This window comes from Sphingopyxis sp. 550A, from assembly GCF_053569535.1.
The window spans coordinates 207,501-649,156 of record NZ_CM131615.1; the positions used below are offsets into that span (position 1 = coordinate 207,501).

The 441,656-nt window shown below is 65.8% G+C and carries 464 protein-coding genes, 2 tRNA genes, 2 rRNA genes, 1 pseudogene and 2 riboswitches (2 of these 471 cut by a window edge); of the genes and pseudogenes, 246 read left to right on the plus strand and 223 right to left on the minus strand.

What is annotated here, in order from left to right; translation table 11 throughout:
* From ACVENA_RS00910 to ACVENA_RS00920, 3 genes are all read left to right on the plus strand, one after another.
* Positions 1-1,528, plus strand: a 23S ribosomal RNA gene (locus ACVENA_RS00910) (it extends 1,263 nt beyond the left edge of the window).
* 116 nt (positions 1,529-1,644) lie between these two features.
* A 5S ribosomal RNA gene (gene rrf / locus ACVENA_RS00915) occupies positions 1,645-1,759 on the plus strand.
* Positions 1,760-1,870: 111 nt separating this feature from the next.
* Positions 1,871-1,947 (plus strand) — tRNA-Met (locus ACVENA_RS00920).
* Positions 1,948-1,987: 40 nt separating this feature from the next.
* On the opposite strand, the gene cobU is transcribed toward ACVENA_RS00920, so the two are convergent.
* The 17 genes from cobU to ACVENA_RS01005 form a co-directional block, all read right to left on the minus strand.
* Positions 1,988-2,491, minus strand: a complete 504-nt coding sequence (cobU, locus tag ACVENA_RS00925) for a bifunctional adenosylcobinamide kinase/adenosylcobinamide-phosphate guanylyltransferase (RefSeq protein ID WP_449327261.1) — start codon at positions 2,489-2,491, stop codon at positions 1,988-1,990.
* The gene (locus ACVENA_RS00930; protein WP_449327262.1) at positions 2,488-3,948 is read right to left on the minus strand and encodes a cobyric acid synthase; all 1,461 of its coding nucleotides are present in this window, start codon (positions 3,946-3,948) and stop codon (positions 2,488-2,490) included. Before ACVENA_RS00930 ends, cobU begins: the two co-directional genes overlap by 4 nt.
* Positions 3,936-4,874 carry an adenosylcobinamide-phosphate synthase CbiB gene (gene cbiB / locus ACVENA_RS00935; protein ID WP_449327263.1) on the minus strand — a complete coding sequence of 313 codons (939 nt, stop codon included), beginning with the start codon at positions 4,872-4,874 and terminating at the stop codon, positions 3,936-3,938. The genes ACVENA_RS00930 and cbiB overlap by 13 nt, the downstream gene beginning before the upstream one ends.
* Entirely contained in the window at positions 4,867-5,838 is a 972-nt protein-coding gene (locus ACVENA_RS00940) for an aminotransferase class I/II-fold pyridoxal phosphate-dependent enzyme (protein ID WP_449327264.1), read from the minus strand. Before ACVENA_RS00940 ends, cbiB begins: the two co-directional genes overlap by 8 nt.
* Positions 5,835-6,554 carry an adenosylcobinamide-GDP ribazoletransferase gene (locus ACVENA_RS00945; RefSeq protein WP_449327265.1) on the minus strand — a complete coding sequence of 240 codons (720 nt, stop codon included), beginning with the start codon at positions 6,552-6,554 and terminating at the stop codon, positions 5,835-5,837. Before ACVENA_RS00945 ends, ACVENA_RS00940 begins: the two co-directional genes overlap by 4 nt.
* Entirely contained in the window at positions 6,551-7,117 is a 567-nt protein-coding gene (locus ACVENA_RS00950; protein WP_449327266.1) for a histidine phosphatase family protein, read from the minus strand. The genes ACVENA_RS00945 and ACVENA_RS00950 overlap by 4 nt, the downstream gene beginning before the upstream one ends.
* The gene (cobT, locus tag ACVENA_RS00955; RefSeq protein ID WP_449327267.1) at positions 7,114-8,127 is read right to left on the minus strand and encodes a nicotinate-nucleotide--dimethylbenzimidazole phosphoribosyltransferase; all 1,014 of its coding nucleotides are present in this window, start codon (positions 8,125-8,127) and stop codon (positions 7,114-7,116) included. Before cobT ends, ACVENA_RS00950 begins: the two co-directional genes overlap by 4 nt.
* Positions 8,124-8,531 (minus strand): DUF1636 domain-containing protein, encoded by a 408-nt coding sequence (locus tag ACVENA_RS00960; protein ID WP_449327268.1) that lies wholly within the window; start codon positions 8,529-8,531, stop codon positions 8,124-8,126. The genes cobT and ACVENA_RS00960 overlap by 4 nt, the downstream gene beginning before the upstream one ends.
* Entirely contained in the window at positions 8,531-9,079 is a 549-nt protein-coding gene (locus ACVENA_RS00965; RefSeq protein ID WP_449327269.1) for a hypothetical protein, read from the minus strand. The genes ACVENA_RS00960 and ACVENA_RS00965 overlap by 1 nt, the downstream gene beginning before the upstream one ends.
* Positions 9,079-11,013 carry a TonB-dependent receptor plug domain-containing protein gene (locus ACVENA_RS00970; RefSeq protein WP_449327270.1) on the minus strand — a complete coding sequence of 645 codons (1,935 nt, stop codon included), beginning with the start codon at positions 11,011-11,013 and terminating at the stop codon, positions 9,079-9,081. Before ACVENA_RS00970 ends, ACVENA_RS00965 begins: the two co-directional genes overlap by 1 nt.
* A gap of 147 nt (positions 11,014-11,160) precedes the next feature.
* Positions 11,161-11,350, minus strand: a riboswitch (cobalamin riboswitch).
* 46 nt (positions 11,351-11,396) lie between these two features.
* The gene (locus ACVENA_RS00975; protein WP_449327271.1) at positions 11,397-12,104 is read right to left on the minus strand and encodes a hypothetical protein; all 708 of its coding nucleotides are present in this window, start codon (positions 12,102-12,104) and stop codon (positions 11,397-11,399) included.
* A complete protein-coding gene (locus ACVENA_RS00980) occupies positions 12,101-12,874 on the minus strand; it encodes an ABC transporter ATP-binding protein (protein WP_449327272.1) in 774 nt (257 codons plus the stop codon). Before ACVENA_RS00980 ends, ACVENA_RS00975 begins: the two co-directional genes overlap by 4 nt.
* Positions 12,868-13,854, minus strand: coding sequence for a FecCD family ABC transporter permease (locus ACVENA_RS00985; RefSeq protein ID WP_449327273.1), 987 nt, complete (start codon positions 13,852-13,854; stop codon positions 12,868-12,870). The genes ACVENA_RS00980 and ACVENA_RS00985 overlap by 7 nt, the downstream gene beginning before the upstream one ends.
* Positions 13,851-14,699: an ABC transporter substrate-binding protein gene (locus ACVENA_RS00990; RefSeq protein WP_449327274.1), complete on the minus strand. Its 849-nt coding sequence runs from the start codon at positions 14,697-14,699 to the stop codon at positions 13,851-13,853. The genes ACVENA_RS00985 and ACVENA_RS00990 overlap by 4 nt, the downstream gene beginning before the upstream one ends.
* Positions 14,699-15,307 (minus strand): cob(I)yrinic acid a,c-diamide adenosyltransferase, encoded by a 609-nt coding sequence (gene cobO / locus ACVENA_RS00995; RefSeq protein WP_449327275.1) that lies wholly within the window; start codon positions 15,305-15,307, stop codon positions 14,699-14,701. The genes ACVENA_RS00990 and cobO overlap by 1 nt, the downstream gene beginning before the upstream one ends.
* A gap of 2 nt (positions 15,308-15,309) precedes the next feature.
* Positions 15,310-17,163: a TonB-dependent receptor plug domain-containing protein gene (locus tag ACVENA_RS01000; RefSeq protein WP_449327276.1), complete on the minus strand. Its 1,854-nt coding sequence runs from the start codon at positions 17,161-17,163 to the stop codon at positions 15,310-15,312.
* 177 nt (positions 17,164-17,340) lie between these two features.
* Positions 17,341-17,559: riboswitch (cobalamin riboswitch) on the minus strand.
* A gap of 70 nt (positions 17,560-17,629) precedes the next feature.
* A complete protein-coding gene (locus ACVENA_RS01005) occupies positions 17,630-18,262 on the minus strand; it encodes a TetR/AcrR family transcriptional regulator (protein ID WP_449327277.1) in 633 nt (210 codons plus the stop codon).
* Positions 18,263-18,327: 65 nt separating this feature from the next.
* Here ACVENA_RS01005 and ACVENA_RS01010 point away from each other — a divergent pair, with 65 nt between their 5' ends.
* From ACVENA_RS01010 to ACVENA_RS01020, 3 genes are read left to right on the plus strand one after another with little or no spacing between them, the layout of a single operon-like run.
* Positions 18,328-19,758, plus strand: coding sequence for an efflux transporter outer membrane subunit (locus ACVENA_RS01010; protein ID WP_449327278.1), 1,431 nt, complete (start codon positions 18,328-18,330; stop codon positions 19,756-19,758).
* A 2-nt stretch (positions 19,759-19,760) separates the two neighbouring features.
* A complete protein-coding gene (locus ACVENA_RS01015) occupies positions 19,761-20,921 on the plus strand; it encodes an HlyD family secretion protein (protein ID WP_449327279.1) in 1,161 nt (386 codons plus the stop codon).
* 8 nt (positions 20,922-20,929) lie between these two features.
* The gene (locus ACVENA_RS01020; RefSeq protein ID WP_449327280.1) at positions 20,930-22,474 is read left to right on the plus strand and encodes a DHA2 family efflux MFS transporter permease subunit; all 1,545 of its coding nucleotides are present in this window, start codon (positions 20,930-20,932) and stop codon (positions 22,472-22,474) included.
* Positions 22,475-22,477: 3 nt separating this feature from the next.
* Here ACVENA_RS01020 and ACVENA_RS01025 read toward each other — a convergent pair whose 3' ends face one another.
* On the minus strand, positions 22,478-22,900 hold the full coding sequence (locus ACVENA_RS01025; protein WP_449328874.1) for a VOC family protein: 423 nt from the start codon (positions 22,898-22,900) through the stop codon (positions 22,478-22,480).
* 76 nt (positions 22,901-22,976) lie between these two features.
* On the opposite strand from ACVENA_RS01025, the gene ACVENA_RS01030 reads away from it, so the two are divergent.
* From ACVENA_RS01030 to ACVENA_RS01040, 3 genes are all read left to right on the plus strand, one after another.
* On the plus strand, positions 22,977-24,863 hold the full coding sequence (locus tag ACVENA_RS01030; RefSeq protein ID WP_449327281.1) for an ABC-F family ATP-binding cassette domain-containing protein: 1,887 nt from the start codon (positions 22,977-22,979) through the stop codon (positions 24,861-24,863).
* A gap of 216 nt (positions 24,864-25,079) precedes the next feature.
* Complete coding sequence (hppD, locus tag ACVENA_RS01035; RefSeq protein WP_449327282.1) at positions 25,080-26,165, plus strand: 4-hydroxyphenylpyruvate dioxygenase; 1,086 nt, start codon at positions 25,080-25,082, stop codon at positions 26,163-26,165.
* A gap of 139 nt (positions 26,166-26,304) precedes the next feature.
* Complete coding sequence (locus tag ACVENA_RS01040; protein WP_449327283.1) at positions 26,305-26,856, plus strand: VOC family protein; 552 nt, start codon at positions 26,305-26,307, stop codon at positions 26,854-26,856.
* A gap of 40 nt (positions 26,857-26,896) precedes the next feature.
* Here the strand turns inward: ACVENA_RS01040 and ACVENA_RS01045 are convergent, their stop codons facing one another.
* The 5 genes from ACVENA_RS01045 to rpe all read right to left on the minus strand — a co-directional run bounded on the left by ACVENA_RS01045 (position 26,897) and on the right by rpe (position 35,105).
* Positions 26,897-27,550, minus strand: a complete 654-nt coding sequence (locus ACVENA_RS01045; RefSeq protein ID WP_449328875.1) for a YqaA family protein — start codon at positions 27,548-27,550, stop codon at positions 26,897-26,899.
* Positions 27,551-27,709: 159 nt separating this feature from the next.
* Positions 27,710-29,302, minus strand: coding sequence for a bifunctional phosphoribosylaminoimidazolecarboxamide formyltransferase/IMP cyclohydrolase (gene purH, locus ACVENA_RS01050; protein ID WP_449327284.1), 1,593 nt, complete (start codon positions 29,300-29,302; stop codon positions 27,710-27,712).
* A 149-nt stretch (positions 29,303-29,451) separates the two neighbouring features.
* Complete coding sequence (locus tag ACVENA_RS01055) at positions 29,452-32,301, minus strand: TonB-dependent receptor (protein ID WP_449327285.1); 2,850 nt, start codon at positions 32,299-32,301, stop codon at positions 29,452-29,454.
* A gap of 350 nt (positions 32,302-32,651) precedes the next feature.
* On the minus strand, positions 32,652-34,415 hold the full coding sequence (locus tag ACVENA_RS01060; RefSeq protein WP_449327286.1) for a heparinase II/III family protein: 1,764 nt from the start codon (positions 34,413-34,415) through the stop codon (positions 32,652-32,654).
* An 18-nt stretch (positions 34,416-34,433) separates the two neighbouring features.
* Positions 34,434-35,105, minus strand: a complete 672-nt coding sequence (rpe, locus tag ACVENA_RS01065; protein ID WP_257547563.1) for a ribulose-phosphate 3-epimerase — start codon at positions 35,103-35,105, stop codon at positions 34,434-34,436.
* A gap of 264 nt (positions 35,106-35,369) precedes the next feature.
* Here rpe and ACVENA_RS01070 point away from each other — a divergent pair, with 264 nt between their 5' ends.
* Positions 35,370-37,709, plus strand: a complete 2,340-nt coding sequence (locus ACVENA_RS01070; RefSeq protein ID WP_449327287.1) for a patatin-like protein — start codon at positions 35,370-35,372, stop codon at positions 37,707-37,709.
* Positions 37,710-37,846: 137 nt separating this feature from the next.
* Here ACVENA_RS01070 and dnaJ read toward each other — a convergent pair whose 3' ends face one another.
* Together dnaJ and dnaK are read right to left on the minus strand one after the other, a co-directional pair.
* Positions 37,847-38,974, minus strand: a complete 1,128-nt coding sequence (dnaJ, locus tag ACVENA_RS01075; protein WP_449327288.1) for a molecular chaperone DnaJ — start codon at positions 38,972-38,974, stop codon at positions 37,847-37,849.
* A 58-nt stretch (positions 38,975-39,032) separates the two neighbouring features.
* The gene (gene dnaK, locus ACVENA_RS01080) at positions 39,033-40,937 is read right to left on the minus strand and encodes a molecular chaperone DnaK (protein ID WP_449327289.1); all 1,905 of its coding nucleotides are present in this window, start codon (positions 40,935-40,937) and stop codon (positions 39,033-39,035) included.
* 157 nt (positions 40,938-41,094) lie between these two features.
* Here dnaK and ACVENA_RS01085 point away from each other — a divergent pair, with 157 nt between their 5' ends.
* From ACVENA_RS01085 to ACVENA_RS01100, 4 genes are read left to right on the plus strand one after another with little or no spacing between them, the layout of a single operon-like run.
* On the plus strand, positions 41,095-41,631 hold the full coding sequence (locus tag ACVENA_RS01085; RefSeq protein ID WP_449327290.1) for a copper chaperone PCu(A)C: 537 nt from the start codon (positions 41,095-41,097) through the stop codon (positions 41,629-41,631).
* Between the two features lie 6 nt (positions 41,632-41,637).
* On the plus strand, positions 41,638-42,135 hold the full coding sequence (locus tag ACVENA_RS01090) for a vgr related protein (protein ID WP_449327291.1): 498 nt from the start codon (positions 41,638-41,640) through the stop codon (positions 42,133-42,135).
* Positions 42,132-42,713: a hypothetical protein gene (locus ACVENA_RS01095; protein ID WP_449327292.1), complete on the plus strand. Its 582-nt coding sequence runs from the start codon at positions 42,132-42,134 to the stop codon at positions 42,711-42,713. Before ACVENA_RS01090 ends, ACVENA_RS01095 begins: the two co-directional genes overlap by 4 nt.
* A gap of 33 nt (positions 42,714-42,746) precedes the next feature.
* Entirely contained in the window at positions 42,747-44,099 is a 1,353-nt protein-coding gene (locus ACVENA_RS01100; RefSeq protein WP_449327293.1) for a DNA recombination protein RmuC, read from the plus strand.
* A gap of 100 nt (positions 44,100-44,199) precedes the next feature.
* Here the strand turns inward: ACVENA_RS01100 and ACVENA_RS01105 are convergent, their stop codons facing one another.
* The 8 genes from ACVENA_RS01105 to ACVENA_RS01140 all read right to left on the minus strand — a co-directional run bounded on the left by ACVENA_RS01105 (position 44,200) and on the right by ACVENA_RS01140 (position 50,511).
* A complete protein-coding gene (locus ACVENA_RS01105) occupies positions 44,200-44,913 on the minus strand; it encodes an META domain-containing protein (protein ID WP_449327294.1) in 714 nt (237 codons plus the stop codon).
* 116 nt (positions 44,914-45,029) lie between these two features.
* Positions 45,030-45,845 carry a TrmH family RNA methyltransferase gene (locus tag ACVENA_RS01110; RefSeq protein WP_449327295.1) on the minus strand — a complete coding sequence of 272 codons (816 nt, stop codon included), beginning with the start codon at positions 45,843-45,845 and terminating at the stop codon, positions 45,030-45,032.
* Positions 45,846-45,849: 4 nt separating this feature from the next.
* A complete protein-coding gene (locus ACVENA_RS01115; protein ID WP_257547584.1) occupies positions 45,850-46,128 on the minus strand; it encodes an HPr family phosphocarrier protein in 279 nt (92 codons plus the stop codon).
* The gene (locus ACVENA_RS01120) at positions 46,125-46,529 is read right to left on the minus strand and encodes a PTS sugar transporter subunit IIA (protein ID WP_257551232.1); all 405 of its coding nucleotides are present in this window, start codon (positions 46,527-46,529) and stop codon (positions 46,125-46,127) included. Before ACVENA_RS01120 ends, ACVENA_RS01115 begins: the two co-directional genes overlap by 4 nt.
* A 38-nt stretch (positions 46,530-46,567) precedes the next feature.
* Complete coding sequence (gene rapZ / locus ACVENA_RS01125; RefSeq protein ID WP_449327296.1) at positions 46,568-47,503, minus strand: RNase adapter RapZ; 936 nt, start codon at positions 47,501-47,503, stop codon at positions 46,568-46,570.
* Complete coding sequence (locus ACVENA_RS01130) at positions 47,500-47,946, minus strand: HPr kinase/phosphorylase (RefSeq protein WP_329629653.1); 447 nt, start codon at positions 47,944-47,946, stop codon at positions 47,500-47,502. Before ACVENA_RS01130 ends, rapZ begins: the two co-directional genes overlap by 4 nt.
* A gap of 257 nt (positions 47,947-48,203) precedes the next feature.
* Positions 48,204-49,835 carry a stimulus-sensing domain-containing protein gene (locus tag ACVENA_RS01135; RefSeq protein WP_449327297.1) on the minus strand — a complete coding sequence of 544 codons (1,632 nt, stop codon included), beginning with the start codon at positions 49,833-49,835 and terminating at the stop codon, positions 48,204-48,206.
* Complete coding sequence (locus ACVENA_RS01140) at positions 49,801-50,511, minus strand: response regulator (protein ID WP_449327298.1); 711 nt, start codon at positions 50,509-50,511, stop codon at positions 49,801-49,803. Before ACVENA_RS01140 ends, ACVENA_RS01135 begins: the two co-directional genes overlap by 35 nt.
* Before the next feature lie 245 nt (positions 50,512-50,756).
* Between ACVENA_RS01140 and ACVENA_RS01145 the strand changes: the two genes are divergently transcribed.
* Positions 50,757-52,358: a phosphoenolpyruvate carboxykinase gene (locus ACVENA_RS01145; protein WP_449327299.1), complete on the plus strand. Its 1,602-nt coding sequence runs from the start codon at positions 50,757-50,759 to the stop codon at positions 52,356-52,358.
* Between the two features lie 49 nt (positions 52,359-52,407).
* Entirely contained in the window at positions 52,408-52,854 is a 447-nt protein-coding gene (locus tag ACVENA_RS01150; RefSeq protein WP_449327300.1) for a hypothetical protein, read from the plus strand.
* Positions 52,855-52,953: 99 nt separating this feature from the next.
* Here the strand turns inward: ACVENA_RS01150 and ACVENA_RS01155 are convergent, their stop codons facing one another.
* Together ACVENA_RS01155 and ACVENA_RS01160 are read right to left on the minus strand one after the other, a co-directional pair.
* A complete protein-coding gene (locus ACVENA_RS01155) occupies positions 52,954-54,780 on the minus strand; it encodes a DUF885 domain-containing protein (RefSeq protein WP_449328876.1) in 1,827 nt (608 codons plus the stop codon).
* A gap of 144 nt (positions 54,781-54,924) precedes the next feature.
* Positions 54,925-55,320: a DUF3597 domain-containing protein gene (locus tag ACVENA_RS01160; RefSeq protein WP_449327301.1), complete on the minus strand. Its 396-nt coding sequence runs from the start codon at positions 55,318-55,320 to the stop codon at positions 54,925-54,927.
* 173 nt (positions 55,321-55,493) lie between these two features.
* Here ACVENA_RS01160 and ACVENA_RS01165 point away from each other — a divergent pair, with 173 nt between their 5' ends.
* Positions 55,494-56,105 (plus strand): DUF937 domain-containing protein, encoded by a 612-nt coding sequence (locus ACVENA_RS01165; protein WP_297664495.1) that lies wholly within the window; start codon positions 55,494-55,496, stop codon positions 56,103-56,105.
* Positions 56,106-56,240: 135 nt separating this feature from the next.
* Here ACVENA_RS01165 and ACVENA_RS01170 read toward each other — a convergent pair whose 3' ends face one another.
* The 3 genes from ACVENA_RS01170 to rplU all read right to left on the minus strand — a co-directional run bounded on the left by ACVENA_RS01170 (position 56,241) and on the right by rplU (position 57,860).
* Entirely contained in the window at positions 56,241-56,837 is a 597-nt protein-coding gene (locus ACVENA_RS01170; protein WP_449327302.1) for a GNAT family N-acetyltransferase, read from the minus strand.
* A gap of 238 nt (positions 56,838-57,075) precedes the next feature.
* Complete coding sequence (rpmA, locus tag ACVENA_RS01175) at positions 57,076-57,345, minus strand: 50S ribosomal protein L27 (RefSeq protein WP_257547606.1); 270 nt, start codon at positions 57,343-57,345, stop codon at positions 57,076-57,078.
* A 47-nt stretch (positions 57,346-57,392) separates the two neighbouring features.
* Complete coding sequence (gene rplU, locus ACVENA_RS01180) at positions 57,393-57,860, minus strand: 50S ribosomal protein L21 (RefSeq protein WP_449327303.1); 468 nt, start codon at positions 57,858-57,860, stop codon at positions 57,393-57,395.
* A gap of 228 nt (positions 57,861-58,088) precedes the next feature.
* Between rplU and ACVENA_RS01185 the strand changes: the two genes are divergently transcribed.
* The gene (locus ACVENA_RS01185) at positions 58,089-58,607 is read left to right on the plus strand and encodes a hypothetical protein (protein WP_449327304.1); all 519 of its coding nucleotides are present in this window, start codon (positions 58,089-58,091) and stop codon (positions 58,605-58,607) included.
* 120 nt (positions 58,608-58,727) lie between these two features.
* Here ACVENA_RS01185 and pspF read toward each other — a convergent pair whose 3' ends face one another.
* Positions 58,728-59,756, minus strand: a complete 1,029-nt coding sequence (gene pspF / locus ACVENA_RS01190) for a phage shock protein operon transcriptional activator (protein ID WP_449327305.1) — start codon at positions 59,754-59,756, stop codon at positions 58,728-58,730.
* 176 nt (positions 59,757-59,932) lie between these two features.
* On the opposite strand from pspF, the gene ACVENA_RS01195 reads away from it, so the two are divergent.
* The 9 genes from ACVENA_RS01195 to ACVENA_RS01235 all read left to right on the plus strand — a co-directional run bounded on the left by ACVENA_RS01195 (position 59,933) and on the right by ACVENA_RS01235 (position 63,018).
* Positions 59,933-60,073 (plus strand): hypothetical protein, encoded by a 141-nt coding sequence (locus ACVENA_RS01195; RefSeq protein ID WP_257547615.1) that lies wholly within the window; start codon positions 59,933-59,935, stop codon positions 60,071-60,073.
* Between the two features lie 86 nt (positions 60,074-60,159).
* Complete coding sequence (gene pspA, locus ACVENA_RS01200) at positions 60,160-60,822, plus strand: phage shock protein PspA (protein ID WP_257547617.1); 663 nt, start codon at positions 60,160-60,162, stop codon at positions 60,820-60,822.
* Between the two features lie 12 nt (positions 60,823-60,834).
* The gene (gene pspB / locus ACVENA_RS01205; RefSeq protein ID WP_257547619.1) at positions 60,835-61,113 is read left to right on the plus strand and encodes an envelope stress response membrane protein PspB; all 279 of its coding nucleotides are present in this window, start codon (positions 60,835-60,837) and stop codon (positions 61,111-61,113) included.
* Position 61,114: 1 nt separating this feature from the next.
* Positions 61,115-61,495 carry an envelope stress response membrane protein PspC gene (pspC, locus tag ACVENA_RS01210; protein ID WP_054731198.1) on the plus strand — a complete coding sequence of 127 codons (381 nt, stop codon included), beginning with the start codon at positions 61,115-61,117 and terminating at the stop codon, positions 61,493-61,495.
* Between the two features lie 48 nt (positions 61,496-61,543).
* Positions 61,544-61,843, plus strand: coding sequence for a hypothetical protein (locus ACVENA_RS01215; RefSeq protein WP_257547627.1), 300 nt, complete (start codon positions 61,544-61,546; stop codon positions 61,841-61,843).
* A 14-nt stretch (positions 61,844-61,857) separates the two neighbouring features.
* On the plus strand, positions 61,858-62,175 hold the full coding sequence (locus tag ACVENA_RS01220) for a hypothetical protein (protein ID WP_257547629.1): 318 nt from the start codon (positions 61,858-61,860) through the stop codon (positions 62,173-62,175).
* Between the two features lie 12 nt (positions 62,176-62,187).
* The gene (locus ACVENA_RS01225; protein ID WP_257547631.1) at positions 62,188-62,436 is read left to right on the plus strand and encodes a hypothetical protein; all 249 of its coding nucleotides are present in this window, start codon (positions 62,188-62,190) and stop codon (positions 62,434-62,436) included.
* Positions 62,437-62,467: 31 nt separating this feature from the next.
* Positions 62,468-62,737: a hypothetical protein gene (locus tag ACVENA_RS01230; protein ID WP_449327306.1), complete on the plus strand. Its 270-nt coding sequence runs from the start codon at positions 62,468-62,470 to the stop codon at positions 62,735-62,737.
* A 26-nt stretch (positions 62,738-62,763) separates the two neighbouring features.
* Positions 62,764-63,018, plus strand: a complete 255-nt coding sequence (locus tag ACVENA_RS01235; RefSeq protein ID WP_257547635.1) for a hypothetical protein — start codon at positions 62,764-62,766, stop codon at positions 63,016-63,018.
* 123 nt (positions 63,019-63,141) lie between these two features.
* Here the strand turns inward: ACVENA_RS01235 and ACVENA_RS01240 are convergent, their stop codons facing one another.
* On the minus strand, positions 63,142-63,426 hold the full coding sequence (locus ACVENA_RS01240) for a hypothetical protein (RefSeq protein ID WP_449327307.1): 285 nt from the start codon (positions 63,424-63,426) through the stop codon (positions 63,142-63,144).
* Between the two features lie 286 nt (positions 63,427-63,712).
* Between ACVENA_RS01240 and ACVENA_RS01245 the strand changes: the two genes are divergently transcribed.
* Positions 63,713-64,123, plus strand: coding sequence for a SufE family protein (locus tag ACVENA_RS01245; RefSeq protein WP_449327308.1), 411 nt, complete (start codon positions 63,713-63,715; stop codon positions 64,121-64,123).
* A gap of 110 nt (positions 64,124-64,233) precedes the next feature.
* Here the strand turns inward: ACVENA_RS01245 and ACVENA_RS01250 are convergent, their stop codons facing one another.
* The 7 genes from ACVENA_RS01250 to ACVENA_RS01280 all read right to left on the minus strand — a co-directional run bounded on the left by ACVENA_RS01250 (position 64,234) and on the right by ACVENA_RS01280 (position 74,579).
* Entirely contained in the window at positions 64,234-67,680 is a 3,447-nt protein-coding gene (locus tag ACVENA_RS01250; protein ID WP_449327309.1) for a TonB-dependent receptor, read from the minus strand.
* Positions 67,681-67,989: 309 nt separating this feature from the next.
* The gene (gene clpX / locus ACVENA_RS01255) at positions 67,990-69,261 is read right to left on the minus strand and encodes an ATP-dependent Clp protease ATP-binding subunit ClpX (RefSeq protein WP_257547641.1); all 1,272 of its coding nucleotides are present in this window, start codon (positions 69,259-69,261) and stop codon (positions 67,990-67,992) included.
* 270 nt (positions 69,262-69,531) lie between these two features.
* A complete protein-coding gene (locus ACVENA_RS01260; RefSeq protein WP_449327310.1) occupies positions 69,532-70,182 on the minus strand; it encodes an ATP-dependent Clp protease proteolytic subunit in 651 nt (216 codons plus the stop codon).
* A gap of 403 nt (positions 70,183-70,585) precedes the next feature.
* Entirely contained in the window at positions 70,586-70,810 is a 225-nt protein-coding gene (locus tag ACVENA_RS01265; RefSeq protein WP_449327311.1) for a hypothetical protein, read from the minus strand.
* Positions 70,811-70,980: 170 nt separating this feature from the next.
* Positions 70,981-71,319, minus strand: coding sequence for a ferredoxin FdxA (gene fdxA, locus ACVENA_RS01270; protein ID WP_449327312.1), 339 nt, complete (start codon positions 71,317-71,319; stop codon positions 70,981-70,983).
* A gap of 172 nt (positions 71,320-71,491) precedes the next feature.
* Positions 71,492-71,791 (minus strand): RNA-binding S4 domain-containing protein, encoded by a 300-nt coding sequence (locus ACVENA_RS01275; protein WP_449327313.1) that lies wholly within the window; start codon positions 71,789-71,791, stop codon positions 71,492-71,494.
* A 10-nt stretch (positions 71,792-71,801) separates the two neighbouring features.
* A complete protein-coding gene (locus tag ACVENA_RS01280) occupies positions 71,802-74,579 on the minus strand; it encodes a helicase-related protein (RefSeq protein ID WP_449327314.1) in 2,778 nt (925 codons plus the stop codon).
* Between the two features lie 562 nt (positions 74,580-75,141).
* Here ACVENA_RS01280 and ACVENA_RS01285 point away from each other — a divergent pair.
* The 4 genes from ACVENA_RS01285 (at position 75,142) to ACVENA_RS01300 (ending at position 80,564) form a co-directional block, all read left to right on the plus strand.
* Entirely contained in the window at positions 75,142-76,683 is a 1,542-nt protein-coding gene (locus tag ACVENA_RS01285; RefSeq protein ID WP_449328877.1) for a peptidoglycan DD-metalloendopeptidase family protein, read from the plus strand.
* A 73-nt stretch (positions 76,684-76,756) separates the two neighbouring features.
* Positions 76,757-77,755, plus strand: coding sequence for a porphobilinogen synthase (gene hemB / locus ACVENA_RS01290; RefSeq protein ID WP_449327315.1), 999 nt, complete (start codon positions 76,757-76,759; stop codon positions 77,753-77,755).
* Positions 77,752-80,013: a spermidine synthase gene (locus ACVENA_RS01295; RefSeq protein WP_449327316.1), complete on the plus strand. Its 2,262-nt coding sequence runs from the start codon at positions 77,752-77,754 to the stop codon at positions 80,011-80,013. Before hemB ends, ACVENA_RS01295 begins: the two co-directional genes overlap by 4 nt.
* Positions 80,010-80,564: a gamma carbonic anhydrase family protein gene (locus tag ACVENA_RS01300; RefSeq protein ID WP_449327317.1), complete on the plus strand. Its 555-nt coding sequence runs from the start codon at positions 80,010-80,012 to the stop codon at positions 80,562-80,564. Before ACVENA_RS01295 ends, ACVENA_RS01300 begins: the two co-directional genes overlap by 4 nt.
* A 32-nt stretch (positions 80,565-80,596) precedes the next feature.
* Here ACVENA_RS01300 and ACVENA_RS01305 read toward each other — a convergent pair whose 3' ends face one another.
* The 5 genes from ACVENA_RS01305 to ACVENA_RS01325 form a co-directional block, all read right to left on the minus strand.
* Complete coding sequence (locus ACVENA_RS01305; protein ID WP_449327318.1) at positions 80,597-81,262, minus strand: inner membrane-spanning protein YciB; 666 nt, start codon at positions 81,260-81,262, stop codon at positions 80,597-80,599.
* Positions 81,259-82,185: a signal recognition particle-docking protein FtsY gene (gene ftsY / locus ACVENA_RS01310; protein ID WP_449327319.1), complete on the minus strand. Its 927-nt coding sequence runs from the start codon at positions 82,183-82,185 to the stop codon at positions 81,259-81,261. The genes ACVENA_RS01305 and ftsY overlap by 4 nt, the downstream gene beginning before the upstream one ends.
* The gene (locus ACVENA_RS01315) at positions 82,182-83,480 is read right to left on the minus strand and encodes a MiaB/RimO family radical SAM methylthiotransferase (protein WP_449327320.1); all 1,299 of its coding nucleotides are present in this window, start codon (positions 83,478-83,480) and stop codon (positions 82,182-82,184) included. Before ACVENA_RS01315 ends, ftsY begins: the two co-directional genes overlap by 4 nt.
* Positions 83,477-84,283, minus strand: a complete 807-nt coding sequence (gene dapF, locus ACVENA_RS01320) for a diaminopimelate epimerase (RefSeq protein ID WP_449327321.1) — start codon at positions 84,281-84,283, stop codon at positions 83,477-83,479. Before dapF ends, ACVENA_RS01315 begins: the two co-directional genes overlap by 4 nt.
* A 275-nt stretch (positions 84,284-84,558) precedes the next feature.
* Positions 84,559-86,184 carry a putative bifunctional diguanylate cyclase/phosphodiesterase gene (locus tag ACVENA_RS01325; protein WP_449327322.1) on the minus strand — a complete coding sequence of 542 codons (1,626 nt, stop codon included), beginning with the start codon at positions 86,182-86,184 and terminating at the stop codon, positions 84,559-84,561.
* A 325-nt stretch (positions 86,185-86,509) separates the two neighbouring features.
* Between ACVENA_RS01325 and ffh the strand changes: the two genes are divergently transcribed.
* The 3 genes and pseudogenes from ffh (at position 86,510) to rimM (ending at position 89,171) form a co-directional block, all read left to right on the plus strand.
* Positions 86,510-87,961 carry a signal recognition particle protein gene (gene ffh / locus ACVENA_RS01330; protein ID WP_449327323.1) on the plus strand — a complete coding sequence of 484 codons (1,452 nt, stop codon included), beginning with the start codon at positions 86,510-86,512 and terminating at the stop codon, positions 87,959-87,961.
* A 91-nt stretch (positions 87,962-88,052) separates the two neighbouring features.
* Positions 88,053-88,550: pseudogene (gene rpsP, locus ACVENA_RS01335) on the plus strand (30S ribosomal protein S16); the annotation flags it as partial.
* A 126-nt stretch (positions 88,551-88,676) separates the two neighbouring features.
* Complete coding sequence (gene rimM / locus ACVENA_RS01340) at positions 88,677-89,171, plus strand: ribosome maturation factor RimM (protein WP_449327324.1); 495 nt, start codon at positions 88,677-88,679, stop codon at positions 89,169-89,171.
* 64 nt (positions 89,172-89,235) lie between these two features.
* Here the strand turns inward: rimM and ACVENA_RS01345 are convergent, their stop codons facing one another.
* A complete protein-coding gene (locus tag ACVENA_RS01345; protein ID WP_449327325.1) occupies positions 89,236-89,451 on the minus strand; it encodes a hypothetical protein in 216 nt (71 codons plus the stop codon).
* Between the two features lie 102 nt (positions 89,452-89,553).
* Between ACVENA_RS01345 and ACVENA_RS01350 the strand changes: the two genes are divergently transcribed.
* The 11 genes from ACVENA_RS01350 to ACVENA_RS01400 all read left to right on the plus strand — a co-directional run bounded on the left by ACVENA_RS01350 (position 89,554) and on the right by ACVENA_RS01400 (position 96,974).
* Positions 89,554-90,474 carry a LysR substrate-binding domain-containing protein gene (locus tag ACVENA_RS01350; protein ID WP_449327326.1) on the plus strand — a complete coding sequence of 307 codons (921 nt, stop codon included), beginning with the start codon at positions 89,554-89,556 and terminating at the stop codon, positions 90,472-90,474.
* A gap of 45 nt (positions 90,475-90,519) precedes the next feature.
* Positions 90,520-90,789, plus strand: coding sequence for an AbrB/MazE/SpoVT family DNA-binding domain-containing protein (locus ACVENA_RS01355; protein ID WP_257547677.1), 270 nt, complete (start codon positions 90,520-90,522; stop codon positions 90,787-90,789).
* The gene (locus ACVENA_RS01360) at positions 90,782-91,165 is read left to right on the plus strand and encodes a type II toxin-antitoxin system VapC family toxin (protein ID WP_257547679.1); all 384 of its coding nucleotides are present in this window, start codon (positions 90,782-90,784) and stop codon (positions 91,163-91,165) included. The genes ACVENA_RS01355 and ACVENA_RS01360 overlap by 8 nt, the downstream gene beginning before the upstream one ends.
* 35 nt (positions 91,166-91,200) lie before the next feature.
* The gene (trmD, locus tag ACVENA_RS01365) at positions 91,201-91,899 is read left to right on the plus strand and encodes a tRNA (guanosine(37)-N1)-methyltransferase TrmD (RefSeq protein WP_449328878.1); all 699 of its coding nucleotides are present in this window, start codon (positions 91,201-91,203) and stop codon (positions 91,897-91,899) included.
* A 5-nt stretch (positions 91,900-91,904) separates the two neighbouring features.
* The gene (rplS, locus tag ACVENA_RS01370) at positions 91,905-92,282 is read left to right on the plus strand and encodes a 50S ribosomal protein L19 (protein WP_037555002.1); all 378 of its coding nucleotides are present in this window, start codon (positions 91,905-91,907) and stop codon (positions 92,280-92,282) included.
* 119 nt (positions 92,283-92,401) lie between these two features.
* On the plus strand, positions 92,402-92,998 hold the full coding sequence (locus tag ACVENA_RS01375; protein ID WP_449327327.1) for a DUF1287 domain-containing protein: 597 nt from the start codon (positions 92,402-92,404) through the stop codon (positions 92,996-92,998).
* Between the two features lie 41 nt (positions 92,999-93,039).
* Positions 93,040-94,065, plus strand: a complete 1,026-nt coding sequence (locus tag ACVENA_RS01380; RefSeq protein ID WP_257547687.1) for an aspartate-semialdehyde dehydrogenase — start codon at positions 93,040-93,042, stop codon at positions 94,063-94,065.
* A 156-nt stretch (positions 94,066-94,221) separates the two neighbouring features.
* Positions 94,222-95,001, plus strand: a complete 780-nt coding sequence (locus tag ACVENA_RS01385) for an arginine deiminase family protein (protein WP_257547689.1) — start codon at positions 94,222-94,224, stop codon at positions 94,999-95,001.
* Positions 94,998-95,624 (plus strand): DUF2238 domain-containing protein, encoded by a 627-nt coding sequence (locus tag ACVENA_RS01390; RefSeq protein WP_257547691.1) that lies wholly within the window; start codon positions 94,998-95,000, stop codon positions 95,622-95,624. Before ACVENA_RS01385 ends, ACVENA_RS01390 begins: the two co-directional genes overlap by 4 nt.
* Positions 95,621-96,091, plus strand: a complete 471-nt coding sequence (locus ACVENA_RS01395) for a GFA family protein (protein WP_449327328.1) — start codon at positions 95,621-95,623, stop codon at positions 96,089-96,091. The genes ACVENA_RS01390 and ACVENA_RS01395 overlap by 4 nt, the downstream gene beginning before the upstream one ends.
* Before the next feature lie 145 nt (positions 96,092-96,236).
* Complete coding sequence (locus ACVENA_RS01400; RefSeq protein ID WP_449327329.1) at positions 96,237-96,974, plus strand: DUF4336 domain-containing protein; 738 nt, start codon at positions 96,237-96,239, stop codon at positions 96,972-96,974.
* A 117-nt stretch (positions 96,975-97,091) separates the two neighbouring features.
* Here ACVENA_RS01400 and ACVENA_RS01405 read toward each other — a convergent pair whose 3' ends face one another.
* The 3 genes from ACVENA_RS01405 to ACVENA_RS01415 are packed head-to-tail and all read right to left on the minus strand — an operon-like array spanning position 97,092 to position 100,250.
* Positions 97,092-98,684, minus strand: coding sequence for a DHA2 family efflux MFS transporter permease subunit (locus ACVENA_RS01405; protein WP_449327330.1), 1,593 nt, complete (start codon positions 98,682-98,684; stop codon positions 97,092-97,094).
* Between the two features lie 10 nt (positions 98,685-98,694).
* Positions 98,695-99,810, minus strand: a complete 1,116-nt coding sequence (locus ACVENA_RS01410; protein WP_449327331.1) for an HlyD family secretion protein — start codon at positions 99,808-99,810, stop codon at positions 98,695-98,697.
* A complete protein-coding gene (locus ACVENA_RS01415) occupies positions 99,810-100,250 on the minus strand; it encodes a MarR family winged helix-turn-helix transcriptional regulator (protein ID WP_257547702.1) in 441 nt (146 codons plus the stop codon). Before ACVENA_RS01415 ends, ACVENA_RS01410 begins: the two co-directional genes overlap by 1 nt.
* Positions 100,251-100,382: 132 nt before the next feature.
* Here ACVENA_RS01415 and ACVENA_RS01420 point away from each other — a divergent pair, with 132 nt between their 5' ends.
* From ACVENA_RS01420 to ACVENA_RS01430, 3 genes are all read left to right on the plus strand, one after another.
* A complete protein-coding gene (locus tag ACVENA_RS01420; protein ID WP_257547704.1) occupies positions 100,383-101,030 on the plus strand; it encodes a 2-hydroxychromene-2-carboxylate isomerase in 648 nt (215 codons plus the stop codon).
* A gap of 259 nt (positions 101,031-101,289) precedes the next feature.
* On the plus strand, positions 101,290-102,042 hold the full coding sequence (locus tag ACVENA_RS01425; protein WP_257547706.1) for an alpha/beta fold hydrolase: 753 nt from the start codon (positions 101,290-101,292) through the stop codon (positions 102,040-102,042).
* Between the two features lie 73 nt (positions 102,043-102,115).
* Positions 102,116-103,954, plus strand: a complete 1,839-nt coding sequence (locus ACVENA_RS01430) for a M2 family metallopeptidase (RefSeq protein WP_257547708.1) — start codon at positions 102,116-102,118, stop codon at positions 103,952-103,954.
* A 253-nt stretch (positions 103,955-104,207) separates the two neighbouring features.
* Here the strand turns inward: ACVENA_RS01430 and ACVENA_RS01435 are convergent, their stop codons facing one another.
* Positions 104,208-104,534, minus strand: a complete 327-nt coding sequence (locus tag ACVENA_RS01435) for an ArsR/SmtB family transcription factor (protein ID WP_257547710.1) — start codon at positions 104,532-104,534, stop codon at positions 104,208-104,210.
* Positions 104,535-104,582: 48 nt separating this feature from the next.
* Here ACVENA_RS01435 and ACVENA_RS01440 point away from each other — a divergent pair, with 48 nt between their 5' ends.
* Entirely contained in the window at positions 104,583-105,065 is a 483-nt protein-coding gene (locus tag ACVENA_RS01440) for an SRPBCC family protein (protein ID WP_257547712.1), read from the plus strand.
* 98 nt (positions 105,066-105,163) lie between these two features.
* Here the strand turns inward: ACVENA_RS01440 and ACVENA_RS01445 are convergent, their stop codons facing one another.
* The 4 genes from ACVENA_RS01445 to ACVENA_RS01460 all read right to left on the minus strand — a co-directional run bounded on the left by ACVENA_RS01445 (position 105,164) and on the right by ACVENA_RS01460 (position 109,146).
* Entirely contained in the window at positions 105,164-106,039 is an 876-nt protein-coding gene (locus ACVENA_RS01445) for an OmpA family protein (RefSeq protein ID WP_449327332.1), read from the minus strand.
* Between the two features lie 181 nt (positions 106,040-106,220).
* A complete protein-coding gene (locus ACVENA_RS01450) occupies positions 106,221-106,994 on the minus strand; it encodes an SDR family NAD(P)-dependent oxidoreductase (RefSeq protein WP_449327333.1) in 774 nt (257 codons plus the stop codon).
* Positions 106,995-107,092: 98 nt separating this feature from the next.
* Complete coding sequence (locus ACVENA_RS01455) at positions 107,093-108,592, minus strand: AMP nucleosidase (RefSeq protein ID WP_449327334.1); 1,500 nt, start codon at positions 108,590-108,592, stop codon at positions 107,093-107,095.
* 71 nt (positions 108,593-108,663) lie between these two features.
* Complete coding sequence (locus ACVENA_RS01460; RefSeq protein ID WP_449327335.1) at positions 108,664-109,146, minus strand: redoxin family protein; 483 nt, start codon at positions 109,144-109,146, stop codon at positions 108,664-108,666.
* 134 nt (positions 109,147-109,280) lie between these two features.
* On the opposite strand from ACVENA_RS01460, the gene ACVENA_RS01465 reads away from it, so the two are divergent.
* Positions 109,281-109,844 (plus strand): YqgE/AlgH family protein, encoded by a 564-nt coding sequence (locus ACVENA_RS01465; RefSeq protein WP_449327336.1) that lies wholly within the window; start codon positions 109,281-109,283, stop codon positions 109,842-109,844.
* Positions 109,845-109,877: 33 nt separating this feature from the next.
* Here the strand turns inward: ACVENA_RS01465 and ACVENA_RS01470 are convergent, their stop codons facing one another.
* On the minus strand, positions 109,878-110,285 hold the full coding sequence (locus ACVENA_RS01470) for a hypothetical protein (RefSeq protein ID WP_449327337.1): 408 nt from the start codon (positions 110,283-110,285) through the stop codon (positions 109,878-109,880).
* 396 nt (positions 110,286-110,681) lie between these two features.
* On the opposite strand from ACVENA_RS01470, the gene ahcY reads away from it, so the two are divergent.
* The 8 genes from ahcY (at position 110,682) to trxA (ending at position 124,001) form a co-directional block, all read left to right on the plus strand.
* Positions 110,682-112,088, plus strand: coding sequence for an adenosylhomocysteinase (ahcY, locus tag ACVENA_RS01475; RefSeq protein ID WP_449327338.1), 1,407 nt, complete (start codon positions 110,682-110,684; stop codon positions 112,086-112,088).
* Positions 112,089-112,347: 259 nt separating this feature from the next.
* On the plus strand, positions 112,348-114,711 hold the full coding sequence (locus tag ACVENA_RS01480; protein WP_449327339.1) for a PAS-domain containing protein: 2,364 nt from the start codon (positions 112,348-112,350) through the stop codon (positions 114,709-114,711).
* Between the two features lie 261 nt (positions 114,712-114,972).
* Complete coding sequence (gene tsaE / locus ACVENA_RS01485) at positions 114,973-115,422, plus strand: tRNA (adenosine(37)-N6)-threonylcarbamoyltransferase complex ATPase subunit type 1 TsaE (protein ID WP_449327340.1); 450 nt, start codon at positions 114,973-114,975, stop codon at positions 115,420-115,422.
* Positions 115,419-116,396, plus strand: coding sequence for an aminoglycoside phosphotransferase family protein (locus ACVENA_RS01490; protein WP_449328879.1), 978 nt, complete (start codon positions 115,419-115,421; stop codon positions 116,394-116,396). Before tsaE ends, ACVENA_RS01490 begins: the two co-directional genes overlap by 4 nt.
* A complete protein-coding gene (locus ACVENA_RS01495; RefSeq protein WP_449327341.1) occupies positions 116,387-117,112 on the plus strand; it encodes a nucleotidyltransferase family protein in 726 nt (241 codons plus the stop codon). Before ACVENA_RS01490 ends, ACVENA_RS01495 begins: the two co-directional genes overlap by 10 nt.
* Positions 117,113-117,208: 96 nt before the next feature.
* Positions 117,209-120,181, plus strand: a complete 2,973-nt coding sequence (gene addB, locus ACVENA_RS01500; RefSeq protein ID WP_449327342.1) for a double-strand break repair protein AddB — start codon at positions 117,209-117,211, stop codon at positions 120,179-120,181.
* Positions 120,178-123,648 (plus strand): double-strand break repair helicase AddA, encoded by a 3,471-nt coding sequence (gene addA, locus ACVENA_RS01505; protein ID WP_449327343.1) that lies wholly within the window; start codon positions 120,178-120,180, stop codon positions 123,646-123,648. The genes addB and addA overlap by 4 nt, the downstream gene beginning before the upstream one ends.
* Positions 123,649-123,680: 32 nt before the next feature.
* The gene (trxA, locus tag ACVENA_RS01510) at positions 123,681-124,001 is read left to right on the plus strand and encodes a thioredoxin TrxA (protein ID WP_257547739.1); all 321 of its coding nucleotides are present in this window, start codon (positions 123,681-123,683) and stop codon (positions 123,999-124,001) included.
* A gap of 137 nt (positions 124,002-124,138) precedes the next feature.
* Here trxA and argJ read toward each other — a convergent pair whose 3' ends face one another.
* The 6 genes from argJ to ACVENA_RS01540 form a co-directional block, all read right to left on the minus strand.
* Complete coding sequence (argJ, locus tag ACVENA_RS01515) at positions 124,139-125,371, minus strand: bifunctional glutamate N-acetyltransferase/amino-acid acetyltransferase ArgJ (RefSeq protein WP_449327344.1); 1,233 nt, start codon at positions 125,369-125,371, stop codon at positions 124,139-124,141.
* A gap of 160 nt (positions 125,372-125,531) precedes the next feature.
* Positions 125,532-126,968 carry an aldehyde dehydrogenase family protein gene (locus tag ACVENA_RS01520; protein WP_449327345.1) on the minus strand — a complete coding sequence of 479 codons (1,437 nt, stop codon included), beginning with the start codon at positions 126,966-126,968 and terminating at the stop codon, positions 125,532-125,534.
* A 164-nt stretch (positions 126,969-127,132) separates the two neighbouring features.
* Entirely contained in the window at positions 127,133-128,458 is a 1,326-nt protein-coding gene (locus tag ACVENA_RS01525) for a M20/M25/M40 family metallo-hydrolase (RefSeq protein WP_449327346.1), read from the minus strand.
* 67 nt (positions 128,459-128,525) lie between these two features.
* Positions 128,526-129,044 carry a hypothetical protein gene (locus ACVENA_RS01530; RefSeq protein ID WP_449327347.1) on the minus strand — a complete coding sequence of 173 codons (519 nt, stop codon included), beginning with the start codon at positions 129,042-129,044 and terminating at the stop codon, positions 128,526-128,528.
* A gap of 151 nt (positions 129,045-129,195) precedes the next feature.
* Positions 129,196-130,608: a type I glutamate--ammonia ligase gene (glnA, locus tag ACVENA_RS01535; protein ID WP_257547749.1), complete on the minus strand. Its 1,413-nt coding sequence runs from the start codon at positions 130,606-130,608 to the stop codon at positions 129,196-129,198.
* Positions 130,609-130,682: 74 nt separating this feature from the next.
* On the minus strand, positions 130,683-131,021 hold the full coding sequence (locus tag ACVENA_RS01540) for a P-II family nitrogen regulator (RefSeq protein WP_237836378.1): 339 nt from the start codon (positions 131,019-131,021) through the stop codon (positions 130,683-130,685).
* Between the two features lie 272 nt (positions 131,022-131,293).
* Between ACVENA_RS01540 and ACVENA_RS01545 the strand changes: the two genes are divergently transcribed.
* On the plus strand, positions 131,294-132,127 hold the full coding sequence (locus ACVENA_RS01545) for an aspartyl protease family protein (protein WP_449327348.1): 834 nt from the start codon (positions 131,294-131,296) through the stop codon (positions 132,125-132,127).
* A gap of 16 nt (positions 132,128-132,143) precedes the next feature.
* Here the strand turns inward: ACVENA_RS01545 and ACVENA_RS01550 are convergent, their stop codons facing one another.
* The 6 genes from ACVENA_RS01550 to ACVENA_RS01575 form a co-directional block, all read right to left on the minus strand.
* Positions 132,144-134,330 carry a PQQ-dependent dehydrogenase, methanol/ethanol family gene (locus ACVENA_RS01550; protein ID WP_449327349.1) on the minus strand — a complete coding sequence of 729 codons (2,187 nt, stop codon included), beginning with the start codon at positions 134,328-134,330 and terminating at the stop codon, positions 132,144-132,146.
* A 296-nt stretch (positions 134,331-134,626) separates the two neighbouring features.
* Positions 134,627-135,466, minus strand: a complete 840-nt coding sequence (gene map / locus ACVENA_RS01555) for a type I methionyl aminopeptidase (protein WP_449327350.1) — start codon at positions 135,464-135,466, stop codon at positions 134,627-134,629.
* Positions 135,467-135,513: 47 nt separating this feature from the next.
* The gene (locus ACVENA_RS01560; RefSeq protein ID WP_449328880.1) at positions 135,514-135,909 is read right to left on the minus strand and encodes a type II toxin-antitoxin system death-on-curing family toxin; all 396 of its coding nucleotides are present in this window, start codon (positions 135,907-135,909) and stop codon (positions 135,514-135,516) included.
* Between the two features lie 2 nt (positions 135,910-135,911).
* A complete protein-coding gene (locus tag ACVENA_RS01565; protein WP_449327351.1) occupies positions 135,912-136,139 on the minus strand; it encodes an AbrB/MazE/SpoVT family DNA-binding domain-containing protein in 228 nt (75 codons plus the stop codon).
* 42 nt (positions 136,140-136,181) lie between these two features.
* On the minus strand, positions 136,182-138,518 hold the full coding sequence (clpA, locus tag ACVENA_RS01570) for an ATP-dependent Clp protease ATP-binding subunit ClpA (RefSeq protein WP_449327352.1): 2,337 nt from the start codon (positions 138,516-138,518) through the stop codon (positions 136,182-136,184).
* A 329-nt stretch (positions 138,519-138,847) separates the two neighbouring features.
* Positions 138,848-139,117 (minus strand): hypothetical protein, encoded by a 270-nt coding sequence (locus ACVENA_RS01575; RefSeq protein WP_449327353.1) that lies wholly within the window; start codon positions 139,115-139,117, stop codon positions 138,848-138,850.
* Between the two features lie 266 nt (positions 139,118-139,383).
* Between ACVENA_RS01575 and ACVENA_RS01580 the strand changes: the two genes are divergently transcribed.
* Entirely contained in the window at positions 139,384-140,868 is a 1,485-nt protein-coding gene (locus ACVENA_RS01580) for a peroxidase family protein (protein WP_449327354.1), read from the plus strand.
* A gap of 136 nt (positions 140,869-141,004) precedes the next feature.
* On the opposite strand, the gene ACVENA_RS01585 is transcribed toward ACVENA_RS01580, so the two are convergent.
* Positions 141,005-141,337 carry a hypothetical protein gene (locus ACVENA_RS01585; RefSeq protein WP_449327355.1) on the minus strand — a complete coding sequence of 111 codons (333 nt, stop codon included), beginning with the start codon at positions 141,335-141,337 and terminating at the stop codon, positions 141,005-141,007.
* Positions 141,338-141,345: 8 nt separating this feature from the next.
* Positions 141,346-141,543, minus strand: a complete 198-nt coding sequence (locus tag ACVENA_RS01590) for a DUF1192 domain-containing protein (protein WP_449327356.1) — start codon at positions 141,541-141,543, stop codon at positions 141,346-141,348.
* Positions 141,544-141,668: 125 nt separating this feature from the next.
* Between ACVENA_RS01590 and ACVENA_RS01595 the strand changes: the two genes are divergently transcribed.
* The 3 genes from ACVENA_RS01595 (at position 141,669) to ACVENA_RS01605 (ending at position 144,779) form a co-directional block, all read left to right on the plus strand.
* On the plus strand, positions 141,669-142,679 hold the full coding sequence (locus ACVENA_RS01595; RefSeq protein WP_449327357.1) for an NAD(P)H-quinone oxidoreductase: 1,011 nt from the start codon (positions 141,669-141,671) through the stop codon (positions 142,677-142,679).
* A gap of 320 nt (positions 142,680-142,999) precedes the next feature.
* Positions 143,000-143,635: a DUF1013 domain-containing protein gene (locus tag ACVENA_RS01600; protein WP_257551242.1), complete on the plus strand. Its 636-nt coding sequence runs from the start codon at positions 143,000-143,002 to the stop codon at positions 143,633-143,635.
* 4 nt (positions 143,636-143,639) lie between these two features.
* Positions 143,640-144,779 carry an MBL fold metallo-hydrolase gene (locus ACVENA_RS01605; RefSeq protein ID WP_257547776.1) on the plus strand — a complete coding sequence of 380 codons (1,140 nt, stop codon included), beginning with the start codon at positions 143,640-143,642 and terminating at the stop codon, positions 144,777-144,779.
* Positions 144,780-144,994: 215 nt separating this feature from the next.
* On the opposite strand, the gene ACVENA_RS01610 is transcribed toward ACVENA_RS01605, so the two are convergent.
* Entirely contained in the window at positions 144,995-145,270 is a 276-nt protein-coding gene (locus ACVENA_RS01610) for a hypothetical protein (RefSeq protein ID WP_449327358.1), read from the minus strand.
* A 126-nt stretch (positions 145,271-145,396) separates the two neighbouring features.
* Here ACVENA_RS01610 and ACVENA_RS01615 point away from each other — a divergent pair, with 126 nt between their 5' ends.
* The gene (locus ACVENA_RS01615) at positions 145,397-146,575 is read left to right on the plus strand and encodes a DUF481 domain-containing protein (RefSeq protein WP_449327359.1); all 1,179 of its coding nucleotides are present in this window, start codon (positions 145,397-145,399) and stop codon (positions 146,573-146,575) included.
* On the opposite strand, the gene ACVENA_RS01620 is transcribed toward ACVENA_RS01615, so the two are convergent.
* On the minus strand, positions 146,572-147,036 hold the full coding sequence (locus ACVENA_RS01620; protein ID WP_449327360.1) for a VOC family protein: 465 nt from the start codon (positions 147,034-147,036) through the stop codon (positions 146,572-146,574). The two genes, ACVENA_RS01615 and ACVENA_RS01620, sit on opposite strands and share 4 nt — an antisense overlap.
* A gap of 13 nt (positions 147,037-147,049) precedes the next feature.
* Positions 147,050-147,538 (minus strand): hypothetical protein, encoded by a 489-nt coding sequence (locus tag ACVENA_RS01625; RefSeq protein WP_449327361.1) that lies wholly within the window; start codon positions 147,536-147,538, stop codon positions 147,050-147,052.
* Between the two features lie 488 nt (positions 147,539-148,026).
* Here ACVENA_RS01625 and ACVENA_RS01630 point away from each other — a divergent pair, with 488 nt between their 5' ends.
* Positions 148,027-148,557 (plus strand): type I restriction enzyme HsdR N-terminal domain-containing protein, encoded by a 531-nt coding sequence (locus ACVENA_RS01630; protein WP_449327362.1) that lies wholly within the window; start codon positions 148,027-148,029, stop codon positions 148,555-148,557.
* On the opposite strand, the gene ACVENA_RS01635 is transcribed toward ACVENA_RS01630, so the two are convergent.
* The 4 genes from ACVENA_RS01635 to ACVENA_RS01650 form a co-directional block, all read right to left on the minus strand.
* Positions 148,514-149,877, minus strand: a protein-coding gene (locus ACVENA_RS01635) for an IS3 family transposase (protein WP_257546647.1) whose coding sequence is annotated in 2 segments (ribosomal slippage) — positions 148,514-149,527 and positions 149,530-149,877 — 1,362 coding nt in all. Because the reading frame shifts where the segments join, the coding sequence is not laid out codon by codon here. The genes ACVENA_RS01630 and ACVENA_RS01635 overlap by 44 nt on opposite strands.
* A gap of 52 nt (positions 149,878-149,929) precedes the next feature.
* Positions 149,930-150,286: a hypothetical protein gene (locus ACVENA_RS01640; protein WP_449327363.1), complete on the minus strand. Its 357-nt coding sequence runs from the start codon at positions 150,284-150,286 to the stop codon at positions 149,930-149,932.
* Positions 150,287-150,294: 8 nt separating this feature from the next.
* The gene (locus ACVENA_RS01645) at positions 150,295-150,864 is read right to left on the minus strand and encodes a hypothetical protein (RefSeq protein ID WP_449327364.1); all 570 of its coding nucleotides are present in this window, start codon (positions 150,862-150,864) and stop codon (positions 150,295-150,297) included.
* 113 nt (positions 150,865-150,977) lie between these two features.
* A complete protein-coding gene (locus tag ACVENA_RS01650; RefSeq protein ID WP_449327365.1) occupies positions 150,978-151,583 on the minus strand; it encodes a hypothetical protein in 606 nt (201 codons plus the stop codon).
* A gap of 63 nt (positions 151,584-151,646) precedes the next feature.
* Here ACVENA_RS01650 and cas1 point away from each other — a divergent pair, with 63 nt between their 5' ends.
* Entirely contained in the window at positions 151,647-152,711 is a 1,065-nt protein-coding gene (gene cas1 / locus ACVENA_RS01655; protein ID WP_449327366.1) for a CRISPR-associated endonuclease Cas1, read from the plus strand.
* Here the strand turns inward: cas1 and ACVENA_RS01660 are convergent.
* Positions 152,708-152,974 (minus strand): helix-turn-helix domain-containing protein, encoded by a 267-nt coding sequence (locus tag ACVENA_RS01660; protein ID WP_306996771.1) that lies wholly within the window; start codon positions 152,972-152,974, stop codon positions 152,708-152,710. The genes cas1 and ACVENA_RS01660 overlap by 4 nt on opposite strands.
* An 80-nt stretch (positions 152,975-153,054) precedes the next feature.
* Between ACVENA_RS01660 and ACVENA_RS01665 the strand changes: the two genes are divergently transcribed.
* Complete coding sequence (locus ACVENA_RS01665) at positions 153,055-153,522, plus strand: hypothetical protein (RefSeq protein ID WP_449327367.1); 468 nt, start codon at positions 153,055-153,057, stop codon at positions 153,520-153,522.
* 110 nt (positions 153,523-153,632) lie between these two features.
* On the plus strand, positions 153,633-154,916 hold the full coding sequence (locus ACVENA_RS01670; protein WP_257543886.1) for a PDDEXK-like family protein: 1,284 nt from the start codon (positions 153,633-153,635) through the stop codon (positions 154,914-154,916).
* A 152-nt stretch (positions 154,917-155,068) separates the two neighbouring features.
* Here ACVENA_RS01670 and ACVENA_RS01675 read toward each other — a convergent pair whose 3' ends face one another.
* The 5 genes from ACVENA_RS01675 to ACVENA_RS01695 all read right to left on the minus strand — a co-directional run bounded on the left by ACVENA_RS01675 (position 155,069) and on the right by ACVENA_RS01695 (position 160,274).
* Positions 155,069-156,592: a fumarate hydratase gene (locus tag ACVENA_RS01675; protein WP_449327368.1), complete on the minus strand. Its 1,524-nt coding sequence runs from the start codon at positions 156,590-156,592 to the stop codon at positions 155,069-155,071.
* Between the two features lie 74 nt (positions 156,593-156,666).
* A complete protein-coding gene (locus ACVENA_RS01680; protein WP_449327369.1) occupies positions 156,667-157,476 on the minus strand; it encodes a hypothetical protein in 810 nt (269 codons plus the stop codon).
* 1 nt (position 157,477) lies between these two features.
* Positions 157,478-157,942 (minus strand): Fur family transcriptional regulator, encoded by a 465-nt coding sequence (locus ACVENA_RS01685; RefSeq protein ID WP_257547785.1) that lies wholly within the window; start codon positions 157,940-157,942, stop codon positions 157,478-157,480.
* Positions 157,943-157,994: 52 nt separating this feature from the next.
* Entirely contained in the window at positions 157,995-158,429 is a 435-nt protein-coding gene (locus ACVENA_RS01690; protein ID WP_257547786.1) for a MerC domain-containing protein, read from the minus strand.
* A 177-nt stretch (positions 158,430-158,606) separates the two neighbouring features.
* Positions 158,607-160,274, minus strand: a complete 1,668-nt coding sequence (locus ACVENA_RS01695; RefSeq protein ID WP_449327370.1) for an AMP-binding protein — start codon at positions 160,272-160,274, stop codon at positions 158,607-158,609.
* Between the two features lie 137 nt (positions 160,275-160,411).
* Between ACVENA_RS01695 and ACVENA_RS01700 the strand changes: the two genes are divergently transcribed.
* From ACVENA_RS01700 to ACVENA_RS01770, 15 genes are all read left to right on the plus strand, one after another.
* A complete protein-coding gene (locus ACVENA_RS01700) occupies positions 160,412-160,951 on the plus strand; it encodes a hypothetical protein (protein WP_257547788.1) in 540 nt (179 codons plus the stop codon).
* 33 nt (positions 160,952-160,984) lie between these two features.
* Positions 160,985-162,847, plus strand: coding sequence for an aminodeoxychorismate synthase component I (gene pabB / locus ACVENA_RS01705; protein WP_449327371.1), 1,863 nt, complete (start codon positions 160,985-160,987; stop codon positions 162,845-162,847).
* A gap of 115 nt (positions 162,848-162,962) precedes the next feature.
* On the plus strand, positions 162,963-164,174 hold the full coding sequence (locus ACVENA_RS01710) for a pyridoxal phosphate-dependent aminotransferase (protein ID WP_449327372.1): 1,212 nt from the start codon (positions 162,963-162,965) through the stop codon (positions 164,172-164,174).
* 398 nt (positions 164,175-164,572) lie between these two features.
* Entirely contained in the window at positions 164,573-165,238 is a 666-nt protein-coding gene (msrA, locus tag ACVENA_RS01715) for a peptide-methionine (S)-S-oxide reductase MsrA (RefSeq protein WP_449328881.1), read from the plus strand.
* Between the two features lie 136 nt (positions 165,239-165,374).
* Positions 165,375-166,517 (plus strand): class A beta-lactamase, encoded by a 1,143-nt coding sequence (bla, locus tag ACVENA_RS01720; protein ID WP_449327373.1) that lies wholly within the window; start codon positions 165,375-165,377, stop codon positions 166,515-166,517.
* Between the two features lie 50 nt (positions 166,518-166,567).
* Entirely contained in the window at positions 166,568-166,882 is a 315-nt protein-coding gene (locus ACVENA_RS01725; protein ID WP_257547792.1) for a hypothetical protein, read from the plus strand.
* A gap of 207 nt (positions 166,883-167,089) precedes the next feature.
* Positions 167,090-168,298 (plus strand): ADP-forming succinate--CoA ligase subunit beta, encoded by a 1,209-nt coding sequence (gene sucC, locus ACVENA_RS01730; protein ID WP_449327374.1) that lies wholly within the window; start codon positions 167,090-167,092, stop codon positions 168,296-168,298.
* A gap of 273 nt (positions 168,299-168,571) precedes the next feature.
* A complete protein-coding gene (locus tag ACVENA_RS01735; RefSeq protein ID WP_449327375.1) occupies positions 168,572-169,321 on the plus strand; it encodes an electron transfer flavoprotein subunit beta/FixA family protein in 750 nt (249 codons plus the stop codon).
* A gap of 117 nt (positions 169,322-169,438) precedes the next feature.
* Positions 169,439-170,368, plus strand: coding sequence for an electron transfer flavoprotein subunit alpha/FixB family protein (locus ACVENA_RS01740; RefSeq protein WP_449327376.1), 930 nt, complete (start codon positions 169,439-169,441; stop codon positions 170,366-170,368).
* 143 nt (positions 170,369-170,511) lie between these two features.
* On the plus strand, positions 170,512-171,510 hold the full coding sequence (locus ACVENA_RS01745) for a cupin-like domain-containing protein (RefSeq protein WP_449327377.1): 999 nt from the start codon (positions 170,512-170,514) through the stop codon (positions 171,508-171,510).
* Positions 171,507-172,289: an enoyl-CoA hydratase gene (locus ACVENA_RS01750; protein WP_449327378.1), complete on the plus strand. Its 783-nt coding sequence runs from the start codon at positions 171,507-171,509 to the stop codon at positions 172,287-172,289. The genes ACVENA_RS01745 and ACVENA_RS01750 overlap by 4 nt, the downstream gene beginning before the upstream one ends.
* A 43-nt stretch (positions 172,290-172,332) precedes the next feature.
* Positions 172,333-173,250 (plus strand): energy transducer TonB, encoded by a 918-nt coding sequence (locus ACVENA_RS01755; RefSeq protein ID WP_449327379.1) that lies wholly within the window; start codon positions 172,333-172,335, stop codon positions 173,248-173,250.
* A gap of 59 nt (positions 173,251-173,309) precedes the next feature.
* Positions 173,310-174,641, plus strand: coding sequence for a phosphotransferase family protein (locus ACVENA_RS01760; protein ID WP_449327380.1), 1,332 nt, complete (start codon positions 173,310-173,312; stop codon positions 174,639-174,641).
* Positions 174,642-174,658: 17 nt separating this feature from the next.
* Positions 174,659-175,954: an acyl-CoA dehydrogenase family protein gene (locus ACVENA_RS01765; RefSeq protein ID WP_449327381.1), complete on the plus strand. Its 1,296-nt coding sequence runs from the start codon at positions 174,659-174,661 to the stop codon at positions 175,952-175,954.
* Between the two features lie 63 nt (positions 175,955-176,017).
* Positions 176,018-176,548, plus strand: coding sequence for a cupin domain-containing protein (locus tag ACVENA_RS01770; RefSeq protein ID WP_449327382.1), 531 nt, complete (start codon positions 176,018-176,020; stop codon positions 176,546-176,548).
* A 262-nt stretch (positions 176,549-176,810) separates the two neighbouring features.
* On the opposite strand, the gene ACVENA_RS01775 is transcribed toward ACVENA_RS01770, so the two are convergent.
* Entirely contained in the window at positions 176,811-177,122 is a 312-nt protein-coding gene (locus ACVENA_RS01775) for an alkylphosphonate utilization protein (protein WP_257547802.1), read from the minus strand.
* A 17-nt stretch (positions 177,123-177,139) separates the two neighbouring features.
* Positions 177,140-177,889: a class I SAM-dependent methyltransferase gene (locus tag ACVENA_RS01780; protein ID WP_449327383.1), complete on the minus strand. Its 750-nt coding sequence runs from the start codon at positions 177,887-177,889 to the stop codon at positions 177,140-177,142.
* A 126-nt stretch (positions 177,890-178,015) separates the two neighbouring features.
* On the opposite strand from ACVENA_RS01780, the gene ACVENA_RS01785 reads away from it, so the two are divergent.
* Positions 178,016-179,755, plus strand: coding sequence for an N-acyl-D-amino-acid deacylase family protein (locus tag ACVENA_RS01785; RefSeq protein ID WP_449327384.1), 1,740 nt, complete (start codon positions 178,016-178,018; stop codon positions 179,753-179,755).
* Between the two features lie 57 nt (positions 179,756-179,812).
* Positions 179,813-181,237, plus strand: a complete 1,425-nt coding sequence (locus ACVENA_RS01790) for an amidase (RefSeq protein WP_449327385.1) — start codon at positions 179,813-179,815, stop codon at positions 181,235-181,237.
* Between the two features lie 181 nt (positions 181,238-181,418).
* On the opposite strand, the gene ACVENA_RS01795 is transcribed toward ACVENA_RS01790, so the two are convergent.
* From ACVENA_RS01795 to nhaA, 4 genes are all read right to left on the minus strand, one after another.
* Complete coding sequence (locus ACVENA_RS01795) at positions 181,419-182,549, minus strand: aminotransferase class V-fold PLP-dependent enzyme (protein ID WP_449327386.1); 1,131 nt, start codon at positions 182,547-182,549, stop codon at positions 181,419-181,421.
* Positions 182,546-183,313, minus strand: coding sequence for a tryptophan 2,3-dioxygenase family protein (locus ACVENA_RS01800; RefSeq protein ID WP_449327387.1), 768 nt, complete (start codon positions 183,311-183,313; stop codon positions 182,546-182,548). The genes ACVENA_RS01795 and ACVENA_RS01800 overlap by 4 nt, the downstream gene beginning before the upstream one ends.
* A 146-nt stretch (positions 183,314-183,459) precedes the next feature.
* Positions 183,460-184,797: a hypothetical protein gene (locus ACVENA_RS01805; protein WP_449327388.1), complete on the minus strand. Its 1,338-nt coding sequence runs from the start codon at positions 184,795-184,797 to the stop codon at positions 183,460-183,462.
* Entirely contained in the window at positions 184,794-186,068 is a 1,275-nt protein-coding gene (gene nhaA / locus ACVENA_RS01810) for a Na+/H+ antiporter NhaA (RefSeq protein ID WP_449327389.1), read from the minus strand. Before nhaA ends, ACVENA_RS01805 begins: the two co-directional genes overlap by 4 nt.
* 146 nt (positions 186,069-186,214) lie before the next feature.
* On the opposite strand from nhaA, the gene ACVENA_RS01815 reads away from it, so the two are divergent.
* From ACVENA_RS01815 to ACVENA_RS01835, 5 genes are all read left to right on the plus strand, one after another.
* A complete protein-coding gene (locus tag ACVENA_RS01815) occupies positions 186,215-187,636 on the plus strand; it encodes a glycosyl transferase family protein (RefSeq protein WP_449327390.1) in 1,422 nt (473 codons plus the stop codon).
* On the plus strand, positions 187,633-188,760 hold the full coding sequence (locus ACVENA_RS01820) for a hypothetical protein (RefSeq protein WP_449327391.1): 1,128 nt from the start codon (positions 187,633-187,635) through the stop codon (positions 188,758-188,760). The genes ACVENA_RS01815 and ACVENA_RS01820 overlap by 4 nt, the downstream gene beginning before the upstream one ends.
* 106 nt (positions 188,761-188,866) lie before the next feature.
* Positions 188,867-189,775 carry a sulfite exporter TauE/SafE family protein gene (locus ACVENA_RS01825; protein WP_257547819.1) on the plus strand — a complete coding sequence of 303 codons (909 nt, stop codon included), beginning with the start codon at positions 188,867-188,869 and terminating at the stop codon, positions 189,773-189,775.
* Positions 189,772-190,542 (plus strand): TIGR02186 family protein, encoded by a 771-nt coding sequence (locus ACVENA_RS01830; protein ID WP_257547820.1) that lies wholly within the window; start codon positions 189,772-189,774, stop codon positions 190,540-190,542. The genes ACVENA_RS01825 and ACVENA_RS01830 overlap by 4 nt, the downstream gene beginning before the upstream one ends.
* An 86-nt stretch (positions 190,543-190,628) precedes the next feature.
* Entirely contained in the window at positions 190,629-192,341 is a 1,713-nt protein-coding gene (locus tag ACVENA_RS01835) for an ATP-binding protein (protein ID WP_257547821.1), read from the plus strand.
* Positions 192,342-192,370: 29 nt separating this feature from the next.
* On the opposite strand, the gene ACVENA_RS01840 is transcribed toward ACVENA_RS01835, so the two are convergent.
* The 5 genes from ACVENA_RS01840 to ACVENA_RS01860 all read right to left on the minus strand — a co-directional run bounded on the left by ACVENA_RS01840 (position 192,371) and on the right by ACVENA_RS01860 (position 196,097).
* Positions 192,371-192,757 carry a VOC family protein gene (locus ACVENA_RS01840; RefSeq protein WP_257547823.1) on the minus strand — a complete coding sequence of 129 codons (387 nt, stop codon included), beginning with the start codon at positions 192,755-192,757 and terminating at the stop codon, positions 192,371-192,373.
* A 44-nt stretch (positions 192,758-192,801) separates the two neighbouring features.
* Positions 192,802-193,932 carry a cell wall hydrolase gene (locus ACVENA_RS01845; protein WP_449327392.1) on the minus strand — a complete coding sequence of 377 codons (1,131 nt, stop codon included), beginning with the start codon at positions 193,930-193,932 and terminating at the stop codon, positions 192,802-192,804.
* 121 nt (positions 193,933-194,053) lie between these two features.
* Positions 194,054-194,974, minus strand: a complete 921-nt coding sequence (dmeF, locus tag ACVENA_RS01850) for a CDF family Co(II)/Ni(II) efflux transporter DmeF (RefSeq protein ID WP_257547827.1) — start codon at positions 194,972-194,974, stop codon at positions 194,054-194,056.
* Between the two features lie 10 nt (positions 194,975-194,984).
* Positions 194,985-195,260 carry a metal/formaldehyde-sensitive transcriptional repressor gene (locus ACVENA_RS01855; RefSeq protein WP_257547829.1) on the minus strand — a complete coding sequence of 92 codons (276 nt, stop codon included), beginning with the start codon at positions 195,258-195,260 and terminating at the stop codon, positions 194,985-194,987.
* Between the two features lie 42 nt (positions 195,261-195,302).
* Positions 195,303-196,097 (minus strand): ABC transporter ATP-binding protein, encoded by a 795-nt coding sequence (locus ACVENA_RS01860; RefSeq protein ID WP_449327393.1) that lies wholly within the window; start codon positions 196,095-196,097, stop codon positions 195,303-195,305.
* 461 nt (positions 196,098-196,558) lie between these two features.
* Between ACVENA_RS01860 and rimP the strand changes: the two genes are divergently transcribed.
* The 6 genes from rimP to rbfA are packed head-to-tail and all read left to right on the plus strand — an operon-like array spanning position 196,559 to position 202,885.
* Entirely contained in the window at positions 196,559-197,110 is a 552-nt protein-coding gene (gene rimP, locus ACVENA_RS01865; protein WP_449327394.1) for a ribosome maturation protein RimP, read from the plus strand.
* Positions 197,110-198,759 (plus strand): transcription termination factor NusA, encoded by a 1,650-nt coding sequence (gene nusA, locus ACVENA_RS01870; RefSeq protein ID WP_449327395.1) that lies wholly within the window; start codon positions 197,110-197,112, stop codon positions 198,757-198,759. Before rimP ends, nusA begins: the two co-directional genes overlap by 1 nt.
* Positions 198,740-199,510, plus strand: a complete 771-nt coding sequence (locus tag ACVENA_RS01875; RefSeq protein WP_449327396.1) for a DUF448 domain-containing protein — start codon at positions 198,740-198,742, stop codon at positions 199,508-199,510. The genes nusA and ACVENA_RS01875 overlap by 20 nt, the downstream gene beginning before the upstream one ends.
* 17 nt (positions 199,511-199,527) lie before the next feature.
* The gene (gene infB / locus ACVENA_RS01880; protein WP_449327397.1) at positions 199,528-202,059 is read left to right on the plus strand and encodes a translation initiation factor IF-2; all 2,532 of its coding nucleotides are present in this window, start codon (positions 199,528-199,530) and stop codon (positions 202,057-202,059) included.
* Positions 202,060-202,074: 15 nt separating this feature from the next.
* A complete protein-coding gene (locus tag ACVENA_RS01885) occupies positions 202,075-202,494 on the plus strand; it encodes a PaaI family thioesterase (protein WP_257547837.1) in 420 nt (139 codons plus the stop codon).
* Positions 202,484-202,885, plus strand: coding sequence for a 30S ribosome-binding factor RbfA (gene rbfA / locus ACVENA_RS01890; RefSeq protein ID WP_449327398.1), 402 nt, complete (start codon positions 202,484-202,486; stop codon positions 202,883-202,885). The genes ACVENA_RS01885 and rbfA overlap by 11 nt, the downstream gene beginning before the upstream one ends.
* Before the next feature lie 239 nt (positions 202,886-203,124).
* On the opposite strand, the gene ACVENA_RS01895 is transcribed toward rbfA, so the two are convergent.
* From ACVENA_RS01895 to ACVENA_RS01910, 4 genes are all read right to left on the minus strand, one after another.
* Positions 203,125-204,549: a WS/DGAT/MGAT family O-acyltransferase gene (locus ACVENA_RS01895; RefSeq protein WP_449327399.1), complete on the minus strand. Its 1,425-nt coding sequence runs from the start codon at positions 204,547-204,549 to the stop codon at positions 203,125-203,127.
* 74 nt (positions 204,550-204,623) lie between these two features.
* Positions 204,624-204,926 (minus strand): DUF1971 domain-containing protein, encoded by a 303-nt coding sequence (locus ACVENA_RS01900; RefSeq protein ID WP_449327400.1) that lies wholly within the window; start codon positions 204,924-204,926, stop codon positions 204,624-204,626.
* Between the two features lie 3 nt (positions 204,927-204,929).
* Positions 204,930-205,343 carry a hypothetical protein gene (locus ACVENA_RS01905; RefSeq protein WP_449327401.1) on the minus strand — a complete coding sequence of 138 codons (414 nt, stop codon included), beginning with the start codon at positions 205,341-205,343 and terminating at the stop codon, positions 204,930-204,932.
* A complete protein-coding gene (locus ACVENA_RS01910) occupies positions 205,336-205,815 on the minus strand; it encodes a group III truncated hemoglobin (protein ID WP_449327402.1) in 480 nt (159 codons plus the stop codon). The genes ACVENA_RS01905 and ACVENA_RS01910 overlap by 8 nt, the downstream gene beginning before the upstream one ends.
* 82 nt (positions 205,816-205,897) lie before the next feature.
* Between ACVENA_RS01910 and ACVENA_RS01915 the strand changes: the two genes are divergently transcribed.
* From ACVENA_RS01915 to pnp, 7 genes are all read left to right on the plus strand, one after another.
* Positions 205,898-206,329, plus strand: a complete 432-nt coding sequence (locus ACVENA_RS01915) for an RrF2 family transcriptional regulator (RefSeq protein WP_449327403.1) — start codon at positions 205,898-205,900, stop codon at positions 206,327-206,329.
* A gap of 43 nt (positions 206,330-206,372) precedes the next feature.
* Positions 206,373-206,975 carry a thymidine kinase gene (locus tag ACVENA_RS01920; RefSeq protein ID WP_257547852.1) on the plus strand — a complete coding sequence of 201 codons (603 nt, stop codon included), beginning with the start codon at positions 206,373-206,375 and terminating at the stop codon, positions 206,973-206,975.
* The gene (locus ACVENA_RS01925; RefSeq protein WP_257547855.1) at positions 206,968-207,501 is read left to right on the plus strand and encodes a GNAT family N-acetyltransferase; all 534 of its coding nucleotides are present in this window, start codon (positions 206,968-206,970) and stop codon (positions 207,499-207,501) included. The genes ACVENA_RS01920 and ACVENA_RS01925 overlap by 8 nt, the downstream gene beginning before the upstream one ends.
* A gap of 101 nt (positions 207,502-207,602) precedes the next feature.
* On the plus strand, positions 207,603-208,016 hold the full coding sequence (locus tag ACVENA_RS01930; protein ID WP_257547857.1) for a DUF6491 family protein: 414 nt from the start codon (positions 207,603-207,605) through the stop codon (positions 208,014-208,016).
* A gap of 31 nt (positions 208,017-208,047) precedes the next feature.
* Positions 208,048-209,058 carry a tRNA pseudouridine(55) synthase TruB gene (gene truB / locus ACVENA_RS01935; protein ID WP_257547859.1) on the plus strand — a complete coding sequence of 337 codons (1,011 nt, stop codon included), beginning with the start codon at positions 208,048-208,050 and terminating at the stop codon, positions 209,056-209,058.
* 24 nt (positions 209,059-209,082) lie between these two features.
* A complete protein-coding gene (gene rpsO / locus ACVENA_RS01940; protein WP_257547861.1) occupies positions 209,083-209,352 on the plus strand; it encodes a 30S ribosomal protein S15 in 270 nt (89 codons plus the stop codon).
* A 191-nt stretch (positions 209,353-209,543) separates the two neighbouring features.
* The gene (gene pnp / locus ACVENA_RS01945; protein ID WP_257547863.1) at positions 209,544-211,838 is read left to right on the plus strand and encodes a polyribonucleotide nucleotidyltransferase; all 2,295 of its coding nucleotides are present in this window, start codon (positions 209,544-209,546) and stop codon (positions 211,836-211,838) included.
* Positions 211,839-212,251: 413 nt separating this feature from the next.
* Here pnp and ACVENA_RS01950 read toward each other — a convergent pair whose 3' ends face one another.
* Complete coding sequence (locus tag ACVENA_RS01950; protein ID WP_257547865.1) at positions 212,252-212,704, minus strand: hypothetical protein; 453 nt, start codon at positions 212,702-212,704, stop codon at positions 212,252-212,254.
* A 174-nt stretch (positions 212,705-212,878) separates the two neighbouring features.
* Between ACVENA_RS01950 and ACVENA_RS01955 the strand changes: the two genes are divergently transcribed.
* The 8 genes from ACVENA_RS01955 (at position 212,879) to ACVENA_RS01990 (ending at position 223,233) form a co-directional block, all read left to right on the plus strand.
* Positions 212,879-213,577: a peptidylprolyl isomerase gene (locus ACVENA_RS01955; RefSeq protein ID WP_449327404.1), complete on the plus strand. Its 699-nt coding sequence runs from the start codon at positions 212,879-212,881 to the stop codon at positions 213,575-213,577.
* 85 nt (positions 213,578-213,662) lie between these two features.
* Positions 213,663-214,457 carry an outer membrane protein assembly factor BamD gene (locus ACVENA_RS01960; RefSeq protein WP_449327405.1) on the plus strand — a complete coding sequence of 265 codons (795 nt, stop codon included), beginning with the start codon at positions 213,663-213,665 and terminating at the stop codon, positions 214,455-214,457.
* Between the two features lie 379 nt (positions 214,458-214,836).
* Positions 214,837-216,507, plus strand: a complete 1,671-nt coding sequence (recN, locus tag ACVENA_RS01965) for a DNA repair protein RecN (RefSeq protein WP_449327406.1) — start codon at positions 214,837-214,839, stop codon at positions 216,505-216,507.
* The gene (locus ACVENA_RS01970; protein WP_449327407.1) at positions 216,504-217,193 is read left to right on the plus strand and encodes a GNAT family N-acetyltransferase; all 690 of its coding nucleotides are present in this window, start codon (positions 216,504-216,506) and stop codon (positions 217,191-217,193) included. Before recN ends, ACVENA_RS01970 begins: the two co-directional genes overlap by 4 nt.
* Positions 217,194-217,232: 39 nt before the next feature.
* Positions 217,233-219,407: an NAD-dependent DNA ligase LigA gene (ligA, locus tag ACVENA_RS01975; protein ID WP_449327408.1), complete on the plus strand. Its 2,175-nt coding sequence runs from the start codon at positions 217,233-217,235 to the stop codon at positions 219,405-219,407.
* Between the two features lie 131 nt (positions 219,408-219,538).
* Positions 219,539-220,708, plus strand: coding sequence for a sterol desaturase family protein (locus ACVENA_RS01980; protein ID WP_449327409.1), 1,170 nt, complete (start codon positions 219,539-219,541; stop codon positions 220,706-220,708).
* Between the two features lie 71 nt (positions 220,709-220,779).
* Complete coding sequence (locus tag ACVENA_RS01985) at positions 220,780-221,169, plus strand: hypothetical protein (protein ID WP_449327410.1); 390 nt, start codon at positions 220,780-220,782, stop codon at positions 221,167-221,169.
* A 72-nt stretch (positions 221,170-221,241) separates the two neighbouring features.
* Positions 221,242-223,233 (plus strand): TonB-dependent receptor family protein, encoded by a 1,992-nt coding sequence (locus ACVENA_RS01990; RefSeq protein WP_449327411.1) that lies wholly within the window; start codon positions 221,242-221,244, stop codon positions 223,231-223,233.
* Positions 223,234-223,258: 25 nt separating this feature from the next.
* On the opposite strand, the gene ACVENA_RS01995 is transcribed toward ACVENA_RS01990, so the two are convergent.
* Complete coding sequence (locus ACVENA_RS01995) at positions 223,259-224,140, minus strand: sterol desaturase family protein (RefSeq protein ID WP_449327412.1); 882 nt, start codon at positions 224,138-224,140, stop codon at positions 223,259-223,261.
* A 68-nt stretch (positions 224,141-224,208) separates the two neighbouring features.
* Between ACVENA_RS01995 and ACVENA_RS02000 the strand changes: the two genes are divergently transcribed.
* On the plus strand, positions 224,209-224,850 hold the full coding sequence (locus tag ACVENA_RS02000; RefSeq protein WP_257547877.1) for a Crp/Fnr family transcriptional regulator: 642 nt from the start codon (positions 224,209-224,211) through the stop codon (positions 224,848-224,850).
* 191 nt (positions 224,851-225,041) lie between these two features.
* Entirely contained in the window at positions 225,042-225,911 is an 870-nt protein-coding gene (phhA, locus tag ACVENA_RS02005; RefSeq protein ID WP_449327413.1) for a phenylalanine 4-monooxygenase, read from the plus strand.
* 170 nt (positions 225,912-226,081) lie between these two features.
* Here phhA and ACVENA_RS02010 read toward each other — a convergent pair whose 3' ends face one another.
* Together ACVENA_RS02010 and ACVENA_RS02015 are read right to left on the minus strand one after the other, a co-directional pair.
* Entirely contained in the window at positions 226,082-227,053 is a 972-nt protein-coding gene (locus ACVENA_RS02010; protein WP_449327414.1) for a 50S ribosomal protein L11 methyltransferase, read from the minus strand.
* Between the two features lie 189 nt (positions 227,054-227,242).
* The gene (locus tag ACVENA_RS02015) at positions 227,243-228,595 is read right to left on the minus strand and encodes a methyl-accepting chemotaxis protein (RefSeq protein WP_449327415.1); all 1,353 of its coding nucleotides are present in this window, start codon (positions 228,593-228,595) and stop codon (positions 227,243-227,245) included.
* 292 nt (positions 228,596-228,887) lie between these two features.
* On the opposite strand from ACVENA_RS02015, the gene ald reads away from it, so the two are divergent.
* The 3 genes from ald to ACVENA_RS02030 all read left to right on the plus strand — a co-directional run bounded on the left by ald (position 228,888) and on the right by ACVENA_RS02030 (position 231,932).
* Positions 228,888-230,003 (plus strand): alanine dehydrogenase, encoded by a 1,116-nt coding sequence (ald, locus tag ACVENA_RS02020; protein ID WP_257547886.1) that lies wholly within the window; start codon positions 228,888-228,890, stop codon positions 230,001-230,003.
* An 18-nt stretch (positions 230,004-230,021) separates the two neighbouring features.
* A complete protein-coding gene (locus ACVENA_RS02025) occupies positions 230,022-230,258 on the plus strand; it encodes a hypothetical protein (RefSeq protein ID WP_257547887.1) in 237 nt (78 codons plus the stop codon).
* A 123-nt stretch (positions 230,259-230,381) separates the two neighbouring features.
* Complete coding sequence (locus tag ACVENA_RS02030) at positions 230,382-231,932, plus strand: flavin-containing monooxygenase (protein WP_449327416.1); 1,551 nt, start codon at positions 230,382-230,384, stop codon at positions 231,930-231,932.
* Positions 231,933-231,939: 7 nt separating this feature from the next.
* Here the strand turns inward: ACVENA_RS02030 and map (ACVENA_RS02035) are convergent, their stop codons facing one another.
* A complete protein-coding gene (gene map, locus ACVENA_RS02035; protein WP_449327417.1) occupies positions 231,940-232,719 on the minus strand; it encodes a type I methionyl aminopeptidase in 780 nt (259 codons plus the stop codon).
* Between the two features lies 1 nt (position 232,720).
* Positions 232,721-232,927, minus strand: coding sequence for a ParD-like family protein (locus tag ACVENA_RS02040; protein WP_449327418.1), 207 nt, complete (start codon positions 232,925-232,927; stop codon positions 232,721-232,723).
* A 670-nt stretch (positions 232,928-233,597) separates the two neighbouring features.
* On the opposite strand from ACVENA_RS02040, the gene sdhC reads away from it, so the two are divergent.
* The 3 genes from sdhC to sdhA are packed head-to-tail and all read left to right on the plus strand — an operon-like array spanning position 233,598 to position 236,251.
* The gene (sdhC, locus tag ACVENA_RS02045; protein WP_257547891.1) at positions 233,598-234,047 is read left to right on the plus strand and encodes a succinate dehydrogenase, cytochrome b556 subunit; all 450 of its coding nucleotides are present in this window, start codon (positions 233,598-233,600) and stop codon (positions 234,045-234,047) included.
* Positions 234,040-234,447 (plus strand): succinate dehydrogenase, hydrophobic membrane anchor protein, encoded by a 408-nt coding sequence (gene sdhD, locus ACVENA_RS02050; RefSeq protein ID WP_257547892.1) that lies wholly within the window; start codon positions 234,040-234,042, stop codon positions 234,445-234,447. Before sdhC ends, sdhD begins: the two co-directional genes overlap by 8 nt.
* Position 234,448: 1 nt before the next feature.
* Positions 234,449-236,251 carry a succinate dehydrogenase flavoprotein subunit gene (sdhA, locus tag ACVENA_RS02055; protein ID WP_257547893.1) on the plus strand — a complete coding sequence of 601 codons (1,803 nt, stop codon included), beginning with the start codon at positions 234,449-234,451 and terminating at the stop codon, positions 236,249-236,251.
* A gap of 30 nt (positions 236,252-236,281) precedes the next feature.
* Here the strand turns inward: sdhA and ACVENA_RS02060 are convergent, their stop codons facing one another.
* From ACVENA_RS02060 to leuC (ACVENA_RS02080), 5 genes are all read right to left on the minus strand, one after another.
* The gene (locus tag ACVENA_RS02060; RefSeq protein ID WP_257547895.1) at positions 236,282-236,581 is read right to left on the minus strand and encodes a hypothetical protein; all 300 of its coding nucleotides are present in this window, start codon (positions 236,579-236,581) and stop codon (positions 236,282-236,284) included.
* An 86-nt stretch (positions 236,582-236,667) separates the two neighbouring features.
* Positions 236,668-236,877 (minus strand): DUF167 domain-containing protein, encoded by a 210-nt coding sequence (locus tag ACVENA_RS02065; protein WP_306998059.1) that lies wholly within the window; start codon positions 236,875-236,877, stop codon positions 236,668-236,670.
* A 65-nt stretch (positions 236,878-236,942) separates the two neighbouring features.
* Positions 236,943-237,938 carry an NADPH:quinone oxidoreductase family protein gene (locus tag ACVENA_RS02070; protein ID WP_257547897.1) on the minus strand — a complete coding sequence of 332 codons (996 nt, stop codon included), beginning with the start codon at positions 237,936-237,938 and terminating at the stop codon, positions 236,943-236,945.
* Between the two features lie 108 nt (positions 237,939-238,046).
* The gene (leuD, locus tag ACVENA_RS02075) at positions 238,047-238,643 is read right to left on the minus strand and encodes a 3-isopropylmalate dehydratase small subunit (RefSeq protein WP_449327419.1); all 597 of its coding nucleotides are present in this window, start codon (positions 238,641-238,643) and stop codon (positions 238,047-238,049) included.
* On the minus strand, positions 238,640-240,070 hold the full coding sequence (leuC, locus tag ACVENA_RS02080) for a 3-isopropylmalate dehydratase large subunit (RefSeq protein ID WP_449327420.1): 1,431 nt from the start codon (positions 240,068-240,070) through the stop codon (positions 238,640-238,642). The genes leuD (ACVENA_RS02075) and leuC (ACVENA_RS02080) overlap by 4 nt, the downstream gene beginning before the upstream one ends.
* A gap of 208 nt (positions 240,071-240,278) precedes the next feature.
* On the opposite strand from leuC (ACVENA_RS02080), the gene ACVENA_RS02085 reads away from it, so the two are divergent.
* Positions 240,279-240,797 (plus strand): sterol desaturase family protein, encoded by a 519-nt coding sequence (locus tag ACVENA_RS02085; protein ID WP_449327421.1) that lies wholly within the window; start codon positions 240,279-240,281, stop codon positions 240,795-240,797.
* 126 nt (positions 240,798-240,923) lie between these two features.
* Here ACVENA_RS02085 and ACVENA_RS02090 read toward each other — a convergent pair whose 3' ends face one another.
* From ACVENA_RS02090 to ACVENA_RS02110, 5 genes are read right to left on the minus strand one after another with little or no spacing between them, the layout of a single operon-like run.
* Positions 240,924-241,604 carry a glutathione S-transferase N-terminal domain-containing protein gene (locus ACVENA_RS02090; protein WP_449327422.1) on the minus strand — a complete coding sequence of 227 codons (681 nt, stop codon included), beginning with the start codon at positions 241,602-241,604 and terminating at the stop codon, positions 240,924-240,926.
* A gap of 41 nt (positions 241,605-241,645) precedes the next feature.
* The gene (locus ACVENA_RS02095) at positions 241,646-242,926 is read right to left on the minus strand and encodes a serine hydrolase domain-containing protein (RefSeq protein ID WP_449327423.1); all 1,281 of its coding nucleotides are present in this window, start codon (positions 242,924-242,926) and stop codon (positions 241,646-241,648) included.
* Positions 242,927-242,933: 7 nt separating this feature from the next.
* Complete coding sequence (locus ACVENA_RS02100; protein ID WP_449327424.1) at positions 242,934-243,578, minus strand: CoA transferase subunit B; 645 nt, start codon at positions 243,576-243,578, stop codon at positions 242,934-242,936.
* Positions 243,578-244,477 carry an HAD family acid phosphatase gene (locus tag ACVENA_RS02105; protein WP_449327425.1) on the minus strand — a complete coding sequence of 300 codons (900 nt, stop codon included), beginning with the start codon at positions 244,475-244,477 and terminating at the stop codon, positions 243,578-243,580. Before ACVENA_RS02105 ends, ACVENA_RS02100 begins: the two co-directional genes overlap by 1 nt.
* Positions 244,474-245,184 (minus strand): CoA transferase subunit A, encoded by a 711-nt coding sequence (locus tag ACVENA_RS02110; protein ID WP_449327426.1) that lies wholly within the window; start codon positions 245,182-245,184, stop codon positions 244,474-244,476. The genes ACVENA_RS02105 and ACVENA_RS02110 overlap by 4 nt, the downstream gene beginning before the upstream one ends.
* A 91-nt stretch (positions 245,185-245,275) precedes the next feature.
* Between ACVENA_RS02110 and ACVENA_RS02115 the strand changes: the two genes are divergently transcribed.
* The gene (locus ACVENA_RS02115) at positions 245,276-246,184 is read left to right on the plus strand and encodes a LysR family transcriptional regulator (protein ID WP_449327427.1); all 909 of its coding nucleotides are present in this window, start codon (positions 245,276-245,278) and stop codon (positions 246,182-246,184) included.
* Between the two features lie 56 nt (positions 246,185-246,240).
* Positions 246,241-247,053, plus strand: a complete 813-nt coding sequence (locus ACVENA_RS02120) for a universal stress protein (RefSeq protein ID WP_449327428.1) — start codon at positions 246,241-246,243, stop codon at positions 247,051-247,053.
* A 126-nt stretch (positions 247,054-247,179) separates the two neighbouring features.
* Here ACVENA_RS02120 and ACVENA_RS02125 read toward each other — a convergent pair whose 3' ends face one another.
* Entirely contained in the window at positions 247,180-247,830 is a 651-nt protein-coding gene (locus ACVENA_RS02125) for an HAD-IA family hydrolase (RefSeq protein ID WP_449327429.1), read from the minus strand.
* A 44-nt stretch (positions 247,831-247,874) separates the two neighbouring features.
* Entirely contained in the window at positions 247,875-248,978 is a 1,104-nt protein-coding gene (locus ACVENA_RS02130; protein ID WP_449327430.1) for a DUF2855 family protein, read from the minus strand.
* Between the two features lie 53 nt (positions 248,979-249,031).
* On the opposite strand from ACVENA_RS02130, the gene ACVENA_RS02135 reads away from it, so the two are divergent.
* A complete protein-coding gene (locus ACVENA_RS02135) occupies positions 249,032-249,415 on the plus strand; it encodes a DUF488 domain-containing protein (protein WP_449327431.1) in 384 nt (127 codons plus the stop codon).
* On the opposite strand, the gene ACVENA_RS02140 is transcribed toward ACVENA_RS02135, so the two are convergent.
* Together ACVENA_RS02140 and ACVENA_RS02145 are read right to left on the minus strand one after the other, a co-directional pair.
* Positions 249,412-250,098: a VIT1/CCC1 transporter family protein gene (locus ACVENA_RS02140; RefSeq protein ID WP_449327432.1), complete on the minus strand. Its 687-nt coding sequence runs from the start codon at positions 250,096-250,098 to the stop codon at positions 249,412-249,414. The genes ACVENA_RS02135 and ACVENA_RS02140 overlap by 4 nt on opposite strands.
* Positions 250,099-250,117: 19 nt before the next feature.
* On the minus strand, positions 250,118-251,038 hold the full coding sequence (locus ACVENA_RS02145) for an SMP-30/gluconolactonase/LRE family protein (protein WP_449327433.1): 921 nt from the start codon (positions 251,036-251,038) through the stop codon (positions 250,118-250,120).
* Positions 251,039-251,082: 44 nt separating this feature from the next.
* On the opposite strand from ACVENA_RS02145, the gene ACVENA_RS02150 reads away from it, so the two are divergent.
* Positions 251,083-251,682, plus strand: a complete 600-nt coding sequence (locus ACVENA_RS02150) for a TIGR02466 family protein (protein WP_449327434.1) — start codon at positions 251,083-251,085, stop codon at positions 251,680-251,682.
* A 137-nt stretch (positions 251,683-251,819) separates the two neighbouring features.
* Positions 251,820-253,253, plus strand: a complete 1,434-nt coding sequence (locus ACVENA_RS02155) for an NAD-dependent succinate-semialdehyde dehydrogenase (RefSeq protein ID WP_449327435.1) — start codon at positions 251,820-251,822, stop codon at positions 253,251-253,253.
* Between the two features lie 118 nt (positions 253,254-253,371).
* On the opposite strand, the gene ACVENA_RS02160 is transcribed toward ACVENA_RS02155, so the two are convergent.
* Both ACVENA_RS02160 and ACVENA_RS02165 read right to left on the minus strand, forming a co-directional pair.
* A complete protein-coding gene (locus tag ACVENA_RS02160) occupies positions 253,372-254,133 on the minus strand; it encodes an SDR family oxidoreductase (protein ID WP_449327436.1) in 762 nt (253 codons plus the stop codon).
* Positions 254,130-254,501 (minus strand): dihydroneopterin aldolase, encoded by a 372-nt coding sequence (locus tag ACVENA_RS02165; RefSeq protein ID WP_329627305.1) that lies wholly within the window; start codon positions 254,499-254,501, stop codon positions 254,130-254,132. The genes ACVENA_RS02160 and ACVENA_RS02165 overlap by 4 nt, the downstream gene beginning before the upstream one ends.
* A 108-nt stretch (positions 254,502-254,609) precedes the next feature.
* Between ACVENA_RS02165 and ACVENA_RS02170 the strand changes: the two genes are divergently transcribed.
* The 4 genes from ACVENA_RS02170 (at position 254,610) to ACVENA_RS02185 (ending at position 257,773) form a co-directional block, all read left to right on the plus strand.
* Positions 254,610-255,095 carry a GNAT family N-acetyltransferase gene (locus ACVENA_RS02170; RefSeq protein WP_449327437.1) on the plus strand — a complete coding sequence of 162 codons (486 nt, stop codon included), beginning with the start codon at positions 254,610-254,612 and terminating at the stop codon, positions 255,093-255,095.
* A gap of 281 nt (positions 255,096-255,376) precedes the next feature.
* Positions 255,377-255,961 carry a DUF1285 domain-containing protein gene (locus tag ACVENA_RS02175; protein WP_449327438.1) on the plus strand — a complete coding sequence of 195 codons (585 nt, stop codon included), beginning with the start codon at positions 255,377-255,379 and terminating at the stop codon, positions 255,959-255,961.
* Positions 255,961-256,548, plus strand: coding sequence for a CoA pyrophosphatase (locus ACVENA_RS02180; RefSeq protein ID WP_449327439.1), 588 nt, complete (start codon positions 255,961-255,963; stop codon positions 256,546-256,548). Before ACVENA_RS02175 ends, ACVENA_RS02180 begins: the two co-directional genes overlap by 1 nt.
* A 10-nt stretch (positions 256,549-256,558) precedes the next feature.
* Positions 256,559-257,773 carry a CCA tRNA nucleotidyltransferase gene (locus ACVENA_RS02185; protein WP_449327440.1) on the plus strand — a complete coding sequence of 405 codons (1,215 nt, stop codon included), beginning with the start codon at positions 256,559-256,561 and terminating at the stop codon, positions 257,771-257,773.
* Here ACVENA_RS02185 and ACVENA_RS02190 read toward each other — a convergent pair.
* Complete coding sequence (locus tag ACVENA_RS02190) at positions 257,737-259,416, minus strand: putative bifunctional diguanylate cyclase/phosphodiesterase (RefSeq protein ID WP_449327441.1); 1,680 nt, start codon at positions 259,414-259,416, stop codon at positions 257,737-257,739. The two genes, ACVENA_RS02185 and ACVENA_RS02190, sit on opposite strands and share 37 nt — an antisense overlap.
* Before the next feature lie 500 nt (positions 259,417-259,916).
* On the opposite strand from ACVENA_RS02190, the gene ACVENA_RS02195 reads away from it, so the two are divergent.
* From ACVENA_RS02195 to ACVENA_RS02220, 6 genes are all read left to right on the plus strand, one after another.
* Entirely contained in the window at positions 259,917-260,141 is a 225-nt protein-coding gene (locus ACVENA_RS02195; RefSeq protein ID WP_449327442.1) for a hypothetical protein, read from the plus strand.
* Between the two features lie 244 nt (positions 260,142-260,385).
* Complete coding sequence (locus ACVENA_RS02200) at positions 260,386-260,670, plus strand: hypothetical protein (RefSeq protein ID WP_449327443.1); 285 nt, start codon at positions 260,386-260,388, stop codon at positions 260,668-260,670.
* Complete coding sequence (locus ACVENA_RS02205; protein WP_449327444.1) at positions 260,660-261,547, plus strand: Lar family restriction alleviation protein; 888 nt, start codon at positions 260,660-260,662, stop codon at positions 261,545-261,547. Before ACVENA_RS02200 ends, ACVENA_RS02205 begins: the two co-directional genes overlap by 11 nt.
* On the plus strand, positions 261,547-261,930 hold the full coding sequence (locus ACVENA_RS02210) for a helix-turn-helix domain-containing protein (RefSeq protein ID WP_449327445.1): 384 nt from the start codon (positions 261,547-261,549) through the stop codon (positions 261,928-261,930). Before ACVENA_RS02205 ends, ACVENA_RS02210 begins: the two co-directional genes overlap by 1 nt.
* On the plus strand, positions 261,927-262,211 hold the full coding sequence (locus ACVENA_RS02215) for a hypothetical protein (protein ID WP_449327446.1): 285 nt from the start codon (positions 261,927-261,929) through the stop codon (positions 262,209-262,211). The genes ACVENA_RS02210 and ACVENA_RS02215 overlap by 4 nt, the downstream gene beginning before the upstream one ends.
* Positions 262,201-262,422: a hypothetical protein gene (locus ACVENA_RS02220; protein WP_449327447.1), complete on the plus strand. Its 222-nt coding sequence runs from the start codon at positions 262,201-262,203 to the stop codon at positions 262,420-262,422. Before ACVENA_RS02215 ends, ACVENA_RS02220 begins: the two co-directional genes overlap by 11 nt.
* A 560-nt stretch (positions 262,423-262,982) precedes the next feature.
* On the opposite strand, the gene ACVENA_RS02225 is transcribed toward ACVENA_RS02220, so the two are convergent.
* From ACVENA_RS02225 to ACVENA_RS02280, 12 genes are read right to left on the minus strand one after another with little or no spacing between them, the layout of a single operon-like run.
* Positions 262,983-263,273, minus strand: coding sequence for a hypothetical protein (locus ACVENA_RS02225; RefSeq protein WP_449327448.1), 291 nt, complete (start codon positions 263,271-263,273; stop codon positions 262,983-262,985).
* Entirely contained in the window at positions 263,266-263,511 is a 246-nt protein-coding gene (locus ACVENA_RS02230; RefSeq protein ID WP_449327449.1) for a DUF7940 domain-containing protein, read from the minus strand. The genes ACVENA_RS02225 and ACVENA_RS02230 overlap by 8 nt, the downstream gene beginning before the upstream one ends.
* Complete coding sequence (locus tag ACVENA_RS02235) at positions 263,508-264,191, minus strand: hypothetical protein (RefSeq protein ID WP_449327450.1); 684 nt, start codon at positions 264,189-264,191, stop codon at positions 263,508-263,510. The genes ACVENA_RS02230 and ACVENA_RS02235 overlap by 4 nt, the downstream gene beginning before the upstream one ends.
* Positions 264,188-264,532, minus strand: coding sequence for a hypothetical protein (locus ACVENA_RS02240; protein ID WP_449327451.1), 345 nt, complete (start codon positions 264,530-264,532; stop codon positions 264,188-264,190). The genes ACVENA_RS02235 and ACVENA_RS02240 overlap by 4 nt, the downstream gene beginning before the upstream one ends.
* Positions 264,533-264,577: 45 nt before the next feature.
* A complete protein-coding gene (locus tag ACVENA_RS02245) occupies positions 264,578-264,841 on the minus strand; it encodes a hypothetical protein (protein ID WP_449327452.1) in 264 nt (87 codons plus the stop codon).
* A gap of 14 nt (positions 264,842-264,855) precedes the next feature.
* Complete coding sequence (locus ACVENA_RS02250) at positions 264,856-266,790, minus strand: hypothetical protein (protein ID WP_449327453.1); 1,935 nt, start codon at positions 266,788-266,790, stop codon at positions 264,856-264,858.
* 1 nt (position 266,791) lies between these two features.
* Positions 266,792-267,172: a hypothetical protein gene (locus ACVENA_RS02255; RefSeq protein WP_449327454.1), complete on the minus strand. Its 381-nt coding sequence runs from the start codon at positions 267,170-267,172 to the stop codon at positions 266,792-266,794.
* Positions 267,173-267,190: 18 nt separating this feature from the next.
* On the minus strand, positions 267,191-269,041 hold the full coding sequence (locus ACVENA_RS02260) for a hypothetical protein (RefSeq protein WP_449327455.1): 1,851 nt from the start codon (positions 269,039-269,041) through the stop codon (positions 267,191-267,193).
* Positions 269,038-269,448 (minus strand): DUF6950 family protein, encoded by a 411-nt coding sequence (locus tag ACVENA_RS02265; RefSeq protein WP_449327456.1) that lies wholly within the window; start codon positions 269,446-269,448, stop codon positions 269,038-269,040. Before ACVENA_RS02265 ends, ACVENA_RS02260 begins: the two co-directional genes overlap by 4 nt.
* Positions 269,445-270,059 carry a hypothetical protein gene (locus tag ACVENA_RS02270; protein WP_449327457.1) on the minus strand — a complete coding sequence of 205 codons (615 nt, stop codon included), beginning with the start codon at positions 270,057-270,059 and terminating at the stop codon, positions 269,445-269,447. Before ACVENA_RS02270 ends, ACVENA_RS02265 begins: the two co-directional genes overlap by 4 nt.
* A complete protein-coding gene (locus ACVENA_RS02275) occupies positions 270,059-270,652 on the minus strand; it encodes a hypothetical protein (RefSeq protein ID WP_449327458.1) in 594 nt (197 codons plus the stop codon). Before ACVENA_RS02275 ends, ACVENA_RS02270 begins: the two co-directional genes overlap by 1 nt.
* Positions 270,649-272,697, minus strand: a complete 2,049-nt coding sequence (locus ACVENA_RS02280) for a phage tail tape measure protein (protein WP_449327459.1) — start codon at positions 272,695-272,697, stop codon at positions 270,649-270,651. Before ACVENA_RS02280 ends, ACVENA_RS02275 begins: the two co-directional genes overlap by 4 nt.
* Before the next feature lie 61 nt (positions 272,698-272,758).
* Here ACVENA_RS02280 and ACVENA_RS02285 point away from each other — a divergent pair, with 61 nt between their 5' ends.
* The gene (locus tag ACVENA_RS02285) at positions 272,759-272,965 is read left to right on the plus strand and encodes a hypothetical protein (RefSeq protein ID WP_449327460.1); all 207 of its coding nucleotides are present in this window, start codon (positions 272,759-272,761) and stop codon (positions 272,963-272,965) included.
* 206 nt (positions 272,966-273,171) lie between these two features.
* Here ACVENA_RS02285 and ACVENA_RS02290 read toward each other — a convergent pair whose 3' ends face one another.
* The 42 genes from ACVENA_RS02290 to ACVENA_RS02495 all read right to left on the minus strand — a co-directional run bounded on the left by ACVENA_RS02290 (position 273,172) and on the right by ACVENA_RS02495 (position 300,875).
* Entirely contained in the window at positions 273,172-273,588 is a 417-nt protein-coding gene (locus ACVENA_RS02290; protein WP_449327461.1) for a hypothetical protein, read from the minus strand.
* Positions 273,589-273,592: 4 nt separating this feature from the next.
* Positions 273,593-274,045 carry a phage tail tube protein gene (locus tag ACVENA_RS02295; protein ID WP_449327462.1) on the minus strand — a complete coding sequence of 151 codons (453 nt, stop codon included), beginning with the start codon at positions 274,043-274,045 and terminating at the stop codon, positions 273,593-273,595.
* 121 nt (positions 274,046-274,166) lie between these two features.
* Complete coding sequence (gene gp17, locus ACVENA_RS02300) at positions 274,167-274,586, minus strand: tail completion protein gp17 (protein WP_449327463.1); 420 nt, start codon at positions 274,584-274,586, stop codon at positions 274,167-274,169.
* Between the two features lie 3 nt (positions 274,587-274,589).
* The gene (locus tag ACVENA_RS02305) at positions 274,590-275,066 is read right to left on the minus strand and encodes a hypothetical protein (RefSeq protein ID WP_449327464.1); all 477 of its coding nucleotides are present in this window, start codon (positions 275,064-275,066) and stop codon (positions 274,590-274,592) included.
* Positions 275,066-275,395: a head-tail adaptor protein gene (locus ACVENA_RS02310; protein WP_449327465.1), complete on the minus strand. Its 330-nt coding sequence runs from the start codon at positions 275,393-275,395 to the stop codon at positions 275,066-275,068. The genes ACVENA_RS02305 and ACVENA_RS02310 overlap by 1 nt, the downstream gene beginning before the upstream one ends.
* Positions 275,392-275,670 (minus strand): head-tail connector protein, encoded by a 279-nt coding sequence (locus ACVENA_RS02315; protein WP_449327466.1) that lies wholly within the window; start codon positions 275,668-275,670, stop codon positions 275,392-275,394. The genes ACVENA_RS02310 and ACVENA_RS02315 overlap by 4 nt, the downstream gene beginning before the upstream one ends.
* The gene (locus tag ACVENA_RS02320) at positions 275,667-276,383 is read right to left on the minus strand and encodes a hypothetical protein (protein ID WP_449327467.1); all 717 of its coding nucleotides are present in this window, start codon (positions 276,381-276,383) and stop codon (positions 275,667-275,669) included. The genes ACVENA_RS02315 and ACVENA_RS02320 overlap by 4 nt, the downstream gene beginning before the upstream one ends.
* Complete coding sequence (locus ACVENA_RS02325; RefSeq protein WP_449327468.1) at positions 276,380-277,114, minus strand: glycosyltransferase family A protein; 735 nt, start codon at positions 277,112-277,114, stop codon at positions 276,380-276,382. The genes ACVENA_RS02320 and ACVENA_RS02325 overlap by 4 nt, the downstream gene beginning before the upstream one ends.
* Positions 277,111-277,926, minus strand: coding sequence for a phosphoribosyltransferase family protein (locus ACVENA_RS02330; protein ID WP_449327469.1), 816 nt, complete (start codon positions 277,924-277,926; stop codon positions 277,111-277,113). The genes ACVENA_RS02325 and ACVENA_RS02330 overlap by 4 nt, the downstream gene beginning before the upstream one ends.
* Before the next feature lie 20 nt (positions 277,927-277,946).
* Complete coding sequence (locus tag ACVENA_RS02335) at positions 277,947-278,549, minus strand: hypothetical protein (RefSeq protein WP_449327470.1); 603 nt, start codon at positions 278,547-278,549, stop codon at positions 277,947-277,949.
* The gene (locus ACVENA_RS02340; RefSeq protein ID WP_449327471.1) at positions 278,549-279,115 is read right to left on the minus strand and encodes a class I SAM-dependent methyltransferase; all 567 of its coding nucleotides are present in this window, start codon (positions 279,113-279,115) and stop codon (positions 278,549-278,551) included. The genes ACVENA_RS02335 and ACVENA_RS02340 overlap by 1 nt, the downstream gene beginning before the upstream one ends.
* Positions 279,112-280,554, minus strand: coding sequence for a hypothetical protein (locus ACVENA_RS02345; RefSeq protein ID WP_449327472.1), 1,443 nt, complete (start codon positions 280,552-280,554; stop codon positions 279,112-279,114). The genes ACVENA_RS02340 and ACVENA_RS02345 overlap by 4 nt, the downstream gene beginning before the upstream one ends.
* On the minus strand, positions 280,554-281,885 hold the full coding sequence (locus tag ACVENA_RS02350; protein WP_449327473.1) for a phage portal protein: 1,332 nt from the start codon (positions 281,883-281,885) through the stop codon (positions 280,554-280,556). The genes ACVENA_RS02345 and ACVENA_RS02350 overlap by 1 nt, the downstream gene beginning before the upstream one ends.
* Positions 281,885-282,214: a hypothetical protein gene (locus ACVENA_RS02355; RefSeq protein ID WP_449327474.1), complete on the minus strand. Its 330-nt coding sequence runs from the start codon at positions 282,212-282,214 to the stop codon at positions 281,885-281,887. The genes ACVENA_RS02350 and ACVENA_RS02355 overlap by 1 nt, the downstream gene beginning before the upstream one ends.
* Before the next feature lie 59 nt (positions 282,215-282,273).
* Positions 282,274-284,277 (minus strand): phage major capsid protein, encoded by a 2,004-nt coding sequence (locus ACVENA_RS02360; RefSeq protein ID WP_449327475.1) that lies wholly within the window; start codon positions 284,275-284,277, stop codon positions 282,274-282,276.
* A gap of 9 nt (positions 284,278-284,286) precedes the next feature.
* Positions 284,287-285,843, minus strand: coding sequence for a terminase large subunit (locus ACVENA_RS02365; protein ID WP_449328882.1), 1,557 nt, complete (start codon positions 285,841-285,843; stop codon positions 284,287-284,289).
* Between the two features lie 271 nt (positions 285,844-286,114).
* A complete protein-coding gene (locus tag ACVENA_RS02370; protein ID WP_449327476.1) occupies positions 286,115-286,510 on the minus strand; it encodes a hypothetical protein in 396 nt (131 codons plus the stop codon).
* A gap of 97 nt (positions 286,511-286,607) precedes the next feature.
* Positions 286,608-287,414, minus strand: a complete 807-nt coding sequence (locus ACVENA_RS02375) for an HNH endonuclease (protein ID WP_449327477.1) — start codon at positions 287,412-287,414, stop codon at positions 286,608-286,610.
* Between the two features lie 77 nt (positions 287,415-287,491).
* Positions 287,492-287,884, minus strand: coding sequence for an HNH endonuclease (locus ACVENA_RS02380; RefSeq protein WP_449327478.1), 393 nt, complete (start codon positions 287,882-287,884; stop codon positions 287,492-287,494).
* 627 nt (positions 287,885-288,511) lie between these two features.
* Positions 288,512-288,769, minus strand: a complete 258-nt coding sequence (locus ACVENA_RS02385) for a hypothetical protein (protein ID WP_449327479.1) — start codon at positions 288,767-288,769, stop codon at positions 288,512-288,514.
* 1 nt (position 288,770) lies between these two features.
* The gene (locus ACVENA_RS02390) at positions 288,771-289,091 is read right to left on the minus strand and encodes a hypothetical protein (RefSeq protein ID WP_449327480.1); all 321 of its coding nucleotides are present in this window, start codon (positions 289,089-289,091) and stop codon (positions 288,771-288,773) included.
* Complete coding sequence (locus ACVENA_RS02395) at positions 289,088-289,381, minus strand: hypothetical protein (RefSeq protein ID WP_449327481.1); 294 nt, start codon at positions 289,379-289,381, stop codon at positions 289,088-289,090. The genes ACVENA_RS02390 and ACVENA_RS02395 overlap by 4 nt, the downstream gene beginning before the upstream one ends.
* On the minus strand, positions 289,378-289,647 hold the full coding sequence (locus ACVENA_RS02400; RefSeq protein ID WP_449327482.1) for a hypothetical protein: 270 nt from the start codon (positions 289,645-289,647) through the stop codon (positions 289,378-289,380). The genes ACVENA_RS02395 and ACVENA_RS02400 overlap by 4 nt, the downstream gene beginning before the upstream one ends.
* Positions 289,644-289,904, minus strand: a complete 261-nt coding sequence (locus ACVENA_RS02405) for a hypothetical protein (protein ID WP_449327483.1) — start codon at positions 289,902-289,904, stop codon at positions 289,644-289,646. The genes ACVENA_RS02400 and ACVENA_RS02405 overlap by 4 nt, the downstream gene beginning before the upstream one ends.
* 11 nt (positions 289,905-289,915) lie before the next feature.
* Positions 289,916-290,647 (minus strand): hypothetical protein, encoded by a 732-nt coding sequence (locus ACVENA_RS02410; protein ID WP_449327484.1) that lies wholly within the window; start codon positions 290,645-290,647, stop codon positions 289,916-289,918.
* A complete protein-coding gene (locus tag ACVENA_RS02415) occupies positions 290,640-290,888 on the minus strand; it encodes a DUF551 domain-containing protein (RefSeq protein WP_449327485.1) in 249 nt (82 codons plus the stop codon). The genes ACVENA_RS02410 and ACVENA_RS02415 overlap by 8 nt, the downstream gene beginning before the upstream one ends.
* 115 nt (positions 290,889-291,003) lie before the next feature.
* Positions 291,004-291,297 (minus strand): hypothetical protein, encoded by a 294-nt coding sequence (locus ACVENA_RS02420; protein WP_449327486.1) that lies wholly within the window; start codon positions 291,295-291,297, stop codon positions 291,004-291,006.
* Entirely contained in the window at positions 291,294-291,509 is a 216-nt protein-coding gene (locus ACVENA_RS02425) for a hypothetical protein (RefSeq protein ID WP_449327487.1), read from the minus strand. The genes ACVENA_RS02420 and ACVENA_RS02425 overlap by 4 nt, the downstream gene beginning before the upstream one ends.
* Positions 291,506-292,927, minus strand: a complete 1,422-nt coding sequence (locus ACVENA_RS02430) for an AAA family ATPase (RefSeq protein WP_449327488.1) — start codon at positions 292,925-292,927, stop codon at positions 291,506-291,508. The genes ACVENA_RS02425 and ACVENA_RS02430 overlap by 4 nt, the downstream gene beginning before the upstream one ends.
* Before the next feature lie 149 nt (positions 292,928-293,076).
* Entirely contained in the window at positions 293,077-293,949 is an 873-nt protein-coding gene (locus ACVENA_RS02435) for a DUF1376 domain-containing protein (RefSeq protein WP_449327489.1), read from the minus strand.
* The gene (locus ACVENA_RS02440; protein WP_449327490.1) at positions 293,942-294,142 is read right to left on the minus strand and encodes a hypothetical protein; all 201 of its coding nucleotides are present in this window, start codon (positions 294,140-294,142) and stop codon (positions 293,942-293,944) included. Before ACVENA_RS02440 ends, ACVENA_RS02435 begins: the two co-directional genes overlap by 8 nt.
* The gene (locus ACVENA_RS02445) at positions 294,142-294,588 is read right to left on the minus strand and encodes a hypothetical protein (RefSeq protein ID WP_449327491.1); all 447 of its coding nucleotides are present in this window, start codon (positions 294,586-294,588) and stop codon (positions 294,142-294,144) included. Before ACVENA_RS02445 ends, ACVENA_RS02440 begins: the two co-directional genes overlap by 1 nt.
* Positions 294,589-294,653: 65 nt before the next feature.
* Complete coding sequence (locus ACVENA_RS02450) at positions 294,654-294,830, minus strand: hypothetical protein (RefSeq protein WP_449327492.1); 177 nt, start codon at positions 294,828-294,830, stop codon at positions 294,654-294,656.
* On the minus strand, positions 294,827-297,382 hold the full coding sequence (locus tag ACVENA_RS02455) for a DNA cytosine methyltransferase (protein WP_449327493.1): 2,556 nt from the start codon (positions 297,380-297,382) through the stop codon (positions 294,827-294,829). Before ACVENA_RS02455 ends, ACVENA_RS02450 begins: the two co-directional genes overlap by 4 nt.
* Positions 297,379-297,921, minus strand: coding sequence for a hypothetical protein (locus ACVENA_RS02460; RefSeq protein ID WP_449327494.1), 543 nt, complete (start codon positions 297,919-297,921; stop codon positions 297,379-297,381). Before ACVENA_RS02460 ends, ACVENA_RS02455 begins: the two co-directional genes overlap by 4 nt.
* 8 nt (positions 297,922-297,929) lie before the next feature.
* On the minus strand, positions 297,930-298,304 hold the full coding sequence (locus tag ACVENA_RS02465) for a hypothetical protein (protein WP_449327495.1): 375 nt from the start codon (positions 298,302-298,304) through the stop codon (positions 297,930-297,932).
* Positions 298,304-298,891 (minus strand): hypothetical protein, encoded by a 588-nt coding sequence (locus tag ACVENA_RS02470; RefSeq protein WP_449327496.1) that lies wholly within the window; start codon positions 298,889-298,891, stop codon positions 298,304-298,306. Before ACVENA_RS02470 ends, ACVENA_RS02465 begins: the two co-directional genes overlap by 1 nt.
* Positions 298,888-299,547 (minus strand): DNA methyltransferase, encoded by a 660-nt coding sequence (locus tag ACVENA_RS02475; RefSeq protein ID WP_449327497.1) that lies wholly within the window; start codon positions 299,545-299,547, stop codon positions 298,888-298,890. Before ACVENA_RS02475 ends, ACVENA_RS02470 begins: the two co-directional genes overlap by 4 nt.
* 101 nt (positions 299,548-299,648) lie before the next feature.
* The gene (locus ACVENA_RS02480) at positions 299,649-299,798 is read right to left on the minus strand and encodes a hypothetical protein (protein ID WP_449327498.1); all 150 of its coding nucleotides are present in this window, start codon (positions 299,796-299,798) and stop codon (positions 299,649-299,651) included.
* Positions 299,795-300,259 carry a hypothetical protein gene (locus tag ACVENA_RS02485; RefSeq protein ID WP_449327499.1) on the minus strand — a complete coding sequence of 155 codons (465 nt, stop codon included), beginning with the start codon at positions 300,257-300,259 and terminating at the stop codon, positions 299,795-299,797. The genes ACVENA_RS02480 and ACVENA_RS02485 overlap by 4 nt, the downstream gene beginning before the upstream one ends.
* A gap of 53 nt (positions 300,260-300,312) precedes the next feature.
* Positions 300,313-300,672, minus strand: a complete 360-nt coding sequence (locus tag ACVENA_RS02490; protein WP_449327500.1) for a hypothetical protein — start codon at positions 300,670-300,672, stop codon at positions 300,313-300,315.
* Positions 300,669-300,875, minus strand: coding sequence for a hypothetical protein (locus tag ACVENA_RS02495; RefSeq protein WP_449327501.1), 207 nt, complete (start codon positions 300,873-300,875; stop codon positions 300,669-300,671). Before ACVENA_RS02495 ends, ACVENA_RS02490 begins: the two co-directional genes overlap by 4 nt.
* Positions 300,876-300,915: 40 nt before the next feature.
* Here ACVENA_RS02495 and ACVENA_RS02500 point away from each other — a divergent pair, with 40 nt between their 5' ends.
* From ACVENA_RS02500 to ACVENA_RS02630, 27 genes are all read left to right on the plus strand, one after another.
* The gene (locus ACVENA_RS02500) at positions 300,916-301,575 is read left to right on the plus strand and encodes a helix-turn-helix domain-containing protein (protein ID WP_449327502.1); all 660 of its coding nucleotides are present in this window, start codon (positions 300,916-300,918) and stop codon (positions 301,573-301,575) included.
* Positions 301,572-301,931: an HIRAN domain-containing protein gene (locus tag ACVENA_RS02505; RefSeq protein WP_449327503.1), complete on the plus strand. Its 360-nt coding sequence runs from the start codon at positions 301,572-301,574 to the stop codon at positions 301,929-301,931. The genes ACVENA_RS02500 and ACVENA_RS02505 overlap by 4 nt, the downstream gene beginning before the upstream one ends.
* 21 nt (positions 301,932-301,952) lie before the next feature.
* Positions 301,953-302,315 carry a hypothetical protein gene (locus tag ACVENA_RS02510; protein ID WP_449327504.1) on the plus strand — a complete coding sequence of 121 codons (363 nt, stop codon included), beginning with the start codon at positions 301,953-301,955 and terminating at the stop codon, positions 302,313-302,315.
* 81 nt (positions 302,316-302,396) lie between these two features.
* The gene (locus ACVENA_RS02515) at positions 302,397-302,843 is read left to right on the plus strand and encodes a hypothetical protein (RefSeq protein WP_449327505.1); all 447 of its coding nucleotides are present in this window, start codon (positions 302,397-302,399) and stop codon (positions 302,841-302,843) included.
* On the plus strand, positions 302,840-303,013 hold the full coding sequence (locus tag ACVENA_RS02520; RefSeq protein WP_449327506.1) for a hypothetical protein: 174 nt from the start codon (positions 302,840-302,842) through the stop codon (positions 303,011-303,013). The genes ACVENA_RS02515 and ACVENA_RS02520 overlap by 4 nt, the downstream gene beginning before the upstream one ends.
* Entirely contained in the window at positions 303,010-303,198 is a 189-nt protein-coding gene (locus ACVENA_RS02525; RefSeq protein ID WP_449327507.1) for a hypothetical protein, read from the plus strand. Before ACVENA_RS02520 ends, ACVENA_RS02525 begins: the two co-directional genes overlap by 4 nt.
* An 11-nt stretch (positions 303,199-303,209) precedes the next feature.
* On the plus strand, positions 303,210-304,472 hold the full coding sequence (locus ACVENA_RS02530) for a hypothetical protein (protein WP_449327508.1): 1,263 nt from the start codon (positions 303,210-303,212) through the stop codon (positions 304,470-304,472).
* Positions 304,472-304,672 carry a hypothetical protein gene (locus ACVENA_RS02535; RefSeq protein WP_449327509.1) on the plus strand — a complete coding sequence of 67 codons (201 nt, stop codon included), beginning with the start codon at positions 304,472-304,474 and terminating at the stop codon, positions 304,670-304,672. The genes ACVENA_RS02530 and ACVENA_RS02535 overlap by 1 nt, the downstream gene beginning before the upstream one ends.
* Positions 304,669-304,986, plus strand: coding sequence for a hypothetical protein (locus ACVENA_RS02540; protein WP_449327510.1), 318 nt, complete (start codon positions 304,669-304,671; stop codon positions 304,984-304,986). Before ACVENA_RS02535 ends, ACVENA_RS02540 begins: the two co-directional genes overlap by 4 nt.
* The gene (locus ACVENA_RS02545) at positions 304,983-305,249 is read left to right on the plus strand and encodes a hypothetical protein (RefSeq protein ID WP_449327511.1); all 267 of its coding nucleotides are present in this window, start codon (positions 304,983-304,985) and stop codon (positions 305,247-305,249) included. Before ACVENA_RS02540 ends, ACVENA_RS02545 begins: the two co-directional genes overlap by 4 nt.
* Positions 305,249-305,839, plus strand: coding sequence for a hypothetical protein (locus tag ACVENA_RS02550; RefSeq protein ID WP_449327512.1), 591 nt, complete (start codon positions 305,249-305,251; stop codon positions 305,837-305,839). Before ACVENA_RS02545 ends, ACVENA_RS02550 begins: the two co-directional genes overlap by 1 nt.
* Entirely contained in the window at positions 305,836-306,171 is a 336-nt protein-coding gene (locus tag ACVENA_RS02555) for a hypothetical protein (RefSeq protein WP_449327513.1), read from the plus strand. Before ACVENA_RS02550 ends, ACVENA_RS02555 begins: the two co-directional genes overlap by 4 nt.
* The gene (locus ACVENA_RS02560) at positions 306,168-306,566 is read left to right on the plus strand and encodes a zinc-finger-containing protein (protein WP_449327514.1); all 399 of its coding nucleotides are present in this window, start codon (positions 306,168-306,170) and stop codon (positions 306,564-306,566) included. Before ACVENA_RS02555 ends, ACVENA_RS02560 begins: the two co-directional genes overlap by 4 nt.
* On the plus strand, positions 306,563-307,702 hold the full coding sequence (locus tag ACVENA_RS02565; RefSeq protein WP_449327515.1) for a hypothetical protein: 1,140 nt from the start codon (positions 306,563-306,565) through the stop codon (positions 307,700-307,702). The genes ACVENA_RS02560 and ACVENA_RS02565 overlap by 4 nt, the downstream gene beginning before the upstream one ends.
* A gap of 2 nt (positions 307,703-307,704) precedes the next feature.
* Entirely contained in the window at positions 307,705-308,010 is a 306-nt protein-coding gene (locus tag ACVENA_RS02570; RefSeq protein WP_449327516.1) for a hypothetical protein, read from the plus strand.
* Positions 308,010-308,786, plus strand: a complete 777-nt coding sequence (locus ACVENA_RS02575; RefSeq protein WP_449327517.1) for a lambda exonuclease family protein — start codon at positions 308,010-308,012, stop codon at positions 308,784-308,786. The genes ACVENA_RS02570 and ACVENA_RS02575 overlap by 1 nt, the downstream gene beginning before the upstream one ends.
* Entirely contained in the window at positions 308,783-309,277 is a 495-nt protein-coding gene (locus ACVENA_RS02580) for an HNH endonuclease (RefSeq protein WP_449327518.1), read from the plus strand. Before ACVENA_RS02575 ends, ACVENA_RS02580 begins: the two co-directional genes overlap by 4 nt.
* Complete coding sequence (locus ACVENA_RS02585; protein ID WP_449327519.1) at positions 309,274-310,134, plus strand: hypothetical protein; 861 nt, start codon at positions 309,274-309,276, stop codon at positions 310,132-310,134. The genes ACVENA_RS02580 and ACVENA_RS02585 overlap by 4 nt, the downstream gene beginning before the upstream one ends.
* A 66-nt stretch (positions 310,135-310,200) precedes the next feature.
* Complete coding sequence (locus ACVENA_RS02590) at positions 310,201-310,629, plus strand: hypothetical protein (RefSeq protein ID WP_449327520.1); 429 nt, start codon at positions 310,201-310,203, stop codon at positions 310,627-310,629.
* Positions 310,629-310,841 carry a hypothetical protein gene (locus ACVENA_RS02595; protein ID WP_449327521.1) on the plus strand — a complete coding sequence of 71 codons (213 nt, stop codon included), beginning with the start codon at positions 310,629-310,631 and terminating at the stop codon, positions 310,839-310,841. Before ACVENA_RS02590 ends, ACVENA_RS02595 begins: the two co-directional genes overlap by 1 nt.
* A 433-nt stretch (positions 310,842-311,274) precedes the next feature.
* A complete protein-coding gene (locus ACVENA_RS02600) occupies positions 311,275-311,793 on the plus strand; it encodes an HNH endonuclease (protein ID WP_449328883.1) in 519 nt (172 codons plus the stop codon).
* Complete coding sequence (locus ACVENA_RS02605) at positions 311,790-312,143, plus strand: hypothetical protein (RefSeq protein WP_449327522.1); 354 nt, start codon at positions 311,790-311,792, stop codon at positions 312,141-312,143. Before ACVENA_RS02600 ends, ACVENA_RS02605 begins: the two co-directional genes overlap by 4 nt.
* A 142-nt stretch (positions 312,144-312,285) precedes the next feature.
* Complete coding sequence (locus ACVENA_RS02610) at positions 312,286-312,531, plus strand: hypothetical protein (RefSeq protein ID WP_449327523.1); 246 nt, start codon at positions 312,286-312,288, stop codon at positions 312,529-312,531.
* Positions 312,531-312,887, plus strand: a complete 357-nt coding sequence (locus ACVENA_RS02615) for a hypothetical protein (protein ID WP_449327524.1) — start codon at positions 312,531-312,533, stop codon at positions 312,885-312,887. Before ACVENA_RS02610 ends, ACVENA_RS02615 begins: the two co-directional genes overlap by 1 nt.
* A complete protein-coding gene (locus ACVENA_RS02620) occupies positions 312,887-313,069 on the plus strand; it encodes a hypothetical protein (RefSeq protein WP_449327525.1) in 183 nt (60 codons plus the stop codon). Before ACVENA_RS02615 ends, ACVENA_RS02620 begins: the two co-directional genes overlap by 1 nt.
* Positions 313,066-313,320, plus strand: coding sequence for a hypothetical protein (locus ACVENA_RS02625; protein WP_449327526.1), 255 nt, complete (start codon positions 313,066-313,068; stop codon positions 313,318-313,320). The genes ACVENA_RS02620 and ACVENA_RS02625 overlap by 4 nt, the downstream gene beginning before the upstream one ends.
* A 19-nt stretch (positions 313,321-313,339) precedes the next feature.
* Positions 313,340-314,326 carry a tyrosine-type recombinase/integrase gene (locus ACVENA_RS02630; RefSeq protein WP_449327527.1) on the plus strand — a complete coding sequence of 329 codons (987 nt, stop codon included), beginning with the start codon at positions 313,340-313,342 and terminating at the stop codon, positions 314,324-314,326.
* A gap of 89 nt (positions 314,327-314,415) precedes the next feature.
* Here ACVENA_RS02630 and parC read toward each other — a convergent pair whose 3' ends face one another.
* Together parC and ACVENA_RS02640 are read right to left on the minus strand one after the other, a co-directional pair.
* On the minus strand, positions 314,416-316,728 hold the full coding sequence (gene parC, locus ACVENA_RS02635) for a DNA topoisomerase IV subunit A (RefSeq protein ID WP_449327528.1): 2,313 nt from the start codon (positions 316,726-316,728) through the stop codon (positions 314,416-314,418).
* A gap of 676 nt (positions 316,729-317,404) precedes the next feature.
* Entirely contained in the window at positions 317,405-318,406 is a 1,002-nt protein-coding gene (locus ACVENA_RS02640; RefSeq protein WP_449327529.1) for a pyridoxamine 5'-phosphate oxidase family protein, read from the minus strand.
* 91 nt (positions 318,407-318,497) lie between these two features.
* On the opposite strand from ACVENA_RS02640, the gene ACVENA_RS02645 reads away from it, so the two are divergent.
* Both ACVENA_RS02645 and ACVENA_RS02650 read left to right on the plus strand, forming a co-directional pair.
* Positions 318,498-318,956 (plus strand): hypothetical protein, encoded by a 459-nt coding sequence (locus ACVENA_RS02645; RefSeq protein ID WP_449327530.1) that lies wholly within the window; start codon positions 318,498-318,500, stop codon positions 318,954-318,956.
* Positions 318,956-319,774 carry a ferredoxin--NADP reductase gene (locus ACVENA_RS02650; protein ID WP_449327531.1) on the plus strand — a complete coding sequence of 273 codons (819 nt, stop codon included), beginning with the start codon at positions 318,956-318,958 and terminating at the stop codon, positions 319,772-319,774. Before ACVENA_RS02645 ends, ACVENA_RS02650 begins: the two co-directional genes overlap by 1 nt.
* On the opposite strand, the gene ACVENA_RS02655 is transcribed toward ACVENA_RS02650, so the two are convergent.
* A complete protein-coding gene (locus ACVENA_RS02655) occupies positions 319,771-321,180 on the minus strand; it encodes a M20/M25/M40 family metallo-hydrolase (protein ID WP_449327532.1) in 1,410 nt (469 codons plus the stop codon). The two genes, ACVENA_RS02650 and ACVENA_RS02655, sit on opposite strands and share 4 nt — an antisense overlap.
* A gap of 115 nt (positions 321,181-321,295) precedes the next feature.
* On the opposite strand from ACVENA_RS02655, the gene ACVENA_RS02660 reads away from it, so the two are divergent.
* From ACVENA_RS02660 to ACVENA_RS02675, 4 genes are read left to right on the plus strand one after another with little or no spacing between them, the layout of a single operon-like run.
* Positions 321,296-321,925, plus strand: a complete 630-nt coding sequence (locus ACVENA_RS02660; protein ID WP_449327533.1) for a lysophospholipid acyltransferase family protein — start codon at positions 321,296-321,298, stop codon at positions 321,923-321,925.
* Positions 321,922-322,740, plus strand: coding sequence for a DUF1295 domain-containing protein (locus ACVENA_RS02665; RefSeq protein ID WP_449327534.1), 819 nt, complete (start codon positions 321,922-321,924; stop codon positions 322,738-322,740). The genes ACVENA_RS02660 and ACVENA_RS02665 overlap by 4 nt, the downstream gene beginning before the upstream one ends.
* A complete protein-coding gene (locus tag ACVENA_RS02670) occupies positions 322,716-323,141 on the plus strand; it encodes a ribose-phosphate pyrophosphokinase (RefSeq protein ID WP_449327535.1) in 426 nt (141 codons plus the stop codon). Before ACVENA_RS02665 ends, ACVENA_RS02670 begins: the two co-directional genes overlap by 25 nt.
* A complete protein-coding gene (locus ACVENA_RS02675; RefSeq protein WP_449327536.1) occupies positions 323,134-324,042 on the plus strand; it encodes a hypothetical protein in 909 nt (302 codons plus the stop codon). Before ACVENA_RS02670 ends, ACVENA_RS02675 begins: the two co-directional genes overlap by 8 nt.
* Before the next feature lie 103 nt (positions 324,043-324,145).
* On the opposite strand, the gene ACVENA_RS02680 is transcribed toward ACVENA_RS02675, so the two are convergent.
* Entirely contained in the window at positions 324,146-325,075 is a 930-nt protein-coding gene (locus ACVENA_RS02680; protein WP_449327537.1) for an isopenicillin N synthase family dioxygenase, read from the minus strand.
* A 134-nt stretch (positions 325,076-325,209) separates the two neighbouring features.
* Between ACVENA_RS02680 and ACVENA_RS02685 the strand changes: the two genes are divergently transcribed.
* Positions 325,210-325,635, plus strand: coding sequence for an EVE domain-containing protein (locus ACVENA_RS02685; RefSeq protein ID WP_257547956.1), 426 nt, complete (start codon positions 325,210-325,212; stop codon positions 325,633-325,635).
* A 50-nt stretch (positions 325,636-325,685) separates the two neighbouring features.
* On the opposite strand, the gene ACVENA_RS02690 is transcribed toward ACVENA_RS02685, so the two are convergent.
* From ACVENA_RS02690 to ACVENA_RS02705, 4 genes are all read right to left on the minus strand, one after another.
* Entirely contained in the window at positions 325,686-326,000 is a 315-nt protein-coding gene (locus ACVENA_RS02690) for a PilZ domain-containing protein (RefSeq protein WP_257547958.1), read from the minus strand.
* Between the two features lie 82 nt (positions 326,001-326,082).
* Positions 326,083-326,673, minus strand: a complete 591-nt coding sequence (locus ACVENA_RS02695; protein WP_449327538.1) for an SOS response-associated peptidase family protein — start codon at positions 326,671-326,673, stop codon at positions 326,083-326,085.
* Between the two features lie 14 nt (positions 326,674-326,687).
* Positions 326,688-327,086: an alternative ribosome rescue aminoacyl-tRNA hydrolase ArfB gene (arfB, locus tag ACVENA_RS02700; protein ID WP_257547961.1), complete on the minus strand. Its 399-nt coding sequence runs from the start codon at positions 327,084-327,086 to the stop codon at positions 326,688-326,690.
* Positions 327,079-327,762, minus strand: a complete 684-nt coding sequence (locus tag ACVENA_RS02705) for an RluA family pseudouridine synthase (protein ID WP_449327539.1) — start codon at positions 327,760-327,762, stop codon at positions 327,079-327,081. Before ACVENA_RS02705 ends, arfB begins: the two co-directional genes overlap by 8 nt.
* A gap of 142 nt (positions 327,763-327,904) precedes the next feature.
* On the opposite strand from ACVENA_RS02705, the gene ACVENA_RS02710 reads away from it, so the two are divergent.
* Both ACVENA_RS02710 and tgt read left to right on the plus strand, forming a co-directional pair.
* Complete coding sequence (locus tag ACVENA_RS02710) at positions 327,905-330,100, plus strand: EAL domain-containing protein (protein ID WP_449327540.1); 2,196 nt, start codon at positions 327,905-327,907, stop codon at positions 330,098-330,100.
* Positions 330,101-330,156: 56 nt separating this feature from the next.
* Positions 330,157-331,281 (plus strand): tRNA guanosine(34) transglycosylase Tgt, encoded by a 1,125-nt coding sequence (gene tgt / locus ACVENA_RS02715; protein WP_449327541.1) that lies wholly within the window; start codon positions 330,157-330,159, stop codon positions 331,279-331,281.
* Position 331,282: 1 nt separating this feature from the next.
* On the opposite strand, the gene ACVENA_RS02720 is transcribed toward tgt, so the two are convergent.
* On the minus strand, positions 331,283-331,456 hold the full coding sequence (locus ACVENA_RS02720; protein WP_449327542.1) for a NepR family anti-sigma factor: 174 nt from the start codon (positions 331,454-331,456) through the stop codon (positions 331,283-331,285).
* 196 nt (positions 331,457-331,652) lie between these two features.
* Here ACVENA_RS02720 and ACVENA_RS02725 point away from each other — a divergent pair, with 196 nt between their 5' ends.
* The 9 genes from ACVENA_RS02725 to ACVENA_RS02765 all read left to right on the plus strand — a co-directional run bounded on the left by ACVENA_RS02725 (position 331,653) and on the right by ACVENA_RS02765 (position 340,561).
* Positions 331,653-332,447: a response regulator gene (locus ACVENA_RS02725; protein ID WP_257547966.1), complete on the plus strand. Its 795-nt coding sequence runs from the start codon at positions 331,653-331,655 to the stop codon at positions 332,445-332,447.
* 130 nt (positions 332,448-332,577) lie between these two features.
* Positions 332,578-335,286 carry a bifunctional [glutamine synthetase] adenylyltransferase/[glutamine synthetase]-adenylyl-L-tyrosine phosphorylase gene (locus ACVENA_RS02730; protein WP_449327543.1) on the plus strand — a complete coding sequence of 903 codons (2,709 nt, stop codon included), beginning with the start codon at positions 332,578-332,580 and terminating at the stop codon, positions 335,284-335,286.
* Positions 335,283-335,747, plus strand: coding sequence for a peroxiredoxin (locus ACVENA_RS02735; RefSeq protein WP_449327544.1), 465 nt, complete (start codon positions 335,283-335,285; stop codon positions 335,745-335,747). The genes ACVENA_RS02730 and ACVENA_RS02735 overlap by 4 nt, the downstream gene beginning before the upstream one ends.
* On the plus strand, positions 335,747-336,538 hold the full coding sequence (locus ACVENA_RS02740; RefSeq protein ID WP_449327545.1) for a ferritin-like domain-containing protein: 792 nt from the start codon (positions 335,747-335,749) through the stop codon (positions 336,536-336,538). The genes ACVENA_RS02735 and ACVENA_RS02740 overlap by 1 nt, the downstream gene beginning before the upstream one ends.
* A 115-nt stretch (positions 336,539-336,653) precedes the next feature.
* Positions 336,654-337,361 carry a M23 family metallopeptidase gene (locus tag ACVENA_RS02745; protein ID WP_257547972.1) on the plus strand — a complete coding sequence of 236 codons (708 nt, stop codon included), beginning with the start codon at positions 336,654-336,656 and terminating at the stop codon, positions 337,359-337,361.
* Between the two features lie 89 nt (positions 337,362-337,450).
* Positions 337,451-337,792, plus strand: coding sequence for an iron-sulfur cluster insertion protein ErpA (erpA, locus tag ACVENA_RS02750; protein WP_449327546.1), 342 nt, complete (start codon positions 337,451-337,453; stop codon positions 337,790-337,792).
* Between the two features lie 121 nt (positions 337,793-337,913).
* Positions 337,914-338,684: an exodeoxyribonuclease III gene (xth, locus tag ACVENA_RS02755; RefSeq protein WP_449328884.1), complete on the plus strand. Its 771-nt coding sequence runs from the start codon at positions 337,914-337,916 to the stop codon at positions 338,682-338,684.
* A complete protein-coding gene (locus ACVENA_RS02760; protein ID WP_449327547.1) occupies positions 338,681-339,673 on the plus strand; it encodes a cyclic nucleotide-binding domain-containing protein in 993 nt (330 codons plus the stop codon). Before xth ends, ACVENA_RS02760 begins: the two co-directional genes overlap by 4 nt.
* A 21-nt stretch (positions 339,674-339,694) precedes the next feature.
* Complete coding sequence (locus ACVENA_RS02765; protein ID WP_449327548.1) at positions 339,695-340,561, plus strand: class I SAM-dependent methyltransferase; 867 nt, start codon at positions 339,695-339,697, stop codon at positions 340,559-340,561.
* Positions 340,562-340,666: 105 nt separating this feature from the next.
* Here ACVENA_RS02765 and ACVENA_RS02770 read toward each other — a convergent pair whose 3' ends face one another.
* Together ACVENA_RS02770 and ACVENA_RS02775 are read right to left on the minus strand one after the other, a co-directional pair.
* On the minus strand, positions 340,667-341,581 hold the full coding sequence (locus ACVENA_RS02770; protein ID WP_449327549.1) for a class II glutamine amidotransferase: 915 nt from the start codon (positions 341,579-341,581) through the stop codon (positions 340,667-340,669).
* A 79-nt stretch (positions 341,582-341,660) separates the two neighbouring features.
* Complete coding sequence (locus tag ACVENA_RS02775; protein WP_449327550.1) at positions 341,661-342,827, minus strand: N-acetyltransferase; 1,167 nt, start codon at positions 342,825-342,827, stop codon at positions 341,661-341,663.
* A gap of 126 nt (positions 342,828-342,953) precedes the next feature.
* Here ACVENA_RS02775 and ACVENA_RS02780 point away from each other — a divergent pair, with 126 nt between their 5' ends.
* Positions 342,954-344,042 carry a fatty acid desaturase family protein gene (locus ACVENA_RS02780; protein WP_449327551.1) on the plus strand — a complete coding sequence of 363 codons (1,089 nt, stop codon included), beginning with the start codon at positions 342,954-342,956 and terminating at the stop codon, positions 344,040-344,042.
* A 10-nt stretch (positions 344,043-344,052) separates the two neighbouring features.
* On the opposite strand, the gene ACVENA_RS02785 is transcribed toward ACVENA_RS02780, so the two are convergent.
* From ACVENA_RS02785 to ACVENA_RS02795, 3 genes are read right to left on the minus strand one after another with little or no spacing between them, the layout of a single operon-like run.
* Positions 344,053-344,748, minus strand: coding sequence for a class I SAM-dependent methyltransferase (locus tag ACVENA_RS02785; protein WP_449327552.1), 696 nt, complete (start codon positions 344,746-344,748; stop codon positions 344,053-344,055).
* The gene (locus ACVENA_RS02790; RefSeq protein ID WP_449327553.1) at positions 344,741-345,199 is read right to left on the minus strand and encodes an Rrf2 family transcriptional regulator; all 459 of its coding nucleotides are present in this window, start codon (positions 345,197-345,199) and stop codon (positions 344,741-344,743) included. The genes ACVENA_RS02785 and ACVENA_RS02790 overlap by 8 nt, the downstream gene beginning before the upstream one ends.
* Before the next feature lie 31 nt (positions 345,200-345,230).
* Complete coding sequence (locus ACVENA_RS02795) at positions 345,231-345,857, minus strand: class I SAM-dependent methyltransferase (protein WP_449327554.1); 627 nt, start codon at positions 345,855-345,857, stop codon at positions 345,231-345,233.
* A 257-nt stretch (positions 345,858-346,114) separates the two neighbouring features.
* Here ACVENA_RS02795 and ACVENA_RS02800 point away from each other — a divergent pair, with 257 nt between their 5' ends.
* Complete coding sequence (locus ACVENA_RS02800; protein ID WP_329627340.1) at positions 346,115-346,633, plus strand: GNAT family N-acetyltransferase; 519 nt, start codon at positions 346,115-346,117, stop codon at positions 346,631-346,633.
* 7 nt (positions 346,634-346,640) lie between these two features.
* On the opposite strand, the gene ACVENA_RS02805 is transcribed toward ACVENA_RS02800, so the two are convergent.
* The 4 genes from ACVENA_RS02805 to ACVENA_RS02820 form a co-directional block, all read right to left on the minus strand.
* Positions 346,641-347,390 carry an esterase/lipase family protein gene (locus ACVENA_RS02805; protein WP_449327555.1) on the minus strand — a complete coding sequence of 250 codons (750 nt, stop codon included), beginning with the start codon at positions 347,388-347,390 and terminating at the stop codon, positions 346,641-346,643.
* Between the two features lie 51 nt (positions 347,391-347,441).
* Positions 347,442-348,611 carry a PQQ-dependent sugar dehydrogenase gene (locus tag ACVENA_RS02810; RefSeq protein ID WP_449327556.1) on the minus strand — a complete coding sequence of 390 codons (1,170 nt, stop codon included), beginning with the start codon at positions 348,609-348,611 and terminating at the stop codon, positions 347,442-347,444.
* A 68-nt stretch (positions 348,612-348,679) separates the two neighbouring features.
* Complete coding sequence (locus ACVENA_RS02815; RefSeq protein WP_449327557.1) at positions 348,680-349,315, minus strand: sigma-70 family RNA polymerase sigma factor; 636 nt, start codon at positions 349,313-349,315, stop codon at positions 348,680-348,682.
* Positions 349,315-349,569, minus strand: a complete 255-nt coding sequence (locus ACVENA_RS02820; RefSeq protein ID WP_257547993.1) for a NepR family anti-sigma factor — start codon at positions 349,567-349,569, stop codon at positions 349,315-349,317. The genes ACVENA_RS02815 and ACVENA_RS02820 overlap by 1 nt, the downstream gene beginning before the upstream one ends.
* Positions 349,570-349,829: 260 nt before the next feature.
* On the opposite strand from ACVENA_RS02820, the gene ACVENA_RS02825 reads away from it, so the two are divergent.
* A complete protein-coding gene (locus tag ACVENA_RS02825; protein WP_449327558.1) occupies positions 349,830-350,384 on the plus strand; it encodes a sigma-70 family RNA polymerase sigma factor in 555 nt (184 codons plus the stop codon).
* Positions 350,385-350,499: 115 nt separating this feature from the next.
* Here ACVENA_RS02825 and ACVENA_RS02830 read toward each other — a convergent pair whose 3' ends face one another.
* Positions 350,500-351,291 (minus strand): response regulator, encoded by a 792-nt coding sequence (locus ACVENA_RS02830; RefSeq protein ID WP_257547996.1) that lies wholly within the window; start codon positions 351,289-351,291, stop codon positions 350,500-350,502.
* 261 nt (positions 351,292-351,552) lie between these two features.
* On the opposite strand from ACVENA_RS02830, the gene ACVENA_RS02835 reads away from it, so the two are divergent.
* The 12 genes from ACVENA_RS02835 (at position 351,553) to fghA (ending at position 363,614) form a co-directional block, all read left to right on the plus strand.
* A complete protein-coding gene (locus ACVENA_RS02835) occupies positions 351,553-353,034 on the plus strand; it encodes a GAF domain-containing protein (protein ID WP_449327559.1) in 1,482 nt (493 codons plus the stop codon).
* 50 nt (positions 353,035-353,084) lie between these two features.
* Positions 353,085-354,101: a ligase-associated DNA damage response exonuclease gene (locus tag ACVENA_RS02840; RefSeq protein ID WP_449327560.1), complete on the plus strand. Its 1,017-nt coding sequence runs from the start codon at positions 353,085-353,087 to the stop codon at positions 354,099-354,101.
* Positions 354,098-355,675, plus strand: coding sequence for a cisplatin damage response ATP-dependent DNA ligase (locus ACVENA_RS02845; protein WP_449327561.1), 1,578 nt, complete (start codon positions 354,098-354,100; stop codon positions 355,673-355,675). Before ACVENA_RS02840 ends, ACVENA_RS02845 begins: the two co-directional genes overlap by 4 nt.
* Before the next feature lie 98 nt (positions 355,676-355,773).
* Positions 355,774-356,388, plus strand: coding sequence for a superoxide dismutase (locus tag ACVENA_RS02850; RefSeq protein ID WP_449327562.1), 615 nt, complete (start codon positions 355,774-355,776; stop codon positions 356,386-356,388).
* A gap of 197 nt (positions 356,389-356,585) precedes the next feature.
* On the plus strand, positions 356,586-357,965 hold the full coding sequence (locus ACVENA_RS02855) for an L-serine ammonia-lyase (protein WP_449327563.1): 1,380 nt from the start codon (positions 356,586-356,588) through the stop codon (positions 357,963-357,965).
* A 1,008-nt stretch (positions 357,966-358,973) separates the two neighbouring features.
* Complete coding sequence (locus ACVENA_RS02860; RefSeq protein WP_449327564.1) at positions 358,974-360,086, plus strand: S-(hydroxymethyl)glutathione dehydrogenase/class III alcohol dehydrogenase; 1,113 nt, start codon at positions 358,974-358,976, stop codon at positions 360,084-360,086.
* A gap of 16 nt (positions 360,087-360,102) precedes the next feature.
* Positions 360,103-360,489 carry a VOC family protein gene (locus tag ACVENA_RS02865; RefSeq protein WP_257548007.1) on the plus strand — a complete coding sequence of 129 codons (387 nt, stop codon included), beginning with the start codon at positions 360,103-360,105 and terminating at the stop codon, positions 360,487-360,489.
* Between the two features lies 1 nt (position 360,490).
* Complete coding sequence (gene purU, locus ACVENA_RS02870; RefSeq protein WP_449327565.1) at positions 360,491-361,363, plus strand: formyltetrahydrofolate deformylase; 873 nt, start codon at positions 360,491-360,493, stop codon at positions 361,361-361,363.
* A 122-nt stretch (positions 361,364-361,485) separates the two neighbouring features.
* Entirely contained in the window at positions 361,486-361,863 is a 378-nt protein-coding gene (locus tag ACVENA_RS02875; RefSeq protein WP_257548009.1) for a VOC family protein, read from the plus strand.
* A 2-nt stretch (positions 361,864-361,865) separates the two neighbouring features.
* The gene (locus tag ACVENA_RS02880) at positions 361,866-362,372 is read left to right on the plus strand and encodes a prolyl-tRNA synthetase associated domain-containing protein (protein WP_449327566.1); all 507 of its coding nucleotides are present in this window, start codon (positions 361,866-361,868) and stop codon (positions 362,370-362,372) included.
* A 43-nt stretch (positions 362,373-362,415) separates the two neighbouring features.
* A complete protein-coding gene (locus ACVENA_RS02885) occupies positions 362,416-362,742 on the plus strand; it encodes a hypothetical protein (RefSeq protein WP_449327567.1) in 327 nt (108 codons plus the stop codon).
* A 23-nt stretch (positions 362,743-362,765) separates the two neighbouring features.
* Positions 362,766-363,614 carry an S-formylglutathione hydrolase gene (fghA, locus tag ACVENA_RS02890; RefSeq protein ID WP_449327568.1) on the plus strand — a complete coding sequence of 283 codons (849 nt, stop codon included), beginning with the start codon at positions 362,766-362,768 and terminating at the stop codon, positions 363,612-363,614.
* 121 nt (positions 363,615-363,735) lie between these two features.
* On the opposite strand, the gene ACVENA_RS02895 is transcribed toward fghA, so the two are convergent.
* The 5 genes from ACVENA_RS02895 to ACVENA_RS02915 all read right to left on the minus strand — a co-directional run bounded on the left by ACVENA_RS02895 (position 363,736) and on the right by ACVENA_RS02915 (position 368,685).
* Positions 363,736-364,713, minus strand: a complete 978-nt coding sequence (locus ACVENA_RS02895) for a quinone oxidoreductase family protein (protein WP_449327569.1) — start codon at positions 364,711-364,713, stop codon at positions 363,736-363,738.
* A gap of 166 nt (positions 364,714-364,879) precedes the next feature.
* Positions 364,880-366,706, minus strand: a complete 1,827-nt coding sequence (locus ACVENA_RS02900) for a DEAD/DEAH box helicase (protein WP_449327570.1) — start codon at positions 366,704-366,706, stop codon at positions 364,880-364,882.
* Between the two features lie 146 nt (positions 366,707-366,852).
* Entirely contained in the window at positions 366,853-368,025 is a 1,173-nt protein-coding gene (locus ACVENA_RS02905) for an NAD(P)/FAD-dependent oxidoreductase (protein ID WP_449327571.1), read from the minus strand.
* A 7-nt stretch (positions 368,026-368,032) separates the two neighbouring features.
* A complete protein-coding gene (locus ACVENA_RS02910) occupies positions 368,033-368,212 on the minus strand; it encodes a hypothetical protein (RefSeq protein WP_003052619.1) in 180 nt (59 codons plus the stop codon).
* Positions 368,209-368,685 (minus strand): GreA/GreB family elongation factor, encoded by a 477-nt coding sequence (locus ACVENA_RS02915; RefSeq protein WP_449327572.1) that lies wholly within the window; start codon positions 368,683-368,685, stop codon positions 368,209-368,211. The genes ACVENA_RS02910 and ACVENA_RS02915 overlap by 4 nt, the downstream gene beginning before the upstream one ends.
* Positions 368,686-368,836: 151 nt before the next feature.
* Here ACVENA_RS02915 and ACVENA_RS02920 point away from each other — a divergent pair, with 151 nt between their 5' ends.
* From ACVENA_RS02920 to ACVENA_RS02935, 4 genes are all read left to right on the plus strand, one after another.
* Positions 368,837-369,358: a sigma-70 family RNA polymerase sigma factor gene (locus ACVENA_RS02920; protein WP_449327573.1), complete on the plus strand. Its 522-nt coding sequence runs from the start codon at positions 368,837-368,839 to the stop codon at positions 369,356-369,358.
* 1 nt (position 369,359) lies between these two features.
* The gene (locus ACVENA_RS02925; protein WP_449327574.1) at positions 369,360-370,010 is read left to right on the plus strand and encodes an NrsF family protein; all 651 of its coding nucleotides are present in this window, start codon (positions 369,360-369,362) and stop codon (positions 370,008-370,010) included.
* Between the two features lie 60 nt (positions 370,011-370,070).
* Positions 370,071-370,829: a head GIN domain-containing protein gene (locus ACVENA_RS02930; protein WP_449327575.1), complete on the plus strand. Its 759-nt coding sequence runs from the start codon at positions 370,071-370,073 to the stop codon at positions 370,827-370,829.
* A 229-nt stretch (positions 370,830-371,058) separates the two neighbouring features.
* Positions 371,059-371,769: a head GIN domain-containing protein gene (locus tag ACVENA_RS02935; RefSeq protein ID WP_449327576.1), complete on the plus strand. Its 711-nt coding sequence runs from the start codon at positions 371,059-371,061 to the stop codon at positions 371,767-371,769.
* Positions 371,770-372,219: 450 nt separating this feature from the next.
* Here ACVENA_RS02935 and ACVENA_RS02940 read toward each other — a convergent pair whose 3' ends face one another.
* Positions 372,220-373,023 carry an SDR family oxidoreductase gene (locus tag ACVENA_RS02940; RefSeq protein WP_449327577.1) on the minus strand — a complete coding sequence of 268 codons (804 nt, stop codon included), beginning with the start codon at positions 373,021-373,023 and terminating at the stop codon, positions 372,220-372,222.
* Between the two features lie 111 nt (positions 373,024-373,134).
* On the opposite strand from ACVENA_RS02940, the gene ACVENA_RS02945 reads away from it, so the two are divergent.
* The 8 genes from ACVENA_RS02945 to ACVENA_RS02980 all read left to right on the plus strand — a co-directional run bounded on the left by ACVENA_RS02945 (position 373,135) and on the right by ACVENA_RS02980 (position 383,050).
* Positions 373,135-374,670 carry a TonB family protein gene (locus ACVENA_RS02945; protein ID WP_449327578.1) on the plus strand — a complete coding sequence of 512 codons (1,536 nt, stop codon included), beginning with the start codon at positions 373,135-373,137 and terminating at the stop codon, positions 374,668-374,670.
* 88 nt (positions 374,671-374,758) lie between these two features.
* Positions 374,759-375,031, plus strand: coding sequence for a hypothetical protein (locus ACVENA_RS02950; protein ID WP_449327579.1), 273 nt, complete (start codon positions 374,759-374,761; stop codon positions 375,029-375,031).
* A gap of 118 nt (positions 375,032-375,149) precedes the next feature.
* The gene (gene secA / locus ACVENA_RS02955) at positions 375,150-377,885 is read left to right on the plus strand and encodes a preprotein translocase subunit SecA (protein WP_449327580.1); all 2,736 of its coding nucleotides are present in this window, start codon (positions 375,150-375,152) and stop codon (positions 377,883-377,885) included.
* Positions 377,886-377,952: 67 nt separating this feature from the next.
* Positions 377,953-378,687, plus strand: a complete 735-nt coding sequence (locus ACVENA_RS02960; RefSeq protein ID WP_257548025.1) for a sulfite exporter TauE/SafE family protein — start codon at positions 377,953-377,955, stop codon at positions 378,685-378,687.
* A gap of 191 nt (positions 378,688-378,878) precedes the next feature.
* Positions 378,879-380,333: a circularly permuted type 2 ATP-grasp protein gene (locus ACVENA_RS02965; protein ID WP_449327581.1), complete on the plus strand. Its 1,455-nt coding sequence runs from the start codon at positions 378,879-378,881 to the stop codon at positions 380,331-380,333.
* Positions 380,334-380,532: 199 nt separating this feature from the next.
* On the plus strand, positions 380,533-381,477 hold the full coding sequence (locus ACVENA_RS02970) for an alpha-E domain-containing protein (protein WP_449327582.1): 945 nt from the start codon (positions 380,533-380,535) through the stop codon (positions 381,475-381,477).
* A 2-nt stretch (positions 381,478-381,479) separates the two neighbouring features.
* Positions 381,480-382,283, plus strand: a complete 804-nt coding sequence (locus tag ACVENA_RS02975; protein WP_449327583.1) for a transglutaminase family protein — start codon at positions 381,480-381,482, stop codon at positions 382,281-382,283.
* 35 nt (positions 382,284-382,318) lie between these two features.
* Complete coding sequence (locus ACVENA_RS02980) at positions 382,319-383,050, plus strand: peptidase (RefSeq protein WP_449327584.1); 732 nt, start codon at positions 382,319-382,321, stop codon at positions 383,048-383,050.
* A gap of 130 nt (positions 383,051-383,180) precedes the next feature.
* Here the strand turns inward: ACVENA_RS02980 and acs are convergent, their stop codons facing one another.
* On the minus strand, positions 383,181-385,148 hold the full coding sequence (gene acs / locus ACVENA_RS02985; RefSeq protein ID WP_449327585.1) for an acetate--CoA ligase: 1,968 nt from the start codon (positions 385,146-385,148) through the stop codon (positions 383,181-383,183).
* 96 nt (positions 385,149-385,244) lie between these two features.
* Here acs and amaB point away from each other — a divergent pair, with 96 nt between their 5' ends.
* Positions 385,245-386,744, plus strand: coding sequence for an L-piperidine-6-carboxylate dehydrogenase (amaB, locus tag ACVENA_RS02990; RefSeq protein ID WP_449327586.1), 1,500 nt, complete (start codon positions 385,245-385,247; stop codon positions 386,742-386,744).
* Between the two features lie 30 nt (positions 386,745-386,774).
* On the opposite strand, the gene ACVENA_RS02995 is transcribed toward amaB, so the two are convergent.
* The 3 genes from ACVENA_RS02995 to fsa all read right to left on the minus strand — a co-directional run bounded on the left by ACVENA_RS02995 (position 386,775) and on the right by fsa (position 389,922).
* Positions 386,775-388,274 (minus strand): acetyl-CoA acetyltransferase, encoded by a 1,500-nt coding sequence (locus ACVENA_RS02995; protein ID WP_449327587.1) that lies wholly within the window; start codon positions 388,272-388,274, stop codon positions 386,775-386,777.
* 1 nt (position 388,275) lies between these two features.
* Complete coding sequence (locus tag ACVENA_RS03000) at positions 388,276-389,079, minus strand: enoyl-CoA hydratase-related protein (protein ID WP_449327588.1); 804 nt, start codon at positions 389,077-389,079, stop codon at positions 388,276-388,278.
* Positions 389,080-389,271: 192 nt separating this feature from the next.
* The gene (gene fsa, locus ACVENA_RS03005) at positions 389,272-389,922 is read right to left on the minus strand and encodes a fructose-6-phosphate aldolase (RefSeq protein WP_449327589.1); all 651 of its coding nucleotides are present in this window, start codon (positions 389,920-389,922) and stop codon (positions 389,272-389,274) included.
* A gap of 188 nt (positions 389,923-390,110) precedes the next feature.
* On the opposite strand from fsa, the gene radA reads away from it, so the two are divergent.
* From radA to ACVENA_RS03025, 4 genes are all read left to right on the plus strand, one after another.
* Complete coding sequence (radA, locus tag ACVENA_RS03010; protein WP_449327590.1) at positions 390,111-391,472, plus strand: DNA repair protein RadA; 1,362 nt, start codon at positions 390,111-390,113, stop codon at positions 391,470-391,472.
* Between the two features lie 141 nt (positions 391,473-391,613).
* A complete protein-coding gene (locus ACVENA_RS03015; protein WP_449327591.1) occupies positions 391,614-392,174 on the plus strand; it encodes a CvpA family protein in 561 nt (186 codons plus the stop codon).
* Positions 392,171-392,599, plus strand: a complete 429-nt coding sequence (locus tag ACVENA_RS03020) for an iron-sulfur cluster assembly scaffold protein (RefSeq protein WP_449327592.1) — start codon at positions 392,171-392,173, stop codon at positions 392,597-392,599. The genes ACVENA_RS03015 and ACVENA_RS03020 overlap by 4 nt, the downstream gene beginning before the upstream one ends.
* Complete coding sequence (locus ACVENA_RS03025; protein ID WP_449327593.1) at positions 392,596-394,473, plus strand: monovalent cation:proton antiporter-2 (CPA2) family protein; 1,878 nt, start codon at positions 392,596-392,598, stop codon at positions 394,471-394,473. Before ACVENA_RS03020 ends, ACVENA_RS03025 begins: the two co-directional genes overlap by 4 nt.
* A gap of 364 nt (positions 394,474-394,837) precedes the next feature.
* On the opposite strand, the gene aroB is transcribed toward ACVENA_RS03025, so the two are convergent.
* Positions 394,838-395,935: a 3-dehydroquinate synthase gene (gene aroB / locus ACVENA_RS03030; RefSeq protein ID WP_449327594.1), complete on the minus strand. Its 1,098-nt coding sequence runs from the start codon at positions 395,933-395,935 to the stop codon at positions 394,838-394,840.
* Positions 395,923-396,498 carry a shikimate kinase gene (locus ACVENA_RS03035; RefSeq protein ID WP_449327595.1) on the minus strand — a complete coding sequence of 192 codons (576 nt, stop codon included), beginning with the start codon at positions 396,496-396,498 and terminating at the stop codon, positions 395,923-395,925. The genes aroB and ACVENA_RS03035 overlap by 13 nt, the downstream gene beginning before the upstream one ends.
* A 139-nt stretch (positions 396,499-396,637) precedes the next feature.
* Here ACVENA_RS03035 and ACVENA_RS03040 point away from each other — a divergent pair, with 139 nt between their 5' ends.
* From ACVENA_RS03040 to ACVENA_RS03060, 5 genes are all read left to right on the plus strand, one after another.
* Entirely contained in the window at positions 396,638-396,772 is a 135-nt protein-coding gene (locus ACVENA_RS03040) for a hypothetical protein (RefSeq protein WP_449327596.1), read from the plus strand.
* Positions 396,772-398,598 carry a hypothetical protein gene (locus ACVENA_RS03045; RefSeq protein ID WP_449327597.1) on the plus strand — a complete coding sequence of 609 codons (1,827 nt, stop codon included), beginning with the start codon at positions 396,772-396,774 and terminating at the stop codon, positions 398,596-398,598. Before ACVENA_RS03040 ends, ACVENA_RS03045 begins: the two co-directional genes overlap by 1 nt.
* A 150-nt stretch (positions 398,599-398,748) precedes the next feature.
* Positions 398,749-399,633, plus strand: coding sequence for a tyrosine recombinase (locus ACVENA_RS03050; protein WP_449327598.1), 885 nt, complete (start codon positions 398,749-398,751; stop codon positions 399,631-399,633).
* A gap of 235 nt (positions 399,634-399,868) precedes the next feature.
* A complete protein-coding gene (locus ACVENA_RS03055) occupies positions 399,869-400,816 on the plus strand; it encodes an acetyl-CoA carboxylase carboxyltransferase subunit alpha (RefSeq protein ID WP_257548052.1) in 948 nt (315 codons plus the stop codon).
* A 146-nt stretch (positions 400,817-400,962) separates the two neighbouring features.
* Complete coding sequence (locus tag ACVENA_RS03060) at positions 400,963-402,456, plus strand: M48 family metalloprotease (protein ID WP_449327599.1); 1,494 nt, start codon at positions 400,963-400,965, stop codon at positions 402,454-402,456.
* 81 nt (positions 402,457-402,537) lie between these two features.
* Here ACVENA_RS03060 and ACVENA_RS03065 read toward each other — a convergent pair whose 3' ends face one another.
* Positions 402,538-402,726 (minus strand): Flp family type IVb pilin, encoded by a 189-nt coding sequence (locus tag ACVENA_RS03065; RefSeq protein WP_449327600.1) that lies wholly within the window; start codon positions 402,724-402,726, stop codon positions 402,538-402,540.
* A gap of 388 nt (positions 402,727-403,114) precedes the next feature.
* On the opposite strand from ACVENA_RS03065, the gene ACVENA_RS03070 reads away from it, so the two are divergent.
* Positions 403,115-403,537 carry a (deoxy)nucleoside triphosphate pyrophosphohydrolase gene (locus ACVENA_RS03070; protein WP_449327601.1) on the plus strand — a complete coding sequence of 141 codons (423 nt, stop codon included), beginning with the start codon at positions 403,115-403,117 and terminating at the stop codon, positions 403,535-403,537.
* Positions 403,538-403,553: 16 nt separating this feature from the next.
* Here ACVENA_RS03070 and ACVENA_RS03075 read toward each other — a convergent pair whose 3' ends face one another.
* Entirely contained in the window at positions 403,554-404,402 is an 849-nt protein-coding gene (locus ACVENA_RS03075; RefSeq protein ID WP_449327602.1) for a methyltransferase domain-containing protein, read from the minus strand.
* Between the two features lie 62 nt (positions 404,403-404,464).
* On the opposite strand from ACVENA_RS03075, the gene ACVENA_RS03080 reads away from it, so the two are divergent.
* The 4 genes from ACVENA_RS03080 to ACVENA_RS03095 all read left to right on the plus strand — a co-directional run bounded on the left by ACVENA_RS03080 (position 404,465) and on the right by ACVENA_RS03095 (position 406,191).
* Positions 404,465-405,337 carry a double zinc ribbon domain-containing protein gene (locus ACVENA_RS03080; RefSeq protein WP_449327603.1) on the plus strand — a complete coding sequence of 291 codons (873 nt, stop codon included), beginning with the start codon at positions 404,465-404,467 and terminating at the stop codon, positions 405,335-405,337.
* A gap of 4 nt (positions 405,338-405,341) precedes the next feature.
* Positions 405,342-405,602, plus strand: a complete 261-nt coding sequence (gene grxC, locus ACVENA_RS03085) for a glutaredoxin 3 (protein WP_329627392.1) — start codon at positions 405,342-405,344, stop codon at positions 405,600-405,602.
* A gap of 1 nt (position 405,603) precedes the next feature.
* Positions 405,604-406,068 (plus strand): DUF1178 family protein, encoded by a 465-nt coding sequence (locus tag ACVENA_RS03090; protein WP_449327604.1) that lies wholly within the window; start codon positions 405,604-405,606, stop codon positions 406,066-406,068.
* A 46-nt stretch (positions 406,069-406,114) separates the two neighbouring features.
* Positions 406,115-406,191, plus strand: a tRNA-Arg gene (locus ACVENA_RS03095).
* A gap of 11 nt (positions 406,192-406,202) precedes the next feature.
* Here ACVENA_RS03095 and ACVENA_RS03100 read toward each other — a convergent pair.
* A complete protein-coding gene (locus tag ACVENA_RS03100) occupies positions 406,203-406,910 on the minus strand; it encodes a Crp/Fnr family transcriptional regulator (protein ID WP_449327605.1) in 708 nt (235 codons plus the stop codon).
* Between the two features lie 269 nt (positions 406,911-407,179).
* Between ACVENA_RS03100 and ACVENA_RS03105 the strand changes: the two genes are divergently transcribed.
* The 4 genes from ACVENA_RS03105 to ACVENA_RS03120 all read left to right on the plus strand — a co-directional run bounded on the left by ACVENA_RS03105 (position 407,180) and on the right by ACVENA_RS03120 (position 411,753).
* Positions 407,180-407,518: a hypothetical protein gene (locus tag ACVENA_RS03105; protein WP_449327606.1), complete on the plus strand. Its 339-nt coding sequence runs from the start codon at positions 407,180-407,182 to the stop codon at positions 407,516-407,518.
* Positions 407,519-407,549: 31 nt separating this feature from the next.
* Positions 407,550-409,802 (plus strand): nitric-oxide reductase large subunit, encoded by a 2,253-nt coding sequence (locus ACVENA_RS03110; protein ID WP_449327607.1) that lies wholly within the window; start codon positions 407,550-407,552, stop codon positions 409,800-409,802.
* A complete protein-coding gene (locus ACVENA_RS03115) occupies positions 409,799-411,001 on the plus strand; it encodes an NnrS family protein (RefSeq protein ID WP_449327608.1) in 1,203 nt (400 codons plus the stop codon). Before ACVENA_RS03110 ends, ACVENA_RS03115 begins: the two co-directional genes overlap by 4 nt.
* 62 nt (positions 411,002-411,063) lie before the next feature.
* Positions 411,064-411,753 carry a Crp/Fnr family transcriptional regulator gene (locus ACVENA_RS03120; RefSeq protein ID WP_449327609.1) on the plus strand — a complete coding sequence of 230 codons (690 nt, stop codon included), beginning with the start codon at positions 411,064-411,066 and terminating at the stop codon, positions 411,751-411,753.
* Between the two features lie 28 nt (positions 411,754-411,781).
* On the opposite strand, the gene ACVENA_RS03125 is transcribed toward ACVENA_RS03120, so the two are convergent.
* Positions 411,782-412,453 (minus strand): OmpW/AlkL family protein, encoded by a 672-nt coding sequence (locus ACVENA_RS03125; protein WP_449327610.1) that lies wholly within the window; start codon positions 412,451-412,453, stop codon positions 411,782-411,784.
* Between the two features lie 170 nt (positions 412,454-412,623).
* On the opposite strand from ACVENA_RS03125, the gene ccoN reads away from it, so the two are divergent.
* From ccoN to hemN, 10 genes are all read left to right on the plus strand, one after another.
* On the plus strand, positions 412,624-414,282 hold the full coding sequence (ccoN, locus tag ACVENA_RS03130) for a cytochrome-c oxidase, cbb3-type subunit I (RefSeq protein WP_449327611.1): 1,659 nt from the start codon (positions 412,624-412,626) through the stop codon (positions 414,280-414,282).
* Between the two features lie 13 nt (positions 414,283-414,295).
* Positions 414,296-415,072: a cytochrome-c oxidase, cbb3-type subunit II gene (ccoO, locus tag ACVENA_RS03135; protein WP_449327612.1), complete on the plus strand. Its 777-nt coding sequence runs from the start codon at positions 414,296-414,298 to the stop codon at positions 415,070-415,072.
* Positions 415,069-415,233 carry a cbb3-type cytochrome c oxidase subunit 3 gene (locus tag ACVENA_RS03140; RefSeq protein WP_053554515.1) on the plus strand — a complete coding sequence of 55 codons (165 nt, stop codon included), beginning with the start codon at positions 415,069-415,071 and terminating at the stop codon, positions 415,231-415,233. Before ccoO ends, ACVENA_RS03140 begins: the two co-directional genes overlap by 4 nt.
* Positions 415,220-416,173 carry a cytochrome-c oxidase, cbb3-type subunit III gene (ccoP, locus tag ACVENA_RS03145; RefSeq protein ID WP_449327613.1) on the plus strand — a complete coding sequence of 318 codons (954 nt, stop codon included), beginning with the start codon at positions 415,220-415,222 and terminating at the stop codon, positions 416,171-416,173. The genes ACVENA_RS03140 and ccoP overlap by 14 nt, the downstream gene beginning before the upstream one ends.
* On the plus strand, positions 416,160-417,617 hold the full coding sequence (gene ccoG, locus ACVENA_RS03150; RefSeq protein ID WP_449327614.1) for a cytochrome c oxidase accessory protein CcoG: 1,458 nt from the start codon (positions 416,160-416,162) through the stop codon (positions 417,615-417,617). The genes ccoP and ccoG overlap by 14 nt, the downstream gene beginning before the upstream one ends.
* Positions 417,614-418,084: a FixH family protein gene (locus ACVENA_RS03155; RefSeq protein WP_449327615.1), complete on the plus strand. Its 471-nt coding sequence runs from the start codon at positions 417,614-417,616 to the stop codon at positions 418,082-418,084. The genes ccoG and ACVENA_RS03155 overlap by 4 nt, the downstream gene beginning before the upstream one ends.
* The gene (locus ACVENA_RS03160; protein WP_449327616.1) at positions 418,081-420,201 is read left to right on the plus strand and encodes a copper-translocating P-type ATPase; all 2,121 of its coding nucleotides are present in this window, start codon (positions 418,081-418,083) and stop codon (positions 420,199-420,201) included. The genes ACVENA_RS03155 and ACVENA_RS03160 overlap by 4 nt, the downstream gene beginning before the upstream one ends.
* The gene (gene ccoS / locus ACVENA_RS03165) at positions 420,198-420,356 is read left to right on the plus strand and encodes a cbb3-type cytochrome oxidase assembly protein CcoS (RefSeq protein WP_297662349.1); all 159 of its coding nucleotides are present in this window, start codon (positions 420,198-420,200) and stop codon (positions 420,354-420,356) included. Before ACVENA_RS03160 ends, ccoS begins: the two co-directional genes overlap by 4 nt.
* Entirely contained in the window at positions 420,353-420,586 is a 234-nt protein-coding gene (locus tag ACVENA_RS03170; RefSeq protein ID WP_449327617.1) for a hypothetical protein, read from the plus strand. The genes ccoS and ACVENA_RS03170 overlap by 4 nt, the downstream gene beginning before the upstream one ends.
* Before the next feature lie 216 nt (positions 420,587-420,802).
* The gene (gene hemN, locus ACVENA_RS03175; protein ID WP_449327618.1) at positions 420,803-422,107 is read left to right on the plus strand and encodes an oxygen-independent coproporphyrinogen III oxidase; all 1,305 of its coding nucleotides are present in this window, start codon (positions 420,803-420,805) and stop codon (positions 422,105-422,107) included.
* A gap of 24 nt (positions 422,108-422,131) precedes the next feature.
* Here hemN and ACVENA_RS03180 read toward each other — a convergent pair whose 3' ends face one another.
* Together ACVENA_RS03180 and ACVENA_RS03185 are read right to left on the minus strand one after the other, a co-directional pair.
* The gene (locus ACVENA_RS03180; RefSeq protein WP_449327619.1) at positions 422,132-423,247 is read right to left on the minus strand and encodes a serine hydrolase domain-containing protein; all 1,116 of its coding nucleotides are present in this window, start codon (positions 423,245-423,247) and stop codon (positions 422,132-422,134) included.
* Between the two features lie 11 nt (positions 423,248-423,258).
* Entirely contained in the window at positions 423,259-425,532 is a 2,274-nt protein-coding gene (locus tag ACVENA_RS03185; protein WP_449327620.1) for a TonB-dependent receptor, read from the minus strand.
* Positions 425,533-425,669: 137 nt separating this feature from the next.
* On the opposite strand from ACVENA_RS03185, the gene ACVENA_RS03190 reads away from it, so the two are divergent.
* Positions 425,670-426,878 carry a TetR family transcriptional regulator gene (locus tag ACVENA_RS03190; RefSeq protein WP_449327621.1) on the plus strand — a complete coding sequence of 403 codons (1,209 nt, stop codon included), beginning with the start codon at positions 425,670-425,672 and terminating at the stop codon, positions 426,876-426,878.
* A 30-nt stretch (positions 426,879-426,908) separates the two neighbouring features.
* Here ACVENA_RS03190 and ACVENA_RS03195 read toward each other — a convergent pair whose 3' ends face one another.
* The 3 genes from ACVENA_RS03195 to ACVENA_RS03205 form a co-directional block, all read right to left on the minus strand.
* A complete protein-coding gene (locus tag ACVENA_RS03195) occupies positions 426,909-427,820 on the minus strand; it encodes an EamA family transporter (protein ID WP_449328885.1) in 912 nt (303 codons plus the stop codon).
* Positions 427,821-427,908: 88 nt separating this feature from the next.
* Positions 427,909-429,621: a sulfatase-like hydrolase/transferase gene (locus ACVENA_RS03200; RefSeq protein ID WP_449327622.1), complete on the minus strand. Its 1,713-nt coding sequence runs from the start codon at positions 429,619-429,621 to the stop codon at positions 427,909-427,911.
* A 72-nt stretch (positions 429,622-429,693) separates the two neighbouring features.
* Positions 429,694-432,117: a TonB-dependent receptor gene (locus ACVENA_RS03205; protein ID WP_449327623.1), complete on the minus strand. Its 2,424-nt coding sequence runs from the start codon at positions 432,115-432,117 to the stop codon at positions 429,694-429,696.
* A 334-nt stretch (positions 432,118-432,451) separates the two neighbouring features.
* Between ACVENA_RS03205 and leuC (ACVENA_RS03210) the strand changes: the two genes are divergently transcribed.
* Complete coding sequence (gene leuC / locus ACVENA_RS03210; protein ID WP_257548099.1) at positions 432,452-433,870, plus strand: 3-isopropylmalate dehydratase large subunit; 1,419 nt, start codon at positions 432,452-432,454, stop codon at positions 433,868-433,870.
* A gap of 140 nt (positions 433,871-434,010) precedes the next feature.
* Here leuC (ACVENA_RS03210) and leuD (ACVENA_RS03215) read toward each other — a convergent pair whose 3' ends face one another.
* Entirely contained in the window at positions 434,011-434,595 is a 585-nt protein-coding gene (gene leuD, locus ACVENA_RS03215) for a 3-isopropylmalate dehydratase small subunit (RefSeq protein ID WP_257548100.1), read from the minus strand.
* A gap of 127 nt (positions 434,596-434,722) precedes the next feature.
* On the opposite strand from leuD (ACVENA_RS03215), the gene ACVENA_RS03220 reads away from it, so the two are divergent.
* Both ACVENA_RS03220 and ACVENA_RS03225 read left to right on the plus strand, forming a co-directional pair.
* The gene (locus tag ACVENA_RS03220) at positions 434,723-435,229 is read left to right on the plus strand and encodes a MarR family winged helix-turn-helix transcriptional regulator (protein ID WP_257548101.1); all 507 of its coding nucleotides are present in this window, start codon (positions 434,723-434,725) and stop codon (positions 435,227-435,229) included.
* 74 nt (positions 435,230-435,303) lie between these two features.
* Positions 435,304-435,879, plus strand: a complete 576-nt coding sequence (locus tag ACVENA_RS03225; protein ID WP_257548102.1) for an NADPH-dependent FMN reductase — start codon at positions 435,304-435,306, stop codon at positions 435,877-435,879.
* A gap of 262 nt (positions 435,880-436,141) precedes the next feature.
* Here ACVENA_RS03225 and ACVENA_RS03230 read toward each other — a convergent pair whose 3' ends face one another.
* Positions 436,142-436,576: a MarR family winged helix-turn-helix transcriptional regulator gene (locus ACVENA_RS03230; RefSeq protein ID WP_257548103.1), complete on the minus strand. Its 435-nt coding sequence runs from the start codon at positions 436,574-436,576 to the stop codon at positions 436,142-436,144.
* 148 nt (positions 436,577-436,724) lie between these two features.
* On the opposite strand from ACVENA_RS03230, the gene ACVENA_RS03235 reads away from it, so the two are divergent.
* The 4 genes in view from ACVENA_RS03235 to eno are tightly spaced (at most 23 nt apart) and all read left to right on the plus strand, a layout consistent with a single transcriptional unit that may run on beyond the window.
* Positions 436,725-438,359 carry a long-chain-fatty-acid--CoA ligase gene (locus ACVENA_RS03235; protein ID WP_449327624.1) on the plus strand — a complete coding sequence of 545 codons (1,635 nt, stop codon included), beginning with the start codon at positions 436,725-436,727 and terminating at the stop codon, positions 438,357-438,359.
* A gap of 23 nt (positions 438,360-438,382) precedes the next feature.
* Positions 438,383-439,516, plus strand: coding sequence for an alpha/beta hydrolase (locus ACVENA_RS03240; RefSeq protein ID WP_449327625.1), 1,134 nt, complete (start codon positions 438,383-438,385; stop codon positions 439,514-439,516).
* Position 439,517: 1 nt separating this feature from the next.
* Positions 439,518-440,498: a phosphotransferase family protein gene (locus tag ACVENA_RS03245; RefSeq protein ID WP_449327626.1), complete on the plus strand. Its 981-nt coding sequence runs from the start codon at positions 439,518-439,520 to the stop codon at positions 440,496-440,498.
* Positions 440,495-441,656: the 5' portion of a phosphopyruvate hydratase gene (eno, locus tag ACVENA_RS03250; protein WP_449327627.1), read on the plus strand. 137 nt of this gene lie beyond the right edge of the window; only the first 1,162 of its 1,299 coding nucleotides appear in the window; its start codon is at positions 440,495-440,497; its stop codon lies off the right edge, out of view. Before ACVENA_RS03245 ends, eno begins: the two co-directional genes overlap by 4 nt.

Below are 441,656 nucleotides of genomic sequence, written 5' to 3' on the forward strand. Positions count from 1 at the left end.
GTGGAGGTATCGGAAGTGCGAATGCTGACATGAGTAGCGATAAAGAGGGTGAGATGCCCTCTCGCCGAAATCCCAAGGGTTCCTGCTTAAAGCTAATCTGAGCAGGGTAAGCCGGCCCCTAAGACGAGCCCGAAGGGGGTAGTCGATGGGAACCACGTTAATATTCGTGGGCCTGGAGGTGTGTGACGGATCTCGTATATTGTCTGACCTTATTGGATTGGTCAGGCTTTGAAGAGGTTCCAGGAAATAGCCCCTCCATTATAGACCGTACCCTAAACCGACACAGGTGGGATGGTAGAGTATACCAAGGCGCTTGAGAGAAGTCTCCTGAAGGAACTCGGCAAATTGCCTCCGTACCTTCGGAAGAAGGAGGCCCCACATTTGGGCAACCATTTGTGGGGGGCACAGGCCAGGGGGTAGCGACTGTTTAGCAAAAACACAGGGCTCTGCTAAGTCGGCTTCAAGACGACGTATAGGGCCTGACGCCTGCCCGGTGCCTGAAGGTTAAGTGGAGGGGTGCAAGCTCCGAAATGAAGCCCAGGTAAACGGCGGCCGTAACTATAACGGTCCTAAGGTAGCGAAATTCCTTGTCGGGTAAGTTCCGACCTGCACGAATGGCGTAACGACTTCCCCACTGTCTCCAGGAGATGCTCAGCGAAATTGAATTCTCCGTGAAGATGCGGAGTACCCGCGGTTAGACGGAAAGACCCCGTGCACCTTTACTGCAGCTTCAGAGTGGCATTAGGAAAGAACTGTGTAGCATAGGTGGGAGGCTTTGAAGCACTGGCGCCAGCCGGTGTGGAGCCATAGGTGAAATACCACCCTGTTGTTTTCTGATGTCTAACCTCGATCCATGAAACTGGATCAGGGACCCTCTGTGGCGGGTAGTTTGACTGGGGCGGTCGCCTCCTAAAGAGTAACGGAGGCGCGCGATGGTAGGCTCAGGACGGTTGGAAACCGTCTGTTAGAGTGCAATGGCATAAGCCTGCCTGACTGCGAGACTGACGAGTCGAGCAGAGACGAAAGTCGGTCATAGTGATCCGGTGGTCCCGAGTGGAAGGGCCATCGCTCAACGGATAAAAGGTACGCCGGGGATAACAGGCTGATGATTCCCAAGAGCTCATATCGACGGAATCGTTTGGCACCTCGATGTCGGCTCATCACATCCTGGGGCTGGAGCAGGTCCCAAGGGTTTGGCTGTTCGCCAATTAAAGTGGTACGTGAGCTGGGTTCAGAACGTCGTGAGACAGTTTGGTCCCTATCTGCCGTGGGCGTCGAAATTTGAGAGGAGTTGACCCTAGTACGAGAGGACCGGGTTGAACATACCTCTGGTGTACCTGTCGTGGCGCCAGCCGCGCAGCAGGGTAGCTATGTATGGACGGGATAACCGCTGAAAGCATCTAAGCGGGAAGCCTCCCTCAAGATAAGATTTCTTAGAGCCGTGGAAGACCACCACGTTGATAGATCGGATGTAGAAGCGCGGTAACGCGTGGAGCTAACCGATACTAATTGCTCTATTCGCACTTAAGAGTCCCGCCATCAACGACAAGCCTGACCGGTTTGTCCGCTTGATGCGGATGATTGATCAGACAGTATTGCACGGATATCGATTGAAACCCTTTTTGACCTACGCCGGCTTCATTGCTTGGTGACCATGGCGTCAGTGACCCACCCGATCCCATCTCGAACTCGGCCGTGAAACCTGACAGCGCCGATGGTACTATGGCTCAAGCCCTGGAAGAGTAGGACGTCGCCAGGCATTGCAGCCGACGTAAGGTCGAAACGGAAACCCATTCACAAAGTTAGAGGCCGGCAGCGATGCCGGCCTTTTGCTGTTTTGGCGGCCCGGAAGGCGCCGCATACTGGTTGACGCGGGATGGAGCAGCCCGGTAGCTCGTCAGGCTCATAACCTGAAGGTCGTAGGTTCAAATCCTACTCCCGCAACCAACAAAAAGCCCGCTTTCCCGAAAGGGACGGCGGGTTTTTGTCATTTGAGCCGCATCGGCAGGCCCGCCGCGACGAACGTCACCTGGTCGGCCGTTGCCGCGATCATTTGATTCATCCGTCCCGCAGTATCGCGGAAGGCGCGGGCAAGCGCGTTGCCGGGGACGATGCCGAGGCCGACCTCGTTCGCGACGAGCAGAACCGGGGCGCTCGCGGCGCGCAAGGCCGTGATCAGTTCGGCCGTTTCGGCGGCGACATCCCGGTTCGCGTGCATCAGGTTCGAGGCCCACAGCGTGAGGCAGTCGACGAGCAGCAGGCGATCGGGCGCCGCGGCGTCGCGGATCGCGTCGGCCAGCGCGAGCGGTGCTTCGATCGTGCGCCAGCGCGGACTGCGATCGGCTTGGTGACGCGCGATCCGGTCGGCCATTTCGGTATCGAAGGCTTCGCCGGTCGCGATAAAGACCAGTTCGCCGGCAAACGCTTCGGCCAGTGTCTGCGCGTGGCGGCTCTTGCCCGAACGCGCACCGCCGAGAATGAGGTGAATCACGCCCCGGCCTCCTGCTGTGCGATGGCGATCAATGCGTCGATCGCGACATGGCGTTCGAGCTCGGCGGCAATCGCGTCGAGCGCGCCGTCGACCGCAGCATGATAATCGCGTTCGCCGCCGACGGTGCCCAGCCGGGCGAGCAGGGCGTGACGTAATTCAGCGCTGGCGAGCAGACCGTGGACATAGCTGCCCATCACGCGCCCGTCGGCACCGATCGCGCCTTCCGGCCGGCCGCCGATCATCCCGAAGGGGCGCTCGGTTCCGGCGCCGGTCGTTTCCCCCATATGCATTTCATACCCCGCGATCGGCGCGCCGAGCGCAGTGCCGGTCACGGCTCGAAGCGTTTTCGCGGGCGCGAGGCGGGTTTCGACGTCGAGCAAGCCAAGGCCTTCGGCGCGGCCCGGCGCGCCCTCTATCCCGCCATCGTCGACGATCAGCCGCCCGAGCATCTGATAGCCGCCGCACAGCCCCAGCACATGACCGCCGCGCCGGGCATGGGCGCGAATGTCGATATCCCAGCCCTCGCAGCGCAGCGCGGCGAGGTCGGCGATGGTGGCCTTTGAGCCGGGCAGCACGATCAGCGCCGCCTCGGCGGGTATCGGCCGCCCCGGCGGGACCATCACGAGCCGGACGCCCGGCTCGAGCTTCAGCGGGTCGAGATCGTCGAAATTGGAAATGCGCGGCAGGATCGGGCAGGCGACGACGAGCGTGCCGTCGGGCATCGCGCCCCCGCGTTCGAGCACCACCGCATCCTCGCTCGGCAGATGTTTGACCGCGTCGAGCCACGGGACGACCCCGAAGCCGCGCCAGCCGGTGCGCCGTTCGATCTCGCGATAGCCGTCGTCGAACAAGGCGGGGTCGCCGCGGAACTTGTTGATCAGGAAGCCGCGGATCATCGCGGCGTCGCCGGGATCGATCACCGCCCCGGTCCCGACGACCGACGCGATGACGCCGCCGCGATCGATGTCGCCGACCAGCACCACCGGGACTGCGGCCGCGCGTGCGAAGCCCATGTTCGCGATATCGCCCGCGCGCAGATTGATCTCGGCGGGCGAGCCCGCGCCCTCGACGATCACCAGATCGCATTGGGTGCGGAGCCGGGCGTAGCTTTCCAGAACCTCGGTGAGCAAGGACCCGCGCGCCTCGCGGAAATTGGCGGCGCCGAGCGTGCCGCGCACGCGGCCGTGAACGATGAGCTGCGAGGTGCGGTCGGCCTGCGGCTTCAGCAGCACCGGGTTCATGTCGCTGTGCGGTTCCACCCGGCAGGCGAGGGCCTGGAGCGCCTGCGCGCGCCCGATTTCGCCGCCGTCGCCGGTAACCGCCGCGTTGTTCGACATATTCTGCGGTTTGAACGGGCGTACCGACAGGCCGCGATTCGCGAGCGCGCGGCAGAGGCCCGCGACGAGCACCGACTTGCCAACGTCGGAGCCGGTCCCCTGCAGCATCAAAGCGCCCATGCCGCACCTCCCGCGATCAGCCATAGCAGCGCAGAGGCGCGGACGTAGACGCGAAGCGCGCGGTGGATGTCGGCGGCCGCCGCCTCCGCCCGTCCGTCGCCGATCCAGACTTTGTCGTGCATGACGCCGTCATAGGCGACCGGACCCGCGAGGCGAAGGCCGAGTGTGCCTGCCATCGCCGCCTCGGGCCAGCCGGCGTTGGGCGAGGCGTGGCGCCCGGCGTCGCGAACCATGATGCGCCACCCGCCGCCGCCCGCGACGCAGAGCAGGACCGCCGCGAGCCGGGCCGGAACCAGATTGGTGAGATCGTCGGCGCGTGCCGCCGCCCAGCCGAAGGCGCGCCAGCGCTCCTCGCGATGCCCGATCAGGCTGTCGGCGGTGTTGATCGCCTTATACGCCCATATCCCCGGCAGGCCGAGCAACAGCAGCCAGAAAAGCGGCGCGGCGACGCCGTCGCAAAAGCTTTCGGCGAGGCTTTCGATGCCCGCGCGGGCGATGCCGCTCCGGTCGAGCGCGGCGGTGTCGCGCCCGACGATCGCGCCGACCGCGCGCCGTGCTTCGGCAAGGTCGTCGGTGCCCAGCGCCTGCGCGACCGCGCGGACATGGTCGAACAGGCTGCGCTGCGCGAGCGCGGGCCAGGAGAAGAGAGCGATGCCGATCCACGCGGCGTCGCCGAGCGCGTCGGTCAGCAGGCGTTGCAGCGCCCAGCCGCCGCCGCCCGCGACCAACAGGAGCAGCAGCAGCGTGAGAACGCCGAGCAGGCGGCGGCCGGTAAAGCCTGCATCGCGGTGGTTCCACCGCGCTTCGCAGGCGGTGATCAGCCGCGCGAACATCCCGACCGGATGGCCGATGCGCCGGTAGAGCGGGGTCGGCCAGCCGAGCGCAGCGTCGAGCGCGAGCGCGGCGAGAGCGACGGGCTCAGCCACCGAGCGCCGCATCGAGCCGGGCCAGCGCCGCAGCGCTTCCCGGCAAGCCAAGGCGTAGCCAGAGCGGTCGATCGGCAAAGGGTCGGGTCAGGATCGCGGCGCGTGCAAGCCGATCGAACAGCACGCCGGCTTCGGCGGTTTCGACCAGCCGGAACAGCGGGCAGGCGCCTGTGACGGGCAGGTTGTGGCGCGCGAACAGCGCGTCGAGCGCGGCCGCTTCCCTGCTGAGCCGCTTCCGCATGGTATCGATCCAGTCGCGATCGCGATAGGCGGCGGTGCCGATGGCGATCGCCGCAGCCGATACGGGCCAGGCGCCGAGCAACACGCGCAGCGCGTCGAGGAAGGACGGCGGGCCGAGCACGAAGCCGAGGCGAACGCCCGCGAGGCCGAAGAATTTGCCGAAGGATCGGAAGACGAGCAGGCGGGTGTCGGCATCGATCCGGTGCGCGATGCTCGTCACGGGGGCGCAGTCCGCAAAGGCTTCGTCGACGAGCAACCAGCCCTCACGCTCCGCGAGCATGGCGTCGAGCATCGCGATATCGACGATGCGCCCGTCCGGATTGTTCGGATTGGCGAGAAGCAGTGTGCCTTTGCAGGTCGGTGCTTCGGCGCGGTCGATCGGCGCGCTGTCGGAAAAAATCTCGCCATGGGTGCGATAGGCGGGGGCGACATGCCGCGCCGCGCCGCCGATGATCCGGCCCGCGAGGCGCAGGCCGACCTCGCTGCCCGGAACCGCGCAGACATGGCGCGCTTCGACCCCGAAATGCGCCGCGGCGGCGGCTTCGAGATGCGCGAGAGCTTCGCGCTCGGGAAGCCGATGCCAGTCGATCGCCATCTTGTCGGCGCCGGGCCAGCGATGCGGGTTGATCCCGGTCGACAGGTCGAGCCACGGCGCGTCGCCGGTACCGAAATGGCGCTTCGCGGCTTCGAGCGCGCCGCCGTGCCACGTCCAGTCGGGGGTCATGCGAGGTGCGCCCAGAGCAACGCCGCGAAGAGCAGCAGGCTTTCGGTCACCTCGATGCCCGCGCCGTGACCGTCGCCCGAGATGCCGCCGATCCGGCGGCGCAGCCACCAGCCCCAAAGCAGCATGGCGAGCGGCGCGGCGAGGAGCGACGGCGAAAGCGGCGCCAGCGCAAGCAGCAGGATCGTCCAGAGGCCGATAGCGACGGGGCGCACCGCGCCGCGGAATCGCGACCCGAGCCCGTCGTGGAGAGCGGGCAGCCAGCGCGACCAGAGCAAGGGCGCGATGCGCGCCGCGAAGGGTATGAGCAGGATGGCGGTAAAGGCTTCGGTCGCGATCAGGCCGTGCAGCAGCACGAGCTTGACAAGAAGCTGGAGCGCAATCGCCACCACCGCGAAGCCGCCCGCGTGGGGATCGGCGAGGACAGCGCGCAGGCGCACGGGGTCTTTGTGCGCGGCGCCGCTTGCGTCGGCGATGTCGCCAAGACCGTCGAGGTGCAGCGCGCCGGTGACCGTGACCCACAGCAGCAGCGCCGCGAGCGCGCCGGTCCAGGGATCGAGTTTCGCGCCCGCCCAGCCTCCGCCCGCGACCAGCGCGCCGACGATCAGCCCGACGGCGGGGAACCAGCGCATCGATGCTGCGAATTCGGCGCTCGATACCGTCACGCGCGGCGCCGGCAGCCGGGTCAGGAACCGGGTCGCTATGAAGAGCCCCTTCATGCGCGAAGGCCCGTGATCTGCGCGGTTCGCTCGCTGCGCCACAGGCGAAGCGACAGCACGGCGCCATAGGGCAGATCGAAGGCCCACACCGCGCGCTGGTCGAAGCCGCACAGGTGATGGAGCGCCGCGCGCATTGCGCCGCCGTGGGTGACGACCAGCGTCGGTACCGGCTCGAGCGCGTCGATCGCGTCGGCGACGCGCGCGACGAGTGCCGACCAGCGCTCGCCGTCGAGCGGGGGGCAGGCGTCGGGATCGGCCCGGAAACGGCCGAGCGCATGGGGATCGATCGCCCCGGGCGCCTTGCCGTCCCATGCACCGAAATCGAGCTCGCGCCAGCGTGCGTCAACGGTCAGCGGCAGGTCGCGCGCCGCGCCGATGTCTTCGCCGGCAAGGCGGCAGCGTTGCAGGTCCGACGCGATCACCCGATCAAAGCTCAGCCCGGCGGCCCGATCGGCGCAGACGGCGAGGCCTTCGGCGGTCGGGGCATCGTCGGTACGCCCGAGCAACAGGCCTGGCCGCTCGGGCGCGCCGTGGCGCAGCAAGTGGAGCGCCACGCCGGTCATAGCGCGCCCGACACGGCGGCTTCGTCGAAGGTCGCCATTCGGTCGTGCGCGGCCAGCGCCGCACGGACCACCCCCGCCGCGACCGCCGCGCCGCTGCCTTCGCCGAGCCGCATGCCGAGCGTCAGGATCGGGTCGAGCCCGAGCCGGTCGAGCAACCGGGCGTGGCCGGGTTCGGCCGAACAATGGCCCGCGAGGCAATGCGCGGTGATCGCCGGATTGTCGGCGGCGAGCGGAGCGATGGCCGAACCGCAGATGAAGCCGTCGAGCAGCACCGGAATGCCGAGCTGCCGTGCGCGCAGGGTCGCGCCCGCGATCGCCGCGATCTCACGCCCGCCGACCCGGCGCAGCGTCTCGAACCCCGAACGCGGAGCGCTGTCGTGAAAGGCAATCGCGCGATCGATGACGGCCGCCTTTCGCGCGACGCCGGCGTCGTCGACACCCGTTCCGGGCCCCACCCAGTCGCGCGCGTTGCCGCCGAAACTCCGCGCGCAGAGCGCGGCGGCGGCGGTCGAATTGCCGATCCCCATCTCGCCGAGGACGAGGAGGTCGAGATCGTCGGCGACCGCCGCCGCCCCGGTGTTCAGCGCCGCAAGACATTCGGCCTCGCCCATCGCCGGGGCGGCCGTGAAATCGGCGGTCGGCCGATCGAGATCGATCGCGACGACCTTGAACGCCAAGCCCGCCGCGCCCGCCAAGGCGTTGATCGCGGCACCGCCGCCCGCGAAATTGGCGACCATCTGCGCGGTGACGCTGGCCGGAAAGGCGCTGACGCCGTGCGCGGTCACGCCGTGATTGCCCGCGAAGACGACCGCGCGGCCGCGATCGATCTGCGGGCGCTCGCGGCCTTGCCAGCCTGCGATGAAGACGGCGATCTCCTCGAGCCGGCCGAGCGATCCGGCGGGCTTGGTAAGCCGCGCCTGCCTGGCCCGCGCGGCGGCTTCGGCGGCGGCGTCGGGACCGCGCAGGTCGGCGAGAGCAGCCTCGAAGGCAGCAAGCGAGGGAAAGATCATTCGGCGACATATCCGGCTGGCGGGGTGCGGACGATGAAATGGCCTTTGACGCCCTCGGGCCAGTCCGCATAGGCCACCCGGCCATGGTCGCTGGCCGCATGTTGGACGGCATAATCGAGGATCGCGCGCGCGGCGTTCTCGTCGGGGGTGAAGCGACCGAGGACATAGCCGACCTTGTCCGGCGCGCGCAGGTGGACGGTGCAATGATCCTGACAGGCGAAGAGGCACGGCATCGCCTGCACCGCGATCCCGGCATAGCGCGGGTCGCCGGCCTTGACGCGGTGCAGCGCCTCGATGAGGCGGGCGCCGCCGCTGACGCCCGCCGCATCGCTCCGCGCGTCGCGGCTGAGGCGGCAGGTCGAGCAGGCGACCACCGCCGGGCCGGGATCGACGCGCGTCAGCATCAGACTGCCGCTTCGCGCCGCGGCGGCGCCGGAACCCCCGCCGCGACGAGGATGCGATAGAGGAGATAGAGCCCGGCGAGGATCGCGCCGTTGCGCACGAACTGCTCGGCGAGCAACTCGGGCGCGATGGCGGTGTGGAGCCCGCCGAGCGCCAGCGCCCACAGCGCGATCGCGCCCTTGAACGCGGCGAACGCGGCGCCATAGGCGGTCGCGAGCTGCGCCGCGACGGGAACCTTGCCCAACACATCGAGCACCGCATAGCCTGCGAGCGCTGCGCCGACCGCGGCGGTCGCAAGTGCGACGCACCAGCCGAACGTTAGCGGATCGTGCGGATAGCCGAGCAGGCCGAAGCCCACCGCCTGGCTCGCCGCCCACGCGAGCAGCATCAGCGCCACGCCGTCGCGCGGGCGCATATGCACCGCGGCGAGCGCCGCGAGCGCGGGGAAGGGCGTCGCGCAGGCGAGCAGCAGGGTGGTCCCCGTGCTCGCCGCGGTCAGCAGCGAGATCCACAGCATCGAGGCGCCGCGGTCCGACATTGCGCGCGCCATCAGAAGCGCCCCCGGATGCCGGCATAGATGCTGCGGCCGAGCGTGCCGTAGCGATAGGCGGTCATATAGTCCTCGTCGAAGATATTCTCGGCGCGCGCGAACAGCTTCACGGCGTCCGACAGTTTGAGCTCGGCGCGCAGGTCGACGAGCGTATAGTCGTCCAGCCGCTGCGCGTTGCTGGCATTGTCATAGCTCTTGCCCGACCAGCGCACCGCCGCGCCGAGTTCCAGCCCGAAGCCGAAGGCGTAGCTCGCCGACGCATTGGCGGTTTCGCGCGGCCGGCGCGGCAGCCAATAGCCGAAACTGGCGCCGGGCGAGCGGTCTTCGGCGACGATCCAGCTGTAATTGCCGTCGAGCGCCAGCCCGCCGAGCGACAGCGCCGCCGCGGCCTCGATGCCGTGGGCCTCGCTGCGTGCAATGTTGAGATAATAGCCGTAGCGCGGCGTCGTGGGATCGCCGGGCACGAAGCAGAGCGGATCGGTCGAGCCCGACGAACAACCGTTGTAGACGATCTGGTTCACCGTCTTGCGGTCGAACCAGGTCGCGCCGACGACCAGTTTGCGATCGAACAGATGCTGCTCGATCCCCGCTTCCCAGCCGTGCGCCTCTTCGGGGTCGAGCGCGACATTCCCATATTCGCTGAACAGCTGATAGAGGCCTGGCGCCTTGAAGCCTTCGCCATAGCTCGCGCGCAGCACGGTGCCGGTGGCAAGCCGCCATACCCCGCCCGCGGTGAACAGGGTCTGGCCGCCATAGCGGTTGTGGTCGTCGTAACGCACGCCGCCGTTCAGCGTCAGCCCGGCGACGGGCTCGACGCTGAGCTGACCATAGACGCTGGTGATTTCGGCCTTGCCGCGCGCGAAGGCGGGAAGCGGCGTCGCGAGCGAGGCCGAGGGCGAGCGGCTGCGGAACGAGGAGCGCTCATTCTCGACCCCGAAGATCGCGTGGATCCGGTCGCTAACGTCGAAGCTGCCCTGATATTCCCAGCGCGTGTTGCGGCCGTCGGCCTCGAAGCTGCGCGGCCGGGCGCGGTCGGGGTTGAAATTGTCGCGGTTGGTGTCGGTATAGGCATAGGCGATCCGGTTGCGGAAACGCCCGTCGGCGAGGTCGACGTTCAGGCCCGCATAGCCGACGAATTCCTTGCTCAGCCCATAATCGGCGCTGTCGGCGCTGAAGCCGTCGAATTCGACGCGCCCGCTCGCATAGGTGCCCCGCAGGTCGATGCTGACGTTGTCGGCGAGCGCCAGCTCGGCGCGGCCCGACAGATTGTAATTGCGATAGCCGTCGCGCTCCACCCCGCCGAACGCCCTGGCGTAGGAGGAGATGCCGTCGGTGGTGAAGCGCTGGCCGCCGATGCGCCAGGCGAGGGGGCCGGTGCGGCCGCCGATCGCGGCGCGCGCGCTGACCGTCTCACGCGAGCCCGCCTCGACGTCGAAGCTGCCTTCGAGCGGCTTTTCGGGAGTTGCGGTGACGATATTGACCACGCCGCCGATCGCCTGGCTGCCCCAGAGGATCGATTGCGGCCCGCGTAGCACCTCGATCCGCGCGATATCGCCGGCGAGCAGGTTGGCGAAGTTGAAGCCGCCGCCGGTCGACGAGGGATCGTTGAGCTTCACCCCGTCGATCACCACCACCGTATGTTCGGATTCGGCGCCGCGGATGCGGAGCGAGGTCGACGTGCCATAGCCGCCGTTGCGCGAGATGCTGATGCCCGGCGTGCGGAGCAGCAATTCGGTGACGCCGATATCCTGGCTACGGTCGATCGCCTCCTTGTCGAGCACGGCCACCGACGCGGGAATTTCGTCGAGCGTCAGCGGTGCGCGCGTCGCGGTGACGATGATGCTGTCGGCGTCGGCGGCTTCGTCGGCGAAAGCAGGCAGCGCGGCCGCGATGGCGGCCACGGAAAGCGTGGTACGAAAAACAGTCCTGAACATGGATAACCCCATCGACAAGGCCGCTTGCGCGCAGGGTCGATGGAGCCCGCCCCATGGGGACGCACGACATCGGCCCGTGCGTGCGCACGGCCACCTTTGTCGTCGCTCGGGTTCACTCCCCGTCCGCCCGGCACACCCTGTCCGCACGAAAGACGACGGCGACGGGCAGGTCTCCTGGCTCGCGGGTCGGTGCCGGTTCGGGCCGCCTTCTCGGGACTTCAAGTCCCAATGGCATGTGGCCCGATGGCTCTCCGCTTACAGTTGCAGGGGCAGCCGGGGTCTTGCACCCCGTTCCCTTTTGATCCCCTTTCGGGGAACCTGTCGCTGGACGCGCCCCTAACGCAATATCGGGGCGGCGGTCAATTGCTGCGTTGCAACAGCGATCAGGCGGCCTTCATCCACACGACGAGCGCGAAGCGTGTCGCGCGCGCCGGCAGGGTGCGGTGCGGGGTGAAGCGGTCGAGGAACAGCGCGGTTCCGGCCGGGCAATCGGGGCGGACGCGCGGCAGGTCGGCGAGGCGATAGTCGGGGATTTCAAAGCCATCCGCGACCTGCTCGCCCAGCGGTGCCGGCTGGCGCGCCGCCGCGACCTCCAGTCCGCCGCTTTCCGGCCCCCCGCTCTCTGGCCCCACGTCGCCGAGCGGAATCCACGCGGTCACCAGCACCTTACCGCAGCCGGTGCCGTCGTCGCGCGCGACGTCGCTGTGCCACGCGTGGCGATGTTCGGGGAAGCAGGCGATGCTGGCGCGGACGCGGACGATCCGGCCCGCCAGCTTGCGGCCGCACAGCGTCTCGGCGGCGTCGATCAGCCGGGGATCGTTCGCCAGCGCCTGCAATCGCGATCCCCGATGCGCGTCGGTGCAGACGGCGACGCGGAGCAGGTTCGCGATGCTGCGTTCGCGCGCGTAGACTTGGTCGATCCGCTCGGTCAGCGGAGCGTCGGGACAGCTCTGTTCGAACGGCAGGTAGAGCGCGCGCGCGACGCGGTCGATATGTTCGGCGATGTCCTCGCGCGCCGCGAGGATGCGCGCGCGATCGAACAATGGCACGGCGGCATAACCCTGTTCGGCGAACTGCGTCGCGGGGGTCATCGTGCGCGCCCGAGCGTCGTCACGGTCGGCCAGTCGCCGCCGGTTTCGATCCGTGCGTCGATGCCGTAGACGGCGCGCAACAGGTCGGCGGTCAGGACCGCGGGCGGGGTTCCGTCGGCGACGATCCTGCCCTTGTCGACGATCAGCAACCGGTCGCAATAGCGCGCCGCCATGCTGAGGTCGTGGAGCACCGCGATGACCAGCGCGCCGGCGTCGGCTTCGGCGCGGAGCAGGTCCATCGCGTCGATCTGGTGGCCGGGGTCGAGGCTGGCGAGCGGCTCGTCGGCGATCAGCGCGGCGGCCTCGACCGCGAGCGCGCGGGCGAAAAGGACGCGGGCGCGCTCTCCCCCCGACAATTCGGTCGCGATCCGGTCCCGGAGCCCGAGGACGTCGGCGCGTTCCATCGCGCGCTCGATCGCGGCGGTATCGGCGCCCGATACTCGCGACATCGGGGCGAGATGCGGCAGGCGGCCGAGCCCGACGAGCCGCTCGACGGTCAGCGGCCAATGCAAGGTCTGCCCCTGCGGCAGATAGGCGATGCGCCGGGCGAGGTCGGCGCGCGGCATCGCGGCGGCGTCGGTGCCGTCGATTTGCACCGTTCCGCTTGCGGGAACGAGCGCGAGCATCGCACGGGCAAGCGTCGACTTGCCCGCGCCGTTGGGGCCGACGATCCCGGTCAGCGTGCCGGGCACGAACGTCGCGTTCGCATCCGCGACCACGACGCGATGGCCGAGCGTGACTCCGACCTGTTCGAGCGCGATCGTCACCATAGCCTTTTCTCCCGCATCAGATGGACGAGAAAGACCGGAACGCCGAGGAAGGCGGTGACGACGCCGAGCTTCAATTCGTTCGTCGTCGGGATGATCCGCACCCCGAGGTCGGCGAGCGTCAGCAGCGCCGCGCCGCCGATCGCCGAAGGGAGGAGGATCGCCGACGGGCTGCGGTCGGTGAGCGGGCGGATCAGGTGCGGGACGATCAGGCCGACGAAGCCGATCGCGCCCGACACGGCGACGGCACCGCCGACCCCGATCGCGGTGCCGACGAGCAGGCGGAGCCGCATCCGCCTGATGTCGACGCCGAGCGCCTGCGCCGCATCCTCGCCGAGGGTCAGCGCGTCGAGCGCGCGGCCGTTCCACAGCAGCATCGCCATGCCGATCGCGACGCAGGGCAGCGCGATCCAGACATGCTGGAACGAGCGGTTCTCGAGGCTGCCGAGCAGCCAGGTCATGATTTCCATCGCCGCGAAGGGATTCGGCGACAGGTTGAGCGCCAGGCTGGTCCCCGCGACCGCGAGCGTGCCGACTGCGATGCCGGCGAGAATCAGGGTCAGCGGGCTTTCCGACCGCCCCGCGAGCGCGAACAGCAGAGCGAGCGAGGCGAGCGCGCCGCCGATCGCCAGCAAGGGCAGCGCGGCGGGATGTATCTGTGCAAAGCCGAAATAGAGCGCGGCAACCCCGCCGAGCGCCGCAGCGTTCGAGGTGCCGAGCACCGAAGGTTCGGCGAGCGGATTGCGGAGATAACCCTGTAGCGCCGCCCCCGACAGGCCGAGCGCCGCGCCGACGATCAGCGCGAGCAAGGTGCGCGGCAGGCGGAGCTCGAAAAGGATCGTCGTCGCGACCGCATCGCCATGCCCGCTTGCCGCCGCGCCAAGCCGTGCGAGCGACAGATCGACGGGGCCGAAGAGCAGCGAGGCGACCGCGGCGGCGAGTGTGAGCGCCGCGAGTGCGGCGACGAGAATCCAGCGCGTCATCGCCGCCCTCCGTCGATCGCCGCGATCTGCGCGACGATGCTGCGCGCGGCGACGCTATATTCGGGGCTTCCGCACACGGTCCACGCCTGCGGGATGCTGATGCGCGGAATATTTTTCAGCGCGGGATGATGGAGCATTTCGCTGCCCTGGTCGGTGATCGTATCGGTCGCGCTCTCGACGATCAGGAAATCGGGCTGTGCCGCCACCATTTCCTCGAGGCTTAGCTGCGACAGCGGCGGCTTGCCGAGCTTGCCGGCGAGATTGACGAGGCCGAGGCGGGTCATCAACTCGTCGATCAATGTGCCGGTGCCGGTCATGTAGCCGCGCCGCTGATAATAGGCGGCGACGCGCCCGCGCCCCGGCTTCGGCAACCCCGCAAGGTCGTGCTCCATCTTTGCAACAAGTGCTTCGCCGCGATCGGCATGTCCCACGGCCTTCGCGGTCTGGCGGATCGAGGTGTAGATCTGACCCAGCCGGTCGGCGGTGTCGAGATCGAGCAGCGGATAGGTCCGGCCGGGCAGCGCGGCGAGCGCGGCGCTGCGGCTCGCGGGCATGCCGACGACGAGGTCGGGGTCGATCGCCAAAATCTGCTCGGCCGAATTGCCGAGCAGCGGCAGGCCGCGCGCCTTGGCCGCCGCGGCCGACAGTTCGGGATCGGCGGCATTGTGGGTCAACCCCGCGATCTGCCCGCGGTCGGCGAGCGCGAGGACGAGCTGATCGGCGCAGAGATTGACCGAGACGATGCGCTTAGGCGTCGCGGGGGCCTTCGGCGCGCTTGCAGGTGCAGCAGCCCACAAGGCCCCTGCGCCGGCGAGCAGCAGGGGGATCGCGAGCAGGCCGCGCATCAGAACTCGACCCCCGCCTGCGCGCGGACATTCTGCTCGCGGAAGGGATGCTTGACCTGCGTCATTTCGGTGACGAGATCGGCGGCGTCGATCAGCGGCTGTGGCGCGTTGCGGCCGGTGATCACGACATGCGTCATCGCGGGCTTGGCGGCGAGCGTCGCCAGCACCTCCTCGACCGGCAGATAATCATAGCGCAGCACGATATTGAGCTCGTCGGCGATGACCATCTTGTAGGCGGGGTCGGCGATCATCCGCTTCACTTCCTCCCACGCTTCGCGGGCGACTTCGATGTCGCGCGCGCGGTTCTGCGTGTCCCAGGTGAAGCCTTCGCCCATCGGCTTGAACGCGGCAAGCTCGGGAAAGCGATCGAACACTGCGCGCTCGCCGGTCGCCATCGCGCCTTTGACGAACTGGACGATGCCGACCTTCATGCCGTGTCCGATCGCGCGGATCGCCATGCCGAAGGCGGCCGAGCTCTTGCCCTTGCCGGGACCGGTGTGGACGATGACGAGGCCCTTTTCGACCGTCTTGGTCGCGATCTTCCTCGCCTGCGCCGCCTGCAGCTTGACCATCTTCGCCTTATGCTCGGCGTCGGTACGGGGCTTCACGGTCAGAAACTCAGCCGGACGCCGCCATAGGCGGCGCGGCCATAGACGCCATAGCCCGCGGCGGTCGCATAATCGGCGTCGAACAGATTATCGACGCGGCCGTACAGCTCGATATGCCCGCCAATCGGGAAGGAGGCGCGAACACCCGCGAGCGCATAGCCGTCGAGCGGGACGAGGTTCGCCGCGTCGTCGAAGCTGTCGCCAACCAGCGTCAGCGTCGCCCCGGTCGACAGGCCGAACGACCAGTCATAGTCGGCCGACAGGCTGATCGCCTGCTCGGCGCGGCGGGGGAGGCGCTTGCCGTCGAATGCGGGGCGTCCCGAACGGTCGCGGGCATCGATGTAGGAGTAGGAGGCGGTGACGTTCAGCGCGTCGACGGGGCGCAGCGCGAGTGTCGCCTCGACCCCCTTGGCGCGGGTGCGGTCGATATTGCCATATTTGGAAGTGGCGTTGTCGTAATTGATCTGGTCGGTGGTGTTGCGCACAAAGGCGGTCAGAGACATCACCGCGCGCCCGTCCGCCAGACTCTGGTCGATGCCGAGGTCATAGCTTTTCGACCGTTCGGGCCGCAGCGCTGCGTTGCCGCTGAAACTGTCGTAGAGCTGATAGAGCGACGGTGCCTTGAACCCCTCGCCATAGCTCGCGCGGACATTGGTCGCGCCGCCGTTCGGCGAATAATTGGCGTTGGCGCCGAAGGTCGTCGCGCCGCCGAACTGGCTGTGGTCGTCGTGGCGCACGCCGCCGGTCAGCGACAGGCTGGCGAATGGCTGGACGATCCCCAGCGCATAGACGCTATCGATGTTCGCGCGCTGGCTGTCGGTCGATCCGAAGCCGAAGAAATCATAGTCGGGCCGCTCGTGCTCATAGCCGAAGATCAGCTTCGCGCGGTCGGCCGGCGTGACGACGCCCTGATATTCGAAGCGCAGGTTGCTTCCCGAATAGCCGTAATCGGGCGCGGTGCCGCGCACGAAATAATAGTCGCGGTCGTTACGCAGCCAGGTCACCGCCGCGCGGCTGGTGAACCGGCCGTCGAACAGCGCGAGGTTGAGCCCGGCATAGCCGATATATTGGTCGAGCTTTGCGACGTCGGCGCTGTCCGCCGGGGGACCGAAGAAGCTGTCATAGTCGAGATCGGCGTGGATGTAATAGCCGCGCAGGTCGAGACTCAGCGCGTCGCCGAGGGCGAGTTTCAGTCGCGCATTGCCCGCGAAATTCTTATAGCCGTCGCGTTCGGTGCCGGGCGCGGCCGACGAGATGCCGTCGGTCCGGAACCAGGCCGCGCCGACGCCGCCCGACACCGCGCCCGCGGTGCCCGACACGTCGGCGCGCGCGCTCGCCGTGTCGCTATAGCCATATTCGGCCGCGGCGCCCGCAGCGAACCCTTCGGCGGGGGTGGCGGTGGTCAGGCTGACCACGCCGCCGATCGCCTGGCTGCCGTGGACGACCGAGTTCGATCCGCGCAGCACTTCGATCCGGCGGATGTTGCCGGTCAGCAGCGGGCCGAAATCATAGCCGTCGCCGATCCCGCTCGGGTCGTTCACCTTGACGCCGTCGATCAGCACAAGCGTCTGTGTCGTCTCGGCGCCGCGCAGCGATACCCCCGCGACCGAGCCGGTGCTGCCGGTGCGGCTGAACCGCACGCCGGGGGTGGTGGCGAGCAGATCGACGACGTCGACCGTCTGGCGCTTCGCGATCGTGTCGGAATCGATGACGGTGATCGCCTGCCCGGTTTGATCGCGGGGCTGTTCGATGCCCGATGCGGTGACGACGATATCGTCGGCGGGCGAACCGGTCTGGGCAAAGGCGGGCGTCGCCGCCGCCGACAGGATCAAGGAAAGAGTGACAGGCTTCAACATGGGAGTCCCCCGACGCCGACAACGAAGGCGGGGCCTGCCGAAACGCGCCTGCGCTCGACCGATGTCCGGGTCAGTCGGCGGCGTGAAGGACCGCGACCCCGACACCGAAGCGGCTCCACCGCTTGGTCGTCGCTCGACGGAAACTCTCCGTGCCCCGGCCTTTCCCTGGACCTGAGACATAAGCGACCCACGCCGGCAGGTCTCCTGGCTCGCGGGTCGTCGCTTGACGCACGCCTTCCCGGGACGGATCCCAGTGGCTGCCCCGGAAAGACGTTCGGGGCGGTGCGTCGCGCTCGCCGCTTACAGTTGCAGGGACAGCCGCGGATTCGAAGGCAGCGCCTTCTCACCGCATTCCCTATTAAGCCCCTCGCGGGGCACCGGCGCGATCATGCGGGACATCGCCCCGCGCCGCCGCCCATAGCGCGATGCGGCATTTTGGCAACCGTGGAGTTGTGAGGCAGGGGAGTCAGGCGTCGGGCCTCCACGCGCGGTAGAAGATGTCGACCGCGTCGTCGATCTCGGCAGCGAGCCGGTCGAGGTCGCGGCCCTCTGGCAGGCCGAGCACCGCGAACTGATAGAGGCCCGATTGGCAGAGCCCGGTGAAATGCTGCACGGCACGCAGCGGATTGCCCATGCGAATCTCGCCGCGGGCCATCTTTTCGCCGACCCATTCGGCAGCGCGGGCCTTGCCGCGGCGCGGGCCGCGATCATAGAAGGTCTTGGCGAGGTGCGGGAAGCGCTCAGCCTCGCCGACGACGAGACGGAAAAGCGAAAGGATCGGCGTCGCGGTGAGCTTGGTCATGAGCAGATTGCCAAAGCGGCGCAGCACCTCGGGCACTGGTTCGTCGAGCGGCAGGTCGACCGCGAGCGCGTCGCCATATTCTTCGACGATGCCGTCGACCACCGCCTCGAACAGATCCTCCTTCGACGGAAAATAGCTCCACAGCGTCGTTTTCGACCCGCCGACTTTGCTGGCGATCGACGACATCGTCGTCCCGGCATAGCCGTTGGTGAAGAAAGCCTCGCGCGCCGCATCGACGAACGCCTTGCGCCGCGCCGTTGCGGCGTCGTCCAGCGGTGCCGTACTGTCTGGTATCATTTCGATTGACAACGCATTCTCCAAGGTCCAATGACGCATGATACCAGCTAGTATCGTTGGATTCCATGCCTTATCGAACTCTCCCCTCTTCCCTTGTTTTGGGCGCCTTTTTCGGACTTCTGTCGGCGTGCGCCGCTGTTCCCGACGTCGGGCCGAGGCCGGCGCCGGCACCCGCCGAGTCGTTCGAGTCGGCAGCGAGCTTCGCCGACGCTGCGGGCGCGTGGCCTGTCGAAGGCTGGTGGCAGGGCTTCGGCGACGCCCAGCTCGACACGTTGATCGCCGAGGGGCTGAAGGGTTCGCCCGACATGGCGACCGCTGCGGCGCGCGTTCGCGCTGCCGAGGCGCTGGCGCAGCAGGCGGGCGCCGCGCTGCTCCCGCGCGCTGGGGTCGAGGGCAGCGCCGGCGGCACCCAGCAGAGCAAGAATCTGGGCATCCCGCCTGCCTTCGTTCCCGACGGCATTCAGGATACCGGCCATGTCGCCGCGACCTTCAGCCTCGATTTCGATCTGTGGGGCAAGAATCGCGCGGCGCTCGCCGCCGCGACCTCGGAAGCCGAAGCGGCGCGCGTCGACGAAGCGCAGGCGCGGCTGATGCTGACGACGGGAATTGCTTCGGCCTACGCCGATCTCGCGGGCTATTATCACGCCCTCGACGTCGCGAAGGAAGCGGTGCGCGTGCGCAGTGCTAGCGCCGAACTTTCGGGTCGGCGCGCCGCGGCAGGGATCGAGAATCGGTCAGCCGAGCGCCAGGCGGAAAGCCGCGCCGCCTCTGCGCGCGCCGACATCGCCGCGCTCGAGGAAGCGATCGCGACGACGCGCCACCGGCTCGCCGCGCTCGTCGGCGCGGGCCCCGACCGCGGCCTGACGATCGCGCGGCCGGCCCTTGCGTCGCCGGGGATCGGCCTGCCGCCGCAGGCGGGCATCGACCTCGTCGGCCGCCGTCCCGACATCATCGCGGCGAAGCTGCGCGCCGAGGCGGCGGCGAAGCGGGTCGACGTCGCGCGCGCCGATTTCTATCCGAACATCAACCTGTCGGCGCTCATTGGGCTTCAATCGCTCGGCCTTTCCAACCTGTTCAAATCGGGGTCCGACTATGGCAATTTCGGTGCGGCGATCAGCCTGCCGATCTTCGACGGCGGGCGCTTGCAGGGCCGCTATCGCGGCGCGCGTGCCGATTTCGACAGCGCGGTTGCCAATTATGACCGCACTTTGATCGCCGCGCTGCGTGACGTCGCCGACATCGTCACCAGCCGCGCAGCGACCGAGCGCCAACTCTCCGAGCGGCAGGACGCGCTCAAGGCCGCGACCGACGCGGTTGAGCTCGCGGGCCTCCGCTACCGTGCCGGCTTGTCGAACCAGCTCGAGCAACTCGTTGCAGAAGACAGCATGACCCAGCTCGCGCGTCAGGTCGCCGACCTGCAGGCGCGCAGGCTCTCCCTCGATATCGCCCTGATCCGCGCGCTCGGCGGCGGCTACCAGACCCAGACAGGAGAATGACGATGGCCGACGATACGGCTGCGGCAAATAGCGAGGCTCTCCCCGAACCCGCGTCCCCCGAAAACGGCGAAGCAATGGCAAAGCGCAAGAAGCTGCTGCGCATCCTCGCGATCGTCGTCGTGTCGATCGCGGCGCTGTGGGGTGTCTGGTATTTCCTCACCCAGGCCGGTCGCGTTTCGACCGACAACGCCTATGTCGGCGCCGATTCCGCGACGGTGACCGCGCTCGTCTCGGGCCCGGTCAAGGAGGTCCGCGTCAGCGGCACGCAGGTGGTGAAGAAAGGCGACGTCCTCGTCATCCTCGACGATGCCGACCAGCGGATCGCGGTCGCCGATGCCGAAGCGGCGCTCCGCCAGGCGCGCCAGCGCTACGGACAGTCGAGCGCCAACGCCGATGCGGCGCGCGCGCGTGTCAGTGCACGCGGCGCCGAGATCGCGCAGGCGCAGGCGCGGCTGCGCGACGCCGACGCGGCGGTCGCCAAGGCACGCGCCGAACTCGCGCGGCGCGAAAGCATCGCCGGCACCGGCGCCGTATCGGCCGAAGAACTGACCGCGGCGCGTACGGCGCTTGCCTCGGCGGGCGCGGCGCGCGACCTTGCGGCAGCGGGAATCACCTCGGCCGAGGCGACGCGCGGATCGGCGAGCGGCGATCTCGGCGCCGCCGAAGCGGTAGTGCGCGGTACGACGATCGACACCGCCCCCGACGTCGCGGCGGCACAGGCGCGGCTCGACAAGGCGCGGCTGGACCTCGAACGCACGGTGATCCGCGCACCGGTCGACGGCGTCGTCACCAACCGGCAGGTGCAGGTGGGGCAGCGGATCGCCGCGGGCGCGCCGATCATGGTCGTGGTTCCAATCGCCACCGCCTATGTCGACGCCAATTTCAAGGAAAGCCAGTTCAAGCGCATCCGCATCGGCCAACCGGTCGAGCTCACCTCGGACTATTATGGCGGCGACGTGGTCTATCGCGGCAAGGTGATCGGCATCGCCGGCGGCACCGGCGCCGCCTTTTCGCTAATCCCGGCGCAGAATGCCACGGGCAATTGGGTCAAGGTCGTGCAGCGCCTGCCGGTCCGCATCGCGCTCGATCCGAAGGAACTGAAGGCGCACCCGCTGCGCGTCGGCCTGTCGATGGAAGCGACGATCGACACGCGCGGGAATTGAGCTGAATCATGGCCAGCGCCGCTGCCCCCGCCATCCCGGCCGAGCCGCAACCGCTCAGCGGCGCGAAGCTGATCATCGCCGCCTTCGCGCTTGCGCTCGCCAACTTCGTCGTCGTGCTCGACTCGACGATCGCCAACGTGTCGGTCCCGCATATCGCGGGCGGGCTCGCAGTGTCGCCCACACAAGGGACGTGGGTCATCACCAGCTATGCGGTGGCGGACGCGATCAGCGTGCCGCTGACCGGCTGGCTCGCGGCGCGGTTCGGGACGGTGCGCTGGTTCATCATCTCGATCCTGGGCTTCGGCCTCTTTTCCTTCCTGTGCGGCATATCGCGCACGCTCGACGCGCTGATCCTGTTCCGCGTGCTCCAGGGTCTGTCGGGCGGGCCGCTGATGCCGCTGTCGCAGATCTTGCTGCTGCGCATCTTCCCGAAGGAGAAGGCGGGGGCAGGGCTGGCGATCTGGGCGATGACGACCACCACCGCCCCGATCCTCGGCCCGATCCTCGGCGGGCTGATCAGCGACAATTGGAGCTGGCCGTGGATTTTCTTCATCAACCTGCCCGTCGTCGCGCTTTGCGCCTTCGGCGTCGGCAGCTTGCTCGGCGGATTCGAGACGAAGCGCGAAAAGGCGCGGATCGACGTCGTCGGCCTGATCCTGCTCGTTGTGTCGGTCGGCGCTTTCCAGATCATGCTCGACACCGGGCGCGAACATGACTGGTTCGGATCGGCGTGGATCGTGATGCTCGCGATCGTCGCCGCGATCAGTTTCGCCGCCTTCATCATCTGGGAATTGACCGACGCCAATCCGGTGGTCGACCTCCGCGTCTTCCGCTTCCGCGGATTCAGCTTTGCAACGCTTGCCATCTCGCTGGGCTTCGGTGCCTTCTTCGCGCAGGTGGTGCTGACGCCGCTCTGGCTGCAGCAGGTCGTCGGCTATACCGCGACCGAGACGGGGTTCGTCGTCGCATGGCTCGGCTGTTTCGCGGTCTTGCTGTCGCCGGTCGCGGCCGGGATGATCGGCAAGGTCGATATCCGCATCTCGATTTGCGCGGGCATCCTGTGGATGGCGATGACGTCGGTCCTGCGCGCGGGCTGGAATACCGAGGTCGGCTATTGGTCGCTCGCGCTTCCCCATCTGTTGCAGGGCGTGGGCATGCCCTTCTTCTTCGTCGGGCTGACCGCGCTCGCACTGAGTTCGGTGCCGATGCGCGACCAGACCTCCGCCGCCGGCTTGATGAGCTTCCTCAGAACGTTGAGCGGTGCGATCGGCACCGCGATCGCGACGACGGCATGGGATGACGCGAGCCGCGTCTCGCGCTCCGAGCTGGTGTCGGCGCTTAACAATCCTGCGGGCGCGCTGGCGTCGATGGAAAGCGGGGGGCTCACCGCCGACCAGGCGCGCGGCGTGCTCGACCGGCTGGTCGAGGGGCAGGCCGCGACACTGGGGGTGATCCACCTCTTCCTCGCGTCAGGGGTGATCTTCATCATCGCAGCCATTGCGGTGTGGCTCGCGCCGCGCCCGCAGCAGATATCGATGGGCGCATCGCACTGACGCCTATCGCGCGAACAACTGCTCCAGGTCGGCGAAGACCTTGAATTCCAGCGCGTTGCCAGCGGGGTCGAGGAAGAACATCGTCGATTGCTCGCCAGGCTGGCCCGCAAAGCGCGTGTGCGGCTCGATCACGAAGACGACGCCATGGTGCTTCAGCCGCTCGGCGAGTGCCCGCCATTGATCGGGCGGCAGCACTACGCCGAAATGCGGTACCGGCACGTCGTGGCCATCGACCGGATTATGCCCCGCGACGACTCGATGGCCTTCGACGCGGTGCGCGACGATCTGGTGGCCATAAAGGTCGAAGTCGATCCAGTCGGCGTCGCTGCGTCCCTCGGGACAGCCGAGCACCGTGCCGTAAAAGTGGCGCGCGGCGGCAAGGTCGTCGACCGGAAAGGCGATGTGAAAGGGGGAGAGCGCGCGCATGCGCGCCTTGTGCCGTGCGGCCGGGCGAAAAGCCAGCCCTTGGGCTTTGCCGCCGGCCATGCTAGGCGGCGCGCCCATGCTGACGATCAATGGCCTCACCGTGCGCCTCGGCGGGCGCACCATCCTCGACCGCGCGAGCGCGAGCTTGCCGCCGAAGAGCCGCGTCGGGCTGATAGGGCGCAACGGCGCGGGCAAGTCGACCCTGATGAAGGTGATGATCGGCCAGCTCGAGGCCGACGACGGCGCGATCGAAATGCCGCGCCGCACCCGGGTCGGCTATATCGCGCAGGAGGCGCCGAGCGGCACCGCGACGCCGTTCGAAACCGTGCTCGCGGCCGACACCGAGCGCGCCGACCTGCTCGAACGGTCGGAGGTCGAGACCGACCCTGACCATCTCGCCGACATCCACGAGCGGCTGATCGCGATTGACGCCTATACCGCGCCGGCGCGCGCCGCGCGCATCCTCATCGGGCTCGGCTTCGACGAGGATATGCAGGGGCAGCCGCTCGACAGCTTTTCGGGCGGGTGGAAGATGCGCGTCGCGCTCGCGGCGTTGCTCTTCTCGAACCCCGACCTGTTGCTGCTCGACGAGCCGTCGAACCACCTCGACCTCGAAGCGACGATGTGGCTCGAAAGCTTTCTGCGCGCCTATCCGAGGCAGCTCGTGGTGATCAGCCACGAACGCGACCTGCTCAACAATGTCGTCGATCATATCTTGCATCTGGAGGGCGGCAAGGTGACGCTCTATGCCGGCGGCTATAATGCGTTCGAGCGCCAGCGCGCCGAACGCGCGGCGCAGCTTGCCGCGGCCAAGGCGGCGCAGGACGCGCAGCGCGCCAAGCTTCAGGATTATGTCGCGCGCAACAGCGCCCGCGCCTCGACCGCGAAGCAGGCGCAGTCGCGCGCCAAGCAGCTCGCGCGGATGCAGCCGATCGCGGCGATTTCGGAAGACCCCAGTCTCGTCTTCGATTTCCCCAGCCCCGGCGACGAATTGAAGCCGCCGCTGATCACGCTCGACCTTGCAAGCGTCGGCTATGCGCCGGGCGAGCCGGTGCTGTCGCGCCTGAACCTGCGCATCGACCCCGACGATCGCATCGCGCTGCTCGGCCGCAACGGCAACGGCAAGACGACGCTCGCACGGCTGCTCGCGGCGCAATTGAAGCCCGAGGATGGCGCGATGAATGTCGCGGGCAAGATGCGCGTCGGATACTTCACCCAGTATCAGGTCGAGGAACTCGACGGCGACGATACGCCGCTCGGCCATATGACGCGGGTGATGGCGGGCAAGACCCCCGGCGCGGTGCGCGCGCAATTGGGGCGCTTCGGTTTTTCGGGCAATAAGGCGACGACCGAGGTCGCGAAGCTGTCGGGCGGCGAACGCGCCCGGCTCGCGCTCGCGCTGATCACGCGCGAGGCGCCGCACCTGCTGATCCTCGACGAGCCGACCAACCACCTCGACGTCGATGCGCGCGAGGCGCTGGTGCAGGCGCTGAACGGCTTCGACGGCGCGGTGCTGGTCGTCAGCCACGATCGCCATATGCTCGAACTCAGCGCCGACCGGCTGGTGCTCGTCGATGGCGGCACGGCGCGCGATTTCGACGGCAGCATGGACGATTATGTCGCCTTCATCCTCGGCAAATCGGCCGCGAACGACGATATGAAGGCCGCACCCGCCAAGCCCAAGGATGCGAAGGCCGCGCGGCAGGAAGCCGCGAAGGCGCGCGAGGCGCAGGCGGCGCTCCGCAAATCGGCCAAGGACCACGAGGCGCGCGCGGCGAAGCTCGCGCAGCAGATCAGCGCGATCGACCGCGCGATGTTCGATCCTGCCAGCGCCGAACCCGCGCTGGCGAAGCTGACGATGGGCGACCTGTCGCAGCGCCGCGGCAAGCTGGCGTCCGAGCTGGAAACCGTCGAGGCAGCGTGGATGGAAGCGCTCGAAGCGATCGAGACGGCGGCCGCCTAGTCGAGGATTACGCTCAATGGCCCGAACGGGGTGGGGAGTTGAGATTCCCACCTTCGTCATTCCCGCGAAAGCGGGAACCCAGAGCGTGCATCGGCTGACCTCCCCTGGGTTCCCGCTTTCGCGGGAATGACGAAGTATAGGAAAGGGCTCGCGCATTGACTCCCTCGCCTCGATCCCTCATAATAGTTTCAATTGAAACCATATGAGGGACTGACCATGGCCGACCTGTTCGAAAACCCGCTGGGCCTCGACGGCTTCGAGTTCGTCGAATTTTCGGCGCCCGAAAAGGGCATGCTCGAACCGGTGTTCGAACGCATGGGCTTCACGCTGGTCGCGCGGCACCGTTCGAAGGACGTGCAATTGTGGCGCCAGGGCGACATCAACCTGATCGCCAATTACGAGCCCAAATCGCCTGCCGCCTATTTCGCCGCCGAGCATGGTCCGTCGGCGTGCGGCATGGGTTGGCGCTGCCGCGATGCCGCGAAAGCCTATGCCGCGGCGATCGAGCGCGGTGCCGAGCCGGTCGAGGGCAAGACCGGACCGATGGAGCTGCGCCTCCCCGCGATCCGCGGCATCGGCGGCTCGATCATCTATCTGATCGACCGCTACGGCGACGATCTGTCGATCTACGACATCGATTTCGTCTATGAGGAAGGCGTCGACCGCCATCCCGAGGGCGCGGGTCTCAAGGTCATCGATCACCTGACCCACAATGTCTACGGCGGCCGCATGGCGCATTGGGCGGCGTTTTACGAGCGCATCGCGGGGTTCCGCGAGATCCGCTATTTTGACATCAAGGGCGAATATACCGGTCTGACCTCGAAGGCGATGACCGCGCCCGACGGCAAGATTCGCATCCCGCTGAACGAGGAAGGCGCGGGCGGCGGCGGCCAGATCGAGGAATATCTGCGCGCCTATAATGGCGAGGGCATCCAGCACATCGCCTTTTCCTGCGACGATCTTTATGCCTCGTGGGACAAATTGAAGGCGCTCGGCAATCCGTTCGCGCCGTCGCCCCCCGAAACCTATTACGAACTGCTCGCCGAGCGCCTCCCCGGCCATGGCGAGCCGGTCGCGGACCTCAAGTCGCGCGGCATCCTGCTCGACGGCTCGACCACCGAAGGCGACCCGCGGCTGCTGCTCCAGATTTTCGGCCAGACCGTGATCGGCCCGGTCTTCTTCGAGTTCATCCAGCGCAAGAAGGACGAAGGCTTCGGCGAGGGCAATTTCACCGCGCTGTTCAAGTCGATGGAGCTCGATCAGATCCGCCGCGGCGCGCTGGAAGTGAAAGAGAACGCTTGATCCCAATCCCGTTCGTGCTGACCCCGGATCAAGTCCGGGGGAAGCACCGTTCTTCTCTTCGTCGCTCGAAAGAAAGAACGGCCCTTCGACAAGCTCAGGGCAAACGGAATTAGGTTGAGCACGAACGGAGTTGGGTAAAATGACCAGCCAATCGCCGATCAAATTGGGCGGCGTCCACCACGCCGCCTATCGCTGCAAGGACGCGAAAGAAACGGTCGAATGGTATGAGGCCATGCTCGGCATGACCTATACGACCGCCTTCGCCGAGGATCATGTGCCCTCGACCGGCGAATATGATCCCTACATGCACGTCTTCCTCGACGCGGGGAACGGCAACATCCTCGCCTTCTTCGAGCTGCCCAACCAGCCCGACATGGGGCGCGACGAGAATACGCCGCAGTGGGTCCAGCATCTTGCGTTCAAGGTCGGCAGTTATGACGAGCTGGTCGCGGCAAAGGACCATCTGACCGCCAACGGCGTCGATGTGCTCGGCCCGACGCACCACGGTATCTTCAAGTCGATTTATTTCTTCGACCCCAACGGCCACCGCGTCGAGCTGGCGTGCGACATCGGCACCGACGCGCAATATGCCGAACTTCGCCGCGTCGCGCCGCTGATGCTCGACGAATGGAGCCGGACGAAGAAGGCGCCGCGGCATGCGGACTGGCTGCACCAGGCCGCCAACGAATAGCAATCGTTGCCCCCGCCTTCGCGGGGGCGACGGTTCCTTGCTACTTCCGATCCAGCCCCATGCTCTGCAGCGTTGCCCCGCTGCATTTGTCGGCTTCCTTCGCCTTACCGTCGCCCGACAAAGCGCCGATGACGAGGAAGCCCGCGACCACCGCGACCAGGAACGCGCCCGCGACCCACATCAGATATTTGTCGATGAACGCCTTGATCGGGGCCCCGAAAAGCCGGAACAATATGCCGACCAGCATGAAGGAAAAGGCGCGGCTGGCAAGGCTGGCCCACAGGAAGGTCCAGAAATTCATGTGAATGAAACCGGCGGTGATCGTCAGCAGCTTGAACGGGATCGGCGTCGCGCCCTTGATCAGGATGATCTCGGCGCCATATTCGCGCAGATAGCAGGCGGCCGGCGGAAAGGCGTCGGTCAGCCCGAGCACCCCGAGCAGCCACAGCCCGACGCTCTCGTAAAGGAAATAGCCGATCGAATAGCCGAGCATCCCGCCCGCGACCGACGCGAGCGTGCAGATGATCGCATAGCGCACTGCCTTCTTCGGATCGGCGAGGCACATCAGGCCGAGCAGCGGGTGCGGCGGGATGGGGAAGAAGCTTGCCTCGACGAAGGCGACCAGCGCCAGCCAATATTCGGCGTGCGGATGCGCCGATTTCTCCATCGTCCAGTTATAGAGCCGCTGGATGATCGATGTGTTGCGGACGGTGGCGGTCATGCTGGTCCTTGTTGCGGGTCAGGATGACCACGGCTTTCCTATGCCGTTCGCGGCGAACGAAGTCGAGACAGGAGCATCCTTTCCTTTCTCGTCATCCCGGCCTTCGCCGGGATGACGATTCGAAAATGGCCGTTAATGCCGGAAGTGCCGCATCCCGGTGAACACCATCGCCAGCCCCGCTTCGTTCGCCGCCGCGATCACCTCGTCGTCGCGGATCGATCCGCCCGGCTGGATCACGCAGGTCGCGCCGGCTTCGACCGCCGCGAGCAGGCCGTCGGCAAAGGGAAAGAAGGCATCGCTCGCGACCGCGCTACCGACGGTGCGGGGCTCGGTCCAGCCATGGCTTTCGGCGGCTTCGCGCGCTTTCACTGCGGCGATGCGCGCGCTGTCGCGGCGGTTCATCTGCCCCGCGCCGATGCCTGCGGTCGCGCCGCCCTTGGCATAGACGATCGCGTTCGATTTCACATGCTTGGCAATGGTCCAGGCGAACAGCGCATCGGTCAGTTCCTCCTCGGTCGGTGCGCGCTCGGTGACGACTTTCAGCTCGGCGCGCGTGATCCGGCCGTTATCGCGGCTCTGCGCCAGCCAGCCGCCGGCGATCGTCTTCATCATCAGCCCGCCGCGCGCCGGATCGGGCAGTTCGCCGGTGAGCAGCAGGCGCAGATTCTTCTTCTTCGCGAACACCGCGCGCGCATCGGCATCGGCGTCGGGAGCGCAGACGACTTCGGTGAAAATGCCGCTGATCAGCTCGGCGGTCGCGCCGTCGAGCGGCCGGTTGACCGCGATGATGCCGCCAAAGGCCGAGACATCGTCGCACTTCAGCGCCGCGTCATAGGCTTCGGCGATCGTTGCCGCGCTCGCGACGCCGCAGGGATTGGCGTGCTTGACGATGACGCAGGTCGGGTCGGCCTCGCGGAATTCGGCGACGAGTTCGAGCGCGGCGTCGGCGTCGTTGATATTATTGTAGCTGAGCTCCTTGCCCTGAACCTGCTCGGCCTGCGCGATGCCGCGCGCGGCGGGGCCGGCGGGCAAATAGAGCGCTGCCTGCTGGTGCGGATTTTCGCCGTAGCGCAGTTCGTTCGACAGCTTGGCGGTGAGCGGCAGCGTTTCGGGGAACAGCTTGCCCTGATCGGCGAAGGCGAACCAGCTCGCGATCATCCCGTCATAGGTCGCGGTGTGCGCAAAGGCCGTCGCGGCGAGACGCTTGCGCAGGGCGAGGGTGGTCGCGCCGCCGTTGGCGTCCATCTCTTCGATCACTGCGGCATAATCCTCGGGCTCGGTGACGATGCCGACGAAGGCATGGTTCTTCGCCGCCGAACGCACCATCGCCGGTCCGCCGATGTCGATATTCTCGATGATCGTATCGCGGTCGGCGCCGCTCATGACGGTCTGAAGGAAGGGATAGAGGTTGACGACGACAAGGTCGATCGCGCCGATGCTGTGCGCGTCCATCGCAGCGACATGCGCGGCATCGTCGCGCACCGCAAGGATTCCGCCGTGGACCGTCGGGTGCAAAGTCTTGACGCGGCCGTCCATCATCTCGGGAAAGCCGGTGAGGTCGGCGACGTCGAGAACGGTGTGCCCCGCCTCGCGCAGCGCCTTTGCGGTGCCACCGGTCGACACCAGCTCGACGCCGTGGCGGACGAGCGCGGCGGCAAGATCGGCGAGCCCCGCCTTGTCGCTGACGGACAGTAGGGCGCGGCGGACGGGAACGAGATCGGTCATGGAAAGGGCGGCCTTTGCAGGAAGGGAAAGACGCGGCTCCCCTAGGCGGCTGGGCCCGCTATCGCAAGCGGTGTCGGGCCGAAACGGCGCCGCGCGGTCGCGAGGGGCTCCGGGGTCACAGGCCTCCGGACGCCCCTCTCGATGAGGCATCAGAACTTCACCCGCGCTCCGAACTTCATCGTCCAGCGATATTGCTCGAACTGCAGCAGATTCCGGCGTGCGCCGACATTATTGTAAGCGAAATATTTCGCGTTGTTGATGTTCACCCACTCGTAAAAGACCTGGAACCGCTTGGTCACATCATATTTGGCCGACAGGTCGAGTTGGAAATGATTGTCGATCATCCGGTCTTCGGGCGCGTCGTCGCCGAGCTCGTCGAGATATTTGGAGCGATAGGTGCCCGCGAGGCGCAGCGAGACTGGGCCCTTTTCGTAGCCGAGCGCGACGTTGAACGTGTGCTTCGACGCCGCCGGCAGGTCGATCTTGCGCAGGTCGGTGATGTCGCCGTCGATCGGCACCTTTCCGGTGGCATCGGTGTAGGTGTAGTTCGCCTGTACCAGCAGCCCGTCGAGCGGCGCGGGCAGGAAGCGCAGCGCCTGCTGATAACTGAGTTCGAGGCCCCAGACCTTGGCGCTGTCGCCGTTCATCGGGATCGTCGCCTCGTCATAGGCAATGCCCTGCCAGGTGCCGGGGTTCTGATATTTCGCGTCGACGATGAAATCCTTGATGTCCTTATAGAAGACACCCGCCGACAGCGCGCCGTTGCCGGGAAGATAATATTCGACCCCGGCGTCGAAGTTCCACGCGCGATAGGGCTTGAGGTCGGGATTGCCGAAATCGCCTTCGCGCTCGTCGTCGTCATTCTGCTCGATGGTGAAGTGCGGCGCGAGCTTCGACAGCTTGGGCCGGACGAGGCTCTTGTAGCCCGCGGCGCGCAGGACGAGATTCTGCTGCGGTTCCCAGCGGATCGTCAGGCTGGGCAGCCAGTCGCCATAGCTGCGCTGGAAGCGGTTCGGGGTGACGCTGGCGATCGTGTCGTCGTCGGCGGTCGTCCCGTCGGGCAGTTCGCCGCCTTCCTCGACCGTCAGCACGGTGTTGGCGCGAATGTCATTCTTCGTGTGCTCGTAGCGCACGCCGCCGATCACGCGGAGGGTGGAACTGTCCCAACGGCCGAGCAGATAGCCCGCGACGACGTCTTCGGTGACCGAATAATCGTCGAGGATCGAATCGAGCGTCGAATCAAATTCGTTGAGCTCGAAGATGTCGCGATTGGCATTGAAGAAGCGGCGCACCCCCTTCTTGTCGAGCACGGGCGAGATGTCGATCAGGCGATAGGTCTGGTCGCCGACGAGGTCGGCCATCGTCAGATCGTCATTTTCCCAATAGGTCGTTTCCAGATTATAGCTCTTTTTGCGCCAGCGGCCCTTGGCGCCTGCCTGGATCGTGAAGCTGCCGCTGTCGGTCGCGAATTCGCGGCCGAGGTCGAAGCGCGCGCCCCATTCGCGGTCGCGCGAGTCGGACAGGTCGGTGACCTGGATGCTGTCGAGCTCATATTCCCCCGGATCGCGGAAGTCGGCGACCGTGCCGGCGAGCCCGCCCACGGTATAGATGGGTTTGCGCAGATCGGTCGTGTCGAGGCCGATCACCAGCCCGTCATCCTCGAACTTCTGCTCGAAATTGGCGGGGTCGATCGAGCCGTTCTCGCGTTCGGTCGACTTGGCATAGCTCACCGAATATTGGGCGCGCCAGCCGCCTGCTTCGGTGTCGCCGCCGAGCACGAGGCTGCGGATGCGCTGGCGCTCGAAGCGGTCCTTGAGCGAGCGCTGGATCTTGATCTCGCCATCCTCGTCGCTGAAGTCGACGCCGGTGGCGCCATCGGCGGTGATGCTACCCGCATCCTCCAGCTTGAGGCTCGTCTCGCGGCGATATTCCTGGTCGTCGAACTGGCTGTAGACACCGCGGGCATAGAGCTTGGTCGAGCCGCCGACGCGGAAATCGAAGTTGAGGTTGGCCGAGAAGCGCTTCCGCTCGACGTCATAGTCGCGGTAATTGACCTCTTCGGGAAAGATCAGGCCGTCGTCCTCGTTCCATCCGTCGGCCTCGATATTGTCGGTCTCGAACTTGCGCTGATAATAGGAGACGCCGCCCGACACGCCGACATTGTCGCCGAGCCGCTGCGAGAAATCGATGCTGCCCTTCGGGGTCAGCTTTTCCGAATATTCATTGTAGCTGCCCTCGATCTTCGCGGTCAGCAGATTCTTGCGGCGCTCGAAGGCGCTCGTCGTGTTGATCTCGATCGAGGCGCCGATCGTGTCGGCGTCCATGTCGGGGGTCAGCGATTTCTTGACCTCGATCGATTCGATGCTGTCGCTCGAGATCACGTCGAGCGCGACCGAGCGGATGTCGCTTTCGGGTGCGGGCAGGCGGACGCCGTTGACCGAGGTCGCGTTGAGCTCGGGATCGAGGCCGCGGACCGAGACGAACCGGCCTTCGCCCTGATCGTTGAGGATGTTGATGCCGGGCAGGCGGCGCAGCGATTCGGCGACATTCTGGTCGGGGAACTGGCCGACCGCGTCGCGGGTCAGCACGCTTTCAACGCCGTCGGCGGCCTTCTGCCGCGAGAGCGCGCTGGTCATGTTCGCCGACTGGCCGAGGACGAGGATCGTGCCGTCGGTGCCGAGGACCAGCCTGACGGTGGCATTGCCGCTATCGGACACGGTGATGGTCTCGGTGCGCGGTTCGGCGCCGACATAGCGGGCTTCCAGCGTATAGGTGCCCGCGGGGACGTCACCGAAACGGAAGCTGCCGTCGCGGCCGGCCTCGGTCTCGCGATTGAGTTCGAGGATGCGGACCTGCGCGCTCTGCAGCGCGCGCGTGTCGCTCGCGTCGGTGACGGTGCCCACGATGTCGGACGCGAAGGCGGTGCCGGGAAGCGCGGCGGCGAGCGATAGGCAGGTGCCGAGCAGGATGCGCGAGCGGACGGAGCGAAGCGATTGCATTTTTTCCCCCTGGAGAGTGCGGAAGATCGCGGAGCAGATTTGCTTGCCGCGATTCGAGGGGGCGAGTGGCAGCGCCTTGTGACCGCTGTGTTACGTGACTGTCACACGAGTGACACAGAAGGGCCGCGGTGTCGGGCAAGTCCGCGAAATCGGCCATGCCTTTGCGGGCGGGAAAATTTGCGCGGCGGCGAAGGAAGGAGCCGAACCTCCATCTGTCGTCACCCCGGACTTGATCCGGGGTCCATTCAGGACAGCGCGGGATGAGTGGATTCCGGATCAAGTCCGGAATGACGATGAATGGAACGGCGATTCCCGGCTCAAAGCGAGTGTCAGCGCCCAATCCGGTCCGCTCAGCCGATATGCTTGAAGATCCAGCCGATGCTGGCACCGCCCGCGGGGGCGGTGCCGGTGACGACGAGCTGTTCGGTCGGGTGCGGGCGGCCGTCGCCGTCGACCCACAGGCTTTCCTCGATTTCCAGCGCGCCGTCGGAGGTGCGGAACTGCCACAGCGGCCCGCCCGATATGCGGAGCAGCGCGCCCAATTTGTCGGCGGTCAGGCTCGCCGACAAATTGCGCCCGAGATGGAAGCGCAGCGTGAAGCGCTTGTCGCCCTTGCGGCGGCTGCGCGGGGCGGGGAGCAGCATGTCCTCGCCGCGCAGCTCGCGGCCGTTGGGGGCGAGGATCAGCAGGCGGCGGTGGATGAAGCCGTGGCGGCGGGCATAGCCATCGTGGCTCATCTCGACGCGGCTGCCCTGCGGGGTCTCGCGCCGGTCGAGCTCGACCTCGGTCACCCCGCGGCCGAGCGCGCCGCTCGGCAGGATCGCGGTCGAATTGCTGTCGGCGATCGTCAGTGTCGAATGGGCAGCAGTGGTGCGGAGCCCGCGCGCGAGGTCGGCGGGGATCGTCGCGCCGGTCAGCGCGGCACCACCGCAATTGACGACGATACGCTCGTCGCCGTCGCTGAGCTCGAAAGCAAGGGTCGAGGCGCAGCCCGCCTCGGTCACCCGCGCGATCGGCGGCGGCGCGGCGTCGGCGAGCAGCACCACCTTGTTCGCGACGAGCCGCTGATATCCCCAGTCGCGCGCCTGCTTGAGCGGGCGGGTTCGCACGCCGCTCGCGGCGACGACATATTGGATATGGAGGGCGGACGTCGCGCCGCTGCCCTGCCAATTGCCCATGCCGCCGTCGCTGTGGACGAGGCCGAGCAGCGCGGGAACGGCGCGCGCCAGCACTTCCTGCACGAAGGGCGGCACCTCGATCCGGCGCATGTCATAGACGCGCGCGAGCATCGCCAACGCCATCACCGCGTCGAGCTGCGCCTGCGGCGAGCGCGCGATATTGCCGCCGTCGGCATAGAAGCTCGTCTCGATCACCTTGCGCAGCCCGGCCTCGCCGAACACCTGCCGCGGTTCGCCGCCGGGCATCAGCAGCGCGGCGGCGACGATGCCGATCCACGCGACGAGCTGGCCAGTGCCGGGGCGCGTCTTGTCGGCGACGCGGTCGAGGTGGCGCGCGGCGCGCGCGAGATGATTGAGCACCGCCGAGCGGTAGATGAGGTCGCTCGACGACAGGATCAGCGGCGCGTGGGCGGCCCAGAAGAGGATGCGCCAGCCCGTATTGTCGGCCTGCCACGCGGGTTCGCTCACCGTCTCGCCGTGCGTCGCCAGCCATTGGCGCACGACCGCCTCGGCGATCGGGGCGCCGTCGGCGCGGGTGCCGGTCGCGGCAAGGTCGCGCAGCCAGGCGAAGCTGTGGAGATAGTCGGCAAAGGCCGGTGCGACCGCCAGCGTCGCGAAATCGAGCTCGTTTAGCGGCAACTTCAGCCCGCGGTGGAGGAAGTGACCGGCGCGGATCGCGGTGCCTGCGCGCATGTCGCCGGGCACCGGATCGGCCGGCACGCCGAGCAATTTCAGCGGAAAACGCCCCTTCAACCGAAAGGCGTGGAGCGGCGTGCGCCAGGTCAGCCGGGTGATCTGGTTGGCGATGCGGTCGCCGAGTGAGAGTCCCTTGTCGGCGGGCAGGCGGATCAGCCTCTTGCCGGGCTCGATCGAATCGTCGAGCGGCGGAGCATCGTCGCCCGGATCAGGAATCGGGCTGGATGGGGGAGAGGTCACAGGCCTGCCCTTCCCCGGTCAGGCGCCGCGAAGGCGCCGGATATTGTCGGCGTAAGCGTCGGGCCCGCCCCTGAAGGTCGCGGTGCCGGCGACGAGCACGTCGGCGCCCGCGTCGATCGCGAGCGGCGCGGTCGCCGCGTCGATGCCGCCGTCGACTTCGAGTCGGATGTCGCGGCCCGATTTCTCGATCATCTTCCGGACCGCCTCGATCTTGCGAAGCTGGCTGGTGATGAAGCTCTGCCCGCCGAAGCCCGGATTGACGCTCATCACCAGCACCAGGTCGATGTCGTCGATCAGATAGTCGAGCATCTTCGCCGGGGTCGCGGGATTGAGCGAGACGCCCGCCTGCTTGCCGAGCGACTTGATGTGCTGGACGCTGCGGTGGATGTGCGGCCCGGCCTCGGGATGGACGGTGATGATGTCGGCGCCCGCCGCGGCGAAGGCGTCGAGGAAGCCATCGACGGGCGAGATCATCAGATGGACGTCGAAGGGCAGCGCCGAATGCGGACGCAGCGCCTTCACCACCATCGGGCCGATCGTCAGGTTCGGGACGAAATGGCCGTCCATCACGTCGATATGCACCCAGTCGGCGCCCGCGGCCTCGATCGCCCGCACTTCCTCGCCCAGCCGCGCGAAGTCGGCGCTGAGAATCGACGGGGCGATGCGGACGGAGGACGGAGCGGCGGTCATGGGGACCGGCCTTAACCATCTAGCAGGTGAGGGGCAAGCGGGCGCGAGGCAGGATCGGGAATTGTTGCCGTCCTGGGCCGCGTGGATTTATTCGGGGGGCGGAAACGACGGGCTCCATAGCTTCTCCCTGTGGCCCTTTGGCTGGCCGGCCTGCCGGCAGTCGGAAGGCCACCGGGGGCATAATGCTCGCTTTACACCCCGAAGCAGTCTTCGCGTTGGCGGGAGGGAGGGACATGCCGCGCAAAGCGCGCTATCACCCTCGCGATGCGGGAAAAGGAACTTCGCTTCGCCCTGATTTGCTACGGCGGCATCAGTCTCGCCGTCTATATGCACGGCATCACCAAGGAGGTGTGGCGGCTTGCCGCGGCGTCGCGGGCGTTTCACGAAGGCGCACCGCAGGCGGGATCGGGGCGCGTCTATGGCGAGCTGCTTGCGGCGATCGCCGAGCGGAGCGGAGTCAAGCTGCGCGTGCTGGCCGACATCGTCGCAGGGGCGAGCGCGGGCGGGATCAACGGCATCTTCCTGGCGCGCGCGATCGCCGGCGGTCATTCTCTCGACCCGCTGACCGAGCTGTGGTTGAAGGACGCCGATGTCGACAGCCTGCTCGACCCCGACGCGCGGCCGCTGTCGGCGGCGACCAAATTCTGGGCGGTGCCGATCGCCGGCTGGGCGATGAAGCGGCGCGGCAACGTCATCGATCAGACGGTGGGCGAAAGCGCGCAGGACGAGGTGCGTGCGAAGCTGTCGCGCTTTGTCCGCGCGCGCTGGTTCGAGCCGCCGTTCGGTGGCGAGACTTTCTCGGAGCTGTTGCTCGATGCGTTCGACGCGATGGACGCGGGGCCGAAGGGGCCGGCGCTGGTGCCCGCGGGCCAGCCGGTCGACCTGTTCGTATCGGTCACCGATTTCGCGGGGCACCAGACCTTTCTGTCGTTGAACAGCCCGCCACGCGTCACCGAGGAGGAGCATCGACTGATGCTTCATTTCCGGCAGGACGCGCGCGCGGGCAAGAGCCTCGACGACGTGCCGGCGCTCGCCGCCGCCGCGCGCGCGACCGCGAGTTTTCCGGGCGCCTTTCCGCCCTTCACGCTGCGCGAACTCGATCGGGTGCTGCACAAGCGCCGGATCGCCTGGCCCGACCGCGATGCCTTCATCCGCGCCCAATTGCCCGCGGGCGGCGCGGACGATGCGCGCAATCCCGCCGATCGCGTGCTCATCGACGGATCAGTGCTCGCCAACGCGCCGTTCCGCCCCGCAATCGCAGCGCTCAAGCAGCGCCCGGCGCGGCGCGAGATTGATCGGCGCTTCGTCTATATCGACCCCAAGCCCGATTACCGCTCGATCAGCTTCGGCAAGCCCGGCGAAGCGGCGGACGGTGATGTCGGGGATGGGGCGCCGAAGCTGCCCGGCTTTCTCTCGACGATTCTCGGCGCGCTTTCCGAAATCCCGCGCGAACAGCCGATCCGTGAGAATGTCGAGGCGATCGAGGGCATGTCGCGCCGCATCCGTCGGATGCAGCATATCGTCGACGCGATGAAGGTCGAGGTCGAGGAACAGGTAGCGGCGCTGTTCGGCACCACCTTCTTCCTCGACACGCCGACCCCGGCGCGGTTGCAGAAATGGCGCGCCAAGGCCCAGGATCAGGCGGCGGCGCGCGCGGGTTTCGCCTTCGCGCCCTATGGCCATCTCAAGCTGTCGGCGATCGTCGAGGAACTGGTCGGCGTCGTCGACCGGCTCGCGCCGCCCGAAGGCGACATCCATCGTCGCAATCGCCGCGCTGCGATCTGGGACGAGGTCCGCGCGCGCGGGCTCGACCGGTTGTCGGGGCGCCGCGGGGCGGGGGCAAGCGACGATGCCGTCGATTTCTTCCGCCACCACGACCTCGGCTTCCGTATCCGCCGCCTGCGCTTCCTCGCGCGCGAACTCGACCGGGTGGTCGAGGCGAAGCGCGACACGCGCGACCTGGCGTGCGACGCGATGCGCGAGGCGATCTTCACCGCGCTCGGCATCTATCTCGAGCGCGAGAACGACAGCTGGCTTGCGGGCATTGATGTGCCCGTCGATGCCGATGCCGGGCAATGGCTCGACGGCATCGCGGCGCACCGCGACCTGATCCGCGCCGATGCCGAGGGCGATGCATTCATCGCCGAAGCGCTCGGTGGGCTACCCAAGGACGACCGGCGGACGCTGCTGCTCGCCTATCTCGGCTATCCCTTTTACGACATTGCGACCTTGCCGCTGCTGCAGGGTGAGGGGTTCGACGAATTCGACCCGATCAAGATCGACCGTATCTCGCCCTCCGATGCGACCGCGATCCGCACCGGCGGCGCTGCGGCGATGTTGAAAGGGATCGAATTCAACAGCTTTGGCGCCTTCTTCAGCCGCGCCTATCGCGAGAACGACTATCTCTGGGGTCGGCTCCACGGCGCCGACCGATTGTGCGACATCGTGTCGAGCAGCGTGACCGGCGACGGCGCGCTACCCGCCGACGAGCTTGCGGCGATCAAGCGGCGGGCGTTCCACGCGATCCTGGATGAGGAAGAGGAACGGCTGCCGAAGGTGAAGGCGCTGATTGTGGAGTTGAGGGGAGAGATTGGGACCATATAAGCCCCTCCCCTTCAGGGGAGGGGTTGGGGTGGGGGCCAGAGGCGCAGCGCAAGGCCGCTGGCCCCCCACCCGCTGCGACTAGCGAACAAGTTCGCGAGTCTCGCTGCCCTCCCCTGAAGGGGAGGGATTGATTGGGATCACTCCGTCAGATCGTCCCACATTTCCTTGATGCGGCCGAAAAAGCCTTGGCTCGCAGGACATTCCTCGCCGGTTTCGGTCTCGCGGAACGCTTGCAGCAATTCCTTCTGCTTGGCGCTGAGTTTCGTCGGCGTCTCGACGTCGATCTGGACGACGAGGTCGCCGTGGCCGCGGCCGTTGAGGACCGGCATACCGGCGCCGCGCTGGCGGAGCTGCTTGCCCGACTGGATGCCGGGGGGAATATTGATCTCATGCTTCTTGCCATCGAGCCCCGGGATCGTGATGCATCCGCCGAGCGCCGCGGTGGTGAAGCTGATCGGCGCGCGGGTGAACAGCGTCGTGCCCTCGCGCTCGAAGACTTTGTGCCGCGCCATGTGGAGGAAGATGTAGAGGTCGCCCGGCGCCGCGCCGCGCGCGCCGCTCTCGCCTTCGCCCGACAGGCGGATGCGGGTGCCCTCGTCGACCCCCGGCGGGATGGTGACGGTCAGCGTCTTGCGCCGATCGACGCGGCCCTCGCCGTGGCAGCTATTGCAGGGGTCGGCGATAACTTCGCCCGCACCCTGACAGGTCGGGCAGGTGCGCTCGACCATGAAAAAGCCCTGCTGCGCGCGCACCTTGCCGTGCCCGGCGCAGGTCGAGCAGCGATTGGTCGAGGTGCCGGGCTTCGCGCCCGACCCGTCGCACGCGTCGCAGCGCGCGGCGACGTCGACCTGAATTTCGCGCGAGCAGCCGGTGAAGGCGTCCTCGAGCCTGATTTCCATGTCGTAGCGCAGATCGGCGCCGCGCGCGGGGCCGCGCTGTTGCTGGCGCCCGCCGAACGCCGATCCGAAGATCGATTCAAAGATGTCGCCGATGTCGCCGAAATCGGCGCCGTTGCCACCGCCGAAGCCGCCCGCGCCATTGACGCCTTCCTTGCCGAAGCGGTCGTAGGCGGCGCGCTTCTGCGGATCCTTCAGACAATCATAGGCTTCGTTGATCGCCTTGAAGCGCGCCTCGCTGTCGCCGCACCCCGGATTCTTGTCGGGGTGATATTGCATCGCGAGCTTGCGATAGCTCGCCTTCAGCGCCTTGTCGTCGGCGGTGCGCTCGACTTCCAGCAGTTCGTAATAATCGATGTCGAGCGACATTCTTCAAAACCCCCTCAACCCCGCCGCGCCCGAAGGCCCGGCGGGGAGAGCTTCCGTCTTACTTCTTGTCGTCTTCGACTTCCGAGAATTCGGCGTCGACGACATCTTCGTCGGCCTTCGTCTCACCAGCGTCGGCGGCGGGGGAGGCCGCGGCCTGCTGTTCCTTCTCATAGATCGCCTGGCCGAGCTTCATTGCGACCTGCGCCAGCGCCTGCGACTTTTCGGTCATCGCGGCGGGATCGCCGCCCTCGACCGCGGTCTTGGCTTCGGCCACCGCCGCCTCGATCTCGCTCTTGAGGCCCGCATCGACCTTGTCGCCATGCTCTTCGAGCTGGCGTTCGGTCGTGTGGATCAGGCTTTCGGCGTTGTTCTTCGCCTCGGCCGCCTCGCGGCGCTTCTTGTCCTCTTCGGCGAACTGCTCGGCGTCCTTGACCATCTGGTCGATGTCCGCATCGCTGAGCCCGCCCGAGGCCTGGATCTTGATCTGCTGCTCCTTGCCAGTGCCCTTGTCCTTGGCGTGGACCGACACGATGCCATTGGCGTCGATGTCGAAGGTCACCTCGATCTGCGGCACGCCGCGCGGCGCGGGCGGGATGCCGACGAGGTCGAACTGGCCGAGCATCTTGTTGTCGGCCGCCATCTCGCGCTCGCCCTGGAACACGCGGATCGTCACCGCCGACTGATTGTCGTCGGCGGTCGAATAGACCTGCGACTTCTTGGTCGGAATGGTGGTGTTGCGGTCGATCATGCGCGTGAACACGCCGCCCAGCGTCTCGATGCCGAGGCTCAGCGGCGTCACGTCGAGCAGCAGCACGTCCTTGACGTCGCCCTGCAGCACGCCCGCCTGGATCGCGGCGCCGATCGCGACGACCTCGTCGGGGTTGACGCCGGTGTGCGGTTCCTTGCCGAAGAAGTCCTTCACGACCTCGCGCACGCGCGGCATGCGCGTCATGCCGCCGACGAGCACGACCTCGTCGATCTCGCTGGCGCTGACGCCGGCGTCCTTGATCGCCTTCTTGCACGGTTCGAGCGTGCGCTTGATCAGATCCTCGACCAGCTTTTCGAGGTCGGCGCGGGTGATCGTCTTCACCAGGTGCTTCGGCCCGTTGGCGTCGGCGGTGATGAAGGGCAGGTTGACTTCGGTCGACTGCGCGGTCGACAGCTCGATCTTCGCCTTTTCGGCGGCTTCCTTCAGCCGCTGCAGCGCCAGCTTGTCGCTGCGCAGGTCGATGCCTTCGTCCTTCTTGAAGCCGTCGGCGAGATATTCGACGATCTTGCTGTCGAAATCCTCACCGCCGAGGAAGGTGTCGCCGTTAGTCGACTTCACCTCGAACACGCCGTCGCCGACTTCGAGGATCGAGATATCGAAGGTGCCGCCGCCAAGGTCATAGACCGCGATCGTCTTGTTCTCGGTCTTGTCGAGGCCATAGGCGAGCGCGGCCGCCGTCGGCTCGTTGATGATGCGCAGCACTTCGAGGCCGGCGATCTTGCCGGCGTCCTTGGTCGCCTGGCGCTGGGCGTCGTTGAAATAAGCGGGAACGGTGATCACCGCCTGCTCGACCTTCTCGCCGAGAAAAGCCTCGGCGGTTTCCTTCATCTTCTGGAGGATATAGGCGCTGATCTGCGACGGCGAATAATCCTCGCCGCCCGCCTTGACCCACGCGTCGCCGTTGGTGCCCTTGGTGATGGTGTAGGGGACGAGTTCCATGTCCTTCTTGGTCATGGGATCGTCGAAGCGGCGGCCGATCAGGCGCTTGACCGCGAAGATGGTGTTTTCGGGGTTGGTGACCGCCTGGCGCTTCGCCGGCTGGCCGATCAGCCGCTCGCCGTCCTTGGCGAAGGCAACGATCGACGGCGTCGTGCGCGTGCCTTCGACATTTTCGATAACCTTGGGCTTGCCGCCTTCCATCACCGCGACGCAGCTGTTCGTGGTGCCGAGGTCGATCCCGATCACTTTGGCCATGGGTTTTTTCGTCCTTGTTGCTTCATTCGGCGCCCTGAAAAGGCACGCCGTGCGTTGATTTGATGGGGGCGATATAGGTGCGCTTTGCCTTGGCACAAGGGTTTTGACGGCGTATCTGGGACAGGAAAATTGACGCATTTCGGGAGTCCCAAGCATCATGAAGCCCTTTGCAATAGCCGCGCTTGCCGCCACCGCGCTCACGCTGACCGCGTGTGAGAAGAATCTGGGCGCGGGACAGCCGCTCAACGTCGTCGCGGGCTATATCCAGATGGGGGCGACGCCCGACAGCCCCGCGGCGGGCTATTTCACCGTCCAGGGCGGACCGCGCGACGTCGAGCTCGTCGCGGTGACCGCCGACCTCGCGCAGCGGGTCGAGATGCACGAAAGCGTCAAGGAAAACGGCGTCGTGACGATGAAGCCGCTCGCCGCCGCCGTCGTCCCGGCGAAGGGCAAGCTCGAATTCAAGCCCGGCGGCAAGCATCTGATGATCTGGCACATCAACGGCGCCGCGGTGCGCGCGGGCAAGCTGCCGATGGCCTTCGTCTTCACCGACAACGACAATGAACGCATCCTGTTCGACCTGCCGATCAAGCCCGCGCCGAACGCGAGCGCCGAGGGCGGCATGGCCGGCATGGACCATGGTTCGATGGACATGAGCGGGGGCAAGACGGGGATGGACGCGGCGAAGAAATAGGCCGAAGTGCCGCGCCCTTCACGCCCCCTCACGACCGGAGAAATCGCGCTCGCCCGCTCGGTGTTCGGCGATGCGATCGATTATGCGCGGGTGCGGGTGCGCCATTATAAATGGATTTTCTTCCAGCCGCGCCGGATCGTCATGGCGCCGATGGGCGACCTGCATTTCCACCCCAAGGGCGGCGTCTATTGCGACGATTTCTCCTGCCCGGCCGGCGGACGGAGCGAAGAATTGCGGGCGAAGGGGTTGTTTCTTCACGAGATGACCCACGTCTGGCAGGCGCAGCAGCGCGGGCGCTGGTATCTGGTACTGATGCGGCATCCTTTCGCGACCTATGATTACAGCCTGAAACCCGGCTGGCCGCTGCGCCGCTACGGGCTGGAGCAGCAGGCGGAGATCGTGCGGCATTATTGGCTGCTGACGCAAGGAGTGACGATCGGCGGTGCGCCCGATGCCACCGCCTATCGAGCCATCCTGCCCGCCGAATGGAATGCCGCGACGTGAAGGATTTCGACTTTGTTTTCGCGCTCTACAGCTTGCTGCTGGGTCTTTCGATGGTCGAGCTTCTGAGCGGGCTCGGCCGCGCGCTCGAAACGCGCTTCGCGGCGGAGGACGGCCGGACGAAGTTCACGATCGGCTGGCTTACTCCACTGCTCGCGATCTTCGTGATGCTCGACCTTTTGTCCTTCTGGTCGGCGGCATGGACAGTGCGCGCCGATATTGCGGTGTCGGGCACGACTTTGATGGCGGTCGCGGCGTTCGCCAGCCTCTATTTTCTCGCCGCACGGCTCGTCTTCCCCTCGCATCCCGAGGGTTTCGCCGACCTCGACGTCCATTATTTCCGCGTCCGCCGCGTCGTGCTCGGACTGCTTCTCGTGCTGCTCGCGGCGCAACTCGGCTATTATCTGTCGCAGCCCGATATCGCGCCCAATCTTACGCGGCCGCTCAGCGCGACCCTGACGCTGATCCTCGTGGCGTTGATCGGTGGGTGGCGGATCGCCGCTGGAGCTCGGCGATTCTTGTCGCGCTCATCGCTCGCTACATCTTCGTCTACTTGCTCTGACCCGATAATTTGCGGCTAGCCAAAAGCGCTGCGTTCGTCCTATGTTCCGCTCATGAATGTTGCCGCGCTCGCTATCGCTTTCGTCGCTCTTGTTCTCGGCGCCCTCATCGGCTGGTTGCTTGCCGGAAAACAGGCAGGTGCGCTCAAGGCAGAGCGCGACGGATTGTCCGATCGGTTCAAGGCGGCGGTTACGGACCTTGCTGCCGAGGCCGAGGCGCGCAAGGCCGCCGACTTGAAACTCGCCGCGCTGCTTGCCGAACAGGCGGCGCGTGACGAGGCACAGGAGGCGCGCATCGCCGAATTGAAAGACGCGCAGGCGGCGCTCACCGCGCAGTTCCGCGAGGTCGGGCAGGCGATGCTGGGCGAGGCGCAGAAAGCCTTTCTCGAACGCGCCGACGAACGCTTCCGCCAGAGCGAGGAAAGCGCGGGGAAGAATCTGAAGGCGCTGCTGTCCCCCGTCCACGACCGCTTGCAGAAATATGAAGAAGCGGTCGGCAAGGTCGAGGCCGAGCGTCAGAATGCCTTCGGCCTGCTCCACGGCCAGATTGCCGCGATGCGCGAAGGGACCGAGCGCGTGTCGAGCGAGGCGGCGAAGCTCGTCAACGCGCTGCGCAACGCGCCCAAAGCACGCGGGCGCTGGGGCGAGCAGCAGCTTCGCAACGTCCTCGAAAGCTGTGGGCTCAGCGAACATGCCGATTTCCAGACCGAGGTCAGCGTCGCCGACGGTGACGGCGGGCGGCTCCGCCCCGATGTCGTCGTCAAGGTGCCCGGCGGACAAAGCCTGATCATCGACGCGAAAGTGTCGCTCAACGCCTATCAGGACGCCTTCGGCGCGGTCGACGAGGGCGAGAAGGCGGTGCATCTGGCCGCGCACGCCGCGGCGATGAAGGCGCACGTCAACCTGCTCGGCGCCAAATCCTATTGGAACCAGTTCGACGACACCCCCGATTTCGTCGTGATGTTCGTCCCCGGCGAGCATTTCCTCGCCGCGGCGCTCGATCAGGATCACGAGCTTTGGGATTATGCGTTCGAGCGCAAGGTGCTGCTCGCGACGCCGACGAACCTGATCGCGATCGCGCGCACCGTCGCGGCGGTGTGGCGGCAGGAAAAGCTCGCGGGTCAGGCGCGCGAGATCGCGGCGCTCGGCAAGGAGCTTTATGCGCGCATGTCGGTGATGGGGTCGCATATCGCGCGGGTCGGCAAGAATCTCGACCAGGCGACGGGTGCCTACAACGCCTTCGTCGGCAGTTTCGAAAGTCAGGTACTGACGCAGGCGAAACGATTCGAAGCGCTCGACGTCGAAACGGGGGATAAGGACATACCGGTGCTGCCGGTCGCCGAACAGACAGCGCGGCCGCTGGCGAAACTGGCCGCGGCGCCGGCCGCGGTGAACGACGGGGAATAGCTGGCGCGCACCCCCGAACTCCGTTCGCCCTGAGCCTGTCGAAGGGCCGCGCTTCGACAAGCTCAGCACGAACGGATCAATGGGAAGCCGAGGCGCTGCCTCAAATCACCCGCTTGAGCACCGCCGTCTTGCCGTCCTTGCCGGTCAGCAGCAGCGTGCCGTCCGAGGGGAAGGCGATTCCCACCGGCCCCTCCATCAGGTCGAAGAAGTTGCGTTCCTGCTCCATCGCCGGGCCGGGGCAGGCCATCAGCGTCGCGGCGAGCGGTCCAGCGGAGAGCGTGCCGTCCTCGACCGTGTAGCCTCCGCCGAAGCGGTTGCACCCTGCGCTACCGCTGAGGCGCGTGCCGTCGAACGCCAGCGAGGTCGGCCTGTCTGACGCTACCGGCGTTCCGTCGATCGACACGAAGCTCCAGTTCGACCCCGCGAGCGTATCGGGCGGCAGGATCGCGCCGCCGCAGCCCTGCACGCGCTTGCCGTCGGCGATCACACGCACGGTGTCGGCATAGCGCCGGTCGCTCATCCCATCGCTGCACGGCGCATGCTTGATCACGACCGAGAGCCGGCCGGCGGCGTAGGTTTTGCCGTTCATCGACGGTGCCGCGCCAGGGTTCGGGACGGCGATTCGCGTCTCGCCATAGTCGCCGGCATAGGTCAGCCGTTCGGGTGTGATCTCGAGCGTCCAGCCGGGTTCTGTGCCGATCGCCATATAGGCGGTGGACGGAGCGGGCTTGTCGCCGGGCGCCTGCGGGGTGCCCGAGGCGGCGCAGCCGGCGAGGACCAGCGGCAGGGCGATGAGGGGGAGGATGCGTGTCACGGAAATAGCCTTTCGTTCTTCGCCAACCGGACCTTGTTTCGGCATAGCGACAGTGTTGAAGGCGCCGTTAGGTGCCCCTGAATGGCCATGTCCTGAACGGCAGCGCCAACCGCCGTTCAGCTTCGCCGCTGGTTGAGCACTTCATAGGCCATCACTGCCGCTGCGACCGCGGCGTTGAGGCTGTCCGCCTTGCCCATCATCGGCATTTTCACCCGCACATCGGCGGCCGCGGCATAGGCGGCGGGCAGGCCCTGCGATTCGTTGCCGATCAGGATGAAGGTCGGCGCGGCATAGCGCACTGCCTGATAATCCTGCGTGTCGCCGCCGAGCCAGGTCGCGACGAGCTCGCCGCGGCCGCTGCGCCGCCAGGCAAGAAATTCCTCCCACCGCGCCTGCACCAGTTTTTGCGTGAAGATCGCCCCCATGCTCGCGCGCACCGCCTCGACGCCATAGGGATCGGTGCTTTCGTCGAGCAGGATCAGCCCGCCCGCGCCGACCGCGTCGCCGGTGCGGAGCATCGTGCCGAGATTGCCGGGATCGCGCAGTCGCTCGGCAACGAGCCAGATCGGCGCGGAGGCGCGGTCGAGATCGGCGAGACCGGTCTTCGGCTCGGCATAGATGCCGACGATCGTCTGCGGATTATCCTTGCCCGACAGTTTGGAGAGGATCGCGGGAGTGGTGTCGATCACTTCGCCGCCGTTCGCAAGGGTCGCGTCGACGAGCGCTTTCGCGAGCGGGTGCGTGGCGGCGTCCTCGTTGGCGAGAAACAGCCATGACGGCAGCACGCCGGCCTCGCGCGCTTCGGTAGCGATGCGCAGCCCCTCGGCGAGGAACAGCCCCTCGGCGCGGCGGTGGCGTTTCTCGCGCAGCAGACGCATCCGCTTGATCAGCGGATTGGAAAGGCTTTCGATGCGGGAACGGCGACCGGTCATCCGGTCAATCCTCGCCGAAGCTGTCCTTGACCAGCCCGACCAGCTTGAGCAGCGCGGCGTCGGCGCCTTCGCCCTTCGTGTGGATCGTGATGCTGTCACCCTTCGCGGCGCCGAGCATCATCAGCCCCATGATCGAGGTGCCGTTGACACGGCTGCCGCCCTTTTCGACCTCGACGCTGACGGTCTCGGGAAGGCGGCTGACGAAGGTCACGAACTTGGCGCTGGCGCGCGCGTGCAGGCCGCGCTGGTTGGTGATTTCGACCGTCTCGCTGTTTTCGCTCATGGTCCCACTCCCAGCATCTCCGACGCCACGGAGATATATTTCTGGCCCGCTTCCTTCGCCGCGATCACCGCGGCGCGCAGGTCCATGGCCTTGCGCGCGCTTTCGAGGCGGATCAGCATCGGCAGGTTCACACCCGCGATCACTTCGGTCCGTCCGCTTTCTAGCAGGCTGATCGCGAGGTTCGACGGGGTGCCGCCGAACAGGTCGGTCAGCATGATCACGCCACGGCCTTCATCGACCTTGCGGATCGCCTCGGCGATTTCCTTGCGGCGCATTTCCATATTGTCGTTGGGGCCGATGCACACGGTGGCGATCGCGCGCTGCGGTCCGACGACATGCTCCATCGCGGTCACCATTTCCTCGGCGAGCCGGCCGTGGGTGACCAGGACCATTCCCAGCAGCGGCAATGCTTTATCGACGGGCATGAAATCGCAGACCCTTATGCTTGTCCGGCGCCGGCGGGAGATGCGGGCGGGGGCCTGCCCTCAAGCCCATCTTGCGGGGCAGAGTCAAGGTTGCGATGGGTCACGGTCGGCTCATGACCCGCGGCGCGTAGCGTTTTGGCCACACGGTCGGCGACATGGACCGAGCGGTGCCGCCCGCCGGTGCAGCCAAAGGCGACGGTGACATAGCTTTTACCCTCGGCGCGGTAGCGCGGCAGCAATGTGAGGAGCAGCCGCTCGATCTGCGCGACGCTGTCCTCATAAGCGGGATCGGCCATGACATAGGCCGCGACATCGGGGTCGAGTCCCGTGCCGGGGCGCAGCTTCGCATCCCAGTGCGGATTGCGCAGATAGCGCATGTCGAACACCAGGTCGGCGTTGCGCGGCAGCCCGCGCGCGAAGCCGAAGCTCAATATGTTGAGCACCGGCTCGCCGTCGCCCGCGTCGCCGAAGCGTTGACGCACCTCCTGCTGCAAATCGTTGCTCGAATAGTTGGTGGTGTCGATGACATGCTCCGCCCAGCGGCGGAGCGGCTCCATCAACTCGCGTTCGCGCGCGATGCCGTCGGCGGCGGGGCGATCCTCGGCGAGCGGATGGCGGCGGCGCGTTTCGGAGAAGCGGCGTTCGAGCTCGGCGCCCGCGCAGTCGAGGAACAAAGTCTGGATGTCGCGGCCGCCGTCCTCGCGCAGTTCCTTGATCCGCTTGACCAGTCGCGCGGGCTTGAAGCCGCGGCTGCGGCTGTCGATCCCGACCGCGATCGGGCGGCCGGCCTCGCTGCGTTTCGCGGGGGCGTCGATCAGCGCCTCGAGCAAGGCGAGCGGCAGATTGTCGACGACCTCCCAGCCCAGATCCTCAAGCACCTTGAGCACCGTCGACTTGCCCGCGCCGGAGAGGCCGGTGACGAGAAGCAGGCGAGGGTCGGGGCTGCTCATCGGTCGGGCGCCAGCCGTTCGAGCGCGAGCAATATCTTGATCGGCGCCGACGCCTCGAAGGCCGAGAGCAGAAGCGCGGGCAGCGGATGCCCGGCGACCATCTCGACCTGATTCACCGACGGCATGCGGTCGTAGCGGTCGGAAAGCCGCACCGCGAGCGCGAGCGGCACCGGCGCGGTCCACGGCTTTTCGACGATGCCGATGCCGCGCACTTCCAGCTTGCCGGCGAGATTCTCGGGCGGGCGGCACCACAGCCGGTCGCGGTCGTACCAGATGTCGCAGCGATCGTCGGCGACGAGCCGCGCGCCGCGATCGATCAGCCTGAGCGCGAGATCGGACTTGCCTTGCCCGCTGTTGCCGAGAATCAGCACGCCGCCGCTGCCCGCCGCGACGCAACTGGCGTGGATATTCTGGATCTCGGGCTTGGTCCGGCTCGGAAACATCAACGGGGCTTACCGGCGACGAAGCGGGGCTGCAAGGCGGCAAACCGATTCGGGTGAATAGAGGAGGCTCGCGTAGCAGCCTCGGGGAAGAAGGTTCACGCGGAGACGCGGAGGCGCGGAGAGAACAAGAAGCCCGTTCGCCCTGAGCTTGTCGAAGGGCCGTTCTTTCTTTGCCCGACCGAAAGGAAGAACGGTGCTTCGACAAGCTCAGCACGAATGGATGAGGAGAATTGCTCCGCGTCTCCGCATGAACCCTGCTATCCTTCCGCTTCATGCCCCTCGCGCGCGGGCAGGGTGATGAGCAGGCTCGCGCCGCGCTGGCCGTCGTCGCGGTCGCGGGCGGAGATCGTTCCGGCATGGCCCTCGATGATCGTCCGCGCGATCGCGAGGCCGAGGCCGCTGTGGCGGCCGAACGCCTCGCCATCGGGGCGCTCGCTGTGGAAGCGACGGAAGATCGCCTCGCGCTGCGCGGGGTCGATACCAGGGCCGTCGTCGTCGACGCGGATATGCACCTCGTCGCCCAGCCGCGTCGCGGCGATGCAGACGAGGCCGCCTTCGGGCGAGAAGCTGATCGCATTGTCGATGACATTGTCGATCGCGCGTTCGAGCCGGTGCCCGTCGCCCATCACCTGCGTCGTCCCCTTGCGCGGCCGGGCGAAGGCGATGCGCGGGGTCGGCACGCCCGGTTTGATGCGCGCGGCGCGGCCCGCGAGCATCGATTCGATCATCAGCCCGATGTCGATCGGCTCGAACAGGGTGCGCGACAGTTGCGCGTCGATCCGGCTCGCGTCGCTGATGTCGGTGACCAGGCGGTCGAGCCGCCGCACATCCTCGTCGGCGATGGCGAGCAGTTGCGCGCGCTGTTCGTCGGTCGTGCCGCGCCCCAGCCCCTCGATCGCCGAGCGCACCGAGGCGATCGGATTCTTGAGCTCGTGCGTCACGTCGGCGGCGAAATGCTCGCCCGCGTCGATGCGTTCGCGGAGCGCCTGGGTCATGTCGGACAGCGCGCGGGCGAGGGTGCCGATCTCGTCGCGGCGGCTCGGCAGGCGCGGGACGACGACCTCGCGCGCGCGGCCGAGGCGGACGCGCACCGCGGCACGCGCCAGCTTGCGCAAGGGGCGGACAATCGTGCGCGCGAGAAAGAGCGACAGCAGGATCGAGGCGATCAGTACCATGGCCACGACGACCGCGAGGCGGAAGCGCTCGGCGCGCACCGTCTTGGTGATGTCGCGCGCGTTGAGCGTCATCAGCATCACTTCGGGCGTGTCGAGGTCGACGATGCGCGTCGCGCTGAGCAGGGGCGTGCGTTCGGGGGCGTAGCGAAAGCGGCTCGCCGCCGCGCCGGTCTTCATCGCCTCGACGACCTCGGGCCAGGCGCTGCCGCGGTCGATCCGTGGTTCCTCGAAATCGGGGTAGGCGGGAGCGCCGACGATCCAGTCGATGCCGCGGTCCATCGCGCGCGCGGCGTCGCGTTTCCATGGCTGAAGCTCGGGATCGCGCAGCGTATAGGTCGGCGGCGCGTGCGCGAAGCTGTCGTCGATCTTGCGCCCGTCCGCGTCGTAGAAGCGCAGGCGCGACTCGGTGGCGCGGGTGAATTCGCCGATCAGGTGCCGGCGCTGGTCGGGCCGCGCCGCCTCAAGCGCTTCGTCGAGCTGTGCGAGTTGGTCGCCCATCACGTCCATGCGCGTATCGATGAGGCGGCTGCGATAGGTGTCGAGATAGAAGAAACCGCCGCCGAACAGCACGATGGCGAGAATATTGACGGCGAGAATGCGCGTCGTCAGCGACCAGCGCGCCGACCAGACGAGCGGCGCCTCCTCCTGCTCGGCAATGCTCCCTTCGGGCCTTTTGGAGTCAGCCGTCATCGGAGAAGCGGTATCCGGCGCCATAAAGAGTCGCGATTGCGTCGAAATCGGGATCGACCTCGCGGAACTTGCGCCTGAGGCGCTTGATGTGGCTGTCGATCGTGCGGTCGTCGATATAGACATCGTCCTGATAGGCCGCATCCATCAGCTGGTTGCGGCTGCGCACGATGCCCGGGCGCGAGGCGAGCGTTTCGAGGATCAGGAATTCGGTGACGGTCAGCGTGACGTCCTTGCCGTCCCAGCTCACCTTGTGGCGCGCCGGGTCCATGCGCAGGCGCCCGCGCGTGATCGGTTCGGCGACGGGCTCGTCATTCTCGCTCGGGGGGGCGCGGTTGAGCTCGACGCGGCGCAGGATCGCGCGGATGCGCGCGATCACCAGCCGCTGCGAGAAGGGTTTTGCGATATAATCGTCGGCGCCCATCGCGAGACCGAGCGCCTCGTCGATCTCGTCGTCCTTGCTGGTCAGGAAGATGACGGGAAGCTGGCTCTTCTCGCGGAGGCGGCGCAGCAGTTCGAGCCCGTCCATGCGCGGCATCTTGACGTCGAACACGGCGAGGTCGGGAGGATTGTCGATCAGCGGCCTCAGCGCCGCCTCGCCGTCCGAATAGACGCGCGTGACGAATCCCTCGGCCTGCAGCGCGATCGACAGGGATTGCAGGATGTTGCGGTCGTCGTCGACCAGCGCGATGGTTGCCGTCATGCTCTTTCCAGTGGGCGGACCCGGCGGTTCAACTAGCCGATCTGCCGCCCAGCGACAACCGCGCACGGCTGGCCCGCGATTCACCCTTTAATCTTTTGACCTGTCTTCGCATCGTCGCTAACGCGATCGGGATTTCGGAATCGGCGCTTCCGTCGGCACCCATGCAAATGCGGGCCTATCCATTAGCACGCTAAGCATTGCATAGGTATGCAACGATGCCGCCGGACAATGGAGAGGCGAAGGCAATGACCAAGATTGCGATCGGTACCGACACCGTCGAGACGAAGGCGGATGTGGCCGAAAACTGGGATACGGCGCGGCTGGTGGAGGATGCGATCCGCCATGGCGAAGGCCTGCTCGCCAAGGATGGCCCGCTCGTCGTCGAAACCGGCAAGCACACCGGGCGCAGCGCCAAGGACAAGTTCATCGTCCAGGACGATGAAACGCGCAATACCATCTGGTGGGGCAAGACCAATGTCGCGATGACCCCCGATCATTTCGCGGCGCTGAAGGCCGACTTCCTCGCGCATCTCGCCAGCCGCGAGCGCCTCTATCGCCAGCAGCTCTTCGGCGGCTCGCAGCCCGAGCACCGCGTCCAGGTTCAGGTCGTTACCGAACTCGCCTGGCACAGCCAGTTCATCCGCACGCTGCTGGTGCGTCCGACCGCTGAAGAACTGGCGGCGTTCGCGGCCGAATATACGATCATCGACCTGCCGAGCTTCCGCGCCGACCCCGCAAAGCACGGCACGCGGAGCGAGACCGTGGTCGCGGTCAATTTTGCCGAAAAGCTCGTGCTGATCGGGGGCACCGCCTACGCCGGCGAGATGAAGAAGTCGGTATTCGGCATCCTCAACTATCTTCTGCCCGTCGACGGCGTGATGCCGATGCACTGTTCGGCGAACATCGGGCCCGAGGGCGATACCGCGGTCTTCTTCGGCCTGTCGGGCACCGGCAAGACGACGCTGTCGGCCGACGCCTCGCGCACGCTGATCGGCGATGACGAGCATGGCTGGTCGGACACCGCGGTCTTCAACTTCGAGGGCGGCTGCTATGCCAAGATGATCCGCCTGTCCGAAGAGGCGGAGCCCGAAATCTATGCGACCACCCGCCGCTTCGGCACGGTGCTCGAAAATGTCGTGATCGATCCCGCGACGCGCGAACTCGACCTCGACGACAACGGCCTCGCCGAAAATACCCGCGGCGCCTATCCGATCGACTTCATCCCGAATGCGTCGGAAGCGAATATGGGGCCGGTGCCGCGCACCGTGATCATGCTGACTGCCGATGCGTTCGGTGTGCTGCCCCCGATCGCCAAGCTGACCCCCGATCAGGCGATGTATCATTTCCTGTCGGGCTATACCGCGAAGGTCGCGGGGACCGAGATCGGCGTGACCGAGCCCGAAGCGACTTTCTCGACCTGTTTCGGCGCGCCCTTCATGCCGCGTCACCCGTCGGTCTACGGCAATCTGCTCAAGGAACGCATCGCCAAAGGCGGCGTCCAGTGCTGGCTCGTCAACACTGGCTGGACCGGCGGCATGGCGACGATGGACGGGATCAAGCGGATGCCGATCAAGGCCACGCGCGCTTTGCTGAATGCCGCGCTCGACGGCAGCCTGAACGATGTTGAATTCCGCAAGGATCCGAATTTCGGCTTCCTCGTTCCGGTCGCGGTGCCGGGCGTCGACACGGCGCTGCTCGACCCGCGCGAAGCGTGGGCCGACAAGGCCGCCTATGACCGCACCGCCGAGGCGCTGGTGCAGCAATTCATCGACAATTTCGCGCAATTCGCGGACCATGTCGACGAAGGCGTCCGGCAAGCCGCGCCGCAGGCGCCCGTCGCCGCATAATCGACCCGGCTATCTTCCGGGTGGCCGTTCACCCGGAAGGACCGGACCGATGACCACCGACCATAGTCCGCGCCTGTTCGGGCGCGACGAAGACATAAGCGCGATCGGTGAAGGCCTGCTCGCCTGCACGCTTCCGCGTGCGGCATGGACGCATGAGGCGCATCTGGGTGCGTGCCTTTGGCTGCTCAGCGAGCGCCCCGACATCGATATCGATGCCGAGATTGCGGGACTTATTCGCCGCTTCAACGAAAGCGTCGGCGGGGTGAATGATGATCGCCAAGGCTATCACGACAGCGTCACCCGCGCCTATGTCGCGGGGGTGCGCCTTTTTCTGTCGGAGACGGCGGAGACGGGGCTGGCGGCGCGCGTCAATGCGCTGCTGCAGTCCGACATGGGGCGGCGCGACTGGCCGCTGCGTTTCTACAGCCGCGACCTGCTCTTCTCGGTCGCAGCGCGACGGGGGTTCGTGGAACCGGATCTTGGGCCTTTGCCCTAGACCGTCCTTGCGAGGAACCGAAGGCGACGCGGCAATCCAGAGCAGGCGTAAACCGCTCTGGATTGCGTCGCTTCGCTCGCAATGACAGAGGCTTGAAACTTAGCTCTTTGCCCCCGCGATATATTCGTCGACATTCTGCGCCAGCACGTCGAGCGGGACGTTACCGCCTTTGACCACTATGTCGTCGAAATCGCGCAGATCGTATTTCGCGCCCAGCGCCGCCTCGGCGCGGCCGCGCTGGCGGACGATCTCGCTGTGACCGACCTTGTAGCCGCAGGCCTGACCGACCCAGCTGCAATAGCGGTCGACCTCGCTCGCGACCTCGAGCGGGTTCGATCCGTTCTGATGCACGAAGAAATCGACCCCCTGTTCGCGGGTCCAGCGCTTCGCATGAATGCCGGTATCGACGACGAGGCGGCAGGCGCGAAAGGCGAGCGACTGGAGATAGCCGAGCCGTCCGACCTCGAAATCGTCGTAGAGGCCAAGCTCGTCGGCGAGCTGCTCGGCATAGAGCGCCCAGCCTTCCGAATAGGCGTTGAACGCCAGCATCGTGCGGATCAGCGGCATCTTGTTCGCATATTCGCCCTGCCAGACATGCCCCGGAATCGCTTCGTGCATCGCCAGATCAGGAAGCGAATATTTGCTGTGCAGATCGGTGGTGCGCAGGTTGATCCAGAAACGGCCTGGCGTGCTGCCGTCGATCGAGCCGGCACCGCCATAGGCCGCGGGCGCGCCGGGTTCTTCGGCCAGCGGCAGGCGCTTCACTTCGACATTGCCCTTCACCAGCGTGCGGAACGCGCGGGGGAGCTGCGCGCGGATCTTGCCGAGCCACGTCTGGATATAGGCGACGATCTCGGCGCGGCCCGCGTCGCTCTCGGGGAATTGGAAGCGCGGATCCTTGGCAAGTTCGATCATCCGGGCGCCGACCGAGCCCTTGGTATAGCCCAGCTTCTGGAGGATGGGGTCCATCCGTCCGTGCAGCTCGGCGAGCTGGTCGAGCCCCATCGCATGAACCTCCTCGGGGGTCATGCGCGTCGTCGTCGAAGCGCGCAGCGCCCAGGCGTAGAATGCATCGCCGTGCGGGCGCGCCCACATGCCCGCGTCCATCGTCGCTTTCGGGCGCTGCGCCCTGAGTTCGGCGAGCTGGCGGTCGAGCGCGGCGGTGATCGGGCCCTGCACGATCTTCGCCGCGCGCGCGTGCCAGTCGCCCGCGATCTTTTCCTCGCCGGTGCGGCGGGCGAGGCTTTCGACCATCGACCCGCCCGCTTTCGCGTCGGCGAGCGTCGCCTCCATCTGCTTCACCGCCTTGTCGATCAGGAAGGCAGGGGCGATCAGCCCCTGACCGGCGGCGGATTTCAGCCGGTCGGTCTCGCCGTCGAGCACGCCCGGGAAATCATTGAGGCGCGCGAGATAGGCTTCGGCATCGGCCGACGTCTTCACCGGATGGTCGCTGTCGAGGAACTTCGGCACGTCGAGATAGGCTCCGACATTCTGGATCACCACATAAGGCGTGTTGCGCCAACCGCCGACCGCGACGTCGCCATAGGGTTGCGCGAAGCCGTCGAGCGCGACGCTGTACGCGCTGTCGACGACCGCGAGGCTGGTGCGCGTCGCGTGATCGAGCCCGTCGCCCTTGAACGCGCGGACGCGCGCGAGATCGGCCTTCAGCGTGTCGGCGACGGCCTGCATCCCGGCCGCCGAGCGGTCGCCGAGCTGGCCGCGCATCGCCGCGCGCGCGCCGGTGTCGATGCCGAGCGCGGTCGCGCCTTCGGGCGAGAGGGCGAGCAGATTGTCGGCGACCGAATCGAGCAGCTTTGCGGCGTCGCTCTGCGGCGGGGCCTGCAAGGCCGCGGCGGGACCGGCGATGGCGAAACCGGCGGCGCCGGCGCCGAGAGTCGCGAGCGACTGACGGCGGCTGAGGGGCATGGAAAGCGGATGGTGCACGGTCGGTCTCCCTGGCGACTTCGTTTCTGTTGAAACCTGTCTAGGGGACACGGCGCGCCGGTCAACGAAAAGGGGTCGGGCGAGCTTCCGCTCGTCCGACCCCCATCGAAAAATATCTGCCGTTTGTCAGTCGGTCAGGTCGGCGGGCACCTTGCCGCCGTTCGCGGCGAGCTCGCGCATCACCGCCTTATGCAGCCAGATGTTCATCTCGGCGCTGCCGTCGAGCGCGCCGGCATAGCCGAGCTCCTGCGCGAGCGACTTGCGGTTGTCGAGGCTCGAATCGATGCCGAGCAGCTTCATCAGGTCGACGATCGAGGTCCGCCAGTTGAGCGCCTGGCCGGCGTTCGCGGCCTCGGCGGTCAGGATGGCGTCGACATCGACGGGAGCGGCTGCGGCCGCCGCCATGGCGCTCGTCGCGGCGTCGAGCGCGGCGCCGACGGGGTTGGGCGCTGCAGGGGTGGCGGGTTCGGCAGCCTGCGCCTTGCCGAAGATCGCGTCCTTGATCTTGCCGAAAATGCTCATTTATTTGCTCCCACTAAGATGCGCGGCCATTCGCCGAGGGCGAGTCGCATGGCCGCAGGATGGACCTAGGCAGTTGAAAATGACAGCGAAATGAACGTCTCGTTCTTCGCTCGCTGCCGGACTATGATAACGCCGTCCGGCGCGTTTCGATCCCGCGCCGAAGTGGGAGATTGATGATGAATCTGACCGATATATTGGCGCAGGCCGGTGGCATTGAATCGATGGCGAGCCAGCTCGGCGTGTCGCCCACGGTCGCGAAGCAGGGGGCCGAGGCGCTGCTGCCCGCGATCCTCGGCGGTTTTAAGACGCAAGCGCAGAACGCCGGCGGGGTCGAGGGTCTGGGCGGCCTGCTCGGCCAGCTCGGCGGCGGCGGTCTGCTCGACGCGGTGCTCGGGTCGCAGGCGACGCCGGTGCAGGCGGGCAACGATGTGCTCGGCCAGATTTTCGGGTCGAAGGATGTCAGCCGCACCGTCGCCGATCATGCCGCGGGGCAGACCGGGCTCGATTCGGGGCTGCTCAAGCAGATGCTGCCGATCCTCGCGATGATGGTCGCGGGCTATATGGCCAAGCAGGGCGGCCAGCAGAGCGGCGGCGGAGGCCTCGGCGACCTGATCGGCGGCGCGCTCGGCGGCGGCGGATCGGGCGGCGGCCTTGGCGGTATGCTGGGCAGCGTGCTCGGCGGCAGCGGCGGCGGCTTGGGTGGTCTCGGCAAGATGCTCGACATGGACGGCGACGGCAATCCGCTCGACGACATCATCGGCATGGCGGGGAAATTGAGGGGGTAGAGCGAAGCCCCCTCCCGCAAGCGGGAGGGGCAGCGAGACTTGCCAGCTTGCTGGCTAGTCGCAGCGGGGTGGGCTTATGGGGCGCCCGCCGCTGGCCCACCCCCCGGCCCCCTCCCGCTTGCGGGAGGGGAGGAGTCACGCCGCCATCAGGCGGATATCCTCGCGGAAATCCTCGTCGCCGCAGATGCGGCCGCGCATGGGGGTGACGGCATTGCTCCCGTCACCATCGCCTTCCTCGAACAGCGCGCACGCCGCCTCGCCGCCGCGCGCGACGCTGTAGCGCCGCGTGACCTTGCCGGTTGGTCGGAACCCCAGCTTGCGCAGCACCGCGCCCGACGCGGGATTGTCGACGAAGTGGCCCGCGCCGAGCTTCGGGAGGTTCATCGCGCGAGCGATGCGGACGAGCTGGCGTCCCGCCTCGGTTGCGAAGCCGAGCCCCCAATAAGGGCGCGCGATCCAGTAACCCATTTCGAGGCCGCCTTCGGGGCTCGGCGAAATGCCGCAGCCGCCGACGAGGCGCGGAGCGCCGCCGGTACGCGCGAAGATCAGGAAGCGCGGCTGGTCGGGGTCGAGGGGAAGGCTCAGGAACGCCTGCGCTTCCTCCTCGCCATAGGGCCAGGGCGCGCGCGACAGATTGCGCACGACCGCTTCCTCACCGATCGCACGCGCGAGGGCGGGGGCGTCTTCCTGCCAGCCGGGCCGCAGCAACAGTCTTTCGGTACGCGCGAACATATTCTCACTCCCATTTGCCTGTCGCCGTGGCGCCAGATGGTGACGCTTTGACGACATTCGATAGTGAGGGAGATGGATGGCCCTGTTTTCGCGCCGGAAATTCGGGGTGCCGATTTCGGGCAAGAAAAAAGGGAGTCCGGGGCGACCCGTCTCCCTCTTTTCGAACCTTGTTTCCGCCGGGGGCGGAAAGGACAGTTCCGGGTCGTCCCTTGGATGGACGACCCTGGAAAGATCGTCCTTATTCGGCGGCTTCCGCCATGGCGTCGACCGACACATATTTGCGGCCAAGCTTGCCGTCGTGGAATCGGACGCGGCCGTCGGTGGTGGCGAACAGGGTGTGATCCTTGCCCATGCCGACATTGACGCCCGGATAGACCTTGGTGCCGCGCTGGCGCACGATGATGTTGCCGCCGATCACTTCCTGACCGCCGAACTTCTTGACGCCAAGGCGCTTGGCTTGCGAGTCGCGACCGTTGCGCGACGAACCGCCTGCTTTCTTATGTGCCATGACCTAAACTCCTATTCTCTTCCGGGGGCCGAGCCGCGTTGCCGCGCTCAGGCTTCCTTCTTGGGGGCTGCCTTCTTGGCAGCGGGCTTCTTTTCGGCGGCTTCGGCCTTGGGGGCGGCGGCCTTCTTCGGTGCAGCAGCCTTCTTCTCGGCGGCGGGAGCAGCGGCGGCTTCGTCGGCCTTCGGCGCGGCTTCCTTCTTCGGGGCGGCCTTCTTGGCGTCGCCGACGGCGAGGATGCGCAGCAGCGTCAGCGACTGGCGATGGCCGTTGCGGCGGCGATAATTGTGCCGGCGGCGCTTCTTGAAGACGATGACCTTTTCGCCGCGGGTCTGGGCGATGATCTCGGCCGAGACGGCCAGACCCTTCGCATCCTTCACCTCACCGCCGTCGCCGGCCAGCAGGACGTCACCCAGCGACACGGTGTCGCCGGCTTCACCCTCGATCTTCTCGACGGCGATCTTGTCTCCGGCGGCAACGCGATACTGCTTTCCGCCCGTGCGCACGATTGCGAACATGGTCTTCCATCCAATCAGAAACTAAAACACCCGCGCTGCCGGTCACCCGCCAAGGCAGGCGAATTTTCCAGCAAGCGGGAAAGACCGCGCCACTAGCGTTATGGGCGCAAGCTGTCAACCGCATATTCCCGTGGTTTTCAAGGAAAAGCACGGGGTGGGCTGCGGCGTTGCACTCCCACCCGATTCGGCACTTGCTGCAACGCCTGCGGCCCCATATCAGGAGGCACGATGAAGCGCGCCTCTCTTTTTTCGTCGGCGATCGCCGCCCTTTCGCTGACCGCCTGCGCGGGCGGGGTGAGTGGTGAGGCGGCGCCATCGCTCGCGCACCGGGCGGTCGAGGGGCGATTCAACGTCGCGCCGCCTTCGGTGGGCGTGACGCCGCCGGGGCCGCTTCCCGCCGACCTCGCCGGTCGTCTCGCGCGGTGGGATTCGGATGCCGCGGCGGCGCAGCAGGCTTTCGCCGCCGAGCGCGGCAATGCCGCGTCGCTCGTCTCCGCCGCCGCCGGCGCGCCGGTCGCGAGCGAGCGCTGGGTCGTCGCGCAGCAGGCGATTTCGCGCCTGATCGCGGCGCGCGCGCCGCTGACCGGAGCGCTCGCCGACATCGACCGCCTCTATCTCGACCGCAGCATCGACGCGGCGGTCGACGGGCTTCCCGACATCTATGCGCTGCGCGACCGGCTCGCCGATACGGCGTCGGCGCAGGATGCGGTGATTCAGGCGCTGAGCCGGCAGTTGCCGGGGGAATAGGGTCGCCCAATCGTCCGTTCGTGCTGAGCTTGTCGAAGCACCGTCCTTGTTGCCGCATCAGAAACAAGAACAGCCCTTCGACAAGCTCAGGGCGAACGGTGTTTGGTTTTCGGTTAGACCTTACTGATTCAACCCGTGCTTCTTCAGCGCATGGCGAATCTGGTCGTAGCTTAGTCCCAGCGCCTCGGCCGCGACCTTCTGATTGTAGCGGCAGCGCGCCATCGTGTCGGCGAGGATCTGCTTCTCATAGCCGTCGACTGCCGCGCGCAGGTCGTTCACCGGGCCGGACGGCGTGGCGGGCGCTGCGGCGGCATCGGCCATCGCCGACGGGGCGGGGGCCTCCGTCCCGGCTTCGGACTTTCGTGCCACCGGTTGCCAGGGGCTCGCGAACGGATCGAAGGTCAGCGCGTCGACCGGCCGTTCGGGGTCGGCCCAGCGATAGATGGCACGCTCGATGACGTTGCGGAGTTCGCGGACATTGCCCGGCCAGTCGTGCCCCTCCATCGCCGCGAGCGCGCGCGGGCCGAAGCCGGGCCATTCGTCCCAGCCGAGCACCGCCGCCATGCGTTGGCCGAAATAGGTTGCGAGCACTTCGATGTCGCCTTCGCGCGCGCGCAGCGGGGGCAGGGTGATGACCTCGAACGACAGCCGGTCGAGCAGGTCGGCGCGGAAGCGGTTCTGTTCGACCAGCGCGGGCAGGTGCTCGTTGGTCGCGGCGACGATGCGGACATCGACGCGGGTCGGGCGCGATGCGCCGACGCGGGTGATCTCGCCATATTCGACCGCGCGCAGCAATCGCTCCTGCGCGCCGCTCGACATCGTCGCGAGTTCGTCGAGGAACAAGGTGCCGCCGTCGGCCTCTTCGAAGCGGCCGGCGCGGCTGCGCGTCGCGCCGGTGAAGGCACCCGCTTCGTGCCCGAATAGTTCGGCCTCGATCAGCGTTTCGGGCATCGCGGCGCAGTTCAGGATGACATAGGGCTTGTCCCAGCGCGCCGACAGGCGGTGCAGGCGCTCGGCGATCAGTTCCTTGCCGGTGCCGCGCTCGCCGATGACGAGGACAGGGCGGTCGAGCGTCGCCGCCTGGCTCGCGCGTTCGACCGCGTCCTGAAAGGCCGCCGATTGGCCGATGAACTGCGTTTCGCGTTCCATTCCCAATCATTGGCAAAATTTCCCGTTGATTGGCAAGTCAAATCGATGTTCGGGTCTATTTGCGAATGAAGTTAGGCGCTTTTCCGCCCCTTTCGGCAATTGGCACGCCTTCTGCAAAGTATTCGACGAACCGGCGCAAAACGCTCCGGTGCAGCGAAAAACAGGAAGGTTGACCCATGAAGACGAATTTTGCCCAGGCCGCCACCTTCGCGCTCAGCGCGCTCGGAGCGCTGGCCATTTTCGTCGGCGTGATCGACCAGCCGAAGCTCGGTTACGATGCCGCTGCAGCCACCCCGGCGGTCAGCCAACTGGCCTGACCGACACGCTGGTGCCGGGGCACTCTCCCCCCTTGCCCCGCCCCGGCACCAGTATTTTAGGACCAAGTTCGACAGGAGTTTCACACATGGGTATTTTCTCACGCACCCGCGACATCATCGCCGCCAACGTCACCGATTTGCTCGACCGCGCGGAAGATCCCGAAAAGATGATCCGCCAGATCATCTTCGAGATGAACGAGACGCTCGTCGAAGTCCGCGCCTCCGCCGCCCGCACGATCGCGGACCAGAAGGAAATGCGCCGCCACATCGCCAAGCTCGAAAGCCTGCAGGACAGCTGGAAGGAAAAGGCCGAACTCGCGCTGTCGAAGGACCGCGAGGACCTCGCCACCGCCGCGCTCGTCGAAAAGCAGAAGGCCGGCGACATGGCCGAGAAGCTGAAGGCCGAGATCGCCGTCCTCGACGACGCGCTCCAGGGCTATGAAAACGACATCGCCAAGCTGCAGAAGAAACTGAGCGAAGCCCGCGCGCGCCAGTCGAGCGTCGTCAATCGCCTCGAAAGCGCCGAAAATCGCTATCGCCTGCGCGAGATGACCAACGGCGACCGCGTCGAGGATGCCTTCTCGCGCTTCGAGATCCTCGAACGCCGCGTCGATGAGGCCGAAGGCCGTGCCGATGCGCTGGGCCTCGGCTACAAGAAGTCGCTCGACGAGGAGATCGCCGAGCTGCAGGCCGCCGACAAGGTCGCCGACGAGCTCGCCGCGCTGAAGGCCGCGCAGGGCAAGAAATAAGGAGCCGGACCGATGGAAGAGATCATCATCGTCCCGATCGTCATCGGCACCCTCTTCCTCGGTCTGCCCTGGCTGATCCTCCACTACATCACCAAGTGGAAGCAGGCCAAGACGCTGACCGGAGAGGACGAGCAACTGCTCGACGAACTGTACGACACGGCGCGCCGGCTCGAGAACCGCCTGCACACCGTCGAACGCATCATCAGCGCCGACCATCCTGACTTCCGCCCTGCGGTAAGGAGCGATGAAGAACTGGCGCAACTCGAAAACAATATCAGCCGGAGGAACTGAGATGTCTGCCAGCCGCACCAAATTCTATCTCGACAAGCAGAACGCCAAATGGAGCGGCGTGTGCGCGGGGATCGCGGACTATAGCGGGATCGACGTCCTGTGGGTGCGCGTCGGCGCGGTGCTGCTGACCCTGATGGGCGGCTTCCCGTGGACGCTGATCGCCTATTGGATGGTTGCCTGGATGGGAACGCCCAAACCCTTCGCGCTCTATGGCTCGAACGAGGAAGCGAAGTTCTGGCAGGGCGTGCGCTCGAACCCCAGCGCCTCGACCCGCGACATCCGCTCGCGCTTCCGCGACATCGACCGCCGGCTCGCCGACATCGAACTCTACTACACCAGCCACAACCGCCGCCTCGCCGACGAAATCGACGCGCTTCGCTGATCGGGGCGCCGACCGGGCAGGCGGAAACGCAACAGGGAGACAAGATATATGAACTTCGGTGGCCCCCTCTTCGTCCTGACCATCGTCGCTTTGTCGATCGGCGGCTGGATGTTCACCACCTGGGTCCGCGCCAAGCACGGCTATCCCGTCGAGAATGAATGGGGTGGCACGGTTCATCGAACCGACGCCGACGCTGATCGAAAAATTGCGCTGCTGACCGATGACAACGCCAAGCTCGCGGGCCAGATCGGCCGGCTGGAGGAGCGTATCTCGGTGCTCGAACGCATCGCGACCGAAAACCACGGCCAGGCCGCGCAGCTCGCCGACCAGATCGACCGCCTGCGCTGACTAAGGAAAAGATCATGAATCTCGATATTCTGACCGCCATCGCTCCCGTCGTCGCCATCATCGGCGTGGCCGGGGTCGCCGGCTGGGTCTTTACCACCTGGCTGCGGATCAAGAACGGCTATCCGCTCGACGGCGCCTGGGGACAGGCGGTCTATCCCAAGACCAGCGACGAGACGGTCGAGCGCGTCAAGCTGATCAGCCAGGAAAATGCCCAGCTTCGCGCCGAACTCGGCTCGGTCAAGGATCGCCTCGCGGTGATCGAGCGCATCGTCACCGATGAAGGCCACCGGCTGAGCCACGAGATCGAGGCGCTGCGGCGCCCCGCGAACTGAGGAGACGCAATCATGGGTGACACCATCTGGATCCTCGTGCCGCTTGCGCCCTTCCTGCTCGTCGGCTTCATCTTCTGGTCGAAGCATCAGCAGAAGATGATCGAGAAGCAGTCCGAACTGACCGCCGAAAAGGCCGCGCAATATGCGGCGCAGACCGAACGGCTGGAGGCGCGCGTCCGCGTCCTCGAACGCATCGTCACCGACAAGGGCGTCGATGTCGCCGAAGAAATCGAAAAGCTGCGCGACGCGCCGCTGAACTGAACAACGATAAGAAAGAAGAGAAGGATTCCCCATGAACCCCTTTGAAATGGTCATCGGCATCGTCCTGATCGTGACGATCGGCAGCGTCCTTCGCGCCCGCCACGGCGTCCGCCGCGACCGCCACGGCAATGAATATTTCGTCGGCAATGCGGGCAACGAGGCCGAGACCAAGGCGCTGCAGGCCGAGATTCGCGCGCTCAAGGAGCGTATCCAGGTGCTCGAACGCATCGCCACCGACGCCAACCGGGCGGCCAGTCTCGATGAGGAAATCGAGAAACTGCGCGACCGCTCGCACCCGTGAAGACGTGACGGAGAAGGAGCCGAGACATGGTCCCCATTGCTTCCGACCTCGCCAATAATCTGGTTACCGCCGCGGTGGCGCTGAGCGCGCTGACCATCATCAGCCTCGCCGCGCTGCGCGGTTGGCGCGACTGGATCCAGTTCAAGCGCGAAGAACTCGCCGCCGGCCATGTCGCCGCGCAGGATCCCGGGGTGCCGCACGCCGGGTCGCGGATCGAGATCGCCGACCTCAAGGAGCGCCTGCGCAAGCTCGAAGCGATTGCGGCGGGGGTCGATCTCTGATGGAAAAAATAACGCAAGCCTGAATCGCACCCAAGGGATCGCGCCCATTTTCTGGGCGCGATCCCTTGGAGTCGGCACGCCGACCCGCGCAGGCGGGTGAGCGATACCGCGATGGGTAAGCGGTCAGCCCTTGCAGGCCTGCTTGGTCTTGTTACCCGCCAGCGAGCAATCATAGGTGACGGTCTTGCCATTGCTGAGCTTGGCCCTGACCATGCGGCCGCCCGACCGGGCGGGAGTCGCCCGCGCGGGGGTTGCGCGGGCCGGGGTCGCGGCGAGTTTGGCCGCAGGCTTCGCTTGAGCGCGCGTCGCGGGCTTGGCGGCCGGCTTGGCCGCCAGCTTGGTCGCGGGCTTGCTGGTGGTCGTCGATGCCGACGGCGTCGATGCGAAAACTGGGGTGCCGATCATCATGACCGATGCAAGGCCAAGTCCCACGAGTGTATGAAAGCGTGCCATATTCTTCACTCCAAAGATCCGAAGTCGGAAAATTCCGAAGTTCTTGGCAAAACCTGAGACTATATCGCCGTGAACCGCCCCTCTTTGCGCCCGGCCGCCCGGCCAGGGCGTGGCGGCGCCGTGACAATGTCGTAATCTTCGCGTGGGCTTCCGGAAGCCCCAGCATGACGGGGCGGTTCGCGGCGGCCCGCGTCGCGCCGGGCTCTTTCCACTGGACGCCAAACATGCGAGGGGCGCCGTCATGCGCAGCCTCTCCGACATCTTCGACGAATATGATTTTCTCGACGGCGACGATCGCTATCGCCTGCTGATCGAACTCGGTCGCGAACTGGAGCCTATGCCCGACGCGCTCAAGACCGACGTGACGCGGGTAGCGGGCTGCTCGGCGAGCGTCTGGGTCTATCCGGTGCCGCAGGATGATGGCCGGCTCCATTTCCTCGCCGACAGCAATGCCGCGATCACCAAGGGGATCGTTGCACTCGTCCTCGCCGCGGTGCAGGACAGGCCGGCGGCCGAGGTCGCGGCGATGGACGTCACCGCCGCGCTCGCTCCCTTCGACCTGACGCGCCAGCTTTCGTCGAACCGCACCCAGGGCGTGCCGAACATGATCGCGCTGGTCCGGGACACGGCACGCCGGATTGCGGCGGGTTAGAACGAGACTTCAAGGCATCGGCGGCGATCACCCGCCATTTCATCCTCGGACAAAGAAAAGGGGCGCGGGAGTTTCCTCCCGCGCCCCGATTTCCTTATCCTGATCGAGGATCAGAACTCGTAGGAGACGCCGATCTTCAGGCGCCACACCGACGACGACACGTTGATGCCGTTATCCGCAGCGATGCTGTCGACACCGTTGAAGCCGGAGATGACGTAGCGGCCCTGCGAGTCGAAGCCAGCCGACGCGATGTCCTGCAGCCCCGCGAAGTTGCGGCGGTGCTGGACGTTCCAGCTCTTGTCGAGGAAGTTCAGGAAATTGTCCATCGTCGCATAGAGCTTGATCTTGTCGTCGCGGCCGAACAAGCGGCCCGGACCGGGGATTTCCTGCGAGAAGGACAGATCCATGTCGAAATACCAGTCATTCGAACAGGTATTCCGCGGGATCGTCTTGCCGATATATTTCTTCGCGCAGCCCAGACCGCTCGCGAAAGCGACGAGATCCTTCACCGCCGTCATGTTCGACGACGGCGAGATGTTCGGATCGTCGATCCCGGTCGGCAGATAGGCGAGCGCATTGTCACTGCCCGACACGCTGTCGTTGAAGAGGCCGCCGCCGCTGAACGTCAGGCTGTACGGACGGCCCGAGCGTGCCACGAAGCTGATTGCGAAGCGTGTCGACAGATCGTTGAAGAACTCCTCGCGGAATGCGAGGCGCGTCGAGATGTTGTGACGGCTTTCGTAGAAGCTGCGCGATGCACCCGGATTCTGGCGATCGAAGGCGGCGACATAGTCGTAGTTCGACCCCGCCGTCGAGTTGTACATGCTCCGCCGATCCTGCGAGTCGGTGTAGGCATAGCCGAAGTTGAAATCGACACTGCCATTCTCGGTGAACAGCCCGCCGTTGAAGGTCTTCGACAGGATGATCGACGCATTGTGGCTACGATAACCGGCGCTGTTGGTCAGCTGCAGCTCGTCGTCGCGGCTGGTGTTGAAGCAGACCGCATTGACGTCCTCATACACCGGAGCCGGATTCAGGCCGACGAGCTTTGCCGTGCAGCCAGCGACGTTCGGGTCGATCGCGCGATAGATCGGGCGACCGTCGATCATGTAGCCGTTGAGACCCAACGCCGGATTCACCGTCTGCGACAGGTCGACCAGCGTCAGCGGATTGCGATATTTGCTGTAGATATAGTCGAGGTTGAGGTTCCAGCCGCTGAAGAAGCCCGACGAGGCGAAGTTCAGTTCGGACTGGAAGCCGATATTGGCGCGCAGCACCGTCGGCATCTTGATGTCCGGGCTGATCGACTGGGTGTCGCCCAGACCGCGTGCAGCCGTGGAGATGCCGGCGGCCTGGATGCAGGTCGGCACCCCGGTGAACTGGCCACCCGACAGAACGCTGATCTGGCCCGTCGGGCAATTGGACGATCCCGTATTGCCTTCGTTGAAGCCGCGGCCGTCGTTCTGGAAGGCGTTGCCGAACCAGACCACCGGATCACCGCCCGAGAAGATGCCGACGCCGGCGCTGAGCTTCGGCCGCCCGAACACCGCGAAATCGTCCATGTCATAGGTCAGCGCGAGGCGCGGCATGACGACCGGCGCCAGATTGCTGAATCCGGTGGTGTTCGGGATGCCGTAGCGCTGCGCGAAGACCGGATTGTAGCGCGGATTGCCGCCGTCGTACCAGTCGGTGCGCACGCCGATCACCGCGTTCAGGCGATCGGAGATTTCCCAATCGTCCTGCGCGAAGATCGAGTAGATGCTGCGCGTGAACGCCGCGGCGGCATCGTTGATGTCGCCCGTCGACGAGAAGTTGCCGAACGCGCCATAGGTACAGCCGTTAACGACGTTGATGGGCGTGGTCGAGTTGGTGACCGACGTACAGGTCCCGTTGCCGGGAACCGTGCCCGGCGAGAGCAGGCCCGCGCGCAGATCGTCGATGTTGCGGAAGACCAGCGTGCCGGTTGCATTCTGGACGAACAGGTTGAACAGGTTGGCGCGGTTGAGTTCGGCGCCGACCTTCAGCGTGTGCGAACCGGCAACCAGCTTCGCGACCGCGCGATACTGGTCGATGTCGGTGCGAAGGTCATTCGCCGAGCGCGAGGTGCCCGGGCCCGCCAGCACGGAGCCGTCGATCCCGGTGGGATTGTCGATGCCGACGATGATGCGCGGGATCGGGTTCGCCGACTGGGCTTCGCCGCCGCCGACCGGATCCTGACGGTCGCGGACCTCCGAACGCGAATAGCGCAGTTCGGTCGAGAAATTATCGGTCCACTGCGAATAGAGGCGACCCGAATAATAGTTCGACTTGGTGCCGCTGGTATAGAAGGTGTTGAGGCCGACGGCCTGCGGCGACGTGCCCGTGAACAGGTCATCGGCGCGTGTCGAGCCTTCCTCGAGCCGCTGATAGGTCAACTCGAGGCGATGATTGTCGGTGATCTGCCAGTCGAGGCGGCCGAAATAACGGTCGTTGGTATAGGGACGATTGGTGACGAGTGGGCCGGTGTCCACACCGTAGGTGTTCTTCAGAATGCCGGAGATTTCGTTGAACTGATCGACGGTGATGCCGGTCTGTTCATTGGCATAGCCGCCGCCGACCGGACCGTCGTCCTGCGACTGGCCAGCTTCCTGATGCTCATAGGCGCCGAAAATGAACAGGCGATCCTTGATGATCGGCGCGCCGGCCCACAGGCCCCAGCGCTTTTCGGGCTTGACCGGCGGCAGCTTGTCGATGCCGGGCAGCGAGTCGCCGCGCATGCCGTTGTCCGAATATTCGAAGAAACCGCCGAAATGATAGTCGTTCGTACCCGACTTGGTCACGACGTTGATCGCACAGCCGGTGAACGAGCCATAGTCGACGTCGAACGGCGCGAACTGCACCTGTGTTTCGCGGACCGCGTCATAGGGGATCGGGGTCGAGCTGCGCGACGAGAAGCCGGTGTCATTGAGGCCGTAGACGTCGCCCTGGCTGATGCCGTCGACGGTGAAGGCGTTGCCGCGGTCGTTGCCGCCGAGGCACGAGATGCGGTCCTGGCCCGAGCCGCCGTCGTCGCGGTCGAGGCTGACGCGTGGATCGAGGCGGATGATGTCGCGGACGTCGCGGTTGAACGACGGGGCGCTTTCGAGCACTTCGGTGGTGAAGCTGTTGCCCGGGCCGACTGCGAGCTGGGTCACGCGGACGCGGGTGCCGGTGACGACGATTTCACCGCCGCCCGACGACAGCGAGAAGGCGAGGTCGGTGTTGCCCTGCAGCGAGGTGTAGATGTCCTGCAGCGTCTGGCCTTCGAAGCTGTCGGCGGTGACCGAGACGCTGTAAGGGCCGCCGGTGACCAGGCCGGTCGCGACGAAGCGGCCGTCTGCGCCGGTGGTGAAGGTGCGCGCGGCGCCGGTGCGCGTATCGGTGATGATGACCTTCGCGCCCGCAATGGCGCCGCCATTGTCGTCGCTGACCTGGCCCTGGATGCCGGTGGTGATCTGTTGCGCCTGCGCCGGAGCGGCGACGACGGTAGCGACGCTGATAGCCATCAGGCTAGCCGCGATCGAATAACGAAGTTTCATGTCAGGATGTCCCCTTTGGTAGCATTCGGCAGCCGCGCAACCTGGGCGCGCTTCACCTGCGAGCGCCCCTGAAGCCCGCATGTGGCACGATTGTGACAGCAATTGTGACAGTGCAAGCCGCGCTTGGGGAACGGGCGGGGCGGGCGGTAAAAAAACGCGAATTTGCGTCGGTCCGCCAAAGTTATCCACAAGGGCCGTTGCATTTTTTCGGGCGACTGTTGCTGCAATGCAACAAAACGGCGCCGCGCATTGCGCGCGACGCCGCTGATTTCAATCGGAATATAGGCCGCGACTCAGCGGCGCGCGCAATCAGGCCGCGTCGCCCGCGGCTTCCTTCGCCTTGTCGGCATAGACGCGCACCGGGTCCTTGCGGCCCTCGACGACATCCTTGTCGACGACGATCTCGACCACGTCGGTCAGGTCGGGCAGGTCGAACATCGTGTCGAGCAGGATCGCCTCGACGATCGAGCGCAGTCCGCGCGCGCCGGTCTTGCGTTCGATCGCCTTCTTGGCGACCGCGACCAGCGCGTCGTCGGTGAAGGTCAGCGCGACCTCCTCCAGATCGAACAGCTTCTTATACTGTTTGACCAGCGCATTCTTGGGCTCGCCCAAAATCTTGACCAGCGCGTCGACGTCGAGATCCTCGAGCGTCGCGATCACCGGCAGGCGGCCGACGAATTCGGGGATCAGGCCGAATTTCAGAAGATCCTCGGGCTCGATCTGCTTGAGCGTCTCGCCCGCGCGGCGTTCGTCGGGACCGGCGACATGCGCGCCGAAGCCGATCGACTTGCCCTGCAGGCGGTCGCCGATGATCTTTTCGAGGCCGGCGAAGGCGCCGCCCGCGATGAACAGGATGTTCGTCGTGTCAACCTGCAGGAATTCCTGCTGCGGATGCTTGCGGCCGCCCTGCGGCGGAACGCTCGCGGTCGTGCCTTCCATCAGCTTGAGCAGCGCCTGCTGCACGCCTTCGCCCGACACGTCGCGGGTGATCGAGGGATTCTCCGCCTTGCGGCTGATCTTGTCGATCTCGTCGATATAGACGATGCCGCGCTGCGCCTTTTCGACATTATAGTCGCTGGCCTGAAGCAGCTTGAGGATGATGTTCTCGACATCCTCGCCGACATAGCCCGCCTCGGTCAGCGTCGTCGCGTCGGCCATGGTGAAGGGCACGTCGAGGAAGCGCGCGAGTGTTTGCGCGAGCAGGGTCTTGCCGCTGCCGGTCGGGCCGACGAGCAGGATGTTCGATTTCGCGAGCTCGACATCCTCGCCGCGTCCCGAGTTGGCGAGGCGCTTGTAATGGTTGTGGACCGCGACCGACAGGACGCGCTTCGCCTTGTTCTGGCCGATCACATAGGCGTCGAGATGCTGGCAGATTTCCAGCGGCGTCGGCACCGCGCCGTCCTTGCGCGCGGCGATCCCGCCCTTGATCTCTTCGCGGATGATGTCGTTGCAAAGCTCGACGCACTCGTCGCAGATGAACACGGTCGGACCCGCGATCAGCTTGCGGACTTCGTGCTGCGACTTGCCGCAGAAGGAGCAGTAGAGTGTGCTCTTGCTGTCCGAGCCGCTCAATTTCGTCATAAATCTTCCTCTGGCGGGCGCAAAAGGCGCGCTGCCGTCCTTATCCTAGCCCCCGGCCACCCAATTACAATATGGCAATTGGGTGACGCGGGTTCAATGTTCCGCCTAGCGCCAAGGCGTGGGGCGGGTGTCAAGAAACAGGGTTACCGCGCTTCTCAACTCGCGAACGGCTTCGAACAAAAAGATTATGTGTCCCCGCCTTCGCGGGAACACGCGGCCTTTCTTACGCAAAGCCGATCATGACCCAATCGGTGTCGTTCAAATCAGATGTCAGGGCGTCGGGCCTTCGCCGATTTCCTTGGGCGCTTCATCGCCTGGCAGCGCAGGGCGGCGGTCGTAGACATGGTCGACGAGACCGAAGGCCTTCGCCTCGTCGGCTTCGAGGAAGGTGTCGCGGTCCATCGCCTTTTCGATTTCTTTCAGCGACTTGCCGGTATATTGAACATAGAGGTCGTTCATCCGCTTGCGGATGCGCAGGATTTCCTTGGCCTGGATCTCGATGTCCGACGCCATGCCGCGCGCACCGCCCGACGGCTGGTGGACCATGACGCGCGCGTTGGTGAGCGCGACGCGCATCCCGGGCTCGCCCGCCGCGAGCAGGAAGCTGCCCATCGACGCCGCCTGGCCGATGCACACGGTGCCGACGCGCGGGCGGATATATTGCATCGTGTCGTGGATCGCCATGCCCGCCGTGACCACCCCGCCCGGCGAGTTGATATACATATAGATGTCCTTCTTCGGATTTTCCGATTCGAGGAACAAGAGCTGGGCGGTGATCAGCGAGGCCATATTATCCTCGACCTCGCCGGTGACGAAGACGATCCGTTCGCGCAGCAGGCGGGAGAAGATGTCGAAGCTGCGTTCGCCGCGGCTCGTCTGCTCGACGACGACGGGAACAAGGGCGGCGAGCGGGTCGATCATGCGAATTTTGTCCTTCGTTGTGGAGCGCCGCGCCGAGAACCGGCGGGCTGGCCCCTCGGGAACCCTACATCGGCGGCAAGGCGAAGGGTTTCAAGAGGGCAAATCGGGCCGAATGGTTCAGGAGGCGGATCGTTGACGTCCGCTTCTGAGGGGGAGGGGATGAAGAGGATGGCCCGCGGCATTTTTCCAAAGTTCAGGAAAGTTCAGCCTATTGCATTCCCCCGGCGTGGACCTCGCGGTGCGCTGAATGCGCCTGGCACGCCTTGTCGTTGCAGCCGAGCTGGACCGCCGCTTTTATCCACCGAATGAAAGAGCTGGATGAAAGCTGGCACAGCCGGACAATGTAGGAAAGGTATAATTGACGGCGGTGCCTGCTATTGGGTGGGCAGCGGACAGCCTGCTTTCAATAGGCTAAGGCTGATAATACTCCGTAGACAACTGCGGTGACTGAGACCAGCATTAAAGTCACAACGAACAACCAAAAGAGTTTTGGTTCCTGATTTCTACGGGTGCCGCCGCCGAAAGCAATGATCTCACCGTCCCATAATGACCACGCGGTCGTGGCGGCAAGCAACAATCCTAACACAATAAAGAAAGAATCATCATAAATCACGGCGGTGAACTCCACCGCGCAACCTATATCGCTCAATGCCGAAAGTCTGCAACTGAGAAACTAGTATGCGGTTCTAAACGTCTTGAATCGGTTGAAAGCCGCCCTTGCGAACCGTCGCCCCGGCCAAAAAGGAAAAAGGGGCGGGAATGACCCCGCCCCGATCGCTCATCGCTGGTTCCGCAACCTCAGTCGCCTTCGCCCGGCTCGGCCGAGAAATATTTGTCGAACTTGTCGTCGACGCCCTTATACTCGTCGGCGTCGGCGGGGCTGTCCTTCTTGACCGTGATGTTCGGCCATTCGGCGCTGAACTTGGCGTTGACTTCCAGCCATTTCTCAAGGCCGCTTTCGGTGTCGGGCAGGATCGCCTCGGCCGGGCATTCGGGCTCGCACACACCGCAGTCGATGCACTCGCTGGGGTTGATGACGAGCATATTCTCGCCCTCGTAGAAACAGTCGACCGGACAGACCTCGACGCAGTCCATATATTTGCACCGGATGCAGGCGTCGGTGACGACATAGGTCATGGATAGCGGCTCCCTTCGGGGGCGGCTTCCCGGCCGCCCGGACATTCATCGACCCGCCTCTAAGCCGCGCCAATGCAGCGCGTCAACGCAAAGCGACAGTTGCGAATCACTCTCATTCGGTAGCGGAAAGGCGGCGCTTTCGCGCGACAGCTTTTCCTGCGGCGCGGATAGCTCAGCTCGAGGCAGCGGGCGCCCCGGCATCGAGCTTCAGATAGCAGGCCTGCGCCTCGGGCGCCGGGCCGCGGCGTTGCGGCAGGGCGAGAAGGCGGATGACCTCGATCCGCTCGCCGACCGGCAGCACCAGTGTCGCGCCCGCGTGGACCGCGGCCGAGGGGCGGGTGACGCGCCGCCCGTCGAGGCGGATATGCCCTGCGGCGACCATCGCCTGCGCGAGGCCGCGCGAGCGCGCGAAGCGCAGATACCAGAGCAGCTTGTCGAGCCGGATGCTTCCCGCGGCGCCGGGGCTCGTCATCGGCGCGCCATCAATCCTTGCGGGCCTCGGCCAGCATCGCCGCAAGTCCGGCGAAGGGGCTGTTCGGCGAGGGGCCGCGACGCTGGGGACGATCGGCGCGTGGCGCGCGGCCGGCGCTATCCGATGGCTTCGGCCGCTTGGCCGGTTTGCCGCGCCGGCCCTTGCCCTGCTTGGCGGGCGGATGCGGGCGTTCGCCAGCAGGCCCGGACCGTGCCCGCGCTTCTTCCCGTTCGTTCGGCTTGCCTCGTTTGCGGCGCGGGCCTTTGTCGGCGATCTTGAGGCCCGACCAGCGCCAGCGTTGCAGGAGGGGGTCTCCGACGCTCCGAAACCCGAAGCTGGCGAGCAGCGCGCGCCGCGCTTCCTCGTCGAGGCCGAGCGAGGTGGCGAGCGCGGGGTCGATCGCGAAGCCCGGCGGCGGCGCGGCATGGACGTCTTCGCCTGCCTCCTCTTCCTGATGATGCGCGTCGCCGCCGACGACGGGCGAAGTCGGCGGCGCGGCCGCCTGGATGCGCGCGGCGTGCGCCTGGCGCGCCAGCTTTTCAGCCATGTCGATGCGCAGCCAGCCAGAGGCGCAGCGGCGGAAGCCCGCGATGCGCAGCCCGGCGTGATTGCCCGTCTTCTGCAACACCGCGCCCTGCGGCGGCAACGCCGGGACCGGCTCGCCCTGCTGCGCGGCGAGCAGCGCGGCGCGCCAGCGCACCGCCTCGGGCTTCAGCAATTGATGATGGAAGATGTCGAGCGAGCCGATGGTGAGGCCGAGCTTGCGAAGCTGCGGCCGCTCCTCGGCGGTCATTGCCGCGAGCTGCGCCTCGACCGCGGCACGCGGGGCCGTGCCGCCGCCGTCGACGAGCGCGGCGAGCAGCGCGCGGACGCGCGGTGGGGTAAAGAGGTCGCCCGCCGCCTCGCCCATCGCCGCGAGCGGTGCGGCGTGGCGCGCAAGCTGCTCGGCGACGAAAGCCTGTAACCGTTCGGAAATCGCCTGCACCTGCTGCGGCTCGAACCGGCGGAGCGCGGCGTCGATCTGGATCGCGGGCTGAACGAGCGTCGGGCCGCGCGCCAGCGTCGCGACGATATGGCCGTGCCAGGCCAGACGCGGCGGCGCGCCCGCTTCGCTGACCAGCGACAGCGCCTGATCCTCGCCCGCCGCGAGCGTTGCGGCGCGGCGCGCCAATTCGTCGCGCAGATGCTTTTCGGCGGCGGCGAGGAGCAGGCGATGATCGCTCGCGCGGGCGCGCGCGTCGACCTTGAACTGGAATCCGTTCAGCGTGCCGATCGCCTCGCCGTCGACCGCGACGGTGCCGTCCGCGGCGACCGCGACGGGCAACGCGGTGTGGCGCTGGCCCGCGTCGCGCAGCAGCAGCGCGAGCCGCCGGTCGACGAAGCGCTGGGCGAGCGCGGCGTGCAGCGCGTCGGACAGGCGCGATTCGAGGTCCTGCGTCCGCTCGGTCCAGCCCGCGCCGCCCGCGATCCAGTCGCCGCGCTGGGCGATGAAGCAAAGCGTGCGGACGGCGGCGATGCGGCTCGCGAGCTGGTCGATGTCGCCGTCGGTGTCGTCGAGCCGCGCGAGGCGCCGCGCGAACCAGTCGGGATCGACCATCCCGTCGCCGCTCGCTCGCCATTGCCACAGCTTGAGAACGGTGCGGCTGTGATGTTCGGCGCCAAGCTGCTCGAAATCGGGAAGGCCGCAGACGTCCCACAAGCGCTGGACGGCTTCCGGTTCGCCGCCGCGCATCCGCACTTCCATGTCGCCCGCGAGATGCTTGAGAACCGCGATGTCGACCGCTTCGGGCGCGGCGCGCAGACCGGGTTGCGTCGGCGGCTGCGCGAGATCGGCGAGCAGCAGGTCGAGCGTGTCGAAGCGCGGGGTCGGATTGCGCCAGAACAGACTGGTGAGCGGCGGGAAATGATGCCCCTCGATCGCCGCGATCTCCTCGGGCGTGAAGCCGCCTTGCGGGGTGCCGACGGTGCCGAAGCTGCCGTCCTGTTGATGACGCCCGGCGCGTCCCGCGATCTGCGCCATTTCCGAAATCGTCAGGCGGCGCAGGCGGCGGCCGTCGAATTTCTGCAACGACGCGAAGGCGACATGCTGAACGTCGAGGTTGAGTCCCATGCCGATCGCGTCGGTGGCGACGAGATAATCGACCTCGCCGGCCTCGAACATCGCGACCTGCGCGTTGCGGGTCTTGGGGCTGAGCGCGCCCATGACGACCGCGGCGCCGCCCGAAAAGCGGCGCAGCATCTCGGCGATCGCGTAAACTTCCTCGACCGAGAAGGCGACAACCGCCGAGCGCTTGGGCAGCCGCGACAATTTCGAGGTGCCGGCATAGCTCAGCGTCGAAAAGCGCGGGCGGGTAACGATCTCGGCTTCGGGCACGAGGTCGCGGACGAGCCCCTTGAGGCTCGCCGAGCCGAGGATCATCGTCTCCTCGCGTCCGCGGGCGCGGAGCAGCCGGTCGGTAAAGACATGGCCGCGTTCGGGATCGGCGCCGAGCTGGGCCTCGTCGATGCCGACGAACGCGACGTCGCGTTCCACCGGCAGCGCTTCCATCGTGCCCAGAAGGTAGCGCGCCTCGGGCGGCATGATCCGTTCTTCGCCCGTCACCAGCGCAACCTGTGCCGGCCCTTTCATCGCCACGACGCGGTCATATATCTCGCGCGCGAGCAGGCGCAGCGGAAAGCCGATCATCCCGCTCGAATGGGCGGTCAGGCGCTCGACCGCCAAATGGGTTTTGCCGGTGTTGGTGGGGCCAAGGACGGCCTTGACCGGGCTGGAAGAGGATGCCGTCATTGTCTTTACCCCAAGCTGGCATGGCACGCGCTGCAGTGCAACAGGGGATCGACGAAGAGCGGCGATTTCGTCCGTTGCTCCTGGCGTGGTCCCGCCTTTTTCCCGTGGGTGTTGCGATGATGATCTCACGCAAAGGCGCAAAGGCGCGAAGAAGAAGAAATGTCTCACACAAAGACACAAAGAGGGTGCGCGCGATTTGCGGCGTGGGCTTGTCGCCGCAGGCGACTGTATCAAATGCGCTTCGCGCGGTTCTTCACCGCGCTTAATGCGCGCGCCGCCCTCTTTGTGTCTTTGTGTGAGCTTTTCTATTTTCTTCCTTCTTCGCGTCTTTGGGTGAGAGTGAAGGAAGCGGACCCGAATATGAGGCGGATCGACGAGGGGCCGCATCATATCCCGGCCTCCGCACGGCCCGCCGCAAGGCGGGCGAGGAGATGGGGCGTTAAATTGACTTTAACGGCCTTTGTTTACAGATCGGCTGTCGAAAAGATCATTCGACGGCCGGGTCGGGAGGCCCGTCGAACGGGGGTTGCTTTTGTTTCAGCGTCACGAACCCATCGCGGGGATGTCGGGCAATGCCGCCGCCCTCACGATGTCGCAGGCGATCGGCCTGCGGCGCGCGGACGCTGCGCCCGAACCGGCGCTGTCGTGGCGCGACAGGCTCGCGTTGCTCGATCTCGTTCCCGACCTTGGCGATAATATCGGTTCGGGCGAATGGTGGCGGGGGCTTGCGACGCTGACCTTGCTGTGCGGCGCCGCCATTGCGACTTTCCCCGGGATCAAGCCGCTCGAACAGCCCGCTGCGGCGCTCGATGCCGCCGATTTCAACGAAGCGCGCGCGCAGATGATCGTGCCGCTCGCGTTCGGCGGCGATACCGGCCGTCACATGGCCGCGACCGATGCGGTGCGCCCGCTCGCCCAGACCCCCGAACGCCCGCAGATCGAACTCACCGCGACGCTCGGCCAGGGCGACAGCTTTGCCCGCGTGCTCGAACGCTCGGGCGTCGGCAGCCAGGATGCAGAGGCACTCGCGAACCAGATCGCGAGCGCGGTGCCGCTGGCCGACATTGCGCCGGGCACGCGGATCGACCTGATTCTCGGCCGCCGGGCCGCACGCACCATGCCGCGTCCGGTCGATGCGCTCGCGATGCGCGCGCGCTTCGACCTGCGCATCGAGATGGAGCGGGTCGGCGGGCGGCTGGTGATGCGCCGCATCCCGATTGCGGTCGACGCGACGCCGCTGCGCATCCGTGGCCGCGTCGGCGACAGCCTTTACCGTTCGGCGCGCGCCGCGGGCGCCTCGCCCGAATCGATCCAGGCTTATCTGCGTGTCATCGGTCGCCAGCTTTCGGTCGGCAGCGACATCCGCGCGAGCGACGAGTTCGACATCATCGTCGAGCATCGCCGCGCCGAAACGGGCGAGAGCGAAACGGGCAAATTGCTCTATGCGGGTCTTGTCCGCGGCGGCAAGCCGAAGCTGTCGATGATCGAATGGACCGTCGACGGCCGTCTCCAATGGTTCGAGGCGTCGGGCGCGGGCGAGCAGCGCAGCGGCATGGTGCGTCCGACGAACGGTCGGATCACCTCGCCCTTCGGAATGCGCCGCCATCCGATCCTCGGCTATATGCGGATGCATCGCGGCATCGACATGGGCGGCGGTTACGGCGGTCCGGTCTTCGCGGTCAGCGACGGCGTCGTGCAGGTCGCCGGTCGCACCGGCGGCTATGGCAATTATGTGAAGCTCAGCCACGGCGGCGGGCTCGGCACCGGCTATGGGCATATGAGTCGCATCGCGGTGCGCCCCGGCCAGCATGTGTCGCGCGGACAGGTGATCGGCTATATCGGATCGAGCGGCCTCTCGACCGGCCCGCATCTTCACTATGAAGTCTATCGCAACGGCGTTCCGGTGAACCCGCTGTCGATCGCCTTTGTCACCCGCGCCAGGCTGGAAGGACAGGCGCTCGCCGAGTTCCGCGCGCGCATCCGTCAACTCACGTCGATCGCGCCCGGCGCGGCGCTCGCTCCGGTCGCGGCGAAGCCGGTCGAAGGGCCGAAGCTCGGCTCGCTTGGCGATGTTGCCGCCAAGCGCGCGGGCGAAGGGATCTAGCTTTCCCCCTCCTGCAAGCGGCAGGGGATGAATGCTATTTGCCCTCGCGCTTCGCGCCGCTATGCACGCGGGCATGACTCACGCCCCCTTTCCCGACCTGCGCCTGCGCCGCAGCCGCCGCACGGCATGGAGCCGCGCGATGGTGCGCGAGCATCATCTGACCCCCTCGAACCTGATCTGGCCGCTGTTCGTCTGCGCCGGATCGAGCACCGAGGAGCCGATCGCGAGCCTGCCGGGCGTATCGCGCTGGTCGGTCGACCGGCTCGTCGAGCGCGCGAAGGACGCGGCGGCGGCGGGCATCCCGTGCCTTGCGCTCTTTCCCTATACCGAGGCCGGGCGGCGCAGCGAGGATGGCGCGGAAGCGCTCAATCCCGATAATCTCATGTGCCGCGCCACCGCTGCGATCAAGCAGGCGCTCGGCGACGACATCGGTGTGCTCACCGACGTCGCGCTCGATCCCTACACAAGCCACGGGCAGGACGGGCTGATCGACGAGGCGGGCTATGTCCTCAACGACGAGACGGTCGAGGTGCTGGTCGGGCAGGCACTCAATCAGGCGCGCGCGGGGGCCGACATCATCGCGCCTTCGGACATGATGGACGGCCGCGTCGGCGCGATCCGCGAAGCGCTGGAGATCGAGGGCTTCGGGCACGTCCAGATCATGAGCTACGCCGCCAAATATGCCTCGGCCTTCTATGGTCCCTTCCGCGACGCGGTCGGTTCGCGCGGGCTGCTCAAGGGCGACAAAAAGACCTATCAGATGGACCCCGCGAACGTCGAAGAGGCGCTGCGCGAGGTGGAGATGGATCTGGCGGAAGGCGCCGACAGCGTCATGGTCAAGCCTGGCCTGCCCTATCTGGACGTCGTGCGCGCAGTAAAGGATCATTTCGCGGTACCGGTCTATGCCTATCAGGTGTCGGGCGAATATGCGATGATCGAGGCCGCGGTGGCGGTCGGCGCGGGCGACCGTGATGCGCTCGTCCTCGAAACCCTGCTCGCCTTCCGCCGCGCGGGCGCCTCGGGCGTGCTGACCTATCACGCGCTCCACGCGGCGCGGTTGCTGAACGGATGACGCCATCCACCCCGCGGCGCTGGCTGTTCGTGCTGACGATATTCGTCGGCAGTTTCCTGCTGTTCCAGGTTCAGCCGATGGTGGCGCGGATGGTGCTGCCCAGGCTGGGCGGCGCGCCCGCCGTCTGGAACAGCGCGATGCTCGTCTATCAGGCGCTGCTGCTCGGCGGCTATGCCTATGCCCATTGGCTCGCCCGTTTCGAGGTGCGCCGCCAGGCGACGATCCATGTCGCGCTGTTCCTCGTCGCGGCGCTGTGGCTGCCGATCGGCATCGCGAACATCGCGCCGCCCGCGCCGGGGCAGGAAGCGCTGTGGGTGCCGCTGCTGCTGCTTGCGTCGATCGGCCCGGTCTTCTTCGTCGTGTCGGCGCAGGCGCCGTTGATGCAACGCTGGTTCGCCGCCGATGCGCGCGCCGGCGATCCCTATTATCTTTATGCCGCCTCGAACCTCGGCAGCTTCGCCGGGCTGATCAGCTATCCCGCGCTGGTCGAGCCGGCGATGCCGCTAGCGGCGCAAAGCTGGGGGTGGAGCGCGGGTTACGGTGTGCTCGTCCTGCTCGTCGCGGCGAGCGCGGCGGCGCGCTGGCACGCCCATGCCGTGCAAGCGGATGTTGCCGATGGCTCCGAGCCGCCGCCCTCGCTGCGCCGCCAGTTGCACTGGCTGCTGCTCGCGGCGGTGCCGTCGGGGCTGATGCTGTCGACGACGACGCACCTCACCACCGACATCGTCGCGATGCCGCTGCTCTGGGTGCTGCCGCTCGGCCTCTATCTCCTTAGCTTCGTCATCGCTTTCTCGACCGCCGAGCGATTGACCCAGATCTTCACGACCATCGCCCCGGCCGTGCTGCTGGCGATCGGCGGGCTGGCGCTGCTCAGCACCGGCGGCGGGACGATGCTCGTCGCGCTCGCGGCGCTCGCGATGCTGTTCATCGTGGCGGTCGCGCTCCACGGTTATCTCTATCATCTGCGGCCCGCGGCGGAGCATCTGACGCTCTTTTACCTCATCATGTCGGCGGGCGGGGTGCTCGGCGGATTGTTCGCCGCGCTGATCGCCCCGCTGATCTTCGACTGGGTCTACGAGCATCCGCTGCTCGTCCTTGCCGCCGCGATGCTGTTGCCGCTCCCGGCGCTGTTCCCGTGGGACGCATGGCCGAAACTGTCGCCGGGCCGGGCGCGCGCTATCGCCGCGCTGCTGGTCGCCTTCGCGATCTTCGCCTGCTGGAAGATGACGGGCGAATGGGCGGGCCGCTTCGAGGGTGCCGTGGCGGTCTGGGGCGCCGCCATCTTCGCCGCCGGCCTCCTCGTCATCGGCTGGCGCTGGGCCTTCGTTTCGATTCTCGCGCTGCTGATGATCGGCGTCGGGGGATGGAGCACGCTTCAGGAAAGCGTGACCGGAATGCGCGTGCGCAGCTATTTCGGCGTCTATACGGTGACCGACGATCCGTATCGCCACCAGCGCCGCCTTGCGCACGGGACGACGCTGCACGGGCTCCAGCGCACCGATGCGCCGCATCAGTTCGAGCCGACCACCTATTACGGCCACCAGTCGGGGGTCGGGCTGACGCTCGACAAGGCCGAAGCGCTCGCCGGGCCGCGCGCTGCGGTCGGGCTCGTCGGGCTCGGCGCCGGAACCCTGTCCTGCTACCGCCGCCCGGGGCAGCGCTGGACGATCTTCGAGATCGACCCGGCGATGGCGCGAATCGCGCGCGACCCGTCGAAATTCACCTTCATCAGCCGCTGCGCCCCCGATGTGCCGATCGTGATCGGCGACGCGCGGCTGCGGATCGCACAGCAGCCCGCGGCGCAGTTCGACATATTGATCATCGACGCCTTTTCGTCGGATGCCATTCCGCTGCACCTGCTGACGGCCGAAGCGATCGGCATCTATGCGCGTGCGCTGAAACCGGACGGCATCTTGCTGATTCATATCTCGAATCGCTTCTTCGACCTCGAACCCGTGCTGGCGGCGGAGGCGAAGGCGCGCGGCTGGTCGGCGGCGATCCGCATCGACCCGTCGCCCGACGAAGGCGCGGCCGACGAGGATTTCAGCAACCTGACCGGATCGAACTGGGTGGCGCTGACCGCGACACCGCAGCGCCTCGGCCAGTTGACGGACGGTCTCGAGCCGCGCACGGAGGCGGCGAAGGACGGTATATGGGTGCCGCTCGAATCGCGGCCGCATTTCGAACGCTGGACCGACGATTATGCGTCGACCCTGCCGGTCCTGCTTTGGGGCCATCTGATCGGACAACGCGAATGATCTATACCGATGTCAGTATCATCACCGTCAACGGCAAGACGCCGCGGATCGACCCCAGCGCCTTCATCGCGCCGGGGTGCCGGATCATCGGCGACGTGACGATCGGCCCCGATGTCAGCATCTGGTATAATTGCGTGCTGCGCGCCGACGTCAGCCGCATCGTCGTCGGCGCGCGGTCGAATATCCAGGACGGCAGCGTCGTCCATTGCGACGGCCCGATGCCGCACCGGCCCGAGGGCTTTCCGACGATCATCGGCGAGGATGTGCTGATCGGCCATATGGCGATGGTCCATGGCTGCACGCTCGCCGACCGCGCTTTCGTGGGATTGAAGGCGACGGTGATGAACGGCTGTCGCATCGGCAGCGACGCGATGCTCGCCGCGGGCGCGCTGCTGACCGAGAACAAGGGCATTCCCGCGCGCGAACTGTGGGCGGGTGCCCCCGCACGGCGCGTGCGCGACATCGACGACGCGCAAGCCGCGGGAATGCAGGTCGGCGTACAGCATTATGTGCTGAACGGCCGCATGCACAAGGCGGCGGTCGAGGGTTAAGTCTTCTCCCCTCCCGCAAGGGGGAAGGGAAGTCAGCTTTCTTCCGGCACCGCCAGCCCGTTCTTCAGCATCACCGGAACCTGCGTCAGCGTGAAGAGGAAGGAGAGGGCGGTGACGCCCCAGACCTTGATCGTCAGCCACGTATCGAAGCTCATCCGCCCCGCCTGGATCAGTTCGTACATGACATGGTTGGCGACGCCGAGCGCGGCGAAGAACAGGCCCCAGTTGCGCGACAGCAGCAGCCAGCCCCTTTCGGTCACGCCTTCGAGCGCCGATTGCAGCAGATATTTGAGCATCGGCTTGCCCAGCGCCCAGCCGCCGAGCAGCAGCGCCGCAAAGGCGGCATAGATGATCGTCGGCTTCATTACGATGAAGCGCTCGTCGTGGAACCAGATGGTCAGCGCACCGAAACCGAGGACGAGGATGCTCGATACCCATAGCATCGGCGAAATCCGGCCGAGCTTCCATTTCGATACGATCATCGCGGCGACGATCGCGACCATGAAGGCGATGGTGCCCTTGATCGCGCCGGTCGTCGCGGCAAAGGCGCCGCTGCCGCCAGAGGTGAATTTATAAGTCACGAAAAAGACGAGCAGCGGCCCGAAATCGATCGCGAAATTCAGCCAGCCATGCTTGGCGGGCGGCGGCGCAGGTACGGCTTCGGGGCCGCCGGGAAGCTGTTCAAGTTGGTCGCTCATCGGATGTTTCCGGCAATGATGCCCGCGATCTCGTCGGCGTCGAAGGGGCGGAGGTCGTCGATCGTCTCGCCGATGCCGATCGCGTGGATGGGAAGGCCGTGGCGCTCGGCCGCGGCGACGAGGACGCCGCCGCGCGCGGTGCCGTCGAGCTTGGTCATGACGAGGCCGGTGACCCCGGCGACTTCGCGGAACACGTCGATCTGCGACAGCGCATTCTGCCCCGTCGTCGCGTCGAGCACCAGCACGACATCGTGCGGCGCGGCGGGATTGAGGCGGCCGAGGACGCGCTTGATCTTGGCGAGCTCGTCCATCAGTTCGCGCTTGTTCTGAAGGCGCCCGGCGGTGTCGACGATCAGCACGTCGATGCCGGTCGCGGTCGCCTGTTTCACCGCGTCGAAGACGATGCCGGCCGAATCGCCACCCTCGGGACCGGCCATGATCGGGATGCCGAGCCGTTCGGCCCAGACCTTCAATTGCCCGATCGCGGCGGCGCGGAAGGTGTCGCCGGCGACGAGCATCACGCCATAATCCTGTTCTTGGAACAGGTGCGCGAGCTTGGCGATCGTCGTGGTCTTGCCCGACCCGTTGACCCCGATCACGAGGATTACCTGCGGGCGCGGAAAGGCGTCGATGTCGAGCGGTTCGGCGACCGGGCGCAGCACGGCGGCGATTTCCTCGGCGACGACGCCGCGCAATTCCTCGGTCCCGTTCGCGGCGACGTCGCGGCGCTCGGCCAGCCGGTCGCGGATGCGCGCGGCCATCACCGGGCCAAGGTCGGCGGTGATCAGCGCCTCCTCGATGCGGTCGAGATCGTCGTCGTCGAGCCGCGACTTGCCGGTGAGCCCCGACAGATTCTCGCCGAGCCGCTCCGACGTGCGCTTGAGGCCGCCGAGCAGCCGGTCGCTCCAGCTCTGCCCGGTCATGCGTCCAGCCTTTCGGCGATCATCCGGTCGCCGTCGCGCGCGGTCAGGCGGACACGGGCGATGGTGCCGGGTTCGGCGGGTGCGGTCAGCGTCAGCGGCGCGAAATTCTCCGCATGGCCGGTCAACCCGTCGCGCTCGACGAGCATCGTCGCGGTGCGCCCCGCCTGCGCGTCCAGCCACGCATGGCGCCGCCGCATATTGGCCTCGCGCAGCAGCGCGGCGCGCGTCCGCGCGACGGCGCGGCCGACCTGCGGCATCCGCGCGGCGGGGGTTCCGGCGCGCGGGCTGTAGGGAAAGATATGGCCGAAGACGATGTCGCAATCGTCGATCAGCGCCATTGTATGGGCAAACATCTGGTCATCCTCGGTCGGAAATCCGGCGATCAGGTCGGCGCCGATGGCGATGTCGGGGCGCGCGGCCTTCAGCCGTTCGGTCAGGCGGACGGCATCGGCGCGGCGGTGGCGGCGCTTCATGCGGGTCAGGATCATGTCGTCGCCCGCCTGAAGCGACAGATGGACGTGCGGCATCACGCGCTTTTCCTCTGTCAGCAGCGCGAACAGCGCGGCGTCGATCCGGTTCGGATCGAGCGACGAAAGACGCAGGCGCTCGATCGGCAGCGCGAGCAGCGCCTCGACCAGCGCGGCGAGTGTTGTCCCGCTGTCGTCGCCATAGCTCGCAAGGTCGACCCCGGTCAGGATGATCTCGCGCTGGCCGCGATCCCATGCGATCCGCGCCGCGTCGAGCACGGCGTCGACCGTCGCCGAACGCGCCGTGCCACGCGCCATCACCGTGGCGCAAAAGGTGCAGCTATGGGCACAGCCGGTCTGGACACCGAGGAAGGCGCGCGCGTGGTCTGGGCCGGAGAGGGCGGGGGAATAATATGCCGTGTCCCCGCGAAGGCGGGGACCCATCTCCGGTGGGTTCGAGATGGCACCGGCGGGAGATGGGCCTCCGCCTTCGCGGGGGAACAGTGTGGGGTTTTGGCGATAACTTTCCGCCAATCCCTTCGCATCGTTCGCCACCACCCGCGCGCCCATTGCCGCGAAGCGTTCGGTCTCCAGCTCCGCCGCGCAGCCGGTCACCACGACGTCGGCCCCCGGCCGCTCGCGCAGCGCGCGGCGTACCGCTTGACGCGCCTGCCGCACGGCCTCGTCGGTCACGGCACAGCTATTGAAGACGATGGTGTCGCGCGCGCCGGCCTCGCGCGCGGCGGCGCGGATCGCCTCGCCCTCGGCGATGTTGAGGCGGCAGCCGAAATTGACGACCTCCTGCCGGTCGGCGGCAAGGAGGCTCATCCGAAGCGCGCCCAGTCGGTCTCGCCGTCGAAGACGCGCGTCGCGGCGCCGCTCATCACGATCGGCTCGCCCGGCGCCCAGCGAATGATCAGGTCGCCGCCGGGCAGCGACACGGTGACCGGCGATGCGACGAGCCCGGCGCGGATCGCGGCGACGGCGGTCGCGCAGGCCCCGGTGCCGCACGCCTGCGTCAGCCCGACGCCGCGTTCCCAGACGCGAAGCTGAAGCTGGTTCTCGCCGTCGAGGCTCGCGACATTGACGTTGACGCGTTCGGGAAACAGCGGGTCGGTCTCGATCCGCGGGCCGAGTTCGGCGAGCGGCACCGCGTCGGCCTCGGGCACGAAGAAGATGATGTGCGGATTGCCGACATTGACCGCGGCGCCATGCTCCAGCTCGTCCCACGCGACCGGCATGTCGCGCGTGTCCATCGGCATCGCGAGCGGAATCGCCTCCCAATCGAAGACGGGTTCGCCCAAGGTCACTTCGGCGCCGCCGTCGGCGGGGGTGACGCGCAGCATCCCGCCCAGCGTCTCGATCACTGCGGGCCGTGCCAGCAGCGTCGCGACGCAGCGGGTCGCGTTGCCGCACGCCTCGACCTCACCACCGTCGGCGTTGAAGATACGCATCTTCACGTCGGCTTTCTCGGACGGTTCGAGCAGGATGAGCTGGTCGCAGCCGATGCCGTGCCGCCGGTCGGCGATCGCATGCGCGCGCGCCGGGGTCATCACGACGCGCTGCTTGCGCGCGTCGATCACGACGAAGTCGTTGCCCAGCCCGTGCATCTTGGTGAAGCGGTCCGCCATGGGCCGCATTTAGGGATGCGTTGCGGGGAAGTCTAGCGAGGCGTCGGCACCGCGTTGTGCGAGAGCGACGCGCTATATTGTTTCACGCGAAGACGCGAAGAAGATCGCGGATGAATCTCATGCTTCTCCTGTCGCCGCAGGCGACCTTGAAAGGCGCTTCGCGCGATTGGCAGTCTACGCAGATGCCATGACGCGACATCCTTCGCGTCTTCGCGTCTTCGCGTGAAACTCCCTGGTGCGGTATCTTTTCGACGAGCGGCCTGCTGCGTCCGAGATCACGCCCTCTTGCGCAATTCTTCTTCCTCGCTCGCCGGTACGCCCGGCAGCATCGGTGCGCGCAGCAGGCCGCGGTCGGCGAGCAGGCGGGCAGTGTCGTCGATCGACGCGGCGCGGCCGTAATACCAGCCCTGCCCTTTCGAGCAGCCGAGACGGGTGAGTTCGATCGCGGTCGCTTCGTCCTCGACCCCTTCGGCGGTGATCGGCATCGCCAGGCTTTCGCCGAGCCGGACGATCGCGACGACGATCGCCAGCGCGTCGGGACTGCCGCGCATCGCGGCGATGAAGCTGCGGTCGATCTTGATCCGGTCGAAGGGCAGCGCGCGCAGGTGCGACAGCGAGCTGTAGCCGGTGCCGAAATCGTCGAGGCTGAGCGACACGCCCTGATTCTTGAGGCTGGTGACGATCGAGCGGACGAGCGGCAGATTCTCGAACAGCGAGCTTTCGGTGATCTCGACCTCGAGCTGGCTGGCCGGGAAGCCCGTCTCGACGAGCAGTTTGGTGAGCTTCTGGCTGAACCAGGGGTCTTTCAATTGCTGCGGCGAAATGTTGACCGCGAGGATGATCGACGGATCCCAGCCCTTGGCGATCTCCATCGCGCGGCCGATGACCTGGAGCGACAGCTCGCCGATCAGGCCGCTGTCCTCGGCGACCGGAATGAAGCGTTCGGGCGGAATCAGGCCATATTCGGGAGATTCCCAGCGCATCAGCATCTCGAAGCCGGCGAGGCGGCCGGTCGCGATGTCGACCTGTGGCTCGAAATAGGGGATGAACTCGCCGCGCGGCATGCCGTCGCGAATCCCGGTCTCGATCTGATTGCGGACCTGGACCGCCATCTCCATGCCCTGCTCGAACCAGATGTGGCGGTTCCGCCCTTCGTCCTTGCCGTGATACATGGCGATGTCGGCTTGGCGAACCATCGTTTCCATCGTCATGCTGGCGTCGGTGGCGAGCGCGATGCCGAGCGAGGCGCCGACGCGGATTTGCTGCGAATCATGCGCGACATTATCCTCGAGCGCGGCGACCAGCGCCGCGGCGAGCGCGTCGATGCTGGCGCGCGCAGCGGGTTCGAACGACAGCATCGCGACGAACTCATCGCCGCCGAGCCGCGCCTTGGCGGCAGTCGGCGGCAGCACGCCGCTGATGCGCTCGGCCGCGACTTGCAGCACGCGGTCGCCGGCCGCGTGGCCGTGGATGTCGTTGACCGTCTTGAAATGATCGAGATCGAGCAGGAACAAAGCGACATGACGCCCGTTCGATGTCGCGTCGGTGATCAGCCGCTGACCCTGGACGAGTAGCGCGCGGCGATTGAGAAAGCCGGTGAGGGGATCGGTGTCGGCGAGGTAGCGCGCGCGCTGCTCGGCCTCGGTCCGCTCGCGGATTTCGCGGTTCAGATCCTCGTAGCGGCGCCAGCCGAAGAGGAGGAGCGCGACGTTCAGGATCAGCGCGATCGACAACACCTTGTCGGGGCCGCCGCCGATGCCGACGAGGGTCTGCACGACCGATTGCATCACGCTGCCGCCGGTACCGACGAAGAGCAATATGCCCGCGACGACGATGCCGCCGGCGACGATGTCGCGGCGTGCATCCTCGCTTCGGTCGCGAGACTTCGACCATAATGTCATAGATACATTCCCCACCATGCAGGCATATTGGCCGCGAGCGGTGAAATTTGCGTTAAATGGCGTCTTTTGCGTCACCCCGGATCAAGTCCGGGGTGACGGGGAGGGGATTCGCACCCCCCAAGATCAAGCTGCGTCACCGTCCGGGCGGGGCGAGGCTTGCCTTTCGCCCCGCTTTTGCGTAAGGGCGCGGCGTTGGGGCGCATCTTGCGTCCGGGCAGATACGACATCCGCGACGGCAAACCTGTCCACGGATACCGCTGGTTGGCGAGGTTTCGCTCACCGGCGTGTTTTGCGTTGCGGTCGTCAGAAGGGTAGAAAAAGGCGCATGTTCGACAGTCTGAGCAATCGGCTTGGCGACGTTTTCGGAAAGCTCCGCGGCCGCGGTGCGCTGACCGAGGCCGACGTGCGCGCGGCGATGCGCGAAGTGCGAATCGCCCTGCTCGAGGCCGACGTCGCGCTGCCCGTGGTGCGCAGCTTCGTCGATCAGGTCACCGAACTCGCGATCGGCCAGAATGTCCTGCGTTCGGTCACTCCGGGGCAGCAGGTCGTCAAGATCGTCAGCGACGCGCTGACCGAGATGCTCGGGTCGGAGACCGCCGAACTCGAACTCGCCGTCACCCCGCCCGCCGTCATCATGATGGTCGGCCTGCAAGGGTCGGGTAAGACTACCACGACCGCGAAGATCGCCAAGCGCCTCAAGGACAAGGAGCGCAAGAAGGTGCTGATGGCGTCGCTCGACGTCAATCGCCCCGCCGCGCAGGAACAGCTCGCCGTGCTCGGCAGCCAGATCGACGTCGCGACGCTGCCGATCGTCGCGGGGCAGCAGCCGGTCGAGATCGCGCAGCGCGCGCTGCAGGCGGCGAAGCTGCAGGGCTTCGACGTCCTGATGCTCGACACCGCGGGTCGCCTCCACGTCGACCAGCAGCTGATGGACGAGATGCAGGCGGTGTCGCGCACGGCGAACCCGGCCGAGACGCTGCTCGTCGTCGACAGCCTGACCGGCCAGGACGCGGTGCAGGTCGCGCAGCGCTTCACCGACCAGGTGCCGCTGACCGGCGTCGTGCTGACCCGCATGGACGGCGACGCGCGCGGCGGTGCCGCGCTGTCGATGCGCGCGGTTACCGGCAAGCCGATCAAGTTCGCGGGCACGGGCGAGAAGCTCGACGGGCTTGAACTCTTCCAGCCCTCGCGCATCGCGGGCCGCATCCTCGGCATGGGCGACGTCGTCAGCCTTGTCGAACGCGCCGCCGAGACGATCCAGGCCGAAGAGGCCGAGGCGATGGCGGCGAAGATGGCGAAGGGCCAGTTCGACCTCAACGATCTTCGCACGCAATTGAACCAGATGCGCCGCATGGGCGGCCTCGGCGCACTTGCCGGCATGATTCCCGGCCTCAAGAAAGCGCAGGCGGCGATGGCCGACAGCGGCGCCGACGACAAGATGCTGATCCACTTCGACGCGATCATGGGCTCGATGACCCCCAAGGAGCGCGCGAAGCCCGAAATCCTGACCGCGAAGCGCAAGATCCGCATCGCCAACGGCTCGGGGACGACGGTGCAGCAGGTCAACCGGGTGCTCAAGATGCACCAGGAAATGTCGACCGCGATGAAGCGCATCCGCAAGATGGGCGGCCTCAAGGGGCTCGGCGCGCTGTTCGGCAAGGGCGGTGGCGGAATGGGCGGCGGCGGAATGGGTGGGGGCGGCCTTGGCGGGCTGCCCGGCCTCGGCGGCGGTGCTATCCCGCCCGAGCTCGCCAATCTTATGAATAAAAAGAAATGACGGTCCCGACAGGCCGTCATCCCCGCGAAGGCGGGGATCCAGAGTTTACGAAAACCCAAGTTTGAATTGAATTAGAAAGAAGGATTACATCATGGCTACCTCCATTCGCCTTTCGCGCGGCGGCTCGAAAAAGCGCCCCTATTACAAGATCGTCGTCGCCGATTCGCGCAGCCCGCGCGACGGCCGCTTCATCGAGCGCATCGGCAGCTACAACCCGCTGCTCGCCAAGGATAACCCGGAACGCGTGAAGCTCGACGGCGAGCGCGCCGCTCACTGGCTCTCGGTCGGCGCGCAGCCGAGCGACCGCGTCGCCCGCTTCCTCGACGCCGCCGGCATCAAGGAACGCGCCGCCCGCAACAACCCTAACAAGGGCGTCCCCGGCGAGAAGGCCAAGGAACGCGCCGAGGAAAAGGCCGCCAAGCTGGCCGAGGCCGAAGAAGCCGCGAAGGAAGCCGCTGCGGCTCCGGCTGAGGAAGCTGCTCCCGAAGCCGCCGAATCGGATGCGACCGGTTCGGTGAAGAGCGAAGAGACCGCCGAAGCGGTGGCCGAAGCCGTCGCTGACGAAGTCCCGGCCGACGCGACCGCCGAAGACGCGACCGCGATCGCCGAGGAAGTCGCCGAAGGCGGCCCGGTTGCCGAAGAAACCCCGGCCGAAGAAGCTGCGACCGAAGCCGCCGCTGAAGAAGCCGGCGAAGAAAAGGCCGAAGGCTAAGCCTTGGCGAACGCCGACCGCCCCGTCACCCTCGCCGCCATTGCCGGCGCGCATGGGGTGCAGGGCGAGGTGCGGCTCAAGCTGTTCGGCGAAGGCGCGGAGGCTCTCCGCGCCTTTTCCGTTTTCGACGCGGGCGGTCGCAAGCTGACTCTGAAATCGGTGCGTCCGGCGAACCAAGGCGCGGTCGCAAGCTTCGCCGAGATCGCCGACCGCAGCGCAGCCGAAGCGCTGCGCGGCACGATCCTGACCGTCCCGCGCTCGGCATTGCCGCCGCTCGGTCCGGGCGAATATTATCATCACGACCTGATCGGCCTGCCGTGCGTATCGACCGGCGGCGCTGCGGTCGGCCATGTCGCGGCGGTCGAGAATTTCGGCGCGGGCGACATCCTCGAAATCGAGAAGTCCGACGGCAAGCGCTTCATGGTGCCGATGACCGCGCAGGCGGTCCCTGCGTGGGACGCCGACGGCGTGACGGTGAACGCGGCTTTCATCGAATAAAGCGCCCGCCGTCCCCGGTGCCGGCGAGGGACCACCGGACGGGAACGGCAGACGCGAGCGCGGCTCAGTGGTGACGGGCCGCGCGAACCGGAGCACTCTGCCCCGCAACGTGGCGGGCGGGCGCCACGAAATAGACGTCCTCGCCCGATGCATGGCTGGGGGCGACCGTTTCGACGAACCGGCAGGCCGCGCGGCGCAGCCATCGGAATCCGCGGTCGATATCGGCGCTCAGGCGTTCGTGACCATGCGTCCAGCCGCGCATGAAATGCTCTTCCATCATCGCTTGTCTCCTTTCGTCCGCGATGGTCCGCAGATGCGCTCGGGCGGCCCGCAAAGCCAACAAAACTATTGCGGCACAATATAAGCACAACTTATATGAGATATGTCCAAGCTCCCGCCTCTTGCCGCCGTTCGCGCCTTCGAAGCCGCCGCCAGGCTCGAGAATTTCTCGCGCGCCGCCGATGAGTTGGGCATGACGCAAGCAGCCGTGAGCTATCAAATACGGCAGTTGGAGGAGCGGTTGGGTCGCGCGCTGTTCGTGCGGGCGAAGGGACGGGTGCGATTGTCCGACACTGGGCGACGCCTGCTTCCGGCAATAAGCACAGCTTTCGCCACGATGAACGATGCCTTCGCCGCGCTCAGCAGCAATGACGCCGATATATTGACGATCAGCGCCGCGATCACCTTCGGCGGCACCTGGCTCAGCGCGCGCATCGGACGCTTTCAGCTTCGTCATCCCGACATCGCGGTGCGCCTCTTGATGTCGAACGAACTGGTCGATTTCGATGCGACCAATGTCGACGTCGCCATCCGCACCGGCGGCGGGCATTGGCAGGGGCTGCGCGGCGACTTCCTGTTCGGCAGCCATGTCACGCCGATCTGCTCGCCCGCCTTTCGCGATGCGAACGCGATCGTGGCGCCCGCCGATCTGCTCCGCGCTCCGCGCCTCGCGCCGAACGATCCCTGGTGGGCCGGTTGGTTCGCCGCGGCCGGCATCGGTACCCCGCCGCCGCCTTCGCGCCGCGGGATCGAACTCGACAGCCAGCTTCAGGAAGCGATCGCGGCGCAGGGCGGTTTCGGCGTCGCACTGATGACCCCGCTCTTCTGGCGCGCCGAACTCGACAGCGGGCGGCTCGTGCGCCCGTTCGAGACGCTCTATTGTCCCGGCACCGCCAATTTCCTCGTCCATCCCGAAGGCCGCGTCGGTGTCCGCAAGATCGAGCGGTTCCGCGAATGGCTTCACGAGGAACTGGCGATGGACCGCGATCTGGTTCCGGCGCCGCTATGGCAGGCGATGGATTGATTTGGAGCGATCTTGTATATACATAATGTATATACGGAGCCTACCATGACCAAGGAATATCGCGCCAAAGTGTTCAAATCGGGCAATTCGCTCGCGCTGCGCCTGCCCAAGGCGCTGGGTATCGAGGAAGGAACCGAGATGATCGTCCGCGAGGAACGCGGCGAATTCCGCTTCGAGCCCGCCGACAAGCCCAAGGCGAAGATCGACGTCAGCGGTTTTTGGGGCAAGGCGCCTTGGCTCAAGGTTCCGGAGCGTCGTGATTTCGAGGAGCGTCAGCTCGATTGGGAAGGCAAAAAACTGAAACCCGATGAGTGAATTTCGCTTTCTGCTCGACAGCAATATCTGCATCTACTTGCTAACTGCCGCTTCACCAAAACTTCTCGATAAGGTAAGCCAGCAGGATGCGGGTACGCTTTGCTGCTCGGCGATCAATCTGGCTGAAATCGCGGTGGGTTATGGCGCCAGCGCGCTCGACGCCTCCGACCTGGGCATCTTTCTGGAAAATGTTCCGGCCGTTCCATTCGACGAGGCTGCGGCAAGGATATACGGCACCTTGCCGCATAAGCGGGCGGTCTTCGACCGGCTGATCGCGGCCCACGCCCTGTCACTCGGCCTGACCCTCGTAACCAACAACGAAGCCGACTTCGCCGATGTCCCGGGGCTGAAAGTCGAGAATTGGACGCTGCCTTGACCTTCACTGCTGTCCCGCTGACCCTTTACCCCGACATGTTCCCCGGCCCGCTGGGGCACAGCATGGTCGGGCGCGCGCTCGAAGCCGGGGTCTGGGCGTGCGCGCCGGTGCAGATTCGCGATTTCGCGACCGACAAGCATCGCACCGTCGATGACACGCCCGCAGGCGGCGGGGCGGGGATGGTGCTCAAGGCCGACGTCCTCGGCGCCGCGATCGACCATGCGATGGCCGCGCATCCGGGGCTGCCGGTGCTGGCGATGACGCCGCGCGGGGCGCCGATCACACAGGCGCGCGTCCGCGAACTTTCGGCGGGGCCGGGTGCGATCATCCTCTGCGGCCGCTTCGAGGGATTCGACGAGCGGATTTTCGAGGCGCGCGCCGTCGAGCAGGTGTCGATGGGCGACATCATCCTGTCGGGCGGCGAGATGGGCGCGCTGCTCCTCCTCGACGCTTGCATTCGGCTGCTTCCCGGCGTAATGGGCGCGCCATCCAGCGGTGACGACGAATCGTTCGAGAACGGTTTGCTCGAATATCCGCACTATACCCGGCCCGTCACATGGGAAGGGCGCACGATCCCCGAAGTGCTGCGATCGGGGGATCATGCGAAGATCGCCGCCTGGCGGAAACAACAGGCCGAGATCGATACACGGTTACGCAGGCCGGACCTTTGGGAGCGCCATGAGGGCGTTCGGGACCGACCTGCCTCTGGCGCGCGGCGAAAAGAAAAGGACTAGAGGACATGAACCTCATCCAGACGATCGAAGCCGAAGAAATTGCCAAGGCTGGCAAGACCATTCCGACCTTCCGTCCCGGCGACACGCTGAAAGTCGGCGTGAAAGTGGTCGAAGGCGAACGCACCCGCGTCCAGAATTTCGAAGGCGTGTGCATCGCGCGCTCGAACAAGGGCATGGGCTCCAACTTCACCGTGCGCAAAATGTCGTTCGGCGAAGGTGTCGAGCGCGTGTTCCCGCTCTACTCGCCCAACATCGATTCGATTACCGTCGTCCGCAAGGGCGCTGTCCGTCGTGCGAAGCTTTACTATCTGCGTGGGCGCACTGGTAAATCGGCACGTATTGCGGAGCGCCGCGATTACCGGTCGGAAGCCGGCGAAGGCTAAGGAGAGCTTCTCCTCTACAAAGCCGAAACAGCTTTCAAAAACGACCGGTTCCGCCAACAGGCAGAGCCGGTCGTTTTCATTTGGGCCAAGCGAAATTGATTCAGCCATCCGATCCCCTTTTGCCGACACGGCGTGCCTTCATCGGCGCGGGGCTGTGCTTTGGGGCGTTCGGCTTCGCGGGGCAGGCGATGGCCGCGACCAATGCGCAGCGGCTCGTTGCGGCGGCGCGCAGGCAGATCGGCGTCACGCTGCGCTATGATCCGGCCTATACGGTGCTGTCCTTTCCGAACGGCGACGTCGACCGCGTCAAGGGCGTGTGCACCGATGTCGTGATCCGCGCCTTTCGCGATGCGCTGGGGCTCGATCTGCAAGCGCTCGTCAACGCCGACATGCGCGCCGATTTCGGGGCCTATCCGAAAAATTGGGGGCTCGGCCGCCCCGACCGCAATATCGACCACCGCCGCGTTCCCAACCTCGCGACCTTCTGGCGGCGACAGAAGGCGGCGGTCCCGGTGAGCGACGATCCGGCGGGCTGGCGGCCGGGCGATATCTTCACCCAGCGGGTGGGCGGGCGCCTGCCGCATACCGGCATCGTCTCGGACCGGAAGAATACGATCGGCATCCCGCTGGTCATCCACAATATCGGCGGCGGCACGCGTGAGGAGGATGCGCTGTTCGCGCATCCGCTGACCGGCCATTTCCGCTGGAAAGTCTGATTATCGTTTCCACCGAATTCTTACGCTTGAGGAGTGAGTAGATGGGTTATCGTATCGTTGTCGCCGGGGCCACGGGCAATGTCGGGCGCGAAGTGCTCGCCATTCTCGCCGAGCGCGAATTTCCCTATGACGAACTGGCGGCGGTCGCATCGTCGCGCAGCCAGGGCGACGAGGTCGAGATCGGCGACACCGGCAAGACCGTCAAATGCCAGAATATCGAGAATTTCGACTGGTCGGGCTGGGACATGGCGATCTTTGCGATCGGCAGCGACGCGACCGCGATCCACGCGCCCAAGGCCGCGGCGGCGGGCTGCGTCGTGATCGACAACAGCTCGCTCTATCGCATGGACCCCGACGTGCCGCTGATCGTGCCCGAGGTGAACCCCGACGCGATCGACGGCTATACGGCGCGCAATATCATCGCCAATCCGAACTGCTCGACCGCGCAGATGGTCGTCGCGCTCAAGCCGCTGCACGACGCCGCGACGATCAAGCGCGTCGTCGTCTCGACCTATCAGTCGGTGTCGGGTGCGGGCAAGGCGGGGATGGACGAGCTCTGGAACCAGACCCGCCAGATCTTCGTCGGCGACGAGAAGGACGTGACCAAGTTCACCAAGCAGATTGCTTTCAACGTCATTCCGCACATCGACAAATTCCTCGACGACGGTTCGACCAAGGAGGAATGGAAGATGGTCGTCGAGACCAAGAAGATCCTCGACCCCAAGATCAAGGTCACCGCGACCTGCGTCCGCGTCCCGGTGTTCGTCGGGCACTCCGAAGCGATCAACATCGAGCTGGAAGATGAATTGCCCGCCGAGGAAGCGCAGCGCATCCTGCGCGAGGCGCCGGGTGTCGTGCTCCACGACAAGCGCGAGGACGGCGGCTATATCACGCCGGTCGAAGCGGTCGGCGATTTCGCGACCTTCGTCAGCCGCGTCCGCGACGATCCGACCGTCGACAACGGTCTCAACCTCTGGTGCGTCAGCGACAACCTCCGCAAGGGCGCGGCGCTGAACGCGGTGCAGATCGCCGAACTGCTCGGCCGCCGGCACCTCAAGAAGGGGTAAAGCGACTCTCCAAATCCCGTTCGTGTCGAGCCCTTCGACTGCCTTGGCAGGCGCTCAGGATAAACTTCATCCTGAGGATGAAGTCGAGACACCCATCGTTGGCGTTTGCCCTCACGGCATCTCGACTTCGCTCGATGCGAACGGATAAGGGAGTGCATGACCAGTCCCTTCGCCTTCACCCACGCCCTCTGCCGCGCCCCCGCCCCATCGGCGGTCAAGGGCCTGCGCGCCGGGGACGGGCCCGATCCCGATTTCGCCGGCCTCGCCGCCGAACATGCCGCCTATGTCGCGGCGCTGCGCAATCTCGGCCTGTCGGTCGATGTGCTGCCGCCGCTCGACGCTTTCCCCGACGCGCTGTTCACCGAGGATGTCGCGCTGACCTTTCCCGAAGGCGCGATCCTGCTGCGCCCCGGCGCGGGACCCCGCGCGGGCGAGGTCGAGCATATCCGCGCAGCGCTCGCGGCGCGCCACGCGCGTCTGCTCGCAATGACGGGGCCGGGCCATGCCGACGGCGGCGACATATTGCGTCTCGCCGACCGCGTGATCATCGGCCTGTCCGCGCGCACTGACCGCGCGGGCGCCGAGGAACTGGCGGTGCTGCTCAGGGAACTCGGCATCCGCGCCGAGATTGCCGAGACCCCGCCCGGCGTGCTCCATTTCAAGACCGGTTGCGGGCTGATCGACGAAACGACGATCCTCGCCGTTCCCGCGCTCGCGGGCTGCCCGCAGTTCGCCGGTCTGACGGTCGTCGAGACTCCGGCGGGCGAAGAGGCGGCCGCCAATCTGCTGCGCATCGGCGACACGATCCTCGTCGGTGCCCGCTGGTCCGCCACCCACGCCCTGCTGTCCGCGCGCGGGATCGCCGTCCGGCCGATGGCGACCGACCAGATCGCGCGCATCGATGCGGGGCTGAGCTGCATGTCGCTGCGCTGGTGATCGCGTCGCTGTCCCGGCCGCAGCGCTGGTTTCTCGGCCTGCTTCTCGCGCTGCTGCTCACCGCCCAGATCGCGCAGCCCTATCCCGAGGTGGCGCTGTTGCAGCATATTCCGACGGGGCTGCTGCTCCTCGCTTCGCCGTGGCTGCTGCGCCGCTGGCCGCTCTCGAGCCCGGCGCTGGCCTGCATCGTCGCCTTTCTTGCGTTGCATACGCTCGGCGGGCGCTATGCCTATAGCAATGTTCCCTATGACGATTGGGCGCGCGTGCTGACCGGCGCGACGCTGTCCGAAAGCTTCGGCTGGACGCGCAACCACTATGACCGGCTCGTCCATTTCGGTTTCGGGGCGCTGTCGGCGATCCCCGTTGCCGAAATCGCGCGGCGCTGGGGCGGCCTGGGGCGACGCGGCGCGGTGGTTGCCGTGCTCGGCTGGGTGCTCGCCATTTCCTGCCTCTACGAGATTTTCGAATGGCTACTGACGATCGTTGCGGCGGGCGAGACTGCCGATCGCTATAATGGGCAGCAGGGCGATATGTGGGACGCGCAAAAGGATATGGCGATCGCCGCGCTCGGTGCGATCGTCATGTTGCCGGCGATAACGGGACAAGGAAGGAAAGCGACATGACGCGCGAGATTACCGGCGGCTGCCGCTGCGGCCAGCTTCGCTACCGCTTCGTTCAGGAGGGGCCGCTGCTCAACTATTGCTGCCACTGTCTCGACTGCCAGAAGTCGACCGGCAGTGCCTTTGCCGATCAGCTGATCGTGATGGAAGCCAGCCTGTCGAGCGAGGGGCGGCGCGTCGAGCGCGCGATGCCGCGCCCCTCGGGCGGCGTGTCGACGCACAGCTTCTGCCCCGATTGTTTCGGCCGCATCTACAACGTCAACAGCGAGCGTCCCGGCATGGCGATCGTGCGCGGCGGCACCCTCGACGACCCGGCGGAGCTCGACCCGTTCGCGCATATCTGGGTGCGGCGGAAACGCGATTGGGTCGCGATCCCCGAAGGCGTGCCGGCTTTCGACGCGACGCCCGATCCGGCGAGCTTCATGGAACTGGCGATGACGCGGCGGGGGGCCGGTTCCCGGCCGGGATGATGACCTGATTTGTGGAACCATGTGCAATTTTTCTGTCTTCGTCACTCCGGATCAAGCCCGGGGTGACGAGGAGTGTAGTCGAACCGCCTCCCTACTCCAGCCGGGGAGTGTTTGAACCCGGCTAGCCGGGGTGGTAGGAAAGGCGATGGCCGGCTTTCGCCCCTATGTGCCGCTCAATGTTCCCAAGCCCTTCGGCGAGAATATCTGGATCGTTGACGGGCCGGAAATCCGCATGGATTATGGCCCCGCCTCGATCCCCTTTCCGACGCGGATGACGCTGGTGCGGCTGGGCGACGGGCGCCTGTGGGTCCATTCGCCGGTCGCGCCGGAAGCCGCGCTGTTCGACGCGGTCGATGAGTTGGGCGAGGTCGCGTGGCTCGTTGCCCCCAACAGCCTTCATTACTGGTTCGTCGCCGACTGGCAGCAGCGCTATCCGCAGGCGAAGACCGCCGCGGTGCCGGGGCTCGCCGAAAAGGCGAAGCGGACCTTTCGTATCGACGCGGTGCTCGATGGCGCCGGCGCGCCGTGGCCGCGCGAGGAGATCGACACGGTGCTCGTTCCCGGCACGGCGGTGAGCGAAGCGGTCTTTTTCCACCACGCGTCGCGCGCCGCGATCCTGACCGACCTGATCGAGAATTTCGAGCCGCAGCGCGTCGTCAATCCCGTCTATCGCTGGCTCGTTCGCCTATCGGGCGCGGCGCATCCCGACGGTACGGCGCCGATCGACCTTCGCCTGACCTTCTGGCCGAAGCGGCGCGCGGTCCGCGCGGTGGTAGCGGCGATCCTCGCCTGGCCCTGCGAGCGCGTGGTGATGGCGCATGGGCTTCCCTATGCCTCGGACGGTGCCGCCGAACTGCGCCGGGCACTGCGCTGGGCAAGGTGAAGGGCGTTTTAAGCCGATAAGCGACGTTCTGCATCTCCTGCCTTCGTCATTCCCGCTTTCACGGGAATGACAAAGAGGGAAATGTCCGTTCCCCGCCCCCTTCAGGACAGTCGCACTCTAATGCCCCATGTCGGCGGCCGACGCCGCCGGGCCGCCGGGCTTTGGCGGACGCAACAGGATGACGAGCGGGACCGAGGCGAGCGTCACCCACATCATCGCCCAGAAATTGTCGATATAGGCGACCATCGCCGCCTGCCGGTTGATCTCGGCATTGACCATCGCCATCACGCTGCCGCCGAGCTGGCCCAGCCGGTCGGAGGTCGAGGGATCGATCATCGATACCGAGCCACTGGTGACATGCGCGACCAGATCTTCGTGGCTGGTCTGCGTGTTGGCGCCGAGCAGCGTGGTGACGACCGAAATGCCGACCGAGGCGCCGACGCTGCGGAACAGGTTGAGCAGGCTCGCGCCGTCGGTGCGCCACGCCGGGCCCAGCGTCGCGAAGGCCATGGTGTTGAGCGGGATGAAGACCAGCCCCATGCCGAGCCCCTGAACGAGGCCGCTGACGATCACCGGCCACGCCCCCATCATCAGCGACCAGTGGCTCATCTGCCACAGCGAGTAAGCGGCGATCAGCAGGCCGCTGCCGACCATCCAGCGCGCATCGACCTTGCCGATCAACCGCCCGGCGACCGACATGCTGATCAGGATGCCGATGCCGCGCACCGCGAGCACCCAGCCGGTGTCGATCACCGGCCAGTCGAACAGCCGCTGGAGCATCGGCGGTAGCAGCGCCATCGACGAGAACATGACGATGCCGATCACGACCATGAAGCCGAGCGCGGTGGCGAGGTTGCGGTCGGCGAGCATCCGGCGGTCGAACATCGTGTTGCGCGCGGTGAACAGGTGGATGACGAACATCCACAGGCACGAGATCGAAACCCCGGTCTCGATCCAGATTTCGAGGCTGTCGAACCAGTCCTTCTGCGCGCCGCGGTCGAGCATGAGCTGGAGCGAGGCGAGACCCAGCGCGAGCATCGAGAAGCCGAAAAGATCGAACTTGCGTTGCTTGCGCCCCGTCGCGGGGAGCAGCGCCCACATCAGCGCGAAGGTCGCCGCGCCGACCGGCAGGTTGACGTAGAAGACCCAGCGCCAATTGGCCGATTCGGTCAGCCAGCCGCCGATGATCGGCCCCATGATCGGCCCGACCATGATTCCCATGCCCCAGATCGACATCGCGCGCGCGTGGCGCTCGGGCGGGTTGATGTCGAGCATCACCGATTGCGACAGGGGGCCGATGAAGGCGGCGCTGATCCCCTGAAGGAAGCGGAAGATCACCATCTCCTCCAGATTCTGCGCCGCGCCGCACGCCATCGAGGCGATGATGAAGCCGATCACCGCGCCGAGGAACAGCGCCCGCCGCCCGACCTTGTCGGCCAGCCAGCCGGTGATCGGCATCGCGACCGCCGAGGCGATGATATAGCTGGTCAGTACCCAGTTCACCGTCTCGCTCGTCGCGCCGAGGCTCGACTGCATGTGCGGGATGGCGACGTTGGCGATCGTCGTGTCGAGAATCTGCATCACCGACGCGCCCATGACGGCGACGGTCAGGAGGCCGCGATAGCGCACCTGCTCGTAGAGCGGGCGGTCCTCGTGAACGACCGTCGCCGCGGGCGCGGCGCGGCGGCGAGGAAGGGCGCGGCTGGCCATCAGGCGGGGCTTATTTGCAGCCGTCCGACGTGATCACCTTCACCTCGGTCGACAGGCCCGCGATCATCGGGCGCTTGGCGACCTCGTCGAAAGCGATGCGGACGGGGACGCGCTGCGTCACCTTGACCCAGTTGCCGGTCGCATTCTGCGCCGGCAGCACCGAAAATTCGCTGCCCGTGCCCGCGCCGATCGTCTGGACGTGGCCGCGCACGACGAGGCCCGGATAGGCGTCGAAGCGCATTTCGGCGCGCTGCCCCGCGCACATATGGGCGAGGTCGGTTTCCTTGAAATTGGCGTCGACCCACGGATGCGCGGTGTCGACCAGCGTCACCGCGGGCAGCCCCGCGACCATCATCTGGCCGAGCTGGAGGCGATCCGATTCGGCGACGCGGCCGGCACTCGGCGCGCGCACTTCGGTGCGGCCGAGATTGACCTCGGCCTGCGCGCGCTGGACCTTCGCCGCCTCGACCTGCGGATTGATGCCGCCGGCACCGGTCGCGAGCTTGGCGCGGGCCTCGGCCGCGTCGGCGCGCGCCTGGCCGAGGCTGGCGCGTGCCTGTTCGACGGCGTGCTTCGAGGCGTCATAGGCGGCCTTGGTGGTGAAGCCCTTTTCCATCAGCGCCGCCTGCCGCGCGAAATTCGATTCGGCGAAACCGACCGCTTCCTGCGCCGCCCTGATGTCGACGCTGGTCGAGGCGAGGCTCGCCGACAGATTGCCGACGTCGACCTTGGCGGCGTCGATCGCGGCGCTCGCCTGCGCGACGGTCAGCGCATAGGGATGGCCGTCGATGCGGAAGAGAAGCTGGCCCTTTTGCACCTCCTGCCCCTCGCGTACCGCGACTTCGGTGATCAGGCCGCCGACCTCGGCCGCGACCGACACCTTGTCCATCTGGACATAGGCGTTGTCGGTCGACACCGACCCGCCGCTGGTCAGCCACCAGGCGCCGCCCGCGACCGCGAGAAGCAGCGGCACGCCGAACATCAGCGCGCGGGTGCGCCACGACGCCTTCTCCTCCATCCCGGCTTCGGCCGCGGGAGTTGCCGCCGCCGGCACCGGGTCAGCCTTGGGCAGCGCTTTTGGCCGCGCGTCCTCGGCCTTGGTGCGGGAAGGGGAGAGCTGGTCCATTACAGGGCTTCTTTCAGGCATTCGCGGCGGGAGAGATTGGCGCGCACCCGCTCGACGAGCACCGCGAGCTGTTCGCGTTCGGCGGGGGTCAGGCCTTCGGTAGCTTCGTCGTTCAGCACTTCGGCGGTGCGGCGGACCGAGTGGAGCAGGTCGGCGGCGCGCGCGGTCAGGTAGAGCCGCCAGGCGCGGCGGTCGGTCGGGTCGGCGCGGCGCTCGACCAGCCCGGCTTCGGCGAGCCGGTCGACCATCCGCGACAGGGTGATCGGCTCGACCTCGATCAGCTCGGCGAGCGGTCCCTGCCGGATTCCCTCATGCCGCTTGAGATAGGTGATCAGCCGCCATTGCAGTGCGGTGATCCCGCTGGCTTTCGTGCGCGCGTTGAAGGCGCGGCGATACAGCCGCGCGCTGTCGTTCAGCAGGAAGCCGATCGTTTCGTTCATGGTGGCGCATATAGTAGCAGATGCTATTATATTCAATCGCAACTTTGCTGCATCTGCGAAACATCTGATATGGTGTAAAATTTCCCGACAGGGGTGCTTGCGCCGTCGGCTATTTTCGGCACTATGCGTGCCATGACCCTGACCGCCGACCTTTTCTGGTCCTTTCGCTCGCCCTATTCCTATCTGGCGATCGGCCGCTACCGCGCGCTCGCGGCGAGCCACGACCTGACGATCGATCTGCGCCCGGTCTATCCGCTCGCGATCCGCCAGCCCGATTTCTTCGAGCGCAATCACCCGAACTGGCTGAGCTATACGATGCGCGACATGATCCGCGTCGCGCAGTTCCACGGCATTCCTTTCGGCCCGCCGCGGCCCGACCCGATCGTCCAGAATGTCGCGACGCGCGCGATTGCGGAGGAGCAGCCCTATATCTACCGCCTGACCCGCCTCGGCCAGGCGGCGTCGCGGCGCGGCAAGAGCCTCGCTTTCTGCCACGAGGTGGCGCAGCTCATCTGGGGCGGCGCGCAGGACTGGCATCTCGGCGATCATCTCGCCGGCGCTGCGCAGCGCGCGGGGCTCGATCTTGCCGAGCTCGACGCCGAGGTGGTGGAGGATGCCGAGTCGCTCGACACCGAAATCGCGGCGAACCAGCTCGCGCTCGAACTCGCGGGACATTGGGGCGTGCCGACATTGGTTTTCGATGGTGAACCTTTCTTCGGACAGGACCGCATCGAGCTGGCGAAATGGCGGATGGAGCAGAAGGGGCTGCGGGCGCGATAGCGGAGTTTCGCGCAGACGCTACAGAGATTTTCGGTTCACGCGGAGACGCGGAGAGATTGCGTTCGCCGCGAAGCGGCTTTTCTCTTCCGCCTCGCTTTCGGCCGAACCCTGAGCGATAGCAGGTGGCCTGCCGGCCCGGATCTTTCTTCTCCGCGGCTCCGCGCCTCCGCGTGAACCCTATTCTTCTTCGCGCACCCTGCCCTCTGCGCGCAATTCGCCCGTCTTGCCCTTGCCCCGCCTCCGCAGATAAAGGCTGCCCATGACCATCGAACCGCAATTTTTCGACGCGCGCGACGGCGTGCGGCTGGCGTGGCGCGAAATGGGCGAAGGGGCGCCGATCCTGCTTCTCCACGGCCTGTTCTCGAACGCCGAGGTCAACTGGATCAAGTTCGGCACCGCCGCGTGCGTCGCCGCGGCGGGCTACCGCGTCATCATGCCCGACCTGCGCGTCCATGGATCGAGCGACGCGCCGCACGAGCCCGAGCATTATCCGCCCGACGTGCTGGTGCGGGATCTTGAGGATCTGGTCGCGCATCTGGGTCTCGCCGATTTCGACCTCGGCGGCTTTTCGCTCGGCGCGCGGACTAGCGTGCGCGCGGTGGTCGCGGGGATGCGGCCGCGGCGGCTGATCCTCGGCGGCATGGGGCTCGCGGGGCTCGCCGGCTGGGCGAAGCGCGGGCAATTCTTCCAGCGCGTCATCGCCGACTATGAGAGTGCGAAGCGCGGCGACGATACCTGGATGTCGATCCAGTTCATGAAGACGATGAAGATCGACCGCGTCGCGGCGCGCTTGCTGCTGGACAGCTTCACCGACACGACGCCCGAGATGCTGGCGGCGCTGACGATGCCGACTCTGGTCGTCTGCGGCGATCAGGATCAGGACAATGGTTCGGCCGAGGAACTGGTCGCGGTGCTGCCCGACGCGCGGCTCACCACGATCCCCGGCACCCATATGTCGAGTGTCACGCGCCCCGAACTGGGCGAGGCGATCGCGGCTTTCCTCACGGCTTGACCCTGTCCGCCGCGCGGTCCAGATTGCGCGCCATCGCGCCAGAGAGCGCATGAAACATCAGAGGACGCACCCCATGAAAGCCATGATTTCCACGCTGTCGCTGGCCCTGTCGCTCGCGGTGGCGGCCCCCGCTCTTGCCCAGACGGCCCCCGCCGCCGCGCCGGCCGCGGCTCCGACCGCTGCTGATGCCGACGCCTTCATCGCTGCGGTCGAGAAGGATCTGTTCGATTATACGGTCGAGGGCAGCCAGGTGAACTGGGTCAACGCGACCTATATCACCGAGGACACCGACGCGATGGCGGCGCGGATCAACGCGATCGGCACTGAGAAGTCGGTCAAATATGCGCTCGAGGCGGCCAAGTTCATGAACGTCGCGGGGCTCAGTGCCGAGACGAAGCGCAAGCTCGACATATTGCGCACCGGCATCGTGCTGCCCGCGCCGACGACGCCGGGTGCCGCGGCCGAACTCAACACGATCGCGACCGACCTGCAATCGCAATATGGCAAGGGTCGCGGCACGCTCGACGGCAAGGAAATCTCGGGCTCCGACATCGAGGCCGAAATGGGCAATCTGAAGCATACGCCCGCCGAATATGCCGAGATGTGGACGAGCTGGCACGACAATGTCGGCACACCGATGAAGGACGATTATGCCAAGATGGTCGGCATCGCGAACGAAGGCGCGAAGGAGCTGGGCTTCGCCGACACCGGCGCGATGTGGCGCTCGGGCTACGACATGCCGCCCGAGGAATTCGCGAAGCTGACCGAGAAGATCTGGCAGGACATGAAGCCGCTTTATGTGGCGCTCCACACCTATGTCCGCTGGAAACTGAACGAGAAATATGGCGACGCGGTGCAGCCCAAGACCGGCCCGATCCGCGCCGACCTGCTCGGCAATATGTGGGCGCAGGAATGGGGCAATATCTACCCGCTCGTCGCGCCTGCCGGCACCGGGGACCTCGGCTACGACATCGGCGACCTGCTCCAGGAAAAGGGCAAGAAGCCGCTCGACATGGTCAAGGCGGGCGAGAATTTCTATTCCTCGCTCGGCTTCGCGCCGCTGCCGGAGACGTTCTGGAAACGCAGCCAGTTCCTGAAGCCCGCCGACCGCGAAGTCGTCTGCCACGCTTCGGCGTGGGACGTCGACAACAAGGACGACGTCCGCATCAAGATGTGCATCAAGGTGAATGCCGACGATTTCGTCACCATCCACCACGAACTCGGTCACAATTATTACCAGCGCGCCTACAACAAGCAGCCGTTCCTCTATCTGAACGGCGCGAACGACGGCTTCCACGAGGCGATCGGCGATTTCGTCGCGCTGTCGATCACGCCGCAATATCTGGTCGACATCGGCCTGCTCGACAAATCGAAGGTGCCGAGCGCCGACAAGGATATCGGCCTGCTGCTGCGGCAGGCGATGGACAAGGTCGCCTTCCTGCCGTTCGGCCTGCTCGTCGACCGCTGGCGCTGGGGCGTGTTCGACGGGTCGATCAAACCCGCCGACTATAACAAGGCGTGGACCGACCTTCGCCGCGAATATCAGGGTATCGTTCCGCCGGGCGAGCGGCCAGCGAATGCGTTCGACGCAGGCGCCAAATATCATATTCCGGGCAACACCCCCTACACGCGCTATTTCCTCGCTCGCGTGCTGCAGTTCCAATTCTATCAGGCTGCGTGCAAGCAGGCGGGGTGGAAGGGGCCGCTCCACCGTTGCTCCTTCTACGGCAACAAGGCGGTCGGCGCGAAATTGAACGCGATGCTCGAAATGGGCGCGTCGAAGCCGTGGCCCGATGCGCTGGAGGCCTTCACCGGCAGCCGCGAGATGTCGGGCCGCGCGATGGCCGACTATTTCGCGCCGCTGAAGAAGTGGCTCGACGAGCAGAACAAGGGGCATCCGTCGGGCTGGTGAGCGCGGTCAAGGCGCAGTGACAGGGGCCGGGGAGGCGACTTCCCGGTCTTTTTCATGCGTAAGCGCGAGTGTCGGCTTTGGGGTGGGAAGCGGATATTCCCCTCCCTGCAAGGGAGGGGTTAGGGGTGGGTAGCGAGCGTAGCGAGCCGGAAGGAAGAGCGCCGCCTTCGGCGGCCACCCACCCCCGCCCCCTCCCTTGCAGGGAGGGGAGAAGATAGGTCGGCTTCCGGTCGAAACCCGCCGTCCCCCGGCTTCACCGCGCCTCCACTGCCTGCTTGAACCGCGCCAGTCGCGCCGCGGCTGCCGCCGCGTGCGGGCCGATCCAGCGGTCGTGGATGTCCTGGATCGGCATCGCGTTGAGATGATTCCAGCGCTCGCGGCCGCGGCGTTCGGCGATTACCAGCCCCGCATCCTCCAGCACCTTCAGATGCTGCATCACCGTGCAGCGGTCAACGTCGGCGAAATGGCTGCACAGCGTTCCCGTGGTGAGCGGCTGCTCTTTCAGATCGTCGAGAATCTGTCGCCGGATCGGCGAGGCGAGCGCCTTGAAGGTCGCGTCGAACGAGTCGTGAATTGACATGTTATATAAATATAACATAAAAGGATGCGACTCAAGCGGAGACTGGTCATGGAACTGAAATTCCGAGTCGCGGCGCGGATCGCTAAGCCGGTGCACGAAGTGTTCGAGGCGGTCGCCGATCCCGCGAAGCTGTCGCACTATTTCACAACCGGCGGCGCGAAAGGGCGGCTTGAAACCGGCGCGACGGTGGAGTGGGATTTCCACGACTTCCCCGGCGCCTTCCCGGTCCATGTGATCGAGGTCGTGCCCGACGAGAAGATCATATTGGAATGGCAGGCGAATGAAGGCGAGGCGCCGAATGTCGAGGGCGGCGAGATGAAAGACGCCGATTATCGCACCCGCGTGACAATGAGCTTCAAGGGATTGGATGACGGGCGCACCCTTGTCGAGATCGCCGAGGAGGGCTGGCGCGAGAATCAGGGGGCGCTCGGCGCCTCCTATGGCAATTGTCAGGGTTGGTCGCAGATGCTCTGCGCGCTCAAGGTCTGGATCGAGCACGGCATCAATCTGCGGGAGGGCATGTATGTCTGACCGCGGTCGCGCGTGAGTTTCTTTCTTTCGTCACCCGGACTTGATCCGGGGTGACGAAAAGAAGGGTGGGGGTGAGCGAAAGCCCACCCCGCGCCATCTTAAATCCCGTCGACGGCCTTGCTGACCATGATGTTCACCGCAACGCGGCGATTCTGCGCCATGCCTTCGGGGGTGCTGTTGTCCGCCGCCGGATCGGCTTCGGCCATCCCGGTCGGGGTCAACATGCGATAGGGTTTCCACCCGCAGGCCTGCTGAAGATAATTGACGACGCCGCTGGCGCGCTTTTCGCTGAGCGCCTGATTATATTCCTGGCTGCCCCGCGAATCGGTGTAGCCGATGACGAGCAGCAGGGCGTTGTCCATCCCCTCGGCCTGGGTTGCCGCGGCACAGAGGTCGGCCTTCGCCTGCGACGACAGCACCGCCTTGCCGGTATCGAAGTTCACGTTCGTCGTGCCCTTGATATTATATTGGTCGATATCGCCGACGCGGCCGCGCAGCGCCTCGGTTGCCGCCGTCTGTTCGGCAAAACGCTGGTTGGTGCCGGTGCGGATCATCGACGCGGTGCGCAGATCCTTGCTCTTGAGTTCGACCTGGCTCGCGAGCAGGCCGCCGCTCCACTGCAGGGTCTCGACCGAGACGGGCAGGCCGTTGAGCAGCGAGTCCGCAGCGAGCTTGCTGCGGCTGAGGCCCAGAAAGCCGCCGCTGCCCTTGATCTTGGTGTTGTCGCCGATAGCGATCGCCGTGTCGGTGCCGTCGGCGGTCGTGACCTGCATCATGCCGTCGCTGCGCGCCGAGATAATGCCTTCTATCTCGGGTCCCTTGGCCATCGTGGCCGGATCGGGGATCGGCTCGCCGTTGACGATCACGGCGTCGCGCTCGGGCGCGTCCTGCGCCTGCGCGGCGAAGCCGACCGTCGCCGCCCCGGCGAGCATGGTCAGCAACAGGATTCGCGAATTTTTGGAAACGGCACCCATAAGCTCTCCTTCAATTGGGTCGGCAGGGCTTCGCAATTTACGGGCCCCTTCCGGCACAGGAATACTCCCGGCAGGGCGCAGAGTTGCGCGGATTGTCGAGCGCTTTGCACGGTTCAGCCGATCGGACAGACTGCATAAAAATGCCGAAATTCGGGCGTTTCGGCAATTAAGTCTGTGTTATTCAGGCGTTACGCGCCATCAGTCCGCCATCGACCGGGATCACCGCGCCGGTGATGTAGCTGGCGGCGGGAAGCACGAGACCGAGCGTCACATGCGCGACCTCCTCGGGCTCGCCATAGCGGCGGAGCGCGGTGCGGCGTTTCGCGAACACCGCCTTGTCCTCCTCGGGCACCTTGTCGGTCATGCCGGTGCGGATCGGGCCGGGGCAGATGCAGTTGACGGTGATCCCCTCCTTGCCGAGGTCGACCGCGAGGCCGCGGGTCAATCCTGTGACCCCGGTCTTGGCGGCAACATAGGGGGTGTCGCCCGGCGTCGCGCCGAGCCCTTCGGTCGAGGCGATGTTGACGATGCGCGCGGCGTCGCTCCGGCGGAGCCACGGCAGCGCGGCGCGCACCATGCGCTGGTGCGCGGTCAGCATCACGGCGATCGCCCGGTGCCAGATCGCCTCATAGTCGTCGGCATCGAGCGGACAGAAGCTCGATACCCCGGCGTTGTTGATGAGGATGTCGATGCCGCCGAAATGATCGGCGATGGCGGCGACGGTGCGCCTGATCGCCTCGCCGTCGGCGACGTCGAGTGCGAAGGCCCTGGCGTTATCGCCCGCTTCGGCCGCGACGGTTTCGCAGGCGGCAAGGTCGAGGTCGGTGACCGCGACCTTCGCGCCTTCGCTCGCGAGCAGCAGCGCGGTCGCGCGGCCCATGCCGCTCGCCGCGCCGGTGACGATCGCGACGCGGCCGGCGATGGAGCGTGAGAGGGTGGGGGGTGCGTTCGTCATCGGGGTTCCTCTCCCATTGGCGGAATATGATGATCTGTCACTGACACGAACGGACTAAACGAATCTAGTCCTACCGGGCCCCTTCACTGGTGCGACGCTTAGCGGAACGGCGGCTCGTTGAACGCGCGCAGCTTGCGGCTGTGGAGCTTGGCGCCTTCATCGCGCATCGTCTCGCAGGCGCGGATGCCGATCTGGAGGTGCGCGGCGATCGCTTCCTCGTAGAAGCGGTTGGCCTGCCCCGGCAGCTTCAATTCGCCGTGAAGCGGCTTGTCGCTGACGCAGAGCAGGGTGCCGTAGGGGACGCGGAAGCGATAGCCCTGCGCGGCGATCGTCGCCGACTCCATGTCGATGCCAATCGCGCGCGACTGCGAAAAGCGCAGCGCGCTGTCGGTATAGCGCAGTTCCCAATTGCGGTCGTCGGTGGTGACGACGGTGCCGGTGCGCATCCGTTTCTTGAGGTCGGCACCGCTGGCGCCCGATACCGCTTCAGCGGCGCTGGCGAGCGCGAGCTGGACCTCGGCGATCGCGGGAATCGGGATTTCGGGGGGCAGCACCGCGTCGAGGATATGATCGTCGCGCAGGTATGCGTGGGCGAGGACATAGTCGCCGATCCGCTGGCTGGGTCTGAGGCCGCCGCAATGGCCGATCATCAGCCACGCCTCGGGCCGCAAGACCGCGAGATGGTCGCAGATCGTCTTGGCGTTGGCGGGGCCGACGCCGATGTTGACGAGCGTGATGCCCGCGCCGTCGGGGGCGATCAGATGATAGGCGGGCATCTGGTGCCGCCGCCACGCGCTGTCGGCGACGAGCGCGCTGGCGTTGACGCCCGGCCGGTCGACATAGAGACCCGCGGCGCCGGCGAGCGCGGTATAGCGGCCCTGCCCGACCTGCGAGGCCGCCCAGGCGACGAATTCGTCGACATAGCGGTGATAGTTGGTGAACAGGATATAGCGCTGGAAATGCTCGGGCGCGGTGCCGGTGTAATGGCGCAGTCGCGCGAGGCTGAAATCGGTGCGCAGCGCATCGAACAGCGCGAGCGGCTGCGGCTTGGTGGGGTCGGCGCCGAACAGCCCGTCGGCGAGCTCGTCGCCGATGTCGGCGAGTTCGGTGGTCGGGAAATGGCGCGCGAGTTCGAGCGGGGTGACCCCGCCCATGTCGGACCCGTCGCTGGCGTCGAGCACATAGGGGAAGGGGATCTGCTGCCCGGTGCGCGTCACTTCGAGCGTGATGTCGTAATGGCGCGCCAGCAGCAAAAGCTGATCGCGCAGATAATCGGCGAACAGGTCGGGGCGGGTGACGGTGGTGACGAACACGCCCGCGTGCTCGAAGCGGCCGAAGGAAAGATTATGCCCCTTCTGCCCCTCGCGCTGCTCGCCGGTTGTGGTGAGGCGGATCGCGGGATAGTCGAAGAGGCCGGTCGCCGCGGCATCGGCCGGGGGTAGCGTACCGTCGCGGACATAGGCGGCGATGGCGGATTTGAGGTTGGAAACCGACGCGCGGAACTTGTCCTGAAGTTCGGCGATGATGCCCTCGACGATATCGTCAACGGGGGCGGTGGGGTCGGTGCTGGTCTGATCGTTCGATGAGTGTGATGTCATCGCGACGCTGTTGCACGAAAATGTGACAAAAGGGAAGGGGCGGCGCGCCGTCGTGCCGCCCCTCAAAATTCTCAGAGCTGCTCGAGCATATGGTCGGCGCTCGACACGCGGAATTCGCCGGGGGCCTCGACGTTGAGCTGTTCGACGACGCCGTCGTTGACGATCATCGAGAAACGCTGGCCGCGCTTGCCCATGCCGAACGCGGTGCCGTCCATCGTCAGCCCGACCGCGTCGGCGAAGGCGCCGTTGCCGTCGGCGAGCATGGTGACGCTGTCACTAGCGTTCGCGCTCTTCGCCCAGGCGCCCATCACGAAGGCGTCGTTGACCGCGGTGCAGACGATTTCATCGACGCCCCTGGCCTTGAGCTCGTCGGCCTTGTCGACGAAGCCCGGCAGATGCTTGGCCGAGCAAGTCGGAGTGAAAGCGCCGGGAACCGAGAAGAGCGCGACCTTGCGGCCCTTGAAGTAATCGGCGGCGTTCACCTGCTCGGGGCCGTTGTCGGTGACCTTCACGAAGGTCGCTTCGGGCAGCTTGTCGCCGGTCTGGATCGTCATCTTGGCATCCTTTCGTTGAGGGGATTTCGGTTGGCGCGACATTGGGGCCCGGCGGGCTGGAGTCAAGCGCGGCCATCCCAATTCGGGGAAATATGGCGCTGGACCCTTTTTACCGCACGGGGCATTGTAGGCCCATGGACACCGCGCCGCCTTTCTTCACCGGCCAGTTGCTGCTCGCGCTGCCGGGCATCGGCGACCCTCGTTTCGCCCATGCGGTGATTGCGATGATCAGCCATGACGAGGAGGGCGCGATGGGGATCGGGGTCGCCGACCCGATCGATGGCATGACCGTCGGCGCGGTGCTCGACCAGCTCGAGATTGGACATGACGAGCCGCTCGATCAGCCGGTTTTCCTTGGCGGGCCGGTCGAGCCGTCGCGCGGCTTCGTGATCCACAGCCGCGATTGGGGCGGCGAAGGCGCGGTGCAGGTCGCCGATCGCTGGATGGTGTCGAGCTCGCACGACATCTTGCGCGCGATCGGCGAGGGGCGCGGTCCGGCACAATGGCTGGTCGCGCTCGGCTATGCCGGCTGGTCGCCGGGGCAACTCGAAGAGGAGATGGTCCGCCACGGCTGGCACGTCACCCCGGGCAGCGACAGCGTGATATTCGAAACGCCGCCCACCAGTCGCTGGCAGGCGGCGTTCGCCGAAGCGGGAGTGGACGCCCGCTTGCTGACGACCGAAGGCGGCGAGGCCTGACGTCGCTCCCGCCTTCGCGGGGACGACGGCCTGCTACCGCGCCAGTGCGAGCAGCGGCTTGCCTTCGTTGAGGTTGGCGAGCGCGGTGCGGGCGGCCCAGCGCGAATCCATATAGGTTCCGCTCGCCAGTTCGACGTCGTAGCGGATCGGGCTGGCGATCGCGGCTTCATAGGCGGTGGCGGCGTCGGCCGCTTGTCCCAGACGCGCATAAGCGGTGCCGAGGTTGATCAGCCGCGACGGGTCGCGCGCATCGATCGCGCTGTGCGTCAGCTTGTCGACCGCGGCTGCGTTGCGGCCGGCCTGCAATTCGTCATAGGCGACCGACAGCGGCGACAGGTCGCTGGCGTCGCCGCCGCTCACGACGATCGATTGCGCCGCGACTGGGCCTGCGATCGCGCCGGAAAAGGCAAGGGCGGCAAGCGGCAGCAGGATTTTCTTCATGGTTTCCATCTCCCCGAAAACGTGAGGCAATTTTCCTGCTCGCGCCGCAAAAAGTCAATATTCCCAGGGTTTTGCAACATTGTTGTCACAAAAGCATCCTAAGCTCATCGCTAGGCGCATTATAAGGTCATGATTTTCAGAATCTTGGCCGCGGCGACTCGCTGTCACAAAGGGTGGCAGCGGGCTGTCACAATTGCGCCCGCGGAAAATTTATTTTCGCGTCGCCGCCGATTGGCGGCCGCCGAATCGTGCCGAAAGCACGACCGCGGACGGTTCGGGTCTTGAGGATATAAAGAAAAGTTTATATTTGATCCAGGCGGCGCTTTCGGATAGGGCGCCGGGCAAATTTCGTGGCCGCTCGCCTGCGGTCGACCTCGCCTGACTGGAGATTATCTCGTGGCTACTCTCGCCGCCGACACCCGTGACTATGTGATCGCCGACATCTCTCTTGCCGACTTCGGTCGCAAGGAAATCGCGATCGCCGAAACCGAAATGCCCGGCCTGATGGCGCTGCGCGCCGAATATGGCGCGGCGCAGCCGCTGAAGGGCGCGCGCATCACCGGCTCGCTGCACATGACGATCCAGACCGCGGTGCTGATCGAGACGCTGAAGGCATTGGGCGCCGACGTCCGCTGGGCGACGTGCAACATCTTCTCGACCCAGGATCATGCCGCCGCCGCGATCGCCGCGGGCGGGACGCCGGTCTTCGCGGTGAAGGGCGAAAGCCTCGCCGATTATTGGGACTATGTCGGCCGCATCTTCGACTGGGGCGACACGACCGCGAACATCATCCTCGACGACGGCGGCGACGCCACCATGTTCGCGCTGTGGGGCGCGAAGCTCGAGGCCGGCGCCACCCTGCCGCCGCCCGAGAATGAGGAGGAGGTCGAGTTCCAGCGCGCGCTGAAGGCGTTCGTCGCCGCGAACCCCGGCTACCTCACCAAGACCGTCAAGGCGCTGAAGGGCGTGTCGGAGGAAACGACGACCGGCGTCCACCGCCTCTACGACATCGCGAAGAAGGGCGAGCTGCCCTTCCCGGCGATCAACGTCAACGACAGCGTCACCAAGTCGAAGTTCGACAATCTTTATGGCTGCAAGGAATCGCTGGTCGACGCGATCCGCCGCGCCACAGACGTGATGCTGGCGGGCAAAATCGCCGCGGTTGCGGGCTTCGGCGACGTCGGCAAGGGATCGGCGGCTTCGCTTCGCAACGGCGGCGCGCGCGTGCTCGTCACCGAGATCGACCCGATCTGCGCGCTGCAGGCGGCGATGGAGGGCTATGAGGTCGTGACGATGGACGAAGCGGTCGAGCGTGCCGACATCTTCGTCACCGCGACCGGCAACGCCGACGTCATCACCGCCGAGCATATGGCGGCGATGAAGCCGATGGCGATCGTCTGCAACATCGGCCACTTCGACAGCGAGATCCAGATCGCGGCGCTCGCCAACTATAAGTGGACCGAGGTCAAGCCGGGCACCGACCTCGTCGAATTCCCCGACGGCAAGCAGATCATCGTCCTCGCCAAGGGCCGCCTCGTGAACCTCGGCTGCGCGACGGGCCACCCGTCGTTCGTGATGTCGTCGAGCTTCACCAACCAGGTGCTGGCGCAGATCGAACTGTTCACCAAGGGCGAGCAATATGGCAACGACGTCTATGTCCTGCCCAAGCACCTCGACGAAAAGGTCGCGGCGCTGCACCTCGAGAAGCTGGGCGTGAAGCTGAGCAAGCTGACCCAGAAGCAGGCCGATTATATCGGCGTGCCGGTCGAGGGGCCGTTCAAGCCCGATCATTACCGGTATTGATCAAGCGGGGCGGCGGCTGTTCGCCTCCACCCCCCTCGTCATTGCGAGCGGAGCGAAGCAATCCAGAGCGGTTTGCGCCTACTCTGGATTGCTGCGTCGCCTTTCGGCTCCTCGCAATGACGAAGCTGTGGACATCGCGCCCATCGGACGCCCGTGCGCGGCGATCGGCGCCGACATGCGATTGAAACCTCCCGCCATCGCCTCTAGGGCTTGGCACCATGCACGCGCGGGAGCCGGACACGCGAGGATTTGAAGCGGGATGAGCGACACGCTTTCCCCGGGGCTGCTCTTCGCCCTCGGCCTGTTCGCGGCGCTGTGGCTGCTCACCGGGCTGTGGGCGGTCGGGCGCGGGATTGCGATGCAGCGGCGGTCGGCGTTCGTCGCGGGGCAGACCGACCGGCTCGCCAGCCTGATCGAGGCGTCGCCGCAGCTTCCCGTCGTCGTCCGCGCCGACTGGCGGATCGAGGCGAGCGAGCGGCTCGGCCTGTGGCTCGGGCTCGATCGCGGGCCGCGCAATTTCGACGAACTGCGCGGGCTCGACGCGGGGCTCGGCCAGCCCGAGCATGAGCAGCTTCGCCAGGCGATCCTCGGCGCGCAGCGCGGTGCCAAGCCCTTTATGCTGAGCCTCAAACCCGTCGGCGGCAACCGGACGATCGTGTTCCACGGCGCCGCGGCGCCGCAGGCGGTCGGCGGGCCGGGCAGCGTCCTGCTGTGGATCAGCGACGCGACCGACGGGCAGCAGGCGCTGGCCGAGGCGCGGCGCGAGCGCGACGAGGCGATGGCCGCCTTCGCGGCGCTGTCGGGGCTGATCGAGGCGGCGCCCTTCCCGATGTGGTTCCGCGAGCCCGACATGCGCCTCGCGCTCGTCAACGGCGCCTATGTTCGCGCGGTCGAGGCGAAGAGCGCGGCGGCGGTGATCGACGCCGGCGTCGAGCTGTGCGAGCCGGTCGCCGGGGTGAGCGCGACCGACGCGGCCGAGGCGGCGCGCGACGCCGGATCGGCGCAGCAGCGCACCGTGCCGGTCACGATCGAGGGCGAGCGGCGGATCATGCGCGTCGTCGACGTGCCGCTGGCGCCCGAGGGCGGGCGGATGATCGGCATCGCCGGCTATGCGATCGACATCCAGGAACTCGAAAGCGAGCGCGGCGCGCACCGGCGCTTCGTCGATACCCAGCGCGAACTGCTCGACCGGCTGTCGGCGTCGGTCGCGCAATTCGGCCCCGACCAGGGCCTCGTCTTCGCCAATCTGCCGTTCCGCCGCTTCTTCGCGCTCGACGCCGATGAGGTCGCCGAGGCGCCGCCCTTTGCGCGGCTACTCGATGCGTGGCGCGAGAGCGGGCGCACGCCCGAGGTGCGCGACTATCCCGAATGGCGGCAGGCGCATGTCGACTGGTTCGCGCGCGCCGAGGCGAGCGAGGAGGATTGGCTGCTCCGCGACGGCACCCACCTGCACGTCGTCGCGCAGCCGACCCCCGACGGCGGCCTGCTGCTGATCGCCGAGGACAAGACCGAGCAGGTGCAGCTTGCGGGCGCGCGCGACACGCTGCTCCGCGTCCGCACCGCGACCTTCGACAATCTGTTCGAGGCGATCGCGGTGTTCGCGCCCGACGGCCGGCTTCACCTCTGGAACCAGCGCTTCCGCCGGCTCTGGAATATCGAGGAGCATAAGCTCGCGGCGCATCCGCGCGTCGATGCGCTGATGGGCGGGCTGGCCGACCGGCTCGCCAAGCCGAACCAGATCAGCATCGTCCAGGAGGTGATCCGCGCGGCGACGCTCGAACGCACGCAGCGCGCGGGCGAAATCCGCTTCGCCGACGGGCGCCATTTCGACTTCGCCTCGATCCCGCTGCCCGACGGTAACGCGCTGCTGATCATGCTCGACATCACCGCGAGCCGGAAGATGGAAGGCGCGCTGCGCGAGCGCAACGAAGCGCTCGAAGCCGCCGACAAGGTCAAGACCGCCTTCCTGTCGCGGATGAGCTATGAGCTGCGCACCCCGCTGACCTCGATCGGCGGTTTCGGCGAGATGCTGCAGGCGGGCTATGCCGGCGAACTGCCCGCGCCCGCCAAGGCCTATGTCGACGCGATCATGGATTCGGTCGCGGTACTCGGGCGGCAGATCGACAATGTGCTCGACCTCGCGCAGGGCGAGGCGGGGACGCTGGCCGTCGAGCGCGCGGCGGTCGACGTCCGCGCGCTGCTCGAAAGCGCGCTTGCCGACGCGAAGGAGTTTGCAAAGGCCGAGAAGATCGAGCTTGCGGGTCAGCTTGCCGAAGGGCTCGGGACAATCGAGGGTGACGCGCCGCGCCTGTCGCGGCTCGTCGCCGGGCTGCTCGACAATGCGATCCGCTTCACCGCGCCCGCGAAGCGCAGCGGTGGCCGCGTCCTGCTCCACGCCGAGGGAGACGGCGAGCACGTCGAAATCGTCGTCTCCGACAATGGGCCGGGAATGCCCGACACCGTCGCCGCGGTCACCAAGGGCACGCAGGCGGGGACGCAAAGCGGCGGCATCGGCCTTGCTCTCGCCCGCCAGCTTGTCGCCGCGCACGGCGGGACGATGGAGGTGATGAGCGAAAAGGGGCAGGGGACACTGGTGCGCATCAGCCTGCCGCGGGGTGGGTAGGGGTGTCCTTGCCTGCGCAGAGGAGAGATTCGCGCAGAGGCGCAGAGATTCTTGTTCACGCGGAGACGCGGAGACGCGGAGATGTTGTGTTTGCCGCGAAGCGGCTCTTTACATTCGACCTCGCATCCGGGCGCGCCCATTGTGATAATAAAGGGCCTGGCGGCCCGTGTTCTTCTCTCCGCGTCTCTGCGTCTCCGCGTGAATCTTCACCGTCTTCTCTGCGGACTCTGCGCCTCTGCGCGAATCTGTTGCAAAACCGCCATGCAATTCCATCGCCCCTATAACCTCGACGAAGCCGGGCGCATCGGCGCCGCGATCGGCGGCGCGCTGGCGCCCGGCGATGTCGTGCTGCTGTCGGGCGATCTAGGCGCGGGGAAGACGACGCTGGCGCGCGCGATGCTGAAGACGCGGGGGCTGGCGGGCGAGGCGCCGAGCCCGACCTTCGCGATCGTTCAGCCCTATGCGCCGCCCGAGGTCGATCTACCCATCGCGCATGTCGATCTCTATCGCATCGAGAGTGAGGACGAGCTGATCGAGCTCGGGCTCGACGATTATCTCTACGACGGTGCGCTGCTGATCGAATGGCCCGAACGGCTCGGCACGCAGGGGTGGTCGGACGCGCTGATGCTGACGATTTCGGGCAGCGGCGACGCCCGTGTCTTGACAGCCGAAGTGCCTGCGGCTTGGGAGGCGCGATGGCCGCTCCGATGATTCCGCCCGCCCACGCCCCGGCTTTCCTGGCCGCGCACGGCTGGGGCGACGCCCAGATATTGCCGCTGGCGGGGGACGCCTCTTTCCGCCGTTATTTTCGCGTCGTCGGCGAGGGACGGCAGGCGGTGCTGATGGACGCGCCGCCGCCGCATGAGGATCCGCGACCCTTCATTGCGGTCGCCGAATTTCTTTGCGCGCTGGGGCTGACCGCGCCGGCGATCCTTGCGCGCGACCTCGACCAAGGGCTGCTGCTGATCGAGGATTTCGGCGATGTGCGCCTGCGCGAGACGCTCGACGCAAAGCCGGATGCCGAGGCGGACCATTATGCGGGGGTGACCGACCTGCTCGTCCACCTCCACGCGCGGCCGCCGATGGCGGGACTGCCGTTACACGGGCTGGCGCAATGGCTCGATGAGGTGATGCTGTTCACCGACTGGTACTGCCCCGCGCTCGATCTGGAGGTCGACCGCGATGCGTTCCGCGCCGCGTGGGAAGAAGTGCTGGCCCCGGTCGAGGCCGACGGCCTGCCGCGCGTCACCGTGCTGCGCGACTATCATGCCGAAAATATCATGCTGGTGCCGGGGCGGGACGGCATCGCGCATTACGGCCTGCTCGATTTCCAGGACGCGCTCGTCGGCCATCCCGCCTATGATCTTGCCTCGGTGCTCGAGGATGCGCGGCGCGACGTGACCCCGGCGGTCGAGGCGGCGATGCTCGATCGCTATCTCGCGGCGACCGGACAGGGCGAGGCGTTCCGCGCCGCTTATTGGGCGCTCGCGGCGCAGCGTAACACGCGCATCCTCGGCGTCTTCGTGCGGCTGTGGAAGCGCGACGGCAAGGAAGGCTATCGCCGCTTCCAGCCGCGCATGTGGGGGCTGCTCGAACGCGATCTGGCGCATCCGGCGCTTGCGGCGGTGCGGACATGGTTCGATGAGAATGTCCCCGCGTCGAAACGGGCGGAGGCATGGGCGTGAGTGCAACAATCGAAAGCGCGATGGTGATGGGCGCGGGGATCGGCAAGCGGATGCGCCCGCTCACCGCGACGCGGCCGAAACCGCTGGTGCGCGTCGCGGGCAAGGCGCTGATCGACCATAGTCTCGACCGGATCGAGGCGGCGGGGATCGGCCATGTCGTCGTCAACGTCCATTATCTCGCCGATGCGCTCGAAGCGCATCTCGCGGCGCAGAAGCGGAAATTCACCATCGCGGTGTCCGACGAGCGCGGCCAGCTTCTCGAAACCGGCGGCGGGATGGTCAAGGCACTGCCTTTGCTCACCGGCGACCCGATCCTGATCGTCAACAGCGACAATATCTGGACCGACGGACCGCAGGACAGCATTCGGAACCTTGCGCGCCATTGGGACGGGGAGCGGATGGACGCGCTGCTGCTCGTCATCCGGCAGGCGAGCGCGACGGGGCACGGCGGTCGCGGCGATTTTCATATGGACGGCGACGGCAGGCTCAGCCGCCGCAAACCGGGGCGCGTCGCGCCCTTCGTCTATACGGGCATCCAGCTCGTCTCGCGCCGCTTCCTCGATGGCGCGCCCGAAGGCCCCTTCTCGACCATGCTGCTCTGGGAACGAGCGATTGCGGCGGGGCGGCTCTATGGCCTGTCGCATATGGGGCAATGGTTCGACGTCGGCACCCCCGCGAGCATCGCGCCGACCGAAGCGGCGCTGAGCGAGGTTTGACACGGATCGTCATCCCGGCGAAGGCCGGGATCTCGCCGGTGCGTCATGGCGATAGGGTGAGATCCCGGCCTTCGCCGGGATGACGAAGGAATCCTGATGGCTGTGATCGGCCAACCCACCATTTGCTCCATCCCGGTCCACCGGGCGTTTGCCGATGCGCTCGCGGCCGGGATCGTCGCGCGCTACGGCGACGGGGCGCTCGGTCTCGCCGAGGGGCTGATCCTGCTGCCGAGCAACCGCGCGCGGAGCGCGGTGCAGGCGGCGTTCGTGCGCGCGGGCGGGCAGGGCCTGCTGATGCCGCGCCTCGCGGTGATCGGCGACGCCGACCTCGATGAAAGCGTGGCGCTGGCGCTCGACGCCATCGATGACGACCCGATCCCGCCCGCGATCGATCCGCTGCGCCGCCGCCTGCTGCTCGCCGAACTGATCGAACGGCATACGCCTGCGGGTGAGGCGGCGATCAGCGGCGCGGCGGCGTTCCAGCTTGCCGACGGGCTCGCGCGGGTGATCGACCAGCTTCATTATGAGGAAATCCGCGCCAGCGCGCTCGTCGATCTCGACCTCGGCGCCTTCGCCGAACATTGGCAGGCCTCGCTCGGGCGGCTGCGGCTGCTCGTCGACCATTGGCCCGAGGTGCTGGCGAAGACGGGCCACATCGACCGGGCCGCGCGGCGCAACCGGCTGCTCGACCGCGTGACCAAGGGATGGCGCGCCGCGCCGCCCGCGCGCTTCACCGTCGCGGCGGGGATCACCACCGCGGCGCCCGCAATCGCGCGGCTGCTCCGCACGGTCGCCGGTCTCGACCGCGGCATGGTTGTGCTGCCGGGACTCGACGGCGTGATGGCGGCCGAGGAATGGGACGCGCTCGGCCCGACGCGGCCGGACCCCGACCATCCGGCGCGGCCGCTGGAAACGCACCCGCAATATCATCTGAAGCTTCTGCTCGACCGCATGGGGGCGAGCCGCGACGAAGTGCTCGAATGGGAAGCGGCGTCGGAGTATGACGGCCCCGCGGCGCGCACGCCCTTCGTTTCGCTGCTCTTCGCGCCCGCCGATTATACCGCGCAGTGGCAGGCGGCGGGCGATCTGTCGGCGGCGACCGCCGGAATAGAAGGCGCGGTGTTCGCCGACGATGGGCAGGAGGCGCAGGGGATCGCGCTGCTGATGCGCGAGGCGGTCGAGACGCCGGGGCGCACCGCGGCGCTGGTGACGCCCGATCGCGGCCTTGCCGAACGCGTCGCGGCGGCGCTCGCGCGCTGGGGGATTTCGGTCGATGACAGCGCGGGCCAGCCTTTATCGCGGACGCCGCCGGGCGCGCTACTGCTGCTGCTCGCCGAGCTGGCGGCGAATTTCGATCCCGTCGCGCTGGTGTCGCTGCTCGGGCATCCGCTGGTGCGCAAGGGCGAGGGGCGGACGGCGTGGCTCGACCAGGTGCGGCGACTCGACCTGCTTTTGCGCGAGCCGGGGCTTGCGCCGGGCTGGCAGGGAGTGGGCGCACGGATCGCCGCGCGTGCGGCCGAACCCAAGGCGCGCGGGCACGGCCTCGCGGTTCAGTTGCAACCTTGGTGGGGCGAGGTGTCGGAGGCGCTGGAAACGGCGCTCGCGCCCTTCGCCGCTCCGGCCCCGCCCGCGAGCTTGCTGGCGGCGCTGCAACAGGGCGTCGAATGGCTCACCGGCGATGCCGTCTGGGCGGGGCCAGCGGGGCGGATGCTCGCCGAATTGTTCGACCAGTGGGCGCTTGCGCGCGGTGACGGGCCGGCGCTCGTCGATCCCGCCGATTTCCCTGCAATGCTCGGGCAGTTGCTCGGGGCAGCGAGCGTGCGCCCGCCTTATGGCGGCCATCCGCGCCTCTTCATCTGGGGCCTGCTCGAGGCGCGGCTCCAGCGGGCCGACCTGATGATCCTCGGCGGGCTCGACGAAGGGCGCTGGCCTGCAACGACCCAGCCCGACCCGTGGCTCGCGCCGGGCATCCGCCGCCTGCTCGGCCTGCCCGCGCCCGAGCGGCAGCAGGGGATGGCGGCGCATGATTTCGCGAGCGCGCTTGGCGGCAGCGAGATCGTCGTCACCCGCGCCGAACGGAGCGGCGGCGATCCGGCGGTCGCCTCGCGCTTCTGGCTGCGACTCGCGGCGCTCGCGGGCGACCTTCCCGAACCAACGCCGGGCGGGGTGCCGCTGACCCGGCTCGCGGCCGAACTCGATGGTCCGGCCGGCGGGACGCAGCCGGCCCCGCGCCCCGCGCCGCGCCCGCCCGCCGACGACCGCCCGCGCCGGATCAGCGTCACCGGGGTCGACAAGCTCGCGCGCGATCCCTTCGCTTATTATGCCGACCGGATGCTCGGCCTGTCGGCGCTCGACCCCTTGAGCGCCGCACCCGACCCGCGCTGGCGCGGAACGCGCGTCCACCGATTGTTCGAGGATTGGGTGCGCGGCGGCGCGACGCGCGACGGGTTCGAGGCGGAACTGGCCGCGCTCGTCGCCGATCCGGCGCTCGACGCCATCGCGCGCGCCTTCTGGCTGCCGCGGATCGAGCCCGCGCTGCGCTGGGCGGCGGAGCAGGTCTGGGGTGCGGAGGGGCGCAAGCCGCTGGCGGTCGAGGCGCAGGGCGAAATCACCGTCGACGGCATCGTGCTGCACGGCAAGGCCGATCGGATCGACTGCGACGGCGAGGGCCGGCTCGCGATCGTCGATTACAAGTCGGGCGGCGCGCCGAGCGCGAAGGCGGCCTATGACAAGCTCGACAACCAGCTCGGCCTGCTCGGGCTGATCGCGCAGCGCGGCGGGATGAAGGACATCGCCGCCGCGCCGGTCGATGCCCTCGAATATTGGAGCCTGCGTCCCGACCGCCGCGCGGGCGGGGCGGGGAAGGTCTCTGCCACCTATGGGCCGCGCAGCGATCTGAAGAGCGCGGAGCAGGCGATCGATCATGCGGCCGATGCGCTGTCCGATCTTGCGGCGCGCTACCTGTTCGGCGATGCGCCCTTCGCGCCGGGCGAGGCGGCGGGCTATGGCGACTATGACCAGCTCATGCGCCGCGACGAATGGTTCGGGCGCGGGGAGGACGGCGAATGAGCAAGCCCTCCGGCCTCGCCACCCTCGACCCGCGGCAGGCCGCCGCCGCCGATCCCGAAAGCCATGTCTGGCTCGGCGCGTCGGCGGGGACGGGCAAGACGCAGGTGCTGTCGGCGCGCGTGCTGCGCCTGATGCTGGACGGCGTGTCGCCCGAAGCGATCCTTTGCATCACCTTCACCAAGGCGGGCGCGGCCGAAATGGCGCACCGCATCCACGAACGGCTCGCAGCGTGGGTGCGGATGGAGGACGGCGACCTCCGGCTCGACCTGCAGGCTCTGGGGCTTGACTGGGACCGGCCGGGGCTGATGACGCGCGCTCGCTCGCTGTTCGCGACGGTGATCGACAGTCCGGGCGGCGCGATCCGTGTCCAGACGATCCACAGCTTCTGCCAGACTTTGCTCGCGAGCTTTCCGCTCGAAGCGAAGCTGCTGCCGGGGTTTCGCGCGATCGAGGAGGATGAGGCGGCGGCGCTGCAAAGGAAGGTGCTGGCCGATCTGCTCGAAGCGGGCGAGGACCGCGCGGCCCTCCGCGACGCCGCGGCGATGCTGTCGCGGCGGTTGGGGCAGGAGTCCGCGCTATCCTTCCTGTCGAACTGCGCCGCGGCGTTCGGCGGTCCGCGCGCGGCGCTGCCGCCCTCGGCGCACGACCTGCGCGCTGCGTTCGACCTGCCGGGCGGCGATCCCGATGCCTGGATCGAGGGCGAACTTGCGAACGGCGCGGTCCCCGACGCCGATATCCGCGCGGTCGCGACGAGCGGCGCCAACTGGGGGACGAAGACCGGGCTCGCGTGCAACGACGTCATGGTCGGCTGGCTGATCGCCGCCGCGCCCGCGCGCGCCGCGATGCTCGGCGAACTGCTCGGCTGCTTCCTGACCGGCAAGGGCGATCTTCGCGCCGATTTCGCGGGCGACAAGGGGCGGATGACCGATTGCGTCGATAGCGCGGTGCGCATCGTTGAGGCCGCGCAGCGGCTCATCGGTATGGTCACCGCGATGCGCGTCGCCGACGATCTTGCGGCAGCGTGGACGCTCGGCAGCCGCTTCGCCGAAAGCTATGCGCTCGCCAAGCGTGAGCAGGGGCTCGCCGATTTCGACGACCTGATCACCCTCGCGGGGTCGCTGCTGCGCGTCAGCAGCTTCGGCGAATGGGTGCGCTTCAAGCTCGACCAGCGCACCGACCATATCCTCGTCGACGAGGCGCAGGACACGAACATGCGCCAGTGGGGCATCGTCCTGTCGATGGCCGAGGAGTTTTTCGCGGTGGCGCCGGGCGATGCCGAACGCGTCCGCACTTTGTTCACCGTCGGCGACCGCAAGCAGGCGATCTTTGGCTTTCAGGGCACCGAGCCCAAGGCGTTCGCGACGGCGCGCGAGCTGTTCCACATTTTGGGTGAGCGCGCCGAGCAGGCGTTCCGGAACGTCGATCTGGTGTCCAACTATCGCTCGACCCCGGCGGTGCTCGACGTCGTGGATCGATGGCTGGCGGCGGGCGGCACCGCCGACATGGGGCTCGACGGCGACGAGCCGCCGCATCGTCCCTTCCGCTCGAACCACGCGGGGCAGGTCGAGCTTTGGCAGCCGCTGCCGGTCGGCAAGGCGCTCGATGCCACCGCCGACGAGGCTGACGAAGGCGACGGCGACGCGAACGCGCCCGCCTCCGACCCCGCCTCAATGCGACTGGCGAAGGCGATCGCGGGCGAGGTGCGGGAGTGGATTGCGCACGGCAAGGACGGGCGTCCGGTCGCGCCGGGCGACATCATGATCCTCGTCCGCCGCCGCCGCGATCTGGCGGCGCGGATCGTCGCGCGGCTGCAGGCGCTGCATGTGCCGGTCGCGGGCGTCGATCGCTTCGCGCTGACCCAGCCGCTCGCGGCGCAGGATCTGATCGCGGCGATGCGCTTTGCGGTGCAGCCGCTCGACGACCTCAATCTCGCCGCGTTGCTCGTCTCGCCGCTGATCGGCTGGACGCAGGATCAGCTCTACGCGCATACGCACGGGCGCGGCCGCGCGGCGCTGTGGGAGCATCTGCGCGCGAGCGAGAGCGAGGTGCCCGCGGCGACGATGGCGGCGCTGCGCCACCTGCTCGGCATGGCCGATTTCACGACGCCCTTCCGTTTCCTTGAAACCGTGCTGTCGGGGCCGATCGACGGACGGCGCAAGCTCACGGCGCGGCTGGGGCGCGAGGCGCGCGACCCGATCGACGAACTGCTCAATCAGGCGCTCGCCTTCGAGAGCCGTGAGACGGTGTCGCTGCTCGGCTTCCTGACGATGGTGTCGGCGAGCGCGGCCGACATCAAGCGCCAGACCGAAGCGCGCAGCGACGTCGTGCGCGTGATGACGGTGCATGGATCGAAGGGGCTGCAGGCGCCGATCGTGATCCTCGCCGATGCGACCGACGACGCCGCGATCGGCCACCGCCCGTTCAGCGTCGACGTCGCGGCATGGGAGAAATTGCCGGTCTTCGCGCTGCCCGCCGACGAGCGGCACGGGGCGCTCGCCGACGCCTATGCCGCCGCGGCGAAAGCGGCGTCGGAGGAGCATTGGCGCCTTTTCTACGTCGCGATGACGCGCGCCGAGGAGATATTGGTCGTCGCGGGAGTGACGAAGAAGGCCGACCGATCGATCCCCGAGACGAGCTGGCACGCCGCGGCCGAGAGCGTGCTCGCGGCGATGCCCTGCGAGTGGGAGGAGGCCGGGCCGGTCTGGGGGCAGCGCCGCATCCACCGCGTGGGCGGCGGCAAATGGGCGAAGAAGGAGAAAGCGGCCAAGGCTCCGGCACCCGCGCTCGCGCTTCCCGATTGGGCGTACCGCCCCGCGCCCGAGGAAGCGCGCCCGCCGCGTCCGCTCGCGCCGTCGGCGCTTGGCGAGGATGATGTCGCGGTGCCGCCCCAAGGCGATGCGCGCGTCGCAGCGGTCGAGCGCGGGCTGCTGCTGCATGTGCTGTTCGAGCGGCTGCCGCCGGTCGCGGCGGAAAAGCGGCGCGAGGCAGCGCTGCGCTGGCTCGCCGTGCAGGCGCCGACGCTCGGCGAGGCGGCGCGGACGGCGATGGTCGGCGAAGCGCTCGCGGTGCTCGACGATCCCGCACACGCCGCGCTGTTCGGCCCCGGCAGTCTCGCCGAGGTGCCGCTGTCGGCGGTCGTCGACGGCGGCGCGGTCATCGCGGGGATCGTCGACCGGCTGCTCGTCACCGATGGGGCGGTGACGGTGATCGACTACAAGACGGGGCGGCAGGTGCCGGGCAGCGCCGAGGCGGTCCAGCCCGCCTATCTGCGCCAGATGGCGGCCTATCGCGACGCGCTGACGGTCATTTTCCCCGGCCGGCGGGTCGAGGCGGCGCTGCTCTATACCGCCGCGCCGCGGCTGATCCGGCTGGGCGATGCGCTGCTCGATGCGCACAAGCCCGGCTTGGCGGCAACCAAGGCGAATTTGCCGGGTTCGACCCTTGAGCCGGACGCGCCGACGCCCTAGCTTGGGGGCAAGACAGTTTCAGGAGTTTGATCATGGGTACCAAAGCCATCACCGATGCCAGCTTCCAGGCCGACGTGCTCGACAGCGACACGCCGGTGCTCGTCGATTTCTGGGCCGAATGGTGCGGCCCGTGCAAGATGATCGGCCCTTCGCTCGAGGAAATCTCGGACGAGCTGGCGGGCAAGGTGGTGATCGCCAAGCTCAACATCGACGACCACCCCGACGCGCCGAGCAAATATGGCGTGCGCGGTATCCCGACGATGATCCTGTTCAAGAACGGCGCGGTCGCCGACACCAAGGTCGGCGCGGCACCGAAGAGCGCGCTCAAGGGGTGGCTCGAAGGGGCGCTGTAGGGCGCGGACCGTGATCAAAAACCGTATGCTCCCGCGAAGGCGGGAGCCCATCACCTGCCGGTTCCATCTTGCACCGACAGGAGATGGGTCCCCGCCTTCGCGGGGACACGCTGATACTTTATCGGGATTGGTTGATTTCAGCTCCGGTAATCGGCGTTGATGCTGATGTAACCGTGGGTCAGGTCGCACGTCCACACGGTCGCGCGGCCTTCGCCGAGGCCGAGGTCGGCGCCGACGCGGATGTCCAGCCCCTTGAGGTGCGCCTCGACCGGCGCCTCGTCATAGCCGTCGACGGGCAGCCCGTCCTTCGCCACCCAGTGATCGCCAAAGCGGATCGCGAGGCGGTCGCGGTCGGCGGGTTCGCCCGCCTTGCCCACCGCCATCACGACGCGGCCCCAGTTCGCGTCCTCGCCCGCGATCGCGGTCTTGACCAGCGGCGAATTGGCGATCGACAGCGCGACGCGCTTGGCGCTGTCGTCGCTGACCGCGCCGGTAACCTGAACCTCGATGAATTTCGACGCGCCTTCGCCGTCGCGCACCACCTGCTGCGCGAGGTCGAGCGCGACGGCGTGGATCGCCGCGTACAGCGCGTCGGCGCCCGGATCGTCGCGGCTGGCGAGCGCTGGATTGCCCGCTTGCCCGGTCGCGAACAGCAACACCGTGTCGCTGGTCGAGGTATCGCTGTCGACGGTGATGCTGTTGAACGTCCCGCCGGTCGCTTCGCTCAGCATCTCCTGTAGCAGCGCGGGCGCGACCGCGGCATCGGTGAAGATGTAGCCGAGCATCGTCGCCATGTCGGGGGCGACCATCCCCGATCCCTTGACGATCCCCGCGACCCGCACGGTGCGGTCGCCGACGACCGCGCTTGCCGCGGCGCCTTTGGGAAAGGTGTCGGTGGTGGTGATCGTCTGCGCCGCTTCTTCCCAGCTTGCCGCCGGCGCGTCGAAGCTGATGACCTTCGCCAGCCCTTCGCGCGCCTTGTCCTTCGGCAGCGGCACGCCGATGACGCCGGTCGAGCAGACGAACACTTCCTTCGGGTCGCAGCCGAGATGCGCGACGACCTGTTCGACGATCTGCTCGACCGCCTCGCGGCCGCGATAGCCGGTGAAGGCGTTGGCGTTGCCCGCGTTGACGATCAGCGCGCGTGCACGGCCGTGGGCGATGCCTTCGCGGCACATCTCGACCTCGGTCGAGCAACAGAGGTTGCGCGTCGTCACACCGGCGACGGCGGTGCCCGGAACCAGCTCGATATAGGTGAGGTCGCAGCGATCCCAATTCTTGTACTGCGCGCGCGCGACGCGGCGGGTCACGCCGGCGATGTCGGGGAGGGCCGGGAAGGCGGCGGGGGCGAGGGGCGAGCGCGTGGTCATGGGGTGCGCATAATCGCTATCGGCCCATAGCAAAACCCCTCCCGTTTACGGGAGGGGCAGCGAGACTTGGGCGCTTTGCGCCTTAGTCGCAGCGGGGAGGGTAGCGACGCGACGCTACAGGCCCTCCCCCAGCCCCTCCCGCGAGCGGGAGGGGAGTTTCTTACGCCGGAATGCCGCTGATCGACTTCACTTCCATGAAGTCTTTCAGCCCGAACAGTCCGCCCTCGCGGCCGTTGCCCGACGCCTTGTAGCCGCCGAACGCTGCGCCCGGTGCCGGGCCCCACGCGTTGACCGCGACCATGCCCGCGCGCAGCTTCGGCGCGACTTCGGCCGCCTTGGTGGGGTCGCCCGAGACGACCGCCGACAGGCCATATTCGGTGTCGTTGGCGATATCGACCGCTTCGTCGAGGTCACCATATTCCATGATCGTCGCGACGGGGCCGAACACCTCCTCCTTGGCGATCCGCATGTCGGGGGTGACGCCCGAGAAGACGGTCGGCTTGATGAAATAGCCGCGGTTGACGTTCGCGGGCAGGCCGGTGCCGCCGGTCTCCAGCGTCGCGCCTTCGTCGATCGCCGACTGGATCAGGCCCTGGATCTTGTCATACTGCGCCTTGTTGACGACGGGGCCGATATGGCCGCCCTCGGCCTGCGGGTCGCCGACTTGCGTCCCGTCGAACATCGCCTTGATGACGCCGACCGCTTCGGCCTTGCGATCCTTGTGGACCAGGATGCGCGTCGGCGCGATGCAGCTCTGGCCGGTGTTGACGAGCACGCCCTGCACCGTCGGAGGCAGCACGGTTTCGAGGTCGGCGTCGGGCAGGACGATGTTCGGCGACTTGCCGCCCAGTTCCTGATGGACGCGCTTGACCGTGTCGGCGGCCGCCTTGGCGACGAGGATGCCGGCGCGGGTCGAGCCGGTGAAGCTGACCATTTCGATGCCGGGGTGCGACGAAATCGCGTTGCCGACGGTGGGGCCGTCACCCTGGACGAGGTTGAACACGCCCGGCGGCACGCCCGCGGCATCGAGGATTTCGGCGAAGATCACGGCATTGCCGGGGCATTCCTCGGACGGTTTGAGGATCATCGTATTGCCCCCGGCGAGCGCGGGGGCGACTTTGAGCGCGATCTGGTTGAGCGGCCAGTTCCACGGCGTGATCATGCCGACGACGCCGATCGGTTCATAGACGATCGTGTTCGCGCCATGTTTTTCGGCGAACTCGAAATCCTTAAGCGCGGCGATCGTGCCGAGGAAGCCGCCGATGCCGGCGCCGACCTGTGCGGTGCCCGCGAAGCTGACCGGCGCACCCATTTCGCTCGCCATCGACCTGGCGAGATCGGGCCCACGCTTCTTATATTCCTCGACGATGCGGTTCAGCAGCGTGAGGCGCTCCTCGCGCGTCGTCTGCGAAAAGGTCTTGAAGGCTTCCTTCGCCGCCGCGACCGCGGCATCGACGTCGGCCGCGCTGCCGAGCACGACGGTCGAAGCCGCTTCCTCGGTCGCCGGGTTGATGACCTCGTGGAGCTTGCCGCCCTGGCTATCGACCCATTTGCCGCCGATGTAATGCTGTTTCAGGTGCGTTTCGGTGTCGCTCATAATCTGTCTCCCATCGGCGTGAAATTACGTCTCGCATTGCTACCTAATGACGGCAGCGAATGAATCAAGCATCACCCCCATTTTCGTCATCCCGGTGAAGGCCGGGATCTCGCCGGTGCACCGGGCCGCGAGGGTGAGATCCCGGCCTTCGCCGGGATGACGGCTTAGCGCTTTTCAGCACTCAGCCGTGACATCAATATGGCGGCGCGGGTCGCCTGCCGCGCTATGCTGGGGATGTCGACCGCCTCGCCCGGCGCATGATCGCCCGTCGACCAGGGGCCGAGCCCCGCGAGCCCGTCGACGTCGGCGGCGACGAAGCTGATGTCGCCCGCGCCGCGTTTCAGCGGATCGAGCGCCGCCATTTCGGCGAGACCCAGATCGTGGTTCACGCCGTTGAGCTTCACCAGCAGCGCTTTATTGCCCTCGGTCGGCGCCATCGGCGGATAGCCGCCGGGGTCGAAGCCGATCGTCGCGCCGGTGCCGGGGGCGTGATCGGCGACGATCGCCGCCATCTTTGCTTTCACGCGGTCGATCTGCTCGGGGGACAGCGCGCGCAGGTCGCCGCGCGCGATCGCGATCGCGGGGATGATGTTGGTCTTGCCATTCGCGGTGGCGCGGATGCCGCCCGCGTCGAGCTCGGCCTGCTGCCCGCCCGCGATCAGCCCGACGTTGAAGGTCAGATTGGGTTCGGGAAGCTCGGTGCGGAAGCGGTGGATGATGCGGGTGAGCTCATAGATGGCGCCTTCGCCCGCCTCGGCGCTGAAGATGCCCGAGCTGTGGCTCGCCTTGCCGGTCGCGGTCACCGTCCAGCTATCCGACGAGCGCCGCGCGACCGATCCCATGTCGGCAGCCCCCGAGTTTCCTTGGGCATCGCGCACCAGCCCCTCGAAATCGAGCGCGACATCGCTGCGCTTGCCCGCGGCGATCAGGTCGGCGCGCGCTTTCTCGATCGGGGTGCCGGCATCCTCTTCGTCGCCGGTCATGTGAAATTCGATATTGGCATCCTTCAGCGTTCCCGCCGCCTGCATCGCGCGGAGCGCCGCGACCACGACGACCATCCCCCCCTTGTCGTCGCCCGCGCCGGGGCCTTCGCCCATATCGCCCTTGCGGACGAATTTTTGAAAAGGCGAGTCGAGCTCGAACACCGTGTCGAGATGGCCGATCAGCAGCAGGCGCTTGCCGTCCGGCTTGCCGGCGTGCGTCGCGATCAGATGGCCCGCGCGCCCGGTGTCGCGCATCGGTTTCCATTCGACCTTGAAGCCCAGGGGTTCGAGTTCGGCGCGCATCATCTGGCCGACCTTTTCGACGCCTTCCAGATTCTGCGATCCGCTGTTCTGGTTCACCAGCCTTTCGAGCAGCGCGAGGTTGCGGCCCTGTTCGGCCTCGACCGTCTTCGCCATCTTCGCCTCGGCCGGGCTGAGCTTCGCGTGCACGGCAGGCGACAGAGCGAGTTGAAGAGCGATCAGGGCGGCAAAGGGCAGCGATTTCATGGGGGGAGGACTCCTTCGATTCCGCCCCTTGTGCCGCCGCGGCGCCCGCGCCGCAAGCGTGCGAGCGTCAGACGGCGTCCTTCGCCGCGTCGAAGGCGTCGAGTTTCCTGAGCGCGTCGCGCGCGATGCCGCGCAGCTTGCCGGTGTTGACCGCCAGCCCGTCGGTATCGTCGCCGGTCAACTCGTCGATGGTGAAGGTGACGCGCGTCCGGTCGGGAGCGAGTTCCTCGAAATTGAACTTGAGGCCGGTGGCGAGCGCGCCGTCGTCGACGCTGTAGATCATATGCGCCTCACGCGGGATGTCCATCTGGACCGCGATCTTGACCATATAGGCGTCGGGGCGCTGTTTCGGCGCGATCTGATTCCACATCGGGTCGCTCTTTTCGACCACCAGTTCGTAGAGCCGGTCGGAGCCGCCGTTGGTGACGAGCGGCAGGCCGGCAAAGGCGCCGTCGTCGCCGAACATCTTTGCGAACACCGCTTCGCGCGGCGCCGCGACGGTCTTCGTCTGGTTGGCGAGCAGCACGGCGTCGCCGCAGCCGGCGAGAAGCAGCGGCGCGGCAAAAACTATCGAAATACGCGGCATGACCCGGCTCCCCTGCAAGCCGGACGATCCTAGCGCAAGCCGCTTACCAAAGCGTAAGTGAGGCGGCAGGCGGCGGGGCGATCGGTTCAAACAAAAATGGGGCGCCCGGTTCCCCCGAACCGGACGCCCCGCGCGGTCTGATCGCTGCGGATCAGGCGCTGTAATACATGTCGAATTCGACCGGGCTCGGCGTCTGTTCGAAATTATAGACTTCGGCCCATTTGAGCTCGACATAGGCTTCGATCTGGTCCTTTGAGAAGACGTCGCCCTTGAGCAGGAAGTCGTGGTCGGCGAGCAGGCTGTCGAGCGCTTCGCGAAGCGAGCCGCAGACGGTCGGCACTTCAGCCAGTTCCTCGGGCGGCAGATCGTAGAGATTCTTGTCCATCGCGTCGCCGGGATGGATCTTGTTCTGGATGCCGTCGAGCCCCGCCATCAGCAGCGCCGAATAGCAGAGATAGGGGTTCGCCATCGCGTCGGGGAAGCGGAACTCGACGCGCTTCGCCTTGGCGCCCGCCCCGTAAGGGATGCGGCACGAGGCCGAGCGGTTGCGCGACGAATAGGCGAGCAGCACCGGCGCCTCGAAGCCGGGGACAAGGCGCTTGTAGCTGTTCGTCGTCGGGTTGGTGAAGGCGTTCAGCGCCTTGGCGTGCTTGATGACGCCGCCGATGAAATAGAGGCACATATCCGAAAGCCCGGCATAGCCGTTGCCCGCGAAGAGCGGCTTGCCCTTTTCCCAGATCGAGATGTGGGTGTGCATGCCCGAGCCGTTATCGTCCTTGATCGGCTTCGGCATGAAGGTTGCGGTCTTGCCATAGGCATGCGCGACCTGGTGCACGACATATTTATAGATCTGCATCCGGTCGGCGGTCTGGGTCAGCGTGCCGAAGGTCAGGCCGAGCTCGTGCTGCGCGGCGGCGACTTCATGATGATGTTTGTCGCACGGCAGGCCGAGTTCGAGCATCGTCGAGACCATCTCGGCGCGGATGTCGACCGCGCTGTCGACCGGCGCGACGGGGAAATAGCCGCCCTTGGCGCGCGGACGGTGGGCGAGGTTGCCGCCCTCATAGGCGCGGCCGGTGTTGGTCGGCAGCTCGATGTCGTCGATCTCGAAGCCCGACTTGTTGTAACCGGTTTCGAAGCGGACATCGTCGAACATGAAGAATTCGGCCTCGGGGCCGACATAGACGGTGTCGCCGATGCCGGTCGAGGCGACATAGGCCTCGGCGCGCTTCGCGGTAGTGCGCGGGTCGCGGGCATAGCCTTCGCCGGTCGAGGGCTCGACGATGTCGCAGAAGATCACGATCATCGGGGTCGCCGAGAAAGGATCGTCATAGACGGCGTCGAGATCGGGCATCAAAATCATGTCGCTCTCGTTGATCGCCTTCCAGCCCTCGATCGACGAGCCGTCGAACATCAGCCCGTCCTCGAGCGCATCCTCATCGATCACGCCGGCGCACATGGTCAGGTGCTGCCATTTGCCCTTGGGGTCGGTGAAGCGCAGGTCGACCCATTCGATGTCGTTTTCCTTGATCCGCGCGATGATATCCTTGGGCTTCGTAGCCATCGTCTATGCTTCCTTCTTGCGATGATGACCGGCTCGCGCCGGGGTCTGGTTGAACGGGATGGAGCGCGGATGCCTTAAAGGGCGTCCTCGTTGCGTTCGCCGGTGCGGATGCGGAGTGCGGTTTCGACCGGGATCACGAAAATCTTGCCGTCGCCGATGCGGCCGGTTTGCGCGGCGGCGGCGATCGCCTCGACGACGCGCTCGGCCAGCGAATCCTCGACGATCACCTCCAGCTTCACCTTGGGCAGGAAGTCGACGACATATTCGGCGCCGCGATAGAGTTCGGTATGGCCCTTCTGGCGGCCGAAGCCCTTCGCCTCGGTCACGGTGATGCCGCTGACGCCGACCTCGTGCAGCGCTTCCTTCACTTCGTCGAGCTTGAACGGTTTGATGATCGCCTCAATCTTCTTCACGCGTCTGATCCCCTTTGGACTGGCCGCCGCCGCTCGCAGTCAAAGCCGGATCAGGCGCGCCTGGTCCGGTTTGGCCGGTCGAGTCGGTGCGGTGTCCCGCCATCTTGCACCAATCAAGACCCGTGCCAATTGCCGAATCGCGGGCTTTCGCGGAGATTTGCGGTGGGGAAAGGCGGGCGTGCTCAACGATTGAGCATTCCATCAAGCGGGGTGCCTATTTTTCAGGCAATGCCTTCGCTTGACCTGCCCTGCGTCCGGCCACACGATGGGATATGCTTGACGCTATTTCGTTCGAGTTTCTCGACCCCGATGCGCCTCTCGTCCTTGTGACCGGCCGGATCGAAGGCGATCGCCCCATCACTATAGTGGTCGATACGGGCGCAATGCCTCCTTACGCATTGTTCCTCAGCGACGCGCTGGCGCAAGAGCTGGCACTGCCACGGGACATGTCATTCAAACTCGAGGAATCGGGAGCGTTCGGTCCTGACGCCATCGAGTTGCAGCGCGTGCATATCGCGTCCTTTTCCTTGGGATCGGTTTCCCTTGCTGATCCACCCGTCGCCGCGAGCAAATTCATCGACAAGCTGAGCGCGTCGATCGGCCGGCGGATCGATGGAGTCGTCGGATATGAGTTTTTGCGGACGCATCGCTTTTCGATCGACTATGGGGCGCGGCTGATCGATTTCGACGCCGAAGCAGGTGCCGAAACCCGTGCGATCGCCTTCACCGTCGAGCCGAAGAGTCCCATGATCCGGGTTCGTGCGAAAGTGAACGGGTACGGACCCGTCGAAATGGAACTGGATACGGCCGCGACGGCTTCCTTCGTCAGCCCGTCGCTGGCCGAGCGCGCCGGAATCGCCATCGATGCCGACGCGAATGCGGTGGGTGCGGGCGGCGAAGGCAGGGTGCGGTCCGGCCACGCCGATATCGAATTGGGCGGGCAGTCGGCGCCGTCTCAATTGATAGCTGTTTCAGAGCAGGTGTCAGGACACTCCGCCGAAGCGGCCGATGGCTTGATTGGAGCCCCCTTTCTCCTCGGGCGGAAAGTTATAATTTCATACCCCGACGGCAAGCTGTGGGTGGAGTCGTCGCCGACGCCACCCTAGCCTTTGGCGAGACTATTTACCGCCCGACCGGCGCCGATGCGTCGGGAAGGTTGGCTTTGGTCCAGTTCGAACGATCGATGACATAGGCGCGGATGGCCTCGGCGTCGGCGGGGGTGAGGACGCGCGCGAAGCTGACCATGCCGCGATCCTTGAGAGCGCCGTCGAGGATCACGCTCTTCCAGGCATCGGCGTTGGTGAGGGTGCCCGAAACGCGGAGGTCCGGCGTGAAGCCGTTGCCGATCGCGCTGTCGCCGTGACAGACTTGGCAGTAGCGTCCGAAATGCGCCTTGCCCGACGCGACCTGTTCGGGCGTGCCGAACTGCGGCGGCGGGTTCCACGCGAGCGCGGTCGTCGCGGGCGGCGCCGGGAGCTTCACCGTGCCGCCGAGCTTGAGCACGACAAGGCGCGGCAGATTGGGAAGCTTGCGCGTCGCGCCCCCCGCGACCCCCGCGACGAGCGGGAAGGCGCCGCCCTTGCCGGTCTGGAAGGCGACATATTGCACCCCGCCGACGCGGAAGGTCGAGGGCGCGCTGACGATCCCCGACTGCATGTCGAGGTCGAGAAGCTGCTTGCCGGTATCGGCGGCATAAGCGCGGAAGCGGCCGGTGCTCGTGCCCTGGAAGACGAGGTTGCCCGCGGTCGTCATCGTCCCGCCATTCCACGCGGCGGGATAGTCGACGCCCCATGCGACCTTGCCGGTGCGCGGATCGAAAGCGACGAGGCGTCCGGTCGTCGCGGCGACCGCGGCGCGGAACGCCTTGGCATCGTCGGGAAGCATCGTCTTGTTGAGCGAGGTGCCGACGTTGAACCCCAGCACCTTGCGTTTGTCGAGCTCGTCCATGTCCTGGAGATAGCCCTGCGGAATCTGCTGCGCCGGGATGTAGACGAGCCCGGTCGCGGGGTTGTAGCTCATCGGGTGCCAGTTGTGCGCGCCGAGCGCGCCGGGGATGGCGATGAAGGGCTTGCCGGTCTTGTAGAAGCGGGCCTCGGGGTTCTCAATCGGGCGGCCGGTCGTCATGTCGTATCCGGTCGCCCAGTTGATCCCGTCGACATAGGGCTTGGCGTCGATCAGCTTGCCGGTCGTGCGGTCGATGGTGAAGAAGAAGCCGTTCTTCGGTGCGTGGTAGAGCACCTTGGTCGGCTTGCCGTCCACCTGCTGTTCGGCGAGGATGATCGGCTGGGTCGCGGTATAATCCCAGCTCTCGCCGGGCGTTTCCTGATAATGCCACTTGTACTTGCCGGTGGTCGCGTCGAGCGCGACGACCGACGACAGGAACCAGTTGTCGCCCTCGCCGTTCGAGCGCTCGCCATGGTTCCATGGGTTGCCGTTGCCGACACCGAGGTAGATCTGGTCGAGATCCTTGTCGTAGACGATCGCGTCCCACACCGTGCCGCCGCCGCCCGACACCTTCCACTCGCCCTTGTCGGACCAGGTGGCGTTGCCCTTCGATGCGAAGATGTCGTCGCTCGCGGCGCCATCTTTTGCCTTGGTCGGGTTGGGTGCGGTGTAGAAGCGCCAGCGTTCCTTGCCGGTGTCGGCGTCGTAAGCGGTGACGTATCCGCGTACCCCGAACTCGGCGCCGCCGTTGCCGATCAGCACCATGTCCTTCACGACACGCGGCGCGCCGGTGATCGTATAGGGCTTCGAGGTGTCGAAGGTCTGCGTCGACCACAGCTCCTTGCCGGTCTTGCGGTCGAGCGCGATCAGGCGGCCGTCGAGCGTGCCGACGAACAGCTTGTCGCCCCAGACCGCGACGCCGCGGTTGACGACGTCGCAGCAGGCCGAAACCGCGCGGTCGCCGGGAACCTTGGGGTCGAAGCTCCAGAGCTTCTTGCCGGTCGCCGCGTCCCAGGCGTCGACCTTCGACCAGGCATGGCTGACATAAAGCACCCCGTCGACGACGACCGGGGTCGCTTCCTGCCCGCGCGCATCGTCGAGGTCGGCGAACCAGGCGATGCCGAGCTGGCCGACATTCTTGTCGTTGATATCGGTCAGCGGGCTGAAGCGCTGTTCGTCGTAGCTGTAGCCGATGCCCGCCCAATTATCGCCGTTGCCGCCGGTCTTGAGCAGCGCCTCGCTCGCCTTCTCGGCATCGTCGAGCGCGCCGCCGCCCGAAATGCTGTCGTTCTTCGATGCGTTGCACGCCGCCAGTGCCAAGGCCGCGCAACCTAGCAGCGCCGCCGAAAAGACCGTCTTCGCCATGTCCCTCTCCCGTCTATGCTTGACGTTAACGTCAAGTCTGCGCCGGAAGGGGGCGTGGTGCAAGAAGATTTCGCGCGGAGGGCGCAGAGCGCGCGGAGGACTATAGAGGATTTTGGTTCACGCGGAGACGCGGAGACGCGGAGGCGCGGAGAAAACAAAAAGCCGTTCGCCCTGAGCTTGTCGAAGGGCCGTTCTTTCTTTTGGTGCCGCAAGAAGAACGGTGCTTCGACAAGCTCAGCACGAACGTTTCGTGATGGAACCCGATCTCCGCGTCTCCGCGTGAACTAAGTCCCTTCCTACTGCCAGGGCGGCGCGTTCAGGCCCGTGGGGCTGGCGGTGAAGATTTCGCAGCCGGCCTCGGTGATCCCGATGCTGTGCTCGAACTGCGCCGAGAGCGAGCGGTCGCGGGTTACCGCGGTCCAGCCGTCGGCGAGCATCTTCACCGCATATTTGCCGGTGTTGATCATCGGCTCGATCGTGAAGAACATGCCGGGGCGAAGTTCCGGTCCGGTGCCGGGGCGCCCGGCGTGGACGACCTCGGGCGCGTCGTGGAACATCTGCCCGACGCCGTGGCCGCAGAAATCGCGCACCACCGAATAGCGGTGGCGCTCGGCATGGCTCTGGATCGCGTGCGCGACGTCGCCCATCGTGTTGCCGGGTTTCGCCTGCTCGATGCCGAGCATCAGGCATTCATAGGTCACGTCGACCAGCCGCCGCGCCTTCACGCCGACGTCGCCGAGCAGATACATGCGGCTCGAATCGCCGTGCCAGCCGTCGACCATCGGGGTGACATCGACGTTGATAATGTCGCCTTCGCGCAGCGGCTTGTCGTCGGGGATGCCATGGCACACGACATGGTTGATGCTGGTGCAGCAGCTATGCGTATAGCCACGATAGCCGAGCGTCGCGGGAATGCCGCCGCCCTTGAGCGTCATTTCGCGGACGAGATCGTCGATCTGTGCCGTGGTCACGCCGGGCTGGACGAAGGGGACGAGTGCGTCGAGAATTTCGGCCGCAAGCTGTCCAGCCCGCCGCATTCCGGCAAAGCCGGCCGCATCGTGCAGCTTGATCGTGCCGTCGCGGACGCGGGCAGGAGTGGCCGCTTCGTCGGCGGTTACGGAGATGTAGTTGTACATGGAGGCAATATAGGCGCGGATGGCTGAAAAGGCGAGGGGGCGCAGCGTCAGCCATTTTCGAGATGGTCACGGAACCACTTGGCCAATGTCTCTTCTCTTAGATGTCCAGCGGCGAGAGCCTGCATGGTTGCGATGGCATCCTGCGGACCGAAGCGAAGCCGATGCCCGTTGAAACCGAGGAACAAGCGCGCGAGCACCCACGCCGTTCTTTTGTTTCCATCGCTGAACGGATGGTTCCGAGCTATTCCGAACGCATAGGCAGCAGCTAGTTGCGTCCGATCGTCCTCGCCATAGGCCCATCGATTTACGGGTCGCGCCAGCGCCGATTCCAGCATCCCGGAATCCCGCACACCTGCAATCCCACCATGTTCGGCGAGTTGCCTGTCGTGGATTGCCAACGCAAGATCGATGCCCAGCCAAGCGGGCTCGACCCGATTGCTAATGCTCACTTGGCGAGAACGCGCAAGATATCGCGATCTTCCCGCATGATCGCTTCCGCCATCTCCATCTTCGCAGCGAAATCCGGGTCGGCTGCCGTCAACCGGATACCGTCCGGCGATTCCGTTGCATAAAGGATATCGCCCAGCGACACACGCAACCGCGCCAGCAGTTCCTTCGGCAGGATGACGGCGGCGCTGTTGCCGACCTTGGTGATCTTGAGCGGCGTGTTCATACGATCGTCATAACATCGCCGCCCAAGATTTTCAACCCGGCCTCACTCCGCCGCCTTCTCGGCCTTGCCCTTCGCCTTGCCCTTGCTCGCCTTGGGCGGTGCGGGGACGATTTCGAAGGTCAGCGGGTTGCCGACATGGGCATCCTCGCCGGTCTTCATCTTCACCTTGACCTCGCCGCCATGGACGAGCTTGCCGAAGAGGAGTTCCTCGGCAAGCGGCTGCTTGATCTTCTCCTGGATCAGGCGGCCCATCGGGCGCGCGCCATAGAGCTTGTCATAGCCCTTGGCGGTCAGCCATTCGCGCGCCGCCTCGTCGAGCTGGATGTGGACGTTGCGGTCGGCAAGCTGCAGTTCGAGCTGCAGGATGAACTTGTCGACGACGCGCGCCACGACCTCGGGCGGCAGATAGCCGAAGGGCACGATCGCATCGAGGCGGTTGCGGAATTCGGGGGTGAACATGCGCTTCACCGCCTCTTCCTGCACATCCTCGCGGGTCACGGTGCCGAAGCCGATCGATTCGCGTGTCATGTCGCTCGCGCCCGCATTGGTCGTCATGATCAGGATGACGTTGCGGAAATCGACCGTCTTGCCGTGGTGGTCGGTCAGGCGGCCGTTGTCCATCACCTGCAGCAGGATGTTGAACAGGTCGGGGTGCGCCTTCTCGATCTCGTCGAGCAGCAGCACGCAGTGCGGATTCTGGTCGATCGCATCGGTGAGCAGGCCGCCCTGATCATATCCGACATAGCCCGGCGGCGCGCCGATCAGGCGGCTCACCGAATGACGCTCCATATATTCGCTCATGTCGAAGCGCTGGAGCGGAATGCCCATGATCGACGCCAGTTGCTTGGCGACCTCGGTCTTGCCGACGCCGGTCGGGCCGCTGAACAGGTAATTGCCGATCGGCTTTTCGGGATCGCGCAGACCCGCGCGGCTCAGCTTGATCGCCGACGACAGCACCTCGATCGCGGTGTTCTGGCCAAAGACGACGCGCTTGAGGTCGGTTTCGAGCGTTTCGAGCACCTTCTTGTCGTCGCTCGACACCGATTTGGGCGGAATGCGCGCCATCGTCGCGATCACCGCCTCGATCTCCTTCGCAGTGATCGTTTTGCGGCGCTTCGACGGGGGCACGAGCATCTGCATCGCGCCGACTTCGTCGATCACGTCGATCGCCTTGTCGGGGAGCTTGCGGTCGTTGATGTAGCGCGACGACAGCTCGACCGCCGCGTTAATCGCGTCGGCGGTATATTTGACATTGTGGTGGCTCTCGAACGCTTCGCGGAGGCCAGCGAGGATCTTCTTCGTGTCCTCGATGCTCGGTTCGATCACGTCGATTTTCTGGAAGCGGCGCAGCAGCGCGCGGTCCTTTTCGAAGTGATTGCGGAACTCCTTGTACGTCGTCGAGCCGATGCAGCGGATGACGCCGCCCGACAGCGCGGGCTTGAGCAGGTTCGAGGCGTCCATCGCGCCGCCGCTGGTGGCGCCGGCGCCGATCACCGTGTGAATCTCGTCGATGAACAGGATCGCGTGCGGCAGGCCCTCAAGCTCGGTCACGACCTGTTTCAGCCGCTCCTCGAAATCGCCGCGATAGCGTGTGCCCGCGAGCAGTGCGCCCATGTCGAGTGAGTAGATCACCGCGGGCAGCAGCACCTCGGGCACGTCGCCCTCGACGATCTTGCGCGCGAGGCCTTCGGCGATCGCGGTCTTGCCGACGCCGGGATCGCCGACATAGAGCGGGTTGTTCTTGCTGCGGCGGCAGAGAATCTGGATCGTGCGGTCGACCTCGGCGCTGCGGCCGATCAGCGGGTCGACCTTGCCGGTCTTCGCCTTTTCGTTGAGGTTGACGGTGAACTGGTCGAGCGCGGTTTCCTTCTTGGACTTGCCTTCGCTCTTGTCCTTCGTCTCTTCCTTTTCCTCGGGTTCGGCCTGCGGCGAGGGCTTGCCGCCCTTGCCGACGCCGTGGCTGAGATAGGAAACCGCGTCGAGCCGTGTCAGATCCTGCTGTTGCAGGAAATAGACTGCATAGCTTTCACGTTCGGAGAAGAGCGCGACGAGGACGTTGGCGCCGGTCACCTCATCCTTGCCCGACGACTGAACATGCAGGATCGCGCGCTGGACGACGCGCTGGAAGCCGCTGGTGGGGGAGGGATCGCTGTGCCCCTCGACCTTCAAACTGTCGAGCTCGGTGTCGAGATAGTGGACGACCGCCGATTGCAGGTCGCCCGTCGCGACGCCGCAGGCGCGCATCACTTCGGCGGCGTGCTCGTCGTCGATCAGCGCATAGAGCAGATGCTCGAGCGTCGCATATTCGTGATGCCGCTCCGACGCGGCCTTCAGCGCATTGTGCAGGGTCTTTTCGAGCGATTCCGAAAAGGACGGCATGGGCTTATCTCCTTGGGGACAAGCCGGGGAGAGGCGAGCCCGCTGAACACAAGGTGGCGACGCCGCCGCCCCGCCGCAAGGGAAAAGCGGAGGCACATGTGAAATTACGATGACAGGATTGCGCTATGGTTAACGGGGCGTTGAGAAATTGGGGGAGGCAAACCGTTGCCTTCGCGAAGGCGGAGCGACGGTTATTGCCGGTCGTTTCTAAACCTTCGTCATTCCTGCGAAAGCGGGAACCCAGTGCGGGGTCAGCCGACGCACACTCTGGGTTCCCGCTTTCGCGGGAATGACGATGTTGCAGGACGAAGGGTGTTGCTTATCGGTCGTCAGCCGCCCTCGGCTTCCCCGGCGCGATCCGCCATATCCATGAAATCGCGCGCCACGTTGCGTTCGCCCTCGTCCTCGAACGCGACATCGAGGTCGGGCGCGACGCCGAGCATGTACATCAGCGCCCACAGCGCGAAGCGGCGGCCGGGGTTGGTTTCGAGGCCGAAATCGACGCGCATACGTTCGGTCCCGGCGGCGTGCGCTTCCGGGTGGATTGCCGCGAGGTCGGCGGTGCCGAAATAGCGGCGGAGCTGGTCGTCGAAATCCATCGCCGTCCTTTCGGTCCCTTCGCGCCGCTTGGCAAGCTGCTGCATGGCGAACGGCTGTGCACCAAAGGCACGGCCTGTCGCACCTTTGCGGCAACCGGGCAGGTAAACCGGAAATTAGCCCTCAATCTTCTTGGCCCCCGCGACCGCAGCGTGCAGCCTGTCCCTCTTGGTGTCGTGCCAGAACAGCGGATGCACGCCTGTCCCCGCGACGGCGAAGCCCTCCCGACAATCGCACATCGTTAGAAAAAATAGCAGGAGAGACTGCCATGCCTCGTCACGGCGTATATCCGCGCGACATCGTTCCGCCGCGCTCGAAATATTCGGATGCCGGCCGCTTCGGCCGCCTGTTCGGAGAGCTTCCGCCCTTTGCCGCCGACACCCCCGACGTCCGCGCCGCGCTGATGGAGATCGGCAAGCCCGGCGGCATCATGGATGCCAAGGACAATCTGACCAAGAGTCCGGCCGAGTTGATCACCGACCCGGCGCTGTCGGCGAAGAACAGTGACAATCCCAATCTGACCGCGGGGTTCACCTTCCTCGGCCAGTTCCTCGATCACGACATGACCTTCGATCCGACCTCCAGCCTCGAACGGCAGGTCGACCCCGAACAGATCGCCAATTTCCGCACCCCCAGCCTCGGCCTCGACAATGTCTATGGCGCCGGACCGGGCGGCAGTCCGCATCTCTACGACACGCAGGGCGGCAAGGGCGGCAAGTTCCTGCTCGAGGCCACCGGCACCGCGAACAAGTTCGACCTGCCGCGCAACAGCCAGAAGGTCGCACTGATCGGCGACCCGCGCGACGACGAAAATCTGATCATCAGCCAGCTTCAGGTCGCTTTCCTGAAGTTCCACAACGAGGTCGTCGACTATGTGAAGACCAAGATCAAGCTGACCGGTTCGGACGAGATTTTCGCCGAGGCGCAGCGGATCGTGCGCTGGCACTATCAATGGATGGTCGTTCATGAATTCCTGCGCCGGACCTGCGGCGACGCGGTGGTCGACGACGTGCTGACCAATGGCCGCAAATATTACAGCTGGCACAACGAGCCCTATATTCCGGTCGAATTCTCGGTCGCCGCCTATCGCTTCGGGCACAGCCAGATCCGCCCGTCGTACCGGGCGAACTTCACCGGCGACGGCGGCAATCCCTTCTTCGCGATGATCTTCAAGCCCACCCCATCGGACCCCGACGATCCCGACGACCTGTCGGGTGGCTGCCGGGCGCCGCGGCGCTTCGTCGACTGGCCGACCTTCTTCGACTTCGCCGACGGCAATGTGAAGCCGAACAAGAAGATCGACACGACGCTGTCGACCGCGCTGTTCCGCCTGCCGGGCTCGGTGGTACCGAACCCCGATCCCAAGACCAGCCCGGCCTCGCTCGCGCAGCGCAACCTGCTGCGCCACCTGACCTTCGCGCTCCCCTCGGGCCAGCGCGTCGCCCGCGCGATGAAGCTGCCCGAGCTGTCGAAGGGCGACCTTGCCGACCTCAAGCCCCACGGGCTCGACGACCGCACGCCGCTCTGGTTCTACACATTGCGCGAGGCGCAGACGGTCGAGAATGGCGAACGGCTCGGCCCCGTAGGCGCGCGGATCGTGACCGAGGTTTTCCTCGGGCTGCTCCAGGGCGACAAGGGCTCCTATCTGGCGCAGGACCCCGAATGGCAGCCGTTCCTGCCGACCGTCGATCCGTCGAAGAAAGGCGACGATTTCAAGATGGTCGATTTGCTGCGCTACGCCAAGGTGGCGTGAGGTCTTGAAAGCCCCTCCTCTTCAGGGGAGGGTTGGGGTGGGGGCCATCGGCCTTGCGCGAGGCCGATGGCCCCCACCCACTGCAATTAGGCAGCAAGCTGCCAGGCTTCTCGGACGAGGGGTCTGACCTGTTTCGTCAACGCCCGGTCAATATCTCTCGATATCGCCGACCGAGTAAAACGATCAGCAGAGTTATACTTCCCAGCCCGAGCAGCTTGCTCAGATCGAGAGAATGAGTCGCCGTCAGCATGGTGACGTAAAAACCGGCAAAAATCAGCATCGCTTCGAAATGCGTTCTAGCGTCAATTATACTCCTTTTCAGACCAACGAGGCTGACTCCAAGGCAGAATAGTAGCGCGGCAGACAGTCCATACTCCCCACCGAGGAAGTAGAGGCCGATCATGATAAGCATGCCGCCCGCATGGAGCGCCGCCAAACTCCCGAGAGATTTCCACTTCTGTCCGCTCAACGGTCCAATCACCCCTTCCGGAACAGCGCCTCGGCGTTCGCCTTGAAGCCCCCGGCGGCGGCCTTGTGCGCCTTCACGCGCGCGATCTCGGCTTCCAGCACCACGATGCGCTCATCGAGTTCGGCGACCGACAGCGGGTCGAGCGACTGGCGGGTCAGCGCGGCGAGCGCGTCGTCCCGGCGGCGGGGAAGGTCGTCATCGTCCATGGCACGTCCTTTCTCTCGCTGGTCCCTGCACACTATCCATCTGATTTGCAAAGCGCGCGGACTGTTGACCCGACTCCCCTTGCTGTCAATAAGGCGGCCAGCGGGACCAAAAGACCAGTGGGGGAATGACGCGCGTGACCAGCCTGCCCGAAACCATGACCGCCATCGCGATTCGCGAGCCCGGCGGACCGGAGGTTCTCGTCCCCGAAACGCGGCCGGTGCCGCGGCCGGGACCGGGCGAGCTTCTGATCCGCGTCGCGGCGGCAGGGGTCAACCGCCCCGACGTGCTGCAGCGCATGGGCTTTTATCCGCCGCCGCCAGGCGCGTCGGACCTGCCGGGGCTGGAGGTCGCGGGCACCGTCGTCGCGGTCGGGCCGGGCGGCGATCCCGAATGGCTGGGCCAGGCGGTCTGCGCGTTGGTCGCGGGCGGCGGCTATGCCGAATATTGCGCTGCGCCGGCGGGAAGCTGTCTGCCGGTGCCGAAGGGCTTTTCGATGGCGGAGGCCGCGGCGCTGCCCGAAACCGTCTTCACCGTCTGGCACAATCTGTTCGAGCGCGGCTATGTTCGCGAGGGTGAGACCGTGCTGATCCACGGCGGCACCAGCGGTATCGGCACGACCGCGATCGGCCTTTGCAAGCTGTTCGGCATCCGCACGATCGTCACCTGCGGCAGCGCCGCGAAGTGCGACGCGGCGCGCGCGCTCGGCGCTGATCTTGCCGTCGATTATGCGACCGAGGATTATGTCGAGGCGGTCAAGGCCTTCACCGGCGGCGAGGGCGTCAACGTCGTCCTCGACATGGTCGGCGGCGACTATCTGCCGCGCAACCTCGCCTGCCTTGCCGAGGATGGCCGCCATGTGACGATCGCCTTTCAGCGCGGCGCGAAAGTCGAGGTCGACATTTCGCAGCTCATGCGCCGCCGGCTGACGATGACCGGATCGACGCTGCGCGCGCGCAGCCCCGAGTTCAAGGCGCTGCTCGCCGACGAGCTCCACCGCACCCTGTGGCCCCGCCTCGCCGAGGGCGGCTGGAAACCCGCGATGGACCAGGGCTTCCCTCTCGCCGAAGCCGCCGCTGCCCATGCGCGGATGCAGGCGGGCGAGCATGTCGGGAAGATCGTGCTGACGGTGGGGTGAAGGCGCGCGGCGTCGAGATTGGACTTCTGCGTCTCATTTTTTCGTCATTCCCGCGAAAGCGGGAACCCAGAGCGTGCGTCGGCTGACCCCGCACTGGGTTCCCGCTTTCGCGGGAATGACGAAGCAGGGGGATGTCCGCTCCTGCCCATCGATCTCGCCGCCGCCCTTTCATCCCGAAACAAACTCCGAAACCCCGCTCTTGCTCCCTCCGCCAAACCGGCATATAGCCGCCGCCAATGTCCGGCCGCCCCGCGAGGGGCGGCCCTTATTATTTCCGCTTTTGGAGATTGCCCATGGCCAATGCCAATCCGACCCCGCTGATGCCGCACGCGACCGCCGCCTGGCTGGTCGACAACACCGGCCTCACCTTTGCCCAGATCGCCGAATATTGCGGCATCCACATATTGGAAGTGCAGGCGATCGCCGACGAGACCGCGGCGACCAAATATACCGGCCGCGATCCGGTGCGCGCGCACGAGCTGTCGATGGACGAGATCGAAAAGGGCCAGAAGGATCCCGACTACAAGCTCAAGATGAGCGTGCAGGGGCAGGATACGATTCGCCGCACCCGCGGGCCGCGCTACACGCCGGTCAGCAAGCGCCAGGACAAGCCCGACGGCATCGCCTGGATCCTCAAGAACCATCCCGAAGTGTCGGACGGCGCGATCGGCAAGCTGATCGGCACGACGCGCAACACGATCAACGCGATCCGCGAGCGCAGCCACTGGAACAGTGCGAACATCGTTCCCAAGGATCCGGTGACCCTCGGCCTCTGCTCGCAGCGCGAACTCGACGCGCTCGTCGCCAAGGCGGCGAAGAAAGCCGGAATCAAGGCGCCCGAGGACAGCCGTCTCGAAGGCGACCGCGAGGCGCTGCTCGAGGAACTGCGCGCCGAGCGCACCGCCGCCGCCGAAGCGCGCGCCGCCGAGGATGCCGAAGCCGGCAACGAAGCCTGATCCGATGGCGGGCGCGGGCGACGACGACAATATCCCCGCGGCCAGCGGTTCTCCCGACGCATCGCTGACCCAGGACGACAGCTTCACCGCGACGAGCCACGCCGGCCTCACTTACCCGTGGGGCGAGGCGGCGCCCGGGGCGGGCGAGACGATCCGCATCGCCGATGGCATCAGCTGGGCGCGGCTGCCGATGCCCGGCTCGCTCGGCCATATCAACAGTTGGCTGCTCGACGACGCCGATGCGGCGGGCGAGGGGGTCGCGGTCGTCGACACCGGCATCTGCCTGACGATCTGTTCGGACGCGTGGAAGGCGCTGTACGCCGGCGCGCTTGCGGACAAGCGGATCACCCGCGTCTTCGGCACCCACCTGCACCCCGACCATATCGGCCTCGCGGGCTGGATCGCGAAGAAGCAGGGCGTCAAGTTGTGGATGACGCGCGGCGAGATGCTGACCGCGCGTACGATCGTCGCCGATACGAGCGACACCACGCCCGAGGAGGCGCTGGTGCAGTCGCGCGCCGCGGGCTGGGACGAGGAAGCGATCGAGCGGCAGAAGGCGGAGGGCTGGGGTCGCTTCGGCATGATGGTCTTTCCGCTGCCGCGCAGCTACGCGCGAATCAAGGACGGCGACGTCCTCGACATGGGGGCGCATCGCTGGCGCGTCGTTACCGGGTCGGGGCACAGCCCCGAACATGCGTGCCTGTGGAACGAGCGTGAGGGCGTGCTGGTGTCGGGCGATCAGGTACTGCCGCGGATCAGCTCGAACGTGTCGGTCAACATCACCGAACCCGATGCCGATCCGCTCGGAGAATGGCTCGCCTCGATCGACAAATTGCTCGCGACCATCCCGGCGGACGTGATCGTCTGCCCTGCGCATGGCGAGCCCTTCAAGGGACTGCACGTTCGCCTGATGGCGCTGCGCGACGAGCATCGCATGCGGCTCTACAACCTCGCCGAAGCCGCCGCGAAAGCGCCGCTGCGCGCGGTCGACAGCTTTCCCTTGCTCTTCAACCGCCCGATCGGCAGCCACAATCAGGGCCTCGCCACCGGCGAAGCCTTCGCGCACCTCAAGCGGCTGGAGGTCGAGGGCCGCGTCAAGCGTGAGAACCGCGACGGCGTCTGGTGGTATCACGGCGTGGCGTGACGGATAATCTCACGCAAAGGCGCGAAGACGCAAAGAAGAAGACGTCTCACACAAAGACACAAAGAGGGTGGGGCATTGAACCGGCCCCGCTCGAACTTCCGCGCGAAGCGCATTTATCAATAGCCGCCTGCGGCGGCAGGCTACTTCAGCGAGGCTTGCGCCCTCTTTGTGTCTTTGTGTGAGCCCGCTTCCTTCGCGCCTTTGCGTGAGGCCATCTATCGCGGCCGGTGCATGACCCAGCTGAACGCCATCGCGTTGAAGATGGTGTAAAGGCCATAGAGCAGCAGGCCGGTGAACCAGTTACGCGTCGCGATCGCCATCGCGCCGACGAGCAGCAGATATTCGAAGAGATAGGTGATGTTCGGCCCCGCGCGTTCGGCGAGCGGCTGGACCATCTGCCGGATCAGCGGGTCGTCGCTTTCCATGAAGGCGCGGTGCATCGCGAAATTGCCGACACCGGCGCAGAAAATGGCGATGATCGCGATCCACATAGCATCGCAAATGGGGCGTGTGGGGTGGAATTGCCAGCGAAATTGCGTCTATAAGGCCCGCGCGCCGCGGTATGGGTCCGTCGGCCGATCGCACGAAGCCCCCCGCCCCAGCGAAGGATCCTTTCGATGACAGCTCTCCCCCGCTTCATCGCGCCCGGCCTGTTGGCCCCCGCTCTCCTGATCGCCGCTGGCGCCCCGCCGGCGTTCGCGTCCGTGCCCGATCCGGCGCTGCCCGCGCTGATCGTCCCGCTGACCGCAGGGGTATTGGAGGAACTGCCGCGGCCCTTGCCCGATCCGGTGCGCGCGATGATCGATGCCGCGCTCGCGAGCGGCGAGCGCAAGGATATCGAAATCGTCGTGTCGCTGGCAAAGGCGACCAACCCCAAATCGGTGGGCGAGATCGAGGCGATTCTTGCCGCCTGGCAGGCACAGCACGAAAGCAAGCCGGAGCCCGACCCGATCCGGCAGATGCTGGCGGCGGCGATGGCGACCAGGAAGGACGGCGACGTCGAGGCGGTGGGCGCGCTCGCGAAGAAGACCAACCCCGAACGGATCGCCGACATCGACGCGATGCTCGTCGATTATCGCGCCAGGCGGACCGCGGAGAAGAAAGCGGCGGCCGACGCGGCGCGCGCCAAGCTCGCCGCGGCGAAATTCTGGCAGAACTGGAAGGGCGAGGGGCAGATCGGCGCGTCGCAGAGCAGCGGTAACACCAGCTCGACGGGGCTAAGCCTCGGACTGGCGCTCAATCGCAAGGGGATCGACTGGGACCAGCGCTTTCGTGCCCAGGCCGATTATCAGCGGACGAACGGCAGCACGTCGATGGAGCGCTATCTGGTCGAATATGAGCCGCAGATAAAGGTCAGCGACCGCGCCTTCGCCTATGGTCTGGGCCGCTGGGAGCGCGACCGCATCCTGGGTTTCGGCAATCGCTGGAACGCATCGGCGGGCATGGGATACAAGGTGATCGCGAACAAGGCGATGACGCTGAACCTGAAGGCGGGGCCGGCGTGGCGCCAGACCGACTATCTGCCCGGCCGCGGACAGAGCGAAAGCGAGCTGACCGGGCTCGCGGGGCTCGATTTCGGCTGGAACCTGTCGCCGACCCTGCGCCTGACGCAGACCGCTTCGACGATCATCGGCCAGCACAACAGCGTCACCAGTTCGCTGACCGCGCTCAATGCGAAGCTGACCGGCGCGCTGTCGGCGCGCTTTTCCTATTCGGCCGATATCGATACCCGTCCGCCGCCGGGGATCGAGACGGTCGATACGCTGACGCGCTTCACCTTGGTCTATGGATTCTAACCGTCATCGAATATCCCGGCGCCGCCGATTTCCTGTCCTTCAGCGAGCAGGCCGTTGCCGGGGACATGGTTGAATTCGACGCGGATGCCATCGGGATCCTCGAACAGGATCGAATAATAGCCGGGCGCCCACGGCTCCTCCTGCGGGCCATGGACGATATGGATGTCGCCCCGGTCTTTCAGGAAATCGTGGATTCGATCGACCGCCGCGCGGTCGCGCATACGGAAACACGCATGATGCAGCCCCGGTGCACCTTGATCGAAGCGCTTGCCGACATGGTCGGGACCTGGCGGGCGGATGCCGATCGCGGTGCGTCCGCCGACACCATAGAGCATATGTTCGCTGTCGAGCACTTTCTTGAGCCCGAGCCACGCGATGACATCGCGCCAGAAGGCCGTAGAGCGCGCGAAATCGCCCGCGGTCAAAATGACGTGTGCGACGCCGTTGAGGTCTTCGGCCATGCTCCCTTCTCCTTCAGATCGGCCGGGCATCGAGTTCGCGGCGCAGAAAGGCCAGGATTTCCTCGCGGTCCTTCGATCCGTCGCCGCCCACGCGCATCGCGGCGGCGCCCATCACCATCATCAACATCGGAATGCCGGTAAAGATCGCGCCGAACAGCAGCGTGCCGGGAACGAACCAGACGATCGCCGCGCCGACGATCACGAAAATCGAGAGGAAGCCGAACCAGATGTAGGGAAACAGCCGCCCCGCGGTCGATCGCCCGAGCGTGCCGGTGATGCGCGTCCCGCCCGCATAGGGCTCCATCGAGGCTTCGAGTTCGGGCGCCATCGCATTCTGCACATTGCGGCGCGCATAGCGCAGCCGCATCACATATTGATCGCCGCTCCCGAACACCCGCGCCTTCGCGCCGTCCATGGGGTCGGCCATGATCGCCTTCAGCTTGTGCGCGATCGCCTCGGGCGAAAGAGGGGAGTGAAGATCGATCGCTTCGCTCTTTGCCATGGCGCTCTCCCTTGTCGCCCGGTGCCTAACTCGCTTTTGCACGCCCGCATAGCTTCCTCGTCACCCCGGACTTGATCCGGGGTCCTGCTCAGTGACAGTGAAAGCGGGACCCCGGATCAAGTCCGGGGGGTATAGTGATTGCCGCCGGAATTATCGCTGCTGACCACACCGTCTCGGCAAACCTCGTTCGGCGGCACCCGAATCGCTCATTTCTTGAGCGGCTTGTTGGTCCGGCGAGCATTCATACCCAGCCCATGAGCCAAAACCTGCTTCGTTGCGTCTCTTTGAACGCCACCGCTTCCCTATAAGGCCAAGGACAGTCTCATATTCGACAATCTGCGATAGGCGCGGTCTGTCCATAAGCATCGGTTTTGCAACAAAAATGAGGGGAATCATTCGCACGACTCTCCATAGGTCACCGCTCCAGCTTGCGATGCACCGACGGCGCCGCTACGCGGTGGCGAACAGCGCTGGGAGGATAAGCAGCTATGACGGGGCAGCAAATCATGGACGTAGGGGCCGCCGCCGCCGCTCTCAAGGTCATCCCCGACGGCAAGGTGGTCGATTTCATCACAGGTCGCTTAATGAACGATACTCCAGAGGAGTACGTCCGCCAGAACGTCGAAATGAGCTTGGTTCTGGAATATAATTATCAGCGAGAGCAAATTGAAGTTGAGTTCAAAATCAAAGTTGGCTCGTCAACAAAACGAGTTGATCTGGCGATATTTGCGCCGGGAGTGCCGCATACGCAGGAAAATATCCAAGTAATTATAGAAACAAAGCGAGAAGGAACGAAACGAGAAGATCGTAAAGACGGAGTGGGTCAGTTAAAAAGTTATATGGCATCGTGCATTAATTGCCAACATGGAATGTGGACCAATGCAATCGATCGCGAGTGCTATGTCCGTCGTCAGAACATTTGGCGCAACTCGTGGCGTAAATTAGCGGAGAGCGGGCCTCGTCTTGGGATTGATATTAGGCGGCGAGCTTTCGGTGCTGCAAGCGCCGATATTCGATAGTCTGTCGTTTGATCCTTTCGCGCTGTTTGATGATGGCGGGTGCCCTGCCGAAGTAGGCGTCAGCAGGCGTCACGTTGCCGAGGCTCTCGTGGTATCGGCGGTGATTATAATGGTCGATGAAGGCCTCGATCTGGGCTTCAAGTTCGCCAGGCAGGAAGTAGTTTTCGAGCAGGATGCGGTTTTTGAGGGTCTGGTGCCAGCGCTCGATCTTGCCCTGGGTCTGCGGATGCATCGGGGCACCGCGGACATGGGTCATCTTGTTGGCCTCGATATATTCGGCCAGTTCCCCAGCGATGTAGCTCGGGCCGTTGTCGCTGAGCAGTCGGGGTTTGTGCAGCACCGTGGCGCTGTCACATCCGGAAGCCGCCAGGGCGAGGTCCAGCGTGTCGGTGACGTCCTCGGCCCGCATGGTGGTGCACAGCTTCCAGGCAATGATGTAGCGTGAGAAGTCGTCGAGCACGGTTGACAGGTACAGCCAGCCCCACCCGATGATCTTGAAGTAGGTAAAATCGGTCTGCCACATCTCGTTCGGTCGGGTGGTCTTGGTGTGGAACGCATCGGCGGCCTTGACCACGACATAGGCCGGACTGGTGATCAGATCATGGGCCTTGAGCAGGCGGTAAACCGTGGCTTCCGACACGAAGTAGCGCCTCTCGTCGGTGAACCGCACCGCCAGTTCGCGAGGGGATAGCTCGGTCGTCTCCAGCGCCATCTCGACGATCTGGTCCCGGATATCGTTGCCGATGCGATTCCACACCCGGCTCGGCGCCGATGGCCGATCCTCCAGCGCCTCCGGCCCGCCTTCGAGGTAGCGGTCATACCATCGATAGAAGGTCCGGCGGGGGATGCCGAGCTGGTCCAGCGTCCGCTTGGCGGGCAGATGCGACTGCTCGACGATCCTGATGATCTCGAGCTTCTCAGATGCGGGATACCTCATTCTTCGTCGCCCCCATCCGCGATCATGCTTTTTTTGAGCAGACGGTTTTCCAGCGTCAGGTCGGCCACGCATTCCTTCAGGGCACGGGCTTCGCGGCGCAGGTCGTGCACCTCGCCGGTGGTCGCAGCTCGGGCGGTATCGCCGGCCAGACGACGCTTGCCCGCTTCCATGAACTCCTTCGACCAGGTGTAATACAGGCTCTGGGCGATGCCTTCCTTGCGGCACAGCTCGGCGATGCTGTCTTCGCCGCGCAGCCCCTCCAGCACGATCCTGATTTTGTCCTCTGCAGAGAAGTGCCGGCGCGTCGCACGCCGTATGTCCTTCACCACCCGCTCAGCTGGGGCCTTCGGCGCCGATTTTTTCAAGGAGGATTTGGGCTTCATCTTCGTTCCTTCGTCACTACGACGAAGCCCAAATCCTCCTTAAATCACAACCTCAAATATGCGCCATTGGTGCTGACGGCGGACACAGTGCGAGGCCGAATGCCGTCAGCTTTTCGATTGCGAGCCTGAGCAAATCAGCCAGCCCGAGCAGGAAGCGACCGATGGCGTGCAGCATGGGATCAGCATCGGGATCGAACGCCGGATGATCCTTTTGCTCATCGCTCACCTTGCGATGGCAATTCCGGCACAGGATGACGGTGCCATCGTCGCATCCAAAATCGGCGACATGATGCAATTCCAAACATCGCCAGTCGGCTTCGCCGCAATCGCCGCACAATGGCGAGTTGCTGCCCAGCTTTTCCAAGCGGCGCTGTTTCCGAATTTCGCGGGCAAGTTCCTTGTCTGTCATGTCCGTTCTCACACGTTGAGCCGGTAAACTTCATGGAACGCCTCGCCTCCGGCGTGAGCGAGGCGGTAGAGAGCGTTCGGGTCGGTTTCGAGCAGGTGCGCCGTGCCTTTGGCGTCGATCACAGATTGACCCTCGAAAGGACGCAGCAAATCTATGTCGTTGGTGCGCAGAAAGGCTTGCACCGCGTTTAGATGCTGGCTGTTGAGCGACGATTGCGGAAAATCCCGCAAGTCCGTCTTGAGCGCCTCGCCGCCGGTAATCACAGTCATATGGCGGGTGCGATTATCGGTAATCGTCCATTTCCGACCCTGCCGTTCGGCAAGGCCGTTGGCGCGCAGGAAGCGGCGGAAGCGTTCCGCCGATATGCCAAACTCCTTAGCCGCGCGGCCCTGATTGCCGGTCTGCCGCAATAGTTTCAGGGCGTCCTCTAGCCGTTTGTCACCGGCAATAGGCGTTGATCGGACTGGCGCTTCGTTGGCGCGCGCATGGCCTCGCGCCTGTGACCGGCTCAAACCGCGCTTGGCCGCATTGGCAATGCGGCGCCGATATTCTGCACGAAAATCTCGTGTTCTGGCCACGTTAGACTCCCTACTTCGCAGCGAATCATTCGCTGCACTTCTGGGAGCTTGCGGCCGTTGCCGGGGCCGTTAGGAGAGTCCGAAATTGCTCAAATGATTATGGTCTGTTTCGATCAGGTGAACAGATCGGGATGCGTCCTGCGATGACGCCGGATTGTGCTTTCGCCAATTCTGCATTTGCCGGGAAATTGCGCCGGAAACATCGTCGCCGCCATTTCCTGAATCTCGATGTTTTGCGTCGATTTAGGCACGTTTAGAAAATTGGGATTTGCCGATTTCAAAGCGTCCCATGCAACTTTCGCTATCATTATCAGGGTGGGACGACCCGAAGAGTTTGCCTTCGATGCTTCCAAAGGATTTGCAGGCGGCGCACGGCAAATTCGGACATCGCGGAATTCACGGCCCAAGCCCCCTATTGCCGAAACAACGGCATCAATTTCCAATTCTGCCGACAAGAACAGATTTTGGGGAATTTCTCGAATATCGAGAGAATTGTCATCCGGTGAAATGCCCAAAGCGATGAATTCGCCGTCTGCTAAGGCATCCGTCAATATTCCAAGCCGCTCGCGTTCCAGCCACTTTGATCGAGCAGGCGATTGACCGCTATCTCGATATTTTTCCCGATGTTCATGGCCCGCCGATTCCCACGCGGCAAAGGCCACGTCATCAGCGTTTTGCCAATTGGTCCTGAGCGGAGAATTAGGGTCGAATATGTGCATTTAACGCCCAGAAAACAGGTTAATTCCAGCGACAATTACACGCGATTCTGCTAAAAATCGTGAATGCTATATGCTGCCAATATTCACGCCCGCGACGTTGCCGACGAATGGGCAATTCGCGCCGAAAACTGGCTTGCCGAATTGGAGGAATTGCAAAAGCCGCGACGGCTTCGCGAACGCAATTCCAATTCGCTGATATTGGCCGGTCACGGCAATTCCCTTCGCGTCGAAAAAGGCGCGCTGATTATCAAACATGGGTTCACCCATTATCCCCAAAAGCAGGAATGCCGTCGCTATTTCAAAGGCGATTTGGAATTGCCGCGTATCATTGTCCTTTTGGACGGCAGCGGCTCGCTATCCTTCGACGTGCTGGATTGGCTGGCCGAGCAATCCATTGCGCTCGCCCGGATCAAGGCTTCCGGCGACGTGGCAATTGTGGCGAGCGGCGATGGCTTTGCTGCGGATCAAACCAAGATCGACTGGCAACGCGAAACATTGGCCTGCCCGAAACGGCGCATGGCGTTCGTGCAAGATTTGATCGCGGGGAAGCTGAGGAACAGCATCGCCACCCTTTCGGGGCATTTGCCGCAAACCGTGGATACCGATGCCGCTATCGCGAGGGCCGAACGCGGGATTGCGGAGCTTGGGAGGCCACTGGACGATTTACAGCAGGTGCGAGCGATTGAGGGCGAATGCGCCTCGCTCTATTTTCGCGCTTGGCGGCACCTGCGTCCGCAATGGAAAATCTCGAAACGATATCCGGTGCCGGATAGCTGGCTGACCTATCGGGGTCGCAGTTCGGTCCACGAATGCAAACCGGAAAATCGCCGAGCTACCGACCCGATTAACGCCATGCTCAACTATGGCTATGCGGTCATACACAGCAAATTGCAGGTCATAGCCATCGCCGATGGCTACAGCCCGCTTCTCGGCATCATGCACCGGCAAAAGCGAACCAGCGCCAGCTATATTCTCGACATGCTGGAACCGGAACGCCCTCGCGTTGACGCCGCCATATTGGATTTTGTGCAATCCCGCACGTTCACCGGGGCCGATTTCATCTTGCGCAAAGATGGTGCTTGCCGCCTGTCGCCACAGCTAGCACGGGTTGTGGCCCAGTTGGTCTAGCTGGCGGGCTTCCGACCGGGCCGCAATCCCTTTTGCTGGCCAGCGTCATTCACCGGCTGGAAAAATTCGAGCAATTCGATGCCCAATATGCGGGCGATTTTCTCCAGCGTATCGACGCTCGGATTTTCCTCCCCGCGTTCGATGCCGCCGAGATAGGAGCGATCAACGCCAGCATCGAAGGCAAGCTGCTCTTGCGAAACAGCTTGGGCAACGCGAACGCGCTTCAAGTTTTGCCCGACAAGTTTCCGCCCTTGCATGGGCATGATGGACAGTATTTGAAGGATATAAAACCACTGGATATATCCATCATATTAAGGTTTTCCCGCTAATTCCGACTGATCGAATGGCAGCGGAGGTGCGCATGTTTCGGCAATTTTTTCCGGTCGCTTTTGGCTTGATGCTGGCAGGGTGCGGCATATCGGAACCAGACTATTCCGGTTCCTATGTGGGCGGTGACGAGAACGCCCTTATCCAGTTGCAGATTGTCGAAGCGAGCGGCGGGAATATCAACGGCAGCGTCACCGCATCCCTGCTAGATTACAACGCCGGGAAATTGAAGCAGACGACAAAAGCAATCACTGGCGTTCGCCGGGGCGAGCAATTCAGCTTGCTTGCGCATCACAATGAATTCGGGGCAGCGGATGCGCCGCTATCTCTCGAAGCTGAGGGCAATTCCTTGATTCTTAAAGTTCCAGCCACCGGCCAGATAATCGAATTGGCTTCTATGGACCAAAATCAATACCGGGATCGGCTCACCAAATTTGCCAGCGCCCTAAATGCTAACGACGTTGGTTTGCTCCCCGACGATTGAAATTATCTCCGGGCGACACTTGCAGCGCAGGCAATTCGCAATGATACTGATCGGCCGGATAAGTTGTCCGAACCCATCACCATGATAAACAGCGGGCCGAAGATTCTCTCATGACTGAAATAGTCCAACACCCCAGCCATGCCGATCTGGAAAACCTATTTGTTAATAACACCGACATCGATCGCCTAGAAATATATCTCAATCGCTTCAACCCTATTCGTGTCATGCGGATGGAAAGTATGGAGGTCCGCCATTCGAATATTCTCGGCTGGCTGCTCGATCCATCGGAAACGCATGGCCTAGGTGACCGCTTTTTGAGGGCATTCCTAGCTGAAGCTATGAAGGGCGAGAGTGCAAAAGGCTGTCCGACTGCAATCGATATCGTCCAAGCTGATCTTCGCGACATGGAGGTGCGTCGCGAATGGCAGCACATTGACCTCTTCCTACTTTCCCGCCGGAACAACTGGGCCTTCATAGTCGAGAATAAATTCCATTCGTCCCAGCATAGCGGACAGCTTGCGAGATACGTTGAAAAGGTCAGGACTGCATTCGAACCGGAAGAAGGGCGGCTGGACATCAAGGGGATATTCCTGACCCTGCACGATGAAGACCCCGAAGATGCCAGCTATGCGTCAATCGGGTATGATGCAATCTGCGACCTGCTGCCTCGCGTAATAGATGCAGAGGGGCAGTCCCTCGCACAACAAGTTCGAATTTTTATCGAACACTATATCGAAATTATCAGAGAGGCGGCGGGCATGAGTGAAGAACGGGACCAGATGGAACAGTTAGCCCGTTCGCTATACCGCCAACACCGCAAAGTTCTTGATTTTATATGGGATTATGGATCATCGACAAACTTCCTGCTCGCCCGCGATGAAGTTTTCGGAGATGACTGGGGCGATGGGGCCGTAGTCAAAGCCGGAAAAATCAGCCTCGTTAGCTTTTGGAGCGGCGGGGAGCAGTTTAGTTTCCTGCCATTGAATTGGTATGAAGCACTTAGCAAAAATGGGCATTCTTGGACCGGATGCGAAAATTGGTGGTCGGGTTATCCGCTGATCTGCTGGATGCAGCTATTTCAGAGCGATAAAGGAACGGAAGGCTCCGTGCGCTTGGTCGCCGAGATTGGTCCTCTTCAGAATTTTGAATTGCGAAAAAAGCTGATCGAAGCAATTCAAGCCGTCGCGGCAGAAAAGGGAATACCGCAAATTCGGTTTCAAAAAACCGCGTCCAATGAAGGGAAAAAATACTCAAAATTCTTGAAGGACAATAGCATATCTATCAATGATGTTCAGGACGTCGAAGAGATAAGTAAGGCTATATCTAGGCTTCTAAAGAATTTCGTTCCATGTTTTGATGCTGTTTCGTTAGCCTTGGATGACTTTACCAACTGACGAGCGAAAGCTGGAACGCACATGCGCCTTCCCACGGATGGCGGCAATCTCTCGCTTCCAGCCGAAATCCTGATCTGTGGTCATCCGAATAATTTATTCCCACGATCACTATACCCCCCGGATCAAGTCCGGGGTGACGAAGATCAGGGAGGTTACGCCTTCTCCAGCAGCCCCTCGTCCTTGATCCTTTTCTGCCACACCAGCGGCGCGTTGACGTGGACGTTCTGGCCTTCGCTGTCGACCGCGACGGTGACGGGGAAGTCCTTGACCTCGAATTCGTAGATCGCCTCCATGCCGAGGTCGGCGAAGCCGACGACCTTTGAGCCCTTGATCGCGCGCGCGACCAGATAGGCGGCGCCGCCGACCGCCATCAGATAGGCGCTCTTGTGCTTCGCGATCGCCTGGGTCGCGGCGGGACCGCGCTCGGCCTTGCCGACGCAAGCGAGCAGGCCCTGCTCCAGCATCATATCCATGAACTTGTCCATGCGCGTTGCCGTGGTCGGCCCCGCGGGGCCGACGATTTCCTCGCCGACCGGGTCGACCGGGCCGACATAATAGATGACGCGGCCCTTGAACTCGACGGGCAGCTCCTCGCCCTTCGCGAGCATGTCGGCGATGCGCTTGTGCGCGGCGTCGCGGCCGGTGAGCATCCTGCCATTGAGGAGGATGCGGTCGCCCTGCTTCCAGCTTGCAACGACCGCGGGCGTCAGCGTGTCGAGGTTGACGCGGATCGCGGCCTTGTCGGGCGTCCAGTCGATCTGCGGATAGTCGGCGAGCACCGGCGGTTCGAGGAAGGCCGGTCCGCTGCCGTCGAGCGTGACATGCGCGTGGCGCGTCGCGGCGCAGTTCGGGATCATCGCGACCGGCTTCGACGCGGCGTGGGTCGGCCAGTCCCTGATCTTGATGTCGAGCACGGTGGCGAGGCCGCCGAGCCCCTGCGCGCCGATGCCGAGCGCGTTGACCTTTTCATACAGTTCGACGCGCAATTCCTCGATCGGCGACGACGGCCCGCGTGCGAGCAATTCGGTCATGTCGATCGGATCCATCAGCGATTGCTTGGCGAGCAGCATCGCCTTTTCCGCGGTGCCGCCGATGCCGATGCCGAGCATGCCGGGCGGGCACCAGCCGGCGCCCATCTGGGGCACCATGTCGAGCACCCAGTCGACGATCGAGTCGCTGGGGTTCAGCATCTTGAACTTCGACTTGTTCTCGCTGCCGCCGCCCTTCGCGGCGACGTCGATATGGACCTTGTCGCCCGGTACCATCTCGACATTGAGGACCGAGGGCGTGTTGTCCTTCGTATTGACGCGGCTGAACGCCGGATCGGCGAGGATCGAGGCGCGCAGCTTGTTATCGGGATGCAGATAGGCCTTGCGCACGCCCTCATCGACGACCTGTTGCAGGCTGCGGGCGCTGTCGAGGCGGCAGTCCATGCCCCATTTGATGAAGACGGTGACGATGCCGGTATCCTGACAGATCGGCCGATGCCCCTCCGCGCACATCCGGCTGTTCGAGAGAATCTGCGCCATTGCGTCTTTCGCGGCGGGCGACACCTCGCGCTCATAGGCGGCGCCGAGCGCGCGGATATAGTCCATCGGGTGGAAATAGCTGATGTACTGGAGCGCGTCGGCGATCGTTTCGACGAGGTCGTCCTCGCGGATGATGACGGTGTTCATGGGTGCAGCCTTTCCCCCTTGTGGCAGGATTCGCCGGCCTCCCTAGACCCGCATCGCCGCGACGGGAAGAGGGGTCAGGAGCGGCGCCGGCCGAAGGTCGGGCGCCCTGGCGCGGGACGGGCCGGAACGGGTCGCTGAAGCACCTCGGGCGGTTCGGCTTCGACCAACGGCCGCTTTTGTGCGAACGCGCGCCAACATGCGATCGCCGCGGTGCCGAGCAGCGCGATCCAGCCGCCGCCGGTCGCCGCGAGCAGCGTCCAGCCGTAGCGCGCGGGGAGGGCGATCGCCATCAGCGCGGGCACGCAGGCGACGATCACGAGCGTTCCCGCGAGCGTCCACCAGCGCCCGCCGAGCCGTGCCAGCGCCAGCCCGATCGCGACATTGGTGAGCGCGAGCAGCACGAATTTCGCAGCGACCGGATGAGGCAGGCTCGCCATCGCGGGCGAATAATCGCCGGCGGTGAAAGCCGCCTGGATATCGAAGAGAAGCCAATTCTCCCTCGCATCGCAGAGCATCGCAAGGACGGGTAGCGCCGCGGCGAACGAGATGATCTTCAGCCCGGTCTCCCGCGCCAGCGCGATCAACCCGCAGCCGAGAAAGCCCGCGTAGAGCAGCATATAGAGATAGTCGCGCTCGTTGCCCGTCCGCATCATCGCGAGGCGACCGACCTGCCGCGCGTCACTATCGAGGCCGAATATGGCAATCAGATCGTCCTGACTGCCCGCGAATTCGAAGGCGAGGACGGGCGCGCCATAGCCCGGCTCGGCAGCGAAACTATCCTGCGGGAAGGTCTGGCCGAGCCACAAGCCGACCAGAATGACGCCGAAACCGAGGAACAGTGCCGCGTGCCACCAGCGTGCCGCCGGCAGCGCCGCCGCGCTCAACCTATTGGCACTCGGCGCATTTGCCGCGCACTTCGATGACCGGGCGTTCGGCGGCAAAGCCCGTCGCGTCGGCGGCGGCGCGGACGCCGTCGGAAATCTTGTCGTTGTCGATATGCACCGCGCTGCCGCAACTGTCGCAGATCAGGAAGATACAATCGTGAAGGCAGCCCGGATGGCTGTTCGCGACGAAGGCGTTGGCGCTCTCGACCCGGCGGACGAGGTTATTCGCGACGAACAGGTCGAGGATGCGATAGACGCTGTTCGGCGCGACGCGCTTGCCGCGCTTCTGCGACACGATGTCGGCGATCTCATAGGCGCTCGCGGGCTTGCCGATTTCGGCGACGGCGTCGAAAATCTGCGCGCGCATGTCGGTCCAGGCTTCGCCCGCGCCCTCGAGCGCGGTTTGCGCCGCGCTGGCGAGCGAGGCGCCGCTGGCCTCGATATGCGCATGATCATGCTTGCCCATGACGATAATGTAGGCGCTTTGGGCGCGGCCCGCAAGTTGCGGACAATGCGTATCAGTGGCGCGCGCGGCGGTTGAGATCGTGGCCGAGCGCGACGATCGCGACGCCGATCATCGTCGCCAGCACTTCGCTGCCGTCGTGCGGCCGCGCCAGCGCCCCCGCCATCATCCCGAGCCCAAAGCAGCCGACGCCGAAGGGCATCATATAGCCGTGGCTGAGCACCCCCGAAACCAGCGTTACCAGCGCGAAACCGATCGCGATGGCGAGGCCGACCTCGTGGAAGAGATGATTTTCGAGGAACACCCCGCCGACCGAAGCGATCGACGCGAAGAAGATCGTCGTGGCAAGGCAATGGACGAGGCAAAGCCCCGACAATCCCATCGCGAGCTGATCGCCCGACAGCGAGGTCAGCGGCCGCGAATCGCGCGCAGCCCGCACCATCGCGCCGAGGCGCGGCCATGCATGGCTGTGACTGGCGACTTGGGTCACCCGATTCTCCGTTGGTCCAACTGCGGGGTTTGATATGGCATAACATGACAGAGGTTACAATGTCTCATTGTAACAATTCATATCCCCCCTTCGTCATTCCCGCGAAAGCGGGAACCCAGAGCGTGCGTCAGCAAACTCCACACTGGGTTCCCGCTTTCGCGGGAATGACGAGGTTTGTCAGGCCCCCGCCTCTGCCCTGAGCGCCTTCCGGTCGAGCTTGCCGATCATCGTTTTGGGCAGATTGCTCCGCACCTCGACCGCGCTCACCCGCTCATGCTTGCCGAGCCGGGCGTTGAGCCAGGCGGTGAGGGCTTCGCCCGACACCTCATAGCCTTCCTCCAGCGTCACGAACGCCTTGGGCGTCTCGCCGCGATAGGCGTCGGGGACGCCGAGGACGATCGCCTCCTTGACCGCGGGATGTTCGTGGAGATGCGCCTCGATCACGCTCGGATAGACTTTGAAGCCGCCGACCGCGATCATGTCCTTCAGCCGGTCGACGATGCGGATATAGCCCTCGGCGTCGATCGCCGCGACGTCGCCGGTGCGCAGCCAGCCGTCTTCGGTGAAGCTGTCCCGATCCGCTTCGGGCCGGTTCCAATAACCCTGCATGATCTGGGGACCCTTGACCGCGAGCTCGCCCGCTTCGCCCGGCGCGGCATCCTGCGTGGGATCGTCGCGGTTCAGCAGGCGGATGCGCGTCGCGGGGATCGGCTGGCCGATCGTGCCGGGCTTGACCGGACCGTCATAGGGGTTGGTCGCGACGACGCCCGAGCTTTCGGTGAGACCATAGCCCTCGACGAGCGAGGCGCCGGTCGCGGCGATGAATTTCTCGCGCAGCTCGGCGGGCATCGGCGCCCCGCCCGAGATGCAGACGCGCAAGCTGGAGAAGTCGGTCTTTGCGAGGTCGGGATGGTCGAGCAGCGCCTGATACATGGTCGGGACGCCGGGCAGCGCGGTCGCCTTGGTCCGCGTGATCGCCGCAAGCGCCGCCTTGGCGTCGAAGCGCGGCAGCATCGTGATCATCCCGCCGTTGAGCACCGTGCGATTGAGGACGCAGGTGTTCGCAAAGACGTGGAAGAAGGGCAGCACCCCCAGGATGCGGTCGCCGGCATCATGATCGGGGTCGATCGCATTGACCTGCCGCGCGTTGGCGGTGAGGTTCTGGTGCGTCAGCTTCGCGCCCTTCGGCGTTCCGGTGGTGCCGCCGGTATATTGGATCAGCGCGACGTCCCGCTCCGCATCGATCGCCACCGGGTCGGGGCGCCCGTCGTTGGCGATGAGCGCCGAAAAGCGGATGATGCGCGGATCGGCGGGCAGCGCGGCGACCTCTTTCTTCTTGAACAATCGATAGAGAACCGACTTCGCGGGCGGCAGTCCGCCCGCGATCGATCCGACGACAAGATGCTTGAGGCTCGACCCGTCGAGGACCGCGAGCGCGGTCGGCAACAGCGCCGTTGCGCTGAGCGTGACCAGCGTGTCGGTGCCCGAATCCTCGACCTGCGCCTCAAGCTCGGCGACGGTATAGAGCGGCGAGAAATTGACCACCGTCGCCCCGGCGGCGAGCGCGCCATAATAGGCCGCGACATAATGCGGTAAATTGGGCAGGAAGAGCCCGACGCGGCTTCCCTTGCCGATGCCGCGCTGTTGCAGCCCGCGCGCGACACGCGCGACGCCATCGGCGACTTCGGCATAGGAAAAATGCCGCCCCATGAAATCGAGCATCGGTGCATCGCCTTTGCGCGCGGCGCTCGCCGCGAGCATGTCGGGAAGCGAGAGGGGAGCGAAGGGCTGATCCCATGCGGTCGGATGGCGATAATCGTGCGACCAGTCATGGGGGCTCGGCATGGCCGGGATTCGTCCTTTCTATGCTCGTTACTGACATCACTCTAAGCAGCGCCGCCGCATATCGCAATCGGGGGTCGTGCTTGCGGCGCGGCGGCGCGGCGGCTAGGCAAGGGCGTTCGAATTTCCAGGGGATCGCCATGCCGCACCTGTCCATGCGCCTGATCGCGCCGCTCGCTGTTCTTGCCGCGGTCGCCGCAGCCGCTCCCGCCGCCGCAAAGGACAAGGAGCCGCCGCCGCGTCCGGCCCAGATTCAGGAACTCTATAACTGCCGCGACATCGCCGATCCGACGGCGCGCCTTGCCTGCTTCGATCGCGAGGTCGGTGAGTTGCAGACCGCCGATACCCAGCGCGAGATCAGCTTCGCCGACCGCGAAACGGTGAAGAAGACGCGGCGCGGTCTTTTCGGCTTCACCTTGCCCGACCTCGGCATCTTCGGCGGCGATGACGAAGATGAGGTGAAGAGCATCGACACGACCGTCGCTTCCTCGTCGCAGGTCGAGGGCGGGCGCTATCGCATCGCGATGGCGGACGGTTCGGTCTGGCTTCAGATCGACGACCGTCGGATGGCGCTGTCGCCGCGGCCGGGGCAGAAGATCCAGATCAAGACGGCGTCGCTCGGCAGCTATTTCCTCAGCCTCGAAGGACGACCCGCCATTCGCGTCCGCCGCGAACGCTGACCGGCACCGGCGGATTTCGGGCAGGCATCGGATATGGCGAAGCGGCTGGCCGTCGGCGAAGGCGCTGTGCCTTTCGTCCTGCTCGACGATGCGCGTCGCGATGGCGCAGCGCCCGCGCGACTGTTCCGGCATCCGGTCGGCACGCTGGTCGCGGCGCGCGTCGGCGACATGGGGGCGCTGCTTGATGCGCTCGATGCGGCGCGCGCGCGCGGGCTCCATGTCGCAGGCTATCTCGCCTATGAAGCCGGCCGGGGCTTTGCGCCGGCTTGGCGTGGCGGGGCGGGGGATGCCGATTCGGGTGGCGACCTTCCGCTTGCGTGGTTCGGCCTGTTCGAGACGGTCGAGCGGATCGCGCCCGATGCCGTCGCCGAATGGCTTCCCGATCCCGCCGCCGCGTGGGTCGGCGCGCCCCGCCCGCGCATCGACCCCGCCGACTATCTGGCCGCGGTCGAGCAAGTGCTCGCCTATATTCGCGCCGGCGACATCTATCAGGCGAACCTGACCTTCCGCGCCGATGTGCCGCTGCTCGGCGATCCGCTCGCCGTCTATGCGCGGCTGCGGCGCACCGCGCGGGCGGGCTACGGCGGTTTCCTGTGGACCGGCGAGCGGGCGGTCGCCTCGCTGTCGCCCGAGCTTTTCTTCGCTTTGCGCGAGGGGCAGGTGATGGCGCGGCCGATGAAGGGGACTGCCGAACGGCGTGCCGACGCCGACGCCGATGCCGCGGTGGCGCGCGAACTGGCCGAGGACCCCAAGCAGCGCGCCGAAAATCTGATGATCGTCGACCTGATCCGCAACGACCTGTCGCGCGTCGCGGTGCCGGGAACGGTGACCGTGCCCGAGCTCTTCCGCGTCGAGAGCTTTCCGACGATCCACCAGCTCGTCTCCGACGTGTCGGCGGCGCTTCCCGAAGGCGCGGGGGCGGCCGATGTGTTGCGCGCCGCCTTTCCCTGCGGGTCGATCACGGGGGCGCCGAAGGTGCGCGCGATGGAGATCATCGACGCGCTGGAGATCGAACCGCGCGGGCTCTACACGGGCTCGATCGGCTTCATCGAAGCGGGGGGCGATGCCGCCTTCAATGTCGCGATCCGGACTTTGGTGTTTCCGAACGGGGACTTGCGGGACGGCGCGGCTTGCGCCACGCGCCCCTTGCAGGAAAGCGCGGCTTGCGCCACGCTGGGGCTCGGTTCCGGAATCGTCGCCGACAGCCAGCCTGCCGAGGAATGGCGCGAATGTCTGGCCAAGGGGGAATTTGTGAGCGCAGCGGGCGAGAGCTTCGACCTGATCGAAACGATGTTCTTCGATCCCGTCGAGGGCGTCCAGCGGCTCGAAGGCCATCTGGCGCGGATGAAGGCGAGTGCCGCGGCGCTCGATTTCGTGTTCGACCGGCACGGCGCGCGCAATAGCCTGCAATCGGCGACCTTCCGTCTGCGCAGCGCGGCGCGGGTGCGGATGCGGCTCGCGCGGTCGGGCGCGCTCGCGGTCGAGGTGTCGTCGCTGCCACGGCTTGCCGAACTGCCGGTGCCGGTCGCGGTCTGTCCCGCGCCAATGGCGGCGGACGATTTCCGCGCCCTGCACAAGACCAGTTTGCGCGCGCCTTATGACGCCGCGCGCGCCGCGCGGGGCACCGCGGAGGTGGTGTTCGTCGACGAGCCTGGTTTCGTCACCGAGGGAAGCTGGAGCAATATCTTCGTCGAGCGCGACGGGCTCTTGCTGACGCCGCCGCTGGCGCTCGGCCTGCTTCCGGGCGTCCTGCGCGCCGAGCTGATCGAGAAAGGCCGCGCGGTCGAATCGCACCTGCGCCTCGCCGACCTTGCGGGCGGCTTCTTCCTCGGCAATTCGCTGCGCGGCCTGATCCCGGCGCGGCTGGTGGACGGTACGGCTACCGCGATAGGCTGAGCTTCGCCCTGCATAGGTAAATTATCCCATGCCGCGCTTGCGAATTGCGGATGGAAGCTCTAGGCGCGGCCCCGCGCAATTTCCTGTCCATTTGCTCGCGAAGGACCGCCTCTCCATGTCGCTGAAGCCGCATATCTCCGCCGCCCTCCAACGCATCCAGCCCTCGGCGACGCTCGCGATGACCGCGCGCGTGACCAAGCTGAAGGCCGAAGGCGTCGATGTGATCGGCCTTTCGGCGGGCGAGCCCGATTTCGACACCCCCGATTTCGTCAAGGAAGCGGCGATCGAGGCGATCCGCAACGGCCAGACCAAATATACGCTGGTCGACGGCACGATCGCGCTCAAGGAAGCGATCCGCGGCAAGTTCCGCCGCGACAACGGCCTCGACTACGGCCTCGACCAGATCACGGTCAACGTCGGCGGCAAGCATACGCTCTTCAACGCGCTCGTCGCGACAGTCGACGCGGGCGACGAGGTGATCATTCCCGCGCCCTATTGGGTGAGCTATCCCGACATCGTCGCCTTCTGCGGCGGGACGCCCGTGATCGTAGAGGGAACGGCGGCGCAGAATTACAAGATTACTCCAGCGCAGCTCGACCAGGCGATCACGAAGAAGACGCGCTGGGTGATGTTCAACTCGCCGTCCAACCCGTCGGGCGCCGCTTACTCGCCCGAGGAGCTCGACGCGATCGGCGAGGTGATCCGCCGTCATCCGCACGTGATGGTAATGACCGACGATATGTACGAGCATGTCTGGTACGCCGATTTCGCCTTCTCGACGCTCGCGCAGCGCTGCCCCGACCTGATCGATCGTATCCTGACCGTCAACGGCTGTTCGAAGGCCTATGCGATGACCGGCTGGCGCATCGGCTATGCCGGCGGCCCTGCCTGGATCATCAAGGCGATGGGCAAGCTCCAGTCGCAGTCGACTTCGAACCCCTGCTCGATCGCGCAGGCGGCGGCGGCGGCGGCGCTCGGCGGGCCGCAGCAGTTCCTCGACGACCGCAACGCCGCGTTCAAAAAGCGTCGCGACATGGTGGTCGCGATGCTCAACGACGCGCCGGGCCTGAACTGTCCGGTCCCCGACGGCGCCTTCTACGTCTATCCCGACGCGAGCGGCTGCATCGGCAAGAAGACGCCTTCGGGCCACGTCATCGAGAATGACGAGATGCTGATCGACTATTTCCTCGACGCCGCGCGCGTCGCGGCGGTGCACGGCGGCGCTTTCGGCTTGTCGCCGGCCTTCCGTGTTTCCTATGCGACCTCCGAAGCGGCGCTCAAGGAAGCGTGCGTGCGCATCCAGCAGGCCTGCGCGGCGCTGAGCTGACTCTGTCTCCTCTCCCGCAGGCGGGAGGGGCCGGGGGTGGGCCAGCGACGTCAAGGTCATGCCCACCCCGCTGCGACTAGGCAGCGAGCTGCCAAGTCTCGCTGCCCCTCCCGCCTGCGGGAGGGGGCAAGCTGAACCTTGCACAACCATCCGGTTCACCCTTCGGTAAGCCCTCGTCCCTATAGGTGATCGCCATCACTGCACGGCGGCAAGGGGCGCGCCATATCGTTCGGTGTAACCAGGGCGGCATCGCCCGCGAAACGATAAACATGACAAGAGGCTCCCATGCTCACCATGATTCGCTCCGACTGGTTTCCGACCATGCTCGCCGGCTTCGCCATCGGCGGGCTGATCGTGATGCTCCAGCATCCGGGGCTCGCGCTTCCCTTATAATGCCGATGCGGCGCGCGTTCGCCGCGTTGCTCGCGGCGCCGCTTCTCGCGCAATGCGCGCCCGCGCAGGCCGAGAATGTCGTCAAGCTGCCCGCCGCCGCCTATGACCCCGCGGTGAACGCGACGCGCGCCACAGCGGTGCTCGCCGGGGGCTGCTTCTGGGGCGTCGAGGGCGTCTTTTCCAACGTCAAGGGCGTGATCTCGGTCGAAGCGGGCTATCATGGCGGCAGCGCGGCGACGGCGAAATACGAACTGACCCACGACGGCAGCTCGGGCCATGCCGAGGCGGTGCGGATCGTCTATGATCCCACCAAGGTCAGCTATGGAACCTTGCTGCGCGTGCTGTTCTCTGTCGTTGCCGACCCGACGCTGAAGAATCGTCAGGGCCCCGACGCCGGATCTCAATATCGCGCCGCGATCGTGCCGATGGATGCGGCCCAGCGGCAGGTCGCGACCGCCTATCTCGCGCAGATCGGCAAGGGCGGCTATTATACCAAGCGGCTCGTCGTCCCGATCGAAGCCTATAAGCGCTTTTATCCGGCCGAATCCTATCACCAGAATTTCATGCGGCTCCACCCTGCGAATCCCTATATCGTCCGCTGGGACGCGCCCAAGCTCGCGGCGCTGAAGCGGCTGTTTCCGGGCCTCGTCCGCCAGACTCCCGTCCCCTGATCGCTGCCGCCCCGCCGCTCATCGCGCCTGCGGAATCGTTCGTCGCAAATCGCTGGCCCGCCGCCTGTGGCTGCGGGAGCAGGGGGGCGGCCAAAAGGGTCGGGACAATATAGACGGTCGCAGCCGCGGGGTTGGAATGAAGTTACGGTTTTCGGGCAGGTCGCTGCTCGGCATGACGATCGGCGCGACGTTGCTCGCAGGATGCGTCAGCGGCGCGGCGCTGGTGCCGCCGCCGCCGCGCCAGGCGCAGCCCGCGCCCCACGCTCCGGGCGCGGTCACCGTTCCGATCGGGGAGCCGGTGCGCTCGTCGGCCCCGCCACCGCGCGGCACGCTCGATCCCGGCTTTCGTCGTCCCGCTCCGGGCCTCAATGATCGTATTGCTTCGCTCTGGCGCGCCTTTCCCGGCAAGACCGGCATCGCGGTCCAGCGCATCGACGGCGAATGGGCGATCGCGCAGCGCGGCACCGACCTCTTCCCCCAACAGAGCGTATCGAAGCTGTGGGTGGCGATGAGCATCCTCGACGCGGTCGATAGCGGCCGGATCAGCCTCGACCAGAAGGTCCGCATCGGGCCCGAGGATCTGGTGGTCTTCCACCAGCCGCTCGCCGCGCGCGTGCGCTCGGAAGGCAGCGTGACGATGAGCGTGCGCGACCTCATCGAGACCGCGATCACGCATAGCGACAATCTGGCGAACGACAGCCTGCTGCGCACCGTCGGCGGCCCCAATGCAGTGCGCGCCTTCATCGCGAAGAAGGATCTGGGATCGATCCGTTTCGGCCCCGGCGAGCGGTTGCTGCAAAGCGCCACTGCGGGGCTGACCTGGCAGCAGAGCTATTCGCTCGGCCGCAACTTCCAGACCGCGCGCGCGGCGCTTCCGATGGCGACGCGCCAGGCGGCGATGGACAGATATCTCGCCGACCCGATCGACGGCGCGAGCCCCGCGGCGATCGCGAGCGCGCTGACCCGCCTTGCGCGCGGCACCTTGCTGTCGCCCGAATCGACCGACTATCTGCTCGGCGTGATGACGCGGACGCGCAGCGGGCCGCAGCGGCTGAAGGCCGGCCTGCCCGCCGGCTGGCAATTCCTCCACAAGACCGGCACCGGCCAGGATCTCAACGGCATGACCGCGGGCTATAACGACATCGGCATCGCCACCGCGCCCGACGGCACCCGCTATGCGATCGTCGTGATGCTGGGCACCACGACCGCGTCGATTCCGCAGCGCATGGCGCTGATGCAGGCGGTGTCGGGCGCGGTCGCCGAATTCCACGGGCGATAGGGGCGTCCTGCGGGGTTTGTGGTCTTGCCGCTTTCGATTATAGGCGGCGCATGAAGACCTGTATCGCTTTCCCCCTGATCGCCGGATGCCTCGCGCTCGCAAGCTGCGCGACGCCCGAGACGCGGCTCCGCAACGGCCTCCACAATGCCGGCCTGTCGCAGGCGATGTCGGCGTGCATGGCCGAGCGGATGGTCGACCGCCTGTCGCTCGTCCAGCTCCGCCGCCTCTCGGCGCTCGGCAGCCTCAGGGACAAAAGGATCACCGACCTGTCGCTCGACCAGTTCCTCCACAAGGTCCGCGCTCTCAAGGATCCCGAGATATTGACGGTTTCGACAAGCTCCGCCGCGCTTTGCGCGCTGCGCTGACCTATTCCATCATCGTCATCCCGGCGAAGGCCGGGATCTCACCCTCGCGTCATGATGCACCGGCGAGATCCCGGCTTTCGCCGGGATGACGAAGGAATGGGGATCGATAGAATCTCTTGTCGCGGCAGGGGTAGCCTTGCCGCGCAACTTGTGCTTATGCGGCGCCATTCTTCTCCCCTTCCAGAGTCGAAAGGCCCGGCAGACCTCATGAACATCCACGAATATCAGGCGAAAGAACTGCTCGCGAAATTTGGCGTCGCGGTGCCCAAGGGCATTGCCGCGATGAGCGTCGAGGAAGCCGTCGCGGCGGCGAAGCAGCTTCCCGGGCCGCTCTATGTCGTGAAGGCGCAGATCCACGCCGGCGGCCGCGGCAAGGGCAAGTTCAAGGAGCTCGGCCCCGACGCGAAAGGCGGCGTCCGCCTTGCCAAGACGCTCGAGGACGTCGAGGCCGCGGCCAAGGACATGCTCGGCAACACGCTGGTGACGATCCAGACCGGCGAGCATGGCAAGCAGGTCAACCGCCTCTACATCACCGACGGCGCCGACATCAAAAAGGAATATTATCTCGCGCTGCTCGTCGACCGCGCCACCAGCCGCATCGCGGTGGTCGCCTCGACCGAGGGCGGGATGGACATCGAAACCGTCGCGCACAATACGCCCGACAAGATCCACACCATCGTCATCGACCCCGCGACCGGCCTGATGCCGCACCACGGCCGCAGCGTCGCCGCGGCGCTCGAACTCGAAGGCGATCTCGCGAAGCAGGCGGCGAAGACGCTCGCGGGTCTCTACAACGCTTTCCTCGCCACCGACGCCGAGCAGATCGAGATCAACCCGCTCGCGGTCTGCGAGGGCGCGAACGGCGACGAACTGCTCGTCCTCGACGCCAAGCTCGGCTTCGATGGCAATGCGATGTTCCGCCATAAGGATATCGCCGAGCTGCGCGACCTGACCGAAGAAGATCCGGCCGAGGTCGAGGCGTCGGAATATGACCTCGCCTACATCAAGCTCGACGGCAACATCGGCTGCATGGTCAACGGCGCCGGTCTCGCGATGGCGACGATGGACATCATCAAGCTCAATGGCGCTTTCCCGGCCAACTTCCTCGACGTCGGCGGCGGTGCGAGCAAGGAGAAGGTGACGGCGGCGTTCAAGATCATTTTGAAGGACCCCGCGGTCGAGGGCATCCTCGTCAATATCTTCGGCGGCATCATGAAGTGCGACATCATCGCCGACGGCATCGTCGCTGCGGCGAAGGAAGTGAACCTGTCGGTTCCGCTCGTCGTCCGCCTCGAAGGCACGAACGTCCAGCAGGGCAAGGATATCCTCGCGAACTCGGGCCTGCCGATCGTCGCGGCGAATGATCTGGGCGATGCGGCGAAGAAGATCGTTGCCGAGGTCGCCAAGGCGGCGTGAAGTTCCACCCCCTCTCCCCTTGCGGGAGAGGGTTGCGGAGACTTGCGAGCTTGCTCGCTAGTCGAAGCTGGGTGAGGGGTATGCGAGCCGTAGGCTCGCGCGGAGCATAGCTCCGCTCACCCTCATCCAAGTCCGCCTAATCGCCTACGGCGATAAGGCTCCCTATCCTTCTCCCGTCAAGGGAGAAGGGGTTCGTGGGGACTGCAAGGTTGACGTTTACGTAAACGCCAATTATGGCGCAGTGCACAATTTTTCGAGAGGAGCTTTGAGCCCATGAAAATCCTCGTCCCCGTGAAGCGGGTGCTCGATTACAACGTGAAGCCGCGGGTGAAGTCCGACGGCACCGGCGTTGATTTGGCGAATGTGAAGATGTCGATGAACCCGTTCGACGAGATCGGCGTCGAGGAAGCGATCCGCCTGAAGGAAAAGGGCGTCGCGACCGAGATCATCGCCATCAGCGTCGGCCCGGCGAAGGCGCAGGAAACGCTGCGCACCGCGCTCGCGATGGGCGCCGACCGCGCGATCCTGGTGCAGACCGACGATGAGGTCGAACCGCTCGCGCTCGCGAAGATCTTCAAGGCGATTGCCGATACCGAACAGCCCGGCCTTGTCATCCTCGGCAAGCAGGCGATCGACGGCGACAACAACCAGACCGGCCAGATGCTCGCCGCGCTCACCGGCTGGGCGCAGGGCACCTTCGCCAGCGCGGTGAACGTCGAGGGCGATCATGTCAGCGTCACCCGCGAAGTCGACGGCGGCCTCGAAACGGTGAAGCTCAAGCTCCCCGCGATCGTCACCACCGACCTTCGTCTGAATGAGCCGCGCTATGCGTCGCTGCCGAACATCATGAAGGCGAAGTCGAAGCCGCTCGATACCAAGTCGCCCGCCGACTACGGCGTCGATACGGCGCCGCGCGTCAAGACGGTCAAGGTTTCGGAGCCGCCCGTCCGCTCGGCCGGCGTCAAGGTCGCCGATGTCGATGAACTGGTTGCCAAGCTCAAGGCGATGGGCGTCCATAGCTGAGATATTCCACCCCGTTCGCCCTGAGCTTGTCGAAGGGCTGTTCTTCTTCGGGATCATCGAAAGAAAGGGCAGGGCTTCGACAGGCTCAGCCCGAACGGATTAGAGGGAAGTTTAGAGATGAAAACTCTGGTTTGGGTCGAACATGACGGCAGCGCCGTCAAGGATGCCACGCTCGCCGCGGTGACCGCCGCCTCGAAGCTCGGCGAAGTCCACCTTCTCGTCGCCGGTGCCGGCGTCGATGGCGTTGCCAAGGCTGCCGCCGGGATCGCCGGTGTCGGCAAGGTGCATGTCGCCGACAACGCTGCCTTCGGTCACAATCTGCCCGAAAATATCGCGCCGCTCGTCGCCGAGCTGATGGCGAGCCATGACGCCTTCGTCGTGCCCGCGACCACCACCGGCAAGAATATCGCGCCGCGCGTCGCAGCCTTGCTCGACGTGATGCAGATCAGCGAGATCCTGTCGGTCGAAGGGCCCAAGACCTTCACCCGCCCGATCTACGCGGGCAACGCGATCGCGACCGTCGAGAGCAGCGATCCGAAGCTGGTCCTGACCATTCGCGGCACCGCCTTCGAAAAGGCCGCCAGCACCGGCGGTTCGGGCGCCGTCGAAGCCGTCCCGGCGGGTGGCGACGCCGGAATCTCCAGCTTCGTTGGCGCCGAGATCGCGAAGCAGGATCGCCCCGAGCTGACCTCGGCGAAGATCATCGTCTCGGGTGGTCGCGCGCTGGGTTCGAGCGAGAAATATCAGGAAGTCATCGTTCCGCTTGCCGACAAGCTCGGCGCCGCGCTCGGCGCGAGCCGCGCCGCGGTCGACGCGGGCTATGTCCCGAACGACTATCAGGTCGGCCAGACCGGCAAGATCGTCGCGCCGGAGGTCTATTTCGCGATCGGCATCTCGGGCGCGATCCAGCATCTCGCCGGCATGAAGGATTCGAAGACCATCGTTGCGATCAACAAGGATGAGGACGCGCCCATCTTCCAGGTCGCCGACTTCGGTCTCGTCGCCGATCTGTTCAATGCCGTGCCGGAACTGACCGGCAAGATCTGAGCCTTTCGGCCATGATTCGGAAACGGCCGCGGGCGATCCCGCGGCCGTTTTCATTTGGAGCGAGTCATCCTTCTGTCATCGATCGGCGCTTGAGGCAAAGCGGCTCCTTCCGCTAACCGGAAGCAAGAGAGCGAGGAGGCCCGATGTCCCAGCCCGACAAACGCGCATTGCTGGCCGCAGGACTTGCCGCCGGCGAGGATGATGCCGCGCTCGGCGCCCGGTTGCGCGACGCCGGCGTGTCGGCCGCCTCGGCGAAATATGAGATCGACCGGCTGGCGAAAGACCCGATGGCGGCGATGCTGCGCCGGCAGGCGGCGCGCATGGCGAAGCAGGACTGGCTGCTCGCGAATCAGCAGCGGCTGGCGTTCGAGGCGGATGGGGGCTTCGCGCTCGCCATGCTCGACAAGCCCGCGCCGGGCCTCTTCTACCGCCAATATTACGACGCCAACCGGCCCGCGAAACTCACCGGCGTCGTCGATCATTGGCCGGCGCTGGCGCGCTGGTCGCTCGATCATTTCGAGCGTGTCGCGGGCCATGCCACGGTCGAAGCGCAGGTCGGGCGCGACGGCGATCCCGATTATGAGCTCGCGAAGGATGATCACCGCCGCCTCGTCCGTTTCGGCGAGTTGGTCGGCTGGCTGCGCAAGGGCGAAGCGAGCAACGACATCTACCTGACGGCCTATAACAGCGGCACCAATGCCGCGGCGCTCGCTATCCTGTGGGACGACTTGGCGCCGATCGACCTGCTCGAAGCGCGTGGGGATCGGGACGGTTTTTTCTGGCTGGGGCCGAAAGGCACGCTGACGCCGTGGCACCACGATCTCACCAACAATCTGCTGGTGCAAGTCGTCGGGCGCAAGCGGGTGCGAGTGGCGCCGCCCTGGGCTTTCGCGCGGATGCGGAACAGCCGGCATTGCTTTTCGGATTGGGGCAATGCGCCGCTGCCTGCGGGCGAGGGCGACGCGGCGACGCCGCCTGTCCTCGAAACGATCATTGGCCCCGGCGAGGCCATCTTCCTGCCCGTCGGATGGTGGCATCAGGTCGAAGCGCTCGACCTGTCGGCGAGCATGAGCTTCACCAATTTCCGCCGGCCCAATATTCATGTCGAGGATTATATATCCTGGGGAGAAATCGACCGATGACCTTGGTTCTCACCGCCCGTGACGGCGCCGTCGCGACCGTCACCCTCAACCGCCCCGAGGCGATGAATGCGCTGTCGCGCGCGCTGCGTGCCGAACTGGCGGCGGCGATGCGGGGGCTTGCTGCCGACGAAAGCGTCCGCGCGATCGTGCTGACCGGGGCAGGTGAGCGGGCGTTCACCGCGGGACTCGACCTCAAGGAGCTCGGCGCCGACACCAGCAATCTTGGCGCCGCCAATGCCGAGGGAGCCGACGAAAATCCGGTGCGGGCGATCGAGCTGTGCCCGCAGCCGGTGATCGGCGCGATCAACGGCGTCGCGATCACCGGCGGGTTCGAGGTCGCGCTCGCCTGCGACCTGTTGATCGCCTCTACCCATGCGCGCTTCGCTGACACCCATGCGCGCGTCGGCATCATGCCGGGCTGGGGCCTGTCGCAGAAATTGTCGCGCATCGTCGGGCTCGGCCGCGCGAAGGAATTGTCGCTGACCGGCAATTTCCTGGGTGCCGAGGCGGCGCGCGACTGGGGTTTGGTGAACCGCGTCGTCGCGCCCGACGAGCTGCTTCCCGCGGCGCAGGCGCTCGCGCGCGATATCGCCAGCATCGATCCGGCGATGGTGCGGGGTTATAAGAAGCTGATCGACGACGGCTATGCGCTGCCTTTCGCTACGGGTCTCGCGCTCGAACAGCAGCGCTCAAAGGCCGCGAACGGCACCGTGCGCGCCGAAGAGGTCGAGGCGCGACGGCTGGCGGTGATGGAGCGGGGCCGCGAACGCGCCGGCTGAGCGGCCGCTTGCCTTCGGGGCGCGGACGCCTTAGCCTATGTCCATGAAGACGGGGGGATGGGTCGTTGGCGCGGGACTGCTGTTGAGCAGCGCACCGCTGGTTGCCGCGGACAAGGATGAGCCGGTCGTGCTCGAACCGTCGTCGCCGTGGAACATGGACTACGCCGAGGATTATTGTCGGCTGGGGCGCATCTTTGGCGAGGGAGAGCAGCGGACCATCCTGATAATGGATCGCTATGCGCCGGGCGATTCCTTTCGCTTGACGCTGGCGGGCGCGGCGACCAACGCGGCGAAGTCCGGTGGCGAGGCCCATGTGCAATTTGGACCGGGTTGGGACGAGCAGACGGTCCGTTTCTTCTCAGGAAAACTCGGCGAGAAGACGCCGGCGTGGATTTTCGCCGGCAATGCGCGCATCCGCCCGCTTACAGAGGCGCAGCGGGCGCAGGTTGCGGCCCAGGTCGCGGAAGAAGGACTGGCCGACTCGACGCAGATCGCGCCGATTTCGGAAGCCGACGAAGCCGCGACCACGCAGGTTCGCTTCGATCGCCCGCTGCATCGCCCGCTGATCCTGCATACCGGGCCGATGAAGCAGGCGCTCGACGCGATGCGGGCCTGCACCGACGAACTCGTGACGCATTGGGGTGTCGATCCCAAGCAGGCCAAGGCTCAGTCGCGCCGCGCTGTACCGCACGGATCGCCGGCATACTGGATTGGGCCCGATGATTATCCGCTCGGCATGCTCAACAAAGGAAAGCAGGGGCTCATCTATTTCCGGCTGACGATCGGTGAGGACGGGAAGCCGCTGTCGTGCCACATCCAGCAATCGACCGACCCCGACGGCTTCGACAAGACGGTGTGCCAGTTGCTGATGCAGCGCGCTCGCTTCGAGCCCGCGCTCGATGCTGATGGCAAGCCCATGAAGGCCTATTATCTCAGCAGCGTGCGCTTTGTGATCCCCTGACCGAGACCCCCAATGCAATGGGACTTGCGGCCTCCGGAAATACTTAGCATGGTTAAGTAATGGCCGACCTCTCCGAACCGCTTTCCGCCTTCATGACGCGCCTTGCCGGACCCGGCACGCTGTCGCGGCTCGCCCGCCTGTCGGGCGGGGCGAACATGGAAAGCTGGGCGTTCGACTGGGCGGGGGCGGCCTATGTGCTGCGCCGCGCGCCGTCGGCCGAATATATGGAAGGGCGACCCTATGGCCATCCGGTCGAGGCGGCGCTGGTGCGGGCGGCTTATGCGGGCGGGGTCAAGGCGCCCGAGGTCGTCGGTGTGCTGGCCGATGGCGACGGCATGGGAACCGGCTATGTGATGCGCCGGGTCATCGCTGAGGTCGCTCCTGCGAAGATATTGCCGAATCCGCCGCCCTCGCTCGTCGCCGACCTCGGCCGCGAACTCGCGCATATCCATGCCTTGCCGCGCGCCGCGATTCCCGAAGGCATAACGGTGATGGATACCGCCGCGGCGCTCGCCGAACTCAAGGCGCGCTTTCTCTCCTATGGCGGCGACCGCCCGGCGATCGCGCTCGCGGTCAAATGGTGCGAGGATCATCTGCCCGAACCCGCCGACCCGGTGCTTGTCCACGGCGATTACCGGATGGGCAATGTCATGGTCGACGGCGACGGCCTCGCGGTGGTGCTCGACTGGGAGCTCGCGCATCTGGGTGACGCGCACGAGGATCTCGCCTTCGGCTGCATGACCGTCTGGCGCTTCGGCCAGCTCGACAAGCCGGCGTTCGGCGTCGGCAGTCTTGCCGATTATTTCGCGGCCTATGAGGCTGCGGGCGGCGTCAAGGTTGACCCGGCGCGGTTCAAGTTCTGGCTCGTCTATCGCACCCTCTGGTGGGCGCTCGGCTGCCTGCAGATGGGGCAGGCGTGGCGCAGCGGCGCCGACACGACGGTCGAGCGCGTCGTCGTCGGGCGGCGCACCGCCGAGCAGGAACTCGATCTTGTTCGGCTGCTCGAGGAAGAGGCGCCCGCGGCGGAACGGCAGCGCGCCTTGCCGCCGTCCTCCGATCCCGCGCCGGCGCCGACGGGCGAGCCGACGAGCCGCGAGATGGTGCAGGCGGTGCGCGACTGGATCGAGGGCGCGATCAAGCCAAAAGCCGAAGGTCACGCCAAGTTCGAGGCGGTCGTCGCGATGAATGCGCTCGGCATCGTGATGCGCGATCTGGGTGCCGGAACGCGCGCCGAGGACCGGGCGCTGGCCGAGGCGTTGATGACGGGCGAGACAACGCTCGCCGAGCCCGGCCTGCTCGCGACGCTGCGCCGCGCGGTGCTCGACAAATGCGCGGTCGACAGCCCCAAATATGCCGCGCTCGCCGCAGCGCGCGCCGAATGGCGCGGATAAATCATAGGGAGAGAGACATGGATTTTGCGATGCCCGCCGACCTGCAGGCCTATCTCGACGAACTCGACGCCTTCATCGAGGGGGAGATCAGGCCGCTCGAACTGGCTGACGACAATATCCGCTTCTTCGATCACCGCCGCGAGCATAGCCGCACCGACTGGGACAATCAGGGGCTGCCGCGCCACGAGTGGGAACAGCTTTTGAAGCAGGCGACGCGCAAGGCCGACGCGGCGGGGCACTGGCGTTTTTCGGCGCCGAAGAAATATGGCGGCAAGGATGGATCGAACCTGTGGATGGCGGTGATCCGCGAGCATTTCGCGGCGAAGGGCCTCGGTCTCCACAACGACCTCCAGAACGAGCATAGCATCGTCGGCAATTTCCCCTTCGTCGCGATGTTCGAGCAGTTCGCGACGAGCGAGGAGCAGAAGCAGGAGTTCATCCTCGGCGGTTTCGAGGGCAAGCGCCGCACCGCCTTCGGCCTCACCGAGCCCGATCACGGCAGCGACGCGACGCATATGGAAACGCGCGCGGTTCGCGAGACCCGCGACGGCGTTGACGGCTGGCTGATCAACGGGCGCAAGATGTGGATCACCGGGATGCATGTCGCGACGCATTGCGCCGCCTTCTGCCGCACCGCGGGCGAGGACGGCGATGCGAAGGGCATCACCTGCCTGCTCGTGCCGACGGGCACGCCGGGGATGACGGTCGACGAATATATGTGGACCTTCAACATGCCGACCGACCATCCGCGCATGACCTTCACCGACGTCTGGGTGCCCGACAGCGCGCGGCTGGGGCCGGTCGATGGCGGCCTGTCGATCGCGCAGAGCTTCGTCCACCAGAACCGCATCCGCCAGGCGGCAAGCTCGCTCGGCGCGGCGGTCTATTGCATCGAGGAAAGCGTGCGCTACGCGCGGGAGAGGAAGCCTTTCGGCGAGGCGCTGGCGAAGAATCAGGCGATTCAGTTCCCGCTCGTCGAACTCGCGACGCAGGCCGAAATGCTGCGCCTCCTCATCCGCAAGACCGCGTGGGACATGGACAATACCCCGCACAAGGAGATCGAGCGCACCCTGTCGGACAAGGTCAGCATGTGCAATTACTGGGCGAACCGCCTCGTCTGCGAAGCCGCCGACCGCGCTATGCAGGTGCACGGCGGCATCGGCTATTCGCGGCACAAGCCGTTCGAGCATATCTATCGCCACCACCGCCGCTACCGGATCACCGAGGGGGCGGAGGAAATCCAGATGCGGAAAGTTGCGGCCTATTTGTTCGGCTATATGGGGCCGCGCCGGGAGACGCTGGGGAAAATCTGACCGGGGTGGACTCTTCGCTTCGTTGCGGCATGATCGCCGCGACGAAGCGAAGAGGAGAAAGCCATGGCGGAAGCCGATCGCGCGCGGGGCGCGGCGCCGTTCCGGATTTTCCGGGCCGGCGACGCGCCCGATCTCGACGAAACCGACAAGATGACGCTCGCCGGGCTGACCCCGATCGTCGAAGCCGGCATCGGCCGCTGGGTCGCGGCGGGCGTCGGCGAAGGGAACGTCACCAAGGTGTTGTTCTCGCTCCCGCATATGAGCCTGACCTACGCCTGGTTCAAAAGCGGCTTCGCGCTGCCGCTGCACAGCCATGATGCGGATTGTCTCTATTATATCATCGCGGGTTCGCTGAGGCTTGGGACCGAAGAGCTCGGTGCGGGCGACGGCTTTTTCGTCGGCAGCGACGTGCCCTATAGCTACAAACCGGGTCCTGAAGGCGTCGAAGTGCTCGAATTTCGCACGGTCGAGCGTTTCGACATGAAGTTCCAGGGGCGGACCGAGGCCTATTGGGACAAGGTCGTCGCCGGAATGGACGCCGCGCGGCCCCGCTGGGACACGGAACGGCCGCCGTCGTCGCGGGGCATAGTCTGATCATCGTTGATCAAAGGAACTGCGTGCTCCCGCCCTTCGACTGCCCGCAGGGCGGGCGCTCAGGATAAACTTCCGCCGTAGGCGGAAGGCGGGAGCGCATCTCCGGCTGGTGCAAGATGGAACCGACCGGAGATGGGTCAGCATCGGGTTGACCATGCCCCGCATGGTCAAGGATCGTCCGGGGGACGATCCGACCCGATGCTCCTTCGCGGGGACACGCATAGGTTTCACTCAAGGTCGATTCCGAGCCCGAATCAGGATTCTAGCGCTTGCGCACGAACTCCGTCCGCAGCACCAGCCCCTTGATCCCCTCGTAGCGGCAGTCGATCTCTTCGGGATCGGCGGTCAACCGGATCGACTTGATCACGGTGCCGACCTTCAGCGTCTGCCCCGCGCCCTTCACCGGAAGATCCTTGATCAGGACGACCGAGTCGCCGTCGCTCAGCACATTGCCGACGGCGTCCCTGGCTTCGGGCAGCGCATTGGCGGCGGCCGCCCGTTCGCGCGCTTCGCTGGCGGGCAGCCATTCGCCGCTCGCCTCGTCATAGACATAGTCTTCGTCGTTGTTGTTCATCACGCCGCCCTAGCGCCTCATGCGGGCTTGCGGAAGCGCAAGGTGAACTGGTCGGTCTTGCCGCGAATGGCGGGATCGAAGACGTTGGCGGTGCGCGGGTCGTCGGGCTGCTTGTAGAGATCGCTCTCCGCTTCGAGCGTGAACCCTGCCTTGGTGAGCGCCGCGACGACCGCCGCCTTGTCGATGCGGTGCAGGCTGTCGGACAGCGTCGTGCCGCTGCCGTCCGCCGCGCTATGATCGACGACGACGAGCGTCCCGCCGGGCTTCAGCGCCGCGAACAGCGCCGCGCTCGCCTCGTCGCCGGTGCCTTCGGGGAAGGGTTTCAGATAGAGGTCGTGGAAATTCTGCACGGTGATGATCGTGTCGAGCGGCACCGGAAAGGCCGGCGCCGCGAACGGCCCCGCGACCGCGTCGACATTGGCATAGGCGGCGTCGATCGCGGCCTGATCGTCGCCATATTGCTTCTTGAAGGCAATGAACTCGGCGGGCTGGAAGGCGTAAACCTTGCCCTCCGGCCCGACCGCGCCGGCGAGGATGCGGGTCAGATAGCCGCCGCCCATCACGAAGTCGCCGACGACCTGCCCCGGCTTCACGCCCGCGAAGGCGAGCAGTTCGGCGGGTTTGCGCGCCGCATCGCGCTCGTGGTCGGTCGCGGGGCGCGCCGGATCGGCGAGCGTGGCGCTGTAATCGGGGGCGGGCGAGGGCTGCGCGATGGCCGACGGCGCGGCGACGGCGAGGAGCAGGGCAAGGGTCAGCGGGCGGATCATGATGGCGACTCCCATAGGGTTTGATCGCGCGATCATAGCGCCTCGCCGCGCGCCGCGCGCGCATATTTGCATCTCCCGATTTTGATGATAGGTTTTTAGCTGAAACTAAAAATCGGGAGAGCGGACATGCATGATCTGGTGATTCGCGGCGGCACGGTCGTCGATGGGTCGGGCGGCAAGCCCTTCGTCGCGGACGTCGCGGTCGAGGGCGACCGCATCGTCGCGGTTGGCCAGAACCTCGGCGCGGGCCGCGAGGAGATCGACGCCGGCGGCCGGATCGTCACCCCCGGCTTCGTCGACGTCCACACCCATTATGACGGACAGGCGACGTGGGACGCCGAAATGGCGCCGTCGAGCTGGCACGGCGTCACCACCGTCGTCATGGGCAATTGCGGCGTTGGCTTCGCCCCCGCCAAGCCCGACCGCCACGACTGGCTGATTTCGCTGATGGAAGGCGTCGAGGACATCCCCGGTACCGCACTCGCCGAGGGCATGTCGTGGGAATGGGAAACCTTCCCCGAATATATGGATGCGCTCGAAAAGCTGCCGCGCACCGTCGACGTTGCCTGCCACGTCCCGCACGGCGCGGTGCGCGCCTATGTGCTCGGCGACCGCGAAAAGCCCGGCGCGATCCCGACCGACGAGGACATCGCCGAAATGTCGCGCATCGTCGAGGAAGGTGTGCGCGCGGGCGCGCTCGGCTTCTCGACCAGCCGCACCGTGCTCCACAAGTCGGTCGACGGCGAACTCGTCCCCGGCACCACCGCGACGGCGGAGGAACTGGTCGCGATCGGCCGCGCGATGGGCCGCGTCGGCTATGGCGTCTTCGAGATGGCGAGCGACATGAAACGCGAGTGGAACGAGTTCCAGTGGATGGGGGATCTCAGCCGCGAGACCGGCCTGCCGGTCACCTTCGCCGCGCTCCAGTCGATCGCCAAGGAACTGCCGCTCGAGGAACAGATTTCGGAGATGCGCAAGCAGAACGCGACCGGCGCCAACATCGTCGCGCAGATCGCGCTGCGCGGCAATGGCGTGATCATGGCGTGGCAGGGCACCGTCCACCCCTTCCGCTTCAAGCCTGCCTGGGCCGAGATCGAGGGGCTGCCGTGGGACCAGCAGCTTGCGAAGCTGAAGGACCCGGCCTTCAAAGCCCGCATGATCGGCGAACCCAATGTCTGGCCCGAAAGCGATATCCTCGATTTCCTGATGGTCGTTGCAGAGGGCTGGCCGGTGCATTTCGAGATGGACCCCGACTTCAACTACGAACCGCGCATGGACGAAAGCGTCGCGCATCGCGCTGCGGCGGCGGGCGTCTCGCCCTCCGAATATGCCTATGACCTGCTGATGAAGGACGACGGCAAGGGTTTCATCTATTTCCCGATTTTGAACTACCGCGACGGCAACCTCAATTTCCTCGAGGATCTGCAGGCGTCGGACGACACGGTGAACAGCCTGTCCGACGGCGGCGCGCATTGCGGGACGATCTGCGACGCCGCCTCGCCGACCTTCATGCTCCAGCATTGGGTGCGCGACCGCAAAGGGAATCGCATCGCGCTCGAAGCGGCGATCAAGCGTCAGTGCCGCGACACCGCGATCCTTTATGGGCTGGAGGATCGCGGCGTGCTCGCGCCGGGCTATCTCGCCGACCTCAACATCATCGACATGGAGGCGCTGAAGCTCGGCAAGCCGTGGCTCGCCTTCGATCTGCCCGCTGGCGGCAAGCGCCTGCTGCAAAAGGCCGAGGGTTATGTCGCGACGATCAAGTCGGGCGTCGTCACCTTCCGGGACGGCGCGATGCAGGGCCCGACTCCCGGCGGCGTGATCCGCGGGCCCCAGCGCGTCGAACTGGCGATCGCGGCGGAGTGACCGGGCAGCCGAGCCGCGCGCCCGGCCATCCCGTTTCAACGAGTGGAGGGAAGCGGCATGGGTTTTGCCGACTATGACCGTTTTGACGCGCTCGGCCTCGCTGAACTCGTCGCGAAGGGTGAGGTAACGGCGCTCGAATTGGTCGACACCGCGATCGCGCGGATCGAGGCGCTGAACCCACGCCTCAACGCAGTGATCTTCACCGACTTCGACGGCGCGCGCGAGCGGGCCAAGGGCGACCTGCCCGATGGACCGTTCAAGGGCGTGCCCTTTCTGCTCAAGGATATATTGGGCGACCTCGCGGGATGGCCGACGCGCAATGGGTCGCGCCTCTCGCCGCCGGTGCCGATGCCCTTCACCGCGACTCTGGTGCAGCGCTTTCTCGCCGGCGGGCTGGTGCCGCTCGGCAAGACCAACGTCCCCGAATTCGGGCTCGTCGCGACGACCGAGAGCAAGCTTTATGGCCCCGCGCGCAATCCGTGGAACCCGGAGCATTCGACCGGCGGTTCGTCGGGCGGTTCGGGCGCCGCGGTGGCGAGCGGCATGGTGCCCGTCGCGCACGCCAACGACGGCGGCGGCTCGATCCGCATTCCGGCGAGTTGCAACGGGCTCGTCGGGTTGAAGCCGACGCGGGCGCGCAATCCGCTGGGGCCGATGCTCGGCGACGTGATGGGCGGGCTCGCGGCCGAGCATATCGTCAGCCGTTCGGTGCGCGACACCGCCGCGATGCTCGACGTCACCGCCGGTCCCGAACCCGGCGATCCCTATGCTGCGCCGCCCGCACCGCCGAGCTGGCGCCGCGCGGCCGAAGCGCCGTGCCCGGCGCTGCGCATCGCCTTCGCCCGCACCGCGCCCGGCGGCCGCGCGCTCGATCCGCAGGCGGTCGCGGCGGTCGACCATGCCGCGAAGCTCTGCGAAAGCCTCGGTCACCATGTCGAGGAGGCTTCGCCGCCGGTCGACAACGACGCGATGGTGCCCGCCTTCCTGGCGATCTGGTCGAGCGGCGCGGCGATGCAGATCGACGGCCTCGCCGCGATGACCGGGCAGACGCCCGGCCCCGACACGCTCGAAGGGCTGACGCGTGGCCTCTATGCGATGGGCCAGGGCATCAGCGCGCCGCAGCTTTGGGGCGCGATCTTCCAGCTTCAGCAGATGGCGCGCGCGGTCGCCGCGTGGCACGCCGACTACGACGTCTGGCTGACTCCGACGCTCGGCGCGCCGCCGCCCCCGAACGGCAGCTTCCCGCTCGACAGCGACGATATCGCGGTCGGTTTCGGCGCGATGACCGACTATGTTCCCTTCACCGCGATCCAGAACGCGACCGGTCAGCCGGCGATCAACCTCCCGCTGTGGTGGACGCCCGATGGCTTGCCGATGGGAACACAGTTCGTCGGCCGCGTCGGCGAGGAGGCGCTGTTGCTTCAGCTCGCGACGCAACTTGAAGCCGCGCAGCCCTGGTTCGACCGGCGGCCGGTGCTTTAAGGCCTTCAGGGGGTCGGATCATGCCACTCCCTTTCGGGAAAAAGCGGCGTGCTCCCGCCCTTCGACGCCGCCTGCGGCGGCGCTCAGGATAAACTGCCCCTTCGGGGCAGGCGGGAGCCCATCTTCTGCCGGAGCCAGTTTGAACCGACCGGAGATGGGTCCCCGCCTTCGCGGGGACACATTATGGCAGAAAGGCGCGCGCGACCGCTTCGACGTCCCCTGCGCCATTATAGGCGTGGAAGGACAGGCGAACGACCGATCCGCGAAAGTCGGCGCCGATGCCGTGCGCCGCGAGCGCCGCGGCCACGCGCGGCCGATCGGCGCCGGTGTCGATGCACAGCGTCCCGCCGATGTCGCCCGCCGGCCAGCGCCACCCCGGCGTCCGGGCTTCGAGCGCGTCGCGCAGCATCGCCTGCAAAGCGCGATTATGCGCCCGGATTCGGTCGACCCCGATCGCCGCGATCTCGGCAATGCCCGTGGCGGACAGGATGAACGGCGCGACGTCGGGGGTGCCGCCCCACCAGCGCCGCGCGTCGGGGGCGTAGCGGAAGGCGCTTATGTCCATCTCGAACGGATTTTCATGGCTCCACCAGCCGCGCTCCATGGGCGAGAGCGCAGTGCGGTCGTGCGGCGCGACCCACAGCCACGCCGCGCCGGGACCACCGCACAACCATTTGACGCTGGTGCCGAGCACCGCGTCGACGCCCCACGCCGCAGGCGCCACCGGCACTACCCCGACCGACTGCGCGCAGTCGGCGATGCAGCGCGCGCCCGCCGCCTTGGCCGCCGCCGCGACCGCCGCGATGTCGGTGAGCGCGCCGCTGTTCGAACTGACGTGCATCGCGATCACCAACGCGACATCGTCGTCGAGCGCCGCGATCCAGCTCGCGGGATCGCGAACGTCGGCGTCGCCGAGCAGGTAGCGCACCCTCCACCCCGCCGCTTCGAGCCCGCTCGCGACATAGCCGATCGTCGGAAAGGCGCTCGGCGCGAGCAGGATCGTGCGCCGCCGGGTTGCTGTCCCAAGCGCCGAGATATAGCGCGACAGGCCCGCGCTGACGTTGGTTGCGGGGCAGAGGTCGCGCGCCTCGACCCCGAGCAGCGCGGCCAGCGCCGCGCGCCACGCATCGATCGCGCCGAGCCAGTCGGGCCACGCTTCGCCCGTCTCGCGCCACGGCGCCAGCAGCCCGTCGCGGAGCGCCGCTTCGGCCGCGCGCGGCTGGCAGCCGACGCTGTGGCTCTTGAGATAGGTGGCGTTCGGCGGCAGGTGGAAGCGGCCCGCGACCGCTTCCGGCAGCAGCGCGGCGCTCACAGCCCGCTGCCGTGCCCGGCCGCCGATGCGCCGCTGATACTGTCGCGCTTGACGCCATATCGGGCGCCCCAGCGGTCGGTCATCTCGGCGCGGATATCCCAGAGTTCGGGGAAGAAGCGGTGGCGCATCCCGGCATTGAGCAGTTCGACCGGCCGCCCTTTGAGCGACTTCGATCCCATGCCGATCGAACGGTGGATGAGCTGGATATGGTGGGCGCGGAAAAGCTGGAACAGCTCGTCATATTCGACCATCGCCTCGGCGACCATATAGGCTTCGTCGTGTTTATAGCCGGTGTCGTAGACGTCGGCCACCGTCCGCCCCGCGGCGTCGAGATAGGCGGCCTTGTAGCGTGCCCAGAGCGACTGGGGCAGGGTGAGGAGAAGCTGGAAGCCGGGGCTTTCCTGCCCCGACCCGTTGCCGAGCTGCAGGCGGATCGCCTGATAGTCGAAGGGACTCATCGTCTCGAGCAGGCCGAGTTGATCGGTCATCAGCCGCATGATGCGGTTGACGCGGTCGAAGAGCGAGAGGACGCGCATCGTCTCGCCCGCCGCCATATGGCCGTCGATCTCGGCGAAGGTGAAGGCCATCAGCTTCATCCACAATTCCTCGACCTGATGGACGATCTGGAACTGCAGTTCGTCGGGAGTGCAGAGGTCGGCGAGCGGCTTCTGGCACGCGAGCAGGCGGTCGACCGCGAGGTAGACGCCATAATCCTTCATGTCGGGCGTCTCGATACGGCGATGAATATCTTCTTTGTCGAGCATGATCTGCTCCTTTTCGGCTTGGGCACGGGAATGACGGACGGCGCGCAAGGGTGTGCGCCGGATCGGTCAGCCGCGCGGTGCCACCCCCGCCGGGGGACGGCGGGGCGAACCCGCCTGGCCGAGCCACAAGAGGCACGCCGCCGCCTTCATCGGCGGAGCAGGTCCGCCGGCAGCGTGGGTTCACCGATGATCTTCGCCATGCGCCGCCACATTTCGTCCCGGTCCGGATTGCCGCGCTCGACATAGCCGCGAACCATCGCTTCGCCGAGTCCGTAATTGATCACATAGCTGCGATATTGTTCGGCGAAGCGCACCGACTGGTCGGCGCGTTCGGGCGACATCAGCAGATATTTCCGCGTCAGCGCGACCGCCGCGGCGCGGTCGATCGCGCCGTCGAGATATTGCTGCGCGATCGTCAGCCGCGCGCCCTGCAGCGCTTTCGTCGCGGCCATGAGTCGCCAATAAAGATCGTCCGCCGGTACCGGGATTTCGGCCAGCGGCATCAGTACATCGCGTTCGGTATCGGCGCGGCTTTCGGCCGGGAAGGCGAGGTCGATGCCGTAATTGGCGCTGCCCTCGGCGATCAGGCTCTGCGGACTGTAGAGCGGATAGACGGTGAATTCGGCCCAGCCGCGCCCCTTCACGAGCAGTTCCTCCAGCTTCATGTTGAGCAGATGATGGCCCGGATAGCCCTCATGACAGCCGAGATCGAGCGCGCGCGACAGGCGGATCGGCAGGTCGGTGTTGACCTGGATCAGGCTGTGATAGCCGCCCTGATAGTAATTGTAGCCGCTCCAGCTCTTGCCGGTGACGAACTCCAGGCGAAAGCTCTCGCCCTCGGGCATTGCGATATGTGCGGCGCTGCGTCCGCGGCAGCGCGCGATCGCGGCGTCGAAGGTCTTTTGCAGCCGTGGTTTCGGGATGGTGAAGCGGTCGAGATAGGCCTCGACGCGCGTCGCGAGGTCGCCGTTGCCGGGAACGAGCGCCGCGACCTTCGCCAGCGTGGCGTCGTAGCTCGCGAGCGGCTGCAGGCGCGGCCGCACGCCGAACAGCCGCTCGGCCTCGTCGGCGAAGGCGAAGTGCGTTCCCTGCATCATCAGCAGGCGCGTTTCGGCGGCGCGAAGCTGTGCGCGCAGGAACACCGCGCGGCGGCGTTCCATCGGATCGGAGAGGCGGCGCGCGGCGAGATCGAGCTGCGCCGCCAATGTGCGCGTCGCGGCGAGCAGCGCAGCCTTGTCGCGCGGCGCCGCTTCGGCGGCTGCCTTGATGTCCGCCGGGCCGTAATAGGCGTCGATATAGCCGTCCTCGTGCGTGTCGATTTCGAGGCTGAGCCTCACATAGGCGGCGGCGATGTCGTTCATCGCCTGCGATGAAACCGGCGCGCGGCGGACATCGATCGACGCGACGCCGGCGGCGGGCTTGGTGTCCGCGGCCGCGCAGCCGGTGAGCAGCAGCGCGAGAAATAGGGCTGAAGCGCGCTTCATCTGGCCGCCTCCGATGTGTCGCGGACGTCGCCGTCGGCGGCGATCTCGCCCTCGCTCGCGGCTTCGATCCCATCATGATCGGGGTGCAGCGGCGCGAAGCGCAGCAGCGAATAGCCGATGAGCGCGGCGGCGAGCGATCCCGCGAGCACGCCAATCTTCGCCTCGTCGATCAGTTCGGGTGCGCCCGGAAAGGCGAGGCCGCCGATGAACAGGCTCATCGTGAAGCCGATGCCGCAGAGCACCGCGACGGCATGGACCTGCCGCCAGGTCGCGCCGCGCAGCCGGCCCGCGATGCCGAGCTTCACCGCCAGCCAGACGCTGCCGAAAATGCCGATCTGCTTGCCGAGGAACAGCCCGGCGGCGATGCCGAGCGGCAGCGGCGACAGCAATTGCTCGCTGCCGAGGCCGCGAATATCGACCCCGGCGTTGACGAAGCCGAAGACGGGGACGATCGCGAAGGCGACCCACGGGTGCAGCGCATGTTCGAGCCGGTGGAGCGGCGAGGCGGCGCTGTCGGGCGCGCCGGGCGTGCGGTCGAGCGGGATCGTCATCGCCGCCAGCACCCCCGCGATCGTCGCATGAACGCCGGACAGCAGCATCGCGTACCAGAGGCAGGCAAAGAGCAGCAGATAGACGGGAAGGCGCCGGACTCCACCGCGATTGCAGGCCGCCATCACACCGAGCAGCGCCGCCGCGGCGCCGAGCGCGGCAAGGTCGATCGTCGCGGTATAGAAAAGCGCGATGATCGCCACCGCCCCCATGTCATCGACGATCGCGACGGTGACGAGGAACAGCTTGAGCGAGGTCGGCGCGCGCCTGCCGAGCAGCGCGAGCACCCCCATGGCAAAGGCGATGTCGGTCGCGGCGGGGATCGCCCACCCTTGCGCGAGCCCCGGCGTGCTCCCTGCGAAGAGCATATAGAGCAGCGCGGGCACCGCCATTCCCGCGGCGGCGGCAATGAAGGGAAGCCGCCGCCGGTCCCAACTCGCGAGGCGGCCGTCGACGAACTCGCGCTTGATCTCGAGCCCGACGAGCAGGAAGAAGATCGCCATCAGCCCGTCGTTGATCCACAAATGGACCGTCATCGGCCCCAGCTTGTCGCTGAGCACCGGGCCGGTCTCTGCGTGAACCAGATGGTGATAGGATTCGCCCAGCGCCGAATTCGCGACAATCATCGCCAATATGGCTGCGAAAATCAGCAGTATCCCGCCCGCGCTTTCGCTCGCGAGAAAGTCGCGCAGGACGGAGCGAGAGGCTGAATTGCTGGACATATGCGATGCTGCGACCCTGCTCGACCCGGAAGAGAGCCGCATTCCTAGCGCCGGGGCGGCCGGGCGTCACCCTTTACAAAAATTAACAGCCGGTTACCCCATGCGGGATCGCGGCAAGCGCCGCGCGGGGGAGCGGGGCAAGCGGGGTGGAGCCGTCGTCCGCATGGTTGCAATGGCTGGTCGCGGGGGCCGGCCACGAACTGATGCTGTTCGCATCGGTCGGGATTCTGCTGATCGGAATCGACGATCTGCTGTTCGATCTGTTGTGGCTTGCGATGCCGCGCAAGGTGGCGGCACCGCCGCTGGGGGCGGAAAGCAGGCCGCTCGACGGGCGGATCGCCGTTTTCATCCCGGCGTGGGACGAGGCAGAGGTGCTGCCTGCGACGCTCCGGCGTATGCTCGCGGCGTGGGCGGGCGAAAATGTTCGCCTCTATGTCGGCTGCTATCCCAACGACGTCGCGACGCTCTTTTCGGTTTCGCCGCTTGTCGCGCGCGATGCGCGGCTGCGCCTCGTCGTCGGGGAGACCGAGGGGCCGACGACCAAAGGCGACAATCTCAATCGCCTATGGGCCGCGCTCGGCGAGGATGAGCGGATGGAGGGACGGCGCTTCGCGGCGGTGGTGCTGCACGATGCGGAAGATCATGTCCACGCCGACGAAATCGCATTGTACCGCCGACATCTGGGCGACCATGCGATGGTCCAGATTCCCGTGGTGCCGATGGTGACCGGCGGGTCGCGATGGATCGGCGGCCATTATGGCGACGAGTTCGCGGAGGCGCACGGCAAGGAACTGGCGCTGCGCTCGCGCCTCGGGGTTCCGATCCCGTCGGCGGGGGTCGGCTGCGCCCTGACGCGCAATGCCCTGTCCTTGCTCGCGATCGAGCGCGGCGGCTACCCTTTTCGCGCCGACAGCCTGACCGAGGATTATGAGGTCGGAATGCTGATCGGTGCCTATGGCCTTCGCGCCTGTTTCGCCGACAGCCTGACCGCGACGGGGGACCGCATCGTCTCGCGCGGCGGCTTCCCGGGATCGATCGAGCATGCTGTACGGCAGAAATCGCGCTGGATCGCGGGCATCGCGCTTGCGGGTTGGGATCATCTCGGTTGGCTCGGCGCGCGTTTCTCGGGCGGCGAGGCATCGCGCTGGCGGATATGGCTCGCGCGCTGGATGCTGTGGCGCGATCGGCGTTCGCCGCTCGCCGCGCTGGTCCTGCTCGCCGCCTATCTGGGTCTGATCGCCAGCGGCCTGTCGCTTGCCGGCGAAGCGTTGCTGGGTTGGGAATCCATGCCGCTGGGTGGGGGGATGCGTGTGCTGTTCACGCTCAACGCCGCGCTGCTGCTGTGGCGCCTCGCGATGCGCGTTCATTTCACCGCGCGCTGGTATGGCACGCGCCAGGCGCTGCTGGCGGTGCCGCGCGCCTTTGTCGCCAACGTCATCGCGATGTTGGCCGCGCGGCGTGCGGTTGCTCTTTACTGGCGGATGCTGCGGTCGGGGCAGGTGCTTTGGGAAAAGACCGAGCATCGGGACGGCGAAACAGCCCCCGGGCATCGGGTGGTCCGGTCATGATGATCTCCGCGACCGGCCCCCGGCCGGGGCGCGACGCCGCTTCGCTGCGCTTTCTGGCGCTCTGTCTCGGCGGCTGGGTTCTGCTGCGCGCGGCGATGCTGTGGAGTCCGGCGATGCCGGTGCCGCCGGCCGGTCTTCGGCCCTCGTGGAATATTCCTTCGCCCTTTATCTTGCCGGCTCCCCGCGACCGGGCGGATGCAGTCCTTTCGCCCGCTATGCCGAGGCCGTCCGAACGCGCCGCAGCGACCCGCTTCCATGCGGCACCGCAGGAGGTCGCCTCTTCGGTCCCGGGTACGGCTGGGGGCAAAGGGTTCGGCGGCGACCTGCATGGTCTGCGGCTCGCGTTGATCGCACGGTTCTTGCCCGGGGTTCCGGCGGGTGGCGCGCTGCGGGGCGACCCGCCGCCGTGGCGCGCCGCGCTGCCGCGCCCCGCGGGCGATCCGGGGCGGGGCGAGTCCTTCTGGATGCAGCGCCCGCTGGCCCGCTGGTCGCTCGGCGGCTGGCTCTATCTGCGCGAGGGATCGGCCGGCGCGTCGGATGCGATCGCCGCCGGCGGCCAACTCGGCGGTTCGCAGGTGGGCCTCCGCCTCGCCTACGGCTTCGGCGACGATGGGCGGCTGCGCGCCTATGGCCGCGCGACGATGGCGATGCGTCGGGCCGAACAGCGCGAACTTGCCTTTGGCGCGGCGTTCGCGCCCGTGCGGCGTCTGCCGGTCGACATTGCGGTCGAGCAGCGCGTCGCGATCGGCAGCGAGGGGCGCACCGCGCTCGCCGCGATGGCGACTGGAGGCGTCAGCGACGTTCCGCTTCCTGCGGGCTTCCACCTCGATGCTTATGCACAGGCTGGCGTCGTCGGTGCGCGCCGGCGCGACGGCTTCGCCGACGGCGCGCTGGTCGTCGACCGGCGGCTCGGTGATGATGAGCGTTCGCCGCTGCGGCTCGGCGCGCTTGCCGCCGGCGCGGTCCAGCCGGGCGTGTCGCGGATCGATGTCGGTCCCCGGCTGACCCTGCGGCTTCCCGACGTCGGCAGGGGAAGCCGTATCGCGCTCGACTGGCGACAGCGGGTCGCGGGCAATGCGCGTCCCGAAAGCGGTCTCGCACTGACCCTCGCCACGGACTTTTAGAGAGCCGCGAAATTTAGGTGCCGCAGCCGATTCCCCGGCCCCGAAAAATGCTCTAGGGTCGCCGGACTCGGCGCATTTCCTGCGCCGTGAACGTCATTCGGGGCCCATGGATCTTTACCTTCCCGTCGCCAATCTGTCGGTCAACGCGCTGGTCATCATCCTGCTCGGCGGCGGGGTCGGTTTCCTGTCGGGGATGTTCGGTGTCGGCGGCGGCTTCCTGACGACGCCGCTGCTGATCTTCTATGGCATTCCGCCGACGGTCGCCGCGGCGTCGGCGGCGACGCAGGTCACCGGGGCGAGCGTTTCGGGGGCGCTTGCGCATTTCGAGCGCGACGGTGTGGACGTGCGGATGGGCGGGGTGCTGATCGTCGGCGGTCTGTTCGGGTCGCTGATCGGCGCCGGGCTGTTCGAATTGCTGACCGCGTGGGGCCAGATCGATACGACGATCAACATCCTCTATGTCGTGCTGCTCGGCTCGGTCGGCGGGATCATGGCGCGCGAGGCGTGGGGCGCGCTGCGGCGGATGCGCGCCGGGCTTCCCGCGGCGGCGCGCAAGCGGCGGCACCATCCGATGGTCGCCAACCTGCCGCTGCGCTGGCGCTTCTATCGATCGGGCCTCTATATCTCGCCGCTCGCGCCGCTGCTGCTCGGCATGATGGTCGGCGTGCTGACGATGCTGCTCGGCGTCGGCGGCGGCTTCATCATGGTGCCCGCGATGATCTATCTGCTCGGCATGGGGACGCAGGTGGTGGTCGGCACCTCGCTGTTCCAGATCCTGTTCGTGACGATCGCGACGACGATGGTCCATGCGATGACCACCGGCGCGGTCGACCTGGTGCTCGCGGCTTTGCTGCTGGTCGGCAGCGTCACCGGCGCGCAGATCGGCGCGCGGTTCGCGCAGAGCGTGAAGCCCGAATATCTGCGGATGGCACTGGCGGTGATCGTGCTGATCGTCGCGCTGCGCATGGCGGTTGATCTCTTCATCCGCCCTGAAGAAATCTACACCGTGCAATGAGGGGGCTCGGCGCTCTCGCCTGCGCATCGGCGCTGCTGCTGACTGTGGGCACCGCGCGCGCCGACGATCCGCGCCTCGTGCCCGATGTGTCGAGCCGCGCGATCGAGATTCAGTATAGCTTCACCGGCGAGGAATTGCTGCTGTTCGGCGCGATCCTCTATCCGGGGCAGCGGCTTCCCGACGACCGCACCGACATCGTCGTCGTGCTGAAGGGGCCGGTGCGGCCGATCGTCCTGCGAGAGAAACAGCGCGTTGCGGGAATCTGGGTCAATGCGAGCAGCATCCGGCTGCGCACCTCGCCCGGTTTTTACGCGATCGGATCGTCGCGGCCGATCGACAAGCTGGTCGACGAGCGCACCGCGGCGATCTTCGAGCTCGGCCTCGACAATCTGTCGATGTCGCCCGCGGGCTTTTCCGAAGCGAAGAAGCTCGCGCGCTTCGAGGCGGGGCTGATCGACCTCTATCGCCGCGCGGGGCTGTTCTACGAAAATCCGCGCGCGGTCGAGATCAGCGAGGGCGTGCTCTATCGCGCGCGTATCCCGGTGCCGGCGCGCGTGCCCGTCGGCACCTATCGCGCCGAAACCTATCTGATCAGCCGCGGCCGCGTGATCGCGGTCGCCTCGCGCGATGTCCAGATCCGCAAGGCGGGGTTCGAGCGGTTCGTCGCGCTCGCCGCCGAGCGGCACGGCTTTCTCTACGGCCTGACCGCGGTCATGCTTTCGCTGGTCCTCGGCTATGGCGCATCGGCGCTTTTCCGCCGCCGCTGAGCGCTTTTCCGCCGATTCAGCATAAGCGCTTTATTTACCCTCACCTGCGATAAGCAGCGCCGGAACGATAAAGGCGGGGGCTTGATATGGATATGCAGGGTGGCGGGTTCAGCGCCGGGGATTTGACAGCCGCGCAGCATGTCCGGCTTGCGGGCGGTGGGACCGCCGCGGCCGTGGCGCCGGTCACCCCCCATCATCGCGACGATCTGCTGATCGGCGAAGTGATCGATATATCGGGGTCGGATTCGCGGATTCTGCTCGATGCCGCAACGCTCGGCCAATTGGCGTCGTCGAGCGACGCGGCGGTCGCGATGGCGGGGCAGGTCGGCGCGCAGGTCAAGATTCGCGTCGGCAATGTGTGGCTCGTCGCCAGCATCCGCGACCAGCAGATGCACGAGCGCGGCGAAGGGCTGATCGTCGCGACGATCGACTTCCTCGGCGAAGGCGAAGAGGAAAAGATCACCGGCCGCATCCACAATTTCCGCCGCGGCGTGACGCGCTATCCGATCCCGGGCGGGCAGGTCTATGCGGCGACCAGCCACGACCTCAAGCAGATTTACGCCGCCGACGAACGCGCGCATGTCGAGATCGGGACCATCTATCCGACGCGTGATATTCGCGGCTCGCTCTATGTCGATGCGATGCTCGGCAAGCATTTCGCGCTGCTCGGATCGACCGGCACCGGCAAGTCGACCAGCGCCGCGCTGATCCTTCACAAGATCTGCGAACTTTCGCCGCAGGGCCATATCGTGATGATCGACCCGCACGGCGAATATTCGGCCGCCTTCAAGGGCACCGGCGCGCTGTTCGATGTCGACAATCTCGCCATGCCCTATTGGCTGATGAACTTCGAGGAACATTGCGAGGTCTTCGTCACCAGCGAGGGCCGCGACCGCCAGAGCGACTGCGACGTGCTTGCCAAATGTCTGCTCCAGGCGCGGCAGAAGAACCGCATGGCCGAAGGGATGACCAAGCTCACGGTCGACTCGCCGATCCCCTATCTGCTCTCCGACCTGCTCAACATCCTTACGAACGAGATGGGCAAGCTCGACAAGGCGACCTCGTCGGCGCCCTTCATGCGGATCAAGGGCAAGATCGAGGAAATGCGAGCCGACCCGCGCTATAACTTCATGTTCTCAGGCATGCTCGTCGCCGACACGATGGCGAATTTCATCGGCAAGATCTTTCGCCTGCCGTCGGACGGCCGTCCGATCTCGATCATCGACGTGTCGGGGGTTCCCAGCGATATCACCAGCGTCGTCGTCGCGGTGCTGTCGCGCCTGACCTTCGATTATGCGATCTGGTCGCGCGGCGAACCGCAGCGTCCGATCCTGCTCGTCTGCGAGGAAGCGCACCGCTACATCCCGTCGAAGGATATCGGCCAGGGCCAGGCGGTGCGCAAGATTCTCGAACGGATCGCCAAGGAAGGCCGCAAATATGGCGTGTCGCTGGGGCTGATCACCCAGCGCCCGTCGGATCTGGCCGAAGGCGTGCTCTCCCAGTGCGGCACGATCATCTCGATGCGCCTCAACAACGAGCGCGACCAGCATTTCGTCAAGGCGGCGATGCCCGAAGGCGCGCGCGGCTTCATCGATTCGATCCCGGCGCTTCGCAACCGCGAATGCATCGTCTGCGGCGAGGGCGTGTCGATTCCGATCCGCGTCTATCTCGACACGCTCGACGAGGACAAGAGGCCCGCGTCGAGCGATCCGATGTTCTCGAAGCTGTGGCGCGAGACCGGCGGCGAGGCGGAGATATTGGAGCGCGTCGTCAAGCGCTGGCGAAGCCAGGGGCGGTAAATCACCCCTCCCTTTCAGGGAGGGGGGACCTATTTCGCCGGCGGTTCCCAAAGCTCGATCGGGTTGCCTTCGGGGTCGTGGACCCGCGCGAAGCGGCCCACGCTCGGGTCGTCCCATTCCTTCTTGGTGATCACCGCGTCGCCCGCCGCACGGAACGGCGCGAGGACGGCGTCGAGGTCGTCGACGCGCAGGTTGATCATGAACTGCCGATCGGCGGGGAAATAGTCGGTGTCGGCCTTGAAGGGCGAAAAGACCAGCGGTCCGCCGGTGACCGTCCACACCCATTGATTGACCGGCTCGCTGCCGTCGGCGCTGATCCCGCCGCCGACCCCCAGCCGGTCGCGATACCAGGCCGACAGCGCTTCCGGATCGCGGGCGCGGAAGAAGAGTCCGCCGATGCCCTTTACATGTCCCATGCCTGCCTCCCTGATGCCGAGGGCGCGAGACTAGGCGGCTTCGGTCAGCGAATCCACTCCCCGCTCTTGCTGAACTCTTCCTTGATCTGCCCCGACTGGTTGAGCCGCGGATCGGTGTAGGTCGGCGCGGGCGCTGCGGTGGGCGCTGTCGTTGCCGCCGCGGGCGGTGCGGCGCCCATCGTGCCGGGCAGCGGCGCGGGCGCGACATCGGGCAGCGGCGCCGCCGGGCCGGTCAGCCCCGGCACCGGCCCGGCGCCGGGCGGCAACCCCTGGCCCTTGAGGATCGCGAGTTGCTGCGCGAGCGGCAGATAGGGGCCGGGGACCGGCTCGCGCCCCATATAGGGGGCACGAAAGGCGTCGGGCATGCCCCAGCGGCCGCGCCAGCGATGGAAGATATGCGCGCCGACGATGTTGGTCATCACGAGGCTCTTGCCCCAGCGCGGCCAGATCGCGGTGGTGTGATAATGGGTCGCGAGCCCGACGCCCGGAAAAACATAGCCGTTCAGCGCTGCAGAGGCGATGCGGCTCGCGCGCAGCCAGTTGCGGCGTTCGGGCGCGCGCGCCATCGCGCCGTCGCAGGCGAAGGTGAACTGGCACACGCCCGCGCGCTCGGACCCCTGGAAGACGACACCGCAGATCGTGTTGGGAAAGCTCGGGTGGCGGGCGCGGTTGACGATCACCTGCGCGACGCCGCGCATCCCGTCGTCGCTTTCGGACGCCGCCTCGTAATAGAGAGCCGAAGTCAGGCAATAATGCGCGCGCTCGCGGTCGAGCGCGGTCAGGCCGCGAAAGACATAGGGCTTGGCGGGCGGGCCGACGAACGCTTCCTGCTGCAGCTCGGTCGGCGACGCGGGGGGCAGCGCGGTCGCATCGGCATAGCCGACGCTGGCGGGGTCGGGCAGCGTCGGATCGATCTTGAGCGCATCCTCATAGCTGTCCGAATTCATCACCGCCCAGCGCGCCGGATCATAGGGCTTGAAAGTCAACGGCACGCTGACGCTATAGGGACCGAAGCCGCGCGGCCGGTATTGCCCCGTCGACAGCATGAGCGCGAGGCAGGCGACGATGGTGATCGCGGTCAGCATCCCCCAATATTCGCGCCCCGGCCCCGCCGGTTTTTCCGGCGCCGGGTCGCGCCACGTCGAGCGGGCGGCAAGATGGAGTTCGGGCTTCATGCGTCGCGTTACAATCTCCGCGGCCGATTCGCGCAGCCGCTCTCATCCTGCCTTATGCCCCGAAACGCCAATAAAGTGTTTCGCCGCCGATGTCCTGTGCCGCAGGGGGACAGGTGATGCGTCAGCCGATCTCGACCGTCAGATGTTCGATTTCGTGCACCGGGCGCAGCCGTTCGCAGACCGCCGCGCGCGTCGTGCCGGTGACGCTGACGATCGCGGCGTGGGCGGCGGGGCCGACGCGCCAGACGTGGAGGTCGCGAATTCGTGCGTCGCCCGGTCCTTCGACCAGCGCGCGGATTTCGGCTTCGAGTTTCTTGTCGGTCGCGTCGAGCAGCACTGCGGCGGTGTCGCGCATCAGCGACCAGGACCAGATGGCGATGACGATCGCGCCGACGACGCCCATCGCGGGGTCGAGCCACACCCAGCCGAAATAGCGCCCGCCGAGCAGCGCCGCGATCGCGAGCACCGAGGTCAGCGCGTCGGCGAGGACGTGCAGATAGGCCGAGCGCATGTTGTTATCGGTCTCGTGCCCATGGTGATGATCATGCGCGTGGTCGTGATGATGGTCGTGCCCATGACCGTGACCATGGCCGAGCAGCAGCGCACTGACGATATTCACGCCGAGGCCGATCACGGCGATGACCGCCGCCTCGCCGAAGGCGACGGGACTGGGGTCGACGAGGCGGATCGCCGATTCCCACGCGATGCCGATCGCGACGATGCCGAGCACCAGCGCCGAGGCGAAGCCCGCAAGATCGCCGACCTTGCCGGTGCCGAAGCTGTAGCGCCCGCTCGTCGCGTGGCGCCGGGCGTAGCGATAGGCGAGCGCCGCGATTCCGAGCGCGCCCGCGTGGGTCGCCATGTGAAAGCCGTCGGCGAGCAACGCCATCGAGTTGAAGGCAAGCCCCGCGGCGATCTCCGCGACCATCATCACCGCGGTCAGCAGCACGACCCACAATGTACGGCGCGCATTTTCGTCGTGCCGCTTGCCGAGATAGACATGGCTGTGCGTCAGCGCGTCGATGTCGTCGTCGAGCGACATGCGGCTCCCCCTATTTCGTATAGCGGCGGATCGCCGCGAGCAGGTCTTCGCCGCCCTGCGCGCGCTCGGCGTCCGAGAGGCCGGGCGCGGCGACATGCGATTGCAGATGGTCGGCGACGAGTTCGTCCATCAGGCCGGCGACGGCGCCGCGCACCCCAGCGACCTGATGGAGGATGGCCGCACAGCCTGCCTCATCGGCGATCGCGCGCTCGATCGCGGCGATCTGCCCGGCGATGCGCCGGGTGCGGGCGAGAAGCTGATCCTTGTTGGCGTGCGTATGCGACATAGGATACCCCCCTATCCTATATAAGCGTAGCGGGGCAAGCGATCAGTGGACGATCGCGGCGTCGTACCAGTCGCCGCGCGGCGATACATCGATCGGCAGGCCGAAAAGACCGGTCAGCGCGTCGCTGGTGAGCAGGTCGGCTTTGGCGCCGTCGTGCAGCACGCGCCCGCCCTGCAGCATCACGAGGCGGCCGATCTCGGGCAATATCTCCTCGATATGGTGGGTGACGAGGATCAGCGTCGTGCCGCCGCGCGCGACGCCGCGCAGCATGTCGAGGAAATGGTGCCGCGCCGCGGGGTCGAGCCCCGCGCACGGCTCGTCGAGCAGCAGCGCGCGCGGCCGGTGCGCGAGCGCGCGGGCGATCAGCACGCGGCGCGCCTCGCCGGTCGACAGACTCGCCATGCTGCGCCCGATCAGATGGGTGGCGCCGACCTCTTCGAGCGCGGCGCGCGAGGCGTCGATCATCTCCTGCGTGTAATGCTGATGCGCCCACAGCCCGCGCGAGGCGAAGAAGCCCGAGACGACGCAGTCGAGCGCCTCCAGCGGCGGCTCGGCATCGAAATCGAGCTGCATCGTCGTCGACACGATCCCGAGCAGTTTGCGGAGTTCGAACACGTTCCAACTGTCCTGCCCGAAGATGCGGACGTCGGCGCCGTAGGCAGGATAGAGCTGACGCGCGATCAACTTGACTAGCGTCGACTTCCCCGACCCGTTGGCGCCGAGGATCGCGGTGCTTTCGCCGTCGGCAATGGTCAGCGCAGGCAGATCGAGGATGCACGTCTCGTCGGCCATGACGCGAACGTTGGACAGGGCGAGCAAGGGAGAGTCATCAGTCATGGGCGCGCGTTGAGCATGACGCGGTATGATAGGGCAAGGGGCATGTGGCGATTGGCGACTTTGGGGTGGGGAGCGGCCCCTTCCTAATTTTCGTCATTCCCGCGAAAGCGGGAACCCAGAGTGGGGTCAGCCGACGCACGCTCGGGGTTCCCGCTTGCGCGGGAATGACGAGGATAAGAGATGCTGCGCGCGACTTTCAGACTCTCGTCATCCCGGACTTGATCCGGGATCCATTCGTCCGGCGCCGAGAGAATGGATCCCGGATCAAGTCCGGGATGACGACGTAAGGTAGGTCCGCTTCCGGTCGAAAGCCGCCTTTCCATTCTCCCCTTGCCGACTCATGCGTCAAAGCCTATATGCCGCCTACTTCTTGACATGGTTAGCCAGTTGGGACGTCGGGGCCGCGGGCCGCGGCGGCTATTTCCGCATGGTTTCCGGTCATCCGATTTTGGGAATTGCATTTGGTCGATTTCGACGCCCTCAACGCGATCATCGCGCCCGAAGCCGAGGCGATGGGCCTGGCGCTCGTGCGCGTCGCCTTCTTCGGCGGCGACAGCGATCCGACGCTGCAGGTGATGGCCGAGCGGCCCGATACGCGCCAGCTCACCATCGACGATTGCGCCGATCTGTCGCGCCGCATCTCCGAACGGCTCGATGCGCTGGAAGAGGCGGGCAAGGACCCGATCGACGGCGCTTACCGGCTCGAAGTCTCGTCGCCCGGCATCGACCGGCCGCTGACGCGCCGCGCCGACTTTGCCGACTGGGCGGGGCACGAGGCGAAGATCGCGCTGAAAGAGAAGCGCGACGGGCGCCAGCGCTTCAACGGCGAACTGGTCGGCATCGACCCTAAGGGCGATGTCGTGATGATTTTGGATAAGGAAGGTGTGCAGCATCATCTGCCGTTCGATACGATCGACACGGCGAAGCTGGTCCTCACCGACAAATTGATTGCCGCAACCGTCCCGCTCTCGACCGAGGGCGCCGACGATATGGAAGAAGAAGGACAGGACTGATGGCCACTGCCATTTCCGCCAACAAGGCCGAGCTGCTCGCGATCGCCAACAGCGTCGCCAGCGAGAAGATGATCGACAAGGGCATCGTCATCGAGGCGATCGAGGAAGCGATCCAGCGCGCCGCGCGCGCCCGCTACGGCGCCGAGAACGACATTCGCGCCAAGCTCGACCCGCAGACCGGCGACCTTCGCCTGTGGCGCGTCGTCGAGGTGGTCGAGCAGGTCGAGGATTATTTCAAGCAGGTCGACCTCGCCGCCGGCCAGAAGCTGCAGAAGGACGCCAAGCTCGGCGACTTCATCGTCGATCCGCTGCCCGCGGTCGACCTGGGCCGCATCGACGCCCAGTCGGCGAAGCAGGTCATCTTCCAGAAGGTCCGCGAAGCCGATCGCGAGCGCCAGTATGAAGAATTCAAGGATCGCGCGAACGAGATCATCACCGGCGTCGTGAAATCGGTCGAGTTCGGCCACATCGTCGTCAACCTCGGCCGCGCCGAGGGCGTGATCCGCCGCGACCAGCAGATCCCGCGCGAACTGATGCGCGTCGGCGACCGCGTCCGCGCGATCATCCTGTCGGTGCGCCGCGAGAACCGTGGCCCGCAGATTTTCCTGAGCCGCGCGCACCCCGAGTTCATGAAGAAATTGTTCGCGCAGGAAGTGCCCGAAATCTACGACGGGATCATCGAGATCAAGGCTGCCGCCCGCGATCCGGGTTCGCGCGCGAAGATCGGCGTGATCAGCTATGACGGCTCGATCGATCCCGTCGGCGCCTGCGTCGGCATGAAGGGCAGCCGCGTGCAGGCGGTCGTGCAGGAAATGCAGGGCGAGAAGATCGACATCATTCCCTGGTCGGAAGACACGGCGACCTTCGTCGTCAACGCGCTCCAGCCGGCGACGGTGCAGCGCGTCGTCATCGACGAGGATGACGGCCGCATCGAGGTCGTCGTTCCCGACGATCAGCTTTCGCTCGCCATCGGCCGCCGCGGCCAGAACGTCCGTCTCGCCAGCCAGCTCACCGGCAGCCAGATCGACATCATGACCGAAGCCGACGCGAGCGAGAAGCGCCAGCGCGAATTCGTCGAACGCTCGACGATGTTCCAGGAAGAACTCGACGTCGACGAGACGCTCGCGCAGCTTCTCGTCGCCGAAGGCTTCGGCGAGCTCGAAGAAGTCGCCTATGTGCCGCTCGACGAACTCGCGAGCATCGAGGGCTTCGACGAGGAACTGGCGCAGGAACTGCAAAGCCGCGCGACCGAAGCGCTCGACCGCCGCGAGGAGGCCGCTCGGCAGGAGCGCCGCGGCCTCGGCGTCGAGGACGATCTTGCCGACATCCCGCACCTGACCGAGGCGATGCTCGTCACGCTCGGCAAGGCAGGGATCAAGACGCTCGACGACCTCGCCGACCTCGCCACCGACGAGCTGATCGCCAAGAAGCGTCAGGACAATCGCCGCGGCCCGTCGCGCGAGCGCAGCGAACGCGCCGAGGACAAGGGCGGCGTGCTCGGCGAATATGGCCTCAGCGAAGAGCAGGGCAACGAGATCATCATGGCGGCGCGCGCGCACTGGTTCGATGACGAACCCGAAGCGGTTGCGCCTGCCGAAGCGGTAGAGCCGCAAAACGGGGAGGCCGCCGATGCGGACCCCTCGCAATGATCAGCTGACCGAAACCGACCGCGCAAAGGGGCGCGGCCAGCATGTGCCCGAGCGGCGCTGCGTCGTAACCGGTGAGGTTTCGCCGGCGGAGCAGCTCGTACGCCTCGCGCTCGGACCCGACGGCACGATCGCGCCCGACGTTCATGGCAAGGCGCCGGGGCGCGGCGCATGGATCGGCGTCAATCGCACCGATCTTGAGGCCGCCCGCGCCAAGGGCAAGCTGAAGGGCGGACTCGCCCGCGCGCTTCACGAAGGCCATATCGTCATTCCCGACGATCTTGGTGAGCGGATCGAGGTGCAGTTGATGCGCGCGACGCTTGACCGGCTCGGCCTCGAATCGCGCTCGGGGACGCTGATTTCGGGAAGCGACAAGATCGAGCAGGCGGCGCGGCGCGGACAGGTGCGCCTGCTGCTTCATGCCAACGACGCGGGCGAGGACGGGCGCAAGAAATTGGCGCAGGCGTGGCGCGTCGGCGAGGAGGACGAAGGCTCGGGCCGCGAAGGCCTGATCTTGCCAGTGGACCGGCAGTCCCTATCTATGGCATTGGGGCGTGAAAATGCGGTGCATCTGGCGATCGTGGACGCGCGTGCCGCGGACCGGGTGCTGGCGCATTTGACCCGCTGGCAGTTTTTCACCGGATGGAGTAGGGACGCGGCCGACCGCGTTTCGACTAACGACTCCCGCTCTGCGGGTAAGGAGACGGCGTCCACGGATTCCGACACGGATTCCGCGACTTCGGACGCGTATTGAAGGAATAAGACGTTTCGATGAGTGACGAACAGGACAAGCCGACCCTTACCCGCAAGCCGCTGGGGCTGAAGCGGACGGTCGAGGCCGGCCAGGTGCAGCAGCAGTTCAGCCACGGCCGCCGCAATACGGTGGTGGTCGAGGTCAAGCGCCGCCGCGTGCTCGGCCGCCCCGGCGAAGCCGCTCCGGCGCCCGAGCCCGAAGAGGTCAAGGCCGCGCCTGCCGCTCCGGCCCCGGCGCCCGCCCCGGCCCCGAAGCCGGCCGCGCCCAAGCCCCCCGTCGACAGCCTGATGTCGCGGCAGGAGCGTCAGGCGCAGTTGCTGCGCGAAGCCGAGGAAGCGCGCATGGCCGTGCTCGAGGACAATCGCCGCCGTGAGGAAGCTGCGCGTGCGCGCGCCGCCGAGGAAGAAAAGGCGCGCGCCGAGGAAAAGGCGAAGGTCGTCGAGACGGCGCCTGAACCAGCGGCTGCGGCGCCCGAGCCCGAGGCGCCCGCGGCCGAAGCTCCCGCGCCCAAGGAAGCGGGTGCCGAAGCCGCGCCTCGCGCAACGACTGCCAGCGCAGCCCCCGCGCCGCGCCGCTTCACCCCGGTCGAGGCGCCGAAGCGCCCCGAACCGAAGCGCCCCGAACCGAAAGCCAACCGCGGCGCCGACAATCGCCGCCAGTCGGGCAAGCTGACCGTCACGCGCGCGCTCAACGACGACGAGGGGGCGCGCGCGCGCAGCCTCGCGGCGCTGAAGCGCGCCCGCGAGAAGGAAAAGCGCTCGCACATGGTGTCGAGCGGCCCGCGCGAGAAGCAGGTCCGCGAAGTCGTCGTGCCCGACACGATCACGGTGCAGGAACTCGCCAACCGCATGGCCGAAAAGGGTGCCGACCTGGTGAAGGCGCTGTTCAAGATGGGGATGCCCGTCACCGTCAACCAGACGATCGACCAGGACACCGCCGAACTGCTCGTCACCGAATTCGGGCACGAGATCAAGCGCGTCAGCGAAGCCGACATCGACATCCGCCACGACGAGGACGTCGACGACGCCGCGCATCTGAAGCCGCGCGCGCCGGTCGTCACGATCATGGGCCATGTCGATCACGGCAAGACCAGCCTGCTCGACGCGCTGCGCGGCGCGAATGTGCAGTCGGGCGAAGCCGGCGGCATCACCCAGCATATCGGCGCCTATCAGGTGAAGACCCCCGACGGGAGCCTGGTCACCTTCCTCGATACGCCGGGCCACGAAGCCTTTACCGAGATGCGTCAGCGCGGGGCGAACGTCACCGACATCGTCATCCTGGTGGTGGCGGCGGACGACGGCCTCAAGCCGCAGTCTATCGAGGCGATCAACCATGCCAAGGCGGCCGGCGTGCCGATCATCGTCGCGATCAACAAGGTCGACAAGGAGGGCGCCAATCCACAGCGCGTCCGCGAGCGCCTGCTCGAACATGAGCTGGTGGTCGAGGAAATGGGCGGCGACGTCCAGAATGTCGAGGTGTCGGCGCTGAAGAAGACCGGCCTCGACAAGCTGCTCGGCGCGATCGCGCTGCAGGCCGAGATCATGGAACTGAAGGCCAATCCCGACCGCGCCGCCGAAGGCACGGTGGTCGAGGCCAAGCTCGACAAGGGTCGCGGGCCGGTGGCGACGATTCTCGTCCGCCGCGGCACGCTGAAGGTCGGCGACATCTTCGTCTGCGGCGCCGAAAGCGGCCGCGTCCGCGCGCTGGTCGACGATCAGGGCAAGCAGGTCAAAGAGGCCGGTCCGTCGATGCCGGTCGAGGTTCTCGGCCTCGGCGGTGTGCCGATGGCGGGCGACACGCTGACGGTCGTCGAGAATGAGGCGCGCGCCCGCGAGGTCGCGGCCTATCGTCAGGAGCAGGCGCTCAAGAAGCGGACGGCGCAGGCGCCGGTCAGCCTTGAGGGCATGTTCTCCGCGCTCGCCGACAAGGCCAAGGTCATCGAATATCCGGTGGTCATCAAGGCCGACGTGCAGGGCTCGGTCGAAGCGATCGTCAACGCCTTGAACCGCCTGTCGACCGACGAGATTCGCGTCCGCGTGCTCCAGTCGGGCGCCGGTGCGATCACCGAAAGCGACGTGACGCTCGCGGCCGCCTCGCGCGCGCCGATCATCGGCTTCAACGTCCGCCCGAACGCCAAGGCGCGCGAGATCGCGAACCGCGAAAAGGTCCGCTTCCTCTACTATGACGTCATCTATCACCTGACCGACGCCATCGCGAAGGAGATGGCGGGCGAGCTGGGGCCGGAACGCGTCGAGACCGTCGTCGGCCGCGCCGAGGTCAAGGAAGTCTTCCCGGCCGGCAAGCGCGACAAGGCCGCGGGTCTGCTGGTGCTCGAAGGCTCGATCCGCAAGGGGCTTCACGCGCGTCTCACGCGCGAGGACGTCATCGTCTCGGCGACGACGATCGCGTCGCTCCGCCGCTTCAAGGACGATGTCGCCGAAGTGCGCGCCGGCCTCGAATGCGGTGTCGTGCTGGCGGACACCAACGACATCAAGGCGGGCGACCACCTCGAAGTCTTCGAAGTCGAACTGCGCGAACGGACGCTGTAACTGGGGAGCCGGAGCATGGCTGAGAGTTTTTTCAGCCGGTTTCCGGCCCCACCCTGTGCCCAACTGCTCGGGTGGGAGTTGATCGCCGAATATCCCGGCGAGGGCCGGATCGAGATCGCCTTTCACCCGACCGCCGAGATGCTCAATCCGCGCGGAACGGTACAGGGCGGCTTCGTCGCGGCGATGCTCGACGACACCATGGGGCCCGCGCTCGTCAGCATGACCGGCGGCGCCGAGGTTCCGGCGTCGATCGACCTCAACGTCAGCTTCCTGAAACCGGTGATGCCTGGCCGGGTGATCGGCAAGGGGCGCGTCGTCGGCCGCGGGCGTTCGGTGGCCTTTCTGGAGGCCGAGCTCTTCGACGAGCAGGGCGAGCTTCTTGCGCGCGCGACATCGAGCGCGCGCATCATGGAATTGAACCGAAATGCGTCATAACGAAACCCCGTCCGGCCCCTCGGTTCGCGTCCTGCGCGTCGGCGAGCAGGTGCGCCATGTGCTGAGCGAAATCCTCGCGCGCGGCGACGTGCACGACGATGTGCTCACTAACCATCCGGTCAGCGTGACCGAGGTGCGCATGTCGCCAGACCTGCGCCACGCGACGGTCTTCGTGAAGCCCCTGCTCGGCCGCGATGAGGAAGCGGTGATCAAGGCGTTGCGCACCAACACCGCCTACCTCCAGCGCGAGGTCGCGCACCGCATCCGCATGAAATATGCCGCGAAGCTGAAATTCCTGCCCGACGAAAGCTTCGACGAGGCCAGCCATATCGATGCGCTGCTGCGCGATCCCAAGGTGGCGCGGGATCTGGGCGAGCCCGAGGCCGACTGATCGCCGTCGCCCCCGCGGAGGTGGGGTCGCTGGCAATCCTGGAGCATGATTGCTTTGACTGAATCGTCATCCCGGCGAAGGCCGGGATCTCGCCAGTGCGTCAGGTCGAGACGGTGAGATCCCGGCCTTCGCCGGGATGACGAAATAACGAAAGCGGCGGTTCAACCTAACCCGATCACGATCTTGTCTACGATGCCGTGACAAGCCGACAGCGGCCCCCGCCTTCGCGGGGGCGATGCTTACTTCTTCCCCTTCTTGATCCCCGCCGCCACCTCCAGCTCCACCAGCGCTTCCTCCAGATAGTCGATCATTCGCTGCGCATGGGGCACGCTGCGGCGGCAGGCGGTGATGCCGAAGTCGATGTTCTTGAAATTCGACACCTGCGTGATGTTCATCGCCATGCCGTCGACCGGGATGCTCGCGGGATACATGCCGTCGAGCCGCGCGCCGTTCCAGTACATCTGCTCGCGCGGGCCAGGCACGTTCGAGATCGTCGCCGAATAGGCGGGGAATTTGTCGGCGGTGCGGGTGAGTGCGGTCAGCATCATCGGGAAGCTGGTGATCGCGGTATAGAGCTGGATCTGCGACGCGGTCATCGCGCGGAGCTGTGCCTTTGCCGAGTTCATCGATTCCTGGATCGCTGCCATCCGCTCGGCCGGGTCGTCGATGTGGGTCGCGAGATTGGCGGTGACCGAGGCGACTGAATTGCCCGAATCGATGTCGTCCTTCGGCCGGATCGACACCGGCGCCATGGCTTTGAGCGGCTTGTCGGGCAGTTCGTTCAGCGACTGCAGATATTTGCGCATCGCCCCCGCGCACATGCCGAGCACCGCGTCGTTGATCGTCCCGTCATAGGCCTTGCCCAGCGCGCGGACGCGCTCGAGCGACCAGCTTTGCGCGACGAAGCGGCGCGCGCCGGTGATGTTGCGGTTGAAGCTGGTGCGCGGCACCCCGGAGAAGGGGGTGACCAGCCCGTCGCCGCCGACCCCGAACATCGCCGCGAGATACTGGTTGAGCGCCTTCGTCACCCCGACGCTGTTGCCCCATTGCTCCTTCAGGAAGTCGCCGATCGCCTTGATATCGGTCAGGTTCGGGAGCGACGGCTTCTTCGGGGTCGGGAACTTGCGCTTGTACGCCTCATAGGCCTCGACCGACAGCGGCGAATAGGCGCGCCGTTCCTTGGGATCGGGCGTCAGCATCGAATTGTAGAAATGGATGCTCGCCGCGCCGTCCATCAGCGCGTGGTGGACCTTCTTGAAGGTCGCGATCTGCCGGTTCGGCAGGCCCGAGATCAAGGTGATTTCCCACAGGGGCCGGGTGCGGTCGAGCAGCCCCGAATGGAGCCGCGAGGCGAGCTCGAACATCTCGCGATAGCGCCCCGGCTTCGGCAGCGCGGCGGCGCGGACATGGTAATGCATGTCGATGTCGCGATCGGGCTCGAGCCGGATCGGGCCGTACTGCCCGAGCGGGGTGAGCTTCAGCACCTCGCTGAATGGTCGCCTCAGGCCTTCCGGTTGCCGGAGCAGGGCAAGTTGTTCGTTCAGCCATTCGGTTTCGTCGACATCGTCGGGCAGCGTGTAGAGGTTGATGCCGCCGATATGCATCGGCATCTCGCGGCTCTCGCCCCAGAGGAACATCGCATCGCTCACCGGCATCAGCCGCATCCGCCGCTCTCCCCACTTATGTTGCGACCTTTGTTGCGCAGCATGACAGCGGCGGCGAGCGTGTCAAGCGATGGTCAGGGCGTGCAGAAGGCAATCTCGATCGTTACCGATCCCTGTCGCTCCAGATGATGCGGAACTTGCGGCGGAATCAGCATCGTGTCGCCCGATTTCAGCAGGCGTGTGCCGCCTTGATCGTCGTCCCAATGAAAGTGGATCGATCCGGCGAGGACCGACAGCAGGCCCCAGGCGCCGTCCTTGAGGTCGTGCCGGCGCAACAGCCCGGCGGGAATCGTGTCGGCGCCGAACGGGCCGATCCGCCGGTAAGCGCGGGCGCCGGAGGGAAGCGGCGGCCCGCGCTCGGCGATCGGCGCGCTCATGGTCTAGAAGCCCGCCGTCGCCCGGACGATGACGAAAGTGACGCCGAGGAAGGCGAAGCCCGCGGGCACCGCGAGGATCTGCGCCGCGACGGTGTGGCGGTCCATCGGTCCGGTCCAGGTGTCGAGCACGCCGTCCGTCCGGTCGAGCGGCGAATCATGCTCGCGGCCCTTTTGCGCATTGAGCAGCTTCGTCGTGCCGAAGAACATCAGCATATAGAGGCCCGAGATGACGAGCATCATCACCGTCGCCGCGTCGCGCCCGGTGGCGATGAAGATGCCGAGGAAGAAGACCGCATAGCAGGCGAACATCGCGTGCCAGATCGAGCGCGGCAGTTGAAAGCCCGCCTGGACCCCGCTCGTCTCATAGGGATCGTTGGAGCGATAGGGCGGCGGCGGAACGGCGGGCAGGTCAGACATCGGGCAACTCCACTTTCTTCGCGAGGGGACCGCCCTGGTCGCGGTGAACCCAGATGCCGGTGAGCAGACTCTCGGCGATCATCCGCGCCTTGGCGCCGACATGCGGGACGGCCTCGGGGGTCGGGGCGATATCGTGCAGCGTCTGGTAAAAGAGCCGCAGCCATTGCTGGAAATGCTCCTGCCCGATCGTCGGGATCGCCAGATGCTTCATCATCGGATTGCCGGTGAAATTGCCGGCGCTGAGCAGGATCGACTGCCAGAAGCGGTTCATCTGGCCGAGGTGCCTGGGCCAGTCGTCGATGCGCGCGTCGAAGATCGGGCCGAGCATCGCATCCTCGCGCACCGAGGCATAGAAGCGATCGACCAGTTCGGCGATGAAGGCTTCGTCGATGCCCATGGCGCGCGCCTCGGCCCGTCGTTCCTCGCGGGCGGCGATGGCGTGGGGATGGGCCTGGACCGTTCTCGGCGTCATATGCTTCCGACTCTATATTGAGTATTTAAAATACCTCTTTAAGCAGGTTGCCGCAAAAAGCAATATTCAATATACCTATTTAATGCGATTGAGCCTGCACAGCGATTATGCCCTGCGCATCCTGATGGCGCTGTCGGCGAGCGGCCGGCAGATGTCGGTCGACGAGATCGCGGGCCAATACGGCATTTCGCGCAACCACCTCGCCAAGGTCGCGCAGCGGCTGCAGGCGCTTGGCTACGTCAGCGCGCAGCGCGGGCGCGGCGGCGGGCTGACGCTGGCGCGCGCGGCCGATACGGTGATCGTCGGCACGGTGGTGCGCGAGTTCGAGAATCTGGAGGGGCTGGTCGAGTGCATGGACCCCGCGACCTCGACCTGCCCGGTGTGCGGCGGCTGCGGCCTGCAAGGCGCGCTCGGCGGCGCGCTCGCGGCCTTTCTGGCGCATCTCGACGGCTATCGGCTCACCGATCTGGTGCCGCAGCCGGGGCGATTTCGCGAACTGCTCGGGGTTCCCTGATTTTCGATTTGCGCGGCGCGGCCGAGGCGGTATCGCTGCCGCCATGGCCAAGCTCTATTTCTATTATGCCAGCATGAACGCGGGCAAGTCGACGACGCTGTTGCAGGCGGATTTCAACTATCGCGAGCGCGGCATGGAGACGATGCTGTGGACCGCGGCGCTCGACGATCGTTACGGGGCCGGGCAGATCACCAGCCGCATCGGCCTGCTCGCCGAAGCGCATAAGTTCGACCCCGACAGCGACCTGTGGGCGGCGGTGCGGGCCGAGAATGCGGAGCGCCCGCTCGCCTGCGTGCTCGTCGACGAGGCGCAATTCCTGTCGCGCGAACAGGTGCTCGCGCTCGCGCGGCTCGCCGACGAGGCGAATATTCCCGTGCTTTGCTATGGCCTGCGCACCGATTTCGCCGCGAACCTGTTTCCCGGCTCGGCGGCGCTGCTCGGCCTTGCCGATGCGCTCGTCGAACTCAAGGCGGTGTGCGAGTGCGGGCGCAAGGCGACGATGAACCTGCGCGTCGACGCGCACGGCCGCGCGGTGGTCGAGGGCGCGCAGACCGAGATCGGCGGCAACGACCGCTATGTCGCGATGTGCCGGCGCCATTTCATGGAAAAGCGGCGCATTGCGGCGGAGGTGCTCGCCGATGCGTGACGCGCTGTATGTCGAGCTTGCGGACGACGACCTCCACCTTGTCAAGCTCGCCGAGGCGCATCGCGAGGCGCTGGGCGCGGCGTGCGCGGCCGATGCCGACATCTGGCCGATCTATTCGTCGAGCTTCGATCCCGAGCATTTCGACGCCGCCTTCGATACGCTGCTCGGCAATCCGGTGCGTATGCCCTATGCGGTGTTCGCGGGCGGCCGGCTCGTCGGCATGACCGCGTGGCTCCGTCCCGACTGGTCGGCGCAAACGGTCGAGATCGGCGGCAGCTATATCCATCCCGACGTTCGCGGCACCGGGCTCAACGGCCGCTTGAAGCGACTGATGATCGGCCACGCCTTTGCCGCCGGCATCCGCCGCATCGAATTCCGCATCGACGAGCGCAACAAGCGCAGCCAGGCGGCGGTGGCAAAGCTCGGTGCCGTCCGCGAAGGCGTGCTGCGATCCGAGCGGGTGACCTGGACGGGCTTCGTGCGCGATACCGGGCTCTGGTCGCTGCTGGCAGACGAGTGGCGTTAAGCCCCTCCTCTCAAGAGGAGAGGAGAGGGTCAGCGCGGGTTCAGATTTGCTTTGCTACGGTCCGCATCAGGTCGGGGATCATCAGTCTCGAAGGACTCGACATGCAACAGAAACTCGCACTCTCCCTGGCCGCCGCCCTGCTTTCCCTTTCGGCAAATGCGGCGGCCGACGAGCCCGCTACGGCGGCGCAGCCGCTCGGCGTCGAAACCGGGATCAGTTTCCCTAGCAATGCGACGATCCGCAATTTCCAGGCCGACGGCGACGACGGTGTCTGGATACAGGACAGCCGCCGCAACTGGTATTATGCGAAATTCTTCGGCCCCTGCCACAATATCGATTTCGCGCAGGCGATTGGCGTCGACACGCGCGGAGCGGCGCGGCTGGACAGGTTCGCGACCTTTCTCGTGCGCGGCGAGCGTTGCACGCTATCCTCTTTCGTGACCTCGGCGGCGCCGCCGACCAAGGCGGAACGGAAGGCAGCCGAGCAAGCCGCGAAGGCCGCCAAGTCGAATTGACAAGCGTGCCGCGCGTCCGCAGGGGCGCGGGATGAACGGCTGGATCATCCTCGACAAGCCCGTGGGGCTCGGCTCGACCCAGGCGGTCGGCGCGGTGAAGCGCGTCTGCCGCGAGGCGGGTCTCGGCAAGGTCAAGGTCGGCCACGGCGGAACGCTCGACCCGCTTGCTTCGGGGGTGTTGCCAATCGCGCTGGGGGAGGCGACCAAGCTCTGCGGCCGGATGCTCGATGCCAGCAAGACCTATGATTTCACCGTGGCGTTCGGGATGGAAACCGCCGGGCTGGACGCGGAGGGCGACGTCGTCGCCACGAGCGACGTGCGGCCGACGCTGGCGGACATCGAGGCGGTGCTGCCGCGCTTCACCGGCCCGATCGAACAGATTCCGCCCGCTTATTCGGCGATCAAGGTCGACGGGCAGCGGGCCTATGATCGCGCGCGCGCGGGCGAAGAGGTCGAGATGAAGGCGCGGAGGGTGACGATACACACGCTCGCGATCCTCCCCGGCACGGGGAGGGGGACCGCCGAAGGTGGTGGAGGGGCAGGCGAGGGTTCGCGCTTCGCCGATACGCGGTGCAAACCGTCCGTGCCCCTCTACCATGCTTCGCATGGTCCCCCTCCCCGTGCCGGGGAGGAACTGGATGCCATCACCCTCACCGCCCATGTCTCGAAGGGCACCTATATTCGCAGCCTCGCCCGCGACATTGCGCGTGCGGTCGGCACCGTCGGCCATGTCACCATGCTCCACCGTACCAAAGCGGGGCCGTTCGACCTGTCCCAAGCGATTTCGCTGGACAAATTGAACGCTTTCGGTCAAGGGGCCGCGCAATCAGATGTCATTCTGCCGCTCGAGGCGGGGCTGGTCGACATCCCGGCTCTGAACCTTTCCCCGGAAGCGGCAGGGGCGATCCGTCAGGGTCGCGTCTGGACCGGGGTAAGCACGCACGACGGGCTCTATTGGGGACGCGATGCCGACAATCGGCCCGTCGCCCTGATCGAGGCTTTGGCGGGAACGCTGAAGGTCGTGCGGGGCTTCAATCTATAGCCATGATGTTCGAGGAATATATTTATGTCGATTACCGCCGAGCGCAAAGCCGAAGTCATCAGCGATAATGCCCGTGCCAAGGGCGACACCGGTTCGCCGGAAGTCCAGGTCGCGATCCTGACCGACCGCATCAACACGCTGACCGATCACTTCAAGGCGCACCACAAGGACAATCACAGCCGCCGCGGGCTGCTGATGATGGTCAACAAGCGCCGCAGCCTGCTCGACTATCTTCGCAAGAAGGACGAGGGCCGCTATCAGGCACTCATCGCGAAGCTGGGTCTGCGCAAATAAGAATGCGAGGGCGGCTCCGGGTTCGGGGCCGCTTTCATTTTGGTTCGCGGTAAATTCGCGAGCCGCAAGGGCCGCTCCCGCATCCGGCGGGACCGCCATAGGGCAGACAGACGCCCTACACCGCCCCGGGCCGGACTGCCCGGAATCAGAGGCCCCGCCCGGCATAGGGCCCGGCGGGCGAAGGAAAATCCATGTTTGACGTGAAAAAAGTATCGATCGAGTGGGGCGGTGAGACGCTCACTCTCGAAACGGGCAAGGTTGCCCGCCAGGCCGACGGCGCCGTGATGGCGACGCTGGGCGAAACGGTTGTCCTGTGCGCCGTGACCGCCGCCAAGTCGGTGAAGGACGGGCAGGACTTCTTCCCGCTCACCGTCCATTATCAGGAAAAATATTCGGCCGCCGGGCGCATCCCGGGCGGCTTCTTCAAGCGCGAACGCGGCGCGACCGAAAAGGAAACGCTGGTTTCCCGCCTGATCGACCGCCCGATCCGTCCGCTCTTCCCCGAAGGTTTCTACAACGAGATCAACGCCATTGCTCAGGTGCTGAGCTATGACGGCCATAACGAGCCCGACATCCTCGCGATGGTCGCGGCGTCGGCCGCGCTCACCATCTCGGGTGTGCCCTTCATGGGTCCGATCGGCGCCGCGCGCGTCGGTTACCTCAACGGCGAATATATCCTCAACCCGACCGACGAGCAGGTCGCCGAGGGCGACCTCGACCTGGTGGTCGCCGCAACCTACGACGCGGTGATGATGGTCGAATCCGAAGCGAACGAGCTGTCGGAAGAAGTCATGCTCGGCGCGGTGATGTTCGCGCACGACGCGTGCAAGGAAGTCGTCAAGGCGATCGTCAAGCTCGCCGAACAGGCCGCCAAGGACCCTTGGGAAATGGCTGCGTCGGACGACAATGCCGCGATCAAGGACAAGCTCAAGAAGCTGATCGGCAAGGACATCGCCGCTGCCTACAAGCTGACCGACAAGTCGGCCCGCTCGAACGCGCTCAACGAGGCGCGCGCGAAGGCGAAGGAAAGCTTCGCTGCCGACGGCCTCAGCCCGCAGGAAGTCATGGCCGGCATCAAGCTGACCAAGAAGCTCGAAGCCGAAATCGTCCGCACCGCCATCCTCAAGGACGGCAAGCGCATCGACGGCCGCACGACCACGCAGATTCGTCCGATCGTCGCCGAAACGCACTTCCTGCCGCGCGCCCACGGTTCGGCGCTGTTCACTCGCGGCGAGACGCAGACGATCGCGACCTGCACCCTCGGCACCAAGGAAAGCGAGCAGATGATCGACGGTCTCAACGGCCTGTCGTATCAGAATTTCATGCTCCACTATAACTTCCCGCCCTATTCGGTCGGCGAAGTCGGCCGCTTCGGCGCGCCGGGCCGCCGCGAAGTCGGCCACGGCAAGCTCGCGTGGCGCGCGCTGCACCCCGTGCTGCCGACCAAGGACGACTTCCCCTACACGATCCGCCTGACCAGCGACATCACCGAGTCGAACGGCTCGTCGTCGATGGCGTCGGTGTGCGGCGGCTCGTTGGCGATGATGGACGCGGGCGTGCCGATCAAGCGCCCCGTCTCGGGCATCGCGATGGGCCTGATCCTCGAGGGCAAGGATTATGCGATCCTGTCGGACATCCTGGGCGACGAGGACCATCTCGGCGACATGGACTTCAAGGTCGCGGGGACGTCCGAAGGCATCACCACGATGCAGATGGACATCAAGATCGCGGGCATCACGAAGGAAATCTTCGAGGCCGCGCTGACCCAGGCCAAGGAAGGCCGCGCGCACATCCTCGGCGAGATGGCCAAGGCGCTCGGCGAAACCCGCACCGAGCTGTCGGATTATGCGCCGCGCATCGAAACGATGCAGATCGACAAGTCGAAGATCCGCGATGTCATCGGCACCGGCGGCAAGGTAATCCGCGAGATCGTCGCGACCACCGGCGCCAAGGTCGACATTGATGACGAGGGCCTGATCAAGATTTCGTCGAGCGACCTCAGCCAGATCGAAGCGGCCCGAAAGTGGATCGCCGGGATCGTCGAGGAAGCCGAAGTCGGCAAGATTTATGACGGCAAGGTCGTCAATCTCGTCGATTTCGGGGCGTTCGTGAATTTCATGGGCGGCAAGGACGGTCTCGTCCATGTCAGCGAAATCGCCAACGAGCGCGTCGAAAAAGTGTCCGACGTCCTGAGCGAAGGCCAGGAAGTCAAGGTCAAGGTGCTCGAGATCGACCCGCGCGGCAAGGTCCGCCTGTCGATGCGCGTCGTCGATCAGGAAACCGGCGCCGAACTCGAAGACACCCGCCCGCCGCGCGAACCGCGCGGTGATCGCGGCCCCCGCCGCGACGGCGGCGACCGCGGCCGCGGCGGCCGCGACCGTGGCCCCCGTCGCGACGGCGGTGATCGCGGCGATCGCGGTCCGCGCCGTGAGCGCAATGACGGTCCCGAAGATCAGGGCCATGTGCCCGACTTCCTGAAGGACTAAGCTTCTTCACCGATCGAAAAAGAAAGGGGCTGCCGTAAGGCGGCCCCTTTTTTATGGCGGCTATGGGGTGGGAAGCGGACGATGCCGCTCCTCCCCGGCACGGGGAGGGGGACCGCCGAAGGTGGTGGAGGGGCAGGTGGGTCATGGCGCGCCTTTTCTGGATCGAAACGTAAACCGAGGGTGCCCCTCCACCATGCTTCGCATGGTCCCCCTCCCCGTGCCGGGGAGGATATCTTGTCAGCTTCCGGTCGAAACCGGCCGGTCGATCATATGGGTGATCGACAGTCAGCCGAATTTCGATCGCCAATTCGCTCCGGCTCGCTTTGCGCCTTCGGGAAGGCCATGATCTCCGGTCGGCTGTCCATGGATATTGCGCGGGCGAGCCAGACCGATATCCGGCGACGGACCTGGTATCAGGTACAATAGACCTCACGCATGGCGTCGATATGCACGACGAGTTCCTGCGCGATGAGCAGCGCGCGCGGTTCTTCGGCGACATCGGTCGCCTTCGCAAGATTGCCGCCGACCTGCTTCAGTTCCTTGCACTCGCCCTTTTTGGCGCTGCGGGTCGTGGTGCCGTCCCGAAGGTGGCTGAACAGGCTGCGATACACATGGCACACGCCGATCAATTGTTGCCCCCAATAGGGGAATTGAAATCCCTGGCCGACCACCGTTCCGGTCACCCCGTCGCACGCGCTGCCGAGCTGCGCGGGGTTCACGGCGTCGATCGCCGCGACGATCCGCTCGCCGCGGTCGGCCCAATTATGCCACCCCGCCGCCTTGTCGGCCGCCGCCGCCGGCATCGACGCCCCCGCGAGCATCAGCACCGCCGCCGCCCGCAAGGCCGTATTTCCCGTCCGAACCATCCTATCAAACTCCCTGTGAAGAAAGGCCCGCCCTGCCACCGCCCGGCCGCGCGGCATTGTAGATTTCCGACATCGGGCCGGGACGCAGGGCAAGCCTCCCTGCAAGCGGTGGCTTGGCGCGGCCGCCGACAGCGTCTAGCCTCGCCTCGACCATAATCCGACCCGAGGAAGATCATGATATTCGACACTCTGCTCCTGTCCCTCGTCATCGCGGCGCAGGCCGTTCCGCCGCAGGCGACGCAATTGCCGCCGCCGCCGCCCGCGGTGCCCGCGCCGGTCACCGGGCCGGTCGAGGTCGACACGCGGCCCTATGTCGAACTCGTCACCGACGCGGGAAGGATGGTCGTGCGGCTGGAGACGAAGCGTGCGCCCATTACGACCGCGAACTTCCTGCGCTATGTTGACAGCAAGCGGATGGCGACAACCTTCAAATTCTATCGCACGACGCGAAGCTGGGGGGAGGGAAATGCGCTGGTCCAGGGTGGCAATCGCGGCGATGCGCGGCTGAACTATCCGCCGATCGCGCACGAGGCGACCACCGCCACCGCCCTGACCCACTGCAAGGGCGCGCTCGCGATGGCGCGGCTCGCGCCGGGCGATGCGACGAGCGATTTCTTCATCCTCCTCTCCGATATCCCGGGCTTCGACGCCGATCCAGCGGCGAGCGGCGACAATGCCGGCTTCGCGGTGTTCGGCGAGCTGGTTTCGGGGCTCGACGTCGCGGAGAAAATCTATGCCGCGCCGGTTTCGCCGACCAAGGGCGAGGGGGTGATGGTCGGCCAGATGCTCGATCCCGAGTTCAAGATCCTCTCCGCGCGCCGCATCCCCGCGCCCGCCGACGCGCCGAAGGGCTGCGTGGTGAAGGGTGCGTGACGCCGTTCCGGCCCGCCCGCCCGAAGCCGACGAAACGCATGATCATTTATTTTGCGTTCATCCGCGCTGTGGCTATACCGCGCCCATGACTCAGCGCATCTCCCTTCGCGCCGCCGCGCGCCTCGCCGCCGCCGCCCTCGTGATTTCGCCGCTGCTGGCGGCCTGCGCCGGGGGCTCGGGCGTGAAGAAGGACACGCGCTACGTCGCGCGCGACGTGAATACCCTCTATCGCGCCGCGCAGGACCGCCTCGACCGCCGCCAGTATAGGATCGCCGCGGCGCTGTTCGACGAGGTCGAGCGCCAGCACCCCTATTCGCCCTGGGCGCGCCGCGCGCAGCTCATGAGCAGCTTTTCCTATTATATGGACCGCGAATATACCCCGGCGATCGAGGCGGCGCAGCGCTTCCTCTCGATCCACCCGGGCAACAAGGACGCGCCCTATGCCTATTATCTGATCGCGCTCAGCTATTATGAGCAGATCAGCGACGTCACCCGCGACCAGAAGATCACCCAGCAGGCACAGAATGCGCTCGGCGAGGTGATTCGCCGCTATCCCGACAGCCGCTACGCCGCCGACGCGCGGCTGAAGGTTGACCTGGTGCAGGATCATCTCGCGGGCAAGGAGATGGAGATCGGCCGCTTTTACGAGCGCAGTTCGAACTGGCTCGCGGCGTCGATCCGCTTCCGCGAAGTGACCCGGAAGTTTCAGACGACGAGCCACACGCCCGAGGCGCTCTATCGCCTGACCGAATGCTATCTGGCGCTCGGCGTTCCCGAGGAAGCGAAGAAATCGGCCGCGGTGCTCGGTGCCAACTATCCCGGCAGCAAATGGTACGACCGCGCCTACAAGCTGATGCAGAGGCACGCGCCGAGCGCGTGATCTTCGTCGCCCCTGCGCAGGCGCGGGCCGCGATCGTTCGCGAATGGATTCGTGCAGAGGCGCAGAGATCGCATAGACTTTGGTTCACGCGAAGCCGCGAAGAATTTTTCTGCGCGCCGGAACGGACATAATCTCACACAAAGACACGAAGAGGGAAAATCGTCCCGTTATGTCGCTTTTCCGGCGCGAAGCGCATTTTCTGGCAATGCCGCCTGCGGCGGCGAGGAGCGCTTGCGACAGGGCGCGCCCTCTTCGTGTCTTTGTGTGAGATTATTTTCTTCGCGGCTTCGCGGCTTCGCGTGAACCGATTGGCACGCCCTCGCCGCACCGGCCTCACTCCCGAATAGATTCGCATTTTGTTCTGCGTTAAGAGCAGCCCATGCTGACGGCTTTGTCCATCGCGAACATCGTTCTGATCGAACGGCTCGACCTCGATTTCGAGGCCGGGCTCGGCGTGCTGACCGGCGAGACGGGGGCGGGGAAGTCGATCCTGCTCGACGCGCTGGGGCTGGTGCTCGGGATGCGCGCCGACAGCGCGCTGGTCCGGCAAGGCACCGACAAGGCGCAGGTGACCGCCAGCTTCACGCCGCCCGCGCCCGATACGCCGCTCGCCGCGCTGCTCGCCGGCAATGAGATCGCTCTGGAGCCGGGCGAGCCTTTGCTGATCCGCCGCGCGCTCAAGGCCGACGGCGGCAGCCGCGCGTTCCTGAACGACCAGCCCTGTTCGGCGGCGCTGCTGCGCGAGGTCGGCGGCTATCTGGTCGAAATCCACGGTCAGCACGACGATCGCGGCCTGCTCGCGCCCGCCGGGCACCGCGCGCTGCTCGACGCCTATGCGCGCGCCGACACGGCGGGGGTCGCGGCCGCCCACGCCGCATGGCGCGCCGCCGAGGCCAGGCTGGAAGCAGCGAAGGCGGCGATTTCGGAAGCCGAGCGCGACCGCGAATGGCTCGAACATTGCGTCGCCGAACTCCGCACGCTCGATCCGCAGCCGGGCGAGGACGCCGAACTCGCCGAGGCGCGTGCGACGATGCAGAAGGGGGAGCGCATCGCCGGCGACCTCGGCTCGATCCTCGAGGCGTTCGATGGCAGCGCGGGCGGCCCGGCGCTGCTGCGCGGCGCGGCGCGGCGGCTCGACCGGCTCGCAGGCGATCATCCTTTGCTTGCCGAGGCGCTCGCCAGCCTCGATCGCGCGATCATCGACGCCGACGAGGCCGAGACGAAATTGCACGAGGCGGCGCGCGCGCTCGAATATGATCCCGAGCGGCTCGAAGCCGCCGAGACGCGGTTGTTCGAACTCCGCGCGATGGCGCGCAAGCACGGGGTTCAGCCCGACGAACTCGCCGAACTGACGGGCGAACTCGCCGCACGGCTCGATGCGATCGAGGGCGGTAGTGCCGGGCTCGCGAAGCTCGAAGCCGCGGTTGCGGAGACCGCTGCCGCCTATACCCACGCCGCGACCGCGCTCTCCGACCTGCGCGGCAAGGCCGCGGCGCGACTCGACGCGGCGGTTGCAGGCGAATTGGTGCCGCTGAAACTCGACGCGGCGCGCTTCCAGACGCGCATCGACCGCCTCCCCGCTGAACGCTGGGGCGCCGACGGCATGGACCGCGTCGAATTCCTCATCGCCACCAACCCCGGCGCGCCGTTCGCGCCGCTGGCAAAGATCGCGTCGGGCGGCGAACTCTCGCGCTTCATCCTCGCGCTCAAGGTCGCGCTGGCCGAAGAGGGCGGCGCCGACACGATCATTTTCGACGAGATCGACCGCGGCGTCGGCGGCGCCGTCGCCAGCGCCATCGGCGAGCGATTGGCCAGACTCGCGGGCGCGGGCAAGCAATTGCTCGCGGTCACCCATTCGCCGCAGGTCGCCGCCAAGGGCGGCTCGCATTTCGTCATCGCCAAATCGAGCGAAGGAACCGTGACCCGCACCGGCGTCCGCCTTCTCGATCCTCCCGGCCGCCGCGAAGAAATCGCGCGCATGTTGTCGGGTGCGGAGGTAACCGAAGAGGCAAGGGCGCAAGCGTTGCGGCTGCTCGACGTCGCTGCATGATGGCGCCGCACCCCCTCGACCGCCCCGTCTGGTCGATGCTCACCGGGCGGCAGGCGCATCTGGCGCAGGGCGACGCCCGCGCGGTGCGGATCGATCGCGGCTATGGGCCGTTCGGCGCCGCCGCCGACCGGAGCGATGCGGCGCAGGCGGCGCTCGCTGCTCTGGTTCCCGCGGATGGCGAATTGTGGATCGTCGAAGGCGAATGCTGGGCCGTTCCGCCCGGCACGCGCGAGGTGAAGCGCGCGGTGCTCGCGCAGATGGTCGCCGAAGGCTCGTCGCCCGAAGCGCGGCCGGGCGAGCCCGCGATCGTCGCACTCGGCGAGGCCGACGCGGCCGAAATGGCGGCACTCGCCGACCATGCCCGGCCCGGCCCATGGAGCACCACGACGCATCGCTACGGTCCTTTCTTCGGGGTCCGCGAGGACGGCCGCCTGCTCGCGATGGCGGGGCAGAGAATGTTGATGCCGGGCATGGCCGAGGTCAGCGGCGTCGCCACGTGGGAAGATTGTCGCGGGCGTGGGCTGGCGCGCGCCTTGATCGGCCATGTCATGCGCGCGATGGCCGCGCGCGGCGAGCAGCCTTTTCTGCACAGCTATGCCGACAATGCGGGCGCGATCGCGCTTTATGAATCGCTCGGCTTTCGTATCCGGCGCGAGGTGCATGTGCTGGCGATCGCGGTGAATTGAGGCTCGCGCCGGGCGCTCGCCGGTGGCACAAGCGCGCGCATGACCGAGATTGAATCGCTCTCCGAAGCCGAGGCCGCCAACGAACTGATGCGGCTCGCCAAGCAGATCGCCCACCACAACAAGCTGTATCACGCCGAGGACAGTCCCGAGATTTCGGACGCCGAATACGACGCGCTCGTCCGTCGCAATAACGAGCTTGAAGCCGCCTTTCCGCATCTGATCCGCGCCGACAGTCCGAACCGGCTGGTCGGCGCGGCGGTCGAGGCGTCGCCGCTCGCCAAGGTCGCCCATGCGGTGCGGATGATGAGCCTCGACAATGCTTTCGCGGCCGAGGATGTCGAGGAATTCGCCGCGCGCGTGCGGCGTTTCCTGAATCTACCGGGCGATGCCGCGGTCGCGATGACCGCCGAGGACAAGATCGACGGCCTGTCCTGCTCGCTGCGCTACGAAAAGGGCAGGCTGGTGCAGGCCGCGACGCGCGGCGACGGGACGGTGGGCGAGGACGTTACCGCCAATGTGCGGCATATCGCCGATATTCCGCAGCAATTAGCGGGTGACGCCCCCGACGTTTTCGAGATTCGCGGCGAAGTCTATATGGCGAAGTCCGATTTTTCGGCGCTCAACGAACGGTTGATGGAAGAGGGCAGGGCGCTCGCCGAACAGCGCGAACAGGCGTTCGATCCCGCCACCGTCCGCCAGTTCGCCAACCCGCGCAACGCCGCGGCGGGATCGCTGCGCCAGAAGGACGCGAGCGTCACCGCGTCGCGCCCGCTGCGCTTCCTCGCGCACGGCTGGGGCGAGGTGAGCGGGCTTCCCGCCGACACCCAGTTCGGGGTGATGCAGGCGCTCGCGGGTTGGGGCGTTCCGGTGTCGCCGCTGCTCGCGCGTTGCGACAGCGTCGCCGACCTGCTCGCTCATTATGCCGAGATCGAGCGGCGGCGCGCCGACATGCCCTATGATATCGACGGCGTCGTCTACAAGGTCGACCGGCTCGACTGGCAGGCGCGGCTCGGCTTCGTCGCCAAGGCGCCGCGCTGGGCCATCGCGCATAAATTCCCCGCCGAGCGCGCGCAGACGACCTTGGAAGCCATCGACATCCAGGTCGGCCGCACCGGCAAGCTGACCCCGGTCGGGCGCCTGACCCCCGTCACGGTCGGCGGCGTCGTCGTTTCGAACGTCACGCTCCACAACCGCGACGAGATCGGCCGCCTCGGCGTCCGGCCCGGCGACCGCGTCGTCGTCCAGCGCGCGGGCGATGTGATCCCGCAGGTCGTCGACAATCTGACCCGCGACGAAGACCGCCCCGCCTATGCCTTCCCCGATCATTGCCCGGTGTGCGGCAGCGAGGCGGTCGCCGAGGAGGGCGAGGTCGACGTGCGCTGCACCGGCGGGCTCATCTGCAATGCCCAGAAGTTCGAGCGCCTGCGCCACTTCGTCAGCCGCGGCGCACTCGACATCGAGGGGCTGGGCGAAAAGAGCATCGCGGAGTTTCTGGAGCTCGGCTGGCTCGACAAGGGGCCCGCCGACATCTTCCGCCTGAAGGGCCACCGCGACGCGCTGCTCGGCCGCGAGGGGTGGAAGGAAAAGTCGGTCGACAATCTTTTCGCCGCGATCGAGGCCAAGCGCGTGCCCGACGCGGCGCGGCTGCTGTTCGGGCTCGGCATCCGCCACGTCGGCGCGGTGACCGCGCGCGACCTGCTGAAGGGGCTCGGCGACCTGTCGCGGCTCCCCGGCAAGGCGGCGGAAATCCACGCCTATCTCGATGAGCATCCGCAGGGCGAGGCGGAATCGGCCGGCAAATATATGACGCGCAAGGTCGAGGCGATCAAAGCGATCCTCGAGGTGCGCGCCGACGGCATCGGCGCCGCGGTGGGCGAGGCGCTCGGCGATTTCTTCCACGAACCGCACAACCGTGTGCTGTGGGACGACCTGCTCTCTGAAGTGTCGCCGCCGCCCTATGTGGTCGAAACGCGCGACAGCGAGGTGTCGGGGATGACCGTCGTCTTCACCGGCAAGCTGGAGACGATGAGCCGCGACGAAGCCAAGGCGCAGGCCGAAGCGCTCGGCGCCAAGGCCGCGGGCAGCGTGAGCGCCAAGACCGACCTCGTCGTCGCAGGGCCGGGCGCGGGATCGAAGCTCAAGCAGGCGAGCGCGCTCGGCATCCGCGTGATCGACGAAGCCGAATGGGCGGCGATCGTCGCGGCGGCGGGGTAGAGGAGCGATTCCGTTTTTCGTCACCCCGGACTTGATCCGGGGTCCATTCAGTGCTCGCTGTCACTGACGACGGGCCGAATGGATGCTGAATCGAGTTCAGCATGACGAATGCAAGAGGTGATCGGGACGATATGGCGAAACGCGATTATCTGGACACCCTCATGCGCGATCTCGAATCGCACACCGAGGTGCGGCGATTCGGCAGCGGCTGGTTGTCGGGCTTTTTCGGCCTGCTCTTCGCGATCAGTGGCTTCTTCATGGTGATCGCGCTGCGCTTTCCCGACTGGTTCGCGACCCCCGAACTGGCGATCGTCAAGAACTGGACCGGCTTTCGCGGCGCGGTCCATCTGGTCCTGCTCGCGGGCTATGGCCTGTCGCTGCTCAGCCTGCTGCTGCGTCCGCGCAAGGTGCTGGGGCTGACCGCGCTGATGGTCGGGCTCGCCGCGGCGCTGCTCGGCGGGGCGAACGTCCAGCCGCAGGAGACGCGCGACTGGGGCATTTTCTTCGGGCTCGATTTCTTCGCGGTGAACCTGCTGGTCACCGGCTTCATGTTCGCGCCGCTCGAACGCGCTTTCCCGCATCGCCGCGCGCAGCGGCTGTTCCGCACCGAATGGCGCGAGGATCTCTTCTATTTCCTCGTCAGCACGATGTTCGTGCAGATATTGAGCTTTCTCGCGCTCGCGCCGCAGCAGTTCGTCAATGCACATACGAACAGTTGGGACGCCTTCCGCGCGGGCGTTGCTTCGCTGCCGTGGATCGTGCAGTTCCTGATCGTCCTCGTCCTGTCGGACCTCGCGCAATATTGGTATCACCGGCTGTTCCACAAAGTGCCGTTCCTGTGGGGCTTTCACGCGGTCCACCACAGCGCGAAATCGATGGACTGGCTCGCGGGATCGCGGATGCATCTGGTCGAGGTCGTCCTGCTGCGCTCGGTGACCTCGCTGCCGCTGTTCACGCTCGGCTTCAGCCCGTCGGTGATGCAGGCCTATATCGGTTTCATCTATGTCTGGTCGTCGCTGCTTCACGCCAATGTCGGCGGCGATTTCAATCGGTTGGGCCACTGGATCGCCACCCCGCGCTTCCATCACTGGCATCACGGGCTGGAGCGCGAAGCGTTCGACGTCAATTTCGCGATCCACTTCCCGTGGATCGACAAATTGTTCGGCACCTTCCACCTGCCGAAGGACCGCTGGCCCGAAAACTACGGCATCCCCGAGGATGTGCCGAAAGCCTATTGGAACCAATTCCTCTATCCCTGGACGCGCACCGGCAAGAAGACCGACGAGGCGGCGGCAGAGTAAATCTTCGCCACGAACGGGGTGGGCAATCTGTCCGCTTGCCTCGTCGCTCTCCTCGCCATAAGGCCGCCGCCGTGGGCATCCTCGCCGCCTTTCGCCGTCCGGGCATCCTGCTGCTTCTGCCGCTGCTGCTCGCGCTCGCCGCGCGGGTGCTTGTCGCGCCGGGCTGGATGATCGACAGCGCGGGCGGCACGATCACCGTGCGCGTCTGTTCGGACCCCGCCAATCCCGGCGGCACGATGACGATCGCGCTCGAAAAGAGCGGCGATCATCAGGCAGGCGAGGGCCAGCAGCATTGTCCGTGGGGCGCGCTCGCCGTGGCGCCGATCACGCCTGCCGCTCCAGCGCTGCCCGCGCAGCTCGTCGCGCCCGAACCCGCGCCCGTCGCGACCCCGTCGCTCGGCTTTGCCCCGGGCATCGCCTCGCCGCTCCCGCCGAGCACCGGACCCCCTTCCTTCGTCTGATCCAGCTTGAATCGCCGCCCGCGCACCGATGCGCCGAGCGGCCCCATAACTGTATCCGGGGAAGATTTTCCGATGACTTTTATTGCCTATCGTGCGGCGCCCTTGCTGGCGCTTGCCCTCTGCCTTGCCGCTTCGCCCGCCCGTGCCGACGAAGCCGATTCCACCATCATCGTCACCGCGCCGACCGCGACCGACGCCGCCGAGGATCGTGCCGCGCGCACCCCCGGCGGTGCCGACGTGGTCTCCTATCAGGATTATGCCGACAAGAGCGTTGTCTCGCTGCGCGATACGCTCGCTTTCTCGCCCGGCGTCTATCTCCAGCCGCGCTTCGGGCAGGAGGTGCGGATTTCGATCCGCGGCTCGGGGCTGTCGCGCGGCTATCATATGCGCGGGCTGACGCTGCTCCAGGACGGGGTGCCGATCAACCTCGCCGACGACAATGGCGATTTCCAGGAGCTGGAGCCGATCTTCTTTGACCATCTGGAGGTCTATCGCGGCGCCAACGCGCTGCGTTTCGGCTCGGGCACGCTCGGCGGCGCGATCAACGGCGTGACGCCGACCGGCCGCACCGCAGAGGGCGTATATCTCCGCGCCGACGCGGGCAGTTTCGACATGCTGCGCGGCCTCGCGTCGGCAGGCGTCGCGGGCGAGCGCGTCGATGCGTGGGGCGCGGTCAGCGCCGACACGTCGGACGGCGACCGCAAGCATGCAAAGCGGCGCAGCCTGCGCTTCCACGGCAATGTGGGGCTGGCGCTGACCGACAACATCACGACGCGCCTTTATGCGAGCTACAACAATATCGATCAGGAGCTGCCGGGCGCGCTGAGCCGCGCCGAGGCGCTGGCGACGCCGCGCATCGCCAATGCCGGCAGCGTCGCGGGCGATCAGGCGCGCAACATCGAATCGCTGCGGCTCCAGAACCGCACGAGCATCGATCTCGGCGCCGCCAAGCTCGACCTCGGCGTCTTCGTCAACGCCAAGACGCTGCACCATCCCATCTATCAGCTCATCGACCAGAAAAGCGTCGATCGCGGTACCTTCTTCCGCCTCGACTATGCCGCGGGACCGGTCGAGGCGACGCTCGGCGGCGAGCTGCGCGTCGGCGACGTCCATTCGCGGCGCTTCGTCAACGTGGCGGGGCGCCGCGGCGCCAAGACTTTCGACGCGCGGCAGGACGCGCGCACCGCGACGCTCTATGGCGAGGTGCGGCTGAAGCCGGTCGAAAGTCTCTCGCTGATCGCCGGCGGCATTTACGCCGACGGGATGCGGCGCCAGCACGAGGCGTTCAACAACGGCCCGGTCGACAACTTTGGCCGTGCCGATTTCGACGCCTTCTCGCCCAAATTTGGCCTGCTGTTCGAGCCCGCGCCGGGCGTGCAATTCTATGGCAACTACAGCCGTTCGGTCGAATTCCCGGGCTTCATCGAACTGGCGCAGACCTCGGCCTTCGTCCCGCTCGATGCACAGCGCGCGTGGACGGCCGAGGTCGGCACGCGCGGCCGCACGGGGATGCTGAGCTGGGATCTCTCGCTCTATCGCGCCGACATCAAGGGCGAGCTGCTGCAATATAGTGTGACCGCGGACATTCCCGCTTCGACCTTCAACGCAGGCCGGACGCGGCACGAAGGGGTCGAGGCGGCGCTGGAGATCGCGCCGGCGAACTGGCTCCGGTTGCGGCAGGTCTATACCTACAGCAACTTTCGATTCCGCGATGACGTCCAGTTCGGCGACAACCGCCTGCCGGTCGTGCCGCGCCACGTCTATCGCGCCGAGGCGCGCATCGGCACCGATACGCTGCATGTCGCGCCCAACATCGAATGGGTGCCGCAGGGGCCGTTCGCCGATTACCGCAACCGCGTCCGCACCCCCGGCTATGCGCTGATCGGCGTGACCGGCGGCGCGCGTATTGCCGAAGGCGTCGACGCCTTTGTCGATGTCCGCAATATCGCGGGCAAGAAGGCGATCGGCGACATCAGCGCCGCGATCGACGTCACCGATGGCTCGGCGATCTATTATCCGGTCGAGCGCCGGTCGGTGTCGATGGGACTGCGCGCGCGCTTCTGATCCGCGCGCAGGGGTGCGCGGGGCGTCACCCGGCCGCGATCGCCGCCTGCGCTTCGGCGCGCGCGGGGGTCGCTCCGGGGATCACCGCGTCCATATCCTTGTTCTCGGGCAGGATCGGCCAGAGCAATTGCTGGCCCAGCGTCGCGGGCGGCAGATTCTCGACGCCATAGCTTGCGGGAAAATGGCGCGTGATCTTCGCGGTGCCGAACAGGACGTCCCAGAAGAACAGAAGGTTGCCGAAATTGCCCTTGTAATGGACCGCCGGGTCGTGGGCGTGGCGGCCGTGATGCGCGTGGTGCGTCGCCGGAGTGCTGATCGTCCGCTCGACCACCCACATGACGGGCGCGAGCGCCTTGATGCGATAGAGCGGCGCGTCCCACGCGACATCGCTGTGCGCGCCGATGATCACCAGCATCTTCACGATCAGGTAGAAGGCGTAGAACCAGCCGAGTCCGAGATAGACGAGCGCGCCCGCCAGCCAGATGCTCGGCATCATCGCATAATAGAGGAGGTTGTTCCGGTAGACGAGCCGCACGCTCATATAACGGGCATTATGGTGCGCGCGGTGGAGGTTGTAGAGCCACGCGGTGCTGTGCGACGCGCGGTGCCACCAATATTGCATCATATCCTCGAAGACGAGGAACAGCGCGAGCGCGGCGTACCAGGGGCTATGCGCAAGCGCACCCTCATATTGTGGAAAGAAAAGGTGGCCGAGTGCCCCGACCGTCAGCAGGATCGCCGGCTGGGTCAGGATCGTCAGCGTGAAGGTGCTGACGATCTCGACGATGCCGTCGTGCCGCGACTGTTCGGTCTTCGCGAAAAAGCGCGTGCGCGCGAGCTCGACGAGGCAGAAGCCCAGATAGATGAGCGCGACGATCAAGCTCGATTGCGCATTGGTGAGGTGCATCCCGATTCTCCCGATGGGGCCTTAAGCCTTGCCTTTCCGCCGCCTTTGCCACACAGCGACCGGCAGAAATGCAAAGATCTTATCATTTCGATCTGGCCGAGCGGACGCGGCTGTCGCCCGCCGAGCGCGAACGGCTCGTGGCGATGGCCCCGGCGCGGTGGTTCGCCGACGGCCAGTTCGTGCAGCAGCAGGGCGATCCCGGCGACGCCTTCTGGGCGGTGGTCGAGGGGCATGTCCTCGTCGGCCGCTATGCCGAGGACGGTGGCTTCACCGCCTTTGCCGTGCTCGGGCCGGGCGACCTGTTTGGCGAGCTCGCCTTCTTCACCGGCGTGCCGCGGCAGGCCGACGCGCTCGCCAGCGGCTCGGCGCGGCTTGTCGCGATCGACCGCGCGCTGCTCCGCCGCCTGATGGCTGCCGATGTGGGCTGGGCCGAGCTGCTGCTGCGCAGCCTCGGCCGCCAGCTTGCCGGGGCGCTCGACATCATCGATGCCGAGCGGCGGCTCGGCAGCGCCGACCGGCTGTGGCGGTTGCTCGGCATGATGGCGGCAGACGGCGACGACGGCGCGACCGTGCACGCGACGCAGCAGCAGCTCGCCGACCTGCTCGGCGTGTCGCGCGTCACGCTGGGCGCCGCGCTCCGTGACCTGACCGCGCGCGGGCTGGTCGAAACCGGCTATGGGCGGATCAAGTTGCTTCATCTTGAACTGTGATGATGTCAGATCAATCTTCCTCGTCGTTGCGAGGAGCGTAGCGACGAAGCAATCTCCAGCCATCGGGATCGCGCGAGGCCGATGGCTGGAGATTGCTTCGCTTCGCTCGCAATGACAAAATAGAATGTACTGTAGTTCTAAAGGCTGGCGATAAAGTTTCACTTGAAACCATTTCATGCTAGGGATGCCGCATGAAGAACCCCGACACCCACGTTCACGACATCCCGCCGCCGGGCGCCGCGGCCGACTGGACGATTTCGCAGGATTGGGACGCCTTCACCGCCGACGAGCATGCGATGTGGGATCGGCTGTTCGCGCGCCAGTCGGCGATGCTGCCCGGCCGTGCGTCGGAGGCCTTCCTGCGCGGGATCGATGTGCTGCGGCTCGAAAAGCCGGGCATTCCCGACTATCGCGAACTCAACGCTCGGCTGATGGCCGCGACCGGGTGGCAGGTCGTCGCGGTGCCGGGGCTGGTGCCCGACGATGTCTTTTTCGATCATCTCGCGAACCGGCGCTTCCCCGCGGGCAATTTCATCCGCACGCCGGAACAGCTCGACTATCTGCAGGAACCCGACGTCTTCCATGACGTCTTCGGCCATGTCCCGATGCTCGCCGATCCGGTGTTCGCCGATTATATGGTCGCCTACGGCGAGGGGGGCCTCCGCAGTCTCAAGTTCGATGCGCTGAAACAATTGGCGCGCCTCTATTGGTACACGGTCGAATTCGGTCTGATCCGCGAAGCGGGCGGGCTTCGCATCTATGGCGCGGGGATCGTCTCCTCCTTTGCCGAAAGCGTCTTCGCGCTCGATTCGGACAGCCCGAACCGCATCGGCTTCGACCTCGCGCGCGTGATGCGCACCGATTACCGGATCGACGATTTCCAGCAGAATTATTTCGTCGTCGACAGCCTCGGCCAATTGCTCGACGTGACGGTGAACACCGATTTCGCGCCGCTCTATGCCGCCAACGCCGCGCTGCCGCCGATCCCGATCGCCGACATATTGGAAGATGACGAGGTCGTCACGCGCGGCACGCAGGATTATGCTGCGGCGAAAGCGTGAGTAATCCCCTCCCGCAAGCGGGAGGGGCAGCGAGAGTTGCGAGCTTGCTCGCTACTCGCAGCGGGGTGGGCACCAAGCCGCCACCGCTGCTGGCCCACCCCGTTGCGACTAGGGCCGGCTCTGCCGGCCCAAGTCTCACAACCCCTCCCGCTTGCGGGAGGGGGGCGGTGCTACCAACTCCCGAAACTCGCATCCGAAGGACTCGCGCGATGCAGCGCGCGTTCCTTGCGGCGCCAGCCATAGCGCCGCCGCTTGACCAGCAGCAGGCACGGCCACTCCGCGCTCCCGCCGCGGTGGACCAGACGAAAACCCTGCGCGCGATAGGCGGCGAGCACCGGCTCCATCTGCCGCGCGATCAGCCCGGCGAGGATCGCATGGCCGCCGGGCGCCGTGGCGCTCGCGATATCGGGGGCGAGGGTGATCAGCGGCCCCGCGAGAATATTCGCGACGACCAGATCATAAGGCGCCCGGTGCCGGATCGCCGGATGATCGGTCCCCGGCGCGACCGCGAGCGCGAGCCGCCCGCCGCCTCGGCCCAGCGGCACGCCATTGATCGCGGCATTGTCTCTGGTCACGAAAATGCTCGCGGGGTCGATGTCCGACGCGATCACGCGCGCGCGCGGCCACAGCGCCAGCGCGGCGAAAGCGAGGAGGCCGGTGCCGGTGCCGATGTCGGCGATGTTGCGCGGGCTGGCTCCGGCGCGCGCCAACCGGTCGAGCATCGCGAGGCAGCCCGCGGTCGTGTCGTGCCCCCCGGTGCCGAAGGCCTGACTCGCGTCGATCAGGAAGGGGGTGCTGCCCGGTGGCACGCGGTCGGCATAGCTGCTTGTATGGACGAAGAAACGCCCGGCCTGCACGGGTTCGAGCCCCTGCTGCGACAGCGTGACCCAATCCTGCTCGACCAGTTTCTCGACGACGGGTTTCTTGCCCTTTGCGCTCGGAATCAAGCCCTGCAGCAGTTTGAGCAAGGCCGCGACGGGCTTTTCGTCCATATAGGCATCGAGCTGCCAATGCCCGCTGTCCTCGTCGATCTCGCGCGTCACGACGACGGGCGCTTCGGCCAGCGCGTCGAGTTCGGGAATTTCACCCGACAGCGCCTCGGCCTCGGCGCGGGTGCAGGGAAGGGAGACGATCCAGCTCATCGGACAGGCTGGATGGAACGATGGGCTTGCATGGCTGCGTATCTAGCGGCGCATGTGGATTAGCGCAAAGCCTTCACCCAGCCGTTCGTGCTGAGCTTGTCGAAGCACCGTCCTTCTTTCAGCAACGTGACAAGAAAAACGGCCCTTCGACAAGCTCAGGGCGAACGGCGTTCTAAAATGTGTCCGGCGTCACGCCACCCGGCGGCTGAACTCGCTCGCGGCCTTTTCGAGCGACTGGAGCCGGTCGCCCATCTTGGCGAACTCGCTGCTCAGCGTGCTGATCTCGCCCGCGACCATGCCCGAATCGTTGCGGATGCTGGCGATCGTCGACGACATCGAGTCGGCGGCGAGCGCGGTTTCGTCGACCGCGGCGGTGATCGAGGTGACCGTCTGCGCCTGTGCGTCCATCGCATCGCGGATACGCTGGGCCGAGGTCTGGACCTCGACGATCGTCGCCTGGATCGACTGGTTCGCCGACACCGATCCGCGCGTCGCCTGCTGGATCGCCGTGATCTTGCCCGCGATGTCGTCGGTCGCGCGCGCGGTTTCGTTGGCGAGGCTTTTCACTTCCTGCGCGACCACGGCAAAACCGCGGCCGGACTCGCCCGCGCGCGCCGCCTCGATCGTGGCGTTGAGCGCGAGGAGGTTGGTCTGCCCCGCGATCTCGCGGATCAGGCCCAAGATGGACTCGATCGATTCGGCGTGCCGCGACAAGGCTTCGGACATGGCGACCGCTTCGCCCGCCTGTTCCGATGCGCGGGTCGCGACGCTGGCCGAGGCTTCGACCTCGCTGCGCGCATCCTCGATCGCGCGGATCAGCCCGGCGGCGGTCGAGGCCGCCTCGCGCATCGCCATCGCCGATTGCTCGGACGCGGCGGCGACTTCGCTCGTCTTGGCGATCATGCCCTTCGCCGCCTGGTCGGCCGAGGCCGCCTGCTTCGCGAGCTGCTGGCGCGCGGTGTCGGTGTCCTGCACCAGCGAGGCGATCGAGCGGTCGAAATCGCCCGCGAGCGTCTGCCGCTCGCCCGAGATGACCGCGCGGTCCAGCTTTTCGGCATAGCGCTGCATGATGTCATATTCGAGCAGGCCGAGCCGGTTGACCGCACTGGCCAGCCGGACGATGCGGTTCGCATCGTTCGCGCACGCCGCGACGACATATTCGAGCGTCAGCCGCTGGCTTTCGGCCATGCACGACATCACCGACGCGAGCGGCAGCTTGACGCGCCGCGCCATATGCGTGTTCTGGCAAGCGATCGTCGCGACTTCCTGCCCGGCGGGATCGCCATATTTGAGCGCGGTGTGGCGCGCGCTGCCACGGACATAGGATTCGTAGAGCTCGCCCTCGACCGGGCGGTCGACCGAGGGAAGCGCGTTGAAGGCGTCCCAATAGGCGCGCGCGATTTCCTCCTCGTGCCCGGCGATGATCGCCTGGATTTCGGTCGAATGCGCGACAAGCTGCCCGTCGAGATCGTAAAAGGGAAAGCGATCCGCCATCAGAACCGGATCGATCTGCTGCTTATGAATGGGATTTTCCTTCACCATGATCCGTTTCCCCGATCCCCAAAAACCGCGACTCGCACGACACACAGCTCTGCGGCTGCCATGACTTTCGAAACTTGCCGGTCAGATATGAAAGGACATTGGTAAAAGCGCCGTTAACCAGCTGTGCCGATTGTGCCGGGAAAGCGCGGCTCCCCGGCAGGGCGCGCCGCCCGAACTTCCTCTTTGTGGCTTCGTGTCTTTGTGCGAAAACAAGATAATCGCAGGACGACACAAAGAAAGCCGAGACGCACAGGCGAGGCCGCGCGTCCGGCGCCCGATATGGAGAGCGACCATGATCATCGGCACCCCCAGGGAAATCAAGAATCACGAATATCGCGTCGGCCTGACCCCCGAAAGCGCGCGCGAACTCGTCGTGCACGGGCACCGCGTCCTCGTCGAGACCGGCGCGGGCGAGGGGATCGGCGCGCATGACCGCTTCTACGAACAGGCGGGTGCCGAGATCGTCGGAACGCCCGCCGAAATCTTCGCCACCTGCGAGATGGTGGTGAAGGTCAAGGAACCGCAGCCGGCCGAGCGCGCGATGCTGCGTCCGGGGCAGATCCTCTACACCTATCTTCACCTTGCCCCCGATCCCGACCAGACGCGCGACCTGATGAAATCGGGCGCGGTGTGCATCGCCTATGAGACCGTCACCAGCCCGCACGGCGGCCTGCCGCTGCTGAAGCCGATGAGTCAGGTCGCGGGGCGCATGTCGATCCAGGCCGGCGCGACCGCGCTCGAAAAGGCGCACGGCGGCCGCGGCGTGCTGCTCGGCGGCGTGCCGGGGGTGGCGCCGGGCAAGATCTGCATCATCGGCGGCGGCGTCGTCGGCTTCAACGCGGCGCAGATGGCGGCGGGGCTCGGTGCCGACGTCACCATCCTCGACCGCGATCCCGAAGTGCTCGAACGCGTCGGCACCTTTTTCGAGGCGCGGGCGAAGACGCGCTTCTCGAACCGTGCCAATCTGGCCGAATGCGTGGCGGAGGCCGATCTCGTCATCGGCGCGGTGCTGATCCCCGGCGCCGAAGCGCCGAAGCTGGTGACGCGTGACATGCTGGGGACGATGCGTCCGGGTTCGGTGCTCGTCGACGTCGCGATCGACCAGGGCGGCTGTTTCGAGACCAGCCACGCGACGACGCACGCCGATCCGACCTATGTGGTCGACGGCATCGTCCATTATGCGGTCGCCAACATGCCGGGCGCGGTCGCGCGCACCAGCACCTATGCGCTCAACAACGTCACTCTGCCGCACGCGCTCCGCATCGCCGATTTGGGCTGGAAAGAAGCTTTGCGACGCGACGTGCATCTTGCGCAGGGTTTGAACGTTTGGGATGGTAAGGTGACCTTCGAGGCCGTAGCCGAGGCGGTCGGAACCGATTATGTGCCTGTCGGCCAGGCGCTTGCCTGAGGAACGAGAAGAGAGACGATGACGAATCAGGACCAGCCTCCCCACGACGAAGAGGAAAATGAAGTCATCCGCGCCGCGCGCGAGTTGCAGGCGCAGAAGGAAGCCGCCGAGGCCACCGAAGCGGCCGACAAGGACGCGGCGGCGAAGGATGACAGAAAGCGCGGCTGGAAGACGGCCGCCGCTGCGGGGATCGGGATTGGATCCGCCGCGGTGCTCGCGGCGCTGCTCTACGCGAACCGCGACAAGATCAAGTAAATGGGGTCCTTCCCGGCGCGTCGCGGCGGGGAGGGGGCGAAGCGCCGCCTTTGATCGGGATCAATGTCCTCTCCTCGTCGCCGCGCCATGATATGGCGAACGAACAGAAACGGGAGCTGGAAGATGTCGAAACCGAATGCCGATCGTGCCGCCGCGGGCCGGGCGCCTATCCACGTCGACGTGCTGATCGCCGGCGCGGGGATTTCGGGCATCGGCTCCGCCTATCATCTCCAGCAGCAATGCCCCGGCAAGAGCTATGCGATCCTCGAGGCGAAGGAGACGTTCGGCGGGACGTGGGACACGCATAAATATCCCGGCGTGCGCTCGGACTCGGATCTCTACACCTTCGGCTACCGCTTCAAGCCCTGGGTCGGCGCCCCGATCGCGAGCGGGGCCGAGATCCTCAAATATATGGGCGAGGTGATCGAGGAAAACGACATCGGCGCCCATATCCATTACGGGCACCGCATCACCGCCTGCCGCTGGTCGAGCGCCGACAATCTCTGGACCGTCGAGGCGGTTCGCGCCGCGGACGGCGCCACCGCTGTCTTCACCGCCGGCTTCCTCTGGATGTGTCAGGGCTATTACGACCATGAAACGCCCTACATCCCCGACTGGCCGGGGCTTGCCGACTATCGGGGCCGGTTCGTCCACGCCCAGCTCTGGGACCCGTCGACCGATTATGCGGGCAAGCGCATCCTCGTGATCGGGTCGGGCGCCACTGCCGCGACCGTCGTTCCCGCCTTCGCGGAAAAGGCCGCGCATGTGACGATGCTCCAGCGCTCGCCCACCTATTTCTTCTGCAGCGAGAACAAGAACGAACTGGCCGACCGGTTGCGCGAGGTCGGGATCGACGAGCCGACGGTCCACCGCGTCGTGCGCGCGCAGATCATGCACGACCAGGACCAGATGACGCGGCGCTGCCAGACCGAACCCGATACGGTGTTCGAGGAGCTGAAGGAGCTGATCCGCGCCTTCTCCGGCGACCCGAACTTCGCATTCGAGCCGCATTTCACGCCCCGCTACCGCCCATGGCAGCAGCGGCTGGCCTTCTGCCCCGAAGGCGACATCTTCAAGGCGGCGGTGCAGGGCAAGCTCAGCGTCGTCACCGACACCATCGATCGCTTCACCGAAAAGGGGGTCCGCACCGCCAACGGCGAGGAGATCGAGGCGGACATCATCGTCGCGGCGACCGGGTTCAACCTGTCGGTGATGGGCGGCATTCCCTTCAGCGTCGACGGCGCGCCCGTCGACTGGGCGGATACCGTCACTTATCGCGGGATGATGATGACCGGCGTCCCGAACCTCGCCTGGGTCATGGGCTATTTCCGCGCGAGCTGGACGCTGCGCGTCGATATGGTGGGTGATTTCGTCTGCAATCTTCTGGGTCATATGGACGACATCGGCGCGAACAAGGTCGAGGTCGCGCTGCGGCCGGAGGATGCCGGCATGGCGATCCTGCCGTGGATCGAGGCCGACAATTTCAATCCGGGCTATCTGATGCGCGGCCTCGATGCGATGCCGCGCCGCGGCGACAAGCCCGAATGGCGGCATAATCAGGATTATTGGGCCGAAAAGGACGCCTTCCCGCTGATCGACCTGAGAGGCGCGGAATTCGTCTACGATGGCCAGCGTTCGTCGCCGGAACTGGCAAGCGCCGTCGCGGCCGAATAGCGGGCGCTCAGGCCCGGAGGCGGCTTGTCCCCACCTCGTCGCGGCGCAGGGTCAGGACTTCGACGCCGGTGCCGGTGACCGCGACCGTATGCTCGAACTGGGCCGACAGCTTGCGGTCGTCGGTCACGACCGTCCAGCCGTCCTCTTCGGTCGAAACCTTGCGGCTGCCCTGATTGAGCATCGGCTCGATCGTGAAGACCATGCCTTGGCGCAGCCGCATCCCGGTCCCGCGGCGCCCGAAATGGAGCACCGACGGCTCCTCGTGCATCTCGCGGCCGATGCCGTGCCCGCAATAGTCGCGCACGACCGAATAGCCGTTCCGCTTCGCGTGGCGCTCGATCGCGAAGCCGATATCGCCGAGATGCGCGCCGGGGCGCACCTGCGCGATGCCCTGCCACATCGCTTCCTCGGTCACCTTGACCAGCCGCCGCGCGGCGGGCGCGACCGCGCCGACGAGATAGGTCTTGCTCGAATCGGCGATGAAGCCGCTCTTTTCGAGCGTGATGTCGAGGTTGATGATGTCGCCATCGCGGATGATCGCGTCGGCGTCGGGGACGCCGTGGCAGACGACATGGTTGATCGAGCAGTTGAGGACATATTTAAAGCCGTACTGCCCCTTGCTCGCCGGCCGCGCGGCGAGGTCGACGGTGATGAAGCGCTCGACCAGATCGTTGACCTCCATCGTCGAGCGGCCGGCAAGGTCGAGCCCGTCGAGCATCTCGAACACCGACGCGAGCAAGCGGCCCGACTGGCGCATCAGCGCGATTTCGTCGGGGGTCTTGACCATCTCAGGCCGCCGCCCGGTCCGTGAGGCGGACGTTCGCCGCGGCGAGCTGCATCTGGACGATTTCGTTGAACGGCAGCGCCGGATTGGCCTCGGCGAGCATGCCGATCTTCATCCAATATTCGGCCTGCGCGTTGATCGACCGGCACATCACGGTGCTGGCGCGGCGCGCTTCCTCGTGCAGTTCGTCGTCGATTTTCACGATGCCCATGATTGCTCCTCGAAGGCAGGCGTATACGAATCGTATATGATTCGTATATCGGTGCGTCAATCGCCGTTCATGACCCTTCCTCGCCATTCCGGACTAAGTCCGGGACGCGGAAGCAGGTCGAGGAACAAGGGCTGCGGTCTATAGCGCGGGCTATCGGCTGGAATGGGGTAGGGAGCGGCCCCTTCCTAACTTTCGTCATTCCCGCGAAAGCGGGAACCCAGAGCGTGCGTCGGCTAACCCCACACTGGGTTCCCGCTTTCGCGGGAATGACGATGTTATGAGATGCTGCGCGCGACTTTCAGACTCTCGTCATCCCGGACTTGATCCGGGATCCATTCAACCGGCGCTGAGAGAATGGATCCCGGATCAAGTCCGGGATGACGATGTAAGATAGGCCGGCTTCCGGTCGTTTGCAGACCGTCAGCCGCAACCCAGCCAAAATCTTCCACTGTGACCATCCGGGCATTTTCCGCCTGCGATCACGATACCCCCGGATGAAGCCCCCGTGACGAAAGGGGCAATGAAGCAAGCTGGCCCGCTCCCCGCCCGCAGGGCCATCGCCGCCGCTTCCCGTCTAAACCGACATCATCATGCGCTAAGCAATTGCATATCGCGGCGGGAAGGCTTAACCGGCCCCCATCGACCGACAGAGTCACGAAACGGGGCTGATATGGCTGGCAAGGAAACGAGCGGGCGACCGCTTTCACCGCATCTGCAGGTGTATAAATGGGCGCCTTCGATGGCGGTCTCGATTTTCCACCGCATCACGGGCGACGGGCTCGCGATCGTCGGGGCGCTGATGTTCCTCTGGTGGCTCGGCGCGCTCGCCGCGGGCCCCGAGGCCTATGCCGCTTTCGTCGCCTGCGTCTGGAAAGATCCGAGCCCCGAAATCAGCGCGCTGCATCAGGTGACCAACATCCTCGGCAAGGTGGTGCTGGTCGGCCTGACCTGGGCCTTCTTCCAGCATCTCTTCTCGGGCCTCCGCCATTTCGTGCTCGATACCGGCGCGGGCTATGAGCTCAGGACCAACCGGCTCTGGTCGATCCTCGTTTTCGTCGGCGCGATCCTCGCGACCGCCGCCGTCTGGCTCTACATCGCGCAGGAGGCGCTCAATGGGTAACGGTACGCGCCTCGGCCGCGTGCGCGGGCTCGGCCCGTCACATCACGGCACCGGCCACTGGCTGCAGCAGCGCCTGACCGCGCTCGGCAACCTCCTGCTCGTCACCTGGTTCTTCGTCTCGCTGATCCGCCTGCCGCTCGGCGATCATGGCGCGGTCTATCGCTGGGCGTCGAACCCGATGGTCGCGCTTGCGCTGATCCTGCTCGTCATCAGCGTCTTCTGGCATTTCCGCCTCGGCCTTCAGGTGATGATCGAGGATTATGTCCACGGCGAAGCGACCAAGCTGCTGTCGCTCGTCATCCTGAATTTCTACGCGATCGGCGGCGCCGCTTTCGGTATCTTCGCCATTGTCCGCATCGCGCTTGCGCCCGCCGCCGGGCTCGCTCCGGGGGGCATGTGACATGACCGAAGCCTATAAGATCATCGACCACACGTACGACACCGTCGTCGTCGGCGCCGGCGGTTCGGGCCTCCGCGCCACCATGGGCAGCGCCGAGGCGGGGCTCAAGACTGCCTGCATCACCAAGGTGTTCCCGACCCGCAGCCACACCGTCGCGGCGCAGGGCGGCATCGCCGCCAGCCTCGGCAACAACACGCCCGACCATTGGCAATGGCATATGTACGACACCGTCAAGGGCTCCGACTGGCTCGGCGACCAGGACGCGATCGAATATATGGTGCGCGAGGCGCCCGCCGCGGTCTACGAACTCGAACATGCCGGCGTGCCGTTCAGCCGCAACGCCAACGGCACCATCTATCAGCGCCCGTTCGGCGGCCATATGCAGAATATGGGCGAAGGCCCGCCGGTGCAGCGCACCTGCGCCGCGGCCGACCGCACCGGCCACGCGATGCTCCATGCGCTCTATCAGCAGTCGCTGAAATATGACGCGGACTTCTTCATCGAATATTTCGCGCTCGATCTGATCATGGAAGACGGCGTGTGCCGCGGCGTGATCGCGCTGTGCATGGAGGACGGCAGCATCCACCGCTTCCGCAGCCAGGCGGTCGTGCTCGCGACCGGCGGCTATGGCCGCTGCTATTTCACCGCCACCTCGGCGCACACCTGCACCGGCGACGGCGGCGGCATGGTGCTGCGCGCCGGCCTGCCGCTCCAGGACATGGAATTCGTCCAGTTCCACCCGACCGGCATCTATGGCGCGGGCGTCCTCATCACCGAGGGCGCGCGTGGCGAGGGCGGCTACCTCACCAACTCCGAGGGCGAGCGCTTCATGGAACGCTATGCCCCGTCGGCGAAGGATTTGGCGTCGCGCGACGTCGTGTCGCGTTCGATGGCGCTCGAAATCCGCGAGGGCCGCGGCGTCGGTCCGCACAAGGACCATATCTATCTCCACCTCGACCATATCGATCCGGCGGTGCTCCACGAACGGCTTCCGGGGATTACCGAGAGCGGCAAGATTTTCGCGGGCGTCGACCTGACGCGCCAGCCGCTCCCCGTGGTGCCGACCGTCCATTACAATATGGGCGGCATCCCCTGTAACTATCATGGCGAGGTCGTCACGCTGAAGGACGGCGATCCCGATGCGGTCGTCCCCGGCCTGTTCGCGGTCGGCGAGGCCGCCTGCGTGTCGGTCCACGGCGCGAACCGCCTCGGCTCGAACAGCCTGATCGACCTTGTGGTGTTCGGCCGCGCGACCGGCCATCGCCTGAAGGAACTGGTGACTCCCGGCGCCGCGCAGGCGCCGCTGCCGAAGGACAGCGCCGACCTCGCGCTTGGTCGTCTCGATCATTTCCGCAATGCGAACGGCGGTTCGCCGACCGCCGAGGTCCGCATCGAAATGCAGCGCGCGATGTCGCAGCACGCGGCGGTGTTCCGCACCGACGAACTGATGGCCGAGGGCAAGGAAAAGCTCGCCAAGACCTACGAGCGGATGAACGACATCCATGTCACCGACCGCAGCCTGATCTGGAACACCGACCTCATCGAAACGCTCGAGCTCGACAATCTGATCGCGCAGGCGACGGTGACGATGCATTCGGCGTTCAACCGCAAGGAAAGCCGCGGCGCCCACGCGCACGAGGATTTCCCGAACCGCGACGACAAGACGTGGATGAAGCACACGATCAGCTGGTTCGACGGCTGGGGCGGCAAGGGCGGCACCGTCCGCCTCGATTACCGCCCGGTCCACGAATATACGCTGTCGGACGACGCGGAATATATCAAGCCGAAGGCGCGGGTGTATTGATCGCGGGCCTCGGCGTGCGCCGAGGCGATTCTATTCGCTGCGGCCGAAGATGCTCTTCACCGGATCGAGGTCTGTGAAGGGCTTGTCGACGTCCTGGCCCATCAGCCACAATTTGTGGCAGGCGATGGTGAAGAACATGATCGCGATCGTCCAGACGATGATCGTCTTGATGACCTTCCAGCGCTTGGCCTCATAGGCCGCAAGCGCGCGGGCCTTGTGATCGATGCCGAGCTCACCCTCGAACTCGGCGACGAGCTGTGCGCGGCGGGTGCGCGAAATATTCGCGAGACTCGCGGCTTGCCCATCATTGTTCGGCCGGCGCGTTGCCATCGTCAGTACCTGCGGTCCCTACAGTCCTGCATCCGGCCATAAGGCCCAGCCCCTGATAAAGGGTTAATTCGCTGCTGGGAATGCGATCAGTCGAGCGCAACGCCGATCAGCTTGATCCGCGCCGTCGCGCCGCGCAGCAGCGTCAGATCGCGGCGCGGCCGGCCGAGCGCGGCGGCGAGCAGCGCGATCACCGCCTCGTTCGCCGCGCCGTCGGCAGGCGGCGCGGTGACGCGGAGCTGCACGCCGCCATCGACAATCTTCACTTCGTCGCGGCTGGCGCCCGGCGTGACGCGCACCTCGACCCGGCCCGACGCCGCGAGGTCGCGCAGCGCCGCGGTCAGCGCGGGATCGGGCCGGTATTTCAGGGGGTGACGACGAGTTTGCCGACGGCGCTGCGGTCGCCGAGCTTGGCGATGGCCTGACCGCCGTCGGCGAGAGCATAGGTGCCGGTGACGCGCGGCTTGATCTTGCCCTGTTCCCAAAGCTGGAACAGCCGCGCGATGTTGGCGCGGTTGCGCTCGGGCTCGCGCATCACGAACGCCCCCCAGAACACGCCCGCAACGTCACAGCTCTTGAGCAGCGTCAGGTTGAGCGGCAGCCGCGGAATGCCCGCGGGGAAGCCGACCACCAGATAGCGCCCCTCCCACGCGATCGAACGCAGCGCCGGCTCGGCATAGTCGCCGCCCACCGCATCGTAGATGACGTTGGCGCCGTTCGGGCCAACCGCTTCCTTGAACCGGTTCGCAAGCGCCTTCGACTGGTCCTTGTCGAACGGCTGGCGGCCATAGACGACGACTTCGTCGGCGCCGGCCTCGCGCGCGATCGCGGCCTTTTCCTCGCTCGACACCCCGGCCACGACGCGCGCGCCGAACGCCTTGCCGAGCTCGACCGCGGCGATCCCGACCCCGCCCGACGCGCCGAGCACGAGCAACGTGTCGCCCTCGGCGATATGCCCGCGATCGACGAGCGCGTGGATGCTGGTGCCATAGGTCATGAGCAGCGAGGCACCCTCGGCGAAATCATGCCCCTCGGGCAGGTGATAGACATTGTGGACACCGACCGCGACCGCCTCGGCCATGCCGCCGTTGCCGCAGCCCGCGATCACCCGGTCGCCGACCTTGAACCCGGTCACGCCCTCGCCGATCTCGGCGACCAGTCCCGCGACCTCGCCGCCCGGCGCGAACGGGCGCTCGGGACGGAACTGATATTTATCCTCGATGATCAGCACGTCGGGGAAGTTCACCGCGCAGGCTTTCACATCGATCACGATCTGGCCCTTGCCCGCGGTGGGGCGCGGCAGCTCGCCTAGGGTCAGCGTTTCCGGGCCGCCGGTGGCGGTCGACAAGAGAGCCTTCATCTTCCTTCTCCTTTTTGTTGTGGCGGCACCGGCCCGCTCCCCCACCCGGCCTCCCCAACGATAGCAACCTATGGGAGGCCGGTGGGGGAGCGGGCCGGTGCCGCTAATTCATGAGACGGCGACCGGGCGCATCCATGGACGGTCGGCGTCGAGCTTGGCTTCATAGGCGCCGATCGCCGCGTCGCTCTTTTCGGTCAGCGAAATCTCGTCGAGCCCTTCGAGCAGGCACATCTTGCGGAAGGGGTCGATCTCGAAGGTGAAGCGGTCCTGAAAGGGCGTCGTCACCGTCTGGGTGTCGAGGTCGACATGGACGGGATCGGTCGCCGCGACCTCCATCAGCCGGTCGATCGCGGCCTGCGGCAGCACGACGGGGAGAATGCCGTTCTTGACCGCATTGCCCGAGAAGATGTCGGAGTAGGACGGCGCGATGACGACGCGGATGCCGAGGTCGCCGAGCGCCCATGCCGCATGTTCGCGGCTCGACCCGCAGCCGAAATTGTCGCCCGCGATCAGGATCGGCGCGCCCTTATATTCGGCGCTGTCGAACAGATTGTCGGGGTCGACGCGCAGGCTCTCGAACGCGCCGCGCCCCATGCCTTCGCGCGTCGTCGTCTTCAGCCAGTGCGCCGGGATGATGACGTCGGTGTCGACATTCTTGAGCCCGAACGGGATCGCGCGGCCTTCGACCTTTTCCAGCGGGGTCATGCCATCAGCTCCCTGACGTCGGTGAGCCGGCCGGTCACCGCCGCCGCCGCCGCCATGGCGGGCGAAACGAGGTGGGTGCGGCTGCCGGGGCCCTGGCGGCCGACGAAATTGCGGTTGCTCGTACTCGCGCAGCGTTCGCCCGCGGGCACCTTGTCGGGGTTCATCGCGAGGCAGGCCGAGCAGCCCGGCTCGCGCCATTCGAGCCCCGCGTCGGTGAAGATGCGGTCGAGCCCCTCGGCTTCGGCCTGCGCCTTCACGAGGCCCGAGCCGGGGACGACGATCGCCCAGCGGACATTGTCGGCCTTCCTGCGGCCTTTGACGATCGCGGCGGCGGCGCGCATGTCTTCGATGCGGCTGTTGGTGCAACTGCCGATGAAGATATTTTCGATGGGCACATCCTGCATCCGCGTGCCGGGTTCGAGCCCCATATAGGCGAGGCTCTTGGCGGCGGCGGCCTGCTTCGAGGGATCGGCGAAGCTCGCGGGATCGGGCACGACGCCGGTGATCGGCACGACATCCTCGGGGCTGGTGCCCCAGGTGACGCTCGGCGCGATGTCGGTGGCGTCGATGACGACGGTCTTGTCGTAAGTCGCGCCCGGATCGGTCGCGAGGCTTTTCCAGTAAGCGACTGCGGCGTCCCAGTCGGCGCCCTTCGGCGCATAGGGGCGACCCTTCAGATAGGCGAAGGTCGTTTCGTCGGGCGCGATCAGTCCGGCGCGCGCGCCGCCCTCGATCGCCATGTTGCTGACGGTCAACCGGCCCTCGATCGACAGCGCGCGGATCGCGCTGCCGGTATATTCGATGACATGGCCGGTGCCGCCCGCGGCGCCGATCGTGCCGGTGATGTAAAGGATGATGTCCTTCGCGGTGACGCCGGGGCCGACCTCGCCCTCGACGCGCACCTCCATGGTCTTCGACGGCTGGAGCAACAGCGTCTGCGTCGCGAGCACATGCTCGACCTCGCTCGTCCCGATGCCGAAGGCGAGCGCGCCGATGCCGCCGTGGCAGGCGGTGTGGCTGTCGCCGCAGACGATCGTCGTGCCGGGCAGCGAGAAACCCTGCTCGGGCCCGACGACATGGACGATGCCCTGTTCGGGCGCGGCCGCGTCGATATAGCGGATGCCATATTCGGGCGCATTCTTCTCCAGCGCCGCGAGCTGCGCCGCGCTTTCGGGGTCGGCGATCGGCAGCTTGTTGCCGGCCGCGTCGAGCCGCGCCGTCGTCGGCACATTATGGTCGGGCACCGCGAGCGTCAGGTCGGGACGGCGCACCGTGCGCCCGCTCGCGCGAAGCCCCGCAAACGCCTGCGGGCTGGTGACTTCATGGACGAGATGGCGGTCGATGAAGATCAGAGCGGTACCGTCGGGGCGCTGTTCGACGACATGCGCGTCCCAGATTTTCTCATAAAGGGTGCGGGGCCGAGTCATGCGGGTTCACTTAGATCAGCCGCACAACTTTGCAAGTCGGTGGCGAAGAAAAACGCAATTTTCGGTCGTGTTTGCTTCCCCCTTCTTCGTCATGCCGGACTTGATCCGGCATCCCGCTTTTGCAGCGGTGATAAGCGGGACCCCGGATCAAGTCCGGAGTGACGAGGAGATGATGGCGCGACTGCTGTGACCGGCCTATAATCCGCCCATGTCCACCCCTGCCATCCTCGCCCTCATCCTCGCCACCGTGGCGGCGATGGAGGGCGTCGCCTGGGCGAGCCACAAATATATCATGCACGGCTTCGGCTGGGCGTGGCACCGCGACCATCACGAGCCGCATGACGGGATGCTGGAAAAGAACGACCTGTTCGCGCTCGTTGGCGCCGCGATGAGCATAGCGATGTTTGCAGCCGGCAGCCCGATGATCCGCGGCGCCGCGGCGTGGGAGCCGGGGACGTGGATCGGGCTCGGTATCCTCCTTTACGGGATCATCTACACGCTGGTCCACGACGGGCTCGTCCACCAGCGCTGGTTCCGCTGGGTGCCGCGGCGCGGCTACGCCAAGCGGCTGGTGCAGGCGCACAAGCTCCACCATGCGACGCTCGGCAAGGAAGGCGGGGTCAGCTTCGGCTTCGTGCTCGCGCGCGATCCGGCGAAGCTGAAGGCCGAGCTGAGGGCGCAGCGCGAAGCGGGGATCGCGGTGGTGCGCGAGGCGCTGACGGAATAGATCGCGATCGGGTTAGCCTGAAACACTACCTTCCTTATCCTGTCATCCCGGCTTTCGCCGGGATGACGATTTAGTCAAAAATGATCATGTTCTGGCTCCGCTCGAAACGACGCAGAGACAGAATAGCTAGGCGGTCCGGTAATCCGCGGTAACCATCCCCGCCGCCGCCAGTTCCGCCTCGTGGCTTTCCTCGCGCCAGCTTTCGGCGAGCGCCTGCCGCTCCCATTCGATCATCGCCGGATGCGCCAGAATATGGTCGACCCACGCCTGCCCGCCGCCGACGTCGAGGCCATAGGTGCGGATGCGAAAGGCGACCGGGGCGAAGAAGGCGTCGACCGCCGAGAAATCCGCGCCCGCGAGCCACGGCCCGCCGAACGTCGCGAGGCCCTGTTCGAACAATTCGCGGACGCGCGCGACATTGGCGGTGAGGGCGTCGGACATCGGTTTCGGCGTCACCCGCACCCCGACGTTCATCGTGCAGTCGCCTCGCAGCGCCGAAAAGCCGCTGTGCATCTCGGCGGCCGCGCATTGCGCCCAGGCACGCGCGTCGGGATCGGCGGGCCAGATGCCCTCGTGCCGATCCGCCAGATAGAGGGTGATGCCCAGCGAGTCGTAGATCGTGCGCCCCTCGTGGCGCAGCGCCGGAACCTGCCCGGTCGGCGAAAAGCCTCGGAAGGCATCGTAATTGACCGGCGCGGCGAAGGGCTCGATCCGGTCTTCGAACGCGATGCCGAGAGCGCGCATCAGCACCCACGGCCGCAGCGACCAGCTCGAATAATTGCGGTTGGCGGTGATCAGCTCATACATGCCTTGGCTCCTCTGCGGCGATTGGGATGAGCCGTTCCGCCCTATCCCTTGGTGGGCTGGGCGACAGCGGCAGTTCGCGCCGCCCCGCCCGGCGCCGCGGGCAATTTGCTCAGGTCGAGCCAGCCCGCATCGGGGCGCCCGTGATAGCTGTCGATCGCCGCGAAGGGGATGCGGAAGGGAAATCCCCAGTCGCTGTTCCACAGCGCGACGACGCCGGTCCGCGTCGCCGGTTCGAAAATCATCGTCGCGCGATAGCCCGCCACCGCGCCCGAATGGCCTTCGAGCCGCAGGCCGTCATAGGTGAAGTTCCGCCAGCCCATCCCATAGGAGGCATTGCTGATTGCCTGCCGCAGCGTGCCGCCATAGAGCCGCCCCGTGCCGACACGCGGGCGGTGAGCGATTTGCAGCACCGCGGCGGGCAGCACATCGGGGCGGCTGCCCATCATCGCCTGCATCCAGGTCGCGAAATCGACGATGTCGCTCTCGACCCCCGCGGCGGCGGGGACGCGCCAATAGGCTTCCTTGACCGGGCGCACGTGGGCGCCATTGTGCGGCCGCGCCCAGTCCTTGGCGCCCGTCAGCCGCTTCATCCCATAGCCCGCGCTGACCATGCCGAGCGGCAGGAAGAATCGATCCTCGACCGCGTCGGGAAAGGGTTTGCCCGCAGCCTTGGCCAATATCTCGTGCGAGGTGTCGAACGCGACATTCTGATAGGTGTGGCAGGTGCCGGGTTCGCATTGCAGCGGCGCGGCGGCGAGATTCGCGCGGAGCAGGGCAGGATCCTGACCCTCCTCCAATTTCTCGTCATAGGCGTTCTTGGTGAGCCCCGTGCGCTGCGACAGCAGCTCGGCGACCGTCACATGCGCCTCGGCGCCGCCCGGCAGGTGCAGCGACGTGCGCCAGTCGGCGACCGGGCGGTCGAGATCGACGGCGCCGTCGCTGGCGAGCGCCGCCGCCATCGCCCCCGTCGCGGTCTTGGAGACCGAGGCCCAGCGGAACAGGGTGTGCGGCGTGACCGGGGCGCCGGTCGCCTTGTCGGCGACGCCATAGGTGCGCACGAAGCTTAGTTTGCCGTTCTCGACCACCGCCACAGCGAGGCCCGCCATTTCGGGACGCTGCGCCAGCGCGGAAAGCTGGCTGTCGAGCGCGCGATAGTCGATCCGCCCGCGCCATTTGTCGGGCGTGTCGGGCAGTTCCTCGGGGGCCTTGATCGGGATCGCGACGCTGGCGAGCGGAGGACTGCTGCCGCCAAAGGCGCGCACGCCGAACCAGCCGGCCGCCACCAGCGCGGCGGCGGCCAGAAAAACGAAAACCCGCTTCATCGACTCGTTATGGGATCGCGACCTCATATTGGGCCGTGGTCTTAGCGGCGACTTCCTCCGCCGTCACCCCCGGCGCGAGTTCGATCAGCCGGAACCGGCTGGCGTGATCGTCGCGCTTGAACACCGCAAGGTCGGTGATGATCATGTCGACGACATTCTTGCCGGTCAGCGGCAGGGTGCACGCCGGGATGAATTTCGCGCCGCCGTCCTTGGCGGTGTGTTCCATCACGACGATGATCTTCTTGACCCCCGCGACGAGATCCATCGCGCCGCCCATGCCCTTGATCATCTTGCCGGGCACCATCCAGTTGGCGAGATCGCCGTTTTCGGCGACTTCCATGCCCCCCAGCACGGCGAGGTCGATATGGCCGCCGCGGATCATCGCAAAGCTCTGCTCCGACCCGAAATAGGCGGTCTGCGGCAGCTCGCTGATCGTCTGCTTACCTGCGTTGATCAGGTCGGGGTCCTCGTCGCCCTCGAAAGGAAAGGGGCCGATGCCGAGCATCCCGTTCTCCGACTGCAGCGTCACCGTCATCCCCGCGGGCACATGATTCGCGACCAGCGTCGGAATGCCGATTCCGAGGTTGACGTAATAGCCGTCCTCCAGCTCCTGCGCGGCCCGCGCCGCCATATCATCACGCGTCCAGGCCATTATTTCGGCTCCCATTGCTTGTCGGAGGGGAAGATGTCGGCAAAGCCGCCGCGAATCGACGGGCCGTAAACCGGGTTTGAGAGCAGGAACCAGCCATGCCCCCACAGCTCGGCGATCGGGCCGCTGGTCGCCAGCGTCTTACGATCGGCAACCGACAGACCGTGCGCGTTGAACGCCTGCGCGAAATCGCCGAGCTGGTCGCCGCCCATCGCGATCACGCAATACCGCGAGGCGATCAGCGCGCGGCGTCCGTCCTTGCTCGCGCCGTCGGGGGTGTCGCCCATCAGGAACAGAGTCTCGCCATGCTTATATTCGCCGAGTCCGGCGGCGCGCAGCGTGTCTTCGGTGCCCTTGGCATTGGCGGTGGTGCGGTTGGTGTTGACGATCACCGTCACCCCTGCGCCGCGCATGATGTTCACCGCGTCGATCACCCCGGGCATCGCCACCGCCTTGCCCGCGCCGGTCTTTTCCCACTGGTCCCAGACCGCGGGGTCGAAATCCTTGTGCTGCTCGGCCATGTAGCGCATCGCGCCGATGTTCCAGATCAGCGTCTCGTCGGCATCGAACACCGCCGCGAGCGGCTTTTGCCCGCAATCGTCGAAGCGTGGCGCGGCGGGCGTCGATCCCTCCGCGAGCACGACCTGCTTGTGCGGCGCGGCCGAGATGGCGACCGCGCGCACATAGGACACAAGTGAGCGATAAACCTGCACCGACGCGACCGCACTCTCGGCCGAGCCGTAGAGCCATTGCTGGCCCGTAGGCGGTGACGTCGGCGTCGGTTTTTCGCCGACCTGCGAGGCGATGACGTCGGCGCTCAGCGGCTTCGGAGAGGTCTGCGCCGTGGTCGAGGCGCAGCCCGCGAGCAGCAGGCCGGCGGCGAAGGCAAGGCCGCGCATCATGCCGCTTCCCGCGGACGCACGGTGCGGAATTCGATCTTCTTGTCGTAGGGGGCGCCGACGATCATGCGCTTCACATAGACACCGGGCAGGTGGATGCAGTCTGGGTCAAGGCTGCCGGTCGGCACGATCTCCTCGACCTCCGCAACGCAGATCTTCGCAGCGGTCGCCATCGGCTGGTTGAAGTTGCGGGCGGTTTTGCGGAAGATCAGGTTGCCGCTTTCGTCGGCTTTCCATCCCTTGATGATCGCGAGGTCGGCGAAGATGCCGCGTTCGAGGATATAATCCTGCCCGTCGAAGCTCTTCACTTCCTTCCCTTCAGCGACGAGGGTGCCGACGCCGGTCCTCGTATAGAAACCCGCTATGCCCGCGCCGCCGGCGCGGCAGCGTTCGGCGAGCGTGCCCTGCGGGCAGAATTCGACCTCCAGCTCGCCCGCCAGATATTGCCGCTCGAACTCCTTGTTCTCGCCGACATAGGAGGAGATCATTTTTTTGATCTGTCTGGTGCGGAGCAGCTTGCCGAGCCCTTCGCCGTCGATCCCGGCATTGTTGCTCGCGATCGTCAGCTCCTTGACCCCGGAATCGCGAACCGCGTCGATCAGCCGTTCGGGGATGCCGCACAGACCGAAGCCGCCCGCACAGATATGCATTCCGTCGAAAAGCAGTCCGTCGAGCGCGGCAGCGGCGTCGGAATAGCGCTTGTTCCCCATGAAACAGCCTCCTTGGTAAGTGATCGCGCGCGACATTGGCGCATCTGACATATCAATTCTAATCATAGTGATTTTAGCTTATTGATAAGCAATGTCGATCAATAGAATTGCCTTCTATCATCTCGAAACCCTGCTCTGGATCGACCGGCTCGGCACCTTCTCGGCCGCCGCCGAGCGGCTCAACACCACCCAGCCCGCGGTGTCGGCCCGGATGCGCGAGCTCGAGCAGCGGCTCGGCTCGGCGCTGTTCCGTCGCGACGGGCGCACCATGTCGCTGACCCCGGCGGGCCGCAAGCTGGTGCGCGACTGCGCGCCGCTGCTCCGCGACATGGAACGCGCGCTGCTCGGCAGCGGCGGTTTTGCCGAGGCGAGCGGGGTGGTGCGGATCGGCGCGGGCGAGATCGCGGCGGCAAGCTGCCTGCCGCCCTTCGTCGCGGCGCTGAAGGAGGAGATGCCGGGCGTCGGCCTCGAAATCGAGATCGACCTGACCGCGAACCTGATTCAGCAATTGCTCACCGGCCGCACCGACATGGCCTTCGCCGCGGGACCGGTCGCGCACCCGGCGCTGATGTCGCGTCCGATCGGCAAGGTGGCGCTGGTGTGGCTTGCCAGCCCGGACGTCGCGGCGGCCTTCGGCGTGGGCGGCGAGGCGCCGCCCGTGCCGGTCTGGTCGCTCGCCAGCCATTCGCCGATCCACGGCCGGATGCGCGATGCGATCGACGCTTCGCGCATAGCGCCGCGCTCGCTCAACCTCTGCAACAACGCTCGGATGATGATCGACATCGCGCTGGCGGGCGGCGGCGTCGGCATCTTCCCCGAGCCGATGGTGCGCGGCGAGGTCGCGCGCGGCGCGCTCGTCGAACTCGCCGGAATGCCGCCGCCGGCGCCGGTCGAGTTCCACGTCGCGATGCGCGTCGCCGATACCGAGCCGGTGCTGGTCCGCATCTTCGAGCAGGCCGCGCGCCTGCGCATCGCGCCGGTTCTTGACGCCGGTCAATGAACCGTCGCGCCTCGTGGTGCATTATCCTGCATATCGGACGGCCAAAGGAGGCTCCCATGCGCTCGATACTTGTTCATGCCGACAATGATTCCGCCTGCGAAGACCGGCTGCAGGTCGCGCTCGATCTTGCGCGCCGCTTTCAGGGTCATGCGACCTTGCTGATCGCGACGCCGCTCCAGCAATTCGTCAGTTTCGACCCGTTCGGCGGCACCTATTTCGCCGCCGAGGCGCTCGCCGCGGCGCAGGCCGACGACATCGCGCTCGAAAGCCGGCTCGCCGACCGGCTCGCGGGCGAGGATGTGCCGTGGGACATCGCGATGGCCGATGGCGATATCGTCGGCGCGCTCGCCGGGGCGGCGACCTTCGCCGATCTGACGGTGGTCAGCCTGCCGCCCGCGAAGGAGGAACGGCGCGGCAGCCCGCCGCCGATGCTCGCGGGTGATCTTGCCGTGACCGCGACGACGCCGGTGCTGGCGCTGCCGCACGGGGTGAAGGCGTTCGACGCCGATACCCCGGCGATGGTTGCGTGGAACGGCAGCGCGCAGGCGGCGCACGCGCTACGCGCTGCGATCCCGCTGCTCGGCGGCCGGCCGGTGGTTCTCGTCACCGTCGGTGATGAAGAGGGCGACGTCCCTGCCACCGATGCGCTCCGCTATCTGTCGCGCCACGACATCCACGCCGAACTGAAGGCGGTCGCGCGCGATGGCGACACGGTCGAGGAGCGGCTCGAAAAGGAAGCGCTGGCGCTGGGCGCGGGGCTGATCGTGATGGGCGCCTTCGGCCGCAGCCGGCTGCGCGAGACGATCTTCGGCGGTGTGACGCGCTATCTGCTGACCAGCGGCCGGGTGCCGCTCTTGCTGGCGCATTAGGCCTGAAGCGAAAACCGTGTGTCCCCGCGAAGGCGGGGACCCATCATCCGCCGGCTCCTTCTTGCACAAACCGGAGATGGGCTCCCGCCTTCGCGGGAGCACGGGGGCTTTTCATAAACCTGCTCTTCAGGGCAGCATAATCCCCAGCGCCGCCGACAGGTCGGCGAGCGCCTGTTCGCCGCTCGTCACCTTGATCGCGTGCATACCGAGCTGGCTCGCCGGCTTGCAGTTGATGCCGAGGTCGTCGAGATAGATACAGGTCGCGGGCTCGGTGCCGAGCGCTTCGCACATCATCTGATAGATGCGCGGGTCGGGCTTGCGGACGCCGACCTTGCTCGATTCGATGACATGGTCGAAGCGCGCCATGATTGCGGCGACCTCCGCCGCCATCGCTTCGCTGCGCGCCATTCCCGCGCCCTTGCCGCTGGGGACGTTGTTGGTGATGCAGCCGATCGTGAAGCCCCGGGCCTTCAGCGTGTCGAGCGCCGCGACCATTGCGGGGCGTATCGCACCGGCGAGCACCGCGAGCACCGCTTCGCCTTCGAGCTTGTGCCCCAGCGCGCGGGCTTCTTCCGCGAACAGGCTGTCGAACGCCGCTGCGTCGATCTCGGCCCGCTCGAATTTCGCCCAGGCATTGCCGTCGGGATCGGCGCTGTTGACGCGGCGGACGAAGTCGCGCGGTAGCCCGCGTTCCTCCTCCAGCCGGTTGAAGGCTTCGAAGGGCGAGGCGGTGATGACGCCGCCGAAATCGAAGATGACATGGGTATAGCGAGACATGGCGCGGCTAGAGCGCAGATTGACGTTAACGTCAACCAGTGTGCTCAGGGCTCGACGATGATTCCCGCCTTGGGATCGGCGCGGCCCGACAGCATGTCCCGATAGGCGCCGAGCGCGGCCTCGCCGCCGCTCCGCTTGTCGATGCGCGCGAGGCGGGGGGCGACGTCCATGAAGCCGAGCCACGCCGCGGCGGTCTTCTGCCCGAACGCCGCGCCGCCCCAGTCGGCGATCCGCTTCTGGCTGCGGCCGGGGGCAAAGAAGCCCTGTCGTTCGGGTCCGGGAAGCGCCGTCTCGCCGGCCTCGGCATCCCAATGCGATTTGCCGACGATGATCGAGGCTTTCAGATTGTCGCCGAAATGCCCATGCACCGCTTGCGTCACCGCACCGTTGCCCGCCATGTCGACGAGTGCAGACGAGGTGCCAGAGTCGAGCGCCGCGATGTCGTCATAGGCGATCACGCGGTCGTAGATCTTCTGTTCGGTCAGCGCCGCGACATGCGCTTTCGAGGTCAGGCCGATCGTCCGCGGACGCGGGCCCTGCCGCCGCGCGAGTGAAAAGCCGAGGCCGATCGCGGTCTTGCTCGACGCGCTCGCGATCAATATCTGCGCGGCGCCATAATCGCCCTCGTCCTCGAACTGGTCGGCGATCAGCCAGCCGGTCAGGAACAGCGGGCGGAAGACCGGCCAATAATCATGGTCGGCGGCACGATAGCCCTCCAGCGCCTCGATCCGCTGATAGTGATTATAGATCTGGGGCAGCGTGGTGCGCCGCGGCGTCACGTCGGTGAAGCCGCCCGGACCCGCCTTACCCGCGGTCAGCACCGCCTCGCGCGCCATCGGATAATAGCCGTAGAAGCGGTCGCCGATGGCGATGCCTTCGGCGGCGCTTTCGGTGACGGTCGCGAAGCCCCAGACCGGCAGGCGCCCCGGCGCGTCCCGCTCGGCGAAGAAGTCCCAATAGCCCTGATCGTTGCCGAACAGCCCCGACGGCTTGCCGAACACCGCATAGGTGATGTTGTTCGCGGTCATCGCATAGCTGTCCAGCGTCACGCGGATCTGGCCTGACGCGAGCGGCGCGGCAGGATCGGCGACGAGCGCCGCCTTGGCGATATCGTCGCGGTCGATGTCGATCGCCCAGGCGTCGGTCATTTTTCCCTCCTTATCGCTTGCGGCACGCTCGGCCTTGGCCGATAGTCTTGCAGATGGCGAAGGGACTGACAATCGCGGTCAAGCGCATCTACGAGCCGCCGGAGAAATCCGATGGCGCGCGCTTCCTCGTCGACCGGCTGTGGCCGCGCGGCGTGTCGAAGGAGAAAGCCGCGCTGACGGCGTGGCTGAAAATATTGTCGCCGACCGACGCGATGCGCGAGGAATTCCATCATGCGACCGCGCATTCGGACGCGGCTTGGGCGGCCTTTCGCAAGGAATATTTCGCCGAACTCGATGCCGGCGGCGACGAGATCGCGGCGGCACTGGCCGAACTGGACGCCGCGGCGAAAGCGGGGCCGGTGACCTTGCTCTATGCCGCGAAGGACGAGCAGCGGAACAACGCCGTCGCGCTCCGCGAATGGCTGGAAAAGCGCTAGCCGACCGCCCCGAACAGCGATCCGATCGCGATCGTCGCGGCCATCGCCATCGCGCCCCAGAAAGTGACGCGAACGACCGGACGGAGCATCGGCGCATTGCCCGCCCAGGCGCCGAGCGCGCCGAGCAGCGCGAGGAAGACCAGCGAAGCCCCCGATACCGTCCACGGCAACGAGGCGCCGCGATCGACGAACAGCGTCGCGAGCGGCAGCGCCGCACCGACCGAAAAGCTCGCCGCCGAAGCCGCCGCCGCCTGAACCGGCCGCGCCCGCGCCTCGTGCGTCAGACCGAGTTCGTCGCGCAAATGGCTGTCGAGCGCATTATGGTCGGTGAGCGCCTGCGCAACCTGTTCGGCGAGCGCGCGGTCGAGTCCGCGCTGCTGGTAGATTTGGGTCAGCTCCTCGAGCTCGAACGCCGGGTCGGTCGCCAGTTCGTGCCGCTCGGTCGCGATGTCGGCTTTCTCCGCGTCGCGCTGCGAGCTGACCGAGACATATTCGCCCGCTGCCATCGACATCGCCCCAGCGACGAGCCCCGCGGTGCCGGTGACGAGGATCGACGCCTGCTCGGCGCCCGCCGCCGCGACGCCCGCGATGAGGCTGGCGGTCGAGACGATCCCGTCGTTCGCGCCGAGAATCGCGGCGCGCAGCCAGCCGATGCGCGCGACGGCATGGGTTTCGCGGTGCATGATCCCCTGTTGCCTTCCGTCAATATTGTAGCTTCAGCCCCGGCCGCGCCCAGCGTGTCTTCACCAGCCGTCCGCTTCCCGACAGGGTCAGATAGGCGTCGCGCATGTCGTCGCCGCCGAACGCGATGTTGGTCGTGAAGATATCGTCGGTCTCGACGAACTCGACCAGTTCGCCTTCGGGCGAGACGACGCTGATCCCGCATTCGCCGATGGTCGCCACGCAGATATTGCCGTTCGCTTCCATCGCGAGGCTGTCGAAGAATTTATAGCCCGCGGGGCGATAGAGCGGGATGCCGGGCCCGCCGGGCCCCGCCGCATCGTCGACCTTGCCGGGGGCGATGATGTTGAATTTCATCAGGCGGCAGGTGTAGGTCTCGGCGGCATAGAGCGTGTTGCCGTCGGGCGACAGGCCGACGCCGTTCGGGTTGTTCGACGGGAAGATCACTTCCTCGATGAAGCTGCCGTCGGCCTTGGCATAGAAGATACCGACGATGTCGTGGGCGCGCTTCGCATAGTCGACCTTGCCGTGATCGGTGAACCAGAAGCCGCCATGCGTGTCGAACATGATGTCGTTCGGCCCGCGCAGGATCACGCCATGGTCGCCCGATTTGTAGAGGGTTTCGACTTCGCCGGTGCCGAGGTCGATGCGCTCGATCCGCCCGCCCGAATAGTCGCTCGCGATGCCGTGCGGGGCGAGATAGCCGTTCGCCTCGACATAATGGAAGCCGCCGTTGTTGCAGCAATAAAGCTTGCCGTCGGGACCGATCGCGAGCCCGTTGGGACCGCCGCCGGGGGTCGCGACGACGTCCTTGCGGCCGCCGGGCCAGCAGCGCGTGATCCGCCCCTGCTCGATCTCGACGACGATGACGCTGCCATCGTCCATCACGACCGGCGCCTCGGGGAAGCGCAATCCGTCGGCGATCAGTTCAAACTCGGCCATGCTCTCTCCTTGCTCTCGCGCTGCTGCTGTGCTTTGCGCCCATCATGCCCGTTCGCACGCTCTTCGCCACACATTTTTACGAGGCCGACATCGGCACGCCCGAACTGCTCGAAGAGCTGGAGGAAAGCTGCCGCCTGTTCGCCGAAGAGGATCGCGCGGGGCGCGCGTGGAGCCGCGAGCATGGCTATAAGGGCTATACCAGCTATGCGAGCCTCGGCGACCTGCCCGAGCGCGATCCCGCTTTCCATGACCTCAAGCGCCTGCTCGACAAGGAAGTGAAAGCCTTCGCCAAGGCGTGCCATTTCGACCTCGCGAAGCCGCTGAAGCTCGACAGCCTGTGGGTCAACATCCTGAAACCCGGCGGCACCCACAGCGGGCATATCCATCCGCACAGCATCGTATCGGGTACCTTCTACGTCGCGGTTCCGCCGGGATCGGGGGCGCTCAAGCTTGAGGACCCCCGCCTGCCGATGCTGATGGCCGCGCCCGGCCGCACCGACGACGCGCCCGAGCATCTGCACCCCTTCATCTATGCCGAGCCTGCCGCGGGGCGCGTTTTCCTGTGGGAAAGCTGGCTGCGGCATGAGGTGATGCCGAACGCCGGGAAGGGCGAGCGGATTAGTATCAGCTTTAACTATCGCTGAGGCGTTCCTATATCGCACCCGTCATTGCGAGCGAAGCGAAGCAATCTCCAACCACCGGCCTCATTCGACCCGATGGCTGGAGATTGCTTCGTCGCTTCGCTCCTCGCAATGACTATGACCAGAACGGAGCCCCGCCCATGACCGCGACCTACGACGCCGACCTCCAGCTTTTCATCGACGGAGCGTGGCGGAGCGGCGAGGGGCGCGAGGAACGGCCGGTGTTCAATCCTGCGACCGCGGCTACGATCGCCGAGCTGCCGGTCGCGACCGCGGCTGACCTCGACGAAGCGCTTGCCGCGGCGGCGCGCGGTTGGCCGGTGTGGCGCGCGAAAACTCCCGACGAGCGCGCGGCACTGATGCACAAGGCGGCGGGGCTGATCCGCGAGCGCGCCGACCGGATCGCGATGTTGCTGACGCTCGAACAGGGCAAGCCGATCGCCGAAGCGCGCGGCGAGGTGCTGTCGGCGGCGGCGCTCTTCGCCTATTTCGCCGAAGAGGGGAAACGCATCGAGGGGCGCGTCGTTCAGCGACCCGCCGGCCAGCGCGCGATGGTGCTGAAGCAGCCGGTCGGCCCGGTCGCGGCGTTCAGCCCGTGGAACTTCCCGGTCAACCTGATGGTCAAGAAGATCGCTCCCGCGCTCGCCGCGGGCTGCGTCGTGATCGCCAAGGCGCCCGAGGAGACGCCGGGCTGCACCAGCGCGATCATGCGCTGCATCGCCGACGCGGGAATCCCCGGCGACGTCGTGCAACTCGTCTACGGCAATCCCGACATGATCAGCCGCCATCTGCTCGGCAGCGAAGTGATCCGCAAGGTCAGCTTCACCGGCTCGACCGTGGTGGGCAAGCATCTGATGAAGCTCGCCGCCGATCGCGTGCAGCGGATCACGATGGAACTCGGCGGCCACGCCCCGGTGCTGATCTTCGACGATTGCGACCTCGAAGCCACGCTCGACCGCGTCGTCGCGCAGAAGTTCCGCAACGCGGGACAGGTCTGCGTGTCGCCGACGCGCTTCTATGTCCAGCAGGGCATCTACGACGCCTTCGTCGCGGGCTTTGCGGAACGCACGAAGAAGGTCCGCGTCGGCAGCGGGCTCGACCCCGATACCCAGATGGGTCCGCTCGCCAACGCGCGCCGCGCCCCGGCTTTGGAGGCGATGATCGCCGATGCGACCGCGAAGGGCGCGCGGGTGATCGCGGGCGGCGAGGCGACCGGTGCCGGCTATTTCTTCCAGCCGACCGCGCTAGCCGACGTGCCGCTCGACGCCGATGCGATGAACAATGAACCCTTCGGCCCGATGGCGCTGATCCGTCCGTTCGGCACCGAGGAAGAGGCGCTCGAGCAGGCGAACCGGCTGCCCTACGGTCTCGCCGCCTTCGCCTTCACCGAGAACGGCCGCCGCATCAACCGCGTCGCCGACGGCATCGAAAGCGGCATGGTCGGGATCAACAGCTTCGTCATCTCGGCGAGCGACATGCCGTTCGGGGGGATCAAGGAATCGGGCTTCGGCAGCGAGAGCGGACCGGAGGGGCTGGATGGGTATCTGGTGACCAAGGCGGTGCATATCTACTGATATGTTTTAAGCTGGTGTGCCCCCGCGAAGGCGGGGGTTCATCACACGCCGGTGCCGGTTTTAACCCACCGGAGATGGGTCCCCGCCTTCGCGGGGACGCACAAAGGAATTGTTGCGCTCAATCGCGCTCCAGCGCCACGAAATCGCGCCCCATCGGTGCCAGATGCGCGCCGCAATCGACGAAGATAGTCTGCCCGGTCACCGCCTCGGCGCGCGCCAGATAGACGACTGCGTCGGCGATCTGTGCGGGCGTCGGCAGCGCGCCGAGCGGCATCCGCTTCGCGAGCCGCTCGACCTGCGCGTCCGAATAATCGTCGGTTGCCATCGTCAGTCCCGGCGCGACGGCGTTGACGCGCGCGCGGTTTCCGAAGGCGACCGCGAGCGTCGCGGTCGCCTGCCACAGCGCCGATTTCGACAGGCTGTAGGCGATCTGGTCGGGGACCGGCTGCGCGACGCGCTGGTCGACGATGTTGACGATCGCCGGCCGCGCGCTGTCACTCGCCGCGACGAGCGCTTTGGCGAGCATCACCGGCGCCGACAGGTTGACCTGCAGCATCTCGGCCAGCGCCGCTGCCGACAGGTCGGGCCATTCGCCCTCGGCGAACAAGGCGGCGTTGTTGACGAGCAGGTCGGGGGCGCGGCCGAAGGCTTCGACTACCGCGGGGATCAGCGCGTCGACCGCGGCCGGATCGGCGAGGTCGGCGGCGAAGCTGCGATGGTCGGTCCCAGTCTCGGTGAGTGCCTCCGCCAGCACCGGATCGGCGGCCGCCTCGGTCCGCTTGTGCAGCGCCAGCGCATAGCCCTCGCGTGCCAGCCGCGCCGCGATGGCGGCGCCGACGCGGTGGAGCCCGCCGGTGACCAGCGCCAGCTTTTGCGTCATTTCCGAGCGCGCCGCATCGTGATCCCAATCTCCTCGCCTTCCTCGGCGATCGCCAGCTTGACGATCTTGACCTCGATCTCCTCGACCTTGTCGTCCTGCAGGAAGAGGGTGTCGATGATATGGTCGGCGACGCTTTCGATCAGCACGAAATGGACATCCTTGGGGATGCCGTCGGTCGCCGCGAATTTGAGGTGCATGTAATTTTTCGAGCGGCTGAGCGGGGTCGTCGGATCATAATGATCGGCGATCGCCAGCTTCGCGCGCACCGAGATGCGCAGCGGCTGCGGCAGGTGCGTTTCTTCGGAGTAGATGCCGGTGAGCACCTGGACGGTCAGCCCGTCCACTTCCAGCCACAATGTATCGGTCACAAGACATTCCTGTTCGGCGAGACCGATATTCGGCTTTTCATCGCCGACCCCGGACCCTAAAGCGCCGCCGCATTAGCGAAAGGGTGTGCGTTGGTCGAGTTACTTCCATTGTCCGATATCGAACCGCAGGCGGTCGAGGCGCTCCTCGACGCCGCTTTCGGATCGGACCGCTTTGGACGAACCGCCTATCGCATCCGCGCCGGGGCGGAAGCGGTGCCCGACCTCAGCTTCGCGCTCGTCGAAGGCGATGGGCTGATCGGCACGATCCAGTGCTGGCCGGTCGCGCATCGCACCGCCGATGGCACGGTGACGCCGCTCGTCATGGTCGGCCCGGTCGCGGTGCGTCCCGACGTCCAGCGCGGCGGCCACGGCCGCGCGCTGATGGCGCATATGCTAGCGGCGGCGGAGACCTGCGCCGACAGCGCGCTGATGATGATCGGCGATCCCGAATATTACGGCCGCTTCTTCGATTTCACGGCCGAGGCGACAGGGGCGTGGGACTTGCCGGGACCGTTCGAGCGGCAGCGCCTGCTGGCGCGGGTGGTGAATGGCCATGGGCTGCCGACGTTGGCGGGGACGATCGGGCCGCGCTAGAGAAGATTCGCGCGGAGGCCGCAGAGCGCGCAGAGATTTGGTTGACGCGGAGACGCGGAGGCGCGGAGAGATGGCGCCCGCCGCGAAGCGGCCTTCTCCTGCGACCTGTCTGGAATCGCGACGGGGCGGAGTATGAAGGGGCCTGTCGGCCCGAGCCATAATCTCCGCGCCTCCGCGTCTCCGCGTGAATTTCTTTGCTTCTCTGCGCGCTCTGCGGCCTTTGCGCGAATCGCTTACGCGGTCGGACTTGCACCGATCGCCTATCCCCCTATGTCGGTTCCATGGTCAGCCCCGCGCCTTCGCTTCCCAAGGATTTCTCGCAGCTCTCGCTCACCGAAGCCGCCGAACTGCTCGCGGCGTGCAAACTGCCCCCGGTCGAGCAATGGCACCCCGAACGCAGCGGCGACAGCGCGATGGAGATTCGCGCCGACGGGAGCTGGTATCACGAGGGCGGGCGGATCAACCGGCCCGCGATGGTCAGGCTCTTCTCGACGATCCTGCGGCGCGAGCCCGATGGCGGCCATGTCCTCGTCACCCCCGCCGAAAAGCTCAGCATCGCGGTCGAGGATATGCCGTTCCGCGCGGTCGAGATGAAGAGCGAGGGCGAAGGGCAAATGCGTAAGCTCGTCTTTCGGCTCGACACCGACGATCTGGTGATGGCGGGCCCCGACCACCCGCTGCGTTTCGGAAGCGATCCCGACGCCCCCGACCCGCGCCTGCATGTGCGCGGGGCGCTCGGCAACGGACTCGAAGCGCGGATCGACCGCGCGCTTTATTACGAGATCGTCGAGATGGCGCTCGCGGAGGGCGCGGAGCCGCCCGCGATCTGGTCGAACGGTGCGTGCTTTCCGCTGGTGGACGCCTGATGCTGTCGGAGAAATTGCGCGTCGCGCTCGACAATCTGCTCCCCGATTCCGGATCGGACGAGGGCTATCTGCTCCACGGTCAGAGCCTGCGCGATGCCGCGGTGCTGATCGCCTTCACCGACCGGGCTGACCCGGGCGTGATCCTGACCCAGCGGCCGCAATGGCTGCGCAGCCATGCGGGGCAGGTCGCCTTTCCGGGCGGCAAGGTCGATCCCGGCGATCGCGACGTCGTCGATGCGGCGCTGCGCGAGGCCGAGGAGGAGATCGGGCTTCATCGCCGTGACGTGGCGATTGCGGGGGCGACCGACGCCTATCGTTCGGGCAGCGGCTATCATATCACCCCGGTGCTCGGCGTGATCCCGCCCGACCTGCCGCTCGATCCCAATCCCGACGAGGTCGAGGCGTGGTTCGAAGTGCCGCTCGACATCCTGTTCGACCCCGGCAATTATCAGTTGCACCATGCCAATTGGCAGGGGCAGGACCGCCATTATTACGACATGGACTGGCAGGGACGACGGATCTGGGGCGTGACGGCCGATATCATCATCAACCTCGCGCGGCGGCTGCCGCCGGGCTGGCACCGGTAAGGTGCCGGGGATGACGAAGCTGCCCGCCGCGGCGTGGCGCACCGCGCCCGGCCTGCGGCGGATCGTCGCGGCGCTGCGCGCCGACGGCGGCGCGGTCAAGGTCGTTGGCGGCGCGGTGCGCGACACGCTGCTCGGGCATTCGGTGACCGACATCGACCTCGCGACGCCGCTGTTGCCGGAGGAGGTGACCGCACGCCTTGAAGCCGCCGATGTCAAGGTCATTCCGACCGGCATCGCGCACGGCACCGTCACCGCGATCGCAAGCGGCGAGCGGCACGAGATCACGACACTGCGCCGCGACGTCGCCACCGACGGGCGCCGCGCGACGATCGCTTTTGCGGGCGACTGGTGCGAGGATGCGTCGCGGCGCGACTTCACGATCAACGCCCTTTACGCCGATCCCGACGGCGGCGCGGTCGACGACTGGTTCGGCGGCATTGCCGATCTGAAGGCCGGCTGCGTGCGCTTCATCGGCGACGCGGCGACGCGCATCGCCGAGGATCATCTGCGCATCCTGCGCTTCTATCGCTTCGCGGCGCGCTTTGGACGCGGCGAACTGGAGCCCGCCAGCCATGCCGCGGTCGTCGCGGCGCGCCAGTCGCTCAAGAGCCTGTCGCGCGAGCGCGTCGCCGACGAATTGCTGAAGATATTGTCCTTGCCCGACCCGCGCGCCATCGGAGGGCAGATGGCCGCCGACGGCATCTTCGCGGTGATCCTGCCCGAACTCGACGAAGCTTTTGCCGGCACGCTCGACCGGCTGCTCGCCAACGAGGCCGCTGCTGCGATCGCTCCCGCGCCGCTGCGCCGCCTCGTCGCGCTGCTTCCTGCCGAAGCCGTTCCCGTCGAACAGGTCGCGAGCCGGCTCCGGCTGTCGACGCGGCAGCGCAAGCATATGGGCGCGGTCGCGGCGCATCGCGGCGTGCTCAGCCCCGCGCGGCAACTCGCCCATGGCATCGGGATCGAGGCGGCGCGCGACGCCTGGCTGTTCGCGGCGAACCCGTCCGACGCCCAGACGGCGGTGGCGGCGCTGGATGACTGGGAGGTGCCGCTGCTGCCGATCAAGGGCGGCGACCTCATCGCGCGCGGCGTGGCCGCGGGCCCCGAGGTCGCCCGTATCCTGCGCGCGGTCGAGGCGCAGTGGGTGACGGAGGATTATCCCGATGCCGCGCGCGTCGGCGCGATCGTCGATCAGATGATCGGCCGCTCCAGCGCGCCGCGCCAATAGGTGAGCGCCGCCTCGGCCTCCATCGGCCGCGCGAACAGAAAACCCTGCCCGAAGTCGCAGCCGAGCGCCGAAAGCAGCCGTGCCTGGTCGGCGGTCTCGACGCCTTCCGCCGTCGTCCGCATCCCCAGCACCTCGGCCAGGCTCTGGATCGTGCGGACGATTGCCGCCTTGTCGCGATCCTCGACCATATGGTCGACGAAGCTGCGGTCGATCTTGAGCACGTCGAGCGGCAGGCGCTGGAGATAGGCGAGGTTCGAATAGCCGGTGCCGAAATCGTCCATCGCAACGCGTGCTTCGAGCGCCTTGAGTTCGCTGAGCACCGACAGCGCGAGGTCGGGATCGCCGATGATCGCGCTTTCGGTGAGCTCGATCATCAGCCGCTCGCCGCCGATCGCATTGGCGGCGAGCGCGTCGCGCACCACCGCCGCGACATCGTCGCGCACGAGTTGGATCGCCGAGACGTTGACCGAGATATAGCAATCGACCGACTGGCCGCCGTTCGCCCGGTCCCAGTCGGCGAGCGTCGCCGCCGCCTTGCCGATCGCCCATTGGCCGAGCGGGACGATGAGCCCCGAATCCTCGGCGATGGGAATGAATTCGGTCGGCGGGATCGACAGCCCGTCGCTGGTGTTCCAGCGCGCGAGCGCCTCGAACCCTGCGACGGTGCCGGTCGCCAGCTCGACCAGCGGCTGAAATTCGAGGTGGAGCCGATCCTCCTCGATCGCGCTTCTCAGTTCGGTTTCGAGCCCGAAGCGATTGTCGGACAGGATCGCCGCCTCGGGCTCGTAGATTTCGATGCGGTCGGTGCGTTTGGCGCGTTTCAGCGCGATCTGCGCGTGTCGGATCTGGTCGGCGATGTCGGTGTCGATGCCGGGCTGGATCGCGCAGCCGATCGCGCAGTCGACGCTGACCTTCAGTTCGCCGATGCGGAACGGATGGTCGAAGCAGCCGCGGATGCGGCGCGCCATTTCGCGCACGTCGGCCTTGCCGCCGGGAACGCGCGACGAGATGGCGAATTCGTCGCCGCCGGTGCGCGCCAATATGTCGCCGCTGCGCAGGCTCGATTTCAGGCGGCGCGCGACGGTGATGATCAGTTCGTCGCCCGCCATCGGCCCGATATGTTCGTTGATGCGCGAAAAGCGCGCGAGGTCGAGCAGCAGGATCGCGTGGTCGCCGCTCGCCTCGCCATCGCTGCGCTGCTCGACGAGTTCTTCGAAGCCGGCGCGATTAGGCAGGCCGGTCAGGCTGTCGGAGACAAGTTCGCGGCGCAAATTGCGCTCGGTCATCATTTCCTGCGTGCGGTCGATCAGCGTCAGCAGGAACAGGCCGGTGTCGCCGTCTTCGCCGGGCAGCGGACCGATCGAGCCGCGCAGGTCACGCGCCGCGACGCCCTTGCCGAGGCGGCACGAAAATTCCTGCGCGCTGCCGACTTCCTGCGGCGCGCGTTCGATCGCGCGGCGTAGCTCGATGGGAGCGTTCACGCCGGCGGGTGACAAATCGAGCTTGTCGAACGCGGCATTGCTCGCGTGCAGGCTGAAGTTGCCGCGCGACAGCGGGCGGATCAGCGCCGCCGGAACGGGCAGGGCGTCGATCCAGCCGACGAACAAGGATGGCCGGTCTTCGCCGGTTCTATCGATAGGCATAAGAGTGGGTTTTAAGCGACCTTTCCCCATTGGTCGTTGCCTAAAGGAGCGGAAGTAAAGAAGGGACTAACGGTAAACAGTGGAAACGCGCTGTTTGCGACGAATGGAAGCGGAAAACGCCCCAGCGTAGCCTCAATGACTTAGCGGTAAAGCGAAAAACGAAACGAGCCGGAATGCGACGGCAATCGCACCCGGCTCTGACCAAGAACGAAGGATTGGTTCGTCATGGCTATTGATTCTACTGCCCGCCCGAAATCCGCCTTGCAAGACGATCCCGGCGATGAAGCTATCATCACCGCCCTGACAGCGTGGGGACCGAGCGAGATGACCTACGTGGTCGCCAACAGAATGCGCTCGATGGGCTGGCGAGTATCGACAGCGCAAGTCCGGCGCCGATTGGAGAGGCTGGAAAGACAGGGCCGCGTCCAACGCGTATCTTCGCATTATCTCACTCAAATATGCTGGGCTCCGGTCGCCCCCACTATGCTCGGAGGTGCGTGATGGCCTTCTGTGATTATCACGCCTGCGACCGCTGCGGCGAGCGCAAAACGTTCTACGACGCGAACATGAACTTCGAGGATCAGCCGGACGGTTCATACACCTATGACGGCCACCGGGTGTTCGCGCTCTGTCACGAATGCGCCAAGACGCATGAGATCGTCATTCAGGTGAAGCCGGGCCGCGTAAAGGCTGGGAAGGCCGGAGAGGACTATTTCCCATGGTAGCCACCCCAGACCTATCTACCCCGCGCGGGGAATGGCAGCCAATCGAGACGGCGCCGAGGGACGGAACAGACGTCCTCGTTTGCGTCACCCACAACCTGCCGGAATGCGACGCGTGGGAGACCGTCATGTGGGTTGATTGGTGTCGCGGCACGGATGTCGAATGGCCGGTCTATCAGCGGCGCATCGATATTCCGTTCCCGCCTACGCACTGGCACCCGCTTCCCCCACCACCGGAGATCAAGCCATGACCAACCTATCCTCATTGATCGAACGGATAGAGGCGGATGGCGCATTTGACCGCGGGCTGAACGAAGAGGTCGCTCAAGTGTTCGGCTGGCACGTCAGGAAGGTCACGCGCCTTGGTCTCAACGGCCGCACGCCGGGTTCTTGGATATGGTTCCCGCCGAACGCCCCGTTCGGGCACAAGGGATCGCGGATGCCTCACAACTTCATCGGCCCGCGCAGCCGCGTGCGGACGCTCGAGCGCCTCCGCGCCCTCAAAGCAAGGAACCACTCCCATGAAGGATGAAGCCCCAATGACCAACGATCAGACTGTAACGCAGGCCTTGGAACCGTGCCCGTTTTGCGGGGCCGGAGACGCAAATCCTAACGGGATATGCAGCTATAGTAAGGGGCATGAAGCTTGGTGGGCTGACGGCACGGAGATAAGGGAGTCGTTCTTCGTCAATTGCGTCAAATGCGGCATCTCCAATCGCGGCATGTTCGGCCACCAGACGCGCGAACTCGCCATCACCGCATGGAACACCCGCACCGCCCATTCAGGCGAGGGCCGCAGCAATGACGATAGCCCTGTCGCGCTGCTTCATGAAAACGCTGCGGAGGGCGAGATGGAGGTAGAACTTTACCGCCACGGAGCCGCCTGTCTGACCGATGCCGACATGGCCGCAGGCTGGACCGAAACCCCGCTTTACGCCCACCCGCCTTGTGAGGGCCGCAGCAATGGGGAGGGGGAGGATGCGGTTGAGGGCGGCGAGTATCTGATCCGCAAAAACGGCTATTGGTATCGGCCGCACGCGCAAGGTTACACCCTCTGCAAGGATGATGCGGGCCGCTTCACGCTCGACGAAGCAATCAAGCATTCACACCCGAACGGTCCGACCGGGCCGCGCGATGGCATTACTTATGAGCCCGCTCCGCGCCGCGCCGCCCTCTCCGCCCCCCAAGGCGAGGTGGAGCGGCTGCGCGAGGCGCTAGTTGAGCATTTCCCGACAGGCATCCGGGGTCTCTACGAACAGTCGGCGCAGCGCATTCCCGTTCAAACTCATGTCGGAACAAATTGTCTTTGCGGATGGTGCACGTCTGCGACCGACGAGCAAGAGGTTCGCGAGGAGTGGGCCGCCCATGTTGCCGCCGCCCTCGCTCAACCCGAAGCGGGAGGCGAGTGATGGCCTCGGCATTCGGCCCCAATATGAAAGCTCGCCGCCTCGCGCTTGGGCTGACCTTGCGCGACGTCGAGGCAATTTCCAATAACGCGATCAGCAACGGCTATCTCAGCCAGCTTGAGAACGGGAAGATCAAGAGCCCGTCAGCCCAAATCGTCGTGATGCTGTGCGCCGCCTACGCCGTCAGCTTTGTGGACGCGCTCGCATGGCTCGACGCTCCGGCAAAGATCGAACCTCCGAAACTGTGTAGAGAGTGCAGACGACCGCTCCCGCCCCGATGGGTGATCGATGCGACGCATAAGCGGTGCTTCACCTATTGCGGTGATGAAAAGTGTGATTGCGGTGCCCGATCAGTTCTCGCCCAGCACCGGAGCGCGGGGGAATGAGTGACATTGTAGAACGGCTGCGGGCTATCCCGGTTTGGATGGCGGGCGCGATGACCCCCGGCTGGCAGGAGCACGGAACTTCAGCCTACGAAGCCGCCGACGTCATCGAATCCCTCCGCGCCGAGAACGCCCGCCTTACCGAAGAGAGGGATGCGCTGGCCGAGGCAATGGGAATCATCGTCTCGCTCACCCACAGAGGCCAGAGCCTTGTGTCACGGCAGGTAAACAAGATCGCTTTCGCGGCGCTCGCCAAGATAAAACGAGGCCCTGATGCGCGATAAGCCGGACGCTGAGACGATTGCGAACGGGCTGAGCGACGCGCAGCGTGAGGGTTTGCTTGCGGTGAACCCTGATGACGTTAATCGCTTCCACTATGACCATTTCAAGGGGCGCTCGCTTGGTTTGTTTAACGTCGCTCCGGGATGGTCGCGAATGGAGTTGTCGAGACTCGGCCTTGCCGTCCGCGCCATTCTCCTTCGCGAGCAGGGGTGATAGGCGAGGGTATGCAACGCTACATCAAAATCGGAGAGCGCATCTGGTTCGCAACCGGATGCTGCTTCATATTCGCCCTTGGGGTGGGGATATTGCAATGGCTGGGCGTGATAGACTGACCGTGCCAGACTCGCCTGAACTCGCCGCGCAAAAGCTGCTCGACATCCTGCCGGACGGCTGCGAACTGCGAACATCCACTGAGCCAGTCGGGACAGGCTGGGAAGCAACCGCCCAAATCATCAACCCGAACGACACGCCGATCCCGGTCTATGCTGGCGAGGGTCGGTCAGAGGAAACGGCGCTCCTAAAGGCAATCGGGGCGTGTGCTGCATATTGGGAGAGCCGAAGCCGGGGGCGTGGGTCGAACTGCTAGGGCTTATTTCGACGCCTCGCAGATAGCCCGCCACCGGGCATTATGCTCGCCTATCTGATCGCGCAGAACATCACTGTCCGCCTTGTTCCCGTCGTCGCGGACATCCCGCCCTTCCGCCGCCGCCGCCTCGCGCTCCGCTTTCGGAACGAGCGTGTATTTGAGCGGCGCGTCTATCAGGCAGAGATCGTTAACAGTCCTCGGGGGCTGTTGCGTCGAGCAGGCAGCCAGCATCGCGCTCAGCAGGATCGTTGCGATACCGCTCCCCAGCATCCTTGGCAGCTTTGACATTCTCGATCACCTTTCCTTGGGCTTCGGCGCGTTCGGTCACAGCGCCTTTCTGCTCGGCCGTTTCGGTCAGCGCGTCGACGAGATGAAACGCCGTCGCCACGCCGATGACGATCAGGCCCACGCCGACCAGCGCCATGATGGACTTGCCCGTCGTGTCGAGGCCGGTGAACCAGGAGATGATTTTAGACATCGCCGTTTCCCTTCTCAGGCTGCCTCATGAGCCGCGTGCCCGTCGCCAGCCCGAACACGAACACCCCGATTCCGATGCTCGCCAGCACGCGCAGGGGACCGTCAGGGAGCACGTCGAGCAGCGATTGCGTCTGATCAGGGTTCGCGGCGAGATAGGCCGCCACGACGCCCGCAAGGGCAGCGAGACGAACGCTCCACATGCGCCACCACTGGCCAGCGTTGTCGATCAGGTATTTCATGCCCACCTCCCGGCGATAATGCTGGATTGAATATGCAACGCGTAGCCCGCGATCATCTCCGCACGGTCGGTCCCGTTGATGATGCGCCGCGCCTGAACGAACTGCGGTTCGGTCCCGATCTCGTCGGGCAGATAATCCGCGAGTTTCTTCGTCGTGTAGGCGCCGTCCTCCATGCCCTTGACCAGAGCGAGGGCGGCAATGTCGGGGCGCAGCGCGAGCGAGAAGTCTTTCAGCAGCGCGCCCTTCTGGATGAGCCCGGCTTCGGCCGCCGCTGCGTCGAGCCATTCGTAATTCACGTCATGGGTCACTTGAACGAGGCCGCGCCCATAAGGGGCCTGCCCATATTTGCCGATCTTGCCATAGGATTTGCCGCGCCCCTTGCCGATCTCTTCGACCGGCTCGAGCCGCGCTTCATGCCACGCGGTCGCGAGGCCATCGGCCAACCATGAGATGGGCCAATGCGCGGCGCTGGCGAGGAGGCCGTTGACCGTATCCACCCGCACCTGATTGAGCGGCCCCGTCAGTTTGCGGAGGCTGGAGAAGAAGGCGCCGGGGTCCGCCATGACATGCGCCTTGGCCCCGATCCCAAGCGCCTTCGCCAGCGCGGCGATGGTCTGCGGGCCGATCTTTCCATCGGCGGGGACGCCCACATGGCGTTGCAGATCCGCGAGCGTCGTCATTTGCCCTTCTCCTGCTCAAGCACGAGCACGCGCTTTTCGAGCGCGCCGATCCTCGCCTTGCTGTCGTCCTGCTGTTGCCGCTCGTCGATCCGGGTGACGGTGAGCTGCAAATCGTTGAGAGTCGAAACCACCCAGAAGCACGCGCCCGATATGCCCGTCGTCAGAAGCGCGCTGATCACGATCCCGGCCCACTTCACCGATGGCGGAATCGTCGGCTTCGGGTCGGGCGGCGCGAAATGAGGATGCTGCGTCACAAAGTCCCTGATCGCAGCGCTCGCGGCTGCCTTCGCGGTGGGCTCCACGATCGCGCGGATCGTCTCGGCGTTGGCGAGGTCAGTCACCGCCCCAGCCTTCCAGAGTGTGGAGTTCGGATTGAGCGGTCACCGTCATACTTCTGTCGGATCAAGTGTCTCGGCCGCCACAATCGCCGCATAGGCTTGCGGCCAGATCGGCAGCGATACGTCTGCGGGAAATTCGATCTCGCGTTCCCACACGAAGTGCTTGCCATCCTCGAAAGCCTCTTTGCTAAGAAACCCTCGGAACAGCGCGCGCGCCGGAAGGCCATGGTTCGATACATCGATATTGTTGAGACGGATGTAGCACTCGCTCGTGTCGCCAAAGTCAGTCATAATTTCTGCAATGATGGCCATCGTCCTGTTCCTTCCTATGCGTCGATTGCGCCAGCAGCCTTGAAGACCGCGGTTGATCCGGCGACGCCAGCAGTCGTGCAAATCCAATGCGTTTTGCCTGCTGCGCTTGGCGATGTGTTTTCCAGGCTGTCGCCCCGATTCCATGTGCCGGTCGTCGGCGCGGCTGTCGCGAAGCCCCGCAGGACGCCCTTGAGCTTGATCGGCATCTGGGTGCGCGCAATGTTGCGGCTCGCGCCGGACGGCCCTTCGATAATGCCAAGATTCGCGGCGGTGTCGCAGCGGAGCCCCGAGAAGTCGGATACATCGAGCCGATATCCGTTGTTCCCGCCGATTACGATCAGGTCGCTGACCGCGCCTTTACGGTCGGCGGGCAATATCTGCACGACGGATCCGGTGGGAGATACGAACGTGACCGTCACGGTCCCGCCTATCACTGTGGGGCTGTTGCCGGTCAGCGAAATCAGCTCATGCCCTCTCGCGCTGTTCAGTATCAGGGGAAACATGATGATGGGGTAGTGCGCCACGCCCGTCCCGGAAATGGAGGCCGCCTCTGGGCGATCGACATAGGCATTTTCGCTGTTGTTGAACGAAACACCGGCATCGGTGCGCGGGCGCAGAAACTTGGGCGCGCTCACATGCTCCGCGTTGATCGCGGCGGCGTATGCATTGCCGTAGGCATAGACGTCCTCGAATATGACGCCAGTGCTCAAACTATTGTCGGTGGTCCCCGTAGACGTGTCATAGGTGGTAGCCGTCACGCCGGACCGCGCATTGGCGTCACCGCCCGAACGGACGATCTTGCTGTTGTGGCAATTCACCAGAGCGATGCCGTCGCCTGTCCCCGAGCCATCGGGATTGGGATTGGCGCCGTTCTCGTAGCCGTAGCAATCCTCGATCAGAATATTTTCATATTCGAGCTGGATTGCGACGCTGTCGTTGCCGATGCCATGACTATAGTTGCGGCGAGCCGTGCAGCGACGGGCGGTGCAATTGTCATAGAGAGCGATGCCCTTCTCGCGCAGGCTGCTCGAAGCGACGCCGTCGCCATATCGGCCATCGACATTCAGGTCCTCGACGGTTGACCCCGCCAGCATTACCACCAACGCCGCGCCTGACGGTGCGCTGCGCTCGATCAGCGCGGCGTTCCCGTCCACGAACGACAGGACCGGGGGATGAAAGCGCTCGGTTCGATACGTTGCCGATGACTTGAAACGCGCCTTGCGACACACTTGCATCGCCACCGCGAGTGCATCGAACTGCCGTGTCGAAACCGCCGGGGATGGCAACGCCCCCGCCATCTCGGGCGTCAGCGTCGTTACATCTTGCCGCACGAAACAGCCCGTTCCGCTCACTCCCGCCGTGAACCACGCGGCGACATCTCCATCGACCGCCCAGTCTGCGGGCCATGGCCGCGACGGGTCGATGACGATCACGCCGTCATGATCGGCTTTCGGGCGGGATTCCGACCATCGGAACATTCCGCCGCCATCAACGCTGTCAGGATGATACCCCGCGATTATGTAAGTCACACTCTCATAGGGTGTGATCCCGATTAACGCGTATGCAGAGGCTAATGCCAGGCCGTCCGCCCGCTCCTGAAGTTTATCACCCGCCGCAAGCCCCACCATCAGCGCGCCAGAGGAAGAGGCGAGGGCGGCGGTGGTGGCGAGGGTGCGCTGGGCAACGGCGCTGCCATTGTCGTTCAGGTAGACCGTGACCGTGCCGTCGCCGTTATCGACGGCGAAGGATTGGCCGTTCGTCGTAGCAGCGAGGCCGGTTGATGTATCGGGATAGGTTGGACCAGCGACGGATTCGGCGGTCGCTTCGCTCAGGGCTGCGGCTGCCGCAGACGCGGCGGCCTCGGACCGTGCCGCAAGCGCCGCAACCGTGTTTTCGCCGAAATGCACCTCGACCGGCGGTCGCCCGATCGTTGCAACCATGTCTGCCATATCAGGCCCCCATCACCTTGAAATCGCCCGCGAAGAACGTCTGCTTGCTTCCGCCGCTCGGCGTGACCTTAATTGAATAGAAGAGGGTTTCGATCGCGCCGGGATCGACGCCCGAACGCAGCGCAAGGACATCGCTTTCCGCCAGCGTCGCGATGACGAGGGTATCGGCCCCGACTGGCGATGCCGAGAAGTCGAAGGCCTTAAGAACGGCGCTCGACTCCTCGAACGCCGCCCTGATATTCCCCTCGAACGCCGCTCCGCTGTAATCCACATCCTTGATGGTGAAGCTGATCGTCAGCGGCTCGTCGTTGAACAGCGTCAGCGGCCAATAGGCGCCGCCCGCCGCCGCGATGTCGCGCGGCCACGTCGATGGAACTGCCATTATAATGGTCCTTTGTGCTTATGATCCGGGAGGCGGCATCGGCGTCGCGCCGTTTCCGCCCCAGCCCGGCGGAATAGAGGGTGGCGTCGGAAAAACGCCTCCCGTCGAAGTCGACGACCAGCCGAGAAACACATAGGCGTTCGACGCCATTTCGGTTTCTGACGGATCAACCGAGACAAGATATTCCGCGTTTGCGATGTCCCAGAACACTCCGAATTTCGTGCCTGATGCCAATCCGGTAAGACTATCGGCGGGGAAAGATATCGTCCGCGCGTCATCCAAGACGCCGTCAAATGCGGCAATGCTGATGCTGTCATCGTCGCTCGTGATAGGAAAAGCGACAGACTGCGAGACCAGCTTGTGTACGCCATCGGATCCGTTGTTGATGTTCGCCGTATCGTCACGGTCGGCGGGATCAAGCAGCGTCGGCGTCGGCGGGGCCGTCCCCGTCTTGCCGAGCGCGAAGTCATGCTTGCCCGAGGTCTCGCTCATCAGCACCCAGCGCACCGCCAAGGTCTGCGGATCGACCGACCGCCGCACGATGACGCAATCCTGTTCGATCAATCCGCCTTCGGGATCGTCGATCGTCACCATGTCTCCGGGTTTGTAGAAGCGAAACTCCGGTTTCAGGTTCCGCTCGATCGGGAACATCTCGCGCCCGTTGACGAGCTTGTAGGCCGCGAGCTGCGCGGCTTGGTCTTTGTCCTGGCAAAGGTCGATCTGATAGGTGTCGGTCTTCTCTTCGCCATCCTCGTCCAGATAGGTCGATGACGTGATCGCGTCGCTTTCGACATATTCCCATTTGTGGTCGGCCGAGCGGTACTTTGGGATGATGGTGTTGATGCGCTCGCGCCACGTCTGCATCCCCTTGGTGCGGTAAGCACCATCGGAATAATCGTCGGGCGTGATCGTCACGAGCGACACGCGCGGCGCGTCATATTTGACCGACAGCATCCCGCCCGAGAAGATCGGTTCGGCCGATCCCGCCGCCATGATGCGCTTGAGGTTGGCCCAGCGGTCGTCGGGTTCGAAGATGACTCCGCCGACCTTCCATCCATTGGCGCGGCAGACATTGCCCCATGCGACGAAGGCATCAACATCAATGCTGTCGATCGGCAGCCCGACCCCGAACATCTTCTTGCCGCTGTACCAATGCCCCAGCGCATAGGTCAGGGCGTGATCGTCGGGCCATTCGCTGTAGGCCCATGTCGTTCGGTCGCTGCTCCGCTGCGACCCCGATCCGCCGGGATAAGTGCTGTCGAGACGAGGGTTATAGGCCTTGACCCCCTGCCACACCGCGCCGAGTTGCGGCACGCCCGATGTATATTTCTTGCCGTCCTTGTCGAACTTGACGCCCCACAGGATCGCGGCCTTGCCCGACAGTTTCGCGGACGATCCCCAGCCGGGCATCCCGCTCCATTGCGGGGTTAGCGCGGAGGATTCCGGCGTCGCGCCCAACTGATAGTCGCGATACATGAACCCGGCATAATATCCGGTCGCCGCCGAGCCGCTGAAAGGCACCGTCACGAAATCGGCGTGCATCGAAACCAGCCCTTGCACCGGGCCGCACACCGAATAGTCGATCACCATCCCGCGATAGGGATTCTGGACCTTGCCGACCTTGCCGCCGTAACCGACGTCGTGGCGCAGGACGCCTCCGTAATAGGTCTCGCCGATGATGTAGGGCGACGGCGCGTTCGGGTCGACGGTTATGCTATTGACGCTACCCTGTGCCGGGGGCTTCTTGGCCGTGATCTGTGCGCCGATAGTCGCCACCGCAGCGACAGCAGCAGCGATGGGCTGGATGGGCGAGGGGATGAGCGCAATGACGCCCGCAATCGCCCCGATGGTCTTCAAAACCTTGCTCATGCGCGAAACGCCGCGATGATGTGGGGCCGCACGTCGTCGATCCCCTGAAACTCGACAGCGGCCCCATGCCAGCCCATGAATTTTCCGCCCGCACAAATGACGATGGCGTCAAAACCCTCATCACCGGGCAGTATTGCTACGTCCCCGACGATCATTTCCGCTGCACCGATTTCCAGCAAACCAAGGCGGCGCATTAGTTCAGCAAGATCATCGGCGCCCATCGCCTTGAGTGCGCGTTTCGCTCCTATCGCGGACTGGAACGACGGCATTTTAGGCGGCTTGTGGCCCATCGCGCGGAGGTGCGAGCGGAGGACGTGGACACAGGTCGCGCCCTTCCAGTCGAAGGCTCGCCCTCGATATTTGTTCCAAGTGGCCTGCGTGACAGCGGCCCGCTGCGCGAGGTTCATCGGAACTGATCGGCCCAATTGAGTTTGCCACCACCACCAGCGCCCGTCGAAAAGCCGGTGCCATAGGTCTGCGCGGGAAGGGCGGTCCCCCAAGCAACGCCGACGCCCACACCGGTCGCATTGTCCTCGCCCGTCTCTCCCGCGAAAAAGCGCTTGTGGTTTCTCGGGCTGAGCGTGTTGGCTTCGTTGATCAGGAACAGACGTTCCGCGCGCGCCGTGATGTCCATTTCCAGTTCGCGTGATCCACGATCGATCACAAGGTCGGTGCTGTCTACCTGACCGTCAAATTCGAGGCTCGGGGTTCCGACGACCACGTTGGTGTCTATATCGACTTCCGCAATCCACGACCGCATCGTGCAGCCCTGATATTCGGGCTGAGAAAGGGTTGCGGCAGCAGCCGTCGAATTGGGCAGGAACGTCATGCGAAGGGCTGGTATCTCGTCGCCGGTTCCTTCCTCGACACTCTCCATGGATCCGATGACGCCAAAGTCAGCATCTTCAGCCTCGAACGTATCCGCGTCCCAAATGACGAAGGCGCCATCACAAAAGCGCAAAGTCGCATCCGGCAGGGTGATTTCGACCAGACCGGCGAGGGTGACGACATCAACCATCAGGCCGCCTCCTCGATCTCGAAACTGATGCCAATGTGGTGGGCGAGGCTGATTGACCATGCGACTTCATCGCCGATCACAAAGCCCTCAATCATCGGCTTTTGCAGATGGATTGCATCGTTATCGGCGGGGGACTTGCGAAGGGCCGGGGCAATGGGAATTGTCGCCTGCCCCGACCCGTTCGCTTTGCCGCTCCCCGCGACGTTGTAGAGATAGAACCGGCCGCCCGTGACGATGTTCAGCCAGAAGCCCTCACTATAGCCGTAGCCGGGTCGCAGCCCGTCGACCGTGATCGCCGAGCCAGTTTGACCCGCACCGTTGATGAGAGGATTTCCCGGTGAGCCTTGGTCAACGCTCGCAAGGGGCAACTCCAACCGAATGCCTTCGGTCTTGGCCCGGATCAGCCGCGACACGACAACCCGGCCCAGTTCGGCGTTCGGGATCGGGGGCAGCGACACGGACGCGCGGAAGCGATTGCCGAGACGGTTCACGCGCTGGATCGGCCCACCCAATGGGGGGCGCAATATCCCGCCAAAATCGATTAGCGCGATGTCTATGCCGTTCGGGACAACGGCGTCGGGCAGGGTGATCATGCCAGCCTGCGCGAACCGCGACGCTGGATTTGGGAGACGCCACCAGACGCCCCCGCTTGCGCCGCTGCAACGTCGCCGCGCTGGATCATGGCCCAAAACTCGGGCGTCAGCAGATTGCCGCTGATATGATAGACGTTGCCACCCAAACCCCTGATGTCATTGTTCGGAGTGACGCTTGCGCCGCGAGGCATGTTGACCAATTCGGGGCCGTCTTCGCCGACGAGCGCGATCCCGCCGGGGTGCCAATCCGTACCACCTGCGTAGGCCGGAATCTTATTAAGACTTCCCTGTACCGATTTCCCGAACAGGCCAGCCTTGCCCAGAGAAAGTCCGAGGCTAATTACGCCGCTCAAGATATCGAGAAAGCTGCCGCCGCGAATGGAATTCGATAAGTTATTAAGCGATGACAGGACATCCTGTGCCAGCCCCTCGAAGGTCTGAGCGATGGCGACCCGCGAGTCCTGCGAGTTGTTCATCAGTCTCTTCGTGAAGCGATCCCAGCTCGCATTGGCGGAATCCAGCGCGTCGTCCACAGTCGGGCCGATGCCAGTCGACACAATCTCCTGATTATTCGCGATCAGGTCAGCAAATCCGTTGAACTCTCGACGGAGCGCGTTCACCGCCTTGGCATAGTCTTCGGTCGAAAGCTGGCCCGCCTTCATCGCAGCCGTAAGCGTTGCCAGTTCCTCGCCGTAGCGACGCACCTCAGCCTCATCCGGGAACAGGCGATCCAAGATATTTTGCGTCGCCGCACGCAGCGATTCGAGTTCAGGCGTCAGCTTCTTCAGTTCGTCGGCAAGGCGTGGGCCGTGAACCGAAGCCATTTCACCAAGGGCTTTGCGGGCCTCTTCATTCTTCTGGGCGACCTCGCCCGATAGCTTGGCGATGTTGCCGAATGTGTCGTTGGCGGCCTGCATCCATCCAGCAGAACCTGCTCCGGGCATGACCTTTGAAAGGTCGGTTCCACCGAAATCGAGGCCACCCACAGCGCGCGTAAGGCCGGGCCGTGCGACCAGCGGCCCCCAAGGCGATTGCGACAAAGAAGCGGGCGACGACTTGGGCGGCGCCATCAGAAGCGAACCGCCAGACGGGCGGAGAAATGCAGCGCTTTTGCGGACTTCAATTGCTGCCTTGGCGCTATCCGTCAGTTCGACGCCAGGGCCAAGGTCTCGCATTTGCATACGCTGCAACTGTGTGGTCAGCGCGGGTGCGCTCGGCGACCAATCAAGGTTGGAAAAGTAACGCCAAGCCTTAGCGGCATCGCCCGCAAATTTTATAAGCTTTTCCAGCGCGTCAGCGAGTTCCAGAATTGCATCCGCGTTTTCAGAAACCGCGCTGGCGATCTTGACTTCAAGCACCGCCGTGAGCGCCTTCATCCGCTTTTCAGCTTCGGCCGCCTTTTCAATTTGAGCATCGGTGAGAACGAGCCCAAGCTGTTGAGCGGCATCCCGATACTCATCAATCGCACGGCTGCCCTGATTAAGCAGCGGGACCATCTTCGGACCCAAATCCTCGCCGAACAGCTTGGCGGCGAAGGCGGCTTGCTCGGCGGGAGACTTCAATGCTTTGAATGCATCCGAGACCTCTGGCAGAACATCGGCAGCGTTTTTCACGTGGCCGTTGGCATCGCGGATGCTCACGCCGTAATCGTCAAATGCGGCGATTGCCGATTTGCTACCCGTCGCCGCTTCGCCGATTTTCTGGGTCAGTTCTTTGAGGCCATCGGTGATCTGATTGTTGGTCAATCCGACCTGTAGGCCGGCATACCGAAGCTGCTGGAGCGCAGCAGTCGTAACCCCCGCCTCCATGGCCTGTTGCTTGATCGCCGCTGTAAATTCGAGCGCCCGCGCCGTTACTCGGACGATCTGGTCGACCGCAAAGGCGCCAAGCATCCCGACGATCGCACCCTTGATCGCTGACCCGGCCTTGGTGATGGTCTTTTCGAGCGAACCGACCTCTTTCTTGGCCTTCTGCGAGCCGGACGTGAACGTCGCCGTTTCAAGACCGAGATGAACAGCCAGACGCGCAATCACACTGTTCGCCATGCGACCTCCTGTTTCGATTTTGTGTGATTTGCGCTACCAGTCCCCAATGAAGGGGAATGGGATGTTTGATATTCTTCGCAGCGCGTCGAACGTGTTTTATGGATTGACGATCTTGGGCGGATTACTCGCCGGGCTGATCGTTGCTGCATCGTTGGGCAATATGTCGTCCGGAGCGCCGGACTTTTCCGCCCTTATTGCGGTCACCTTTGCGATCATCCCTTACTGCATCGCCAGAGCGATCGACGGAATCCGGGCCAACGACGACTGACCTTTTCTTTCGAGCCTGTCGCTTCCCCATTCGACTGATCATCTGGCGCAATTCCTTGGCGCCAGCGTCGGGGTCAGATGGGCGGACAGGCTTCGACTTGATCAACTTGTCGAGCGGTTCGAGCTTCTTGGCCCTCATGAAGTTGGCGGTGTGCCAGGCGCTGGCAAGCGTAGCCTCGTTCGACGCTTTGCGCCGAGCTGAGACGATCAGCGTGAACGTGCGCGGGGTTTGCCGCCAGAACCTTTCCGGGTCGAGCCCTGATTCGCACCATTGCGACCAGAGTTCTTCCCAGCTTGGACGTTTCCCGATTTCTCGCCCTCCGTCGGATCAGGATATGCCGCCTTGCTAGCCTCTTCCAAAGCGCGCTGGGCTGCCCTGCCATCGGTTGCGAAGATTTGGCCGGCCTCTTCCGGCGTGATGTCGGGATGATGCCTTCGCAGGGCGCCGTACAGCATCGCCCGAAGCGCGCCTACGAACCCGACGCCCGCATCCACCGTAACTTGCGCGATCGGCGCTCCATAGAGGCGCTCCGCTGCGGGAAGAGCCTCAAAATCCAGCACGAGTATATATTCTCGCCCATCCGGAAGGCGGAGCGGCGTTTCGCCCTTTGTCGCGTTCGTCATCGGATCAGCTCACATACGCTTCGTCGGCGATCACTTCGCCCAGCGCGATCGACACGGTGATTTCCATGTTGCCATCGGGGTTGACCTCGCCGGAATCCACGGCGGTGATTTCGCCCATGACATCCTGCGTCCAGACGAGTTCGCCGAGTTCGGGGAAGTTGAAGCGGATATAACGCTCGCCCGCTTCATTCAGCGCTGCCATCAGAAGCACATATGTATCGGAACCGCGCCGCGCATTGAGGACGATCGTCGCCTCGCCGCTGTCGATCAGGCCCTTGGTGTAGGTGCGGCGACGGTTCGGAGTCTTAAGCGTGGTCGTTTCGACTCGCTCGGCGGTCGGGTTGCCCGGCGTGAAGCTGCGGACGTCGACAAGCTCCTGAAGGTTGCCTTCGGTTCCATCCGTCGACAGCCAGACCTCGCCACCCCACCCAGTGGACGGCTTTTGCGTTTCAGCCATGTTGAAAAATCCATCTTGCCCCGAAGGGACTGGGACTCGGCGTCATCACGACGCGGAATCTCGGGTTGAACGATCGGACCTAAGTGCTGCACGGCCAGCCGGTCCAAACTGGCGCGAATTTCTAATCGTCGAAGCTGTGTTCCATCATCAGGTCGACAATCTGATGATGGATGTAGCCGGCGGGCGTGTCCCCGCCCTCGTCCAGCATGTCTGACGCGGTTCGGGGGCCTTCGGCCTTGATCCTGCCGATGCGCCCATCAGCGTTCGACGACGGCGTTTGAGACGCTTTCACGATCTTTGCCCCGAGCTGCTTCGCAGCACCGAAACTGGATGCAAAACAACTGGCGCGCACCCGCGTTCGGCGGGAGGCGAGATAGCCCTTCAAATGTTCTGGTCTTGCGTCGCTGATGATCGACAACCGGACATAAGGAAGAGTCGCCGTTTGCGGCACAATGCCCCAATAGATGCGGGTCGAGACGATGCCCGCAACCCCCGCATCAGCGACAAGCAGCGAACGCAAGGAAGTGGCAAAGTCAGCCATGCCTTAAAGTCCGTTCCGTTTGCGGATGCGATCAGTGGTCTTGTCCAATTCAATCAGCAAGTTTTCGCGGACCCGATCAACAGTAGCCATCCCTTCGCTGTCGAAAGCCGGAAGAACGTAGCTGTTCGCTTCCATCTTTGACGTCCCATCTTCCTGCCATCCGGCGTTAGCGCGTGCGCGTTTTCCCTTTGGGGCGGGTCCGGTCATGACCTCGACGCCATCCGACGCTTGGTATTTTACGCTCCCGCGAGCGCGCTTCGCCTTCACCCTTTCGGTCGTCATCGTGTCCTCAAGATGCTTGCCGTCGCCATCCCGGTCGTGGGCATCGTAGGGCGCGAAATATTTCATCTTCTCGCGCATCGGCTCCATCGACTTTTCGGCCGTGCGGAACAGCACGTTTCGCGCCGTCACTTTGGTCAACTCACCCAGTGCGGCATCCAGTTCCTTGAAGCCGCTGACTTTGACGACATCCTTCGCCATCACTCAACCACCCGCGTTGCCGTCGCTTCGAGGAAACCCCGCTGCGGCGTGTCGTCCGAAACGTCTGTGATGTCCCAATTCGCCCCGTCGTGAACGATGCGATCCCGGACCAGCAGCCCGCGCGTCCGGCTGTTCGAGTGCATCATGAAGGTGGCAACCTTAGTGCCTTGCTCGCGCGCTGCGGCCCGTCGTTCGTCACCCCGGCCCTGAAACTTCTTCGCCCGCTCGTCGCCAAGATTGGCCCACGTCTGGACTTCCTCGCCATATTCGTCCTGCGTTGCCGTGAAGCGCTGCAGGGTGACCTTCTGGTCGAGAACGAACGGTTTCATGCGACGGTCGGGGTCCGATAGGGGCCGGCAAGGGCGACGAACGGACGCGGTAGGTTGTGGATCGGATCCAGTTCAACATCCTCGTCCGAATAGTAACGCCACCTGATCCAGATGATCTGCGCGGCGTTCAGTTCGTCGGCATAGACATCATAGCCCTCGCCGACGTAACGCAGCAGGGCGGAAAGCGACTGGTCGATCAGGTCGAGAAGCTGCGCTTCATCGTCATTGTGCAGGATATGGAGGGACTGCTTTACTTCGGTCAGCGAAACACTCATGCCGTCGCCTCCATCATATCCAGATGATAGTGTTCGCGCGTGAATGGGTCGATTTTCCGCACGTCCCAGGGCTTCAGGTTGCCGGGGAAGAAGAGCACCCGCGGCGCCACCTTATCCCGACGCGTGCGATAGGCGCCGCCGAACCAGTAAACCCCGTCTGCGTCGTCCCAGACCCGTTCGTCCGGCCCCAGCTTGTGCATCAGCCATGCTTGATCGGACCCGCAGAAAAGGCGCCCCGATTCGAGCGCGGCGGCTTGGTTGAAATCCTCGTAGACCTGCGGACGACAGCCCGCGGTCATCATCAAAAGCGATCCGTTATACGGACGCACCCGCAGCGTGCCCTTGAACAGCACAAGATCCTCGGGCCGATCAAACAGCGGATCGAGCGGGCCGCCGACCACAACGTCAAGGTCCATTGAAACGAACCGATCGCCGAATATCTCGCCAGCATCGCGGCGGAACATCGACAGGCGCCGGTAGCATTGGGGTCGGCCATTCGACCAGCGTGGGTTCGTGATGTCCAGAAACTCGCCGGGCGGGGCGATGATCTCCACGCTCGGGTCGATCCCTTCCGGCATGTCGGTCACGCAGGCGATGCGGTGCGGCATCGACAGGTTGCGGCGCACCATCGCGGCCCAGACGTTGACGTGATTTGCCGTGTAGACCGTGCGGCTCTTTTCCTGCCGCCAGAGCCATGTCAGGACCGTGATCACAGCGCGCGCTCATATTCAGCCGACAGCGACAATATCTCATCCTCCTTGCCCGCCGCCTTCTTCGCCAAGGCGATTGCTTCTTTTTCGCCGGGAACGCGCCCTTCCTTGCGCGGCAGCGTCGTGGTCGATGCGTCCGGCACAAGGTCGCGCCAATAGCGGGTCAGCGCGACGTGCTTGATGAACCCCTGCTTCGCGACTGCATAGAGGCGCGCGCGCCACATCGAGTCCGTGCCATAAATTCCTGTGAACCATTCGTCATAGCCGCCGAGCCGCCAATACATATCGCGGGTCATCACGAAGCTGTTGGGGTGCGGCTTCCGCTGGCCATTGGCGTTCAGAGTCGGCAAGCCGGTGTCTGCTTCGACGCGGTGAAGCATATAGGCCGTCTCAGGGTCGAGCCGGTGCATCCGCTTCAATAGCGCGTCGGCGTTCGCGGCGGTCAGCACATGGTCTATGTCGGTTGAAATCAGCCAAGTCCCGCTGGCCTCATGGGCGGCGATATTCCTCGCTCCATTTTGGAACCACGGCCGATCCTCCAGAACCCGATAAATCCGCAGCGCCGGTAGCCCCTCGGGCCGTTCAACGGCTACCGCGGGCTCGGGCGATCCATCGTCGACAATCACGACCTCGATTTGCGCCTTGGCCTTGTCGGACCAGCGCGTCATCTCGGCATATTGGAGCGCCAATTGCTGCGGATTCCGGTAATAGGGGAAGACCATCGACAGCATCATGCCGCCAACTCCTGCGTCGCGGTGCAAAACACCGGGATCCCCGCTTCACGCGCGATGATGCCTGCCTGTTTCGGGCAGCTTTCAATGAACATCTCGACCCCCAGCCTTTCCGCGTGCCCAGCTTTCCACGCGCCCCGGCCGCCCGCTTCGCGCATCGCCGCCATCCGTTCGCCCTTGGTTTCCCACGGCGTCATCGTCAGGCTTTCGAACTGAATGCCATGCCGGTTCAGCCACGCTTCCGTTTCGGCCCGGTATTTCTCCGCGCGCCCGGTGATGATGTGCCCGATCGCGCGCTGCGGAATGAACAGCGGCTCGGCGTTCGCCAGAAACTCAGCGTAGCGGGGGCCGTCGTCGTTCTCGGCCTTCGTATTGTCGCGGCAGAGCACGCCGTCGAAGTCGAACCCCCAGCGCGGCAGGCGAATGTGCTTCGTCCAGTTCCACGCGAACACGCGCGGGCCGTGAACCGTCTCGAACCACATATCGCAGACCGATTCCGGCACCACCTGATAGGGACCGAAGATGGCGAGGCGCGTTGCCTTCGTTCCCTTCGGCAGCATGGCGATAGCACGCTTGAACGCGCCGCCCTTGTTGCAACTGTCATCGACCAGCAGGACGCGCTTGCCGGCCGCTACAGGGCGACCAGAGCGGCCATGAACGATGCCCCGGCCATATCCCTCGACATCGGCGAGCGGCATTTGCAGCTGCGTCGCGATGATGCTCGCCGGGATCATGCCGGACCGGGGCACGCCGACGATGCAGTCATAGGAGTTGCGGTCGATCCGGTGCAGGTTCGCCGTGATGATGCGGGCCATGTCGGCCAGCGTGCGGACGCTCAGCACTGTTTCAATTCGCCGTTGTGAAGGAAACCGTGCCACTTGCCAGTATCGATCGAGCCAGCGCCGGCCTTGCAAGTGAGGCCGTTCTTGTCGACATGGAGAGTGCCATCCTCAGGCTTTCCGTGGCGGCACCAGCACCAATGTTCGTCATCATCCTTCATCGTGCAGTTGCTGGCGCGTGCGTCGATCGTCCACGCGTGTCCGTCCGGGCACACACATACGAGAATGCGACCATCCACGCCGGGACGATTGATAAAATATTCCCTGCCGCCCGACCGCTTCGACTGCCGCCAATTATTCGGCTCACCGTCGTAATATGGGATTGCCTCATAGATCGCGCCCGGCGGTAGATCGCGGTGAGATTTGAATAGTTCGCCGGTATCGACGCGGCGCATCTCCGTATCGGATCCCCACGAATTAACGCGCACCTTCTGGCCACATACGCATTCGCGCTCCGGTCGCTCGCCGTCATTCGAATAGGCGTCATGGTCAGCTTCGGAGCACGGCTCGTCGTGACGATGATCGCAAGCATCGCACCGGAAGCCCCGATGATAGGATTTCTTGCCCGTCTGCTCGCAGAAGAAAACTGCAATGCCCATTATTGTTGGCCCCCATGCGGCTTCCGCCCCCGCAGCCCCATGTTGACCATGCGGTGCTTGAGGTCGCCGCGCGGCTCGGCAACGGTCTCGATCTCGACCAATCCGGCCCGCTCGAAGCACCGGCGCAGATAGCGCGGGGTCAGGATCGCGCGGTGCATGTTCGCCCCGCCGTCACCCTTCTTCGAATAGCACATGATCCGTCCGACCGCGTGGACATAGGGATCATAACCGTGCAGGTCCGCGCGCCATTTTCCTGCCTTGGTTTCGGTTTCACCCGTTTCCTCGAACTCGATCAGCGCGCGCATCCATTTCGTCGCGTCGAGGGTGTGGACTTCGAGCAGGCCGCCGGGCTTCAGGATGCGGACCCAATGCGCAATGGCCGCCTCGACTTCAAACCAGTTGATGTGCTCGATGCAATGCGAGGAATAGACCTCATCGAACGTCTCGTCCGCGAAGGGTGGGCTTGCGGCGTTCCCGACGTGCTGGACGCCGGGGCGCTTTACGATGTCGAGGGCTTCGAACCCCGGTAGCGGGTGGCTGCCGGGGCCGATTTCAAGGCGCCTCATGCGGTCTTGACCGGATCATTGCGATCCCGGCCGCGCTTCACGGCAAGCCGCCACGCCTTGCCCGTTTCGGGTTTCTCGCGGTTGTCGTCGGCCTGCGAGATGAAGAACGATCCCGCGAAGGTCACGCCGTCACCGCGATTATAGGCCCGCTGCTGCCAGACGCCGCAATCGCGCGGAACGGGCAGGCGGATTTCCTTCACGACGTCGCCGTGCGTGAAGCGGGCTTTGATGCCATCGTCATCTTCGATCAGATCAAAGTCGTCGAAGTCGAACGTCGTTCCCGGCTCGCCGTCTTTACCTTTCACGACGCCGACGCTTTCGGTCGCACCATCCGAATAGGTCAGCACAAGCTCGCCGTTCTGGTCGATCAGCGCCTTGCTGACGCCGCGGCCCGCTTCGCCGTCCTTCGCCGGAGGCAGGGCTTCGACAGCCGACTTGACCTGATCGGCAATGGCCTTCTCAACCGCCTCCATATCAGCATCCGCGCCCTTTTTGCCGGTCGCGCCCTGAGGGCCGACAGGACCGGCAGGTCCCTCATTGCCCGTCTCTCCCTTCTCCCCAGCAGGGCCTTCAGGAAGCTCAAATTCGGAGACATAATGAGCGTCGCCGACGACGAACCGCATTTCGATATTTCGGCCATCCTGCGTCACGCGGATGTCGTCGACGTCCATGCCGTCGCGGCCTTTTTCGCCCGGTTCGCCTTTTTCGCCGCGGATGCCCGGTTCGCCGCGCTCGCCTTGCGGCCCCATTTCACCCTTCTCGCCAGCAGGGCCAATAGCCCCGTCCTGACCTGGCTCTCCTTTTTCGCCACGTTCTCCGGGGTCGCCCTTCTCGCCGACCGCGCCCGCGTCACCTTTCGGACCAGCGGGGCCGATCGGGCCTTGCGGACCAACTTCGCCGGGATCACCCTTTTCGCCAGGCTCTCCGGGATCGCCTTTTTCGCCCTTGGGACCGGCGGGCCCCGGCTCGCCATCCTTCGGTTTCGGCAGGGCATCGATGGCCTTGGCAATGACGGTTTCGATCACCGGCGTGGCTGCTTCGACGACTTCGGCAATCTCGACGCTCTTGCCTGCCTCTCCAGGGTCGCCGCGCTCGCCTGCCGGTCCCTGCGGCCCTTCCGGTCCGGTTGCGCCCGGCTCGCCATCTTTGCCGACAACGACGCCCAATTCCTTGACCTCGCCCGACGACAAGGTGACGACGAGAACGCCATCCTTGTTGATGAAGCCGCCGGCGAGACCGATGCCCGTCTCGCCGCGGTCGCCGCGCAAGCCCTGCTCGCCCTTCTCCCCGCGGGGGCCGGGGACGGGCTCACGAGTTTCCAGCTCCGCGATGCGAGCCGCGAGGGCTTTGTTCTCAGCAGCCAGCGGGGCTACAGCGCTGTCCACATAGGACCGGACAATGCCCACCATCTGCTTGCCGAAGGCTTCACCGTCGAACATCACGTTAGCCCCTTGGTCATTGCCTGGAGCGCGCGCGCGGCCTGCAACTCCATTTGATTGTCATTTGCCGGGGGCGGCGCTTCCTGCGGCCCCTCGATCAACTGCTGGTCGCGCGCCGCGATGGCGGCGAGGCTATGGTCCTGCTGCTGGAGATAGATCGTGTCGCCGCCGTCTTGCGGGCCGTAGCCCAGATCCCGGCGCTGCTCGTTGAGGGTGGCAATGCCCTTCTTGCCGGTCACGACCTCCATCTGGGCTTTCGTGTCCATCCGTAGCAGGGCTTCGAGGTCGAACTCGGTCCCGATCGCCTCGCCCATGCCGAGGCCTTCGTCGAGACACAGCTCGATCGCCTCGATCAGCGATTGCAGGCATTGGGAATAATAGCGCAGCGTGAGGTTCTGAACGTTGTTATAGTTGGGCTCGGCGCCGACACCCGCAAGGAAGGCCGGGACGTGATAGACGCCGCAAATCTGCTCGGCGGTCCATTTGAGCTGCTCGATCAACTGGCTTTCGTCGCTGTTCGACGCCAGCGCCTCATATTTGAAGCCGTCTGCAAGGACGGCGACCATTCCGGCATTGGCGCCCGTAAAAGCGTCTTTCCACTTTGCTTTGAGCTCGTCGGCCTTTTCCTGATCGAGGCGGCCCGGCGCGAGCAACAAGCCGCCCGGCCGCGCGCCGTTCTGGAAAAACTTCGTCGCCTGCTGCTGGATCGTCTGACCGTGCATCGCGGGAAGACCGGCGGCATAGATAGGAGACACCCCGATCAGCGGGTGGAAAAGGCAATTGAACCTGTCGTGGATGACCTCGCGAGCCGGGACATAAACCGTCTCTCCGATTCCGGCGAGTTTATCATCCTGCAATTCATAGAAGACATCGCCATTGTCGGCGATCATCGGCCGCACGCGCGTCCAGTCGAGCACATAGAGGCCGGTCACGACATTGCGATTGTCGCGCTGCTTCAGGACGACAGAATTGCCGCGCCGGAGCTTCGACAGCACCCAACTTTCGAAGAACTGGATGCGGTTCTGAAAATGGTTCGGACGGCGCAGCACCGGCGAATAGGCGCCGTTCGTGGTTTCCTGCCAAACGCCGTTCGAATCTCGCGCCGTCAGCTTCACGCGCATCTTCGAAATGTCGGACGCGATCAACGTCTGACACGAAAAGACGGCATGGTTCGACTGCGCGGTGTCGTAATCGACAACCGTGTTGGTCTGCCATGCGCCCGCGAACGATTCGAAGATGCGATACCAGCCGCGGCCTTCGTTGACCGTCGAAAGAGATTTCTGCCTCCCCCAATCAGCGGTGAAGGGGATCGGCAGGCCGAGAACGCGCATCAGGCGTCGTCTTCGCCCGCAGCGGCGATCTTCTCGCGCAGGACATCGGCCGACCAGCCGCCGAAAGGCTTCTTGCCCAGCTTCGTCTCATATTCCGCTCGCAGGGCGGGGCGCTCGTCGGCTTCGACGGCGGCGGGCGCCTGCGGCGTGGCCAGCGGGCGAGAGACGACCGGCTTGTCCGACGCGACAGCAACTTTGGTGGCATAGCGAGCCTTGCCGATCCCGACCAACAGGCGCGCATCGCGATCGTGGCGCGCTTCGAACGGGTCGCCGGCCATAAGGCGGCGGGTGCCGTATTTGAGATTCCTCGTGGCGACCATATCGACCATGGATTTTCCTCCAAAAAGACGGGCGGCCCGAAGACCGCCCGCCGTTCATGCGACCCGGATTAGCTCGGGTTGACCGCGCCGCCCCATGCCACGCCAGTCAGGTAAGCGGCGGCGCTTGCGCGGCGGCGCTTCCAGTTGACCGTGCGTTCGGCGCGGAAGCCGACGAGGTTGTTCTGCCACAGCGAAACGAGGCTCGCGCCGGTGCCCGGAGCAGTCGGATCCTGAGTGGGGACCGACTTCATTTCGAGCGAGGCTTCGGTGCTCATATCGACCGTGACTTCGCCATCGTCGCCGATGAAGATGTCCGATGCGTTCACGATACCGACAACGCCATCCGGCACGTTCTCCGACGTGATGACCGGGATGCCCAGCAGCGAACCGCCGCGCATGCTCAGTTCCGGGAAAGCGCGCTGGCCGAGCGCATTCAGGATCAGCGAAGCCGCAAGCGCGGTGCCTTCCTGCATGATCAGCACAGCTTGGCTCGCTGGGTTGTTCGCGTCGATGAACTTCTGCAGCAGCGAACGAACGTCGAGGATGACGTCCATTTCGTCGCTGTAGCTTTCGGCCACGATCGACGGGGCGCCGTAGAAGATGCTTGCCGGCTTGACGCCAATCGAGCCGTTGTTGGCCGGATCGACGAACGCCACGTCCTGCAGCGACACGAGCACGTTGCGAAGTTCATCGCGCACGATCATGTCCGAACTCGGCGACGAGTCGCGGATATTCTCCATCGAAAGGACGGCGATCGTCGCGCACTTCAGCGGATCGAGCGTCGAACGATCGAAGTCGAACGCGGTCATCGGCTTGGGTTTGGCTTCGCCGACCCAGTAACCGGCGCCACCGCCGGTTTGGAGAACCAGCGGGCGACGGAACGGCGTCATACGCAAAGCGGGGATGCCGTTCTGGCCGAACTTGCCGATGATCGTCGAGGGGCGAAGATAGTTCGCGAAATCGGCCGCGATACCACCTTCGGCCGAAACGAGATCGGCAGCCCAGTTGCCCGACGCATTGGTGCCGGGGGCGACTTCGTTGGCCTTGACGATCGCGGTGATTTCGCTGTCCCGACCATACATCTTTTCGGCCACATTGACCTGCGGGATGATATCGATGCGCGAAATCGCCTTGATCTTGGCGAGCTGCGCAAAGCGGATTCCGGGTTCGACTTCCGACTTGACGGTCGCGGGCACCGTGCGGCGCTGCGTCGTCTTGTCGGCCTTGTCATCGACCGTCTTGGCAGTCGGGGCATGGATCGCCTCGATGTCCTTCAGGTCTTCGATTTCGGCATCCAGAGCCTTGAGCTGGTCGCGAAGTTCGTTGAACTCCTCGCGCTCATCGGCGTCCTTGGAGCGACCGGCGTCCATCGCTTTCTGCTGGATTTCCTGCATCTTGTCGGCGATCGACTTGCGCTGGTTTTCCAGCTCCTCGATCTTCTGTCCGATATTCTTCATGGCTTTTTGCCCCTCCTTGGGGCCGGTTTTCGTGGAGACGTTCCCTGACGCGGGAGGGGTGATATTCGAGCGAATGATCCGGATGCCTGACGCGGCTTTCCGGGTGCGCTCGAATTGCTGGTCGACGATGCCCGCGGCCTTGCGCAGCGCGGCGTCGATGGATTTCACGGCGTCGATGGTGGCCTCGGCCTGCGCGGGGATCGTCACCGCGCTGAGCTCGAACCATTCCCATTCGTCGAACTCGATTCCGCCGTCACTGATGTAGGCGTATTTCAGGGGCCGGAACCCGATCGACACCGCAGCGACGAGCTTCAGTTTGATGCTCTGCCAGGCGAAGTCGAGCAGATCCTTCAGCTTGCCGGGCTCGTCAGTCTTCGCAATCTCAGCGCGAAACCAGATGCCTTCCTTCGTGACCTTCGCCGCGACGACGTGGCCGATCGGCTGATCGTGATTGTGCTGCCAGAGGAACGGGATCGGCAGTTTGAACTTCGCCCCCTTCGGGTTGACGATATCCCCCATGCGGTCCGGTGACGGAGTGCTGGCGATGCCTTCGATAACCCGCTTGTCCTCGTCGATCGCTTTGACCGACAAGAGCGAATAAGCCCTGTTTTCCATTGGGTTCTCCTAGAGAACGAACATTTCGTAAGAGGGGGCGTTCAAATTCTCGCACGCCATCGCGGCGCCTATCGCCATGCAAATCGCCACCGCGGCGTCGATCTTGTTCGCGGCCCGCTCTTTCGCGAGCCAGTGATTTCCCCAGCGGTCTTCGTCGGTGACCGCGCTCATCATCGCCGAGATAAGGACCGGATTGCGCCTGAACCGGATGCGCCCTTCGAGGATCGCGTCTTCCAGTTCGCGAAGCGATCCCGGCATCCACATGCCTTCCGGCTCTTTGCCTTCCGCCTGCGCGGCCCGCTTCATAGCCTCGGTCGGCTTGCCTTTTTTCGTGCCGCCCTGCGGGTGCTCTGCGAACTCGATCGAGAGACCAAGCTTCGCGCATTCCTCTTCGAACCGCTTGAAGGCGTATCGGTCGTAGGCGACCAGTGTGACGTCATAGTCCCGCGTGTCATCCGCGAGCGCCTGAGCGACGTGATCGAAGCGGATACTCTGGCCCGGCGGCGCGCTTAGATGCCCTTCGCGCACCCATAAATCATAGGGCGTCTTGTCACGAAGCGCGCGGGCCGTGACCGTATCGCCCGGCGTCCACGCCTCGATCCAGCAATCATAAGTCGGCTTCGAGACGATCTCGGCCTTGTCCTCGACGATGACCTCGACGTCCATGCTGCCGGTTTCGACGACGCTGGCCTTCACGGTAAGGTCGCGGTTCTGCGAAAGGTCGATGCCTTCGACGATCTTCTTGCCGTGATGGATAGCAGGGTCGAATTCGGCGAGGCAGGGTTCCAGCGCTTCGCGCGTCATCCACGCGGTTTCGGCATCCGTCCACTTGCAGAAGTGCAGGCGGAGGATGCCGTTCAGCTTCCCCGGCATCGCTTTGGCCTGCGCGACCACCCCAGCGAGGTATTCATCAGTGATCGTCACACCGAGCAGCGGGTTCGCCTTCGCCCAGCAACTCGGGTCGGTAAGCGGGTCATCGCCTTTGTCGAGACCACATACGAACGAGAACGTCGTGTCGTCGATGACCTCACCGACATAGGTAGGATCGTCATCCTTGGCGTGCGGGTTACCGGCCGCCACGCGGATTGCGTGCTCATGCTCTTCCCAGCAGATGGACTTGCGATCGGTCCCGCTGTTCGTCGTCATCAGCAAAAGAGGCTGGAGGCGGAATTTGAAGCCGCGCTCCAGCATCTCCATGACGCCGCGGTCGGGATGCTCATGCACCTCGTCGCACAGCGCCATATGGGGGCGAGGGCCGGAGCCGGTCTTTCGTGCCTCCCGGCTGACGGGGCGGAAAAACGACTTCTTCCGGTGATAGGCAAGGTTGTGTTCCTTGCCTTCGCCGCCGCTCGTCACCGTCCGCGATTTGATCTCGGGAGACTGGTCCCGCATCTTGATCGCGTCGCGGAACAGGATGGCCGCCTGATCCTTGGTCGCGCCGGCCGAATAGATTTCGGCGCCCGCTTCGCCATCGGCCATCAGCCCATAGAGACCGATACCCCCGGCGAGCGGCGATTTGCCGTTGCCCTTTCCCTGCTCGATATAGGCTCGACGGAACCGGCGCATCCCGCTCTCGCGCTTCCATCCGAAGATGGACCCGACGATGAACGCTTGGCTCTCGTGGAGCACGAGCGGCTGGCCTTCAAACTGGCCTTCGCTCAGTTTCAGCTTCGTCTCGAAAAACCTGATCGCGCGATCGGCGGCCTGTTCGTCGAAGTATAAGCCCCGGAGGGGACCATGCTCCAAGTCGTCGACATGGCGGCGGCACGCATTGCGGACATGGGGCCCGGCCACGACCGACCCGGCGATGACCCGCTCGGCATAGGCTGTTGCCCGGTCAGTCGAAGAACTCGTCACGCTTCGTTGCTTGATCCGCGCCGCCGCGGTTGCGCTCGTCCGTCAGACCGAGCTCGCTCATCAGGTGCCGAAGCTGCGCGTGCTTGGTCGCGTTGAAACTGCGCGGCCCGTCGCGAAATTCTTGCCACAGTTCGCAGAACAGAATTGCCGACGGTTCGCGGGAAGCGTCGAGCCAGGTCATGGGCGCGATGTATCGGTCCCACGCCTTGCGCGCCTCGCCCTTCAGATACGAGGGCCGTTGAAGCACGCCGAAAATGCCTTGGGTCGCTTCGACGACAGCCGAAACATCTTCCTTCGCTCCGTGACGATCGCTGCGATGAGAGCCGTCGATAAGGCGCAGATGCGCGGGCTTCGGCTTCGCGCCTCTCGTTGCCATATTGAAAACTCCAAACATTTAATCCGACATCGCGGAAATTTCAGGTCGGCATCGGTCCCAGAGCGAAACGCCCTCGATTTTGGACCTCCCCCGCCCCTCATGCGATCAGTCGCAGTTGCCCGAGCGGCTTGTCGCCCTTCTCAAGGTTGCATTTCCGGCACGAACAAGCCGTGTTCCGCCGCGAATGCTCGCCGCCTGCGGCCAACGGGACCAGGTGGTCCAACTCAGGCGCGTTGTCCTCAAAGGTTCCCCGCAGGGACTTCGGAGTTTTGCATCCGCACATATGGCAGTGCCATCCGTCTCGGGCGAATATCTCAAAGGGATCGAACGCCTCGATTTTCGATTGCTTCAGTCGGCTTCTGCGCCGCGCCTTGCATGCCGCCTTCATGGCCCGTCCGCTTGGCGAAGCCTTGTAGTTCGAGACCGTGCGTCTCTTTGCTTCTGCCCGGCACGACTGGCATCGCACCACCCATCTCTCTACCGGCATCGTCGCGCCACAGTCGAGGCAAGGGCGGTGGGTCTTTTCATTCTGGCGGCGCTTCGCTTCTCTTGACCAACGCCGATACAACCGGCGCTCCTTCGCAATCAAAGCCAGAACCTTAGCCGATGCTCGCGCGGCCTTTCGTTCCCTTTCCCTGCTCTCGGCCGCGAGATCTGGATTGCGCGCCTTGTATGCGGCTACTTTGCAGGCGTTGCTGCATAGGGTGTTGAGCGCATTAAATCTCTGGAACGGCTTGCCGCAGTGAGCGCACTCCACCACAGGACGGGTTGCCTTCGGCCGCTTCGCGGAGTGAAACGCCCATCCGCATTGGACCCGGCAGAACTTCTGCGGTCGTCCCCTTCGATTGACAGCGAATGGTGCGCCACATTGCGCGCAAGACGCAAGCCTTGTATCTCCCGACATAGCCGGAACCTCCTCAACAGGTTGTGGTGAGGGCCGGGACGCTGCTTCCAACAGCGGGTCCGGCCCGAATAATTCTGTCAATCAGCGACGGGCCAGCCGTCAGTGCCGATCTCAATCTTCATTTTCGTTGACCGGCCATTCTCAGCGGATGTTTTTGCCTTGTGACAGGGCGAGCAGATGACTTCCAAGTTATCCTCGGAGTCCGTGCCGCCCTTCGCCTTCGGCTTCTTGTGATCGACCTCATTAGCCGGGGTCAGCCGACCCTTGCGGGCGCACGTCTGACACAGATACTTGTCTCGGCTCAGGATGCGCTTGCGCAGTTTATCCCACGCCGTCCCGTAGCCGCGTTCATGTCGCGACGTTCGAGCCCAGCCCATTGCCCTTGCGCCTCCGTCGAAGTCGGTGATGGCCGACCCGGTGGCATCCTTCCATCCACCAGCGCCTGCCACCACAGCAGGCACGGCCTTCACATCCCCTCACGCCCGAGCCGGGTTAGGGCAACGCGCATTGACGTGCGCTATCGGTATCGGTTCAGATCAGGCGGGCCGAATTCATTGCGCGGGGACGGTGGCGGCCCGACCTACTCCCGCCTTCCGGTTAGGGAGCGCCCTCGATGCCGAAGCGATCGGGGGAGTGTGCGTCAGTCAGGCCGCGCATCGCCCACAAAAAAGGCCGGCGCTTGGCCGACCCGTTTCGTTGCAGGCGCAACTTTCATTACGGTGAGGGAGATACAGTTATCGGGCCAAGATTGTCAATGCGCTCTTTCCCGATGAATGGCGAACGGCGCTGATCGTTAGCAATTCCCACGCCAATATCACAAAAATGCGGATGAAACACCGAGCCAACATCGCTATTATGCGGATATGACGGCAGCAGATTTCCAGCAATGGCTTCGGGATATGGGCATCAGCGGAGCGAGGGCGGCCGAAATGCTCGGCGTCACAGCCAATACGATCACGCGCTATCGCAGGGTCGGAGCGCCCAAGGCTATCGGGCTGGCGTGTGCAGCGCTGTATCATCGGTTGAGGGGGTGGGGCGCTTAGGCTTCCCGGCGACTTGGCCTGTCTCCGCTATGCATCGCAGATAGGGCCGCGCTTTTACGTCCTGCCGGGGTCGGACGATTGCAGTCCTGCCAGATTGCACCATGCCTGCCAAGCCCGCTCTATCGCGCGCTTCCCGCTGGCGATGCTGGCGACCTCGCCGTGGCCCTTGGTGATCCAGCGCGTCGAGACAGCATCGACCTTGTAGACCACTTGGCCGTCAATAGAACGACGCAGGACGTGGCCAATCTCAAGGTTGCCGCTCATTGCGTGCCAGCATTCGGTGAACTGGCCGTCCTTTACCCAGCGCAGCATCTCACCCCTCCTTGAGAGCTGCGTCTATCATGGCGTGGAAGCACTTGCGCGCGTCTTCCAATTCCGGGTCTTCCGAGCACGAATATAGCGATTCCTTGCCCGCAACGAGTATGGCCGGACTTCCAGCGTCAACATCGCGGATCGCTTCGAGCACGGCGCGGGCGTCGGCGACATAGTTCGGCCAAACCTCGTCCTCCTCGGCCAGTTCCTCCGCAAGCCCTTCTTCGTCGGCACTAGCCTTGAGCCGATCCAGTAGGTCTTGCGGCGGTGCATCATGAAGGCGGTAAAGGGCACGCGCGGCGCGTTCGAGGGGGGATTTCATGGCTCGATCCTCTGGTCGATTATGTGGCCGGGGATGATGCGCGGGCGACCGGCATCCAACGCTATGGCGATCTTCTGGTTGAGCGTTTCGCAATCGGAGCGGAACAAGGCCTCGCGCCAGCCTTGTTCGCGCCTAGCCTGCTCAATGCGCGCGGCCTCTCTTGCCTTCGCCGCTTTGTGAGATGGGAGCTTGTCGATCTGGGCCGCCAGCCAATCCAGCATCGCCGGAATCCGCAGCGCCTCCGCAACCGCGTCGGTGAACTCGCGCCATGCTTTATCGAGGTCGGTCATCGCTCGATCCTCTGATACGGATAACGCGCGACCGGCAACTCGGGCGGCTCGCGCCCGTTGACACTGATGTCCACGACCTTCCGGCGACCGGGGTCTATCGCCTTGTCGATCCGGCCATACGCTTCGCCAAACTCGGCAATGGGGTTCAGCATCGTGATCCGCACGTCGGATATGGTCTCGCCGTTGATCGACACGACGGCACTCTCTGGCAGATGCTCGGCCATTTCGGACAGGCTGTCCATGAGGGCTTTCAGGGTCATGCTCATGACTCGCTCCTTACGGCGCGCAGAAACTTAATCGCGCGGTCGTCGTCAACGTTATCCGCCTCGGTCCCCGTCAACAGGCGCAGATAGTCCTCCAACTGCTCAAGGCGCACCCATTTCTCGAACGGCTGCATCCATTCGTCGACGCCCTCGCATTGCTTAAAGGCCTGAATAACCTTCAAGGCTGTCGCCAATTCGGCGGTGGGAATTTCGGTTCGCAGGAAGGCAAGCAAGCCTTCGGATTCATTCGTCTCGGTCATACCGCCTCCTATCACAACCCCAACCAGTCCGCGACAGCATCCGCGCACGTCCGCAGCGTCAGCATCCCGCTATCCCGGCGACATTGCGCCATGCGCTCGGCGCGCTTCACCCCGATCTCGTTCAAAACCACGAGGTCGAAGAACTTGCGCCAGTTCGCCCGGATCATCTTCCGCACAGCCCGCATATCATCCATCGCTTCAACCTGGCGATCGGTGAACGCGACGCCGCCCATGAGGCCCGACGCAATCCGGGGTTCAAAGCATCCCTTCGCGACCCGTCCGTCCAGCCCGGTTTGCTCGTATCGGTCGGCATACCATGTGCAGGCCCGTAGCTGGCGCTCGTCGATATGGCCCGCACGATGCGCCCTGATGACCGGCGTGACGAACACACGGCGCACCGTCTTGACCGAGCGGGCATGGTGCCCCTGTCCATCGGCCTGAACGGTGACGGGCCGGGTTTCGTGCTTGCCGAGCCATTCGGGGGTAGGGGGGACGACAGCGTCACCGACGTTCACAAAGACGCCGGAGCGGATTTCAAGCTGGGCCGCTTCCCGCTCGGCTTCCTCCTTCGCGTCGAGACGGGTCTGTCGCAGAAGCTTCGTCCGGCGCGCGTCCTCTTTGGCCTTCACGGCTTCTATGGCCGCAACGGGGTCGGCCGGCAGGAGCGCGCGGGCCAACTTGTCGGCCGCCTGCTCCATCTCGCGCTCGCGGGGGCTGGGGATGTCGGGGTCGATGTCAGTCATGGGAGGGAGGCTCCGGCAGGGGTTGCCAATGCGTGGGGCTGACCCACACCATCGATCGGTAAAATTCCTCGTCAAACGCGGGTTCCCCATCCGGATCGAGGGCGCTCCAAACGTCGAACAGGTAGAAGCCAATCCCGGCCTCTGGCTTTTCCGCGGTCACGTCGATCAACAGCACACCCCTGCCATCGGTCGGCGCGCTCTCAATCGGCATCCAGCCGTTCTTGTCGGGGTCGTGGTCCATTATGCCTTCGTGTCCTCAATCTGATAGCGAGCGGTCCAGCCTTTGCCGACGATCCATTGAAGGTCGCGGAAGAATGCCCAGCGGGTGATGATCCAGCGCTTTCGGGGGCGAGCCGTCACGCCTGCACCCTCCCGACGCCAGTCATGGCAGCCCAGACCGCATCGGCGTAGGCAGCCAACGATCCCGAACCTTCGTCTGGCGTCTCGTTGGCGCCAGCGGCCAACATCGCTTCGGTCGGTTCAAGCGGGAATACATCGAAGCCCGACGCTCGTAGCGCATGAAGGCTTGTCCGTATCGCGTTTCGCTTCTGGGTGCGCTCGTTGGGCTTCAGTTCGTCCCACGAGCGCGATGACGGGCGGCTGTTCGCGATCCAGTGGGCGCGGGCCATGATTTCTATGGGGTCGGTCATTCGCTCCGCTCCTTCCGCTTTCCGTAGAGTTCTTCCGCAAGCTGTTTGATCTGCGTCGCCCCGGACCAACTGAAATGATCGGGATTGGCGACCAGCAGGCCGAGTTCATGCCAAGCCTTCGCCCCGGCTGATCGACCGTTTGCGGGGTCGGCCTCCCTGAAGTTCGCCGCATAAGGGGCGAGAGGGGAGCGGTAGCCGGTGGGGCGGGTCATGCGACGATTTCCACGAACTCGCTTGTCCGAAAATCGTAGGTGACCTTCGCGCTACCGCGGCGACCCGGCAGGCCCATCCTGACCTTCGTCACGACGATCTCGGCCTCGTTCTGATCGAAACTCTTGCGGTGATAGGTGACGCCGTAATCGGCCTTGTTCGCCCAATGCGCCGATCCGCTGATCTCGTAGAGGCCGGGGATCGACTTAACGCCGGGCATTGGCTTTGCAGGGTGGGCGACGATCCAGAACGCCACGTCATGCGTGCGGATGAAGTGCTTGATCGAGCGGATGGCGCGACCAATGTATTCCGTCTCGCTTTCGTGGTGCCGTTTCTTGTGTTCCAGCTCGTTCCATGGATCGAGCACGACCATCTTCGCACCGTGGCGGCGGACTGCTATCGAGGCGAGGCGCAGGAACTCGTCGAGGTCCATTTCCATGTCCTCGTCGACCGTCTGTGAAATGACGGTGAGCCGGTCGCGCAGGAGGGCATCAGCCGCAGACGTGTCGCGGCTGGAAATCTCATGCTTGCCGCACCGCATAAGCGCCTGACGCAGGCCGTCGCGGAGGATCGGCTTCACGTCGGTTTCGAAGCTCGCGACGCAAACCGGGAAATGCTCGCTCAGCGCGTGGGCAATGACATTGTTGAGCAGGCTCGACTTGCCCATGTTCGCATAGCCGGTGACGACCGTGAGCGTGCCAGGCACGATGCGAATAAGTTCGGCAATCGGTGCCACCCCAACCGTGAACGATCGGACCTCGCCACGTTCGGGAAAGTCGTCGAGCGTGTAGAGGCCTTTGACGGGGTAGGGCTTCGAAGTCGTGATGATCTCGACGACCCGCTCTTGACCATACTCGACCAGAACCTCGTTCAGATCCTTGCAGGGGAAGGGATATTCAATGAAACGGCACCGATCGACGCCAAGCAGCGCGACCAGATCGGCGGCGAGGTTGTGGCCGGCAGTGTCAGCGTCCGTCGCGATGACGAACTCTTTGACGCCAGCCAACGCCTGAGCGTGACGATCGACCCATTCATATCGTTTCGCCGTCTCCACGTCCTGCGTCGGGGTGCCGGGCGCGCCGTTCGGAACCGACACGGCGAAGGGTATCCCCGACTGGATCGCCGCCAGCGCGTCCCATTCCCCTTCGGTAATCACCAACGGGGCCTGTCCGCCCGTCAGTCTCGGGTCCTTCAGGCAGTCGGCGTTCCACAGCGCTAGCGGCGCGCCGGGGTCCATCTTGTGACGCTTCTCGCTGGTCAGCCGCCACTTGCGGTTGATCGTTTCTTCGCCTTCGCGATACGGCACTACCAGCCAGTTTGCCCCGTTGTCGCTGACCGTTTCCAGCCCAAACTGCTCGGCAAGCGTCGGATCTAGCGCGCGAGCCGTAAGCCAGTCCACGTGCCGCTGATGAAGTGTCATTTCCGATAATCCCTTTGAATCCGCAGTTGTGACAGAACCATTTCCAACCATCGCCGTCCCTCGTGACGCTCAGACATCGGTCCCGCTTATTCTTCCGCTTGTGGCTACATTCCGGGCAGGTTTGCTTGCCCGGCTTGTCGGGCTTCCAGTCAGCACAGGCCATTAAACCCGCCCTCTCCGCCGTTTGAGCGTGACTGCCTCAGTGTCTTTTCGATGTAGCTTTTCGGATCGACCGCCCGAGCTATCTGGGCTGCGGTGATCGCCTTCGCGGTTTCTTCCTGCCCGTAGTCTCGGCACCATTTGCCGATCAGTCCCCCAGAGGACTTGCCGAGATAGGTCTTTGCGCCGTCCCAGAATGCTTTGTCGGGATCGGGGGACGGCAAGGGCAATTCATCCGATTTTTCTTCGGCCGCGCCTTTTCCGTTAGGAAAAGGAATAGAGTCCCTCTCCCTCTCCCTGTCTATAGCCGTGACAGGGTGTGACATGTCACGCTCACCTGTCACGTGACTATTTGTGACATTGTGCTGTGACGCAAGTTCGCGAAGCTCCTTAGTCTTGATGTTAAATTCCGGTGTAATTCCAATAGCTTTGAGGGCGGCAAACAGGTCGGAACGATCCTTGCGTTCACGCTCCTTGCGTGACGCCTCTGCCGATTTTCGCTGTTTGAGTTCGCTTCGACGGGGCAAAGCCTCCATCGCTTTCTCGCAAACTACGGGGTGATAGAGCCTTCCATCGGAGCACTTGATCCACCCCTTTAGTGACATGTCACGCATGTCACGCCACTTGTCACGCTCGCCTGAAAGGTGCGCCAGAATGCGATCATCGTCCGGCAAACTGCCTGCCGGAACCTGATGCCAGGACTTGCACCAGAGGGTGAAGGCAGCACGAAATTCATCGCCGGTGGCGAGCGCGAATAGGTCGCTGTCGAGCAGGCGGATAACGTCCACAGGCATGAACGGCATCCCGCGAAGATCGCAGTCGGGCGGCGTCAGAGGGTCGGGCATCTGGCCCTGCTCAGTCATTTTCTACCCCATAAGCTTGAATGAGAAGCGAGCAGTCCTCGTCGGAAATGAAGTGGGCTTGCCGCGCATCGAGGATCGCAACCTTCCGGTCGGTGCCGGTGGGCATTTCGTTGAGCATGTCCTGAAACGCCTTCATCTTCCCAGCGCGGGAGATGATGGCCGGTAGGAGGTCGCCAAGGCGGTGCGTCGTCATCACGCGATCTCCTGCCAAGCATCGGACTTCCACCCCTTGCGCTCAGCCTTCGCGATCAGCGCATCCTCGGTCAGGACGAGCGAGCCGTATCCGTATTTCCAGAACTTCGCCTTGGGGTTCGGATTGCCCTCCCGGTCGCAGCGATAAACCGGCGTCCGATCGTGCGAGCGGATGTAGTCGGCGGCCATGTCGGCCTGACCCTGAACCCGCCCGCGTATCTGGGGCGCCCTGTCCGGTGCGAATTGCCCCGTCGACCGGCGCAGGCCAAGCGAGACGGCCTTCGATTTGACCGACGATACCGACCGCCCCAGCACGGCAGCAATGTCGTTCAGGCTGCTCCCTGAATACATGGTCCGCAGCCGGTGGATATCGGCGTCGGTCCAGTGACCTTCGGGCAGCGGCGTGCGGTATCCAGCCTTCTTGCGCCACTTATGCGCGGTGGCCACCGAGACGCCAAAGCGGGCAGCCGTTTGCTTGAGCGGAACAGCGGGATCGAAACCAGCGGGAGGCATTATGCGCGGCCCTCCCTCATCCATTTCAGACATTGTTCGACCGTCGCCCCGGACAGGTCCGACGCTTTGCCCGCCAGAAAGCGATCCGATACCGGATGGCCTTCGTGCTGGTCCCGTTGCCGGGCCACCTCTTTGAGCGCGATCGTGCGCTGTAGTTTGAGGGCGGCGGGTTTCATGCGAGCCCTCCGTCCATGCGGAAGGCGAGTTGATCGTTATCGACCGCGAGGGCGAGGGCGCCGGGCTTTACCCAGATTTCGCGAGTGGAAAGCTGGAATGTCTCACCGATGCGGGCGAGGATGATCGTCTCCCCGATCGTTTCGGCCATGCCGGTCGCGGCAGCGCCAGGCACGGCGTTGCCGATCCATTCGCGCTTGGTGACGTCCGACGTCGCGTTAAGGTCGAAAGCCTCTTCCCAGCGGCGGACGTAGGCGCCGATCTTCGGGTCGATCTCGAAGACCTCTTCCGGATCGAACAGCGATTGCAGCGCTGCCAAATCGAGCGTCGTGAAGGGCCTATGCCATGTGTTGTCGGTCGAGATGATCCGGCAGACGAGACGGTCTTCCGGTTGAGGTAGGGTAATGGGGTCAGCGTCGAGCGCCGCTTCCCGGGGATCGGCCACCGAGTTGAAGCCGTTGTCGTGCCCGGCGGAGCCCGAGACAGCGTATCCGGTCTGTTGCCAAGCCACGACGCCATAATGACCGCCGGTCTGATAGTGGCCGCGTTCTGCCGTGCCGCCGAAGGCACGCGGGTCTTGAACCGGGAAGGCGGCGGCGCGGCGGTCTGCTACACAGGCTTGGCCGCCGGTGACACTATGTGCGTTGCCGGTGATCGTGCCCGCAGGTTCATCATCCGGCGTGACGCGCAGAATATTGGCGTGGCGATCGCTATTCCAGTCGGGACGCGGGTCGGCAACGGCGAAAGCGCCATCTCCTGTCGTCGATGCGCCGATGACGGTCCGCGCAGCTTCGTCCATGCGCGTGACCTTGTATTTGGTCGAGGCGTAGACATCGGGGCGAGGATCAGCGACCGCAGCACCCCCAGCGGGGCCGCCCGGGCCAGCGACCGCTACCGATGTCTGGTTGTAGCCCACGATGCGGAACGTGTTGTTGAAGCGCGGCTTGCCTTTCAATCTCGGGTCGGCGACACTGTAGGGACCGCCGCCCGGGGACGATTGCCCGCTAACCGCAACGCTCGTGTCTTCCCACTCCTTTACGCCATACTGCTGATAGGTCTGATTGCCTTGGCTAGGCCTCGGGTCCGCGACCGAAAACGCCCCGGTGGAAGGCTTGGGGTCGCCGTTGATCGTTCCAGTCGGGGCGCCGTCCCAATCATTGACGCCGAGCACGTGGCGATGCGTTGCTGGGCCATAGCCCGGTCGAGGATCGGCAACGGAGAATGCGCCATTGGTCGGGAAGCTTTCACCTTGAATGGTGCCCGACGATTCCAGCCACTCGCGAACGCCATAGGTCGAAGCGCGGTCGGGGCCTTCCGGTCTGGGGTCAGCTACGCTTAGCGCCCCGCCAGCGACATGGGCGGCGCTGCCGATGGTCTTTGCGGCTTCATCGTATCCGGCAACAGCAAGGATATTCTGATGGGTGTTCGGCCCATACCCGGGACGGGGGTCTGCCACGCTGAATGCGCCGTTCGTTGGCGAATTGCGCCCGGCGACAGTCCCGGTGGATTTCTCCCAATCGCGCACGCCTAGAACATCGCTATTCCAATCTGCGTCAACGCGCGGGTCGGCGACAGAGAAGCGGCCTTGCCCGGGCGCGCGGTGCGTTGTGATGACGGGCGCGCTATCGTTCCAGTGGTTCACTCCGAGCGCGTTGTCGCGCAACGGGACTTCCGGGACTATGCCGAAGTCGCGAAGCTGGCCGTCAACGACGGCAAGGTCATTCAGCGAGCGCCAGTCCTTGCCTGCCGGCACGAAGGCTAGGCGGACCCATGTCTTCCATTGCAGGGCAGGGACGCGGTGCATCGGGCCAGCGATCGGGTCGCCCGGGAGCGGCAGTTTGCCGATGACCTCGCCGACACCGCGCAGGCGATGATGCGTCGGCTGATAGACGAACGGCGGAATCTTGCTCGAATGGCGCGCGATAAGCAGGAACCGCTTACGGCTTTGGGCCAGTCCACCGATGACGCCGCAATCATGCGTATCCTCGTTGACGCTGTAGCCGTAGCTGCGAAGCAGGGCGATGATCTGGTCGAGAAGCCACCGCCCGCGCGTTTGGATGCGTGGGACATTCTCGAACAGGATGATCGGGATCGGGTCATCCTTATAGGCTTCGAGCGTGAGCCAGATGCCGCGAAGGGTCAGGGCGTTGAGCGCCTGGTATTTGTCGGTCTTCGACTGCGCGGATGCCAGAAGGCCGGAAAAGCCCTTGCACGGCGCCGACAGGAACATGACGTCGGGCGTCTCGGACCCGAAGGCCATCCAGATATCGAGCGGGGTTGCCTCGCGCCAACCGGGGGATGGGTCTTTGCCGTGAAAGGACCGATATTGTTCTAGGTCGAACAGGTCCATGACGGTCCCGGGAACGCCGGTCATTTGTTTGAAATTGCGAATGGCCCCGGCGTCGACATCGATGCCGCCAAGGCACTTGAAGCGGCCCCGGATATTCGCGACGCGCGGGCTGGCGAGATTGAACCCGCGAGCCCCGACACCAATGCCGCAGAACAAATGGGCGTGCGTAATCGTCTGCTCTTCGGTGGCAGGTTTGAGCTTCATGCTGATACTCCGAGGGGGGGCCGCAGGACTTCGTTGGCGCGCCAGTTGGGCACCAAGCCTTCGCGCTCGCAGGCGTAGTCGAGGATGCCGAACGCATCGGCCTCGTCGTCATTGGCCGGGCTGATCCCGAGTTGGCGGGCGCGCTCGATCGCCAGTTGTTTCAAGGTCTGGCGCTTGGTTCCGCGCTTCATCGGCCCAAGGAAATAGCGCCGCCAGACGGTCTGGTTGACGCTGTGGAACCGGATGCCCTTCGCTTCCGCGTAGGAGGCGGCATGGGCGTAAAGACCATAGGCCAGCAGGATCGTGTCAAAGGTCGTGTGGCCTTGGATCGCCTGAGGCTGCAACGGCTCCTCGCAATAGATCGCGTCGACCCCGCCGATGACCATATTGAGGTCGTTCATCACGCCATGCAGGCGGGCGAACACCATGCCGTGATTGGTCATTGTGGAGCCGAGCGACTTGGACAGGACGACCGGCTGGGCGGACTTGCCATCCCAGCCGGTCAGCCCAGCCGATCGCTTCGACAGGTCGAGGCTCATCAACCGCATTATTGGACGGTCGCGAGTTCGGGGCGGGTCCGGTCGACAGTCGGAATAACCGGCGATGCATCCTTGCCCTCGGCTTCGTCAACGAGATCGCGGCTTATGCCGAGACCGGACACGTCGAGCAGACCGCGAAGGGTGCGGAAATAATCGTCCCGCAGTTCCGGGTCCATGCGGAGCAGTTTGTGGAAGTCCTTCGCCGCCTTCTTGTTGCAGTGGCAGTCGTCTTCGATGACCTTCCAGCCCGCAGCCTGATCGCCGCGAACCTTGGCCGATTTTTCGAGCAGCGGATTGAGGTCGTTCGTGATGACCTTGATCGCGCGCTCGAAATCGGGGGTGGGCAACGCGCCGCCGTTATCGCCTTGTTCTTTCTTCGCCATCAGTTGGCTCCTTTCATCGTGAAATCAGCGGGGGCGGAATAACCGGCATGGTTTCGGCGGCAGGGATCGACCGGCGCATTCCGGTCACTTGCCCGCCGCGTCGCGTGGAGAGGGCCACGCCCATGTCCTGTCCGGCGCTCCGGGCTGAGTGTCCCGCCCGTTCCGCCCTCTATCGGCGCCCGCTGAGCCGCCGCAGGATCAAGAGACAAAGGCGCGGACGAACCGAAGCCCGCCCGCGCAGAGGTCGACACGGGCGCTACTCCCCGGCCCGTATCGTCCAGTGGATCGTTGATGCGTTCGGCCAAATCAGGCCGTCCGATGCTCAGCGCCAGCGCGCGGGTGGTTTCAGCGCATTTGGCTTTCTCGGCCTTGTGGGATTGGCGGCCCGCATCGATCCGCTGCTGCCGGATCAGGTCCAGTTCCGCCTTGGCGATGATCATCTCGCCACTGTCCCGTTCCCACCACATGCGGAACAGGTTGGCCGATGCTCTCGCCTCGCTCAGGCGGGACCGGAAATAGAGGGCTGTCAGTCCGGCGGCAGTGGCGGATGATGCGGCGCACAGCGCGAGGGTTGAGGTCCACGTCATGCGGCCTCTCCGGCGAATAGCTGGCCTTGCTTGGCGTCCTCTTCGATCTGTGCCTGCACGTCGCGGAGCCGTTCGCAGGCAATCTCGAAATAGGCGGGCACCGATTCGATACCGATGAAGCCGAGCCCCATCTTGAGAGCCGCAACGCCAGTCGATCCGCTGCCCATGTAGGGATCAAGAACAGTGCCGGTCGCAGCGACTTGCTCGAGGCACCAACGCATCAGCGCTTCGGGCTTCTGCATCGGGTGCAGCCGCTTTTGGCCTGCAGTCACTTCGTGGCGAGCGCCCTTGCCGACGCAAAGGCCGTCCCAGAGAAGGCGGAAGATGCGAAGCGGGCCGTCAGGGTTGACATTGGTCCAAGCTGTTTCGCCGTCGCCTTGGCTGCGAATCTTCCCGGTCTGCACCTTGTCCCATACGAGCGTGCGCCCTTGCGGGAGCAGATGGCCGAACTTGTGTGATCCCCAGATGCAGACCTTCGGGGCGAGGTCGATGAGGTGCGACGGGTCGAACGGCTCATCATCGCCGTCAATTTCGGCATGGACGTTCGGACGAACGAGAAGCGTCCCGCCGTTGCGTTGGACCACGGCATTGTCTCGCGTTCCGCCCTTGTGGAAGGTGTTGACCTTATAGGCCTGCCCATAGGGAGGATCGGCCATAATGACATCGACAGGTGGCAGCGCGGGTATGATTTCCCTGCAGTCCCCCAGATACAGGGTCGCGTTTCCGATGATGACGGGTGAGGCGGGAGAGGCCAGCATCAGGCGCCCCGCAGCCGATCAATCTCAGCTTCCGCCGCTTCCAGTTCGTCCAGAAGGTCGTCACGAGCATTTGCACCGATGACAGCGCCAGTGATCAGGCCGATGAAGCCACCGGCGGCGAAGATGACGAGGTAGAGGAGGGCGGTCACTGGCCAACCCCCTTGATCTGGTCGGCCTCGGCGATGATGCCCTGATATCGAGCCACGACAGGGCGGGCCTTGTCGGCGATGCGGATCGTCTCGCGGTGATCGCGGCGTCCATCGCGCATGGCTTGCGTGTGCTCGGCGGTGAGCGCCGCAGCGTCGGCGATGATCTCGAAGTCCAGCACGGCTTCCCGTCCGAGCGGGGCGAGTTGGTAGCCGTAGCGGGCGAGCAATTCGTCCAGCGTCGAAGGGTCGGCGAGCAGGAAATCGAGCAAGCCTTTGCCGTTCGGGATGCTTCCGGCGAATACCTTATCAAGCGCCCGCGTGGTGCGGCCCGACTTGTCGGCGAGGTTCCCGCGCCCGATATTCGATGCGACGCGGGCCAGTCCGGCGCACAAAGCGCTATGGAACTCGGCTTCGGTTAACGCGGTGGGTTTTGGAACGACAGACTGGAACAGTTCAGCCATTAGAGCCTCCATGAACGGGTTTCGAATGAACAGGGTGATCCACACAGCGTCCGCTATCCCGGTCGAAGCGCAGGAATTTCAGGGGGGCTGACGACCAAGAGCGGGCCTTCGTCATCGCTGATGTCCTCGACGATGAAGGGCTGGCTCAGCAGCAGGCGCGTGCCATTGCCGGGACTGGATTGCTTGCCGCGAACGACAGGAAAAGGCGGTTCTTGCGAGGCGCGACGATCAATGCCCCGGCTGACCGAAGAGGGGGAAAGGTCAGCCGGGACGCTCGCCGTTTCCGGGGCGACGAGTGGGGGAAGGGGGCTGCTGACCGGCGCATCGACAGGTTCAAGGGGCAAATTTGCCTCTTGATCCGGCTTTCGGTTGCCGCCGTGCCCGACGTTGGCAATCGGAGCGACCGCGTTCATGCCGCCTCCGAAGCGTCGGCTTTGGTGGGGGCGTATTCCGCCATAAACCTGCGGACCTTGGCTTCTGTTTTTGGGAACAGATACCGGCCCTCGCGCAGTTGGCGAACGAGATGACGGTCCTTCATGGCCATGTCGCCGAAGGCCGTGGGCGAAATGTCGTTTGCCTTCAGGAAGGCTTCGACGTCATCGAGGATGCTTGCCATGTTGGCGATTAATAGGTGTGACATTACACACCGTCAAGGTGTGAAATATCCCGACTACCGCCTATCAAGTGTCGCGTGTGATAAAACACACATGGCAGAGTTCGACATGGCCACGTTCAGGCGGCGGCTTCAACATTTGATGGATGAGAAGAACATCAAAAGAAAGCCGCTGGCCCAGCAGGCCGGGCTAGGCGAAACCGCCATACGTGACATCTTTACCGAGTCCCGGAATGACGTTCGCGTCGGAACGCTGGTCAAGCTCGCCGACTTTTTCGACATGTCTGTCGACGACTTGATTGAGGAACCCGACATCAGGCTTGCCGGAAAGATCGGGGCAGGCGGCGAGGTTCTATTTGAGGCTGTCGACGATCACGATGCGCCTTCGGTCCCGCGTCCGCCCGGCGCAAATGGATCGATGATGGCTCTCCTTGTCGTTGGCGCTTCGATGCTCCCGAAATACGAGGACGGCGACATTGTTTATGTCCGCCGCGGCAATCAGGGCATCCCCAAGAAAGCCATCGGTGAATATTGCGCGATCCGAACCGTTGAAGGGGGCACGTATCTCAAGATTTTGTCCAAAGGCAGCACGCCTGGACGCTTCACCCTTCGCTCGCTCAACGCTCCGGACATGGAAAATGTCGAGGTGGAGTGGGCCTCTCCCGTTCTTTGGACCAAGCAACGGAGTGATGGCGGGGGATGAAGATATATCCAGTGGGGCTGGTGGGTGAGAGTAACTATCAGGATCCGATACGAAGCTGCCACTCCGGAGAGGCTGTGGCGATATGCTTCGAGCGCGATAATCCTTATGACGATCGCGCGCTTAGGGTTGAAAATGACGCCGGTCGGGTAATTGGCTATGTCCCGAAGGGCAGTTGGCTTCGCGAAGCTATCCATGAAGAAGGTCGCGGGGTTGCGGCGACGATAAAATCCATCGACGAAGCCGGTAAGGGGTTGCTCGGCGTCGTGATTGACGTGACGCTCACGGACGATGCGCTGCCAGAGCGGCATTACGGGATCGAGGAACGTCGATCGTTTTGGGGACTGTTCCGGCGCTAACAGAGCAAGCGGAGGAATGCCATGAAGTGGGCAATGGTTGCGCTGGCGATCTTGTCGGGATGCAGCGGCCCGGCAAATTTCGATTATGAATCGCCGGTCAAACGTCAGTTACGCGATCCCACGTCGGCTCAGTTCAGCGACGTTACGGTGAACATCGAGTCCGCCTGCGGCTTTGTGAACAGTAAGAATGGCTTTGGCGGCTATTCCGGGACGGTGCCATTCATCGTTATCGGAAGCAGTCCTGAAAGCGCTGAAGTGGTCTTCGTCGAAGAGCCGGGGGACCGTGTCATCGTGGAAAGTCGATGCCTCAATCCTACGAAAGCGAAAATTGACAAATGGATCACCGATAAGGTCGTTGCCGATCTGGGGGCGATTTCAAAATAAAGTGTGAATAAGCACACTAAAGTGAATTGACAGGTGTGAAATTACACACCATACAGGCCCCGTCACCACGACGGAGCCTACATGAAACCCGAACGCATCCCCGCCGACACCCTCCGCCAGACGCTCGACTATGCCGAGCGGGTTTGCGGGTCGCGCAACTTCCACCTGTTCCACGGGATCGAGGATCGGCGCGTTGACTTCCGCATGGTCGCGGGTCGCTTGCTCGACCTCGGCGCCCCGATCGCGGACTGGCGCTTTGACCCGCGCGTGTTCGACGTGCGCATCCCCGACGCGATGCCCGTCTATTACGAGGGCGATGTTCGTCGCTACGGCGGCGAGGCAGCGGAGAAACTGCGCGGCATCCGTCGCGAATATGAGAAGCGCCTGATCGACTGGTTCATGGCCGACACGCCGCCGGTGCCGCTGCGTTCGGACGAGGGCAAGGTCTGCGCCATCCTGATCCAGCACATGCCGAGCGTCGAGGAATTTATCGACGAGGGCTTCCCGGTGATGGGAGCGGCGGCATGAAGTTCTCGCTCTTCACCCGCTGGACCGTCAACGGCCCGCTGCGCTTCAATCCCTACGTGCGGATCGGCGGCTACGAGCTTTGCATCGACCGCGATGGCGCCTGCATCCACACGCCGAGCCGGTCCTTCGGTTTCATCCGTGGCTCTGGCTTTTGGAGCGCGTCGGCATGACCCTCGCCACCCGCCTCACCGAAATCGAAGAAGCGCACATTGATGCGGCCTTCGTCTCGCTCACCCGCGCCCGCGATAGCCGCGAGCTTTCGGGCGACCATCTCGGCGCGCTCCGTCTCGCCAGCGTGGTCGATCTGCTTGAGGCGGTTTGCCGCGAGCCCGCCAACCATTCCGAACACATCTGAGGGGAATGACAATGACCAAAGTCACCGACATCACCAGTGTTGACGCGCTCTGCGCCATTCTCGACGCGCGTGGCTACGCTTTCGAGCGCACCGCCAGTGGCGTGGACGTCCAGGGTTACGGCTACGTCGATCTCAACAGCCTGACGACGCTGCCCGAGAACACGACCTTCAGCAACGGCGGCTCCGTCTATCTCAACAGCCTGACGACGCTGCCCGAGAACACGACGTTCAGCAACGGCGGCTCCGTCTATCTCAACAGCCTGACGACGCTGCCCGAGAACACGACCTTCAGCAACGGCGGCAACGTCGATCTCCGCAGCCTGACGACGCTGCCCGAGAACACGACGTTCAGCAACGGCGGCTCCGTCTATCTCAACAGACTGACGACGCTGCCCGAGAACACGACCTTCAGCAACGGCGGCTCCGTCGATCTCAACAGCCTGACGACGCTGCCCGAGAACACGACCTTCAGCAACGGCGGCTCCGTCTATCTCAACAGCCTGACGACGCTGCCCGAGAACACGACCTTCAGCAACGGCGGCAACGTCGATCTCCGCAGCCTGACGACGCTGCCCGAGAACACGACGTTCAGCAACGGCGGCAACGTCTATCTCAACAGCCTGACGACGCTGCCCGAGAACACGACCTTCAGCAACGGCGGCAACGTCGATCTCCGCAGCCTGACGACGCTGCCCGAGAACACGACGTTCAGCAACGGCGGCTCCGTCTATCTCAACAGACTGACGACGCTGCCCGAGAACACGACCTTCAGCAACGGCGGCTCCGTCGATCTCAACAGACTGACCGATGAATACCAGCAATATCGCGGCGAGCGCATTCGCCTCCGCACCATTGACGGCTCCACGATGCTCATCCGCTCGAAGCGGACGAAGGGCGAATATACTCTCTACCGCGCGGCCTATTTCGGCGGCGGCGAGCTGGCTGATCTCAAGAAATGCTGGATCGCGCAGAGCGGTGGGTATTACGCCCACGGCGAGACGATCGAGCAGGCCATGCGCGATGTCCGCTTCAAGGCGATGGAGCATGGCTTCGACCAGGATGAACTTGTCGCCGAGATCAATGCTCGCGGCACCGTCCACATCAACGACTTCCGCCTGATCACTGGCGCCTGCGAGGCGGGGACGCGCGAAGGCATGGCGCAAGCTGGCCTTGATCGCGATGCCGACGAACTTCCGCTGGAAGCCGTCCTTGGCGCCGCGTTCGGCAGCTACGGCGAGCGGTTCAAGTCGCTGTTCGCGCGGGAGGTGGCGTGATGTTTTCCGCCGCCCTCGAAGCCTATAACCGCGCGTCCTTCGATCCGCCGACGCCGGAAATGCAGCTTGCCCCGGCAGAGGAAGTCCAGCGCGACCCCGCGAGCATCATCCGCACCATCCCCGCGCGAGAAATCGCAGGCTGGTTTGCTGTGTTTGGGTTGCTGGCTGTGGTCGCGGCGGGCTGGGGGGTGGTGCTGTGAGTCCCGACCTGATCGCCTTTCTCAAGGCTTGGTATGATTGGGCTACCAATGGGGCGCCGGATGGTGAGCCGTTCTCGCGTGATGCGGGCCTATGCCCGAATGCCGGGACTGGCCTGCGCGGCGAACTCAAGGGTTTGCGCCAGATGCATTTCGTGGACTGGGTCTACCCGTTTGGCATGGCAGACTACAATAAGCGCGCCGCTCGTAGCACCCAACACGAATGCCCCAAGCGCCTCGCATGGGTCCGTGAACGGCTGATCGAAGCCGGAGAGCTTTCCGCCTCTCACCCCTCACAAATCACTGGAGAGCAATGATGATGACGGGCGTTATTCCGCATGAAAGGCGGGTAATTGTCGGCACCGAACCTTGCGAGGTGGTCTATTGCGGCCGTTCGCTTGAGGGGTTCCGCCTCTATGATGTTTGGTGCAACGAAATCGGCGATTATCTCGCGACGGTCCCGCCGTTCCCGACGACCAACAAAGAGCGCGCCGAGGCGACCGCCAAGCATTGCAACGAGCAATCAGCGAAGCGCGCCATCTCGAAAGCCACCTCCCGTCAACCTGAGGGAGAGCGGTGATGGCGTTGCTCGACAACGGTCAGGACTTGGCGCAGTGCGAGCGCGAACTTGGCGTGCCGGTTGGGCAGTTGCTCACGCCCCTTACGCGCTACCGTCTGCGCGATCCGGCGCGACCGTGGGCTATTGACAATGGCGGGTTCAAACGCCTCGATATCAAAGCGTTCGATAGCTTGCTCGGTCGCGAGAGCCATCACCGTGAGAAATGCCTGTTCGTTGCCGCTCCCGATATTGTCGGGTCAGCGCAGCGGACGATGGAGCTGTTCGATTTTTTCGCGCCACGGCTTGATGGGTGGAGCATCGCCTTTGTCTGTCAGGACGGCCAAGAATTGCTACCGATCCCTTGGGACCGAATCACGACTGTCTTCATCGGCGGCTCGACGAACTGGAAATGCTCGCGGCATGTCGAGCAGATCGTTCGCACCGCGAAGGTTCTGGGCAAGCGCACGCACGCCGGTCGGGTGAACGATCCCGCTCGTTGGCGCCATTTCGAAGAGATGGGCGTCGATACCTGTGATGGCACTGGTTTGGCTCGTTACACCCATATGCGCGAGGCCGTCGCCGACCGCCACAGGCAGGGGCAACTCGTATGACCGGTTCGATTACAACCGGCGTGTCGACGCACATCTGCTGCGCGCATACCGGCAGTGATGGGCGGCTGCACGGCCACACTTGGATCATCACCGCGTGGTTCCCAGCCGGGCAATGCGCGCTAGACCTGAAATCAAGGCTCGCCGAAGCCTGCGCGCCGTTCGATCATGCCGAGCCGCTTTATGACCTATCAACAGGCGAAGGCATCGTCGCGGCGCTGGTTGAAGCACTGCCCGCCGCCGTCCTGATCGAAGCCGCACGCCCTCCTGAGGGCATCTACGCGAGATGGACTGCTCCCGCCCGTCAAACCACTGACAGGGAGGACGGGAAGTGAGCGGGCCGACGTGTCTCGAATGCGGTGGAGTCGCCAGCCTGACCGATGGGCGCACGATCTACCCGCACCGCCATGACCTTTACAGCAAGCCGTTCTGGCTTTGCGAGTGCGGCGCATATTGTGGTTGCCATAGGGGGACGACCGCCGCGCTGGGTTCGCCTTGCGGCCCGGTCACGCGGGCGGCGCGCAGCCTCGCTCACGCTGCCTTTGACCCGCTCTGGCGCACCAAGCAGATGACGCGGCCCGAAGCCTATTCGTGGCTGTCCAAAGCGACCGGCATTCCGCGCGAACGCTGCCACATGGGCATGATGACCGCTGCGGAAGCGAAGCTGGTTGTCGATGCGGTCCGCGCTCGCGCCACCCCCAACACCCCTGACATGGAGAAGGTAAAGTGACCGACGTTGCTGAATTGCCGCGCGCTGAAATTGTGCCGGCCGAAACCGGAACCGACCTGTCAACGGCGGTCGCGAAAGATCCGGGCATCGTCCTGCTCGACCGGGCGAAGTTCACCGCCTGGTATGAGAAGCTGGCCGCAGACGCGCCCAAGGACGTGGACATCTCGACGCGCAAAGGCCGGGAATCGCTGCGGTCCTATGCGGCCGAAATTCGCAGCAAGAAGGCCGCTATCGACAAGGACCGTCTGCGTCTGACCGAACAATGGCGCGATATGGTCAGCCAAGCCAATGCGGCGGGCAAGGAAATCAAGGAGCAGCTTGAGGCTCTGGCCGTCGAAGTCCGCGCGCCGCTCACCGAATGGGAAGAAGCGGAAAAGGCGCGCGAGGCGGAAGTCGAGCGCATCATCACCATGTTTCGGTCATCGCGCTTCGTTGAGCAGTCCGAAACGTCCGACAGCATCCGTGAGCGCGGCACGATCATCCATAACATCGCGATTGATCCGGACGTGTTTCAGGACCGGGCGGACGAAGCCGAGCGCGAGAAGAAAGATACCGTCGCGCATCTTCTCGCCGCGATGGAGCAGGCCATCAAGGCCGAGAAGGCGGCGGAAGAGCTGGAACGGCTCCGCAAGGCCGAAGCTGATCGGGTCGCGGCGGAACAGGCCAAGCGCGAAGCCGAAGAGGCCGAAGCTCGCCGCATCGAGGAAGAGAAGCGCGCCGAGGAAGCCCGTGCCGCCGCCGAGAAGGCAGAACAGGAACGGATTGCCCGCGCCGAACAGGAAGCCGCCGACCGTGCGCGCCGGGAAGCGGAAGAAGCCGCCCAGCGCGAACGGGACGAAGAGCGCCGCCAGCATGAAGCGGCCCTCGCTGCCGAGCGTGAGGCCCGCGAGAAAGCCGAACGGGAAGCGCAGGCGGAACGTGACAGGATTGCTCGCGAAGAGGCCGAGCGGGTCGAAGCGGAACGCCGGGAAGCCGAAGCCAAGGCGAAGCGCGAAGCCGATCAGGCTCACCGCACCGCCGTCAAGACCAAGGCCAAAGACGCGATCATCTCCTGCGGTGCAGACGAAGAGACGGCGAAGAAGATCGTCATGGCGGTCATCGCGGGAGAGATTCCTGCCGTGCGGATGGAGTTCTGACGATGACAGGCACCTTCAAGACCACCGTCATGTGGCACGACAGCCGGGGCTTCGAATGCGAGGCAGAGGTTCAGGTGACCTACGTCAGGCGTCCCGGCTATCCGCAGACGCTGACCGACCCCGCCGAACCCGCATCGGTCGAGATTACCGACATTACGCCTCTGATCGCAGGGACATTCCTGCGCGAAGGCCTGCTCGAAGACGACGGGCTGATCAAGGAATGTTTCGAACACTGGTGCGACCGAGAAGCGGCCGCCGAAGAAGCGCGCGCTGACGATTGGCGCGAGCGCCTGCGCGAGGAGTTCTGATGATGACCGACAACCCGTTTGATCGCGGTTACATCGCTCCCGAGCCGGTCGACGATCAGCCGGAACAGGCGCCGAAGCCGAACAAGGGCCGCGTCGTCTATCATTATGACGTCGAGCAAGGCACGGCGGAATGGATGAAGCTGCGGACCGGCGTTCTGACCGCCAGCGAAATGAGCAAAATCCTGACACCGACGCTCAAGGTCGCGAACAATGACAAGGCCCGCTCGCACCTTTGGGAATTGCTCGCACAGCGCATCACCGGGTTCGTCGAAGAGAGCTTTGAAAGCTGGGACATTCTGCGCGGCCGCGAGGATGAGATGGAAGCGCGGATGGTCTACTCCCGCGAATATGCGCCGGTCGAAGAATGCGGCTTCATCACGAACGACAAGTTCGGTTTTACAATCGGATTCTCTCCTGATGGCCTTGTTGGTGAGGATGGCTTGATCGAGTGCAAGTCAAGGAAACAGCGTCTTCAAATCCAGACGATGATCGAAAACACTGTTCGGGATGAAGTCCCGGCTGAGTTCATGCTGCAATGTCAAACTGGCTTGATCGTAAGTGAGCGCAAGTGGATCGACTTCGTCAGCTACAGTGCCGGTCTGCCTATGGTTGCAACGCGGGTTGAGCTTATCCCCGCCTATGAGGATGCCATCCTCTCGGCCGCGCAAAAGTTCGAAGATGACCTTGCTGACAAGAGAGTAATTTTCGATGCGTTGCTGGCATCCGGGGCGCGCTTGATCCCGACTGAGCGTGTCTCGCGGGAGATGCACGCATGAAGCTGATCCCACTAACTAAAGGCAAATTCGCGGTCGTCGATGACGATGATTACGACGCGATATCCTCATCGAAATGGAATGCCTCCCCTACCCACTTGGGGACTTTCTATGCGGCCCGGTCCGAAAAGCAGGAGAATGGCAAATACTCCACTGTTCTGATGCACCGGATCATCAACCGCACCCCGAAGGGAATGCAGACCGATCATATCAACGGCGACACCCTAGATAATAGGAAGAAAAACCTTCGGAGCGTCACGCCACGCCAGAACGCCCAGAACAGCGCGCCCAATCGAAGGCGCGAATATTCGGCTCATAAAGGCGTGACTTGGCACAAGCGCGACAGGCGATGGGTTGCGAAGATCGTGGTCGACAGTCGGCCGATCCACCTTGGTTATTTCACAGACGAATTGGAGGCAGCGGCGGCATACGCCTCGGCCGCCGCCCGCCATTTCGGACCGTTCGCCCGCACTCAATCAGGAGACCGACATTGAGCGACATGACGCCCGTCATTGAGGCGAAATCAGACCAATTGAATGCCGCCGATTTGGTCGGGGGCCCGATCACGGTCACGATCACCCGCGTTGATGTTCGGGATGCCAAGGAGCAGCCCGTCAGCGTCCACTATCAGGGCGACGACGGAAAGCCATGGAAGCCGTGCAAGTCGATGTGCCGGGTTATGGTCGCAGCGTGGGGCCCCGACTCCAAGACCTATCCGGGCAAGATGCTGACGCTCTATTGCGACCCGACCGTGAAGTGGGCCGGGATGGAGATCGGCGGCATCCGCATCAGCCATATGTCGCACATCGACGGGGCGCTATTGACTGCGGTCACGCTGTCCAAGGGAAGCCGCAAGCCCTACCGCGTCGAGCCGTTACAGGTCAGCGATCGGCGCGCGGATAACGGCGCGCGCGAGGTTGCCGACGACCTAATCCGTCGCGCGCATGCTGCCGATGGGCCGGACGCTTTGCGCGCGCTGGCCGAGCGTGAAGCCATCATCAAGCGTCGGGATTGGCTGCGGCAGGAAGCGCCGGACATCGCCGATGAGGTCGACGATGCTTTCCGTATCGCCCAGCCCGCCGACACCGCCACCCCCGACAACCCGACCGCACAGGAAGGCCGGTCGGACGAGGATATGGGCGAGGGGTTCAATGACGAAGCCCCGGCATGGCGCGCCGTCGTCGACGCTCACCTCGACAGCATCCAGAAGCTGGAAACCATGATCGACGTCAAGGGCGCGGTCAACCAGTTCGCCGCGACCAAGCGCGGGCTGCCGGATGACGTGATTGCCGACATCGAAGCTGCCGAGAACAGCGCGCTGATGCGGTTTTCGACCGCTGCGGCGGGGTGAGTTTCCACCAGCAGGGAGCCGGGCGGCGCCAACAACCCGCCCGGTGAATTTTGAAGGAGAATGACGATGGGAATTTTGAACATGCTCGGCCTGATGCGGGTCGAGGATCACAAGCGGATCGTGGCGAAGCAAGATGCGGTGATCGACAAGGCAGCGGGCCACGTCGCTGCCGAAGAGTTTTCCGGCGTCGTCGGCCTGCCGAACAAGGTAGCTCTGGCCGTCCAGCGCCTCAAGGAAGCCCGCGACAGCCAGTTCAAGAACCGGCAGCGGTATCTCACGGCAGAGGACCGGGTGACGTCGCTGCGGCGCGAGGTCGAAGAGTGGCAAGGCAAATTCAACGCCGCCGTCAAAGACCTCGAAGCGCAGTCCGTCGAACTCGCTGGTTTCCGCGCCAAGCGTGACCGGGACAATGCTGGTCGGCGCGAACGCCGCGCACGAAATGCCACCGGCGCGCAGAAAAGTGGACCGGCGCGCACGAAGAAGGGAGCGGCGTGATGGCGTCCGACCCGTTCTATGTCGTGTGGAATCCGAAAGGACCGCACTCGCCGCGTGAGCGTCATCGGGCATTAAGCCTTGCCGAAGCGGAAGCTGAGCGGCTGGCGATGAGCAATCCCGGCCAGGACTTCTATGTCCTGCAAACAGTCAGCCGGACGAGGGTTGCCAAGCCGGTCGAGATCGAGCGTTTCGATACGGACATTCCGTTCTGATGCTCCCCCGTTCCGCCTTCGCCCCGCGCAAGAAGAATGCACCGCGAGCCGCATGGAAGGTCGCCTGACAATGGCTACGATGATCTGTGCCCACTGTGGGATCGAGCGCCAGCGATCCGCTGGAGAAATCAACAGGGCCGTCAAGAACGGGCGGCCGCTCTATTGCTCCCGATCATGCAGTTATGCGTCGAGAAGAACCGAGCACAGGGCGCTCGGATGGCACGCCAGGCGTTTCGAGGAGCGCGCCGGAACAGTTAATGTCGCGTGCATGGAATGCGGCAAGCAGATGTGGCTTCCGCCATCTAAGGCGGATGAATACCGCAGATGCAGCCCGGAATGCTCGGCGCTTTCGCGCGAAAAGGCCGTAAGAGCGCGAACCAAAACATGTGAAACGTGCGGCAAAGACTTTGTTCCCCGTCCTCGGCAGTTAGCAATGGGCGGCGGACGGTTCTGCTCTCAACAGTGCAATACGTCGATCGCGACAGCAAACAAAGACCCTGAATTTCAGCGCCGCGCCGCAGAGGCATGCCGGAAAGCGAGGGCTGAAGGAAGGATTTCATACCCTACCGGCAAGGACAGCCTTCATTGGAAGGGCGGCATTAAGGCGACGCTAGAGCGACGTAGAGTCAACGGCAAGGCTGCCGCGTCCATAAGGGCATACAGGGCGAACAACCCTGACAAAGTCCGCGAGTTCGCCAGCCGACGCAAAGGCAGGAAGGTTGGACGACTTCCGCGCGGGACGATCGCTCGGATCGGCGAGAGCCAGCGCTGGCGTTGCGGTATCTGCCGCGTCAGCATCCGCAAAAAGTTCGATGTCGATCATATCCAGCCGCTCGCTCGCGGCGGACGCCACGAGCCACGTAACATCCAACTGCTTTGCCATACCTGCAATATCAGGAAGTCTGCGCGCGACCCGATCGTCCACATGCGTTCGCTTGGGAGGCTCCTGTGAACGTGCGGATCAACCATGGCCGGATCAAACCGCGCTACAACCCCAAGCCCAACGCTGCCGAGCGGCGGCACAAGGACCGGGTGAAGCGGATGCCCTGCTGTGGATGCGGGCGGCGCGGGCCTTCGGATGCTCACCATACGCTCCTGCCGGTTCCGGGCAAACGATGGCGCCGGGATCACGAATTCATCGTGCCGGTCTGCAAGGATTGCCACCAAGGCACCAACGGCATTCACGGCATCGGACACGAGGGCCTTTGGTGCGACCGGGTTGGCGTGGACACCGCGGCGATTGCGACCCGGCTGCGCGCCGAAAGCATTGAAATCGGAATTTTACCGAAAGGATCATGCTGATGACCTATGGTCAAACCGACCGGATATTCCGGGCTACGCGGCGCTCCGGCTATCAGACGCAATGGCAGCAGGAGAGGGCGCGAGGACCGATCCTGCCGATGGAGCGGCCCCGGCGTGGGCTTCTGGCGCGGGTGCTGGGTCGATGACCACCGCCAACCTCAAAGCCGCCGCCCGCCTCGCGCGTGAAGCCTCGCGGGGCCGTCGCACGATAGAGATCGTCGTGACCGAGATCGGCGTCATCGTGCGCGGTTGGACCGTTGTGCGCGAGCAGATGACGGCGGCGTCTCACGAAGTCCCTTGGCGTGAACTGTCCGCAGCGGAGGACTTGGCATCGAACGCCGTTGTCATGGTCGATCGGCGGCTTTCGGCGATGGAAGGGGTTGAGTGATGGCGATCTTGCGTCAGAACTTCCCCGTCCTAGGCGGTGCCGTGAACCGTGGCCATAGCCTGACCCCGCATCCTGCAGACGGCACCATTGCCCATGTCGATTGCGGCGATGGCGCGTGGATCGACATTCCGGACCCGACAGCAGAAACCCCGCTTGAATGGTCGATGCGCTATGGCGACCCCGAAAGCGTGCGGTTCACGGTCGCGTCCATCCTCTCCAGCTACCAATATCTCCTTTGCGCCGAAACCACCAAGGAGGCGCAACGTCGCATCGCGTTGGCTCGACGGGCTGTCCGTGAACTGTGGGAGCAAGGACCGCTGCCAGACAGGTCAACATTCGCAGAGGATGTCGCGTGATGCCGTGGGCCGTCCACAATCTCGCCGCACCCGCTGTCGAAATCGACGACCACGGCACCATGACGCTCGACGGACAGACTCGCATTACCCTGCCTGAACCCCTCGCAACATTCGATACCTTCGACCTTGCAGAAGAGTGGAGAGAGGCGAGGTTGGCTGAGATGAAGGGGGAGGGACGGTGAACGCTCCGACCCGTATCGAGCGGATTCCGCATTGGCCGCAGATGATGACGCGCAAACTTGCGGCTGACTACTGCTGCCTTTCGGAAGCGCAGTTTCAGCGCGAGATTATCGATGGCCGGCTGCCCGATCCCGTCGTCTTGGGCGGGGTGGACCATTGGCACCGACCGACACTCGACCGCCATCTTGAAATGATCGCTGGCGCGGTTAGCGACTGGCGGAGCAGAAGCCCGATGTATGCCAAAAGCCGCTGAAATCCCCCACGTCAAGCGCGTGCGCTCAAAAGGGCGGGACTATTATTATTACGACACGGGCGAGCTCAAGCCGAACGGCACCAAGCTGTTCAAGCGGCTCCCCGACATCAAGGCGCCGGACTTCGGGGCGAAACTCGCGGCGCACGATGCTTGGAGAACCAAGAGGGCAAGCGCGCGGGCGGTCGGGCTTAGCGTTTCCGGCCTCATCCGCTATTACCGCACCAGCCCCGAATTTGCCCGTCTCGCGGATTCGACTAAGCGGGTCTACACGATCTCGCTCGACAAGATCGACGCCGAGATGGGCGAGGCGCCGGTAGATGACGTGACGCCGAAGGACACGGCCACCTTCATTTCCGACATGGGCAATGCGCCTGGAGCCGTCAACATGGCGCTGGCTGTCCTGTCGTCGCTCTATAAATGGGGCAGGCTCAAGCATCATGTCGAGCGCACGACTGACCCGATCGGCGACCATAAGCCCGTCCCAACGGGTAGCCATGATCCTTGGCCGGAGCATGTCCTGCAAACTGCTCTCGACAGCGACAAGCCCCGCGTGAAGCTGGCGGCACATCTGCTCTATTACACGGCCCAGCGCATCGGTGATGTCTGCAAGATGACGTGGAGCGACGTGCGGGATGGCATGGTCACGGTCAGGCAGGACAAGACCGATAAGACGCTGACTATCCGCCTGCACGCCAAGCTCCGCGACCTTCTGGCGGACACGCCGAAGCGGGGCATCACGATCCTGACCACCGAATATGGGCGGCGCGCCAGCACCAAGACGATCCGCAACGACCTACAGCATTTCGCCGCCGAGCATGGGGCCAAGGTCGTCCCGCACGGACTGCGCAAGAACGCCGTCATCGCCTTGCTCGAAGCCGGTTGCACGGTGGCGGAAACCGCAGCGGTATCGGGGCAGTCGTTCGAGATGGTCGAGTATTACGCGCGGCTCCGGGATCAAAAATTGCTCTCTTCGGCGGCCATTCTCAAGTGGGAGAACCGAAAGTGAACGGGAAAACGTTTAGAAAACTCGCCCGCGACTCGCGGAAAATCAGGGCTTGCATTAACGAAGGGATTTACGGCAACAGGTAAATGCGATCAGTCGAAGCGGTTGTTCCGCGGGAAGCCCGTGGGGGGCATCCGTCCCGATGCGCTGCGCGCGACGCGCCAGGGGCCGAGATCGCTTTCGGTGCGGGTGCGGCCGGTGTCGCCGCCCATCGTCCAGCTTAGCCCCTCGGCGAAAACGAAGCTGATCGCATCGGACAGGCCGCCATCGCGATACTTCTGCAACGTTACCCCTTGTCCCCTCGCCATCACCGGCATTTCGGTGATCGGAAAGACCACGAGCTTGCGGTTCTCGCCGACGACGGCGATGCTGTCGTCGCCGGGCGCGATCGGGCGGACGACGGAAAGCTGTGCCTTCGGTTTCAGGTTGACGACGTTGCGGCCCTTGCGCGTCTCGGCGACGACGTCGGCCATCTGGGCGATGAAGCCGTGGCCGCTCGTCGAGGCGAGGAGCAGGCGCCCCTCGGCGCTCGCCGGGATCATCGCGACGATGCGCGCCTCGGGATCGATGTCGACCATCAGCCGCAGCGGTTCGCCGAAGCCGCGCCCGCCGGGCAGCTTGTCGGCACCGACGGTGTAGAAACGCCCGTCGCTTGCGGCAACCAGCAGCTTGTCGGTCGTCTGTGCGTGCGCGGCGAAGGCGAGTTCGTCGCCTTCCTTGAACTTGAACTCGCCCCACTGGTCGGACGCGACATGGCCGCGCTGGGCGCGGATCCAGCCGCGCTTCGAGAGGATCACCGTCACCGGTTCCTTCTCGATCATCGCATCGAGCGGAATGTCGCGCGCGGGCGCCGCTTCGGCCAGTGTCGTGCGGCGCGCGCCGAGCGCGGTGTCGGGGCCGTAGACGGCGCGCAGCGCGCCGAGGTCGCGCTTCAGCCGCGTGCGTTGGCGCGCCGGGCTCTCGACCAGCTTGACCAGTTCCTCGCGTTCGGCGGTCAGCGCGTCCTGCTCGCGCTTCAATTCCATTTCCTCGAGCTTGCGCAAGGACCGCAGGCGCATGTTGAGGATCGCCTCGGCCTGGCGGTCGGTGAGCAGGAACTCGGCCATCATCACCGGTTTGGGCTCGTCCTCGGTGCGGATGATCTCGATGATCCGGTCGAGGTTGAGGAAGGCAATCAAATAACCGCCGACCAGTTCGAGCCGGTCATCGATCTTGGCGATGCGATGTTTCGAGCGGCGGACCAGCACGACGATCTGATGCTCGAGCCATTCGGTGAGAAGCTGGTGCAGCCCCATCACCTTCGGCGTCCGCGTCGCGTCGAGGACGTTAAGATTGAGCGCGAAGCGGCTTTCGAGTTCGGTCAGCCGGTAGAGGCTTTCCTTGAGGATGTCGGGGTCGACGTTGCGGCTCTTCGGCACCAGCACGATCCGCAGGTCTTCGGCGCTTTCGTCGCGGACATCCTCGAGGATCGGCAATTTCTTGTCGGCGATGAGCTGCGCGATCTGCTCGATCAGCTTGCCCTTGGCGACGCCGTAGGGGATTTCGCTGACGACAAGCTGCCAAGTGCCGCCCGGCTGCTTTTCGATGCCGGTTTCTTCCCACGCCCCGCCCGCATCCTTGCCGGTCGAGAAGCGCGCGCGGACGCGGAAACCGCCGCGGCCGGTCTCATAGGCATGGGCGATCGTCTCCGGGCTGTCGACGATGATGCCGCCGGTCGGAAAGTCGGGGCCTTTGACATGCTCGAGGAGGTCGGCGAGCTCGGCCTTCGGATTCTCGATCAGCAGCAGCGCGGCGTCGATCACCTCGGCGGCGTTGTGCGGCGGGATGTTCGTCGCCATGCCGACCGCGATCCCGCTCGCGCCGTTGGCGAGCAGGTTCGGGAACAGGCCCGGCATGATCTCGGGCTCTTCGTCCTCGCCATTATAGGTCGGCTTGAAATCGACGGTGCCCTCGTCGAGCCCCTGCATCAGGTCGATCGCGACGCGCGTCAGCCGCGCCTCGGTATAGCGGTAGGCCGCGGCATTATCGCCGTCGATATTGCCGAAATTGCCCTGGCCGTCGACGAGCGGATAGCGGAGCGAGAAATCCTGCGCGAGACGGACCATCGCGTCATAGACCGCGGTGTCGCCGTGCGGGTGGAATTTGCCGATCACGTCGCCGACGACGCGCGCCGACTTCTTGTAGCCCTGGCTCGGGTCGAGCCGCATCGCGCGCATCGCCCACAGCAGGCGGCGGTGAACGGGCTTCAGCCCGTCGCGAAGATCGGGCAGCGAGCGCGCGGTGATCGTCGAGAGCGCATAGACGAGATAGCGTTCGGACAATGCGCTGTCGAACGGGGTGTCGATGCCGTCGCCCGGGGATTTTCGGGGCTCAGAAGGGGGAAGGTCGTCGGAAGTACTCGCCATTGCCCGGAGCCGATAGCAAGGCTGGCGCGCCAAGGCAAAGACGAAGCATCGCCCGGCTGCGGCGGGAGGCGGCGGGGCCTGTTTTGGGGTGGAATGCCGACATTAAATTGCTAGAAATCTCGGCGGGCACGGAGGGGAATAGTCGTTGTCGTTTGAGGACATAGCACTTCGGTCGGTCATTCTATGGATCTTAGGCGAACTTGGCTGGAGCCTACTCGTCGCGCTCGTTACCACCGCGCGGCCCGGAATTGGCGCTTTCCTCGCTTATGCTGCGTTCAAAGGTTGCGTATTGCTGGGTTGTTTTGGCTTCGCTCTCCTCAGCGTAGAAGGTTTCGCTGTATACACCCTTTGGGCAGGTATAATCGGCTCCCTGACCTTTCTCGCATCGTGGTGGGTCAGTCTTATAATTCGCCAATTCCTTCAGAACTTTTTCTTCCGAAAGGTAGGAATTTCGCCGAAGCCGATTAGCTGGTTCGGCGAGCAAAGATCGCGAAAACAGAGACCTCGCAAGCCCCACATCTAGTAGGGATGTGAAAGGCGAATGTCTGCAATCGGTCGTTAGCCGCCGTTCGCGAACTAGCCATTCTTCTCCCGGGTCGCGGGGACTATGCGGCTTTTTTATCCTCGGCGATCATGTTCTCGGCAGCGCCGCCGTGAGCGGCCCTCGGCCTTCGCACTAATAGAGATTGTCCTTATAATCCTTGTCGAGCGCCTTCTGCATCAGGCCGGGGATCGAGACCGCGGCGCTGGCGATGCGGGCGCCGAGTCCCTTGTCCTTGTTGAGCCGCAGATGCTCGGCGAACATCTTCGCCGGCTTGATGTCGGCGGGGGCGGCTGCGGCGGGCCAGAGCCGGGCGCGCGCCAGCGCGGTGCTGGGCCGGAGCGTGATGGCGAGGCCCTGCACCGCGGTGACGAGTAGCGGCGTCTTGCCTTGCACCGCGAAGGGCGCGCGTGCCGCTTCGTCGCTGGTCGGGGACGCGGTGCCGGTCAGCACCGCGACGGCGGACGCGCCGGGCAGCAGCAGCGCCGCGGCGATGCGCGGCTGCGCGATGATGTTGCGGAAACTGTCGGTGCGGCGGTTGCCGGGGCGGTCGGGGAACCAGAGCGCGCCGTCCGCCAACCGCGCCATGCATCCCGCCGGGTCGCCCTTGGGGCTGAGGTCGGCGTGTCCTTGCGGGTCGACGGTCGCCAGCGCCATGAAGCGGCTCGCCGCGACGAAAGCATCCACCGCGTCCGGCGCGGTGTCCAGCGGCTCTGCCGACCAGAAGTCCGAACGGATCAGCGCCTTCGCGCAATGGACATAGCATTCCTCGACCGCGATCCGCGCGATGCCCCCTACCGTGTCAGCGACCCGGCCGTTGATGCGCAGCGTCTCGCCGATGCCGGGCAGCAGGAACAGCGAACTGAACCCCGCGCCCGGCCGCACCAGAGCGGGATCGTCGATCAGATCGAGCGGCACTGACAGCGTCGCGGCATCGGCGGTAGCAAAGCCGGGCGCGCCGCCGCCGATGGTGATTGCGATCGAGGCGCCATCGCCGAGTCCTGCGAACATCAGCGGCGATGCCGCGAGCCAGCGCCGCGCGGTCGCATCGACATGATCGATCACCTTCAGGTTGATCGCGGGCGGTTGTTTGCCGACCACCGCTTCGAGCGCGGCGATGCTGTCGATGACGTTCATGCGGTTCCTTTCGAGCAGATCTTCATCATGTCATAGTTGCAAATGACTCGCAATAACATATAAGCGCGCAGCATTCCGCACGGAGAATGGCATGTACGCCCTTGTCGACCGGCCGGTCGAAAGCCTGACCAACAGCGGCCGCTTCCTTTTATGGGCGATGCGCGGCTGGACCCATGCCGCGACGCGCGGCGCCTGTCCGCCGCAGGCGCTGCATCGCGGTTTTGCCGATACGGGCGCACTGGCGGGGCTTCCCGATTTCCATGTCGCGATGGCGCTCCTCGCCACCGGCGCGTCCGCGCCGATCGAACTGGCCCCGATGCCCTGTATCCAGATTTCAGAGCATGAAGCAATTCTGCTTGGACTCTGGCGCGATTTTTCGCTGGAGGACGGGCCTGCCGCCCGTGCCACCCTCGCCCTGCTCGTCGGCAATTCCAGCGTCGGACCGGTCGCCCATGCGATGTGCGCGGCGATCGAAAGACTGGCCTTCGCGGGATTCCACCTGTCGGTCCTCACGGCCGGCGCCATGAAGCATCAGGAAAGTCCAAAGTGATGAGTGATCGTATTGCCGCAGCCGCCAAACTGGCCCCCTCCGCCTCGCTGACCGTCGAGGACGTGCTGCGGGTGCGCCACTGGAACGAGCATCTGTTCAGCTTCTCGATCACCCGCCCGCCGAGCTTTCGTTTCCGTTCGGGTGAGTTCGTGATGATCGGGTTGCCGGGCGGCGCAGGACGGCCGCTGCTGCGCGCCTATTCGATCGCGAGCCCTGCCTGGTCGGACGAGATCGAATTTCTGTCGATCAAGGTGCCCGACGGCCCGCTGACCTCGCGCCTCCAGAAGATCGCGCCGGGCGATCCCATCTACCTCGGCCGCAAGCCGACCGGGACGCTCGTCGCCGATGCGCTGCTGCCGGGCAAGCGGCTATTCCTGCTCTCGACCGGCACCGGCCTCGCGCCGTTCCTCAGCCTGGCGCGCGATCCCGACATCTATGACCGCTTCAGCCAGGTCGTGATTGTCCATTGCGTCCGGCAGGTCAGCGACCTTGCGTTCCGCGAAGAGCTCGAAAGCCAGCTCGCGGGCGATCCGCTGGTGCAGGATCAGGCGCTGCTGCAATTCCATTATCTGCCGACGGTGACGCGCGAACCCTTCCGTATCGAGGGGCGCATCGACGCGCTGATCGACAGCGGCCGCCTGTTCGGCCATCCGCTGACCGGCCCCGGCGCGTTCGACCCCGCGACCGATCGCATCATGATGTGCGGCAGCATGGCGATGATCCGCGACCTGCAGGCGCGCTTCCTGTCGCTCGGCTTCAAGGAGGGCTCGAACGCCGCGCCCGGCGACTTCGTGATCGAGCGCGCGTTCGTGGGTTAGGGCTTGCCAGCGTAAGCCTTCACCAGATCGTACATATAGTCGCGCCCGACATAGACCGACCGCACCTCCATGCGTTCGTTGAGGCCGTGCGCGCCATTGCCGTCGGGGTCGCCCCACATGCCGGGGATGCCATAGGTCGGGATGCCGACCGCGCCGAGGAAGGTCGCGTCGGTATAGCCGTTCGCCATCGCGGGGACGACCTTCAGCCCCGGCCAATATTTATCGACCAGCGTCTGCATCGGCCCGATCACCTTGGGGTCGAGCGGCGGCGCGGGCGGGGCGGGGCGCTTGGGCGCGAGCTGGGTGACGGTGACGCCCGGATCGCCGATCAGCGTCGCGAGTTCGTCGCGGATCGATTCGATGCTGTGACCGGGGAAGATGCGGCAATTGATGTTCGCCCCGGCGCGCTGCGGCAGCGCGTTCGCCGCGTGGCCGCCGTCGAGCAAAGTCGCGACGCAGGTCGTGCGCAGATTGCTGTGCAGGAAGGGATCCTTGTTGACGATCGCCTCGGCCGCTTTGTCGGTGGGGTCCTTCGCGAGCGCAACCATTGCCCGGCCGGTCTCGTCGCCGCGCGCCGCGCCGGCTTCGGCGAAGAAGCGCCGCGTCGTGTCGGTCATCTCGAGCGGGAAGTCATAAGCCGCGATCTTCCCCAGCGCGGCTGCGAGCTCGTAGATCGCATTGGCGGGAACCGGCGCCGAACTGTGGCCGCCGGGGTTGCGGGTTTCGAGGCGGAAGTTGGCGAAGGTCTTTTCGCCGACCTGCACCGATTGGCCGAGCAGCTTGCCCTTTCCGTCGCTGTCGCCGCCGCCGCCTTCGTTGAGGGCGAATTCGGCATCGATCAGGTCACGCTTGTTCGCGGCGAGCCATTCGGCGCCGTTGAACGCGCCGTTGGTTTCCTCGCCGCAGGTCAGCGCGACCTTGACCGTGCGTTTGGGCTTGTAGCCTTCCTGTTTGAAGCGGATCAGCGTGTCGATCCAGACCGCCGCCTGCGCCTTGTCGTCGGCGGTGCCGCGACCATAGAAATAGCCGTTTTCCTCGACCATCGTGAACGGGTCGCGCTCCCAATCCTCGCGCTTCGCCTCGACGACGTCGATATGCGCGATCAGCAGGATCGGCTTCGCGGTCTTCGAGGTGCCGGGATAGACGGCGACGAGGCCGCCTTCCTTCGGATGGTCGGGAGTGCTGAAGAGCGTAAGTTGATCGTCGGCGAAACCCGCCGCCTTGAGCCGCGCCGCCATGCGCTCCGCGGCGAGGGTGCAGCTTCCCGAGGAGAGCGTCGTGTTGGTCTCGACCAGTTCCTTGTAGAGGTCACGGAAAGCGAGCTGCTCGGGGCGCGGCGCTTCCTGCGCCAGGCCCGGCGTCGCCATCAGCAGCGCGGACGCCAGCAGCGCGGTTGCCTTCCTCATCGTCTCTCCCCTCTTCCTGAAAGCTGAGAAAGCTAAGGAGCAGAAAGCGGAGCGGGCCGCAAGCCGCTTGCGCCCCCGCGGGCTTTCGCGCAAGTGCTGCGAAGGGGAGAGAAATTTGACCGCCATCGCTGACGATCCGCCCGGACTGGTGGCGCGCGCCGTGCGGCGCCTGCTGTTGCTGCTCTATCGCATGCGCGGCTGGAAGGCGGTGGGGGAGGTGCCTGAACCGCGGCGCTTCATCATCATCGCCGCCCCGCACACGAGCAACTGGGATTTCGTCAACTATCTCGGCCTCACCGCCGATCTGGGGGTGCGGCCGCATTTCATGGGCAAGCTGTCGCTGTTCCGCTGGCCGATCGCCGGCTTCATGCGCCAGATGGGCGGGGTGCCGGTCGATCGCGCCCATGCGAGCAACGCGGTGCAGCAGATGGTCGATGAATTCGCGCGCCGTGCCGAATTCATGCTGACCGTCGCGCCCGAGGGGACGCGCGGCAAGGCGCGGAAATGGCGCACCGGCTTCTACCAGATCGCGCTGGCGGCGAAGGTGCCGATGGTCGTTGGGCTGATGGATTATGGGACCAGGACCGGCGGGCTCGGCCCGCTGATCTGGCCGACCGGCGATTTTCGCGCCGACATGATGAAAGTGTTCGACGTCTATAAAAGCTGTATTCCCAAATTCCCCGAGCGCGCGGTCTGCTCGATCGACGACATCGTGGGGACGGAGGAAGAAGGAGCAGGCGGATGAGCGGCTTGCCCGCGATGCTGGGGGTGAATTTTGCGGCGTTGATTGCCGTGGTGCTGATCCTGTGGGCGGTCGCCGTCCGCATCCGCGACGTGTCGTTCATCGATGCTTTTTGGGCATTCGGCATGGTGATGCTGGCTTGGGCGAGCGCCTTGCAGGCCGGGGTTGGCGCGCCGCACGGGCTGTTGCTGCTCGGGCTCACGACCTTGTGGGGCTTGCGTCTCGCCTTCCATCTGTTCCGGCGTTGGCGCACAGCGGGCGAGGATCCGCGCTATCGGAAGATCCTCGGCGGCGTCATGAAGCAGCGCGGCTGGAGCTGGCCGCGCTCGGCGCTGGTGATGGTGTTCCTGATGCAGGCGCCGCTGCTCTTCGTCACTTGCCTTCCCGCGCAGATCGGTATCTGGGCGAGCACGGCGGACGCGGCGCCCGCCGTCGGCGTTGCCGGATGGATCGGCGCGATCGCGGCCCTGACCGGGATCGCGTTCGAGAGCATCGGCGACGCGCAACTCGCGCGATTTCGCGCCGATCCCGCGAACAAGGGCAAGGTTCTCGACACCGGCCTCTGGCGCTATACGCGGCATCCCAATTATTTCGGCGACGTGCTGACATGGTGGGGCCTGTGGCTGATCGCCGCCGACCTCGGCCCGTGGGTCGCGCTCGCGAGTGTGATCGGGCCGGTATTTCTGACCTTCACCCTCACCAGATGGTCGGGCAAGGCGCTGCTCGAAAAGGGGCTGCAGAAATCGCGCCCCGGCTATGCCGATTATGTCCGGCGCACCTCGGGATTCATACCATGGCCGCCAAAGACCAAGGTCTAGGCGCCCCCGAAACCGCTGCCGACGTTTCGGCGCTCGGCGATGCGCCGCGCATCCGCGCGATCCTGACCGAGGTGGCGCGTGAGGGGCGGAGCGTCAGCTATTCCGAACTGCTTGGCGACCTCGGCTTCCGCTTCACACGGCCCAAGATGCGCGCGGTGTGCCGGACGCTGGCCGAGGTCGACCGTCTCTGCGCCCTCGACGGCGAGCCCGACCTCGCGGTGCTGGTGGTGCGCGAGAGCGACCGCCTGCCGGGGCAGGGCTGGTGGGTCGGCGGCACCGCGCTGCTCCTCGGCTACGACGGACCGTGGGAAGGCGCCGCGGCGGCGCGGTTTATCAAGGAGCAGCAGCAGGCGGTGTTCGATTATTGGGGCAAGCTGCAAGGGGATGTCAGAAATGAATGAAATGATTGCGCGCCTGACGGCTATTGCCGCTTTGATCACCGCGCCGTTTGCATATGCCCAAACACCTGCCCCCCCAATTCCGCCGCCTGCGCTCGCGTCTGACGGAGTGCCGGCCCGAAAGATGTCAAGCACGGAAGCATTAAACACCCTGTTCGAGCTAAATGGTCCTTTGGCCGCCACTTCGGGCCAGTGTCAAACCCGGCCATTCGGCCTTCTCGCGCGCGCGCTTCAATCCGAAGCCGAAAGCGTATCGAAAAAAAAGGAACAAGAGTCTGCGGTCGAATATCAGGAAAGGCTGAGGCGAACGGCACAAGTTATTTACGGCAGGCAAATTTCCGTCTGTCTGCCTTTTGACGGACCCGGTGTAGCGATGACCTATTCTCCATCCGAACAGATGATTTACGGACGGTTTAACCGTGAGTTCGATGTTGATGTATTTAGGAAATCGCGAGGGCCTCAGACCATCCCTACGGACACCACGCCATTTAAAGTCGAATTGACCGAGGGGTTTGTTAGTGCTGCCTCACTTGATATTCCGAAGGCCATGCCATGCCTGATCGAATGGAACCGACGTGAGCTTGAGCAAAAAATGCCCGAGCCGCCGAAGGAAGAGCCTTGGCGTGAGTCATTCAAATGGCCGAGGAATGAATTCGAATTCCGGATGCCCGCCACGGCGGGCGACGAAACGTCGCTCAGGTCTCGCGGCCGCTTCATCATCGTTGGGCGGCTCACCTCCCCATGGTTCGCCGAGAGCGGGCGAAATCTACCCGCGACCCGCCATGATCCGATCATAAGAGACGACACCGTTTTCACCCTTCACATCGCCGCAGAAAAGTTCGTCGTGCTGGATGCCGCCGGGAAAGAACGCTGGTCTTGCTCCGTCTCTTCGCAGGCTCAATAATAGCGCGTGTTTGTTGTCGCTCCGGTTTTTTACTCGGAAGCGGTTCGGCAGGTGCCCCGCCCGTCAGGTCTGGAGCGAGATGGCCTGATTGGGGCCATAGTTCCTACTTTTTGAGCCCGATCTCGCGCAACCGCTCCTGCAGATATTCGTCGGCGGTGATCGGCGTCGGATAGAGGTTCGGATGCGACGCATCGATGCAGCTTTCCAGCGTCCGAATCGGATAGTCCGAGCGGAAATGCAGGAAGAAGGGCATCGAATAGCGCGCGACGCTGGCGCGGCCCGCGTCGGGGTTGCGGACGCGGTGGGTGGTCGAGGGGAGGCGGTTGTTGGTCAGCCGCTGGAGCATGTCGCCGACATTGACCGCCATCGCGCCCGGCGGCGGACTGACCGGAAGCCACGACCCGTCCTTGTCGAGGATTTCGAGCCCCGCTTCCTCGGCGCCCAGGAGGAGCGTGATCGTGTTGATGTCCTCATGCGCCTCGGCGCGAATGCCCTTCGCGGGGCCCGCGACCGGCGGATAGTGGAGCAGGCGCATCACGCTGTTGCCGTCCTGCACCGTGTCGTCGAAGAAATCGGGGGCGAGGCCGAGGTAGCGCGCGATCCCCGACAGCAGCCGGCCGCCGACGCGGTCGAATTCGGCGAAGAGCTTGTCGTAAACGGCGCGGAAGCCATCGACCTCGGCGGGCCAGACATTGTTCGGCTGCTGCGCGGCGAGCCGGTGGCCTGCGGGCAGGTCGCGGCCGACGTGCCAGAACTCCTTGAGGTCGACCTCCTTCGCGCCCTTGGCGATCTCGGTCCCGAACGGCGTGTAGCCGCGCGCGCCGCCGCCGCCGGGGATGTGATAGGCGCGCTTCGCCTCCTCGGGCAGCGCGAAGAAGGCCTTCGCCTTCGTCCAGGCATCGTCGATCAGCGCGGGGTCGATGCCATGATCGGTGATCATCGCGAAGCCGAAGCGCTCGAACGAGGCGCCGAAGTCGTGCGCGAATTGCTCGGCGGGGAGCGACATGGAAATGACGGGAACGGCAGCGGTCATGCGGTGGAAGTCCATTCGATTCAGGGGCGGCGCCCGGCGGGCGCTGGATGAATCGCGATTTAGGCGCTGCGGCGCGCGGGTTAAAGGGAAAAAGGCGGTTTCGTCCCGCGCCGGGCTCGGCTAGACCCGCCGCCATGGCAAAGCAATATTGGCTGATGAAATCCGAACCCGATGCCTATGCGTGGGACCAGCTCGTCAAGGACGGCACCGGCATCTGGGACGGGGTACGCAATCACAGCGCCAAGCTCAACATGAAGGCGATGAAGGTCGGCGACGAAGCGCTCTTCTATCACAGCAATATCGGCAAGGAATGCGTGGGGATCCTGACGATCACCGAAGAGGCCTTTCCCGACCCGACCGCCGAAGAGGGATCGCCGTGGGTCGTGGTGCGCGTCGCGCCGGTGCGCGCGCTTGCGCATCCGGTGACGCTGGCGGCGATCAAGGCCGACCCGAAGCTTGCCGACATGGACCTCATTCGCCTGTCGCGCCTGTCGGTCGGGCGCGTGAAACCCGACGAGTGGAAGCACATCCTGAAGATGTCGGAGACGGCGGCGGGTTAATGCTCCCCGTCATTGCTTCGCTGCGCTCGTAATGACGAGCTTTAGGAAGTCTATCGCAGCTTTATTTGCAGATGCTTTGCCACCGACGGATGCAGCGGATTGACGAACTCGCAGCCGAAATTATTGCCGTCGGCGCGGCGGACGACGGCTTCGAGCTGTTGCAGGCCGGGCAGGTTGACCCAGATGTGCTTGCCGATCTTGGGGCGCGCGAAGGTGACCATGCGAAAGCCCGTCGAGGAGAGATCGAACAGTTCGACGTCGAACGGGTTGAAGCCTGGCTCGCGAAAGCGCGCGCGACCGCACACGGGCGCGCGCTCGGCGCCTCGCGTCCGCGCTACCGGTTTGCCGTTGGTTGTCGTCTGCACGGTCCTGCGTCCCAGCCTCATCTGATTCGGGCCGAAACTAGCGCCCCATTGGTTATCCTAAAGTGAAGAAGCATGGTGAATTTCACGGGTGCGGCGGCGCGTCTCCGACCGCCATCAAATGGCCGGGATAGGGCGCGACGAGCCCGCTCGCCTCGCGCCAGTCGGCGGTCAGCCAGCGCTCCTGGTCCTCGGGCGCAAGGATCAGCGGCATGGCATTTGGCTGATAACGTTCGAGGAGGCTGTTGGGATCGGTGACGAGCAGCGCGAAGCTCGGCCAGTCCCCGGTCTGGCGCTGGATCCCGGCAAAAGCGAAAATCGGCCGGCCGGGAAGCGAGAACCAATGCTGGCGGCGTGCGCCGTCCGGACCCGACCATTCGGCATAGCTCGTCGCCGGAATCAGGCAGCGAAGTTCGGGATGGCGCAGCGTGCCGATCCAGAAAGGGCTGGCGAGGTTGCGGACGCTGGTGATCGGCCGCGTCCCGCGTGGCGGCGGCGGGACGCCCCACAATCGCGGGCGCAGAAAACGGCGCGGCCCGCCGCGGCTGTCGGGGACGATCACCGGCGCCGGACGGCCGGGCGCGACATAGTCGCCCGTCCATGGATCGTCGCCGGTCTCGACCCCGAAAGCGCTGGAAATCTGCGCCGCCGTGGCGTCGAGGCGATAGAGTTGCATCGCCTCGGCGTCCGCTAGTCGAAGGACACGCGGCCGCGTCCGGCCTTGACCGTGGCGCGGGCTTTCTTGCTGTCGACGCGCCGTGCCTTGGCCGCCTTGCTCGGCTTGGTCTTGATGCGCTTTTCGGGGCGGACGAGCGCGGCATCGACCAGCTCGCTCAGCCGTTGCCGCGCGTCGGCGCGGTTCGCTTCCTGCGTGCGAAAGCGGCGCGCGAGAATGACCAGTTCGCCCTCGGTCGTCATCCGGCTGCCCGCGAGCGTCTTCAATCGCCGATAGGCGTCGGGGGGCAGGCCAAGCGCGTAGACGTCGACGCGAAGCTGGCAGGCGGTCGCCACCTTGTTGACATTCTGCCCGCCCGGCCCCGTACCCGCGAGGAATTTTTCCGTGATCGCGCTTTCGGGGATGTCAGCCACGGGTCGGCGCCGCGCCTTCCGGCGGCTCGAACCCCAGCGCCGCGAAGCGGTCGGGGAAGGGGGCTTCCGCAATGATCGACGGCTTGACGTCACGTTTGACGACGAGCCGTTCGGCATGGAGCATCGTGCGGTCCCTCCGCCCGCCGGTGCCGTAGACGGGGTCGCCGACGATCGGAAAGCCGAGCCCTTCGAGCGCGTGGACGCGAAGCTGGTGCGTGCGCCCGGTCTCGGGACGGAAGCGGAGCAGCGCGCGGCCGCCCGCGACCGCCAGCTTTTCCCAATGCGACACCGACGGCTTGCCTTTCGGGTCGACGACCATGCGCCAGCCGGCTTCGGCGGTCGACGTCTTGCCGAGCGGCAGGTCGATAATACCGCGGTCGTCCGCGGGCACGCCGTCGAGAATCGCGAGATATTGCTTCTCGACCTCGCGCCCCTCGAAGGCGCGGGTGAAGCGCCCGTGCGCCTTGGGATTGCGCGCGAGCAGCAGGCAGCCCGAGGTGTCACGGTCGAGCCGGTGAACCGCGAGCGGCCAGCGCTTGAAGCCGAAGCGCAGGCTGTCGAGATGATTTTCGAGGCTGAGGCTGCCGTCGCGCGGCGGATCGACCGGCAGGCCTTCGGGCTTGTCGATGACGAGTGCCTCGCCGTCGAGGAAGAGAATGCGATCGGAAAGCAGCATGGCGCGCCTATAGGCGAAGCCGGGCGCGACGCCAACTTTCCCGATATGGAACAGGAGCAAGCTCCGGGATCTCCGATATTTACAATATGGCAAGGCATTGCGGGCATTGCGGACCCTGGACTTAAGGGGTGGGTAAGGCTTCGTGGCAGCGAGCATCGAGAAGAGCGAGCGGGACGATGGCGCGGCGAACGACGGCGCGCGCGGATTTTTCGGCAAGATCGGCGCTCGCAAGGCGCGGTCGCGCGGCGACGCATCCGAACCCGCCGCGCATCTTGATACCCGCGAAGCGCTGCTGCTCGTTCGCAATTACGAGGAAAGCAACCGCGGCTGGTTCTGGTCGACCGATGCGAATGGGCGGCTGACCTATATCACCGACGCGGTCGCGCGACTGATGGGGCGGACGGGCGGCGCGCTGCTCGGCACCAGCTTCACCGACCTGTTCCTTCCCGTCGACAGCCATGGCGAGCGCCAGCGCACCTTGCCGTTCCTGATGACCCGCCAGTCGAAATTCGACGAACTGCCATTGCGCAGCGCCTTCGAGGGCGACGATCGTTGGTGGGCGGTGTCGGGATCGCCGCATTTCGACGGCGGCGGCCGCTTCACCGGCTATCGCGGCAGCGGCGCCGACATCACCGCGCAGCGCCGTTCGGCCGAGGACGCTTCGCGGCTTGCGCTCTATGATTCGCTGACCGGGCTCGCGAATCGCTTCCATATCTCGAAGAAGCTCGACTCGACGCTCGCCGCCTTTACGCAGCAGCAGCGGAGCTGCGCGATCATGCTGCTCGACCTCGACCGTTTCAAGCAGGTCAACGACACGCTGGGACATCCGGCGGGCGACGCGCTGCTCAAGCAGGTCGCCGAGCGGCTGCTCAAGATCGTCGGCGACAAGGAGATGGTCAGCCGCCTCGGCGGCGACGAATTCCAGATCATCCTTCCCGACGTCGAGGATCGCGGCAAGCTGGGCGACATGGCCGCCGACATCATCGCCAGCCTGTCGCAACCCTATTCGGTCGAGGGCAGCCGCTGCATCATCGGCGCCTCGGTCGGTGTCGCAATCGCGCCGTTCGACGGGCTGACCAGCGACGACCTTGTCCGCAACGCCGACCTCGCGCTCTATGCCGCGAAGGGCAACGGCCGCGGTCGCTTCGCTTTCTATTCGAGCGATCTGCACCAGGCGGCCGAGGATCGCCGCAAGCTCGAGGAGGATCTGCGCGACGCGCTGACGCGCGGCGAGATGGAACTGAGCTATCAGCCCGTGGTCAACGCGCAGTCCAACATGGTGACCGGGGTCGAGGCGCTGATCCGCTGGACGCATCCCGAGCGCGGCGTGATTTCACCCTCGGTTTTCATCCCGATCGCCGAAGAGGCCAATCTTATCTGGTCGCTCGGCGAATGGGTGCTGCGCAAGGCCTGCGAGGAGGCCGCGCGCTGGCCCGGCGAGCTGCGCGTCGCAGTCAATGTCTCGCCGATCCAGTTCGCCAACGCCGACCTGCCCAAGGTCGTGGCGAACGCGCTCGCCGCCGCGGGGCTGCCGCCCGATCGGCTCGAGCTCGAGATCACCGAAAGCGTGTTCCTCGCCGATTCGAACGAGACGGCGCGGATGTTCAAGGCGCTGAAGGGGCTCGGCGTGCGCCTCGCGCTCGACGATTTCGGCACCGGCTATTCGTCGCTCGGCTATCTGCAATCGGCGCCGTTCGACAAGATCAAGATCGACCAGAGCTTCGTGCGCGGGGCGACCCAGAAGGGGTCGCGCAACGCGGCGATCATCGCCGCGATCGTCGCGCTCGCTGAGGCGCTCGACATGGAGACGACCGCGGAAGGCATCGAATCGCACGACCAGCTCGACCTGATCCGCAAGCTCGCGGTCAGCCATGTACAGGGCTATATCTACAGCCAGCCGGTATCGAGCGACGAACTGCTGGGCCATGCCGAGGCGGGATCGTGGATCATCAAGCCATCGGGCCCGGCGCGCCAGCGCAACGACCGCTTCCAGATGTTCCGCAAGGTCGGCGCGGTGCATGGCAACCACCGCTACAATGTCGTGATCCGCAACCTGTCGGCGACGGGTGCCTTCATCGAGGGCATTTTGGACGTGCCGAAGGGGACGCAGTTCGTGATCGACTTCGGCGAAGGCCAGCTTGCGACCGCGACGGTACGGCGTTCGATGAAGCATCAGCAGGGCATCGAATTCGAGCAGTCGCTGGTCAGCGACGGCAATGGCGGCCTCTGCACCCGGCACCGCGTCTCGCCCTATCTGATCGCGGCGGCAAGCCAGCAGGCGCAGGCGAATATGGCGCTGCCCGCCTTCACCACGACCAACGACTGGCAGGCGGCCTGAGGGCGCCCGCGGCGCAATCTCGACTTTTGGCGCGGGCGCGGCCATAGGCGCGCGCCATGACCGACAGATTCGCTTTTCAGGTCGCCGCGACCGACGGCGCCGCGCGCACCGGCGTCATCCGGATGCGGCGCGGCGAGATCCGCACCCCCGCCTTCATGCCCGTCGGCACCGCAGCGACGGTGAAGGCCATGCGCCCGACCGAGGTGCGCGCCACCGGCGCCGACATCATTCTTGGCAATACCTATCATCTGATGCTGCGGCCCGGCGCCGAGCGGATGGCGCGGCTCGGCGGGCTGCACGATTTCATGGGCTGGGACCGCCCGATCCTGACCGACAGCGGCGGCTATCAGGTGATGAGCCTGTCGGCGCTGACCAAGCAGAGCGAAGAGGGCGTGGCGTTCAAGAGCCATCTCGACGGCTCGCGCCACATGCTGACCCCCGAACGCTCGATGGAGATTCAGCGTCTGCTCGGCAGCGACATCGTGATGGCGTTCGACGAATGCCCGCCGAACGGCGTCGATGCAAAGCGCGCCGAAGCGAGCATGGAACGCTCGATGCGCTGGGCGGCGCGCAGTCGCGCGGGGTTCGACGCGGGCGAGGAGCATGCGTCGCGTTCGGCGCTGTTCGGCATTCAGCAGGGCTCACTCGACGAGCGGTTGCGCGCTCGCTCGGCCGCGGCGCTGACCGATATCGGTTTCGACGGCTATGCGATCGGCGGGCTTGCGGTGGGCGAGGGGCAGGAAGCGATGTTCGGCGTGCTCGACTTTGCGCCCGGCCAGCTTCCCGCCGACAAGCCGCGCTATCTGATGGGGGTGGGGAAGCCCGACGATCTGGTCGGCGCGGTCGCGCGCGGGGTCGACATGTTCGACTGCGTGCTGCCGACGCGTTCGGGCCGCAACGGTCAGGCCTTCACCTGGGACGGGCCGGTCAACATCCGCAACGCCAGACATGCCGAGGATCTGGGGCCGCTCGACGCCTCGTGTGACTGCCCGGTCTGCACGACCTGGTCGCGCGCCTATCTCCATCATCTCGTCCGTGCGGGCGAGATGCTGGGCGCGATGCTGATGACGCAGCATAATCTGCATTTTTATCAGGCGCTGATGCAGGCGATGCGCGACGCCATTGCGGCGGGGACGTTTGCGGCGTTCCAGACGGATTTTGCCGCGCGCTACCGGAAATGAATCAGTTCAGCTTGTTTAAGAGGTCGAGCATCGATTGGGGGATGGTTTCGTCGACGGCAGAGTCGTAGGCGCGGCGCAGGGCGATATTAATCTCCTGCACCTTCCCGGGGAGTTTCTTCTCGGCGTCCTTTCCGGCCGGCTTTTCGGGCGGCGTAGCGGAATCAGACGACATCATATTGCCAGACGCTCGACATGGGCCCTTTTGCTAACCGCGCGGTAACCAAAGCGCAATGCGCCTTTGTTGCTTCCCTGGGAAACTAATTTACGGCTAAATCGTTCCCAAGGGGTGAAATTATGCCGGGCGATGCGGATTTTTTCGTGTGTCACGGTTCGGAATCGGCGGATTTCTCCGCCGTATCAGGAGGGTATCCATGTCATTAGGCCAGGCGATCGCGCCGCATCTTCCCTATTTGCGGCGCTATGGCCGCGCGATTTCGGGGAGTCAGCAGAGCGGCGATGCGCTGGTCGCGCGCCTGCTCGAAACGCTGGTGGCGCATCCGGACGCGATCGACGCGGGGAATGAGCTTCGGATTCAGCTCTATCGGATGGTCCACGACAATTTCGGTCTGATGACGGACCAAGCTGCGGCTGGCGACGAGACTATTCCTGCCGAGATCGCGGTCGCCGACGCGCGGCTTCGCCGCATTCCGTCGCTGGCGCGCCAGGCGCTGCTGCTGACCGCGGTCGAAGGCTTCAGCACTGCGGAGACCGGGCGAATCATCGGCCGCGATGCTCCCGCGGTCGAGGCGCTGATCGCCGAGGCGATGGAAGAGATCGACCGCCAAACACGCGCGCGCATCCTGATCATCGAAGACGAACCGATCATCGCGATGGATATCGAGATGATCGTTCGGGAACTCGGCCACGATGTCGTCGCGGTCGCAACCACCCACGCCGAAGCGGTCGCCGACGCGCAGACGCATCAACCGGGCCTCGTGCTCGCCGACATCCAGCTCGCCGACAACAGTTCGGGGATCGAGGCGGTGCAAGAAATATTGACCGCCATGACGGTGCCGGTGATCTTCATCACAGCTTTCCCCGAGCGGCTGCTGACCGGCGACCGGCCCGAGCCTGCCTTCTTGCTCACCAAACCCTATCAGCCCGCGACGCTGCGCGCGGCGATTTCGCAGGTGCTGTTCTTCGACGAAAGCACCGTGCCGGCGTAAATCTGATTCGTCATTGCGAGTGCAGCGAAGCAATCCAGAGTGGCGTAAACCGCCTTGGATTGCTTCGCTGCGCTCGCAATGACGCACGGAGGGTTGATAGCTGGGTGAGAGCAGGCGATAGCGGCACTCGATGACCGTACTCGACGCATCCGCGCGCCAGTCCGCGCTCGACCGGCTGACCGCCAACGCGCCCTTCCTCGCCCGGCTCGCCGAGCTCAATCCCGACGACGTGACGCGGTTTCTTGCCGACGGCACCGACGCCGCGCTCGCGCTCGTCGCGCCGCCGCCGGTCGACGGCGACATCATGCGCACGCTGCGCCAATGGCGCGGGCGCGTGGCGTTGCTGCTCGCGCTCGGCGACCTGTCGGGCGAGCATGATGTCGCGGCGACGACGCGGCTGCTTTCGGTTTTCGCCGATCAGGCGTGCGACGCGGCGATCCAAGCCGCCTTCGCCGAACGCGTGCCCGATGAGGAAGCGCGCGGGCTCGCGGTGATCGCGCTCGGCAAGCTCGGCAGCCATGAGCTCAATTACTCGTCGGACATCGACCCGATTTTGATCTTCGACCCCGAAACGCTGCCACGTCGTTCGCGCGACGACCCTGACGAAGCCGCAGTGCGGATCGCGCGGCGGATGGTCGAGATATTGTCGGCGCGCACTGCCGACGGCCACGTCCTGCGCGTCGACCTGCGGCTGCGGCCACATCCCGAGGTGACGCCGATCGTGCTGCCCGAAAGCGCCGCCATCTCCTATTATGAGTCCGAGGCGCTCGCGTGGGAGCAAGCGGCGTTCATCCGCAGCCGCGCGTCGGCGGGCGACCGCGTGCTTGGTGAAAATTTTCTCGCCGCAATCCAGCCCTTCATCTGGCGCCGCAGCCTCGATTTTCGCCAGCTCAAGGAAATCGGCGCGATGAGCGACCGCATCCGCGATCATTTCTCGCAGGGGCAGGCGTTCGGCCCGGGCTACGACCTCAAGCGCGGGCGCGGCGGCATCCGCGAGATCGAGTTTTTCGCGCAGGTCCATCAGCTTATCTACGGCGGGCGCGATCCGTCGCTGCGCGTTCCCGCGACCGTCGACGCGCTCGCCGCGCTGGCGAAGGCGGGACGGATCGACGGCGCGGTCGCCGAACGGCTCACCGGCCATTATGCGACGCTGCGCCGGATCGAGCATCGCCTGCAGATGATCGAGGATCAGCAGACGCATTCGCTGCCGACGCAGGCCGAGGCGCTCGACGCCGTGGCGCGGCTCGACGGCGAGGCCGACGGCGCCGGCCTGCTCGGGGCGCTCGAACCCGTGACCGCCGACGTCGCTGCCTGCTACGACCGGCTCGTCGTCGAGCGTGCCGCGACCGGCGGGTTGCCGCGCGACGAGGGCGAGCTGGCGGGCGCGCTGATCGCGGCGGGCTTCGAGCCGCCCGATGCCGCGCTGCGCACCATCGCCGGCTGGCGCGGCGGCAAGCTGCGCGCGCTGCGCAGCCCGGCGGCGCTTGAGGCGCTTGAGGCGGTGCTTCCCGAACTGGTGAAGGCGATCGGCGCGGCGCCCGATCCGCAGGCGACATTGCTCCGCTTCGACACGCTCGTCGGCGGGCTGCCGAGCGCGATCAATTTCTTTCACCTGCTCGCCGCGCAGCCCGAGCTGGCGCGGATCGCGACGCGCATCCTCTCGCTCGCCCCCACCCTGGCCGACGCGCTCGGCGCGCGGGTCGAACTGATCGAAGGGTTGATCGACAAGCGCGCGTTCGAGGCGCCCGCAACGAAGAGTGAGTTGCTCTCCGAATGGGCGCCGGGGCTGGCGGGGCTCGACTATGAGCGCCTGCTCGATCGCGTCCGCGACCGCGTCGGCGAACGGCGCTTCGCCTATGGGGTGCAACTCGTTGCCGGGGCGAGCGACCCGATGACGATCGCCTGCGGCTATGCGGAGCTGGCCGAGGCGGCGTTGCAGGTACTCGCCGATCCGACGGTGGCGGAGTTCGTCCAGGCGCATGGCCGCGTCCCGGGCAGCGAACTGGTCGTCCTTGCGCTCGGCCGGCTCGGGGGCCGGGCGCTGACGCACGCTTCGGACCTCGACCTCATCTATCTTTTCACCGGCGATCATCTCGCCGAATCGGACGGGCCGCGTCCGCTCGGCGCGACGACCTATTACAACCGTCTCGCGCAGCGTGTGACCGTGGCGATGTCGGTGCCGACCGCGGCGGGAAAGCTCTACGACGTCGATACCCGGCTGCGCCCCCAGGGCGCGCAAGGCCCGCTCGTCGTCACCCTCGACAGTTTCGAGCGCTATCAGCGCGAGGAGGCGTGGACGTGGGAGCATATGGCGCTGCTCCGCGCGCGGCCGGTCTATGGTTCGGACGGCGCGAAGGCGGAACTCCACCGCATCATCGACGATCTGCTTGCGAGCCCGCGCGATCGCGATGCGGTCGCGAAGGATGCCGCCGAGATGCGCGACAAGATCGCCGCGCACAAGCCGCCGAAAGGCCCGCTGGACATCAAGGGCGGTCCCGGCGGCCTCGTCGACCTCGAATTCGCGATGCAGGTCACGCAGCTTGCCACCGGCCGCTGTCACGACCCCAATATCGGCTCGGCGCTCGCCTGCATGCGCGTCGATGGTCTGGCGCCCGCCGAGGTTTGCGACGCGCACGCGCTGCTCGGCCGGATGCTCGTCATGCTGCGGCTGACCGCGCCCGACGGGGAACCCGCGACGCCCGCCGCGCGTCAGCTTGTCGCGAGCGCGTGCGGCGAACCCGGCTGGCCGCAATTGCTTGCCGCGCACGACGCGGCACGGCACGAGATCGCCAACTGGTGGGCGTCGATTCGCCCGCCGCAGCAGGAGACACAGCCATGAGCCTCGCAATCGGCGACGCCATTCCCACGGTTACTTTGCTCGACGCCGACGGGGCGACGATCGACCTTGCGGCGATGAAGGGCGCGCCGCTGGTCGTCTATTTCTACCCCAAGGCCGACACGCCGGGCTGCACCACCGAGGCGCAGGATTTCACGCGCCTCGCGCCCGATTTCGCGCATCTGAACGCGCAGGTGCTGGCAGTGTCGCGTGACGCGCCGGCGAAGCTCTGCAAGTTCCGCGACAAATATGGGCTGACCGTGCGGCTTGCCTCCGACGAGGATGGCGCGGTGTGCGAAGCCTTCGGCACCTGGGTCGAGAAGCAGAATTACGGCCGCACCTATATGGGGATCGAACGCTCGACCTTCCTGTTCGGCGCCGACGGCAAGCTGGCGAAGGAGTGGCGCAAGGTCCGCGTGAAGGGCCACGCCGACGCGGTTCTGGAGGCTGCGAAGGCGCTTTGATGCCAACGCTGGGCGAAGCTGCGCGCGCGGTGCTGCTGACGCCGGACCCGCACGACAAGCGCCGCGCGGCGCGCGCGCTGGCGCGGGCTTGGCGGCGCGGCGAACTCGCGCATCGCTGCGACGTGCCGATGCCCGATCGTCCGGCGTGGCCCGAAAAGCCCGAATTGCTGCCGCCGAACCGGATGCCGCGCCGCCGCAAGGGCGGGTCGGATCGCGGGCGGATCGCGATGCTCCACGCGCTCGCGCATATCGAGTTCGCCGCGATCGACCTTGCGGTCGATCTCGTCGGGCGCTTCGGCGGTGAATTTCCACGCGGCTTCGTCGACGACTGGATCGGGGTCGCCGCCGACGAGGCGATGCACTTCGCCCTGCTCGACCGGCGATTGCGCCAGCTTGGCAGCTTCTATGGCGAACTCCCCGCCCACGCCGGCCTGTGGGAGGCCGCCGAGGCGACCAGCGACGATGCGCTCGCGCGCCTCGCGATCGTCCCGATGGTGCTCGAAGCGCGCGGGCTCGACGTCACGCCCGCGACCGTCGAACGCTTCCGCGCTGCCGGCGACGCGCCGTCTGCGAAGATTTTATCGCGTATTTACAAGGATGAAGTCCGGCATGTGCGCGCCGGCACAGCCTGGTTTAACCAAAAGTGCGACGAAATGGGATTCAACGCCGTCGAAACGTGGCAAAGCCTCGTAAAATCGCGATTCCGGGGTTCCGTTAAGCCGCCGTTCAACGACTCGGCGCGCGGTGAAGCCGGTTTAACGCAAGACTATTACGCCGTTATTGCTTGGTAAGGCTTGGGCCGTCATCAACACTCGCGGGCAGGGACGAGTTCCCATCCGAACATAACATCCGGCACCAGCGGCCCTTAAGAAAGGGCACTGGCGACAAGGACTGCGGGGTCGATACGTGCGATACGCTTCTCTGGCGCAAAAGTTTCATCTTGGCCTCATTGTCTGCGCCGGTGCGCTGACGGGCCTTGCCGCTCCGGCGGCGTATGCGGCGGACGCTGCCGGTGCCGATGCCGGCATCGCCGTTCCCGACGAACCCGATCAGGACAATTTCCCGGCGAGTCTGGTCGCGCAGACTGAGGATCGCGAAGCGCGCGCGATCTTCCAGGCGTGGAAGCGCCTTGACACCGGGCTGGCCGCGAACATCGGCGTCTCGGTGCCCTCGCGCCGCCCGATCGAGCAGATGTCGCTCTCCTCTTCCTATGGGATGCGCGTCCATCCGATCACCGGCAAGCTCGCGCGTCACAACGGCGTCGATATTCCGGCGCCCTATGGCACTCCGATTTACGCGACCGCCGACGGCATCGTCGGCCGCGCCCAGCGGCTCGGCGGCTATGGCAATTATGTCGAGATCGAGCATGGCAACCAGATCGAGACGCGCTACGGCCATATGTCGTCCTACATCGTCAGCCCCGGCCAGCAGGTGAAGAAGGGCGACGTGATCGGCTATGTCGGCTCGACCGGTCGCTCGACCGGCAATCATCTCCATTATGAAGTCCGCATCGAAGGGTCGCCGGTCAATCCGCTGCCCTTCTGCGCATCGGATTCGATGACGATCGCGGCGATGACGGGTAACAAGAAGCTCGCAATGGGCGGTCCCGAATAAAGCTTCTCTGGGTCGGAGAGGAGGGGCGCCCCACGGTAAACGGCCGGGGCGCCCTTTTCATTTGAGCGCGCCCCTCCTATCTTGCGGCCATGGCCACGCAGATTTCCGACATTAGCCTGTCCCCCGCCGCCGCCGCGCGCGTCCGCTGGATCGCCGACCGCAAAGGCGAGGCCGAGGCGGCGCTGCGCCTCGCGGTCGACGGCGGCGGCTGTTCGGGCTTCACCTATCGTTTCGGGCTGGCCGAGAGTATCGACGCCGATGACGTCGTCACCGAGACCGACGGGGTGAAGCTGGTCGTCGATCCGGTCAGCATCGACCTGGTGCGCGGCTGCGTCGTCGATTTCGTCGATTCGCTCGGCGGATCGTCGTTCAAGGTCGAAAATCCCAATGCCGCCTCGGGCTGCGGCTGCGGATCGAGCTTCTCGATCTAGGGGCTACACCGCTTCCGTTTGTGCTGAGCTTGTCGAAGCACCGTCCTTCTTTTACGCTGGAAGGAAAGAACGGCCCTTCGACAAGCTCAGGGCAAACGGAAAGAGATGTGAGCCGGTGCCCCTGAAAGTCGCGACCTTCAACATCAACGGGATCAAGGCGCGCCTGCCGCGCCTGATCGAATGGCTCGAGGAAACGCAGCCCGACGTCGCCTGCCTGCAGGAGCTCAAGTCGAGCGACGAGACGATGCCGACCAAGGAGATCGAGGCGGCGGGTTACGGTTTTCTCTATCACGGGCAAAAGGGCTTCAATGGCGTCGCGATCCTCGCCAAGGGGACCGAACCGCTTGAAATCCAGCGCGGCCTGGCGGGCGAGGCCGAGGACGAGCAGTCGCGCTATCTGGAGGCCGACGTGTTCGGCGTGCGCGTCGGCTGCATCTACCTGCCCAACGGCAATCCGCAGCCCGGGCCGAAGTTCGATTACAAGCTGCGCTGGATGGCGCGGCTGCGCGAACGCGCGAAGGCGCTGCTCGCCGCCGAGGTGCCGGCGATCCTGACCGGCGACTATAATGTCATCCCGCACGACGACGATGTCTGGGATCCGCGCGCGATGGCAAACGACGCGCTGATGCAGCCCGATTCGCGCGATGCGTATTTCCGTATCCTCGGCGACGGCTGGACCGACGCGATCCGCAGCCGCCATCCGGCGGGCGGCGTGTGGACCTTCTGGGACTATCAGGCGGGCGGCTGGCAGCGCGACCATGGCTTCCGCATCGACCATCTGCTGCTCAGCCCCGCAATGGCCGACCGGCTGACCGATGCCGGGGTCGACAAGGATCATCGCGGGCGCGAAAAGGCGAGCGACCACGCGCCGACCTGGGCGGTCTTCGCATGAGCCTGCTGTCGGCCACTCACCTGGCCGACGCGCCGCTCTTCGCGGGACTGGGCGAAGCCGAGCGCGCCGAGCTTGCCGACGCTTTCGTCCCGCGCCATTTCGCCGACGGCTCGGCGATCCTCGTCCAGAACGAACGCGCCGAAGGGCTGTTCCTGATCGATCAGGGCCGCGTCGATATCGGCAAGCGGTTGCCCGGCGGGGGACTTGCAAAGCTCGCCGAGGTCGGGCCGGGCGAGGTGATCGGCGACATGGCGCTGATCGGCCGCGACCTCCGCCGCTCGGCGATGGGTATCGCGCGCGGTCCCGTCGCGACCTGGTATCTTCCCGCCGATCAGTTCCGCGCCGCGCTGGCGCGGCTTCGTCCCGCGTCGCTGCAATTGCAGGCCGAACTCGGGCGGCTGATCGCCGGGCGCGTCGTCGCCAAGGCGGCCGACATCGCGGCGCTGCTGGTCGCCGAGCCCGGCGCCTTCACCCCGCGCCCGCGGCGCGGTCTCGCGCCGGTGGCCGAGGACAGCTTCACGCCCGAAGCCTTTCTCGCGAAACTGCCGTGCTGTGCGGCGATGACGCCGGCGCAGCGGCTCGCCTTCTGGGACGCCAGCGCGCGGATCGAAGCGCCCGCCGATACCGACCTTGCACCCGTCGGCGGGGCGGCGGATCGGGTCTGGCTTGTCGTGCGCGGCGCAGTTCGCAGCGCTTTGCCGCACCGCGAGGGCATTTATCAGCTTACCGTCACCGGCCCCGGCCAGTTCGTCGGCATCGCCGCAATGCTTGCGGGCAGCAGGCACGACCGGCTGCTGAGGACCTGCGAGCAAGCGACGCTGCTCGCCTTCGATCGCGCGACCTTTGCCGAGATGATCGCGACCGGCGACGCGCTCAGCCGCGAGCTCGGCGCGTCGGTCAACGCCGATCTGGTCACCGCGCTCGACGCGCTTGATCAGGTCGAGGCGCGTATCCTCGCGATGCGCCGCGGCCACGCGGTGGCGGCCTGAGGAAGCAAGCAGCAAGGGAAAATGATGACGGAAAGCAAGGCCTATCAGGTCGCCGACTGGAACGGGCGCAGCGGCGAGCAATGGGTCGCCAATCAGACACGACTCGACGCGATGCTCGTCGCGTTCGGCGACGCGGCACTTTCGGCGGCGGCGGCGGGCGAGGGCGACCGGGTGCTCGACGTCGGCTGCGGCGCGGGTGATACGAGCCGCGCACTCGCCGCGCGCGTCGGACCGCGCGGGCATGTGCTGGGCGTTGATATTTCGGCGCCGCTGATCGACCGCGCGCGCGAGGTAACCCCGGATGAGGCGCCACTGGCGTTCGAGCTTGCCGATGCGAGCACCGCAGCGCTGCCGGAGCGGGCATTCGACCTGCTGTTCTCGCGCTTCGGGGTGATGTTCTTCGACGATCCGGCGGCGGCCTTCGCGCACATGCGGGCAGCCCTCAAGCCCAAGGGGAGGCTGGCGTTCGTCTGCTGGCGGAGCGGGGCGGAAAATGACTGGGTGCGCCTGCCGATGGCGGCGGTCGCGGACCTGATTCCCCTGCCACCACCGCCCGATCCCGAAGCCCCCGGCCCCTTCTCGTTCGGCGACAGCGGCCGTGTCGCGCGCATCCTGACCGAGGCGGGATTCGCCGATATTTCCATCGCTCCATTCGATCATCCCGTTCCCTTCGGGCACGGCGCGACGCGTGAGGCGGCGGTCGACAATGCGGTGGAAATGGCCTTTCAGGTCGGTCCGCTGGCGCGCCTGCTCGCCGAGCAGCCGGATGAGATCCGCGCGCAGGCGGCGGAGGCGGTGCGGCGCGCGTTCGCGGCGAAACCGGGCGACCGGTCGGTGATGATCGACGGCGCCGCCTGGATCGTCACCGCGCGCAATCTGGCGGGGTAGAGCCGCGAGTTTTAAGCCGACTCACTTCCCGTTCGTGTCGAGCGAAGTCGAGACACGAACGGAATCCGAGTGATGTCGATTTAACGCGCTCCTTTCTGGCGCAGCCTATCGCGCCAGCGGCACCACCCGGAACGCAGGGCGGTTCCCGTCCATTTCGGCATGGATCATCGCATATTCGGGCACCGGCATCCACGTCGCGCTGTTCGATGACAGCGGCTCCGACGCGATAATCACCGCGCGCGGTTCCTCCTCGCCGCCGACCATCTGCCATTCGCCGTCGTGCAGGCCGTAATCGCGCCCGGTCGTGAACCACATCGAGAGGAAATTCATATTCGCCTCGTGGAGCTGGTCGGGCGACCCGGTGCGGTAATGGCCGAAGTCGAAGCAATGGCGCAGCCCCAATATCTGTCGCCCGGTGGTGACGAACAGGTTGCAACTCGACGAGATGGCGATGCCGTGATGCCGCCGCGCCGCCTCGATCAGGTCGACGGTCCGCTGCACCGCCGCGATCAGTGCGTCGCGCGCCGGTTCGACCCGCCAGTCGGGAAGCTGCGACAGCAGCAGCGCATAGACCCACTCGCTGTCGGTCGATCCCGAAATCTGCGCGAGCAGTTCGGGGTCGATGTCGGCCATCAGCGTCCCCTTCATTTCCCCGATGCGATAGATGTCGCCATTGTGCGCCATCGCGACCGCCGCGCCGGGAAAGTGAAAGGGATGGGTGTTCTGCTCGCTGACCTTGACGCTCGTCGAATAGGCGACGCCGCGGACGTGCGCGATCACGCATTCGGCGCGCGTCTTGATCGCCAGCGATTTCAGATTGCCGTCGAAAATGGGCAGCGAGGGCGAGCGGTAGCGGTGCGGCAGCTCGGGAACGAAGCTGGCGCTGTCCCACGCCATCATCCCGAACCCCGCGAGGTTCAGCATGTGCAGCATTCGCGGCATATAGGCCTGATTGACGAGGCTGCTGTCGGGCTTGAACAGCAGGTCGTCGAGCTGCACCGGCTCGCCCAGATACATCATCGCCCGGCACATAGACTGCCCCCGCCCGCTGGTTGTGCGCGAAGCCTACACCGCTTGCCGGATCAAGGCGAGCGGTGGATCAGAGCGGCTTGTCGTAGATCTGGTAAACGCGGTTCACCGTCGCGTTGATTGCCTCGGCGACTGCGTTCATCCCCTGATTGTCGTCGAGCACCCAGCCGATGTCGCCCTGCTCCGCACCATAATCGGCGACGCCGTCGCGGCGGATATATTCGATCATCATGAAGGCGAGGGTGCTCGCCATCCGGCTGTTCTGAAGCTTCTTGACCACGCCCATCAGGGGTACGCGCAGCCGCTTGCTCTTGGGTTTGCGCAGCCACCAGAGCAGCTTCGCCCAACCGAAGGGAAGGAGCGACCCGTCCATCTCGATCAGTTTTTCGTTGATGTTCGGCAGCACGATCATGAAGGCGACCGGCTCGCCGTCGACTTCGGCGACGCGGATCAGATCCTCGAAGACGATGTCCTTCAGCTTCTTGCCGACATAGGCGATCTCGCTGTCGGTGAGCGGGACGAAACCCCAATTGTCGGACCAGGCATCGTTCAATATGCCCATGATCAGCTTGGCTTCGGCATCGAACTTCGACTTGTCGACACGGCGGATGCGGATGCGACCGTTCTTCTCCCCCGCCGCAACGATGCGGTTCACGATCGGCGGGAAGCCGTCGACGATCTCGACCGCATAATTATAGAGCTTCTTGACCGGGCGATAACCCTCGGCCTCGATCCACGCCCGATAGAGCGGGCTGTTGTGGCCGAGCATGATCGTCGGCGGGGTGTCGAAGCCCTCGATCAGCAGGCCGGGTTCGTCCCAGATCGAAATCGACAGCGGGCCGAGCGCGCGGGTCATCCCCTGGCCGCGCAGCCAGTCTTCGGCGGCGGCGATCAGCGCGTGCGCGGTTTCGCCGTCCTCGGCCTCGAGCAGGCCCCAGTTGCCGGTGCCCGGCCCCATGCCCTGTGCCGAGGGCTGTTCGAGCGCGAGAAAGTCGATATGCGCCGAAATGCGCCCCACCGTGCGCCCGCCGCGCCGCGCGAGGAAAAGCTGCGCCTTGCCATGCTCGAACCAGGGATTCTCACCGGGGGTCAACAGGCCGTAAACCTCCCCCTTCAGTGGCGGAACCCACGCGGGATCGCCGCGATTGAGGCGATAGGCGAGCTCGACGAACTCGCGCTTTTCGGCCTTGCCCTGGACGGGATGGATGGTGATCGGGCCTTCGTTATGGGCGGTCATGCTGGTTTCCTGAAGAGGCGATCCTATATGATTGGCGACGCATTAGGGCATTGCCGTGGCGCTGGCGACCCGCATTCGGCCATTTTGCTGCCACGAAATCATGGTGAAGATATAGGCATGTTAGCGATGAACACCCTTGTCGACCGGATGTCGGAGTCGCCGGCGGTAAAGACGCCCAAATCGGCGATCGCCGACGATATGGCGATGATCCGCGCGGCGTCGGAGCTGACGCGCGATCTCGTCGTGCCGAGCGCGCGCGTCTATTGGACCGATTTCCTCGCTTCGACCGTCATCGGTTATGCCGGCGTCGCGGCGGCAATCCTCGCGCCGTCGACGGCGTGGATGCTGTGCGCGGCCCTTGTCGCGGTGCTCGCGCTCTATCGCGCGGGCAGCTTCATCCACGAGCTCACCCATATCCGCAAGAATGCGCTGCCGGGGTTCCGCCTCGCGTGGAACATCCTCGTCGGCGTGCCGCTGCTCATCCCCTCCTTCATGTACGAGGGCATTCACAGCCTGCATCACAACCGCACCAAATATGGCACGGTCGAGGACCCCGAATATCTGCCGCTCGCGCTGATGAAGCCATGGACGGTGCCTTTGTTCGTCGTCGCGGCCGCCTTTGCGCCGCTCGCGCTCGTTTTCCGCTATGCGGTGCTGACGCCGCTGTCGTTCGTGATTCCGCCGCTACGCCGCGTGGTGCGCGAGCGCTATTCGGGGATGATCATCAACCCGATGTTTCGCCGCAAATCGCCCGAGGGCGAGTTCCGCCGTCAATGGGCGTGGCAGGAAGCCGGCGCGTGGGTCTGGTCGAGCCTGCTCGTGACCGCGGGCGTCTTCGGTTGGGTGCCGCTGCGCGCGCTGATCATCTTCGGTTCGATCGCGGCGGCGACGCTGGTGCTCAACCAGATCCGCACGCTGGTCGCGCACCTCTGGGAAAATGACGGCGCGGTGCTGACCGTGACGGGCCAGTTCCTCGACAGCGTCAACGTGCCGCCGCCGGGCCTGTTGCCCGAACTCTGGGCACCGGTGGGGCTGCGCTATCATGCGCTGCATCATCTGCTGCCGGGCGTGCCCTATCATGCGCTGCCCGAGGCGCATCGTCGCCTGAAGGATGCGCTGCCTGCAGACTCGCAATATCATGGCGCCAATTATCGCAGCCTGCCGAAGCTGGTGATGAACCTCGTCGCCGGCTCGGCGCGCGGAGCCGCAGCTTAGGGTCAGGGCTCTAGGCGTATCCGACCCACCCCCGCCAGGTGAAAGCGGTGTAAAAGGGCTCGACGCCGGTGAAACCGGCGGCGCGCAGCACCGCTTCATCCTCTTCGGGGCTCAGCATGGCGACATGGGTGGCGACGGCCTCGCGCCCCTTGGCGACCTGTTCGGGGTCGCCGCCCGACGCGATGGCATAGGCGGCATAGCGATCGAGCCAGCGGTCGCGCTCGCCCGGTCCTTGCGGAAAGCTGCCGTGCGCGGCGACGAAGGGCGCGCCGGGTTTCAGGCGGCGGCGGATTTCCGCCGCGGTCCGCGTGCGCTCCGCCCGGTCGAGAAAATGCAGGGTGAGGAGGCAGGTCGCGCCGTCGAAGGGGCCGGCGGGCGCGTCGTCGATATAGCCTTCGACCAGATCGGCGCGGCCGACATCGGGCCCGAGCACCTGGGCCGCAAGGTCCAGCATCGGGCCGGCGGGATCGACGCCGGTGAAGCGCCAGGCGGGATACGCGTCGGCCATCGCCTTCATCTCGCTGCCGCCGCCCGCGCCGAGAACGAGGATATGGGCGTCTGCGGGCACGCGCTCGGCGAGCAGCAGCCCGGTCATGCGGTGGAGGCCGTTGAGGCCGGGGACGAAGCGTCGCGGTCCTTCGGCATAGCGCGCGACCGCGGCCGGATCCCTGAAGCTGTCGAGGAAATGCTGCGCGCCTTCAGCCATGACCATGCTCCTGTGCAGATATGGTGCGCGCCGCCATGCGCGCGTGAAAATCGGCCGCGAGCGTCGCGAGCGTCACTTGCCCGAACCGGTCGAGCAGCAGCGCCTCGGCGTCGCGAAAGCTCGTGTCGAGCGCCGCGTTGACGGCCTGTTCGACGAGGCAGCCGGGCGCTTCGGTGCGGTTGCCCATCGCCATCAGATGGGGGCGGCCGATCGCGTCATAGACATCGCGCATCGTGATTGCAGCCAGATTGCGCGCGATCGTCCAGCCGCCCCCATGGCCCTTTTCCGACCGGACGAAGCCGGCCTCGCGCAGGCCCGCCAATATGCGGCGGATCACGACGGGGTTGGTCTGCATCGCCTTTGCGAGGCTTTCGGAGGTTGCGGGGCGGCCAGCCTCGGCCATGTGGAGAAGGACGTGGAGCACGCCCGATAATCGGCTGTCGCGTTTCATGTAACTTTATATATTACATGAATGTGGAAAATCAAGGTCCGTCGCGATGGAAGCGGAAGACACCGCTCGGCTTCGTCGCTCCGCCGGTCTCGGCGACCTCGTAGCGGGCGATTTCGTCGAGACGCGCGAGCGGCAGCGGACGGCGCCACGGATCGCCGACGAGCGCGTCGATGCCGCGATCGAGACAGCGGTCGAGAAAGGCGGTGACGGTTTCCACGAGTTCGTCCGAATAGAAGAGGTCGCCGACCAGCACCGTGTCGACATCGGGGACGTCGAGCGCGGCGACGTCCGCCGCGCGAACGTCGATCCTGACATCGTTGAGCGCGAGCGCTGCCAGGGCGTGGCGGTCGGGCTCGACGGCGATCGCCTGCGCCGCGCCGGCCTTGGCGGCGGCGATCGCGACCAGCCCCGATCCGGCGCCGAGCTCGAGGACGCGGCGCCCCGCGACGACGTCGGGATGATCGAGGACATGGCGCGCAAGCGCGAGCCCGCCGGCCCAATGATGCGCCCAATAGGGCGGCGGCCCGTCGCCGTCCGCCGCGAGGCGTCCGACGCGGCTCGACGGCACCGCCTTGTGCAGGCGGATTTCGGCGATGCCGGGAACCGGCAGCACGGGCAGGTTGGCGCGGATGAAGGCGGCGGCGTCGGAAAGGGCCATGCGCCGGATTTAGCGCCTTCGCGAGCCGACCCGCCAGCCCGATTCCCGCCGATGGTTGATCGAACCCCGCAAAGCTGATAGGCGCGGCGGCGATGACCAACGACCGATCCCTTCGATTCAAGGCGTATTGGCGCTCCTTTATCTAGGAGCGGCATGGCATCACCCTGTGACCATCGCCGCCGTGTTCGGACAGGCGAATGGTCATCATCACACCACCAACCCCCGGTCACGGCGTGCGCTTTTCAAGAAGACGCGACATGACCGATACTTTGCTTGCTTTATCGACCGACCATTGCCGCATCGCGCCGCTGCACGCTGACGACGCCGGAGCGCTTGCCGCGATCACCGACGAATCGGTGACCTCGCAAATCCATTTCCTGCCCGAGCCCTTCACCGAAAACGATGCGCGCGCCCTGATCGCGCGGTCGGGCGGCGGCGACGTCTTTCACGCGGTGCGCGACGGCAGCGGCGGCGGTCTGAGCGGAGTGATCGGCGTGCACCGCCGCGCGGGGCGCGAATATGAGATCGGTTACTGGTTCGCCGCCCGCGCGCGCGGCCGCGGCATCGCCACCGAGGCGGTGCGCGCCGTCGTCGATGCGCTCGCCGCGTCGCGGCCGGGTTGTGCGATCGTCGCCGAATGCCGTCCGGAGAATGAAAGGTCGCGCGCGCTGCTGCGCCGGGTCGGCTTCGTCTCGACCGGGCTCGCGGGGCGACGGCCGGGGCGGATGCTGCTGAGCTGGCGCGCGGCGCCGCTCGATCGCATCGACGTGTGCTGAGCGGCGCTCAGGCGGGCGGAGCGACCTCTTCGGTCAGCGCCTTGACGATCGCGGCGACCGAGGTGGGGGCATAGGCGAAGCCCATATGGCCGCAGTCGACCTCGATCCGCCGGTCGCTTTCGTGGGCGGACCCGCGCGCGCTGTTCACCGCGACGACCCCGTCGTGGCTCGACCAGAGCGCGAAGGTCGGCATCGCCGGGCGCGGCGCGGGGTGAAAGTCGATCGGCGGATTGTCGACCGGGTGGCGCGCGATCAGGTGATAGAGGCGCCACGCGCGATTGGCGCGGCGGCTGCCCGAAAAGGGCGAGCCGAGCGTGACGACGCGCGCGACCTTGCCCGGATGATGCTTGGCATATTCGCGCGCATAGATGCCGCCGAGGCTCCACCCGACGAGCGCGGGGGCGTGGCCGGTGCGGTCGATGATCCACTGCACACGGGTGTCGATGCGGTCGATGATGTCGGGGGTCGCGCCGCGGTTAAAGCCGAGACCCCAGGCATAGCAGCGGAACCCCGCGCGGCGCAGGTCGCCGCGCAGTGCCTTGGTCGCCCAGTCGCCCGACATAAAGCCGGGGAGCACCATCACCGGCGGATGCGCGCTGTCGGGATTGGGTTCGGGCGGCAGCGGACGGATGCGCCCACCGAGCGCGCGCAGTAGCCCCCCCGCCTCGCGCCACAGCAGCGCCAGAGGGGGCGGCGCATCGGGATCGGCGATGCGGGCGGGCCATTCGGCGCGCCGGGAAAGGAAAGCGCGAAGCATCGCGGGCCTATAACAGATTTTGCGTCCCCGCGAAGACGGGGTGCAGGCGGTTCAGCGCTTCGGGACGAGTTCGAGCAGCTTTCCGTCCCTGCCGTCGCTGAGCAGCCAGACCGATCCGTCCTCACGCACCTCGACCTCGCGGATGCGCTGACCGAAATCCCAGCGATCAGCCTTGTGGAGCGAGTCGCCGTCTATACTCATGCGGATCAGCCCCTCGCCCGACAGCGCGCCCATCAACAGGCTGTTCTTCCAGCCCGGATAAAGGTCGCCGCCATACCAAACAAGCCCAGCGGGCGAGATCGACGGGTTCCACCAGAGCTTCGGCGCGGCGAACTCCGGGCGCGTCGGGTGGTCGGGGATGTCCTTGCCGTCATAATGGTCGCCGTTCGAGACGATCGGATAGCCGTAATTGGCGCCGCGCTCGACCAGATTGACCTCGTCGCCGCCCTTTGGCCCCATCTCCTGCTGCCACAGTCTGCCGCTGCCATCGAAGGCCAGCCCGAGCAGGTTGCGATGGCCGAGCGACCAGATTTGCGCGGCGATGCCGCCCCTGTCGGCAAAGGGATTGTCGGCGGGCACGCTGCCGTCGGGTTTCAGGCGGATGACCTTGCCGAGATTCTTTCCCATGTCCTGCGCGGGATCGAACTTCTGCCGCTCGCCCGAGGTGATGAAGAGATATTGGCCGTCGGGCGAGAAGGCGAGGCGGTGCGAGAAATGGCCGCGGCCGGGAACTTTCGGATCCTGTTTCCAGATCACTTGCAACTCGTCGAGCCGCGGCGCCGCGCCCTGCACGAGCGTTGCCTTGCCGACGACCGCGCCGAAATTGTCGCCATCGCCCGACTCGACCCAGCTCAGATAGACGGTGCCGCTCGCCGCGAAATCGGGGGCGAGGATCACGTCGCCGAACCCTCCCTGACCGCCATAGGCGACCGTCGGCACGCCCGCGACGTCGAGCGCCGGGCCATTTTCCTGCCAGAGCTTGAGCTTGCCCGCCCGCTCGGTAACCAGCGCCTGCTTGCCGCCGGGGAGGAAGGTCATCGCCCAGGGCTCGTCGAACGAGGCGACTTCGCGCACCGTGAAAGGCGCATCGGCGAGCGGGGTCGCGGGCTGGGCGCCCGATGCATCGAGCGCGGCACTATCGGCAGCATTGCTCGCCGGGCCCGAGGAACAGGCAGCTACGACGATCGCGGCCGACAGGGCGAGGGCGGACAGGCTTTTCATGGGCGGGGCTCGCTTTGCTGGGGAGAGAGGCCAATGTGGCGCGCCCACGCCCGGATGTCGAGAGGCGCTCAGCCCCCCGATGCCTCGCGCCGCGCGGTGATTTCCTCGACACTGTCCATGATCGCGTCGATCGCTTCGCTCGCGGCGGGGGCATCGGCGCGCTTCTGTGCGAATTGTCCGCGCGCCATGATGTCCTCGAGCGCGGCGCGTGCGCGCGATACCCGGCTTTTCATCGTGCCGAGCGCGCAATCGCAGATCGCCGCCGCTTCCTCGTAGGCCAAGCCGCCGGCACCGACGAGGATCAGCGCCTCGCGCTGGTCCTGCGGCAATTCCATCAGCGCGCGCTGGAGGTCGGCCATCTCGCTCGCATCTTCCTGCCGGGCCGGGGTCGACAGCGTGCGCTCGACCGCACCCTCGTCATATTCGCCGTGGAATTTGTTGCGGCGCATCTGCGACAGGAAGGTGTTGCGCAGAATGACGAAGGTCCATGCCTTGATCGAGGTGCCCTTCTCGAACCGGTCGCGCGAGGCCCAAGCCTTGACCATCGTATCCTGCGTCAGGTCGTCGGCAAGGTCGGGGTTGCCCGACAGGCTGCGGCCATAGGCGCGAAGGTGCGGGATCACGCCCGCGAGCAACTGCTTGAACTCACTGTCCGAAAGCGAATTGTCGTCCTGCGGTGGCGGCGCCGTGTCGGTTCGGGCCATTATTGCTTCGGGCTTTTGCTGTCGAGCCGCGACAGAAGGTCGAGCATATGATCGGGCAATTGTTCGGCGACGATATTGCCATAGATCATGCGCAGCTTCGCGCCCACCGGTTCGGGAGCCTGCCGCCCGGTGAGCGTGCGATGCCACTGGTCGCTGCCGCTGCCGGGAAAGCTGCCGTTCGCCCGGCGCGGCGCATCGGATACGGGCGGATGCCGGTCCGCGCCATTGATGCCATTGTTGCCGTGCGTTGCCATGCCGAAGCAACGACAGACTTGGCCGCGGGTTCCCGCGGCTCGTCGATTTTTGTCGCCGACTGTGGCGCGAAAGGCACATCGGCGACACGCGGCCAATATGAAAGCATATGAGTTACTTAGGGTTTTCAAGCCTTGCATCGGGCGCTAAGCCTGTGCTTCATTCCGCTATTGGTTCCGGCCCCTGCAACGAAAGCCCTTTTATCAGCGACGAATCCGCCCGCCCTCTCGACGATGTCAGCTTCAAGAACGAACTGGCGGCGATGTTGCCTCATCTGCGCGCTTTCGGTCGCAGCCTGACCGGCAATGCGGACCTTGCCGACGATCTGGTTCAGGAAACGATGCTGAAGGCGTGGAAGGCGCGCGCCTCCTATATTCCCGGCGGGTCGAGCATGAAGAGCTGGGCCTTCGTCATTCTGCGCAACTGCTTTTTGTCGCAGATGCGGCGGCGGAAATTCACCGCCGACTATGATGAACTCGCCGCCGAACGGCTGCTCGTCGCGCCCGACGATCAGGCCGACAGCCTGCACCTCGCCGACGTCCAGCGCGCGCTGATGTTGCTGCCGGTCGACCAGCGCGAGGCGCTGGTGCTGATCGGCGCGGGGCAGCTTTCCTACGAAGAGGGGGCGGAAATCTGCGGCTGCGCGGTCGGCACGATGAAGAGCCGGGTGTCGCGCGCGCGCGCCGCGTTGCACGCGATCCTCGAAAGCGGAGAGATGCCGCTGCGGAGCGAGACGACGCTGGCGCCGAGCGAAGCCTTCGCCGCGATCATGGGCGACGTCGATCAATTGACCGGCGGCGGCCCTTCGCCGGATTAGTTTAGCCTTCGTCGTCATCCCCGCGAAGGCGGGGATCCAGCTTCAACATCGCTTGACCGCACAGATGGCGACAGCGGGATTCCCGCCTTCGCGGGAATGACGAATATAGGGTGCGTTACGCCGCGAGCTGCGGTGTGAAAAGCAGGCTCTGGCTGATCGCCGCGCGCACCGTATTCTCGCGGAACGGCTTGGAGATCAGGAAGGTCGGCTCGACGCAATGGCCGGTCAGCAGCCGCTCGGGAAAGGCGGTGATGAAGATCGCCGGCACCGGCGCGACCGCCAATATGTCCTGAACCGCGTCGATCCCCGACGAGCCGTCGGCGAGCTGAATGTCGGCGAGGACGAGCCCCGCGTCGCTGTCCTCGAAAGCGGCGATCGCGTCGTCGTGTGTCGTGGCTATGCCCGCGACGTCGTGGCCAAGGCCGCGAACGATCTGTTCGAGCTCCATCGCGATCAGCGGTTCGTCCTCGATGATCAGAACCGAGGTGCGCGCTTCGCGGTCGATATCGCCCGCGGCTTCGCCGAGCAGCGTTTCGACCGTGGCGGCATCGGTGCCGGTGATCCGCGCGGTCTCGGCGACCGAAAAGCCTTCGAGCGCGGTGAGCAGCAGCATCTGCCGGCCGAGCGGCGTGATCCGCGCGAGGCGGCGGTTCGCGGCGCGAACGAGCGGATCCTCCTCGTCGTCGCCTTCGCCGTCGTCGAGGAAGGCGCTTTCCCAGATGCGGTGGAAATTGCGGTAGAGGTCGATGCGGGTGTCGGGGCCGGTGCGGAATTCGTCGGGGGCCGCGACGATCACCTCCAGCGTCGTGTGAACGAAATTGTCGCCATGCTGCTGGCTGCCGGTCAGCGCGCGCGCGTAGCGCCGCAGAAAGGGCAGATGTCCGCGGATTTCTTCTCCCAAGCTCATCATGATGCTCCCTCTTGTCAAAAGGGGATACGCGGGGCGCGCACATCGGGTTCCCGTCGGCAAGGCGTCCCGCTTTGCTGCAACTTGTTGGCGCGCAAAGCGTAGACTCTGCCGGGACGCGACCGAATTGGGCCTAAGGGAGCGGAATTGTTCCGTTTTTCCTGGGGTCGCCACAATGCTTTTTTAGGAACTCGATTCATGGCAGAGCGGCCCGGCGCGGATATCGGTGCAGCGACACCGGCGGGGACAGGAACAGGGGGGGTGGCCTTGGCGGACGGTGGGGAAGGCGATGCCACGCAGCGCGAGACGTGGCGACTCGATACCCTTCGCGAATATCGGCTGCTGGGGAGTGGCCGCGAGGTGGCATTCGACCGGGTTACCAAGCTGGTCGCCGACCTGTTCGATGCGCCAATCTCGCTCGTGACGCTCGTCGACGATTGCCGGCAATGGTTCAAGTCCGCGCACGGCCTCGACATCGAGGAGACGCCGCGCGACATCAGTTTCTGCCAGCATGTGGTGACCGGCGATGCCCCCTTGATCGTTACTGACGCCCGCGCCGACGATCGCTTTAGCGACAATATATTGGTGACGGGGGAGCCCTTCATCCGCTTTTACGCGGGCGTGCCGCTGCGCGCCTATAATGGCGCGGTGCTTGGCACCCTCTGCATCATCGATCGCCGCGAGCGCGCGCTTCTGGAAGACCGCGAGCTTGAGCGGCTCGAGGATTTCGCGGCGATCATCATGGCCGAGGCCGATCTGCGCCGCATCGTCGTCGAGCGAGACGAGGCGCGCCGCACGCTCGAGCGCGCGCTCGACTATTCGGGAATCGCGACATGGCGCTATGACTCGCGCACCGCGCTGGCGACGTGGCGCGGCGCGGTCGCGGACCTGTGGGGCGCCGACTGGGAAAGCGCGCTGTGCACCCGCGAAGGGATTTTCGAGCGCATCCACCCCGACGACCGCGAGCGGGTGCAGGCGGCGATCGACGAGGCGGTGGCAAGCGGCACGCCCTATGCGGTCGAGCATCGCATCGTTCATCCCGAGCGCGGGGTGCGCTGGCTGGGCATCCGCGGCGACTGGGACGTGCACAATGACGACGCGGTATTGACCGGCATCAGCATCGACATCACCGAGCAGAAGAGCCGGCAGGAAAACGCCAATCTGCTGATGCGCGAACTGCACCACCGGATGCGCAACCTGTTCGCGACGGTCAGCGCGATCATCTCCCTGACGCGGCACGCGGCGCGCGACGTCGACGATTATGTCGAGCGGATCAGCAGCCGCCTCGACGCGCTCAACCGCGCGCAGAATGTGCTGCTCGGGGCGAATTTCATGACCGGATCGATGCATGCGCTGATGCGCGAGGTCGAGGCGAGCTTTCCGCGCATCCGCTGGTCGGGGCCCGACCTGCTGCTTCCGGAAAATGCGCTGGTCGCGATGGCGCTGCTGTTCAACGAACTGGCGACGAATGCGGCCAAGCATGGCGCGCTGACCGGCCCCGAAGGTCAGGTCGAGGTGACATGGACGCAAGATCCCGAAGGAAGCGAGCCGCGGCTGTTCCGTCTCACCTGGACCGAAAGCGGCGGCGCTCCCGTCGTCGGCCCGCCCGAGCGGACGAGTTTCGGCACGCTGCTGATGGAACGCAGCGTGCGCAACAATCTGGGCGGCACGATCGAGCGGCGCTGGGAGCCCGGCGGGCTGATCGTTGACGTCGCCCTGCCGGCGCGCTGGCGCGAGGCCTGAACCATCGAAGGGATTTGTTCCTTCTTTGTTCTTTGTGCTAAGCGGGCAAGATGACGACGCGTGTCAAACCCTGGCTCGAACCGCACCCGCATGGGCTCTATGTAAAGCCCGCCGACCTCTGGATCGATCCGTCGCGCCCGGTCGAGCGCGCTGCGGTAACGCACGGCCATGCCGATCATGCGCGCAGCGGCCATGGCGCGGTGTTCGCGACGCCCGAGACGCTCGCGATCATGGCGCTGCGCTACGGCGTCGACGCCGCAGCGAGTCATAATCAGGCTTTTCCCTATGGCGACGGCTTCGAGCGCGGCGGGGTGCGTTTCTCTTTCCACCCGGCGGGACATGTGCTCGGCAGCGCGCAGATAGCGATGGAGTATCGCGGCGAGCGGATCGTCGTCACCGGCGACTACAAGCGGCGGCCCGACCCGACCTGTGCGCCGTTCGAGATCGTGCCGTGCGACATCTTCATTACCGAGGCGACTTTCGGCCTGCCGGTGTTTCGCCACCCGCCGACTGCGGACGAGATTGCCAAGCTGATCGGCGCGGTGCGCGCCGAGCCCGACCGCTCGGTGCTCGTCGGCGCCTATGCGCTCGGCAAGGCGCAGCGGGTGATCGCCGAACTGCGCGCCGCCGGATGGAGCGCGCCCATCTATATTCACGGTGCGCTCGAACGCATGTGCGATCTTTATACGGCGCATGGCGTCGACCTCGGCGAGCTGCGGCTGGTGAGCGAGACGGACAAGGCCGAGACGGCGGGGCAGATCGTCCTCGCGCCGCCCTCGGCGCTGAACGACCGCTGGTCACGGCGTCTGCCCGATCCGGTCACCGCGATGGCGTCGGGCTGGATGCGCGTGCGCCAGCGCGCGAGGCAGCGGATGGTCGAACTGCCGCTCGTCATCTCGGACCATGCCGACTGGGACGAACTCACCGCTACGATTGCCGAGGTGAATCCCAAGGAAAGCTGGATCACCCACGGCAGCGAAGAGGGATTGCTGCGCTGGTGCGAGCTGACCCAGCGCAAGGCGCGCGCGCTGCACCTCGTCGGGCGCGATCTGGAGGAGGAGGCGTGAAGCGCTTCGCGGCCCTGATCGACCGGCTGATCTACACGCGCTCGCGCAATAGCAAGCTGGCGCTGATCGTCGATTACCTCCGGCATACCCCCGATCCCGACCGCGGCTGGGCGATCGCCGCGCTGACCGAAAGCCTCGACTTTCCGGCGGTGAAGGCGGGGACGGTGCGCGCCCTGCTCGGCGCGCGGGTGGATGAGCAATTGTTCCGCCTGTCGCGGCACTTCGTGGGGGATACGGCGGAGACGGCGGCGCTGCTGTGGCCGGATGCGGCGGCGCCGAAAGCCGATCTCAGCGTCACCGAAGCCGTCGGCGCTCTCTCTGCCGCGACGCGCAGCGATGCGCCCGCGGTCCTTGCGTCGTTGCTCGACCGGCTCGATGCCGACGGGCGCTATGCGCTGCTCAAGCTCGCGCTCGGCGGGATGCGCGTCGGCGTGTCGGCGCGGCTCGCGAAGCAGGCCTTCGCGCAGGCCTTCGCCGTGCCCGTCGACGATGTCGAGGAGCTGTGGCACGCGATCCCGCCGCCCTATGCGCCGCTCTTTGCATGGGGCGAGGGGAGGGCGCCGCGGCCCGATCTGGCCAACGTCGCCTTCTTCCGCCCCTTCATGCTCGCGCATCCGCTGGAGGGTGAAGCGGTCGACTTCGACAGTTTTGCGGCCGAATGGAAATGGGACGGCATCCGCGTCCAGATCGTGCGCGGGGGCGGCGAAACGCGCATCTACAGCCGGGGCGGCGAGGAGATCAGTGCTGCCTTTCCCGAGCTGGTCGCGGCCTTCGATCAGGATGCGGTGATCGACGGCGAATTGCTGGTGCGCGGTGATGCGCAGGGCGGGGCCGAGGGCGGCGCGGCGAGCTTCAACGCGCTCCAGCAGCGGCTCGGACGCAAGACGGTCTCGAAGAAGATGCTCGCCGACTACCCGGCCTTCGTGCGCGTCTACGACCTGCTCGCGGTCGACGGCAACGACCTGCGCGGCCTGCCGTGGAGCGAGCGGCGGCGGCAGTTGGAGGCGTTCGTGCCGCGCCTCGCCAACAGCCATTTCGACCTGTCGCAGGTGATCGAGGCGCGCGATTTCGATCATCTGGCCGAGCTTCGCGCCGGCGCGCGCGATGCCGCGATCGAGGGGGTGATGCTGAAGCGGCGCGACGCCCTCTATGTGGCGGGCCGCCGCGCCGGGCTCTGGTACAAGTGGAAGCGCGATCCGCTCGTCGCCGATTGCGTGATGATGTACGCGCAGCGCGGCAACGGGCGGCGCGCGAGCTTCTATTCCGACTATACTTTCGGCTGCTGGAGCGACGCGGGCGAATTGCTGCCGGTGGGCAAAGCCTATTCGGGCTTCACCGACGAGGAACTGAAATGGCTCGACAAATTCGTCCGCGACCACACGCTGAACCGCTTCGGCCCGGTGCGCGAGGTCGAGAAGTCGCTCGTGCTCGAAGTCGCCTTCGATTCGATCCATGCGTCGAAGCGGCACAAGTCGGGATTGGCGATGCGCTTCCCACGCATCTCGCGCATCCGCCGCGACAAGCCCGCCGAAGAGGCCGACCGGATCGCGACGCTGCGCGCGATGGTGACGTGAGTTGAGGGTGGGGAAGGAAAAATTGCCTGCGCAGGGCTTGCAACCATCCGGCGAAGCGCCGAATTAAGGGCCTATCCAATCAGAAAATGGAGACTGCCATGACGATCGCTTTCCCGCCGCTGCCCTATGCCGAGGACGCGCTGGCGCCGCATATTTCGGCCGACACGCTCGCGACCCATCATGGCAAGCACCACAAGGCCTATATCGACAAGACCAACGCCGCGATCGAAGGCACCGAGCTTGCCGACAAGAGCCTCGAGGAAATCATCCACCACGCCGAGGGCGCGGGCAACAAGGGGCTGTTCAACAACAGCGCCCAGTCGTGGAACCACGCCTTCTACTGGAACAGCCTGTCGCCGAAGAAGAGCGCGCCGTCGGGCGATCTCGCCGCGGCGATCGACCGCGATTTCGGTTCGCTGGACGACCTCAAGAAGAAGCTGAAGGACACCGCGGTCAACCATTTCGCGTCGGGCTGGGCCTGGCTCGTCGCGAAGGACGGCAAGCTGTCGGTCACCGATACGCATGACGCCGGCACCGAAGTCACCGCGGGGATCAAGCCGCTGCTGGTGATCGACGTGTGGGAACATGCCTATTACATCGACCGCAAGAATCTGCGTCCCGCCTATGTCGACGCGGTGGTCGACGAGCTGCTTAACTGGGACTTCGCGGCCGAAAATCTCGCGCGCGATGGCGCCTGGACCTATCCGGGCTGACGAACCGATCCTCCCCGCCGCGAAGCGGTGGGGAGGGGGACCATCCGAAGGATGGTGGAGGGGTTACGGCGCCAGCGCTCTTGCCCCACCGTCAGCCCTGCGGGCTGCCACCTCCCCACGGCTTCGCCGCGGGGAGGATTTTTATTTCGGCGTTGCTGTCCCTATCGCCCCGGCGATGCGTCTTATATAGCGCCGCCATGACGATCAGCCTCTTCGAACTCTTCAAAATCGGTGTCGGACCTTCGAGCTCGCATACCGTCGGCCCGATGGTCGCCGCGCGGCGCTTCGCGGTCTGGCTGGACGAGCATGGCCTGCTCACGAAAACCGCGCATGTCGAGGCCGACCTCTACGGCTCGCTCGCGCTGACCGGCAAGGGGCACGCCGCCGACACCGCGGTTGTCGCGGGGCTCGCCGGCGAAATCCCGGCCTCGACCAGCTTCGCCGCGATCAAGGCGCATTGGGACCGCGCGACGAGCGAGGGCTTCCTTTATCTGCTCGGCCGCCAGCGCGTCCGGTTCCAGCCGGCCAGCGACCTGCATTTCCAGATGAAGCAGCGCCAGCCCTTCCACAGCAATGCGCTGAGCTTCACCGCGCGCGACGGCGACGGGGAAATCCTGGCGAAGCGCATGTATTTCTCGATCGGCGGCGGCTTCGTCGTCGACGAGGACGAGGCGGGACGCAACAGTCGCGGCGCCGAGGATGAGGTCGAGCTTCCCTTCCCCTTCACCTCGGGCGCCGACCTCATCGCAATGGGCGCTGCGTCGGGGAAGAGCTTTGCCGAGATGATGCTCGACAATGAGCTGGTTCACCGCAGCCTCGAACAGGTCGAGGCGGGGCTCGACGAAATCGCCGCGGCGATGGACGGCTCGATCGACGCGGGCTGTTCGAGCACCGGCGTCCTCCCCGGCGGGCTCAAGGTCAAGCGCCGCGCGCCGCAGATCGCCGCCGACATTCGCGAACGGCACGAGGCGAACCTGTCCGATCCGATGGCGATGATGGACTGGATCAACCTGTGGGCGATGGCGGTGAACGAGGAGAATGCCGCGGGCGGCAAGGTCGTCACCGCGCCGACGAACGGCGCGGCGGGGATCATCCCCGCGGTGATCCGCTACTACCGGCGCAGCTATCGCGGCAACGCTGCGGGCGTGCGCACCTTCCTGCTCGCCGCGGCCGCGGTCGGCGCGCTCTACAAGCGCAACGCCAGCATCTCGGGCGCCGAGGTCGGCTGTCAGGGCGAGGTCGGCGTCGCCTGCTCGATGGCGGCGGCGGGGCTGACCGCCGCACTCGGCGGCACCAACGCGCAGGTCGAGAACGCCGCCGAGATCGGCATGGAGCATAATCTGGGCCTCACCTGCGACCCGATCGGCGGGCTGGTGCAGATTCCGTGCATCGAGCGCAACGCGATGGGCGCGATCAAGGCGATCGACGCGAGCCGCATCGCGATGATCGGCGACGGCACCCATGTCGTCAGCCTCGACACGGTGATCGCGACGATGCTGCAGACGGGGCGCGATATGCGCGACAAATATAAGGAAACGTCGAAGGGCGGGCTGGCGGTTAGTGTCGTGGAGTGTTGAGGCAAACCATCACTGGCAAAACTAACTGAAAGACACACCCCGCCGCCTGTAAAAGCCTGCCCAGTCGGCCGGCTCAGGGTTTTGTTCGGCATAACGCCGCTTTGCGTCGAAATGTTTGCGAGCGAACCAGTCGTTGAATTCGACCATATACATTTCGCCGTCTCCCATGCGCCATCCAATGGAGCCTGCTTGAATATTGGGATGAGCTTTCCATGGAGGTATCATGGGATCGGAGTAGTTCAAATCGGGGCTGGCTTGCAACGGATCGAGGCGCGAGGAAAGTGTGACCTTGCTCTCATCGTCATCCCGGACTTGATCCGGGATCCATTGGTCCGGCGCTGGTTTGAATGGACCCCGAATCAAGTCCGGGGTGACGAAAGGGAGGGGGTGTGAGAGTTTCCATTCTCGTCACCCTGAACCCTTCGACAGGCTCAGGACAGGCTTGTTTCAGGGTCCATGGCCTGATCTGTCCTTCAACGCTGCGCTTTTTGTTTCGCACAAAGCCACAAAGCCACAAAGCCACGAAGAAGAAGGCTTGGGCCGACAGGTCCATTTCCCCATCAACGGTGCGGCTGGTCGCACGGTCACAAGAGAAAGCCGCTTCGCGGCCGACGCGACATCTTCGTGGCTTTGTGGCTTTGTGCGAAAAACAACTGGCACCGCCCTGACCGGATAGCGCCATGGATGCCGAAACGCGTTCAGCATGACGAAGTGGGAGAGGTGGGCGTCGCTCGCCCCGCCCAGAGCGCTAAAATTGGGCTTTCCTACATTATTTCGTGGACATAGCCTGCTTGCCATGACCGCCGCGATCCTGCCCGTCACGGCCCTGCGCCTCGCTCCCGGCTTTGGTCGCCGGGGAAGCGAAACAAGAGGGGTGCGTGGCGTGACCTTTGTGACCTTCCGAATAAAATCACGCCGAATTGCTATGCCGCCCGCGTCGCCGCACGCTCCGATCTTGCATTGCCGCCGCATTTGCCTGATTGGAGCGCCCGAGAAGGAGACCGCCCCATGAAGACCCGCGCCGCCGTTGCGTTCGAAGCGAAGAAGCCGCTCGAGATCGTCGAACTCGACCTCGAAGGCCCGAAGGCGGGCGAGGTGCTGGTCGAGATCATGGCGACGGGCATCTGCCACACCGATGCCTATACGCTCGACGGGTTCGACAGCGAGGGCATCTTCCCGAGCGTGCTGGGGCATGAGGGCGCAGGTATCGTGCGCGAGATCGGCGCGGGCGTCACAAGCGTGAAGCCCGGCGACCATGTGATCCCGCTCTACACCCCCGAATGCCGCCAGTGCAAAAGCTGCCTCAGCGGCAAGACCAACCTCTGCACCGCGATCCGCGCCACGCAGGGCAAGGGTCTGATGCCCGATGGCACGACGCGCTTCAGCTACAAGGGCCAGCCGATCTTCCACTATATGGGCTGTTCGACCTTCTCCAACTTCACCGTGCTGCCCGAGATCGCGGTCGCTAAGATCCGCGAGGACGCGCCCTTCCAGTCGAGCTGCTATATCGGTTGCGGCGTGACCACGGGGGTCGGTGCGGTGATCAATACCGCGAAGGTGCAGGTCGGCGACAATGTCGTGATCTTCGGGCTCGGCGGCATCGGCCTCAACGTGATCCAGGGCGCGCGGCTCGCCGGTGCGAACAAAATCATCGGGGTCGACATCAACCCCGACCGCGAGGAATGGGGCCGCAAGTTCGGCATGACCGACTTCCTCAACTCGAAGGGCATGAGCCGCGAGGATGTCGTCGCGGCGATCGTCCAGATGACCGACGGCGGCGCCGACTATACCTTCGACGCGACGGGCAATACCGAGGTGATGCGCATCGCGCTCGAAGCTTGCCACCGCGGTTGGGGCACCTCGATCATCATCGGCGTGGCCGAGGCGGGCAAGGAAATCGCCACGCGGCCGTTCCAGCTCGTCACCGGGCGCAACTGGCGCGGCACCGCCTTCGGCGGCGCCAAGGGCCGCACCGACGTGCCGAAGATCGTCGACATGTATATGCAGGGCAAGATCGAGATCGACCCGATGATCACCCACGTCATGGGCCTTGAAGACATCAACAAGGGCTTCGACCTGATGCACGCGGGTGAGAGCATCCGCAGCGTTGTGGTCTACTGAAGCGGAGGCACCCGAAATGTTCAGCCATGTGACACTGGGAGCGAACGATATCGCCGCGACCAAGAATTTCTACGACGCGGTGCTCGGAACGCTCGGCGTGCCCGAAGGACGGATCGACGAACGCGGACGGCTGATCTACGCTCACGACGGCGGGCGGTTGCTCATTACGCAGCCCGTTAATGGCGGGACGGCAGCGTGCGGCAACGGCCATACGCTGGGTCTGCTCGCCGCATCGCCCGAGGCGGTCGACGCGTGGCACGCTGCGGGCCTCGCGAATGGCGGCGCCACTGCCGAGGATCCGCCGGGGATTCGTCAGGCGACCGAGGGGCGTGTGCTCTATCTCGCCTATCTGCGCGATCCCGCCGGGAACAAGCTCTGCGCTTTCCACAAGATTTCGGGCTGACATGGGTTCGACCGCTGCCGCGCGCTATATCCTGACGCTGGCGTGCGAGGACAAGGTCGGCATCGTTGCCGCGGTGACGGGGCTGCTTGCGGATGCCGACGGCTTCATCCTCGACAGCCAGCAATATGCCGACCTCGATTCGGGCCGCTTCTTCATGCGCGTCGAGTTCCGCGGCGCGGGGCCGCGCTTTCCCGAGGGGCTGGCCGCGGTGCAGGCGGCCTTCGCGCCGATCGTCGCGCGCTTCGAAATGGATGCACGGATCAGCGACCGCGCCGCGAAGCCGCGCTTCGTGATCGCGGTATCGCAGGGCAGCCACTGCCTCAACGATCTGCTCCATCGCTGGTCGACCGGCAATCTCGCGATCGACATCGTCGGCGTCGTCTCGAACCACGAGGCGCAGCGGCGCCTGTCGGAATGGCATGGCGTGCCGTTCCACTATCTGCCGGTGAGCGACGCCAACCGCGCCGAGCAGGAAGCGGCGATCCTCGACCTGATGGCGCGGGGCGGGACCGACTATCTGGTGCTCGCGCGCTATATGCAGGTGCTTTCGGCCGATCTCAGCGCGAAGCTCGCGGGGCGCTGCATCAACATCCACCACAGCTTCCTGCCGGGCTTCAAGGGCGCCAAACCCTATCACCGCGCGCACGAGCGCGGGGTCAAGCTGATCGGCGCGACCGCGCATTTCGTCACCGGCGACCTCGACGAGGGGCCGATCATCGAACAGGCGGTCGAGCGCGTCGATCATCGCCAGTCGGTCGACGATCTGATCCGTACCGGCCGTGATATCGAGGCACAGGTGCTCGCGCGCGCGGTGCGCTGGGTCGCCGAGCAGCGGGTGCTGATCGACGGACGCAAGACGGTGGTTTTCCGCTAGGACCGGTCGCGCCGCTTTCGGGTTCGTCACTTTCGGGGAATGCTGAGCGGAATGGCGGCTGGCTCTGATCGGCGACGCAGGGTAGGTATCGATTCGCAACCAGAATCAGGAGGAGCGGAAACATGTATAGTCACAATATGGTCGGGTCGAACGACATGGAGGCGTCGAAGAAATTCTACGACGCGACCTTTCAGGCGATCGGCGGCAAGCCGGGGATTCAGGACGAGAAAGGCCGGCTCATCTATATGCATAACGGCGGGCTGTTCCTGGTGACCGCGCCGATCGACGGCCAGCCGGCGACCGCGGGCAACGGCTGCACCATCGGCATCGCGATGGCGAACCCCGAACAGGCCGACGCGTGGCACGCGGCGGGCGTCGAGGCCGGCGGCACCGCGATCGAAGACCCGCCGGGCGTGCGCGAGGGCAATGGCATGAAGATGTATCTGGCCTATCTGCGCGATCCCGCGGGCAACAAGCTCTGCGCTCTGCACCGGATGTAAGGATGGCGATGCGCGGCGAAGCGGGCTTGATGGCGGACCTCGATGCGCTTGCCGTTCCTTTCGCCGCGCATGAGCATGTCGCGGTGTTCACCGTCGCCGAGAGCGACGGGGTGAACGCCGCGATACCGGGCGCGCATACCAAGAATCTGTTTCTGAAGGACAGTGGCGGCGCCTTTTGGCTGGTCACCGTGCCCGGCGAGGCGCGTGTCGACCTCAAAGCCCTGCCCGCAGCGATCGGCAGCAAGCGCGTGAGCTTCGGCAAGGCCGAGGATATGGACCGGCTGCTCGGCATCGCGCCGGGATCGGTCACGCCGCTCGCCGCGATCAACGCGCCGCCCGGCAGCATCACGATCGTCCTCGACGCAGGACTCGCGGAGGCCGGCCGGGTGAATGTCCATCCGCTTCGCAACACCGCGACGATCAGCCTCTCGGGCGCGGTGATCCTCGATCTGCTACGCCGCTGGGGACATGATCCCGTTGTTGCAGGCGTCCCTTTGCTTACCGAATAGACTGACTTAAGGGATTTCGTGTCGTTATAGGGGGAATACGACGATGCGCTGGATGATGCTCGCTCTTTGCTTGATAGCCTTGCCTGTGGCCGCGAAGGACAGGCCACGGAAGGTAGTGACGATCGTCAAGATCGAGGGCGCGTCATACAAGGTGCGTCAACGAGGCAACGAGGCCACGGTGGCACGCCAGTCTGTCGCGGTGAATGCCAACGCGATTCACTTCGCACGGGCAAAGCGCGCAGCGGAAATCGCGTCCGGATGCAGCGTGGCAGAAACTTATCCTGTTTTTGCAATGCTTAACGTTATTTTGGATTGCAGTAAGGCTTCTGCACCGGCCGAGCCTGGTGTGGAGGTTTCCCGCAACGAGTGATGCACTTTCTCTTGGAACAACTCATGACCATCGAAACCCTTTCCACCACCCGCAGCCATGGCGGAACGCAGGGCGTCTACAGACATGCCAGCACGACCACTGGCACCGACATGACCTTCGCGGTTTTTATCCCCGACCATGCGCCGGATGCGAAGCTGCCCGTGCTCTGGTATCTGTCGGGGCTGACCTGCACCCACGCCAATGTGATGGAGAAAGGCGAGTATCGCGCCGCCTGTGCCGAGCATGGCGTGATCTTCGTCGCGCCCGACACCAGTCCGCGCGGTGAGGAGGTGCCCGACGATGCCGATGCCGCCTATGATTTCGGGCATGGCGCAGGCTTTTATGTCGATGCGACCGTGGAGCCATGGGCGAAGCATTACCGGATGCGCTCCTATATCGAGGATGAACTGCCGTCGCTGGTCCTCCGCAACTTTGCGGACGCCGACCTTGCGCGGCAGGCGATCACCGGCCATTCGATGGGCGGGCACGGCGCGCTGACTATCGGTCTCCGGGGTCAGGACCGCTTCCGCTCGGTCTCGGCCTTCTCGCCGATCGTTGCGCCGTCGCAGTGTCCGTGGGGCGAGAAGGCGCTGGGCGGCTATCTCGGCGACGACCGTGAGGATTGGCAGGCCTATGATGCCTGCGCGCTGCTCGATCAGGGACTGCGCGTGCCCGACCTGCTCGTCGATCAGGGCGACGCCGACAATTTCCTCGCCGAACAGCTCAAGACCGAGTTGCTGGTCGAGGCGTGCGAGCGCGCGGGACAGAAGGCCGAAATCCGTATGCAGCCGGGCTATGACCACAGCTATTATTTCATCTCGACCTTCATGACCGAGCATGTGGCGTGGCACGCGGAGCGGCTGAAGGCATAGCGACTCCCCTCCCTTTAGGGAGGGGTTGGGGGTGGGCACGTGGTGTTGCCGAACCCTCCCCGCTGCGACTAGCGAGCAAGCTCGCAGGTCTCGCTGCCCCTCCCGCCTGCGGGAGGGGAGGTTATGGAATCAGCAAGCTCGACCCCGTCGTCCGCCCTGCCTCCAGGTCCGCATGCGCGCGCGCTGCGTCCTGCAGGCCATAGCGCTGTCCGACGGTGATCTTCACCGCGCCGCTTTCGATCATCTCGAACACCCGCGCCGCGCCGGCGGCCCGCTCGCCCGCGTGAAGATAATAGTCGAACAGCGTCGGCCGGGTGACGAACTGCGACCCATGCTGCGCGAGGATGCCGAGGTTGACTCCGGTCACCGGCCCGCCGGCATTGCCGTAGCTGACGATCAGCCCGCGCCGCGCCGTGGCTTTCAGCGACGTCGCCCAGGTCGCCATGCCGATACCGTCGAAGGTGACGGGCACGCCCTGGCCGTCGGTGATCTCGCGAACATGCGCCGCGACATCCTCCTGCCTGTAGCGGATGACATGATCGGCGCCTGCCTCGCGCGCGACCTGCTCTTTCGCTTCGGTGCTGACGGTGCCGATCACCGTCGCGCCGATCGCTTTCAGCCACTGGACGAGGATCAGCCCGACTCCGCCCGCAGCGGCGTGGACGAGCACCGGCCAGCCTGCCTCGATTTTCGCGCAGCGTTCGACGAGCATCTCAACCGTGCAGGCCTTGAGCAAGGCCGCGGCGGCGGTGTCGTCGTCGATGGCGGCAGGAAGCTTGAACAGCGACGCGGCGGGGACGATCCGCGCGCTCGCATAGGCGTTGCGCTGCGGGCCGAAGGTCGCGACGCGGTCGCCGGGCTGGAGGCCGTGGACGTCGGCACCGACCGCGACCACCTCGCCCGCCGCCTCGACCCCGAGCCCGCCCGGAAGCTCGATCGGATAGGTGCCGTCGCGGTGATAGGTGTCGAGATAGTTCAGCCCGACGGCGGTCTGGCGCACGAGCACCTGGCCGGGGCCGGGCTCGCCGAGCGTGACCTCGCGCCAGTCGATGACTTCGGGTCCGCCCTGCGTTTCGATAAAGGCTTCGATCGCCTGCATGGCCGCTCTCCTGCTGGTGCCGCCCATCTGGGGCGAGCGTCAGGCAAGTGCAAGGGACGAGCTTCCATATGCTCCGTCATTGCGAGGAGTCGAAGGCGATGCGGCAATCCAGAGCGTGCGTAAACCGCTCTGGATTGCTTCGCTCCGCTCGCAATGACGAGGCTTGTTACTTGCCGCCGGGGCGCGGCTTGCCCTTGCCGAAGGGCTTGGCCTTGAACCCGCCGGGCTTGCCATGCGGCGCCCCCCGTCCGTCGCCGCGCGGGCCGTTGTCGCGAGGGGCACCGTGACGCGGTCCGCCCTTGTGCGCGCCCTTCTCGCGGCGGGGCGGATAGGTCGCGCCGCCCGGTGCCGGGGTGATCGCGACGCCGCTGTCGTCCTCGCCATCCTGATTGGCGGTGCGCATCACCGCCTCGGCAAAGCGGTCGGCGATGGCGAGCGGGATGTTGAATAGAGTTTCCGACGGCCCGATGCGGATCGCGCCGATCTCGTGCTTCGTCACATGGCCGCGGCGGCAGAGGAGGGGAAGAATCCAGCGCGGGTCGGCGTTCTGGCGGCGGCCGATGTTGAGCCGGAACCAGACGCTGTCGTCGAACTGGTCGCGGCGCTCGCCGCGATCGGCCCGGTCGCCGTGCTCGAAACGCTCCCCGCGCTCGGGGCGTTCGGGACGCTCGCCGCGCGGACGCGGGCCGGCGTCGATCAGATCCTCGGGCGGCGGCATCGTCGCGCGGTGCGCGCGGACGAGCGCCGCGGCGATGTCCTCCGCGCTGCGTTCGGCGAGCAGGCGCTGGCCGAGCTCGATATCCTCGGGTTCATGCTCCTGCGGCGCGAGCAGCTTTTCGATCAGCCGCTCCTGATCGCGTGCGTTAACGTCGGCCGCGGTCGGCGCGTTCATCCACTCGGCGGTGATGCGGGCGCCGCGCAGCATCCCGTCGACGCGGCGGCGGCGCGGATAGGGGACGATCAGCACCGCGGTGCCCTTCTTCCCCGCGCGCCCGGTGCGGCCCGAGCGGTGCTGGAGCGTTTCGGCGTCGCGCGGGATTTCGACATGGATGACGAGCGACAGACTCGGCAGGTCGATGCCGCGCGCCGCGACGTCGGTCGCGACGCAGACGCGCGCGCGGCGGTCGCGCAATGCCTGCAGCGCATGGTTGCGCTCGTTCTGGCTATGCTCGCCTGACAGCGCGACCGCCGCGAAGCCGCGATTGACCAGCCGTGCGTGAAGGCGGCGGACATTGTCGCGCGTCGCGCAGAACAGCATCGCCGTGTCGGGCTCGTGCAGGCGCAAGAGGTTGATCACCGCGCCTTCGATGTCGGCGGGGGCGACGGTCACCACCTGATAGGCGATGTCGCCATGGCCGCGATCCTCGCCGACGGTCGAGATGCGCAGCGCATTATTCTGATAGCGCTTGGCAAGCTGCGCGATCGGCTTCGGGATCGTTGCCGAGAAGAGCAGGGTGCGGCGTGTGTCGGGGGTCGCGTCGAGGATTTCCTCTAGGTCTTCGCGAAAGCCCATGTCGAGCATCTCGTCGGCCTCGTCGAGCACCGCGACGCGCAGGCTTTCGAGGTCGAGCGCGCCGCGTTCGAGATGGTCGCGCAGGCGGCCGGGGGTGCCGACGACGATATGCACGCCCTGATTGAGATTGCGGCGTTCGCGGCTTGCGTCCATCCCGCCGACGCAGGTCGCGATGCGTGCGCCGGCCTTGGCGTAGAGCCAGGCGAGTTCGCGGCTGACCTGCAGCGCGAGCTCGCGCGTCGGGGCGACGATCAGCGCGAGTGGCGCCGCTGCGAAGGGCAGGCGGCTCTCCTCAAGCAGTTCGTCGGCCATGGCGAGGCCGAAGGCGACGGTCTTGCCCGACCCGGTCTGCGCGGAAACGAGCAGGTCGCGGCCGCGGGCCTCGGCCTCGACGACCTGTGCCTGGACGGGGGTCAGCGCCTCATAGCCGCGCGCGGTGAGGGCGTCCGCAAGGACGGGTGAAAGATGATCGAAAGACATATTTTTCTTCTTTTCCGTGGCGGGCTGCGCCGCCGATTCTTTAATTCATCATACCGGACTTGATCCGGCATCCATTCATCACTTGCTACGAAGCGCTGAATGGACCCCGGATCAAGTCCGGGGTGACGAAGGGGTACGAGCTTTTCCTAAAGGGCTTGGCCTGCCGCATGTCCGCTGGCCCAGGCCCATTGAAAATTATAGCCGCCCAGCCACCCGGTGACGTCCACGGCTTCGCCGATCGCATAGAGCCCCGGAACGCTTTTGGCCATCATTGTTTGCGACGAAAGCCCGGCGGTCGCGATTCCGCCGACGGTGACCTCGGCCTTGGCAAAGCCTTCGGTGCCGCTCGGATGAAAAATCCAGCGCCTGAGCCGCGCTTCGGCGTTGGCGAGCTTGCGGTCGGTCTGCGCTCCGAGTTCGCCCGCGAAGGCGAGGCGGTCGGCGAGGGTCTGCGCCAGCCGGTCGGGTAGCGGCAGCGCCGCCGCGAGTGTAACGCGCGGGCGCGCGCGCTTGGCTTCGATCAGCCAGCCCGGCGGTGCGTCGGGAAGGAAATCGATCGTCACCGGCTCGCCGTGCCGCCAATAGCTGCTGATCTGAAGGATCGCGGGGCCGGACAGGCCCTTGTGGGTGAAGAGCGCGGCTTCGTGGAACGCTGCCTTGCCCGCGCGCGCCTCGACCGGGGTCGCGACGCCCGAGAGGTCGCGGAACAGCACATCCTCGCCGCCGAGGGTGAGCGGGACAAGCGCCGGGCGCGGCTCGACGACTTTGAGGCCGAAGCGGCGCGCAAGGTCATAGGCGAAGCCGGTCGCGCCCATCTTGGGAATGGAGGGGCCGCCGGTGGCGAGGACGAGATTGGGGGCGGTGAAACTTTGCTCGCCGAAGGTCACGCGGAACAGGTCGTCGCCGTGCGTGACCTCGCGCACCGGCTGGCCGCAGCGGACATCGACGCCGTTCTTGGCGCATTCTTCGAGCAGCATCGCGACGATCTGCTTCGCCGAGCCGTCGCAGAAGAGCTGGCCCAATGTTTTCTCGTGCCAGGCGATGCCGTAGCGATCGACGAGCGCGATGAAATCGGCGGGGGTATAGCGTGCGAGCGCCGACTTGGCGAAATGCGGGTTCGCCGAGATATAGCGATCCGCGGCGGTGTGGATATTGGTAAAGTTGCAGCGCCCGCCGCCCGAGATCAGGATCTTCTTGCCCACCTGTTCGGCATGGTCGAGCAGGAGGACGCGCTTGCCGCGCTGCCCCGCGACCGCCGCGCACATTAGCCCGGCTGCACCGGCGCCCAGCACGACGGCGTCATAATCGGAAGCGGTCATCGAAGGGTCAGCGCAGCTTCGCGATCGACAGCCCGTCGGCCTTGGCGCGGATCTTCACCGATTCCTCGCTGCGCGTCAGCGCCTTGGCGATGGCTTTGAGCGCCATGCCCTTTTTCGCGAGCGTGTGGAGCTTGTCGATCTCGGCGGCGGTCCACGGCTGTTTGTGGCGTTCGAACTTGTCCTTCATGCGCTCACCTCCGGATCGGCCGTCGCTGCGAGAATTTCGATCGCATCCTCGCGGCCCTGAAATTCGACCGTGTCGCCTGCTTCGGCGCCCATCAGCGCGCGGCCGAGCGGCGCGGTGAAGGCAATCAGCCCGGCGCCGGGGTCGGCCTCGTCATGGCCCACGATCGTCACCGCACGCTCGGCGCCGTTCAGCCTGTAGCGCACCCGGCTGCCGATGCCGACGACATCGGCGGCGGGCGCATCCTGCACCTCGGCGGTCGCGTGGCGGGTGCCGGCATAGCGCAGACGGCGCAGCAGCTTCTTGCGCGCTTCCTCTTCGCTTGTCGCGGCGACGGCGGCCTCGAGGCGTGCGACCTCCTCGGCGAGCAGGCGGGCGCCGCGCGGCGTGACGAGGTTCGGTCCCACCGGGATCGGCCATTCGAAGGCCGGTTCCATATGTTCGTCGTCGCTCTCGCGGCGGAAGGCTACGCTCATCGTCTCTCTCGTCGGGAAGGAAAGCGTGTCTGTTGCACCGCGAAGGTGGCGACAAGATGGCGCGAAATTTCGTCCGCGCGCGTAACCGCAGCGAGCGCGCGCGCGAACCGGGGGCGATGCCCTTTGCCGCGATCCCTGATAGAGTGCCCCGATGAGCCCCGACGAACCGTCGCTTGCGCGCCTGATGGCTGCCTCGCAGCGCGGGGATCGCGCGGCCTATCGCGCGCTGCTGACCGATTGCCGTACATGGCTGCTCCGCTATTTCGCGCGCCGCATCGCGCCGCACCAGATCGACGATCTGGTGCAGGAAACGCTCGTGTCGTTGCACCGCAAGCTTGCGACCTGGGACAGCGGGCGCCCCTTCCTGCCGTGGCTCGCGGCGATCGCGCGCTATCGGTGGATCGACGCGCTCCGCCGCCAGCGCGACGAGGCCGAACTCGGCGACCATGACGCGGCGGTCGCGGCGGAGGACGAGGCGGTGCACGCGCGGCTCAGCCTCGACCATCTGCTGACGCGGTTGCCGCGGGGGCAGGCGCAGGCGATCACATTGGTCAAGATCGAGGGCGCCTCGATCGCCGAGGCAGCGAATATCAGCGGCCAGAGCAAGTCGCTGGTCAAGGTGAACATCCATCGCGGGCTGAAGACGCTTGCGGGGTTGGTGGAAAGCGAATGAGATGAACGACGCGTCGATCGACGAACTGATCGAGGGGCTGGCGGGCGAGCTCAAGCCTGTGCGCCCGCGGCGCGTGCTGCGCGGCGGGCTGTGGGTCGCGGCGGGCTGGATCGCGGGCGGCGCGCTGCTGCTCTGGCTGTTCGGGATGCGCCACGACCTCGCTGCGGGAGAGGCGATGGCGCCGCTGCCGATGCTCGCCTTCTGGCTGATCGTCGCGCTGGCGCTCGCCGCGAGCTGGAGCGCGCTGCGCATGGGATTGCCGGGGGTCGGGCGCGACTATGGCGGATGGCGCTGGGCGGGGCTCGCCGCGCTCGCCCTGCCGCTGACCGCGCTGTTCATGGGGTTTGCCGACAGCCATGGCGCGATGACCGAAATGCGGCCCGATCATGGCATGCGCTGCACGCTCGACGGACTGATCGCCGGGATCGGCGTCGGGGCCGCGCTGTTCGCCTGGCTGAAAGGCGGCGCGCCGACATCGCCCGCGCGCGCCGGCTGGGTCGTCGGCATCGCGGCGGGCTCGGCGGGCGCCGCGGCGGTCGCGCTCCGCTGCTCTTCGAACGATATGATCCATATCGCGCTCTGGCACGGGCTCGCCATCCCGCTGTGGGCCGTCGCCGGGCGGGTGCTGCTCGCGCCGCTGCTCCGCTGGTAGGTGGACAAGTCCTTCTCCCTGTGTTAATCAAGTAACACACGAGAAAAGAATGAGCGGAGAATGACGATGCGAAACTGGACGATAGCGATTCTGCCGCTGGCTCTCGCCATGACGGTGTCGGCGTGCAGCGCCGAAGGGACGAGCAGCAGCAAGGACGGCAAGCGGGTGGTCGCGTCTGGCCCTGCGGCGACGCAGAGCTTCGACCTCAAGGGCTTCACCGGCGTCAAGGTCACCGGCCCCGACGATGTCACCATCCGCCAGGGCGACGCCTTCTCGATCAGCGCCAAGGGCCCGCAGGCCGAACTCGACGAACTGGAGATCGTGCTCGACGGCTCAACGCTGTCGATCGGCCGCAAGCGCGAAGGCTTCAGCTTCACCCGCCACGACAGCAAAGGGGTCGAGATCAGCATCACCATGCCGAAGCTGCAGGCGCTGAAGCTGACCGGATCGGGGTCGATCGACGCCGACACGCTGGCCGCCGACGCGGCCACGCTCGACGTCACGGGGTCGGGCGATCTCAAGGTTGCGAAGCTGACCGCGAAGAGCGCCGACTTCGACGTTTCGGGATCGGGCAATATCGAGGTCAAGGGCGGCGCGATCGACAGCGGCGATTTCGGCGTCACCGGATCGGGCGACATCGACGCCGAGGGGCTGGTCGCGCAGACGCTCGCGGTGTCGATCACCGGATCGGGCGACGTCGATGCGCAGGCGACCGCGAGCGCCGACATCAAAATCCTCGGATCGGGCGATGCGACGATCGGCGGCGGCGGCAAATGCTCGACGCATGCGATGGGATCGGGGACCGCGACCTGCCGGTAGATCGCTCGCGTTCAAACATTGTGTGTCCCCGCGAAGGCGGGGACCCATCTCCGGTCGGTTCCACCTTGCGCCGGCAGGAGATGGCCCCCCGCCTTCAGCCTGTGGCTGAAGTTTATCCTGAGCGCCCGCCCTGCGGGCAATCGAAGGGCGGGGGAACAGAGAGGTCAAAGGACGGCTTCATCTGGAACATCCTGTGGCGCGGCTCCTGCGAACGCGGTAAGGCGGCGGCATGACCAGCTATTCGCGCCTGGCTGCCGTCGCGGCCGCCGCCCTGCTCCTGTCCGGTCCCGCCGCCGCGGCCGAGAAGCGCTATGGCCTCACCAGCTTCGAGACGATCGAGGTCGGCACCGACGTCGATGTCGAGGTGGTGACCCGCGCACCGGTGAGCGCGGTGGCGACCGGATCGACCGACGCGCTCGACCGGCTGACGCTCGAAACCCGCGACGGGCGACTGGTGATCGGTGAAAAGAAATATGCGGGCGACGAAAATCGCCGCACGCCGCCGGGGCCGGTGACGATCCGCGTCAACGCCGCGAACCTGCGCGCCGCGACGCTCGCGGGGGCGGGGTCGCTGCGGATGGACCGCCTCAAGGGTGCGCGCGTGACGATCGGACTGCGCGGGCCGGGACGGGTGAGCGTCGATGCGATCGACGCCGACCGGCTGAGCGTCGCGATGATCGGCAACGGCACGATGACGCTGGCCGGCAAGGCCAAGCAGGGTCAGATGACGCTGTCGGGCGCGGGAGTCGTCGATGCGGGCAGGCTTTCGGTCGACGATCTGGTCAGCGACAGCGAGGGCGCGGGCGATCATATCTTCAATGCGGTCAAGACCGCGGCGGTGACGACGCGCGGGGTGGGCAAGACCGTCGTGCTCGGCCGCCCCGCCTGCACCGTGCGCAACCTCGGCAGCGGGACGGTGAGCTGCGGGCCGGGGAAGTAGCGAACGTTAGGTTTCGACCGATTGCAGCCCCCTACTTTGTCATCCCCGCGAAAGCGGGGCCCCAGAGCGTGCGCGGGCTGACCCCACACTGGGTTCCCGCTTTCGCGGGAATGACAAAGGTTGGGAATGGCTCCAATCCACCCCAAAGCCGACATCGGTTCCAAATAGGTCTTTCCTACATTATCCGGCTGTGCCAGCTTTCATCCGGCTCTTTCATTTGGTGGATAAAAGCGGTCGCGGCCCAGCTTGCGGATGCGGCCAGGGCGAGGCGTGCCGGGTGCATTCTGCACCCCGCGAGGTCCCAAACGGGGGACTGCAATGGGCTGAACTTTGCTGAACTTTCGAGTGATTACTCGGTCCTGCCGGCCAGATCCCGGGTCCAGGCCACAATGACGAACGAGGGGATGGCAGATCTCCACCCCAATGCAGGCATCGGTACACCAAGCCGGATCAGTGCGCCGCGCCGCCCAGCCCGTCGACCTTTTTCGACTGTTTGACGATCAGCCCCGGAAAGAAGCGCGCGAGGCGTGACAGGCGTTTGGCCATCTTGCCGACGGTGACGTGCACCCTGGCGCCGTGGACCGCGTCCCACGCCGCCTCGGCGACGCGTTCGACGGGGACGATCTCGAACCCGCTGGACGACAGGCGGTCGCGTGCGGGCTCGTTGCTGTCGGCGGCGACCTGGTCGAGCAGCGGGGTGTCGATGAAGCCCGGCATCAGCGAACGAACCTTGATGTCGTGCTTGGCGAATTCGATCTCGAGCGCTTCGGTCAGCCCGCGCACCGCGAATTTGGTCGCCGAATAGATCGCGAGCCCGGCGACGCCGTAAAAGCCCGACGCCGAGCCGGTGTTGAGGATCGTCGACCCCGGCGTCGCGCGGAGCAGCGGCAGCGCGCTGTATATGCCGTTGACGACACCGCCGAAGTTGATCGCGATCAGCCGGTCGGCCTCCTCCGGCGCCATGTCGGCGAACTGGCCGCCCGTCCCGATTCCGGCGTTGTTGAACAGGACGTCGAGCCGCCCGCCGCTGACCGCCGCAAAGGCGTCGAGCGCGGCCTTCCACTGATCGCGGTCGCGCACGTCCATGATGTGGCGCGACGAGGCGCCCTCGGGCAGCAGCGCCGCGGTCTCGTCGATCCCTCGCGCATTGACGTCGGCGATGCCGACGAACCAGCCTTGCGCTGCGAAATGGCGCGCGGTCGCGCGGCCGATTCCCGAACCGCCGCCGGTGATGAAAATCGCCTTTCGTGCCACGCCCGCTCTCCCTTACATTTATGTCAGCACCAGATGATGCGAAGCCGGCGCGCGCGTCAAGCCGCAATCGCGGCTTGGCAAGGGGCGGGCGCCGCCGCTATCAGGGCGGCGATGTTTCGCCTGCGCCTGATGTTCCTGACCTTGCTGGCCTTTTGCCTCGGCGCGGCGCTTCCTGCCGAGGCGGCAGTGACGGTCAGCTTTTACAGCCATGATTTCGGCGACCGCTTTCCGCACGCCTTCATCACGGTGAAGGGTACGCTCGACGGCAGTGGGCAGGCGATCGACAATAATTTCGGCTTCACCGCGAAGAATGTCAGCCCGGCGATCCTGCTCGGGTCGGTGAAGGGCTATGTCCAGACGTCGAAGGACGATTATATCGCCAAGAGCGACCGGCAGTTCAGCGTCACCGTCAACGATGCGACCTATGCGCGGCTGCTCGCCAAGGTCCGCGAATGGCAGGACCGCAAGCAGCCGAGCTATAGCCTGAACAAGGCCAACTGCGTTCATTTCGTGATGGAACTGGCCGAGGTCGTCGGGCTGAAGGTCAACCGCAAGAGCAAGTTTTTCAAGAAGCCCAAGAGTTTCCTGCTGGAGGTGAAGGGGCTGAATCCGGGGCTTTGCTCGGGGGAGGGGGAGGATGCGCAAATGTTGTGGATGATGTTGCTGCTGGCCGCGCAGGCCGGCGCCCCTGCGGATGGAACGGAAGATCCGCTGCATTTTAGACCGGCAACCGACCCCGGCAGTTGGGTCACGACCGATGATTATCCGGTCACGGCGCTGCGCGACACGCATGAAGGCACGACGGGGTTTCGCCTGACGATCGGGCCCGACGGACTGCCGCGCCGCTGCGAGGTCACCGCGTCGAGCGGCCATGCCGAACTCGACGATGCGACGTGCCGGCTGGTCATGCAACGCGCGAGGTTCGAGACGCAGCGCGACGACAAGGGCGTGCGCATCGGCGGCACCTACGCCAACCGGATCCGCTGGCAGATTCCCGACGATTATCTCGAACGCCTGGCGCAATCGGGTTTCCGGGTCGACGAGGCGCGCCGCGGATTGCCGCGCGCTCCGCTTCCCGACCCCGCCATGGTGACTCTCGATGCCGCCGCCCATTATCCTCCCGCCGCCCTGGCGGCGCGGCAGGAAGGCGATGTCGGCATGATGCTGAGCCTCGATGCCGCCGGCAAGGTGATCCGTTGCGTCGTGACCGAGAGCAGCATGGTCAGGGACCTCGATACCGCGGCTTGCGCCCTGATGCGGAGCGACGGGCGGTTCGAGCCGGCGCTCGACAGCGCGGGGACGCCGGTCAAATCGGAGGTTCCGGCCGTGTTCAGCTGGGTCTTGCCGCGGACAGCGGGCGCGACGGCCGAACCCGCGCACCGGAAATTCCCGCTGTCGAGCCCGATGGCGGCGACGATGACTATTGTCGTCGGTGCGGACGGCATCGCCAGGGATTGCAAATTTTCGGCGACCGGGCTTCCGGTGGGCCTGCCGCTGGAGGGCAATCCCTGCGATATGTTCGGCGGGAGCATTCGCTACATCCCCTTCGCCGATGCCGCCGGCAAGCCGGTCACGCGCCGCGTGACGATGCGGGCGGAAACGATCGTCGAGCCCGAGCCCGGCCGCGGCAGCTCGGTGAAACCATAAGCAAAGTCTGGACGCCGCGCCCGTTTCACCCTATGTTCAGGCATCGGGATGCAATGATCTGCGCTCCCGATCTTTGGAGGGGCGATTCTTGCGGCTGTTGCTGACCCTTTTGGCGTTGCTGACCGGTTTTGCTGCGGCAGACCGGGCCGTTGCCGCGCCCGCCGTTCCGATGGCGATGGGGTCGCTGGTGTTGCTCGCCGAAAGCGCGGGCAAGGCCGACGCCGGCGACAGCGACCGTCGCCCTGCCGCCACGACGCCCACGCGCCGCGCGAGCAGCGGTCCCAGCACCGGCAAGCCGCGCAAGGCGCCGCCGCCGCATCTGCCCGGCCTGCTGACCGGCGTCGATCGCGCCCTCGAATAGCCTTTTCCGCCGCCGCCCTTGTCCTGGGCCGCTTCCCTGCGCTCGCGCGGGGATTTTCTTTATAGACCGCGCGGCGCCAACGCCGCCCCGATCGCATCGAAATCCAAGGAAATTCATTATGTTCGGCAGCCTTGCCAAGAGCCTGTTCGGCTCGTCCAACGAGCGTTACGTCAATTCGATCCGCAAGATCGTCGCCAGGATCAATGCCTTCGAGCCCGAGCTCGAAGCCTATAGCGACGAGCAATTGAAGGCGCAGACGCAGAAATTCCGCGACCGGCTCGATGCCGGGGAGACGCTCGACGACGTGCTGCCCGAAGCCTTTGCGACGGTGCGCGAAGCCTCGAAGCGCACGCTCGGCATGCGCCATTTCGACGTCCAGATGATCGGCGGCATCGTCCTCCACCGCGGCGAGATCGCCGAGATGGCGACCGGCGAAGGCAAGACGCTGATGGCGACTTTGCCCTGCTATCTGAACGCGCTGGAGGGCAAGGGCGTCCATGTCGTCACCGTCAACGACTATCTCGCCAAGCGCGACGCCGAATGGATGAGCGCGGTCTATGGCTTCCTGGGCCTGACCACCGGCATCATCGTTCCGAACCTCAACGAGATGCAGCGGCGCGAGGCGTATAACAGCGACATCACCTATGCGACGAACAACGAGCTGGGGTTCGACTATCTGCGCGACAATATGAAGTTCGACCGCGCCCAGATGGTCCATCGCGAATTCAACTTCGGCATCGTCGACGAGGTCGATTCGATCCTGATCGACGAAGCGCGCACCCCGCTGATCATCTCGGGCCCGACTGACGACAAGTCGGAGCTCTACATCCGCGTCAACGAGGTGGTGCACCAGCTCGTCGAGGAGGATTATGAAAAGGACGAGAAGGCGAAATCGATCAGCCTGACCGAGGACGGCACCGAGCATGTCGAGCGATTGCTCGAGGCGGCGGGGCTGCTCCAGGGCAGCAACCTCTACGATATCGAGAACACCCAGGTCGTGCATCACGTCAATCAGGCGCTGAAGGCGATCGTGATGTTCAAGCTCGACACCGACTATATCGTCAAGGACGGCAAGGTCGTGATCATCGACGAATTCACCGGCCGCATGATGGACGGCCGCCGCTGGTCCGACGGCCTGCACCAGGCGGTCGAGGCCAAGGAAGGCGTCCAGATCGAACCCGAGAACCAGACCCTCGCGTCGATTACCTTCCAGAATTATTTCCGCATGTATCCCAAGCTGTCCGGCATGACCGGCACCGCGGCGACCGAAGCGGCCGAATTCTTCGAAATCTACAAGATGAACGTCGTCACCATCCCGACCAACCGCCCGATCGCGCGGCAGGACGACGAGGATGAATTCTACAAGAATATCACCGACAAGTTCGGCGCGATCGCGCGCACGATCCGCGAGGCGCAGGAGCGCGGTCAGCCCGTGCTCGTCGGCACCGTGTCGATCGAGAAGTCGGAACTCCTCTCTTCCTATCTCGAAAAGGAAGGCGTCGCGCACAGCGTCCTCAACGCGCGCTTCCACGAGAGCGAGGCGCATATCGTCGCGCAGGCGGGGCGTGCCGGCGCGGTGACCATCGCGACGAACATGGCCGGCCGCGGCACCGACATCAAGCTGGGCGGCAGCGAGGAGTTCCGCATCGAGGATGAGCTCAAGGACCTGCCCGAAGGTCCCGAACGCGACGCCGCGATCGCGCGCATCACCGAAGAAGTCGCCGCCGAGCGCGAAGCCGTACGCGCCGCGGGCGGACTGTTCGTGCTCGCGACCGAGCGCCACGAAAGCCGCCGCATCGACAACCAACTCCGCGGCCGCTCGGGGCGTCAGGGCGACCCCGGCCTGTCGAAATTCTATTTGTGCCTCGACGACGATCTGCTGCGCATCTTCGGTCCTGACACGCTCTTTTCCAAGATGATGAACAAGAATCTGGAGGACGGCGAGGCGATCGGGTCGAAATGGCTGTCGAAGGCGATCGAGACCGCGCAGAAGAAGGTCGAGGCGCGCAACTACGACATTCGCAAGCAGGTCGTCGAATATGACAACGTCATGAACGACCAGCGCAAGGTGGTTTATGAACAGCGCGGTGAGATCATTGACAGCGAAACCGTCGACGACGTGATGGCGGAGATGCGCGCGGAAACGGTGAATGCGATCATCGCCGACGCCTGCCCGCCGGGAAGCTATCCCGAGCAATGGGACGTCGAGGCGATCAAGGAACGCGTCGCCAATATCCTCGACCTGACCCCGCCGATCGACGACTGGATGCAGGAAGACGAGCTCGATCCCGAAATCTTCGAAGCGCGGCTGCAGGAGATGGCCGATGCCGCGGCCGCCGGAAAGGCGGCGCAGGTCGATCAGGACACGTGGCACAATGTCGAGAAATCGATCCTGATCCAGACCCTCGATCATCATTGGAAGGACCATCTTTCGACGCTCGACGCGCTGCGCCAGGCGATCTTCCTGCGCGCCTATGCCCAAAAGCAGCCGATCAACGAATATAAGCAGGAAGCCTTCGCGCTGTTCGAGCGGATGCTGCAGAATATCCGCGAGGATGTGACGCGCACCGTCGCGCGGATCGATTTCCAGTTCCAGGAGCCGGAGCCCGCGGCGCTGCCCGAACTGCCCGATTTCCTGACCACCCACATCGACCCCTTCACCGGCGAGGACAACAGCGCCGACCTCGATGCGGGCGAGTTGGGCGTGATCGCCAACACGCTGCCGCCGATGCAGGCGCCGCGGCCCGACCTGCCCGAGGGGGAAAACCCCTATGCGGCGCTGGAGATCAGCCGCAATGCGCCGTGCCCGTGCGGATCGGGGCGCAAATACAAGCATTGCCACGGGGTGCTTTGACGCCTGCCGGTCCTTATCCTAATCGTCATCCCGGCCTTCGCCGGGATGACGGGATAGGGGAATAACCATGACCAGCCTCGCCGCTTTCTTCGGCCTGACCGCCTTGCTCTATGCCGCGGTCGGGTTCGGCGGCGGGTCGACCTATACCGCGCTGCTGCTGCTCGGCGGCGTCGCGGTCGGACTGGTTCCGGCGATCAGCCTTGCCTGCAACGTCATCGTCGTCACCGGCGGGACGATCCGCTTCGCGCGCGCCGGGGTGATGCCGTGGGCGAAGGCGCTGCCCTTGATCGCGGTCGCGGCGCCGCTTGCCTTTCTCGGCGGGCTGACCCCGGTCAAGCAGGGGCTGCTCGTCCTGCTCCTCGGCCTGTCGCTGCTCGCCTCCGCGCTGGCGCTGATGTTCCAGCCGCAGGCGGCGAAGCCCGTCGCGCTGCCCGCGAAGCTGCTGCTGCCGATCGCGGCGGGGATCGGCTATTTGGCTGGTGTCGTCGGCATCGGCGGCGGCATCTTTCTCGCCCCGATCCTCCACCTCATCCGCTGGGCCGAGGCGCGCTCGGTCGCCGCGACCGCGAGCCTGTTCATCCTCGTCAACAGCCTGTTCGGGCTGACCGGCCAGCTCATCAAGGGCAAGGGCGGGGCGATGCTTCACGCGGTTGCGGGGCACTGGCCGCTGCTGGTCGCGGTGCTGATCGGTGGCGCGATCGGCACGCAGCTTGCGGTCCGCGCCGGCGGCGCGACCCTGATCCGGCGGCTGACCGCGCTGCTCGTCGGGTTCGTCGGGGTGCGGCTGTTGTTCGGGTTTTGAACTTTCATCTCGGCGCGACGAGCCGGGGCGGGCTCATTATTTTCAATGTTCTAGCGCTCTTGCCTTCCCGCGCGGTGGTGCTAGCATCCTCTCCATAAGCTTGACGGCCGCGTAGCCAGACAAGCGACGCAGCAGGCAGGAATGAAGGGGCCGCGCACGCCCGGATCATCGTGCGCGGCCGGACCGTTGGCATGTTGCGTGGAAAGGGCTGGGGCATTTCCTTCTTCGACGAGATGACGGGTCACGCGGCCGCCGGACAGGCGGGCGAGGTCCGATCGCCCTACCGCGACTATCACGACTGGTTCGCCAACGAGGACGCCGCCCGCATCCAGCGCAAGACGCAGCAGGCCGAGGCTTTTTTCCGCACCACCGGCATCACCTTCAACGTCTATGGCGAGGATGAGGCCGACGAGCGGTTGATCCCCTTCGACGTCGTGCCGCGCATCATCTCGGCGGGCGAATGGCGGCGGCTGTCGCGCGGGATCGAGCAACGGGTGCGGGCGCTCAACGCTTTCCTCCACGATATCTACCACCGGCAGGAGATTTTGCGCGCCGGGCGCGTGCCGACCGAACTGATCGCGCGCAACGAGGCGTTTCTGCCGATGATGATGGGGATGGACCCGCCGGGCGGAGTCTATACCCATATCAGCGGCATCGACATCGTGCGCACCGGCGCCGACGAATTCTATGTGCTCGAGGATAATGCCCGCACCCCGTCGGGCGTCTCCTACATGCTCGAAAATCGCGAGACGATGCTCCAGATGTTTCCCGAGCTGTTCGCGCGGATTTCGGTGCGCGAGGTGAGCGATTATCCGCTCAACCTGCTCAAATCGCTTTCGGCCTGCGCGCCGCCGCAATGCGCGGGCACGCCGACGGTCGCGGTGCTGACTCCCGGCATCCATAACAGCGCCTATTTCGAGCACAGCTTCCTCGCCGACCAGATGGGCGCCGAGCTGGTCGAGGGGCATGATCTGCGCGTCGTCGCCGGGCGCGTGCAGATGCGGACGACGCAGGGCTATCGCCCGATCGACGTCCTCTATCGCCGCGTCGACGACGATTTCCTCGACCCGCTCAATTTCCGGCCCGACTCGCTGCTCGGCGTGCCCGGCATCTGGGACGTCTATCGCGCCGGCGGCATCACCATCGCCAATGCGCCGGGGACGGGGATCGCCGACGACAAGGCACTCTATAGCTATATGCCCGACATCATCGAATTTTATACCGGCGAAAAGGCGTTGCTCCCCAATGTGCCGACGTGGCGCTGTTCGGAGGCGGAGCATCTCAAGGAAGTGCTCGATCGGCTTCCCGAACTGGTGGTGAAGGAAGTGCATGGTTCGGGCGGCTATGGGATGCTCGTCGGGCCGGCCGCGAGCAAGAAGGAGATCGCCGCGTTTCGGGGTAAGCTGGTGGCCAACCCGGCAAACTATATCGCACAGCCGACGCTGTCGCTGTCGACCGTGCCGATCTTCACCAGGGCGGGGCTTGTGCCGCGCCACGTCGACCTGCGCCCATTCGTGCTGATGTCGCCGCAGGGGGTCACGATCACGCCGGGCGGACTGACGCGCGTCGCAATGACCCGGGGATCGCTGGTGGTCAATTCGAGCCAGGGCGGCGGGACCAAGGATACATGGGTGCTGGAGGATTGATGGGGATGGCGGTCACCTCGCATGCGCGCTGTGCCCCCCTCCCGCAGGCGGGAGGGGCAGCGAGACTTGCGAGCTTGCTCGCTAGTCGCAGCGGGGTGGGCAGTGTCGCACCGCCGCTTGCCCACCCCGCTGCGGCTAGGCAGCAAGCTGCCAAGCCTCGCTGCCCCTTCCGCTTGCGAGAGGGGATGGAGGCGCGCCCATGCTAGGCAAGACCGCGGGCAGCCTCTACTGGATGGCGCGCTATCTGGAGCGGAGCGAGAACAACGCCCGCCTGATCGACGCGGGGTTCCGCATCGCGCTGACGCGGTCGAACACCGCCAAGGCCGAATGGCGGTCGGTGCTGGTGACCGCGGGGCAGGATGTGCGGTTCGGGCAGGCGCATGGCGACGACTATGCCTCGCAGCGCGTCGTCGACTTCATGCTGCGCGACCCGGCCAATCCGTCGAGCATCCTGTCGGTCATCAAGCAGGCGCGCGACAACGCCCGCACCGCGCGCACCCACTTGACCCGCGAGGTGTGGGAAGCGGTCAATACGAGCTGGATGACGCTGGGCGCGCTCCTGAAACGGCAGGTGCGTGAGGATGATCTGCCCGACGTGCTCGCCGCGATCCGGCGCCAGAACGGGCAGGTGCGCGGGGCGCTGAACGGGACGATGCTGCGCAACGACGGCTTTCATTTCGCGCAACTCGGCACCTTCCTCGAGCGCGCCGACAACATCGCGCGCATCCTCGACGTCAAATATTATCTGCTGCTGCCGTCGGTCGCGCATATCGGCGGCTCGATCGACAATGTGCAGTGGGAGACGATCCTGCGCTCGGTGTCGGCGCACCGCGCCTATCGCTGGCTTTACGGGGCGGAGATCAGCGCGCTGAAGATCGCCGAATTCCTGATCCTCTATCGCCAGCTTCCGCGCAGCCTGGCCTTTTGCTGCGAGCGGGTGGAGGAGCATCTGGGGCGGATCCAGCAAGGCTATGACGAAGAGACCGAGGCGGGACGGATGGCCGCGGCGCTGTGCCGCGACCGGCTGTCGGCGCCGATCCAGGCGATCTTCGACGGCGGGCTGCACGAATATCTGAGCGGCTTCCTGGGCGCCACCGGCGCGCTCGCGCGCCAGGTCGAGCGCGATTATCGGTTCGTGGAGTGACGATGAGACTGCGCGTAGACCATAGCACCCATTATCAATTCGACGGTCATGTCGCCTATGCGCTCCAGCAGCTTCGCCTGACGCCGAAGGAGCGGCCGGGGCAGCAATTGATCCACGGCTGGACGATCGCGATCGAAGGAGGCGAGCGGCAGCTTCACTACACCGATCATCACGGCAATGGCGTCGACCTGGTGTCGGTCGAGGGCGGCGTGCGCGACCTGACGATCCGTTGCACCGGTGAGGTCGAGCTGGTGACGTGGGACGGGGTGATCGGGCCGCATCGCGGCGTGATGCCGCTGTGGACCTTCCTTCGCCCGACCCCGCTGACGCGCGCGGGACGCGGGGTGCGCGCGCTGACGGCACAACTGGGGCGCGATTTCGCGTCGGATATCGAACGCGCCCATGCGCTGTCGGTGCTGATCCTCGGCAAATTGCCCTGGCGCACCGGGGTCACCGATGCCGAGACGACTGCCGAGCAGGCGCTGGCGGGCGAGGGCGGCGTCTGCCAGGATCACAGTCATATCTTCATCGCCGCGATGCGCCATCTCGGTCACCCGGCGCGCTATGTCTCGGGCTATCTGATGATGAACGACCGCACGCAGCAGGATGCAACCCACGCCTGGGCCGAGGCCTATTTCGAGCATATCGGCTGGATCGGCTTCGACGTGAGCAACGGCCATTCGCCCGACCAGCGCTATATCCGCGTCGCCACGGGGCTCGATTATCGCGATGCCGCCCCGGTTCGCGGCATGCGCTATGGCGCGGCGGAGGAAAATCTGGTTGTCCAGTTGCAGGTCCAGCAATAAGCGGACGGGAACCGGGCGGGGGAAAACGGGATTCGATGACTTATTGCGTTGGTATGCGGCTCAACAAGGGACTGGTGTTCATGTCGGACACCCGCACCAATGCGGGCGTCGACGACATATCGCAGGTCCGCAAGATGCGAAGCTGGCACGTGCCGGGCGAGCGCGTCATCACGCTGATGTCGGCGGGCAATCTGGCGACGACGCAGGCGGTGGTCAGCCTGCTCGACGAGCGCACCAAGGCGCCCGAGGACCGGCATCCGTCGATCCTCGCCGCGCCGTCGATGTTTCAGGTCGCGACGATCATCGGCGAGACGCTGCGCGGCATCGTCACCCGCTACGGCGTCGAGGGGCCGGCGGCGGAATCGATCTTTCGCGCTTCGCTGATCGTCGGCGGACAGATCAAGGGCTCCGAGCCGCGCTTGTTCATGATCTACCCCGAAGGGAATTTCATCGAGGCGGGGGAAGACAATCCCTTCTTCCAGATCGGCGAGACGAAATACGGACGCCCGATGATCGTGCGCTCCTATGATCCGGCGATGTCGTTCGAGGATGCGGTGAAACTGCTCTGCGTCTCGTTCGATTCGACGATCCAGGCGAACGCCGGGGTCGATCTGCCGATCGACCTCAAGGTCCACGAACGCGACGATTTCGTGAGCGTGCGCGAACGGCGGTTCGAGCGCGACGACCCCTATTATCAGAGCGTCGCCGACGGCTGGGCCGAAGCGCTGGGGATCGCGCTGGCCGAACTGCCGGATTTTCATTTCTGATCGGGAAATCCGATCGATAAATAGGTGCGTGCTCCCGCGAAGGCGGGAGCCCATCTCCGTCCGGCTCTATCCTGCGCCGACCGGAGATGGGTCCCCGCCTTCGCGGGGACACACGACTCTTTTTTTGGGGCTATCGGTTCTTCCGTCCCTCGATCAGCCCGTCCACCAGACTGGGGTCCGCCAGCGTTGACGTATCCCCCAATGATCCGAAATCATTCTCCGCGATCTTGCGCAGGATACGGCGCATGATCTTGCCCGAGCGCGTCTTGGGCAGCGCGGGGGTCAGGTGGATGTGGTCGGGGGTCGCGATCGGGCCGATTTCTGTGCGGACCTGCTGTTTGAGCGCGGCGGCAACCGCGTCGGTCGGCTCGACCCCGGCGTTCAAGGTGACATAGGCGTAGATGCCCTGGCCCTTGATGTCGTGCGGGAAGCCGACGACCGCGGCTTCGGCCACCAGATCGTGCAGCACCAGCGCGCTTTCGACCTCGGCGGTGCCCATGCGGTGCCCCGAGACGTTGATGACGTCGTCGACGCGCCCTGTGATCCGCCAATAGCCGTCGCCGTCGCGGCGGCAGCCGTCGCCGGTGAAATATTTGCCCTTGTAGGTCGAGAAATAGGTCGCGGCGAAGCGGTCGTGATCGCCATAGAGCGTGCGCGCCTGCCCGGGCCAGCTATGCGTGATGCAGAGATTGCCCTCGTCCGCGCCGCCGCTCTGTTCGTCGGCGAGCACCGCGCCCTCGGCATCGACGAGTTGCGGGCGGACCCCGAAGAAGGGGCGCCCGGCGCTTCCCGGCTGCATCGGATGCGCGCCGGGCAGGGTGGTGATCATGATGCCGCCGGTTTCGGTCTGCCACCAGGTGTCGACGACGGGGACGCGGCCCTTGCCGACGGTCTGGTGATACCAGCGCCACGCTTCGGGATTGATCGGCTCGCCGACGCTGCCGAGCAGGCGGAGCGACGACAGGTCGTGACGCGTCACATAATCGTCGCCCTCGCGCATCAACGCACGGATCGCGGTCGGCGCTGTGTAGAGGATGTTCACCTTGTGCTTGTCGACGATCCGCCAGAAACGGTCATGGTCGGGATAATTGGGCACGCCCTCGAACATCAGGCTCGTCGCGCCGTTCTGAAGCGGGCCGTAGACGACGTAGCTGTGGCCGGTGACCCAGCCGATATCGGCCGAGCACCAGAAAATTTCGCCCGGCCGATAATCGAAGCCATAGAAGAAGGTCGAGGCGACCCACACCGCATAGCCGCCGACGGTGTGGAGCACGCCCTTCGGCTTGCCGGTCGAGCCCGAGGTATAGAGGATGAACAGCGGATCCTCGGCTCCCATCGGCTCGCACGGGCACTCGGCGCCGACGTCGGCCGACAGCGCGTCGTACCAATGGTCGCGGCCTTCTTTCATCGCGACGTCGCCGCCGGTGTGGGCGATGACGAGCACTGCCTTCACGTCGACGCGTTCGAGCGCCTTGTCGACATTGGCCTTGAGCGGGATGGTCTTGCCGCCACGCAGCCCCTCGTCGGCGCAGATCACCCAGTCGCTGGCGCAATCCTCGATGCGGCCGTGGATCGCCTCGGGCGAGAAGCCGCCGAAAATGACGCTGTGGACCGCGCCGATCCGCGCGCAGGCGAGCATCGCCACCGCGCCTTCGGGGATCATCGGCATATAGATGGTGACCCGGTCGCCCTTCCGGACGCCCATCTTCTTGAGCGTGTTGGCGAAGCGGATGACGTCGGCGAGCAGCGCGGCATAGCTGATATGCCGCGTCTCACCATCGGGGGCGTCGGGTTCGAAGATGATCGCGGTGTGGTCGCCATGTCCGGCGGCGACATGGCGGTCGATGGCATTATGGCAAAGGTTGAGGACGCCGTCCTCATACCATTTGATGTCGACCGGATCGAAGGACCAGCCGGCAATTTTTGTCGGCTGCGTCACCCAGTCGAGGCGCTTTGCCTGTTCGGCCCAGAAGGTGTCGGGATCGGTAATGCTCTCGGCATAGAGGCGGTCGTAATCGGCGGCGGTGCAATGGGTGTTCGCGGCGGCGTCGGCGGGAACGAGAACGAAGGGTTCGGACGGAGGCAATTCGGACGACACGGCGACTCTCCCAATGGGCTTTGCTTTGCTCGCTTGAGTCGATAACCCGCGAGCCGCAAACTGCAAGGCGCGAAGGCGCCGAAGAAGGGACATGCTATGCTTCAACTGGGCCAGGAGACCGGGCGAATCCTCGACGCGCTGGGCGTGGACCGCACGGCGTGGAGCGACGGATCGATGCCGGCGCTGACGCCGCTGACTGGCGAGCAGATCGGGATGGTGCGCGTCGTCGACGCTGCCGATGTCGATGCGGCGCTGAATCAGGCGGTCGCTGCGTTCCGTGCCTGGCGCGCGGTTCCGGCGCCGCGCCGCGGCGAATTGGTGCGACTGTTCGGCGAGGAACTGCGCGCCGCGAAGGACGATCTTGCGGCGCTGGTGACGATCGAGGCGGGCAAGATTTCGTCCGAAGGCGCGGGCGAGGTGCAGGAGATGATCGACATTTGCGACTTCGCGGTCGGCCTCTCGCGCCAGCTTTACGGCCTGACCATCGCCACCGAGCGGCCGGGACACCGGATGATGGAGATCTGGCATCCGCTCGGCGTCGTCGGGGTAATTTCGGCGTTCAATTTTCCGGTCGCGGTGTGGGCGTGGAATGCGGCGCTCGCGCTGGTATGCGGCAACAGCGTCGTGTGGAAGCCGTCGGAGAAGACGCCGCTGACCGCGCTTGCCGTGCAGGCGATCTTCGCGCGCGCGGCGGCGCGGTTCGGCGATGCGCCTGCGGGCTTGTCGCAGCTTCTGGTCGGCGGGCGCGAGGCGGGCGAGGCGCTGGTCGACGATGCGCGCGTCGCGCTCGTCTCCGCGACCGGGTCGACGCGGATGGGGCGTGCGGTCGCACCGCGGCTCGCGCAGCGCTTCGCGCGCGCGATCCTCGAACTCGGCGGTAACAACGGCGTGATCGTCGCGCCTTCGGCCGACCTCGACCTCGCGCTACGCGGCGTGGCGTTCGGGGCGATGGGGACGGCGGGGCAGCGCTGCACGACGACGCGGCGGCTGTTCCTCCACGATCGCATCTATGATGATTTCGTCGCGCGGCTGAAGGCGGCTTATGCCAGCGTCGCGGTTGGCAACCCGCTGGAGGGGGATGTGCTCGTCGGACCGCTGATCGATCGCGCCGCGTTCGAGATGATGCAGGAGGCGCTGGCCGCCGCGAAGGCAGTGGGCGGCATCGTGCACGGTGGTGAACGTGTGGGCGAGGGCGCGAGCTTCTATGTCCGCCCCGCGCTGGCCCTGATGCCGGGGCAGGTCGGGCCGGTGCTGGAGGAGACGTTCGCGCCGATCCTCTATGTGATGCGCTACGACGATTTGGATGCGGCGATCGCGCAGCATAATGCGGTCCCGGCGGGACTATCGTCGGCGATCTTCACCACCGACCTGCGCGAGGCGGAACGCTTCCTCGCGGCGAGCGATTGCGGCATCGCCAACGTCAATCTGGGAACGAGCGGAGCCGAGATCGGCGGCGCCTTCGGCGGCGAGAAGGAGACCGGCGGCGGGCGCGAAAGCGGGTCGGACGCGTGGCGCCAATATATGCGCCGCGCGACGAACACGGTGAACTATTCGGACGCGCTGCCGCTGGCGCAGGGGGTGTCGTTCGACCTCTAGTTCCCCTCCCGCAAGCGGGAAGGGAGAGGCTCAGGATCGCCACCCATAGCCTTCATCGAGCGCGACAATTTCCCCACTCGTCCCCACCGGCTCCGCCTTCCCATCGGTCAGGAACGCCAGCATCCCAGCGTCGCTCACGTCCACGTGCGCCAGGGTGCGCTTGCCCTCGGGCGTGCGCGCCACGACGACGCCGGCCTTCGGCGCGCCGTCGCGTCCGTAAAAGACCGTGTAGCTCTCGATCGTCGCCGGCCCGGCATAATCCTGGGCCAGCTCGGGCACGGGGCCACGCTTTGCCTCGGCTTCGGCTTGGTAGTCGAAGTCCTGCGGAAAGCTCGCCGCGGCGATCGGCTGATTCCCCAGCACGATGCAATGATTGTCGGTTGCGAAACCGCCGTTGGCGAAGAGGAAGCCGTAACGGCCTTCGCTCCGCAGCTTTTCGACCATCGAGACCACGGCATGGCTCATATAATTGGCGATCGGGCCGCCGCCGAAGGTCAGGCCGCCGAACACTGTCGCGGGGCGGTCCGACGGCCAGTCGAGGATGCGCCGCGCCATCTTCGGCACGCATGGGAAGCAGCTGTAAAGCTCGACGCAGTCGAAATCCTGGGCGGTCATGGCATTGAGCGCGAGCGTCCGCGTGATCGACGTCTCCATGCTGACGCTGCCGTTGTAGCGGTCGCGGCGGAGGATGCTCGCGGGTTCCTTCGCCGCGGCGCCCATGCCGACATAGATGAGGCGATCCTCGGCGATGCCGCGGCGGCGCGCTTCGGCGAGGCTGGCGACGAGAAAACCCGCGCCCTGATTCACCGACGAATTGGCGACCATTAGCTTCGAATAGGGAAAGGCGATCGGGCGGTTGCGGTCGTCGACCTTCAATATGTCGGCCGCGCTCGCGGGCTTCCTGATCCACGCGCCGGGGTTTTCGGCCGCGACCTCGGAAAAGCGCGACCAGATTTCGGCGCTTTCGAACTGTGCGTCCTCAAGGCTCTGTTCCCATGCCGCGCGGGTCGCATTCTCGTAGAGCGGATAGACGTCGACCGGCGCCGACAGCCCATGCTTCTGCGCATAATTGGGTTCGCGGCGCGTCGCGACCTGACGCACTGCGTTATAGCTCTTGTCCTCGCCGCTCGCGGCTTTGGCGGCGCGGCCCGCAGCGGTGCGCAGCGCTTCTCCGCCGACGACCGCCGCCAGTTTCACTTCGCCCGCGCCGATGCGGTTCGCGGCTTCGTTGAGCAGGCGCACTGGCGTATCGCCGTGCGGCGCGGCGGACTGGTAATTGATCGCGGGGCTGGCGCCGATCGCTGCGGCGAGCGGTTCGCAAAGCTTGCCGAGATGGTGAAAGCTGATCTGGTCGACGATCGCGAGGCTGTCGATGTCGGCGAGCGGTACGCCGGCGTCCTCCGCCGCGACCTTCAAGGCTTCGACCATCAGACCGAGCGAGTCGAGCCCCTGATCGGGGTCGTCGGGGCGGTCGTTGACCTGCCCGACACCGATGATGACGGGAATGCGCTCGGGATCGGTCATGCCCATCTCAGCGCGCCTTCCACACCGGCTTGCGCTTCTCGGCAAAGGCGCGTGGGCCTTCGCGGGCATCCTCGCTCGCCATCAGCGCCCGGCGCTCGCGGCTGTTGTCGGCCCAATGCGCGTCGTCGCCGGCGATCTGTCCGTCCTGCATCCTGAGGGCGACGCGCTTCGACGCCTGCACCGACAGCGGCGCGTTGCCCGCGATCTTCTCGGCGAGCGCGATGGCGGTCGGCATGAGGTCGGCGAGCGGGACGACGCGGTTCGCGAAACCGTAACGCAGCGCGGTCGCGGCATCGAAGGGATCGCCGGTGAGCAGATGCTCCATCGCCAGCTTCGGCGGCAGTTGCTTGACGATGCGGAAGGCGCCGCCCGCCGCCGCGAACAGCCCGACCTTGACCTCGGGCAGGCCGAACTGCGCATTTTCGGCGGCGACGATTAGGTCGCACATCAGCGCGAGCTCGCAGCCGCCGCCGAAAGCGAAGCCGTTGACCGCGCCGATCACCGGCTTCGAGATCGGGTGCGCGGCAAAGCCGCCGAAGCCCCACGCCTGCTGCGCCTTGTCGTCGGGTTGGAGCGCGCCGCCACGCGACAGCGCGACGAGGTCGGCGCCCGCGCAGAAGGCCTTGTCGCCCGCGCCGGTGATGATGACGACGCGGATGTCGGGGTCGGCCTCGGCCTCGTCGAGCGCGGTGCCGATGCCGACATGGACCGCGGCGTTGACCGCGTTGCGTGCCTCGGGCCGGTTGATCGTGATGGTCAGGATATGGCCGTTGCGTGTCGTAAGGACGGCGGGGGCGGCGGTGTCGGTCATGCGAATCTCTCCCTTTCGGGCGAGTATCGGCGCGAGTTGACGTTTACGTCAACTGGAAAGGACGGGCGTGCTCCAACAAGCGTGCGCACCCGCGAAGGCGGGTGCCCAGAGCGGCGAATACTACAATGGCATTGTAACGCTCTGGGTCCCCGCCTTCGCGGGGACACACCGCAATCTAATCCTCCGTGTGGGTCAGATCGACTGGCCGGTCTTGGCCCAGTCGGCGAGGAAGCCTTCGATGCCCTTTTCGGTGAGGACATGCTTGAACAGCCCCTTGATGACCGACGGCGGCGCGGTCATCACGTCGGCGCCGATCTTCGCGGCTTCGAGGACATGGATGCCGTGGCGCACGCTCGCCACCAGGATTTCGGTGCCATAAGCATAATTGTCATAGATCAGCCGGATGTCGGCGATGAGCTGCATCCCGTCGAAGCCATTGTCGTCGTGGCGGCCCACGAAGGGCGAGACGAAGGTCGCGCCCGCCTTCGCCGCCAGCAGCGCCTGCGTCGCCGAGAAGCAGAGGGTGACGTTGACCATCGTGCCGTCGCCGGTCAGCGCCTTGCACGTCTTGAGCCCGTCGATCGTCAGCGGCACCTTGATGCAGACATTGTCGGCGATCCGGCGGAGAATCTCCGCCTCCTTCATCATCGTTTCATGGTCGAGCGCGACGACCTCGGCCGACACCGGGCCGTCGACGATGGCGCAGATTTCCTTCGTCACTTCCTTGAAGTCGCGCCCCGACTTGGCGATCAGCGACGGGTTGGTCGTCACCCCGTCGAGCAGGCCCGTCGCGGCGAGTTCCTGAATGTCGGCGATTTCGGCGGTGTCGGCGAAGAATTTCATGGCGCGGGCGTTCCTGCTGGATGGGTGATTCGGGTGTTGCTGATCCCCTAGAGCCCTTTCCCCGTCATTGCGAGTGGAGCGAAGCAATCCAGGGCGCGACAAGCCGCCCTGGATTGCTTCGCTCCGCTCGCAATGACGAACTTATAATCTGCTGGCGTTCCATCTTTGTTCCGACTATGCGAAGCCGCATGGCCAAAGCGAAACGCCAATATGTCTGCCAGAATTGCGGCGCCGTCAGCTATCGCTGGCAGGGGCAATGCGCCGATTGTGGCGAGTGGAACACGCTGGTCGAAGAGGCGGCGGAAACCGTCTTTTCGGCCAAGCACGACCTGTCGCGCGGCGGGCGGACGCTGGCGCTCGAAACGCTGGACGCGCACAGCGTCATGCCCGACCGGATGCTCTGCGGTATCGCTGAGTTCGACCGGGCGCTGGGCGGCGGCTTCGTCGCGGGGTCGGCGACGCTGATCGGCGGCGATCCGGGGATCGGCAAATCGACGCTTCTCTTGCAAGCGGCGGGGCGGCTCGCGAAGGCGGGCAAGTCGGTCGTCTATATCAGCGGCGAGGAGGCCGCGGCGCAGGTGCGGCTGCGCGCGCAGCGGCTGGGGCTCGGCGATGCGCCGGTGGCGCTGGCGAGCGCGACGTCGGTGCGCGATATCCTCGCGACGCTTGATAGTCGCACCGCCGATTTCGTCGTCATCGATTCGATCCAGACGATGCACAGCGACCTGATCGATAGCGCCCCCGGCACCGTCAGCCAGGTCCGCGCGAGCGCGCAGGAGCTGATCCGCTACGCCAAGGACAGCGGCGCCGCGATCGTGCTCGTCGGGCATGTGACGAAGGACGGAACGATCGCCGGGCCGCGCGTCCTCGAACATATGGTCGATACCGTGCTGGCGTTCGAGGGCGAGCGCAGCCATCTTTATCGCATCCTCCGCGCGGTCAAGAACCGCTTCGGCGGCACCGACGAGATCGGGGTGTTCGCGATGGGCGAGGAAGGGCTCGGCGAAGTCGCCAACCCGTCGAGCCTGTTCCTGACCGATCGCGGCCGCGACGTACCGGGATCGGTGGTCTTCCCTGCCTTGGAAGGCACAAGGCCGGTGCTGGTCGAGGTGCAGGCGCTGACCGTCCGGCTCGCCAGCGGCGCGACGCCGCGTCGCGCGGTCGTCGGCTGGGACAGCGGGCGGCTCGCGATGGTGCTCGCGGTGCTCGAAGCGCGTTGCGGGCTCCAGATGGGTGCGGCCGAAGTCTATCTCAATGTCGCGGGCGGCTATCGCCTCACCGATCCCGCTGCCGACCTCGCGGTCGCGGCGGCGCTGATTTCGGCGTTCAGCGAGCGGCCGGTGCCGTCGGACGCGATCGTCTTTGGCGAATTGTCGCTGTCGGGCGAAATCCGGCCCGTCGCCCATGACGCGCTGCGCCTCCGCGAGGCCGCGAAGCTGGGCCTTTCGAGTGGTTGGGGGCCAAAGGGCATGAAAGGCGTGAACGGGATCGGCGTCACCGGCTTTGCCCGATTGGGCGAACTGGTTGATCTGATGCTCGGGCGTGACTAGATCGGCTGACATCAAGTTATTCCGTTCGCCCTGAGCTTGTCGAAGGGCTGTTCTTTCTGGCCGGAAGGAGAAAAGGACGGTGCTTCGACAAGCTCAGCACGAACGGTTGTATTTCATGCGTGATTTTTGGATTGCGGTCCGATGGCAAATCTGACGGCCCTCGACATCATCGTGCTGACTCTCGTCGGCGGCGGCGCGGTGCTCGGCTTCCTGCGCGGGCTGGTGCAGGAGGTGACGTCGCTTCTCGCCTGGGTCCTCGCGATCCTCGCGGTGCGCTTTTTCCACCCGCTCGTCACCGATTTCGTCGCGCGCTGGATCGAGGCGCCCGGCGGCGCGGCGATGCTGGCTTTCGTGATCCTGTTCGGCGGGGTCTTCGCGCTCGCCAAATGGGGATCGCGGACGATGGGGCAGCGCAGCCGCGCTTCGCTGGTCGGCGGCTTCGATCGCGGGCTCGGGGCGGGCTTCGGCGCGGTCAAGGGGCTGATCGTCGCGACCCTGCTCTTCATGGCGGCGACGCTGCTTTACGACATCGGCTACGGCAACGCGCAGCGCCCGGCGTGGATGACGGACAGCCGCACCTATCCGGCGCTGAGCGCGACCAGCGCGGCGCTGAGCAAGGTGATCGCCGAGCGGCGGGCCGAGGCGCGGTCGGCGCAGGCGGACGCCGACAAGCAGGCCGCGGCGGATGCGAGCGCGCCATGAGCAGCGCGCTCTATAATCGCGACATATTGGCGCTCGCGGTGGGGTCGGTCGATTTCCCGCCGCGCGAAGGCGCGCGCCACCGCATATCGATGCGCGCGCCACTCTGCGGCAGCGCGATTATCCTCGACGTCGACGCCGACGATCGCGGCCGGGTGAGTGGCATCGGCATGCATGTCGAGGCGTGCGCGCTGGGGCAGGCATCGGCGACGCTGCTCGCGCGCCACGCGGTGGGCAAGACTCTGACCGAACTCCGTGCCGCGCGCAACGCGATCGCAAGCTGGTTCGCGGGCGAGGGCGGGTCGCCTGAATGGCCGGGCTTCGATCTGCTCGCCGCCGCGCAAGCCTATCCCGCGCGTCACGGGGCGATCCTGCTGCCCTTCGATGCCGCGGTCGCGGCGCTTGAGGAACAGGCGGCGCCGGCATGAGCCTGATGGGTCTCGCGGCCGGGGCGGCTGCGGCCGTCAGCGAAACCGCGACCGACGCTGCGTTGCTCGAAGGCGCGATCCTGCTCGGGGTCGCGACGCTGTTCGTGCTGCTCTTCCGTCGCCTCGGTCTCGGCGCGGTGCTCGGCTATCTGATCGCCGGCGCGCTCGTCGGTCCGCACGGATTGGGGCTCGTCGGCGGCGCCGAATCGAAGCTCGCCTTCGCCGAGATCGGCATCGCCTTTCTGCTCTTCCTCGTCGGCCTCGAACTCCACCCGCGGCGGCTCTGGGACATGCGCCGCGCGATCTTCGGACTCGGGCTCGCGCAGGTCGTCGTCACCGGCCTGATCCTCGCCGGGCTGATCTTCGTGACGCTGGGTTTCAGTTGGCAGGCGGCGCTGGCGCTCGGTCTGCCGCTCGCGCTGTCGTCGACCGCGCAGGTGCTGCCGAGCCTCAAGAGCTCGGGGCGGATCAACTCGCCCTTCGGCGAAAAGGCCTTTTCGATCCTGTTGTTCCAGGATCTCGCGATCGTGCCGATGATCACGATCATCGCCGCGCTGTCGCGCGCGCCCGCTGACCCCTCGGCGCCGCCGGGCTGGCAGATGGCGCTGACGACGGTCGGCGCGATCCTGATCCTCGTGCTGGTCGGCCGCTTCGTCGTCAATCCGCTGCTCCGCCTCGTCGGCCGCTATGGCGAGCGCGAATTGTTCGTGGTCGTCGGATTGCTCGCGGTGCTGGCGAGCGCGGCCTTCATGCACAGCCTCCATTTGTCGACCGCGCTGGGGGCTTTCATCGCGGGGGTTATGCTCGCCGATTCGCCCTATCGGCACGAGATCGAAGCCGACGTCGAGCCGTTCCGCCTCGTCCTGCTCGGCCTCTTCTTCCTCGCGGTCGGGATGGTGCTCGACGTCGGCGTCGTGATGCAGCGGCCGCTGCTGGTGCTCGCGCTCGCCGCCGGGCTGGTCGCGGTCAAGACCGCGGTGCTCACGCTGCTCGTCCGCCTGTTCGGCAAGCCGTGGAGTACCGCGCTCGGCCTCGGCCTGCTGCTCAGCCAGGGCGGCGAATTCGGTTTCCTGCTTTTTACCCAGGCCGCCGATGCGATGCTCGTCGCGCCAGCGGCGGCGAGCCTGTTCAGCGCGGTCGTCACCCTGTCGATGATGACGACGCCCTTCCTGATGCTGTTCGCGCGCAATCTGGAATATTCGCCGGGCAGCGAGGCCGATCTCGACGATCCCGAAAATGCGCCGCGCGGGTCGGCGCTCGTCATCGGCTATGGCCGCTTCGGGCAGATCGTCGCCCAGATGCTCCACGCGGTCGATTGTTCGGTGACGCTGATCGACAAGAAGCCGAGCCAGATCGAACTGTCGGGGCGGTTCGACACCAAAGTCTATTTCGGCGACGGGCTGCGCATCGACGTGCTGCGCCGCGCGGGGGCCGAGGAGGCGCGGCTGATCATCTTCTGTACCGACGACCGCAGCATCGACGCCGCCGCGCTGGCGCCGGTGGTCGAGTCCTTCCCCGATGCGCGCGTGCTGACGCGGGTGTTCGACCGGCGGCAGTTGCTGGCGATCGACGGTGCGGGAGCGGTCGGCGCGGTGCGCGAAGTGTTCGAAAGCTCGATCGCGCTCGGCACGATGGCGCTGCAACAGCTCGAAGTCGCGCCGCGTGAGATCGAGGATGTCGAAATGGCGCTGCGCCAGCTCGATGCCGAACGGCTCGGGATGCAGATCAGCGAAGGCGATCTCGGCGCGGGGCGCGATTACCGCTTTGTCGCGGGCGGCGGTCGGCAGGCGACGAGCGTGCTCGAAGCGCTGCGCGAGCGGCGGGCAGCGGCAAAACGCGCGCGCGAAGAGGCCGAAGCCGGTCAGGCGGCCTAGTCGCGCTGCCCGGTCGTCGCGAGGCCGCGTGGCCATTCCAAAGTTCAGGAAAGTTCAGCCCTGCGCGCGCCCCGATTTGAGCCTGCGGCGTGCTGACGCGTCCGGCACGCCCCGCCATGACCGCACCCGCGAGTTAGGCAGCGACCTCTTTTGTTCACCAAAGGAAAGAGCCGGATGAAGGCTGGCATAGCCGGATAATGTAGGAAAGGCCTATTTGAAGGCGATGTCGGCTTTGAGGTGGAGAGCAGACATTCCTAGCCACTTTCGTCATCCCGGCGAAGGCCGGGATCTCACCCTGTCGTAATGACGCACCGGCGAGATCCCGGCCTTCGCCGGGATGACGGGGTTCGGTCGACTGCCGCCGTCAGCGATCGTCCAGGAACGTCGCCACGCTATCCAGTCCATAGTCCTCGGTGACGAAGCTCCGTCCGATCCCTCGGGTCAGAATCAACGGCAGCTTGCCGCCGCGCACTTTCTTGTCGTGCGCCATATGCGCGGCGAGCGCCGCGCCGCCGCTGTTGATCCCCGCGCTTGCGAGGCTGTGCGGCAGGTCGACGCTGGCGAGATGATCGCGCACCCGCGCCGCATCCGCGGCCGGACAGAGGCCGTTTGCGGCCGAAAATTGATGCGCCAGCACCATGCCTGCCGCGACTGCCTCGCCGTGGAGCAGCCGGTCCGAATAGCCGGTCTCGGCCTCCAGCGCGTGGCCGAAGCTGTGGCCGAGGTTGAGTAGCGCGCGGATGTCCTGCGTCTCGCGCTCGTCGGCGGCGACAATCCGCGCCTTGGCGGCGACGCTGTGCGCGATCGCCTTGTGCCGCGCGTCGCCGTCGCCCGCGAGCAGCGCCGCGCCGTTGGCCTCGCACCAGGCGAAGAAGGCGGCATCGTCGATCAGCCCATATTTGACCACCTCGGCATAGCCCGCGCCAAGCTCGCGGCGCGGCAGGGTGGCGAGCGTCGTCGGGTCGATCAGCACCAGAGCGGGCTGGTGGAAGGCGCCGATCAGATTCTTGCCCGCCGCGACGTTGATCGCGGTCTTGCCGCCGACGCTGCTGTCGACCTGCGCGAGCAGAGTGGTCGGCACCTGGACGAAGGCGCAGCCGCGCTTGACGATCGAGCAGGCGAAGCCGACAAGGTCGCCGATCACGCCGCCGCCCAGCGCGATGATATGATCGCTGCGCTCGACCTCTTCGCCGATCAGCCATTCGGTGAGGCGCGCCAGCCCGGCCCAGCTTTTCGAGCCTTCGCCCGCAGGCAGTACCAGCGACGAGACCGTAACGCTCTCCGCCGTCAGCGCGGCGCGCACCGCGTCCAGATAATGCGGCGCGACATGCTCGTCGGTGACGATCATCGTGCGCGGGCGCTTGAGGAGCGGCGCGACGTGGCGGCCGATCGCGCCGATCAGCCCGTCGCCGATCAGGATCGGATAGCTGCGGCTCCCCAGTTCGACGGTCAGGCGTTCCATTTCGACAGGGCCTCCAGGATCGCGCGCACCGTATATTCGTGCGGGCTGGACGCCGAGCTGACGCGGATATGCGCCTCGGCATAGATGGGGTTGCGGACCGCGGCGAGTTCGCGGAGCACCTGCCCCGGATCGCGGTCCTTGAGCAAGGGCCGGTGGCTGCGCCGCGCGACGCGTTCGACGAGGGTCGGGATGTCGGCGTCGAGCCAGATCGACAGGCTGTCCTTCAGGATCAGTGCGCGCGTCTCGTCGTTGATGAAGGCGCCGCCGCCGGTCGCGAGAACGTGCGGCCTGCCCGCGAGCAGCCGCGCGATCACGCGGCGTTCGCCGTCGCGGAAATGCGCTTCGCCGAATTTGGCGAACATGTCGGAAATCGTCATGCCCGCGGCGCGCTCGATCTCGTCGTCGGCGTCGGCGAAGGCCATGCCGAGGCGCTGCGCGAGGCGGCGGCCGATCGTCGACTTGCCTGACCCCATCAGCCCGACGAGCACGATCGACCGCTCGCGGATCGACGCGGGCAGGGCGCCGGGTGCGGCCGGGCCGGGGCTTTTCGGGTTTCGCGACATGGTGCGCGGGGCTATACCGCCCGGGCCGGGCGGGACAATGGTTTTTGCGGGCGGCACTTATGGGACGAACGGCGGGCATTGGATATTGCGCGGGACGGAAAGATCGGGAAAAGGCCGGTGGAGAGCGTGGTTGGCGGGCTTGGCGCTGCTACTGTTGGCCTTCCTGCTGTTGCTCTTCTATCTGGGGCGGCCGATCGCGCCGCGAACGACCGAGGTGGACGTGACCGACACAATCGCCCAAAGCGGCCTGAGCACAGCCCCCAAGGATAGGTGATGACGAAAAAGCTGCTGACGCTGACTTTGGCCCTGTCGGGCACCGCGATGGCGGCGGCGCTGGTGCTGCCCGCGATCGCGCAGGAATCGCTGCTGCCCGAGGGTTTCGGCAATCCGGCCGATACGCCCGCGCCGAAACCCTCGCCGACGCCGTCGCCCGGTTCGACCGCGACGCCGAAATCGCCGACGCCCTCATCCCCGTCTTCCCCGTCGGTCGGCGCCCTGCCGCCCGCCGTGACTCCGACCCTGACCGACGCCGCAAGCGAAGACGGCGATGAGAGCGGCGACGAAGAGGAGGTCGCCTCGGGCGGGCTGAAATACGACCTGCCGCCCGGCGCGCGGCGGCTGCTGTCGCGGATCGGGCCGCTGACTCCCGAAACGGGCGGTCTCGCGCCCGACGCCTTCGGTGTGCGCGGCCAATATGCGGCGGCGATCATGCGCAAGACGGGTGGCGCATTGGCTTCGCGCTGGGGGCAGATCTTGCTGCGCCGCGCGCTGTCGTCGGCGATCGATACCCCCGACACGATCAACGGCGCCGACCTTGCCGCCGATCGCGCGGGGCTGCTCCTGCGCATGGGTGAATCGACTGCGGCGCGCTGGATCGTCCAGTCGGTTGACTATGATCGCGCGAGCCCGCGGCTGGTGCAGGTCGCGCAGCAGACCTTCCTCGCCAATGCCGATCCGGCGGGGCTTTGTCCTTATGTCCCCGCCGGCCTCGCGCATGGCGAGGAGCAGTCGTGGCGGCTGGCGGCGGCGATCTGCGCCGGGCTGTCGGGCGAAGCGGGTCCGGCGGGCTGGGCGATCGGGCGCGTCCGGTCGAGCGGCAAAATCAGCAATTTCGACATATTGCTGACCGAGCGCGTGCTCGGCGCGACCGGCGCGGGCCGCCGCTCGACGACGATCGAATGGGACAAGGTCGACCGGCTGACGAGCTGGCGCTTCGGCCTCGCCACCGCGACCGCGATCGGCATCCCCGCCGAGCTTCGCGCGGGTGAGCCCGGCTATATGCGCGGCTGGACGGTGCTGGCGCCGATGACCGACATGGCCGACCGCGTCGCCGCGGCGCCCGACGCGGCGGCGCGCGGCGTGCTGTCGAGCGAGGCCTATGTCTCGCTGCTCAGCGCGGCGTCGAGCGAGGAGGAGCCGCCCGAAGCGATCGCGGCGCAGCTCGGCGAGCTGCGCGATGCCTTCGGATCGGCGACCGGCGCCGAACGCTATGCCGCGATGCAGGGGCTGTGGGGCGCGGGATCGAACCCGGCGCAGCGCTATGCCGCGCTCGTCGCGACCGCGCGCGCCGCGGCGGGGCTGCCGACCGGCACCAACGTCGGCGACGATCCGTGGCAGCTTCTGGGATCGATGCTCGCCGCGGGCTATGACGCCAATGCGATGGCGTGGGTTCAGAAACTCGACGTCGGCAGCCGCGCCTGGGGCGTGATGGCGGTCGGATCGCCGCGCGCGCTGACCGGGGTGAGCGCGGGCAGCATCAGCAATTTCTCGGTCAATGACGACAGCGCTGATTCTCTGCGCTCGAAATTCCTCGTCGCGGGGCTGGCCGGGCTCGGCCGCATCGACGCGGGGCAGGCGGCGTCGGCGGCGGGCGACCTTGACATCAATCTCGGCAAGCAGACGCGCTGGTCGCGCGCGATCATGGCGGCCGCCGAACGGCGCGAGCCGGGGATGGTCGCGTTGATCGCGGCGGCAGGGATGCAGGGCGACTGGTCGAAGATCCCGCCCTATCACCTCTATTACATCACCCGCGCGCTGCGTGACGTGGGACTGGAAGCCGAAGCGCGGATGATCGCTGCCGAAGCGCTGGTGCGTGTCTGACATAGTCCGATTCCCCGAGCGAAGCCGAGGGGTTCGTTCGAGCGAAGCGAGAACCGGCACCGTCGCTGCCTCGACTTCGCTCGGCAGGGCCCCTCGGCTTCGCTCGGGGAATCGGCTCAATGTGATAAGTTCCAGACCAATGAGCTTGAAGTGAGTGACGGCATCCTGATCGACCGCTTTCTGGAAATGATGGCGGCCGAGCGTGGGGCGTCGCGCAACACGCTCGCGGCCTATAAGCGCGATCTGGAGCAGGCGGCGGAGAGGGTGCGCGGTTCGCTGGGCGAGGCGGGGGCGGGCGATCTGCGCGCGCTGATGGCGGGCTATGCCTCGCTTGCGGCGAGCAGCGCGGCGCGCAAATTGTCGGCGTTGCGGCAATTCTTCGCTTTCCTGCTCGACGAGGGCGAGCGCGCCGACAACCCCGCGCTCGACATCGCGCGCCCGGCGACGCGGCGGCCTTTGCCGCGCATATTGACGCACGACGATGTCGAGCGGCTGTTCGCGCAGGCGGGCGAGGAAGCGGCAGGCGAAGCGCCGCCCGCGCAGGCGGTACGGATGCTGCTGCTGCTCGAACTTCTCTATGGATCGGGGCTGCGCGCGAGCGAACTCGTATCGCTGCCCCGCCGCGCGGCTTCGGGCGGGCGCGAGTTCCTGATCATTCGGGGGAAGGGCGACAAGGAGCGGCTGGTACCTCTGTCCGAACGCACGCGCGAAGGAATCGACCGCTGGCTGCCGTTGGTCGCGGATGGTTCGCCGTGGCTCTTTCCATCGGGAAAGGCGCATCTGTCGCGCGTGCGGCTGTTCCAGATGCTGCGCGAGCTCGCGGCACGCGCCGGGATCGACCCGACCGCGATCAGCCCGCATGTGCTGCGCCACGCCTTCGCGACACACCTGCTGGAGGGCGGGGCGGATTTGCGCGCGCTGCAACTGATGCTCGGCCATGCCGACATCGCGACGACCGAAATCTATACGCACGTCGACAGCAGGCGGCTGGTCGAGCTGGTGAACCGGCGGCATCCGCTGGCGCGGATGAAATGATCCATCCTCGACAAAGAGATCCGATTCCCCGAGCCCTTCGACTGCCCTGGCGGGCGCTCAGGATAAACTTCGGCCTTTGGCCGAAGCCGAGGGGCCATTCCGAGCGTAGTCGAGGCTGCGACGGTGCGGGTTCTCGCTACGCTCGAACGAGCCCCTCGGCTTCGCTCGGGGAGTCGGGTTCAATCAGATTTGTTCCGGCGTTGACCTCGCCCGGCCTTCGCACTAGCGCTCCCCTATGACAGCCTTTCTGGATTTCGAGAAACAGGTCGCGGCGCTCGATCGGCAGATTGCCGAATTGCGCGAGATGGGGGACGACCCCTCGCTCAACATCGACGGCGACATCGCGCGGCTGGAGGACAAGTCCTCGAAATTGCTGCGCGACATCTATTCGAAGTTGACCCCGTGGCAAAAGACGCAGGTCGCGCGCCATCCCGACCGGCCGCATTTCAAACATTATGTCGCGGATATGTTCGACGACTGGATGCCGTTGGCGGGCGACCGCAATTTCGGCGACGATCAGGCGATTCTGGGCGGGCTCGCGCGCTTTCGCGGCCGCCGCGTGATGGTGATCGGCCATGAAAAGGGCGACGACATCCCGTCGCGCATGAAGCATAATTTCGGCATGGCGAAGCCCGAGGGCTATCGGAAAGCGATCCGCCTGATGCAGCTCGCCGACCGCTTCGGGCTGCCGGTGGTGACGCTGGTCGACACGTCGGGCGCTTTTCCCGGCATCCAGGCCGAGGAGCGCGGACAGGCCGAGGCAATCGCGCGCTCGACCGAGCAATGCCTTGCCCTGGGCGTGCCGATGGTCGCGGCGATCGTCGGCGAGGGCGGATCGGGCGGCGCGATCGCGCTGGCTGCGGCGAACCGCGTGCTGATGTTCGAACACGCCGTCTATTCGGTGATCTCGCCCGAAGGCTGTGCGTCGATCCTGTGGCGCACGTCGGACAAGGCGGCCGATGCCGCGACCGCGATGAAGATGTCGGCGCAGGACCTGCTGGGGCTGAAAATTATCGACCGCATCGTTCCCGAGCCCGTCGGCGGCGCCCACCGTGCGCCCGAGGCCGCGATCCAGTCGCTCGGCGATGCGATCGCCGAAGAGCTCGATTCGCTGGCCGGATTGTCGCGAGAAGCACTGCTTGATGCGCGCGAGGAGAAGTTCCTCGCAATGGGGCGGGTCTGAGCGGCGGAACCGGAACGAGATGTCGTTGGTTGGAATCGTCATTGCGAGGGGCCGAAGGCGACGCGGCAATCCACAGCAGGCGTAAACCGCTCTGGATTGCTTCGCTCCGCTCGCAATGACGAGGTGTATGAGGGAGGTCGTTGACGATGCGGAAGACGAAATACAGGCTGGCGGCGGCATTCGCGCTTTCGGCGTTCGCTTTCACCGGCGCCGCCGACGCGCAATTGAAGGCGATCCGGACCCAGACCAACATCACGCCCGCCGAACGCAAGCAGGGTGACGAGGCGCATCCGCAGCTTCTCGCCGAATTCGGCGGCGCCTATGCCGGTCCGCAGGCGGCCTATGTGAACCGGATCGGGCAGAATATCGCGGTCCAGTCGGGCCTGTCGCGCTCGCCGACGGACTTCACGGTCACCTTGCTCAATTCGCCGGTGAACAACGCCTTCGCGATCCCTGGCGGTTATGTCTATGTCACGCGCCAGCTCATGGCGCTGATGAACGACGAGGCCGAGCTCGCGGGCGTGCTGGGGCACGAGGTCGGCCATGTCGCCGCGCAGCACAGCAAGAAAAGGCAGAAGGCGGCGACGCGCAACACGATCCTTGGCGTGCTTGGCGCGGTGATCGGCGGTGCGATCGGCGACAATGGCGGGTTGCTCGGCGGCCTCGGCGGCCTGCTCCAGAACAATGCGATGCAGGCGGCGCAGCTCGCGACGCTCGGCTTTTCGCGCGGGCAGGAGCTCGAAGCCGATCAACTCGGCGTCCAGTATCTCAAGAAGGCCGGCTACGACCCGCTCGCGCTGTCGACGATGCTCGCGAGCCTCGCCAACCAGACCGATCTCGAGGCGCGGCTATCGGGCGGCGACGCGCGGTCGATCCCCGAATGGGCGAGCACCCACCCCGATCCCGCCTCGCGCGTCCGCAACGCCGAAAGCCTGGCGGCGAAGGTCGGGCGCGGCGGCGTGCGCAACGCCGATGCTTTTCTCGCGTCGGTCGATGGCGTGCTCTATGGCGACGATCCCGCGCAGGGGGTGATCGAGGGGCGCGACTTCCTGCACCCCGCCCTCCGGCTCAAATTCACCGTGCCGAACGGCTATGGCATGCAGAATGCCACCGACGCCGTTTCGGTGAGCGGGAACGGCGGCCAGGCGCAATTCACGACCGCGGCCTATAACGGCGACATGAACGCCTATATCGCGGCGGCGTTCAAGGCGGTGGCGGGCAATGCGTCGCTGAGCCCGAGCAGCGTCCAGCGCACGACGGTGAACGGGATTCCCGCATATTATTCGGTCGCGCGCGCCAATACGCAGTCGGGGCAGGTCGACGTCACCGTCTTCGCCTATGAATTTTCGCGGAGCAGCGCCTTCCATTTCGTGGCCCTCACGAAAGCGGGCGGCGCGGGTGTCTTCAATCCGATGTTCAACAGCGTCCGGCGCCTGAATGCGAGTGAAGCGGCCGCGATCCGGCCGCGGCGGGTCGATGTCGTCACCGTGGGTCGCGGCGATACCGTCGCGACGCTGGCACGGCGCATGGCCTATCAGGATTATCAGACCGAGCGGTTCCAGGTGCTCAACCGCCTGACCGCGTCGAGCCGGCTGACGCCGGGACAGAAGGTCAAGATCGTCGTCTACGCCAGCCGCTGACGCGAAAAGGGGGCGAGTGGCCTGAGCCACCGCCCCCGATTCCGATGCTCGCGCGAAGAGGCGCGAGAAGCCTTTCGGCTATTACGGGGTCGTCGGTGCCGAGCCGGCGCCGTCGAGGTTGCCCGAAACCTTGTCGAAGGTCGTGCTCACGGCGGTGCCAACAGCACTCATCGCGGTGATGCCGGCGACGGCGATCAGAGCGGCGATCAGGCCATATTCGATGGCGGTCGCGGCCTTGGTGTCGCGGACGAATTTCTTGATGAATTTCATGACTGGTCTCCTGATGCTTCACTTACCCTGTTGACGGTCTGGTCTGGGTCAACGGTTCGGGTCTAGGTGAAATAAGTTTTGAAAATCTTAATGGGCCAGCTTCGCAAATCATTGCCTTGCGTCCCATTGTCGGACAATCGCTGCTCTACAGGACAGCGGTTGCGTTCGAGGAGACCTTGTTCCACATATTCACGGTCGCGCTCCCGACGGCGCTCATCGCGCTGAGGGCGGCCAAAAATACCAAGGCCAGTATCAGCCCGTATTCGACGGCTGTCGCGGCTCTGGTCGACCGCAGCAGCCCATGAATCCTGTTCATTGTTCCGCCCCTGACTGAAGTTATAGTTCCCGAGGCTTTCGAGGGTCGCACAGGAGGGTTAATAATTTGTCCGTGTTCAAGGCGGGAAATGCCGCAGTTTCCATCCTCACCGTCGTCGCGGCGGCGCTCGTCGATCGCGACGGGCGGCTGCTCGTCCAGCAACGGCCGGATGGCAAGCCGATGGCGGGATTGTGGGAATTTCCCGGCGGCAAGCTCGAACCCGGCGAAACGCCCGAACGTGCGCTGATCCGCGAGCTGGCCGAGGAGCTGGCGATCGACGTCGATCATAGCTGCCTCGCGCCCGCCTGTTTCGCAAGCGACACGCTGGGCGACCGGCACCTGCTGCTGTTGCTCTACGTCTGCCGCAAATGGCGCGGGACGCCGCAGGCGATGCACGCTAGCGCGCTGCGCTGGGTGCGGCCGGTCGAACTGCACGGCCTTGCCATGCCGCCCGCCGACCTGCCGCTGATCGGGCTGATCGAGGCGTTGATCTAGATTCGCAGGGCGACGGTCACGTCTTCGGCTTCAGCGCTTCCGCGAGCGAGGCCGACCCGCTGCCGCGCCGTGCGGGTTTCGGCTGGTCGGGGTGCGGCGCCCAGCCGCTGAAGTGAATGAGACGGAAACTTTCGGCGATGCGCCCGTCGGGATCGGCCTGCGCGGCGAAGGCGGCGGCGATCCGCGCCACTTCGTCGCGCGTCAGCGGTGGCGGCGCGGGCGAGAGGCGGCTCGACAGGCCGGCGGCGCGCAAGTCGCGGACGAGCGCGAACCAGTCGCCATAGCGCACGGTCAGCGCATCGACGTCGACCACCGGCAGCGCGAAGCCGGTGCGCTGGAGCAGATTGCCCATCGACGCCAGGTCGACCTGCGGATGCAGCCGCGCGATCGGCCGCACGCCCTCGCTCATCACCGCGCGGCGCTGGCGCGGCAGGCTGCCGTCGCCGACGAAGGCGCCGAGGAGCAGGCCGTCGGGTGCGAGCAGCGCGCGAAGGCGGACGAGCGCGCCGGGAACGTCGTTCACCGCTTCGAGCCCGCCCGGCCAGACGATGAGGTCGAAGCTCGCCAGCGGCAGGTCGATCGCATCGACCTCACCGACGATCGCGCCCGTCGCTGCGGCCAGCCGCGGCCCGGCTTCGAACAGGGTGAGGTGAGTTCCGGTCGCGTGGAGATGCTCGGCCAGCGCCGCGTCGTGCGCTCCGATCAGCAGGGTGCGGGAAAAGGCCCGTGTGACCATCGACAGGCGGTCGAGCAAGGTGTCGGCGACGATCGGCGCGAGGAAATTGGCGTCGGCGGGCAGGAGCGCCGCGCGGTCGCGCTGCGCGGCGTCGCGGGCGGGGGAAAAAAGCGGCGGGGGCTGCGACATGCGCGCGCTTGTGCCTCTCCCGGCGATGCTGCACAAGTCGCGACATGGGGGACGATAGGACGATGGCCGCCGGAGATGCGGAAATCGGCCCGCCAGCGGCGGACGCAGGGGCAGGGCGGGCGCTGCTTCGCCTTCTGCGAACCGCTGGGCGCGCTGCCGTCGATTATGCGCTGCCGCCGCGTTGCCCCGGATGCGGGGTGATCGTCGGCGACGACCGCCAATTCTGCCTGTCGTGCTGGTCGTCGCTGCACTTCCTCGACGGTCCCGCCTGCGCGCGCTGCTCAATTCCGCTGCCGACGGCGCTCCCCGGCGGCGCGGTCGAATGCGGCGCGTGCATGGCCGATGCGCCGCCGTTCGACGGCGCCCCCGCAGCGGTCGCTTATGGTCCCGTCGCGCGCACGGTCGCGCTGCGCCTCAAATATGGGCGGCGGACCGGGCATGCGCGGCTGATGGCACAATTGATGGCGCGCCCGCTGGCGACGCTCGGCAACAGCGGGGAGATGCTGTTGGTGCCGGTGCCGCTCCACCGCTGGCGGCTCTGGTCGCGCGGCTTCAACCAGGCGGCAATGGTCGCTGACGCGCTGGCGCGGCTCACCGGGGTCGCGCACGATCCACACCTGCTCGTTCGGCCGAAGGCCACGGCGGCGCTGCGCGGCAAGGGGCGACGCGAGCGCGAGCGGATCGTCGCGGGCGCCTTTGCGCTCGCCCCCGATGCGCGGGCGCGGGCAGCGGGGCGGCATCTGGTGCTGGTTGATGATGTCCACGCGAGCGGCGCCACGCTGCGCGCGGCGGCGCGGACGCTTCGGCGCAGCGGCGCGGCGCGCATTTCGGCGCTAAGCTGGGCGCGCGTCGTCCCCGATGCGCTGATGACCAGCAACATATTTGACTTTGCCTCGTTGGATTCCGATATCGGGGATGAAAGGACGGCAGGATAGCCATATGGCGACGATCGAAATCTATACGAAGGCCTTTTGCGGCTATTGCGCGCGCGCCAAGGCGCTGCTCGACCGCAAGGGCGCCGCCTATCGCGAAATCGACGTGACGATGGATCGCGCCGGCCAGGAGGCGATGGTCGCGCGCGCGAACGGCGGGCGCACCGTGCCCCAGATCTTCATCGATGATCGGCATGTCGGCGGCAGCGACGACCTTGCCGCGCTCGAGGCGAAGGGCGAGCTCGACGCGCTGCTGAAGGCCGATTGAGATGATCGTCTTCGACCTCTGCTGCGCCGCAGGCGAGCATCGGTTCGAGGCGTGGTTCGCGAGCAGCGACAGTTTCGCCGACCAGCAGGCGCGCGGGTTGATCGGCTGCCCGGTCTGCGGCGACGCCGATATCCGCAAGGCGGTGATGGCGCCGCGCGTCGGCGCGAAGTCGAACCAGATGGTCGCGGCACCCGTGACTCCGCCCGCCGATTCCGCGGAGCCTTCCCCCGAACTGGTGCGCAAGGTGCTGGCCGAGATTGCGGCGAAGCAGGCCGAGATGCTGCCGCAGTCGCGCTGGGTCGGCCGTGATTTCGCCGCTGCGGCGCGCGCGATGCACGAAGGGCGCGCGGCGGAGGATCTGATCCACGGCCAGGCCTCGCCCCAGGAGGCGCAGGCGCTGCACGACGACGGCATCGCGGCGATGCCTTTGCTGGTGCCGGTCGCTCCGCCCGATGCGATCAATTGATCGCGATTGACGCTGCGCGCTCCCCGCCGCTAAACGAGCGCCCGGCGCGCCCGTAGCTCAGCAGGATAGAGCATCAGATTCCTAATCTGGGGGCCGTGGGTTCGAATCCCGCCGGGCGCACCATTACCAATTCCTCAATCCAGCGCTTCCTCGGCGATCGCGCGGAGCTTATCCGGCGATCTGATGATGATATGACGATGGCGGGTGACGAGCAGGCCTTGGCGTCCCCAGCCGGCGACGAGCCGGCTGGCGGTGTGGAGCGTGGTACCCGCGATGTCGGCGATGTCCTTGCGTCGCAGCGGAAATTCGATCCGCAGGCCGTCGCCGGTCCGGCGCCCCGCCTGGTCGAGCAGCCGTAGCAGCGTGCGCGCGACCCGGCGCTCGGCGCTTTGTGTCGCCAGTTCGCGCAGTCGCTCCTGCGCTTCGCCCAATCGTTTACCGACGATGCCGACCATGGCGATCGCGACCTGCGAATGACGCTGCATCAGCGCGAGCAGGTCGGCGGGATCCCAGCTCACCTCCAGCGAAACGGCCATCGCGGTCGCGTCGGCGGGATAGAGGCCGTCGGTCAGAACGGGGACGCAGCCGAAGATTTCGCCGGGGCCGATCAAGCGGACGAGAATCTCCTCGCCGTCGCTGCCGGCCTGCGTGATGCGCACGCAGCCCGACAACAGGGCGTGCGCGCGGCCGGCGCGCTCGCCCTGGTCGAAGATCCGCATGCCCCGTGGAAGTGACCGCGCACGCGCGAGCCCGGCGGCTTCTTCCAGCACGGCGGGCGGCAGCGCTGCCAGCAGGGCGACGTCGGAGAGCATCTTGGCATCGATGGGAATCGGGGCAGTCATGATGGTCTTCTAGGCGCGGCTTGGCGCAAAGAGGAGAAGTTTGCGCCAGCGCAAATTATTCGCCGCTGATTCTGTTATCGTGCAGGGCAGAGCGAGGGGCGACCCACGGAGGAAAGCGCGATGTTCTGTCCGGAATGCGGCGAAGTGATCGGATCGGGGCCGCTCGACGCGCGGCGTGTCCGTTATTCCAGCGGTGAGGGCGTCGCGAAAGCCATCGGCCGGTGGCTTCGCGGCCTGTTTCGCCGTTCGCGGTTGCGGGAGAGCTGAGCATGGCGCTCCATCATTGCCGCTCGGGCGAAGTGGCGCACCTCGCCGCACTCGGCGACCGGGCCACCGTGACGGCGGCGCTGGCGCGAACCCCGGCTTTCGAGGCGATCCATCTCGTCGTGCGCGCCGGTCAGTCGATCGCGCCGCACCGCGTTGCGGGATCGCTGACGCTCTATTGCATCGCGGGGCATGCGCGGATCGAGAGCGACGTTCCGGCCGAGTTGCAGGCGGGCGACTGGCTGTTCCTCGAACCCGGGATGCCGCACGCGGTCAAGGCGATCGCCGACACGTCGCTGTTGCTGACGATCCTGTTCGACGAACGCGACGGGGCCGCGGGCTGACAGGGATTATTTGAAACGACAGGGGGTTTCCATGGGCGAATATCGCAAGCTCTGGTGGACGTTGATCGCGGTCCTGACGGTGACCTTCGCGATCCTCGGCATTTCGGGGGTCGAGGTTTATCGCAAGGCGCCGCCGATCCCGGCCGAGGTCGTCACCGCCTCGGGCGAGGTGCTGATGACCCGCGAGGACATCATGGCGGGGCAGGCAGCGTGGCAGAGCACCGGCGGGATGCAGCTCGGCTCGATCTGGGGGCACGGCGCCTATCAGGCGCCCGACTGGTCGGCCGACTGGCTGCACCGCGAACTCACTGCCTGGCTGAGCCTTGCCGCCGAGGATGGCTATGGCAAGCCGTTCGACACCCTTGCGGTCGAGCAGAAGGCGGCGCTGACCTATCAGCTCAAGCAGGAATATCGGCACAACAGTCTTGATCCCGCGACGGGCGCGGTCACCGTCTCGGATCGCCGCGCCCGTGCGATCGCACGCGTCGCGGCGCATTATGACGCGCTCTACGGCACCGATCCGGCGCTGCGCGAAATGCGCGACAATTATGCGATGAAAGAGGATACGCTGCCGAGCGCGGAGAAGCGGCAGAAGCTGGCCGACTTCTTCTTCTGGACCGCGTGGGCGGCGTCGACCGAGCGGCCGGGGACGGTCGCGACCTACACCAACAACTGGCCGCCCGAACCGCTGATCGGCAACCAGCCGACGCCGGAGAATATCCTCTGGTCGCTCGCCTGCGTCGTCATCCTGATCGCGGGCGTGGGCTCGCTGATCTGGGGCTGGGCCTTTCTGCGCCGCCACGACGACACGCCGCTCGTCGCCGCCGACAGGGATCCGCTGACGCTCGCGGCGCTGACCCCGTCGCAGCGCGCGCTCGGCAAATATCTGTTCGTGGTGCTCGCGCTGTTCATCTTTCAGATATTCATCGGCGGCTTCACCGCGCATTACACGATCGAGGGGCAGAGCTTCTACGGCATCGATGTCTCGCAGTGGTTCCCCTATGCACTGACCCGCACCTGGCATGTGCAGAGCGCGGTGCTGTGGATCGCCACCGCCTTCCTCGCGGCCGGGCTGTTCCTTGCGCCGGTGATCCACGGCGGCGATCCGAAGCATCAGAAACTGGGGGTCGACCTGCTCTTCTGGGCGCTGATCCTGGTCGTCGTCGGATCGTTCGGAGGCAACTACCTGTCGATCGCGCAGGAAATGCCCGACGGGCTCGGCTTCTGGCTCGGGCATCAGGGCTACGAATTCCTCGACCTCGGCCGCATCTGGCAGATCGCGCTGTTCGCGGGGCTGCTCTTCTGGCTGGTGCTGATGCTGCGCTGCATGATGCCGGCGCTGCGGCGCGAGAAGGGGGGAGACCGGAGCCTGCTCCTGCTGCTCACCGTCTCGACCGTCGCGATCGGGCTCTTTTACGGCTCGGGCCTCTTCTATGGCGAGCGCACCCACATCACGATCATGGAATATTGGCGCTGGTGGGTCGTTCACCTGTGGGTCGAGGGGATTTTCGAGGTGTTCGCGACCGCCGCCATCGCCTTCATCTTCGCCTCGATGGGGCTGGTGTCGAAACGGATCGCGACCGCGGCCAGCCTTGCCTCGGCTTCGCTGTTCATGGTCGGCGGGGTGCCGGGAACCTTCCACCACCTCTATTTCTCGGGGACGACGACCCCGGTGATGGCGGTCGGCGCGGCGTTCAGCGCGCTCGAGGTCGTGCCGCTGATCGTGCTCGGTTACGAGGCGTGGGAGCATTGGAGTCTGCGCGACCGCGCGCCGTGGATGCGCGCGCTGCGCTGGCCGCTGATATGCTTCGTCGCGGTCGCCTTCTGGAACATGCTCGGCGCCGGGGTCTTCGGCTTCATGATCAACACCCCCGTCGCGCTCTTCTATCTCCAGGGGCTCAACACCACCGCAGTCCACGCCCATGCGGCACTGTTCGGAGTATACGGCTTCCTCGCGCTGGGCTTCACCTTGCTGGTGCTGCGCTACATCCGGCCCGAGATCGCGTTCAACGAGCGGTTGATGCGCGTCGGCTTCTGGGGGCTCAATGCGGGGCTGGTGCTGATGATCTTCACCAGCCTGCTGCCGGTCGGCCTGTTCCAGTTCGAGGCGAGCGTGACCACGGGCATGTGGTATGCGCGCAGCGACGAATTCCTCCAGCAGGGCTTCCTCGAAACCCTGCGCTGGATCCGCACCTTCGGCGATGTCGTGTTCATCCTCGGCGGGGTCGCGGTCGCGTGGCAGGTCGTGATCCTCGGCCTGTGGCGAAAGGGTGCGCGGGCATGAGCATGGTGATGATGGCCGCCGGCGCGCCGGGCACCGACGCGCGCTCGCCGCTCTGGCTGCGCGGCGGCTATCGCCTGCTCTTCGGATGCGGCGCGCTGTGGGCAGTCGTCGTCGTGACTTTGTGGGTCGGCGCGCTCGGCGGGCGCTGGACGCTGCCGATCGCGATGGACCCGCTCGCCTGGCACCAGCACGAGATGCTGTTCGGCTATCTCGGCGCGATCATCGGCGGCTTCGTCAGCGCCGCGATGCCCAACTGGACCGGGCGGCCGACGGTGACCGGCTGGCGGGTCGCAGCGGTCGGTGGCCTGTGGCTGGCGGCGCGGCTGGCGATCCTCTTTTCGGCGACGGTGCCGCCGCTGGTCGGCGCTGCGCTCGATGTCGTCTATCTGCTGATCCTGCTCGCCTATGCGGCGCGCGAGATTTTCGTCTCGGGCAACCGCAACAAGCCGATCCTGATCATCCTCTTCCTGTTCGCCGCCGCCTGCGCGCTCGATCATGCCGCGATGATGGGGGCGCTCGCCGACCCCGCGCTCGGCGTGCATATGGGCTTTGCGCTGATCCTGCTGCTGATCTCCCTGATCGGCGGCCGCATCACCCCCGCCTTCACGCGCAACTGGCTGATGCGGCAGGGGAGCAGCGAGGGCCTGCCGATCTTGCCGAACCGTTTCGACATGGCGGTGATCGGGGCCACGGCGTTGGCGCTCGCGGCGTGGGTCGCGGGGCCTGCCAGCGCCGTCGCGGCCGGATTGCTGATCGCGGCGGGCGCGCTTCAGTTCGTTCGCCTCGCGCGCTGGGCGGGGCTGAAGGCGCTCCGCGATCCGCTCGTCTTCGTTCTCCACCTCTCCTACGTCTGGCTTCCGGCGGGGCTGATTCTGCTCGGTTGCGCGACGCTGCATCCGTTCCTGCCGGTGTCGAGCGCGGTGCACGCGCTTGGTGCCGGGGCGATGGGGGCGATGACGCTGGCGGTGATGACGCGCGCGACGCGCGGCCACACCGGCCGCCCGCTCGAGGCCGACCGCGCGACCGTCCTCATCTATATCCTCGTCCATTCGGGGGCGCTGCTGCGCGTGATCGCGCCGCTGCTGCCCTTCGATTATATGACGGTCATCGCGGCCGCGGGCGGGCTGTGGGCGGCGGCTTTCCTGCTGTTCCTGCTCGTCTATGTCCCGATGGCGGTGCGGCCGGCGCGGGCGGCATGACCGGAGCGCTTTTGGGGCCATCCTCCCTTCCCAGCAGCGCCGCAGTCGACTATGGCGGATGGGTGACCGATTGTGCATCCTGCGTCGTCCGCAACCGGGCCATCTGCGCGAGCCTTGATGCCGACGAACTGGCGCTGCTCGGAAAATTGGGCCGCCGCCAGCGGGTGAAGGCAGGGCATACCTTGCTGTGGGAAGGCGACGACGCGCCGGTCGTCGCCAATGTCCTCGACGGCGTGCTCAAGCTGGTCGTGGCGGCCGCCGACGGGCGCGAGCAGATCGTCGGCATCGTCTTTCCGTCCGATTTCATCGGCCGTCCGTTCGGCAAGGAAAGCCCCTATAGCGCCACCGCCATGACCGATGCCGAGGTCTGCATCTTCAACCGCAAGAGCTTCGACGAATTCGCGAGCGCGCATCCCGATCTGCAGCACAAGCTGCTGCGCCGCACGCTCGACGAGCTCGACCGGGCGCGGCACTGGATGATGCTGCTCGGCCGCAAGTCGGCGACGGAGAAGGTCGCGTCCTTCCTGCTCGAAATGTCCGAGCGTTTGTCGGGGCAAGGCTGCGATGCCGGGACGCGAAGCGGGTTCGAACTGCCGTTCGGCCGTCAGCAGATCGCCGACATATTGGGACTGACGATCGAGACGACGAGCCGCCAGCTCACCAAAATGCGCGCCGACGGCCTGCTCGACCTGCCCTCGCGCCGCGAGATCGTCATCAACGACCGCGCGGCGATGGAGGACATGGCGGGCTGACAGGCCATCGGCGCCAGTGGGGAGCCATTTAAAAGCGGAAACCGACCCCGGCGCTGATCACCCAGGGATCGAGCCGGTGCTTCGTCGCCAGCACCTCGGTCGTGCCGGCATACCAATGCGCGGTCGGGCGCAGGATATAGCGCTTGGCGTCGAGGGAGAGCGAAAGCCCCCGGTCGTTCACCGGAATGTCGACCCCCGCCTGCACCGCCGCGCCGAACTTGTCGCCCATCTTCTGCCGCGTCGCGCCGAGCGCGCGCGTCGCCGCGCCCGGCTTTTCGTCGATGAAAATGAAATAGCTGGGTCCGGCGCCGATATAGGGCTGCACGCCGCCGTCTTCGCCGAAATGATATTTGACCGTCAGAGTCGCGGGCACGATCTTCGCGTTGGAGACCAGTTCCGCCCCGGCCAGCGCGCCGCGGCCGTTCACGTCGTGCTGGGTGACGCCCGCGATCGTTTCGAGCGAGACATGGTCGGCGACGAAATATTCGATCGCGATCGTCGGGGTGACATTGTCGTCGGCCTTGGCCTGCGATCCCGCGGGCAGGCCGATCAGGTCGGTCTTGACGTCGCGGATCTTGCCGTCGGGGGCGACGAGCGTCGCCAGCAGTTTGACCCGCACGTCGCCGGCCTTCGCGGCGGCCTGCCCCGGCAACAGGGCGAGCGCGGACAGCGCGACGAGGGAGAGAGGGATGCGTTTCATGATCGGCTCCTTTGTTGACGGAGCCGATCTGCGCCCGCGCGCATCATAACGCATTGACGAAGCGCAAGGCGTTGGTTGATCCATGTCAATGTTTTCGCCCCGCCGCGAGTCCAAGGCGGCCGAAAGCCACGCGGTCCGATGAAGAGCCGCGCCGAACAGGGGCAAATGATATGGACGATCTGGTTTTCAAGGCGGGCGGCTGGATGGGCCTTGCCCTGCTGGCGCTTGTCTTTGCGGCGCTGGCTGTCGACACGCCCTTTGCCGTGCATATGGTCATCGTGGCGGTCGCCTGCCTGATCGTCCTGTGGACGCGCCTTTCGGCCGCCGATTATGGCGGGATGGCGCGGGGCCTTTTGAAGATGCCGCCCGACGAGGGCGTCTATGACGACGACCCGGTGCGCTGGGGCGTCATCGCCACCATCTTCTGGGGGCTCGCGGGGCTGGCCGTCGGCCTCTATATCGCGTTGCAACTCGCCTTTCCGGCGCTCAACCTCGGCATCGAATATACCAGCTTCGGGCGGCTGCGCCCGCTGCACACGTCGGCGGTGGTCTTTGCGTTCGGTGGCAATGCGCTGATCGCGACGAGCTTCTATGTCGTCCAGCGCACCTGCCGCGCGCGGCTCGCCTTTCCGGGCGCCGCGCGTTTCGTCTTCTGGGGCTATCAGCTCTTTCTGGTGCTCGCGGCCACAGGCTATCTGATGGGCGTCACCGAGGCGCGCGAATATGCCGAGCCCGAATGGTATGTCGACCTGTGGCTGACGATCGTGTGGGTCGTCTATTTCATCGTCTTCGTCGGCACGATCGTCAAACGCCGCGAGCCGCATATCTATGTCGCCAACTGGTTTTACCTCAGCTTCATCGTCACCATCGCGATGCTGCACATCGTCAACAATCTGTCGGTGCCCGCGACGATCTTCGGGTCGAAGAGCTATTCGGCCTTCGCCGGGGTGCAGGATGCGCTGACACAATGGTGGTACGGGCATAATGCGGTCGCCTTCTTCCTGACCGTGCCCTTCCTTGCGATGATGTATTATTTCGTGCCCAAGCAGGCGGAACGGCCGATCTACAGCTATCGCCTGTCGATCCTCCACTTCTGGTCGCTGATCTTCCTCTATATCTGGGCGGGGCCGCACCACCTGCACTATACCGCGCTGCCCGACTGGGCGCAGACGCTGGGCATGGTCTTTTCGGTCGTGCTGTGGATGCCGAGCTGGGGCGGCATGATCAACGGGCTGATGACGCTGAACGGCGCGTGGGACAAGATCCGCACCGATCCGATCATCCGCATGATGGTCGTCGCGCTCGCCTTCTACGGCATGGCGACCTTCGAGGGGCCGATGCTGTCGGTGAAGGCGTTCAACAGCCTCAGCCACTATACCGAATGGACGATCGCGCACGTCCACGCCGGCGCGCTCGGCTGGAACGGCATGATCACCTTCGCCGCGGTCTATTATCTGGTGCCGCGCCTGTGGGGACGTCCGCGGCTCTATTCGCTGCGCATGGTCAACTGGCACTTCTGGCTCGCGACGCTGGGGATCGTCTTCTACGCCGCCTCGATGTGGGTCGCGGGGATCATGCAGGGGCTGATGTGGCGCGAATATGGCGCCGACGGCTACCTCGTCTACAGCTTTGCCGAAACCGTCGCGGCGATGCACCCGATGTATCTGATCCGCGCTGCGGGCGGGGCGATGTATCTCGCCGGTTTCGTCATCCTGATCGTCAACGTCTGGGCGACGCTCGCGGGCAAGGTCCGCGAGGAAAAGCCGATGACCGAGACTCCCTACAACGCCGCTGCGGATCGTCCGCTCGCGCCCGTTCCCGCCGAATAAGGAGCCACAGGCCATGGCGACCCAACCTGCCGAAAAGCGCTTCAGCCACAAGAAGCTCGAACGCAACGTCAGCCTGCTCGGCTTCTTCGCGCTGATCGCGGTCGCGATCGGCGGCATCGTCGAGATCGCGCCCCTGTTCTGGATCGACAACACGATCGAGAAGGTCGACGGGATGCGGCCCTATACGCCGCTCGAACTCGCGGGGCGCAACATCTATATCCGCGAGGGCTGCTATACCTGCCACAGCCAGATGATCCGTCCGTTCCGCGACGAGGTCGAACGCTATGGCCACTATAGCCTCGCCGCCGAGAGCATGTACGATCACCCGTTCCAGTGGGGGTCGAAGCGCACCGGGCCCGACCTCGCGCGCGTCGGTGGACGCTATTCGGACGAATGGCACAAGGCGCATCTGATCGATCCGCGCAGCGTCGTCCCCGAATCGATCATGCCCGGCTATGCTTTCCTCGCCGACCGCGATCTCGAGGCGGGCGATATGGCGCGCGACCTGACCGCGCTCTACCGCGTCGGCGTTCCCTATACCAAGACCGACATCGCCAACGCGAACGCCGACATCCGCGCGCAGGCTGACCCGGATGCGGGCGCTGGCGATCTCGTCAAGCGCTACCCCAAGGCGCAGGTGCGTGATTTCGACGGCGACCCGTCGCGGGTGACCGAAATGGATGCGCTGATCGCCTATCTCCAGATGCTCGGCACGCTCGTCGATGTCGAGAAAGCGGCGCCGCAGGAACAGGCGCATGCGCCCGACACGACAGCGGGAGCGGCGCGATGACCTATGACGAAGTCCGGCATTTCGCCGATAGCTGGGGCCTGATCGTCATGGTGGCGATGTTCCTGCTCTTCATCGCCTGGCCGTTCCGCAAGGGCGCCCGCCGTCACCATGACGAAGCCGCAAACATGATCTTCAAGGAAGACGATAATGGCCGATCATAAGCGCATCGATGACGTAACGGGGACGGCGACGTCGGGCCACGAATGGGACGGCATCGAGGAACTCGACACGCCGATGCCGCGCTGGTGGCTGTGGTCGCTCTATGCGACGATCGTCTGGGGCATCGTCTATGTCATCCTCTATCCCGCGTGGCCGATGATCCACGGCGCGACCGAGGGCGTGCTCGGCTGGAGCAGCCGCGGCCAGCTCGAACAGGAGATGCAGGCCGACGCGGCGCGCCGGGCGCCGGTGATGAATGCGATCGCGGCAACGCCGATCGCCGACCTGCCCGCGAAGCCCGAGTTGATGCAGGCGGCGGTGCAGGGCGGGGCGGCGGCCTTTCGCGTCCATTGCGTCCAGTGCCACGGCGCGGGCGGCGCGGGGGTGAAGAAACTCTATCCCAGCCTGACCGACGACGACTGGCTGTGGGGCGGTGACCTGTCGACGATCGAATATACGATCACCCACGGCATCCGGAACCCCGATCACAAGGAAACGCGGACCAGCCAGATGCCTGCCTTCGGGCACGACGGCATCCTCGAGCCCGCGCAGATTGCCGATGTCGTCAGCCATGTCCGCGTCATCAGCCATCAGGAAAAGCCGAGCAGGTCGTCGGCGCGCGGCGCGGTGCTGTTCGAGGCGAATTGCGCGGTGTGCCATGGCCCGACCGGCGACGGCGGGCGTGAGGTCGGTGCGCCGAAGCTGACCGACGCCATCTGGCTCTATGGCGGCGACCGCGCGAGCATCACCGCGACGGTGACCCAGCCGCGCAACGGTGTGATGCCGCGCTGGAACAGCCGGCTCGACCCGGTGACGATCAAGATGCTCGCCGCCTATGTCTATTCGCTCGGCGGCGGCGAGAAGGCGCCGGCGCCGGCCATGGCGGCCGCGACGGCGGAAGGGCCGGGAACCGAAGGACGGGGAGCCGATGGCCAGCCCTGACGATCTGACCGGCGAGCATGGCTCGCTCTATGCGGCGCGGAAGGGCGTCTACCCCAAGAAGGTGGACGGCCCGTTCCGGCGCTTCAAATGGGCGATCATGGCGGTCACGCTGGCGATCTATTACGGAACGCCGTGGATCCGCTGGGATCGCGGCCCCCATGCGCCCGATCAGGCGGTGCTCGTCGACCTCGCGAACCGGCGCTTCTACATGTTCCAGATCGAGATCTGGCCGCATGAATTCTATTATGTCGCGGGCCTGCTCATCATGGCGGGGATCGGGCTGTTCCTCGTCACCAGCGCGGTCGGGCGCGCATGGTGCGGCTATGCCTGTCCGCAGACGGTGTGGACCGACCTGTTCCAGCATGTCGACCGGCTGATCGACGGCGACCGCAACGCGCAGATCCGCCTCGCGAACGGCCCGTGGACGGCGGAGAAGATCGCGAAGCGGACGCTCAAATATGCGATCTATCTGACCGTCGCCTTCTGGACCGGCGGCGCGTGGATCATGTATTTCGCCGACGCGCCGACGCTGACGCACGATTTCTGGGCGGGGCAGGCGGCGCCGGTCGCCTATGTCACCGTGGCGGTGCTGACCGCGACGACCTTTGTCCTCGGCGGCTTCCTGCGCGAACAGGTGTGCATCTATATGTGCCCCTGGCCGCGCATCCAGACCGCGATGATGGACGAGAAATCTTTGCTCGTCACCTACAAGGACTGGCGCGGCGAGCCGCGCGGCAGTGTCAAGAAGGCCGAGAAGAACCCCGGCGCCTTCGGTGACTGCGTCGATTGCAACCAGTGCGTCGCGGTCTGTCCAACCGGCATCGACATCCGCGAGGGGCCGCAGATCGGCTGCATTACCTGTGCGCTCTGCATCGACGCCTGCGACAGCGTGATGGCGCAGGTCGGGCGGCCGCGCGGGCTGATCGACTATTGCACCCTCGACGACGCCGCGACCGAAAAGGCGGGCGGGGTCGCGCCGCCGATCCGCAAGACGCTATTCCGGCCGCGCACCCTGATATATTTCGGCCTGTGGGGCGCGATCGGCCTCGCGATGCTTTTCGCGCTCGGCCAGCGTACCCGGCTCGACCTCGCCGTCCAGCACGAGCGCAGCCCGCTCTATGTCCAGCTTTCCGACGGCGCGATCCGCAACACTTACACGCTGAAGCTGCGCAACATGGAGCTTCGCCCGCGTGACGTCGAGGTGACGCTGAGCGGCCTCCCCGGCGCCCGGCTGTGGACCGAGGACGGCGCGCGCGAAACGGCGGGGCAGAGCCTGCGCCTGCCGCTGGCGCCCGACAGCGTGACGAGCGCGAAGCTGTTCGTCGCCGCTCCCGGCGCGGGACCGGCGCGGCAGGACTTCGCCATCGCGGTGCGTGCGCTCGACGACGATCCGCGCGGCGACCGCGAGACGATCCAGTTCGACCGTCCGGGGACCGAGCCATGACCGGCGAGCCCGAGCGCAAACCCTTCACCGGGCGCCATGCGGCGATGATCCTGATCGCCTTCTTCGGCGTCGTCATCAGCGTCAACATCGTGATGGCGAGCTTTGCGCTGTCGACCTTCGGCGGCACCGTCGTCGACAATAGCTATGTCGCGAGCCAGCATTACAACGAATGGCTCGCGCGCGCCGAGGCGCAGGACCGGCTCGGCTGGGACAAGAAAATCACCGTCGACGAGGGGCGCCATGTCCGGCTGGCCGTCCGCAAGGACGGCGCGGCGGTGGAGGGGCTGCGCATCGTCGCGACGCTCCGTCACCCGCTCGGCCAGACGCCCCCGCGCGCGATGCGCTTTGCGCCCGCGGCGGACGGCGCGCTGCGCTCGCTCGATGCGCTGCCCGCCGGGCGCTGGCAGCTCGACCTGTCGGTGCATCATGGCGCCGATGAGGCGCGCTACCGGGTCGACCTTAAATGACCGACGCCGCCGCCCCGCTCGTCGAGCGCGATTTCGCGGTGCCCGACATCCGCTGCGCGGGCTGCATCGCCAAGCTGGAGCAGGGACTGGTGCGCGACCGGCGGATCGCGGCGGCGCGGGTCAATTTCACCGAAAAGCGCGTGCATATCTCGTGCACCCCCGATGCGGAAACGCCCGAACTGATCGGCGCTTTCTCGCTGCTGGGGTTCGAGGCGCATCCGATCGGCGACGGGCCGGCCGAGGTCGACGGCGGCGCGTCCGACAGCCGCGCGCTGCTGCGCGCGGTCGCGGTCGCGGGCTTCGCGATGATGAATATCATGCTGCTGTCGGTGTCGGTCTGGTCGGGTGCGAGCGGCGCGACGCGCGACCTGTTCCACTGGCTGTCGGCGGCGATCGCGCTTCCCACGTTTGCCTATGCCGGGCGCAGTTTCTTCCGCTCGGCGTGGCGCGCGGTGCGCCACGGCCGGACCAACATGGACGTGCCGATCAGCATCGGAGTGCTGATCGCGACCGCGCTCAGCCTCTATGAAACCGCGACGCACGGTCCCCACGCCTATTTCGACGGCGTCGTAATGCTGCTCTTCTTCCTGCTTTGCGGCCGCTGGCTCGACAGCGTGATGCGCGACCGCGCGCGGGGCGGGGTGACCGCGCTGCTCCGCAACATGGGCACCGGCGCGATGGTCGTCGGGGCCGACGAGACGAGCCGCTGGGTCGATGCCACCGCGCTCCAGCCCGGCATGGTCATGCTCGTCGCCGCAGGCGAGCGCCTGTCGGCGGATGGCGTCATCACCAGCGGCGCCAGCCGGATCGACCTGTCGCTGCTGACCGGCGAAAGCGCGCCGCAGGCGGTCGGGCTCGGCGATCCGGTCCACGCCGGGACGCTGAACGTCGAGGCGCCGATCCGCGTCCGGGTGACCGCGGCGGGCGCCGACACCGCGATCGCCGACATCGCACGGCTGATGGGCGAGGCGGCGCAGGGCAAGTCGCGCTATGTCCGCATCGCTGACCGCGCGGCGCGTTACTATGCGCCCGCTGTCCACACGCTGGCGCTGCTCGCCTTCGCCGGCTGGATGCTCGCGGGCGCGGGCTGGCATCACAGCCTGCTGATCGCGGTCGCGGTGCTGATCATCACCTGCCCCTGCGCGCTCGGCCTCGCGGTGCCCGCGGCGCAGATCGTCGCGGCGGGGACGCTGATGCGCGTCGGGGTGCTGGTGAAGGACGGATCGGCGCTCGAACGGCTGGCCGAGGTCGACCGCGCGATGATCGACAAGACGGGAACGCTGACGCTCGGCCGCCCGGTCGCGACCAATCTGGCCGAGACCGACGCCAGCGTTCGCGCTTTGCTCCTCGCGCTCGCACGCGCCAGCCGTCATCCGCTCAGCGAAGCGCTGACCCGCGACCTGACCGCGATGGAGGTGGCGCCGGTCGCGGTCGAGGCGATCCACGAGACTCCCGGCTTCGGGGTCGAGGCCCTGTGGGAAGGGCACCGGGTGACGCTCGGCCGCCCGGCGCAGCCCGCCGCCGACAGCGCGCTTGCGACCGAACTGGCGGTCGATGGGGTTCCGGCGATCACCGTCCGCTTCGCCGACGCGCTGCGCCCCGACGCCGCCGAAACGATCGCTGCACTGGACCAGGCGGGCGTCGCGCCGACCATCTTGTCGGGCGACCGCGCCGCCGCCGTCGCGCCGGTCGCGCGCGCGCTCGGCCTCACCGCCCAGACCGGCATGAGTCCGCAGGACAAGCTCGCCGCCATCGCGCGGCAGGCGGTGGCGGGGCACAAGGTGCTGATGATCGGCGACGGGCTCAACGACGGTCCCGCGCTCGCTGCGGGCCATGCCTCGATCGCACCGGGCTCGGCGAGCGACGCGGGCAAGAATGCCGCCGACTGCATCTTCCTCGGCGACCGGCTGATGCCGGTGGTGCAGGCGATCCGCGTCGCGCGGCGGACGCAGACGATCGTGCGGCAGAATTTCATGCTCGCGATCGGCTATAACGTCATCGCCGTGCCGCTCGCCTTCATGGGGTATGTGACGCCGCTGGTCGCCGCCATCGCCATGTCGGGATCGTCGCTGATCGTCGTCGGCAACGCGCTGCGGCTGAAGGGCGCCGCGCGGTGAACGGGCTGCTCGTCCTGATCCCGGTCGCGCTCGGCCTCGGGCTCATCGGTCTTGCCGCCTTCTTCTGGTCGCTGCGCGGCGGGCAGTTCGACGATCTCGATGGCGCCGCGCTACGCATCTTTGTCGAAGAAGAGGAAGAGGATGATACGCCATGACCGTGCGGTCTATCGTCCTGATGCTCGGCGCGGCGGCGCTGATGCAGCCGCCTGCCGCGGAGGCACATGTGCTGACGGTCCCGGCGTGCGGCGGCGCATCGCACCGGATGATCGTTCCCGGCGATCCCGCCGACCCCGAACAGCGCCGCGACTGCGCCAAGGCCTGCCACGCGATCGGCGACCGGCGGGGCAAGAAGGGCTGCAATCAGGGCGTCCGCGACTTTGACTGAAATAGCAGCGTGTCCCCGCGAAGGCGGGGACCCATCTCCGACTGGTTCAAGATGGTGCCGGCGGGAGATGGACCCCCGCCTTCGCGGGGGAACAGGGTCTTTTCAAACATTGTGCATGTCCGTTGGTTCCCTATGGGTCGTAAACACGAACGGGGAAATCCCTCGCCGTTGATCCCGGTCAATGTCGTAGCGGAAATTTGCCCATAGGATGCCCGCATGTGGTCCTATCACCCCGATCTGCTCGCAAAGCCGGTGCCGCGCTACACCAGCTATCCGACCGCGATGGAGTTCGTCGAAGACGTCGGTGCCGACGATTATGCGCGCGCGCTCGAAGCGGTGGATTCGGCGACACCCGTATCGCTCTATGTCCACATCCCCTTTTGCGAGAATATCTGCTGGTATTGCGGCTGCAACACTGGCGCCGCCAGCCGCAAGCAGCGGCTCGACGATTATCTGACCGCGCTCCGGTCCGAGATCGCGCTCGTCGCGAAGCGGCTCGGCGGGCGCGGGCGCATTCGCCGCATCGCCTTCGGCGGTGGCAGCCCGAACGCGATCGCCCCGGTCGAACTGGTGCGGCTGCTCGACCTGCTGCTCACCGTCTTCGACGCGCATCGGCCCGACGTCTCGATCGAACTCGACCCGCGCGGTTTCTCGTCCGAATGGGCGCTGGTGCTCGCGGCGGCGCATGTCACGCGGGTCAGCCTGGGCGTCCAGACCTTTGCGCCGCACGTCCAGCAGGCGATCGGGCGCATCCAGCCGCTGTCGCATATCGAGCGCGTCGTCGCCGCGCTGCGCCTGCGCGACATCGACGCGATCAACTTCGACCTCATGTACGGGCTGCCGGGGCAGGACCTCGCCGATGTCGACGCGACGATCGACGAGGCGCTGGCGCTGGCACCGAGCCGCATTGCCTTTTTCGGCTATGCCCATCTGCCGCAGATGATCGCGCGCCAGCGGCGGATTGACGCGAGCCGGCTGCCCGACCAGCGGCTGCGCTTCGAGCAGGCCCGGCTCGGCTATCGGCGGCTGACCGCCGCCGGCTATGTCCCTGTCGGCTTCGATCATTTCGCGCGGCCTGACGATTCGCTCGCCGTGGCGGCGCGCGAGGGGCGGGTGAACCGCAATTTCCAGGGCTTTACCGAGGATGACGCCCCCGTCCTGCTCGGCTTCGGCGCCAGCGCGATCAGCAAATTTCCCGATCTGATCGTCCAGAACGAGAAAAAATCTGGCCCCTATCGCGACTTCGTCGGCGAGGGGCGGCTCGCGGCGGTGCGCGGCGTCCGGGTCGATGCGGCGGAACAACGGCGCGCGCGGCATATCCGCGACCTGCTGTGCAACGGACGGGCGCATCTGGACACCGCCGAAATCGCTTCGGCCCGCGGCGCCCTGTCGGATTTCGAGCAGAAGGGCGTGATTGAATGGGACGGCGAAGCGCTGGTGATCCGCGATTGCGGCCTGCCATACGCCCGGCATGTCGCCGCCTGTTTCGACGGGATCAGGGGAAATATCGGCATGGCCTGAACGGTGGTCCGACGGTGGCGCGTCTCACAGGCAGGAATAGACCGCCTCGATCAGCGCCAGATCGCGCGGGTCGTCGCGAAGCAGCGTGCCCATGCGGTTCATCGTATAGCTCATCGCGAGACCGGCCGTCGGATCGGCGAAGGCGAACGAGCCGCCCCAGCCCGAGTGGCCGAATGCGGCCTGGTTCGGGCCATAGATGCCGTCGGCATTGAGAAGGAAGCCCGCGGCCCAGCGGGCCGGCACGCCCAGCACCAGGTCGATGCCCTCGATTTGCGGCGCGGTCGCCGCCGCGAGTGTGCGGGCGCTCACCTGACCGCTCGCGAAGCGCGCATAGAGCCGGGCGAGTGCGGCGGCGTTGGAATGACCGTTTGCCGACACGAGGTCCGCCTCGCGCCAGGCGGGGGAGTTGGGGAGCAGTGGATCGAGTGGCGGATTCGCCAGCGCGGCGATCTGCGGTGCCGTGAGCTGGCCGATGTCGGCCGAGCTGAGTTCGGGAGGCGCGATGATCTCGGCGCGGCGGCCCTCTTCGGCGGGGGCAAGGCCGATCGCAATATCCAGGCCGAGCCCGTCGGCGATTTCGTCCCGAACGAAGGCCTTGAGCGAACGGCCCTCGATGCGCCGGAAAAGCTCGGTGGCGAGGATGCCGATGCTGATCGCATGATAGCCCGACCCCGATCCGGGCGCCCATAAGGGGGCTTGCGCCGCGAGCCGGTCGGCCGCCGCGGACCCCGCCAGCAGGTCGGCAACGCTCGCGGCCGACGCGAAGCCGCTGAGGCCCGCCTGATGCGACAGCAGCATCGCGATCGTCACATGCTGCTTGCCGTTCGCCGCGAAGGCGGGCCAGTGGTCCGCGACGAGGTCGTCATAGGCCATGAGGCCCCGGTCGGCGAGAATGGCAAAGCAGATCGCCCCGATGCCCTTGGTCGTCGACCACAGGTTGACGACGGTATCGGCTTCCCATGGACGGGTGCGCGCGGCATCGCGCCAGCCGCCTCGAAGGTCGACGGCCATCTGGTCGCCGACGATCAGGCAGAACGCCGCGCCGATATCGCCGCGTTCGGTGAAATTCTGCTCGAAAGCCTTCCGCACGGCGTCGAAACGCGCGTCGCCATGGCCGGAAATCTGAAGGTTCGTGACCATTTTCTCTTTCCTCAATAGCGGAAGCTGAGTTCGACGCCATAAGTCCGCGGGGCGTTATAGATGCGGTTGACGATGCCGAGCGAGGCGAGGTTCACGCCCGACACGACATAGCGTTCCTTGGTGAGGTTACGGCCCCACAGGGCGACTTCCCATCCGTCCTTCTCTCCCGCGACCGACAGGCGTGCATTGAACAGCCAATAGGATTTCGAGGCGATCAGCGGATCGTTCGACGCTTCCTTGAACGCCGACGACGCATAGCGGGTATCGCCCTGGATCGCCGCGCGCAGACCGGGCGTCAGATCGAACTCATAGCGTGCCTTGCCCGAAAAGGAGGTCGCCGGAGCATTGGGAAGACGGTTGCCGGCCGGGATCACGCCCGCGGCGGTGGCGAAGGACGACAGGCGCGTATCGAGAAGTCCGAGGCCGCCCGACAGGGTCAGGCCCCGGACAGGGCGGAGGATGAGGTCGATGTCGGTCCCGAACACGCGTGCGCTGTCGACATTGCCGACCTTCTGCACCGACAGGTCGGTCGCGGGGTCGATGAAGCGGACGAAGGTCTGCGGATCCTTATAGTCGTAATAAAAGCCCGCGATATTGAGAGTGACCGCGCGACCGAACTCGCTCTTCACGCCGACTTCATAGGCGGTGATGGTTTCGGGTCGATAGGGCAGGAGCTGGCTCTCGTTGTTGGTGAAGCCGCTGAAGAAACCACCGCTTTTCCGACCGCGCGATACCGATGCGAAAAGGAGCAGGCCGTCGCGCGGGCGGATGTTGAGGCCGATTCGTCCGGTGACATTGCTGTCGCGAATGGTGTCGTCGATGAACGTGTCGTCGACGCCGACGAGCGGCGACGCGGTGATGAAGCTCGTCCCGCCCGCATAATGGCGCCGCTCGCGCGTGAAGCGGATGCCGGTTATCAGGTCGATCTTGTCGGCAAGGTGCCAGGTGCCATCGGCATAGAGTGCCGCCGACCGCGTGACCTGGTCATAGTTTGTCTTGCCCGATCCGCTGGCGGCCCCCAGGAAAAGGAGCGGCCAGTCGTCGCCGTAATTGCTGTTGTCGCCGACCACCCGGTCCCACGAATAGAAAGCGCCGCCGACGAGATCGATCAGATCGTTGCGATAACCGATCCGAAGCTCCTGCGTGAACTGCCGGACATCCTCCTTCTCGTCATAATCGAACTGCTGCAGGGGCGTAGCGTCGACGTCGATATGATAGAGGCGCGAAAAATCGATATAGCCGGTGATCGAAGTGATATCGACCGCGCCGGCGCTGTAGCGGATCTTCCCCGTCAGGCTGACCTGATCGACATTATAGGGGAAGCGGCCGACCCAGTCGCCCTGATAGGGATTGTCGTGGCTGTTCTGGTAGCCATAGGCATCGACACAATCCTTGTTGTCGAGCCGGCCCTGAAGCACCGGGGCGCAGGGGACGAAGGGTGTCCCCTTGCCATAGGTGCCGTTGAACTGAGGAACGCCCATTTCGGATCGCGAGCGCTCGCCTTCGGCCTTGAGCAGGATGTCGAGCCCGTCGGCGGGCCGTAGCGCCAGCTGGATGCGGCCGAGCCAGATGTCGCGTGTCCCGAGATCGCGGCGGCCGGGCGTCCCGTCCTCCAGCAGCGAACTGGTCCAATAGCCGCGACCTTGCTGGATCGTCTTGCCGCCGAGGCGGAGCTGGGCGCGATCGGATAGCGGGATGTTGAGCATTGCCTCGGCGTCGAACGTGTCGAAATTGCCATATCCCGTCTTTGCGAAAGCGGCGAAGCTGTCGCCTGGCGTCGCCGACACGATGTTTACCGCGCCCGCCGTGGTATTGCGTCCATAAAGCGTGCCCTGCGGCCCCTTGAGGACTTCGATGCGGCCAAGGTCGAAGAAATTGCCGCTCATGAGACCGGGAGAGGCGAGGGGGACTTCATCGACGTAAATGCCCGCGGCGGGGCTTGAAACGGTGCTGAAATCGTCAAGGCCGATTCCGCGAATGGTGACGGTCGGAAGCGCGCCGGGAACGGTTTCCTTGATGTCGACATTGGGAAGCTGGGCCGCGAGATCCTTGATTTCGGCGACGCGCGCGGTGCGGATATTTTCGGCGGACAGCGCCTGGATCGTCGCTCCGACATCCTGAAGGCGTTCCTCGCGCTTCATCGCCGTGACGACGATATCACCTTCGTTCGCGGTTTCGCCGCCGCCGGCCTCTTGCGCATATGCGCCCGGGATCGCCGCGAACATCGCCAGCGCGACCGCGACAGAAGAGGTTTGCGCACCACGCGTGCCGGCTGCCTTCATCATCGTCCTCCCTCATACATTCTTTAACGTTTATGATTCTGACATTAGAGTATGTCGCAACATACCGACTTGTCAATTGGGTTGCGAACGGGCAGGCAGGATCGATGGCGGACACGGGATTAGCGAAGGAGAGCAGACCCTTGCTCAGCGCCGCGCGCGCCGCGCGCCGCGCGTTGCTGCTCGACGAGGCGGCGCACGAGTTTCGGCGAAACGGCGTTGCGGGCGCCGATCTCGTCCGAATCGCGCAAAGCGTCGGGCTGACCCGGTCGAGCCTCTATAATTATGGCTCGGACCGCACCGACCTCGCGCGGCAATGCTATCTCCACCTGCTCGATCCACTCGATCAGGATCTTGGCCGCGCCGCCGAAGAGGGGGGCAGCGGGCTCGACGCCGTGCTCGCATTTCTCGCCGCCGCCCGCGACCGCGACCATACGCACGCCATCATCGCAGCGGAACTGGAGGCCCTGCCCGACGAAGGGCGCCGCGAAATCTCCACGCGTCAGCACGCGGCGTTCGAGACGCTGGCAGCGCTCATCGCGCGGGGGATCGCCGACGGATCGGTCCGGTCCTGCGATCCCGGCATCGCCGCCCGCACGATCTGGGGAATGATCGCATGGGCACCGCTCGGCGATATCTGGGCGCGCCGCGCCGAGCGCGATGGTCCTGGCCGCCTGTCGGTGGAATTGCCCGCGATCGTCGAAAGCGGCGTCGGCACCGGTCGCGCGCCCGAGACGATCGAAGCGGCCGCGATCGAAAGCTGGTCGGCGCTTGCACCGCCACCGCCGACCGACCGCGCGGGCGAGATCGTGACCAGCGCCTCCGCCCTCTTCAACGCGCGCGGAGTCGAGGGCGTATCGCTCGACGATATCGCGGCGAACCTCGGCGCGACCAAGGGGCTCGTCTATCATCATTTCGGCAGCAAGGCCGACCTCGTCGCGGCCTGCCTCGAGCGGGCGTTCGCGCTTTATCGCAGGCTGCTCGACCGCGCCGAAGAGCATGCGACGGGGGTCGAACGGTCGCGCGCCGGCCTCGCGCTCAACGTTCAGGCGCAGCTCGATCCGATGGGTCCAATGTCGCTGTCGGCCGCCTCCTATCACAAGCTCGGCGCCGAACAGCAGCAGCGCTTCAGCGCGATGACCAGCGCACTGCTCGACCGTTCGATTGCAATGATGGAGCTTGGCAACGCCGATGGCACGCTGCGGCCCTTCGAAGCCGAACCCACCGCACTCGCGTCGGCCGGCACTTTCAACTTCGTCGCGCGCTGGCTCCCGCGCGATCGTGTCCTGTCGCCCCGCTTCGTCGCTTTCGAGGTCTCCAACCTGTTCCTGCACGGCCTGCGCGCAGGCTAGGTACGGCGCGTCTGCGCCCGTCTGCGCGCGTCAGTGGGTGGCGATGAGCGCCAGGACCACGCCGATGACGACCAGAAACAGCCCCGCCGCCTCCTGCCAGCGAACCGGTTCGCGCAGATAGAAATGCGCGAAGCCGATGGTGAAGACGACCTCGACTTGCCCGACGACCCGCACGAGTGCGGCGGGGGCGGCGGCGAAGCCGGTATACCAGCAGGCCGAACCGAGCGCCGACAACAGGCCGACCTGGCTTGACGAGCGCCATGTTCGCCCGACGGCGCGAAGCGTGTCGCGATCGCGGACGACGATCCATGCGAAATGAAGGAGGCTTTGCATCGCCATCACGACGACCAGCGTGACAAGCGCCGACGCGACGACGTCGAGGCCCGGCAATTCGGCGGTGGCGAATTTGATCGCGACCGCCGCGAAGGCGAACATCGACCCCGCCCCCAGGCCATGGAGTGCCGCGGGCTGTCCCAGCGATGCGAGGATCTGGCGCGCGGTGATCCCGCGCCCGCTCAGCGCGAGCACCAGCACGCCCGCGACGCCGGCGACGATCCCCATCCAGGCAAGCAGCGGCAATCGCTCGCCGAAAAAGAGCGCGGTCACCAGCGCCGCCTGAATCGCCTCGGTCTTGGAAAAGGCGGTGCCGACCACGAAGCCGCGATGTCCGAAGGCGAGGATCAGCAGGATCGTCCCCGCCATCTGCGTGACCGCGCCGATCAGCGCGAACCCCAGAAAGGCGGCGCTCGGCGCGGGGAGCGTAACGGGGTGCGCCCAGAGCCAGATAGCCGCAAACAGCGCCGCAAAGGGCAGGCCATAAAGATAGCGCACGAGCCCGGCGCCGCTGACGCTGAGCTCGGTGCGTAGTCGCTGCTGGAGCGCGGTGCGCCACGCCTGAAACAGTCCTCCGAACAGGGAGGCGGGAAGCCAGATCGGATTTATGCCGCGACCCTTTCGGTGCCGAATGAAATCATGGACGTGCCGGGAGCCGGCCTGTGATGCTTCCGCCTCGCGGCGGGGACATCGTGTGTCAAACGGGCTGGTTGTACATCTCGGTCGGACCCGGATATTCGCGCCCGTCGTCGAGCCCCTTGCCGATCTCGCGGTCGCAGAGCGCATTGGTCATCGCGTTGAGGCGCAGCACCGTCTTGCGATATTTCGGATCGCCCGCGAGATTGACGATCTCTTTCGGGTCGGCGTGGGTATCGTAGAGCTCGAGGTCGTTCATCGCGCTCAGCGACTTCCAGTCGGTCGGGCGGTTATAGTGCGCCGGCGCGAAATAGCGCGCGAACTTGTACTGACCGTCGTGGACGCCGCGGTGCAGGCGGCGCTTCGACAAGTCGAACTGCCTGCTATAGTCGGGCTCGCCCGACGGCAGTTTCGCGCCTCGATCGGCCTTCACCGTCGTCGGCTCCCAATAATGGACCACGGCATAGTCGAAGAGGTGGCCGATCCTGTCGCGCTGCGTCGGCAGCGTCGGCGAGGCGAGCAGCGCCGACACGTCGAGGCCGGGCAGGCCCGGGAAGCGGTTCGCGGCCTCGTCGGCGGACAGTCCGGCGAGGCTCATCAGCGTCGGGGCGAGATCGACCGCGCCCATCAGCCCCTTGGTCGAACGCCCGCCCGGAAAGTCGGGATGTGCGATGATCATCGGGACGTTGGTTTCCTCGCGGTACATGGTTGCGCCTTTCTGACGCATACCGTGCGCCCCTCCGCGCTCGCCGTGGTCGCTGGTGTAGATGATGATCGTGTTGTCGATCTGGCCGCTTGCCTTGAGCGCCCAGAGGAGCTGGCCGAGCCGGCGATCGACGTCGCGCAGGCAGTTGTAATAATAGTTGATGAAGCGATGCCACGATGCCTCGTCGTCGTGCGCCATCTTGCCGTAGAAGACGTCGTTCAGACGAACGATCGCGCTGTGCGCCTCGGGTTTGGTCGACAGATCATCCTTGTGGAAGCTTTCCGGCAGGTCGAACTTATTGTCTTCCTCGTAGAGCGGATCGCCGGGCTCGCGGCGCAGCGGGCCCAGGATATTGGGATCGGGGCGGCTTTCGGCCTGCTTGCCCGTCGCGTCATAGAACATGATGTCGTGCGGATTGACGAGCCCGACGACCTGGAACCACGGCTTGCCGCCGGCCTTGTCGTTGCGGGCATAGTCGAAGATCTGGCGCGCTGCGTCGCCCGCGACATACATGTCGGCCTTGTATCCGTCCCACGTCAGCCCGACTTCCTCGCCGTCGAAGCCGTAATCGTGGAAGCCGTATTTCTCCATCGCATTTTCGGTGGTCGGATAGATGCCGCCGGGGATGCGCGTCCAGTTGCGTTCGTAGTTCAGGCGGCTCAAATGCCATTTGCCCTTGTAGCTGGTATAATAGCCCGCAGCCTGCATCATGTGGCCGAGCGTCGGCATCGTCTCCGCCGCGACCGGATAGGGGGCATTGTCGCTGTTGAGGAACAGCCCGGTCTGCTGGGTGTGATGCCCCTGAAAGATCGTCGAGCGCGACGGGGTGCAGGGGGTCGTGTGGACGTGATAATTTTCGACGAGCATCCCGCGTTCGAGCAGTTCGCGATGCGCGGGCAGCTTTTCGAGCAGGCCCTTGGGATAGCTGGCAAGACCCTGTTCCTGATCGGTGACGATCATCAGGACGTTGAATTTCTTGCCATTCTTCGCATAGGCCGGCATCCCCAGCCCCGCGGCCGCGAGCGCGCCCATGCCGACGAATGACCGGCGATCCAGATCCCAATTCATCACACTCTCCCGTATTTGTCCTTGTCATGGAATCCCGCGGCGCCGCTTGCGAAGCGCCGCGGGACATAGCCGTCAGAATTTGACCGCGAAGTCGACCCCGAATTCGCGCGGCGGCTGATAGAATTGCGAGATCGGGGTCGCGCCGGCGTTGGTCGCGCCCGAAATCACCTTCTGATCGGTGAGGTTCGAGCCGTAGACGGTGACCTTCCAGCGGTCGTCCTCGCCCGCGACCGCGATGCTCGCGTTGAGCAGTACGACCTCGTCGCGGTAATAGCCGGGATTGTTGCTGCGGCCCCAGGTGTTGAAGCGCGACGAATAGCGCGCGTCGCTATGCAGCTTCACCTCGCCGAACGACACCGGGATCGCATAGTCGACCGACAGGCTCCCGCTCCACTTCGGCGCATTGGCGAGGTCGAGGCCGGTCGAATCGGTCGGGACCGCGAAGGTGCCGTTGGGCACGCCGTTGATCAGGATCGGTTCGGCGGGCCCGCACTGGCCGACTTCGGGCGCGCCGTTGGTGAAGACCCCATTCGTGTCCGCACAGAAGTCGGTGTAGCGCGCGTGGAGGTAAGCGAGGTTCGCGCCGATGGTGAAGCCGTCGGCCGGACGAAGCAGCGTCTCGACCTCAAAGCCATAGATTTTCGCCGCGGCGATATTGGTGGTGATATTCTCGGCGCGGACGGCGCCCATCTTGGTCACCGACCCCTGAAGATTGCGGTAGTTGTTGACGAAGCCCGCGACGTTGAGGCGCAGCAGCCGGTCGAACAGGTCGGTCTTGGCGCCGACCTCGAACGCATTGACGCGCTCGGGATCATAGGGGCCGACATTCTCGGCGATGGTGCCGCGCGAGTTGAAGCCACCGGCCTTGTAGCCCTGCGAATAATTGGCGTAGATCATCGCGCTCGGCGACATGCGATATTCGACGGTCAGACGGGGGGTGAACTCGGCCCATGACGCCTTGAGGTCGGCGGCGAAGGACGAGATTTGCGCGCCGCTGAGCAGCGAATCCATCACCGCCTGGGTATAGGCGTCCCCGGTCAGATTGCCGACCGACGTGGTGTTGGTGCGCACCTGCGTCGCGATGCTGTATTTCTTGCGGTCATGGCTGTAGCGGCCGCCGAGCGACAGCGTCAGCCCCTCGGCCGGATGCGCGTTGACCAGCGCGAACATCGCATAGCTTTCGGTGTCCTGATGAAGCTGAGCGAGCGTTGTCAGGGCGGGGCTTGCGAACACGGTGTTGAACTGGCGCCACTTGTCGGCCTGGTAATAGAGGCCGACGACGAAATCGACCGGCTCGCCGGCGGGTGAAACGTAGCGCAGTTCGCCGCTCTTCGATTCGCCCGAGAAGTCGCGGATCACGTCGAGATTCGGCGCGGGGGTGATCAGCCCGTCGAAGTCGCCGCGGGTGACATAGGACAAGTGGCGATAGCCGAGCACCGACGTGATCGTGCCATAACCGACGTCGAGATTCGAGGTCCACGAACCGCCATAGGTTTCGGTATTGGCATAGGGATCGAACAGGACCGCCGACTTGCGGACATCGGTTTTGACCGCAGCGGGCAGCAGATCCCAGTTCGGGTCGCCGTTGTCGAGGACGTGCGGCGCCGGGCCGGTCGTCTTCTGCTTCAGCCAGTCGGCGACGATCGTCGAGTTGAAGGCGCCGCCCTGGTCGTAGTTGAGCGCGCCGCGCACCGACTTAACATTGGCGCCGTTCAAGCGGTTGCCGGTGATCACATTGCGGGAATAGCCGTTATAGTCGCGGAAATTGACCGAGACCTTTGCTGCAAGCGCACCGTCGGCGAAACGGCCCGAATTCAGCTTGCCGCGGAACTGCTTGAGACCGAACGAACCGAGCGTCACGCGCACTTCGCCGCCGAAATCCTCGGCCGGGCGCGCGGTGATGACGTTCAGCGTGCCCGCGAGATTATTCTTGCCGAACAGCACGCCCTGCGGTCCCTTGAGCACCTCGACGCGTTCGATGTCGAACAGGTCGAGCATCGTGCTCGACACGAAGGGGATATAGACGCCGTCGATGATCGTGCTGACCTTGGGATCGGCATTGGGATCGGGGTCGGAGGTGCTCATGCCACGGATCGAGATCATCGGCACGTTGGCGACCAGGCCCTGCGTCTGAAGGACGACGTTGGGCGCGATGCCGTTGAGGCTGGTGATGTTGGTGCTGCCGCTCGATTCGACCATTTCGGCGTTGAAGGCCGAAATGGCGATCGGAACATTCTGGATGCTCTCCGACCGGCGCTGCGCGGTGACGAGGATGTCGCCATAGCTGTTGTCGGCGTCCGATGCCGCGCCATCGGCGCTTGCATCGGCGGGGGCTGCATCGGCGGGGGCCGCGTCCTGCGCGTGGGCGGGCGCGGTCGCCAGCGTAGCAAGCGCGGTCGAAAGGAACAGGAAAGCCGTCTTCATAAATCCTCCCAGGTTGCGGCCGAGCACGACCTTTTCCGCAAACGCCATCGCGGCGAAAATGCGGATACGCATTCGACCTCGTCTCTTCATTCGGAACGGGGGGTGATCGGCAGATGCCGTTTTTCCAACGGCGCGGACGTCTGACGCGTCCCTCGACTCATGCCGGCGGTGTGGGGCCTCCTCCGTTCTCATCCCAATTGTAGCAGGCGTCAAAAATACTTCAAGTACTAAGTATTATGCTTTTTAAGCGGCATGAAATGGCGGAAAAGCGCTTGTGCAACCGGTATGAGATTCTGTATAAGTTAGAACTCTAAGCATTTTTGGTCCTCGCGGAGAGGCCGTCGACGGAAGGGTGAGGCGACATGAATCGGGCTTATCGGTCAGGCTGTGCAGGCGCGGAGACGCGATGAGTTCGCGCGGCCCCCGCACGCTCTATGACAAGCTCTGGGATGCGCATGCTGTCGCCGAGGATGACGGCGAGACCCTGCTTTATATCGATCTGCACCTGCTCCACGAGGTAACATCGCCGCAAGCCTTCGCGGGACTCGCGGCGACGGGGCGGACGGTGCGGCGGCCCGAGCGCGCGCTGGGACTGTCCGATCATAATGTTCCGACGACGGGGCAGGCCGCGGGACCGGCCGGTGTCGCCGACGCCGCGGCGCGGGCGCAACTCGAGGCCCTTGTCGCCAACACGCGCCGTTTCGGGATAGAGAATTTTCCGATGGGCGATCCGCGCGGCGGCATCGTCCATGTCGTGGGCCCCGAACAGGGGCGCTCGCAGCCGGGAATGACGATCGTCTGCGGCGACAGCCACACCTCGACCCACGGGGCATTCGGGGCGCTCGCCTTCGGGATCGGCACGTCGGAGGTCGAGCATGTGCTCGCGACGCAGACGATCCGTCAGCGCAAGTCGCGCAACATGCGGATCAGCGTCGAGGGATGCCTCGCGCCGCATGTCCATGCCAAGGATCTGGCGCTGCACCTGCTCGGGCTGGTCGGGGTCGACGGGGCGACCGGGCATGTCATCGAATATGCGGGACGCGCGGTGCGCGGACTGTCGATGGAAGGCCGGATGACGCTGTGCAACCTCAGCATCGAGATGGGCGCGCGCGCCGGGCTGGTCGCGCCCGACGCGACGACCTTTGCCTATCTCGAAGGGCGTGCGGCGGCGCCGGCGGGCGATGCGTGGGTCGCGGCGCTGGCGCGCTGGCGGGCGCTCCCCAGCGACGCCGACGCCGTTTTCGACCGTGAGATACGGGTCGACGCCGCCGATGTGGCGCCGATGGTGAGTTGGGGCACGAACCCGTCGCAGGTGATCGGCATCGACGGACGGATTCCCGACCCCGCGATGCTGTCCGGCGTCGATGCCCGCGACGCCGCCGAGCGCGCGCTCGCCTATATGGCGCTGTCGCCGGGGCAGCCGATCGCCGGGACGCCGCTCGACCGGGTGTTCATCGGCAGTTGCACCAACAGCCGGATCGAGGATCTGCGCATCGTCGCCGACATCGTGCGCGGACGCCGCGTCGCGCCGCATGTTCGCGCGATGGTCGTGCCGGGGTCGGGGCTGGTCAAGCGCGCGGCCGAGGCAGAGGGGATCGATGCCGTGCTGCGCGCGGCGGGTTTCGACTGGCGCGAGCCCGGATGCTCGATGTGCGTCGGCATGAACCCCGACCGGCTGCAGCCCGGCGAACGCTGCGCCGCGACCTCGAACCGCAATTTCGAGAACCGGCAGGGGCGCGGCGGGCGCACGCATCTGATGAGCCCGGCACTCGCTGCCGCGAGCGCGATCACGGGGTGTATCGCCGACCCCGCAAGTCTCGCCTAGGGCCGATCGACATTCAGCTCTGGCGGCCTACAAATGGCGGCTTTTCGTGCTTCCGGTGCTCACGTGCCATGAGCACGCTGCGCTCCGGGTCACGAAAATCCACCATTTTCGACTCGCCATCTTCTGAATGTCGATCAGCCCTAGGCGATCGCCTCGAACCGCGTGATCGCCGCTTCGTGCCGCATCGTCCGCGCGATGTCGTCGAGCCCCTCGATCAGCGTCCGCCGGTCATCGGGATCGACGTCGAACGCGATGCTTTCACCCGATGCGAGCGTGATCCGCTGCTCGACGAGATCGACGGTCATCGGCGCGAATTGCGCGAGCGCGACCTCTTCGCGCAGCCGTTCGCATATCGCGTCGGGCAATCGAATCAGCAGCAGCCCGTTCTTGCGCGCATTGTTCGAGAAAATGTCGCCGAAACTCGGCGCGATGATGCAGCGGATGCCGAAATCGGCGAGCGCCCACACCGCATGTTCGCGCGACGATCCGCAGCCGAAATTGCGGTCGCCGATCAGGATTTTCGCCTTCCGGCATGCGGCGGCGTTCAGAATGAAAGCGCCGCGTTCGGAACCGTCCGACGCGTAGCGAAGCTCCTGAAACAGATGCCGGCCGAGGCCGCTGCGCGAGAGCGCCTTCATGAAGCGCGCGGGAATGATCATGTCGGTATCGACATTGGCGAGCGGCAGCGGCGCGGCTACCGCGGTCAGCCGAGTGAATTTATCCACGAATCTCTCTCTATAACTTAGCATACTAAGTATATTACGGCAGCGCCTTTGTCCAACCTTATCGATGCTCCGAAGCTATTGCCGCGCGAATCATAGACCCCTAAGGTTCGCGCAAAGGGGACAGTCCTTGGCAAAGAAGAACCAGTCTTTCCGGTATCCGGCGGAATATTACACCAACCCGGAAAACAGCATCGGCTATCTCGCGCGCATCGTTTTCCGATCCTTTTCGCGCCTGCTCGAACGCAGCACGCTGGCCTATGACGTGTCGGCGGGGCAATGGCGTTTCCTGCGCCAGCTCTGGCGTGAGGACGGCATCACCCAGCGCGAGCTCAGCGAACGGGTGGGGATGCGCGAGCCGACGACGGTGGTGGCGCTGAAGGGACTCGAAAAGGCGGGCTTCATCACGCGCACCAAGACGGCGGAGGACCGGCGCAAGACCTTCATCTATCTGACGCCGCACGCCAAGAAGCTCGAACTGATTCTCGCGCCGTTGAACGCCGAGGTTCACAAGGTCGCGACCCGCGGCATGACCGACGAGGAGGTCGAGACGCTGCGGCTTCTGATGCGGCGCGTCATCGAGAATCTGGCCGACGAAACCGCCAAGCTGTCGACGCTGTCGGACGTCAAGGCCTGATCGCTGCGTCAAAGCGGTTGCGGTCCCGTCCCGAAACAGATTAGTATTCTAATCATTTTGTCGGGGAGGGAAGATTGACCAGGATTGCGGTTGTCGTCGGAAGCACGCGCGAAGGTTCGTTCAACCGGATGCTCGGAAGGCTCGCCATCCGGGCGCTGGAGGCGGAGGGCGCCACCGTCGCCGATATCGATCTCGCGGCTTTCGATCTGCCGCTCTATTCGGCGGCGCTCGAGGCCGATGCCTTCCCCGCCGACGCCGAACGGCTGAAAGCGCTCTTTGCGGCGCAGGACGGCCTGTTGTTCGTGTCGCCCGAATATAATGGCTCGGTATCGCCGTTGCTCAAGAATGCGATCGACTGGGCGTCGCGCCCGACCGGGGACGAATCGCTCGTCGCATTGAGTGCCTATCGCGGCAAAGCGAGCGCGGTCATGGCGGCGTCGATCAGCCCGTTCGGCGGACTGCGCGGCCTGATGCACCTGCGTCAGATCCTGTCGACGATCCAGACATTGGTCATCCCCGAACAGGTGCTGGTGCCCAACGCCCATGCCGCCTTCGATGCCGACGGCAACCTCGTCGAAGCGCTGCCCGCGACACTGGTCGGCATGACCGCGGCGCGGTTGGTCGCGGTGGCAAAGGCTCTCGCCGTCTAGGGTCAGGACCCATTGATTCCACGTTCGAGGCGTCGAAATGGCGAAGATATCGGGCCGGGGCGGGTGCAGCGGGTAGCATCGCTACCCGCAAGGCTGCGCAGGCTCGAGATCGAAGCCATTTCGGCGTCCCTGTGGGATTTGACCGATTTCGTCCATGGCTTCGTCAGAAAGCCTTGAAATATATTCATATTCCTACGTCTTTCTTCCTCGCCCTGAACGAAATCGCTTCAAACCTCGAACGTGGAATCAATGGATCCTGACCCTAGCTCTTGCGCTCGATATTGTCGCCCCAATCGGCCTCGAGCGTGGCGAGCAGCGCGTCGAACCGTTCGTGGCCGAGCCGTTCGGCGAGTTGATCGGACAGCGCGTCCATCGCCTGCTGCGCATCCTGCCGCATCCGCGCGCCCGTCGGGGTCAGCGATACGATCATGTGCCGCCGATCGTCCGGGTCGGGGGCGAGTTCGACCATGCCGAGCTTGATCATCTGATTGATCGTGCTGTGGATCGCCTGGCGCGATACGCCGAGGTTGCGGGCGATGTCCGACGGGCGCACGATGCCGCTGACGATATTGGTCATGACCATCGACTGCGGCCGGCTGACGTCGGGCCAACCGCGATCGTGAAGCCGCGATTGAAGGCCCTCGTCGAGCCAGCAGAAGCGCTGGAACAGAGCGATGATAAGCTGATTGGTGCGCATGCGACGCTGACGATATACCCCTGGTTGCCGGCGGGCGCCGACAGGATCACGCTAGAAGAGCGGGAGACGCGAGGCAAGGCAGGGCGGCGTTGCCAAAACAAAATACTTAGTATACTATCTTTTTAGAGCCGAGGGAGAGATGCACCGCATGGACGGTTTGATGCAGAATGTGCCGCTGACGGTCGACCGGATCATCGACCATGCCGCGAACTGGCACGGCACGCGCGAGATCGTGTCGCGCGACGCCGAAGGGCGCGTCACCCGCACGACCTATGCCGATGTCCGCGAGGATGCGAAACGGGTATCGAACGCGCTCGCGGCGGCGGGAATGAAGCCCGGCGACCGCGTCGCGACGATGGGCTGGAACAGCGCGCGGCATCTGGCCGCCTGGTACGGCGCGGCGGGAATGGGGGTGGTGCTCCACACGCTCAACCCGCGGCTGTTCCTGGAGCAGATCGCCTATATCGCGGGTCATGCCGGCGACCGGCTGCTGATTGCCGATCCCGCGACCGCCGATCTGGTCGAGGATTTGCTGCCGCAGGTGCCGTCGATCGAGAAAGTCATTTTCTTCTGCGACGCCGCTTCGCTGCCGAAGACGAGTTTCGATGCGATCGCGTTCGACGACTGGATCGCGAATCATCCGGCCGATTATGCATGGGGCGGCTTCGATGAAAATGCTGCCTGCGGGCTCTGCTATACCAGCGGGACGACGGGCAATCCCAAGGGCGTGCTCTATTCGCATCGCTCCAATTACATCCATGCGCTGATGACCTTGCAGCGCGATGCGCTGGCGCTGTCGGCGCGCGACACGGTGCTGCTTGTCGTGCCGATGTATCATGCCAATGCCTGGGGCGTCGTCTATTCGGCGCCCGCGGTCGGCGCGAAGCTGGTGCTGCCGGGGCAGCGGATGGACGGCGAATCGATCTACAATCTGATCGAGGGAGAAGGCGTCACCTATTCGGCCGCGGTGCCGACGGTGTGGCAGATGCTGCTCACCTATATGCAGGAGAATGGCAAGCGTTTCACGACGCTGGAACGTGTCACCATCGGCGGTTCGGCGTGTCCCGAATCGCTGATCCGCACCTTTCGCGACGATTATGGCGTCGACGTCATCCAGGGCTGGGGCATGACCGAAACCTCGCCGCTCGGCACCGTGTCGGTGCCCAATGCGTCGGTCGCGGCGAAGGGCGACGACGAGCAGATGGCATACAAGCTGAAGCAGGGCCGGCTGCTCTGCGGGCTGGAGATGAAGCTGGTCGATGACGCCGGGAACCGCCTGCCGCACGACGGCAAGACGCCCGGACGCCTGATGATCAAGGGGGCCACGATCGCGCGCGGCTATTTCGGGGGCGAAGGCGGCGACGTGCTCGATGCCGAAGGTTTCTTCGACACCGGCGACGTCAGCACGATCGACGCCGAAGGCTATATGCAGATCACCGACCGCGCCAAGGATGTGGTGAAGTCGGGCGGCGAGTGGATCAGTTCGATCGAGATCGAGAATATCGCGATGGGGCATGACGCGGTCGCCAACGCGGCGGTCGTCGGCATCGCGCACCCCAAATGGGACGAGCGGCCGATCCTGCTGTGCGAGCTGAAACCCGGCGCGAGTGCGTCCGCCGACGACCTCAAGACCTGGCTCGACGGCAAGATCGCCAAATGGTGGATGCCCGACGACGTGCTGTTCGTCGACAGCATCCCGCTCGGCCCGACCGGCAAGATCGACAAGAAGGCGATCCGCGCGGGGCTCGACGGCTACACGCTGCCTTTCGAAGTGACCCGCTGACAATATTCATATCAGGAGAGACGATGATGGTGGACCCGAACGGGATCGAAGGACTGGACGCAGAATTCATCGGACGCGTGTCGCCGACCGCGCCGCGCATCCAGGCGGGCGGGCATCCGTGCCAGGGCATTTACTGGACCGAGGCGGGCAAGCGCCCGAAGGTCGCGATCATCGCCACCCATTATAACGTCGATTTCTCCGAACATTATATCGCCCCCTATTTCGCGCGGCAGGGCTTCGGTTTTCTCGGCTGGAACACGCGCTATCGCGGGGTCGAGGACCAGTTTCTCCTCGAACATGCGGTGCTCGACATCGGCGTCGGCATGAAATGGCTGAAGGAAGAGGCGGGGGTCGAGCAGATCGTCATTCTCGGCAATTCGGGCGGCGGCTCGCTGATGGGCGCCTATCAGGCCGAGGCGATCGCGCCGACGCTGACCGATCGCCTGCCTTCGGTCGGGCAGGATGCGTTGGCGCAGTTGGTGAAGGGCGACCTCTATATCAGCTTCAACGCGCATCAGGGGCGCCCCGAAGTACTCACCGACTGGATGGACGCATCGGTGATCGACGAGAATGACCCGACGCTGACCGATCCCGAACTCGACCCGTTCAACTCCGACAACGGGCCGCCCTATTCGGAAGCGTTTATAACCAAATATCGTGCTGCCCAGCGCGCGCGCAACCAGCGCATCACCGATTGGGCGAAAGCCGAGCTTCAGCGTCTGAACGCGGCGGGTATCCCCGACCGCATCTTTCCGATGTTCCGCTGCTGGGGCGACATTCGCTGCGTCGATCCGGCGATCGATCCGTCGGAGCGCAAGCCCAACTGGTGCTATCGCGGCGACCCCAAGATCGCGAACCGCACGCCGAGCATCGGGCGCGCCAACACGATCAAGACCTGGCTCAATATGTGGAGCCTCGAAACCTCGCCGTGCCAGGGCCAGCCGCATCTCGCCAAGCACGACACGCCGGCGCTGGTCGTGCAGGGGCTCGCCGACACCGGCGTCTTCCCCAGCGATGCGCGGAAAATATTCGACTTCCTCGGGTCGAAGGACAAGAGGATCGAACTGATCAAGGGCGCCCATTATTTCGAGGATTCGCTCGAAGAGCGCCAAAATGCCGCCGACCTTGTCGGCGCGTGGATCCGGGAGAAAATCTGAGGTGACGGCCGAGGCCGAGATCATTGCGGGATTGCGCGACGCCGGGTTGGTGGACGAGGGCGATGTCGTCCTCGAGCCGCTAACCGGCGGCGTGTCGTGCGATGTGTGGAAGGTCGAGACGCCGGGCGGGCCGATCGTCGTCAAGCGTCCGCTCGAACAGTTGCGCGTCGCGGCCGAATGGCACGCGCCGGTCGAGCGCGGACAGAGCGAAGTGCGCTGGCTGCGGCGCGCGCGCAGCGTCGATTCGCGCATCGCGCCCGAAGTGCTCGCCGAACTGCCGGTCGGACACGCTTTCGCGATGCGCTTCCTGCCCGGCTGCCCGGTGTGGAAGGATGAATTGATGGCGGGCCGGGTCGACCCGGTCTTTGCCGCACAAGTGGGGCAGGGGATCGCGGCGGTTCACGCCGCCACGGCGCATAGCGACAGCGACCGCGCCGATTTCCCCAACGATGCGATGTTTCGCGCGCTCCGCGTCGATCCCTTCCTCCTTTATGTCGCGCAGAGGGATGCGGAACTGGCGCCGATCCTGTACGCGCTCGCCGACGATCTGACCGCGCGCAAGATCGCGCTCGTCCACGGCGATGTCAGTCCGAAGAACATATTGGTCAGCGCCGACGGCCCTGTCTTCCTCGATGCCGAATGCGCGGTTTATGGTGATCCCGCGTTCGATCTGGCCTTCTGTACCACCCATCTGCTGCTCAAGGCGGTGTGGTCGGGCGATGCCCGCCTGCAGGAAGCCGCAGCTGCATTGGTCGCCGCCTATCGAAGGGGTATCGACTGGGAGGATGCCGAGGCGTTGCTGCTGCGGTCCGGCCATTTGACCGCCGCGCTGTTGCTCGCGCGGGTCGAGGGGAAATCTCCCGCTCCTTATCTGACCGACCCCGACCATCGGCGCATCGTGCGCGATCAGGCGCGCGCGCTGCTGCGCGCGCCGACGCCGCTCGACGCGCTCGTTTCCCATTGGCAAAGGACTCTTCCATGACTTCGCGCATCGCTTCCGTTACCGGTCGCCAGCTCTGGGATTCGCGCGGTCGGCCCACGGTCGAGGCCGAGGTCGTGCTCGAATCGGGCGCGGTCGGCCGCGCTATCGCGCCCGCGGGCGCCTCGCGCGGCGCGCATGAGGCGATCGACCTCCGCGACGGTGGCGAGGCGTTCGGCGGCTATGGTGTCAATCGCGCGGTCGCCGGGATCGGATCGGAGATCGCCAGCGCGATCGCCGGGATGGACGCGCGCGAGCAGGCGGCGGTCGATGCGGCGCTCTGCGCGCTCGACAATACGCCGAACAAGGCGCGGCTCGGCGCGAATGCGGTTGTTGCGGTGTCGATGGCGGTGCTCCACGCCGCCGCTGCGGACGTCCGCGAGCCGCTGTGGCGCTATCTCGCGGGGGGACGCAGAGTGCGCGTGCCGCTTCCCGAAATCCAGATTTTCGGCGGCGGCGCGCACGCCGGGCGGCGCACCGACGTGCAGGATTTCATGGTCATGTGCCCGAAGGCGGGCAGTTTTCGCCGCGCGCTCGAAATCACCGACGATGTGTATCGCGCCGCGGGCAAATTGATGGAAGCGAAGGGGCCGCTGTCGGGGGTCGCCGACGAGGGCGGCTGGTGGCCGAATTTCGCCTCGAACGAGGATGCGCTGGATACGCTGACCAAGGCGATCGAGGCGAGCGGACACCGCGCGGGCGAGGAGGTGTTCATCTCGCTCGACATCGCGGCGAACGAGTTCGGCGACGCCTCGGGCTACAGCCTCGCGCTCGACGACGGCCAGCTCACGAGCGAAGAGATGGCGGCGCGGATCGTCGAATGGGCGAAGGCCTATCCGATCCTGTCGATCGAGGATCCGGCGGGTCAGGACGACTGGACGGCGATGGCGGCGGTCACCGCGGCGATCGGCGAGCGGGTGCAGATCATCGGCGACGACGTGCTCGTTACAAATGCCGAGCGGGTCGAACGGGCAGGCGAGGCGGCGGTGTGCAACGCGGCGCTGATCAAGGTCAATCAGGTCGGCACCGTCACCGAGGCGAAGGCGGCGCTCGACGCCGCGGTGGCGCGCGGCTGGGGCGCGATCGTCTCGGCGCGCTCGGGCGAGAGCGAGGATGTCACCATCGCGCACCTCGCCACCGGCTGGGACGCGGGGCAACTGA

Excerpts from the sequence above, each read along its gene's own strand:
- ACVENA_RS01790 (WP_449327385.1), top strand. The coding sequence starts at position 179,813 with ATGGGTTTTGCCGACTATGACCGTTTTGACGCGCTCGGCCTCGCTGAA.
- ACVENA_RS01885 (WP_257547837.1), top strand. The coding sequence starts at position 202,075 with ATGGCTGAGAGTTTTTTCAGCCGGTTTCCGGCCCCACCCTGTGCCCAA.
- hemB (WP_449327315.1), top strand. The coding sequence starts at position 76,757 with ATGACTCACGCCCCCTTTCCCGACCTGCGCCTGCGCCGCAGCCGCCGC.
- aroB (WP_449327594.1), bottom strand. The coding sequence starts at position 395,935 with ATGGAACGCCTGACCGTCGAACTGGGGAGCCGCAGCTATCCGATCCTG.
- ligA (WP_449327408.1), top strand. The coding sequence starts at position 217,233 with ATGACCGAGATTGAATCGCTCTCCGAAGCCGAGGCCGCCAACGAACTG.
- ACVENA_RS01235 (WP_257547635.1), top strand. The coding sequence starts at position 62,764 with ATGGTCCCCATTGCTTCCGACCTCGCCAATAATCTGGTTACCGCCGCG.
- ACVENA_RS01905 (WP_449327401.1), bottom strand. The coding sequence starts at position 205,343 with ATGTCTGACCTGCCCGCCGTTCCGCCGCCGCCCTATCGCTCCAACGAT.
- ACVENA_RS02475 (WP_449327497.1), bottom strand. The coding sequence starts at position 299,547 with ATGGCCGATCCTCCCTATGGGCAGGCCTATAAGGTCAACACCTTCCAC.
- ACVENA_RS01755 (WP_449327379.1), top strand. The coding sequence starts at position 172,333 with ATGAAGACGGGGGGATGGGTCGTTGGCGCGGGACTGCTGTTGAGCAGC.
- ACVENA_RS03160 (WP_449327616.1), top strand. The coding sequence starts at position 418,081 with ATGACCGACGCCGCCGCCCCGCTCGTCGAGCGCGATTTCGCGGTGCCC.
- ACVENA_RS02720 (WP_449327542.1), bottom strand. The coding sequence starts at position 331,456 with ATGATGTCGTCTGATTCCGCTACGCCGCCCGAAAAGCCGGCCGGAAAG.
- cobT (WP_449327267.1), bottom strand. The coding sequence starts at position 8,127 with ATGATCTTTCCCTCGCTTGCTGCCTTCGAGGCTGCTCTCGCCGACCTG.
- erpA (WP_449327546.1), top strand. The coding sequence starts at position 337,451 with ATGGCCACGCAGATTTCCGACATTAGCCTGTCCCCCGCCGCCGCCGCG.
- ACVENA_RS01215 (WP_257547627.1), top strand. The coding sequence starts at position 61,544 with ATGAACTTCGGTGGCCCCCTCTTCGTCCTGACCATCGTCGCTTTGTCG.
- ACVENA_RS02405 (WP_449327483.1), bottom strand. The coding sequence starts at position 289,904 with ATGACCGAGACGAATGAATCCGAAGGCTTGCTTGCCTTCCTGCGAACC.
- ACVENA_RS02040 (WP_449327418.1), bottom strand. The coding sequence starts at position 232,927 with ATGGGCATCGTGAAAATCGACGACGAACTGCACGAGGAAGCGCGCCGC.
- ACVENA_RS01735 (WP_449327375.1), top strand. The coding sequence starts at position 168,572 with ATGAAAATCCTCGTCCCCGTGAAGCGGGTGCTCGATTACAACGTGAAG.
- fghA (WP_449327568.1), top strand. The coding sequence starts at position 362,766 with ATGACCATCGAAACCCTTTCCACCACCCGCAGCCATGGCGGAACGCAG.
- ACVENA_RS02175 (WP_449327438.1), top strand. The coding sequence starts at position 255,377 with ATGGTCAGCCCCGCGCCTTCGCTTCCCAAGGATTTCTCGCAGCTCTCG.
- ACVENA_RS01100 (WP_449327293.1), top strand. The coding sequence starts at position 42,747 with ATGAATGTTGCCGCGCTCGCTATCGCTTTCGTCGCTCTTGTTCTCGGC.
- ACVENA_RS01525 (WP_449327346.1), bottom strand. The coding sequence starts at position 128,458 with ATGAAATCGCTGCCCTTTGCCGCCCTGATCGCTCTTCAACTCGCTCTG.
- ACVENA_RS01305 (WP_449327318.1), bottom strand. The coding sequence starts at position 81,262 with ATGAGCGACCAACTTGAACAGCTTCCCGGCGGCCCCGAAGCCGTACCT.
- ACVENA_RS02465 (WP_449327495.1), bottom strand. The coding sequence starts at position 298,304 with ATGGCGAAGAAAGAACAAGGCGATAACGGCGGCGCGTTGCCCACCCCC.
- ACVENA_RS02695 (WP_449327538.1), bottom strand. The coding sequence starts at position 326,673 with ATGCAACTCTATCGCCTCGACGCCACGGCGGCGCAGATTTCCAGCGCT.
- ACVENA_RS02615 (WP_449327524.1), top strand. The coding sequence starts at position 312,531 with ATGGCGATCTTGCGTCAGAACTTCCCCGTCCTAGGCGGTGCCGTGAAC.
- ACVENA_RS01605 (WP_257547776.1), top strand. The coding sequence starts at position 143,640 with ATGGCGGGCGCGGGCGACGACGACAATATCCCCGCGGCCAGCGGTTCT.
- ACVENA_RS01670 (WP_257543886.1), top strand. The coding sequence starts at position 153,633 with ATGACTGAAATAGTCCAACACCCCAGCCATGCCGATCTGGAAAACCTA.
- truB (WP_257547859.1), top strand. The coding sequence starts at position 208,048 with ATGAACGGCTGGATCATCCTCGACAAGCCCGTGGGGCTCGGCTCGACC.
- ACVENA_RS02360 (WP_449327475.1), bottom strand. The coding sequence starts at position 284,277 with ATGGAAAACAGGGCTTATTCGCTCTTGTCGGTCAAAGCGATCGACGAG.
- ACVENA_RS02485 (WP_449327499.1), bottom strand. The coding sequence starts at position 300,259 with ATGGCTGAACTGTTCCAGTCTGTCGTTCCAAAACCCACCGCGTTAACC.
- ACVENA_RS01070 (WP_449327287.1), top strand. The coding sequence starts at position 35,370 with ATGCGGGAAAAGGAACTTCGCTTCGCCCTGATTTGCTACGGCGGCATC.
- ACVENA_RS02210 (WP_449327445.1), top strand. The coding sequence starts at position 261,547 with ATGGCCTCGGCATTCGGCCCCAATATGAAAGCTCGCCGCCTCGCGCTT.
- ACVENA_RS01575 (WP_449327353.1), bottom strand. The coding sequence starts at position 139,117 with ATGGATTTCGACGACCAGCTCCGCCGCTATTTCGGCACCGCCGACCTC.
- ACVENA_RS03000 (WP_449327588.1), bottom strand. The coding sequence starts at position 389,079 with ATGACCGACACCGCCGCCCCCGCCGTCCTTACGACACGCAACGGCCAT.
- recN (WP_449327406.1), top strand. The coding sequence starts at position 214,837 with ATGCTGACGGCTTTGTCCATCGCGAACATCGTTCTGATCGAACGGCTC.
- ACVENA_RS02795 (WP_449327554.1), bottom strand. The coding sequence starts at position 345,857 with ATGGCCCTTTCCGACGCCGCCGCCTTCATCCGCGCCAACCTGCCCGTG.
- ACVENA_RS03020 (WP_449327592.1), top strand. The coding sequence starts at position 392,171 with ATGAGCAGCGCGCTCTATAATCGCGACATATTGGCGCTCGCGGTGGGG.
- ACVENA_RS01115 (WP_257547584.1), bottom strand. The coding sequence starts at position 46,128 with ATGAGCGAAAACAGCGAGACGGTCGAAATCACCAACCAGCGCGGCCTG.
- ACVENA_RS01185 (WP_449327304.1), top strand. The coding sequence starts at position 58,089 with ATGAAGCGCGCCTCTCTTTTTTCGTCGGCGATCGCCGCCCTTTCGCTG.
- ACVENA_RS03035 (WP_449327595.1), bottom strand. The coding sequence starts at position 396,498 with ATGTCGCGAAACCCGAAAAGCCCCGGCCCGGCCGCACCCGGCGCCCTG.
- ACVENA_RS03015 (WP_449327591.1), top strand. The coding sequence starts at position 391,614 with ATGGCAAATCTGACGGCCCTCGACATCATCGTGCTGACTCTCGTCGGC.
- ACVENA_RS01920 (WP_257547852.1), top strand. The coding sequence starts at position 206,373 with ATGGCCAAGCTCTATTTCTATTATGCCAGCATGAACGCGGGCAAGTCG.
- ACVENA_RS02155 (WP_449327435.1), top strand. The coding sequence starts at position 251,820 with ATGACCGCGACCTACGACGCCGACCTCCAGCTTTTCATCGACGGAGCG.
- ACVENA_RS00945 (WP_449327265.1), bottom strand. The coding sequence starts at position 6,554 with ATGAAGGGGCTCTTCATAGCGACCCGGTTCCTGACCCGGCTGCCGGCG.
- ACVENA_RS02555 (WP_449327513.1), top strand. The coding sequence starts at position 305,836 with ATGACCGGTTCGATTACAACCGGCGTGTCGACGCACATCTGCTGCGCG.
- ACVENA_RS00970 (WP_449327270.1), bottom strand. The coding sequence starts at position 11,013 with ATGTTCAGGACTGTTTTTCGTACCACGCTTTCCGTGGCCGCCATCGCG.
- ACVENA_RS02310 (WP_449327465.1), bottom strand. The coding sequence starts at position 275,395 with ATGAAACCGTTCGTTCTCGACCAGAAGGTCACCCTGCAGCGCTTCACG.
- ACVENA_RS01150 (WP_449327300.1), top strand. The coding sequence starts at position 52,408 with ATGACCACCGACCATAGTCCGCGCCTGTTCGGGCGCGACGAAGACATA.
- ACVENA_RS02275 (WP_449327458.1), bottom strand. The coding sequence starts at position 270,652 with ATGATCACCCTGCCCGACGCCGTTGTCCCGAACGGCATAGACATCGCG.
- ACVENA_RS01660 (WP_306996771.1), bottom strand. The coding sequence starts at position 152,974 with ATGCCCATGCAAGGGCGGAAACTTGTCGGGCAAAACTTGAAGCGCGTT.
- purU (WP_449327565.1), top strand. The coding sequence starts at position 360,491 with ATGGGTTCGACCGCTGCCGCGCGCTATATCCTGACGCTGGCGTGCGAG.
- ACVENA_RS01450 (WP_449327333.1), bottom strand. The coding sequence starts at position 106,994 with ATGACGAACGCACCCCCCACCCTCTCACGCTCCATCGCCGGCCGCGTC.
- ACVENA_RS01470 (WP_449327337.1), bottom strand. The coding sequence starts at position 110,285 with ATGAAGAAAATCCTGCTGCCGCTTGCCGCCCTTGCCTTTTCCGGCGCG.
- ACVENA_RS02760 (WP_449327547.1), top strand. The coding sequence starts at position 338,681 with ATGAGCCTGCTGTCGGCCACTCACCTGGCCGACGCGCCGCTCTTCGCG.
- ftsY (WP_449327319.1), bottom strand. The coding sequence starts at position 82,185 with ATGACCGGGCAGAGCTGGAGCGACCGGCTGCTCGGCGGCCTCAAGCGC.
- nhaA (WP_449327389.1), bottom strand. The coding sequence starts at position 186,068 with ATGTCCAGCAATTCAGCCTCTCGCTCCGTCCTGCGCGACTTTCTCGCG.
- ACVENA_RS01015 (WP_449327279.1), top strand. The coding sequence starts at position 19,761 with ATGGCCGACGATACGGCTGCGGCAAATAGCGAGGCTCTCCCCGAACCC.
- ACVENA_RS01760 (WP_449327380.1), top strand. The coding sequence starts at position 173,310 with ATGGCCGACCTCTCCGAACCGCTTTCCGCCTTCATGACGCGCCTTGCC.
- ACVENA_RS01250 (WP_449327309.1), bottom strand. The coding sequence starts at position 67,680 with ATGAAACTTCGTTATTCGATCGCGGCTAGCCTGATGGCTATCAGCGTC.
- pspB (WP_257547619.1), top strand. The coding sequence starts at position 60,835 with ATGGAAGAGATCATCATCGTCCCGATCGTCATCGGCACCCTCTTCCTC.
- pspF (WP_449327305.1), bottom strand. The coding sequence starts at position 59,756 with ATGGAACGCGAAACGCAGTTCATCGGCCAATCGGCGGCCTTTCAGGAC.
- ACVENA_RS02530 (WP_449327508.1), top strand. The coding sequence starts at position 303,210 with ATGACCAAAGTCACCGACATCACCAGTGTTGACGCGCTCTGCGCCATT.
- ACVENA_RS02135 (WP_449327431.1), top strand. The coding sequence starts at position 249,032 with ATGGCGAAGGGACTGACAATCGCGGTCAAGCGCATCTACGAGCCGCCG.
- ACVENA_RS02330 (WP_449327469.1), bottom strand. The coding sequence starts at position 277,926 with ATGGCCCGCATCATCACGGCGAACCTGCACCGGATCGACCGCAACTCC.
- ACVENA_RS02595 (WP_449327521.1), top strand. The coding sequence starts at position 310,629 with ATGGCGTCCGACCCGTTCTATGTCGTGTGGAATCCGAAAGGACCGCAC.
- ACVENA_RS01440 (WP_257547712.1), top strand. The coding sequence starts at position 104,583 with ATGGAACTGAAATTCCGAGTCGCGGCGCGGATCGCTAAGCCGGTGCAC.
- rpmA (WP_257547606.1), bottom strand. The coding sequence starts at position 57,345 with ATGGCACATAAGAAAGCAGGCGGTTCGTCGCGCAACGGTCGCGACTCG.
- ACVENA_RS03235 (WP_449327624.1), top strand. The coding sequence starts at position 436,725 with ATGGACGGTTTGATGCAGAATGTGCCGCTGACGGTCGACCGGATCATC.
- ACVENA_RS01135 (WP_449327297.1), bottom strand. The coding sequence starts at position 49,835 with ATGGCGCCGGATACCGCTTCTCCGATGACGGCTGACTCCAAAAGGCCC.
- ACVENA_RS00950 (WP_449327266.1), bottom strand. The coding sequence starts at position 7,117 with ATGACCGGCGTGGCGCTCCACTTGCTGCGCCACGGCGCGCCCGAGCGG.
- ACVENA_RS01845 (WP_449327392.1), bottom strand. The coding sequence starts at position 193,932 with ATGAAGCCCGAACTCCATCTTGCCGCCCGCTCGACGTGGCGCGACCCG.
- ACVENA_RS01325 (WP_449327322.1), bottom strand. The coding sequence starts at position 86,184 with ATGACATTATGGTCGAAGTCTCGCGACCGAAGCGAGGATGCACGCCGC.
- dnaJ (WP_449327288.1), bottom strand. The coding sequence starts at position 38,974 with ATGTCGCTCGACATCGATTATTACGAACTGCTGGAAGTCGAGCGCACC.
- ACVENA_RS01410 (WP_449327331.1), bottom strand. The coding sequence starts at position 99,810 with ATGGACCAGCTCTCCCCTTCCCGCACCAAGGCCGAGGACGCGCGGCCA.
- ACVENA_RS02910 (WP_003052619.1), bottom strand. The coding sequence starts at position 368,212 with ATGAAGGACAAGTTCGAACGCCACAAACAGCCGTGGACCGCCGCCGAG.
- ACVENA_RS01445 (WP_449327332.1), bottom strand. The coding sequence starts at position 106,039 with ATGGGTGCCGTTTCCAAAAATTCGCGAATCCTGTTGCTGACCATGCTC.
- ACVENA_RS01345 (WP_449327325.1), bottom strand. The coding sequence starts at position 89,451 with ATGATGGAAGAGCATTTCATGCGCGGCTGGACGCATGGTCACGAACGC.
- ACVENA_RS02995 (WP_449327587.1), bottom strand. The coding sequence starts at position 388,274 with ATGGGCATGACCGATCCCGAGCGCATTCCCGTCATCATCGGTGTCGGG.
- ccoN (WP_449327611.1), top strand. The coding sequence starts at position 412,624 with ATGGACGATCTGGTTTTCAAGGCGGGCGGCTGGATGGGCCTTGCCCTG.
- rpe (WP_257547563.1), bottom strand. The coding sequence starts at position 35,105 with ATGACCGCCGCTCCGTCCTCCGTCCGCATCGCCCCGTCGATTCTCAGC.
- ACVENA_RS01895 (WP_449327399.1), bottom strand. The coding sequence starts at position 204,549 with ATGCGGCTGATGCCGGTGAGCGATGCGATGTTCCTCTGGGGCGAGAGC.
- ACVENA_RS01970 (WP_449327407.1), top strand. The coding sequence starts at position 216,504 with ATGATGGCGCCGCACCCCCTCGACCGCCCCGTCTGGTCGATGCTCACC.
- ACVENA_RS01490 (WP_449328879.1), top strand. The coding sequence starts at position 115,419 with ATGATTCCGCCCGCCCACGCCCCGGCTTTCCTGGCCGCGCACGGCTGG.
- ACVENA_RS02200 (WP_449327443.1), top strand. The coding sequence starts at position 260,386 with ATGACCAACCTATCCTCATTGATCGAACGGATAGAGGCGGATGGCGCA.
- ACVENA_RS02815 (WP_449327557.1), bottom strand. The coding sequence starts at position 349,315 with ATGGCCCGAACCGACACGGCGCCGCCACCGCAGGACGACAATTCGCTT.
- ACVENA_RS01230 (WP_449327306.1), top strand. The coding sequence starts at position 62,468 with ATGAACCCCTTTGAAATGGTCATCGGCATCGTCCTGATCGTGACGATC.
- ACVENA_RS02600 (WP_449328883.1), top strand. The coding sequence starts at position 311,275 with ATGGGCGGCGGACGGTTCTGCTCTCAACAGTGCAATACGTCGATCGCG.
- ACVENA_RS01820 (WP_449327391.1), top strand. The coding sequence starts at position 187,633 with ATGATGATCTCCGCGACCGGCCCCCGGCCGGGGCGCGACGCCGCTTCG.
- ACVENA_RS01700 (WP_257547788.1), top strand. The coding sequence starts at position 160,412 with ATGCCGCACCTGTCCATGCGCCTGATCGCGCCGCTCGCTGTTCTTGCC.
- ACVENA_RS01860 (WP_449327393.1), bottom strand. The coding sequence starts at position 196,097 with ATGACTGATGACTCTCCCTTGCTCGCCCTGTCCAACGTTCGCGTCATG.
- ACVENA_RS01665 (WP_449327367.1), top strand. The coding sequence starts at position 153,055 with ATGGCAGCGGAGGTGCGCATGTTTCGGCAATTTTTTCCGGTCGCTTTT.
- ACVENA_RS02805 (WP_449327555.1), bottom strand. The coding sequence starts at position 347,390 with ATGCTTCGCGCTTTCCTTTCCCGGCGCGCCGAATGGCCCGCCCGCATC.
- ACVENA_RS01775 (WP_257547802.1), bottom strand. The coding sequence starts at position 177,122 with ATGAACAACAACGACGAAGACTATGTCTATGACGAGGCGAGCGGCGAA.
- ACVENA_RS01295 (WP_449327316.1), top strand. The coding sequence starts at position 77,752 with ATGACGCCATCCACCCCGCGGCGCTGGCTGTTCGTGCTGACGATATTC.
- ACVENA_RS01025 (WP_449328874.1), bottom strand. The coding sequence starts at position 22,900 with ATGCGCGCGCTCTCCCCCTTTCACATCGCCTTTCCGGTCGACGACCTT.
- rbfA (WP_449327398.1), top strand. The coding sequence starts at position 202,484 with ATGCGTCATAACGAAACCCCGTCCGGCCCCTCGGTTCGCGTCCTGCGC.
- ccoP (WP_449327613.1), top strand. The coding sequence starts at position 415,220 with ATGGCCGATCATAAGCGCATCGATGACGTAACGGGGACGGCGACGTCG.
- ACVENA_RS02435 (WP_449327489.1), bottom strand. The coding sequence starts at position 293,949 with ATGACTGAGCAGGGCCAGATGCCCGACCCTCTGACGCCGCCCGACTGC.
- ACVENA_RS00990 (WP_449327274.1), bottom strand. The coding sequence starts at position 14,699 with ATGCGCGGCCTGCTCGCGATCCCCCTGCTGCTCGCCGGCGCAGGGGCC.
- ACVENA_RS01960 (WP_449327405.1), top strand. The coding sequence starts at position 213,663 with ATGACTCAGCGCATCTCCCTTCGCGCCGCCGCGCGCCTCGCCGCCGCC.
- ACVENA_RS01350 (WP_449327326.1), top strand. The coding sequence starts at position 89,554 with ATGTCCAAGCTCCCGCCTCTTGCCGCCGTTCGCGCCTTCGAAGCCGCC.
- ACVENA_RS02355 (WP_449327474.1), bottom strand. The coding sequence starts at position 282,214 with ATGGTCGATATGGTCGCCACGAGGAATCTCAAATACGGCACCCGCCGC.
- ACVENA_RS01620 (WP_449327360.1), bottom strand. The coding sequence starts at position 147,036 with ATGGCCGAAGACCTCAACGGCGTCGCACACGTCATTTTGACCGCGGGC.
- ACVENA_RS03115 (WP_449327608.1), top strand. The coding sequence starts at position 409,799 with ATGAGCATGGTGATGATGGCCGCCGGCGCGCCGGGCACCGACGCGCGC.
- ACVENA_RS02765 (WP_449327548.1), top strand. The coding sequence starts at position 339,695 with ATGATGACGGAAAGCAAGGCCTATCAGGTCGCCGACTGGAACGGGCGC.
- ACVENA_RS01800 (WP_449327387.1), bottom strand. The coding sequence starts at position 183,313 with ATGCTCGACAAAGAAGATATTCATCGCCGTATCGAGACGCCCGACATG.
- ACVENA_RS01650 (WP_449327365.1), bottom strand. The coding sequence starts at position 151,583 with ATGCACATATTCGACCCTAATTCTCCGCTCAGGACCAATTGGCAAAAC.
- ACVENA_RS03025 (WP_449327593.1), top strand. The coding sequence starts at position 392,596 with ATGAGCCTGATGGGTCTCGCGGCCGGGGCGGCTGCGGCCGTCAGCGAA.
- ACVENA_RS02060 (WP_257547895.1), bottom strand. The coding sequence starts at position 236,581 with ATGGCAACGCGCCGGCCGAACAATGATGGGCAAGCCGCGAGTCTCGCG.
- ACVENA_RS01260 (WP_449327310.1), bottom strand. The coding sequence starts at position 70,182 with ATGATCGACCCGCTCGCCGCCCTTGTTCCCGTCGTCGTCGAGCAGACG.
- ACVENA_RS03065 (WP_449327600.1), bottom strand. The coding sequence starts at position 402,726 with ATGAAATTCATCAAGAAATTCGTCCGCGACACCAAGGCCGCGACCGCC.
- ACVENA_RS02000 (WP_257547877.1), top strand. The coding sequence starts at position 224,209 with ATGCAAAGATCTTATCATTTCGATCTGGCCGAGCGGACGCGGCTGTCG.
- addA (WP_449327343.1), top strand. The coding sequence starts at position 120,178 with ATGAGCAAGCCCTCCGGCCTCGCCACCCTCGACCCGCGGCAGGCCGCC.
- ACVENA_RS02980 (WP_449327584.1), top strand. The coding sequence starts at position 382,319 with ATGACTTATTGCGTTGGTATGCGGCTCAACAAGGGACTGGTGTTCATG.
- ACVENA_RS02105 (WP_449327425.1), bottom strand. The coding sequence starts at position 244,477 with ATGATGCGCGGCCTTGCCTTCGCCGCCGGCCTGCTGCTCGCGGGCTGC.
- ACVENA_RS02885 (WP_449327567.1), top strand. The coding sequence starts at position 362,416 with ATGCGCTGGATGATGCTCGCTCTTTGCTTGATAGCCTTGCCTGTGGCC.
- ACVENA_RS02915 (WP_449327572.1), bottom strand. The coding sequence starts at position 368,685 with ATGAGCGTAGCCTTCCGCCGCGAGAGCGACGACGAACATATGGAACCG.
- ACVENA_RS02140 (WP_449327432.1), bottom strand. The coding sequence starts at position 250,098 with ATGCACCGCGAAACCCATGCCGTCGCGCGCATCGGCTGGCTGCGCGCC.
- ACVENA_RS01990 (WP_449327411.1), top strand. The coding sequence starts at position 221,242 with ATGACTTTTATTGCCTATCGTGCGGCGCCCTTGCTGGCGCTTGCCCTC.
- ACVENA_RS01980 (WP_449327409.1), top strand. The coding sequence starts at position 219,539 with ATGGCGAAACGCGATTATCTGGACACCCTCATGCGCGATCTCGAATCG.
- ACVENA_RS01020 (WP_449327280.1), top strand. The coding sequence starts at position 20,930 with ATGGCCAGCGCCGCTGCCCCCGCCATCCCGGCCGAGCCGCAACCGCTC.
- ACVENA_RS02610 (WP_449327523.1), top strand. The coding sequence starts at position 312,286 with ATGACCACCGCCAACCTCAAAGCCGCCGCCCGCCTCGCGCGTGAAGCC.
- ACVENA_RS01780 (WP_449327383.1), bottom strand. The coding sequence starts at position 177,889 with ATGATCCGCCCGCTGACCCTTGCCCTGCTCCTCGCCGTCGCCGCGCCG.
- ACVENA_RS02880 (WP_449327566.1), top strand. The coding sequence starts at position 361,866 with ATGGCGATGCGCGGCGAAGCGGGCTTGATGGCGGACCTCGATGCGCTT.
- ACVENA_RS01550 (WP_449327349.1), bottom strand. The coding sequence starts at position 134,330 with ATGGCGAAGACGGTCTTTTCGGCGGCGCTGCTAGGTTGCGCGGCCTTG.
- ffh (WP_449327323.1), top strand. The coding sequence starts at position 86,510 with ATGTTCGACAGTCTGAGCAATCGGCTTGGCGACGTTTTCGGAAAGCTC.
- ACVENA_RS02895 (WP_449327569.1), bottom strand. The coding sequence starts at position 364,713 with ATGCAGGCGATCGAAGCCTTTATCGAAACGCAGGGCGGACCCGAAGTC.
- ACVENA_RS01600 (WP_257551242.1), top strand. The coding sequence starts at position 143,000 with ATGCCGCACGCGACCGCCGCCTGGCTGGTCGACAACACCGGCCTCACC.
- ACVENA_RS02110 (WP_449327426.1), bottom strand. The coding sequence starts at position 245,184 with ATGGGGAACAAGCGCTATTCCGACGCCGCTGCCGCGCTCGACGGACTG.
- ACVENA_RS02225 (WP_449327448.1), bottom strand. The coding sequence starts at position 263,273 with ATGTCTAAAATCATCTCCTGGTTCACCGGCCTCGACACGACGGGCAAG.
- ACVENA_RS03155 (WP_449327615.1), top strand. The coding sequence starts at position 417,614 with ATGACCGGCGAGCCCGAGCGCAAACCCTTCACCGGGCGCCATGCGGCG.
- ACVENA_RS01615 (WP_449327359.1), top strand. The coding sequence starts at position 145,397 with ATGACAGCTCTCCCCCGCTTCATCGCGCCCGGCCTGTTGGCCCCCGCT.
- ACVENA_RS03185 (WP_449327620.1), bottom strand. The coding sequence starts at position 425,532 with ATGATGAAGGCAGCCGGCACGCGTGGTGCGCAAACCTCTTCTGTCGCG.
- ACVENA_RS02905 (WP_449327571.1), bottom strand. The coding sequence starts at position 368,025 with ATGACCGCTTCCGATTATGACGCCGTCGTGCTGGGCGCCGGTGCAGCC.
- ACVENA_RS02430 (WP_449327488.1), bottom strand. The coding sequence starts at position 292,927 with ATGACACTTCATCAGCGGCACGTGGACTGGCTTACGGCTCGCGCGCTA.
- ACVENA_RS02520 (WP_449327506.1), top strand. The coding sequence starts at position 302,840 with ATGAAGTTCTCGCTCTTCACCCGCTGGACCGTCAACGGCCCGCTGCGC.
- ACVENA_RS03105 (WP_449327606.1), top strand. The coding sequence starts at position 407,180 with ATGGCGCTCCATCATTGCCGCTCGGGCGAAGTGGCGCACCTCGCCGCA.
- ACVENA_RS01900 (WP_449327400.1), bottom strand. The coding sequence starts at position 204,926 with ATGAGCGCGCCGATCGCCGAGCGCGGGCCGCCGCTTCCCTCCGGCGCC.
- map (WP_449327417.1), bottom strand. The coding sequence starts at position 232,719 with ATGGTCAAGACCCCCGACGAAATCGCGCTGATGCGCCAGTCGGGCCGC.
- ACVENA_RS03180 (WP_449327619.1), bottom strand. The coding sequence starts at position 423,247 with ATGGTCACGAACCTTCAGATTTCCGGCCATGGCGACGCGCGTTTCGAC.
- ACVENA_RS02070 (WP_257547897.1), bottom strand. The coding sequence starts at position 237,938 with ATGAAGGCTCTCTTGTCGACCGCCACCGGCGGCCCGGAAACGCTGACC.
- ACVENA_RS01565 (WP_449327351.1), bottom strand. The coding sequence starts at position 136,139 with ATGAACACGCCGCTCAAGATCACCAAGGTCGGCAACAGCGCCGCCGTC.
- ACVENA_RS03140 (WP_053554515.1), top strand. The coding sequence starts at position 415,069 with ATGACCTATGACGAAGTCCGGCATTTCGCCGATAGCTGGGGCCTGATC.
- ACVENA_RS01930 (WP_257547857.1), top strand. The coding sequence starts at position 207,603 with ATGCAACAGAAACTCGCACTCTCCCTGGCCGCCGCCCTGCTTTCCCTT.
- ACVENA_RS02160 (WP_449327436.1), bottom strand. The coding sequence starts at position 254,133 with ATGACGCAAAAGCTGGCGCTGGTCACCGGCGGGCTCCACCGCGTCGGC.
- ACVENA_RS03200 (WP_449327622.1), bottom strand. The coding sequence starts at position 429,621 with ATGAATTGGGATCTGGATCGCCGGTCATTCGTCGGCATGGGCGCGCTC.
- dmeF (WP_257547827.1), bottom strand. The coding sequence starts at position 194,974 with ATGTCGCTCGACGACGACATCGACGCGCTGACGCACAGCCATGTCTAT.
- ACVENA_RS02685 (WP_257547956.1), top strand. The coding sequence starts at position 325,210 with ATGGCAAAGCAATATTGGCTGATGAAATCCGAACCCGATGCCTATGCG.
- cas1 (WP_449327366.1), top strand. The coding sequence starts at position 151,647 with ATGCTATATGCTGCCAATATTCACGCCCGCGACGTTGCCGACGAATGG.
- ACVENA_RS02945 (WP_449327578.1), top strand. The coding sequence starts at position 373,135 with ATGTTTCGCCTGCGCCTGATGTTCCTGACCTTGCTGGCCTTTTGCCTC.
- tsaE (WP_449327340.1), top strand. The coding sequence starts at position 114,973 with ATGCAATTCCATCGCCCCTATAACCTCGACGAAGCCGGGCGCATCGGC.
- clpX (WP_257547641.1), bottom strand. The coding sequence starts at position 69,261 with ATGACGAAATTGAGCGGCTCGGACAGCAAGAGCACACTCTACTGCTCC.
- ACVENA_RS02460 (WP_449327494.1), bottom strand. The coding sequence starts at position 297,921 with ATGAGCCTCGACCTGTCGAAGCGATCGGCTGGGCTGACCGGCTGGGAT.
- ACVENA_RS01145 (WP_449327299.1), top strand. The coding sequence starts at position 50,757 with ATGACCAAGATTGCGATCGGTACCGACACCGTCGAGACGAAGGCGGAT.
- ACVENA_RS01400 (WP_449327329.1), top strand. The coding sequence starts at position 96,237 with ATGGCCGGCTTTCGCCCCTATGTGCCGCTCAATGTTCCCAAGCCCTTC.
- rapZ (WP_449327296.1), bottom strand. The coding sequence starts at position 47,503 with ATGAGCAGCCCCGACCCTCGCCTGCTTCTCGTCACCGGCCTCTCCGGC.
- ACVENA_RS02740 (WP_449327545.1), top strand. The coding sequence starts at position 335,747 with ATGCCAACGCTGGGCGAAGCTGCGCGCGCGGTGCTGCTGACGCCGGAC.
- ACVENA_RS02680 (WP_449327537.1), bottom strand. The coding sequence starts at position 325,075 with ATGACCGCTGCCGTTCCCGTCATTTCCATGTCGCTCCCCGCCGAGCAA.
- ACVENA_RS01415 (WP_257547702.1), bottom strand. The coding sequence starts at position 100,250 with ATGAACGAAACGATCGGCTTCCTGCTGAACGACAGCGCGCGGCTGTAT.
- ACVENA_RS02665 (WP_449327534.1), top strand. The coding sequence starts at position 321,922 with ATGAGCGGCTTGCCCGCGATGCTGGGGGTGAATTTTGCGGCGTTGATT.
- phhA (WP_449327413.1), top strand. The coding sequence starts at position 225,042 with ATGAAGAACCCCGACACCCACGTTCACGACATCCCGCCGCCGGGCGCC.
- ACVENA_RS01010 (WP_449327278.1), top strand. The coding sequence starts at position 18,328 with ATGCCTTATCGAACTCTCCCCTCTTCCCTTGTTTTGGGCGCCTTTTTC.
- ACVENA_RS02725 (WP_257547966.1), top strand. The coding sequence starts at position 331,653 with ATGTCATTAGGCCAGGCGATCGCGCCGCATCTTCCCTATTTGCGGCGC.
- ACVENA_RS01710 (WP_449327372.1), top strand. The coding sequence starts at position 162,963 with ATGTCGCTGAAGCCGCATATCTCCGCCGCCCTCCAACGCATCCAGCCC.
- ACVENA_RS01130 (WP_329629653.1), bottom strand. The coding sequence starts at position 47,946 with ATGTTTCCGAGCCGGACCAAGCCCGAGATCCAGAATATCCACGCCAGT.
- ACVENA_RS01360 (WP_257547679.1), top strand. The coding sequence starts at position 90,782 with ATGAGTGAATTTCGCTTTCTGCTCGACAGCAATATCTGCATCTACTTG.
- ACVENA_RS02345 (WP_449327472.1), bottom strand. The coding sequence starts at position 280,554 with ATGTTCGACGGTGAAGCCTTCGGCAAGCAGATGGTGGGCATTGTCCGG.
- ACVENA_RS02825 (WP_449327558.1), top strand. The coding sequence starts at position 349,830 with ATGTTGCCTCATCTGCGCGCTTTCGGTCGCAGCCTGACCGGCAATGCG.
- ACVENA_RS01275 (WP_449327313.1), bottom strand. The coding sequence starts at position 71,791 with ATGACGAGCCCCGGCGCCGCGGGAAGCATCCGGCTCGACAAGCTGCTC.
- ACVENA_RS02255 (WP_449327454.1), bottom strand. The coding sequence starts at position 267,172 with ATGGCAGTTCCATCGACGTGGCCGCGCGACATCGCGGCGGCGGGCGGC.
- ACVENA_RS01030 (WP_449327281.1), top strand. The coding sequence starts at position 22,977 with ATGCTGACGATCAATGGCCTCACCGTGCGCCTCGGCGGGCGCACCATC.
- ACVENA_RS02850 (WP_449327562.1), top strand. The coding sequence starts at position 355,774 with ATGACGATCGCTTTCCCGCCGCTGCCCTATGCCGAGGACGCGCTGGCG.
- ACVENA_RS00960 (WP_449327268.1), bottom strand. The coding sequence starts at position 8,531 with ATGCTGACGCGCGTCGATCCCGGCCCGGCGGTGGTCGCCTGCTCGACC.
- ACVENA_RS02525 (WP_449327507.1), top strand. The coding sequence starts at position 303,010 with ATGACCCTCGCCACCCGCCTCACCGAAATCGAAGAAGCGCACATTGAT.
- ACVENA_RS03080 (WP_449327603.1), top strand. The coding sequence starts at position 404,465 with ATGGCCGCCGGAGATGCGGAAATCGGCCCGCCAGCGGCGGACGCAGGG.
- ACVENA_RS02120 (WP_449327428.1), top strand. The coding sequence starts at position 246,241 with ATGCGCTCGATACTTGTTCATGCCGACAATGATTCCGCCTGCGAAGAC.
- ACVENA_RS02280 (WP_449327459.1), bottom strand. The coding sequence starts at position 272,697 with ATGGCGAACAGTGTGATTGCGCGTCTGGCTGTTCATCTCGGTCTTGAA.
- ACVENA_RS01430 (WP_257547708.1), top strand. The coding sequence starts at position 102,116 with ATGAAAGCCATGATTTCCACGCTGTCGCTGGCCCTGTCGCTCGCGGTG.
- ACVENA_RS02965 (WP_449327581.1), top strand. The coding sequence starts at position 378,879 with ATGTTGCGTGGAAAGGGCTGGGGCATTTCCTTCTTCGACGAGATGACG.
- ACVENA_RS00930 (WP_449327262.1), bottom strand. The coding sequence starts at position 3,948 with ATGGGCGCTTTGATGCTGCAGGGGACCGGCTCCGACGTTGGCAAGTCG.
- ACVENA_RS02920 (WP_449327573.1), top strand. The coding sequence starts at position 368,837 with ATGAGCCCCGACGAACCGTCGCTTGCGCGCCTGATGGCTGCCTCGCAG.
- ACVENA_RS01405 (WP_449327330.1), bottom strand. The coding sequence starts at position 98,684 with ATGGCCAGCCGCGCCCTTCCTCGCCGCCGCGCCGCGCCCGCGGCGACG.
- ACVENA_RS02535 (WP_449327509.1), top strand. The coding sequence starts at position 304,472 with ATGTTTTCCGCCGCCCTCGAAGCCTATAACCGCGCGTCCTTCGATCCG.
- ACVENA_RS01315 (WP_449327320.1), bottom strand. The coding sequence starts at position 83,480 with ATGAGCCTCCTTGCCGCCGACCGGCAGGAGGTCGTCAATTTCGGCTGC.
- ACVENA_RS03045 (WP_449327597.1), top strand. The coding sequence starts at position 396,772 with ATGACGAAAAAGCTGCTGACGCTGACTTTGGCCCTGTCGGGCACCGCG.
- ACVENA_RS02145 (WP_449327433.1), bottom strand. The coding sequence starts at position 251,038 with ATGGCCGAGTTTGAACTGATCGCCGACGGATTGCGCTTCCCCGAGGCG.
- addB (WP_449327342.1), top strand. The coding sequence starts at position 117,209 with ATGGCTGTGATCGGCCAACCCACCATTTGCTCCATCCCGGTCCACCGG.
- ACVENA_RS01910 (WP_449327402.1), bottom strand. The coding sequence starts at position 205,815 with ATGACGCCGAGAACGGTCCAGGCCCATCCCCACGCCATCGCCGCCCGC.
- bla (WP_449327373.1), top strand. The coding sequence starts at position 165,375 with ATGAAGTTACGGTTTTCGGGCAGGTCGCTGCTCGGCATGACGATCGGC.
- sucC (WP_449327374.1), top strand. The coding sequence starts at position 167,090 with ATGAACATCCACGAATATCAGGCGAAAGAACTGCTCGCGAAATTTGGC.
- ACVENA_RS03100 (WP_449327605.1), bottom strand. The coding sequence starts at position 406,910 with ATGACTGCCCCGATTCCCATCGATGCCAAGATGCTCTCCGACGTCGCC.
- ACVENA_RS01695 (WP_449327370.1), bottom strand. The coding sequence starts at position 160,274 with ATGCCGAGCCCCCATGACTGGTCGCACGATTATCGCCATCCGACCGCA.
- ACVENA_RS01225 (WP_257547631.1), top strand. The coding sequence starts at position 62,188 with ATGGGTGACACCATCTGGATCCTCGTGCCGCTTGCGCCCTTCCTGCTC.
- ACVENA_RS02650 (WP_449327531.1), top strand. The coding sequence starts at position 318,956 with ATGAGTGATCGTATTGCCGCAGCCGCCAAACTGGCCCCCTCCGCCTCG.
- ACVENA_RS02800 (WP_329627340.1), top strand. The coding sequence starts at position 346,115 with ATGACCGATACTTTGCTTGCTTTATCGACCGACCATTGCCGCATCGCG.
- ACVENA_RS01595 (WP_449327357.1), top strand. The coding sequence starts at position 141,669 with ATGACGCGCGTGACCAGCCTGCCCGAAACCATGACCGCCATCGCGATT.
- ACVENA_RS02865 (WP_257548007.1), top strand. The coding sequence starts at position 360,103 with ATGTTCAGCCATGTGACACTGGGAGCGAACGATATCGCCGCGACCAAG.
- ACVENA_RS01740 (WP_449327376.1), top strand. The coding sequence starts at position 169,439 with ATGAAAACTCTGGTTTGGGTCGAACATGACGGCAGCGCCGTCAAGGAT.
- ACVENA_RS02325 (WP_449327468.1), bottom strand. The coding sequence starts at position 277,114 with ATGATGCTGTCGATGGTCTTCCCCTATTACCGGAATCCGCAGCAATTG.
- ACVENA_RS01590 (WP_449327356.1), bottom strand. The coding sequence starts at position 141,543 with ATGGACGATGACGACCTTCCCCGCCGCCGGGACGACGCGCTCGCCGCG.
- nusA (WP_449327395.1), top strand. The coding sequence starts at position 197,110 with ATGGCCACTGCCATTTCCGCCAACAAGGCCGAGCTGCTCGCGATCGCC.
- ACVENA_RS02855 (WP_449327563.1), top strand. The coding sequence starts at position 356,586 with ATGACGATCAGCCTCTTCGAACTCTTCAAAATCGGTGTCGGACCTTCG.
- ACVENA_RS02425 (WP_449327487.1), bottom strand. The coding sequence starts at position 291,509 with ATGACCCGCCCCACCGGCTACCGCTCCCCTCTCGCCCCTTATGCGGCG.
- fsa (WP_449327589.1), bottom strand. The coding sequence starts at position 389,922 with ATGAAATTCTTCGCCGACACCGCCGAAATCGCCGACATTCAGGAACTC.
- ACVENA_RS01750 (WP_449327378.1), top strand. The coding sequence starts at position 171,507 with ATGACCTTGGTTCTCACCGCCCGTGACGGCGCCGTCGCGACCGTCACC.
- sdhD (WP_257547892.1), top strand. The coding sequence starts at position 234,040 with ATGGGTAACGGTACGCGCCTCGGCCGCGTGCGCGGGCTCGGCCCGTCA.
- ACVENA_RS03060 (WP_449327599.1), top strand. The coding sequence starts at position 400,963 with ATGCGGAAGACGAAATACAGGCTGGCGGCGGCATTCGCGCTTTCGGCG.
- hppD (WP_449327282.1), top strand. The coding sequence starts at position 25,080 with ATGGCCGACCTGTTCGAAAACCCGCTGGGCCTCGACGGCTTCGAGTTC.
- sdhC (WP_257547891.1), top strand. The coding sequence starts at position 233,598 with ATGGCTGGCAAGGAAACGAGCGGGCGACCGCTTTCACCGCATCTGCAG.
- ACVENA_RS02130 (WP_449327430.1), bottom strand. The coding sequence starts at position 248,978 with ATGACCGACGCCTGGGCGATCGACATCGACCGCGACGATATCGCCAAG.
- leuC (WP_449327420.1), bottom strand. The coding sequence starts at position 240,070 with ATGACTCGGCCCCGCACCCTTTATGAGAAAATCTGGGACGCGCATGTC.
- ACVENA_RS02970 (WP_449327582.1), top strand. The coding sequence starts at position 380,533 with ATGCTAGGCAAGACCGCGGGCAGCCTCTACTGGATGGCGCGCTATCTG.
- pabB (WP_449327371.1), top strand. The coding sequence starts at position 160,985 with ATGGCGAAGCGGCTGGCCGTCGGCGAAGGCGCTGTGCCTTTCGTCCTG.
- ACVENA_RS02670 (WP_449327535.1), top strand. The coding sequence starts at position 322,716 with ATGGCCGCCAAAGACCAAGGTCTAGGCGCCCCCGAAACCGCTGCCGAC.
- ACVENA_RS02095 (WP_449327423.1), bottom strand. The coding sequence starts at position 242,926 with ATGAAGCGGGTTTTCGTTTTTCTGGCCGCCGCCGCGCTGGTGGCGGCC.
- ACVENA_RS02290 (WP_449327461.1), bottom strand. The coding sequence starts at position 273,588 with ATGACGAACGCGACAAAGGGCGAAACGCCGCTCCGCCTTCCGGATGGG.
- ACVENA_RS02820 (WP_257547993.1), bottom strand. The coding sequence starts at position 349,569 with ATGGCAACGCACGGCAACAATGGCATCAATGGCGCGGACCGGCATCCG.
- ACVENA_RS01000 (WP_449327276.1), bottom strand. The coding sequence starts at position 17,163 with ATGTTGAAGCCTGTCACTCTTTCCTTGATCCTGTCGGCGGCGGCGACG.
- ACVENA_RS01630 (WP_449327362.1), top strand. The coding sequence starts at position 148,027 with ATGACGGGGCAGCAAATCATGGACGTAGGGGCCGCCGCCGCCGCTCTC.
- ACVENA_RS02335 (WP_449327470.1), bottom strand. The coding sequence starts at position 278,549 with ATGGGCATTGCAGTTTTCTTCTGCGAGCAGACGGGCAAGAAATCCTAT.
- ACVENA_RS01280 (WP_449327314.1), bottom strand. The coding sequence starts at position 74,579 with ATGACGGCATCCTCTTCCAGCCCGGTCAAGGCCGTCCTTGGCCCCACC.
- tgt (WP_449327541.1), top strand. The coding sequence starts at position 330,157 with ATGACCGACAGATTCGCTTTTCAGGTCGCCGCGACCGACGGCGCCGCG.
- ACVENA_RS01195 (WP_257547615.1), top strand. The coding sequence starts at position 59,933 with ATGAAGACGAATTTTGCCCAGGCCGCCACCTTCGCGCTCAGCGCGCTC.
- ACVENA_RS02410 (WP_449327484.1), bottom strand. The coding sequence starts at position 290,647 with ATGACTGACATCGACCCCGACATCCCCAGCCCCCGCGAGCGCGAGATG.
- ACVENA_RS02030 (WP_449327416.1), top strand. The coding sequence starts at position 230,382 with ATGTCGAAACCGAATGCCGATCGTGCCGCCGCGGGCCGGGCGCCTATC.
- ACVENA_RS01835 (WP_257547821.1), top strand. The coding sequence starts at position 190,629 with ATGGATATGCAGGGTGGCGGGTTCAGCGCCGGGGATTTGACAGCCGCG.
- ACVENA_RS02190 (WP_449327441.1), bottom strand. The coding sequence starts at position 259,416 with ATGCCTATCGATAGAACCGGCGAAGACCGGCCATCCTTGTTCGTCGGC.
- ACVENA_RS01725 (WP_257547792.1), top strand. The coding sequence starts at position 166,568 with ATGAAGACCTGTATCGCTTTCCCCCTGATCGCCGGATGCCTCGCGCTC.
- ACVENA_RS02365 (WP_449328882.1), bottom strand. The coding sequence starts at position 285,843 with ATGCGCCGGTTCCGTCGAGCCTATATCGAGCAGGGAAAGGGCAACGGC.
- ACVENA_RS02705 (WP_449327539.1), bottom strand. The coding sequence starts at position 327,762 with ATGCTGCTTTCCGATCGCATTCTCTTCCTCGACGGCGAGGCACTCGTC.
- ACVENA_RS02935 (WP_449327576.1), top strand. The coding sequence starts at position 371,059 with ATGACCAGCTATTCGCGCCTGGCTGCCGTCGCGGCCGCCGCCCTGCTC.
- grxC (WP_329627392.1), top strand. The coding sequence starts at position 405,342 with ATGGCGACGATCGAAATCTATACGAAGGCCTTTTGCGGCTATTGCGCG.
- ACVENA_RS00965 (WP_449327269.1), bottom strand. The coding sequence starts at position 9,079 with ATGGCGCGCGCAATGTCGGACCGCGGCGCCTCGATGCTGTGGATCTCG.
- ACVENA_RS02220 (WP_449327447.1), top strand. The coding sequence starts at position 262,201 with ATGCGCGATAAGCCGGACGCTGAGACGATTGCGAACGGGCTGAGCGAC.
- ACVENA_RS01640 (WP_449327363.1), bottom strand. The coding sequence starts at position 150,286 with ATGACAGACAAGGAACTTGCCCGCGAAATTCGGAAACAGCGCCGCTTG.
- ACVENA_RS02450 (WP_449327492.1), bottom strand. The coding sequence starts at position 294,830 with ATGAAACCCGCCGCCCTCAAACTACAGCGCACGATCGCGCTCAAAGAG.
- ACVENA_RS01300 (WP_449327317.1), top strand. The coding sequence starts at position 80,010 with ATGATCTATACCGATGTCAGTATCATCACCGTCAACGGCAAGACGCCG.
- ACVENA_RS02250 (WP_449327453.1), bottom strand. The coding sequence starts at position 266,790 with ATGGCAGACATGGTTGCAACGATCGGGCGACCGCCGGTCGAGGTGCAT.
- ACVENA_RS02100 (WP_449327424.1), bottom strand. The coding sequence starts at position 243,578 with ATGGCCTGGACGCGTGATGATATGGCGGCGCGGGCCGCGCAGGAGCTG.
- ccoO (WP_449327612.1), top strand. The coding sequence starts at position 414,296 with ATGGCGACCCAACCTGCCGAAAAGCGCTTCAGCCACAAGAAGCTCGAA.
- leuC (WP_257548099.1), top strand. The coding sequence starts at position 432,452 with ATGAGTTCGCGCGGCCCCCGCACGCTCTATGACAAGCTCTGGGATGCG.
- ACVENA_RS01805 (WP_449327388.1), bottom strand. The coding sequence starts at position 184,797 with ATGAAGCGCGCTTCAGCCCTATTTCTCGCGCTGCTGCTCACCGGCTGC.
- ACVENA_RS01355 (WP_257547677.1), top strand. The coding sequence starts at position 90,520 with ATGACCAAGGAATATCGCGCCAAAGTGTTCAAATCGGGCAATTCGCTC.
- ACVENA_RS01955 (WP_449327404.1), top strand. The coding sequence starts at position 212,879 with ATGATATTCGACACTCTGCTCCTGTCCCTCGTCATCGCGGCGCAGGCC.
- ACVENA_RS02245 (WP_449327452.1), bottom strand. The coding sequence starts at position 264,841 with ATGGCCATCATTGCAGAAATTATGACTGACTTTGGCGACACGAGCGAG.
- ACVENA_RS01675 (WP_449327368.1), bottom strand. The coding sequence starts at position 156,592 with ATGAACACCGTCATCATCCGCGAGGACGACCTCGTCGAAACGATCGCC.
- hemN (WP_449327618.1), top strand. The coding sequence starts at position 420,803 with ATGTGGTCCTATCACCCCGATCTGCTCGCAAAGCCGGTGCCGCGCTAC.
- dnaK (WP_449327289.1), bottom strand. The coding sequence starts at position 40,937 with ATGGCCAAAGTGATCGGGATCGACCTCGGCACCACGAACAGCTGCGTC.
- ACVENA_RS01785 (WP_449327384.1), top strand. The coding sequence starts at position 178,016 with ATGCATGATCTGGTGATTCGCGGCGGCACGGTCGTCGATGGGTCGGGC.
- ACVENA_RS01855 (WP_257547829.1), bottom strand. The coding sequence starts at position 195,260 with ATGTCGCATACGCACGCCAACAAGGATCAGCTTCTCGCCCGCACCCGG.
- rpsO (WP_257547861.1), top strand. The coding sequence starts at position 209,083 with ATGTCGATTACCGCCGAGCGCAAAGCCGAAGTCATCAGCGATAATGCC.
- sdhA (WP_257547893.1), top strand. The coding sequence starts at position 234,449 with ATGACCGAAGCCTATAAGATCATCGACCACACGTACGACACCGTCGTC.
- ACVENA_RS02770 (WP_449327549.1), bottom strand. The coding sequence starts at position 341,581 with ATGATGTATCTGGGCGAGCCGGTGCAGCTCGACGACCTGCTGTTCAAG.
- ACVENA_RS01465 (WP_449327336.1), top strand. The coding sequence starts at position 109,281 with ATGGACACCGCGCCGCCTTTCTTCACCGGCCAGTTGCTGCTCGCGCTG.
- parC (WP_449327528.1), bottom strand. The coding sequence starts at position 316,728 with ATGGCGAGTACTTCCGACGACCTTCCCCCTTCTGAGCCCCGAAAATCC.
- ACVENA_RS02515 (WP_449327505.1), top strand. The coding sequence starts at position 302,397 with ATGAAACCCGAACGCATCCCCGCCGACACCCTCCGCCAGACGCTCGAC.
- glnA (WP_257547749.1), bottom strand. The coding sequence starts at position 130,608 with ATGGCTACGAAGCCCAAGGATATCATCGCGCGGATCAAGGAAAACGAC.
- ACVENA_RS02580 (WP_449327518.1), top strand. The coding sequence starts at position 308,783 with ATGAAGCTGATCCCACTAACTAAAGGCAAATTCGCGGTCGTCGATGAC.
- purH (WP_449327284.1), bottom strand. The coding sequence starts at position 29,302 with ATGACCGATCTCGTTCCCGTCCGCCGCGCCCTACTGTCCGTCAGCGAC.
- ACVENA_RS02015 (WP_449327415.1), bottom strand. The coding sequence starts at position 228,595 with ATGGTGAAGGAAAATCCCATTCATAAGCAGCAGATCGATCCGGTTCTG.
- ACVENA_RS02550 (WP_449327512.1), top strand. The coding sequence starts at position 305,249 with ATGGCGTTGCTCGACAACGGTCAGGACTTGGCGCAGTGCGAGCGCGAA.
- ACVENA_RS02180 (WP_449327439.1), top strand. The coding sequence starts at position 255,961 with ATGCTGTCGGAGAAATTGCGCGTCGCGCTCGACAATCTGCTCCCCGAT.
- fdxA (WP_449327312.1), bottom strand. The coding sequence starts at position 71,319 with ATGACCTATGTCGTCACCGACGCCTGCATCCGGTGCAAATATATGGAC.
- ACVENA_RS01875 (WP_449327396.1), top strand. The coding sequence starts at position 198,740 with ATGCGGACCCCTCGCAATGATCAGCTGACCGAAACCGACCGCGCAAAG.
- ACVENA_RS02440 (WP_449327490.1), bottom strand. The coding sequence starts at position 294,142 with ATGACGACGCACCGCCTTGGCGACCTCCTACCGGCCATCATCTCCCGC.
- ACVENA_RS01140 (WP_449327298.1), bottom strand. The coding sequence starts at position 50,511 with ATGACGGCAACCATCGCGCTGGTCGACGACGACCGCAACATCCTGCAA.
- ACVENA_RS01520 (WP_449327345.1), bottom strand. The coding sequence starts at position 126,968 with ATGAGCGACACCGAAACGCACCTGAAACAGCATTACATCGGCGGCAAA.
- trxA (WP_257547739.1), top strand. The coding sequence starts at position 123,681 with ATGGGTACCAAAGCCATCACCGATGCCAGCTTCCAGGCCGACGTGCTC.
- ACVENA_RS01220 (WP_257547629.1), top strand. The coding sequence starts at position 61,858 with ATGAATCTCGATATTCTGACCGCCATCGCTCCCGTCGTCGCCATCATC.
- ACVENA_RS02900 (WP_449327570.1), bottom strand. The coding sequence starts at position 366,706 with ATGTCTTTCGATCATCTTTCACCCGTCCTTGCGGACGCCCTCACCGCG.
- ACVENA_RS01495 (WP_449327341.1), top strand. The coding sequence starts at position 116,387 with ATGGGCGTGAGTGCAACAATCGAAAGCGCGATGGTGATGGGCGCGGGG.
- ACVENA_RS01425 (WP_257547706.1), top strand. The coding sequence starts at position 101,290 with ATGACCATCGAACCGCAATTTTTCGACGCGCGCGACGGCGTGCGGCTG.
- ACVENA_RS01245 (WP_449327308.1), top strand. The coding sequence starts at position 63,713 with ATGCGCAGCCTCTCCGACATCTTCGACGAATATGATTTTCTCGACGGC.
- ACVENA_RS02010 (WP_449327414.1), bottom strand. The coding sequence starts at position 227,053 with ATGAGCTGGATCGTCTCCCTTCCCTGCACCCGCGCCGAGGCCGAGGCG.
- argJ (WP_449327344.1), bottom strand. The coding sequence starts at position 125,371 with ATGACCACGCGCTCGCCCCTCGCCCCCGCCGCCTTCCCGGCCCTCCCC.
- ACVENA_RS02730 (WP_449327543.1), top strand. The coding sequence starts at position 332,578 with ATGACCGTACTCGACGCATCCGCGCGCCAGTCCGCGCTCGACCGGCTG.
- ACVENA_RS02260 (WP_449327455.1), bottom strand. The coding sequence starts at position 269,041 with ATGAGCAAGGTTTTGAAGACCATCGGGGCGATTGCGGGCGTCATTGCG.
- ACVENA_RS02675 (WP_449327536.1), top strand. The coding sequence starts at position 323,134 with ATGAATGAAATGATTGCGCGCCTGACGGCTATTGCCGCTTTGATCACC.
- secA (WP_449327580.1), top strand. The coding sequence starts at position 375,150 with ATGTTCGGCAGCCTTGCCAAGAGCCTGTTCGGCTCGTCCAACGAGCGT.
- ACVENA_RS01840 (WP_257547823.1), bottom strand. The coding sequence starts at position 192,757 with ATGGGACATGTAAAGGGCATCGGCGGACTCTTCTTCCGCGCCCGCGAT.
- pspC (WP_054731198.1), top strand. The coding sequence starts at position 61,115 with ATGTCTGCCAGCCGCACCAAATTCTATCTCGACAAGCAGAACGCCAAA.
- ACVENA_RS01005 (WP_449327277.1), bottom strand. The coding sequence starts at position 18,262 with ATGATACCAGACAGTACGGCACCGCTGGACGACGCCGCAACGGCGCGG.
- ccoG (WP_449327614.1), top strand. The coding sequence starts at position 416,160 with ATGGCCAGCCCTGACGATCTGACCGGCGAGCATGGCTCGCTCTATGCG.
- ACVENA_RS02775 (WP_449327550.1), bottom strand. The coding sequence starts at position 342,827 with ATGACCGCCCATAACGAAGGCCCGATCACCATCCATCCCGTCCAGGGC.
- ACVENA_RS00985 (WP_449327273.1), bottom strand. The coding sequence starts at position 13,854 with ATGACGCGCTGGATTCTCGTCGCCGCACTCGCGGCGCTCACACTCGCC.
- ACVENA_RS02655 (WP_449327532.1), bottom strand. The coding sequence starts at position 321,180 with ATGAGGAAGGCAACCGCGCTGCTGGCGTCCGCGCTGCTGATGGCGACG.
- ACVENA_RS03125 (WP_449327610.1), bottom strand. The coding sequence starts at position 412,453 with ATGAAACGCATCCCTCTCTCCCTCGTCGCGCTGTCCGCGCTCGCCCTG.
- ACVENA_RS01040 (WP_449327283.1), top strand. The coding sequence starts at position 26,305 with ATGACCAGCCAATCGCCGATCAAATTGGGCGGCGTCCACCACGCCGCC.
- ACVENA_RS01110 (WP_449327295.1), bottom strand. The coding sequence starts at position 45,845 with ATGACCGGTCGCCGTTCCCGCATCGAAAGCCTTTCCAATCCGCTGATC.
- ACVENA_RS02575 (WP_449327517.1), top strand. The coding sequence starts at position 308,010 with ATGATGACCGACAACCCGTTTGATCGCGGTTACATCGCTCCCGAGCCG.
- ACVENA_RS03205 (WP_449327623.1), bottom strand. The coding sequence starts at position 432,117 with ATGCGTATCCGCATTTTCGCCGCGATGGCGTTTGCGGAAAAGGTCGTG.
- ACVENA_RS02025 (WP_257547887.1), top strand. The coding sequence starts at position 230,022 with ATGACGAATCAGGACCAGCCTCCCCACGACGAAGAGGAAAATGAAGTC.
- ACVENA_RS01155 (WP_449328876.1), bottom strand. The coding sequence starts at position 54,780 with ATGCCCCTCAGCCGCCGTCAGTCGCTCGCGACTCTCGGCGCCGGCGCC.
- ACVENA_RS02780 (WP_449327551.1), top strand. The coding sequence starts at position 342,954 with ATGAACACCCTTGTCGACCGGATGTCGGAGTCGCCGGCGGTAAAGACG.
- ACVENA_RS01950 (WP_257547865.1), bottom strand. The coding sequence starts at position 212,704 with ATGGTTCGGACGGGAAATACGGCCTTGCGGGCGGCGGCGGTGCTGATG.
- ACVENA_RS02400 (WP_449327482.1), bottom strand. The coding sequence starts at position 289,647 with ATGAGCATGACCCTGAAAGCCCTCATGGACAGCCTGTCCGAAATGGCC.
- ACVENA_RS01925 (WP_257547855.1), top strand. The coding sequence starts at position 206,968 with ATGCGTGACGCGCTGTATGTCGAGCTTGCGGACGACGACCTCCACCTT.
- ACVENA_RS02305 (WP_449327464.1), bottom strand. The coding sequence starts at position 275,066 with ATGGCGAAGGATGTCGTCAAAGTCAGCGGCTTCAAGGAACTGGATGCC.
- ACVENA_RS02395 (WP_449327481.1), bottom strand. The coding sequence starts at position 289,381 with ATGACCGACCTCGATAAAGCATGGCGCGAGTTCACCGACGCGGTTGCG.
- ACVENA_RS03170 (WP_449327617.1), top strand. The coding sequence starts at position 420,353 with ATGACCGTGCGGTCTATCGTCCTGATGCTCGGCGCGGCGGCGCTGATG.
- ACVENA_RS03075 (WP_449327602.1), bottom strand. The coding sequence starts at position 404,402 with ATGTCGCAGCCCCCGCCGCTTTTTTCCCCCGCCCGCGACGCCGCGCAG.
- ACVENA_RS02085 (WP_449327421.1), top strand. The coding sequence starts at position 240,279 with ATGTCCACCCCTGCCATCCTCGCCCTCATCCTCGCCACCGTGGCGGCG.
- ACVENA_RS02315 (WP_449327466.1), bottom strand. The coding sequence starts at position 275,670 with ATGAGTGTTTCGCTGACCGAAGTAAAGCAGTCCCTCCATATCCTGCAC.
- ACVENA_RS03230 (WP_257548103.1), bottom strand. The coding sequence starts at position 436,576 with ATGCGCACCAATCAGCTTATCATCGCTCTGTTCCAGCGCTTCTGCTGG.
- leuD (WP_449327419.1), bottom strand. The coding sequence starts at position 238,643 with ATGACCCCGCTGGAAAAGGTCGAAGGCCGCGCGATCCCGTTCGGGCTC.
- ACVENA_RS02270 (WP_449327457.1), bottom strand. The coding sequence starts at position 270,059 with ATGGTTGATGTCGTCACCCTCGCCGGTCTGGTCGAAATCACCCTGCCG.
- ACVENA_RS02620 (WP_449327525.1), top strand. The coding sequence starts at position 312,887 with ATGCCGTGGGCCGTCCACAATCTCGCCGCACCCGCTGTCGAAATCGAC.
- ACVENA_RS01830 (WP_257547820.1), top strand. The coding sequence starts at position 189,772 with ATGAGGGGGCTCGGCGCTCTCGCCTGCGCATCGGCGCTGCTGCTGACT.
- ACVENA_RS01685 (WP_257547785.1), bottom strand. The coding sequence starts at position 157,942 with ATGGGCAAGCATGATCATGCGCATATCGAGGCCAGCGGCGCCTCGCTC.
- ACVENA_RS01745 (WP_449327377.1), top strand. The coding sequence starts at position 170,512 with ATGTCCCAGCCCGACAAACGCGCATTGCTGGCCGCAGGACTTGCCGCC.
- infB (WP_449327397.1), top strand. The coding sequence starts at position 199,528 with ATGAGTGACGAACAGGACAAGCCGACCCTTACCCGCAAGCCGCTGGGG.
- ACVENA_RS03110 (WP_449327607.1), top strand. The coding sequence starts at position 407,550 with ATGGGCGAATATCGCAAGCTCTGGTGGACGTTGATCGCGGTCCTGACG.
- ACVENA_RS02830 (WP_257547996.1), bottom strand. The coding sequence starts at position 351,291 with ATGAGCTTGGGAGAAGAAATCCGCGGACATCTGCCCTTTCTGCGGCGC.
- ACVENA_RS02975 (WP_449327583.1), top strand. The coding sequence starts at position 381,480 with ATGAGACTGCGCGTAGACCATAGCACCCATTATCAATTCGACGGTCAT.
- ACVENA_RS02350 (WP_449327473.1), bottom strand. The coding sequence starts at position 281,885 with ATGCGCGTTCTCGGCCTGCCGATCCCCTTCACCGCTGATTGGGGGAGG.
- ACVENA_RS02960 (WP_257548025.1), top strand. The coding sequence starts at position 377,953 with ATGACCAGCCTCGCCGCTTTCTTCGGCCTGACCGCCTTGCTCTATGCC.
- ACVENA_RS01530 (WP_449327347.1), bottom strand. The coding sequence starts at position 129,044 with ATGCCGCGTATTTCGATAGTTTTTGCCGCGCCGCTGCTTCTCGCCGGC.
- ACVENA_RS01915 (WP_449327403.1), top strand. The coding sequence starts at position 205,898 with ATGCGATTGAGCCTGCACAGCGATTATGCCCTGCGCATCCTGATGGCG.
- trmD (WP_449328878.1), top strand. The coding sequence starts at position 91,201 with ATGTTCCCCGGCCCGCTGGGGCACAGCATGGTCGGGCGCGCGCTCGAA.
- ACVENA_RS02810 (WP_449327556.1), bottom strand. The coding sequence starts at position 348,611 with ATGAAAAGCCTGTCCGCCCTCGCCCTGTCGGCCGCGATCGTCGTAGCT.
- ACVENA_RS01995 (WP_449327412.1), bottom strand. The coding sequence starts at position 224,140 with ATGCACCTCACCAATGCGCAATCGAGCTTGATCGTCGCGCTCATCTAT.
- ACVENA_RS01165 (WP_297664495.1), top strand. The coding sequence starts at position 55,494 with ATGATGAATCTGACCGATATATTGGCGCAGGCCGGTGGCATTGAATCG.
- ACVENA_RS01460 (WP_449327335.1), bottom strand. The coding sequence starts at position 109,146 with ATGACGATCCAGACCGGCGACAAGCTGCCCGAAGCGACCTTCGTGAAG.
- ACVENA_RS02420 (WP_449327486.1), bottom strand. The coding sequence starts at position 291,297 with ATGACCGACCCCATAGAAATCATGGCCCGCGCCCACTGGATCGCGAAC.
- clpA (WP_449327352.1), bottom strand. The coding sequence starts at position 138,518 with ATGCCGTCCTTTTCGGAATCGCTCGAAAAGACCCTGCACAATGCGCTG.
- ACVENA_RS01395 (WP_449327328.1), top strand. The coding sequence starts at position 95,621 with ATGACGCGCGAGATTACCGGCGGCTGCCGCTGCGGCCAGCTTCGCTAC.
- msrA (WP_449328881.1), top strand. The coding sequence starts at position 164,573 with ATGCGGCGCGCGTTCGCCGCGTTGCTCGCGGCGCCGCTTCTCGCGCAA.
- ACVENA_RS02185 (WP_449327440.1), top strand. The coding sequence starts at position 256,559 with ATGACGAAGCTGCCCGCCGCGGCGTGGCGCACCGCGCCCGGCCTGCGG.
- ACVENA_RS02150 (WP_449327434.1), top strand. The coding sequence starts at position 251,083 with ATGCCCGTTCGCACGCTCTTCGCCACACATTTTTACGAGGCCGACATC.
- ACVENA_RS01765 (WP_449327381.1), top strand. The coding sequence starts at position 174,659 with ATGGATTTTGCGATGCCCGCCGACCTGCAGGCCTATCTCGACGAACTC.
- ACVENA_RS00975 (WP_449327271.1), bottom strand. The coding sequence starts at position 12,104 with ATGACCCCCGCGACGCAGTTCGCCGAACAGGGTTATGCCGCCGTGCCA.
- ACVENA_RS02295 (WP_449327462.1), bottom strand. The coding sequence starts at position 274,045 with ATGGCTGAAACGCAAAAGCCGTCCACTGGGTGGGGTGGCGAGGTCTGG.
- ACVENA_RS02505 (WP_449327503.1), top strand. The coding sequence starts at position 301,572 with ATGAAGATATATCCAGTGGGGCTGGTGGGTGAGAGTAACTATCAGGAT.
- pspA (WP_257547617.1), top strand. The coding sequence starts at position 60,160 with ATGGGTATTTTCTCACGCACCCGCGACATCATCGCCGCCAACGTCACC.
- amaB (WP_449327586.1), top strand. The coding sequence starts at position 385,245 with ATGCTTCAACTGGGCCAGGAGACCGGGCGAATCCTCGACGCGCTGGGC.
- dapF (WP_449327321.1), bottom strand. The coding sequence starts at position 84,283 with ATGGCGGACCGCTTCACCAAGATGCACGGGCTGGGCAACGACTTCGTC.
- rplS (WP_037555002.1), top strand. The coding sequence starts at position 91,905 with ATGAACCTCATCCAGACGATCGAAGCCGAAGAAATTGCCAAGGCTGGC.
- ACVENA_RS02285 (WP_449327460.1), top strand. The coding sequence starts at position 272,759 with ATGTTTGATATTCTTCGCAGCGCGTCGAACGTGTTTTATGGATTGACG.
- ACVENA_RS02195 (WP_449327442.1), top strand. The coding sequence starts at position 259,917 with ATGGCCTTCTGTGATTATCACGCCTGCGACCGCTGCGGCGAGCGCAAA.
- ACVENA_RS02205 (WP_449327444.1), top strand. The coding sequence starts at position 260,660 with ATGAAGGATGAAGCCCCAATGACCAACGATCAGACTGTAACGCAGGCC.
- ACVENA_RS01170 (WP_449327302.1), bottom strand. The coding sequence starts at position 56,837 with ATGTTCGCGCGTACCGAAAGACTGTTGCTGCGGCCCGGCTGGCAGGAA.
- ACVENA_RS02875 (WP_257548009.1), top strand. The coding sequence starts at position 361,486 with ATGTATAGTCACAATATGGTCGGGTCGAACGACATGGAGGCGTCGAAG.
- ACVENA_RS01480 (WP_449327339.1), top strand. The coding sequence starts at position 112,348 with ATGAGCGACACGCTTTCCCCGGGGCTGCTCTTCGCCCTCGGCCTGTTC.
- ACVENA_RS02545 (WP_449327511.1), top strand. The coding sequence starts at position 304,983 with ATGATGATGACGGGCGTTATTCCGCATGAAAGGCGGGTAATTGTCGGC.
- ACVENA_RS02375 (WP_449327477.1), bottom strand. The coding sequence starts at position 287,414 with ATGTCGGGAGATACAAGGCTTGCGTCTTGCGCGCAATGTGGCGCACCA.
- ACVENA_RS02125 (WP_449327429.1), bottom strand. The coding sequence starts at position 247,830 with ATGTCTCGCTATACCCATGTCATCTTCGATTTCGGCGGCGTCATCACC.
- ACVENA_RS02840 (WP_449327560.1), top strand. The coding sequence starts at position 353,085 with ATGACGACGCGTGTCAAACCCTGGCTCGAACCGCACCCGCATGGGCTC.
- ACVENA_RS01085 (WP_449327290.1), top strand. The coding sequence starts at position 41,095 with ATGAAGCCCTTTGCAATAGCCGCGCTTGCCGCCACCGCGCTCACGCTG.
- ACVENA_RS02735 (WP_449327544.1), top strand. The coding sequence starts at position 335,283 with ATGAGCCTCGCAATCGGCGACGCCATTCCCACGGTTACTTTGCTCGAC.
- ACVENA_RS01580 (WP_449327354.1), top strand. The coding sequence starts at position 139,384 with ATGCCTCGTCACGGCGTATATCCGCGCGACATCGTTCCGCCGCGCTCG.
- ACVENA_RS01385 (WP_257547689.1), top strand. The coding sequence starts at position 94,222 with ATGACCAGTCCCTTCGCCTTCACCCACGCCCTCTGCCGCGCCCCCGCC.
- ACVENA_RS02645 (WP_449327530.1), top strand. The coding sequence starts at position 318,498 with ATGTACGCCCTTGTCGACCGGCCGGTCGAAAGCCTGACCAACAGCGGC.
- ACVENA_RS02790 (WP_449327553.1), bottom strand. The coding sequence starts at position 345,199 with ATGAAACGCGACAGCCGATTATCGGGCGTGCTCCACGTCCTTCTCCAC.
- ACVENA_RS03055 (WP_257548052.1), top strand. The coding sequence starts at position 399,869 with ATGACAGCCTTTCTGGATTTCGAGAAACAGGTCGCGGCGCTCGATCGG.
- ACVENA_RS02390 (WP_449327480.1), bottom strand. The coding sequence starts at position 289,091 with ATGAAATCCCCCCTCGAACGCGCCGCGCGTGCCCTTTACCGCCTTCAT.
- ACVENA_RS02455 (WP_449327493.1), bottom strand. The coding sequence starts at position 297,382 with ATGAAGCTCAAACCTGCCACCGAAGAGCAGACGATTACGCACGCCCAT.
- ACVENA_RS01055 (WP_449327285.1), bottom strand. The coding sequence starts at position 32,301 with ATGCAATCGCTTCGCTCCGTCCGCTCGCGCATCCTGCTCGGCACCTGC.
- ACVENA_RS01160 (WP_449327301.1), bottom strand. The coding sequence starts at position 55,320 with ATGAGCATTTTCGGCAAGATCAAGGACGCGATCTTCGGCAAGGCGCAG.
- ACVENA_RS01610 (WP_449327358.1), bottom strand. The coding sequence starts at position 145,270 with ATGTGGATCGCGATCATCGCCATTTTCTGCGCCGGTGTCGGCAATTTC.
- radA (WP_449327590.1), top strand. The coding sequence starts at position 390,111 with ATGGCCAAAGCGAAACGCCAATATGTCTGCCAGAATTGCGGCGCCGTC.
- gp17 (WP_449327463.1), bottom strand. The coding sequence starts at position 274,586 with ATGGCTGACTTTGCCACTTCCTTGCGTTCGCTGCTTGTCGCTGATGCG.
- pnp (WP_257547863.1), top strand. The coding sequence starts at position 209,544 with ATGTTTGACGTGAAAAAAGTATCGATCGAGTGGGGCGGTGAGACGCTC.
- ACVENA_RS01455 (WP_449327334.1), bottom strand. The coding sequence starts at position 108,592 with ATGACATCACACTCATCGAACGATCAGACCAGCACCGACCCCACCGCC.
- ACVENA_RS02490 (WP_449327500.1), bottom strand. The coding sequence starts at position 300,672 with ATGAACGCGGTCGCTCCGATTGCCAACGTCGGGCACGGCGGCAACCGA.
- ACVENA_RS02340 (WP_449327471.1), bottom strand. The coding sequence starts at position 279,115 with ATGAGGCGCCTTGAAATCGGCCCCGGCAGCCACCCGCTACCGGGGTTC.
- ACVENA_RS02415 (WP_449327485.1), bottom strand. The coding sequence starts at position 290,888 with ATGGACCACGACCCCGACAAGAACGGCTGGATGCCGATTGAGAGCGCG.
- ACVENA_RS02495 (WP_449327501.1), bottom strand. The coding sequence starts at position 300,875 with ATGGCAAGCATCCTCGATGACGTCGAAGCCTTCCTGAAGGCAAACGAC.
- ACVENA_RS01435 (WP_257547710.1), bottom strand. The coding sequence starts at position 104,534 with ATGTCAATTCACGACTCGTTCGACGCGACCTTCAAGGCGCTCGCCTCG.
- ald (WP_257547886.1), top strand. The coding sequence starts at position 228,888 with ATGATCATCGGCACCCCCAGGGAAATCAAGAATCACGAATATCGCGTC.
- ACVENA_RS00940 (WP_449327264.1), bottom strand. The coding sequence starts at position 5,838 with ATGACCCCCGACTGGACGTGGCACGGCGGCGCGCTCGAAGCCGCGAAG.
- ACVENA_RS02115 (WP_449327427.1), top strand. The coding sequence starts at position 245,276 with ATGTCGATCAATAGAATTGCCTTCTATCATCTCGAAACCCTGCTCTGG.
- ACVENA_RS02860 (WP_449327564.1), top strand. The coding sequence starts at position 358,974 with ATGAAGACCCGCGCCGCCGTTGCGTTCGAAGCGAAGAAGCCGCTCGAG.
- ACVENA_RS02470 (WP_449327496.1), bottom strand. The coding sequence starts at position 298,891 with ATGACGTGGACCTCAACCCTCGCGCTGTGCGCCGCATCATCCGCCACT.
- ACVENA_RS01420 (WP_257547704.1), top strand. The coding sequence starts at position 100,383 with ATGACCCTGACCGCCGACCTTTTCTGGTCCTTTCGCTCGCCCTATTCC.
- ACVENA_RS01825 (WP_257547819.1), top strand. The coding sequence starts at position 188,867 with ATGGATCTTTACCTTCCCGTCGCCAATCTGTCGGTCAACGCGCTGGTC.
- ACVENA_RS01545 (WP_449327348.1), top strand. The coding sequence starts at position 131,294 with ATGCTTGACGCTATTTCGTTCGAGTTTCTCGACCCCGATGCGCCTCTC.
- ACVENA_RS01380 (WP_257547687.1), top strand. The coding sequence starts at position 93,040 with ATGGGTTATCGTATCGTTGTCGCCGGGGCCACGGGCAATGTCGGGCGC.
- ACVENA_RS01240 (WP_449327307.1), bottom strand. The coding sequence starts at position 63,426 with ATGATGATCGGCACCCCAGTTTTCGCATCGACGCCGTCGGCATCGACG.
- ACVENA_RS02590 (WP_449327520.1), top strand. The coding sequence starts at position 310,201 with ATGGGAATTTTGAACATGCTCGGCCTGATGCGGGTCGAGGATCACAAG.
- ACVENA_RS02235 (WP_449327450.1), bottom strand. The coding sequence starts at position 264,191 with ATGACGACGCTCGCGGATCTGCAACGCCATGTGGGCGTCCCCGCCGAT.
- ACVENA_RS02510 (WP_449327504.1), top strand. The coding sequence starts at position 301,953 with ATGAAGTGGGCAATGGTTGCGCTGGCGATCTTGTCGGGATGCAGCGGC.
- ACVENA_RS02230 (WP_449327449.1), bottom strand. The coding sequence starts at position 263,511 with ATGAAATACCTGATCGACAACGCTGGCCAGTGGTGGCGCATGTGGAGC.
- ACVENA_RS03090 (WP_449327604.1), top strand. The coding sequence starts at position 405,604 with ATGATCGTCTTCGACCTCTGCTGCGCCGCAGGCGAGCATCGGTTCGAG.
- ACVENA_RS02930 (WP_449327575.1), top strand. The coding sequence starts at position 370,071 with ATGACGATGCGAAACTGGACGATAGCGATTCTGCCGCTGGCTCTCGCC.
- ACVENA_RS03240 (WP_449327625.1), top strand. The coding sequence starts at position 438,383 with ATGATGGTGGACCCGAACGGGATCGAAGGACTGGACGCAGAATTCATC.
- ACVENA_RS02640 (WP_449327529.1), bottom strand. The coding sequence starts at position 318,406 with ATGAACGTCATCGACAGCATCGCCGCGCTCGAAGCGGTGGTCGGCAAA.
- ACVENA_RS01770 (WP_449327382.1), top strand. The coding sequence starts at position 176,018 with ATGGCGGAAGCCGATCGCGCGCGGGGCGCGGCGCCGTTCCGGATTTTC.
- ACVENA_RS01285 (WP_449328877.1), top strand. The coding sequence starts at position 75,142 with ATGTCGGGCAATGCCGCCGCCCTCACGATGTCGCAGGCGATCGGCCTG.
- ACVENA_RS02370 (WP_449327476.1), bottom strand. The coding sequence starts at position 286,510 with ATGGCAACGAGAGGCGCGAAGCCGAAGCCCGCGCATCTGCGCCTTATC.
- ACVENA_RS00980 (WP_449327272.1), bottom strand. The coding sequence starts at position 12,874 with ATGGTGACGATCGCGCTCGAACAGGTCGGAGTCACGCTCGGCCATCGC.
- ACVENA_RS01625 (WP_449327361.1), bottom strand. The coding sequence starts at position 147,538 with ATGGCAAAGAGCGAAGCGATCGATCTTCACTCCCCTCTTTCGCCCGAG.
- rplU (WP_449327303.1), bottom strand. The coding sequence starts at position 57,860 with ATGTTCGCAATCGTGCGCACGGGCGGAAAGCAGTATCGCGTTGCCGCC.
- ACVENA_RS02090 (WP_449327422.1), bottom strand. The coding sequence starts at position 241,604 with ATGTATGAGCTGATCACCGCCAACCGCAATTATTCGAGCTGGTCGCTG.
- ACVENA_RS02925 (WP_449327574.1), top strand. The coding sequence starts at position 369,360 with ATGAACGACGCGTCGATCGACGAACTGATCGAGGGGCTGGCGGGCGAG.
- ACVENA_RS02785 (WP_449327552.1), bottom strand. The coding sequence starts at position 344,748 with ATGGCTGAAGGCGCGCAGCATTTCCTCGACAGCTTCAGGGATCCGGCC.
- ACVENA_RS02570 (WP_449327516.1), top strand. The coding sequence starts at position 307,705 with ATGACAGGCACCTTCAAGACCACCGTCATGTGGCACGACAGCCGGGGC.
- ACVENA_RS02385 (WP_449327479.1), bottom strand. The coding sequence starts at position 288,769 with ATGCTGCGCTGGGTAAAGGACGGCCAGTTCACCGAATGCTGGCACGCA.
- ACVENA_RS02265 (WP_449327456.1), bottom strand. The coding sequence starts at position 269,448 with ATGAACCTCGCGCAGCGGGCCGCTGTCACGCAGGCCACTTGGAACAAA.
- ACVENA_RS02215 (WP_449327446.1), top strand. The coding sequence starts at position 261,927 with ATGAGTGACATTGTAGAACGGCTGCGGGCTATCCCGGTTTGGATGGCG.
- map (WP_449327350.1), bottom strand. The coding sequence starts at position 135,466 with ATGTACAACTACATCTCCGTAACCGCCGACGAAGCGGCCACTCCTGCC.